The organism is Massilibacterium senegalense, from assembly GCF_001375675.1.
Lineage (GTDB): Bacteria > Bacillota > Bacilli > Bacillales > Massilibacteriaceae > Massilibacterium > Massilibacterium senegalense.
In genome coordinates, this window is record NZ_LN831786.1 from 468,188 (window position 1) to 929,560 (window position 461,373).

435 protein-coding genes, 1 other RNA gene, 22 pseudogenes and 6 riboswitches (2 of these 464 only partly in view) are annotated in these 461,373 nt (G+C 34.4%); of the genes and pseudogenes, 226 read left to right on the forward strand and 232 right to left on the reverse strand.

Annotated features, from left to right (window positions below):
• The 43 genes and pseudogenes from BN1372_RS05790 to hfq all read left to right on the forward strand — a co-directional run.
• Positions 1-74, forward strand: the 3' portion of a protein-coding gene (locus BN1372_RS05790) for a tRNA pseudouridine synthase B (protein ID WP_230198840.1). The gene continues 556 nt to the left of window position 1, outside the view; the window shows 74 of its 630 coding nt (coding positions 557-630); the start codon falls outside the window, past its left edge; the stop codon is at positions 72-74.
• Positions 75-90: 16 nt separating this feature from the next.
• Positions 91-1,041 (forward strand): bifunctional riboflavin kinase/FAD synthetase, encoded by a 951-nt coding sequence (gene ribF, locus BN1372_RS05795; protein ID WP_062197902.1) that lies wholly within the window; start codon positions 91-93, stop codon positions 1,039-1,041.
• A 110-nt stretch (positions 1,042-1,151) separates the two neighbouring features.
• Positions 1,152-1,421 (forward strand): 30S ribosomal protein S15, encoded by a 270-nt coding sequence (rpsO, locus tag BN1372_RS05800; protein WP_062197903.1) that lies wholly within the window; start codon positions 1,152-1,154, stop codon positions 1,419-1,421.
• 119 nt (positions 1,422-1,540) lie between these two features.
• Positions 1,541-3,754 carry a polyribonucleotide nucleotidyltransferase gene (gene pnp, locus BN1372_RS05805; RefSeq protein ID WP_082418965.1) on the forward strand — a complete coding sequence of 738 codons (2,214 nt, stop codon included), beginning with the start codon at positions 1,541-1,543 and terminating at the stop codon, positions 3,752-3,754.
• Positions 3,755-3,843: 89 nt separating this feature from the next.
• Positions 3,844-4,803 (forward strand): polysaccharide deacetylase family protein, encoded by a 960-nt coding sequence (locus tag BN1372_RS05810; RefSeq protein WP_062197904.1) that lies wholly within the window; start codon positions 3,844-3,846, stop codon positions 4,801-4,803.
• A gap of 70 nt (positions 4,804-4,873) precedes the next feature.
• The gene (locus tag BN1372_RS05815) at positions 4,874-6,112 is read left to right on the forward strand and encodes a M16 family metallopeptidase (RefSeq protein WP_062197905.1); all 1,239 of its coding nucleotides are present in this window, start codon (positions 4,874-4,876) and stop codon (positions 6,110-6,112) included.
• Between the two features lie 96 nt (positions 6,113-6,208).
• The gene (locus tag BN1372_RS05820) at positions 6,209-6,451 is read left to right on the forward strand and encodes a YlmC/YmxH family sporulation protein (RefSeq protein WP_062197906.1); all 243 of its coding nucleotides are present in this window, start codon (positions 6,209-6,211) and stop codon (positions 6,449-6,451) included.
• A 78-nt stretch (positions 6,452-6,529) separates the two neighbouring features.
• Positions 6,530-7,438, forward strand: a complete 909-nt coding sequence (dpaA, locus tag BN1372_RS05825) for a dipicolinic acid synthetase subunit A (RefSeq protein WP_062197907.1) — start codon at positions 6,530-6,532, stop codon at positions 7,436-7,438.
• Entirely contained in the window at positions 7,432-8,019 is a 588-nt protein-coding gene (locus tag BN1372_RS05830; RefSeq protein WP_062197908.1) for a dipicolinate synthase subunit B, read from the forward strand. Before dpaA ends, BN1372_RS05830 begins: the two co-directional genes overlap by 7 nt.
• A gap of 168 nt (positions 8,020-8,187) precedes the next feature.
• Complete coding sequence (gene asd, locus BN1372_RS05835; protein ID WP_062197909.1) at positions 8,188-9,237, forward strand: aspartate-semialdehyde dehydrogenase; 1,050 nt, start codon at positions 8,188-8,190, stop codon at positions 9,235-9,237.
• Positions 9,238-9,250: 13 nt separating this feature from the next.
• The gene (dapG, locus tag BN1372_RS05840; protein ID WP_062197910.1) at positions 9,251-10,492 is read left to right on the forward strand and encodes an aspartate kinase; all 1,242 of its coding nucleotides are present in this window, start codon (positions 9,251-9,253) and stop codon (positions 10,490-10,492) included.
• A 28-nt stretch (positions 10,493-10,520) separates the two neighbouring features.
• Positions 10,521-11,393 (forward strand): 4-hydroxy-tetrahydrodipicolinate synthase, encoded by an 873-nt coding sequence (gene dapA, locus BN1372_RS05845; protein WP_062197911.1) that lies wholly within the window; start codon positions 10,521-10,523, stop codon positions 11,391-11,393.
• Between the two features lie 498 nt (positions 11,394-11,891).
• Positions 11,892-13,559 (forward strand): ribonuclease J, encoded by a 1,668-nt coding sequence (locus BN1372_RS05850; RefSeq protein WP_062197912.1) that lies wholly within the window; start codon positions 11,892-11,894, stop codon positions 13,557-13,559.
• Between the two features lie 94 nt (positions 13,560-13,653).
• Positions 13,654-14,367 (forward strand): ClpP family protease, encoded by a 714-nt coding sequence (locus BN1372_RS05855; protein WP_147515344.1) that lies wholly within the window; start codon positions 13,654-13,656, stop codon positions 14,365-14,367.
• Positions 14,367-14,576 carry a YlzJ-like family protein gene (locus BN1372_RS05860; protein ID WP_062197914.1) on the forward strand — a complete coding sequence of 70 codons (210 nt, stop codon included), beginning with the start codon at positions 14,367-14,369 and terminating at the stop codon, positions 14,574-14,576. The genes BN1372_RS05855 and BN1372_RS05860 overlap by 1 nt, the downstream gene beginning before the upstream one ends.
• Positions 14,577-14,688: 112 nt before the next feature.
• Positions 14,689-16,965, forward strand: coding sequence for a DNA translocase FtsK (locus BN1372_RS05865; RefSeq protein WP_062197915.1), 2,277 nt, complete (start codon positions 14,689-14,691; stop codon positions 16,963-16,965).
• A gap of 190 nt (positions 16,966-17,155) precedes the next feature.
• Positions 17,156-18,520 (forward strand): cbb3-type cytochrome c oxidase subunit I, encoded by a 1,365-nt coding sequence (locus BN1372_RS05870; RefSeq protein ID WP_062197916.1) that lies wholly within the window; start codon positions 17,156-17,158, stop codon positions 18,518-18,520.
• 99 nt (positions 18,521-18,619) lie between these two features.
• Positions 18,620-19,930, forward strand: coding sequence for a globin-coupled sensor protein (locus BN1372_RS15480; RefSeq protein ID WP_062197917.1), 1,311 nt, complete (start codon positions 18,620-18,622; stop codon positions 19,928-19,930).
• A 68-nt stretch (positions 19,931-19,998) separates the two neighbouring features.
• Positions 19,999-21,279, forward strand: a complete 1,281-nt coding sequence (gene yfmF, locus BN1372_RS05880) for an EF-P 5-aminopentanol modification-associated protein YfmF (RefSeq protein WP_062197918.1) — start codon at positions 19,999-20,001, stop codon at positions 21,277-21,279.
• Positions 21,276-22,583 (forward strand): EF-P 5-aminopentanol modification-associated protein YfmH, encoded by a 1,308-nt coding sequence (gene yfmH, locus BN1372_RS05885; RefSeq protein ID WP_062197919.1) that lies wholly within the window; start codon positions 21,276-21,278, stop codon positions 22,581-22,583. The genes yfmF and yfmH overlap by 4 nt, the downstream gene beginning before the upstream one ends.
• Positions 22,576-23,295, forward strand: a complete 720-nt coding sequence (gene ymfI / locus BN1372_RS05890) for an elongation factor P 5-aminopentanone reductase (protein WP_062197920.1) — start codon at positions 22,576-22,578, stop codon at positions 23,293-23,295. The genes yfmH and ymfI overlap by 8 nt, the downstream gene beginning before the upstream one ends.
• Before the next feature lie 70 nt (positions 23,296-23,365).
• Positions 23,366-23,617 carry a DUF3243 domain-containing protein gene (locus tag BN1372_RS05895; protein WP_062197921.1) on the forward strand — a complete coding sequence of 84 codons (252 nt, stop codon included), beginning with the start codon at positions 23,366-23,368 and terminating at the stop codon, positions 23,615-23,617.
• A 530-nt stretch (positions 23,618-24,147) separates the two neighbouring features.
• Positions 24,148-25,041, forward strand: a complete 894-nt coding sequence (locus BN1372_RS05900; RefSeq protein ID WP_062197922.1) for a helix-turn-helix domain-containing protein — start codon at positions 24,148-24,150, stop codon at positions 25,039-25,041.
• A 170-nt stretch (positions 25,042-25,211) separates the two neighbouring features.
• Positions 25,212-25,793 (forward strand): CDP-diacylglycerol--glycerol-3-phosphate 3-phosphatidyltransferase, encoded by a 582-nt coding sequence (gene pgsA, locus BN1372_RS05905; protein ID WP_062197923.1) that lies wholly within the window; start codon positions 25,212-25,214, stop codon positions 25,791-25,793.
• Between the two features lie 61 nt (positions 25,794-25,854).
• Positions 25,855-27,102 (forward strand): competence/damage-inducible protein A, encoded by a 1,248-nt coding sequence (locus tag BN1372_RS05910; protein ID WP_062197924.1) that lies wholly within the window; start codon positions 25,855-25,857, stop codon positions 27,100-27,102.
• 7 nt (positions 27,103-27,109) lie between these two features.
• Positions 27,110-28,699, forward strand: coding sequence for a DEAD/DEAH box helicase (locus tag BN1372_RS05915; protein ID WP_062197925.1), 1,590 nt, complete (start codon positions 27,110-27,112; stop codon positions 28,697-28,699).
• A gap of 144 nt (positions 28,700-28,843) precedes the next feature.
• Positions 28,844-29,134, forward strand: a pseudogene (locus BN1372_RS05920) (recombinase RecA); the annotation flags it as partial.
• Between the two features lie 1,024 nt (positions 29,135-30,158).
• A pseudogene (locus BN1372_RS05925) lies at positions 30,159-30,485 on the forward strand (recombinase RecA); the annotation flags it as partial.
• A 1,503-nt stretch (positions 30,486-31,988) separates the two neighbouring features.
• The gene (locus BN1372_RS05930) at positions 31,989-33,497 is read left to right on the forward strand and encodes a reverse transcriptase/maturase family protein (protein WP_062197927.1); all 1,509 of its coding nucleotides are present in this window, start codon (positions 31,989-31,991) and stop codon (positions 33,495-33,497) included.
• Positions 33,498-33,653: 156 nt separating this feature from the next.
• Positions 33,654-34,088, forward strand: a pseudogene (locus BN1372_RS05935) (recombinase RecA); the annotation flags it as partial.
• 431 nt (positions 34,089-34,519) lie between these two features.
• Complete coding sequence (gene rny / locus BN1372_RS05940) at positions 34,520-36,082, forward strand: ribonuclease Y (RefSeq protein ID WP_062197928.1); 1,563 nt, start codon at positions 34,520-34,522, stop codon at positions 36,080-36,082.
• 56 nt (positions 36,083-36,138) lie between these two features.
• Positions 36,139-36,933, forward strand: a complete 795-nt coding sequence (locus BN1372_RS05945) for a TIGR00282 family metallophosphoesterase (protein WP_062197929.1) — start codon at positions 36,139-36,141, stop codon at positions 36,931-36,933.
• A gap of 106 nt (positions 36,934-37,039) precedes the next feature.
• Positions 37,040-37,300, forward strand: a complete 261-nt coding sequence (spoVS, locus tag BN1372_RS05950; protein ID WP_062197930.1) for a stage V sporulation protein SpoVS — start codon at positions 37,040-37,042, stop codon at positions 37,298-37,300.
• An 86-nt stretch (positions 37,301-37,386) separates the two neighbouring features.
• Complete coding sequence (locus BN1372_RS05955) at positions 37,387-38,313, forward strand: dipeptidase (protein WP_062197931.1); 927 nt, start codon at positions 37,387-37,389, stop codon at positions 38,311-38,313.
• A gap of 367 nt (positions 38,314-38,680) precedes the next feature.
• A complete protein-coding gene (locus tag BN1372_RS05960) occupies positions 38,681-40,426 on the forward strand; it encodes a 2-oxoacid:acceptor oxidoreductase subunit alpha (RefSeq protein ID WP_062197932.1) in 1,746 nt (581 codons plus the stop codon).
• A 2-nt stretch (positions 40,427-40,428) separates the two neighbouring features.
• On the forward strand, positions 40,429-41,301 hold the full coding sequence (locus BN1372_RS05965) for a 2-oxoacid:ferredoxin oxidoreductase subunit beta (protein WP_062197933.1): 873 nt from the start codon (positions 40,429-40,431) through the stop codon (positions 41,299-41,301).
• 98 nt (positions 41,302-41,399) lie between these two features.
• Complete coding sequence (gene miaB, locus BN1372_RS05970; protein WP_062197934.1) at positions 41,400-42,923, forward strand: tRNA (N6-isopentenyl adenosine(37)-C2)-methylthiotransferase MiaB; 1,524 nt, start codon at positions 41,400-41,402, stop codon at positions 42,921-42,923.
• Positions 42,923-43,348: a YlbF/YmcA family competence regulator gene (locus tag BN1372_RS05975; RefSeq protein WP_062197935.1), complete on the forward strand. Its 426-nt coding sequence runs from the start codon at positions 42,923-42,925 to the stop codon at positions 43,346-43,348. Before miaB ends, BN1372_RS05975 begins: the two co-directional genes overlap by 1 nt.
• A gap of 101 nt (positions 43,349-43,449) precedes the next feature.
• Entirely contained in the window at positions 43,450-43,998 is a 549-nt protein-coding gene (gene cotE / locus BN1372_RS05980; RefSeq protein ID WP_062197936.1) for an outer spore coat protein CotE, read from the forward strand.
• 176 nt (positions 43,999-44,174) lie between these two features.
• On the forward strand, positions 44,175-46,772 hold the full coding sequence (mutS, locus tag BN1372_RS05985) for a DNA mismatch repair protein MutS (protein ID WP_062197937.1): 2,598 nt from the start codon (positions 44,175-44,177) through the stop codon (positions 46,770-46,772).
• A gap of 12 nt (positions 46,773-46,784) precedes the next feature.
• Entirely contained in the window at positions 46,785-48,632 is a 1,848-nt protein-coding gene (mutL, locus tag BN1372_RS05990) for a DNA mismatch repair endonuclease MutL (RefSeq protein WP_062197938.1), read from the forward strand.
• 148 nt (positions 48,633-48,780) lie between these two features.
• Positions 48,781-49,728: a tRNA (adenosine(37)-N6)-dimethylallyltransferase MiaA gene (miaA, locus tag BN1372_RS05995; protein ID WP_062197939.1), complete on the forward strand. Its 948-nt coding sequence runs from the start codon at positions 48,781-48,783 to the stop codon at positions 49,726-49,728.
• 32 nt (positions 49,729-49,760) lie between these two features.
• Positions 49,761-49,986: pseudogene (hfq, locus tag BN1372_RS06000) on the forward strand (RNA chaperone Hfq).
• Positions 49,987-50,023: 37 nt separating this feature from the next.
• On the opposite strand, the gene BN1372_RS06005 reads toward hfq, so the two are convergent.
• Entirely contained in the window at positions 50,024-51,019 is a 996-nt protein-coding gene (locus BN1372_RS06005) for a tyrosine-type recombinase/integrase (protein WP_062197940.1), read from the reverse strand.
• Positions 51,020-51,081: 62 nt separating this feature from the next.
• On the opposite strand from BN1372_RS06005, the gene BN1372_RS06010 reads away from it, so the two are divergent.
• The 6 genes from BN1372_RS06010 to glnA all read left to right on the forward strand — a co-directional run bounded on the left by BN1372_RS06010 (position 51,082) and on the right by glnA (position 57,631).
• On the forward strand, positions 51,082-51,978 hold the full coding sequence (locus BN1372_RS06010; RefSeq protein ID WP_062197941.1) for a C39 family peptidase: 897 nt from the start codon (positions 51,082-51,084) through the stop codon (positions 51,976-51,978).
• Positions 51,979-52,190: 212 nt separating this feature from the next.
• Positions 52,191-53,141: a stage V sporulation protein K gene (gene spoVK / locus BN1372_RS06015; RefSeq protein ID WP_062197942.1), complete on the forward strand. Its 951-nt coding sequence runs from the start codon at positions 52,191-52,193 to the stop codon at positions 53,139-53,141.
• Positions 53,142-53,227: 86 nt separating this feature from the next.
• Entirely contained in the window at positions 53,228-54,472 is a 1,245-nt protein-coding gene (gene hflX / locus BN1372_RS06020) for a GTPase HflX (protein WP_062197943.1), read from the forward strand.
• 7 nt (positions 54,473-54,479) lie between these two features.
• Positions 54,480-55,748 (forward strand): methionine gamma-lyase family protein, encoded by a 1,269-nt coding sequence (locus BN1372_RS06025; RefSeq protein WP_062197944.1) that lies wholly within the window; start codon positions 54,480-54,482, stop codon positions 55,746-55,748.
• 106 nt (positions 55,749-55,854) lie between these two features.
• The gene (locus BN1372_RS06030; RefSeq protein ID WP_062197945.1) at positions 55,855-56,250 is read left to right on the forward strand and encodes a MerR family transcriptional regulator; all 396 of its coding nucleotides are present in this window, start codon (positions 55,855-55,857) and stop codon (positions 56,248-56,250) included.
• Positions 56,251-56,293: 43 nt separating this feature from the next.
• The gene (gene glnA / locus BN1372_RS06035) at positions 56,294-57,631 is read left to right on the forward strand and encodes a type I glutamate--ammonia ligase (RefSeq protein WP_062197946.1); all 1,338 of its coding nucleotides are present in this window, start codon (positions 56,294-56,296) and stop codon (positions 57,629-57,631) included.
• A gap of 103 nt (positions 57,632-57,734) precedes the next feature.
• Here glnA and BN1372_RS15720 read toward each other — a convergent pair whose 3' ends face one another.
• The 3 genes and pseudogenes from BN1372_RS15720 to BN1372_RS06055 all read right to left on the reverse strand — a co-directional run bounded on the left by BN1372_RS15720 (position 57,735) and on the right by BN1372_RS06055 (position 61,202).
• On the reverse strand, positions 57,735-58,280 hold the full coding sequence (locus BN1372_RS15720) for a site-specific integrase (protein WP_325062694.1): 546 nt from the start codon (positions 58,278-58,280) through the stop codon (positions 57,735-57,737).
• A gap of 6 nt (positions 58,281-58,286) precedes the next feature.
• Positions 58,287-58,892 (reverse strand): tyrosine-type recombinase/integrase, encoded by a 606-nt coding sequence (locus BN1372_RS15725; protein ID WP_062197948.1) that lies wholly within the window; start codon positions 58,890-58,892, stop codon positions 58,287-58,289.
• 1,175 nt (positions 58,893-60,067) lie between these two features.
• Positions 60,068-61,202: pseudogene (locus tag BN1372_RS06055) on the reverse strand (IS3 family transposase).
• A 373-nt stretch (positions 61,203-61,575) separates the two neighbouring features.
• Between BN1372_RS06055 and BN1372_RS06060 the strand changes: the two are divergent.
• The 10 genes from BN1372_RS06060 (at position 61,576) to BN1372_RS06105 (ending at position 70,557) form a co-directional block, all read left to right on the forward strand.
• Entirely contained in the window at positions 61,576-62,487 is a 912-nt protein-coding gene (locus BN1372_RS06060) for a polyprenyl synthetase family protein (RefSeq protein ID WP_062197951.1), read from the forward strand.
• Between the two features lie 20 nt (positions 62,488-62,507).
• Positions 62,508-62,669 carry a competence pheromone ComX gene (gene comX, locus BN1372_RS14550; RefSeq protein WP_074018138.1) on the forward strand — a complete coding sequence of 54 codons (162 nt, stop codon included), beginning with the start codon at positions 62,508-62,510 and terminating at the stop codon, positions 62,667-62,669.
• Positions 62,629-65,058, forward strand: a complete 2,430-nt coding sequence (locus BN1372_RS06065; protein WP_147515346.1) for a sensor histidine kinase — start codon at positions 62,629-62,631, stop codon at positions 65,056-65,058. The genes comX and BN1372_RS06065 overlap by 41 nt, the downstream gene beginning before the upstream one ends.
• Positions 65,051-65,716, forward strand: a complete 666-nt coding sequence (locus BN1372_RS06070) for a response regulator transcription factor (RefSeq protein WP_062197953.1) — start codon at positions 65,051-65,053, stop codon at positions 65,714-65,716. Before BN1372_RS06065 ends, BN1372_RS06070 begins: the two co-directional genes overlap by 8 nt.
• Positions 65,717-66,155: 439 nt before the next feature.
• Positions 66,156-66,551, forward strand: coding sequence for a hypothetical protein (locus tag BN1372_RS06075; protein ID WP_062197954.1), 396 nt, complete (start codon positions 66,156-66,158; stop codon positions 66,549-66,551).
• A gap of 28 nt (positions 66,552-66,579) precedes the next feature.
• Positions 66,580-67,398, forward strand: a complete 819-nt coding sequence (locus BN1372_RS06080; protein WP_062197955.1) for a hypothetical protein — start codon at positions 66,580-66,582, stop codon at positions 67,396-67,398.
• Between the two features lie 631 nt (positions 67,399-68,029).
• Positions 68,030-68,797, forward strand: coding sequence for a hypothetical protein (locus BN1372_RS06090; protein WP_062197957.1), 768 nt, complete (start codon positions 68,030-68,032; stop codon positions 68,795-68,797).
• 11 nt (positions 68,798-68,808) lie between these two features.
• Positions 68,809-69,465: an ATP-binding cassette domain-containing protein gene (locus BN1372_RS06095; protein WP_062197958.1), complete on the forward strand. Its 657-nt coding sequence runs from the start codon at positions 68,809-68,811 to the stop codon at positions 69,463-69,465.
• Between the two features lie 19 nt (positions 69,466-69,484).
• Complete coding sequence (locus tag BN1372_RS06100) at positions 69,485-70,123, forward strand: hypothetical protein (protein ID WP_062197959.1); 639 nt, start codon at positions 69,485-69,487, stop codon at positions 70,121-70,123.
• A gap of 248 nt (positions 70,124-70,371) precedes the next feature.
• Entirely contained in the window at positions 70,372-70,557 is a 186-nt protein-coding gene (locus tag BN1372_RS06105; protein WP_062197960.1) for an SHOCT domain-containing protein, read from the forward strand.
• Between the two features lie 606 nt (positions 70,558-71,163).
• Here BN1372_RS06105 and istB read toward each other — a convergent pair.
• Positions 71,164-71,923: pseudogene (gene istB / locus BN1372_RS06110) on the reverse strand (IS21-like element helper ATPase IstB).
• Between the two features lie 9 nt (positions 71,924-71,932).
• Positions 71,933-73,210: pseudogene (gene istA / locus BN1372_RS06115) on the reverse strand (IS21 family transposase); the annotation flags it as partial.
• A gap of 515 nt (positions 73,211-73,725) precedes the next feature.
• Here istA and BN1372_RS06120 point away from each other — a divergent pair.
• Entirely contained in the window at positions 73,726-73,980 is a 255-nt protein-coding gene (locus BN1372_RS06120; RefSeq protein WP_062197961.1) for an AbrB/MazE/SpoVT family DNA-binding domain-containing protein, read from the forward strand.
• An 8-nt stretch (positions 73,981-73,988) separates the two neighbouring features.
• Positions 73,989-74,375 carry a type II toxin-antitoxin system death-on-curing family toxin gene (locus tag BN1372_RS06125; protein WP_325062695.1) on the forward strand — a complete coding sequence of 129 codons (387 nt, stop codon included), beginning with the start codon at positions 73,989-73,991 and terminating at the stop codon, positions 74,373-74,375.
• A gap of 798 nt (positions 74,376-75,173) precedes the next feature.
• On the opposite strand, the pseudogene BN1372_RS14555 reads toward BN1372_RS06125, so the two are convergent.
• Positions 75,174-76,174 (reverse strand): annotated as a pseudogene (locus BN1372_RS14555) (IS256 family transposase); the annotation flags it as partial.
• A 281-nt stretch (positions 76,175-76,455) separates the two neighbouring features.
• Between BN1372_RS14555 and BN1372_RS06135 the strand changes: the two are divergent.
• The 4 genes and pseudogenes from BN1372_RS06135 (at position 76,456) to BN1372_RS06150 (ending at position 81,130) form a co-directional block, all read left to right on the forward strand.
• Entirely contained in the window at positions 76,456-77,202 is a 747-nt protein-coding gene (locus tag BN1372_RS06135; protein WP_062197964.1) for a 2OG-Fe dioxygenase family protein, read from the forward strand.
• Positions 77,189-77,931 (forward strand): annotated as a pseudogene (locus BN1372_RS06140) (SDR family NAD(P)-dependent oxidoreductase). The gene BN1372_RS06135 and the pseudogene BN1372_RS06140 overlap by 14 nt, the downstream one beginning before the upstream one ends.
• Positions 77,932-78,083: 152 nt before the next feature.
• A complete protein-coding gene (locus BN1372_RS06145) occupies positions 78,084-79,001 on the forward strand; it encodes a DMT family transporter (protein ID WP_062197965.1) in 918 nt (305 codons plus the stop codon).
• Between the two features lie 1,172 nt (positions 79,002-80,173).
• Complete coding sequence (locus BN1372_RS06150) at positions 80,174-81,130, forward strand: NAD(P)H-dependent flavin oxidoreductase (protein ID WP_062197966.1); 957 nt, start codon at positions 80,174-80,176, stop codon at positions 81,128-81,130.
• Between the two features lie 198 nt (positions 81,131-81,328).
• Here BN1372_RS06150 and BN1372_RS15485 read toward each other — a convergent pair.
• Positions 81,329-82,159 (reverse strand): annotated as a pseudogene (locus BN1372_RS15485) (IS110 family transposase); the annotation flags it as partial.
• A 313-nt stretch (positions 82,160-82,472) separates the two neighbouring features.
• Here BN1372_RS15485 and BN1372_RS06160 point away from each other — a divergent pair.
• The gene (locus BN1372_RS06160; RefSeq protein ID WP_062197968.1) at positions 82,473-84,011 is read left to right on the forward strand and encodes a class I adenylate-forming enzyme family protein; all 1,539 of its coding nucleotides are present in this window, start codon (positions 82,473-82,475) and stop codon (positions 84,009-84,011) included.
• 400 nt (positions 84,012-84,411) lie between these two features.
• On the opposite strand, the gene BN1372_RS06165 is transcribed toward BN1372_RS06160, so the two are convergent.
• Positions 84,412-85,359: a thermonuclease family protein gene (locus BN1372_RS06165; protein WP_082418973.1), complete on the reverse strand. Its 948-nt coding sequence runs from the start codon at positions 85,357-85,359 to the stop codon at positions 84,412-84,414.
• A gap of 287 nt (positions 85,360-85,646) precedes the next feature.
• Complete coding sequence (lexA, locus tag BN1372_RS06170; RefSeq protein WP_062197969.1) at positions 85,647-86,264, reverse strand: transcriptional repressor LexA; 618 nt, start codon at positions 86,262-86,264, stop codon at positions 85,647-85,649.
• A gap of 156 nt (positions 86,265-86,420) precedes the next feature.
• Between lexA and yneA the strand changes: the two genes are divergently transcribed.
• The 8 genes from yneA (at position 86,421) to BN1372_RS06210 (ending at position 93,102) form a co-directional block, all read left to right on the forward strand.
• Positions 86,421-86,702, forward strand: coding sequence for a cell division suppressor protein YneA (yneA, locus tag BN1372_RS06175; protein WP_062197970.1), 282 nt, complete (start codon positions 86,421-86,423; stop codon positions 86,700-86,702).
• A gap of 282 nt (positions 86,703-86,984) precedes the next feature.
• A complete protein-coding gene (locus BN1372_RS06180) occupies positions 86,985-87,626 on the forward strand; it encodes a YneB family resolvase-like protein (protein WP_062197971.1) in 642 nt (213 codons plus the stop codon).
• 64 nt (positions 87,627-87,690) lie between these two features.
• The gene (locus tag BN1372_RS06185) at positions 87,691-87,921 is read left to right on the forward strand and encodes a DUF896 domain-containing protein (protein WP_062197972.1); all 231 of its coding nucleotides are present in this window, start codon (positions 87,691-87,693) and stop codon (positions 87,919-87,921) included.
• A 97-nt stretch (positions 87,922-88,018) separates the two neighbouring features.
• Positions 88,019-88,306 (forward strand): HesB/YadR/YfhF family protein, encoded by a 288-nt coding sequence (locus BN1372_RS06190; RefSeq protein WP_062197973.1) that lies wholly within the window; start codon positions 88,019-88,021, stop codon positions 88,304-88,306.
• Between the two features lie 247 nt (positions 88,307-88,553).
• On the forward strand, positions 88,554-89,993 hold the full coding sequence (locus BN1372_RS06195) for an NAD(P)/FAD-dependent oxidoreductase (RefSeq protein WP_062197974.1): 1,440 nt from the start codon (positions 88,554-88,556) through the stop codon (positions 89,991-89,993).
• A 232-nt stretch (positions 89,994-90,225) separates the two neighbouring features.
• Positions 90,226-92,223: a transketolase gene (gene tkt, locus BN1372_RS06200; protein ID WP_325062679.1), complete on the forward strand. Its 1,998-nt coding sequence runs from the start codon at positions 90,226-90,228 to the stop codon at positions 92,221-92,223.
• A 134-nt stretch (positions 92,224-92,357) separates the two neighbouring features.
• Positions 92,358-92,801, forward strand: a complete 444-nt coding sequence (gene sirA, locus BN1372_RS06205) for a sporulation inhibitor of replication protein SirA (protein ID WP_062197975.1) — start codon at positions 92,358-92,360, stop codon at positions 92,799-92,801.
• Between the two features lie 88 nt (positions 92,802-92,889).
• Complete coding sequence (locus BN1372_RS06210; RefSeq protein ID WP_062197976.1) at positions 92,890-93,102, forward strand: YneF family protein; 213 nt, start codon at positions 92,890-92,892, stop codon at positions 93,100-93,102.
• 32 nt (positions 93,103-93,134) lie between these two features.
• Here the strand turns inward: BN1372_RS06210 and BN1372_RS06215 are convergent, their stop codons facing one another.
• Complete coding sequence (locus BN1372_RS06215; protein WP_062197977.1) at positions 93,135-93,335, reverse strand: aspartyl-phosphate phosphatase Spo0E family protein; 201 nt, start codon at positions 93,333-93,335, stop codon at positions 93,135-93,137.
• A gap of 241 nt (positions 93,336-93,576) precedes the next feature.
• Here BN1372_RS06215 and BN1372_RS06220 point away from each other — a divergent pair, with 241 nt between their 5' ends.
• The 13 genes from BN1372_RS06220 to wecB all read left to right on the forward strand — a co-directional run bounded on the left by BN1372_RS06220 (position 93,577) and on the right by wecB (position 102,777).
• Positions 93,577-93,900, forward strand: coding sequence for a metal-sensing transcriptional repressor (locus tag BN1372_RS06220; protein WP_062197978.1), 324 nt, complete (start codon positions 93,577-93,579; stop codon positions 93,898-93,900).
• A 12-nt stretch (positions 93,901-93,912) separates the two neighbouring features.
• On the forward strand, positions 93,913-96,321 hold the full coding sequence (locus BN1372_RS06225) for a heavy metal translocating P-type ATPase (protein WP_062197979.1): 2,409 nt from the start codon (positions 93,913-93,915) through the stop codon (positions 96,319-96,321).
• A gap of 27 nt (positions 96,322-96,348) precedes the next feature.
• The gene (gene copZ / locus BN1372_RS06230) at positions 96,349-96,555 is read left to right on the forward strand and encodes a copper chaperone CopZ (protein ID WP_062197980.1); all 207 of its coding nucleotides are present in this window, start codon (positions 96,349-96,351) and stop codon (positions 96,553-96,555) included.
• Between the two features lie 74 nt (positions 96,556-96,629).
• Positions 96,630-97,352: a cytochrome c biogenesis CcdA family protein gene (locus BN1372_RS06235; RefSeq protein WP_062197981.1), complete on the forward strand. Its 723-nt coding sequence runs from the start codon at positions 96,630-96,632 to the stop codon at positions 97,350-97,352.
• 18 nt (positions 97,353-97,370) lie between these two features.
• Positions 97,371-97,826 carry a Na(+)/H(+) antiporter subunit B gene (locus BN1372_RS06240; RefSeq protein ID WP_062197982.1) on the forward strand — a complete coding sequence of 152 codons (456 nt, stop codon included), beginning with the start codon at positions 97,371-97,373 and terminating at the stop codon, positions 97,824-97,826.
• Positions 97,827-97,920: 94 nt separating this feature from the next.
• The gene (locus BN1372_RS06245) at positions 97,921-98,130 is read left to right on the forward strand and encodes a DUF1657 domain-containing protein (protein ID WP_062197983.1); all 210 of its coding nucleotides are present in this window, start codon (positions 97,921-97,923) and stop codon (positions 98,128-98,130) included.
• An 86-nt stretch (positions 98,131-98,216) separates the two neighbouring features.
• Positions 98,217-98,567 carry a YhcN/YlaJ family sporulation lipoprotein gene (locus BN1372_RS06250; RefSeq protein WP_187118398.1) on the forward strand — a complete coding sequence of 117 codons (351 nt, stop codon included), beginning with the start codon at positions 98,217-98,219 and terminating at the stop codon, positions 98,565-98,567.
• An 11-nt stretch (positions 98,568-98,578) separates the two neighbouring features.
• A complete protein-coding gene (gene spoVAC, locus BN1372_RS06255) occupies positions 98,579-99,055 on the forward strand; it encodes a stage V sporulation protein AC (protein WP_062197985.1) in 477 nt (158 codons plus the stop codon).
• Entirely contained in the window at positions 99,055-100,062 is a 1,008-nt protein-coding gene (gene spoVAD, locus BN1372_RS06260; RefSeq protein WP_230198804.1) for a stage V sporulation protein AD, read from the forward strand. The genes spoVAC and spoVAD overlap by 1 nt, the downstream gene beginning before the upstream one ends.
• 11 nt (positions 100,063-100,073) lie before the next feature.
• A complete protein-coding gene (gene spoVAE / locus BN1372_RS06265; protein WP_062201143.1) occupies positions 100,074-100,421 on the forward strand; it encodes a stage V sporulation protein AE in 348 nt (115 codons plus the stop codon).
• A gap of 10 nt (positions 100,422-100,431) precedes the next feature.
• Complete coding sequence (locus BN1372_RS06270) at positions 100,432-100,638, forward strand: hypothetical protein (RefSeq protein WP_062197987.1); 207 nt, start codon at positions 100,432-100,434, stop codon at positions 100,636-100,638.
• Between the two features lie 4 nt (positions 100,639-100,642).
• On the forward strand, positions 100,643-101,455 hold the full coding sequence (locus tag BN1372_RS06275; RefSeq protein ID WP_062197988.1) for a DUF421 domain-containing protein: 813 nt from the start codon (positions 100,643-100,645) through the stop codon (positions 101,453-101,455).
• A gap of 182 nt (positions 101,456-101,637) precedes the next feature.
• On the forward strand, positions 101,638-102,777 hold the full coding sequence (gene wecB, locus BN1372_RS06280; RefSeq protein WP_062197989.1) for a non-hydrolyzing UDP-N-acetylglucosamine 2-epimerase: 1,140 nt from the start codon (positions 101,638-101,640) through the stop codon (positions 102,775-102,777).
• Between the two features lie 80 nt (positions 102,778-102,857).
• On the opposite strand, the gene BN1372_RS06285 is transcribed toward wecB, so the two are convergent.
• Positions 102,858-103,538: a queuosine precursor transporter gene (locus tag BN1372_RS06285; RefSeq protein WP_062197990.1), complete on the reverse strand. Its 681-nt coding sequence runs from the start codon at positions 103,536-103,538 to the stop codon at positions 102,858-102,860.
• A 7-nt stretch (positions 103,539-103,545) separates the two neighbouring features.
• Positions 103,546-103,590: riboswitch (PreQ1 riboswitch) on the reverse strand.
• A gap of 83 nt (positions 103,591-103,673) precedes the next feature.
• The gene (locus tag BN1372_RS06290; protein WP_062197991.1) at positions 103,674-104,588 is read right to left on the reverse strand and encodes a DMT family transporter; all 915 of its coding nucleotides are present in this window, start codon (positions 104,586-104,588) and stop codon (positions 103,674-103,676) included.
• A gap of 68 nt (positions 104,589-104,656) precedes the next feature.
• Here BN1372_RS06290 and BN1372_RS06295 point away from each other — a divergent pair, with 68 nt between their 5' ends.
• The gene (locus BN1372_RS06295) at positions 104,657-105,058 is read left to right on the forward strand and encodes a reverse transcriptase-like protein (protein ID WP_062197992.1); all 402 of its coding nucleotides are present in this window, start codon (positions 104,657-104,659) and stop codon (positions 105,056-105,058) included.
• Between the two features lie 14 nt (positions 105,059-105,072).
• Here the strand turns inward: BN1372_RS06295 and metA are convergent, their stop codons facing one another.
• Positions 105,073-105,987, reverse strand: a complete 915-nt coding sequence (gene metA / locus BN1372_RS06300; protein WP_062197993.1) for a homoserine O-acetyltransferase MetA — start codon at positions 105,985-105,987, stop codon at positions 105,073-105,075.
• Between the two features lie 104 nt (positions 105,988-106,091).
• On the opposite strand from metA, the gene BN1372_RS06305 reads away from it, so the two are divergent.
• The 3 genes from BN1372_RS06305 (at position 106,092) to BN1372_RS06315 (ending at position 108,091) form a co-directional block, all read left to right on the forward strand.
• Positions 106,092-106,745 (forward strand): reverse transcriptase-like protein, encoded by a 654-nt coding sequence (locus tag BN1372_RS06305; RefSeq protein ID WP_062197994.1) that lies wholly within the window; start codon positions 106,092-106,094, stop codon positions 106,743-106,745.
• A gap of 142 nt (positions 106,746-106,887) precedes the next feature.
• The gene (locus BN1372_RS06310; protein ID WP_062197995.1) at positions 106,888-107,319 is read left to right on the forward strand and encodes a rubrerythrin family protein; all 432 of its coding nucleotides are present in this window, start codon (positions 106,888-106,890) and stop codon (positions 107,317-107,319) included.
• Between the two features lie 184 nt (positions 107,320-107,503).
• Positions 107,504-108,091, forward strand: coding sequence for a DUF3501 family protein (locus BN1372_RS06315; protein ID WP_062197996.1), 588 nt, complete (start codon positions 107,504-107,506; stop codon positions 108,089-108,091).
• A 62-nt stretch (positions 108,092-108,153) separates the two neighbouring features.
• Here BN1372_RS06315 and BN1372_RS06320 read toward each other — a convergent pair whose 3' ends face one another.
• Complete coding sequence (locus BN1372_RS06320) at positions 108,154-108,384, reverse strand: hypothetical protein (RefSeq protein WP_062197997.1); 231 nt, start codon at positions 108,382-108,384, stop codon at positions 108,154-108,156.
• Between the two features lie 218 nt (positions 108,385-108,602).
• Between BN1372_RS06320 and BN1372_RS06325 the strand changes: the two genes are divergently transcribed.
• The 4 genes from BN1372_RS06325 (at position 108,603) to BN1372_RS06340 (ending at position 113,046) form a co-directional block, all read left to right on the forward strand.
• Complete coding sequence (locus tag BN1372_RS06325) at positions 108,603-110,123, forward strand: coiled-coil domain-containing protein (protein WP_062197998.1); 1,521 nt, start codon at positions 108,603-108,605, stop codon at positions 110,121-110,123.
• A gap of 470 nt (positions 110,124-110,593) precedes the next feature.
• Entirely contained in the window at positions 110,594-110,866 is a 273-nt protein-coding gene (locus BN1372_RS06330; RefSeq protein WP_062197999.1) for a hypothetical protein, read from the forward strand.
• A gap of 122 nt (positions 110,867-110,988) precedes the next feature.
• Positions 110,989-112,581, forward strand: a complete 1,593-nt coding sequence (locus tag BN1372_RS14940) for a polysaccharide deacetylase family protein (protein ID WP_062198000.1) — start codon at positions 110,989-110,991, stop codon at positions 112,579-112,581.
• Positions 112,582-112,638: 57 nt separating this feature from the next.
• Positions 112,639-113,046: a PaaI family thioesterase gene (locus BN1372_RS06340; protein WP_062198001.1), complete on the forward strand. Its 408-nt coding sequence runs from the start codon at positions 112,639-112,641 to the stop codon at positions 113,044-113,046.
• 23 nt (positions 113,047-113,069) lie between these two features.
• On the opposite strand, the gene BN1372_RS15150 is transcribed toward BN1372_RS06340, so the two are convergent.
• The 4 genes from BN1372_RS15150 to BN1372_RS06355 form a co-directional block, all read right to left on the reverse strand.
• Positions 113,070-113,231, reverse strand: a complete 162-nt coding sequence (locus tag BN1372_RS15150) for a hypothetical protein (protein WP_154662973.1) — start codon at positions 113,229-113,231, stop codon at positions 113,070-113,072.
• A gap of 313 nt (positions 113,232-113,544) precedes the next feature.
• Positions 113,545-114,444 (reverse strand): LCP family glycopolymer transferase, encoded by a 900-nt coding sequence (locus tag BN1372_RS06345; protein WP_062198002.1) that lies wholly within the window; start codon positions 114,442-114,444, stop codon positions 113,545-113,547.
• 189 nt (positions 114,445-114,633) lie between these two features.
• The gene (locus tag BN1372_RS06350; RefSeq protein ID WP_062198003.1) at positions 114,634-115,659 is read right to left on the reverse strand and encodes a ribonucleotide-diphosphate reductase subunit beta; all 1,026 of its coding nucleotides are present in this window, start codon (positions 115,657-115,659) and stop codon (positions 114,634-114,636) included.
• Between the two features lie 146 nt (positions 115,660-115,805).
• Positions 115,806-118,004 (reverse strand): ribonucleoside-diphosphate reductase subunit alpha, encoded by a 2,199-nt coding sequence (locus BN1372_RS06355; RefSeq protein WP_062198004.1) that lies wholly within the window; start codon positions 118,002-118,004, stop codon positions 115,806-115,808.
• Positions 118,005-118,120: 116 nt separating this feature from the next.
• A riboswitch (cobalamin riboswitch) is annotated at positions 118,121-118,298 on the reverse strand.
• 259 nt (positions 118,299-118,557) lie between these two features.
• On the opposite strand from BN1372_RS06355, the gene BN1372_RS06360 reads away from it, so the two are divergent.
• Genes BN1372_RS06360 through BN1372_RS06370 form a run of 3 tightly spaced genes read left to right on the forward strand, consistent with a single transcriptional unit; the run spans position 118,558 to position 120,745 of the window.
• The gene (locus BN1372_RS06360) at positions 118,558-119,238 is read left to right on the forward strand and encodes a YveK family protein (RefSeq protein WP_062198005.1); all 681 of its coding nucleotides are present in this window, start codon (positions 118,558-118,560) and stop codon (positions 119,236-119,238) included.
• 15 nt (positions 119,239-119,253) lie between these two features.
• Entirely contained in the window at positions 119,254-119,955 is a 702-nt protein-coding gene (locus tag BN1372_RS06365; protein WP_062198006.1) for a CpsD/CapB family tyrosine-protein kinase, read from the forward strand.
• 19 nt (positions 119,956-119,974) lie between these two features.
• Positions 119,975-120,745, forward strand: a complete 771-nt coding sequence (locus BN1372_RS06370; RefSeq protein ID WP_062198007.1) for a tyrosine-protein phosphatase — start codon at positions 119,975-119,977, stop codon at positions 120,743-120,745.
• 101 nt (positions 120,746-120,846) lie between these two features.
• On the opposite strand, the pseudogene BN1372_RS15830 reads toward BN1372_RS06370, so the two are convergent.
• From BN1372_RS15830 to BN1372_RS15845, 4 genes and pseudogenes are all read right to left on the reverse strand, one after another.
• Positions 120,847-121,320 (reverse strand): annotated as a pseudogene (locus BN1372_RS15830) (transposase).
• A gap of 15 nt (positions 121,321-121,335) precedes the next feature.
• Complete coding sequence (locus tag BN1372_RS15835; RefSeq protein ID WP_407656444.1) at positions 121,336-121,806, reverse strand: hypothetical protein; 471 nt, start codon at positions 121,804-121,806, stop codon at positions 121,336-121,338.
• Complete coding sequence (locus BN1372_RS15840) at positions 121,781-122,005, reverse strand: transposase (protein ID WP_407656446.1); 225 nt, start codon at positions 122,003-122,005, stop codon at positions 121,781-121,783. Before BN1372_RS15840 ends, BN1372_RS15835 begins: the two co-directional genes overlap by 26 nt.
• A complete protein-coding gene (locus tag BN1372_RS15845; protein ID WP_407656477.1) occupies positions 121,966-122,193 on the reverse strand; it encodes a hypothetical protein in 228 nt (75 codons plus the stop codon). Before BN1372_RS15845 ends, BN1372_RS15840 begins: the two co-directional genes overlap by 40 nt.
• A gap of 298 nt (positions 122,194-122,491) precedes the next feature.
• On the opposite strand from BN1372_RS15845, the gene BN1372_RS06380 reads away from it, so the two are divergent.
• Positions 122,492-122,890, forward strand: a complete 399-nt coding sequence (locus BN1372_RS06380) for a hypothetical protein (protein WP_062198008.1) — start codon at positions 122,492-122,494, stop codon at positions 122,888-122,890.
• Positions 122,891-122,932: 42 nt separating this feature from the next.
• Here BN1372_RS06380 and BN1372_RS06385 read toward each other — a convergent pair whose 3' ends face one another.
• Both BN1372_RS06385 and BN1372_RS06390 read right to left on the reverse strand, forming a co-directional pair.
• Positions 122,933-123,844 (reverse strand): response regulator, encoded by a 912-nt coding sequence (locus BN1372_RS06385; protein ID WP_062198009.1) that lies wholly within the window; start codon positions 123,842-123,844, stop codon positions 122,933-122,935.
• On the reverse strand, positions 123,841-125,112 hold the full coding sequence (locus BN1372_RS06390; protein WP_062198010.1) for a sensor histidine kinase: 1,272 nt from the start codon (positions 125,110-125,112) through the stop codon (positions 123,841-123,843). The genes BN1372_RS06385 and BN1372_RS06390 overlap by 4 nt, the downstream gene beginning before the upstream one ends.
• A gap of 182 nt (positions 125,113-125,294) precedes the next feature.
• Here BN1372_RS06390 and BN1372_RS06395 point away from each other — a divergent pair, with 182 nt between their 5' ends.
• Positions 125,295-126,575 (forward strand): cation:dicarboxylate symporter family transporter, encoded by a 1,281-nt coding sequence (locus BN1372_RS06395; RefSeq protein ID WP_062198011.1) that lies wholly within the window; start codon positions 125,295-125,297, stop codon positions 126,573-126,575.
• 147 nt (positions 126,576-126,722) lie between these two features.
• Here the strand turns inward: BN1372_RS06395 and BN1372_RS06400 are convergent, their stop codons facing one another.
• Positions 126,723-127,037 carry a DUF4387 domain-containing protein gene (locus BN1372_RS06400; RefSeq protein ID WP_062198012.1) on the reverse strand — a complete coding sequence of 105 codons (315 nt, stop codon included), beginning with the start codon at positions 127,035-127,037 and terminating at the stop codon, positions 126,723-126,725.
• Positions 127,015-128,406: an acyclic terpene utilization AtuA family protein gene (locus tag BN1372_RS06405; protein WP_230198805.1), complete on the reverse strand. Its 1,392-nt coding sequence runs from the start codon at positions 128,404-128,406 to the stop codon at positions 127,015-127,017. Before BN1372_RS06405 ends, BN1372_RS06400 begins: the two co-directional genes overlap by 23 nt.
• A gap of 437 nt (positions 128,407-128,843) precedes the next feature.
• Between BN1372_RS06405 and BN1372_RS06410 the strand changes: the two genes are divergently transcribed.
• The 6 genes from BN1372_RS06410 to BN1372_RS06435 all read left to right on the forward strand — a co-directional run bounded on the left by BN1372_RS06410 (position 128,844) and on the right by BN1372_RS06435 (position 137,466).
• Positions 128,844-129,464 carry a DUF47 domain-containing protein gene (locus BN1372_RS06410; RefSeq protein ID WP_062198013.1) on the forward strand — a complete coding sequence of 207 codons (621 nt, stop codon included), beginning with the start codon at positions 128,844-128,846 and terminating at the stop codon, positions 129,462-129,464.
• A 19-nt stretch (positions 129,465-129,483) separates the two neighbouring features.
• A complete protein-coding gene (locus BN1372_RS06415; RefSeq protein ID WP_062198014.1) occupies positions 129,484-130,482 on the forward strand; it encodes an inorganic phosphate transporter in 999 nt (332 codons plus the stop codon).
• Between the two features lie 127 nt (positions 130,483-130,609).
• Complete coding sequence (locus BN1372_RS06420) at positions 130,610-132,661, forward strand: thioredoxin domain-containing protein (RefSeq protein ID WP_062198015.1); 2,052 nt, start codon at positions 130,610-130,612, stop codon at positions 132,659-132,661.
• Between the two features lie 246 nt (positions 132,662-132,907).
• Positions 132,908-133,555, forward strand: a complete 648-nt coding sequence (locus tag BN1372_RS06425) for a 3'-5' exonuclease (RefSeq protein WP_074018213.1) — start codon at positions 132,908-132,910, stop codon at positions 133,553-133,555.
• Between the two features lie 18 nt (positions 133,556-133,573).
• Positions 133,574-135,820, forward strand: a complete 2,247-nt coding sequence (locus BN1372_RS06430) for a DEAD/DEAH box helicase (protein ID WP_062198017.1) — start codon at positions 133,574-133,576, stop codon at positions 135,818-135,820.
• Between the two features lie 77 nt (positions 135,821-135,897).
• Positions 135,898-137,466, forward strand: a complete 1,569-nt coding sequence (locus BN1372_RS06435) for an FAD-dependent oxidoreductase (protein WP_062198018.1) — start codon at positions 135,898-135,900, stop codon at positions 137,464-137,466.
• 51 nt (positions 137,467-137,517) lie between these two features.
• On the opposite strand, the gene BN1372_RS06440 is transcribed toward BN1372_RS06435, so the two are convergent.
• Entirely contained in the window at positions 137,518-139,719 is a 2,202-nt protein-coding gene (locus BN1372_RS06440) for an MMPL family transporter (protein ID WP_062198019.1), read from the reverse strand.
• A 96-nt stretch (positions 139,720-139,815) separates the two neighbouring features.
• Between BN1372_RS06440 and BN1372_RS06445 the strand changes: the two genes are divergently transcribed.
• The 8 genes from BN1372_RS06445 (at position 139,816) to BN1372_RS06480 (ending at position 148,223) form a co-directional block, all read left to right on the forward strand.
• On the forward strand, positions 139,816-141,060 hold the full coding sequence (locus tag BN1372_RS06445) for a ribonuclease H-like domain-containing protein (protein WP_062198020.1): 1,245 nt from the start codon (positions 139,816-139,818) through the stop codon (positions 141,058-141,060).
• 137 nt (positions 141,061-141,197) lie between these two features.
• Positions 141,198-141,755: an SLOG family protein gene (locus tag BN1372_RS06450; RefSeq protein WP_062198021.1), complete on the forward strand. Its 558-nt coding sequence runs from the start codon at positions 141,198-141,200 to the stop codon at positions 141,753-141,755.
• A gap of 73 nt (positions 141,756-141,828) precedes the next feature.
• Positions 141,829-142,128, forward strand: coding sequence for a cell division regulator GpsB (gpsB, locus tag BN1372_RS06455; protein WP_062198022.1), 300 nt, complete (start codon positions 141,829-141,831; stop codon positions 142,126-142,128).
• A gap of 52 nt (positions 142,129-142,180) precedes the next feature.
• An RNA gene (gene rnpB / locus BN1372_RS06460) (RNase P RNA component class B) lies at positions 142,181-142,565 on the forward strand.
• A gap of 125 nt (positions 142,566-142,690) precedes the next feature.
• Positions 142,691-143,848, forward strand: a complete 1,158-nt coding sequence (locus BN1372_RS06465; RefSeq protein ID WP_062198023.1) for a THUMP domain-containing class I SAM-dependent RNA methyltransferase — start codon at positions 142,691-142,693, stop codon at positions 143,846-143,848.
• Positions 143,849-143,883: 35 nt separating this feature from the next.
• A complete protein-coding gene (locus BN1372_RS06470) occupies positions 143,884-145,809 on the forward strand; it encodes an ATP-dependent DNA helicase (protein WP_062198024.1) in 1,926 nt (641 codons plus the stop codon).
• A 240-nt stretch (positions 145,810-146,049) separates the two neighbouring features.
• Positions 146,050-147,567, forward strand: coding sequence for a carboxypeptidase M32 (locus BN1372_RS06475; RefSeq protein ID WP_062198025.1), 1,518 nt, complete (start codon positions 146,050-146,052; stop codon positions 147,565-147,567).
• 11 nt (positions 147,568-147,578) lie between these two features.
• Positions 147,579-148,223, forward strand: coding sequence for a hypothetical protein (locus BN1372_RS06480; RefSeq protein WP_062198026.1), 645 nt, complete (start codon positions 147,579-147,581; stop codon positions 148,221-148,223).
• 55 nt (positions 148,224-148,278) lie between these two features.
• Here the strand turns inward: BN1372_RS06480 and BN1372_RS06485 are convergent, their stop codons facing one another.
• Entirely contained in the window at positions 148,279-148,521 is a 243-nt protein-coding gene (locus tag BN1372_RS06485) for a YkuS family protein (RefSeq protein ID WP_062198027.1), read from the reverse strand.
• Between the two features lie 273 nt (positions 148,522-148,794).
• On the opposite strand from BN1372_RS06485, the gene BN1372_RS06490 reads away from it, so the two are divergent.
• Both BN1372_RS06490 and BN1372_RS06495 read left to right on the forward strand, forming a co-directional pair.
• On the forward strand, positions 148,795-149,349 hold the full coding sequence (locus tag BN1372_RS06490; protein WP_062198028.1) for a DUF2777 family protein: 555 nt from the start codon (positions 148,795-148,797) through the stop codon (positions 149,347-149,349).
• Between the two features lie 224 nt (positions 149,350-149,573).
• On the forward strand, positions 149,574-153,332 hold the full coding sequence (locus tag BN1372_RS06495; RefSeq protein WP_062198029.1) for a dynamin family protein: 3,759 nt from the start codon (positions 149,574-149,576) through the stop codon (positions 153,330-153,332).
• Positions 153,333-153,401: 69 nt separating this feature from the next.
• On the opposite strand, the gene BN1372_RS06500 is transcribed toward BN1372_RS06495, so the two are convergent.
• The 3 genes from BN1372_RS06500 to BN1372_RS06510 all read right to left on the reverse strand — a co-directional run bounded on the left by BN1372_RS06500 (position 153,402) and on the right by BN1372_RS06510 (position 156,161).
• The gene (locus BN1372_RS06500; RefSeq protein WP_062198030.1) at positions 153,402-153,584 is read right to left on the reverse strand and encodes an aspartyl-phosphate phosphatase Spo0E family protein; all 183 of its coding nucleotides are present in this window, start codon (positions 153,582-153,584) and stop codon (positions 153,402-153,404) included.
• A 232-nt stretch (positions 153,585-153,816) separates the two neighbouring features.
• Positions 153,817-154,845: a cytochrome d ubiquinol oxidase subunit II gene (locus BN1372_RS06505; RefSeq protein ID WP_062198031.1), complete on the reverse strand. Its 1,029-nt coding sequence runs from the start codon at positions 154,843-154,845 to the stop codon at positions 153,817-153,819.
• Positions 154,842-156,161 carry a cytochrome ubiquinol oxidase subunit I gene (locus BN1372_RS06510; protein WP_062198032.1) on the reverse strand — a complete coding sequence of 440 codons (1,320 nt, stop codon included), beginning with the start codon at positions 156,159-156,161 and terminating at the stop codon, positions 154,842-154,844. The genes BN1372_RS06505 and BN1372_RS06510 overlap by 4 nt, the downstream gene beginning before the upstream one ends.
• Positions 156,162-156,359: 198 nt before the next feature.
• Between BN1372_RS06510 and BN1372_RS06515 the strand changes: the two genes are divergently transcribed.
• The 3 genes from BN1372_RS06515 (at position 156,360) to BN1372_RS06525 (ending at position 158,597) form a co-directional block, all read left to right on the forward strand.
• The gene (locus BN1372_RS06515) at positions 156,360-156,611 is read left to right on the forward strand and encodes a DUF2533 family protein (RefSeq protein WP_062198033.1); all 252 of its coding nucleotides are present in this window, start codon (positions 156,360-156,362) and stop codon (positions 156,609-156,611) included.
• A 174-nt stretch (positions 156,612-156,785) separates the two neighbouring features.
• Positions 156,786-157,760: a CoA transferase subunit A gene (locus tag BN1372_RS06520; RefSeq protein WP_062198034.1), complete on the forward strand. Its 975-nt coding sequence runs from the start codon at positions 156,786-156,788 to the stop codon at positions 157,758-157,760.
• A 3-nt stretch (positions 157,761-157,763) separates the two neighbouring features.
• On the forward strand, positions 157,764-158,597 hold the full coding sequence (locus tag BN1372_RS06525) for a CoA-transferase subunit beta (protein WP_222704672.1): 834 nt from the start codon (positions 157,764-157,766) through the stop codon (positions 158,595-158,597).
• 58 nt (positions 158,598-158,655) lie between these two features.
• Here BN1372_RS06525 and BN1372_RS06530 read toward each other — a convergent pair whose 3' ends face one another.
• Positions 158,656-159,909 carry a Glu/Leu/Phe/Val family dehydrogenase gene (locus BN1372_RS06530; RefSeq protein ID WP_062198035.1) on the reverse strand — a complete coding sequence of 418 codons (1,254 nt, stop codon included), beginning with the start codon at positions 159,907-159,909 and terminating at the stop codon, positions 158,656-158,658.
• 662 nt (positions 159,910-160,571) lie between these two features.
• On the opposite strand from BN1372_RS06530, the gene BN1372_RS06535 reads away from it, so the two are divergent.
• A complete protein-coding gene (locus BN1372_RS06535; RefSeq protein WP_062198036.1) occupies positions 160,572-161,294 on the forward strand; it encodes a M15 family metallopeptidase in 723 nt (240 codons plus the stop codon).
• Positions 161,295-161,727: 433 nt separating this feature from the next.
• Here the strand turns inward: BN1372_RS06535 and BN1372_RS06540 are convergent, their stop codons facing one another.
• Together BN1372_RS06540 and BN1372_RS06545 are read right to left on the reverse strand one after the other, a co-directional pair.
• Positions 161,728-161,973 (reverse strand): hypothetical protein, encoded by a 246-nt coding sequence (locus BN1372_RS06540; RefSeq protein WP_062198037.1) that lies wholly within the window; start codon positions 161,971-161,973, stop codon positions 161,728-161,730.
• A gap of 185 nt (positions 161,974-162,158) precedes the next feature.
• A complete protein-coding gene (locus tag BN1372_RS06545) occupies positions 162,159-162,626 on the reverse strand; it encodes a GNAT family N-acetyltransferase (RefSeq protein ID WP_062198038.1) in 468 nt (155 codons plus the stop codon).
• A 416-nt stretch (positions 162,627-163,042) separates the two neighbouring features.
• Between BN1372_RS06545 and BN1372_RS06550 the strand changes: the two genes are divergently transcribed.
• The 3 genes from BN1372_RS06550 (at position 163,043) to BN1372_RS06555 (ending at position 165,496) form a co-directional block, all read left to right on the forward strand.
• Positions 163,043-163,588: an RNA polymerase sigma factor gene (locus tag BN1372_RS06550; protein ID WP_062198039.1), complete on the forward strand. Its 546-nt coding sequence runs from the start codon at positions 163,043-163,045 to the stop codon at positions 163,586-163,588.
• Positions 163,589-163,602: 14 nt separating this feature from the next.
• Positions 163,603-163,737 (forward strand): hypothetical protein, encoded by a 135-nt coding sequence (locus BN1372_RS15665; protein ID WP_267902245.1) that lies wholly within the window; start codon positions 163,603-163,605, stop codon positions 163,735-163,737.
• 73 nt (positions 163,738-163,810) lie between these two features.
• Positions 163,811-165,496 carry a formate--tetrahydrofolate ligase gene (locus tag BN1372_RS06555; protein WP_062198040.1) on the forward strand — a complete coding sequence of 562 codons (1,686 nt, stop codon included), beginning with the start codon at positions 163,811-163,813 and terminating at the stop codon, positions 165,494-165,496.
• Positions 165,497-165,514: 18 nt separating this feature from the next.
• On the opposite strand, the gene yidD is transcribed toward BN1372_RS06555, so the two are convergent.
• The 3 genes from yidD to BN1372_RS15155 all read right to left on the reverse strand — a co-directional run bounded on the left by yidD (position 165,515) and on the right by BN1372_RS15155 (position 167,544).
• Positions 165,515-165,760 (reverse strand): membrane protein insertion efficiency factor YidD, encoded by a 246-nt coding sequence (gene yidD / locus BN1372_RS06560; protein ID WP_062198041.1) that lies wholly within the window; start codon positions 165,758-165,760, stop codon positions 165,515-165,517.
• A 1-nt stretch (position 165,761) separates the two neighbouring features.
• A complete protein-coding gene (locus BN1372_RS06565; protein ID WP_062198042.1) occupies positions 165,762-167,222 on the reverse strand; it encodes a nitroreductase family protein in 1,461 nt (486 codons plus the stop codon).
• A gap of 157 nt (positions 167,223-167,379) precedes the next feature.
• Positions 167,380-167,544: a hypothetical protein gene (locus BN1372_RS15155; protein ID WP_154662974.1), complete on the reverse strand. Its 165-nt coding sequence runs from the start codon at positions 167,542-167,544 to the stop codon at positions 167,380-167,382.
• Between the two features lie 164 nt (positions 167,545-167,708).
• Here BN1372_RS15155 and BN1372_RS06575 point away from each other — a divergent pair, with 164 nt between their 5' ends.
• From BN1372_RS06575 to BN1372_RS06615, 10 genes are all read left to right on the forward strand, one after another.
• Positions 167,709-167,936, forward strand: a complete 228-nt coding sequence (locus tag BN1372_RS06575; RefSeq protein ID WP_062198044.1) for a FeoA family protein — start codon at positions 167,709-167,711, stop codon at positions 167,934-167,936.
• Entirely contained in the window at positions 167,933-169,951 is a 2,019-nt protein-coding gene (feoB, locus tag BN1372_RS06580; RefSeq protein WP_062198045.1) for a ferrous iron transport protein B, read from the forward strand. The genes BN1372_RS06575 and feoB overlap by 4 nt, the downstream gene beginning before the upstream one ends.
• Before the next feature lie 14 nt (positions 169,952-169,965).
• Positions 169,966-170,157, forward strand: coding sequence for a FeoB-associated Cys-rich membrane protein (locus BN1372_RS14580; protein ID WP_074018142.1), 192 nt, complete (start codon positions 169,966-169,968; stop codon positions 170,155-170,157).
• 100 nt (positions 170,158-170,257) lie between these two features.
• Positions 170,258-170,392, forward strand: coding sequence for a hypothetical protein (locus BN1372_RS15670; protein ID WP_267902246.1), 135 nt, complete (start codon positions 170,258-170,260; stop codon positions 170,390-170,392).
• Positions 170,393-170,650: 258 nt separating this feature from the next.
• The gene (locus BN1372_RS06590) at positions 170,651-170,893 is read left to right on the forward strand and encodes a hypothetical protein (RefSeq protein WP_062198047.1); all 243 of its coding nucleotides are present in this window, start codon (positions 170,651-170,653) and stop codon (positions 170,891-170,893) included.
• 1,089 nt (positions 170,894-171,982) lie between these two features.
• On the forward strand, positions 171,983-174,697 hold the full coding sequence (gene acnA / locus BN1372_RS06595; protein ID WP_147515348.1) for an aconitate hydratase AcnA: 2,715 nt from the start codon (positions 171,983-171,985) through the stop codon (positions 174,695-174,697).
• 651 nt (positions 174,698-175,348) lie between these two features.
• Positions 175,349-176,044, forward strand: a complete 696-nt coding sequence (locus BN1372_RS06600) for a hypothetical protein (RefSeq protein ID WP_062198049.1) — start codon at positions 175,349-175,351, stop codon at positions 176,042-176,044.
• Positions 176,041-176,604 carry a TlpA family protein disulfide reductase gene (locus tag BN1372_RS06605; protein WP_062198050.1) on the forward strand — a complete coding sequence of 188 codons (564 nt, stop codon included), beginning with the start codon at positions 176,041-176,043 and terminating at the stop codon, positions 176,602-176,604. Before BN1372_RS06600 ends, BN1372_RS06605 begins: the two co-directional genes overlap by 4 nt.
• 267 nt (positions 176,605-176,871) lie before the next feature.
• Positions 176,872-177,300 carry an acyl-CoA thioesterase gene (locus BN1372_RS06610; protein ID WP_062198051.1) on the forward strand — a complete coding sequence of 143 codons (429 nt, stop codon included), beginning with the start codon at positions 176,872-176,874 and terminating at the stop codon, positions 177,298-177,300.
• 50 nt (positions 177,301-177,350) lie between these two features.
• Positions 177,351-178,631 (forward strand): purine/pyrimidine permease, encoded by a 1,281-nt coding sequence (locus BN1372_RS06615; protein WP_062198052.1) that lies wholly within the window; start codon positions 177,351-177,353, stop codon positions 178,629-178,631.
• Positions 178,632-178,653: 22 nt separating this feature from the next.
• Here BN1372_RS06615 and BN1372_RS06620 read toward each other — a convergent pair whose 3' ends face one another.
• Positions 178,654-179,664: a metal ABC transporter solute-binding protein, Zn/Mn family gene (locus BN1372_RS06620; protein WP_062198053.1), complete on the reverse strand. Its 1,011-nt coding sequence runs from the start codon at positions 179,662-179,664 to the stop codon at positions 178,654-178,656.
• Between the two features lie 143 nt (positions 179,665-179,807).
• Here BN1372_RS06620 and BN1372_RS14950 point away from each other — a divergent pair.
• The 26 genes and pseudogenes from BN1372_RS14950 to BN1372_RS06750 all read left to right on the forward strand — a co-directional run.
• A pseudogene (locus BN1372_RS14950) lies at positions 179,808-180,199 on the forward strand (GTP-binding protein); the annotation flags it as partial.
• A 592-nt stretch (positions 180,200-180,791) separates the two neighbouring features.
• Positions 180,792-180,893: riboswitch (purine riboswitch) on the forward strand.
• A gap of 110 nt (positions 180,894-181,003) precedes the next feature.
• On the forward strand, positions 181,004-181,597 hold the full coding sequence (locus tag BN1372_RS06630) for a xanthine phosphoribosyltransferase (protein WP_062198055.1): 594 nt from the start codon (positions 181,004-181,006) through the stop codon (positions 181,595-181,597).
• On the forward strand, positions 181,584-182,861 hold the full coding sequence (locus BN1372_RS06635; protein WP_062198056.1) for a nucleobase:cation symporter-2 family protein: 1,278 nt from the start codon (positions 181,584-181,586) through the stop codon (positions 182,859-182,861). The genes BN1372_RS06630 and BN1372_RS06635 overlap by 14 nt, the downstream gene beginning before the upstream one ends.
• A gap of 181 nt (positions 182,862-183,042) precedes the next feature.
• Complete coding sequence (locus BN1372_RS06640) at positions 183,043-183,627, forward strand: DeoR family transcriptional regulator (RefSeq protein ID WP_062198057.1); 585 nt, start codon at positions 183,043-183,045, stop codon at positions 183,625-183,627.
• A gap of 16 nt (positions 183,628-183,643) precedes the next feature.
• Positions 183,644-184,213: a hypothetical protein gene (locus BN1372_RS06645; RefSeq protein WP_062198058.1), complete on the forward strand. Its 570-nt coding sequence runs from the start codon at positions 183,644-183,646 to the stop codon at positions 184,211-184,213.
• A gap of 96 nt (positions 184,214-184,309) precedes the next feature.
• A complete protein-coding gene (locus BN1372_RS06650; protein ID WP_062198059.1) occupies positions 184,310-185,356 on the forward strand; it encodes an ATP-binding cassette domain-containing protein in 1,047 nt (348 codons plus the stop codon).
• A 361-nt stretch (positions 185,357-185,717) separates the two neighbouring features.
• Entirely contained in the window at positions 185,718-186,077 is a 360-nt protein-coding gene (locus BN1372_RS06655; RefSeq protein WP_062198060.1) for a hypothetical protein, read from the forward strand.
• A gap of 149 nt (positions 186,078-186,226) precedes the next feature.
• Positions 186,227-186,412: riboswitch (cobalamin riboswitch) on the forward strand.
• A 173-nt stretch (positions 186,413-186,585) separates the two neighbouring features.
• The gene (locus BN1372_RS06660) at positions 186,586-187,344 is read left to right on the forward strand and encodes an energy-coupling factor ABC transporter permease (protein ID WP_062198061.1); all 759 of its coding nucleotides are present in this window, start codon (positions 186,586-186,588) and stop codon (positions 187,342-187,344) included.
• Positions 187,341-187,628 (forward strand): energy-coupling factor ABC transporter substrate-binding protein, encoded by a 288-nt coding sequence (locus tag BN1372_RS06665; protein ID WP_062198062.1) that lies wholly within the window; start codon positions 187,341-187,343, stop codon positions 187,626-187,628. Before BN1372_RS06660 ends, BN1372_RS06665 begins: the two co-directional genes overlap by 4 nt.
• A gap of 5 nt (positions 187,629-187,633) precedes the next feature.
• Entirely contained in the window at positions 187,634-188,401 is a 768-nt protein-coding gene (gene cbiQ, locus BN1372_RS06670) for a cobalt ECF transporter T component CbiQ (RefSeq protein ID WP_062198063.1), read from the forward strand.
• Positions 188,402-188,414: 13 nt separating this feature from the next.
• Complete coding sequence (locus BN1372_RS06675; protein ID WP_062198064.1) at positions 188,415-189,257, forward strand: energy-coupling factor ABC transporter ATP-binding protein; 843 nt, start codon at positions 188,415-188,417, stop codon at positions 189,255-189,257.
• Positions 189,257-190,672, forward strand: a complete 1,416-nt coding sequence (gene cobA / locus BN1372_RS06680; protein ID WP_062198065.1) for a uroporphyrinogen-III C-methyltransferase — start codon at positions 189,257-189,259, stop codon at positions 190,670-190,672. The genes BN1372_RS06675 and cobA overlap by 1 nt, the downstream gene beginning before the upstream one ends.
• A 24-nt stretch (positions 190,673-190,696) precedes the next feature.
• Positions 190,697-191,341 (forward strand): precorrin-2 dehydrogenase/sirohydrochlorin ferrochelatase family protein, encoded by a 645-nt coding sequence (locus tag BN1372_RS06685; RefSeq protein WP_074018143.1) that lies wholly within the window; start codon positions 190,697-190,699, stop codon positions 191,339-191,341.
• Positions 191,328-192,176: a GHMP family kinase ATP-binding protein gene (locus BN1372_RS06690; protein ID WP_062198067.1), complete on the forward strand. Its 849-nt coding sequence runs from the start codon at positions 191,328-191,330 to the stop codon at positions 192,174-192,176. Before BN1372_RS06685 ends, BN1372_RS06690 begins: the two co-directional genes overlap by 14 nt.
• A gap of 25 nt (positions 192,177-192,201) precedes the next feature.
• Positions 192,202-193,254, forward strand: coding sequence for a nicotinate-nucleotide--dimethylbenzimidazole phosphoribosyltransferase (gene cobT / locus BN1372_RS06695; RefSeq protein ID WP_062198068.1), 1,053 nt, complete (start codon positions 192,202-192,204; stop codon positions 193,252-193,254).
• 14 nt (positions 193,255-193,268) lie between these two features.
• Complete coding sequence (cobJ, locus tag BN1372_RS06700) at positions 193,269-194,861, forward strand: precorrin-3B C(17)-methyltransferase (RefSeq protein ID WP_062198069.1); 1,593 nt, start codon at positions 193,269-193,271, stop codon at positions 194,859-194,861.
• Positions 194,862-194,874: 13 nt separating this feature from the next.
• On the forward strand, positions 194,875-195,753 hold the full coding sequence (locus BN1372_RS06705) for a sirohydrochlorin chelatase (protein WP_062198070.1): 879 nt from the start codon (positions 194,875-194,877) through the stop codon (positions 195,751-195,753).
• A 14-nt stretch (positions 195,754-195,767) separates the two neighbouring features.
• Entirely contained in the window at positions 195,768-196,544 is a 777-nt protein-coding gene (gene cobK, locus BN1372_RS06710; protein WP_062198071.1) for a precorrin-6A reductase, read from the forward strand.
• A 3-nt stretch (positions 196,545-196,547) separates the two neighbouring features.
• Positions 196,548-197,198: a precorrin-8X methylmutase gene (locus BN1372_RS06715; protein WP_062198072.1), complete on the forward strand. Its 651-nt coding sequence runs from the start codon at positions 196,548-196,550 to the stop codon at positions 197,196-197,198.
• Between the two features lie 13 nt (positions 197,199-197,211).
• Complete coding sequence (locus BN1372_RS06720; protein ID WP_074018144.1) at positions 197,212-198,315, forward strand: cobalt-precorrin-5B (C(1))-methyltransferase; 1,104 nt, start codon at positions 197,212-197,214, stop codon at positions 198,313-198,315.
• Complete coding sequence (locus BN1372_RS06725) at positions 198,308-199,519, forward strand: bifunctional cobalt-precorrin-7 (C(5))-methyltransferase/cobalt-precorrin-6B (C(15))-methyltransferase (protein ID WP_062198073.1); 1,212 nt, start codon at positions 198,308-198,310, stop codon at positions 199,517-199,519. Before BN1372_RS06720 ends, BN1372_RS06725 begins: the two co-directional genes overlap by 8 nt.
• The gene (cobI, locus tag BN1372_RS06730) at positions 199,512-200,222 is read left to right on the forward strand and encodes a precorrin-2 C(20)-methyltransferase (RefSeq protein ID WP_062198074.1); all 711 of its coding nucleotides are present in this window, start codon (positions 199,512-199,514) and stop codon (positions 200,220-200,222) included. The genes BN1372_RS06725 and cobI overlap by 8 nt, the downstream gene beginning before the upstream one ends.
• A complete protein-coding gene (cobM, locus tag BN1372_RS06735) occupies positions 200,222-200,998 on the forward strand; it encodes a precorrin-4 C(11)-methyltransferase (protein ID WP_062198075.1) in 777 nt (258 codons plus the stop codon). The genes cobI and cobM overlap by 1 nt, the downstream gene beginning before the upstream one ends.
• Positions 200,998-202,137 carry a cobalt-precorrin 5A hydrolase gene (locus BN1372_RS06740; RefSeq protein ID WP_062198076.1) on the forward strand — a complete coding sequence of 380 codons (1,140 nt, stop codon included), beginning with the start codon at positions 200,998-201,000 and terminating at the stop codon, positions 202,135-202,137. Before cobM ends, BN1372_RS06740 begins: the two co-directional genes overlap by 1 nt.
• Positions 202,138-202,149: 12 nt before the next feature.
• On the forward strand, positions 202,150-203,523 hold the full coding sequence (locus tag BN1372_RS06745; RefSeq protein WP_062198077.1) for a cobyrinic acid a,c-diamide synthase CobB: 1,374 nt from the start codon (positions 202,150-202,152) through the stop codon (positions 203,521-203,523).
• A 2-nt stretch (positions 203,524-203,525) separates the two neighbouring features.
• Entirely contained in the window at positions 203,526-203,900 is a 375-nt protein-coding gene (locus tag BN1372_RS06750; protein ID WP_062198078.1) for a (2Fe-2S) ferredoxin domain-containing protein, read from the forward strand.
• 43 nt (positions 203,901-203,943) lie between these two features.
• Here the strand turns inward: BN1372_RS06750 and BN1372_RS06755 are convergent, their stop codons facing one another.
• A complete protein-coding gene (locus tag BN1372_RS06755; protein WP_062198079.1) occupies positions 203,944-204,816 on the reverse strand; it encodes a LysR family transcriptional regulator in 873 nt (290 codons plus the stop codon).
• Between the two features lie 109 nt (positions 204,817-204,925).
• Here BN1372_RS06755 and BN1372_RS06760 point away from each other — a divergent pair, with 109 nt between their 5' ends.
• On the forward strand, positions 204,926-205,681 hold the full coding sequence (locus BN1372_RS06760) for a class I SAM-dependent methyltransferase (protein WP_062198080.1): 756 nt from the start codon (positions 204,926-204,928) through the stop codon (positions 205,679-205,681).
• 46 nt (positions 205,682-205,727) lie between these two features.
• Here BN1372_RS06760 and BN1372_RS06765 read toward each other — a convergent pair whose 3' ends face one another.
• Together BN1372_RS06765 and BN1372_RS06770 are read right to left on the reverse strand one after the other, a co-directional pair.
• A complete protein-coding gene (locus BN1372_RS06765) occupies positions 205,728-207,230 on the reverse strand; it encodes a succinate CoA transferase (RefSeq protein ID WP_062198081.1) in 1,503 nt (500 codons plus the stop codon).
• A 149-nt stretch (positions 207,231-207,379) separates the two neighbouring features.
• Positions 207,380-208,051: a LytTR family DNA-binding domain-containing protein gene (locus BN1372_RS06770; protein WP_062198082.1), complete on the reverse strand. Its 672-nt coding sequence runs from the start codon at positions 208,049-208,051 to the stop codon at positions 207,380-207,382.
• 761 nt (positions 208,052-208,812) lie between these two features.
• Between BN1372_RS06770 and BN1372_RS06775 the strand changes: the two genes are divergently transcribed.
• From BN1372_RS06775 to BN1372_RS06785, 3 genes are read left to right on the forward strand one after another with little or no spacing between them, the layout of a single operon-like run.
• Positions 208,813-209,106, forward strand: coding sequence for a CC/Se motif family (seleno)protein (locus BN1372_RS06775; protein WP_062198083.1), 294 nt, complete (start codon positions 208,813-208,815; stop codon positions 209,104-209,106).
• Between the two features lie 15 nt (positions 209,107-209,121).
• Entirely contained in the window at positions 209,122-209,643 is a 522-nt protein-coding gene (locus BN1372_RS06780) for a DUF8052 family protein (protein ID WP_062198084.1), read from the forward strand.
• A gap of 34 nt (positions 209,644-209,677) precedes the next feature.
• On the forward strand, positions 209,678-211,294 hold the full coding sequence (locus tag BN1372_RS06785) for a carbon starvation CstA family protein (RefSeq protein ID WP_062198085.1): 1,617 nt from the start codon (positions 209,678-209,680) through the stop codon (positions 211,292-211,294).
• 104 nt (positions 211,295-211,398) lie between these two features.
• Here BN1372_RS06785 and BN1372_RS06790 read toward each other — a convergent pair whose 3' ends face one another.
• The 3 genes from BN1372_RS06790 to BN1372_RS06800 all read right to left on the reverse strand — a co-directional run bounded on the left by BN1372_RS06790 (position 211,399) and on the right by BN1372_RS06800 (position 214,015).
• Positions 211,399-211,641, reverse strand: a complete 243-nt coding sequence (locus BN1372_RS06790; RefSeq protein ID WP_062198086.1) for an FAD-binding domain-containing protein — start codon at positions 211,639-211,641, stop codon at positions 211,399-211,401.
• Between the two features lie 951 nt (positions 211,642-212,592).
• Positions 212,593-213,663 carry a tyrosine-type recombinase/integrase gene (locus tag BN1372_RS06795; protein WP_062198087.1) on the reverse strand — a complete coding sequence of 357 codons (1,071 nt, stop codon included), beginning with the start codon at positions 213,661-213,663 and terminating at the stop codon, positions 212,593-212,595.
• A gap of 97 nt (positions 213,664-213,760) precedes the next feature.
• Positions 213,761-214,015, reverse strand: a complete 255-nt coding sequence (locus BN1372_RS06800) for a hypothetical protein (protein ID WP_062198088.1) — start codon at positions 214,013-214,015, stop codon at positions 213,761-213,763.
• A gap of 157 nt (positions 214,016-214,172) precedes the next feature.
• Here BN1372_RS06800 and BN1372_RS06805 point away from each other — a divergent pair, with 157 nt between their 5' ends.
• From BN1372_RS06805 to BN1372_RS06825, 5 genes are all read left to right on the forward strand, one after another.
• Complete coding sequence (locus BN1372_RS06805; protein ID WP_062198089.1) at positions 214,173-214,586, forward strand: CoA-binding protein; 414 nt, start codon at positions 214,173-214,175, stop codon at positions 214,584-214,586.
• A gap of 249 nt (positions 214,587-214,835) precedes the next feature.
• Positions 214,836-216,803, forward strand: a complete 1,968-nt coding sequence (parE, locus tag BN1372_RS06810; RefSeq protein ID WP_062198090.1) for a DNA topoisomerase IV subunit B — start codon at positions 214,836-214,838, stop codon at positions 216,801-216,803.
• A gap of 1 nt (position 216,804) precedes the next feature.
• Positions 216,805-219,243, forward strand: coding sequence for a DNA topoisomerase IV subunit A (gene parC, locus BN1372_RS06815; protein ID WP_062198091.1), 2,439 nt, complete (start codon positions 216,805-216,807; stop codon positions 219,241-219,243).
• A 198-nt stretch (positions 219,244-219,441) separates the two neighbouring features.
• Positions 219,442-220,497, forward strand: coding sequence for a YeeE/YedE family protein (locus tag BN1372_RS06820; RefSeq protein WP_062198092.1), 1,056 nt, complete (start codon positions 219,442-219,444; stop codon positions 220,495-220,497).
• A gap of 20 nt (positions 220,498-220,517) precedes the next feature.
• A complete protein-coding gene (locus tag BN1372_RS06825) occupies positions 220,518-220,742 on the forward strand; it encodes a sulfurtransferase TusA family protein (RefSeq protein WP_062198093.1) in 225 nt (74 codons plus the stop codon).
• A gap of 711 nt (positions 220,743-221,453) precedes the next feature.
• Here the strand turns inward: BN1372_RS06825 and BN1372_RS06830 are convergent.
• The 3 genes from BN1372_RS06830 to BN1372_RS06840 all read right to left on the reverse strand — a co-directional run bounded on the left by BN1372_RS06830 (position 221,454) and on the right by BN1372_RS06840 (position 224,327).
• Positions 221,454-222,053, reverse strand: a complete 600-nt coding sequence (locus BN1372_RS06830) for a response regulator transcription factor (protein ID WP_062198094.1) — start codon at positions 222,051-222,053, stop codon at positions 221,454-221,456.
• Positions 222,054-223,187: a sensor histidine kinase gene (locus BN1372_RS06835; RefSeq protein ID WP_062198095.1), complete on the reverse strand. Its 1,134-nt coding sequence runs from the start codon at positions 223,185-223,187 to the stop codon at positions 222,054-222,056. It abuts the gene before it with no gap.
• 99 nt (positions 223,188-223,286) lie between these two features.
• Positions 223,287-224,327 (reverse strand): Delta(5) desaturase DesA, encoded by a 1,041-nt coding sequence (locus tag BN1372_RS06840; protein ID WP_062198096.1) that lies wholly within the window; start codon positions 224,325-224,327, stop codon positions 223,287-223,289.
• Between the two features lie 1,067 nt (positions 224,328-225,394).
• Here BN1372_RS06840 and BN1372_RS06845 point away from each other — a divergent pair.
• Positions 225,395-226,843 (forward strand): potassium/proton antiporter, encoded by a 1,449-nt coding sequence (locus tag BN1372_RS06845; RefSeq protein ID WP_062198097.1) that lies wholly within the window; start codon positions 225,395-225,397, stop codon positions 226,841-226,843.
• Between the two features lie 111 nt (positions 226,844-226,954).
• On the opposite strand, the gene BN1372_RS06850 is transcribed toward BN1372_RS06845, so the two are convergent.
• Positions 226,955-228,403: a tryptophanase gene (locus tag BN1372_RS06850; protein ID WP_062198098.1), complete on the reverse strand. Its 1,449-nt coding sequence runs from the start codon at positions 228,401-228,403 to the stop codon at positions 226,955-226,957.
• Between the two features lie 653 nt (positions 228,404-229,056).
• On the opposite strand from BN1372_RS06850, the gene BN1372_RS06855 reads away from it, so the two are divergent.
• From BN1372_RS06855 to BN1372_RS06865, 3 genes are all read left to right on the forward strand, one after another.
• Positions 229,057-230,685: an ABC-F family ATP-binding cassette domain-containing protein gene (locus BN1372_RS06855; protein ID WP_062198099.1), complete on the forward strand. Its 1,629-nt coding sequence runs from the start codon at positions 229,057-229,059 to the stop codon at positions 230,683-230,685.
• 138 nt (positions 230,686-230,823) lie between these two features.
• Entirely contained in the window at positions 230,824-231,162 is a 339-nt protein-coding gene (locus BN1372_RS06860; protein ID WP_062198100.1) for a replication initiation and membrane attachment family protein, read from the forward strand.
• A 149-nt stretch (positions 231,163-231,311) separates the two neighbouring features.
• Positions 231,312-231,548: a DUF3953 domain-containing protein gene (locus tag BN1372_RS06865; RefSeq protein WP_062198101.1), complete on the forward strand. Its 237-nt coding sequence runs from the start codon at positions 231,312-231,314 to the stop codon at positions 231,546-231,548.
• 49 nt (positions 231,549-231,597) lie between these two features.
• Here the strand turns inward: BN1372_RS06865 and BN1372_RS06870 are convergent, their stop codons facing one another.
• The 7 genes from BN1372_RS06870 to BN1372_RS15490 form a co-directional block, all read right to left on the reverse strand.
• Entirely contained in the window at positions 231,598-233,070 is a 1,473-nt protein-coding gene (locus BN1372_RS06870; protein ID WP_062198102.1) for an aldehyde dehydrogenase family protein, read from the reverse strand.
• Between the two features lie 129 nt (positions 233,071-233,199).
• Positions 233,200-233,922 (reverse strand): DNA polymerase beta superfamily protein, encoded by a 723-nt coding sequence (locus BN1372_RS06875; protein ID WP_062198103.1) that lies wholly within the window; start codon positions 233,920-233,922, stop codon positions 233,200-233,202.
• 20 nt (positions 233,923-233,942) lie between these two features.
• On the reverse strand, positions 233,943-234,956 hold the full coding sequence (splB, locus tag BN1372_RS06880) for a spore photoproduct lyase (protein WP_062201156.1): 1,014 nt from the start codon (positions 234,954-234,956) through the stop codon (positions 233,943-233,945).
• A 209-nt stretch (positions 234,957-235,165) separates the two neighbouring features.
• Complete coding sequence (locus BN1372_RS06885) at positions 235,166-235,534, reverse strand: hypothetical protein (protein ID WP_062198104.1); 369 nt, start codon at positions 235,532-235,534, stop codon at positions 235,166-235,168.
• A gap of 62 nt (positions 235,535-235,596) precedes the next feature.
• The gene (locus BN1372_RS06890) at positions 235,597-235,845 is read right to left on the reverse strand and encodes a hypothetical protein (protein WP_062198105.1); all 249 of its coding nucleotides are present in this window, start codon (positions 235,843-235,845) and stop codon (positions 235,597-235,599) included.
• A gap of 331 nt (positions 235,846-236,176) precedes the next feature.
• Positions 236,177-236,311 carry a hypothetical protein gene (locus BN1372_RS15730; protein ID WP_325062680.1) on the reverse strand — a complete coding sequence of 45 codons (135 nt, stop codon included), beginning with the start codon at positions 236,309-236,311 and terminating at the stop codon, positions 236,177-236,179.
• A gap of 243 nt (positions 236,312-236,554) precedes the next feature.
• Positions 236,555-236,788 (reverse strand): transcriptional regulator, SarA/Rot family, encoded by a 234-nt coding sequence (locus BN1372_RS15490; RefSeq protein ID WP_230198807.1) that lies wholly within the window; start codon positions 236,786-236,788, stop codon positions 236,555-236,557.
• Between the two features lie 459 nt (positions 236,789-237,247).
• On the opposite strand from BN1372_RS15490, the pseudogene BN1372_RS06905 reads away from it, so the two are divergent.
• From BN1372_RS06905 to BN1372_RS06915, 4 genes and pseudogenes are all read left to right on the forward strand, one after another.
• Positions 237,248-237,816, forward strand: a pseudogene (locus BN1372_RS06905) (recombinase family protein).
• A 62-nt stretch (positions 237,817-237,878) separates the two neighbouring features.
• Positions 237,879-238,263, forward strand: a pseudogene (locus BN1372_RS15495) (DUF4158 domain-containing protein).
• 312 nt (positions 238,264-238,575) lie between these two features.
• A pseudogene (locus BN1372_RS15850) lies at positions 238,576-240,278 on the forward strand (transposase); the annotation flags it as partial.
• A 264-nt stretch (positions 240,279-240,542) separates the two neighbouring features.
• The gene (locus BN1372_RS06915; RefSeq protein ID WP_062198106.1) at positions 240,543-241,316 is read left to right on the forward strand and encodes a CPBP family intramembrane glutamic endopeptidase; all 774 of its coding nucleotides are present in this window, start codon (positions 240,543-240,545) and stop codon (positions 241,314-241,316) included.
• 314 nt (positions 241,317-241,630) lie between these two features.
• Here the strand turns inward: BN1372_RS06915 and BN1372_RS06920 are convergent, their stop codons facing one another.
• The 5 genes from BN1372_RS06920 to corA form a co-directional block, all read right to left on the reverse strand.
• Positions 241,631-242,443: a DUF4352 domain-containing protein gene (locus tag BN1372_RS06920; protein WP_062198107.1), complete on the reverse strand. Its 813-nt coding sequence runs from the start codon at positions 242,441-242,443 to the stop codon at positions 241,631-241,633.
• Positions 242,444-242,586: 143 nt separating this feature from the next.
• Positions 242,587-243,705 (reverse strand): KamA family radical SAM protein, encoded by a 1,119-nt coding sequence (locus tag BN1372_RS06925; RefSeq protein WP_062198108.1) that lies wholly within the window; start codon positions 243,703-243,705, stop codon positions 242,587-242,589.
• Between the two features lie 141 nt (positions 243,706-243,846).
• Complete coding sequence (gene recQ / locus BN1372_RS06930; protein ID WP_147515349.1) at positions 243,847-245,979, reverse strand: DNA helicase RecQ; 2,133 nt, start codon at positions 245,977-245,979, stop codon at positions 243,847-243,849.
• A gap of 56 nt (positions 245,980-246,035) precedes the next feature.
• Complete coding sequence (locus tag BN1372_RS06935) at positions 246,036-246,527, reverse strand: nucleotide triphosphate diphosphatase NUDT15 (protein WP_062198110.1); 492 nt, start codon at positions 246,525-246,527, stop codon at positions 246,036-246,038.
• Between the two features lie 106 nt (positions 246,528-246,633).
• Complete coding sequence (gene corA / locus BN1372_RS06940) at positions 246,634-247,587, reverse strand: magnesium/cobalt transporter CorA (RefSeq protein WP_062198111.1); 954 nt, start codon at positions 247,585-247,587, stop codon at positions 246,634-246,636.
• A gap of 187 nt (positions 247,588-247,774) precedes the next feature.
• Here corA and BN1372_RS06945 point away from each other — a divergent pair, with 187 nt between their 5' ends.
• Together BN1372_RS06945 and BN1372_RS06950 are read left to right on the forward strand one after the other, a co-directional pair.
• A complete protein-coding gene (locus BN1372_RS06945; RefSeq protein ID WP_062198112.1) occupies positions 247,775-248,236 on the forward strand; it encodes a hypothetical protein in 462 nt (153 codons plus the stop codon).
• 531 nt (positions 248,237-248,767) lie between these two features.
• A complete protein-coding gene (locus BN1372_RS06950; protein ID WP_325062681.1) occupies positions 248,768-250,492 on the forward strand; it encodes a SulP family inorganic anion transporter in 1,725 nt (574 codons plus the stop codon).
• 40 nt (positions 250,493-250,532) lie between these two features.
• Here the strand turns inward: BN1372_RS06950 and BN1372_RS15945 are convergent, their stop codons facing one another.
• From BN1372_RS15945 to BN1372_RS06970, 4 genes are all read right to left on the reverse strand, one after another.
• Positions 250,533-253,622 (reverse strand): AAA family ATPase, encoded by a 3,090-nt coding sequence (locus BN1372_RS15945; protein ID WP_062198114.1) that lies wholly within the window; start codon positions 253,620-253,622, stop codon positions 250,533-250,535.
• 20 nt (positions 253,623-253,642) lie between these two features.
• Positions 253,643-254,791 carry an exonuclease SbcCD subunit D gene (locus BN1372_RS06960; RefSeq protein WP_062198115.1) on the reverse strand — a complete coding sequence of 383 codons (1,149 nt, stop codon included), beginning with the start codon at positions 254,789-254,791 and terminating at the stop codon, positions 253,643-253,645.
• Between the two features lie 252 nt (positions 254,792-255,043).
• Positions 255,044-256,612 carry a sodium/solute symporter gene (locus BN1372_RS06965; protein ID WP_062198116.1) on the reverse strand — a complete coding sequence of 523 codons (1,569 nt, stop codon included), beginning with the start codon at positions 256,610-256,612 and terminating at the stop codon, positions 255,044-255,046.
• Positions 256,609-256,974 carry a hypothetical protein gene (locus BN1372_RS06970; protein ID WP_062198117.1) on the reverse strand — a complete coding sequence of 122 codons (366 nt, stop codon included), beginning with the start codon at positions 256,972-256,974 and terminating at the stop codon, positions 256,609-256,611. Before BN1372_RS06970 ends, BN1372_RS06965 begins: the two co-directional genes overlap by 4 nt.
• A 205-nt stretch (positions 256,975-257,179) precedes the next feature.
• Here BN1372_RS06970 and BN1372_RS06975 point away from each other — a divergent pair, with 205 nt between their 5' ends.
• Positions 257,180-258,394, forward strand: coding sequence for an AraC family transcriptional regulator (locus tag BN1372_RS06975; RefSeq protein WP_062198118.1), 1,215 nt, complete (start codon positions 257,180-257,182; stop codon positions 258,392-258,394).
• A gap of 312 nt (positions 258,395-258,706) precedes the next feature.
• On the opposite strand, the gene BN1372_RS15685 is transcribed toward BN1372_RS06975, so the two are convergent.
• The 5 genes from BN1372_RS15685 to queC all read right to left on the reverse strand — a co-directional run bounded on the left by BN1372_RS15685 (position 258,707) and on the right by queC (position 262,104).
• Positions 258,707-258,946 (reverse strand): group II intron maturase-specific domain-containing protein, encoded by a 240-nt coding sequence (locus BN1372_RS15685; RefSeq protein ID WP_325062696.1) that lies wholly within the window; start codon positions 258,944-258,946, stop codon positions 258,707-258,709.
• A gap of 24 nt (positions 258,947-258,970) precedes the next feature.
• Positions 258,971-259,762 carry a reverse transcriptase domain-containing protein gene (locus tag BN1372_RS15515; protein ID WP_230198809.1) on the reverse strand — a complete coding sequence of 264 codons (792 nt, stop codon included), beginning with the start codon at positions 259,760-259,762 and terminating at the stop codon, positions 258,971-258,973.
• Between the two features lie 533 nt (positions 259,763-260,295).
• Complete coding sequence (queE, locus tag BN1372_RS06990; RefSeq protein ID WP_062198119.1) at positions 260,296-261,015, reverse strand: 7-carboxy-7-deazaguanine synthase QueE; 720 nt, start codon at positions 261,013-261,015, stop codon at positions 260,296-260,298.
• Entirely contained in the window at positions 261,008-261,448 is a 441-nt protein-coding gene (gene queD / locus BN1372_RS06995; protein WP_062198120.1) for a 6-carboxytetrahydropterin synthase QueD, read from the reverse strand. Before queD ends, queE begins: the two co-directional genes overlap by 8 nt.
• A complete protein-coding gene (gene queC, locus BN1372_RS07000) occupies positions 261,445-262,104 on the reverse strand; it encodes a 7-cyano-7-deazaguanine synthase QueC (RefSeq protein WP_062198121.1) in 660 nt (219 codons plus the stop codon). Before queC ends, queD begins: the two co-directional genes overlap by 4 nt.
• Positions 262,105-262,159: 55 nt before the next feature.
• Positions 262,160-262,203: riboswitch (PreQ1 riboswitch) on the reverse strand.
• 171 nt (positions 262,204-262,374) lie between these two features.
• Here queC and BN1372_RS07005 point away from each other — a divergent pair.
• Positions 262,375-263,190, forward strand: coding sequence for an alpha/beta fold hydrolase (locus BN1372_RS07005; RefSeq protein WP_062198122.1), 816 nt, complete (start codon positions 262,375-262,377; stop codon positions 263,188-263,190).
• Between the two features lie 13 nt (positions 263,191-263,203).
• Here BN1372_RS07005 and BN1372_RS07010 read toward each other — a convergent pair whose 3' ends face one another.
• Entirely contained in the window at positions 263,204-263,626 is a 423-nt protein-coding gene (locus BN1372_RS07010) for a hypothetical protein (protein WP_062198123.1), read from the reverse strand.
• Positions 263,627-263,734: 108 nt separating this feature from the next.
• A complete protein-coding gene (locus BN1372_RS07015; protein WP_062198124.1) occupies positions 263,735-264,016 on the reverse strand; it encodes a GNAT family N-acetyltransferase in 282 nt (93 codons plus the stop codon).
• Positions 264,017-264,605: 589 nt separating this feature from the next.
• Between BN1372_RS07015 and BN1372_RS07020 the strand changes: the two genes are divergently transcribed.
• The 3 genes from BN1372_RS07020 (at position 264,606) to BN1372_RS07030 (ending at position 269,081) form a co-directional block, all read left to right on the forward strand.
• Positions 264,606-266,081, forward strand: coding sequence for a DEAD/DEAH box helicase (locus tag BN1372_RS07020; protein ID WP_074018146.1), 1,476 nt, complete (start codon positions 264,606-264,608; stop codon positions 266,079-266,081).
• Positions 266,082-266,725: 644 nt separating this feature from the next.
• On the forward strand, positions 266,726-268,453 hold the full coding sequence (locus BN1372_RS07025) for a protoglobin domain-containing protein (protein WP_062198125.1): 1,728 nt from the start codon (positions 266,726-266,728) through the stop codon (positions 268,451-268,453).
• Between the two features lie 184 nt (positions 268,454-268,637).
• The gene (locus BN1372_RS07030) at positions 268,638-269,081 is read left to right on the forward strand and encodes a hypothetical protein (RefSeq protein WP_062198126.1); all 444 of its coding nucleotides are present in this window, start codon (positions 268,638-268,640) and stop codon (positions 269,079-269,081) included.
• Positions 269,082-269,156: 75 nt separating this feature from the next.
• Here BN1372_RS07030 and BN1372_RS07035 read toward each other — a convergent pair whose 3' ends face one another.
• From BN1372_RS07035 to BN1372_RS07045, 3 genes are all read right to left on the reverse strand, one after another.
• Positions 269,157-270,722, reverse strand: a complete 1,566-nt coding sequence (locus BN1372_RS07035) for a sensor domain-containing diguanylate cyclase (protein WP_062198127.1) — start codon at positions 270,720-270,722, stop codon at positions 269,157-269,159.
• 342 nt (positions 270,723-271,064) lie between these two features.
• Positions 271,065-271,994: a c-type cytochrome gene (locus tag BN1372_RS07040; RefSeq protein ID WP_062198128.1), complete on the reverse strand. Its 930-nt coding sequence runs from the start codon at positions 271,992-271,994 to the stop codon at positions 271,065-271,067.
• Between the two features lie 113 nt (positions 271,995-272,107).
• A complete protein-coding gene (locus BN1372_RS07045; RefSeq protein ID WP_062198129.1) occupies positions 272,108-273,679 on the reverse strand; it encodes a sensor domain-containing diguanylate cyclase in 1,572 nt (523 codons plus the stop codon).
• A gap of 824 nt (positions 273,680-274,503) precedes the next feature.
• Between BN1372_RS07045 and BN1372_RS15865 the strand changes: the two genes are divergently transcribed.
• The 3 genes from BN1372_RS15865 (at position 274,504) to BN1372_RS07060 (ending at position 275,699) form a co-directional block, all read left to right on the forward strand.
• On the forward strand, positions 274,504-274,608 hold the full coding sequence (locus BN1372_RS15865; protein WP_407656472.1) for a methyl-accepting chemotaxis protein: 105 nt from the start codon (positions 274,504-274,506) through the stop codon (positions 274,606-274,608).
• Positions 274,609-274,751: 143 nt separating this feature from the next.
• Positions 274,752-274,982 (forward strand): hypothetical protein, encoded by a 231-nt coding sequence (locus tag BN1372_RS07055; protein ID WP_062198131.1) that lies wholly within the window; start codon positions 274,752-274,754, stop codon positions 274,980-274,982.
• A 141-nt stretch (positions 274,983-275,123) separates the two neighbouring features.
• A complete protein-coding gene (locus BN1372_RS07060; RefSeq protein ID WP_062198132.1) occupies positions 275,124-275,699 on the forward strand; it encodes a hypothetical protein in 576 nt (191 codons plus the stop codon).
• 24 nt (positions 275,700-275,723) lie between these two features.
• Here the strand turns inward: BN1372_RS07060 and BN1372_RS07065 are convergent, their stop codons facing one another.
• The 4 genes from BN1372_RS07065 to BN1372_RS07080 all read right to left on the reverse strand — a co-directional run bounded on the left by BN1372_RS07065 (position 275,724) and on the right by BN1372_RS07080 (position 279,165).
• Complete coding sequence (locus BN1372_RS07065; RefSeq protein WP_062198133.1) at positions 275,724-275,927, reverse strand: DUF6501 family protein; 204 nt, start codon at positions 275,925-275,927, stop codon at positions 275,724-275,726.
• An 85-nt stretch (positions 275,928-276,012) separates the two neighbouring features.
• On the reverse strand, positions 276,013-276,744 hold the full coding sequence (locus tag BN1372_RS07070) for a gamma-glutamylcyclotransferase family protein (RefSeq protein WP_062198134.1): 732 nt from the start codon (positions 276,742-276,744) through the stop codon (positions 276,013-276,015).
• A 558-nt stretch (positions 276,745-277,302) separates the two neighbouring features.
• Positions 277,303-277,812, reverse strand: a complete 510-nt coding sequence (locus BN1372_RS07075; RefSeq protein WP_062198135.1) for a nucleoside 2-deoxyribosyltransferase — start codon at positions 277,810-277,812, stop codon at positions 277,303-277,305.
• Positions 277,813-278,097: 285 nt separating this feature from the next.
• Positions 278,098-279,165, reverse strand: a complete 1,068-nt coding sequence (locus tag BN1372_RS07080) for a CaiB/BaiF CoA transferase family protein (protein ID WP_062198136.1) — start codon at positions 279,163-279,165, stop codon at positions 278,098-278,100.
• 234 nt (positions 279,166-279,399) lie between these two features.
• On the opposite strand from BN1372_RS07080, the pseudogene BN1372_RS15690 reads away from it, so the two are divergent.
• A pseudogene (locus BN1372_RS15690) lies at positions 279,400-280,958 on the forward strand (IS1182 family transposase); the annotation flags it as partial.
• Between the two features lie 97 nt (positions 280,959-281,055).
• Here the strand turns inward: BN1372_RS15690 and BN1372_RS07090 are convergent.
• The gene (locus BN1372_RS07090; RefSeq protein ID WP_074018147.1) at positions 281,056-282,054 is read right to left on the reverse strand and encodes a helix-turn-helix transcriptional regulator; all 999 of its coding nucleotides are present in this window, start codon (positions 282,052-282,054) and stop codon (positions 281,056-281,058) included.
• Positions 282,055-282,272: 218 nt separating this feature from the next.
• On the opposite strand from BN1372_RS07090, the gene BN1372_RS07095 reads away from it, so the two are divergent.
• From BN1372_RS07095 to BN1372_RS07105, 3 genes are all read left to right on the forward strand, one after another.
• Positions 282,273-282,839 (forward strand): NAD(P)/FAD-dependent oxidoreductase, encoded by a 567-nt coding sequence (locus BN1372_RS07095; protein ID WP_062198137.1) that lies wholly within the window; start codon positions 282,273-282,275, stop codon positions 282,837-282,839.
• A 108-nt stretch (positions 282,840-282,947) separates the two neighbouring features.
• On the forward strand, positions 282,948-283,814 hold the full coding sequence (locus BN1372_RS07100; RefSeq protein ID WP_062198138.1) for a hypothetical protein: 867 nt from the start codon (positions 282,948-282,950) through the stop codon (positions 283,812-283,814).
• A 6-nt stretch (positions 283,815-283,820) separates the two neighbouring features.
• Positions 283,821-284,897, forward strand: coding sequence for an AbrB family transcriptional regulator (locus BN1372_RS07105; protein ID WP_062198139.1), 1,077 nt, complete (start codon positions 283,821-283,823; stop codon positions 284,895-284,897).
• 43 nt (positions 284,898-284,940) lie between these two features.
• Here the strand turns inward: BN1372_RS07105 and BN1372_RS07110 are convergent, their stop codons facing one another.
• Both BN1372_RS07110 and BN1372_RS07115 read right to left on the reverse strand, forming a co-directional pair.
• On the reverse strand, positions 284,941-285,360 hold the full coding sequence (locus BN1372_RS07110) for a GGDEF domain-containing protein (RefSeq protein ID WP_062198140.1): 420 nt from the start codon (positions 285,358-285,360) through the stop codon (positions 284,941-284,943).
• On the reverse strand, positions 285,324-286,568 hold the full coding sequence (locus BN1372_RS07115; protein ID WP_062198141.1) for a PDC sensor domain-containing protein: 1,245 nt from the start codon (positions 286,566-286,568) through the stop codon (positions 285,324-285,326). The genes BN1372_RS07110 and BN1372_RS07115 overlap by 37 nt, the downstream gene beginning before the upstream one ends.
• A 331-nt stretch (positions 286,569-286,899) precedes the next feature.
• On the opposite strand from BN1372_RS07115, the gene BN1372_RS07120 reads away from it, so the two are divergent.
• A complete protein-coding gene (locus BN1372_RS07120; protein WP_062198142.1) occupies positions 286,900-288,261 on the forward strand; it encodes an aldehyde dehydrogenase in 1,362 nt (453 codons plus the stop codon).
• A 6-nt stretch (positions 288,262-288,267) separates the two neighbouring features.
• On the opposite strand, the gene BN1372_RS07125 is transcribed toward BN1372_RS07120, so the two are convergent.
• The 6 genes from BN1372_RS07125 to BN1372_RS07150 form a co-directional block, all read right to left on the reverse strand.
• Positions 288,268-290,328, reverse strand: a complete 2,061-nt coding sequence (locus BN1372_RS07125; protein WP_062198143.1) for a dynamin family protein — start codon at positions 290,326-290,328, stop codon at positions 288,268-288,270.
• A gap of 35 nt (positions 290,329-290,363) precedes the next feature.
• A complete protein-coding gene (locus BN1372_RS07130) occupies positions 290,364-291,863 on the reverse strand; it encodes a dynamin family protein (RefSeq protein ID WP_062198144.1) in 1,500 nt (499 codons plus the stop codon).
• A 188-nt stretch (positions 291,864-292,051) separates the two neighbouring features.
• Complete coding sequence (locus BN1372_RS07135) at positions 292,052-292,420, reverse strand: GIY-YIG nuclease family protein (RefSeq protein WP_062198145.1); 369 nt, start codon at positions 292,418-292,420, stop codon at positions 292,052-292,054.
• Positions 292,420-293,139: an NAD-dependent deacylase gene (locus tag BN1372_RS07140; protein WP_062198146.1), complete on the reverse strand. Its 720-nt coding sequence runs from the start codon at positions 293,137-293,139 to the stop codon at positions 292,420-292,422. Before BN1372_RS07140 ends, BN1372_RS07135 begins: the two co-directional genes overlap by 1 nt.
• 92 nt (positions 293,140-293,231) lie before the next feature.
• Complete coding sequence (locus tag BN1372_RS07145) at positions 293,232-293,735, reverse strand: ferritin (protein WP_062198147.1); 504 nt, start codon at positions 293,733-293,735, stop codon at positions 293,232-293,234.
• A gap of 153 nt (positions 293,736-293,888) precedes the next feature.
• A complete protein-coding gene (locus BN1372_RS07150; RefSeq protein ID WP_062198148.1) occupies positions 293,889-295,271 on the reverse strand; it encodes a glycine--tRNA ligase in 1,383 nt (460 codons plus the stop codon).
• 376 nt (positions 295,272-295,647) lie between these two features.
• Here BN1372_RS07150 and BN1372_RS15735 point away from each other — a divergent pair, with 376 nt between their 5' ends.
• Positions 295,648-296,148: an antibiotic biosynthesis monooxygenase family protein gene (locus tag BN1372_RS15735; RefSeq protein ID WP_082418984.1), complete on the forward strand. Its 501-nt coding sequence runs from the start codon at positions 295,648-295,650 to the stop codon at positions 296,146-296,148.
• Positions 296,149-296,206: 58 nt separating this feature from the next.
• On the opposite strand, the gene BN1372_RS07160 is transcribed toward BN1372_RS15735, so the two are convergent.
• From BN1372_RS07160 to BN1372_RS07215, 13 genes are all read right to left on the reverse strand, one after another.
• Positions 296,207-296,794, reverse strand: a complete 588-nt coding sequence (locus tag BN1372_RS07160) for a histidine phosphatase family protein (protein WP_062198149.1) — start codon at positions 296,792-296,794, stop codon at positions 296,207-296,209.
• Between the two features lie 49 nt (positions 296,795-296,843).
• Entirely contained in the window at positions 296,844-297,293 is a 450-nt protein-coding gene (locus BN1372_RS07165; protein WP_062198150.1) for an Lrp/AsnC family transcriptional regulator, read from the reverse strand.
• A gap of 346 nt (positions 297,294-297,639) precedes the next feature.
• Positions 297,640-301,329: a dynamin family protein gene (locus BN1372_RS07170; protein WP_062198151.1), complete on the reverse strand. Its 3,690-nt coding sequence runs from the start codon at positions 301,327-301,329 to the stop codon at positions 297,640-297,642.
• Between the two features lie 254 nt (positions 301,330-301,583).
• Positions 301,584-301,826 (reverse strand): hypothetical protein, encoded by a 243-nt coding sequence (locus BN1372_RS07175; RefSeq protein WP_062198152.1) that lies wholly within the window; start codon positions 301,824-301,826, stop codon positions 301,584-301,586.
• Positions 301,827-301,886: 60 nt separating this feature from the next.
• Positions 301,887-303,050, reverse strand: a complete 1,164-nt coding sequence (locus tag BN1372_RS07180) for an LL-diaminopimelate aminotransferase (RefSeq protein WP_062201164.1) — start codon at positions 303,048-303,050, stop codon at positions 301,887-301,889.
• A 21-nt stretch (positions 303,051-303,071) separates the two neighbouring features.
• The gene (locus tag BN1372_RS07185; protein WP_147515350.1) at positions 303,072-303,914 is read right to left on the reverse strand and encodes a metal ABC transporter permease; all 843 of its coding nucleotides are present in this window, start codon (positions 303,912-303,914) and stop codon (positions 303,072-303,074) included.
• A 17-nt stretch (positions 303,915-303,931) separates the two neighbouring features.
• Complete coding sequence (locus BN1372_RS07190) at positions 303,932-304,675, reverse strand: metal ABC transporter ATP-binding protein (protein ID WP_062201167.1); 744 nt, start codon at positions 304,673-304,675, stop codon at positions 303,932-303,934.
• A gap of 170 nt (positions 304,676-304,845) precedes the next feature.
• Positions 304,846-305,019 (reverse strand): hypothetical protein, encoded by a 174-nt coding sequence (locus BN1372_RS15165; RefSeq protein ID WP_154662975.1) that lies wholly within the window; start codon positions 305,017-305,019, stop codon positions 304,846-304,848.
• Positions 305,019-305,234, reverse strand: coding sequence for a hypothetical protein (locus tag BN1372_RS07195; protein ID WP_062198154.1), 216 nt, complete (start codon positions 305,232-305,234; stop codon positions 305,019-305,021). The genes BN1372_RS15165 and BN1372_RS07195 overlap by 1 nt, the downstream gene beginning before the upstream one ends.
• A 175-nt stretch (positions 305,235-305,409) precedes the next feature.
• Entirely contained in the window at positions 305,410-305,844 is a 435-nt protein-coding gene (locus tag BN1372_RS07200) for a BrxA/BrxB family bacilliredoxin (protein WP_062198155.1), read from the reverse strand.
• 102 nt (positions 305,845-305,946) lie between these two features.
• Positions 305,947-306,822 carry a hypothetical protein gene (locus BN1372_RS07205; RefSeq protein WP_062198156.1) on the reverse strand — a complete coding sequence of 292 codons (876 nt, stop codon included), beginning with the start codon at positions 306,820-306,822 and terminating at the stop codon, positions 305,947-305,949.
• A gap of 86 nt (positions 306,823-306,908) precedes the next feature.
• Positions 306,909-307,811, reverse strand: a complete 903-nt coding sequence (locus BN1372_RS07210; RefSeq protein WP_062198157.1) for an EamA family transporter — start codon at positions 307,809-307,811, stop codon at positions 306,909-306,911.
• 22 nt (positions 307,812-307,833) lie between these two features.
• Positions 307,834-309,252 (reverse strand): PAS domain-containing sensor histidine kinase, encoded by a 1,419-nt coding sequence (locus BN1372_RS07215; protein ID WP_062198158.1) that lies wholly within the window; start codon positions 309,250-309,252, stop codon positions 307,834-307,836.
• 183 nt (positions 309,253-309,435) lie between these two features.
• Here BN1372_RS07215 and BN1372_RS07220 point away from each other — a divergent pair, with 183 nt between their 5' ends.
• Together BN1372_RS07220 and BN1372_RS07225 are read left to right on the forward strand one after the other, a co-directional pair.
• Positions 309,436-309,678 (forward strand): hypothetical protein, encoded by a 243-nt coding sequence (locus BN1372_RS07220; RefSeq protein ID WP_062198159.1) that lies wholly within the window; start codon positions 309,436-309,438, stop codon positions 309,676-309,678.
• 39 nt (positions 309,679-309,717) lie between these two features.
• The gene (locus BN1372_RS07225) at positions 309,718-310,065 is read left to right on the forward strand and encodes a DUF3905 domain-containing protein (protein ID WP_062198160.1); all 348 of its coding nucleotides are present in this window, start codon (positions 309,718-309,720) and stop codon (positions 310,063-310,065) included.
• 28 nt (positions 310,066-310,093) lie between these two features.
• Here the strand turns inward: BN1372_RS07225 and BN1372_RS07230 are convergent, their stop codons facing one another.
• On the reverse strand, positions 310,094-310,534 hold the full coding sequence (locus BN1372_RS07230) for a DUF1284 domain-containing protein (protein WP_062198161.1): 441 nt from the start codon (positions 310,532-310,534) through the stop codon (positions 310,094-310,096).
• The gene (locus BN1372_RS07235; protein ID WP_062198162.1) at positions 310,524-310,829 is read right to left on the reverse strand and encodes a hypothetical protein; all 306 of its coding nucleotides are present in this window, start codon (positions 310,827-310,829) and stop codon (positions 310,524-310,526) included. Before BN1372_RS07235 ends, BN1372_RS07230 begins: the two co-directional genes overlap by 11 nt.
• A 198-nt stretch (positions 310,830-311,027) precedes the next feature.
• On the opposite strand from BN1372_RS07235, the gene BN1372_RS14965 reads away from it, so the two are divergent.
• Positions 311,028-311,636 (forward strand): CAP domain-containing protein, encoded by a 609-nt coding sequence (locus BN1372_RS14965; protein WP_082418988.1) that lies wholly within the window; start codon positions 311,028-311,030, stop codon positions 311,634-311,636.
• Positions 311,637-311,666: 30 nt separating this feature from the next.
• Here BN1372_RS14965 and BN1372_RS07245 read toward each other — a convergent pair whose 3' ends face one another.
• The 6 genes from BN1372_RS07245 to BN1372_RS07265 form a co-directional block, all read right to left on the reverse strand.
• Complete coding sequence (locus BN1372_RS07245; RefSeq protein WP_062198163.1) at positions 311,667-312,206, reverse strand: hydrolase; 540 nt, start codon at positions 312,204-312,206, stop codon at positions 311,667-311,669.
• A 6-nt stretch (positions 312,207-312,212) separates the two neighbouring features.
• On the reverse strand, positions 312,213-313,025 hold the full coding sequence (locus tag BN1372_RS07250) for an enoyl-CoA hydratase/isomerase family protein (RefSeq protein WP_062198164.1): 813 nt from the start codon (positions 313,023-313,025) through the stop codon (positions 312,213-312,215).
• Between the two features lie 76 nt (positions 313,026-313,101).
• Complete coding sequence (locus BN1372_RS14605; protein ID WP_074018149.1) at positions 313,102-313,257, reverse strand: YycC family protein; 156 nt, start codon at positions 313,255-313,257, stop codon at positions 313,102-313,104.
• Between the two features lie 53 nt (positions 313,258-313,310).
• On the reverse strand, positions 313,311-313,829 hold the full coding sequence (locus tag BN1372_RS07255; protein WP_062198165.1) for a hypothetical protein: 519 nt from the start codon (positions 313,827-313,829) through the stop codon (positions 313,311-313,313).
• Between the two features lie 203 nt (positions 313,830-314,032).
• Entirely contained in the window at positions 314,033-314,890 is an 858-nt protein-coding gene (locus BN1372_RS07260) for a CvfB family protein (RefSeq protein ID WP_062198166.1), read from the reverse strand.
• A gap of 204 nt (positions 314,891-315,094) precedes the next feature.
• Positions 315,095-316,762: a C40 family peptidase gene (locus tag BN1372_RS07265; protein WP_062198167.1), complete on the reverse strand. Its 1,668-nt coding sequence runs from the start codon at positions 316,760-316,762 to the stop codon at positions 315,095-315,097.
• Positions 316,763-317,005: 243 nt separating this feature from the next.
• Between BN1372_RS07265 and rraA the strand changes: the two genes are divergently transcribed.
• Complete coding sequence (gene rraA, locus BN1372_RS07270) at positions 317,006-317,500, forward strand: ribonuclease E activity regulator RraA (protein WP_407656451.1); 495 nt, start codon at positions 317,006-317,008, stop codon at positions 317,498-317,500.
• Positions 317,501-317,847: 347 nt separating this feature from the next.
• Positions 317,848-319,416, forward strand: a complete 1,569-nt coding sequence (locus BN1372_RS07280; RefSeq protein WP_062198169.1) for an IS1182 family transposase — start codon at positions 317,848-317,850, stop codon at positions 319,414-319,416.
• 110 nt (positions 319,417-319,526) lie between these two features.
• On the opposite strand, the gene BN1372_RS07285 is transcribed toward BN1372_RS07280, so the two are convergent.
• The 3 genes and pseudogenes from BN1372_RS07285 to BN1372_RS14975 form a co-directional block, all read right to left on the reverse strand.
• A complete protein-coding gene (locus BN1372_RS07285) occupies positions 319,527-320,579 on the reverse strand; it encodes an SEC-C domain-containing protein (RefSeq protein WP_062198170.1) in 1,053 nt (350 codons plus the stop codon).
• Positions 320,580-321,050: 471 nt separating this feature from the next.
• Positions 321,051-321,395: pseudogene (locus BN1372_RS15540) on the reverse strand (squalene/phytoene synthase family protein).
• A gap of 154 nt (positions 321,396-321,549) precedes the next feature.
• Complete coding sequence (locus BN1372_RS14975) at positions 321,550-322,068, reverse strand: phytoene desaturase family protein (protein WP_062198172.1); 519 nt, start codon at positions 322,066-322,068, stop codon at positions 321,550-321,552.
• 266 nt (positions 322,069-322,334) lie between these two features.
• On the opposite strand from BN1372_RS14975, the gene BN1372_RS07300 reads away from it, so the two are divergent.
• Complete coding sequence (locus BN1372_RS07300; RefSeq protein ID WP_062198173.1) at positions 322,335-322,856, forward strand: TraR/DksA C4-type zinc finger protein; 522 nt, start codon at positions 322,335-322,337, stop codon at positions 322,854-322,856.
• A gap of 156 nt (positions 322,857-323,012) precedes the next feature.
• On the opposite strand, the gene BN1372_RS07305 is transcribed toward BN1372_RS07300, so the two are convergent.
• From BN1372_RS07305 to BN1372_RS07315, 4 genes are all read right to left on the reverse strand, one after another.
• Positions 323,013-323,468, reverse strand: a complete 456-nt coding sequence (locus tag BN1372_RS07305; protein ID WP_062198174.1) for a chemotaxis protein CheX — start codon at positions 323,466-323,468, stop codon at positions 323,013-323,015.
• 71 nt (positions 323,469-323,539) lie between these two features.
• Positions 323,540-323,743, reverse strand: a complete 204-nt coding sequence (locus BN1372_RS07310; RefSeq protein ID WP_062198175.1) for an aspartyl-phosphate phosphatase Spo0E family protein — start codon at positions 323,741-323,743, stop codon at positions 323,540-323,542.
• 352 nt (positions 323,744-324,095) lie between these two features.
• Positions 324,096-324,254, reverse strand: coding sequence for a hypothetical protein (locus BN1372_RS15175; RefSeq protein WP_154662976.1), 159 nt, complete (start codon positions 324,252-324,254; stop codon positions 324,096-324,098).
• Between the two features lie 61 nt (positions 324,255-324,315).
• Complete coding sequence (locus tag BN1372_RS07315; RefSeq protein ID WP_062198176.1) at positions 324,316-326,400, reverse strand: putative bifunctional diguanylate cyclase/phosphodiesterase; 2,085 nt, start codon at positions 326,398-326,400, stop codon at positions 324,316-324,318.
• Positions 326,401-326,775: 375 nt separating this feature from the next.
• Here BN1372_RS07315 and BN1372_RS15545 point away from each other — a divergent pair.
• Positions 326,776-327,874 (forward strand): annotated as a pseudogene (locus tag BN1372_RS15545) (IS1380 family transposase); the annotation flags it as partial.
• A gap of 194 nt (positions 327,875-328,068) precedes the next feature.
• Here the strand turns inward: BN1372_RS15545 and BN1372_RS15950 are convergent.
• Positions 328,069-328,726: pseudogene (locus BN1372_RS15950) on the reverse strand (RNA-guided endonuclease TnpB family protein); the annotation flags it as partial.
• Between the two features lie 378 nt (positions 328,727-329,104).
• Here BN1372_RS15950 and BN1372_RS07330 point away from each other — a divergent pair.
• A complete protein-coding gene (locus BN1372_RS07330; protein WP_062198178.1) occupies positions 329,105-329,464 on the forward strand; it encodes a Lin0512 family protein in 360 nt (119 codons plus the stop codon).
• Between the two features lie 393 nt (positions 329,465-329,857).
• Complete coding sequence (locus tag BN1372_RS15190) at positions 329,858-330,007, forward strand: hypothetical protein (protein ID WP_154662977.1); 150 nt, start codon at positions 329,858-329,860, stop codon at positions 330,005-330,007.
• A 150-nt stretch (positions 330,008-330,157) separates the two neighbouring features.
• Here the strand turns inward: BN1372_RS15190 and BN1372_RS07335 are convergent, their stop codons facing one another.
• The 3 genes from BN1372_RS07335 to rarD form a co-directional block, all read right to left on the reverse strand.
• Positions 330,158-330,346: a hypothetical protein gene (locus tag BN1372_RS07335; RefSeq protein ID WP_062198179.1), complete on the reverse strand. Its 189-nt coding sequence runs from the start codon at positions 330,344-330,346 to the stop codon at positions 330,158-330,160.
• Positions 330,347-330,710: 364 nt separating this feature from the next.
• Complete coding sequence (locus BN1372_RS07340; RefSeq protein ID WP_147515351.1) at positions 330,711-331,043, reverse strand: thermonuclease family protein; 333 nt, start codon at positions 331,041-331,043, stop codon at positions 330,711-330,713.
• A gap of 162 nt (positions 331,044-331,205) precedes the next feature.
• Positions 331,206-332,114, reverse strand: coding sequence for an EamA family transporter RarD (gene rarD / locus BN1372_RS07345; RefSeq protein WP_062201173.1), 909 nt, complete (start codon positions 332,112-332,114; stop codon positions 331,206-331,208).
• Between the two features lie 815 nt (positions 332,115-332,929).
• On the opposite strand from rarD, the gene BN1372_RS07350 reads away from it, so the two are divergent.
• Positions 332,930-333,436 (forward strand): arsinothricin resistance N-acetyltransferase ArsN1 family A, encoded by a 507-nt coding sequence (locus tag BN1372_RS07350; RefSeq protein WP_062198181.1) that lies wholly within the window; start codon positions 332,930-332,932, stop codon positions 333,434-333,436.
• A gap of 119 nt (positions 333,437-333,555) precedes the next feature.
• On the opposite strand, the gene BN1372_RS07355 is transcribed toward BN1372_RS07350, so the two are convergent.
• The 3 genes from BN1372_RS07355 to BN1372_RS07365 are packed head-to-tail and all read right to left on the reverse strand — an operon-like array spanning position 333,556 to position 338,354.
• Complete coding sequence (locus BN1372_RS07355; RefSeq protein WP_062198182.1) at positions 333,556-335,172, reverse strand: nuclease domain-containing protein; 1,617 nt, start codon at positions 335,170-335,172, stop codon at positions 333,556-333,558.
• Positions 335,156-337,108, reverse strand: coding sequence for an McrB family protein (locus BN1372_RS07360; RefSeq protein WP_062198183.1), 1,953 nt, complete (start codon positions 337,106-337,108; stop codon positions 335,156-335,158). Before BN1372_RS07360 ends, BN1372_RS07355 begins: the two co-directional genes overlap by 17 nt.
• Positions 337,068-338,354: a hypothetical protein gene (locus BN1372_RS07365; protein WP_062198184.1), complete on the reverse strand. Its 1,287-nt coding sequence runs from the start codon at positions 338,352-338,354 to the stop codon at positions 337,068-337,070. The genes BN1372_RS07360 and BN1372_RS07365 overlap by 41 nt, the downstream gene beginning before the upstream one ends.
• A 320-nt stretch (positions 338,355-338,674) precedes the next feature.
• On the opposite strand from BN1372_RS07365, the gene BN1372_RS07370 reads away from it, so the two are divergent.
• On the forward strand, positions 338,675-338,923 hold the full coding sequence (locus tag BN1372_RS07370; protein ID WP_062198185.1) for a DUF2621 family protein: 249 nt from the start codon (positions 338,675-338,677) through the stop codon (positions 338,921-338,923).
• 118 nt (positions 338,924-339,041) lie between these two features.
• Here BN1372_RS07370 and BN1372_RS07375 read toward each other — a convergent pair whose 3' ends face one another.
• The 3 genes and pseudogenes from BN1372_RS07375 to BN1372_RS07385 form a co-directional block, all read right to left on the reverse strand.
• Positions 339,042-339,551: a MepB family protein gene (locus tag BN1372_RS07375; protein ID WP_062198186.1), complete on the reverse strand. Its 510-nt coding sequence runs from the start codon at positions 339,549-339,551 to the stop codon at positions 339,042-339,044.
• 144 nt (positions 339,552-339,695) lie between these two features.
• Positions 339,696-340,699 (reverse strand): annotated as a pseudogene (locus BN1372_RS14985) (IS1595 family transposase).
• Positions 340,700-340,816: 117 nt separating this feature from the next.
• Positions 340,817-341,344 carry a metal-dependent hydrolase gene (locus tag BN1372_RS07385; RefSeq protein WP_062198187.1) on the reverse strand — a complete coding sequence of 176 codons (528 nt, stop codon included), beginning with the start codon at positions 341,342-341,344 and terminating at the stop codon, positions 340,817-340,819.
• 32 nt (positions 341,345-341,376) lie between these two features.
• Between BN1372_RS07385 and BN1372_RS07390 the strand changes: the two genes are divergently transcribed.
• Positions 341,377-342,189, forward strand: a complete 813-nt coding sequence (locus BN1372_RS07390; RefSeq protein WP_062198188.1) for an ATP-binding cassette domain-containing protein — start codon at positions 341,377-341,379, stop codon at positions 342,187-342,189.
• Between the two features lie 89 nt (positions 342,190-342,278).
• On the opposite strand, the gene BN1372_RS07395 is transcribed toward BN1372_RS07390, so the two are convergent.
• From BN1372_RS07395 to phaR, 5 genes are all read right to left on the reverse strand, one after another.
• A complete protein-coding gene (locus BN1372_RS07395) occupies positions 342,279-342,995 on the reverse strand; it encodes a hypothetical protein (RefSeq protein WP_062198189.1) in 717 nt (238 codons plus the stop codon).
• A 24-nt stretch (positions 342,996-343,019) separates the two neighbouring features.
• A complete protein-coding gene (locus BN1372_RS07400) occupies positions 343,020-343,931 on the reverse strand; it encodes a chemotaxis protein (RefSeq protein ID WP_062198190.1) in 912 nt (303 codons plus the stop codon).
• A 148-nt stretch (positions 343,932-344,079) separates the two neighbouring features.
• Positions 344,080-345,159, reverse strand: coding sequence for a class III poly(R)-hydroxyalkanoic acid synthase subunit PhaC (gene phaC / locus BN1372_RS07405; RefSeq protein WP_074018155.1), 1,080 nt, complete (start codon positions 345,157-345,159; stop codon positions 344,080-344,082).
• 26 nt (positions 345,160-345,185) lie between these two features.
• Positions 345,186-345,929 (reverse strand): acetoacetyl-CoA reductase, encoded by a 744-nt coding sequence (gene phbB, locus BN1372_RS07410; RefSeq protein WP_062198192.1) that lies wholly within the window; start codon positions 345,927-345,929, stop codon positions 345,186-345,188.
• A 38-nt stretch (positions 345,930-345,967) separates the two neighbouring features.
• A complete protein-coding gene (phaR, locus tag BN1372_RS07415) occupies positions 345,968-346,456 on the reverse strand; it encodes a polyhydroxyalkanoic acid synthase subunit PhaR (RefSeq protein WP_062198193.1) in 489 nt (162 codons plus the stop codon).
• A 276-nt stretch (positions 346,457-346,732) separates the two neighbouring features.
• On the opposite strand from phaR, the gene phaQ reads away from it, so the two are divergent.
• The 4 genes from phaQ to BN1372_RS07435 all read left to right on the forward strand — a co-directional run bounded on the left by phaQ (position 346,733) and on the right by BN1372_RS07435 (position 349,288).
• Entirely contained in the window at positions 346,733-347,161 is a 429-nt protein-coding gene (gene phaQ, locus BN1372_RS07420) for a poly-beta-hydroxybutyrate-responsive repressor (protein WP_062198194.1), read from the forward strand.
• Positions 347,162-347,227: 66 nt separating this feature from the next.
• A complete protein-coding gene (locus tag BN1372_RS07425) occupies positions 347,228-347,788 on the forward strand; it encodes a hypothetical protein (RefSeq protein WP_062198195.1) in 561 nt (186 codons plus the stop codon).
• Positions 347,789-347,840: 52 nt separating this feature from the next.
• On the forward strand, positions 347,841-348,284 hold the full coding sequence (locus BN1372_RS07430; RefSeq protein ID WP_062198196.1) for a MaoC family dehydratase: 444 nt from the start codon (positions 347,841-347,843) through the stop codon (positions 348,282-348,284).
• Positions 348,285-348,385: 101 nt separating this feature from the next.
• Positions 348,386-349,288 carry a diaminopimelate dehydrogenase gene (locus BN1372_RS07435; protein ID WP_062198197.1) on the forward strand — a complete coding sequence of 301 codons (903 nt, stop codon included), beginning with the start codon at positions 348,386-348,388 and terminating at the stop codon, positions 349,286-349,288.
• Positions 349,289-349,426: 138 nt separating this feature from the next.
• Here the strand turns inward: BN1372_RS07435 and BN1372_RS07440 are convergent, their stop codons facing one another.
• Positions 349,427-351,190 (reverse strand): DUF2339 domain-containing protein, encoded by a 1,764-nt coding sequence (locus tag BN1372_RS07440; protein ID WP_062198198.1) that lies wholly within the window; start codon positions 351,188-351,190, stop codon positions 349,427-349,429.
• 256 nt (positions 351,191-351,446) lie between these two features.
• Here BN1372_RS07440 and BN1372_RS07445 point away from each other — a divergent pair, with 256 nt between their 5' ends.
• Positions 351,447-351,869 (forward strand): DUF2621 domain-containing protein, encoded by a 423-nt coding sequence (locus tag BN1372_RS07445; protein ID WP_062198199.1) that lies wholly within the window; start codon positions 351,447-351,449, stop codon positions 351,867-351,869.
• Between the two features lie 431 nt (positions 351,870-352,300).
• Here BN1372_RS07445 and BN1372_RS07450 read toward each other — a convergent pair whose 3' ends face one another.
• The 6 genes from BN1372_RS07450 to BN1372_RS07475 all read right to left on the reverse strand — a co-directional run bounded on the left by BN1372_RS07450 (position 352,301) and on the right by BN1372_RS07475 (position 356,008).
• Positions 352,301-353,227, reverse strand: coding sequence for a ketopantoate reductase family protein (locus BN1372_RS07450; RefSeq protein WP_062198200.1), 927 nt, complete (start codon positions 353,225-353,227; stop codon positions 352,301-352,303).
• A complete protein-coding gene (locus tag BN1372_RS07455) occupies positions 353,224-353,685 on the reverse strand; it encodes a 2-thiouracil desulfurase family protein (protein ID WP_062198201.1) in 462 nt (153 codons plus the stop codon). Before BN1372_RS07455 ends, BN1372_RS07450 begins: the two co-directional genes overlap by 4 nt.
• A 63-nt stretch (positions 353,686-353,748) precedes the next feature.
• Positions 353,749-353,967 carry an RNA chaperone Hfq gene (locus BN1372_RS07460; RefSeq protein WP_062198202.1) on the reverse strand — a complete coding sequence of 73 codons (219 nt, stop codon included), beginning with the start codon at positions 353,965-353,967 and terminating at the stop codon, positions 353,749-353,751.
• 126 nt (positions 353,968-354,093) lie between these two features.
• Positions 354,094-354,594, reverse strand: a complete 501-nt coding sequence (queF, locus tag BN1372_RS07465) for a preQ(1) synthase (RefSeq protein WP_062198203.1) — start codon at positions 354,592-354,594, stop codon at positions 354,094-354,096.
• 141 nt (positions 354,595-354,735) lie between these two features.
• Positions 354,736-354,942 (reverse strand): hypothetical protein, encoded by a 207-nt coding sequence (locus BN1372_RS07470; RefSeq protein WP_062198204.1) that lies wholly within the window; start codon positions 354,940-354,942, stop codon positions 354,736-354,738.
• An 82-nt stretch (positions 354,943-355,024) separates the two neighbouring features.
• A complete protein-coding gene (locus tag BN1372_RS07475) occupies positions 355,025-356,008 on the reverse strand; it encodes a CobW family GTP-binding protein (protein WP_062198205.1) in 984 nt (327 codons plus the stop codon).
• A gap of 624 nt (positions 356,009-356,632) precedes the next feature.
• Between BN1372_RS07475 and BN1372_RS07480 the strand changes: the two genes are divergently transcribed.
• From BN1372_RS07480 to meaB, 3 genes are read left to right on the forward strand one after another with little or no spacing between them, the layout of a single operon-like run.
• Complete coding sequence (locus tag BN1372_RS07480) at positions 356,633-358,702, forward strand: methylmalonyl-CoA mutase family protein (RefSeq protein WP_074018218.1); 2,070 nt, start codon at positions 356,633-356,635, stop codon at positions 358,700-358,702.
• Complete coding sequence (gene scpA, locus BN1372_RS07485) at positions 358,699-360,882, forward strand: methylmalonyl-CoA mutase (protein ID WP_062198207.1); 2,184 nt, start codon at positions 358,699-358,701, stop codon at positions 360,880-360,882. Before BN1372_RS07480 ends, scpA begins: the two co-directional genes overlap by 4 nt.
• Position 360,883: 1 nt before the next feature.
• Positions 360,884-362,011: a methylmalonyl Co-A mutase-associated GTPase MeaB gene (gene meaB, locus BN1372_RS07490; protein ID WP_407656453.1), complete on the forward strand. Its 1,128-nt coding sequence runs from the start codon at positions 360,884-360,886 to the stop codon at positions 362,009-362,011.
• A 120-nt stretch (positions 362,012-362,131) separates the two neighbouring features.
• On the opposite strand, the gene BN1372_RS07495 is transcribed toward meaB, so the two are convergent.
• Positions 362,132-362,617, reverse strand: coding sequence for a MerR family transcriptional regulator (locus BN1372_RS07495; RefSeq protein ID WP_062198209.1), 486 nt, complete (start codon positions 362,615-362,617; stop codon positions 362,132-362,134).
• A gap of 322 nt (positions 362,618-362,939) precedes the next feature.
• On the opposite strand from BN1372_RS07495, the gene recU reads away from it, so the two are divergent.
• A complete protein-coding gene (gene recU / locus BN1372_RS07500) occupies positions 362,940-363,527 on the forward strand; it encodes a Holliday junction resolvase RecU (protein WP_062198210.1) in 588 nt (195 codons plus the stop codon).
• 14 nt (positions 363,528-363,541) lie between these two features.
• The gene (locus BN1372_RS07505) at positions 363,542-366,097 is read left to right on the forward strand and encodes a penicillin-binding protein 1A (protein ID WP_062198211.1); all 2,556 of its coding nucleotides are present in this window, start codon (positions 363,542-363,544) and stop codon (positions 366,095-366,097) included.
• Positions 366,098-366,129: 32 nt separating this feature from the next.
• Here BN1372_RS07505 and BN1372_RS07510 read toward each other — a convergent pair whose 3' ends face one another.
• The 19 genes from BN1372_RS07510 to BN1372_RS07595 form a co-directional block, all read right to left on the reverse strand.
• Positions 366,130-366,630: a YpoC family protein gene (locus BN1372_RS07510; RefSeq protein ID WP_062198212.1), complete on the reverse strand. Its 501-nt coding sequence runs from the start codon at positions 366,628-366,630 to the stop codon at positions 366,130-366,132.
• A gap of 1 nt (position 366,631) precedes the next feature.
• Positions 366,632-367,288 carry an endonuclease III gene (gene nth / locus BN1372_RS07515; RefSeq protein ID WP_062198213.1) on the reverse strand — a complete coding sequence of 219 codons (657 nt, stop codon included), beginning with the start codon at positions 367,286-367,288 and terminating at the stop codon, positions 366,632-366,634.
• A 10-nt stretch (positions 367,289-367,298) separates the two neighbouring features.
• A complete protein-coding gene (locus BN1372_RS07520; RefSeq protein WP_062198214.1) occupies positions 367,299-367,997 on the reverse strand; it encodes a DnaD domain-containing protein in 699 nt (232 codons plus the stop codon).
• A 75-nt stretch (positions 367,998-368,072) separates the two neighbouring features.
• Entirely contained in the window at positions 368,073-369,260 is a 1,188-nt protein-coding gene (locus BN1372_RS07525) for a pyridoxal phosphate-dependent aminotransferase (protein WP_062198215.1), read from the reverse strand.
• A gap of 76 nt (positions 369,261-369,336) precedes the next feature.
• Positions 369,337-369,816, reverse strand: coding sequence for a cell wall elongation regulator TseB-like domain-containing protein (locus BN1372_RS07530; protein WP_147515354.1), 480 nt, complete (start codon positions 369,814-369,816; stop codon positions 369,337-369,339).
• A gap of 14 nt (positions 369,817-369,830) precedes the next feature.
• On the reverse strand, positions 369,831-370,001 hold the full coding sequence (locus BN1372_RS14635; protein ID WP_074018156.1) for a YpmA family protein: 171 nt from the start codon (positions 369,999-370,001) through the stop codon (positions 369,831-369,833).
• A 135-nt stretch (positions 370,002-370,136) separates the two neighbouring features.
• A complete protein-coding gene (locus tag BN1372_RS07535; protein ID WP_062198217.1) occupies positions 370,137-371,423 on the reverse strand; it encodes an amidohydrolase in 1,287 nt (428 codons plus the stop codon).
• Between the two features lie 18 nt (positions 371,424-371,441).
• Positions 371,442-372,191: a hypothetical protein gene (locus tag BN1372_RS07540; RefSeq protein WP_062198218.1), complete on the reverse strand. Its 750-nt coding sequence runs from the start codon at positions 372,189-372,191 to the stop codon at positions 371,442-371,444.
• Between the two features lie 139 nt (positions 372,192-372,330).
• Entirely contained in the window at positions 372,331-375,126 is a 2,796-nt protein-coding gene (dinG, locus tag BN1372_RS07545) for an ATP-dependent DNA helicase DinG (RefSeq protein ID WP_062198219.1), read from the reverse strand.
• Positions 375,127-375,234: 108 nt separating this feature from the next.
• On the reverse strand, positions 375,235-375,618 hold the full coding sequence (panD, locus tag BN1372_RS07550; protein WP_062198220.1) for an aspartate 1-decarboxylase: 384 nt from the start codon (positions 375,616-375,618) through the stop codon (positions 375,235-375,237).
• 2 nt (positions 375,619-375,620) lie between these two features.
• On the reverse strand, positions 375,621-376,472 hold the full coding sequence (panC, locus tag BN1372_RS07555) for a pantoate--beta-alanine ligase (protein ID WP_062198221.1): 852 nt from the start codon (positions 376,470-376,472) through the stop codon (positions 375,621-375,623).
• A complete protein-coding gene (gene panB, locus BN1372_RS07560) occupies positions 376,450-377,310 on the reverse strand; it encodes a 3-methyl-2-oxobutanoate hydroxymethyltransferase (protein WP_062198222.1) in 861 nt (286 codons plus the stop codon). Before panB ends, panC begins: the two co-directional genes overlap by 23 nt.
• Before the next feature lie 307 nt (positions 377,311-377,617).
• Entirely contained in the window at positions 377,618-378,601 is a 984-nt protein-coding gene (locus BN1372_RS07565; RefSeq protein WP_062198223.1) for a biotin--[acetyl-CoA-carboxylase] ligase, read from the reverse strand.
• Positions 378,586-379,785 carry a CCA tRNA nucleotidyltransferase gene (locus BN1372_RS07570; protein ID WP_062198224.1) on the reverse strand — a complete coding sequence of 400 codons (1,200 nt, stop codon included), beginning with the start codon at positions 379,783-379,785 and terminating at the stop codon, positions 378,586-378,588. The genes BN1372_RS07565 and BN1372_RS07570 overlap by 16 nt, the downstream gene beginning before the upstream one ends.
• A 2-nt stretch (positions 379,786-379,787) precedes the next feature.
• On the reverse strand, positions 379,788-380,921 hold the full coding sequence (gene bshA, locus BN1372_RS07575) for an N-acetyl-alpha-D-glucosaminyl L-malate synthase BshA (RefSeq protein ID WP_062198225.1): 1,134 nt from the start codon (positions 380,919-380,921) through the stop codon (positions 379,788-379,790).
• Positions 380,921-381,670, reverse strand: coding sequence for a bacillithiol biosynthesis deacetylase BshB1 (gene bshB1 / locus BN1372_RS07580; protein ID WP_062198226.1), 750 nt, complete (start codon positions 381,668-381,670; stop codon positions 380,921-380,923). Before bshB1 ends, bshA begins: the two co-directional genes overlap by 1 nt.
• 1 nt (position 381,671) lies before the next feature.
• Positions 381,672-382,082 carry a methylglyoxal synthase gene (locus BN1372_RS07585; RefSeq protein WP_062198227.1) on the reverse strand — a complete coding sequence of 137 codons (411 nt, stop codon included), beginning with the start codon at positions 382,080-382,082 and terminating at the stop codon, positions 381,672-381,674.
• Positions 382,083-382,093: 11 nt separating this feature from the next.
• A complete protein-coding gene (dapB, locus tag BN1372_RS07590) occupies positions 382,094-382,897 on the reverse strand; it encodes a 4-hydroxy-tetrahydrodipicolinate reductase (RefSeq protein ID WP_062198229.1) in 804 nt (267 codons plus the stop codon).
• 14 nt (positions 382,898-382,911) lie between these two features.
• Entirely contained in the window at positions 382,912-383,235 is a 324-nt protein-coding gene (locus tag BN1372_RS07595) for a nucleotide pyrophosphohydrolase (protein ID WP_062198231.1), read from the reverse strand.
• A 209-nt stretch (positions 383,236-383,444) separates the two neighbouring features.
• Between BN1372_RS07595 and BN1372_RS07600 the strand changes: the two genes are divergently transcribed.
• Positions 383,445-384,317 carry a YitT family protein gene (locus BN1372_RS07600; protein WP_062198232.1) on the forward strand — a complete coding sequence of 291 codons (873 nt, stop codon included), beginning with the start codon at positions 383,445-383,447 and terminating at the stop codon, positions 384,315-384,317.
• Positions 384,318-384,558: 241 nt separating this feature from the next.
• Positions 384,559-385,548 (forward strand): IS21 family transposase, encoded by a 990-nt coding sequence (locus BN1372_RS07605; RefSeq protein ID WP_062198234.1) that lies wholly within the window; start codon positions 384,559-384,561, stop codon positions 385,546-385,548.
• Between the two features lie 198 nt (positions 385,549-385,746).
• Here BN1372_RS07605 and BN1372_RS07610 read toward each other — a convergent pair whose 3' ends face one another.
• The 3 genes and pseudogenes from BN1372_RS07610 to tnpA form a co-directional block, all read right to left on the reverse strand.
• Positions 385,747-386,481 (reverse strand): ABC transporter permease, encoded by a 735-nt coding sequence (locus BN1372_RS07610; RefSeq protein ID WP_062198235.1) that lies wholly within the window; start codon positions 386,479-386,481, stop codon positions 385,747-385,749.
• 155 nt (positions 386,482-386,636) lie between these two features.
• A complete protein-coding gene (locus BN1372_RS07615) occupies positions 386,637-387,743 on the reverse strand; it encodes an RNA-guided endonuclease TnpB family protein (RefSeq protein ID WP_062198237.1) in 1,107 nt (368 codons plus the stop codon).
• Positions 387,744-387,778: 35 nt separating this feature from the next.
• Positions 387,779-388,147, reverse strand: a pseudogene (gene tnpA / locus BN1372_RS07620) (IS200/IS605 family transposase); the annotation flags it as partial.
• A 419-nt stretch (positions 388,148-388,566) separates the two neighbouring features.
• Here tnpA and BN1372_RS15550 point away from each other — a divergent pair.
• Together BN1372_RS15550 and BN1372_RS15195 are read left to right on the forward strand one after the other, a co-directional pair.
• The gene (locus BN1372_RS15550) at positions 388,567-388,893 is read left to right on the forward strand and encodes a hypothetical protein (protein WP_062198238.1); all 327 of its coding nucleotides are present in this window, start codon (positions 388,567-388,569) and stop codon (positions 388,891-388,893) included.
• A 780-nt stretch (positions 388,894-389,673) separates the two neighbouring features.
• Positions 389,674-389,814: a hypothetical protein gene (locus tag BN1372_RS15195; RefSeq protein ID WP_154662978.1), complete on the forward strand. Its 141-nt coding sequence runs from the start codon at positions 389,674-389,676 to the stop codon at positions 389,812-389,814.
• A gap of 12 nt (positions 389,815-389,826) precedes the next feature.
• Here the strand turns inward: BN1372_RS15195 and BN1372_RS07635 are convergent, their stop codons facing one another.
• The 44 genes from BN1372_RS07635 to BN1372_RS07850 form a co-directional block, all read right to left on the reverse strand.
• On the reverse strand, positions 389,827-390,501 hold the full coding sequence (locus tag BN1372_RS07635) for a zinc metallopeptidase (RefSeq protein WP_187118399.1): 675 nt from the start codon (positions 390,499-390,501) through the stop codon (positions 389,827-389,829).
• Positions 390,502-390,567: 66 nt separating this feature from the next.
• Positions 390,568-391,308, reverse strand: a complete 741-nt coding sequence (locus BN1372_RS07640; RefSeq protein ID WP_062198242.1) for a sporulation protein YpjB — start codon at positions 391,306-391,308, stop codon at positions 390,568-390,570.
• A 47-nt stretch (positions 391,309-391,355) separates the two neighbouring features.
• On the reverse strand, positions 391,356-391,949 hold the full coding sequence (gene lhaT / locus BN1372_RS07645) for a lipoprotein heptaprenylglyceryl N-acetyltransferase LhaT (protein WP_062198244.1): 594 nt from the start codon (positions 391,947-391,949) through the stop codon (positions 391,356-391,358).
• Between the two features lie 154 nt (positions 391,950-392,103).
• A complete protein-coding gene (locus BN1372_RS07650) occupies positions 392,104-392,874 on the reverse strand; it encodes a menaquinol-cytochrome c reductase cytochrome b/c subunit (protein WP_062198245.1) in 771 nt (256 codons plus the stop codon).
• Positions 392,875-392,922: 48 nt separating this feature from the next.
• A complete protein-coding gene (qcrB, locus tag BN1372_RS07655; protein ID WP_062198246.1) occupies positions 392,923-393,594 on the reverse strand; it encodes a menaquinol-cytochrome c reductase cytochrome b subunit in 672 nt (223 codons plus the stop codon).
• Between the two features lie 18 nt (positions 393,595-393,612).
• Positions 393,613-394,110 (reverse strand): QcrA and Rieske domain-containing protein, encoded by a 498-nt coding sequence (locus BN1372_RS07660; RefSeq protein WP_062198247.1) that lies wholly within the window; start codon positions 394,108-394,110, stop codon positions 393,613-393,615.
• A gap of 148 nt (positions 394,111-394,258) precedes the next feature.
• The gene (locus BN1372_RS07665; RefSeq protein ID WP_062198248.1) at positions 394,259-394,717 is read right to left on the reverse strand and encodes a YpiF family protein; all 459 of its coding nucleotides are present in this window, start codon (positions 394,715-394,717) and stop codon (positions 394,259-394,261) included.
• 262 nt (positions 394,718-394,979) lie between these two features.
• Positions 394,980-395,534: a ReoY family proteolytic degradation factor gene (locus BN1372_RS07670; RefSeq protein ID WP_062198249.1), complete on the reverse strand. Its 555-nt coding sequence runs from the start codon at positions 395,532-395,534 to the stop codon at positions 394,980-394,982.
• Between the two features lie 57 nt (positions 395,535-395,591).
• Positions 395,592-396,851: a tetratricopeptide repeat protein gene (locus BN1372_RS07675; protein ID WP_062198250.1), complete on the reverse strand. Its 1,260-nt coding sequence runs from the start codon at positions 396,849-396,851 to the stop codon at positions 395,592-395,594.
• Between the two features lie 189 nt (positions 396,852-397,040).
• The gene (gene aroA, locus BN1372_RS07680) at positions 397,041-398,339 is read right to left on the reverse strand and encodes a 3-phosphoshikimate 1-carboxyvinyltransferase (RefSeq protein ID WP_147515355.1); all 1,299 of its coding nucleotides are present in this window, start codon (positions 398,337-398,339) and stop codon (positions 397,041-397,043) included.
• Positions 398,340-398,349: 10 nt separating this feature from the next.
• The gene (locus BN1372_RS07685; protein WP_062201185.1) at positions 398,350-399,450 is read right to left on the reverse strand and encodes a prephenate dehydrogenase; all 1,101 of its coding nucleotides are present in this window, start codon (positions 399,448-399,450) and stop codon (positions 398,350-398,352) included.
• 14 nt (positions 399,451-399,464) lie between these two features.
• Positions 399,465-400,550: a histidinol-phosphate transaminase gene (hisC, locus tag BN1372_RS07690; RefSeq protein ID WP_062198251.1), complete on the reverse strand. Its 1,086-nt coding sequence runs from the start codon at positions 400,548-400,550 to the stop codon at positions 399,465-399,467.
• A gap of 21 nt (positions 400,551-400,571) precedes the next feature.
• Complete coding sequence (gene trpA / locus BN1372_RS07695; protein WP_062198252.1) at positions 400,572-401,345, reverse strand: tryptophan synthase subunit alpha; 774 nt, start codon at positions 401,343-401,345, stop codon at positions 400,572-400,574.
• Positions 401,338-402,528 (reverse strand): tryptophan synthase subunit beta, encoded by a 1,191-nt coding sequence (gene trpB / locus BN1372_RS07700; protein WP_062198253.1) that lies wholly within the window; start codon positions 402,526-402,528, stop codon positions 401,338-401,340. Before trpB ends, trpA begins: the two co-directional genes overlap by 8 nt.
• Entirely contained in the window at positions 402,521-403,141 is a 621-nt protein-coding gene (locus tag BN1372_RS07705; RefSeq protein ID WP_062198254.1) for a phosphoribosylanthranilate isomerase, read from the reverse strand. Before BN1372_RS07705 ends, trpB begins: the two co-directional genes overlap by 8 nt.
• Positions 403,138-403,896 carry an indole-3-glycerol phosphate synthase TrpC gene (gene trpC / locus BN1372_RS07710; RefSeq protein ID WP_062198255.1) on the reverse strand — a complete coding sequence of 253 codons (759 nt, stop codon included), beginning with the start codon at positions 403,894-403,896 and terminating at the stop codon, positions 403,138-403,140. Before trpC ends, BN1372_RS07705 begins: the two co-directional genes overlap by 4 nt.
• Positions 403,889-404,908 (reverse strand): anthranilate phosphoribosyltransferase, encoded by a 1,020-nt coding sequence (gene trpD / locus BN1372_RS07715; protein ID WP_062198256.1) that lies wholly within the window; start codon positions 404,906-404,908, stop codon positions 403,889-403,891. The genes trpC and trpD overlap by 8 nt, the downstream gene beginning before the upstream one ends.
• Positions 404,886-406,412 (reverse strand): chorismate-binding protein, encoded by a 1,527-nt coding sequence (locus tag BN1372_RS07720; protein WP_062198257.1) that lies wholly within the window; start codon positions 406,410-406,412, stop codon positions 404,886-404,888. Before BN1372_RS07720 ends, trpD begins: the two co-directional genes overlap by 23 nt.
• Positions 406,413-406,703: 291 nt before the next feature.
• Entirely contained in the window at positions 406,704-407,069 is a 366-nt protein-coding gene (gene aroH / locus BN1372_RS07725) for a chorismate mutase (protein ID WP_062198258.1), read from the reverse strand.
• Positions 407,053-408,144 (reverse strand): 3-dehydroquinate synthase, encoded by a 1,092-nt coding sequence (gene aroB, locus BN1372_RS07730; RefSeq protein ID WP_062198259.1) that lies wholly within the window; start codon positions 408,142-408,144, stop codon positions 407,053-407,055. Before aroB ends, aroH begins: the two co-directional genes overlap by 17 nt.
• 2 nt (positions 408,145-408,146) lie before the next feature.
• The gene (gene aroC / locus BN1372_RS07735; protein ID WP_062198260.1) at positions 408,147-409,319 is read right to left on the reverse strand and encodes a chorismate synthase; all 1,173 of its coding nucleotides are present in this window, start codon (positions 409,317-409,319) and stop codon (positions 408,147-408,149) included.
• A 140-nt stretch (positions 409,320-409,459) separates the two neighbouring features.
• Positions 409,460-410,245, reverse strand: a complete 786-nt coding sequence (locus tag BN1372_RS07740; RefSeq protein ID WP_062198261.1) for a CheR family methyltransferase — start codon at positions 410,243-410,245, stop codon at positions 409,460-409,462.
• A 129-nt stretch (positions 410,246-410,374) separates the two neighbouring features.
• On the reverse strand, positions 410,375-410,821 hold the full coding sequence (ndk, locus tag BN1372_RS07745; RefSeq protein ID WP_062198262.1) for a nucleoside-diphosphate kinase: 447 nt from the start codon (positions 410,819-410,821) through the stop codon (positions 410,375-410,377).
• A 199-nt stretch (positions 410,822-411,020) separates the two neighbouring features.
• Positions 411,021-411,989: a heptaprenyl diphosphate synthase component II gene (gene hepT, locus BN1372_RS07750; protein ID WP_062198263.1), complete on the reverse strand. Its 969-nt coding sequence runs from the start codon at positions 411,987-411,989 to the stop codon at positions 411,021-411,023.
• Positions 411,990-411,999: 10 nt separating this feature from the next.
• The gene (locus tag BN1372_RS07755) at positions 412,000-412,863 is read right to left on the reverse strand and encodes a menaquinone biosynthesis protein (protein ID WP_062198264.1); all 864 of its coding nucleotides are present in this window, start codon (positions 412,861-412,863) and stop codon (positions 412,000-412,002) included.
• Complete coding sequence (locus BN1372_RS07760) at positions 412,860-413,453, reverse strand: UbiX family flavin prenyltransferase (protein WP_062198266.1); 594 nt, start codon at positions 413,451-413,453, stop codon at positions 412,860-412,862. The genes BN1372_RS07755 and BN1372_RS07760 overlap by 4 nt, the downstream gene beginning before the upstream one ends.
• Positions 413,450-414,286, reverse strand: a complete 837-nt coding sequence (locus tag BN1372_RS07765; protein WP_062201187.1) for a UbiA-like polyprenyltransferase — start codon at positions 414,284-414,286, stop codon at positions 413,450-413,452. Before BN1372_RS07765 ends, BN1372_RS07760 begins: the two co-directional genes overlap by 4 nt.
• Positions 414,287-414,336: 50 nt before the next feature.
• The gene (locus BN1372_RS07770; RefSeq protein WP_062201191.1) at positions 414,337-415,047 is read right to left on the reverse strand and encodes a demethylmenaquinone methyltransferase; all 711 of its coding nucleotides are present in this window, start codon (positions 415,045-415,047) and stop codon (positions 414,337-414,339) included.
• Between the two features lie 31 nt (positions 415,048-415,078).
• Positions 415,079-415,876 (reverse strand): heptaprenyl diphosphate synthase component 1, encoded by a 798-nt coding sequence (locus BN1372_RS07775; RefSeq protein ID WP_062198268.1) that lies wholly within the window; start codon positions 415,874-415,876, stop codon positions 415,079-415,081.
• Positions 415,877-415,990: 114 nt separating this feature from the next.
• A complete protein-coding gene (mtrB, locus tag BN1372_RS07780; RefSeq protein WP_062198270.1) occupies positions 415,991-416,218 on the reverse strand; it encodes a trp RNA-binding attenuation protein MtrB in 228 nt (75 codons plus the stop codon).
• Between the two features lie 24 nt (positions 416,219-416,242).
• Positions 416,243-416,806 (reverse strand): GTP cyclohydrolase I FolE, encoded by a 564-nt coding sequence (gene folE, locus BN1372_RS07785; RefSeq protein ID WP_062198271.1) that lies wholly within the window; start codon positions 416,804-416,806, stop codon positions 416,243-416,245.
• Between the two features lie 168 nt (positions 416,807-416,974).
• Positions 416,975-417,247 carry an HU family DNA-binding protein gene (locus tag BN1372_RS07790; protein ID WP_062198273.1) on the reverse strand — a complete coding sequence of 91 codons (273 nt, stop codon included), beginning with the start codon at positions 417,245-417,247 and terminating at the stop codon, positions 416,975-416,977.
• A 178-nt stretch (positions 417,248-417,425) separates the two neighbouring features.
• Entirely contained in the window at positions 417,426-418,904 is a 1,479-nt protein-coding gene (gene spoIVA / locus BN1372_RS07795) for a stage IV sporulation protein A (RefSeq protein WP_062198275.1), read from the reverse strand.
• 595 nt (positions 418,905-419,499) lie between these two features.
• A complete protein-coding gene (locus BN1372_RS07800) occupies positions 419,500-420,210 on the reverse strand; it encodes a hypothetical protein (RefSeq protein ID WP_062198277.1) in 711 nt (236 codons plus the stop codon).
• 13 nt (positions 420,211-420,223) lie between these two features.
• Positions 420,224-420,424, reverse strand: a complete 201-nt coding sequence (locus tag BN1372_RS07805) for a DUF2768 family protein (RefSeq protein WP_062198280.1) — start codon at positions 420,422-420,424, stop codon at positions 420,224-420,226.
• A gap of 238 nt (positions 420,425-420,662) precedes the next feature.
• Positions 420,663-420,926, reverse strand: a complete 264-nt coding sequence (locus BN1372_RS07810; protein ID WP_230198812.1) for a stage VI sporulation protein F — start codon at positions 420,924-420,926, stop codon at positions 420,663-420,665.
• 63 nt (positions 420,927-420,989) lie between these two features.
• Positions 420,990-422,024 carry an NAD(P)H-dependent glycerol-3-phosphate dehydrogenase gene (locus BN1372_RS07815; protein ID WP_062198284.1) on the reverse strand — a complete coding sequence of 345 codons (1,035 nt, stop codon included), beginning with the start codon at positions 422,022-422,024 and terminating at the stop codon, positions 420,990-420,992.
• Positions 422,025-422,038: 14 nt separating this feature from the next.
• Positions 422,039-422,614, reverse strand: a complete 576-nt coding sequence (gene plsY / locus BN1372_RS07820; RefSeq protein WP_062198286.1) for a glycerol-3-phosphate 1-O-acyltransferase PlsY — start codon at positions 422,612-422,614, stop codon at positions 422,039-422,041.
• A gap of 30 nt (positions 422,615-422,644) precedes the next feature.
• Positions 422,645-423,958, reverse strand: a complete 1,314-nt coding sequence (gene der, locus BN1372_RS07825; protein ID WP_062198288.1) for a ribosome biogenesis GTPase Der — start codon at positions 423,956-423,958, stop codon at positions 422,645-422,647.
• A 150-nt stretch (positions 423,959-424,108) separates the two neighbouring features.
• A complete protein-coding gene (gene fni / locus BN1372_RS07830; RefSeq protein ID WP_062198290.1) occupies positions 424,109-425,173 on the reverse strand; it encodes a type 2 isopentenyl-diphosphate Delta-isomerase in 1,065 nt (354 codons plus the stop codon).
• 13 nt (positions 425,174-425,186) lie between these two features.
• Positions 425,187-426,329 (reverse strand): 30S ribosomal protein S1, encoded by a 1,143-nt coding sequence (rpsA, locus tag BN1372_RS07835; RefSeq protein WP_062198292.1) that lies wholly within the window; start codon positions 426,327-426,329, stop codon positions 425,187-425,189.
• A 147-nt stretch (positions 426,330-426,476) separates the two neighbouring features.
• Positions 426,477-427,061, reverse strand: coding sequence for a lysophospholipid acyltransferase family protein (locus BN1372_RS07840; protein ID WP_062198294.1), 585 nt, complete (start codon positions 427,059-427,061; stop codon positions 426,477-426,479).
• Positions 427,062-427,063: 2 nt separating this feature from the next.
• Entirely contained in the window at positions 427,064-427,738 is a 675-nt protein-coding gene (cmk, locus tag BN1372_RS07845) for a (d)CMP kinase (protein ID WP_062198295.1), read from the reverse strand.
• Positions 427,739-428,248: 510 nt separating this feature from the next.
• The gene (locus BN1372_RS07850) at positions 428,249-428,917 is read right to left on the reverse strand and encodes a flagellar brake protein (RefSeq protein WP_062198297.1); all 669 of its coding nucleotides are present in this window, start codon (positions 428,915-428,917) and stop codon (positions 428,249-428,251) included.
• A 186-nt stretch (positions 428,918-429,103) separates the two neighbouring features.
• Between BN1372_RS07850 and BN1372_RS15555 the strand changes: the two genes are divergently transcribed.
• Positions 429,104-429,700, forward strand: coding sequence for a c-type cytochrome (locus BN1372_RS15555; RefSeq protein WP_062198299.1), 597 nt, complete (start codon positions 429,104-429,106; stop codon positions 429,698-429,700).
• 58 nt (positions 429,701-429,758) lie between these two features.
• On the opposite strand, the gene ypeB is transcribed toward BN1372_RS15555, so the two are convergent.
• The 7 genes from ypeB to BN1372_RS07890 form a co-directional block, all read right to left on the reverse strand.
• Positions 429,759-431,105: a germination protein YpeB gene (ypeB, locus tag BN1372_RS07860; protein ID WP_062198302.1), complete on the reverse strand. Its 1,347-nt coding sequence runs from the start codon at positions 431,103-431,105 to the stop codon at positions 429,759-429,761.
• Between the two features lie 14 nt (positions 431,106-431,119).
• Positions 431,120-431,827 (reverse strand): spore cortex-lytic enzyme, encoded by a 708-nt coding sequence (gene sleB, locus BN1372_RS07865; protein WP_062198303.1) that lies wholly within the window; start codon positions 431,825-431,827, stop codon positions 431,120-431,122.
• A gap of 92 nt (positions 431,828-431,919) precedes the next feature.
• The gene (gene metH / locus BN1372_RS07870) at positions 431,920-435,372 is read right to left on the reverse strand and encodes a methionine synthase (RefSeq protein ID WP_062198305.1); all 3,453 of its coding nucleotides are present in this window, start codon (positions 435,370-435,372) and stop codon (positions 431,920-431,922) included.
• 27 nt (positions 435,373-435,399) lie between these two features.
• Complete coding sequence (locus BN1372_RS07875) at positions 435,400-437,238, reverse strand: bifunctional homocysteine S-methyltransferase/methylenetetrahydrofolate reductase (RefSeq protein WP_062198307.1); 1,839 nt, start codon at positions 437,236-437,238, stop codon at positions 435,400-435,402.
• An 80-nt stretch (positions 437,239-437,318) separates the two neighbouring features.
• Positions 437,319-437,410: riboswitch (SAM riboswitch) on the reverse strand.
• Between the two features lie 70 nt (positions 437,411-437,480).
• A complete protein-coding gene (gene prsW / locus BN1372_RS07880; protein ID WP_062198309.1) occupies positions 437,481-438,155 on the reverse strand; it encodes a glutamic-type intramembrane protease PrsW in 675 nt (224 codons plus the stop codon).
• 368 nt (positions 438,156-438,523) lie between these two features.
• Positions 438,524-439,507 (reverse strand): YpdA family putative bacillithiol disulfide reductase, encoded by a 984-nt coding sequence (locus BN1372_RS07885; protein WP_062198311.1) that lies wholly within the window; start codon positions 439,505-439,507, stop codon positions 438,524-438,526.
• A gap of 333 nt (positions 439,508-439,840) precedes the next feature.
• Positions 439,841-440,764, reverse strand: a complete 924-nt coding sequence (locus BN1372_RS07890; protein ID WP_062198313.1) for a D-alanine--D-alanine ligase — start codon at positions 440,762-440,764, stop codon at positions 439,841-439,843.
• 293 nt (positions 440,765-441,057) lie between these two features.
• Here BN1372_RS07890 and BN1372_RS07895 point away from each other — a divergent pair, with 293 nt between their 5' ends.
• Positions 441,058-441,792, forward strand: coding sequence for a PIG-L deacetylase family protein (locus BN1372_RS07895; RefSeq protein ID WP_230198813.1), 735 nt, complete (start codon positions 441,058-441,060; stop codon positions 441,790-441,792).
• A 49-nt stretch (positions 441,793-441,841) separates the two neighbouring features.
• On the opposite strand, the gene BN1372_RS07900 is transcribed toward BN1372_RS07895, so the two are convergent.
• On the reverse strand, positions 441,842-442,447 hold the full coding sequence (locus BN1372_RS07900; RefSeq protein WP_062198317.1) for a genetic competence negative regulator: 606 nt from the start codon (positions 442,445-442,447) through the stop codon (positions 441,842-441,844).
• Between the two features lie 110 nt (positions 442,448-442,557).
• A complete protein-coding gene (locus BN1372_RS07905) occupies positions 442,558-443,478 on the reverse strand; it encodes a MerR family transcriptional regulator (protein ID WP_062198319.1) in 921 nt (306 codons plus the stop codon).
• Positions 443,479-443,646: 168 nt separating this feature from the next.
• On the opposite strand from BN1372_RS07905, the gene BN1372_RS15875 reads away from it, so the two are divergent.
• From BN1372_RS15875 to BN1372_RS07915, 3 genes and pseudogenes are all read left to right on the forward strand, one after another.
• Positions 443,647-443,784, forward strand: coding sequence for a spore coat associated protein CotJA (locus BN1372_RS15875; RefSeq protein WP_187118400.1), 138 nt, complete (start codon positions 443,647-443,649; stop codon positions 443,782-443,784).
• A 2-nt stretch (positions 443,785-443,786) separates the two neighbouring features.
• Positions 443,787-444,050, forward strand: a complete 264-nt coding sequence (locus tag BN1372_RS07910) for a spore coat protein CotJB (protein WP_062201194.1) — start codon at positions 443,787-443,789, stop codon at positions 444,048-444,050.
• Positions 444,051-444,071: 21 nt separating this feature from the next.
• Positions 444,072-444,617, forward strand: a pseudogene (locus tag BN1372_RS07915) (manganese catalase family protein); the annotation flags it as partial.
• A 139-nt stretch (positions 444,618-444,756) separates the two neighbouring features.
• Here the strand turns inward: BN1372_RS07915 and BN1372_RS07920 are convergent.
• The 5 genes from BN1372_RS07920 to BN1372_RS07940 all read right to left on the reverse strand — a co-directional run bounded on the left by BN1372_RS07920 (position 444,757) and on the right by BN1372_RS07940 (position 448,551).
• A complete protein-coding gene (locus BN1372_RS07920) occupies positions 444,757-445,125 on the reverse strand; it encodes a DUF2663 family protein (protein ID WP_062198321.1) in 369 nt (122 codons plus the stop codon).
• A gap of 70 nt (positions 445,126-445,195) precedes the next feature.
• Positions 445,196-445,405 (reverse strand): hypothetical protein, encoded by a 210-nt coding sequence (locus BN1372_RS07925; RefSeq protein WP_062198322.1) that lies wholly within the window; start codon positions 445,403-445,405, stop codon positions 445,196-445,198.
• Positions 445,406-445,425: 20 nt separating this feature from the next.
• Entirely contained in the window at positions 445,426-446,007 is a 582-nt protein-coding gene (locus BN1372_RS07930) for a CPBP family intramembrane glutamic endopeptidase (protein ID WP_062198324.1), read from the reverse strand.
• A gap of 1 nt (position 446,008) precedes the next feature.
• Positions 446,009-447,508, reverse strand: coding sequence for a RecQ family ATP-dependent DNA helicase (locus BN1372_RS07935; RefSeq protein ID WP_062198326.1), 1,500 nt, complete (start codon positions 447,506-447,508; stop codon positions 446,009-446,011).
• Entirely contained in the window at positions 447,508-448,551 is a 1,044-nt protein-coding gene (locus BN1372_RS07940; protein ID WP_062198328.1) for a YpbB family protein, read from the reverse strand. Before BN1372_RS07940 ends, BN1372_RS07935 begins: the two co-directional genes overlap by 1 nt.
• A gap of 252 nt (positions 448,552-448,803) precedes the next feature.
• Between BN1372_RS07940 and BN1372_RS07945 the strand changes: the two genes are divergently transcribed.
• Positions 448,804-449,052 carry a ferredoxin gene (locus BN1372_RS07945; protein ID WP_062198330.1) on the forward strand — a complete coding sequence of 83 codons (249 nt, stop codon included), beginning with the start codon at positions 448,804-448,806 and terminating at the stop codon, positions 449,050-449,052.
• Positions 449,053-449,094: 42 nt separating this feature from the next.
• Here the strand turns inward: BN1372_RS07945 and BN1372_RS07950 are convergent, their stop codons facing one another.
• Complete coding sequence (locus BN1372_RS07950) at positions 449,095-449,433, reverse strand: rhodanese-like domain-containing protein (protein WP_062198332.1); 339 nt, start codon at positions 449,431-449,433, stop codon at positions 449,095-449,097.
• A gap of 300 nt (positions 449,434-449,733) precedes the next feature.
• Here BN1372_RS07950 and BN1372_RS07955 point away from each other — a divergent pair, with 300 nt between their 5' ends.
• Positions 449,734-450,228: an inorganic diphosphatase gene (locus BN1372_RS07955; protein ID WP_062198334.1), complete on the forward strand. Its 495-nt coding sequence runs from the start codon at positions 449,734-449,736 to the stop codon at positions 450,226-450,228.
• 286 nt (positions 450,229-450,514) lie between these two features.
• On the forward strand, positions 450,515-452,086 hold the full coding sequence (serA, locus tag BN1372_RS07960) for a phosphoglycerate dehydrogenase (RefSeq protein WP_062198336.1): 1,572 nt from the start codon (positions 450,515-450,517) through the stop codon (positions 452,084-452,086).
• 36 nt (positions 452,087-452,122) lie between these two features.
• Here serA and BN1372_RS15210 read toward each other — a convergent pair whose 3' ends face one another.
• The 12 genes in view from BN1372_RS15210 to BN1372_RS08015 are tightly spaced (at most 53 nt apart) and all read right to left on the reverse strand, a layout consistent with a single transcriptional unit that may run on beyond the window.
• Positions 452,123-452,290 carry a hypothetical protein gene (locus BN1372_RS15210; protein WP_154662979.1) on the reverse strand — a complete coding sequence of 56 codons (168 nt, stop codon included), beginning with the start codon at positions 452,288-452,290 and terminating at the stop codon, positions 452,123-452,125.
• 53 nt (positions 452,291-452,343) lie between these two features.
• Positions 452,344-452,937 (reverse strand): cob(I)yrinic acid a,c-diamide adenosyltransferase, encoded by a 594-nt coding sequence (locus BN1372_RS07965; RefSeq protein WP_062198338.1) that lies wholly within the window; start codon positions 452,935-452,937, stop codon positions 452,344-452,346.
• A gap of 1 nt (position 452,938) precedes the next feature.
• Positions 452,939-453,376 carry a bifunctional adenosylcobinamide kinase/adenosylcobinamide-phosphate guanylyltransferase gene (locus BN1372_RS07970; RefSeq protein WP_062198340.1) on the reverse strand — a complete coding sequence of 146 codons (438 nt, stop codon included), beginning with the start codon at positions 453,374-453,376 and terminating at the stop codon, positions 452,939-452,941.
• The gene (locus BN1372_RS07975) at positions 453,328-453,948 is read right to left on the reverse strand and encodes a histidine phosphatase family protein (RefSeq protein ID WP_062198342.1); all 621 of its coding nucleotides are present in this window, start codon (positions 453,946-453,948) and stop codon (positions 453,328-453,330) included. The genes BN1372_RS07970 and BN1372_RS07975 overlap by 49 nt, the downstream gene beginning before the upstream one ends.
• Complete coding sequence (cobS, locus tag BN1372_RS07980) at positions 453,906-454,700, reverse strand: adenosylcobinamide-GDP ribazoletransferase (protein WP_062198344.1); 795 nt, start codon at positions 454,698-454,700, stop codon at positions 453,906-453,908. The genes BN1372_RS07975 and cobS overlap by 43 nt, the downstream gene beginning before the upstream one ends.
• The gene (locus tag BN1372_RS07985; protein ID WP_062198346.1) at positions 454,697-456,205 is read right to left on the reverse strand and encodes a cobyric acid synthase; all 1,509 of its coding nucleotides are present in this window, start codon (positions 456,203-456,205) and stop codon (positions 454,697-454,699) included. Before BN1372_RS07985 ends, cobS begins: the two co-directional genes overlap by 4 nt.
• Positions 456,202-456,753: a bifunctional adenosylcobinamide kinase/adenosylcobinamide-phosphate guanylyltransferase gene (locus BN1372_RS07990; RefSeq protein ID WP_062198348.1), complete on the reverse strand. Its 552-nt coding sequence runs from the start codon at positions 456,751-456,753 to the stop codon at positions 456,202-456,204. The genes BN1372_RS07985 and BN1372_RS07990 overlap by 4 nt, the downstream gene beginning before the upstream one ends.
• On the reverse strand, positions 456,750-457,826 hold the full coding sequence (cobD, locus tag BN1372_RS07995; RefSeq protein ID WP_062198350.1) for a threonine-phosphate decarboxylase CobD: 1,077 nt from the start codon (positions 457,824-457,826) through the stop codon (positions 456,750-456,752). The genes BN1372_RS07990 and cobD overlap by 4 nt, the downstream gene beginning before the upstream one ends.
• On the reverse strand, positions 457,801-458,778 hold the full coding sequence (cbiB, locus tag BN1372_RS08000; protein WP_062198352.1) for an adenosylcobinamide-phosphate synthase CbiB: 978 nt from the start codon (positions 458,776-458,778) through the stop codon (positions 457,801-457,803). Before cbiB ends, cobD begins: the two co-directional genes overlap by 26 nt.
• The gene (locus BN1372_RS08005; protein WP_062198355.1) at positions 458,751-460,235 is read right to left on the reverse strand and encodes an adenosylcobinamide amidohydrolase; all 1,485 of its coding nucleotides are present in this window, start codon (positions 460,233-460,235) and stop codon (positions 458,751-458,753) included. Before BN1372_RS08005 ends, cbiB begins: the two co-directional genes overlap by 28 nt.
• An 8-nt stretch (positions 460,236-460,243) precedes the next feature.
• A complete protein-coding gene (locus BN1372_RS08010) occupies positions 460,244-461,293 on the reverse strand; it encodes a FecCD family ABC transporter permease (protein WP_062198357.1) in 1,050 nt (349 codons plus the stop codon).
• Positions 461,262-461,373, reverse strand: partial view of an ABC transporter substrate-binding protein gene (locus tag BN1372_RS08015; RefSeq protein ID WP_062198359.1) — the end only. 845 nt of this gene lie beyond the right edge of the window; 112 of the gene's 957 nt are visible here — the last part of the coding sequence; its start codon lies beyond the right edge, outside the window — the gene reads right to left on this strand; its stop codon occupies positions 461,262-461,264. The genes BN1372_RS08010 and BN1372_RS08015 overlap by 32 nt, the downstream gene beginning before the upstream one ends.

Genomic DNA, 461,373 nt, shown 5'->3' on the forward strand with positions numbered 1-461,373 from the left:
TCGCAATCTATGAAAAACATCCAACAAAACCAGCATATATGAAACCGAAAAAAGTTTTAAATCATTCTTGCTAAGAGAAGGTGGATTTATTTGAAAACAATCTACATACATCATCCTTATCAATTCGAGCCTTTTTTAGAAAAATGTAAAGTATTGGCTCTTGGATTTTTTGATGGTGTTCATCTCGGTCACCAAAAGGTTATTCAAACGGCAAAAAAATTAGCAGAAGAAAAAAAGATGATTTGTGCAGTCATGACATTTGATCCGCATCCCTCTGCTGTCGTCAAGCAAAAGAAAACAGTGCAATATATTACGCCTTTACAGGAAAAAATGAAGGCGATTGCAGCGTTAGGCGTTGAGGAATTGTATGTCGTTCACTTTACGAAAGAGTTTGCTTCTCTTTCCCCACAAGAATTTATTGATCAATATGTCATTGCACTTTCTGTGAAGCATGTTGTAGCTGGATTTGATTATACATACGGAAAAATGGGACGCGGGACAATGGAAACATTGCCGTTCCACTCTAGAAATGAATTTACGCAAACGGTCGTAGATAAATTGACAAAGGATGATCAAAAAGTGAGTTCAACAGAAATAAAAAAACGCATTAGTGACGGTGAAATGGAAAAAGTAGCGCAAATGTTAGGAAGACAGTATGAAATTACCGGAGTAGTGGTGGATGGAGATAAACGCGGCCGAAAAATTGGATTTCCTACAGCAAACATTTCTTGTTCCATTAATTATTTAGTGCCACGTGTTGGCGTATACGCAGTGCAAATAGAAGTGGATGGTATATGGTATGATGCAATGTGTAATATTGGATATAAGCCGACATTTAATGATGAAACATTAATCACCACGATAGAAGTACACATTATAAATTTTTCCTCGACGATTTACGGAAAAAACGTAACCGTTCGCTTTTATACACGAATAAGGGATGAACAAAAATTTCCGCATTTTGAGGAATTAGTGTCACAATTGCACCGAGATAAACAGTTTGCTTTTGAATATTTTGAAAAAAATAAGGATAAGGGTTGAAATTTTGTCCAAAGAACGGTATTCTAAACAGTGTACAAAAACCTTAACTTGGCAATCGATTCACCGACGTTTGCGAGGTTTAGGGGATTATTAATAGGAGGTGTATTGAGATGGCTTTATCTCAAGAACGGAAGCAAGAATTAATCAACGAATATAAAACACACGAAGGGGACACTGGTTCTCCAGAAGTTCAAATTGCTATTCTTACTGAGAATATCAATAATTTAAATGAACATTTACGTGAACACAAAAAAGATCACCATTCTCGTCGTGGATTATTAAAAATGGTTGGTAAACGTCGTAACTTATTAAACTACTTGCGTGATAAAGACATTACACGTTACCGTGAGTTAATTAAAAAACTCGGTTTACGTCGATAATGGTAAAAAGAAAAGCGGGATACGTCCCGCTTTTTTGTTAGCAAAAAAGATTAATCCCACATAGCTTCGGATATAATAAGTCCAATGTTACTAAGAGCATGAGAGGAGTATTACGAAATATGGAACAAACGAAACACGTTTTCTCCATCGATTGGGCAGGACGACCATTAACGTTCGAAATTGGTCAATTGGCAAAACAAGCAAATGGTGCTGTTTTTGTTCGTTATGGAGATACAGCTGTCTTATCGAATGTAACAGCGTCAAAGGAACCAAAGGATCTGGATTTCTTTCCTCTAACTGTTAACTACGAAGAACGTTTATATGCAGTAGGTAAAATTCCAGGTGGATTCATTAAACGAGAAGGACGCCCAAGTGAAAAGGCAATTTTAGCAAGTCGTTTAATCGATCGTCCTATCCGTCCATTGTTTCCGGATGGATTCCGCAATGAAGTACAAGTCATTAGCATGGTGATGAGCGTGGATCAAAACTGTTCATCAGAAATGGCAGCTATGGTCGGTTCATCACTTGCCTTAATGGTATCGGATATCCCATTTGATGGTCCGATTGCAGGTGTTATTGTTGGTCGTGTGGATGGAAAATTTGTTATCAACCCTACGGTAGAACAAGCAGAAAAAAGCGATTTACATTTAATCGTTGCTGGAACAAAAGATGCGATTAACATGGTGGAAGCGGGAGCGAATGCTGTACCGGAAGAAATTATGTTAGAAGCGATTATGTTTGGCCACGAAGAAATTAAACGATTAGTCGCATTCCAAGAAGAAATTGCGAAACAATTAGCAAAACCGAAAATGGCAGTTGTGTTACATGAATTAGATAAAGAATTAACTGAAAAAATAAAAGCAGCATATGAAACGGAAGTTCGTCAAGCTGTTCTTGTTTTTGATAAACAAGAACGAGATGAAGGATTAAAACAAATTCAAGAAAAAATTGTAGCAGAATTTGCACCAGATGAAGAAGATGCAGCGCTAACGAAAGAAGTAAAAAATATTACGCAATCGTTAATTAAAGAACAAGTTCGTACGTTAATTACAAAAGAAAAAATTCGTCCAGATGGTCGGAAAATTGACGAAATTCGTCCTTTATCATCGGAAGTTGGCAAGTTACCACGTACACACGGATCAGGCCTCTTTACACGTGGACAAACACAAGTACTTAGCAGTTGTACGTTAGGTCCGCTTGGAGATGTACAAATTTTAGATGGACTTGATCTTGAAGAATCGAAACGTTGGATGCATCACTACAATTTCCCTTCTTTTAGTGTTGGAGAAACAGGTCCGCTTCGTGGTCCAGGTCGTCGTGAAATTGGACATGGAGCATTAGGAGAAAGAGCTCTTGAACCAGTGATTCCAGATGAAAAAGATTTTCCATATACGGTTCGTTGTGTATCGGAAGTGTTAGAATCAAATGGTTCTACTTCTCAAGCAAGTATTTGTGCTTCTACACTTGCGATGATGGATGCAGGTGTACCGTTAAAAGCACCGGTTGCAGGGATTGCAATGGGGCTTGTAAAAGACGGAGAAGATTATACGGTTTTAACAGATATCCAAGGAATGGAAGATCATTTAGGTGACATGGACTTTAAAGTAGCAGGAACATCAGAAGGCGTAACTGCTCTACAAATGGATATTAAAATTGCTGGAATTACACGTGAAATTTTACAAGAAGCATTAGAACAAGCGAAAAAAGGTCGTATGTTTATTCTTGAACATATGTTAGAGACAATTGGTTCTCCTCGCAAAACATTGTCACCATATGCACCAAAAATTTTAACAATGAACATTAATCCTGATAAAATTCGTGATGTCATTGGTCCAAGTGGAAAAGTAATTAATAAAATTATCGAAGAAACAGGCGTTAAAATTGACATTGAACAAGATGGAACAGTGTTTATTTCTTCTACAGAAGAACAACAAAATCTTCAGGCGAAAAAAATTATTGAAGATTTAGTACGAGAAGTGGAAGTTGGCCAAATTTACTTAGGTAAAGTAAAACGAATTGAAAAATTTGGTGCTTTCGTTGAAATTTTTAAAGGTAAAGACGGACTTGTTCATATTTCGGAATTAGCGTTAGAACGAGTACATCGTGTGGAAGACGTTGTGTCTGTTGGAGATGAAATTCTTGTAAAGGTAACGGAAATTGACAATCAAGGACGCGTAAATTTATCAAGAAAAGCGATTTTACGTGAAGATGAAAATGCATCAAAACGTGAAAAACGCAGTCCAAAACCAGAACGAAAAGAAGAAGGAAAAGAAACAGAAGAACAACGTGAAAAAAATCATCACCCAAGATCGAAAAAACATGATTCAAAATAGGCCAATGAGAGGAGCTGGAACACCGGCTTCTTTTTATTTGGTCTTTTTTTTCACTTTCTCTTATAAAGATAAAAAAGAGGGGGAGGGACATGCGAAAAATTCGAACGTTTAGTTTATTTTTAATGTTTGCAATTAGTATCCTAATCATTCAAAAGACAGCCATTTTAGATTACGTTACGTCCATCAAATATGATTCTTTAGATGTATCGAAAATGGATGATCCTTTATATGTGGAGATTCAAAAAAGGGCGAAAGACCATGAAGTAAAACCAGAAGATGCACGAATTGATTCGATTTGGAAAGGGGTACCAGGATTAAATGGGAAAAAGGTAGATGTTCGTTTATCTTATGACAAAATGAAAAAAAAAGGTACGTTTGATGAAACGTTATTGGTATATAAAGAAACGAAACCAAAAGTAACGTTACGTGATCTGTCTCCTGCCCCGATTTATAAAGGACGAGAGGAGAAACAAGCGGTATCGTTTGTTATTAATGTGGCGTGGGGGGAAGAGTATTTGCCATCGATGCTGCAAACATTACAAAAACAAAATGTGAAAGTAACCTTTTTTATTGAAGGTCAATTTGCAAAAAATAATCCTGATATCGTAAAAATGATTGCTGAAGAAGGTCATGAAATTGGGAACCATTCTTTTTCCCATCCGGATATGGGGCGGATGTCTAAAGAAGCAGCGTATAAAGAAATAAAACAGACCAATGACGTTCTGTCTTCTATTACAGGAGAGGTACCGCGCTTATTCGGTCCTCCAAGCGGTGCGTTTAATGAAGAAACGCTACGAGCTGCCCGCAGTCTTTCGATGGATACTATTTTATGGACCGTTGATACGGTTGATTGGAAAAATCCTAACTCTGTTTCTATGAAGTTAAAAATAGTCTCGAAAAGCCATGCGGGCGCAATCGTATTAATGCATCCGACAAAAGTAACAGATCAAACATTAGAAGAAATGATTGTGGGTGTACAAAATAAAGGATTTGTGATCATCCCCGTTTCTGAATTAATCAGTGAAAAAAGGCAATTCATTGAGAACTAGAATCAAAAGTGATATAGTGTAAATAGTTTTCATCGTAAAGAATTGCTAGCAGTATGGGAGGAACACGCACTTGATTATCAAACATACATGTACAAACGGAGTAAGAGTTATTATTGAACCGATTACAACGGTTCGTTCAGTCGCGATTGGCGTTTGGGTAGGAACGGGTTCGCGATATGAAGAGTTGCAGAACAACGGTATTTCACACTTTTTAGAACACATGTTTTTTAAAGGTACAAAAAAAAGAAGTGCAAAAGAAATTGCAGAGTCATTTGATAGTGTAGGTGGTCAAGTAAATGCATTTACAAGTAAAGAGTATACTTGCTACTATGCAAAAGTACTAGATACACATAAAAGCATGGCATTAGATGTGTTAGCGGACATGTTTTTTGAATCTACATTTATCGAAGTAGAATTAGAAAAAGAAAAAAATGTTGTATTAGAAGAAATTAAGATGTATGAAGACACACCAGATGATATCGTTCATGACTGTATCTCCCAAGCAAGTTTTGGAACTCATCCATTAGGATATCCTATTTTAGGAACAAAAGAAACGGTTAAAAGTTTTACTAGAGATGACTTATTTGCTTATAAGGAACAAATGTATTCTCCTGATGCTGTGGTCATTTCGGTAGCAGGGAATGTGGATGAATCATTTATTCGCGAAATTGAATCGTATTTTGGTCATTTTACATCGCAAAATCATGAAAAGGCGTCTGAAAAGCCAATCTTTTTATTTGATACAAAGGCAAAGAAAAAAACAACCGAACAAGCGCATCTATGTATTGGATTTGAAGGTTTGCCTGTTGGACATGAACGTTTATATGATTTAGCTATTTTAAATAATATTTTAGGTGGGTCAATGAGCAGTCGTTTGTTCCAAGGAGTAAGGGAAGAACGAGGACTAGCTTATTCTATTTTTTCCTATCATTCTTCTTATCAAGACCAAGGATTACTTACCATTTACGGTGGAACGGGAAGTGACCAACTTGAAAAATTGTATGCTGTTATTTTAAAAGAAATTGAAGATTTAAAACATCATGGAGTAACAGAAAAAGAGGTTATGAACAGTAAAGAACAATTAAAAGGGAATTTAATGTTAGGGTTGGAAAGTACAAATAGTAGAATGAGTCGCAATGGGAAAAATGAGTTGCTATTAAAACGTCATCGTTCTCTCGATGAAATTATTACTCAAATTGATGCCGTGACATTATCTTCTGTGAATATGCTTGCAAAAGATTTATTTGATCAATCTTTTTCAAGGGCCTTAATTAGTCCGAAAGCAACTTTTCCAGTTGATAAAAATTAAAAAAAGCACTATGTTTCTTTTTATCTAAGGAGCATAGTGCTTTTTCTATTTTTATAACCATACATAAATAGTAATCAAGGAGAAGGGGTGGAGAGTATGAGGTTAAGTGAATTAAGCGGGAAAGAAATGATTGATATTTCAAGGGGAGAACGCCTTGGTTTTATCGGGCAAACAGATGTTTTAATTGATGAAGAAACAGGGTATGTTCGGGCTTTTATTATTCCAACGTTAAAATGGTTAGGAATGAAAAAAACAGGAGAAGAAGTGTATATTTATTGGGAAAATATCAAAAAAATTGGGGACGATTTCATGGTTATTGATTCCGAGGAAAGCGAGTAAAAAAGAACAAGTAACATGCACATCTGTCTCATTTTGTTCATACTATGAAGCAAAATTGAAAAAGAGGGTGAGCAAAAGTTGAAGCAACATAAAACATTAGAAATAGTCATTCTTGGCGGGGATCATCGACAAGTAGAACTGATTCGTAAATTACAACAATTATCCGTGCACGTGACGATAATCGGGTTTGATAAATTGGAAAATAGTTTTGTTAGTGTAAAAAAAGAAGCAATAGACGCTTATCCTTTTGAAAAAGCAGACGCTTTGTTTTTACCCGTTTCAGGTGTTTTAGACAATGGAGAATTAACGGCTGTCTTTTCGCATGATACGCTTTCTTTTACAACAGAGATGCTAAAGCGGACAAAAAAAGAGTGTAAAATATATACAGGAATTATAACGAACACGTTAGATACTATGTTAGAGGAAGTTCCGCGAGAAGTTACTGTCTTATTTGATCGAGATGATTTAGCGATTTATAATTCAATCCCAACATCAGAAGGTGCATTATTTTTAGCCATGAAATATACAGATTTTACGATTCATGGCAGCAAGGTGGCCATTTTAGGTTTTGGTCGTATTGCACTTTCTTTGTTGCGTACTTTTCAAGCATTACAAGCAGAAGCGATTGTATTTGCGAGAAAAAGCAGTCAATTAGCACGGGCATATGAAATGGGAGCCAAAGTGTACCCGCTTGATGAGATGAAGGAACGCATGAGAGATGTGGACATTTGTTTAAATACGATTCCTGCGCCTGTTTTAACAAAAGAAGTGTTAACGTCTATGCCACTCCATACGTTTATTTTAGATTTAGCTTCTGCTCCAGGAGGGACCGATTTTACCTTTGCTAAACAACGGGGGATGAATGCTATTCTTGCACCAGGAATACCTGGAATGATTGCGCCAAGAACGGCAGGAAAAATTTTAGCAGACGTTTGTGTAGAAAGAATAACTTCTGACTTTTTTAAAGGGAGTGGTGCAGAATGTTAAAAGGAAAACGAATTGGATTTGGCCTAACTGGTTCCCATTGTACGTATGAAGAAGTATTACCACAAATAGCAAAACTAGTGGAAAGTGGTGCGGAAGTAGTACCTATTGTATCATATACACTCCAATCAACTGATACACGATTTGGGAAAGCAACGGAATGGGTGGAAAAAATTGAACAGCTTACGAATCAAAAACTAATTGGTTCTATTGTGGAAGCGGAGCCATTGGGACCGAAATATCCGTTAGATTGCATGGTGATTGCCCCTTTAACGGGAAACTCTTTAAGCAAACTTGCCAATGCCTTAACGGATTCCCCTGTACTTATGGCGGCAAAAGCAACGATGCGCAATTTAAAACCAGTTGTAATTGCGCTTTCAACAAATGATGGCCTTGGCTTAAACGGCAGCAATATTATGAAATTAATGGCAACAAAAAATATTTACTTTGTACCGTTTGGTCAAGATGCTCCATTTAAAAAACCCAACTCATTAGTTGCTGATATGACCAAAATAAAAGATACGGTTATCGAAGCATTAAATGGAAGACAAATTCAGCCAATTCTTATCGAAAACTATGGATAGAAAGAAAGTAGTCATTGATAATCATTGTTTTTTGACGTATTGTAATAGTACAAGAGAAACTTATTCTTTTATTAAAGCGATAATGTGGTAAAATAATTTTTAAATATTCTTTACAATAATCGACTTTTGACAAATGAGATGTCAATCATGGGAAGGGGAATAATGTAGATGAAAGCAAAAAAAGAATTTCATGTTGCAGTGGTAGGTGCAACAGGTGCTGTTGGGACAATGATTTTACAAACACTAGAAGATAGAAACTTCCCGATTGCCAAATTATCTTTATTATCTTCTAAACGTTCAGCCGGAACAAAGTTAATGTTTAAAGGAGAAGAAGTAGAGGTAAAAGAAGCGACACCAGAAAGTTTTGAAGGGGTAGACGTTGCGTTATTTAGTGCTGGTGGTTCTGTGTCAAAAAAATTCGTACCAGAAGCAGTGAAACGCGGTGCAATCGTAGTAGATAATACAAGTGCATACCGAATGGATCCCAATGTACCTTTAGTAGTGCCAGAAGTGAACGAAGCTGATTTATTTACGCACAAAGGGATTATTGCGAACCCTAACTGTTCTACTATCCAAATGGTCGTTGCACTAGAACCAATTCGTAAAGCATTTGGCTTGAAAAAAGTAATTGTTTCTACCTATCAAGCAGTTTCTGGAGCAGGTGCAAGTGCAATCCAAGAACTTAAAAATCAAACGAAACAAGTGCTTGAAGGAACGAAAGTGGAAAAAAATATTTTACCAGTAGGTAGTGGAGATAAACATTATCAAATTGCGTTTAATGCGATTCCACAAATCGACGTATTTACTGATAATGGATTCACGTATGAAGAAATGAAAATGATTAATGAAACGAAAAAAATTATGCATGAACCATCTTTAAAAGTAGCAGCTACTTGCGTGCGTCTTCCAATCGTTCGTGGTCATGCAGAAAGTGTATTTATTAAAGTAGACAAAAAAGGAATTTCTGTAGAAGATATTCAAAAAGTATTAGAATTAGCAGATGGTGTGACAGTTGTCGACAGCCCAGAAAACCAAGAATATCCAATGCCAGTCGGTGCAGAAGGAAAACGCGATACATTTGTTGGTCGAATCCGTAAAGATTTAGACGATAAAAAAGGTTTCCATATGTGGATTGTATCGGATAATTTATTAAAAGGTGCGGCATGGAACTCTGTACAAATTGCAGAAAGTCTAATTAAACTTGGTTTATTGAAATAAAAGAGGTGTCATCATGAAAGTCATCGTACAAAAGTTCGGTGGGACTTCGCTTCGAGATGAAATAGGCCGTGATCGCGCGTATAAACATATTATGCGCGCGATTCAAGATGGCTATAAGGTCGTATGTGTCGTATCTGCTATGGGACGTAATGGAGATGCTTACGCAACAGATACGTTGCTCAGTTTAGTGAATCCAAATTACTTAGCATTGCGTGAAAAAGATTTACTTTTATCATGCGGAGAAGTGATTTCGTCCATTGTCTTTACTTCTCAGTTAAATGAAAATGGTCTTCATGCTGTTGCTTTAACTGGGGCACAAGCAGGATTTCATACGAACGAAGAGCATACGAACGCTAAAATCATAGACATGAAGTGCGAACGTATTGTAAAAGAACTCAATAATGCTGATGTCGTTGTTGTAGCAGGGTTTCAAGGGATGAGTAAAAACGGAGAAATAACAACGTTAGGTCGCGGTGGTAGTGATACGAGTGCTGCTGCATTAGGTGCAGCTCTTTCAGCAGATTACATTGATATTTTTACCGATGTAGAAGGGGTCATGACTGCTGATCCACGTATTGTAAAAGATGCGCAACCCATTTCAAGATTAACGTATAATGAGATTTGTAATTTGGCCTATCAAGGGGCAAAAGTAATTCATCCACGAGCGGTAGAAATTGCCATGCAGGCGAAAATACCAATCCGTATTCGTTCGACGTATTCTGATTCTCTTGGAACACTTGTTACGTCAATGACCCGTCCGAACAAAGGGCAAGATATTGCAGAACGGCTTGTTACTGGAATTGCTCATGTAAAAGACGTGACACAAATTCAACTAGAAACAACAGAAACAAGCTACGAGATGCAATCAGGAGTATTTAAAGCGATGGCTAGTGCGAATATTAGCGTTGACTTTATTAATATTAATCCGCAAGGGCTTGTGTACACTGTAAGTGGAGAAAAAACGGATGAAGCAGTTCGAATTTTACAAACTCTAGGATATGAGCCAAAGGTCATTCCGCAATGTGCCAAAATTTCAGCGGTTGGTGCTGGAATGACAGGTGTTCCTGGTGTAACGGCCATTATTGTCGATGCTCTAAGTAAAGCAGGTATTCAAATTTTACAATCTGCTGATAGCCATACAACGATTTGGGTACTTGTAAAAGAAAAAGATATGGTCAAAGCAGTAAATGCATTGCATCATGCTTTTGAATTAGAAAAATTAAATCAATCATCAAAATGTTCAGTTATTCGTTAAGTAGATAAATATGTAAGGAGTGAATAGAATGAATTTCGGTTCAGTATTAACGGCTATGGTAACTCCGTTTGATCGAAAAGGAAATGTAGACTTTGAGGCGACTACACGTCTTGTGGAGTATTTAATTAATAATGGAACAGAAGGATTAGTAGTTTGTGGTACAACAGGGGAATCACCTACATTAACAACAGAAGAAAAATTAGCAATGTTTAAACATGTTGTATCTGTCGTAAACAAACGAGTACCTGTTATCGCAGGAACAGGCACAAACAATACGAAAGCATCGATTGATATGACAAAACAAGCAGAATCAATTGGAGTAGACGGAATTATGGCGGTTGCCCCCTATTATAACAAACCGAGTCAAGAAGGGTTATACGAGCATTATAAAGCGATTGCAGAAAGTACTTCGCTACCAGTAATGATTTATAACATTCCAGGACGCTCTAGTGTGAACATTCAACCGAAGACAATTATTCGTTTGGCGGAAATTGAAAATATTACATCGGTAAAAGAAGCAAGTGGTAATTTAGATGCTTTCACCGAAATTATTGCCAATACACCAGATGATTTTATTCTATATTCGGGAGATGACGGTTTAACATTACCTGCATTATCGATTGGTGCAGTTGGTGTTATTTCGGTAGCAAGCCATGTCATCGGAAATGAAATGAGCAAAATGGTGAAATTATTTAAAGAAGGACACTTAAAAGAAGCTGCGAGTATGCATCAAAAATTATTACCAGTGATGCGTACGTTATTTATCGCACCATCACCTGCACCAGTAAAAGCAGCTTTACAAATGAAAGGATTAGATGTTGGAAGCGTTCGGTTACCGATTATTCCACTTTCAAAAGAAGAGCGAGAACTAGTTCAAAACACGATTCAACCATATTTATAAAGAGTGATATTATATCGCTCTTTTTTTTTGCCTTCAAACAGACAATAAGCTCCTTCATCATAGAACTTTCTTTTATCACTTATTACAGGGTAGTAAGATAAATGTGAAGGTGGCATGGAAAACAATTAAGCTTCACCATTTCTGCTATAAGTCAAAGTGCTCTAGGGGCAAATAGTGCCTTTTACGCCCCCACCGTTTTTTTTGATAAAAGTTGGATAAGTACCTCTAGCCAACAGTGAAGGAGTACGAAAACCACTTATTGATGGAAGATTTCTTTATAAAAACAAAGGTTTTGTGGAATAAACAAGGAATAATATTTTGTGGCTTTTATTACAGAAAATAAAGGTTTTTATCTTGCCATTTAGACTTTGAATGGAAATGAAACCGAATAATTCTTGTTTTTTAAATCCTCACTAGGCTATAATAAGAATAAGTGAGTTGCACGGGTTTTTCATACTAGGTAAAACATTGGTTTATGCTTATTAGGAGGATAAACCATTGCAAAAAACAAATGAACAATCGTCAATTAAAGTATTTGCTCTAGGAGGCGTCGGTGAAGTCGGCAAAAATTTATATGTCGTGGAAGTGGATGAAGACATTTTCGTATTAGATGCTGGCTTGATGTATCCTGGTAATGAAATGTATGGGATTGATATTATTATCCCAGATGTCACTTATTTATTAGACAATAAAGAACGCGTGAAAGGAATCTTTTTAACACACGGTCATGAAGACCATATTGGTGCACTACCTTATCTTTTAAAGAAATTGAAAGTTCCTGTATATGGTACAAAATTAACACTCGCTTTGTTGGAAGATAAATTAAAAGAAACCGGTTTATCACAGTATCCTTTACTACAAGTGATTCATTCGAACACTACGTTAAAATTTAATAAAATAACGGTTACTTTCTTTGGAACAAGTCACAGTATACCGGACTCTGTTGGGATTTGTATTCATACAAATCAAGGTGCTATTGTTTATACAGGTGATTTTAAATTTGATCAAACGCCTATGAACGGACGGAAAGCAGAATTAGGAAAGATGTCTGCGATTGGAGATAAAGGTGTACTTTGTCTCTTGTCTGATAGTACAAATGCAGAGTATCCAGGATATGCGGGTTCAGAGTGGGATGTTGGACAAGAGATTTCTAAGATTTTTTATCATACAAAAGGGCGAATCATCGTTGCTGCATTTGCTACGAACTTAGGTCGTATTCAACAAATATTCGATGCTGCGTATGAAAATAATCGAAAAGTGGCAATTAATGGAAAACGTATGGAAAAAGTAGTAGCAATTGCAAAACAATTGGGATATATGAAAATAAAGGAAGACGTGTTAATTCCACTTGATCAAATTTCTAACTATGACGATTCGATGATTACGATTTTAACGACAGGAACACAGGGGGAACCCCTTAGTATGTTGGCGCGCATGGCAAGAAATCAACATCGTCAAGTATCGATTAAAGAAAGTGATACCGTATTAATTGCTGCAACACCTATTCCAGGTAGTGAATTAACTACTTTTCGTACTATTGATTTATTAGTACGAATCGGAGCTAACGTCATTCATGGCTCAAGTGTTCATGTGACAGGTCACGGGTGTCAAGAAGAATTAAAATTAATGATGAATTTATTAAAACCAAAATTTGTCATACCGATACACGGAGAATATCGCATGCAAATTGCGCACCAAAAAATAGCGAATATGGTTGGTATTCCAAAACATCGTGTGTTTTTAATTGAAAATGGTGATGTCGTTGAATTTAAACAACGAAAAGCAAAAAAATCAGGAAAAGTATTATCAGGAAATGTTCTCATCGATGGTCTAGGAGTAGGAGATGTAGGAAATATCGTCTTACGTGACCGTAGGCTTCTTTCAAAAGATGGCATCCTTGTAGTAGTGGTAACATTAAGTAAAAAGGCAAATGTCATTGTTTCTGGTCCAGAAATTATTTCTCGTGGATTTGTTTACGTACGTGAATCTGAAGAATTGATGGAAGAAGCACAAAAATTAGTGAAGAACATTTTAGATCAGTGCATGAGTGAAAAAATTAATGAATGGTCTAGTTTAAAAAATAATATTCGAGAAACATTAAGTCAATTTTTACATGAAAAAACAAAGCGAAGACCGATGATTTTACCTATCATTATGGAAGTCTAGTGTGCAAAAAAACCAGGATTTTTTTCCTGGTTTTTTTTTGTGGTGGAATGGATAACATAAGAAAACAAGAAGGGAAAGATTTTTTAGGAGGCGTATGATGGAAAAAAAAGAAGTGGAAAAAAGTGAAAATGAACAGCAAACGATATTACAATCGATTGAACAATTAGGACAAACAAAAGTACCTGAATCAGAAACATCCAATATTCATTGTCTGACAATCATTGGACAAATAGAAGGCCATATGCAATTACCTCCTCAAAATAAAACAACGAAATATGAACATGTTATTCCACAATTAGTAGCTATTGAACAAAACCCATCCATTAAAGGGTTGTTGCTTATTTTAAATACAGTCGGTGGGGATGTAGAGGCAGGATTAGCTATTGCAGAAATGGTCGCATCTCTTTCTAAACCTACCGTTTCGTTAGTACTAGGTGGTGGCCATTCGATAGGTGTTCCAATTGCAGTAGCCAGTTCTTATTCCTTTATTGCGGAAACAGCAACAATGACGATTCATCCAATTCGGTTAACGGGTCTTGTTATTGGTGTACCGCAATCTTTTGAATATTTGGATAAAATGCAAGAGCGTGTTGTTCGTTTTGTTACGCAACATTCCGATATATCAGAAGAAACCTTCAAGGAATTAATGTTAAAAACAGGTAACTTATCGCGCGATATCGGTACAAATGTCGCGGGCGTTGATGCAGTGAAAATCGGATTAATTGATGAAGTTGGTGGAGTTAGTGAAGCATTGAAAAAATTAAATCAAATGATCGAAGCTTCGAGTGAGAAAGGATTGGTGCAGTAATGTTATATACGATTGTTCCAGAAGAAGCGATGTTTCAAGAAACAAACACGGAAGTAAAACAAACGATGTATTTGATTCAACAACGACCGGTGCTTTGTATCGAAAAACCACATGGGAAGTTAGAAATAGTGCAACTGTTAAGTACGGACCCACAAGATTTTTTGAGAAATGATTTTTATCCTGGCCAAGAAATATCGTTACTTTTTTAAGCAACTGTTCTTCGTTAGCAGGAAAGTATGCTATAATAAAGGAAAAGGTAAAAGCAGTCGTATTTTTCGACTGCTTTTCTTTCGTATTGGCAGTAATTTAGAGGTGATGACAATGGTGCAACAATCAAAACGAAAAAAAACAACGAAGAAATCTACGAAACAATCGTCCTCTTGGCAACATCAAATTAAGTATGAAATAATCGGTTTAATCATGGTTCTTTTATCTATTGTTACGTTATTAAAACTCGGGAAGGCAGGAGAAATTTTTCGTTCTTTTTTTCGTGGAATTGTTGGGGAACTGTATCTTGTTGCTATTGGAAGTATGATCGTAATTGGCGGATTTTTAATTGTAAAACGGACATTGCCCAATTTTAACACAAAAAAATGGGTGAGTTTTTTCATTTTAGTTAGTGCGTTGTTATTATTTGTACATACTCTTTTATTTGAAACAATGACGAATCAACATAAATGGGAAGATCACTCGGTTATTCGAAATACTTGGCGTTTATTTTTAGAAGAAATGAAAACAGCCGACAAAGAAATTTATCTCGGTGGTGGGATGTTTGGAGCTGTATTGTTTGCTTGCTTTAATTACTTATTCGCGCCACTCGGAACGAAAATAATTGCTGTTTCTTTTATCATTTTTGCTATTTTTTTGTGGGGTGGAAAGTCTTTTCATGAATGGTTGTTTATATCATTCAAGCAATTTGTGGAGCAGAAAAAACAGCAAGTAAAAGAATGGAAAGTTGCAAATAAACAACAAAAAGACGACGAGACTCGACCGAATAAAAAGAAACAAAAACGAAACGTAAAAGAATCTACAAACAAGGAAAAAGAAGTAGAAATTGCGGATTTTACAGAACATGTGTTGCAGGAGAAACAAATAAAAACAGACCATCCTAATCAAAAAGAAAAACAATCAGAAGAAACTGAACAGGTAGCAACGGTTCCTTTTAACGGAGAAACGGAAAATAAAGATTATCAATTACCACCAATTGATTTATTAACCTTAAATAAACCAATCAATCAATCGAGAGAGAAAAAAAGAATCAATAAAAATGTTGCTATTTTAGAATCTACCTTTCAAAGTTTTGGAGTCGAAGCAACGGTTACGAAAGTTCATTTAGGTCCTGCTGTAACAAAGTATGAAATCCATCCAGAAGCGGGCGTAAAAGTTAGTAAAATTGTCAATTTATCAGATGATTTAGCGCTAGCTTTAGCTGCAAAAGATTTGCGTATTGAGGCTCCGATTCCTGGGAAATCAGCAGTTGGAATTGAAGTGCCAAATCAAGAAGTTGCCGTCGTTTCATTACGAGAAGTGTACGATTCACCGGTAAAGAAAAATATGCCCTCCAAATTGACTGTAGCTCTTGGTCGAAATATTTCTGGTGAACCGGTCGTTTGGGACTTAAAAAAAATGCCTCACCTTCTCGTTGCGGGTGCAACTGGGAGCGGGAAAAGTGTATGTATTAGTGGCATTATTTTAAGTATTTTATTAAACGCGAAGCCACATGAAGTAAAGATGATGATGATTGACCCCAAAATGGTGGAATTAAGTGTTTATAATGGTATCCCTCATTTATTGACACCGGTTGTGACCGATCCGAAAAAAGCATCGCAAGCACTGCATAAAATTGTACAAGAAATGGAACGGCGATATGAATTATTTTCTCATTCTGGAACGAGAAATATAGAAGGATATAATGATTTTATTAGGAAACATAATGCAACAGATGAGAAAAAGCAACCGTTTCTCCCATATATTGTTGTCATTGTGGATGAATTAGCAGACTTGATGATGGTTGCATCTAGTGATGTAGAAGAATCGATTACTCGTCTAGCTCAAATGGCACGTGCAGCTGGTATTCATTTAATTATTGCAACACAAAGGCCTTCTGTGGACGTTATCACAGGAGTCATTAAAGCAAATATTCCTTCAAGAATAGCGTTCAGTGTATCATCGATGACCGATTCACGAACGATATTAGACATGGGCGGCGCTGAAAAGTTGTTAGGCCGTGGGGATATGTTATTTTTACCGGTAGGAGAATCGAAACCAGTTCGTATACAGGGTGCTTTTGTATCAGATGAAGAAGTACATAAAATGGTGGATTATGTTATTTCTCAACAAAAAGCACAATATGAAGCTTCTATGATGATTACAGAAACGATACAGGAAGAAACAACAGTAGAAGATGAGTTGTATGAAGAAGCAGTAAGTTTAGTGATAGAAATGCAAACAGCTTCTGTTTCAATGTTACAGCGTCGTTTTCGTATTGGATATGCAAGAGCTGCACGATTAATTGATGCAATGGAGGCAAATGGAATTGTTGGTCCGTATGAGGGAAGCAAACCACGAAAAGTATTAAAAGAAAGAGAACAAAAATAAAAAAATTATTCGTAAGTAAACTTATTTTTCTTAGGATTGTTTTACGGAAATTATGAAAAATTATTGAAAGTTGTGTTAAACTATTGAACAATTAGAAAGGTTCTCATATACTAACATATAGAAGACAATACCATTACCCATAGTATGCCTTATATGAGATTGATATTTTTTGAGAAAGCGGGGGAAAAATATGTTATCAACTGCAGAAAACAGTGCGTCGAAGCATTGGCTTTTATCGTCACTGTTCTGGCTCGTCACTGGTATGGCCTTTGGTTTAATCGTTGCGACGAAACAAATTTGGCCAGACTTTTTAAACTTCCAGTATATGACATATGGTCGAGTTCGTCCGCTCCACGTTATGATTGTTGTGTTTGCTTGGATGACCATGGGATTCATCGGTGCGATGTTCTACATGGTTCCAAAATTAACACGCACAAAACTTTGGAGTGAACGTCAAGGTAACTTTGCTGCTATTTACTGGAACCTTCTTATGGTAACAGTAGTTGTAGCGTTCTTAGGATTTGGAGATGTAAAACCACTTGAATACGCACAATTCCCAACTTGGATTGTGGTGTTATCTGTTATTGGAATGGTTGTTGTAGCAACAAACATTTTCAAAACAATTGCGAATCGTAAAGAAAAGCAATTATACGTATCACTTTGGTACTTTATGGGATCATTATTATGGTTACCAGCAATTACGATTATTGGTAACTGGCCATGGGCATCAGGTGCAAACCAAGCAAACATGGCATGGTTCCTAGGTCACTCAGCTATTGGTTTATGGTTAACAACAGTAGGGGTAGGTCAAATTTATTTCTTACTTCCTAAATTAACCAATCGCCCATTATATAGCCATGAGTTATCATTAATTGGATTCTGGACAATTGCAACATTCTACGTTTGGAACGGTCCTCACCATTTAATGAACGGTCCGCTTCCTGGATGGTTAAACAAAGCTGGTATTATTCCTTCTTTACTTTTAATTATTCCGGTATGGGCAGTATTAGCGAACGTATTTGGAACGATGAAAGGCGCTTGGAATAAAGTTGGTGACAACATTCCTTTACGTTTTGTCATGACGGGTGCAATTTTATACTTAATGGCATGTTTACAAGGTCCTTTCCAATCATTACCATCCGTAAACTCTGTTATTAAGTTTACACATTGGACAGTAGGACATGCTCATGTTGGACCAATCGGATTCTCGATTGTAACAATGGCAACTATCTACTACGTAATTCCTCGTATTACTGGAAAACAAATTTTCAGCCGTGGAATGATGGAAGCTCACTATTTCTTAACTGTTGTAGGTTTCTTAGTGTTTGCTTTTGCGTTATGGGTTGCTGGTATTATCCAAGGTTTCGAATGGATTAAAGGTACTGCATTCATCGAAACTGTTGATATGGTTCGTCCATATGTAGCAGCTCGTGGTATTGGTGGTTTAATGATGATTTTAGGTCAAATCATCTTTGCTATTAATATCTTTATGACACTTTCAAAAGGTGAAAAAGTAGAAAAAGGCGGCATCATCAAATCTGAAGAAGTTGCTTAATATATTTTTTTCCAAAACAGACTCTCTATTTTATAGAGAGTCTGTTTGTTTTTTTGGCATTTGTGGTAATATTTAAGGATAGACAAGGAGTGATACATGATGAAGGGATGGTTATTTTCAAAAAACGATTCTAATGAACAGCAAGCAACGTATGAGAAAGAAATAAACAAAATGAATCCCAACATAAATGTAAGTTCATATACTGAGCTTCAAATGCAAATGAACATGATTCAATTGACGAAAAAAGATTTACAAAATGTTCAATTTCTTCAACCATACATACAACCTGCTATTTCAAAAGTAGTAGATTCATTTTATGATCAGATTGAAAAAGTTCCATCATTATCAGCGATTATTCACAACCATTCTACAGTAGAACGTTTGAAGAAGACATTAAATGTTCATCTTTCTGAGATGTTTGCGGGTAACGTGGATGATGTTTATTATGAAAAACGAAAACGGATTGCTAAACGACACGTTCAGATTGGTTTAAAACAAAAATGGTATATGGGATCTTTACAAAACTTATTAAAGTCATTGATTGATATTACCGGGACTCTACCATTTGAATCAGAACTAAAGATAGAATTTATTACATCTGTAACAAAAATGATTAATTTAGAGCAACAAATTGTATTAGAGGAATATGACGAAGAATTAGAAAAAATGGTTCAGGAACAAGGAAATAAAAAAGCGATTATTTTACAATCTATTTCTGATACGGGTGAAAATTTAGTTCAATTAAGTGACCAGACAAAATCATCGGTAGACCAAATGAATCAAGATGCCGTTTTAATTCAACAACAAACGATTGCAGGGACAGAAAAATCAGAAGAATTAGTAGAAACAACTGCAAAAAGTAAACAAGATATTTCGGTGATGACGAAACTTTTTGAATCGATTAACCGAGAAATGAATCAAATGACAAAAAATATGACGGTTTTAGCAGAAAGATCAAATCAAATTGCTGAAATTATTAATATTGTGCAAGGTATTGCCGATCAAACGAACTTGCTTGCGTTAAATGCTGCTATCGAGGCTGCTCGAGCTGGAGAATATGGAAAGGGTTTTGCTGTCGTAGCAGATGAGGTACGAAAACTAGCGGAACAAACAAAGGATTCTGTTAAAAATGTTCGCGAATTAATTGAAGATACCATTGATCAAATTAATGAACATTCGAAAAAAATGAAAAACATTACGGAAGAAGTTGAAAAAGGACACGATGTAATCGGTGAAACGACGGAAACGTTTGATCAAATGACACATGATATGCATGAAACACAAAAACAATTTATTCAAGTGAATGATTATGTGGAAGAGCTTCACAGAGAAATTATGCGTGTCGAAAAAACGGCAAATGAATTAAATGATACAATCATGAACTTACAAGCATTAACGCAGAAAATTTAAGTAAAATATAAAAGAATGGATACCCTAAATCTATAACATATGAAAGATAGAGGATGTGATGAAACGGCATGAATAGTACAATAGTGCAACAAGGAAATGTACAGCTTCATACGTTAAAGACAAAAAAATTTAAAACAACAACGATTGCAATTTATATGCAAGCTCCATTGAAGAAAGAAACGCTTGCTATGCGTTCTATTCTTGCATATATTCTACAAAGTGGTACTGAAAAATATCCGTCCACGGCTGCCATCAATCAACATTTAGAAAATCTATATGGGGCCACTTTAACAGCAGATGTATCAAAAAAAGGAGATTATCAAATTCTTGCGTTCCGGCTTGAAATCGTAAATGAAAAATATTTGCGTCATGCATCAGATATTTTGAACGAGGGATTAGCTTTTTTAAGCGAGTTAATATTACATCCATTAACGGTAAATAGTGCTTTCGATTCGAAAATTGTCCAGCAAGAAAAAAAATCGATGTTGCAAAAAATTGAAGGTATCTATGATGATAAAATGAAATATGCAAAGCAACGTCTAATGGAAGAAATGTTTCCAAACAATCCGTATGGCGATTATCTTTTTGGTACGAAAGAATCAGTGGAAGCTATTTCTGCAAAAGAATTATATGACTATTATTTGACTTGTTTACAAAATGACCGAATTGATTTGTTTGTCGTTGGGGATGTGGAAGAAGAAAAATTACCGGCTGCCATTGATCGTTATTTTTCGTTTCCTCATTCTGAAAAAAGACTAACTGTACAACAAAATGCGGTCATGCAACAAGGGCAGGAAGAAAAAGTAGTCCATGAACAAGAGCAAGTGAGTCAAGGAAAATTAAATATTGGTTTATGGACGAATACGTCGATTCACGATGCTGATTATTTTGCTTTACAAGTTTACAATGGTATTTTAGGTGGTTTTGCTCATTCTAAATTATTTATGAATGTACGTGAAAAGGCAAGTTTGGCTTATTATGCAGCATCTTATTTTGAGTCGTATAAAGGTGCCTTGTTTATATTAAGTGGAATTGAAACAAAAAATTATACACAAGCAGTGAAAATTATTAAAGAACAGTTAAAAGCAATCCAAGATGGGCACATCACTGGCGATGAATTGTATCAAACGAAACAACTGTTAGCAAATCAATTATTAGAGTCCACCGATTATCCAAACGGGTTAATTGAACTGTATTATCAAATTTTGATGGGTGGCCATGTTTCAACTGTGGACGATTGGATTAAAAAAATAGAGCAAGTGACCAAAGAAGATATTCAACAATTCGCTCAAAAAGTAAAAATTTCAACCATTTATTTCTTAAAAGGGAAAGAAGGTGCGGGAAAATGAAAAAAATCGTATTTGAAACGTTGAATGAAACGTTATGGCATGAAAAACTAGATAACGGTTTAGATGCTTATGTTCTAAATAAAGAAGGATTTCATAAAACATACGCAACGTTTACAACTAAATATGGTTCCATTGACCGACACTTTACTCCAATTGGTTCTATGGAAGCGATAGAAGTCCCAGATGGCATTGCTCATTTTTTAGAACATAAAATGTTTGAAAAAGAAGACGGGGATGTATTTTATACGTTTAGTAAACAAGGTGCTCAAGCGAATGCTTTTACGTCTTTTACACGTACAGCATATTTATTTTCTTCTACATCAAACGTAGAAGAAAATTTAATGACGTTGCTTGATTTTGTGCAAGAACCTTACTTTACCCAAAGTTCTGTAGAAAAAGAAAAGGGTATTATTGGGCAAGAAATTCGAATGTATGACGATAATCCGGATTGGCGAGCATACTTTGGATTTATTGAAAACTTATACCATACACATCCAGTACGAATTGATATCGCAGGAACTGAAGAATCGATTTCACATATTACGAAGGACTTACTGTATACTTGTTATGAAACATTTTATCATCCATCCAATATGTTATTGTTTGTCGTTGGAGCGGTTAATCCAGAACAAATTATGGAATCTATTCGTAAAAACCAAGCAAAAAAAACATTTAAACAACCGAGTCCGTTACATCGATATTTTGAGGAAGAACCAAAAGAAGTATGGAAAAAGGAACGGACATTGCATATGCCCGTTCAAGTGTCAAAATGCTATTGTGGATTTAAGCAAACAGCTCCTTATCATCAAGGAGAAGAATTGTTAAAATATGAATCAGTTGTTGAATTATTACTCGATTATCTTTTCGCTTCGAGTAGCCCATATTATGAAAATCTATATGAAGAAGGCTTAATCGATCGTTCTTTTGGATATAGCTATACAGAAGAAAATGGATATGGTTTTGTAATGATTGGTGGAGACACAAAAAATAGTGATCTGCTAAGCAAACGAATTCAAGAAATAATCGAGTCATTTTTACATGAATCGCTAGATGAAGTTACTTTAACGAGAATTAAGAAAAATAAAATCGGGAAATTTATGCGGGCATTAAATTCACCAGAATACATTGCCAACCAGTTTACTCGTTATCAATTTAACGAAATGAACTTATTTGATGTTCCGAAAGTATTAGAAAACATCACGTTAGACGATTTAGAAAAAGTTCGAAAAGAATTGTTTCAATTTGATTACTATTCTGTTTTCCATGTTAAACCTAACCAAACGAGTGGTGAAATAAATGAGTAAAGTAGCGTTAATAACCGGAGCTAGTGGGGATATCGGGCAAGCGATTGCAAAGTCGCTTGCCTCTCATTTTTCTATTTTATATGTCCATTTTTATCAAAATAAACGAGCGGTAGAAGAACTAATGAAGGAAATGCCAGATTCTGTTCAATGTATTCCTGTCCAGAGTGATTTATCTAAGCCAGATGGAGTAGAGGTACTTTTACATCAAATTATTCATCCGATTGATTGCGTTATTTACAATAGCGGGAGTAGTTATTATGGTTTAATAACGGACATGCTTCAAACAGAAGTAGAAGAAATGGTTCAATTACATACAACCAGTCCTTTTTTATTAATCCAAAAATTACTTTCATCGATGATTCGAAAAAAAAGTGGAAGAATCGTTATTATTTCCTCGGTATGGGGAATTGTTGGTGCATCGTGTGAAGTTCTTTATTCGATGGTGAAAGGGAGCCAAATTTCTTTTGTGAAAGCATTGGCAAAAGAAGTGGCTCCTAGTGGTATTACGGTTAATGCGGTTGCACCTGGAGCCATTGACACAAAAATGTTATATACATTTTCTGAAGAAGAAAAAGAGGAGCTAAAAGCAGAAATTCCTGCGGGAGAATTAGGTACACCAAGCGATGTTGCGCATGCTGTTGCTTTTTTAATTTCTGAGCATGCTCATTATATTAATGGCCAAGTTCTTTCAGTAAATGGAGCATGGTATTAAGAAAAAAACATGCATATTTTTTAACGCCTTACGCAAAATAATGATGACTAACTTGTAAGGAGGAAAATATATGTCTGTGCTCAATAACTTTGATGATTGGAAAAGTTTTTTAGGAAACCGTTTAGAAGCAGCTCAAAATCGAGGTATCTCTGATGATACAATTAGTGATGTTGCTACGCAACTTGGAGGTTTTTTAGCACAATCTGTTGATCCAAAAAACGAAGAACAACGATTGCTCTCAAACATGTGGCAAGTAGCTTCAAAAGAAGAACAGCGTTCCATTGCAAATATGATGATTAAGTTAGTGCAAAACGAACAATAAAAGAAGGATTGTCATATCCTTCTTTTTTTTATGCAACGAAATGTAAACTGTAGTGACTGTTCCTTTACTATGATTTGTAAAAGGAAATATTAATCAATCATTAAATTTAAGAACAAAGTAACATTTTTTATTATAATAAAATTTGTCATAATAAGTAGGGGAATACATAGGGTGGGTCTTTCCTTTTTTACTTAAATCGAGTAAGATTAGGACTGAAGAGATTTTTATTCCATTTAAATGATAAGGGAAAGCAAGACCTTTTTAACGGTACAATGGATGAATAAAAAGAAAAATAAGAAATATAATGAAAATCATTGGTCGATGCATGGTGTATTTAATTAAGGAAGGTCCTCCTATTGCATACTTTTGTAACATAGGAAATTTGACGGAAAAGGTAAAAAATTCACAAAAAATTTCTTTGACCAAAAAATTTATATTTCATTTCACGTAGAATCCGAAAATGGCTCATACTTTTAAAGATGGTGACGAATAAATAGATAGAAAAATGATTGTAATGGCAGGTGTTATCATTGACAGAACTTGGTTTAAAACTTCAACAAGCTCGTCAGGAAAAAAATATTTCATTAGATGAACTTCAAGAAGTAACGAAAATACAAAAAAGATATTTAGAAGCGATTGAAAATGGAGAATATGAAAAGTTGCCAGGGCAATTTTATGCACGTGCGTTTATTAAAACATATGCAGAAGCAGTTGGATTGAACCCTGACGAATTGTTTGAGAGTTTCCCTTCAGATACACCAAAGTCAGCGGAACCAGTCACAGAAACGTTACAGCGACCTCAAAAAACAAGTAGTAAATTAACAGATTCAACGAAATTTTCTTCTTATTTTTCAAAAGCGGTTCTTGTGATAGCAGCTATTTTTGTTATTGCTATTGTTTGGTTTTTACTCCAATCAGGTGGGAATACAGAAAAGCCAGAAGCAACGGAATCTGGTGAGTCTTCGGTAAAAGTGGAAAAAGGGAATACAAACCCTGAAAAAGATTCACTTGTTGTAGAAGAAGAAAAAAACGAAAAAACGAAAAAAGATATAACTAAAAAGGTAAAAGAAGACAAGAAAAAAGAAACGTCCGCCCTTACTATTACAGAACAATCATCTACTGAGCTAACAATTGAAACGCCAGAAAAAATAAATGTTGACATTTCCTTTTCGGCAGAAACGTGGATGGATGTCAAAAATGGTTTAGGGAAAACATTTGTTGCCAAAATGTTTAATGAACAAGATGTATTTCAAGAGGATTTATCGTCAGAAGATGAAATCCGTATTAAATTTGGATACGTACCAGCAGCAAAATTAAAAATTAACGGCGAAGAAGTTGTGTTACCTAAAGAAGGGGGACTTTATAAGGTAATTATTCAAAAAAAGTCCATTGAAAATACAACGACCAATAATGATGAAACATAAAAGAGTCATCACATTCGGTGACTCTTTTATGTTTCTAAAGAAGAAAGAATGACATAAATAGGGTAGAATAAGAAAGATAACAGATTTGTGGTCGTTTCCCTACTCGAAAAATGTTGAATTATTTGATACAATGGAAATTGATTTATTTGGTAATTAGAGGAGGCTTTTTTGTGAATGTTCCAAATAAGATAACAATCGCTCGTGTTTTTTTCATTCCTATTTTTATGATTTTTTATTTAGTGCCTATGCCCTCATTAGGACAAGTGACCATTACATCCGTGCAAATACCTGTGTCTCAGATTATTGGAGCTCTTTTGTTTATCATTGCTTCGACAACTGACTGGATTGATGGATATATCGCGCGAAAATACAATTTAGTCACGAATTTAGGGAAATTTTTGGATCCTTTAGCAGATAAATTATTAGTAACAGCTGCTTTTGTTACATTAGTAGAATTTGGAAGTGTTCCTGCTTGGGTAGCAATTGTTATTTTAAGCCGTGAGTTTGCTGTTACAGGTTTACGTACAGTAGCAGCAGCTGAAGGTGCTGTCATTGCAGCTAGTCCATTAGGGAAACTAAAAACATGGACACAGATGATTGCATTAGCAGCATTGTTGTTACATAACGTTCCATTTGCAATGTGGGATTTTCCCTTTGATCAAATCATGTTATATTTAGCAACAATCATTACGATTATTTCTGGAGTGGATTATTTCGTGAAAAATAAGGAAGTTGTGTTAAAATCAAAATAATCCATATTTAGCAAGCTGTTTTTAGTGATTGCTTGAATCCTTAAAGCAAGGAAGTGTCAAGATGAATGCGGAAATTATAGCTGTTGGTTCAGAATTACTTTTAGGACAAATTGCTAATACTAATGCGCAATTTATGTCAGAACAGTTAGCTGAACTTGGTATAAATGTGTATTATCATACCGTTGTTGGCGATAATGAAAAAAGATTAGAACAAGTAATTGATATTGCAAGAAATCGTTCAGATGTGATTATTTTTACTGGAGGATTAGGACCTACAAAAGATGATTTAACAAAAGAAACGATTGCGCGTATGTTACATAAGTCTTTAGTCATGGATCAACAAGCGTTGCAACATTTAGAAGATTATTTTCAAAAAACAAATCGTATCATGACAGAAAATAATAAAAAACAAGCGCTTGTCATAGACGGATGTAAAATTTTAAAAAATGACGTTGGGATGGCTCCTGGGATGATTTACGAAGATAAAGATGATGACAAAATATATTTATTATTTCCTGGAGTACCAAAAGAAATGAAAGAAATATTTATTCATTATGCGATTCCGTATTTATACAACGTCATCGATGAAAATGCGTTTATTGAATCACATGTGTTACGATTTTTTAGTATTGGGGAATCACAATTAGAACATGACTTACAAGATTTAATTGATGAGCAAACGAACCCAACGATTGCCCCGTTAGCAAAAGACGGGGAAGTAACGATTCGAATAACAGCTAAACATGAAATTCGTGATGAAGCATTACAAATGATTGCAGAAGTAGAAGGGAAAATTTTAGCACGCGTTGGCGAATATTTTTATGGATATAATGATACATCGCTTCAAAAAGAAGCGGTAGCATTATTGAAAAAGAAAATGTGTACCATTGCTAGCGCGGAAAGTTTAACCGGTGGGCTTTTTGGAAAAATGATCACAGAAATAAGTGGGGCATCGAGTATTTATCGTGGCGGTATTGTTTGTTACGCTAATGAAGTAAAAGAACAATTATTACATGTTCCAAAAGAAGTACTAGCAACAGAAGGAGCTGTTAGTGAAACGACAGCTCGCATTTTAGCAGAAGAAGTGCGACGGTTACTACGAACAGACATTGGTATTAGTTTTACTGGTGTAGCTGGACCAGAAAAGAGTGAAGGAAAAGACGTAGGAACTGTTTATTTAGGTGTTGCATCACAAAATAAAACAGAGGTTTACTTATTAACATTAGCTGGTTCACGAGAGTCTATCCGCAAACGCACGGCAAACTATGGATTTTATTATATTATGAAACATTTAAAGAAAGGAATTTAGCATTTATATGAAAGATTTTGAAACGTTTAACATTTCTAAAGAAACTAAAGAAGCATTGAAACATATGGGGTTTGAAGAAGCATCTCCAATACAACAACAAGCTATTCCTATTATTTTAAACGGGGATGATGTGTTAGGGCAGGCGCAAACAGGAACAGGGAAAACAGCTGCATTTGGTGTACCAATGGTTGAAAAAATTCAGAAAAGACCATTTGTTCAAGCATTAGTATTAACACCAACACGTGAATTAGCTATCCAAGTAGCGGCAGAATGCCAAAAAATTGCAAAGTTTAAATCGATGCGTATTTTACCTATTTACGGGGGGCAATCGATTGAACATCAAATTAGAGCGTTAAAACAAGGTGTACAAATTGTCATCGGAACACCTGGAAGAATTTTAGATCATTTAAAACGAAAAACATTGCACGTCGATCGTATTCATACGCTTGTATTAGATGAAGCAGATGAGATGTTAAACATGGGCTTTATCGATGATTTGAAAAAAATTATGAAATGGGTTAATAAAGATCGACAAACATTACTTTTCTCGGCAACGATGCCAAAAGAAATTAAGCAACTTGCTCTCCACTACATGGATGAACCAAAAATTATTTCATTAAGCCCGAAAAAAGTAACGGCTCCATCTGTTCACCAAATGTATTTTAAAACAATGGAAGCAAACAAATTAGATACGTTATGCCGAATTTTAGATAGTACAGATGTTGAGCTAGGTATTATTTTTTGTCGGACCAAAAAAGGAGTGGCAGAGTTAACCGAAGCGCTTCAAGCAAGAGGCTACTTAACGGACGGTTTGCATGGTGATTTAACACAAACACAACGTGACCATGTGATGCAAAAATTCCGTGATGCTTCTATTGAATTTTTAATTGCAACGGATGTAGCAGCGCGAGGAATTGATGTGGAACATGTTACTCACGTGATTAACTATGATATTCCACATGACCCAGAAAGTTATGTACATCGCATTGGCCGTACAGGAAGAGCGGGAAGAACTGGTGAAGCATTGACATTAGTAACGCCAGCTGAAATGCGTCATTTACGTTCCATTGAAGATGAAATTAAAATGACGTTAAAATCTTGCAAAATTCCAACGATGGAAGAAGTAGCAAAAAAACGCTATGATGTTTGGAAACAACAAATTACCGACCTTATGGATGGTAGCCAACAAGATAATTTTCTTACTCCTCTTGTTAACGATTTGTTAACAAATTATGAAGCAAAAGATGTGGTAAGTTCATTGCTTCGATTAGCGTTTATTAGTGAAACAGTAGGTACAGAAGAAATTCAACATTTCGGAGATACAGGTGCCGAAAAAGGAATGGTTCGTTTCTTCTTAAATGTTGGTCGAAATGTAGAATTTACACCAAAAAATTTATCTGAAACAATTGCTAATTTTGCAGGTGTTTCTCCAAAACAAATTGGTAAAATTAATATTTTTGAGAAATTCTCTTTTGTTGAAATTCAAAAAGAAGTAGCGCCGTTTGTTTACGAAGCAATTAAACATTCAAAGTTAAATGGCTACCGAATCTTTATTGAACCTGCAAAACCGAGAGAACGAGCAAAAGTAATGAAATAACTTATGAACAAAAAAGTCATGTTATCCACATGACTTTTTATTTTTTTTGTAAAGACGAATAAACGTTCGTTGTTTTTGTTGGCAAATGAACAAAAAAAGGCTATGATTAAAGCGTAGGAAAAATATTAAAAAGGAGGTCTTCTCTTGAGTGATCGTAAACAGGCTTTAGAGATGGCGTTACGCCAAATTGAAAAACAATTCGGGAAAGGTTCGATTATGAAATTAGGCGAACAAACCGATGCTAAAATTTCAACCGTACCTAGTGGCTCGATTGCATTGGATGTTGCATTAGGAATCGGTGGATATCCTCGTGGACGAATTATTGAGATTTATGGTCCGGAGTCGTCAGGTAAAACAACTGTTGCTTTACATGCTATTGCAGAAGTGCAAAGACAAGGAGGACAAGCTGCTTTTATCGATGCTGAACACGGTATGACTTGTTGCTAGACCAAATTTAGTGGAAACGCTATGTGAAAATCTAGCGAGATAATCAACGGTTTACATGTTTTGATTATCTTAACTGTATTTCTGAAATGGTTGGGGAAGGACCAACCCTGTGATAACGTTGGATCACACGCTCTAATCCCCCGACATGCAGGAATGGAGCACTACATTGTCTGTGTGAAGTTCGGAGAGGTCGGCGAAAAACAGACCTGAGAAGTGGTTAGTGAAGTAGTCGGGAGTCCCAAACGTTTCTATGACTAAAGGGTGCAAAGCACAAGAATGAACCCTCGGTAGTACGGCTCGTGAAGCATGGTAAATCGAAAAAGAGGAAGATTTATCATTTTGTAAACAAATCAGTTTTGGTTTATGTATTCGTGTTTGCGTAAACTAATTTAAACCGGTAATGGTTTTTAGCTTCTAGTCCCCCAACGATGGACAATGAAGTAACTGACGGGTTAGAGAGGGAGTCTAAGGAAACGGTAAAAGGATAAGAAATATGGTACAAGTGAACCTTTCTAGAACATGTAAAAGGAGTGTTTCCTGATGGTTCTAAACAGGAGGAAATGCCTGTTGAAAGAAAGGGGCAGCAGCCTGTAGTAATGTTGATGAGTAGCCGTTAGTCACTACGTACAGTAATGGACGAAGGAGGAGAAAACTACTCGGAGTGAAGGGGCATAGTCGAAAAGAAGAGGAAATCTTCTTTTACAAAGACGAACAACTTTTTTTGTGACCTCGCAACAATCCTCGTGTACAAAAGAAACGAGCAATCTATCAGTGGAAGAAAATTATCTTCTTTTGAATAGAGTGATATTTTTAATAAAAATGTCGTTTCTATTTTATCATTGGAACGATTTTTAATGATGATGAAGTTAAACGGAACATGTAGAGGTACGGTTGGTTCGTAAATGTAAGAATTCGATGGAACGCCGTATGCGGTGAAAGTCGCACGTACGGTGTGAAGTGGGGGAAAATGGCTCCTAACAGTTAGGCTGAGGATGACAATTACCTATCACTATCGCTTGATCCTGAATATGCACGCAAACTAGGTGTAAATATTGATGAATTATTATTATCACAGCCAGATACTGGTGAGCAAGCGCTTGAAATTGCAGAAGCATTAGTCCGAAGTGGAGCGGTAGATATCGTCGTTATTGACTCCGTTGCAGCGCTTGTTCCGAAAGCGGAAATTGAAGGAGAAATGGGAGATACTCATGTCGGACTTCAAGCGCGTTTGATGTCACAAGCATTGCGTAAATTATCTGGTGCAATTAATAAATCAAAAACGATAGCAGTATTCATTAACCAAATTAGGGAAAAAGTTGGAGTTATGTTTGGAAATCCAGGTGTGCTTTGTTCTTAGACAAACTGTTGCTGAAAGGCACAGCGAAAACTAAGGAGCATCGTGTTAGATGCTTAACTCTTTATCATGATTTTGAAAGGGGTAGTTCCTTTCCTAATAGAATACTGGCTATTAGAAACCCTAAAACTACGACATGCAGTTTTCTACTTATCAAGAAACTGTATGAAGCTCGTTAAAGTCGCAGAAAAATCAATCTAAGGACGAATAAGTATCTATGATTGGAGAAGTATGCGGGGGCTATAACGTCGCTATGTCTACCGAAAGGGAATCTCTGTATGTACGGCTCGTAACCAATTGTCTATTGAAAGATGGATAATCGTAAAAGGTCTGAGAGTGGTTAGACATTTCTGGATGTGGAAGACTACATTTACCCAGCAAAGGGGATTTGCCTTTTAGCCACCAGTAATGGTTGAAAAGGTTCTCAGCGGGTCATAGGAGAAGGCTAAGGTGACGATGAAAAAAGCTAATGATAAAGGGAACAAAGGAAGCTTAGAAGAGAATGTTAAAGTGGATAAGAACAGACGTCTCTAAACAGTAGGAAATGACTGTTGAATCTAAGTGGCAGCAGCCCGTAGTAGTGAGGATGAATAGCCGTTTGTTACTACATACAGTGATGTATGAAGGAGGATAAAACTATTCGGAGCGAAGGGGCATAGTCAATGAATGAAGAGAAGAACAGAGGGAAGTCCAGTAATAAAATAAGTTCTTCTAGTAAAAATCATTGATGGAACGCCGTGTGAGTTCGAAAGTCTCACGCACGGTGTGACTCGGGGGAAAACAGCGCTGAACTGGTAATGCTGAAGATGACTGTTACCTATCGAGATAAACAACTCCAGGTGGTAGAGCTCTAAAATTCGTGCGACCGTAAGAGCAGTCATTGGATTGCTCGTGGCATATGATTGGAATGCTTCTAGAAGAAGCCAAGAAATCCATCTCTTTGTGGACATTGAACTTACCTAGGAGGGAAACTGAATAGGAACGATAGCATGTTCAAAAAAGGCATAAGTCGTTTGGAGCATCACCAACGCAACTGAATGTCGAGTCCAGAAATTACTTTATATGGTCAAGGCTAAACTGCTTTAAACCTAGACAAGAGGCCAGAAAGAGCGGCTCATACCTTACTTGATGCTAGCATTGGTATGAAAGAATCACGCACATGTCTTAGAATTTGACATGAAGCTAGATGGAATGGATTCTTCTCTATCTCTTTATAAGAGTAAAAATGTCGAACGGGAACCTAAGTAAAGTAAACATACGTCTTTCATATGCTAAACGGTGATTACCTAAGTCCGAACGCTACTTATAATAGCTATAGTTAAGAGAACTTGAATATCGGATATGGTAACGGAGTTTCCGTAGTAGTCTGAGATGGTAAGGTGTTTTCTAACACTTGAACGAGTTTCAAAAGCTCTAGGGAAAACCCATTACATGGCGAAGGGAGACAGATTGTTGTATTCCTAATACTGAAAGGAAATGGTAAAGACCATGCAAAATCCAGAAATAGTGCTAGGGATTATTGAGTCCAATACAAAAAAACCAAGCTATGTTTTTTCGAAACTGTACCGTAACTTTTATAATCTTGCATTTTACAAAATGGCATACAACAAGCTTTATGCTCAACAGAGGAAAAGGAAATATGGTGCAGATGATAAAAAAAGAAATAAACTTGACTTCACAGTCATTCAAACTAATATTTTATCGATGAAAAATGAAACATACAAACCGGTACCTTTCGCAAAAAAGGAAAAAAGAGACGGAAAAAATATGGCCGATTATTTAAACCAATATGATACGCTTGTGGTAGAAATAGTGAAAAGTATGTTAGAAGCAATATATAAACCGACTTTTTCTAAATTAGCTCATCCTTTTCAACCGAAAAAACATTCACATGACGCACTAATACAAGTGAAAACCTCTTTTGTGGACACGAAATGGTGGATCAAAGGAAAGCTTCATTCCCCACAGGAATCCAAACATTATCATGTGTTAGTGTCGATTCTTCGGAAAAAAATAAAGGATGAAAAATTTATAAGGCTTATTTGGAAGTTATTAAAAGCAGGGTACTGGAATGAAAAATATCTTCTGTTCAAACCTGGAGAAAGAAAATATCGTAATGCATTGTATGCAATTTTTAACGAAATTTATTATCATGAATTGGATCGGAAAATGCAGGATATAATCTATTCTCTTTCGCTCGTTTCCCTATCGAATAAAAAGATAGAAAGAAATGCTTCGGTAGCAAAAATAAGCAATGTTCCATCGAAAGAAGGGAAAACGAAGTACGTTCGATATGGGAATGATTTTTTAGTAGGGGTTGTTGGTTCAAAAAAAGATGCGCAAATGTGGCGAGAAGCGATGACGCAATATATAAAAGAAGCCTTGAAACTGGAATTAACGGAAGAAGCGATTAGTATAATCAATCAAAAAGAAAAAGTTCGATTTCTTGAATATGATCTTTTTCTTTCAACGCGGACAAAAAAAAGGCAGTTTGCATTCCATGATGGTATGCATCAAGACGAGCTACAAAAAGAACAAACAAGTGTTGTAAAACTATCGTTACCACATGATCAATTACGAAAGTTTATTATTGGAAATGGTTATGCTAAAGATACTGGTAAAGGGCACTGGAAAGCGATTCATCGTTCTGCGATATTGAACAAGGAACCACTTGAAATAGTAAGATGTTTTAATGCGGAACTTACAAAATTTTATCGATATTATGGTCTAGCAGATGATGTGAAGCAAAAACTACAGAACGTGTATGTGCTTTGGTTACAAAGTTTTACGAAAACATTAGCGGGTAAGTATCGAACGAAAACATCCAAATTAAAAGAGATGGAAATGGAAGCATACGGAAATAAATATAAGCGATTTTTTCAACACGGAGATTGGGGAGTAAGCTACGAACGGCATGGTCAAATATGTTTTGAACGTTTATGTCATTACAGTGATATCTCTCCAGTGAATAAGAATCGTGAATCATCCATCAGATAATGGTTTTTATCAAAGAAATATTGCTTTAAGTAGAAATAAACCGAAGATTTTTTCGTATTGGACTTGGTAAAACAATTGGAGAGCCGTATACATTGAAAAATGTACGTACGGTTCGGAGGAGGACTGTTTCATACTCCTGCTAAGGGAACTTAGTAAGGCGGGGGCAGTCTATCCTACTACAGTACAATTCGTTTAGAAGTACGACGTGCAGAAACAATTAAACAAGGTAATGAAATGTCTGGTCATAAAACAAAAATTAAAGTCGTGAAAAACAAAGTGGCTCCACCATTTAAAACAGCAGAAGTTGATATTATGTTTGGAGAAGGAATTTCTCATGAAGGAGAAATTTTAGATATCGGTTCAGATATTGATATCGTTCAAAAAAGTGGAGCTTGGTATTCGTATAACGAAGAACGACTAGGCCAAGGACGCGAAAATGCCAAACAATTTTTAAAAGAAAATCCTGCGATTACTGATGAAATTGAAGCAGCTATTCGTGAACACTACGGATTAAATGAAACATTAGCATCTTCACGTGATGACCAAAAAGAAGATGTGTTAGTTCAACAAGATTTTAAGGATTTAAAATAATCTTTTTTAATCACTCATTAACAGGCAATAAGATCCCCACTGCAAAATGTTAAGGTAGAAACTAAAAATAGATAAATGGGGGGATCAAACTGCCCGTAAAAGTGGGATACGTACATTTAACCATCAGTGAAGAAATGAAAAAAATCCATTAATAGAAGATTTATTTGTTAAAACGGGTCTAAGAACAATTTGATAGACCCGTTTTTTTGCTGTGTGTTTGCAATTGTACACTTAGAATATGAAAGGTTTAGTAGGAATTATGCCCGATTACTTGACAATAAATAGTTATTAACATTAAAATTAATCTATGTACTTTGTACATGACGTAACTTAGGATAAAAAGCGAACATGATGTGCTACTGTAGACGCGATAAAACGACGACTCACCGCTAGATGTCCGGTAAAAGTTGATAGCAAGAGGAGGTGAAAGTATGTCAGGTATTATGACCATCTCCATTTTGCTTGTCTCTGCCGTCGTCTTTACATTTGTTGGATATTTCATCCGTAAAAAGATTGCTGAAGCTAAAATTTCAAGTGCGGAATTTGCTGCACAACAAATTGTAGAAGAAGCAAAACGAAATTCAGAAGCTTTGAAAAAAGAAAAGCTCCTCGAAGCTCGAGATGAAATTCATAAGCTCCGAAGTGATGCGGAGCAAGAAATTCGTGAAGAACGATCAAAACTTCAAAGTCAAGAAAGCCGTTTAGTTCAAAAAGAGGAAATCCTAGATCGAAAAAGTGAGTCATTGGATAAAAAAGAACAATTACTCGAACAAACAGAGGATGCTCTAATTGAAAAGCAACAGCAAATTGAAGAGATGAAGAGCAAAGTGGAGGAACTTGTCCAAGCTCGACAAAACGAACTTGAACGTATCTCTGGCTTAACCCAAGATGAAGCTAGAAAATTAATTTTAGAAGAGGCTGAAAAAGAAGCGTTTCATGATGCTGCTTTATTAATGAAAGATATTGAAGCACGCGCAAAAGAAGAAGCAGATAAAAAAGCAAAAGAAATTTTAGCAACTGCAATTCAACGTTGTGCGGCTGATCATGTTGCAGAAACAACAATTTCAGTTGTAAATCTTCCAAATGACGAAATGAAAGGACGAATTATTGGACGTGAAGGTCGCAATATTCGTACGTTAGAAACATTAACTGGTATTGACTTAATTATTGATGATACACCAGAAGCAGTTATTTTATCAGGATTTGATCCAATTCGACGCGAGATTGCTCGTGTTGCGTTAGACAAATTAGTACAAGATGGTCGTATTCATCCTGCTAGAATCGAAGAGATGGTGGAAAAATCACGTCGCGAAGTCGATGATTTCATTCGAGAAGTAGGAGAACAAACGACATTTGATGTCGGTGTACATGGATTACATCCAGACTTAATTAAAATTTTAGGTCGGTTAAAATTCCGTACAAGCTATGGACAAAATGTGTTAAAGCATTCCATGGAAGTTGCGTATTTAACAGGACTTATGGCAGCGGAACTCGGAGAAGACGAGACGCTTGCTCGTCGTGCAGGTTTGCTTCATGATATTGGAAAAGCTATTGACCATGAAGTGGAAGGTAGTCACGTAGAAATTGGTGTAGAGTTAGCAACCAAATATAAAGAACATCCAGTCGTAATTAATGCGATTGCATCTCATCACGGAGATACAGAAGCAACATCTGTGATTTCTGTTTTAGTTGCTGCTGCTGATGCTATTTCTGCAGCACGTCCAGGTGCACGAAGCGAAACATTAGAAAATTACATTCATCGTTTAGAAAAACTTGAAGAAATTTCTGAATCCTTTGAAGGCGTAGAAAAAACATATGCCATCCAAGCAGGACGAGAAATTCGAATCATGGTAAAACCAGATATGATCGATGATGCAAAAGCATATCGTTTAGCACATGACATTCGTAAAAAAATTGAAGAAGAACTCAACTATCCCGGACACATTAAAGTTACCGTTATACGGGAAACGAGAGCTGTTGAGTATGCAAAATAAAGTGGTCACGCTACCACTTTATTTTCATTTTTACACGAAAGAAAAGGAGCATCAAAATGAAAATTTTATTTATTGGAGATGTCGTAGGTAGCCCAGGACGAGAGATGGTGGCCAAGTATGTACCGAAATTAAAAAAGAAATATCGTCCAAACTTTACGATTATTAATGGTGAAAATGCAGCCCACGGACGCGGCATTACCGAAAAAATTTATCATCAGTTTTTAGAGGCTGGTGCCCAGATGATTACATTAGGGAATCATTCTTGGGATAATCGTGAAATTTTTGAATTTATCGATCAAGCTACTTGTTTAGTTCGTCCAGCGAATTTTCCAGAAGGGGCGCCTGGTGTTGGCATGAGAATGACAAAAGTAAATGCCCAAATGATTGCAGTTATTAATTTGCAGGGACGTACTTTTTTACCCCCATTAGATTGTCCATTTAAAAAAATAGACGAATTAATCGCAGAAGCAAAAAAACATACGTCGATTATTTTTGTTGATTTTCATGGGGAAGCGACGAGTGAAAAACAAGCATTAGCTTGGTATGTAGACGGTAAAGTTAGTGCCGTTGTGGGGACACACACACATGTCCAAACAGCAGATGAACGTATTTTACCAGAAGGTACTGCATACATATCAGATGTAGGGATGACAGGGCCTTACGATGGAATTTTAGGTGTAGAACGTGATGCGGTTATTAAAAAGTTTCTGACAAGTTTACCAGTGAGGTTTGAAGTGGCGAAAGGTAGGGAACAATTAAGTGGAGTCATTATTGATGTAGATAATGAAACAGGTAAAGCAACATCCATCGAACGAATTTTAATCAACGATGACCATCTATTTTTTGATTAAAAGAAAAAATTCATTGGGCTTAGCAGGAATACCTAATTGGTAGCTTGAATATAGTAATTATTAAAAATAAGTATGTTGCTAAGTATTAATAAGGAGGTAACTAGGAATGGAAATATTAAAAGTTTCAGCACAATCTAGTCCCAACTCTGTAGCTGGTGCGCTTGCAGGAGTGTTACGCGAGAAAGGCGCTGCCGAAATGCAAGCCATTGGAGCAGGTGCTCTTAATCAAGCTGTAAAGGCAGTAGCAATTGCAAGAGGATTTGTAGCACCTAGTGGTATTGACCTTATTTGTATTCCTGCATTCACAGACATTACAATTGATGGCGAAGAACGAACAGCTATCAAATTAATTGTTGAACCTCGTTAATCAAGAAAACCTGTCCAGTAATATGGACAGGTTTTTCTTTTTTACGCATAAAAAAATTTTTTTCCATCATGATAAGGAGTGAAGGGATGCGTATTGTAGATTTGCATTGCGACGTTTTATTAAAAATGTGGAGAGATGAGTCAATCGATTTTTATGATGATTCAAAGTTGCAAGTCAATTATAAGCAATTACAAAAAATTGGTTCCCTCGTTCAAGTGATGGCAATCTATGTTCCACAAAATATTCCGATGAGTGAGCGTTTTTTGGCTTCTTTACAAATGATTGAGATTTTTAAGGAGAGAATTTTAGCTGTAAATGATATGCTCCAATGGATACAAACAGCAAATGATGTAAAAAAGATAACGGATGGCAAAATTGGCGTCCTTTTATCTTTAGAAGGAGTAGAACCAATCGGTGACCAATTAACGTATTTAAAGACGTTATACCAACTAGGAGTAAAGGGCGTTGGAATAACGTGGAATTATGCTAATTTAGCGGGGGATGGTGTATTAGAACCAAGAGGAGGGGGGCTTACTTCCTTTGGAAAAGATATTGTCGCGCTAAATGATATTCACCGAGTGATTACAGATGTTAGTCATTTATCTCAGAATGGGATATATGATTGCTTGTCGCTCACGACCCGTTGTATAGCAAGTCATTCAAACGTCTACGATGTGTGTCCGCATCCACGAAATATAAAAAAAGAAGCAATTGAATGGATGATTCAAGCAAAAGGATTATTGGGGATAACTTTCGTGCCACCTTTTGTTGATGAACATAAACCAAATTTAGAAAAACTGTTACAACATATCGAATTTGTTTTAGCGTTAGGCGGAGAAGATATTATTAGTTTCGGTTCAGATTTTGACGGAATGGACGATAGTATGTCACAATTAAATCAAATAGGGGATTACGATAGACTATTGCAGTTTTTATCTCGTTATTATCCAGATGAAACTTTGCGTAAAATGAGTTACAAAAATGCTTATCAATTTTTTTCGCGCAAACTTTAAAAAACTGCCATCATAGTGCTTGCAATTTTCTAACAATAGGTCTATTATTGTAATCGTTTAAAAGTATATGCATAACCGCTCTAAAGTAAAAAAGAGATTGTGAAAATTTGATGACGATTTTTGCGCCAAACTCCTTGAAAAAATCAAGAAATGGTGTAGAATGATTTTAAACTGTCATATGAGTACAGACAAAAGATGTCGCTAAAATTTTAAGAAAGCCTTTTCATTTCCTAATACATACGACATGGAATCATTTTTTTATGCATCCAGTTTCTTTTGTTTACTTTGACGGTCTTGCAAGATTAAATTATGAATATTTGTTTTATAACGTAAAACAATTTTTATCCAGTCGAAGGGGTGTAAGAACATGATTAAGCAACTTTCATGGAAAGTTGGCGGACAACAAGGGGAAGGAATTGAAAGTACTGGCGAAATTTTTGCTACTGCCTTAAACCGTATGGGTTATTATTTATATGGTTACCGTCACTTTTCTTCACGTATCAAAGGTGGACATACGAACAATAAGATTCGTGTGAGCACAACAAAAATTAGTGCAATTTCTGATGATCTTGACATTTTAGTAGCATTTGACCAAGAAACAATTGACTTAAACTTTCATGAATTACGTGAAGGCGGTATTGTTATTGCAGATGCTAAATTTAACCCAACTATTCCTGAAAATGAAAACAACATTAAATTATATGCAGTTCCATTCACTGAAATTGCAACAGAATTAGGAACTTCTCTAATGAAAAACATGGTTGCAATCGGAGCAACATGTGCAGTTTTAAGATTTGAAGCAGAAGACTTCCGTAATGTTGTAAGTGAAATCTTTGGTAAAAAAGGTCAACAAGTAGTTGAGAAAAATATCGAAGCTGTTCAAAAAGGGATGGAAGCATTCAACGAACTAGCTGGTGGACCAGTTGAAGGATTCAGCCTTGAAAAAGCAGACGGTAAAAACCGTTTATTCATGATTGGTAACGATGCAATTTCTTTAGGTTGTATGGCTGCTGGTGTACGTTTTATGAGTGCATACCCTATTACTCCAGCTTCTGAAATTATGGAATATTTAATTCAAAAACTTCCGAAAGTTGGCGGTACTGTTATCCAAACAGAAGATGAAATTGCTGCTTGTACGATGGCAATCGGTGCAAACTACGGTGGAGTTCGTACATTAACAGCATCTTCAGGCCCAGGACTTTCATTAATGATGGAAGCAATCGGCCTTTCTGGTATGACAGAAACACCATTAGTAATCGTTGATACACAACGTGGTGGCCCGTCTACTGGATTACCAACAAAACAAGAACAATCTGACTTTATGTCATTAATTTATGGTACACACGGTGAAATTCCTAAAGTAGTAATGGCACCAGCAACTGCAGAAGAAGCTTTCTATGATACAGTAGAAGCATTTAACATTGCAGAAGAATACCAAGTACCAGTTATCATCGCAACAGACTTACAATTATCTCTTGGTAAACAAACAGTGGAACCATTAGAATTAGACAAAACAGAAATTCGTCGTGGTAAATTCGACTTCAACCAAAAAATTGAAAACGAAAATAAGGAATACTTCAAACGTTATGAAGTAACAGAAGATGGTGTATCCACTCGTGTAGTTCCTGGTATGCTTGGTGGTATTCACCACGTTACTGGGGTAGAACATGCGGAAACAGGTAAACCATCTGAAAGTCCAGTAAATCGTCAAGCACAAATGGACAAACGTTTACGTAAATTAAACGTGTTACCTGAACGTTTCCCTACGCCAGTTTATAAAAATGCTCCGCATGCTGAAGCTGATGTATTAATCATTGGTGTAAACTCTACTCGCGGTGGAATTGAAGAAGCAATGGAAAAATTAGAAGCTGACGGAATTAAAGCCAACCATGCTCATATCCGTTTAATTCATCCATTCCCAACAAAGGAATTAAAACCATTAGTAGATGCAGCGAAAAAAGTAGTAGTTGTGGAACACAACGCAACTGGACAAATTGCCAACCTTGTGAAAATGAACGTAGGTGGCGCAGAAAAAATGTCTAATCTTTTAAAATATGATGGTAATCCGTTATTACCTTCTCAAATCTACAAAGAAGTTAAGGAGATGTTATAAGCATGGCAACGTTTAAAGACTTCCGAAACGATGTAAAGCCTAACTGGTGTCCAGGTTGTGGGGATTTCTCAGTTCAAGCAGCGATTCAACGTGCGGTAGCAGCAGTAGGTGTTGAGCCACATGAATTAGCATTAATTTCAGGTATTGGATGTTCTGGTCGTATTTCAGGTTATATTAACTCTTATGGTGTACACGCTATTCATGGTCGTGCTTTACCATATGCTCAAGGGGTTAAAATGGCAAACCGTGATCTAACTGTTGTAGCAGCAGGTGGAGATGGTGATGGTTTTGCAATCGGTATGGGACATACGATTCATGCCATTCGTCGTAACATTGATATGACATATATCGTAATGGACAACCATATTTACGGTTTAACAAAAGGTCAAACATCTCCTCGTAGTGATGTTGGTTTCAAAACAAAATCAACACCAGCTGGTTCAGTTGAATCACCATTAGGTGCGATGGAACTTGCGATTTCTTCTGGTGCAACATTTGTTGCTCAAAGTTTCTCAAGTAACTTAAAAGAATTAACTAGCATCATTCAACAAGCTATTGAACACAAAGGTTTCTCTATCGTAAACGTATTCAGTCCTTGTGTAACATTCAACAAAGTAAACACATATGACTGGTTTAAAGAACATTTAATCAGCCTTGATGACATCGAAGGATACGATCGTCACAATCGCGTAAAAGCTATTTCTACATTAATGGAAAACAACGGTTTAGTTACAGGTGTTATTTACCAAGATAACGAAAAAGCTGACTATCAAACACTTGCTGAAGCAAACGGCTTTAGTAAAACTCCATTAGTAACTTCAGACTTAAGCTTAGAAAACGATGATTTCCAAAAATTAATGGCTGAATTTATGTAAGAAATAAAAAGCCCTTTCGATGCCGAAAGGGCTTTTTCATTTTCGTTATACTTTGCTATAATATATAAGTTCCAACAAGAAATAAGGGAGGATATTTTATGAAAAAAGAAATTCCAATTCAACCAGTACATCCATCGGACAAAAAATCCGATAAGGACTACGCAAAATATTTTGAATCTACCTATCAGCCGCCATCGTTAAAAGAGGCGAAAAGTCGTGGGAAAGAAGAAATTCAAGTTCATTATGATTTTGAAATTCCGGATGAAATGAAAAATATCGGGGAAGGGAAAAAGTTTTCCATTCGCACATACGGATGTCAAATGAATGAACATGATACGGAAATTATGGCGGGGATTTTAACGCAATTAGGATATGATGCAACGGAAGTGCAAGAAGAAGCAGATGTGATTTTATTAAATACATGTGCGATTCGAGAAAATGCAGAAAATAAAGTTTTTGGCGAAATTGGCCATTTAAAACAACTAAAAGTAAAGAATCCGGATGTGATAATCGGTGTATGTGGTTGTATGTCACAAGAAGAATCGGTTGTAAATAAAATTTTAGCAAAACATCCACAAGTCGATTTAATTTTCGGTACACATAATATTCATCGTTTACCTCAACTACTTCAAGAAGCGATGTTCGGTAAAGAAATGGTTGTAGAAGTATGGTCAAAAGAAGGCGATATTATTGAAAATCTGCCTCGCGTACGTAAAGGAAATATTCAAGCATGGGTGAACATCATGTTTGGTTGTGATAAGTTTTGTACGTATTGTATCGTTCCGTTTACACGTGGAAAAGAAAGAAGTCGACTTCCAGAAGATATTATTCAAGAAGTACGTCAACTCGCAAGCCAAGGCTATCAAGAAATTACCTTACTTGGTCAAAATGTAAACTCATACGGAAAAGATTTCGAAGATCGCCACTATCGATTAGCAGATTTAATGGATGAAATTCGTCAAATTGGCATTCCACGTGTTCGCTTTACAACTAGTCACCCTTGGGACTTTGATGATGAATTAATCGAAGTTTTGGCAAAAGGCGGAAATTTAGTACAACATATTCATTTACCAGTACAATCGGGAAATAATGACGTATTAAAAATTATGAATCGTAAATATACACGAGAAAATTATTTAGAGTTAGTTCGGAAAATTAAAAAAGCAATTCCAGATGTCGTGTTAACGACGGATATTATTGTTGGATATCCAAATGAAACAGAAGAACAATTTCAAGATACGCTTTCCCTTGTTCAAGAAGTAGAGTATGATAGTGCATATACATTCATTTATTCTCCTCGTGAAGGTACACCTGCTGCAAAAATGGAGGATAATGTTCCACTAGAAGTAAAACGAGATCGTTTACAACGATTAAACGCGCTAGTGAATGAATTGTCAGCACAAAAAAATGCGCAATATGAAGGGAAAATTGTCGAAGTTCTTGTAGAAGGTGTAAGCAAAAAAGATGAAAATGTGTTAAGTGGACATACTCGAGGAAATAAATTAGTGAACTTCTCAGGACCTAAATCATTGATTGGTAAATTAGTAAATGTTCGAATTACACAACCGAAAACATGGACATTAGACGGAGAATATGTAGAATTAGCTGAGGTGAAAGCATAATGGCGAAATATACAATGGAACAAATCGTAGATCAAGCAAGAGAATTGGCAAAAATGATTGCACAAACAGAAGAAGTAGAAATGTTTAAACAAGCTGAAGCAAAATTAAATGAAAATAAAAAAGTATATATGCTAATTGAAGAAATTAAACATTACCAAAAAGAAGCAGTAAATTTAGCGCATTATGGAAAAGAAGAAGCATTAAAACAAACGGAGGAAAAAATTAATCAGTTATTAGAAAAAGTTAATGCATTTCCAATCGTGCAACAATTTCAAGAATCGCAAGAAGATGTGAATAACTTATTACAATTAGTAGCAACAACCATTTCCAATAAAGTAACAGATGAAATTATCTTGTCTACAGGTGGAGATGTGTTAAAAGGAACGACTGGTTCACAACAAAAAAATAATACTTGTGGATGCTAATAAAAAAGGTACGGGTGTTCTCGTGCCTTTTTTATAGTCATAATCTACCTTCTTTTCAGAATACAATATAACGAGTGTATTTTGTAAAGGAGGGGAACAGGGTGACACAAGAAGAAAAAGGTTTTTACCGAGAGATTATTACAAAAGCAGTTTGTGGGAAAGGGAAAAAGTTTCAACAAACAACTCATACAGTAACGCCGCCGAACAAACCTACTAGCATACTTGGTTGCTGGATTATTAATCATAAATTTAAAGCGAATCCGAAAAAAGATGAAGTGTTGGTGAATGGAACGTACGATATTAATATTTGGTATTCTTACAAAGATAATACAAAAACAGAAGTTGTAACTGAAACAGTTCAATATAATGAAAAGGTACCGCTTCAATATATTGACCAAAATAGCATTGACGAAAAATTTGATGTGGTTGTTCGGATGCTGCAAGAACCAAATTGTCTAGAAGCAACCATTTCTCCAGACGAAACAAAAGTAGTAGTTCAAATAGAAAAAGAAACAGCAGCAGAAATTATTGGGGAAACAAAAGTTGCGGTATTTATTCAACCAAATCAATCCGCCGAAGATTCGGTGGAAGAAATATTAAATGAACAATCGATTAATGAAGATTTTTTAACAACCAAAAAGGAAGATTAAACTAGGAAGGGATGGACTTCCTAGTTTTTATTTTTAATAAAGAGAGGCTGTTCTTTTTGTGTAAACCATCATCAAGAGAAGAATTCTTTCTAAACAACCAATCTTCTCTATCTGATGGACTGTTTACTTTGTGGTATAATGACGACAAAAGAAGTAGTTTTATTGGAGGAACTTAGATGGCGAAATATACCCCTATGATTCAACAATATTTACAAATTAAAGGGCAATATGAAGATGCCTTTTTATTTTTTCGCTTAGGCGATTTTTATGAATTATTTTTTGAAGATGCCATTAAAGCATCACAAGAATTAGAAATTACATTAACGGGACGTGATGGTGGAACGAACGAAAAAATACCGATGTGTGGTGTTCCATATCATGCAGCGAAAGACTATATTTCCACGTTAATTGAAAAAGGATATAAAGTGGCTATTTGCGAACAAGTAGAAGACCCGAAACAAGCAAAAGGTGTCGTTAAGCGTGAAGTGATTCAACTGATTACACCAGGGACAGTAATGGAAGGGAAACTTCTGAACGAAAAAGAAAATAACTATATTGCAAGTGTGACCGAAGCAAATGATCAGTACGGCTTTGTTTACGCTGATTTATCAACAGGAGAGATAAAATTAACGGTTCTTTCTTCTTTCGATGAAGTGTTGATTGAATGCAGTGCAAATGAAGTAAAGGAATTAATTGTAGATTCATCTGTTTCAGACGAATGGAAAAAACAATTTCAAAAAAAACAGTTTGTTCTATTTAGTACGGAAGAAGAAACGGCAGTTCCAACAGTTTGTTCTTCTTTAGTTCCTTTTACTTCTGCATTAGAACAACGTACAGCAGGTCGACTATTGCAATATTTTATGAAAACGCAAAAGCGATCGTTAGAACATTTACAAACAATCGAACGATATGATGTGGAACATTTTATGAAGCTAGATTTACATGCACGACGTAATTTGGAATTAGCAGAAACGATTCGACATAAAGGGAAAAAAGGTTCTCTATTATGGTTAATGGATGACACGATGACCGCAATGGGGAGCCGGATGATGAAACGCTGGATTGAACGTCCCCTTATTCAAGTAGAGAAAATAGAAAAACGTTTAAACATGGTAGACGTATTAATACAGTCATTTTTAGAACGGACAGAATTACGCAATCGTTTAAAAGAAGTATATGACTTAGAACGACTTGTTGCAAGAGTAGCGTTTGGGAATGTAAATGCCCGTGACCTGGTGCAATTACGAAAAACGCTAGAAGCTGTTCCTGCTATCCGGGCGATTGTGCATCATTTACCGAATAACCAAGCAAAACAACTAGCAGAAAAAATGGATCCTTGTGAATCTTTATGTCAATTATTAAAAAATGGAATTATCGAAAATCCTCCGATGTCTGTCAAAGAAGGTGGAATGATTCGAGACGGGTTTCATGAACAACTAGATCGATATCGAGATGCGAGTCGAAATGGAAAAGCGTGGATTGCGGAATTAGAACAAAAAGAACGTCAGAAAACGGGTGTGAAGTCGTTAAAAGTAGGATACAATCGAGTCTTTGGCTACTACATTGAAGTGACAAAAGCCAACCTTCACTTATTACAAGAAGACGACTATGAAAGAAAACAAACATTAGCAAATGCAGAACGGTTCATTACGCCAGAATTGAAAGAAAAAGAAGCGTTAATTTTAGAAGCGGAAGAAAAAATTATCAGTTTAGAATATGAATTGTTTCAATCGATTCGCGAACAAGTGAAACCATATATTCAAAATTTACAACAGTTAGCAAAAACGATAAGTGAATTAGATTGTTATTTAAGTTTTGCAACAATTAGTGAAAACTATCATTATACAAGACCATTTTTTTCGAATAATGGTAGTTTAATGATTTCTTCTGGGCGTCATCCAGTAGTAGAAAGAGTAATGGATCAACAAGTGTATGTAGAAAATGATGTACACATGAATGAGGAAGACAGGAAATTACTTCTTATAACAGGACCAAATATGTCTGGGAAAAGTACGTATATGCGTCAAGTTGCGTTAACGAGTATTATGGCTCAAATGGGGTGTTTTGTTCCGTGTGAAAAAGCGACGCTCCCTATTTTTGATCAAGTCTTTACTCGTATTGGGGCAGCGGATGATTTAGTTTCTGGACAAAGTACATTTATGGTTGAAATGATGGAAACAAATGATGCGTTGGCAAAAGCAACAAAAAATAGCTTGTTATTGTTAGATGAAATTGGCCGTGGAACGTCCACGTATGATGGAATGGCATTAGCACAAGCCATTATTGAATATATTCATGAGCACGTACAAGCAAAAACGTTATTTTCCACCCATTATCATGAATTAACGAGTTTATCCGATTCGTTACCATCTTTAACAAATGTACATGTTAGCGCGGTTGAAGAAAATGAAACGGTCGTTTTTTTACATAAAGTAAAAGAAGGACCGGCAGATAAAAGCTACGGTATCCATGTAGCAAAACTAGCGAAGTTACCGGAGCCTTTAATAATCCGGGCATCAGAAATACTGAAACAGTTAGAAACAGGCGAACAAAAAGAACAAGTAGAAATGGTGGAAGAAAGAAAGCAAGTGGAGGCAAATGCACAATTGTCTTTTTTTGCTGAAACAGTTCAAGAAGATAAATCAGTACAAAAGCCTTCTATTAACAAAGAAGAAAAGCAAGTTCTTCGTGACTTACAGGAATTAGACTTATTATCGATGACACCGCTTGATGCAATGAATACGTTATATCGCCTGCAAAAAAAAATGAAGTAAAGGGGGCGTATTATGAGTCAAATTGTATTATTAGATGATGCTTTAGCCAATAAAATCGCTGCTGGAGAAGTAGTGGAGCGTCCCGCATCAGTTGTGAAAGAACTAGTAGAAAATGCATTAGATGCTTCTAGTACGAGAATTCATGTAGATATTGAAGAAGGTGGCCTTGCGAAAATCCGGATTGTGGATGACGGGGCGGGGATTCGGGAAGAAGATTGTGAACGAGCATTTATGCGGCATGCTACAAGTAAAATTAAAAATGAACAAGATTTGTTTCATATTCGCACGTTAGGATTTCGAGGAGAAGCATTGCCAAGTATCGCATCTGTTAGTAAATTAACCATCACCACTTCAGATGGAGTAACGTCTGGGGTAAAGTTATATTTAGAAGGTGGAAAAATTGTTCGTACATCATCCGCTCCGTTACGGAAAGGAACGGAAATCGTTGTAACAGATCTTTTTTATAACACACCGGCACGATTAAAATATTTAAAAACGATTCATACAGAAATGGGACATATTACAGATGTGATGAATCGAATGGCTCTTGCTCATCCAGAGGTTGCGTTTTTATTAACACATAACGGGAAAAAATTATTTCAAACGAGCGGGAATGGCCAAATGTTACAAGTCATTCAGCAAATTTACGGTTCATCTGTTGTAAAACAAATGATTCCCATTCATTTGGAATCACTTGATTTTACGTTAGATGGATTTCTTGCTAAACCAGAAATAAATCGTGCTTCTCGTCATTACATTTCGACGCTGGTGAATGGTCGTTTTATTAAAAATTATCCGTTAGCGAAAGCAATTATCGAAGGATATCGAAACCTACTTCCAATCGGACGGTATCCTATTGCCGTTTTATCTATTAAAATGGATCCAATTTTAGTAGATGTCAATGTCCATCCTGCTAAATTAGAAGTTCGTTTTAGTAAGGAAAAAGAATTAAACGAATGGGTGACAGAAGGGATTCGCGAAAAGTTTCGACAAGAAACATTGATTCCAAGTGTAGAACGACCAACATCTGTAAAACAAAAATCAGAACAACAAACATTCACATTTTCTTCCCATCAGCAGCCGCTTATTCCAACTGAATCAGAAATGATTGAAATAAAAGAAACAATTGCACATGTTGAAGAAAAGGGAGTAGTGGAAAAACAAGACGATGTTACGATTACGAATAAATCTGTTCCGATAGACGAAAAATGGGAAGATATTTTAGAAGAGATGGAAGAACAAGAAAGAAGAGAGACAGAAGAAGGAGAAAACGATTCTCGCGTACCGACTTTATATCCAATCGGTCAAATGCATGGTACGTATATTCTAGCAGAAAATGAACAAGGATTATATATTATCGATCAACATGCAGCGCAAGAGCGTATTAATTTTGAATATTATCGTCAAAAGTTAGCTAATCCATCCAATGATTCGCAAGAGTTGTTGCTACCAATTCGGTTTGAATTTACGCACGCAGAAGTGTTAAAAATTGAAGAAGCAAAAGATGAGTTACAAAAAGTAGGTATCTTTTTAGAACCATTTGGTGGTCGTACGTATGTTGTAAAAAGTCATCCAACTTGGTTTCCAAGAGGAGAAGAAGAAACGCTCATCCGGGAAATTATTGATCAAGTAATCGAACAAAATAAAGTGGATTTACAATTATTAAGGGAAGATGTGGCAGCCATGGCTAGTTGTAAAGCATCTATCAAAGCAAATCAACATTTACGCAAAGAAGAAATGTTTGAGTTATTAGAAACGTTACGAAATATGATTGATCCGTTTACTTGTCCCCATGGTCGACCTGTGATGATTCATATCTCGACTTATGACATGCAAAAATTATTTAAACGAGTGATGTAAAAGAATAAGCAAGAATTCTATCAGGTAGGATTCTTGCTTATTCTTTTTTTATTTCTACAACTATTTCCAATGTTGCATTACCTGTAAAATTATGCTTTACTTGATGTAATGAAAAAAGAAACAAAACATTCGATTAGAGGAGTAGAAAATGAAGCAACCACTAGTCGTAATTGTCGGTCCGACAGCGGTCGGTAAAACAAAAACGAGTATCGAACTTGCCAAAAAGTTTAATGGTGAAATTATTAGTGGAGATTCGATGCAAATATACCGTGGAATGGATATCGGAACGGCGAAGATTACAAAAGACGAAATGCAAGGAATTAAACACCATTTAGTGGATATTAAAAATCCAAATGAATCGTTTTCAGTAGCGGAGTTTCAATCATTAGTAAAATATGCAATCAAAGAAATTTCTGAAAAAAATAAACTTCCTATTCTCGTTGGGGGAACAGGGCTATATGTTCAATCTGTTATCTATGATTATCAATTTAATGATGCAAATAAAGACGAACATTATCGCCATGAATTAGAGCAAGTCGCGATGGAAAAAGGAGAGCAATATTTGTACGATCAACTTCAACGGATAGATCTAGAAGCAGCACAATCTATCCATCCAAATAATGTCCGCCGCGTTATTCGGGCATTAGAAGTATATCATGTTACTTCTGTCCCTTTTTCAAAATGGCAAAAGCAAAAAGAGGAATCCCCTTACCAGCTTATCTTGATAGGACTTGAGATGGAACGAGCATTATTATACGACCGAATTAATCAACGTGTCGATGAAATGGTACAAAAAGGATTAATAGAAGAAGTAAAAAAATTTCATGATGCGGGATTAAAGGATTGTCAGTCGCTGCAAGCCATTGGGTATAAAGAAATATACGCCGCGTTAGACGGTGAAACATCTATGGAAGAGGCAATTGCGTTATTAAAACGAAATTCTAGACGATATGCAAAGCGTCAATTTACTTGGTTTAAAAATAAAATGGAAGTGCAATGGTTTGATATGACAAAACAACCATTTGATAAAGTTTTACAAGAAATTTCAACATATGTAGCAGGAAATTGGAAACAAATAAACGAAATATCTAAATGAAACGATTCGTAAGGACTAAGAGGAGGATAAACATGAAGCAATCAATCAACATTCAAGATCAAATTTTAAATCAATTACGTAAAGACAAAGTATATGTAACTGTTTTTTTTACTAAATGGTTTTCAAATACGTGGATTAGTGAAAGCGTTTGATAATTTTACGGTGTTGTTAGAAACAGAAGGGAAGCAACAATTAATTTATAAACATGCTATTTCTACGTTCTCTCCGCAACGACCTGTTCAAATTGACTTTGAATAAAAGAAAAAATAAGTGCTTTCTTCTTAGAGAAGGGCACTTATTTTTTTTGCTTTTTTTCTTGTTCCTGTTCAAAAAAGTGAACGATTCTTTTTAAAGCAATTTCTGTTTGAAAACCGAACTGTGTTTTAATCGTTTCGATTGACTTTTGTTGTTGTAATGCTTTTAAAACAGCGGTATGCCGAAAATGTTGCTGACTTTTTCCTAGTAATCCAGCTCGTTTACATTCTTCACGGATCATTTTTTGAATAGCAATTTTTGTAAGTTTTTTAGGGGAATCTGTTGCATATACCCAACGATACGTATTGCGTTGAAAGTCAAAAGCAACAAAAAATGGATCGGAGCTTCGGTATCTCGGTCGTACAGGTTTTGGAATCGTTTGATAATAATCATATAATACTTTTTTATGAGATGGATGTATCGAAATCGTCCGTCTTGTTTGTTCCTCTATTCCAACATTTATCGTATTCCATTCAAAATGAATATTATTCATCGTTATATTCGTTAGTTCTTGCAATGTTAAGCCATATTCGATTAGCAAGATAAAAATCGATTCATTTCGTGCAATAAGTTTGGATCTAGCTTTTTTTTGGTTGTCTGTTAATCCATCTAAGGAGCGAACGGTATCATATATTTTTTTTGCTTCGTCATCCCTTAAAAAATCATCTTTCACTATTTCTTTTAATTGCCCCGTTTTATATGGTAAGTTAGAAACAGGATTTACATGAAGTACCTTTTTTTTGATAAAATATTTATACAGTTGATTAAGCACAATAAGAATGCGTTGCATCGTTTGAGAAGAGTAATGCTTTTTATCGGTTAAAAAAGTCATATATTTTTTCAAGTCTTCCGTCGTGACAGATTGGAACGTTTGAAACAAATGATTTTGTTTTTCTTTGCTTAACCAAGAAAAGAAATCTTCTAAATCATATGCATATCGAGAAATCGTAGATGCTTTTCGGCCTTTTTTTATGAGTGATTCTAAAAATTCTATTGCGTAAGTTGGCAAGTTACGGTTAGTGATTAATTCATACATGAGTTTTCCCCCTATCTATATTATAATGAAACAAGGTATGTAATGGGAAGGAGTATTATTTTTTGAAAAAGTTATTATGGGTTTTGATGGTCATTGTAATCGTATTATCAGGAATTACGTATTTTCAAAGTGCCACTCCTGTTACAAGTGGTAATTTTTTTGAAACGAATATTGAAAAAAGTCGTTCATTTTACGTATCTTCTGCTTTTAGAACGATGGGAACGTTCCATACGTATAGTGATGCATTAGCGTTTGCGAAAGAAAATGATGCCTCTAAAATTGAATATGGGAAACATAAAATTATTGTCTGGGAAAAAGATAAACGACTTAATGATCATATTTTAATGGATGCTACACATGTTGAACAGATGCCGGAATTACCAAGAGGCTGTGAAGTAACAAGTTTAACGATGCTTCTTCGAACAAATGGGATAGATGTGGATAAAATGACGCTCGCTAATCAAATTAAAAGAGACCCAACACCATATGAACAAAAAAATGGGACCATTTATTTCGGTAATCCAAATTTCGGGTTTGTCGGGGACATGTATTCATTTGAGAATCCTGGATTAGGTGTGTACCATGGTCCAATTCGTATGTTAGCCGAACAATATTTACCCAATGAAATTGTAGATGTAACGGGTGTAGAATTTGATGGTTTATATTATTTTCTTTCCCAAGGATATCCGGTTTGGGTGATTATTAACTCTAGATTCCAAGAACTACCAGAAAACCAATTTCAAACATGGTCAACACCAATTGGAAAAGTAAAAATCACCTATCGGGAACATTCGGTACTTATTACTGGTTATGATTCGCAATATATTTACTTTAATGATCCTTTAGCCCAAACAAAAAATAGAAAAGTAAATAAAGCAAACTTTGCTGCTGCTTGGAAACAAATGGGTTCTCAAGCGATTGTTGCTATTACTGATACGAAACCTGCTATTATTGAATAATAAACTTATTTTTTATAATAGAAATCGCCTCATCGAAATTCATGATAGATGAGGTTTTTTGTTTATATAAAGTTATTTTCTAACTGTTTCTAACGTACTGTCCGTTAAAGAAAGAGATACCTTATCCTTTTTAATCGAACATTTCTTTCTAGGCGTTTGTCACAAATATAACTTCTTTGCATATACATATTTTAAGAGTACAAAAAGAGGTGATGATTGTGATTCCACCTATAACACTGAGGGAAAATGGGCAAATTAATGTTATTTTAAACGGAGAACGAAAATTAACAGTAGAAAGTAATGAACGAGTGAAAACAGAATCAGAGCAAGAAAATCATCATCCGCTTCAATGGATGAAAAAAGAGTTAGATGCACTAGTAGGGTTAGAATCATTAAAAACGACGGTTGAAGAAATTTATGCATGGGTGTATATAAACGAAAAAAGAAAAGAAAAAGGATTAAAAACGGATAAGCAAGTACTTCATATGTTATTTAAAGGAAATCCAGGGACGGGTAAAACGACAGTTGCACGCTTAATCGGCCAGATGTTTCAAAAAATGAAAGTATTATCAAAAGGTCATTTAATTGAAGTAGAACGTGCGGATTTAGTTGGAGAGTATATTGGACATACGGCACAAAAAACGAGAGAGTTAATCAAAAAATCATTGGGAGGAATTTTATTTATTGATGAAGCATATTCTCTTGCTCGTGGTGGAGAAAAAGATTTCGGAAAAGAAGCGATTGATACGTTAGTAAAAGGGTTAGAAGATAAAAAAGATGAATTTGTGTTAATTTTAGCAGGATATAAAGAAGAGATGGACTTTTTTTTATCTTTAAATCCTGGATTACCATCGCGTTTTCCGATTAAAGTAGAATTCCCTGATTATACGGTAGATGAACTGTTAGAAATTTCGCGACGATTAATTGCTAGTAAAGACTATCGTTTCCATCCTGATGCTGAATGGAAATTAAAGGGTCATTTAATAAAAATAAGAAATCAACCCGAAGGACGATTTAGTAACGGACGCTACATTCGAAATATTTTAGAAAAAGCGATTCGGAAACAAGCATTGCGGCTTCTACAAGAAGCAAAAGAAACAAAGTCGGATTTATTACTTATTCGTCCAGAAGATTTATCGTTTGAAGAAGAAACCTATTCGTAAACGGAGAGGTTTCTTTTTTCATAATGGAGAAAAAGTTTGTTTTTTGTTAAGATAGGAGCAGTAAAGATGAAGGATGGTTGACAAATTTGGAAAAAGAAAAAGTCATAATAATCGGATGTTTTACAGGAGAAGATGAATGTGATTTTCGACAGTCGATGCATGAATTAAAACGTTTAGCAGAAACAGCGGGAGGAGAAGTCGTTTTATTGATTACCCAACGATTGTACCAACCGAATCGTGCGACTTATATTGGAAAAGGAAAAGTAGTAGAAGTGCAACGTGCGATAGAAGAAGTAGAAGCAGACGTTATTATTTTTAATGATGAATTAACGCCAACACAAATTCGCAATTTATCTAATTCATTAGATGGGAGAGTAATCGACCGAACACAATTAATTTTAGATATATTTGCTATGCGGGCAAATACACGAGAAGGAAAATTACAAGTAGAGTTGGCTCAATTAGAGTATTTACTTCCACGAATTGTTGGACAAGGGGCAGCGTTATCAAGGCTTGGAGCCGGAATCGGTACAAGAGGACCAGGGGAAACAAAACTAGAAACAGATCGACGTCACATTCGAAAGCGCATTACGGAAATTAAACGACAATTAGACCAAATCGTAAAACATAGAGAGCAATATCGAAAGAAGCGGAAAGAATATGGCACGTTTCAAGTAGCACTAGTTGGCTATACAAACGCCGGGAAATCTACTATTTTCAATCAATTAACAAATGAAGGAACGCTTGAGGAAGACTTATTGTTTGCAACACTAGATCCATTAACAAGAAAAATAACGCTTCCATCTGGTTTTCAAATATTAGTAACCGATACGGTTGGATTTATCGAAAAATTACCGACAACATTAGTTGCTGCTTTTCGATCTACACTAGAAGAAGTAAAAGAAGCGGATTTTATTTTACATGTGATTGACCGGTCCAATCCACAATATGGAGTGCATGAAAAAACGGTATATGAGCTACTAAAACAATTAGATGCTATCTCGATTCCACGCTTAGCTGTTTACAATAAAAAAGATATACCAAATGAGTCATTTATACCATCAGTGAGTGAAGATTATGTCGTTATATCTGCATACGAAGAAAAAGATATCGAATCGTTAAAAATGATGATGGAACAAGAATTAAAACGTCAATGGTCTTTTTATGACGTTATGATTCCGCTCTCAAATATGAAATTATTGCATCGTTTAAAAGAAGAGACGATTATCGTAAAAGAAGTATTTGTAGAAGACAAAAACGAATATGAAGTTCATGGTTATGTTAGAGAAGAACACCCACTACACACTATTTTAGTTCATAAAGGAGAATAATTGATTTATGTTTGAACAACTAGAAACAAATCCAACATTAAAACAAATCGTAGAAGAAGTAGAAAAACAAATTCGACCTGTGCATAAAAAAATTGAAAAGATTGCCGAAAAAAATCAATATCGGGTATTACGAAGTTTTAAGAAAAATCGTGTTAGTGATTTTCATTTTCAAATGTCTACGGGATATGGGTATGATGACCAAGGAAGGGATACGTTAGAAGCGGTCTATGCAGATGTTTTTGGCTGTGAAAGTGCACTCGTTCGACCTCAAATGATTTCTGGAACGCATGCGATTGCAACGGCTTTGTTCGGTGTATTACGCCCAGGTGATGAGCTAATGTATATTAGCGGTAATCCGTATGACACGCTTGAAGAAATTGTTGGAATTCGCGGAGAACAAAATGGTTCGTTAAAGGAGTTTAACATCTCCTATCAAGCAATTCCATTATTAGAAGATGGAAAAGTGGATTTTGAATCAGTGAAACAAGCGATTAGTAAAAAAACAAAAATGATTGGTATTCAGCGCTCGAAGGGATATGCAAATCGTCCGTCTTTTACCATTGCAGAAATAAAAGAAATGGTGGAGTTTGTGAAAGGAATAAAAGAAGACGTGATTGTCTTTGTAGATAATTGTTATGGGGAATTTGTAGAAGAATTAGAACCGACGCATGTAGGGGCTGATTTAATGGCTGGCTCTCTGATTAAGAATCCGGGGGGAGGGCTTGCTAAAGTTGGTGGATACATTGTTGGACGCGAAAAATTAGTGGACTTATGCGGCTATCGATTACTTTCTCCAGGGATTGGGAAAGAAGCGGGAGCGACACTCTACAGTTTGTTAGAAATGTACCAAGGTTTTTTCTTAGCTCCACATGTTGTGAGTCAAGCGTTAAAAGGAGCGGTTTTTACTGCAGCATTTTTAGAACGATTAGGAATGAAAACAAACCCAACATGGGATGCTGTTCGTACCGATTTAATTCAGTCAGTAGAGTTTAATCAGCCAGAACGTATGATTGCTTTTTGTCAATCGATTCAACAAGCATCGCCAGTAGATGCGTATGTGACACCGGAACCTAGTTATATGCCAGGTTATGAAGATGACGTCATTATGGCAGCGGGAACCTTTATACAAGGATCAAGTATTGAACTATCAGCAGATGGACCAATTCGACCGCCTTACGTAGCGTATGTCCAAGGTGGATTAACGTATGAACATGTGAAAATTGCAAATATAGTAGCTGTGCAATCATTGATGGAAAAAGGATTTTTACACATTTAAACAGAAAAAATTTTAAAAAAATGATGTCAGATTATCTAACATACGTTGACAACGATAAAAAAACATTTGTATACTATAATAGTTAGTTCGCAAAGGAGTGTATGTTGTGAACGATGAAATTCGTCGTAATATGCCTTTGTTCCCTATTGGAATTGTAATGGAATTAACACAATTATCTGCACGTCAGATTCGTTATTACGAACAACATGGATTAATTCATCCTTCTAGGACAGAAGGAAAACATCGGATTTTTTCATTTAATGATATCGATATATTATTAGAGATTAAATCATTAATCGAAAAAGGTGTAAATATAGCAGGCATTAAAAAACAATTCGCAATGAAAGCACAACAATTAAATCAACACATATGTAATTCCAATAAGCAAGTGATTTCGCAGGAACAATTAAGGAATCGTTTACGTAGTGAGTTGTTGCAACAAATAGGTAGGAGTGGAAAAACATCACTTATTCAAGGAGAATTATCTCGTTTTTTCCATTAACACATAAGATTAGCTTTTTAAAAAACCAAGGAGGACTATTTTAATGGCATCAAAATATAGTAGAGAAGACATCACCAGAATGGCGAAAGAAGAGAATGTGAAATTTATCCGTTTGCAATTTACTGATTTACTTGGCGTAATCAAAAATGTGGAAATACCAGTTACACAATTAGAAAAAGCTTTAGATAATAAAATGATGTTTGATGGCTCTTCTATTGAAGGATTTGTTCGTATCGAAGAATCAGATATGTATTTATATCCAGATTTAGATACATGGGTTATTTTTCCTTGGACAAGCGAAAAAGGAAAAGTGGCACGCTTAATTTGTGACATTTATAATCCAGACCATACTCCATTTGCAGGAGATCCTCGTGGTATTTTAAAACGCATGTTAAAAGAGATGGAAGAACTAGGATTTACGAATTTTAACATTGGACCAGAACCAGAATTTTTCTTATTTAAAAATGATGAAAATGGGGAACCAACGTTAGAATTAAACGATAAAGGTGGCTATTTCGACTTAGCACCAACTGACCTAGGAGAAAATTGCCGTCGCGATATCGTATTAGAACTAGAAGAAATGGGCTTTGATATTGAAGCTAGTCATCATGAAGTGGCTCCAGGTCAACATGAAATTGACTTCAAATATGCAGATGCGGTAAAAGCTTGTGATGATATTCAAACATTTAAATTAGTAGTAAAAACGATTGCCCGCAAACATGGTTTACACGCTACGTTTATGCCTAAACCACTGTTTGGAATGAGTGGAAGTGGCATGCATGCAAATGTTTCCCTTTTTAAAGGAAATGAAAACGTATTTTATGATCCAAATTCAGAAACGCGCCTTAGTGAGGTTGCCTTTCAATTTGCTGCTGGAACATTAAAACATGCACAAAGTTTTACTGCCATTTTAAATCCAACAATAAACTCATATAAACGTTTAGTACCTGGATACGAAGCACCTTGTTATGTAGCTTGGTCTATGAGAAACCGATCACCATTAGTGCGCGTACCGTCTTCACGTGGTTTAAGTACACGTATTGAAGTTCGTAGTGCAGATCCATCTGCTAACCCATATTTAGCAATGGCTGTTATTTTAGCAGCAGGTTTAGACGGAATTAAAAATAAATTAACTCCACCAGAACCGGTGAATCGTAATATTTACGTAATGGATAAACAAGAACGAATGGAAGCAGGCATTTTAGACCTTCCTGAAACATTAAAAGAAGCAATCGAATATATGCTAAAAGATGAAGTCATTACAAGTGCATTAGGAAGCCATGCAGTGGCTCATTTCGTAGAAGCAAAAACGATTGAATGGGATATGTTCCGTACACAAGTACATCCTTGGGAACGTGAACAATATTTAACGATGTATTAAAAGAGGGACCCCTTGATACTATTGGTGTTAAGGGGTTTTCATTTAATTGATTTTTCGATATTTAAATTTTTGCCCTGTTCATTTTGCCCCATTTTTGTCCCCCCTAAAAAATATTTTTTGTGTGCTCTTCAAATTTTTGAATCGCATCATTTTCGATTTTTTTACTAACGTGTGAATATACATCAGATGTGATTTGTATAGAATTATGTCCCAAGGCCTCTTGAATGTATTTCATTTCAACTTTTGATTCCAACATTAAGACAGCATGTGTATGGCGTAAACTATGGATGCTAAGTGTAGGTAGTTCAGCTTTTTTAAGTATTCTGCGAAAAACATTAAAAAGTGTTGATTTGGGCAATGGTGTACCATCTTCTCTGCAAAATAATAAATTAAGTTCGTTATGGTAAAGCGATTTTAATCGTTTTTTATGATGCTCTTGTTGCGTTTTATGAGCTTTTAATTCTTTTGCAAGGCGACGAGTAATCGGTATTTCACGGGTTGATTTGTACGTTTTTGTGTCGCCGAATAATTCGTCATTTGCTTTTGCTTCATAATCAATTGTTTGATCAATGCGGATGCGATAATTATCAAGATCGACTTTATCCCATTGTAATGCTAATGCTTCTCCTTTTCGCACCCCTGTTTCAATTAAAAATCAAAAAAATAAGTAATAGGTATAGTTGTCCACGATAGCCGCTTTTAAAAAATCATCAATTTTATCATAAGGAATAAAACGAACATTGTCAGACTTATTTTGCCTTTTTTTCTTTTCTTTTTCAGTATAAATGGAAACACCTTTACATGGATTATGTTCAATTTTCATTTGTAATTTAGCTTTTTCCATCGCGGAATACAATGTTCCGTGAATAATTTCTACTGTTCTTTTTGAACATCCCTTATCAATTAAGTGATTGATAAATTTTTGGTGCAGATTATATGTAACATCTGTGAGTAAAATATTCTGATCATAAGGAACAATGTGATTTTCTATATTTCTTTTATGTAAACGATACGTTTTTTTTGCCACTTTTCCTTCTTTATAATTTTTTAACCAATAATACAAAAACTCTTTTAGTTTTTCATCTTTGACTACATCATATCCAAAATCAATAGTCCTTTTTATTTTTTCATAGGCTTTCACTGCTTCAGGTTTGGATTGAAACCCTTGTCGTTTAATTTCTCGTCGTTTTCCGGTTATTTTATCTCTGTATTTAAAACGAAAAGACCAATTCTTTGGAGATACTTTCTTAAAACTTGCCATAATAACTACTCCTTTTCTTTGATTTATTAAAATAAAGACAAGAACGTATATTCTTATTATAACATGGAGTAGAAAAAGAGTTATAGAAGAATTAAAGTCAAATAGTTTAATGCTTTTTTATGCAAAGTTTTAGGTAAACTCATTAGACATGTTATATTTTTGTGTAAAATTATACGTCTAATTATTGGACATAAAAATTGACGGAAGCTTTGTATTTCTATTTTTATTGTCCAATGTTTTGACAATACTTTTGACTAAGAAGTTGATGTGTCTATTGACTTGACATAAAAATAGAATAAAAAGGAAGGGAAAGAGAAGTAAAAGGTCTTGTTTTTACCGGAAAAACAGGGATTTCGTTGTTTCTGTCTAGTGATTGGACAAAAAAACGCAAGTTTTGACAGGGGAGCAGTCTAAGCTCTTGAAAAAGATGAATTATGAAATTGATTCAGTTAACTAATATTTTTTTATTTCTGCAAAGTATTTTATTCCTTCTAAAGAAAACTTATAATTAAACCTATTAAAACGCTTGAAACAAGCCATGTCATGATTATTTTTCCCTTTGAATTTAACTTATTAAAAAATAAAACATGTATTATTGATAATATAAAGAGGTTTAGAAAAAAAGCAAAATAGTAAATAATTATATAAATCATCCATAACTGATTCTGAATTACGTCCGAAAAGGACGTTGTTACAAATAGAATGATGAAAAATATGAAAGATACAATCAGTAAAATAAATAAAACGAAAAACATTTTTCTCCAAATAGGATGTTTCATAAAATTGGAATTTGTTTGAGAAAAATTATAAAGGAGGAGGTTACATGTAAGAAAGATGATTGTGCTTATAAATAGAAAAAACATTTTTTTAATAAAAGTGCTATCGATGGTAATTACAGAATTTGTATTCTTCATTAACAAGTTCACAAAAATCGCTAAAATAAACACAAAAATAATGATAAGTAATTGCTTTAACCAATATGTTTTTTTTATTTCACTTTTACTTTTTATTTTAATAATAGTATTCCTCTCCTTTACACTTGAAAGTAAGTGTGGATCTAAGTCAAGATTTTGGACACAAAAAGATTAAGTTTTTTTCTACACAATGTGGAGAAATTGACCCATGGATGTTGCGCCACAAAAATGTGGGTGGGAGATTGGCTCTTACCTCATGTCTTATGCTGCTGCACGACACATTTGTTCCAACGCATCGGGTGTCATATAGCCGATGCGCCCATGAATACGCTGGCGATTATACCAACCCTCGATGTATTGAAACAGGGCAATTTTCGCCGCCTCATAGCGGTCATATTTTGTTCGGTATACTTCTCCTTTTTTCAACGTGGCATGAAATGACTCGATACAAGCATTGTCATATGGGCATCCCTTGCGGCTGAATGAAGGCACCATTTCATATTTTTTCAGTTGCTGTTGATAAGCTTCGCTTGTGTATTGCGTACCTAAATCTGTATGCATAATCAGCCCTGGTCCTGGCTTTTGAGCGTGGACGGCGTTCTTTAATGCATCTAGCACAATGTCCGTTGTCATCGTCCAGGCAAATTTGTAGCCAACAATTTTTTTTGTATGCAAATTCCTGATGGATGCTAGGTAGCACCACCCATCTCGCAGTGTATGAATATACGTAATAGCAGCTACCCTTTTTTCATTGATTGTTGTCGTAGTAAAATCTTGCTCTAGTACGTTTTCACGCTCCTCCACTGGTCCAGATGTTGGTGTAGGACGGTATTTCTTCGTAATCGTTGATTGAATGCCGGCTTCTTTCATGAGACGTTGTACGCGTTTGATCCTGCATGAATAACCTTCTTGTTGTAATCGAGCGTGGATTTTAGGCGCACCATAACGGCCCTTGCTTTTTTGATGAATGGCTTTGATGAGCTCCAACAGTTCCTCGTTGGCAACGTAATAGCTATTCGGCTTCTTGTGAAACGCTTGATAATACGTACTTTTAGGCATCTTTAATACACGACACATCACTTGAATTGGGTAATGCTCGCTCTCTTGGGTAATCAGGTCGATCAGTTCTTGCTCGTCTATTTTCTCGCGAATATGGTCATAGCTTTTTTAGGATTTCTAGCTCCTGCTTTAATCGAAGATTTTCTTTTTGGATTGCTTCAACATCCGACACAGTTAACTCCTGTGTGCCTTCGATTGGAGAATGTTGCTTAATCCATTTATAAATCGTTACTTCTGAAACACCTTATTCGCTAGCGAGTTGACTGACTGATGTACCTGTGCGGTATAGCTCTACGACTGTTTGTTTAAATTCTTGGTTATAACGTTTTTGATTCACTTTTCGGACACGACCTTTCGTTCATTCCATTGTATTGACTTAACCAAGTTGTGTCCATACATCTATACTACATCTAGTAGTTGTTCATCAATATAAAGTTAAAAGTGACTGGGAAAACCCGCATTCTACTGTTTTTAACAACTTTATTTCAGAAATGAGTACATGTGGTCCCAAGGGAAATAAAAGGTAAAACAACTTTACAGTGGTCTTGCATATAAAATGTTGGAAGTAACCTTGAATGCTCAATGAATACCGTAAAGTGCTTTGCGGATATACGCATACAATCTTACGGTGAAACATTTAATAAAATACGATAAAATGAGGAATATATTAGACCATAAAACTGCTTTGTAAAATTCAAGGAGGCATGCAATTGAGTGCCATTCAGTCTGAGAAGATAAGAAAGTCATTATACACTATTATCAATGAGAAAGTTAAACAAAATGAATTGAAAGAACAGCTTTTAGAGTTTGTTGATTATCAATCAAAACAAGCATTTCCTTTTGGGGAATTGCTTGTTTTGCACTACAATATATTTAACGGAATAGAAAATGAAGAAATTTATTTGGTTGCAGCTGCAGTTGAAATGTTAATATTATCTTTCGATATGTTGGATGATTTTGAGGATGGTGATTTTAAAGATAAACCTTGGGCAAATGATTCTAATTTAGCTTTAAATTCAACAACAGCTCTACTTTTTTTGAGTGCAAGTGTTATAAGAAATTCAGGCTTTAAAAATAAGGATAAAGGCATCTCTATTCTGTTAAATTATGCTCTTCAATCTATAAACGGCCAGCATAAGGATCTTCTAAATATTTGTAGGAATGAAGCTGATTACATAGATATGACTATTCAGAAGTCTGGTTCGTTGGTTGCTCTATCTTGTTTAGTAGGCTCAGTCCTAGCAACAGAAGACTATCCAATTGAAGTGGAAACCTATTCAAGATACATTGGCTTTATAGGGCAAATTAATAATGATTTAGCAGATATAAAAACATGGAATGAAAAGAATGACTTAATAAATAAAAAATTCAGTCTTCCTATCATCTATTTATTGAATTACAAGGATGAAGAACTTAATTTTATTCATGATTATTACAACAATAAAGTAGAAAAAAGTGAGATAATAAAGAATCAAGAGCTCATTTCTAAAAAGTTTTTTAAGACAGGGGCTATAACTTATACAGAAGTAATTAAGAAGGTATACCAAAATAAGACAATAGATGCGTTAAAGAGGCTTAATATTGATCAAGATTATATTGATTTCCTATTAAAATACATTTAATTAGTTGGGGGAAGTAAAAAATGCAAGATACTATTCAGTTTCTAATCAATAATGCTGATGTTTTAAGCAAAGTAAAAGAGGGAACAGCGAGTCTAGTTGGAGTTAGCGCAGAGGAGTTAAAGGCAATTTTGGAAGTGTTCTTTGAAGGGCACGTTACTCAAAAAGCTTATTATTGGCAATAAAAAGTTTAAAGCCGGGATAAATATCCCGGCTTTTTTAAAGGGAGTTATAATGAAAAGGTATAATAAATTTAATGTCGTTGGATTACTTCCGATTTTATTCGTATTGGGATTAACTGCTTACTTTACAATAATTGTCTTGAAATTTCCATTAGTCGGGATGGAAGTAACAGAAAAGAATAATCAATGGATAGTAGAAAAAATATATGAAAATGGCTGGGCCTCACTTCAACCGTTAGACGAAGGAGTTATATTAGAGCTTGTCGACGGGAAAAAACCAGAAAATCATTCTACTGTAGTTTTGTTTAATAGGGTGGAAATGGCAAATACGATAACAATCTTGGATAAAAACTTAAAAAACAAAACATTCTCCATCTCGTATAGCCACTTGGACACACAGCGTGTAATATATTTACTTTTACCATTTTTATTTGCTGTTACGACTATAACATTAAGTGTTTTTCTTTATAAGAGGAAGAAAGACGATCAGTCAGCAGTATTACTTATTTATTTTTTATCGGCAATAGGAGTTAGTTATCTAAGCGCCTCTGTGTCTGCTCGGGGAGATATTATTGGAAGAGTTTCAAATACGATAACGTTACCGGGCTCTTTGATTCTATTTGTTCATTTTTTAAAAAGATATTTATTAAGATTCAATCTAGTGTTTATAAAAACCAAATCATTACTAATATTGTATGTACTCAATTCTATAGTTATTTTGATGATGGTGATTAGCCTTACGTTTAAATTAAATTTCCATATTAGAATCATTCAATTGCTCTTTTTCTTATTATTGATATGTTACCTGCTTTTTCATCTAATCCGATTTTATCTAAAAAATAAGAATTCTGAGGGGAATAACGTTTTAAAAATCCTTTGGATTACTTTATTTTCAGCTTTTAGTCCTTTTGTCTGTTTATATGTGATTCCGATTATCCTTTTTAAAAAGGAACTTGTTTCGGCAGAAACTACAGCCATTTTCTTAATTATTATCCCAATTGTTTTTGTTTATTTACAACTGGCAGAAAAGTTATTCGATATTGAATTTTTATTGAGCAGACTACGATATTACTCTTTACTATCTTTCCCGTTTACTGTTTTTATCATTTTATTGTTAAGTCTCATTCTTAATATTGAACTTTTCTCCGGTTTGACCTTTATTATCTTTTTTCTTTTATTAATATGTACTACATTATTTTTATATGTGAAAGAATATCTGGATTATAAAATAAGGCATCATTTATTCTCACAAAAAAGTAATTTTGAAACAAGCTTATATACTTTTTTTCAAAGGGCAAAGTATGAAACAAAGGTAAATAGTTTAATTACCAATCTTATGAATGAAATTAGAGATGTGTTAATGGTGAAAAAGGTTTTTTATATTGAAGTAGTTACAGAAAATGATGGGATAACCTGGTTACTGAAGAATAGAAATAATTACCCACTTTCCTTTGTTGAAGGTTTAGAAAAAATAAAGTGGGATAATTATCATATCGGATCTTTGAATGAAATAATGGATGGATTTGGGATAGTAATTGGTGGTGACCGCAAAAATAAAAATATTATATTTTGTGGTATGAAGAGATCCAAAACAAATTTAAATATCCAGGAAAGAATTTGGCTCGAAACACTGGCATATTTTTCGAGTATCCTTCTTGAAAATTTCCAATTAATCGAAGGTCTTTTTGAAAAAATCGAGGATTACAAGGAGGGTAGGGAAATGGAAAATAGCAATTATCCCTATTGGTTTTCAAGATTAATGTTCTCTTTATCAGAAAAGGAAAGGGCAAATCTATCAATTGATTTACATGATTCGGTTCTTCAGGAACAATTACAGCTTCTGAGAGAAGTTGAAAAGATAAAAGGTAAAGTTTCAGATACATCCATTAAAAATGATTTACTCGATCTTAAGGAAAGAATGCTTGATAACATCCATTTAATTAGGGAAACATGTAATGAGCTTCGACCGCCTTTTTTGAGTGAATTAGGGATCATTCAATCTATTCAAAATTTAATCGAACAGACAAGGCTTCGCTGTAACTTTATTTTAAAATCTGAATTAGACCATTCGATTCAAATTCTGGATAAGGAATATGAATTAACCCTGTATCGTGTGGTACAAGAGCTTTTAAACAATGCAATGAAACATTCCTTAGCCTCTGAAGTTATGGTATCCTTACGGAAGAATAATCAAAGCATATCTTTGGAATACCGTGATAACGGAAAAGGGATCGATATGACACAACTAAATGACTCTTTTAAAACAATGGGAATTTTCGGAATTAGAGAACGAGTCAAAAGTATAGGCGGAACGATTGACGTAGACTCTGCTCCGGGAAAAGGAACTCAGGTGCTCATCGAAATAAAAACAGGAGGTAGCGTGAATGATTAATGTATTAATCGTGGATGATCATCCTGCCGTTGGCGAAGGAACTAGGGCCATCATAGAGCAAGAAGAAGATATGAAGGCGAAGGTTATTCCGGATATTGACAAATTTTTAGACATAATTAAAGAAGATAAATATGAAATTTATTTAGTAGACTTATATATGCCGAAAATAAATGGTATTGAACTCACAAAAATGATTTTACAAGTTGATCCAGACGCAATTATTCTCATTTACACTGGATTTGACTTAGTGTCACATTATAATTTATTAATTGAGGTTGGAGTAGCAGGGTTTATTAGTAAAACTACATCACCGGAACAATTGATCACTGCAATTAGATGCGCATTAAGGGAAGAAGCAGTAATTCCTCTTCAATTATTAAAACAATTAAGAAGATTGGATGCTGGACCTTCATCTAGTGAAGGACAACAGAATTTAGGGGATATTACACTATCAAGTAAAGAACAGCAAATACTAGATGGAATTTCAAGAGGTTTAACAAATAAGGCGATTGCAATTGATTTATCAATGAGTCAACGAACTATTGAATACAATTTAACTAAAATTTTTTCGAAACTTGGGGTTGGTTCAAGAACTGAAGCATTATTAAAGGCGAAAGAATTTGGCTTATTATCTCTACAGATAGAAAAGAATGATTAAATTTAAGGAGCTTGCAATGGCAGGCTCCCTTTATTTTGCGGTCTTTTCGGGAAATATCAATTTATTTTTTAGTGGTAATTTTTTTGCATTCCATCTGTATATTTCGTAAGCTTCTCATAAAGTCTAATCAATATACAATACAAGGTGCTAAGCTAAATAATAAATCTACCTTTCAGAGAAAAGTAGTACATACAACAATATAGTGGGGTAAACATGCTTATTAGTAAATTTATTTCCACATAAAAGGGTTCGGTAAACCGCAATTCAATTTACGGTGAAATAGGATGGAAATTATGCGAGGATAAAAATGTAAGAAACATCTTTGTTATCACATCAAAGAATTGCAAATATAAAATAGGATAGATGTGGTTTATGAAAGGAGAAACTTGTAGTAATTATTTAATCTTTGCAACAAAATAAATTTTTTGGAGGAGAAATAATGAAGAAGAATAAGTTAGTAAAAACTGTTGGTGCATTACTCGTCGCTGGTATTATTGGAGGAACTTCTATCGCTAGTGCTAACGTTGGACAAGTCAATGCTTATGATGTAACGTATCAAGGAAAAGAAGTTTATACAGGTTATGTTAAAAAAGTGAAAACAGTTAAAAAGGGTGCTGTAAACCTTCAAAATGATAGTGGTACAGCTTATATAACTGCTACAATGAGAAACTCGGATGGAGCATCTAGGGGAGTTGCTTATGCCCAAAGAGGAAAGCGAGTAGAATTCGATAATACAGGATCAGTAAACTATGTATATAGATTAGGATTAGTAAAAACTAATGCAGGTTCTCCAGTGCGCGTTGTAGGTACATGGTCACCAGATAATTCTCAATAAAATGATAATCATAGCTTAGGAGAAGAAGATGAAAAGGATAGATCGATTAAGATTCATTAATAAGTATACTCTACTTTCAATGTTACTTTTGTTCAGCAGCTTGGTATTGTCTTGGTTCTTTTCAAGCGAAATTTACTACTGGTTATTTATAGCTGATTTCCAAAATGAACCTGATCTTATTGGGCTTGACCCTAGAGAGACAGTACTAAAAATGTTGAATCAGTTAAGAAGTTGGGAGGCATATATTGACTTTGCTACAAGATACACAATATATTTTTTCCCTATTTTTCCCTTGCTGCCAATTATTCAGTACTATAATGAAAAGAATGGATATTTTAATTATGCAAGCATACGATTGAAAAATTTCAAAAAGTATATGTTTACAACTATCTTAAAATATTCATGCATATCTGGACTATGTGTGACGATCACATATATCGTTTATTTCTCTATAGGCAATCTATTAATAACTGAACATCTAGATTACGTGGGGAATTTTGCGCATATTTTTGGTGAATCATTCTATAACGATCATCCTTTTCTCTTCTATTTATTTATGGCTACCACTATATATTTTGCCATAGGGTTTACCTTTGGCATGATGGGTATTGCAGTAGCAGAATGGACGGAAAAAAGCTATTTAATTATCGTCATTCCATTGGTTTACTATATAGTAATAGGTAATTTAGCAGAGACTTTTCACCTTCCATTGCTTAATATTATGCAAGGTGTTGTGGCTTATAATACATTGTTTCAGACATATGAAATCTTTGTTCCTTTAATCATTCCACTAATACTTTCAGTAGGTTCAATAGTATATAGATATTCAAAAGGTGATTCACATTGATAATTAATAAATCTCTTTACGCATTGTTTTTATCACTTATGTATTATATGACAGTCCGGTTATTTGTTATTTACGGGTTAATGAGTGAGTTTACCTTACTTGGAGAAAGTTATCAAGCAGTATTTGCCTTTTATCTGACTTATTTTGCATTCATATCTGTTTATTATTCAGATATGATAAATTCGATGACGTTAGTAAGATATAAAACATATACAAAAGCAATATATGAAATTACTAAGATTTTAGTTAAAGATAATTTAATTTTTACAACAATATATACGTGTATTATTTTATTTATTTTGACCCTAAATCAAAGAGAAATAAGCATATTCTACTCTATAAAATTCTATATTCTGATCAATATTTGCCTTCTATTGATAGGAATATTGTTAGTAACTTTACACCTTTTATTTAATAGTAGGATTGCTTTTATCGGGGCAGTTTTATATTTTTTGATTATGTCTCGATTCGTGTCTGTTGATGGTACCTCAAATGCATATTCACCCATTTATCTTTATCTAGCTCCTGTTGACTCTATAACAGAATTAGGAAAATTGATTGGTATTATTGTAATGTACATATTCTTAATACTAATTTTTTTCCAAGTTATTAGGAGAGGGAGAAAATTAAAATGAAAAAAAACTTACTGAATGGTGTTTTACTGTTAAAACAGCTCTTTGCTATAACTGTTTTTACCTTAATTGGAATCAATGTAATGCAGGATTTAGGTAATCATGTTGAAAACCAAAACGTACAAATGAATATTTTAGATTTTTATAGCATGTTATTCATAAATACACAAAATCCCAATATAGATTATATTGATTTCAGACAACCTTCAACATTGTTAGGCATTATAACCATCCTATTTACAGGGGCTATTTATACTAGTACTCATTTTCTTAAGTTTAATAAACAATATTTTTATATGGTGTTAATAAGATATGGAAATATGAAAAGTTACATTAGGGAAATGCAACGTAAATCTTTAAGGAATTCGCTGATTTTTACCCTTTTGTTATACGTTCTTTTATTTATAACCGTTTTTTCATTGGATAAAAGTATATTCTGGTTAAACTCATCATACTCATCCTATTCAATGGTCACTAATTTGTGTTATATTTTTGTTTATTTTTTAATTCTCTTTCTTTTTATATTTACAATTAATAGGTTGATGATTTATCTAAATCTGATTAAAGGTAGTGTTCTGGCAATTTTGTTAGGGCTAACAATGCCGGTAATCATTTTAATGATAGATATTAATCAAACAAAATTGAATATCCTTTCGTTTGACTATAATCGTTTTTTTTTAGACAGCTTATCCGTTGCTATCATTTTAAACGTTTTAATTTCTATCCTAGGTAAAAAGTTATTAAATAAATATAAGCTGTATATTTAAGGAGAATTCATATGGAAGTACAGATTGAGGTAATAGAAGTTTCAAAAAAGGTAAAAGAAAGTAACCTAATAGACCATATAACTTTGAAATTGGAGAAAGGGAAAACATATGGTTTTATTGGATACAACGGTTCTGGAAAAAGTATGTTATTTAAAGCAATATGTGGACTAACCCCTATTACTTCAGGAAGTATTAGGGTTAATGGTAAGTATATTGGTAAAGATATTGATTTTATTGAAAATACAGGTGTTATTATTGAATCACCAGAATTTATGAATCGTTTAACAGGACTAGAAAATTTGAAGCTTTTGGCAGAAATTCAAAATAAAATTAATGAAAGTGAAATTCTTAATTATCTTCAAAAGGTGGGTTTAGGAGGACATGAAAGGAAAAAGGTGTCCAAATATTCTCTTGGAATGAAACAACGTCTTAGAATCGCTCAAGCTATTATGGAGGACCCTGAGATTTTAATTTTGGACGAACCTTTTAACGGCTTGGATAAAAGAGGGGTAGAAGAAATTCACAATTTGCTTCTTGAGTATAAAGCATTAGGAAAGACGATTTTGCTAACTAGTCATCATGAAAGTGATATTAACCTCTTGTGTGATACGGTATTTGAACTTGAAAAAGGAAGAATCATAAATCAGAAAGTGCTAGTAAACAAATAAGCGATAGGAGTATTAGGAAATGAAAAGAATTCTATCTTTTCTTGGAATAATGATGTTAGTTACCACTACGGGCTGCACGAATTTATCTGCTGAAAAAAGTGAACAAAATAAACAGCCTACCAAGATAGAAGAAATGAATGAAGAAGTCGAAAAAACCGTTGAAAAGGAAAATGCAGTTTTTAATTCAGTTCCGGTGTTTGATTTATCCGCAGAGGACGTTTATGGAGAATTAAGTAAGGTAAAAAATATAACTGCTAGTATTAGTAAAGATAAATCTTCAGCAAAATTTTCCGGAGAAAATCTTTATATGATAACTACCGTTTACAATCATCATGATGAGAAAATCGACCGATTTTTTATTCAAATATCAAGTACGCAATTTTATAACGATAAAATTCAACTCCATACGGTAACAGAAAACTTTAAAGAGCTATTTAAGGTTTTAGATGAAGAATACGATGAGAAAAAACTGCTTGATATATTAAAAACGGATGTTAAGAAAGAAAGAAAAAATAAGATAGATTCTTATCCGGAGGATATTAAAGTCTTCTCCTATAATGGAATCTGGATAGGGGTAGAAGGTATTTACAACACAAATAACGAGCCAAAACCAAATCAATTGCAAGTTAGTATTTTTCCTGCTAAACCAGAACAATAATTGGTGAGTTAGAAGTCTTATTTTTCCATGGGGAATTTAAACAACTTTATTATTACAACTTGAAGTGTGATTCATCAATCGTACCAATAATTAAACAACTTTATTTTTACACCATCTACATTTGTGGACGGTGTAATGCGTATTTAAGGCTTCAAATTTAAACAACTTTATTGTCATGTAACATGAAAAGGGTTCAAAAACCTTCCTTTTTTTAGCATATAGGTAGAAGTCTTTTAGGAGGAATCTATATGCGAGTTAAACAATTTTCTCAAAACAATCCAGATGAAATGGAAAATAAATACGAAATGAGTCATGAGCAGTTACAGAATGAATTTGATTACTATAGAGCAGAAGGAACGTTCGTAAAATTTCTCGAAAACAACCTCATAACCAAAGAAGAATTCAATAAAATTGTCGAAAATTTAAGCCTTTAGTTGTTGTTTATGTTAGAGTTTCAAAAGCAAACGAAGATTAATTAACTGGTTGGATGCACAGAAGAAACATTATAAAACATTAATTTACAACAATTCGAATTGGAGGCTTGTCGATCATTATTATAATGAAGGTATAACGGGAACGAAAAAAGACAGACTACAAATCTTCTAAGAATGATTTTAAATTGTGAAAAAGGGAAAAAATATTTCATTATGTTTAAATTATAATCTTGGGTTGGGTGAGTAAATAAACATAAAATAGTATCCATCAATTATTTATGTTGTAAACTGATATATAGGGAAGACCTATTTTTGGGATAGGTTGTGAGGAATTAATTCTATCGAGAAAAGGTCTTCCTTTTTATATGAATTTTTTTATTTACACAAAATAATTTACACTCTCCTCAAAAAAAGAAAGACGAGCCCTAATAAAAGATATTTTAAATATAATAAGCACAGTGTTACATCTAAGGAGAGGGTTAATTTGGATTATAAAACAATTTGTATTGAGATTCTAAAGAAAAACGGTCCCTTACTTGGTAGCGAATTAAATTACAAATGTCAACTAATTTATGTACAAAAACGCTCACTTAACTGTGTATAAAATTACTCACCTTCTGGTGCTAGGTGGTTCTTTAAACGATAGGAGTTGCCGACGATTGTGACAACTGTTGCGTGATGTAAAATACGGTCTAAAATCGCATTTGCTAGCTTAGGCTCTTGGAACACTTCGTCCCAGGATTTAAAGTTAACGTTGGTTGTAAAAATCGTGCTACGTTTTTCATAGCGCATATCGATAAGCTGGAAGAAGAGCTTCGCATCCTCCGGATCGATAGGTAAATAACCAATCTTATCAATAATTAATAGCTTATACTTGGTATAATGCTTTAGGCGGCTTTCTAAACGATTCTCTAGACGCGCCTTTTTTAAATTCTGAATCAAATCATGACACTTCACAAAATATGTGCTGGTACGTTTTTTTGGCAGCTGCTATACCGATTGCTGAAGCCAGGTGTGTTTTTCCGACACCACTAGGACCTAAAAATACGATATTTTCACTGTTTTCAATAAAACGTAATGTAGTAAAGTCTTGAATCTGCTGTGGATTTATCGACGGTTGAAAATCGAATTCAAAATCCTTTATTTCTTTTAAGTTCGGAAATGCACCTACTTTTACCATCGCATGAATCATATTTTGCTCACGGAGATCAATTTCATAGTTTGTGAGTTTTACTAAAGTATCAATAAAGGATAGTTGATTATGAATACTGAAGTCCACGACTTCATCTAAATGCGTGACCATTTGCTTCAATTTTAAATACTCTAAGTTCTTCAAAAGTTGCTGATAGTTTGTCTGCTGTATCATGTGTCTGTCATACACCTCTCCAATGGCTTTTAGATTGTTTTTCGCTAAAGCATCAATATCTGGATAATGAGGTGCAGAAATTTGCAACGTCTCCTTGTAATCTGAAGGACGCATATTTAATTTTCTATTCGTTATAGGATGTTGCGCAATGCACTCCATGTTATAATAAATCCATAATTGATTATCATGTATTTGTATCCCAACCTTTTGGCCAATGTACTTAGTGGGGACTGAATACTGGTTGGCCTTGTAGGAGATCATACTTGATGCGTTCACTTGTACAAGCTGATGCTTGATCCGATAAGAGTTCCTTATTTTTTCTGTTGGTAGCGGAAGAAGGGAGCTCTTTTCTTGTTCTAATGCAAATACGGGTATTTTTCCTGAACCTTGATGAAAAGACTGATTCACTCGATTCATTAGCTTCTCAATGAATTGATATAACTCTTCTAAGGTCAATTGACCTTGATAAGCATGGATTTCATCGAGGAATTTCATTTGTGTTTCTACTTTTCCTTTTGTACGAGGTCGCCCTGCAATACATGGTCGTACTTTGAAAGTATAATCCTTCGCAAAGGTAGCGAATCGGCTGTTTACCTTTCCAGGACTATGTTCTGTCCGCGGTAAATCCATAATCGTTTTGGGATTATCTGTGACAATTTCTTTTGGCACACCGCCAATTTTCTCAAATGCCTCTGTTAAGAAAGAGAATAAAACATCCTGTGTTTTTCGCAGTGTTAACGTGAATACTCGGAATCGTGAATAACCAAGTACTAACACCCCTACATTTACTTCTACTTTTTCACCATCGCTTGTCTCAAAGGGGATGCTTTCCTTCCAGTCAAATTGTGCTTGTTGGCCAGGTGGCGTTTCAAATCGAGTTGTTCCTTTTGGTGCAGGAATACGCACTTGATCTGTAAAATAAGCCGCAAATTCAGGTGTTTTTGCGATATAGCGGCGAAATGTAGATGTACCACATTCTAAACCATAATTGTCCTTTAAATACTGCCAAAGTACTCGGCGATAATAAAATACTTGCTTTGAATCCTCCGATAGTAAGGCAGCGATTACCTCATCATAATCATCCAGAATAGATGCCTTTTCTTTCGTTTGCTTGGGTGTAAATCCATTTAAGTACTTATCCACCGTGCGTCGATCTACACCCATTTCCCTTGCCAACTGACTTTTATTAATTTTCATTTTTAAATTCTCCATTAGTTGCTTGAATTTCGGTAAGTCTGAAAGACTGTTAATCTCAAAATCCGTTTGAACATCTAGCGTTATGTACATACCAATCACCTCTTGATTAGTATGCTAGAAAATGGCGCAAAAGTGTACATCTTTAAGTGAGTGCGTTTGTACATGGATATCGTAGCATTTATAAATGAAAGGTTCTTATGGAAGAAAAAAATATGTTAAAACCGTCATTTTCAGGTCTGATGAACCAAATGAAATTATTAATCGGATAAGTTTGATAATAGATCACATTCCAAGTGAAAAAGCTTAGGCTTTTATTTTCGATGTCTGTAAATGGGGGTAATTGATGAACAACATCGGGTAGAAAATGATCAAACTTTTTTATAAAATTAAAACCAAAATATTCCAGATAAGAATCCGTTTTGAACAATCTTTTTTCAAAATGGACACTTCCTATTGACGGTAAAATACAAGTCTGCAAAGTATTTTTGATCAAACTTTATTTCAAAGCTACACTTTTATATTCAAGTGATTTTATTTTGAATTTTTCGTATTCGAGAATACAGTTGTGTTATAATTGTTATAATGTTATAAAAGAGGTGATTTAGATGGAAAGAATGGAAAGGAAAATCACACAGGTTGGTAATTCTTTAGGATTAACTCTTCCAACTCAAATGTTAAAACAGTTAGGTATCGTAAAGGGTGATGAAGTAGTAGTAGAAATACAAGACGGTCAATTGCATATTAAAAAGGCTCCAACGATGGTAAAGTTACCAAAAGGTGTACCAGCTGATTTTTTTGATGTGTTAGAAGAAGAAATGCAGGCCCATAATAAAGCATTAAAAGGACTTGTGAATAGATAATGTGGTATATGACACCTGAGGTAGCAATTTTGGTGAATCGTCAATTAATTATGGAGTATTCACCAGATGAATTCATTGGTGTGAAAGATCATCATTTATTAGCGTCGGCATTAACTAGACCTAAGCAAACTATAATGGGGAAAGATGCATATCCTTCTATTTTTTTAAAAGGAGCTGCGCTTATGCAGTCACTTGCTCAAAATCATTGTTTTTATAATGCAAATAAACGGACAGCACTACTTTGTACAGCTCTCTTTTTTCGTTATAATGGATATCGACTGCAATTTGAAAATAGTGAGGAAGAAGAGGATTTTGTAGTGGGAATTGTTACTCACAATTATTCGTTAGAAGAAATTTCAAGTGTTTTAGAGGAGCATGTAATCTTGATCCAGTAGATAGTCGTTCACGTATTCGTTATTGTGCTTACCTATTCTTTTTAATTTAGTGAACTACCCACAACTTCAAGCACTCGGTGGAAAGTGGTGAGTAGTTCACTATTTTGTTATGTTGTAAAGTTTATTTTTTACGTAATATTTGACCAAAAAGTTGTCCAAAATATGACCAAAATTATTTGAAAAATTATCATTAACTTTAAAAAGTAAATTAGTTTATTGGGCGTTAAAGTCTTATCATTACAAGGTTTTAAAAATGTTAAAACTAGGGCGACTTGTTCCGTACACAAGTACATCCTTGGGAACGTGAACAATATGTAACGATGTATTAAAAGAGGGAACCCCTTGACACTATTAGTGTTGAAGGGCTTTTGTTTATATGGCATTTATTGAAAAAACATAATGCCCGATGTATTGCCCGGTAATTGCCCGATTTATTTTGATTTTGTTTGATTTATTTTAAAATGTTGTCCATATATGTAAGAGTCAAATAGCCTAGACCTAATGAATAGGTGTGGGCTATTGTATAGTTCAAAATAAAAGTACAGAGTTATGACATGAAAAATACATAACAATGCACTAAGAATTTCGAAAAAAAGAATTGCCAGCCCCCCTAAATTTTCTCTACTGTATTGGTGACCAATCAAATCTGTGGAGGTAGAAAGGAATGCTAGCAATGTCTTGTTTGATTTTTTTTGAAATGGGAGTGTCGATATTTTTGTGTAAATGACCGTTTAACCTTTCTCTGTAGAACGTCACCTTTTAGAATTTAAGGAATCATTTTGATGCTATTCCTCATATTTATGCTTGTGCTTTAAACATCTCATCTAATGATGCTCTTGCCTTATCGAAGCCTCTGTGACAACGTGTAGCGTGTATTATATTATTCGAATTGAGTGACAAAGAAGCGTTCGAGTGCTTCCTCGTTTGGAAACTGCTCTTTGCGCTTTGTATACTTTTTCATTTGCTTATTAAATGATTCAATCAAGTTCGTTGAATAGATACTGCGGCGAAGCGATTCTGGAAAATTGTAAAACGTGACAAGATAAGGGTTTTCTATCAATGACTTCGTGATTTTCGAATAAGAAGACTGCCACTTTTTACAGAAATCCTGAAGGTCCTGCTCTCCAGCCTCTCGATCGTCGACGCGATAAACAGCTTTAAAGTCATCACAAATTACAGACACGTACTTTATGTGCAAGATTGCGTGATATATGGACTTAGCACGTTTTTTGATACTGTGCTTTTCGGAAGACGCTTGAAATCACATCAACCATGCCTTTTAAACCGTCTGAAACAAACAAAAGGACTTGGTGGATACCACACTCTTTTATGTTCTGAAGGGGCTCTTGCCAGTTGAATGCTGATTCTGTTGGTGCAAGCATGTAGGCAAGTACTTCTTTGGAGACATCCTCTCGAATCCCGATGGCAATGTACCGTGCTTTTTTGGACACTGTATTACGGCCAACAGCTACATATGTCGCATCTAAATACACGCACACATATCGGTCACTTAGTGAACGTTGCTGGAAAGCCTCCGTCTGTTCAGAAATCACCTTTGTCATGTTTGAAATTGTTTGAGGGGTATAGTAGTGTCCATACATTTTCTCGATTAAATCGGCAATTTCAGCCATGATCACACCCTTTTGAAACAGGTGAATAATAAACGATTCAAGGGTATCCTTTGAACGTTTATACGGTGCAATCGTCTGTTGTTTAAACTCCCCGTTGCGACCACGTGGAATTTTCATCTGTAAATCGCCATATTCTGTGTGCAAGGTCCGTGTATAAGAACCATTTTTACATTTATTCATTTACACAAAATATTTTATATTCTCTTAAAAAATCTCGTATTAAAGGTAAATAATTCTATTATGATAGTAGTATTTTATTTTTATTAAATATCTTGCATTTTTTTCTAATTTGTTGTAATTTTAATATGTAATATTTTACAAAAATAGATTTTTTAAGTTATAGGAGGTGCATATTTATTAGCGTTTCTTTTCTTTTGCCTTATAACTTTTATTTATAGCTAAAATCAAAGGTTTTTAAATTTTTAAAAAAATTTTGAGGTATCCAAATAATGAAGATAAGTCCTAATTTTATAAAATCCTCTGATTTAAAAATTAAGGTACATGAATTTGAATCAAACGGTTATCTTCAAATCCCTAACGAAGTCTTTTTAGAAACTGAGGAAGATAATCAGTTACTTCAAAAGGCCCAGTTAGATTATAATAGTTTACATAACGATGCTTATGGAGAATCTCGTGCTAGAGCATATTCAAGATATATAAAATATGCTAATTCAACAGACTGCATGTTAGATCTGCATAATGATTATTTTCAATCCAAAGAGTATAATTATGATGATGGTGGAAAAATTAGAAGCTTCAATAAAATTTCAAATGTTTTTTTGAACAACTCCTTAATTAAAAAAATTATTAAATTTGACAGTGATTTTGCCTTTCAAACAAATATACTTGATCAAAACAAAGATTTAATTATTGGTTTACACCAAGTACGTTATCATGTTAAAAGAAATAGGCCATCTTTTAGTTCGCCAATTTGGTTACATAAAGATGATGAGCCAATTGTATTTTTACATCTTATGAACTTAACTAATTCAGCAATTGGTGGAGATAATTTAATTGCTAATAATCCTAAAGAAATAAATAGGGTTATAAGCTTGAAAAATCCTCTTGAAACCTTAGTATTTAGTCAAAAAGTATTCCATGCTGTTACACCAGTTGGAACACAAAGTATAACAGGTGCTTTTCGTGATATACTGTTAGTCACTTTTTCTTATAAGGAAAAAAATGATGCACAATAAAACAATTTTGATCTCAGGGGCAAATAGCGGAATTGGGTATGCTTGTGTGAAATATTTTTTAGCAAACAACTTTTTTGTAACTGGACTAGATATTCATTCTTCTAACCTACAAGAATATGCAATAAATCATCCTAACTTTAAGTTTGTAGAAATTGATTTAAATGAAAGTGACTCCATTCAGCATCTATTTAGTCACTTAGATGAACATAATTTTTATCCTGATATACTTAAATGCTGCTGGTATTAGAGAAATAACACCTGTATTAGAATGATCAAATCATCTATTTAAAAAAGTTATGACTGTTAATTTGATAGCTCCATTTATTCTATCAAAAGAAATAGCACTACGTTGGTCCAAATTCAAAAAATCAGGATGTATAATAAATATAGCTTCCGTATCAGGACTTTTAGCAGAACCAGAAAGAGCCGCATATGTAGCCTCTAAACACGCCTTGATTGGTTTAACAAAACAGATGGCAATGGAGCTGGGACATTTTAATATTCGAGTTAATTGTATTTCGCCAGGTGTTATTAGGACGCTGCTTACAGAAAAATATTTTCAAAACGAAAAAATTTTATCTCTTATTAAAAAAACAAGTGGTAGACAAGTGCGGAAATCCACAAGATATCGTTTCTTGTGTTGAATATTTAATTGCTGATAAAGCTAGTTTTATTACAGGATCAAACTTTGTTATAGATGGTGGATGGACTGCTGGGAAACAAATGTAGAAGTGTGTTTTTTGGTTTATAAAATGAAAAGCACCTCTCTCTTTATTAAAAAGGGTGGTGCTTTTTTATTTTTTTAGAAAAAATACTCGATAAACAATTTTGATACATTCATTGTGGAGGGGATTAAAATACTACAAAATAATACTACATCTTTGTTCAAACCAAAATCTTTATCTATTCTAAAAATGGTTTTATCAATGTCTATTTTTGGTTCAATTGGTTTCTTCTCAGTCAAAACTAATTTACCATCTTTAGAATTAGTTTTTGTACGTTGTATTTGTGCAACTATATTTTTAAGTTTTGTTTGGTATATAACGGGACAGCACAAAATTGAAAAGTGGAATCGAAAAGAAATATTTCAAATCTTATTATGTGGTTTTTTTCTTGTCTTTAACTGGGTTTTTTTATTTAAAGCCTTTGAAGTGACATCTATTACCATTGCGATTTCTGTTTATCATCTTGCTCCTATTATCGTACTTATTATTGGAAGCATTGTTTTTAAAGAAAAATTAAATCTTATTTCCGTCCTTTCTATTATTGGTTGTTTTTTCGGTATTCTGTTAATATCAGGTGTAAGCGGGATAAGTTCTTTTGAAAATTTAATGTCTCCTGGGATGATATGGGGACTTCTTGCAGCACTTTTTTACGCTTTTACCACTTTATTAGGAAAAGGCATTCAAAATATGAGTGCTTATGCCATGACCTTTTTACAAACATCTTTCGGTATATTCCTTTTGTTTCCTTTTGTAGATTTTGAAGCATTTCATGGTCTTACCACTGTTAATTGGACATATATTTTAGCAACAGGGCTTATTCATACGGGATTAGTATATTATCTGTTTTTTGATAGTTTACGTAATTTACCAACAAATTTAATTTCTATTTTGGTATTTTTGGATCCAGCAGTGGCCATTTTATTAGATATATTATTTATAGGATTTCGTCCAAATATTTTGCAAACATTCGGTATTATCCTTATTTTTAGCGGAATGGCTTTAACCTTTTGGAAACCGAAGTCTAAAAAAATAAAATTGGCAGATTATGACATGTCCAAAGATAGTCAAACTTAATACTTACACTTTTCCATTTGTATTATTCATTTCTTATCTATTATTAGATTATGACCCTGTACGGAGACTACTTTTGTACGGGGTCAGCTTATGTAAGATAAGAAGTTTAGGAAACTGAAAGATAATAAGCTTCTATTAATGAAAATACTGCCTCAAATTAAAAATAGAAAAATATTACCTTCTTAATCAAGCTCCCATTTTATTTCGTTGATTCAAAAATATACTTCAAAGGACTTCCGCTTTTTTACGTTTAAATCCCTTAATCAAATTCCCTAATAAATTATGATTGAAAATGGTGCTTATAAATTGTTTTTTTGTTTTGTGTGCCAAAATTTTTTTGAAAATCAGGCTTTAATTTTTAAATGAATAACGATAAAACATAAAATTATCATTCTGGGTTTCCATTTGTAAGCATACATTTAAAGAGGAATAATTCAGTTTATAAATATGCGCTGTTACATCGCGACGATATGGAAGTAATGGTACATAATTGAAGAAACAATTTGTTTTCACTCATGTTTAATGGGAATAATCTGAATGGATGGACTATTTTTATTGAATATTATTTTTGCATGTACCATAAAAATAATGAAATTAGTAAATTCGGTCTAAATTGATGTGATATTAGTGAAATATTTTTATAAATATTGATATTTTATCTATTATTAGATTGGAATCATACTAAAGAAATCTTCTGCCATTGGGTGCTTTTACACTTTTCTCATGTAGCAGTTCAGTCCTATCTTTATTGAGGGAAGGATAAAAGTCAAAGAATAAAAAAATATAAGTATCATAAAATGCTTTAGATATGAAATAGGTGTGCATGGAGTCATTTGGTATCAGGCTACCGTATTTAAATCTTTGCCTAATGTGTTTGTCAACGTACAAAATTCAGATTGTTATATAAATGCAATTTATTGTTTCGAAGCTAACTGTTGCTAATTGCGTATTAACATAGTAGGGATTGAAATGAATGTAAACCATATTCGATGGGAATGTCATCTTCAGAATTGTTGCAAAACGTTACACAAAGGATAAAAATATCAAACAAAAGATGGGAATTTAGTTTCTATTTTAGGCTGTATGACAGCAGTAATGGAAAAGGTTAATTAGTTGTGCATCATAAATAATTTTCCGATTAGTTGAAAGTGATTTCAATAAGGGGGATAGAGATGACACTTTTAATGGAAATTAAAAAAAAACTCCGCTTACCAGTCATCGGTTCGCCGATGTTTATTATTAGTAATCCAAAGCTTTTGATTGAGCAATGTAAAGCGGGAATTATCGGTTCTATGCCGGCTTTAAATGCGAGACCATCCTCACAATTAGATGAGTGGCTTGCGGAGATTACGGAAGAATTAGCAAATTACAATTTGAAAAATCCAAATAAACCAGCAGCACCATTTGCAATTAATCAAATTGTTCATCGCTCCAATAGGAGATTAGAAGAGGACATGGAAATTTGTAAAAAATATAAAGTACCTATTATTATCACTTCACTCGGTGCAAGAGAAGAGGTCTATCAGGAAACAAAAAGTTATGGTGGGCTCGTCTTACATGATGTTATTAATACTAACTTTGCAAAAAAAGCGATTGAAAAAGGCGCAGATGGTCTAATTGCAGTGGCAGTAGGTGCAGGTGGGCATGCAGGTCCGAAAAGTCCCTTTGCACTTATTCAAGAAATTCGCGAATGGTTTGATGGACCGCTTGCTCTTGCAGGCTCCATTGCTACAGGGGATAGTATTTTAGCAGCAGAAGTGATAGGAGCCGACTTTGCTTATATTGGGTCACCATTTATCGCAACACACGAAGCAAGAGCTGTCGATAAATATAAACAAGCTATCATTGAAGGAACATCGGATGATATTGTCTGCAGCAATTATTTTACTGGTGTTCACGGAAACTATTTAGCACCATCTATCCGTGCGGCAGGAATGAATCCAGATAAATTACCACCAAGTGACCCGTCAAAGATGAATTTCGGGGGAGACGCTGAAAAAAAAGCTTGGAAAGATATTTGGGGGTGTGGACAAGGAATTGGTGCAATTAAAAAAGTACAATCTACGAGAGAATACGTTGCTCAATTAGAAGAACAATACAAAAAAGCCAGAGAAAGATTGTTAAATTAAGAGTGAAAATAATAAGACTTGCGGTAATATGTTAAGGAGAAAATAGTTGAATTGTGATTATCAAGGTACAATTTATTTTTTAAAAAAGTAAAACTAAATTAAATTTAGTAAATATTTATAACATACTAGATAAAGAAAAGGGTTTGGAAGCTATTTATGCTTCACATATTTTGCTCCTTTTAGTCGTGTAAATTTGGTTTTTTTCGTGTGATAATCACTCAATTCAGGAATCTGCCTTCTTACCGAGTTGGCATCTTCAACTAAGTAATAACGCAGATACTGATATCCATTACGCAATAATAAGGTATCATAGGATGTAAAGCGACCAGATTGGTGTTTAAGCCAATAAAGATTTGAATACTTGGCAATCTTTGTTTCATCATCAAAACGTTCCATTTGACCGATTTCAGCGATAATACCGGCTGTAAATATGTAAATACTGGACCAATACCAGGTACCATTTGTAGTGTCTGTGGCACGTCTTTCATGATTCACTCAATCGACTTTATCCAATTCTTTGATTTGCTTTTCAAATGTGCGAATTAACGTGATAGAAGTGCCTAGTATTGCAACCATAGAATCTTCCGCAACCTTGTCTAATCCCTAAGAAGAACGAGCTGCTTTTTGACTGGATTTAGTAACTTGCTTGGTATCCAGGAATCTATTTTTACCCTTTTCCCGTAAATAATCCGCCAAGTCCTCCAAAGATATTTGAGACAGTTATTCTAGGTTATAATTTTCTAAAAAAAGGTCCATCATTCTTTTGCCAAATACAGATGATGTAATAGCCTCTACAAAGGTATTACATTTATAGCTTAAATATTGAAGAAACCGTTGTTTTTCCTAAGTGATTTGCCGAATGATTTGGTAACGAGCGTGTGTTAAATGTTGCAGAGCAACGTACTGCTCTTCTTTCACAACAGATATTGGTAAACGTCCAAATCGCATATAATCAGCAATGACAAAAGCATCTATTTCACCCGTTTTATTCATATCGCTGTATCTTTTTTTAAAGTTAGCTATTTGCCTCACACCCTGGTATATTCAAGGCCAATACGTCATTTACTAACAGATTTTTCTTGCATCGAAAGCCGTCCTAGAGCTACTAACATCAGGTTTCGAACATTAAGGTGTACAGCCTGCGTGTATGAAGGGCGAAACGTACATTGAGAAACAGTCTTTTTATGAGGTTAAGACCTGTAAGAGGGGAAAGAATTTTCTCAAATGATTCCTAAGACCATTCTCTAGGAACATCCAAGAGATTTGACATAAATGAAGGTCAATCAGTAAGCAAACAATGGGCTGAAAACGAATCTTAAATTAGTATACGAGGGGGGAGAAAATGGAACATCTTTTATTTAGTAATCCAATAAAATTAAATGCAACACGTTATGGGGATAGAGAAGCAATTTCCTTTAACGGTCTTCGATTTACTTACCGTGATTTTAACGAAAGAATTAATCAATTAGCTCATGCATTACAAAGTATCGGTGTGCAAAAAGGAGATAAAGTGGCTTTCATGTTAATGAATTGCCATCAATTATTGGAAGTAATTTTTGCTTGTGGGAAAATTGGGTCTGTTTATGTACCTATAAATTCAAGGTTTGTTGGTCCGGAAATTCAGCATGTTTTAGATGATTCTGAAGCTACTTTGTTAATAGTAGATTATCGATTTATCCATGAAGTAACTTCTTTTATTGGAAAATATAAAACGACAAAACATTTCATTGCGATAGGAACGACGGAACATGCTCACTTTTTAGAATACGAAACGTGGATTTCTACATTTAAAAAGGAAGAACCTATATCAGCATCACCTCTCAGTGAATCAGATACTCTTTCTATTATGTATACTAGTGGAACTACAGGTTATCCAAAAGGTGCAGTTCGTTCTCACCGTAGTTTATATTTAGTTGCTTTATTATTTAGCATCGAATTTCATATAGGAAGGCTTGGAAAAGGCTTAGTAGCAGGTCCATTGTACGGTGCAGCAGCTTTAAGTATATCCATTCCTAATTTATATGTAGGAAACCCTATTCATATATTGGAAACATTTCATCCGGTTAAGGTGTTAGAAGCTATTGAGCATGAAAAAACTACAACTACATTTTTAGCACCACCCATGTTAGAGGCGATATTTTCGTTACCCGAAAATATCTTACACCAATTTGATGTATCTGCCTTAAAATCTTTAATTTCAGTTGGAGCACCTTTACACACGAGCACAAAGAAAAAGGTGTTTCAGTATTTTAAAGAAATTGAATTAAATGAGTTTTATGGGGCTACTGAGTTAGGGGGGGTAGCAAATTTATTTCCTGAAATGCAAAGAGAGAAAGATCGATCTGTTGGAGTCCCCATGCTAGGTATGGAAATTGAATTACTTAACCGGGATGGAAAACAGGTGAAAGTTGGAGAAACAGGGGCGTTTTTTGTGAAAGGAGTTACTTTATGCGATGAATACTATCGAAGACCAGAAGCAAATAAAGAATCCTTTAGAGGTGAATGGCTAAGTTTAGGGGATATGGGGGTTCAAGATGAAGATGGATTTTACTATATCGTCGATCGAAAACAAGATATGATTTTATCCGGAGCTATTAATGTTTATCCGGCCGAGATTGAAGGTGTCTTACATGAACATCCTAAAGTGGAAGACGTGGCGATTATCGGTATTCCAGATGAAAAGTGGGGAGAAGTTCCATTAGCTGTTATTGTAATACGCAAAGATGAGAATGTTACGAGAGAAGAAATTATTAAATTTTGTCAGGGAAGATTAGCGAAATATAAAATTCCTAAATATATTGATTTTGTTAATGAACTCCCACGAAATTTACAAGGGAAATTGTTAAAATATCAAATTCGAAAAAAATATGTAAAAGAATGAAATGAACCTAGCTGGATTCCACCTAGCTAGGTTCAACCATTTTATTAAACAACTGACGCTACGCATTCCCCTTCCAAATCTCTAATTTGTTGGCCAGGTTCACTAAATATGTTTATCATTACTTGCTTGCTGTCTGAACGATTTTTTCGAGATACTTCTAACATCTTCTGCCTCCAAAAAATAAAATCCAACAGGAAAAATGGTTTATTTTTGAGTTGTTAGGTGTGGTTTTTTCGATGTGCCTTGTACCATTCGAAATTTGGACATACATAAAAGAAGTACCATCACGTATGTCCATTTTAATTTTCCATAAACTTGCTATCAGATAAAGTGCCACAGAGAGAAGCGGGTTACCCATAAATGAGGGAGAGAGAAAACACTGCGCTTATACAAGATTTTTTTATCTTAATGATTTACGATAACCAGCAGCTTGCGCTTCGTCTTCTGAACAAAATATTTCTTCAGCATTGGTTTTATCGTAAAACTGTTGTCCTGGCATATGATAAATTTTTTCTCCCCTGCTATTGATGTTACCTTTAATATCACAAGAACCAGATGGAGTTGGAGTAGTACTCGTACTAGTGTTGTTTTGATTAGAATTGTTCGTTATAGAACTAGATTGATAGTCTTCTATGCTCCATATTCCTAGCTTTTCAGTTTTAGCTTGTTGTTCTAACGCTTTAAATTCATCTAAGTATTTCGTATTTGGTGGATAGACCGCCACTCTAGCTAGTCCTTTTTCTATTAATGTTTTATTGTACATGCTACCATCTTGTAAATAAACGTAAGCAAGTAAACGTCCATAACGATCACGTTCTTCAATTCCTAATTCAAGTCCGATAGATGCGCCAGAAAGTGTGTCTTTTGTTAGTTGGCTTGCTTCTGGTCCAAACGGTTGTACTGGTTTGTTTGGATGCACGGTTTCGGGTGTATCTACTAAAATCATCCGAACTTTTTCTTCTTTCTCATTATCTAAACGAATCTTAATTGTGTCACCATCGGTAACACGAATAACAGTAGCCGGGATAAGAGAAACGCCTTCAACAGCTGGAATATTTGCTTGTGGTTCTTCATTGACCACTGTTTCTTCCGGATTTTCTTGTTGTTTTTGCTTATTTTCTTTTGTATCAGTTGACTCTTCGTTTTTAATAATATTTTCATTTGGTTTAGTCGATTCAGCAGTAGAAGTGGAAGAACATCCAGCAACGACAAATAATAATATGAAACTAGCAATAATCCCTATGTACTTACGATTAAAAATAAATGATTGTTTGTATAAAAATAAAATGAAAATAAATGAAAGAACCAATAATGGTAGTATTTTTACCGTATAAAGCAAAAAATCCATCTTGCTACATTCCTTTCTATTTTATAGTGGGTTTTACTGCCTGAATCCAGCTCCGAGTGCTAGGGGGGCTCAAGCAATAAGTTGTATAGTTCTATGAGGGAAAATCGTCTCATTCCACCATCCATCTTATACTTGTCAGTCTTAAACGAGTGCTCTCCGCTTTTTTGATAAAAGATAGGTAAGTGCATCTACCTATAAGAAGAGGAAAGGAAAAACACCAACAAATGGAATGATTATTTATATTGAATTATAGATGGAAAAACAGTCGAACGAAACGTTCGACTGTTTTATTGTAAGGAACGAAATACGCCAATTACTTTTCCTAAAATCGTTACTTTTGTTAAAATAATTGGTTCCATTGTAGAGTTTTCTGGTTGAAGACGGAAAACGTGATTTTCTTTAAAGAACCGTTTTACCGTTGCTTCATTTTCATCTGTCATCGCAACGACAATATCTCCGTTTTCTGCAGTAGGTTGTTTACGGACAATAACGTAATCTCCATCTAAAATTCCTGCTTCTATCATACTTTCGCCTTGAACAATTAACATAAATACATCGTCGCTGTGAATAAACCGTTGTGGGAGTGGCATAAATTCTTCTACATTTTCAATCGCAGTAATTGGTTGTCCTGCTGTTACCTTTCCAATCACGGGTACATTCACTGTTTCTTCTTTTGGTATATCAACATCCGTTTCATCTAGAACTTCAATTGCTCTTGGTTTCGTAGGGTCACGTCTGATTAATCCTTTTTGTTCTAGTCGAGATAAGTGACCATGAACGGTTGAGCTAGAGGCTAAACCGACCGCTTCAGCAATTTCACGTACAGAAGGTGGATACCCTTTTTCTTTTACTTCTCTTTTTATGAAAGTTAAAATATCGGATTGACGCTGGGATAATTTTTTCAAGAAAGACACCTCTCTTTTCTAGTACTTTTTACTAATTATTATTATAGCATTATGAAAAATAAAAGACAAACGTAGGTTCGATTTTTAATGTTGACAAGAATATATGTTCGTATATAATTATGTGTGAATAAGAACAAATATTCGGGAGTGAACATAATGGCAAATCAACTTTCTTTTAAAACAATCATTCATATTTTATTATTTAGTTTTATTTTTATCGGTATTATCTCATTTTCTATTGTGGTAGAAGCGAAAGTAAATAATCAAGCAAACCATAAAATTATAATAGTAGAGTCAGGGGATAGTTTATGGTCGATTTATCAAAGAGAAAAAATAAGCATGAGCCAAGAGGAGTTTATTGATTGGGTAATGGAAAAAAATAATTTACAACAATCAACGATTTATCCAGGACAGGAGATTATCGTTCCTGGTTCCTAAATGATACGAAACGATTTCATTTTTGAAAGAATAGCAATCGAAAAAACTACAAAAAAAAGCACCTAAAATATTGTATCGTAAAGCTTGATTAAATGAGAATGCTATTTTTCCACTATACGTTTCTTCTATTTGTTGTTTTATTCAAGGCTATGTGATTCTTTCTTCCCAATATGGAAGGAAAGTAAGATAATATAATTATGTTATAACAATAAATTTAAATGGAAGAGTAAGGAAAAAAATCATTTATATAAGGATTGATTAATAGAAATGGAGATGTAAGATGTGCGGGTTGTAATATATTGCCGTGTAAGTACAGAAAAGGAAGAACAGGTGACTTCATTAGAACGTCAAGAAAAAGAATTGACTACATTAGCGAAAGGCCAAGGCTGGTCCATCGTAGCTGTCGTGAAAGAACAAGTTAGTGGATATGAGGTAGATCGTGATGGAATGATGGATCTTTTGGAAATGGCAAAAAGGAAAGAATTTGACGTCTTACTCGTTCAAGATGATACGCGACTTGGGCGAGGAAATGCGAAAATTGCTCTTTATCATACATTAAAAAAAGACGGAATTTCCTTATATACTGTTCAAGATAACGGAGAAATGAAATTATCTGAATCAGAAGAAATGGTTTTAGAAATTGTTAGTGTAGTGGAAAAATATCAACGAAAAATACATAATTTGAAAATAAAACGGGGAATGAAGCGAGCGGTTGCAGAAGGATATGAACCAGAAAAAAATTTAAAAAATCGTCATCTTAATAGTGGAAGAGATAAAAAAGATGTACCAATCGAAGAAATTATTCGATTGCGACATTTAGGGTTAACATTTTATGATATCTCTCTAACGTTAAAAGGTATGGGTTTTGATGTATCGAAAGCTACTATTCATCGACGTTATCAAGATTATGAGAAAGAAAAATAGTAGTTTTTTTATACAAAATTCGATACAATGAAAGACAATCTTGATAAAGTGAGGAGGCGATAGTATGGTTTCAGATGACCAAATTAAACGCATTAATGAGTTGGCACGAAAACAAAAAGCGGAAGGTTTATCGAAAGAAGAAAAAGAAGAACAAACGGAACTCAGAAATTTATATATTCAAGGCGTTAGAAATTCATTGAAAAATTCGTTAAGTACCGTTAAAATAATTGATCCAAACGGAAATGATGTTACTCCACAGCCAATAAAAGCACTACGAAATAGTGGTTTGCATTAAAAACATCTAATTTTAAAAAATTAGATGTTTTTTTGTTGCAATATAAAAAGATTATGGTATACTGTGTTATATAACAAATCTTAAGGAGTGTTCAATTATGAAGTTTCATATAACAAACGCGGCGGTGAAAATGTACAAAGATGAAATGGAGTTAGGGCAAGGAGATGCATTACGATTATTTGTACGTTATGCTGGTGCAACTTCATCTGGTTTTTCGCTAGGTGTAACGCGTGATGAACCTCGTGAAGATGATTACAAAGCAGAAATTGAGGGAATTACATTTCTGGTAAATCCTGATGATGAATGGTTTGTAAACAATATGACATTAGATTATAATCAACGTGAAGACCGTGTATTATTCAATACCCCAGGGTTAATGGATTAATACGCGTTTCAAATATTAGTAATTCGTCGGGTTGTCGACAATATTAATTCCTTAATCATGTGTTTTCCCCTAGACTGTGATTAAAGCTATATAACTTTTTGGAAGAAAGTGAAAAAAGACTTGCTGTAATGGCAAGTCTTTTTTTGTTTAATAACAGAGAAAAAAAGGAATAAGATGAAGGGATTCATTTATAAAACATATCATAATGTAGCGTTTAGATCGTTTTTTAGACATAATGGAGGAACAAATGATGAAACACTATGATGTAATAGTTGTTGGTGCAGGTCCAGCTGGTATTTTTACATGTTATGAATTATTGGAAAAAGCCCCATATTTACACATCCTTTTAATTGATAAAGGACATGATATTTACCAACGACATTGCCCAATATTAGAAAAAAAGACGATAAAATGTCCACCTGCAACACGTAAAAAAGAATTTGCAGGCTGTGTACCTGCTTGCTCGATTACAAATGGATTTGGTGGTGCAGGGGCTTATTCTGACGGAAAGTTTAATATTACAAGTGAATTTGGGGGGTGGATGACTGATTATTTGCCATCTTCTCAAGTAAAAGAATTAATCAACTATGTCGACAGTATCAATTTAGCATATGGTGCAACAGAAAATATAACAGACCCATCTACAAAAGAAATTGCTGATATTGAAAAACGAGCATATGCTGTAGGATTAAAATTATTACGGTCGAAAGTAAGACATTTAGGAACGGAAGAAAATATAAAAATATTAAAACGAATTTATGAAGTATTGAAAGAAAAAATAGATATGCGTTATCAAACCGAAGTCGTGGACATCGTAACAGAAAAGACGAAAGAACAAGAACGAATAATTGGTATTGAACTTGTTCATCGTGAAACGGTACATGCGGAAAAAGTGGTAATTGTACCTGGTCGAGATGGTTCTATTTGGCTCAGTGATTTATTAAGAAAGAGACGGTATCAATTAGTTTCGAATCAAGTGGATATTGGAGTTCGAGTAGAAACTTCAAATATTGTGATGCAAGAAATTAACGAGCATTTATATGAAGGGAAATTTATGTATAATTCTTCGGTTGGAACGCGTGTACGAACTTTTTGTAGTAACCCTAGCGGACATGTAGTTGTGGAAAACCATTCTGGAACGATGTTAGCAAATGGACATGCGTATAATGATCCAGCATTAGGTAGTAACAATACGAATTTTGCATTACTCGTATCCCATATTTTTACCGAACCTTTTCATGAACCGAATGAATATGCCCATAAAGTATCACAATTGGCCAATCATTTATCAAATGGAAGTATTATTATTCAACGCTATGGGGATTTTATAAAAGGTCGTCGTTCGACACCAAAACGAATAAAAGAAGGGTTTATCGAACCCACATTAAAAGAAGCTGTTCCAGGTGATTTAGGATTAGTCCTTCCTTATAATACGATAAAAAGTTTAGACGAGATGATTCAAGCATTGGATACTGTTACACCAGGGATTGCAAATGAGCATACTCTTTTTTATGGAGTAGAGGCAAAATTTTATTCTGCCCGTCCAAAGTTAAATTCCTATTTCGAATCTGAGATTCAAGGCCTTTATATTGGTGGGGACGGAGCTGGTGTTACACGTGGGCTCGCGCAAGCAAGTGCATGTGGGGTATGGATTGCCCGAAATATTTCTGAAAAGTTATCAAAATAAAAAAAGACATAAAATTGCTTGATGAAAAAGGAAGGTAAAACAATCTCCTGTTAGTGTCACTAGTTGGATTTTCCTTAAGGAATGAACATATCTCCTATATAATGGCGGCTAACAATGGTTTTTATAAATTTTTTTTGTATGAGAGTGTTTTCATTGTCCTTGTATTCTTGTCCATAAATGTTTATCATGATAAAAGTATATGATTTTTTTGAGCGATGAAAGGATGAATAATATGTCAATTGAAAACTTGTCTATTAATACGATTCGTACATTAAGTATTGATAGTATCGAAAAAGCAAATTCTGGACATCCAGGAATGCCGATGGGTGCAGCACCTATGGCTTATTCGTTATGGACAAATTTCTTAACGGTAAATCCTAAAAATGCTTCATGGTTTAATCGTGACCGTTTTGTATTAAGTGCAGGTCATGGTTCAATGCTGTTGTATAGTTTACTTCACTTATCTGGTTTTAATGTATCAATGGATGATTTGAAAAATTTCCGTCAATGGGGTAGTAAGACACCAGGACATCCTGAATTTGGTCATACAGAAGGTGTCGATGCAACTACTGGTCCTCTTGGTCAAGGGATTTCAATGGCAGTTGGTATGGCGATGGCAGAACGTCATTTAGCAGCGACATATAACAAAGAGAACTTTCCACTAGTAGATCATTTTACATATGCAATCTGTGGGGATGGCGATTTAATGGAAGGTGTTTCGCATGAGGCAGCTTCACTAGCAGGACATTTACAACTAGGACGATTAATTGTACTTTATGATTCGAATGATATTTCCCTTGATGGCGATTTACATATGGCATTTTCTGAAAGTGTGAAAGATCGCTTTCAAGCATATGGATGGCAAGTAATCTATGTAGAAGATGGCAATGATGTAGCAGCAATTACACGTGCTATTGAAGAAGCACAAAAAGAAACATCCAAACCTACATTAATAGAAGTAAAAACAACAATTGGGTTTGGTTCGCCGAATAAATCAGGAAAATCAGCTTCTCACGGTTCTCCACTAGGAATAGAAGAAGTAGTTCTAACAAAAGCATCCTACGGTTGGACACATGAACCATTTCAAGTACCAAAAGAAGTGTATGCAGATTTTAAAGTAAATGTATGTGAACGAGGCAGAAAAGCAGAAGAACAATGGAACGAATTGTTTAAAGCATATGAACAAGCGTATCCAGCACTTGCTTCTCAGCTAAAACAAGCTGTGGATGGTACATTACCAATAGGCTACGAGGAAAAATTACCAACTTTTGAACTCGGCGATAAATTAGCTACTCGAGACGCTTCAAGCAAAGTGATTAATGCGTTAAGTGAAGCAGTTCCACAAATTTTTGGTGGTTCCGCTGATTTAGCTTCTTCGAACAAAACGTTAATGAAAAAGGAACAAGACTTTTTACCAAATCAATATGCAGGTCGTAATGTGTGGTTTGGTGTTCGTGAATTTGCTATGGGTACAGCTATTAATGGAATGGCTCTTCACGGTGGGGTAAAACCATTTGGAGCTACTTTCTTCGTTTTTTCAGATTATGTTCGCCCAGCGATTCGGTTAAGTGCCCTAATGAACGTTCCCGTTACGTATGTGTTTACACATGATAGTATTGCAGTAGGAGAAGATGGCCCGACGCACGAGCCAATCGAACATTTAGCTGCATTACGTTCAATGCCGAATCTTTCTGTCATTCGTCCAGCGGATGCCAATGAAACAGTAGCTGCATGGCGTTTAGCTTTAGAATCAGAAAAAACACCACATGCGTTAGTGCTTACTCGTCAAGGGTTACCTACGATTGAAGGAACGAAAGAAAAAGCATATGAAGGTGTAAAAAAAGGTGCTTATGTTATTAGTGGAGCGAAAGAAACGCCTACAGCTCTTCTTTTAGCATCTGGTTCAGAAGTAACACTGGCAATAGAAGCACAAAAAGAATTAGAAAAAGAAAATATTTTTGTTCAAGTAGTCAGTATGCCAAGTTGGGATCGTTTTGATCAACAAAGTGCTGAATATAAAGAAAGTGTACTACCACGTGCTATTACAAAACGTTTAGGAATTGAAATGGGTGCATCATTTGGATTCCACAAATATGTAGGTATAGATGGTGACTTATTAACGATTGATAAATTTGGCGCAAGTGCTCCAGGTAATACGGTGATGGAAAAGTACGGTTTTACCGTTGCGAATGTAGTGAAAAAGGTCAAAGAGTTGCTTGCGCATAACTAAAATTGTAAAAAAATATCGATAAGAATTTTCAAATCGACAAAACTAGTGTCCCCTTGCTCCACCATCAGACAACTATTTTTATACGAGTAGGCTATACTTGCCTTAAATAGTTAACGGACAAGGGGGACTTTTGTGTGCGACAATATCAAATCTATTTAATGGATCCCATTGTAGCGTATGATTACTTTGGGAAAGAACATATTATTTTTGATTTATTTAAAGGGGCAATGAAAGCGAAATCAAAAGAACATCTTTCTATGCTTCAAAAACAAATCGCGTATATTACAGAAAAAATACCTGTATTATCACTGCATCAATATTTACGAGAAAAGTGTATAGGGACAACCGATTATCATGTTCAATCATATATTCATGAAGTATCCTCCGCACAAAGTAAGGCGCGATTAACGATTGAGCCCAATGCTATGATATTAGCTGCAGATGGAAATTATGAAATGGAATTATTCTTTTTTGAAAAAATACGTACGTTTAGTCCTTACTTTTTAGCAATGGATTTTATAAACGAACGTTGTGGCTGGTTACAACCAGTGAAAAAAGAACGATATGTATATGAATAATAGGTGAAAAAATTTTACGGTGCCGTCTTGTATAATCCATGTCTATTTAGTACACTATTTTTAGATGAAATGAAGGAGGAAAAGCAATATGTGGAACTACATTCTTGTGGGCACCCTCGCTTTAATTGCTGGTATTGCAATTGGATTTTTTGCAGCTCGCAAATATATGATGGATTACTTAAAGAAAAATCCACCAATTAATGAACAAATGATTCGTATTTTACTAACACAAATGGGGCAAAAGCCATCACAAAAGAAAGTAAATCAAATGATGAAGTCGATGAACGGTCAAATCAAATAAAAAGACACTCTTTTGAGTGTCTTTTTTTGATGCTAAGAATGATAGATAGGTATATATCTAGCATTTGTATGTCTAGGTGTTCTTTTCATTTGTTGATATTGATTTAACAAGTCATCTAACTCTTGGCTAAATTGAACCGTGAGCTGATTATCTAACCCCAAAGATAATCCCATGTTGATTAATTCTGCTCGCTTCCTCTCAATTTCATTGTGTAATTGTTGGATAAGATACACGGTGAATGTTCCTTTCTAACTCTTTCTCTTTTTATTTCATATAGACTCAAGAAGCAATAAGCAAAGTTACATTTATCATACATCCTTTTAAAAAAATGTCAATCTGTATTTAGGGAAAATGAAAAATATTTCAAATTTTTAGGAAGAAATGTCTAAGCTAGTTTTGAATATCTCTTTTTGAAATAGTTTATTCTTGACTTTAAATACAATAGGGGGGTATAGTATTTAATGAGGTGGGGTAATGAAAAAACCAAAAAAAGAGCTACCAATTGAATTACAACCGGTTAAACATGTTAAAAGACAAGAAGTGGAAAAAAAACAATTAGTAAACCGTTTAAAACGGATAGAAGGGCAAGTTCGCGGGATTCAAAATATGGTCGAAGATGATCGTTATTGTGTCGATATTATGATTCAAATAAGCGCCATACGTGCAGCCTTGAAAAAAGTGGAACTTCATTTGTTAAAGCAACATACGAATTCTTGTGTGACGGATGCCATTAAAAATGGAGAGCAAGAAGACATCTTAGAGGAATTAATGAGGGTCATTGAACAAGTTTCAAAGTAAGGAGGCACAATAATGAACAAACAGAAAAAACAGATGCAGATTGGAATTGCAGGAATGACTTGTGCAGCCTGTTCGACAAGAATAGAAAAAGTGTTAAATAAAATGGACGGAGTAGAAGAAGCGACTGTTAACTTAGCTTTAGAAAATGCATCGATTACAATTGATGCAGCGGAGATTCAACCAGAAGAGATTGAAAAAAAAATAATGGACCTAGGTTATCAAGTGGTGAAAGAAAAAGTAGACCTTGATATTTTTGGCATGACTTGTGTAGCCTGTTCAACAAGAATTGAAAAGGTGTTAAATAAAATGGACGGTGTGGATGATGTAGTTGTCAACTTAGCAGCAGAAACGGCGACGGTTGAATATTATCCAGGGTCTGTCACATCACAACAGATAATAGAAAAAATAAAAAAACTAGGGTATGATGCACAAGAAACATTAGAAGAAAAGGAAAAAAGAACGTTTAAGGAAAAAGAATTAACGAGAAAAAAAAGACAATTAATTGCATCGATACTATTAACAATTCCGTTATTTTATACGATGCTTGGGCATTTGCCTTTTATGAAACATCATGCGTTACTAGCATTTCTAATGCAACCTTGGGTACAATTTTTATTTGCTACTCCTGTCCAGTTTATCATCGGTGCAAAATTTTATAGTGGTGCATACAAAGCGCTTCGTAATAAAAGTGCGAATATGGATGTACTAGTTGCACTTGGTACATCTAGCGCTTATTTTTATAGTGTGTACGAAGCAGTAAAACGGTCGCTAGACAGCACTTATGCCCCGCATTTGTATTTTGAAACAAGTGCTATGTTAATTACGTTAATTTTAGTTGGAAAATATTTAGAAGCAAAAGCAAAAGGCAAAACGACAGAAGCAGTGTCTGCGTTAATGAATTTGTCTGCTAAAGAAGCAACCCTTTTGAAAGATGGACAAGAAAAGAAAATAAAAATCGAAATGGTACGCGGAGGCGACATGTTAGTTGTAAAACCAGGAGAAAAGATTCCGGTAGACGGAATTGTCATCGAAGGAATTTCTTCGGTTGATGAATCAATGATTTCTGGGGAAGCCATTCCTGTTACGAAAAATGCAGGAGATAAAGTAATCGGTGCAACCATAAACGGACAAGGTCGCTTTATTATGAAAGCAACAAATGTAGGGAGCCAAACAGTATTATCCGGCATTATTCGGATTGTTCGGGAAGCAGGATTAAAGAAAGCGCCTATACAACGTTATGCAGACACGATTTCTAGTTATTTTGTGCCTATCGTCGTTTCCATTAGTTGCATTGTCTTTGTTACTTGGTATTTCTTTTTAACGCCACATGATTTACCAAAAGCATTAGAAACGGCGATTGCTGTTTTAGTTATCGCGTGTCCTTGTGCGTTAGGTTTAGCAACTCCAACATCAATTATGGTTGGAACAGGATTAGGTGCGAAACACGGTGTATTAATGAAAGGTGGCGAATATTTAGAACGATTTGAAAAAGTAAATGCCATTTTATTCGACAAAACGGGAACAATTACAGAAGGAAAACCAGTTGTCACTGATTGGCTAGAATATAAGGAAGGAACAAAATCTATCATTATTGGTGCGGAAAATGCTTCTGAACATCCATTAGCAAAAGCGATTAGTCAATATGGAGAAAAAAAAGGAGTTTCATCTATCGTTATTGATTCTTTTACTGCATTACCGGGATACGGTTTAGAAGCCTGCTACGGAGATCAGACGATAGTAATCGGTACAAAAGCGTTGATGGAAAAACATGCAATAGATATTACAAGTGAGTGGAAACGAGTAGAACATCTCGAAAAACAAGGAAAAACAGTAATGTTTGCTGGTTCTGCGGGAGAACTTTTTGCCATTATTGCAGTTAGCGATATAATTAAACAAGAAGCAAAAGAAGTTATTCAAACATTAAAAAAACAGGGTATGACACCGTATATGATTACGGGAGATAATTACCAAACCGCAGAAACGATTGCCATACAGGCAGGTATTGAGAAAGCAAATGTATATAGCAATGTGTTGCCGAAAGAAAAAGCAACGATAGTAAAAAAACTTCAAAATGAAGGAAAGGCAGTCGCAATGGTTGGAGACGGATTAAATGATGCTCCAGCGTTAAGTACGGCAGATATTGGTGTAGCGATTGGAACAGGAACGGACATCGCGATAGAAGCAAGTGACATTACGCTCGTGAGTGGGGAGTTGCATCAATTAGTAAAAGCATATTCGTTAAGCAAGTACACAATGCGCAATATTCGTCAAAATTTATTTTGGGCGTTTATTTATAATGTGATTGGTATTCCGGTCGCAGCCTTTGGTCTTCTTGCACCATGGATAGCAGGAACGGCGATGGCATTTAGTTCCGTGTCTGTTGTATTAAATAGTTTACGTTTAAAACGTGTGAAGTTATAACATGAGTTAGAATGGAGGGAATAAACGATGAAACAAGTAACATTACAAGTAGAAGGTATGTCATGTGGCCATTGTGAGGCATCTGTTAAAAAAGCATTACAATCTTTACCTGGAGTAGTAGATGTAGCGGTTTCTCTAGCTTCTAAAACAGTAGATGTCCAATTCGAAGAAAAAGATGTGACAATGGAACAAATGAAGGAATCGATTGAAGATCAAGGATATGACGTAAAATAAAAGAGCGGATTTTTCCGCTCTTTTATTTTCTTTTATCTATATTTTTTGTACAATAAACCAAGGGGGGTAATAAGATGCAAGATATTAATTTATTTTTAGTTTTTGGCGCTGGATTATTATCTTTTTTATCACCATGTACATTACCGTTATATCCTATTTTTCTTTCGTATATTACAGGGATTAGCGTAAACAAACTACAAGAAGAAAATATGATGCTACAAAAAAGAGCATTTTTACATACTGTTTTCTTTTTGATCGGTTTTTCTATTATTTATGTTGGTGTTGTAGGACTTGCAACGCAATTTTTAGGTAATGCGTTAAACGCAATGATTATGAATAATCAAGATTTGATTCGTCAAATTGGTGCCATTTTAATTTTGTTCTTTGGTTTTGTTATTGTTGGATGGATTCAACCATCTTTTTTAATGAAAAATAAACAAATGGAATTCAAAAATCGTCCCTCAGGATATATTGGTTCTGTTTTAATTGGGATGGGATTTGCAGCTGGTTGGACTCCTTGTATGGGACCTATTTTAGCATCTGTTGTAGCACTAGGTGCAACAGCTCCTAACAAAGCGGTTTTATATATGCTATTTTATGTGTTAGGCTTTGCAATTCCATTTTTTATTTTATCCTTTTTCGTTGGAAAATTAAATTGGATTAAAAAGTATAGTGAAAAAATTATGAAAATCGGTGGTTTCTTAATGATATTCACCGGTATTATGTTATATTTTAATTGGATGGCAAAGTTTACTTCCTTTTTAAGTTCGTTATTTGGAGGATTTACAGGATTTTGATCGAAGGGAGTGGTTGAGATGAAATATAAAACAAATGATTTAATTTTACGGATGATGACAAACATTGTAGTATTTATCATTTTCGGTTTTTCGCTCGCCTTATTTTTTGCTGGGCACAATGCACCAGGTGGCGGATTTGTGGGTGGATTGGTAGCTGCTAGTGGTTTTTCGCTCATCTTTCTTGCTTATGGAATTGATGTATTAAAACGAGTATTTAAAATCGAAGCTAATACAGTCATTGTGATTGGAATTTTAATTGCCCTAGTAACAGCATCAGGATCATTTTTCTTTGGGGTTCCTTTTTTAAGTCATACGTTTGCACATGTGTATGTCCCCTTTTTTGGTGATATCGAGTTAACGACAGCGTTATTATTTGATTTAGGTGTATATGTGACCGTTGTAGGGGTCGCTATGTTGATTATTATGGCCATTGCTGAAGATAAAACAGATAGAAAAGAAGTCGTTCAAAAATAAAAGAACGACTTCTTTTTTGTTTTTTTTTGAACATACTTTTTGAACTATTGCGCATATTAAAAGCGAACGTCATGATTATAGGAGGTAAGAAAAAATGACAGTCGTAACAAATGTACAGCAAACATTAGCTAGTTTAAAAAGTGCGCAAGCGAGTTTAGAAACATTTGCGTTAGCAACAGATAATAAGCAAGCGAAACAAATGTTTCAACAAGCAGCACAAGATACACAACAAATTGTTGATACGGTCAATCAACGTTTAAAAGACATCCAACAAGAAGAGCCGCAGTATAATCAGCAAGGTTGACCTGTAACCTTGCCTTTTTTCATATGCGTTACGTATACGTAATCCTTACTATTTTGTTCGTTATCGGATGTCAGCATAATCAATTATTGACCGAGAAACAAGAGGGAAAAATAGATCAAACGATGGCTAACGAAGCAAAGAAAAAAACGGAAACGTTAGGGGATTTTAAGGAGATAGAAGCAGTCGATTTGCACGGCCGCTTAATCGTAGCTATTCAGTTAAAACAATGGGATAAATGGAAACGGGATTCTATTGAAAAACGAGTAAAAAAAAGATTAAAAGAAGAAATGAAGGTAGATCATCTGTATGTATCTAGCGATTATAAAATTTTTATAGAAACCAAAAAGTTAGCAAATCATCTGGAAAGGCAATCTGTTTCGCGAAACGAAGCAGAAGAAGCGTTTCAAGCAATTGTCGTTTTAATGTCGAGAAAATAGGGGGGGTATAGATGGGAAAACAAGCGAAAAAATGGACGTTAACAGAGCAGATGTACCAACGATTTCAAAAAAACAGGGAAACGAAACGTCCGATTTTGAAAAACTGTATCAAAGCATTTTTGGTCGGTGGATTCATTTGTACGATTGGGCAAGCGATTCAAATTTTTCTGATGACCTATTTTACGTTTACAGAAAAAAATGTCGGAAATCCGACCGTAGCGATTCTAATATTTATAGCTATGCTGTTAACGGGATTTGGTGTATATGATCGAATTGGTCAATTTGCTGGTGCAGGAAGTGCTGTTCCTGTTACGGGCTTTGGGAATGCTGTTATTTCTGCCGCGATTGAACATCGTACCGAAGGATTCGTATTAGGTGTCGGTGGAAATATGTTTAAGTTAGCTGGGTCGGTTATTTTGTTCGGGGTATTTTCTGCGTTTGTCATAGCCGTCATAAAAACCATATTAACGATGTGGGGAGGATTGTAGTGGATAAAAAGAAAGCAACTTGGATTTTTCAAAAACAGCCTAAAATTATTTCTACGGGTACAGTTGGCGGTCCATTTGAACGAAATGGTCCCTTAGCAGAAGATTTTGATCGTCTCTATGAAGATTTATGGTTAAATGAAGACTCTTATGAAAAAGCACATAAAAAATTATGGGAAGATGCATGTGAAATTGCGTTAGAAAAAGCGGGATTACAAAAAACAGATATTCAAATTCTTTTTGCTGGAGATTTAATGAATCAACTTACCCCTTCTAATTTTGCTGCTCGATCGATGCAAATTCCATTTTTCGGTCTATTCTCAGCTTGTGCGACGTCGATGGCAGGATTAGCGTTATCGAGCTTTATCATAGATCATTTAGGAGCAAACTATATTTTAACTGGTGCTTCAAGCCATAATGCGGCTGTTGAAAAGCAGTTTCGTTATCCGACCGAATATGGTGGACAAAAACCACCTACTGCACAATGGACCGTCACGGGGGCAGGTGCTTGTGTTGTTTCTTTAAATGGAAAAGGTCCAATTGTATCATCGGCCACGATTGGGAAAGTGGTCGATATGAAAATATCTGACCCTTTTAATATGGGTGGTGCAATGGCGCCTGCAGCTGTAGACACCATCCAACGACACTTACGAAATTTAAAGCAATCGTTTGAGGATTATGATTACATTGTGACCGGTGATTTAGGTCAGATTGGTAGAGAAGTCGCCTTGGATTTACTTCATAAACATGGAATTCATATACCACCTGAGCGCTTTCTTGATTGCGGGTTACTTATTTACGACGAAGGACAACCAGTTCTTTCAGGAGGAAGCGGTGCTGCTTGTAGTTCAACGGTTGTATATGGACATTTGTTGCAAAAACTAAAAAAGAAAGAATGGAATAACATGTTAGTCGTTGCGACAGGGGCTTTACATAGTCCATTAACTTATCAGCAAAATGAAACAATTCCGTGTATAGCACATGCAGTAGCGATTGAAAGTGGAAGGTGATAAAAGTGGAAATTTATTTTTGGGCGTTTGTCGTTGGTGGACTGATTTGCGTTATTGGGCAGTTGATAATGGATTTGTTTCAATTAACACCTGCTCATATGTTAAGTATTTTTGTTGTTAGTGGAGCTATTTTATCTGCTTTTAATCTTTATGAGCCGCTTATTTACTTTGCCGGAGCTGGAGCTACGGTTCCTATCACTAGTTTTGGGCACTCGTTAACTCATGGTGCAATGGTGGATGCCGAAAAATACGGTTTGATCGGTGTATTAACAGGGATGTTCCAGGTAACAAGTTCCGGTATATCCGCTGCGATTGTTTTTGCTTTTATTGGCGCTTTATTATTTAAACCGAAAGGATAGGAGGAGTAACATGACTGTTGGAACCAAAGTGAAGCAAACGTTAGCTCAATTGAAAACATTAGAAGCGATGTTAAGTGATATGATGCATTACGCACAAAAACAAGAAGATTATACCTTTTTTAAACAGTCAAGTTCTGAAATAGAAAAGATGATTATAGAAGTAGATGAACGTGTGAAACAAATGGAGAGGGAAGAACCACAATATAAAGGAGTGTGATAAGATGATATGGAGTTTATTATGGAGAGCACTCATCATGGCTATTTTATTCGTTTTGATTCGAAAGTTTTTACTCCCACAATCAATTGCCCGTATGAATTTCATTCATGCTATTTCAATTCTCATGATTGCTTTATTTTCCTTTGATTATATTTTTCACACTGCTAGACCGTTTTTATTTACCTTTATTTTCCTTTTATTTTGGAGTATTTTTCCCTTTGTATTGAATTGGATAAATATACGTTCTACGGCATTTTTTCATTGGTATAGTGGAAAAGAAACAGTGGTTATTAAGGAGGGGAAAATTTTAGAAGATGAGTTGAAACGAATCAACTTGCCAATCGATACATTATTAGCTTCTTTGCGACAAAAAGGTCATTTTAACATTGCTACTTTAAAGCGGGTGTATATGGACCAAGCGGGGGAAATCAGTGTATTACCGAGCGATGCAAAAGATGAATTTATTACAGTCATTCAACAAGGAGAAATACAAGACGGAGAATTAGCGAAAAGAGGCTTGAATAGACGAGATGTGATACTTCAACTAAATAAACAAGGTATTGCTTTAGATAATGTGTTTTTAGGACAAATAGACGATTATGGCTCCCTTCATGTCGATTTGTATGATGACGCCCTTGATGTTCCTTCTGATACACGAAAGGAACAATTAATTACGTTATTAAAAAAGACGATTGCCGATTTAGAATCCTATTCACTTGAAACAGAGCATAAAGAGACGAAAGAAATGTATGCAAAGTTCTCGAAACATCTAGATAGTCAAATATTAAAAAAACTACCGCCTGTCTTTGGGGAATAAAGGAATATAAATACTAGAAAAAAGAATTGTTCTTCGTTCAAGGGACAATTCTTTTTATGCATATGTTATGCGCTTACGAATAGCTCTCTTACATGAGCAATTGTTTTCTTTTATAAAAGTATGTCATAATAAAAGGTAACCGAACAAAATGAAAATAAAAATAGAAAGATGAGGAGAAATACATGAAGCAAAAAATAAAAGTTATGACGATTTTTGGAACAAGACCAGAAGCAATTAAAATGGCGCCCCTTGTTCTAGAATTAAATAAATATCCAGAAGAAATCGAGTCAATTGTAACTGTTACTGCTCAACATCGTGAAATGTTAGACCAAGTGCTGGACATTTTTCAAATTACACCAGATTACGATTTAAACATTATGAAAAGTAGACAAACGTTAATTGATGTAACAACGAGAGCATTAGAAGGATTAGATCAAGTAATGAAGGAAGCGCAACCTGATATTGTGCTTGTTCATGGGGATACGTCTACAACATTCGTTGCATCGCTTGCCGCATTTTATAATCAAATTGCGATTGGGCATGTAGAAGCAGGGCTTCGTACGTGGAATAAGTATTCGCCATTTCCAGAAGAAATGAATCGTCAATTAACTGGTGTTATGGCAGATCTGCACTTTTCACCAACAAATCAATCTAAACAAAACTTATTAGTAGAAAATAAGAAGGAAGTAACTATTTTTATTACGGGAAATACTGCGATTGATGCGTTAAAAACAACAGTCAAAGATACATATTCTCATGATATTTTAAATAAAATCGGAAACGATCGCTTGTTATTAGTAACGGCACATCGCCGTGAAAACTTAGGAAAACCGATGGAAAATATGTTTCGTGCAATCCGTCGTTTAGTAGAAGAACATGATGACTTACAAGTAGTGTATCCTGTTCATTTAAACCCTGTTGTACGAGAAACAGCCGACAAATTTTTAGGAAATCATGATCGTATTCATTTAATTGAACCATTAGATGTTGTTGATTTTCATAACTTTGCTGCACGAAGCTACATGATTATGACAGATTCAGGGGGAGTTCAAGAAGAAGCGCCTTCTCTAGGTGTTCCTGTTCTCGTATTGCGTGATACAACAGAACGTCCAGAAGGCATTAAGGCGGGTACGTTAAAATTAGTTGGTACCGATGAAGAAACAGTTTACCAAAACGGAAAAGACTTATTAACGAATAAAGAAGCATACGAAAAAATGTCGAAAGCATCAAATCCATATGGGGATGGGGAAGCATCACGTCGGATCGTAGAAGTATTGTTATATCATTTTAACAAACGTACGACACGTCCAATGGATTTTTAATTTGTATAAGAAAAAAGCGTATCCGAGATGTTTGGATACGCTTTTCTTTGGAAAAAACGGTTTAAAAATAAAATTTTTATCTAGTCATCTAAAGGTTTCATTTTTTTTGCTACGTAAATAAATGGGTTATCTAATACAACAACTAACCATTTCATCACGTAGGTAGTAATGACAATTTCCAACCAAACTTCGATTGGATAAAGCCCCCAAAATGCAATCAAACAAAAGAGTAACGTATCGATTAATTGACTAATCGATGTACTACCTGTATTACGGATCCATAAATGATGTTCACCAGGGTATCGTGTTTGGAAAAAACGATATAACGAAACATTCACCATATGGCTCGCATAATATCCAACAATACTACCTACGGCTAGTCTTGGTAATAAACCAAACAAAGCTTTTAAATGTGCATGGGCAATATCATTTGGATGTGGTGGAAAAAGCAAAATAATTTGCATGATTACCGTTGTAGCAAGTAGGATAAAAAATCCTAAATAAACAGCTTTTTTTGCTGCTTTTACTCCGTATTTTTCGTTTAATAAAACAATGATAAAAAAGGTCGTTCCATACATAATGTTTCCAAGTGTTAACGTAATCCCGAATAATTCAATTGTTTTTAATACTTGTAAATTGGCTAACACAGTAGCAAGGGAAATCCAAGCATATAAACCTGTCTTTCCAAAAAAACGATAGCAAGCTAACGTTAAGGAAAAAGTGAGAATAAACATAAGTATCCATAAAAAAATAATGATCATTACGAGTTCCTCCTTAGTTTTGTTAACGCGGGATGTTGCGAACCGCGAATATGAAGTTAGGATAACTTAATAGAACAAATGACAAAAGATATTCACTTCTGTATTGTACTACGATTGATAGCAAATAAAAATGATTTACGTCGTTTTACGTCGTTTTTGTTGAAAAAATTGCTTAATTGCGGATATAGGAAGTTCTGCTAAAATTATTCCAATAAAAATAAGGACACATCCAGTGACTGCTTTTCCAGTAAGTACTTCATGATTAACTAACATTCCAAATATAGCCGCAAATACAGGTTCTGTTGCGAAAATAAGCGCTACATGAGTTGGCTTTGTTTGTTTTTGAAAGTGTGTTTGTAAGAAAAAGGCTAAAGCAGTGGCAAATATTGCTGTAATCACTAACGCAATCCAAACAGAAGATTTGGTTAAGATGATGTAATCGATTGATTCTGTCCATAATGCACTGACGAAACTTAATATAGAAACAGTTAATAGCTGAACTATTGTTAATACAAAAATAGAATGAAAAGGAGCATATTTCCCAGTAAATACAATATGAGCGGCAAAACAAATAGCACAAATAAACGCTAAAAAATCTCCTTGTCCAACGGTAAAGGAATCTGCTAATGTAAGAAAATAAAGCCCAATGACCGCAATCATAATTCCAAGAACGGTATACCGTTCTGGTCGTTGTTTCATAAATAAAAAAGAAATAATTGGAACAAACACAACATTTAATCCTGTAATAAATCCTACTTTTGAAGAAGTAGAATAAAGGAGGGCGATTGTTTGTGTCGTATATCCTAGATGCAACATACCCCCCAATAAAACGCCATACATTACCGTTTTTTTAGACCACGTAATAGAAATGGGACGTCGTACGAATTTCATCACAAAAAGCATCGTTAAACTTGCTAGGAAAAAACGAATCGTATTAAAAGAGAAGGGTGGCAAATCTTGAATGGCATTTTGCACCAATACAAAAGTAGAGCCCCATATAAAGGCAACAATCAATAAAAAAAAATCTGCTTTCATTACGGAATTTTTCATAATTTGAACATCTCTTTCTGTTTGAACATAGTATAATAATGGTATCAATAAATAAAGGAGCGTCCCGTGTGATTGAAGTATATATTGATGGTGCTACTGCTAATCGTTCGAAATTAAGTGGAATTGGTATCTTTATTAAAGATGGGCGTGTACTTGCAACAGAGTCCGTTCCCATTCCGTTTATGTCTAACCATGAAGCTGAATTTGAAGCATTACTTCACGCATTAGAAATTTGTTCAAAAAATCAATATAAAGTTGTCTCATTTCGAACAGATTCCCGCATTGTAGCCGATGCAATTGATGGACAATATGCAAAAAATCAAAACTTTCAACAATATGTAGATCGAGCAATGGAAATGATTGTATCCTTTGATTTATTTTTTATTAAATGGATTCCAGAATCTCAAAATAAAAAGGCAGATGAATTAGCAAAACATGCAATTCGTAGACAAATGAAAAAGCACAGATAACGGTCTGTGCTTTTTCATTGCCAATCATAGGGTGTTTCTTGGTATACATAATAATTGAGCCAATTGCTGAATAATAGATAAGCATGAGAATGCCAATTATGTTTAGGTATTTGTGTTGTATCATTTCCAGGGAAATAATGACAAGGCATTTCTGGATTCAATCCTTTATCACGGTCACGAATGTATTCTTCTTTTAGGGTGAAACAATCGTATTCCGGATGTCCACTCAAGAAAATTTGTTTCCCATTTTTAGATGCAACTAGATTTACTCCTGCTTCTTCTGATTCAGATAATATCATTAACTCAGGTACTTTTTCAATATCCTCTCTTTTTACTTCGGTATAACGAGAATGTGGGACACGAAACTCATCATCAAAGCCACGTAAAAGTTTAAGTGTTTTATCTTCTTTTGAAATCGTATGTGTAAAAACACCGGATAATTTTTTTGTTAGCTTGTATTTTGGGATATTAAAATGGTGGTAAAGACCTGCTTGAGAACCCCAACAAATGTGTAATGTACTTGTCACATTTGTTTTTGTCCAATCCATAACTTTTACCAATTCTTCCCAATATGTTACTTCTTCAAATGGGAACTTTTCTACTGGAGCGCCGGTGATGATCATGCCATCAAATTTTCGGTGTTTAATTTCCTCAAATGTTGTGTAAAATGATTTCAAATGTTGTTGAGGTGTATTTTTGGGCACATGGCTAGCCGGATGAATGAGTGTAATATTTACTTGAAGTGGAGTATTAGACAATAGACGCATGAGCTGTGTCTCCGTTTTTTCTTTCAAAGGCATTAAATTCATAATAACAATATTAATTGGACGAATATCTTGCATATAGGCCCTATCTGTTGTCATAACGAAGATATTTTCATGTTCTAGTTGTTCACGCGCCGGTAAATTTGCTGGAATATTAATAGGCACTCATCAACCCCCCTTATTTAATTTCATATCTGTTTTGTATCTTTTTATTATATGGCTATTTTGCTAAATCATCAAATACTATTTCTGTAAAGAAGGGATATTCTATGAAGTATATTATTAAATGGACGGAACAAAACAAATCAATTGGAAAGATAGAATGGCAATCGAATGAAGTAGATGCGAATCAAATACTAGCTGTCCTAAAGTATGTCGAAAAAAAATATCGTCTGACTGATGTGTATATTGAAGATGAAATGCAACAAACATGGCGTAAAAAAGATTTTTTAAAAATGTTTGAAAAAGAAAGAGAGAATCCGCATGACATTGTCATTTATTTTGATGGTAATTTTAATCATGCCAAAAAGCAAGCCGGGATAGGCTTTGTCATGTACTATCGTATCCATAATAAAAGGTTTCGAGTGCGAGAAAATGCTATATTTACAAATATGACATCTAATAATGAAGCGGAGTATGCTGCTTTATATTTTAGTTTGGTAAAATTAGAAGAATATCAAATCCAGCATATTCCGATTATCATTCGTGGCGACTCATTAGTCGTAATTAATCAAATGAATGGAGAATGGCCTGTATATGAACAAAATTTTTTATATTGGATTAAAAAAATAGAAGAAAAAATTAAAAAATTAGGATTAAACGCACACTATGAAAATATACAACGCACTGAGAATAAAGAAGCGGACCAATTAGCTCGATTAGCGATAGAAGGAAAGGAGATTCGCGCAGAAGTAGAGGTTTAAAATAGAAGGAGCAGGGTAAAATATAGCAGTAGAGAAACGTAAAATCATTTTTCTTGCATTTACTCTTTTTTTTATTTATACTAATAACTAAGTTAAAATAATTATTAACTAGATACAATTATTTAAGGGGAGGATTTTAAAAATGGCAAACAAATTAGAAAGCACAAAAACATTAGCAAATTTAAAAGCAGCATTCGCAGGTGAATCACAAGCAAACCGTCGTTACATTTATTTCGCTAAACAAGCGGATACAGAAGGATTAGCAGACGTTTCTGCTGCATTCGAACGCATTAGCCATGGTGAAACAGCACATGCTTTTGGTCATTTTGACAAATTAGTTCAATATGGTGCTGGTGACCCAGTTACAGACCTTCCAGTAGGAACAACTGAAAACAACTTAAAATCAGCTATCGCTGGTGAAGAGTATGAATTCTCTGAAATGTACCCAGGCTTTGCCAAAGTAGCTCGTGAAGAAGGTTTTGAAGATATCGCTGAATGGTTTGAAGTAATGGCTAAATCTGAAAAAGCACATGCTAACACATTCAAAAAAATCTTAGCTAACTTAGCTGAGTAATAAAAAAGAATAAAGAGGCTGCTTTTAGGGCAGCCTTTTTTTATCTAAGTAAATGATAAGGAATCTCAAATAATAAAGATACGAATATGGTTCCTATGCATTTATGTTTTATGTATGTTTAGGGTAAAACATTACTGTTCAATGTTGCAAATAAATAACTATTATTTACGGAGGAGGCCGCGATATGAAACCAATCGCTCGTGAAGATTTACAATCTCATAAAGAATATGCTAAAGTAGCTGATCGCTTTTTAAAAGAAGTGATTAAAGAAAAGAAAATTCGACGAATTCGAATTAATGATAAAATGAGTGGGTTATTTGAGACTCGTTTATCTATTTGGTATCAGATTATGGAAATGATTCGTGCAGAACAAATAGAAGATGAAGATTATATGAACGAAATGTTGGAAGTGTATAATGAATTAGTGCCTGCAGATAACGAATTAAGTATGACATTTTTTGTTGAAATTCCAAATCAATTAGAACTGCGCCAATTTAACAAAACAATTGTTGGAATTGAAAATCACATTGAGTTAGCATTTGGTGATGAAAAGGTAATTTCTTATGAACCAGAAGATGGGGAAGAAGAGGATGATCATTATACACAATCCGTTCATTATTTACGTATTCCATTTACAGAAGAACAAAAAGAAAAATTTATCGCCTATTCAGGAGACGTACTAGTGAAAGTTTCACATCCTAATTTTCAATCAGAAGAAATTCTTCCAAAAGCAACAGTAGAAAGTTTACAAAAAGAATTAAGTGGAAACTAAAGAAATCGACAAGTGGCAGCTTGTCGATTTCTTTTGTTGCAACAGTGAAATGCTTCTACCTATCAAAAAACATTAATCGCTAAATAAGCTTCCCCATCAATATCTATCGTAATGATAATTGCTTGCTCCGTTTCTTCTACTGTAATTAAATGTTTCTTTTTCATAAAATCGATGGCGTCTTTTAATACGTCATGTTGATGTAACTCATCATAGCTTATTTTCTTTTGTTTTGTTGGATCACTATGTAAAGATTGCAATAATTCAATCATTAACTTTTTTTTCTGTTCGTGCAACTGTTTCGCCTCCATTCTTTTAGTATTAACATACAATGATTTGTACAAAAAGAAAAGGAAAAATACATAATGTTCATTATCTGGCCTTTTTTCGTTTCTTCTATCTATTATTTCTATTTTTTGTTACAATGAAGCTATCTTATCGAGTTGTAGCACAATGAAAATGAAAAAATATAGTTTCATTTCCGGATAATAAATTGTTCAAGTAGGGTGATTTTATGCAAAATATTTTAATGCAATCTTTTTTACATACGCGAGGACGCACACTTCGAATATTATATGCTTGGTTCCATCATTTATCATTCCAAAACTTATGGCAATCACGATTACGATATGCTTTAGGTCAAGCGGATAGTATTGAGATGATAATGGAAAAGGTAGAACAATCGACGGATGCATATAAAGAAATTCCTGATTCTACTCTTCAACTTCAGTTTTTATTAGAATTAGCTGATTTTTTAGGCATTGAAGTGTATCAATTACAAACAGAAGAAGATGTTCAAGAATTATTTTTTGTATTAATTGAGCAAGTAAACGAATTAATGATGGAATCAGATGAGAGTTATAAAGGAAAGAATGTTACAGACATCATGCAATACCAATTAAAAAAACGTTGTGAATGGGTAGATGACTGGTATGAAACATTAGAAAAAAATGCAAAAGAATATTTTCTTGCTGTATTAAAACGCTTTTTAGTGGAGTTATCTAATCAATCAGACAAAGAGGAGTATAAAAAATGGCGTCATTTAATGTTATCAGATATTAATCATATAATGAAAGAAAACGGCAGTTATCCATTGTTTCATGACGCTATTCAAACAGATGATGATTTTACATTAATGAAAAAAATCATGAATTTTTTAAATGAATTTTCGTATAAAGAAATAACAGAGTCGGAAACAATGGAGCCCACAAATCGTCCATTTCTTATTGAAATTGAATTTGCTGCTTTTCCACATTGGTTAAAAATGAATAAAGAAGTAATCGTACACGGAGAAAAGCAAGCATTACGTGAATTGTTATTGCCTGTTTTTATTTCAGAAATTGTCCTTCTTGGAGCACCAATGATAGAAAAGCTAGGGACACAACAATTATTAGATGCTTATTCTGAAGTACAACATAATCTAGAAAAACTATCGGAACAAATAAACGAATTAGAAAAGGAAAGCGCCAATTTATTAGAAGAAAAAGAACATGTTTATCAACAAATTTCTCATTTAATAGATGAATTTAAAGAAATTGATCAACAACAAGATGTCCGAATCAAGCAATTGTATCGAGCTATTCAAGAAAATAATATTCCGTTACAAGCAAATGATTTATTACTTACCAGTCTATTAACGAAAAGAAAGTTATTACTAGAAGACTTAGAAAATCCCATGAATCCGGGTGTCGAGAGAAAAGGATTGGGAAAATTATTTTTACCAATTGAAAAATTAAATTATAAACGAAAAATGCAACAAGATATTGATCAAGTAGAAGAAAAAATTATTTTGCATTTAATTGAGCATGAACCATCAGGTATTTGTGGAAAAAAAATTGGACAATACCATCAATCTGTATTAAAACAGAAAGAAATCAACGAACAAATTGAACAAAAAAAAGAACAAATGGCTGATTTAGAAGAACAAATGCAAGCAATAAAGGTAAAAATAGAGCAAATCCAAGAACATAAAAAAACGATAGAACAACAATTTTATATTCAATCGGAAGCCCTGAAAAAGAAAGAATATGAATAGACAGACTGGGGAAAACTATTTAATGAGCTAGGGAAGAGAGATTTTTCTCGAAAAAGGATAAACCAAGAGAAGGTTTTTTTATCAAAATCGGAGAAAATTCTTTTTCTTTTATCCTTTGTTAACGGGCGTAAGACACCCACTTCAAAATATTAAGGTAAGACCAAAATATGGGAAAATAGGGAATCAAACAACTCGTAAAAGATGGATAAGTGCATCTAATCATAAGCAGGAGAAAAAATTTCCTATATATGGAAGACTTTTTATTGAATACTTCTTTTTTCATCATTAGCGAAAACTCTTTTAGAATTAGTATGAGCAGGAGAATCTCTAATGCTTCTATGTGTTTTTGGAAATAGTGAAAAAATAAAATATTTTTAGAAAATTTTTAAAAAACAGTGACATCTTTTTTAAAAAGTGATATATTGTTATATAACAGAAGCGACCAAGGAGGTTAGAAGGGGGTTATATCGATGGCGCAAGAGTTTACAAACCAATTAGAGAAAGTAGTCGATATGTTGCGTGAACGATGTAGCTATGTTGATGGCGGGCTATTTCCAACATTACTTGAAAAATATGAAAAAGCTTTAAATAGAGTAGAAAATCAACCAAATTCGAACCTTACAATCGAAGCACTTAATATAGAAGATGGATCTAAAATTTTTTTACGAGAAGCAGATAGTTACAATGACAAATTACTAATCGAAATGAAAAAAACAGAGAGAATGGCTGAAAAATATTTTTAGAGAAGATAAAAAGGAAAATTCGTGTCCACACGAATTTTCCTTTTTTATTTCTTGGAACTATCGAATTAGTGCATTCGTCATTTATTATAGAGTAAAGTTGGAAGCAGAGAGGGAAAAAAGATATGGCAACGAAAAGAAAGTCGATTGTAGTGAAAAAAAGAAAAAAGCGAAATCAAAAAGATAAAACGACATTATTTTTTCTTAGTGGTAGTGTTTTCTTTTTTATCTGTATTTTAATCGTCATGAGCTTTTTTCAAGACGATAAACAACCGCCATTAGAAGCGGCAACCGTAAAAGCTGAAACTGCTGTTTTTATGAATCCATCAACACGCGCAGAACGGATTAGTTTCCTTGAAAAAGATGTTCAACTGTTTATTATAAAAGAAGGAAGAAAGCAAGACGGGAATGATTGGTCATATGTCACAGATGGTGATTTAGAAGGATGGGTTTTAAATGACTGTTTAGAATTTCGTCAAGTAAAAGGTATTGTGCTGATTCCAAAAACATTACTTTCATTGAAAGAAAAACCTTCTTTTGATGCTAAGGTAAAAAAAGAGATGCCAGGAGAAACGAACATTACTACTAAGTCTATTACTAAAAATAAACAAGGGGAAGTATGGGTTAACGTTGTTTCGAAAAAGGAAGAAGGTTGGCTCCCGCTTTCTATGATTCACATTGCCAATGATGAGACATTAATACATCAATCTATCGTATTTGTAAAACACTCATTAAATGTAAAAAAAGAAAAAAATAAGTCATCTGAAACTATTACTTCATTAAAAGAAGGAAATCGACTATATGTGAAGAAAGTAGAGAAGGATCAGAATGGGGCTACTTGGTATAAAGTAAATATTGATGGGGAAGATGGTTTTGTTCCTAAAAAAGAAACCGCAAAAAAAATGAATGTAACGTATTCGGTATTTATCCATGAAGATAGAGTACCAATTGTTAGAAAGCCATCAAAAAATGCAGAAGTAATCAATCATCTATCTTTTAATACAGAAGTAATGCCAGAAGAAGAAGTAATCAATGCAAAAAATGAAATATGGTTTAAAATGAACTTAGAAAATGGAGAGGTCGGTTATCTTCCATTTGAATCTGTTAGTCAAGAAAAAACGAAGGTTGCCTATTTAACATTTGATGATGGACCGACAGAGACAACGGAAAAACTATTAAATATATTAAATCAACATGATGCAAAGGCAACATTTTTTATGTTAGAACCACACATTCGTGAGTATCCAAAAATCATAAAAAAAATGATAGAAGATGGGAATGCGGTAGGCTCTCATAGTGTTAGTCATAATAAAGCATTGGTGTATGCATCGAAAGATTCTGTTGTGTACGAGATGCAGCAAGGATTAGACACAATTGAACAAGTGAGTGGAGTGAAAAGTCATTTGATTCGAGTTCCTTATGGTAGTATCCCACATATGAAGCCAGAATATATTCAAGCTGTCGAGGAGCACGAGATGCTACTTTGGGATTGGAATGTGGATAGTAATGATTGGCGTTATAAAAACAATCAATTTATTGAAGCTACCATGGCACAAGTGCAACGAATAGAAGAAAAAGGGCAATCACCTATTATTCTGCTTCATGATCGACAAGTAACAACAGAAGCATTACCAGAGTTAATCGAAAGGTTACAAAAATCAGGATATCAATTAGAACCATTAAATGAAACGATGACCCCATTTATTTTTCCACGGTAAGAAAAAAGAATCTAAGCTAATATGGTATTGAATGAAAGAAATGGAGGAGGAAATGGAATGATAATACATAGTCGTGCAAAGCAATTAGAAAATGGTCCTATTTGGGACTTTCTTGGTGCCAGCATTCAATATGCACAAGATGGAGAAAGTATGGTAGAGATGAATGTAATGGATAAAGTAAAACAAATGTATGGCACAGTACATGGTGGCATTTTAGGAACATTAATTGATATGGCAATGGCAAGTGCTGTTGCATCTACCATGTCAGAAGAAGAAAATGCTGTCACTGTTGATTTATCGTTACATTATTTAAGTGCTGCAAAAGAAGGAAAATTAATTGGAAAAGGAAAAGTCATTAAACGTGGGAAACGAATGGCCTTTTTAGAAGCAACCATTTATAGTGATGATCGCTTACTCGTCACTGGATCAGCAAGTTTTATGATTATACAAAAAGAGAAAAAATAAAAGCATGGATTTTCTCCATGCTTTTATTTATGGACTATTGGCACTTTAACTTGTTTTTTAGTCAAAGGTTTTTGTAGTTGAAGGTCTCGAACGATGATTTTCCACTTGTCAGCGAGATTTAAAATATCTTTTTCTGTGATGACTAATCCTTTGGCTTGAAACATTGCTTGAACAGTTTTACGCATGTGTATCAGCTCCTTTAGGATTTTTCAATAAGGATAAATGTATTTATCCTTCCTTACTTTTACTATACAAGCCTTTGTACAATAAGTAAATAAATTTTGATAAAATTCACAAATTAAAAAAAAATAACCAGATAGATGTGCCTTACATCTATCTTTTTTTATCCTCTCTTTCTTGTTATCTACATCATCGTATGACTACAATAAAATAATTAGAATTGCTTATCAAAAATTTCATTGAAGCTATACATGTATCTGAATTCAACAAGTAAATACAAAAATCCACCTTGCAGTCACAAGGTGGATTTTAAACGTATTATTCTAGGCTAGTTTTTAAGGTTTGTTGTACATCATTAAGGCTAGTTTCATCTGGAATAAAGTAATATACTCTATCTATTTTTGTTCCTTGTCCTTTTAATTGTAATGTTTCAATATTATTTCTGGCAGTCGCATAATCTTTCTGGAATTTTTGCATTTCTTCTAACGTTAAATTTGTTTGAACGTTATTTCCAATGGATTTTAAAATATCATCCACTTTTGTAATCGTGTTTAAAGAAATGGCTTTATCGACAATTCCTTGGATTACTTGACGTTGCCGTTCTTGACGACCAAAATCCCCTTGAGGATCTTCATAGCGCATTCGTACATATTTAAGCGCTTTTTCTCCATCTAAATGAATATTTCCTTCTTGAAATTGTGCGCCATCATAGTTGAAAGAAAAACTGCTATTGACATCTACGCCGCCCACCGCATCGACAATGTCTTTAAAACTTTCCATATTCACTTGTACATAATAGTCAACAGGAACATCTAATAAATGTTCGACAGAATCCATAGACATTTTTACACCGCCAAACGCATAGGCATGGTTAATTTTGTCTTGTGTATTTCGTCCAACAAGTAACGTACGGGTATCACGAGGTATACTAATCATTTTCGCACTATTTGTTTTTGGATTAACAGTCACATAAATCATCGTATCAGAACGTCCACGATCGCCAGGGCGTTGGTCTACACCTAATAATAAAATCCCAACAGAATCTTTATTGTTTAAATTTACTTCCCCTGAACGTTTCGTTGATTGGCGATCAATTGGTTTATGTATTTGGTCAGCTGTATTTGTTAAATTGTTATATACATAGATACCATAACCAACAATGCTAACTACAAGAACGCCGATAATAGAAAAAATAGTAATAAGAATTTTCTTTTTCATGGCAAAAATAGTCCTTTCTTTCCTGGTTTATAGTTTGAAAGAATTGTGAACGTATATCTAAACATCCAACATTTTCTTTCATGCGTAGGAAGAGTATCCTTTTTTGTAAAGTTAGTCATAAGGATAGATGCACGACATATACATTATATAGGAAAGAGAAGGAAAAATTAATCTTTTTTATGATTTTTTTTATAAATCACTAAAATCGAGGCCACTTGATTTCGTATAACTCGTTACTTTTTGTTCAAAAAAGTCTGTTTTGGTTTCATTGATTCGTTTGAAACTTTCGACCCATTTCATTGGATGCTCTTTCACTTCTGGATATAGCTCTCGGAAACCTAAGCTGCGCATTCGTTGATTCGATAAGTAACGAATATATCGCTCAATGACTTCATCTGTTAATCCTAAAAGTTCATTTTGTGCAAAATGTTTTCCCCAATTAATCTCATGTTCGACCGCTTTTTTCATCATATTTTCTAGGTATGTAATCATCTTTTCATCAAATAAATCAGGGCGCTCCTTTTTTAATTCATGAATCATGTTACTAAATAAGGCAACATGTGTTTCTTCATCACGTTGAATGTATTTAATTAACGTTGCGGTCATTGTCATTTTTCCATTTCGTGCAAGCGAATAGAAAAAAGCAAATCCATTATAAAAATAAATCGCTTCTAATAAATAATCGGCCATTAACGTATGAACAAAATTTTCTTCCGTAGGTTTATCTACAAATTTTTGATATTCATCCGCAATAAATTTATTGCGCTCAAACAAAACAGGATCATTTCGCCATTCATCATAAATTGCATTTCTAGCTTCGGGGGAACAAACCGTATCTAAAATATAACTATAACTTTGTGCATGAATTTCTTCTTGAAATGTTTGGATATTTAATAAACTTGTTACTTCTGGTGCTGTAATATAATCGGCTAATTGCGGTAAGTTTTCACATTGAATAGAGTCTAAAAAGTTAAGGAAAGAAATTACTTTATCAAAAGCACGTCGTTCCGCTGCTGTTAAAGTTGGAAATTGACTTACATCTTGGTTTAAGGAAATTTCTTCAGGAATCCAAAAGTTGTTTAACATTAATCGATATAAAGAATGAGCCCAACTGTATTTGATTCGGTTCCATTCTCGTAAATTAGTGGAGTTCCCACCAATGAGAGAGGATGTCCCTCGTTCGCCTGTTTCGTTAAATAATCGTTTTTGTTCCATTTTAGTAAACGCTTCCTTTCGTAAGATAAGTGATATAAGATTACCTGGATAAATAACCCGTATCTTCATGAAAAAGGAGAAGATACAATGGTAAAAGGTATCTCCACTTCATCCGAAATGGAGATAACGAGAAATGCTGACATTTATCAAGAAGAACAACTAATACATTCATCAATTTCCACCGTGCGATTTCGGACATAATAAATTGTTTTAAGCCCATTTTTCCATGCTTCGATATAATATTGAAGAAAATCCCGTGCAGAAATCGTAGGTGTAATGTATAAGTTAAAACTTTGTGCTTGATCCAGATGTTTTTGGCGACGACCAGCGGCTTTGATTGACCAAAATTGGTCAATGGTATGTGCTTCTTTGTAATACCATGTTGTTTCAGGTGTTAAATCTGGTGCAGCTTGAGGAATTAATCCATCTTTTTTCTCTTCTACGAAAAATTTTGCAAATAATGGGTCAATACTTGCAGTTGTTCCTGCGATTAAGGAAGTAGAAGAGGTAGGAGCTACAGCCATGATATAGGCATTACGCAATCCGTTCTTTTTAACTTGTTCTTTTAAGGTTGTCCACTTTTCATCCTCGTAATTTCTTTGGGTAAAATAGTTCCCATTTTCCCAATCACTTCCGTTGAATAAAGGATATGCTCCTTTTTCACGAGCTAGTTTATTTGATGCCTGAATGGCATAATATGAAATTTTTTCATAAAGTTGATCTGCATATGCTAGATGTTCTTCGGATTCCCAAGCAATTTTCTTTTTCACTAAATGATGATGGTATCCACTTGTTCCAACCCCAATGGCACGATACTTTTGATTGGTCACTTTTGCTTGTGGGACAGGATAATCGTTCAAATCAATCACATTATCAAGCATTCGTATTTCTACTTCTAAAATTCGTTTTAAATCTTCTTCTGTTTCTACTTTCCCAAGGTTAATAGAGGATAAGTTACAAACAACAAAATCACCTGGTTTTGTTTTTGTCACAATGACACCATCTTCTAATGTTTCCGAAATAAATTCTGTTGCACGCATATTTTGCATAATTTCTGTACATAGGTTAGAACAATAAATCATGCCTTCATGTTTATTTGGATTTAATCGGTTAACGGTGTCACGATAAAAGATGAAAGGTGTACCTGTTTCAAAGGCACTTTTCATAATCATTTTCATAATGTCGATAGCAGGGATTTCTTTTTTTCGTAATCGTTCATTTTCCACACAGGCTAAATAACGATTTGTAAATGTTTTTTCTTCGTCATCATCGTAACAATCTTCTAAACGAAAGCCCATTTCTTGTTCTACTTCATATGGGTCAAATAAATACCAATTTTCTCGTTGGATCACTTTTTCCATAAAGATGTCTGGAATACATACACCAGGAAAAATATCGTGAGCTTTTAAACGATCATCGCCATTATTTGTCTTTAATTGTAAAAATTCTAAAATATCATAATGCCAAATATCGCAATAGATTGCAACAGCACCTTTGCGCATTCCTAATTGATCGACGGCAACGGCTGTATTGTTATAGTTACGAATCCAAGGAATAATCCCAGCGCTTACTCCCTTAAATCCACGAATACTAGAGCCACGAGCACGTAATTTTCCTACATAAATTCCCATGCCTCCACCATACTTGGAAACTTGAGCAAAAGACTGGTCGGTATGATAAATGTTCCACAAACTATCTTCAGCTGTGTCAATAAAACAGCTAGAAAGTTGATGAAAAGGACGACCAGCATGAGCAAGTGTTGGAGTTGCGACGGTAATTTCCAGTTTTGATAACACATCATAAAATTGTTTTGCCCAGTACACGTTGTCCTTTTCTTTAGAAGCTAAATGCATGGCAATCGTCATGAAACGATGTTGAGGCAATTCCCTTAGTTTTCCTTCAAAATCACGAACGAGATAACGTTTTGTGAATAAAGAAAGTCCACTGTAGCGGAACAGCAGATCCCGTTCTGGATTTATGTAAGAACCAAGTTCGTCGATTGCAACCTCTGTATATGCTTCTAATAAGTAATCTCCATACAATCCCTTTTGAACTAACGAGGATACATGATTAAAAAAGTTGTCATAAGGGGAGGAAGTAGAATATTGGGCATAAAGTGCTTGTAGCAAGATTCGGGAACTAACCCATTCCCATTCGGTTTCTTCCATCGTTGTTTTTTCAACAGCTGTGCGAATCATTAGTTGTAATATTTCTTTTTCTGTTAAGGAAGGAGTTATTTGTATATTTACTTCTTCTATAAATTTTTCTTTGTTTAAAGACGGAAAGTCATGGAATGCAAAATGTAAAAATTCATTCAAATTATGATCTGTGAAAAAATGTGTCATTTTTTTCAACCTTTCTATGGTATAATGAAAAAAGCTCAATTCCATTTGGAATTGAGCATAAAACGACAAAAAAACAGTATAGAATCTTTGCCGTTTTATCGCTTAACTCCCGAAGGATAAAACTGTTTAGATTGGTAGGTCTCCTGGCTTAGCTTCATCCAAATTTGAACCCTTCCCGTTTTAAAACAGTGGATTGTTCAAACTGTCAGCTATACAGTTGCGGGGACAGCTCCAGCTTTTCACTGAATTCCCTTTTAAACTCACTAAATGAGTGCCAATACTAAATATAGGTATAATATTTATGGGTAATGACTATATATAGTGATACTTCATTTGATTTCATTTTATAGAACTTTTTTTCATATTGCAAGTCTGAAAAAAATAAAATGCGGATTTCTAATGGATGATTTAGAAATATCTTTTCTTAATGTAAAAAATATGTTATGAATATACTAGTGCAAAATGTTTATTACCTTTTATTATTTTTTGAAAATGAAAGGTTTATTTACTTTATATATTGAAAAATAGAAAGAAACGTATAGGAGAGAAGGTAATGGAAGAAACTATTAGTTTGAAAGAAATTTTTGAAACGTTAAAAGAACGATTTCAATTAATTGTTTTTATTACGTTATTTGCAGTATTAGTAACGGGTGTAGTTACATACTTTTTTATCACACCTGTATATCAAGCTTCCACACAAATTTTAATTAATCAATCGCAAGATTCAAATCAACCGACATTAGATGTGAACCAAGTAAGAACAAATGTAGAATTAATTAATACATATAGTGTTATTATAAAAAGTCCTACGATTTTAGATAAGGTGAATAAGGAACTAGGATTAAATATGACATCGGATGAATTAGGAGCACAATTAGAAGTAACAAGCGAACAAAATTCACAAGTAGTAAATGTAGTAGTTAATGATACTGATCCCGAAAGAGCAGCATTAATTGCAAACACGGTAGCGGAAACATTTAAAAATGAAATTTCAAACATTATGAATGTGAATAATGTAAATATTTTATCAAAAGCCAAAGCCGGAGAAGATCCTTCACCAGTGAAGCCTAAACCGTTATTAAATATGGCAATTGGCTTAGTAGTTGGATTAATGTTAGCAATAGGATTAGCATTTTTATTAGAGTATTTAGATAATACAATTAAAACTGAAGATGATATTATGAAAAATTTAGAAGCGCCCGTTTTAGGGGTTATTGCAAAAATGGATAATTAAAAGGATGAATAGTGAATGAAACGAAAAGAAAAATCAACATACATAAAAAAATCTAGACAATTAATTACACAAGTCGAACCGAAATCACCGATTTCGGAACAATATCGAGCTATTCGAACAAGTATTGATTACTCATCAGTGGACGAAGCGATTCAAACAATAATGATTACATCTGTGAATCCATCAGAAGGAAAATCAACAACGATTGCAAATCTAGCGATTGTATTTGCACAACAAGGAAAAAAAGTTTTGTTAATTGATACAGACTTACGTAAACCAACAGTGCACTATACGTTCAAAGTTAGTAACTCTAGTGGAATTGTGCAAGTGTTAACCAAACAACTAACAAAAGAGGATGCAATTCGGGAAACAGAGATTCCTAATTTATACGTTTTACCTAGTGGACCAATTCCACCAAATCCAGCAGAATTATTAAGTTCTGTGACGATGGAAAAATTCGTAGAACATTTAAAAGAAGAGTTTGATATGATTTTTTTCGATACCCCTCCGTTGTTAGCTGTTGCAGATGCGCAAATTTTAGCTAACATTTGTGATGCTACAGCACTTGTAGTAGCAAGTGGGTCTACTGAAATAGAGGGTGCGATGAAAGCAAAAGAAGTATTAAAAAATTCATCTGGTAAATTTTTAGGTGTCATTTTAAACCGTAAAGAAATGAAATCAGGCGAATATTATTACTATTACGGAAGTAAAAAATAATAGAAAGTAGGAATTATCAATGATAGATATCCATTGTCATATTTTATATGGGATTGACGATGGGGCACAGACGAAAGAAGAAACACTAGCGATGTTAAAACAAGCAATCGAGGAAGGAGTTCATACAATTGTTGCAACTCCGCATTACGATCGCCATTTCTCAAATCGTCGTCAAGAAATCATACCATTTGTGAAAGAAGTAAATGAATGGATAGAGGAACAAGGCTTATCGATTCAAGTTGTACCTGGACAAGAAATTCGTATTTTTGCTGATTTAATGGCTGAATTAGAAAAAGAAACAGGCGATTTGTTGACATATGTGAATGGACTAAAGTATGCATTAATAGAATTTCCACATCATGATGTACCAGATTATGCAGAAAGTATTTTATACGAATTAATGATTAAAGGTATTACGCCGATTATTGCTCATCCAGAACGAAATAAAAAAATTATTGAGAATCCTGACATTTTGTTTGAGTTTATTCAAATTGGTGCACTTTCTCAAGTCACTACAACAAGTGTGACGGGAGGTTTTGGTCGCAAAATCCAAAAGTTCTCCATTGACTTGTTGCAGCATAATTTAGCTCATTTTTTAGCTTCTGACGCGCATAATTTGACAACTAGACCATTTAATATTCAACAAGCAATCGCACATGTAGATAAACATTGTGGGAAACAAAAAACGATGGAATTGTATGAAAATGCTGAAAAAATGGTGAACGGGCAAGAAGTTTCAGTATTACGTAGTTCTAAAATTAAACGAAAAAAAATATTAGGCATTTTCTAAAAATGAGGCTGGGACATAACGAGCTTCAAAAAATGCAAAAAGTGAAATTGAGCTCACTCCATTTCACTTTTAGCTATTTTTTATATGAATCTTTATATCTTTTAGTTAATGGACGTGAATTTCCGCATATTCACGGCCATTAATGCAAGGCCCATTTCATTTTCAACCTTCGATTTTCCTCGGACAGAAAATCGAGTAAAACGCAAATTAGCCTTCAAGAATCCAAAAACTGGTTCTATGTCAATCTTACGTTGACGATAAATAGCCCCTGTTTTTTTTCTGAAAGCTGCGCTCTCACATATTCTTTTTGTTGTTCCCATTTTTCATTCACCATTAATTTTCTTCTTTTATTTTACATACATGTTATAAGTGATTAAAGGTTCCCGTTTACGATTTGAAAGGATATCATCATCATTTTGTTCACTACCGTATCCTTCATCTGCGACGATATGCTTTGATAATTCGAAATAATGTTGTTCGATTTCATCTAAAAATGGAATGAGTGTGCGTGTATCCGTTGGATCCGAAAAAATACTATAGGCAAGTGCGTACTGACCTTCAGTTGCGACTTTGATATTATAACCAGGCTTTCATTGACCATTTTTCATATAATCATCTTTCATTCGCATAAACGTTGCATCATGATCGGTCTTGGAATAGCTATTACGCACGCCGAAAATTTCAAAGTCTCGTTCATATTTCTGTTTACGTACGGTATAGCCCACTAATTGTTTGTAAGCTTGTTTTGGAAACTTTCGTTCCCTTCTTAGCGCTTTTCGTTCTGTCACATCTGACGATGTTTCAATTTTTTGATTATACTCAGAAACAACTTTATCCACTTTTTGAACCATTTGAGAGAGTTCTTCTATTGATAATTGTTTTTTATTTTCTCGTTCGATTTCTGGTATGATTTCTTTCTCAAGAAGTTCATCGTATAGCTGGTTCGACTTTTCGATTAAACTGTTGTGATATTTTTCAATTGCTTTCTTCCAAACAAATGTAAATTTATTCGTATTCGCTTCAATCTTTGTGCCATCAATAAAAATCGCTTCTTGTTCCATCAATTTTTCTTGTACCAAGCTGGCAGCGAAATTGAACGAAACACTGGCGAATTAATTCTTTTACTTCAGGATGAACACGAAAACGGTTAATGGTGCGATAGCTTGGTTCATAACCTTGAGCTAGCCACATCATACGAAGAATGTCTTTTAAAAGTGCTTCTATTTTACGCCCTGAAAAAACAGATTGCGTATAGCACATAAGATAATTTTTAACATCATGCGTCGATGATAAGCAGGACAACCCGTATTTCGAAGAAATGGTTCGATTGCTTCTTCCGGAATACTTTCAACTAAATGATGGATGGGGAAGGCAATATCATTATTTTGAAGTTTTACTTCTATATTTAAAGGAAAAATTAATTGATTCATGTTATAATTTTTAAACAAAAGAACACTTCTTTCTGTTTGAATTTTTGTCTGGTAACTTAATTTTATCAGAAAGTGTCCTTTTTTTGATAAAAAAATAAAGTCAGTGAAATTTTTACTCAACGTAAAATTTCACTGGCTTTTTCAGTTCAGAGGAGTGTTTTGTCCCAGCCTCATTTTTTTCAACTAAAAATGCACGAAAAAATTTGACGAAATGTTGAACTATGAATTTTATGTTACATCTTTCACAAAATGCATGCATTTTTGCTAAAACCATGTATGATAATAATTAATAAAAACTAGTGAAGTGGTGAAGCAAATGCAAAAGTTTCAACAATTTCATCCTGTATTAAAAAAACGTATTGAAAAAATAGAAAAGAAAATAGAAAAACAATTAACGCAATATTTTTTTAAATATATATCCCCAGTCCAAAGTCATGGATATGAAATGATTCTTACATTAGTGCGTGATTATGGTGATTTTACACCGGGAAGTAAAGAAAGTGATCCATTTACCAAAAACTACCGTTCGAGAGTGTGGATTGCAATTGGATCCGCAGAAGATACCGATGTTCAAAAACAAATGTATATTCCGATTTATGAATGTAAAAAACATTTATTTTCTTTGATAGGCATTTTGTATGAAGAAAATATGGAGAAGCTAGAAACAGAATGTACAGCATTTATCCAACAGTTTTTAGTAGAACATGCATCTTAAAAAAAGACGAGTTGTCTCATTTATGGGACAACTCGTCTTTTTTTATTCAATTAAATGTTTTGCTTCGATATAAAGGACTTGAATAAATTTTTTGATATTTACTCGATATTGGAGGTGTTCTGTTTTTCCTTGGAGTTCTAACATTTTTTTACGAACTTCAGGAAAATCAAAAAATTTTGATGCATATGCTTCAAACTTAGGATTTAAAAAATCTGTAAGTCCGAGTGATGCAACATGAGATAATCCTTGATAAACAGCCCGCCTTATGCGCTGTTCACTTGCCTTTCTTTCTTTTTGTAGTTCACTTTCGGTTGCTTGAATTGGGAGGTGTAATGTTGCTAGATCATCGTATAATTGTTTTAATGTTGGGAAGGTGAAATGATATTGGGACGATTGTTCTTGTTCATATAAAATTTCTAATATATCTAATAAGTCTTTACTTCCGCTTTCGGCAATCATACCTAAATCTGATAATAAATAGTTACCTGCTTTTAAAAGCTGCTTACTGGATTCTTTTGGATAAGACGGCTCTTTTGTTTTTGTAATTAAGTTTAACGATTCTTGAATGCCTAGTAATGATTTTTCAAGGAGCATTCGTTCCTTGACCTTTTTTAAAACCCCGGTAATTTCTAGACGATTTAACGGTTTAGTAATATAATACTCAATTCCGAGTACATAGGCTTTTCCAATCAATTCTTTTGTTTCTACTTGAGAAATCATCACGAATTTTCCATTAAAATGAGGAATTAATCGTTTTATTGTTTCTAGGCCATCTTGAATAGGCATTAAAAGATCCATTAATACAATATCAACTTTTTTTAGTGTTAAAAAATCACTATCCACCATGGAACCGTCTTCTGCTTCCCCAACTACTTCACCTAAGTCTTCTTCTTCGATTATTTCAATCAACATAGCGCGAATAGCGGGATCATCATCTATGATAAAGTACCTCAAATTGTGTCCTCCTTTTTAAATGATGTAATCGGCATAGAAATGGTAAAAATGGTATTTCTTAATTCAGGATTCGATTGAAAGGAGATAGACCCATTTAGTTCTTCGACCAACAATTGTACAAAAGACAATCCGATGCCTGTTGAGGCGTTCCCTTCTTTATCATATTTTGTAGTAAAGCCATGTTCAAAGATAAGGTTTTGTCGCTTTTTAGAAATCCCTGGTCCATTATCATACACATTAAAAACGATTGTATCTTCTGTTTGTTTGATGATGATTGAAACCGCTCCTTCTTTTTCAATCGATTCTACGGAATTTGCTACGAGATTATTTAGTAAAGAAAGGATAGTAAAGGGATAATACCGTTCTTTTATCGGTTCTACATATTTTTCAAATTGAATGTTTTTATGTAGCATTTGTGCGTAATGATGATTGGCACGAATAATCATTTGGATAATATCTTCTAACGTATAATATTCCTCTGTTTTTTCTTTCATCATTAATTTTGATAGACTGGCATACAATCGTTGGTTATCTTTTTTGATTTCATGTACTAATCCAGCAAGCTTCAAAGCTTGTTGATATAAAAGGGTAGGAAGTTGCTCCTCTTTTAATTTCTGGTAAAATTCGTACGCTAACTTTGTCGTAACTTCTGTATTTTTCATTGTTTTTTTTAATTGTATGGTGTCTTCATATAAAGAAGAAATAAGAAGCATCATTTGATTATTCCGTTTTTCTTCATTTTCTTTTTCTAGACGAATTTCTCGGATAATGACCATATTATAAAAACCGAGCATAAAAAAGCTACGAATAAATGCAATGATAAATAACTGTTCCATCGATAATATATCAATCGTTTTGTCTACTCCAGCATATCGAACAATCATTTCGCTAACGCTAGCAAGTACCTCTGTCAATGTACCAAATAAACCGATAAACAGCGGACGATTATAAAATGATGAAATGTTTAATAACGAATAAAACAATGAAAAAACGACGTAATAAAAAAAAGCAGGATAGTGGAGCATAAAGGCGTTTTCTATAGAAGAAGAAAACAAGGTTACTTCTAGTACCATCCGGAAAAGGACGATAAATCCCCCTGTTAAAAAGCCTGAAAGAATGGGAGAAATCGTTTTAATTCGTAGTAAAAAGCAAAAGAATACGACTGTGCCAAGGCTAACACGAAACGAATCAGAAAAAGGATAAAATTTTAATTCGCTCACAATGGCAACCGTTATAATCATAATCATTAACAACTTTTTATCATTCATCGATATCGCCCCTGTACCCATACATTCTATTTAGTAATTTACCAAAAGGGTAAAATTTCTCTCTTTTTTTTAAAAAATTAATAATCATCTGTTAGTTTTTGTAGTTTTGTGTAGGGATGCGCTTACACTATAACTACGAAACAACATTCTATACCATTATAGACTAGAAAGGGTGTGTGGGGATGCGAAAATTTCGTATTAGTCTTGCATGGCAAATTGTCATCGGACTTATTCTCGGTATTATAGTAGGGGCTATTTTTTACGGGAATCCAAAAGTAGAAGTTTTTCTTCAACCGCTTGGTGATATTTTTATTCGACTCATTAAAATGATTGTTGTGCCGATTGTTATTTCTACATTAATTGTCGGAATTGCAAATGTAGGAGATATGAAGCAACTCGGTAAATTAGGTGGAAAAACTATTTTATACTTCGAAATTATTACGACATTTGCGATTATTCTAGGTTTAGTCATTGCAAATATTGTTCAACCAGGTGCAGATGTTGATAAAGATCAATTGCAAAAAACAGACATTCAAAGCTATGTGAAAACTGCTGAGGACCAAGAACAAAAAGGAATTATGGATACTTTTATTCATATTGTACCAACGAACTTCTTTCAATCTGTTGCAGAAGGCGACATGCTTGCAATTATTTTCTTTTCCGTTTTCTTCGGATTAGGAGTTGCGTCTATTGGTGAAAAAGGTCGCCCTATTATTACATTTCTTGAAGGGGTTTCCTCTGCAATGTTTTGGGTGACTAATCAAATTATGAAATTTGCCCCGATTGGTGTGTTTGGGCTGATCGGAGTAACGATATCAAAATTTGGTATAAGTTCATTAATTCCTTTAGGGAAATTAGTGATAACAGTTTACGGGGCGATGATTTTTTTCATTATTGTTGTATTAGGTGTAGTTGCTAAGATATGTAAGACAAGCATTTTTACAATGATGACAATTTTAAAAGATGAAATAATTTTGGCATATTCTACAGCTAGTTCGGAAACTGTTTTACCAAAAATCATGGAAAAAATGGAGCGCTTCGGTGTTCCGAAATCCATTACTTCTTTTGTCGTTCCAACGGGATACTCATTTAATCTTGATGGTTCTACACTGTATCAAGCAATAGCAGCATTATTTATTGCTCAAATGTATGGGATTGAAATGTCCATTACATCACAAATAACATTAATTCTCGTATTAATGGTCACAGCAAAAGGGATTGCTGGTGTACCCGGTGTGTCGTTTGTTGTATTATTAGCAACGCTTGGAGCTGTCGGTATTCCACTTGAAGGCCTAGCATTTATTGCAGGAGTAGACCGTATTTTGGATATGGCTAGAACCGTTGTGAACGTGATGGGGAACTCACTTGCAACAGTCGTCATGGCAAAATGGGAAGGCCAGTTCGATACAGAGAAAGCAGAAAAGTATGTGGCAGAATTAAAGGAGAATAGAGTAGTGGCATAACAGAAAAAATTCTCTTTACCAAATGGTAAAGAGAATTTTTTCTGTTATATCTTTCTTATCCTGTATGAACAGTAGGAAGTCTTACACTTCAACTCGCTAGGTATTATCCTAATGATCACAGGGTATCCCCACTGGTGGAAGGTTTCTTTATATTTCAATAGTAAGTAATGGAGGGTAGGCTTGTGCCCCGTAAACATCTCGTTCTCCGGGACTTCCGGATGGGAGTTGTCGTTTTGTTGTAATTTTAATCGCCATTGCTTGATCGAAGAAAACGATATGTAAAATATCTTCTTCTGTCATACCTAAAAGAGGAGCGATATTTTTGTTCGTAAAAAAATTGGTTCTTTTTACATACTCGTACTGTTCGATTTCCTCAAACATAATATCATAAGTGACTTCAAAGGGACCTGCATTTTTACTACGAATGACTTTCGCTAAATCACTCAATTTCTGTTTTTTCATCTATACCAATCCTTTCGAAAAATATTGGAAACATTGTTTCTTTTTCATCTAGTGTAATTAAGTGATAGATGGAAAACTCAAATGTTTTTCCACCCGAAAATTCTGGTGGAGAGAATGGTAATGCTAAATTTCCAGAAGTCGAAATTCGATTAGGATAATCGAAATGCATTAAGACGGAACGGAAATATGCCATAATACTATCTGCTAACTCCTGGGTTTCAGCCGTTACCTCAGCAACAATGCCAATTTCTTTAGAAACGGTTCTATCAAATTCACGACTTCCTAATACTCCGTCTAATCCATATGTTTTAATAAATAAAGTAGCTTTTTGTTCCTTTACAGCAGGGAAATACTGTTTGATTTCTCGTTTTGTTTCTTCTATGATGGCATCATATTGTGCGATAAATAGTGGATCACGTGCACCAGCGATAAAAACAGTTCGGTACCCAGTTGCTTTTACTCCTTCTGCTTTTACTGTGTATTGTTCGCTAGGAACAAAGCGACTACCTCGTATGCACACTGTATGTTCATCTTCTTTTATAAAACTAGTTTTACTTAAATCAAGCATTCCACCTGGTCCTGGTAAATAGTAAGGGTGTGATTTTTCATAAAGCGTGTGTGCAGCAACAGACTGCGGAGTACATGCTCGTTTTTTATTAGTTGGTGTAACAAGGAAATGGTCTTCATATAAAATACCAATCATTCCATCTTTCGCTGTTCCAGGGGATGCTGCAATTGCACCGCACTCTAACACTTTTCCTAAATGCAATGCTAAACCTGGATCGAACCCTTTCATAATAGGTAGAGCAGCAAATAATACGGGATCGTATGCACGTCCTGCAATAATGATGTCTGGCTTTGTTTTTAAGGCTTCAATAATTGGCTCTACCCCCATTTGTGCCACAATAACGATGGAATCATCGATAATATCGGTCGTTAAAGATTGGACAGGACCACATGGGACCACTTTATTTTCTTTCAGTTTCTCTTTTAACCAGTTTTTTTCTATATCACTATAAATACAAGCTACATCTAGAGAGAATTGTTCTTCGGCGGCAATTTCATCGATGATTTCTTTTAGCCAGTCGACGCGACTATTTCGTCCAGAACCACCACTAGATCCGATGATTAAAGGAATCTGCCGTTTTTTTGCGGCAATGACTAGGGGGATTAAATCTTTTTTTGTAGCGTACCTACTAACCCCACCAATGCCTAAACCTAATCGATGCGGGCCACCATCTGTTGAACCGGCATCTACTGCAATAACATCTGGATTATAGGATAAACCATTTTTTAATGAATCTAATGGATAACTATATCCCAACATTCCTTGTGGAGATAAAATAGTCATTCGTTTTACTTCGCTCAATGTTTTCTCCTCCTTATGTATTGAAGATATTCTTCAAAATACTTTTCTTTACATATGGCTACCTTGTCAGAAGAAGTATTCTTTTTTTATCATATCACAACTCTTTTTAGTGAAATAAAAAGTGTAAAGTGGTTGCTTTTCGTAAAATTTCATTATGAAGAAAACGTTTCACCTATGGTGGGGTTCGCCTGTCCTACTATTAACTGTACTGAGATGATTGAATGTGTCTAAAGGTGGGTATTCTTTTTCGTTGATAAGAGAGGATTAAAAATAGAGGAGAAGCGTATCTTTTTATCGTTGGAAGAAGGAAGAAGGTGATAGTGAAATATTAAGATTTTGTAAAGATTCAATAAACATATTGTAAATTCGACAAGGATTGATAAAATAAAACATTGGGAATAATACAAAAAGAAAATATCCAATATGGGGGTCTTCACGTGATTTTTTCAAGTAAAAAAGATGTGTTTTTTGAACAATTATTAACTATTTCAGAAAACGTCAAAAAATCTTCTGATTTCTTTTTCCATTACGAAATCAAAAATGTGGCGGATTTAAAAGAACTATCTTCTGTAATGAAGGAGTATGAAAGTAGAGGAGATACATATATCCACAAACTAATTGTTGCATTAAATAAAACATTCATTACTCCAATAGAACGAGAAGATATTTTACAATTGGGTGTAAAGATGGATGATGTGTTAGATGGATTAGAGCAATGTGCTGCGTACTTTGAAATGTTTTCTCTAACGGAAATTGATGATTTTATGAGAAAGTTCTTAGAACACATTCACCAAAGTACCATTGAGATTACAACAGCTTTACAGTTACTATCAAATAAAAAATTACATGATATGCGGAAGCATGCGATTGAAATTAAAGATCATGAATCAAAATGTGACGATATTTTACGGAAGTCCATTAAGCACTTATTTGTAGTAGAAAAAGATCCGATTAAAGTCATTCAATATAAAGAGATTTATGAGATGCTTGAAGGGGTTGCAGATACATGTCAAGATATCGCAAATACGATTGAATCAATTATTATGCGAAATGCATAAAAAAAGGAGTATTTGAGATATGGACACAATATTACTATTAACTATTTTAATTGTTCTTTTTGCTTTAGTATTTGATTTTATTAATGGTTTCCATGATACAGCAAACGCAATAGCAACCTCTGTATCTACACGTGCTTTATCGCCAAGAAAAGCAATTGCGTTAGCAGCAACGATGAACTTTATTGGAGCATTGACATTTACCGGTGTTGCGCAAACTATAACAAAAGACATTGTGAATCCTTTTGCATTAGAAAATGGTTCCGTTGTTATTTTAGCAGCACTCATTTCGGCGATTACATGGAATTTAATTACATGGTATTACGGAATTCCAAGTAGTTCATCTCATGCATTAATTGGTTCTATCGCTGGTGCAGCGATTTCTGCAGCAGGATTTGGAATCCTTAATTACGGTGGATTTATTAAAATTTTAGAGGCGTTAATTATTTCTCCATTTATTGCACTTTTTGTTGGTTTTATGATGATGACGCTTTTTAAATTTATATTTAAGAATTCGAACTTATATAAAACGAATCGTCGTTTTCGCTATTTTCAAGTTGGTACAGCGGCCTTACAAGCGTATACTCACGGAACAAATGATGCACAAAAAGCCATGGGGATTATTACGATGGCATTAATTGCAGCAAACTTCCAAACAACAACTGATATTCCAATGTGGGTCCGTGTTGCTTCTGCATTATCCATGGGGATTGGTACTTCCATTGGTGGTTGGAAAATTATTAAAACAGTTGGCGGAAAAATTATGAAAATTCGTCCAGTGAATGGGGCGGCAGCAGATTTGTCTTCTGCACTGATTATTTTCTCCGCAACTTTTCTTCATTTACCAGTTAGTACAACACATGTTATTTCTTCCTCCATTATGGGGGTTGGTTCTGCACAACGGTTAAAAGATGTAAACTGGGGTGTTGCTCAACGAATTGTGATGACGTGGGTTATTACCTTGCCTATTTCAGCAACAATTGCAGCGATTGTATATAAAATTTTGCAAGTATTTTTATAATAAAAAAAGATGGTATGTATCCCCTAATGACATATACCATCTTTTTTTATGTCAAAACACTATAAATGAAAGTAAGAAGGAAAATTTTTAAATCATTAGTGAAAATAGTCTTTTTTGTATATAATACATGTTGAAAGGAAGTGCAAAAGTGGAAAATAATCCAAAACGAAAGCCGAATCGATTACTTCATGAAAAATCTCCTTATTTGTTACAGCACGCTTATAACCCAGTACAATGGTATGTTTGGGGTGAAGAAGCGTTTGAAAAAGCGAAAAAAGAAAATAAACCTGTTTTTTTATCGATAGGATACAGTACTTTCCATTGGTGTCATGTAATGGAAGATGAATCTTTTGAAGATGAACACGTAGCGCAAATTTTAAATAAATATTTTATTGCAATCAAAGTAGATCGGGAAGAGCGTCCGGATATTGATAGTTTATATATGGATGTTTGTCAACGAATGACGGGTAGCGGTGGTTGGCCATTAAATGTATTTTTAACTTCGGACAAAGAGCCATTTTATGCAGGAACATATTTTCCTAAAGAACGGATGTATAATCGTCCTGGATTTAAAGAAATTTTACGATCATTAGCGGACGTATATGAACATGACGGAGAAAAAGTAAAAAGAGTAACGACCGAAATCATTCAATCTTTGCAAGTAGAGATGAAAAAGAGCAATGAATTGATTGCAGAACAGGTAATAAAAGAGGCATTTTTGCAATTAAAAGACCAATTTGATCCTGATTATGGTGGGTTTTTTAAAGCGCCGAAGTTCCCAATTCCTCATTATCTAACCTTCTTATTAAGATATTATACATATACCCATGATGAAAATGCACTTTACATGGTTACTCATACGCTAAATAAAATGGCGGACGGTGGGATATACGACCATCTTGGATACGGATTCTCAAGGTATTCAACGGATGAAAAATGGCTTGTTCCTCACTTTGAGAAAATGCTTTACGATCAAGCTTTATTATTAGAAGTTTATATAGAAGCATATCAAGTTACCAAAAATGAACGATATAAAGACATTGCAGAACAAATCATTACGTTTCTCGAGCGCGAGATGACAGGTGACACTGGTACGTTTTATTCTGCCATTGATGCAGATTCAGAAGGTATAGAAGGAAAATATTATGTGTGGGATAAAGAAGAGATTGAGAAAGTACTAGAAGAACAAGAGAGTAGATGGTTTACGTATTTTTACAATGTGACAGGTGCAGGAAATTTTGAAGGAAAAAACATTTTAAATACGACGGGGCATTCTATTACAGAAGCAGCTAGTTTTTTTGATGTTCCTGAAACAATATTTGCAGATGGTTTAGAAAAGGCGCGTCAAAAACTATTAACGATTCGCGAAAAACGGATCCGTCCTCACACAGATGATAAAGTGTTAACGTCACAAAATGCGATGATAATCGCAAGCCTTGCCCTATATGCGAAGGTGTTTCAAAACGAAAAAGCGAGAAACATGGCAGAAGAAGCATACCGTTTTTTAGAAAAACATGCAACAGTAAGTGGACGAATTATGGCACGTTTTCGTGATGGGGAAGTGAGGTATGAAGGATATATCGATGATTATGCTCACTTCCTAAAAGCTACGTTACATCTTTATGATGCAACATTTGATCCGTTATATTTAGAAAAAGCAAAACAAGTAGCAGACAACGCCATTCGTTTGTTTTGGGATGAAACACAAGGCGGCTTTTATTTTACCGGTGTGGATGCGGAAACATTACTCGTTCGTTCGAAAGAAATTTACGATGGTGCAACCCCATCAGGGAATAGTGTGATGAGTGAAGCTCTTTTCCGATTGTCTAAATATGTAATCGATGATACGTATCTCACGTACGTTGAAGAGATGGAAAAACTTTTTAAACAAAAAGTAGAACGTTATCCTATTGCGTACAGTTACTTTTTAAAAACAGTGTTACTTCGTTTTGCGTCCTATAAAGAATGTATTATCTCTAAACCGACGGACGAGATGATTCAGACGCTACAACAAATGACTAGTCAATATTTTTTACCATTTGTTACAATTCGTTGTATAGAAGATGGAGAAAGATATCCAACGATAAACCATCAACCAACTTTCTATATTTGTAAAAACTTCGCATGTCTCGCACCAACGACGAACATAGAAGAAGCATTTCAACAATTAAAGGCGTAAGGGCTTATTCCCTTATGTCTTTTTCTTTTCTTTCCATAGACAACGTAGGAAGAGTACATGTATCATTAAAATAAGTATAGTATAGGTAAGCACATTCCTAATTTTAATAGGAAATGTTTTTGAGATAACAAAACACAGAGAAACTGTTTTAAAAAGGTGGATAAGAGCATCTAACTATTAGTGGCGAGAAGAAAAAACTCGCTGATGGAAGGTTTTTTTATAGAAAAGAAAGTGTGGTCGAAAGCGATGAACATTGTAGTTTATGATTTAGAGATGACAAATCACTTATCAGAAATTATTGAAATTGGCGCAGTTCGGTTAGTAGAAAAAGAGGGAACACTACATTTTCAAGATACATATCAATCTTTTGTGAAACCAAGTATGGACCAATTAGATAAACGAATTGAACAGTTAACAGGCATCACTAAAGCTCATTTAACTGACGCACCTCATTTTTTCGAGGCTGCGGATGATTTTAAAACATGGATTGGCGCGGGTGATTATTTTTTATGTTCGTGGGGACCAGAAGATAAATGGGCGTTGATTCATGATGCATTGTATCATCAGTACAACATTAATTGGTTAGTCAATCATAATGATATTCAGCTTACCTTTAGTAAACTATATGAACATGAAGTAGGATTTCGGTACGGACTAACTCGCGCACTCAAACGGCTAAAATTAGAGTTTGACGGTAGTCCGCACCGAGCGTTAGATGATGCTATCAATACAGCAAAAATTTTACAAGCAATTTATCAACAAACGACGTTAAAAAAAGATCCGCATTCTTTTTTACAATCCCAACTATTATCCAAAAATGAAGTGGTTTATCAAACAGAAGAAGACCAAGTCGAATCTCCATTTTCCCAGTTAAAGAAATTATTAGGTTCATAGTATGATGGAGTGATAGAAATGAGAAAAAAACAAACAATGGAAGAAGTCATTCAACAATTAAAGAAAAATGAATCTGTTGTATATTGGCATGAAATAGAAGAGAAACAAGCTACTTACGCACCTTTTCCAGAAAACATGCATAAACAATTACAAAAGACTTTACAAAATCGTGGGATTGCCCAACTATATTCACATCAAGCGACAGCTTTTCAGTATGCAACGAATAAGCAATCGACGGTCGTGGTTACGCCAACGGCTTCTGGAAAAACGATGTGTTATAATCTGCCAGTATTACAAGCGATTTTAGCAGATACATCTAGTCGTGCGTTGTATTTATTTCCAACGAAAGCTCTTTCTCAAGATCAAATGAGTGAATTACACGAATGGATTGATGACATGGAGGCATCCATTCATACGTATACGTATGATGGGGATACTCCTGCGAGCATCCGAACAAAAGTACGGAAAGCAGGACACATTGTGATTACAAATCCAGATATGTTACATGCGGCTATTCTTCCACATCATCAAAAATGGGTATCGTTATTTGAACATTTAAAGTATATCGTTATCGATGAATTACATACGTATCGTGGTGTTTTTGGTAGTCATGTAGCCAATGTTATTCGCCGTTTGATTCGGATTTGCGAGTATTATGGAAGTTCTCCAACTTTTATTTGTACATCGGCAACAATTGCGAACCCGAAAGAATTAGCAGAGCAGTTAACGGGTCAAAACATCACATTAGTAGATAACAACGGAGCGCCGATAGGGAAAAAGCATTTTGTGTTTTATAATCCGAAAGTAGTGAATGAAGCATTTAACATTCGAAAAAGTGCAACAAAAGAAGCCGTCCATCTCGCACAATCATTTTTACAAGAAGGGATTCAAACAATTGTGTTTGGGAAAAGTCGTGTTCGGGTTGAGTTGATGTTAAGTCATTTATTACCACTTGTTCAAAAAGAATTCGGACCAAAATCGATTCGCGCCTATCGTGGTGGATATTTGCCGAATGAAAGGCGTGAAATTGAGAAAGGTCTTCGTTACGGTGAAATAAAAGGGGTCATTAGCACAAATGCACTAGAGTTAGGTGTAGATATTGGAAGTTTACAAGTATGTATTATGTGCGGCTATCCGAATTCGATTTCTTCTACTTGGCAACAAGCTGGGCGTGCTGGAAGAAGACAAGGAGAGTCTGTTGTTATTCTGGTTGCGTCTAACGATCCGATGGACCAATATATCATTCAGCATCCGAATTATTTTTTTACACAATCGCCGGAAACTGCAAGAATTGAACCGAATAACCTTATCATTTTAGTGGACCATTTAAAATGTGCAGCATTTGAACTTCCGTTTCAACAAGGGGAATCATTTGGAGAGTTAGCGATTGACGAAATTTTGCAGTTTTTAGCCGAAGAACAAGTTCTTCATTTTCAACAAAATAAATATTATTGGATGAGTGCCTCTTTCCCAGCTCATACTATTAGTTTACGTAGTGCTTCACAAGAAAATGTCGTCATTATCAATCAAAAAAATGTGGGAAAACCGACCATTATTGGAGAAATGGATCGATTTAGCGCTTTAACATTACTGCATGAAGAAGCTATTTATCTTCATCAAGGTGTCCAATATCAAGTAGAAACGTTAGACTGGCAAGAAAAGAAGGCCTTTGTTCGAGAAGTATCAGTAGAGTATTTTACGGACGCTAACCTGGCTGTTCAATTAAAGGTGCTTGAAGAAGATGAAAAGAAAGAACAACACCAAATGTCGATAGCTTACGGAGATGTGATGGTGAATGCAATGGCGACTATCTTTAAAAAAATCCGATTAAGCTCTTTTGAAAATATTGGTTCTGGGCCAATTCATTTACCAGAAGTAGAATTGCATACGAATGCCATGTGGATTCAATGGGAAGAAAACAGGACAAACCAATGGTCAGAAGCAGAATTAGAACAAATTTTATTAGGAACTAGTCATTTGTTAAAATCAATTGCTCCTGTTTTTGTGATGTGTGCTCCGCAAGATATTCATGTCGTCCCGCAAGTAAAGGCAATCCATACAGGAAAGCCAACGATTTTTATTTATGACCGTTATCCTGGTGGCATTGGGTTAAGTAAAACGATTTACCAACAGTTGGACAAAATCATAGCAGAAGCAATTACCTGGATGGACCATTGCGCCTGTCAAAACGGTTGTCCTTCTTGTGTCGGTGCACGCGTAAAAAAAGATATTGTTCGCCAATTTTTTGTAGAAAATAGAAAGTAGTCATTGTTCACTAGAAAAGTATAATCCATTTCAGAAATGGTTACGCTATCCGTAACACATGGAATGGAGGCATACGGATGACTAGTAACGCATCAGAGAATCGGAAATTCCCATTGTCTTATTGGATAGAATCTGTTGAAACACCATCATTTTCTCCCTTAACGGAAGATATTGATGTGGATGTCGTGATAGTTGGTGGTGGTATTACCGGAATAACTGCATCTTATCTTTTAACGAATGAAGGGATGAGTGTAGCTCTCTTAGAAGCAGATTCTGTCTTCGGTGGAACGACTGGACATACGACGGCGAAACTTACAGCACAACACGACCTGATTTATGATTCTTTTATTCAAACAATCGGGAGAAGTAACGCTCGGTTATATTATGAAGCAAACATAGAAGCCTTACAATTTGTAGAAAAAATGATTGAAACACATCACATCTCGTGTGATTTTCAAAAACAAGATGCCTATTTATATGCGACAACTGATAAATCGGTTCAAAAACTTCAAAAAGAAGCACAAGCATATGAAAACCTCGGCATAAACGGTTCGTTAATCAAAGATATTCCACTGGATTTGGACATAAAACGTGCATTAGTGATGGAAAACCAAGCTCAATTTCATCCGGTCAAATATTTACGTTTCCTTTTGGAGAAGGTTCTTACAAAAAACGGGCAAATTTTTGAACATACCGTAGCTGTAAATGTGGAAAAAGGAGAACGCCCGACTGTGCTAACGCGAGATGGAAAAAGAGTGCGTGCAACCGCCGTTCTTATTTGTTCCCATTTTCCTTTTTATGAAGGATTAGGTCTTTATTCTGGAAGGATGTATGCCGATCGCTCCTATGTAATCGCAGCGAAAACGACGAAAGCATTTCCAGGAGGGATGTATCTTAGTATAGATGAACCGACTCGTTCGCTTCGCTCGGTTCAAATGAACGGGGAAGAACTTGTTCTTATTATTGGAGAAGATCATCGAACAGGTGAATCAATCGATACTGAGAACTATTACAAAGCGTTAAAAGCTTTTGGAGAAGAGGTATTTGGGATAGAAGAAATTCCATATCATTGGTCGACGCAAGATTTAGTTACACTAGATAACATTCCATATGTCGGTAACATCACATCTGATGTACCGAATGTGTATGTTGCAACGGGGTATAGAAAATGGGGAATGACAAATGGAACGGCAGCGGCTTTGCTGTTAACTGACTTAGTTTTAAAAAGGAAAAATAGGTACGAAAAATTATTTACTCCATCCCGCTTTTATGCGAATCCAAGTATTAAAAATTTCTTCTTACAAAATGCGAATACTACTTTTCACTTATTAAAGGGAAAAATCGATTTTCCTTTTCGAACGATTCACGACTTGAAAAAGGATGAAGGAGCCGTCGTTTTTATAGACGGACATCGAAAAGGTGCGTATAAAGATACAGCAGGAAATGTTCACATTGTTGATACGACTTGTACGCATGTTGGATGTGAAGTGGAGTGGAATAACAGTGAACGAAGTTGGGATTGTCCGTGTCACGGCTCTAGATTTTCTGTTACAGGAGAAGTACTCGAAGGCCCAGCTGAAAAAAAATTATTGCAACATAATCACCGGATGATAGATAACATAACATCTGAAGATTCCGGTTATTAAAAAAGAATATCGAACTAGATTCTTAACTAAGAAAAACCGATAGAGATAGCCCTATCGATTTTTTCTTAGTTGTTTTGTATATAAGTCTCCTTGAAGAAAGGAAGGAGCCCACCAGTTATAATCCCCCAATAATTTCATCAGCGATGGTACTAAAATCATCCGAACTAACGTAGCATCAATGAAAATAGCTAACGCCACTCCCACTCCCATTTGTTTCACAGGCATAATTCCTGTAAAAGCAAACGCGCCAGTAATGACAATCATAATTAATGCTGCACTTGTAATGATTTTACTCGTTTTTGTTAAACCAAAAAGGGTTGCTTGATCGTTATCACGAGTTTGCACATATACTTCTTGCATTCTTGAAATAAGAAAGACCTCATAATCCATGCTTAGTCCAAAAACAAGTCCAAAAATAAAGACAGGAATCATTAAGGCAATGTCTGTCGGATCCCCGAGATGACCTTCTTGGAATAAATAGACGAGAATACCGAACGTTGCGGTTAAACTCACCACATTCATTAAAATCGCTTTTAATGGTATAAGCACAGAACGGAAGGCTAGTAATAAAATGAAAAAGGTCGAAACAAAAATTAATAGTGCACCATAAGGAACTTTTTCAATGATTTCATCAAAAATTTCTTGGTGAAATTTTGTGTTTCCTCCGATGGTGACGAGTACCTCACCGTGACTTCCTTCCCATTTGCGAACAAAATCTTTTGCTGCTGTCGATGTCGTATCAACGTTTATATATGTACGAACGATTGTTTCATTTTTATGAACAGAAGCTTCTAAAGCTGCTGCAATCAGTTGCTTTGTTGTCTCATTTTCGTATAACGATAAAAGTGTTCGTGGGTCTGTTTGATCCGTATAAGAAAAGACCGAATCGACTCGTTTTACGACATGTTCTTTTTCAATAGCTTGAATATATTGTTGTAAATCTTTTAGTCCTTTCTCTGTCATAATGTTTTGCTTACTTTCTAGTACCATGATAACAGGATATAGCTCGTCTTCATGGAATGTTTTTTCAAATGTTTCAAATGCTTCTCTTGATTCATACGACGTTGGAAGTGCATCTGCTTCCGGAATGTTAAATCGAATATCTGAAATAGGTAGCATAAACACAATTAACAATACCATTGTCACTAGGAAAGACATGATAGGACGTTTCATCACAAAGGAAGCAAAGGAGTGCCAAAACGATTGTTTGGCGTCTTTTACTTTGATGATTTGCCATTTATTAATTTTTTCTCCCAATAAAGCAAGGGCAGTTGGAAGAAAAATGATAGCGGTCAAAACAGAAATAATTACTACAATCATGCCACCAATTGCTACAGTTTGAAATAAATCAATTTGAATAAACAGCATTCCACTCAAGCCTAGAAATACACAAATACCAGAAAAGGCAATCGATCTTCCAGCTGTGCCAACAACAATGCTTGTTGCTTGCTCAACTGAGACATGTTGTAATTCTTCTCGGAATCGACTTACCATTAATAAAGCAAAGTCAATTCCCAGTGCAAGTCCAATCATCGGGACAACATTAAGTAAAAATACACTTAAATTTAAATCGAACAAAACACCTAACAAATATAATAACCCCATCGCAACGACGACGCTAATAAATCCAATTAATAACGGGATCATGGCAGCAACAAAACTACCGAAGGCAAATAGCAAAATAATTAATGCGACTGGAATACCAATCATCTCAGCTTTTGCTAAAGATTGTTGACTTGCTTCATTCATATCTTCAATGATGACGGGACCACCCGTTAATTGAACGGATATGTCTTTCGGCGATTGATGGTCTAATTGTTGTCGTACTTCTTTTAATGCCGGTTTTAAATCATCTTGACTTTTTTGAAAATTCAGTGTGGCATATGCGATATTATCTTTAATCATGCCTTTCGATTCATATGGAGAAGTAATCGAATGGATTTCTTCTATTTTATCCATTTTTTTAAGCGTATCTTGTACAAAAAGTTGATATTTTTCATCTTCTGGTGCATATTCGGTAGAATCAAATAATAAAATCATCGTAGATTTTGGTGCATCAAAACTTTGTTGTAATGTATTTTGTACTTTTTTAAAGGAGCCGTCCATTTCAAATCCACTGCCACCTAAGATGGTTGGCAATTTAATAGCGATAAATGATAATGCAATCGTCATAGCTAAAAATAAAAATAACACCATTTTTCGGAAGCGATATAAAAAGGATCCTAATTGAAAAAAGAACAATTTATTATTCATATGTATGCCCCCATTCGGTCTTTTGCAACTATTTATGCTAAAATTAACATACCGTGTAAAAGGTAATTATGCAACTAATAGATTAGGTGAAAAACAATGTCTATCCAAAATAAGTTAAATCGAATGAGGAGTCATCTTCACATTCAAAAAGAAGAATTCGAGTTGCCAACGATGGCAGAAGTAACTATTCCTTCGGTAGAACAATGGAAATCGCTAAATGCAGAACCGTTTATCTTTCACAACGAACATATTTTTGTTCGGACAGAAACGTTTCCTCTTCATGTGTCTCATGGCAAGTATCCATTTTCAGAGCTTTTTACTGTTATTCAACAATGGAATGAAACCAATTTAGCGCATCCTCTTTCAGCGAAAGGAACGGAAGCAGAAGATCTGATTTTTTTTGATACGGAAACAACAGGGCTTCATCACGGGGCAAGTAATTATGTTTTTCTTTTAGGTGTAGCAAAAGTAACAAAAAAAGAGGTCGTTGTGACACAATATTTCCTCCCAGGTCCTGGAAATGAAGTTGCACTATATGAACGGTTTTTAACTGATGTGTCCAAATTCAATCATCTCGTTACGTATAATGGTCGTTCATTTGATTGGCCACAAGTGAAAAATCGTCATGTGTTTGTTCGGCATCAAGTTCAAGCGCTTCCGGAGTTTGGCCACTTTGATTTACTGCATGCGTCTAGAAGAGTATTCAAACATGAGCTCGAACAAGTTCGTTTGGCACAAGTAGAAAAGCATATTTTAGGATTTAACCGAAAAGAAGATACACCTGGGTTTTTAGCACCTGCGTTGTATCAATTATATTTAACGAAACAAGATCCATTTATTTTGCAAGGAATCTTTCAACATAATACGTGGGATGTTTTATCGCTCATTACGTTATATATTCATCTTTCTCATCTTTTGTTGAATCCGAATCATAAAAGAACGATGTATGAAACGTATGAAATCGCTAGATGGTTTGAAACGTTACAAATGTACAAAGCGTCCATTACTTTTTATGAGCAAATTGATGATTCCAATGCAGCGTTATTTTTTAAAAAACATTATTCGATGGCAACGATTTATAAAAAACATAAACAGTTTGATTTAGCAATCCATCATTTTTTACAAGGGATACAATCCACTTACACACATATTAATTCTTGTGTAGAATTAGCGAAAATTTATGAACATCAAATGAAAGATGCAGAAAAAGCTATGTATTACACACAACTAGCTTTGCGCCAGACAAAAGAAAATCAACGAATTTTAAGAGAAAAAAGAAACATACAGGATGCATTACAAAAAAGATACGAACGATTACAACAAAAATTAAATCATTCTTAATTTTTGTTGTCATATTGAAATATATGTAAAAATACAATATGAGTGGACGTGTAGCAACAAGAAAGAACGAAATAGTTTTCGTTTTGCAAGAAACTATTACGATGTTTTTTCTCTGTTATGATAGGGAAGGAGAATTTATGAAGGTATTAGCTGTTTCAGGATATCGTCATTATGAATTAGGAATTTTTAGTGAAAAACATCTTGGTATTGCTTACATAAAAAAAGCAATCGAACAAAGATTACGGGAATTTCTTGATGAGGGGTTAGAGTGGGTCGTGATTAGTGGACAAACCGGAGTAGAAATGTGGTGTGCAGACGTCGTATTTTCTTTACAAGAAGAGTTTCCACATTTAAAACTGTCGATGTTACAACCTTTTTTACAACAAGAAGAACGGTATAACGAGATGCATAAAATGAAATATGAAGAAATAATGCTTTTAGCAGATCATGTCGATGCTATTACGAAACGACCGTACGAAACCCCCTATCAATTACGGATGAAAAATGACTTTATTGTGCAGCATACCGATGCATTGCTTATTTTGTATGATGAAGAGAAAGAGGGGACTCCTAAATTTATCGTAAAAAGTGGGCAACAAAAAGATGGTTATTCCATCTTTTATATTACTTCGTATGATTTACAAGCTATTGTGGAAGAAGAAATGATGAATAATTCCCATTTCTTTGAATCATAAATAAATTGACTTTTGTATAATAGTTTGAAAAAATAAAAAGAGAACTTTTTTGGATACGATAGAGGTGAATTTGATGATTATGGACAATGTAAAATTAACGGTAAAAGATATTTTAGAACAAGACTTTAAAACAAGTTTAAGAGGGTATAATCCTGAAGAAGTGGATGCTTTTTTAGATATCGTTATTAAAGATTATGAAGAATTTCAAAATGAAATCGACCGTTTACGAAAAGAAAATACACAATTAAAGCGTGAATTAGACCAAAAACGGGCAATACCGTCTCAACCTACACAAGGAACGACGAACTATGATATTTTAAAACGATTATCAAATCTTGAAAAACATGTATTTGGAAACAAACTTTCTGATTAAATGTACTTGCTTTTTAAATAAAACCTTGTATAATAAAGTATTGCAACCCTCAACGTTTGGACAATCGCGGTATGTTACAATGCTGAGGAAAGTCCATGCTCGCACGGTCTGCGATGACCGTAGTGTTTCGTGCCTAGTGAAACAATAAGCTAGGGTCATGCGTATTGTATGAACGGCAAGGAAAACGATCTACGTCCGTAATGGATATGACGGAGTACCTTTGAAAGTGCCACAGTGACGAAGCTTTGTTGGAAACAACAAAGGTGGAACGCGGTAAACCCCACGAGCGAGAAACCCAAATTATGGTAGGGGAACCTTCTTGACGGAAATGAACGAAAAGAGAGGGCCAAGATTTTTCTTGGAGATAGATGATTGTCGCCGGAGTACGAGGGTGATGCCCGTTTGCAGTACGATGGTACAGAACATGGCTTACAAAACGTTGAGGAAATCACTTGTATAAGAAATCCTTGTTTCATCTTTTAAAGATTGGTGAAAAATGAAACAAGGATTTCTTTATGTACAAAAAACATGGATGAATGAAATAATCAATAAGGTGGTTTATATGAGAAAAGATTTAACGTTAATTGCAACAGCAGCAATGGGAATTGAATCCGTTGTAGCTAGAGAAGTTCGGAATCTTGGATTTTCTGATGTGAACGTAGAAAATGGAAAAGTTTTCTTTAAAGGGGACGAACAATCTATTTGTCGTGCCAACCTTTGGTTACGCTCTGCGAACCGAATTAAAATTTTAGTCGGGGAATTTAAAGCAACAACATTTGATGAATTATTTGAACAAACAAAAGCATTACCTTGGGCGGATTTTATTCCAGAAAACGGGGAATTTCCCGTCATTGGAAAATCAGTCAAATCAACGTTGTATAGCGTGCCAGATTGTCAAGCGATTGTAAAAAAAGCAGTGGTAGAAAGTATGAAAAAGACATACAAAAGAACATCTTGGTTTGAAGAAGATGGACCACTGTACCGAATTGAAGTATCCATTTTAAAAGATATTGCTACGTTAACGATTGATACAACAGGTGATGGATTACATAAACGAGGATACCGAGAATTACATAACGAAGCACCATTAAAAGAAACAATGGCAGCTACACTCATTCAATTAACGACTTGGAATCCAGACCGTATTTTTGTAGATCCGTTTTGTGGATCCGGAACGCTTCCAATTGAAGCAGCGCTTATAGGACGAAATATTGCTCCAGGGTTACATCGAACATTTGCTTCTAGTGAATGGGATATGATTGGTGAACAACGATGGAAGCAAGAAAAAGAGGCTGCAATGGACGTGGCAGAATGGAATCGTCCATTAGAGATTTATGGAAGTGATATTAATCACTCACTCGTCGAATTGTCAAAAGAAAATGCACGTAAAGCCGGAATAGGAGATACGATTCAATTTAAACAAATGCAAGTTCGTGATTTTCGTTCTAAAGAAGAGTACGGAATTATTGTATGTAATCCTCCGTATGGTGAAAGATTAAGCGATCGAGAACAAGTTGAGGAACTGTATAAAGAGATGGGCGAAACATTTAAAATGCTCGATACATGGAGTATTTACGTATTAACGGCTCATTTAGGATTTGAACGTTTTTATGGAAAAAAAGCGAGTAAAAAAAGAAAATTATTTAATGGATACATTCGGACTGATTATTTTCAATATTTTGGACCACGTCCGCCACGTAAAGAAAATCTAGAGAAATAGACGGAATGTCGATCTGATGATGGAGGAATTGAAAAATGGAAAAAGGATTGCCCTTTCAGTTAGATAAATCGAAAACATTCGTCGATCAATTAAGCGATTGGGTCGGCGATGTTTTTTATGATATTTTACCGGAAAAAGGATTCGAACTACGTGATGAACAAATTTTTATGGCCTTCCAATTAGCAAAAAGCTATAAACATAAATCTGTCATCTTTAGTGAAGCAGGAGTTGGGACAGGTAAAACAATCGTGTATTTACTATATGCGATTATGTATGCGCGATATACTGGGAAACCGGCGATTATTGCTTGTGCAAATGAATCGTTAATTGAACAGTTAGTGAAAGAAGACGGAGATATTCAAAAATTAGAAAAGGCATTGGATTTATCTATCGATGCACGATTAGCCAAATCACCAGAACAGTATTTATGTTTGCAAAAATTTAAACAAGTACAAGATAACGAAGAAATAGAAGAAGAAGTCGATCACGTATTTGAACATGTTCCTGACTTTATATTTGATCATTCTACTTTACAACGATTTGAACCATATGGTGATCGAAAAGATTTTCCACTCATTAGCGACCGCACATGGGAGAAAATGAATGCAGATGTCTTTCATGATTGTAAAACGTGTGAAGATCGGCATCGTTGTGGACAAACGTTAACACGCGATTATTACCGGAAGGCGGCTGATTTAATTATTTGTTCGCAAGATTTCTATATGATGCACGTTTGGACAAGAGAAGCAAGGGGAAGGGAAGGGCAATTGCCATTTTTACCAGAAGCATCATCGGTTGTATTTGATGAAGGTCATCTATTAGAAGTTGCTTCTCAAAAAGCTTTAACCTATTCATTAAGCGAAGAAATGGTTAGAAAACCATTATTATCTGTGTTAACGAATGATATTCGCGAATCATTAGCAACCTCGATTGAAGTGGCGTTAGAGGCGGGAGAAACATTTTTTAAACATTTGTTTGATGCCAGCCAAGAAATTCCCGGCTCACAACGATGTGACATTCATCAATCCGTTCAGTTAAGGGCAGAAGCAAAACAATTTATTACTATTTTAGAAAAAGTAGACGAAGAACTAGTGTTTGAAAGTGAAATGCATACCATTGATTCGTACGAATTAAATATTGTGATGGAGTATTTAGATGCAATTGAATACGCTCTTCGCCTGTTTGCATTAGAAGAAAGTACGATTAGCTGGACGTATAAAAATAACACAACGGTGACACTAACTATTATGCCAAAAATGGTGCATGAAGTGTTAAAAGAACGTGTATTTAGTAATAAAATTCCATATGTTTTTTCTTCAGCTACGATGAGTGATAACGGCTCCTTTGAATATATGGCAAATAGTTTAGGAATCGAAAAATATGATTCATTTTCAGTAGAATCTCCTTTTGATTACCCAGCACAAATGAAGGTAGCAATCCCTAATGTCCGAACGAAAGAAGAATATTTTGCAGCAATAAAATATGCGTTAGAAAAAACGAACAATCATGCCTTAATCCTTGTAAACACTAAAGAAGAAGTAGAACAAATTCAATCTTTCTTCCAGCAAGAAAACATTGATTGTTTGTATGAAGGAAATCAAGAAATTAGCAAATTAATTCATCAGTTTCAAACGAACTCATCTATAAACTTATGTACGCATTCGTTATGGGAAGGACTAGATGTTCCTGGTAAAGCATTACAACATGTCATTATTGGTTCCCTACCATTTCCACCAAATGATCCGGTTTTTCAAGCAAAACGAAATGCTGTAGAGAATTCTTTTGAAACAATTGATGTTCCGTATATGCATTTAAGAATGAGGCAAGGAATTGGTCGATTAATCCGTTCAGAAGAAGATGAAGGATGGATTACGATTCTTGATGAACAATTACAACAAGAACGAATGCATACACAAATTACAAACTTACTCCCAAAAGGTGTAACAGTAACAAACGAATAGATATATATATAAACAGAACAGAAAAGCGTAAAAACCATGTTAGGTCCTATTACGCTTTTTTTACATCGTATCTCGTTTGGAATAAAAAAAGGATAAACCTCCGTTAAAAAATGATAATGGAACGAATCAAGGCTTACATTCCTTACTAAAACTTTATTTAGTGAATGAGGTTCACAACTGAATAATATGGGTAAAGAAAAATAGTTTATCTTCCTTACAATTTATGAAAGAGGTGGTTAGATGAAAAAGAAAGCAGAAATTAAAAAAATTGAAAAAGAGTTTTTAACGTATGTCAAAAAAATGAAGCATATAGAAGAAGCCAGTGCGCTATTATACTGGGACTTACGTACAAAAGCTCCTAAAAAAGGTGCACCATATCGGGCAGAAACAATTGGAACGTTATCTACTTTGGCACGAAAAAAATTATTGTCTAAAAAGATGAAAAAATACTTAACGATTCTAGGAGATAAAGAAAATGCTTCTATTGTTCGACCACTTACAAAGATTATGGTAAGTGATTTGAAAAAAGACTATAAATTGTATAAAAAAATTCCAATCGAAGAATATGAAGCATATACTGTCTTAGCATCGAACGCAGAAACTATTTGGGAAGAAGCAAAAGCAAAGCAAGATTTTACTATTTTACAACCATATTTAGAACAATTAGTGACGTATAAAAAGCGATTTTTACAATATTGGGGAAAAAAAGGCCATCCATATGATGCATTATTGGATTTATATGAACCGGGTATGACGGTAAAAGTGTTAGACCGTATTTTTGATCAAGTCAAAAAAGAAATCGTACCGCTAGTGAAAGAAATCAAGGAAAATGGAAATAGATTAGATACATCCTGGTTACAAACAGTTGTTTCGAAAGAGCGTCAAATTTCATTAAGTGAGCAAGTGTTACACGTGATGGGATATGATTTTGAAGCAGGTCGTTTAGATGAAACGGAACATCCATTTGAAACAAGTATTCATCCATATGACGTTCGTATTACGAATCGATATGATGAAAAGGATTTTACAGTAAGTCTTTTTGGCGTAATGCATGAAGGTGGACATGCTTTATATGAACAAAATTTGAGTGATCATTTAATTGGAACAACGCTTTATGACGGAGCTTCGATGGGAATCCATGAATCGCAGTCCCTATTCTTTGAAAATTTCATTGGTCGAACCGAAGCATTTTGGGAGTATTTCTTGCCTGTTGTAAAACAAGAAGTAAAAGAATTAGAAAATGTAACGTTAAAGCAAATGTACCAAGCGGTAAATGCTGCTAAACCTTCGTTAATCCGGATTGAAGCAGATGAATTAACATATGTGCTTCATATTATTATTCGGTATGAACTAGAAAAAAGATTGTTTAACGATGATTTAGAAGTAAAAGATTTACCGAAAGCATGGAATGAGTTGTACAATCAGTATTTAGGTATTTCTCCTTCTCATGATGGAGAAGGTGTATTACAAGATGTGCATTGGGCTGGTGGTGACTTTGGTTATTTCCCTTCCTATGCACTTGGATACATGTATGCTGCGCAATTACGCCATGCGATGGAAAAACAATTATCGATAGATGCTATGGTTTCAGAAGGAAATATGAAATCAGTGGTTCAATGGTTGTCTGAACGAGTGCACCAATTTGGTAAAACGAAAAAACCACTTGATTTATTGATGGATGCAACTGGTGAACCGTTGAATGTTTCTTATTACACCAATTATTTAAAAACAAAATATACTCGAATTTACTTGTCATAAAGGAGAATTATATGCTAGACACGTTTTCACACATTTTTTCTACGTTGCGAGCAGATTATGAAGTGAAAGATGTCATTACGGATCAAACTACGTTTTTGTTTATTTTAGAATCACCGCATGTACAAGAATTAAAATACAAGGTTCCTGTAGCTGGTAGTAGTGGGGCATCGATTAGTAAACATTTGTTCGGTGAAGAGTATGTTAAACCATTAGGTCGTTTAGTAAAATATAATCTAGATTATGAACGGAATCATCCCTCGTTAAATAAAATTGGATTAATGAATGTTTGTAACATTCCGATGCAAAAAATAGCATATCAAAATGCTACGCTAAAAGCAGAGTACGAAACTTTTTTTGATGCATTAGAAGGAATTCGAAGTAATAATCAAACGATACATTACCGACAAGCATCGTGGAATGTGATGCAACAATTAGTGCTAAATCATTTCAGAGAAAGGCTTGAACCGTTAAAGTCCAAAACAATTGTCATTGTTCCGTGTGGACGATTTGCACAAAAATTTTTCCATTTAACAGAATGTAAAAGTGCGACATGGACGGTGATTGAAAATGTACCTCATCCTTCATATAATTCATGGAGTCGACCTAAGTACGAAGAAGTGATAAAAAAAGTAAAAAATACGTTTCGTCATTGTTAATTATTTTTCTAATATGGAATGAAAAGAGACTAAAGCATCACTTTAGTCTTTTTTCTTATTTTGTTTTTGTTTTCACAAGATTCAAAACGTCTTGTGGAGAGAGTCCACTAGCGTTAATGACAGGAGCTTTTGTCACTGTATTTTGAATGCCCATAATGTTTTCATCAAAACCAGAAATAACACAACAATCACATCCTTGTGCATCTGTTTCTGTTTGCATTTCCACCACATCGTAGCCTTCTTGTTTGAGGGCATCTTGTATATGGCTTAATGATTGTTCTACACATACTTTCTTCATCACGTTACACCTCCCTAAAAGATAGGATGCTTTTTAAAATAGAAAATATACCAAAAACATTTTAAACCTCCCTCTATAAATGTTGATATATCACCGGTTGACCCGCTTTTTAGTGTGTTTTTAAAAAATTTACGCTCTTTTTTGAAAAAAATTTTTCAAATTAAAAATTAATAGCGTTTTTTATCGAATAGTGCCGGGTAAAATAATAATAAGGAAATCATTACGAATGAAACCATTTGTACGAAAAATAGCAAATGGGTTGGGGTGAAAAAAATGAAACATAAAGACCGTTTAAAGGCACTAGGAATAGATAATTTTTATTGTCAAGGTATTTTAGAAAAAAATGATTATGGAGAATGGATGTTTTATGATGAGGAAAACAAAGAAAGTTATTACTTAACGGATATCGAAGCTCCATTTGAATGTAAATTAAATGGTGTTTGGGAAAAAGTGAAAATAAAAAACGATTATTTTCGCACAACGACGAATGTTATTTCCATGAAAACAGGTATGAAAGTACGTTTTCAAAGAACGTATATGTATGCTTATGAATTATTGTTAGAAGAATTAAACGATGGCGCATTTTTTTCGCTTGTGAAAGGATTAAGTAAATTTCATTACACATTGTACCATTGCATTTATTGTCATAACTTTTTACTCTTTCAAAATGAACGAAATGCAACTGGTGTCAATTTTATGATTTTCGATAATAAAGAAATTGTCTGTCAAGTCCAACATTTTTTTGAACGCCAACAAGAAACAACCGTTGATCGATTTATTTTTACCTTAAGTACAGGGGAATACTATAGCATAGAATTTCGTGATTAATAAAACGTTGCATCATACAAGGTGCAACGTTTTTTGTATGGATATGTTTCAAATCTATATAAAAAAACAATTTTTCTGTACAATGTTGAAGTTCTACAGAAGCAAAAGACGCTTCTTCCGCCTTTCGCCCTCCGCTTTTTATTTTTCAAAACAGAAAAAATAGTCATAAATTTGTCATGAATTGTGGTAAAGTAGGGATATAGATAGATGAAGGAGGATTTTTTATGGGGGATCAAGCAATCGTTGCAAAAAATCAATTTACAAAAGATGAACTTTTTCAACGTATTACATATGTATACGAGAAAGTGAATCAATCTGGTGATGAAGCCGTTGCACATAAATTGTACCAATTGTTAGAAAAGCTTCGGGATAATGAGTTTGTCATCGGGTTTTGCGGGCACTTTTCTGCTGGGAAATCAAGTATGATTAATGAATTAACAGGGGTCCATTTATTGCCGTCTAGTCCTATTCCAACTAGCGCCAATGTTGTAAAAGTGAAAACAGGTCGTGCTTATGCACGTGTTTATTTTAAGCATCAAGATCCAATTGAATTTCCTTATCCTTACAATATTAAAGAAATTAAAGCTTTTTGTGTAGATGGTGATGAAGTAGATGCAGTGGAGATTAGTCACCCTTCAGAAGAATTACCAAAAGGAATCAGTGTGATGGATACCCCAGGAATTGATTCTACGGATGATGCACATCGTGTTGCAACTGAATCTACGCTTCATTTAGCGGATGTTATTTTATACGTGATGGATTATAACCACGTCCAATCAGAATTAAATTTTAACTTCACAAAAATGGTAAAAGAACATGGTAAAAAAGTATATTTGGTCATTAACCAAATTGATAAACATAATGAATATGAACTATCATTTGCTTCGTTTCAAAAAGGTGTTGTCGATTCGTTCCGTAATTGGAATGTGGAACCAGATGGCATTTTTTATACAACATTACGTGAAAAAGAGCATGTTCATAATGATTTAGATCGTTTAAAAGCGCAAATCCACACCTGGATGGAAAAAAAAGATTCATTCATGCTTGAAAGTGTACAACATGCGGCACTTGCGTTGTTAGAAGAACATGAACAATGGTTAAAGAAAAATCAAGAAGCGGAAAGAATCCAGTTAGAAAGTAAAATAGGTTCTCTAACAGAAGAAGAAAAGCAAGCACGGATAGAAGAATGGAAACAATTAAATGATGCAAAGAATACATTGCGTACAGAAGAAGAAAGCTTTACGGATTCTTTTAAAGAACAAATGCAAAAAATATTAAATAACGCCATTTTAATGCCATTTGAAACACGAGATTATGCTAGGTTATTTTTAGAATCACAACAAAAAAATTTCAAAGTAGGATTATTTTTTGCCAAACAAAAAACAGAACAAGAAAAACAAAATCGTCAAGCAGCATTTTTACACGACTTAAATGAAAAGGCAAAAGCACAATTAGATTGGCATTTGAAAGATTTAATTGTAAAATATGGAAAACAACACGATTTATATGATGAAGCATTTTTTAAAGAAGTGTATGATGTAAATTTAGAAGTCCCAGAATCATTAATTCATGAAAAAGTCCGGGCGCAAGAAGAAGTGAGCGGGGATTATGTGTTACATTATACGAAAGAAACCGCAGAATTAGTAAAACGTTTATATCGTAAAAAAACAGAAGAACAATTTGAATATTTAGTGGAACTATTTCAACAAAATCACGCAGAACAAGTAGAAAAAATGCAAGAAAAACTAGCACCATTAGAAGAAAGTAGAGCAGTTATTGAAGCTTTATTACATTTAGATGAAGAAAGAAATCAAGTTTATGCTCAATACCAAGAAGTATTGTCGAAACAAGATTTTCCACAAGACATACTAAAAGCAGCCTTAAATAGATTTCGTTTTAAAGAAGAGTCTATTACGATTGAACATAGTGAGTATAAAGAAGAAGAAGCTACGATTGATGTGCAGTTAATTCACAAGCCACAAGAAAAAGTACAAGTAGAAGAAGCGACAGACATAGAAGTACCACTTCATGCAAAAGAACAACTAATCGAAACGAGCCATCAGTTAGAACTTGCAGCAGACACAATCCAATCTATTATTGGATTTGAAACACAGGCAAGAGAAATGCGTGAGCGAAGCAAACGGTTAAAAAACAATCGTTTTACAGTTGCTTTATTTGGGGCGTTTAGTGCAGGGAAATCCTCCTTTGCGAATGCTTTAATGGGAGAACATATTTTACCGGTATCACCAAATCCGACAACGGCCACTATTAATAAAATTTTACCTGTGGATGAACAAAATCCTCATGGTACCGTTCGTGTGAAGTTAAAAAGTGTTACACAGATGGAAGAAGATTTACGCCATTCCTTAAAAATATTTGATTTAACTGCAAACACGATAAAAGAAGCTATTCAAACGACTCAAACAATGAAATTTGATGTGGTGGAACCAAAAGCAAAACCACATTTGTCCTTTTTACAAGCAGTTGTGCGTGGGTATGAGGCGGTAGAACAACAATTAGGAGAAGAAGTCATCGTTGACCTTCTTGCCTTTCAAGATTACGTAGCAAAAGAAGAAAAGGCATGTTTTGTGGAATGGATTGAATTGTATTATGATTGCCCGTTAACAGCTCAAGGAATTATGTTAGTAGATACACCAGGAGCCGATTCCATTAATGCTCGTCATACAGGTGTTGCATTTGAATATATTAAAAATGCAGATGCTGTATTATTTGTAACATACTACAATCATGCATTTAGTAATGCTGACCGAGAGTTTTTAATCCAACTTGGTCGTGTGAAAGATACGTTTGCTCTAGATAAAATGTTCTTTCTCGTTAATGCGAAAGACTTAGCAAGTAGCGATGAAGAACTCGAAGGGGTACTGACACATGTCTCGGATAATTTAGTTTCGTGTGGAATTAGAAACCCGCGCATGTATCCAGTATCGAGTCAATTAGCACTTTTAAGCAAAGTACATCATCACAATCAATTAAACGAGGCACAAGAGCACCTATATCGTAAACATACAGCATCGAAAGAAATGTTAATGCCAGCTGAACAAGCATTCCAACAATCTGGGATGAATATTTTTGAAAAAGATTTCATTACGTTTACGATTACAGAATTGACGGAAATGGCCATTAATGCAGCGAAGGCTGATATAGAACGAGCGAAAGGAACGTTAGATGATTTCATTCAACATGCAACTGCTGATCAATCTGTCCGTTTGAAGAAAAAGGAAGAAACAGAGCAGTTACAAAAAAGTGTGCTGCATATTTTAAAAGAACTGGATGAGGAAACGAATATTCGAAGTATGGAACAAGAAATTACCGAATTAATATATTATGTTAAACAACGTTTGTTCTTACGTTATCCAGATTTTTTCAATGCGGCGTTTAATCCAGCTTCTCTTGTAGAAGATGGACGTGATATGAAAAAAGCGTTACAAAAATCTTTAGATGAATTTATGCAAATGACATCTTTTGATTTAGCACAAGAATTACGTGCAACGGCATTACGTTCGGAAAACTATATGAAAACATCATTAGCTACTGTACATGAAAAACTTCAAAAGCAAGTCAGAGAAAAGACGGGTGAATGGACATTTTTACCTTATGAACCAATGAGCTATGCAACACCACAGATTGAAGATACGTTTGCTTTAGAAAATGAAGGGAAATTTCAAAAAGTACTTTCTTTCTTTAAAAACGGAAAACACTTTTTTGAAGGAGAAGGAAAAACAAAGATGCGCGATCATCTTCAAGACCAACTAGATGAGCCAGTATCTCTTTATTTAGAAAAGGAAAACCAGAAATTAAAACAATATTATTCCGATTTATTCAAAGAGGCAATAGCACTCATGGAACAGAACTTAATACAAGAAGCAAATGAATATTTTGCGGGAAAACTAGCGGTTCTTTCGATGAATGTCAATGTAAGTCAACTAAAAGAAGCACGCCAGCAATTAGGACAAATCATGTAAAAAAGCTAAACCACTTCAAGTGGTTTAGCTTTTTTTAGAAGAATAGGTTATTGTAGCAAAAAAAAGTGATTAACGTATTCTTCTTGTTTGATGAAAAGGTTGTTTGGTGAATTTATCATGTTGGTATAAATTTAATAAGTGATCAAGTTCTTGACTGCATTGTACTGTTTCGATTGCACTTAGTCCAATATCTTGTGCAAGATGAATCATTTCTTCTCTTTTTCTTTCAATGGCATTCACTATACTATTCATGGTACCCCTATACTCACTCCTAAAACAGTTCTCTTTATTCCTGTTTGTTGTGTAGCAATCCCATGATGAAAAAACAGGTATTTCACTTCTATTTGTGGAGAATACTCTCTACTAAAAGTGTTTATATATAACGCACGTCCATTATTATGACCAATTTTTATAAAAAAAGAAAGTCTTTCTACAAAAGAAGTGAAAACAATACAAAAAAATCCTCATAATCGACTTTTTTCGGTTAAGAATTTTCTTGTTGATGTGTTTTAAAAAACAGTTTAAAAAATAAATAAAAGGCTGGAACCATGATGATCAATCCAATAATGGTAGTGTATAGGAGTGCCGTATACATAGGGGAATTAGTCATTCCTATATCGATTGGTAAAATAGGATAAATAATGTATGGGAAATGTGCTCTACCATAAACAAAAGCAGCAAGAATTAATTGAATCCCAAATAAAATAGGGATGAGTGGTGTTTTTAATAAACTTTGATGCATTTCTTGTCTTTTGTAAAATAAAAGCGCATAGCCTATGATAAAAAACAAGCTAGATGCAAGTAACCAAGGCATTTGTACCCGCATTTTTTCATACAACCAAGGGGATTCATACGCAATAGTAACGAGCAATAATACACCTAAAAAATAACTAATGGGTGCAGTAACCAATGTATTTTTTAAATAGCTATCAAAGGCACTTTTATCTCCAAGTTTTAAACTTCGTTGGCAAAGGAACAAAGCAGAAATAAACAAACTGCTCATCACCCCGAACAGAAGGAAATTATATTCTAATGGACTTGTAAAAAGTTTTGTTAAGGACAATACATACCTTCCATCCACTTGATCGATATAGCCGCCTTGAGCAACGGGCAAGACGCTAATTAATAATCCAGGAATTAAAATTCCGGAAATACCTGAAATGGTAATTAATACTTCACTTCGTTTTTTTACTGCATGCGCATAGCCCATCATGGCGCTTCGAATGAGCAACAATAATAAAATGATACTAGCGGGAACGAGTAATAATGTCCCAAATAAAAAAGCAGCTTTCGGAAAAAATGTAATAAGAGATACAACGAAAAACACAAGAAAAACGTTTGATATTTCCCAAAAAGGAGATAAAAACTGTTGGGATAAATCTTTTGCTGTTGTGTTTTTTTGTCCTTGATAATACATACTCCAAAAGCCAGAACCGAAATCAATCGAACCAAATACAGCATACACAATAAGCAAAGTGTAAATAATCAAAATCGCAATCGTTGCTTGGGTCATCCCTTCATCACCTCTTGTTCAATTGGTCTTCGCTTAAAATACCGATAAAGTACAAAGGCTGTTGTTACAAGTAACAGAACATAACACGCTGTAAACAAAAAGAAAAATACTCCAATATTTCCGGTTAATGTAGCTGCTTCACTTGTTTTTTGAACTTTATAAATCGTCCATGGTTGTCTACCAACACAAGAAAAAATCCAACCAAATTCAGTTGATAGCATGGCCAAAGGACCACTAACGATAAATGTTCCTAAAAGGAAACGAGGAATTTCTTTTTTTCTTTTTTCATAAATGAGGTAGACAATAAATAGAAGAATGAGAAAAGAACCAATCATAACCATTCCGTTGAACAACGTATGGATATATAATGGTGGCCATTCATCTTCCGGAAATTCCTTCAATCCGCGAACGACAGTGTTAATGTCATTTCCAGCAAGAAAGCTTAACAAGTAAGGGATTTCAATGGCACCTTTTATCGTTTCTGTTTCTTTATCTGCAACACCAAAAATAGCTAAAGGGGCTTGAGATTGTGTTTCAAATAGTCCTTCTGCTGCGGCTAATTTTTCAGGTTGTTGCGTATGTAACATTTGTGCTGCTGTGTGTCCATTTAGTGCAGTTAAAATAGCAAAAATACCACCAACAAACATCCCTATTCGTAGCCCCTTTCGATAAAATGCTTTCGTTTTTTCATGGTGCCTTTTTAATAAAAAGTAACTACTAATACCCGCGATAATAAAACCAACTGTTGTTAACGCCGATGTGACCACGTGATAAGCTGTAATAAAAAAGCTTGGGTTAAAAAAAGCTGCGATAGGATCTACATTTGTTATCGTTCCGTCTGGCAATACATCAAACCCTTGTGGTGTTGCTTCAAAAGAGTGGACGTTTGTAATTAATACCGCACTCAAGATGGCACCAAGTGCTACGAAAAAAACACTGATAATACGTAACTTTGTATTTAATTTATCCGCGGCATAAATATAAATAGATAGAAAAATCGCTTCTAAAAAAAAGGCGAATATCTCCATTTGGAACGGAAGTGCAATCACTTCCCCGACGATTTCCATAAATTGAGGCCATAGTAAAGATAGCTGAACACTTGCAATTGTTCCAGATGGAATCGCAACACCTAGTAAAATCGCTTGTGCTCGAATTAGTCTTTTTGCCATTAATGAATAGTGGAGATCATTGGTGCGTGCATAAAATATTTCGGAAATTAAAATAATGACCGGTAATCCCACCCCCATTGTTGCAAAAATAATATGAAATGCCATCGTTGTACCAAATAATGAACGTGTCATTAATAATTCATCCATCTTAATCGTCCTTTCTTTTCTATGTATGATTCATGAAAATCTTGTTGATTATCGTGATTTTTTCTTATTTTTTTGGGAGTCAGAACAAATTTGTTTCTTTGTCCCTTTCATCTAGCATGGTCAATTAAACAGAAATTATTCAAACAATGACTAGTGAGAATTTTGGTGCTATAATGAAGAAAAAATGGAGGGAAAAAAATGAGTGTACATAAACAATTAACGGAACATTCTAAACGACAACATGAGCGTATCGTGCGTTTTAAACAACTAGATATGATGCGTGAATTAGCAATTGATGAAGCAATAGAACAAATGAAGAAAACAGGTATATGTTCAGTGGGAAAAATCAATGACATTACGAAACAAATCAACGAATTAGCTAGACAAGGAATTGTCCCTACCCGTAAACTTGTTTCAATAGAAATGGTAAAAGAATATGTAGAAAGATAAAAAAGTACAGATTTCTGTACTTTTTTTATTTTTATAAAAAGGAGAAATAATAGATAAAGTAGAATAATAGTAAAGAAATCTATTGAAAATGGGTTTAAAATATAAAGAAATGGGAATAGGAAAGTTAGTAAATGTTTTACGAATATCCACAGCAAGGGTTAAAGGAGGAACAAAATGGGGAAAAATAAACGCTACTCATTGCAAGAAGCCATCGCATTAATTAATGATGGAGATATGGTGACATTTAGTGGTTTTACCGTTTGGAGACGCCCAATGGCGGCTGTATACGAAATGATTCGTCAAAAAAAGAAAGATTTACACATTGTCGAGGTAAACTCTGGTACACATACAGAGCTTTTAATTGGAGCTGGATGTGTTAAAATATGGGAGTCTTGTTGGATAGGTCATGAGTTGTTTGGTAAAGTACCACATTGTATGAACCGTGAATTAAAAAAAGGAACGATTATCGCAGAAGACTATAGTCATCAACATATGGTGTATCGTTTAGCAGCAGGTGCTTATGGTGTTCCGTATTTACCTACATATGCTGCAAAAGGTTCTGATATTTTAAATCCAGATTATGATATGTTAGGAAATAACAATCTTCGTACTGGGGAAGATCCACATATTCCTAAAAAGAAATTCGACTTCCAAGAAGACCCATTTTATGACGAAGGAACATTAATCCATGTTCCAGCTGCAAGACCCGATGTGTGCATTGTTTCTGCTCAATTAGTAGGAGAAGAAGGGACATTGCGTATTTTAGGGCAAACATATACGGATGAGGAAGCAATAAAAGCGGCGAAAAAAGTAATTGTAATCGCAGAAGAAGTGGTTCCAGAAACATATTTACGCGAAGATCCAGCAGCTAACTTAATTCCTAGTTATTTAGTAGATGCGATTGTGGAATTACCTTGGAATGCCCACCCAACAGGTTCATATGGGGCATATGATATTGATGGTGCATTTATTTCCAAACTTGCGGAAGCAACACGTACGGAAGAAGGAACACGAGAGTGGTTAAATGAATGGGTATATGGTATCTCGTCTCATGATGAATACTTAGATAAATTAGGTGCTTCATATTTAGATAAATTTAAAGCCAATTCTTACATGAAATATAGTACACGGTTGAAAAGAGGGGTGTAAACGATGACAAATGTAATGGAAAAGAAAAAAGAGTATTTGTCACCAGGAGAATATTCGATTACCGATTTACTTGCAGTAGCTGCGGCTAGGGAAGTAAGAGACGGAGAAATTGTGTTTGCTGGTACAGGGCTACCGATGCTAGCGATTGCACTTGCCAAACTAACGACAGCGCCGACGAGTAAACTCATTTATGAAGCTGGAACAATTGACTCTTGGAGTACGGTTCTTCCTTCATCTGTGGGAGATGCGCGTTGTGTAACGCAATGTTCGGTTGCCTCTGGTTTATTTGATGTTTTCAACCAACTACAACGCGGAACGATTGATTTAGCGTATTTAGGTGGGGCAGAGATTGATAAATACGGCAATGTGAACACAACAGTCCATGGTGAATATTTAAATGCTGATTTCCGTTTCCCTGGAAGTGGTGGAAATAGTGATATTAACAGTATGGCAAAACGAACAGTATTTTTAATGGTGCAAGAAGAACGACGTTTTAAAGAAAAAGTAGATTATATTACTTCTCCTGGATGGCGATTCGTTAATCATCCAAGCGGGGAATGGGTGTCTCGTCAAAAAGCGTATGGTAAACGATTCATTGGTGGACCTTCTGCTGTTATTTCTAACATGGCAGTTTTTCGGTTTGATGAGACTACTGGGGAAATGTATGTTGATACGATTCACCCAGGTATTACAAAAGAACAGTTACAAGCAAATTGTGGATTTGAACTAGACTTTTCACGATTAAAAGGAGAAACATTAGCGCCAACTCGTGAAGAAATTGATTTGCTTTATAATCAAGTGGATACAGACGGAATTTTCTTAAAAAAACGAAAATGATATTTTTAAAAATAAAAAAACAGACAGGAGTGGAGATTACCCATACCTGTCTGTTTTTTTACACCCAACCGCGAGCTCGCATTGCTTCGGTTACACGTAAAATAGATCGCATAAAAGCTGCTGTCCGTAAATCAGTTTGATATTCTTCTGCTAGACGATCTACCTGTTTATATGAATCTACCATAATAGGTTTTAATTTAGCGTTTACTTCTTCTTCCGTCCAATAATAATTCATCATATTTTGTACCCATTCAAAGTAAGAGACAGTAACTCCACCAGCATTTGCTAAAATATCTGGAATAATAACAATTCCTTTTTCTTTTAAAATAGCATCTGCTTCTGGTGTTGTTGGACCATTCGCTGCTTCGGCGATTAATGTTGCTTGAATTCGATCTGCATTTTGTGATGTAATTTGGTTTTCTAATGCAGCGGGAACTAAAATATCAACATCTAATTCCAATAAATCAAGTGGATTAATTTGATAGGATTCTCCGTAATCTAAAATAGATGCTGTATCTTTTAATAGTTCCACTTTTTCTAAATCCAAACCATCGGGGTTATAAATGGCTCCTTTAGAATCACTAATCGCAACAATTTTACAACCCAAGTCATGCAGTAAATTTGCCGCTACACGTCCTGCATTTCCAAATCCTTGAATAGCTACAGAAGCGTGTTTTAATGGTCTCTCTAGTTTTTTCATTGCTTCTTCAATAACGAACACGCAACCTCTTGCCGTCGCTTCATTTCTTCCTTTTGATCCTCCTAGAATTAATGGCTTACCAGTAATGACACCAGGAGTATACGCATCTCCGTGTAATCGACTGTACGTGTCGACCATCCAACCCATTACTTGAGCATTTGTATACACATCAGGTGCAGGGATATCTCGATTTGGACCAATAAAATCACCAAGTGCTTCGATAAATCCGCGACTTATTCGTTCCACTTCGCTTTTAGATAACTTTCTAGGATCACAGACGACCCCGCCTTTTCCACCACCATAAGGAAGGCCAACGACCCCACATTTAAACGTCATCCACATAGAAAGAGCGCGTACTTCATCGATGGTAACATCAGGATGAAAACGAATGCCTCCTTTGGTTGGACCTACTACGTCGGTGTGTTGAGAACGGTACCCTTCAAAGACCTTCGTCGTTCCATCATCCATTTTTACTGGGAAGGTAACCGTTAATACACGTTGTGGATGTTTCAATATTTCAACAATTTCGTCTTCTAATCCAAGTTTTTCAGAAGCAATTTCAATTTGCCTTTGAACAATTTTAAAGGGATTTAACATCTCTTGTTGCACCATTTATATCCACTCCTTATTCTTTTTCACAATCGATCCTTCAAGCAATGAGATAGTATATAATTATAATAGAAAAATAATAAATAATTGTCAATTACTTTTAAATAAGAGAAAAGCGTATAATTATAGTAAATAGAAGATTAAATGAATGGATGATTTTATAATATAAAAAAATAAGACTATATTAAAATAATAAAATGGGTGTATAGAATACATATATGAAATGATAAGTAATCGTTTTCAATAAAATACTTTATTTTACATTTATATAAAAAACGTCGATAATTCAATGCTTATTACGAATTTTTATAAAAAAGAATTAATGTATAAATATAAAATAAAAATGAATAAAGAATTATATTATAAATGATTTTTTAGTGATGTCTTAAAAAGAAAATATAATTATTTAAGTTAAAAAACATTTTATCATTATGTATATTTTGTGAAATGTATTTTCGTTTAGTAAGTAAAAGTCTTTATTTTTTTATATTTGAAAAAATAAACTAAAGAAAAAGGTTGCTTTTTTTATTCATAATTAAAAAGTTTTTTTACACCATCTTCGAAAATGGAACTATATTTTCGGTCTTTATCCTTTAGATAAATTCTTTTCAGATTCACTATTATCTAGTATTCTAAAGAAAAAAGAAAAGTAGGAGTGACGAGAGATGAATTGTAAAGCACTAGTTGTTACGACTTTTGCCATTTTGCTAGTAAGCGGATGTGAAGATAAGAAAGAGGTAGGAGTAGAAAAGGTATCAAACACACAACAAGTACAAACGAATATAAACAAAGAGAGTGAATCGGAAAAACAAGAACTGAAAAAGAACCCCTTACTAATTTTAGTTAATAAAAATCATGCTATTGATCAAAATAATCGTCCAACGGATTTGGTTATTCCAAAGGTTCGTTTTCCATATGAAGAAGATGTTGAAAAAAAATATATAAAAAAGGATGCCGCAGAAGCTTTAGCAGAAATGTTTCAAGCTGCTGAAAAAGAAAGTCTATTTTTATACGGACAATCTGGTTACCGTAGTTATGAACGCCAAGTAACGATTTATAATGGAAATGTGCAGACAATGGGAGAAGAAAAGGCAAATGCGATTAGTGCAAAACCAGGCGAAAGTGAGCATCAAACCGGTTTAGTGATGGATATAACGTGTGAAGCGGTTGGTTTTGATGTGGTAGAAGAATTTGGCGAAACGAAAGAAGGAAAATGGGTTGCAGATAATGCTCATAAATATGGGTTTATTATCCGATATCCAAAAGGAAAAGAAGAAATAACTGGTTATAGTTATGAACCGTGGCACCTACGTTATGTCGGAGTAAAACCAGCAACAGAAATAACGAAAAAAGGGATTACATTAGAGGAGTATTTAGGAGAAAAATAATCGAACTATTTAACGGATAATAAAAGAAAAACACCTTCCAAATTTTTGGAAGGTGTTTTCTCAATGAAGAGAAAAAATGTGGAATTTGGAGAAAAAATAAGAGGTTGGCGTATTTGAAAGATAAAGGGGGGAACAGCAAAACACTTAATTTTGTTCTGACAAGAGAGGGTTAAGTATTTAGTCACCTCCTTTCTTGTTTTTATTGTAACAAGAAGAACAATATTACAACGTAATGTTGTTGTGAAAAAAAGCCTTGTTTCATTAAGGGAACGTAAAGATTGTTAACACTGTGGAAAAAAACAAGAGTAAGTACCTATATCCTGCTCTATCTAGAGAAAGGGGTTAGTTCATCTATTCTATTGTGTTTATACGAAGTTTGAAAAATAAAAGAGAAACCTTGACTAACGCTAGGTTTCCCTTCTTTTTTCGATGATTATGCTTTTTTTTGGGATGATGATAAAATGAATCCAGTAATGAACGCTACTCCAAAGAAAGTGATAAGAAAGAGAAAAGGAGAATTCACTGTTCCAAATGCAACTTCATGTTGTACGGTTTTTGCTTTTTGGAAAATAATCGGTTCATAATGCCATGTTTTTATAACACTAACCATTGTTTCTCCTACTAGATAAGTTAGATGAAGGGCAAACGAAATAACCAATGCTTGAATAACGGTTTTCAATGTAACATACCCCTTTCTTAGCCTTTAATCCTATAATAAAGAACATTTGGATTGTTGTAAACAAACGATACTTGCTAAAATATTGGTCTTCTTTGTTCATGGATAAGAGAACTGATAAAGGATGGCTATATAAAATCGGAAAAAGCACCTCAATCTATGATGAAAGGTTCTTTTCGAAAAAAATTTTATGAATAAGTTTGTCTGGAAATTTGCATAAAGGTATTTGGATTTGTTACAGGAACAAATCCAAATTTTTTATATAAATCATGAGCATCGAGCGTTGATAAAATAAAACGACGAAGTGTTTTAAATTCTGGGTAACTTAAAATAACCTCGATTAAAATTCTAGCCAATCCTTGGCCACGATATTGTTCTAAGATGAAAACATCTGCTAAATATGCAATAATGGAAAAGTCACTAATAATGCGTGCAAATCCAACTTGATTCGGTTTATCAACCTTATTTTTTTCATATACACCAAAACAAATACTAGCATTATCAATGGATTTATTAACTAATGCGCGATCAATTCCTTTGGCCCAGTATGCTTTGGTTGATAAGAATTCAAATACTACCTCTCGATTGATTAATTGTGTGTCTGTTGAAATAAAAAAGCCCTCATTTTGCCATAAAATATGTTTCCTTTCTTCCATTTTTCTAATTCCCCACCTTGTAGTATTTTATCCTTCGTTAATAGGCAGTAAGACTTTCACTTAAATATGAGATAACCTAAAAAGTGAAATGTGGTATCTCCCTGCGCCAATCAAAGTTCGGATGTCCCCTTCTTGATGTGCCTTAAAGGAAAGAACCTCCTCATTTTTGGTGATACGAAGATATTTTTTACGTAAAAGATTTCGTATGATTGATTTATTAAACGAAGGATTATTCTTTTGTTATCAAAAGTTTTGCTATATGTTTTCCATTCTACTATGAAAAAGGAGAAAATCAACTATAATTATTCAGAAAATTCTTTCAAATTCTTAAAAATTAAATATTCCTTAAATTTCTTTTTTCTAGGCATTTCTTTCATATGATAAAGGTAGAATGATACATTGAGGAGCGGAAAAGTATGCCTGCTATTTTAGAAATGATGGAGAAGGAAAAAACGGTTCAAGAATTATTTGAAAAATATTCTCATAGAGTATATAAAACAGCTTTTTATATTGTAAAGGATCCTTATTTAGCTCAAGATGTTGTGCAAGAAACGTTTATTAAAGTGTATAAAAATTTAGATAAAGTAAAAGATAAAGATAAAATTAGTTCTTGGTTAACGACTGTGACGACTACGACCGCCATTGATGAGGGACGAAAACGAAAAAGATGGAACGAACGAACAACTGATGACGTGTTAATAGATAATAATGAACCTAAAAAACAGTCGATGTCAGTGGTGGAAAAGAAAGTAGAAGAGTCGGATACACAAGAAATGATTTATCATTGTTTATTTAAACTTGATCCAAAATTTAAAGAAGTATTAATGCTTAAATATATTTCAGAATTAAAAGATAAAGAAATCGCAGAAGCGTTAGAAATAAATTTAGGTACGGTTAAATCACGACTCTACCGTGCTAAATTAAAATTTAAAGATGTTTTACGCCATCACTGTACGGAGTAAAAGGAGCAAGGATGATGAAAAAAATTGATCATCAATATGATCAATGCATGAAAAAATGGTTAAAAAAAGCGATTGATTCATGCCCAAGTCCTCAAAAATCAAAAGAAGAGATGTGGCAAGAAATAAAAAGCAAAGTCCTTGAAAAATAAGACTTTGCTTTTTTTTCTTTAAAAATATGTGTACAATAAACGATAATGAATGATGAAGATAGGGGACAATTGTATGACAACAAAAGTTATAAAAACAGATTTAGAAATTGCGCAAGAGACAAAAATGAAACCTATAAAAGACATTATTGAACCATTAAATGTGCAAGAACATGAGTGGGAGCCATATGGACATTATAAGGCGAAGCTATCTTTAGATCTTTTTGAGCGGTTAGATCAAGAAAAAGATGGGAAAGTTATCTTAGTTACTTCTATTAATCCGACTCCAGCCGGGGAAGGAAAGTCAACGGTAACGATTGGATTAGGACAAGCATTAAATAAAATTGGTCAAAAAGCAATTGTTGCTTTAAGGGAACCTTCTTTAGGACCAAATATGGGGATAAAAGGTGGAGCAGCTGGTGGTGGTTATGCACAAGTAATGCCGATGGAAGAAATTAATCTCCACTTTAATGGAGATTTTCATGCCATTACGACAGCGCATAACACCGTTGCTGCAATTCTAGATAATCATTTACATCAAGGAAATGAATTAAATATCGATACGAGAAATATTGTGTGGAAACGTGTATTAGACTTAAATGACCGTGCGTTGCGTAACATCGTGATTGGTCTAGGCGGGAAAAATCAAGGGGTGCCACGCGAAGACGGTTTTGACATTACCGTTGCATCGGAAATTATGGCTATTTTATGTTTAGCTACTAGTGTAGAAGATCTTCGCAAACGATTAGGAGAGATGGTCGTAGCGTACAATATGGACGGGGAACCGGTAACCGTAAAAGACTTACAAATAGAAGGGGTTTTAACGTTACTGTTGAAAGATGCAATTAAGCCAAATGTGGTGCAAACGCTTGAGCATACACCAGCCTTCATTCATGGTGGACCATTTGCCAATATCGCCCACGGTTGTAATAGTATTATTGCAACAAAAATGGCAGCAAAACTTGCAGATTATGTCGTGACAGAAGCTGGCTTTGGTGCAGATTTAGGAGCAGAAAAGTTTTTAGATATTAAAATGAGAGAAGCAAATATGCAACCAGCGGCGGTTGTCGTGGTTGCAACCATTCGAGCATTAAAAATGCATGGAGGGCTTGCAAAAGACCAATTAAAAGAAGAAAATGTAGCTGCGTTGGAAGCTGGTTTAAGCAATTTGAAGAAACATTTAGAAACGATTGAATCTTTCGCTGTTCCTTATGTTGTTGCCATCAATAAGTTTATAACAGATACTCCAGCAGAAATTCATTTTTTAGAAAATTGGTGTGAAAAACACCGTGCCCCAGTAGCATTAACAGACGTATGGGGTGCAGGTGGCGAAGGTGGAAAGGAATTAGCAGAAAAAGTGATGTCTGTCATTGAATCAGAAGAAAATCTTTATGCACCTTTGTATGAACTGGACGCATCATTAGAAGAAAAAATGAACACGATTGCTAAAAAGGTATACGGAGCGGAAGGTGTTGTTTTTTCAAAAAAAGCAGAACAACAGTTAGCGGAATTTAAAAAGTTTGGTTGGGATCACCTTGCTGTTTGTATGGCAAAAACACAGTATAGTTTAACAGATGATCCTAGTTTAATCGGCCGACCAGAAAGATTTTCTATTACTGTTCGGGAACTGCGTCCTTCTGTTGGAGCAGGCTTTATCGTCGCGTTAACTGGTAATGTATTAACAATGCCTGGATTACCTAAAAAACCAAATGCATTAAAGATGAACATAACTGAAGATGGAAAAGCTATCGGCATTTTCTAAACAAACAAAAAAATCGTATCATGTATCGATACGATTTTTTTTATTTGTATTTTTTTCAGGAACTAAGTCAACACCACCAGGATGGAATGGATGACATTTTAATAGTCGCTTAATGGTAAGATATAACCCTTTCCATGGTCCGAACCGTGAAATCGCTTCATACCCATAGTGTGAACATGTGGGATAAAACCGGCATGTCGGTGGTTTGATGGGAGAAATAAATTTTTGGTAAAAACGAATAATAGCAAGTAAAAAACGTTTCAAATTAAGAATCTCCTTTACTCCATTTACCGATAGATAGATGATACGTATTCATATATTCTTTGTAATGAGAAATCCCCATAATTTTTTCAAAAAGTTGTTCGTAAAAAAATGGATGACCGACTGTATCTAATGTTTCCAACCGACATTCTAAACGAATTAATTCAGCAAGTAAACCTGCTTCCCAAAATAGTCGTTGATACATGCTTACACCATATGTACTAATAAATGGTTTAAAGGAAGTAACAAAACTCATCGTTAAACAACTATTTTTTATAAAAGGGTCTTCTATGCAAATATCACTAATCATTTCATCAAGAGAAGCTTCATACAGAAGAAAGAAGCGGTATTTAGAAATTATTTCTTTCCATTTAAACTTTATCTTACATTGGCTCCGAAAGGAAGTCATTTGCTTATCATTTAAAAATAAAAAATATAAACCAGGTTTAACGCCAGTAACTCGATTAATAAAAATGGCGAACTGAAGTGACTCTTTCCAAGGCAGCCATTCATGCCGCAAATGAAGAAGTGTCGTCACTAATGATTGTAAAATTTGTTCAAACGTTTCATATGGCATGATGTACGTTTTGTCAAAGTGAGTACCTTGTTCCAACGATTGCACACGTCTTCGTTCTAAAATTTTTTTCTTTTCTACTTTTCTTCGTTGTACCAACGGTTGTAATAATTGTTTATGCGTCAGTTCTTGTAAAGTTTGTGCAATTTCATTACATGGAGAAATGCGATGACGCTGTGTCGGTGGGCTGTGTGGTAGTACAGTAGGAATAGGTATTCCTAAATTAGGTTGAAAATTTAACACACATTCACAACGCTCTCCAGAAGTTACATTTAACAACTCATCCAACATAGAAGGATGAAAATGAGAAATTAATTGACCATGGAAATTTAATTGTTGGCCAATAATTAGAAAGTTCGTAAGCAAGTGTCCAACATCTATTTGAAATTTTTTGAAATGATAATGTTTGAAAGCTTTATTAAATTGACTTGTGATACAAAGAAACCAATTTGGTTTTATCATCCCTTTTGTAAGTATTCCCCATTCTTCTGTTGATAACGTACGAATTATTTCGATTGTATGTTCCTCTGCATCATATTTTCCGATAAAGGGATAAGCTGATAAAGGTGGAAGGGCTGCTGAAATAATATAACAAAATAAAGGGGCTGCTTCGAACTGAGGATGAGATTTTGTAAACGAATGATGGGAGTAAAACAACAGTTGACTTAATGTTTGAACCGTAAAACTCGGTTGAATGGAATTATTCATATGGCTGTAATGATACAGACGAAATAAACGATCGACAGGCATTTTAGGAAGAAGAAAGTGAGCGTTATTCCGCCTTTTCTTTTTTTCTTTCTGAATATGTGGTACAAAATTTTTATTTTCTTTATAAGAAAGTTTAGAAGCTTCATGAAACATAAACAATTGCTCAATTTGTTGCTGGAACATTTCATATCATCCTCTCTACAAACTTTACTAAAATTATACAATATTTTTAGTATTTTGTAAACTTATAGTTTATTTCCTTAAACGAAATCTTTTGTAAGGGGGGGTTCCTGACTATTGACGAGGAATAAAAAAGTAAAAACTAGACGAAACATGTCGCCTAGTTAGGTGGGGAACTTCCTGTTTGAAGTGTAATATAATCGATGACTCTAGTAAAAATGACAATGTCATTTGTAATTAAAAATGCTGGTAACAACAAAAAAGCTAACAATAATGCTAGTAAACAAGCCAAAGGAACACCGATGAGTGTTTTTGCTTTAGACATAGACTACACGCTCCTTTCTAACATTTACCGTATAATAAAGCCTATTGTGAATAAAAAGAAAGAGAACAAAAAAATATTTTCATAAAGAAAAACGAAGTAAAAACAGTTGACGTTGATAATCTTTATCACTAAAATGGTAATAGATAAAAAGGAGGCCGTTTCGTATGGTACTAGCGGATTTTAAAGCAGAAACAAACGTACGTATTTTAAATTTAGGAAATGTAACACCAATCGTAAAAAAAAGAATGAATGATTTAGGATTAATAGAAGGGATAGAAATATCTTTATATAGAGTATTGCCATTTAAAGGTCCAGTAATCGTTGATTGCCAAGGACAAACAATAAGTTTTCGGTACAATGACGCGAAGTGTATTGAGGTAGAAGCAGTATGAAACAATATGCATTAGCAGGTAATCCAAATACCGGGAAAACGACACTTTTTAATGCGCTTACAGGTTCTTATGAATATGTCGGAAACTGGTCAGGGGTTACTGTTGAAAAGAAAATAGGTGAATTAACGAATAAATCAGGAAAATTAGTCGATCTTCCAGGTATTTATTCATTATCTCCTATTTCAAAAGATGAAGGAGTTGCGACGCAATTTTTAATGAACGAATCCTTTGATGGAATCATTAATATTGTAGATGCTTCTCAATTGTTACGAAATCTACATTTGACAATTCAATTAATTGAAATGAATCGCCCGATATTACTTAGTTTAAATATGTTAGATGTGGCATCTGCGAGGGGCATTACTGTTAATACAGAGAAAATGGCAGAAAAATTAGGTGTGCCTGTAATACCTGTAGTAGCACGAATTGGGAAAGGATCAGATGATGTACTACAAGCACTTAGTCACTTTGAAAATAAAAAAAGAGCAAACTTTCAGCTAGATTATGGCGAAATTGTAGAACAATCCATCAAACGATTATCCGTTTATTTCCAGAATCATAATCTTTCAAAACGATGGTATGTTCTTCAGCTTCTAGATGAAAATATGGTTGTTTGGCAACAAGTAGAGAAACAACTTTCAAAAAAAGAGATATCATTTATTAAAAAAGAGATAGAGGCATTAAAACAAGCATTACATGTTCCTTCGATGAGTCAATATTTATACCAAGTACGTAATCATTATATTAAAGAATTATTATCCGAAGTAGTAATTAAAAATGAAAAATTTCATAAAAAAACATTATCCAAAAAACTAGATGCTGTTGCGACGCATCCTATTTTTGGAATTCCATTGTTTTTAGTTATTTTATTTTTTATGTTTAAAATTACGTTTGAATGGATTGGGACACCGTTATCCGATCGTTTAGATGCCTTTTTTAGTGGACCATTAACCGATTGGACTATTCAGTGGTTAACAGCTATTGGTGCAAACGATTTTATTCAAGATGTTGTGACGGATGGGATTATCTCTGGGGTTGGCGGTGTGTTAGTCTTTGTTCCGCAAATATTTGCACTTTTTTTCTTTATTTCATTTATTGAAGATAGCGGTTACATGGCAAGGGTTGCAGTTGTAATGGATCGTTTTATGGAGAAAATCGGCTTAAACGGAAAAGCGCTGATTCCACTGATTATTGGATTTGGATGTAACGTTCCTGGAGTAATGGCAACTAGAGCAATTGAACAACCGAAAGAGCGGCTATTAACAATTCTTATTTCACCATTAATGTCCTGTTCGGCTCGACTAGCGGTGTATGCTTTATTCGTTTCTATGTTTTTTACAGAAAAATACCAAGCAATTGTTATTTTAAGTTTATATGTTTTAGGAATTGTCGTTGCTATTATTGTTGCTAAATTATTTTCGGCATTTGTTTTAAAAAATGAATCGAGTGTTTTTGTGGTAGAACTCCCACCTTACCGTATGCCTCATTCGAAAACATTGTTTCGTAGTACATGGGATAAAGGAAAAGGATTTGTAAAAAAAGCAGGAACATTTATTTTAGCAGGTTCGATTATCATCTGGTTATTAGGTTACACGGGGCCAGGAGGAATCGATGTAGCGGTAGAGAATAGTTTTATGGCATTAATCGGTGGGTTATTTGCGCCACTATTTATTCCATTAGGATTTGGAACATGGCAAGCAGTTGCATCGCTCATTCCAGGTTTTCTAGCAAAAGAAGTAGTAGTTGCTTCTATGAAAATTATTTATGGATTAGAAGAGGGGGCGAAAGATGTCGCGTTTCAAACCGTATTAATGTCGCATTATACACCGTTAAGTGCATATAGTTTTATGGCATTTATATTATTATATGTTCCTTGTCTTGCCACTGTGGCCGTGATACGAAGAGAACTCGGATCAAAAAAATGGACATTTATTGCTGTAACGTATGCATTTGTCGTAGCGTATGTAGTGTCACTTATTATTTATCAAGGTGGTCGTTTGATTGGTCTTGAATAGGGAGATGATAACAAATGATTAATATTTTATTAGGTGTTCTTATTTTTGGATACGGTTTTTATATGATGTATCGATTTATAAAAAAAAGCAAAGAAGGTATCTGTGCATCATGTGGTTCTAAAAATAGTTGTATAACTAACCATTGTGAACCAACTTCTAGATCATTTTACGATGATTATCGAAAAAACAATCCAATTACAAAATAAAAGGGAAAACGTGATTCATGAATCACGTTTTTTGTTTAGAAAGAAATCATTTTATTTTTGGACGATATTTGATATATTAAATACGGTAGGGGGTGTAAAAATGGAGAAAGGTAAAAGTTGCACGATTGGATGTAAAATTCCAAAAACCAATAAGAGAATTGCTATTTGTCCAGGGAAAGTTGCTTGGGTTTTTGTCATCCTCTTTTTTTTATATCAAATTATTGCGTATGCATAAAAATGTAACTCAAAACCCCTTCCACGGTTGGAAGGGGTTTATTTTAAACTAGTTATCAGTTTTTCTGCTAATCATATTACAAGTAACGCATTTTTAAAGAATTCCGTAATGAAAAGGAAATTTATAAAAAATATCCACACTTATCCACAATTGATAGAGTTACCTTTTTACATTCTTTTAACAAAAAATCTAATTAAATACAGAATTCCTTTAATATTTATACGTAATGATAGTAACGAAGATAAAAGGAGGGATATGATGTCTGTTTTAAAGAAAATTAAAACATTGGAGCAATTAGAAGTCTTAGTATTTAAAGAAGGATATGAATTTGAAAGTAAGGAGTCAAAATCGCTAGTTTTTTTAATGCAACCTTTGGAGTCCAATCAAATTCTTTTTCGCACAATAGATGGACAACAAGTCATTACATCTGTATCTAATCTTCATAAATATTTTATTGGAGTAAAAATGCCTTTTCCAATGACCGGAAAAATATATTATTGAGATGAAAAAGAGTCCCTTAATACATACTTTAGATGACGTGAACTTCGCTTATCAAATCAAAGATTTAGAAAATACTTCTATTGATTTAAATACGCAAAACAAACAGTAAGCTAAAAGTTTTTTCTTACGAGAAGCTGTAAACCGTACGTAAAGGAATGAATGAAGCCAATGTCTGCTGTGTTCTTCACGTAAGCGATGGAACTTTTCCCGTCACTTCTGACCATATCTTTTTTAGGTATGGTTTTTTATTTCACGCATGAAATGGCGTGCATCAATGTTATAGATTGCTAAAAAATCCGTATGATACGTTTTACTGTTTTTGAATATAGCCCCGTCTCTGCGTGTAGTTCTTGTCCCTTCTTCTTACCCATCTGTATGATGAGTATTGACTTTTGCTATGCGCATTCCAAAATAGTGAGCCATTTCTTTACCTATACAATTTTTCGCACCGTAACAAGCTTTTAGTACACCCAGATTTGCTAAAAACTTAAATACTATCACATCCTTGCGTACGGATGATTTCAGCAGTCAAATTCACTAAAATATAATGTTGTAGCCCATCTATACGATACCAGTAGCGAGGAATAGAAGCATATTTTGTGAAACATTTAAATTTTTTACATAATTCAGTCATGATACGAACTTGGTCTTTTTCTCTTGATTGATAAATTTTAGTGCAAGGACAGTTCCATCTGCGTTTATGACATAGCAAACCGTAGAGTTCGTTAAATCTAAATCAACCGCACAAATGACTGTGCTTGGATAACTAAAAAGCAAAAATGGTCACATTTTGGTCACGAAACATATATAAATGTATAAAATATGGTGAAAAAATTATCTTTAAAGAAGTACATAAAACAAAGAAATACGACTAATGATAAAGGAATGTAAAATGTGATGACAAAAAGATGTATAACAAAAACTTATTGATTTCGATAATTTTATTGGAATTTACTTATGACACGAATGTATGATAAGCTATAAATTGCGATATTAACCGTTGTTTTTAAAAAAATAGGTAAAATCGCTTTCATTTTTTCGACAAGTTTTATATGCTAGAGTAGAGATAATTATTAAAGGAGGTAATACATAATGACACAAGACGTATTTAATGCTCGTAAGTCATTTGAAGTAAACGGTAAAACGTTTAACTACTATAATCTTCAAGCTCTTGAAGATGCAAAAGTAGCGGAAGTTTCTAAATTACCTTATTCAGTTAAAGTACTTTTAGAAGCTGTATTACGTCAATACGATGGACGAGTAATCACAAAAGAACACATTGAAAACTTAGCGAAATGGGGAACTGATGGAGTAAATCCTGAAATCGACGTTCCGTACAAACCTTCTCGCGTTATCTTACAAGACTTCACAGGTGTGCCAGCAGTTGTAGATTTAGCATCTCTTCGTAAAGCAATGGCAGACATGGGTGGAGATCCACAAGAAATTAACCCAGAAATTCCAGTTGATCTTGTAATTGACCACTCAGTACAAGTTGATAAAGCAGGTTCTGCAGATTCATTACAATTCAACATGGACTTAGAATTCGAACGTAACCAAGAACGTTACAAATTCTTAAGCTGGGCACAAAAATCATTCAAAGATTACCGTGCGGTTCCTCCAGCAACTGGTATCGTTCACCAAGTTAACCTTGAGTACTTAGCTCCAGTTGTACATGCGAAAGCAAACGAAGATGGAACATTTGAAACATTCCCAGATACATTATTCGGTACTGACTCTCATACAACTATGATCAACGGTATCGGTGTATTAGGATGGGGTGTTGGTGGTATTGAAGCAGAAGCAGGTATGCTTGGACAACCTTCATATTTCCCAGTACCTGAAGTGATTGGTGTTCGTTTAACTGGTCAATTACCAAGCGGTTCAGTAGCAACTGACCTTGCGTTAAAAGTAACACAAGTATTACGTGAGAAAAACGTAGTAGGTAAATTTGTTGAGTTCTTCGGACCAGCAATGAAAGATCTTCCACTTGCTGACCGTGCAACAGTTTCTAACATGGCTCCTGAATATGGTGCAACATGTGGATTCTTCCCAATTGATGATGAATCATTAAACTACTTACGTTTAACTGGCCGTTCAGAAGAACAAGTTCAAATCGTTGAACAATATTGTAAAAACAACGGTTTATACTACAACGAAAACGTTGAGCCAATTTTCACAGACGTAGTAGAAATCAACTTAAGCGAAATCGGAACAAATCTTTCTGGTCCAAAACGTCCACAAGATTTAATTCCTTTAGAAAAAATGCAAGAAGAGTTCAATCGCGCTTTAACTGCTCCTAACGGAAACCATGGTTTAGGTTTAACAGAAGCAGAAAAAGAAAAAGAAGTTCCTGTAAAACTTGCTGATGGACGCGAAGGCGTAATGAAAACAGGTGCAATTGCAATCGCTGCAATTACAAGCTGTACAAACACTTCTAACCCATCTGTAATGTTAGGCGCTGGACTTGTTGCGAAAAAAGCAGTTGAAAAAGGATTAGTTCCTCCTGCATACGTTAAAACATCATTAGCACCAGGTTCAAAAGTTGTTACAGCTTACCTTAAAAACTCAGGATTACTTCCTTACTTAGAGCAAATTGGCTTTAACATTGTAGGATATGGTTGTACAACATGTATTGGTAACTCTGGTCCATTACTTCCAGAAATCGATAAAGCAATTGCTGATAACGATTTAGCTGTTACATCTGTTCTTTCAGGTAACCGTAACTTCGAAGGACGTATCCATCCATTAGTAAAAGCTAACTACTTAGCATCTCCACCATTAGTTGTGGCATATGCATTAGCTGGTACTGTTGATGTTGATCTTAAAAACGATCCTATCGGTAAAGATAAAGATGGTAACGATGTATTCTTTGATGATATTTGGCCAACAGCTGATGAAATTAAAGAAGCAATCAATAACTCTGTAACACCAGAAATCTTCGAAGCTGAATATGCAAATGTATTCGAAAGTAACGCAGAATGGAACAAAATTAAAACATCTTCTGATGCTTTATATACTTGGGATGATAAATCAACATACATTCAAAACCCACCATTCTTCGAAAACTTATCAAAAGAAACAAAAACAATTGCTCCATTAACTGGTTTACGCGCTCTTGCAAAACTTGGTGATTCAGTAACAACTGACCATATCTCACCAGCAGGTTCAATTGCAAAAGACTCACCAGCAGGTAAATACTTACTTGAAAATGGTGTAGAAGTTAAAGACTTCAACTCTTACGGTTCTCGTCGTGGTAACCATGAAGTAATGATGCGTGGTACATTTGCGAACATTCGCATCAAAAACCAACTTGCACCTGGTACAGAAGGTGGATGGACAACATATTTACCAAACGGTGAAGTAATGTCTATTTACGATGCTGCTATGCAATACAAAGAAGACGGTACAGGTCTAGTAGTAATCGCAGGTAAAGATTACGGTATGGGTTCTTCTCGTGACTGGGCAGCAAAAGGTACAAACCTTCTTGGTGTTAAAACAGTTATCGCTGAAAGTTTCGAACGTATTCATCGTTCAAACCTTGCATTAATGGGTGTTTTACCACTTCAATTTAAACAAGGTGAAAGTGCTGAAACACTTGGTTTAAATGGTAAAGAAACATTCGAAGTACAAGTTGATGAAAATGTTAAACCTCGTCAATTAGTAGCTGTTAAAGCAACAGACGCTGAAGGAAAAGTAACAGAATTTGAAGCAATCGTCCGTTTCGACTCTGAAGTTGAAATTGACTACTACCGTCATGGTGGTATTCTTCAAATGGTACTTCGCGAAAAATTAGCTAACGCTTAATAATAAAATGTGATGATCATTCGTGATCATCACATTTTTCTTTTTACACGCCTTATGAATGTGCAAGAAGGCTACCATGTCAAAATGCTAAGGGTTCTTATCATAAGCTGCATTGCTGCGTATGATAAGAATATTCCATCCTGCAATCCATTATATGCTTTTCATCTAAGGATGAGCGGTCTAGGCGGTATATAAGTGGATTAAATCATTTTAGCAGGAACTTTTTACGGATGGAAGATTTTTTGATAAAAAAGTAGACGCTTCTTCACACTAAACTTCTTTTCAAGTCTGCGATGATGATCGAATGTTTTCACTTTATAATACATCGCTTTAAACAATTTATAAAAAAAGTAATCAATATGTTAGGAGTCGTATTAAAATTTCAATTACCATATTTATAATATAAAATATTTCATTATCAGATAAATCATTTACCTCTTAATCTAAAAAAGTGAATAAAACAAAATTTTATATCAGCAGTGGGTTCGCTTTTCGTACATTGTTGGTGCTCCAATTTTTTAAAAAGAGAAGGAACCTAATTCAAAGTGAGACAAAGAAAAAAATGTTCCATAACTTTATTAGTTAAAAACAATACAGAGAATCAATTTTTTGATAGAATAGTGGGGGGAGTATTTTATTGGAGGGGAAAGTATGCCAGAAACAATTCAAATTGGTCCTTTATTTATCCAAATGGATTGGTTGTACGCGTTAATAACAATCGGATTGGCACTTTTTTATATAAAAAAACAAGTGAATGCAAAAGAAATAATTATGAATACATTGGAAAATAGTTTGTTTATTGTTTTTTTATTTTGGAAATTTTCTATATATTTATTTCAACCGAGTTTAATAAAACAACCATTGGGGCTCCTCTATTTTAATGGAGGAAGTAAAGGGTTAACATTAGGATTAATAGCAGCTATTTTATATGTGGGATATAAGTGTAAAAAATCAAATTGGATTATCCGTGATGTACAAATTGTGATTGAAAGTATCTTTTTAGGTTTTTTTATCTTTTCTATCTGTAATGTAATGCAGCAAAATAGTTCCATTGTATATTGGGGACTAATATTGACTATAGCAGTATTGATGTGGGGACTGTTGAAGTTTAAAAAACAGCATGTTTATCAGGCTTATTTATGGTTTACTGCCATGATTTTTGCGGTAGAATTATTGTTAAACAACGGACCGACAAGTTTTTTTGGGTTTACAACTATTCAAGTTAGTTTAATTGCCGGGATGTTTTCCCTTACAATTCATTACTTTGGAGAGAAAGAAAAACAAGAACAGGATTTATCTATACCAGCTAATCAGAATTCACGATTAGAAAGGAGACGATTAAAATGAAAAAAATGATTCCTATTTTGATTATTGTTCTATTAATTGGAATTACCGTATATAATCAATGGGACAAAAAGCAAAAGTTAGAAGATGCTACGACGGAAACAGCCAAAACTTCTGAAGCTAAAAACACTACTGTTGGTTTAGAGCCGAATCAAACAGCGCCCAATTTTGTATTGAAAAACATGCAAGAAGATGTTGTACAATTGTCTGATTACAAAGGAAAAAAAGTAATGGTGAATTTCTGGGCAACGTGGTGTCCTCCTTGTCGAGTAGAAATTCCAGAATTAAATGTTTTTTATAAAAATAAAAATGAAAATGAAGAAATTTTAGCAGTAAATTTAACAACAGAAGAAAAAAGCCCTAGTGCGATTGAAGAATTCGTACAAGAATATGAAATGGAATTTCCAATTCTTTTAGATGAAAACGGGAATGTAGGCAAAATGTATACAGCATTTACGATTCCAACAAGTTATTTTATTGATTCTAATGGAAAAGTTTATTACAAACATGTTGGTCCTTTAACAGAAAGCCAAGTTCGTGATATTTTTGATGAAATGAAATAACGTGATACGATTATAGTGGAATTTTTCAATATTTTCGTAATTGTTAATTATGAAAAAAACTCCACTTGGTATATCCGATGGTTGTGTAGGCAAATGGGATAGTTAACATTTGGTTTGTCACATCTTGCATGTTTTGTACATAACATTCTTTTTCCTACATAAGGAAAGAAAAAGACAAGTGGGTATTTTATTTTTCTATTGATGGATGGGAAATTCCCATTTAATGTGATATACTGATAACAGTACATGACAAGAGAGAGGAATTATATGCTAACAGTTGAAACAAAAGTTCCGGTTCGTTATGCGGAAACAGATCAAATGGGTGTTGTGTATCATGCTAATTATTTAATTTGGTTTGAAGTGGCACGGACGGAACTCATTCATGAACTTGGATTTGATTATGCAAAAATGGAGCAGGATGGAATCGTCTCTCCTGTAACAGAAGTTGAAGTATCTTATAAACGACCAGTGTTATATGGGGAAACAGCGTTGGTTCGAACATGGATTGAATCATATAACGGGTTAAAAGTAGTGTATGCGTACGAAGTATATAATGAAAAAGAAGAACTTTGTGTTACAGGACAAACGGTACATATTTGTGTAAAAAAAGATTCTTTTCGTCCAATTGTTATAAGAAAGTATTATCCAGATTGGCACGAAGCGTATGAAAGGGCTAAAAAAAGAAAACTACTGTGAGCACAGTAGTTTTTTATTTTTCATCTAGAAGATAGAAAGAAGGTTATTGGATGAAAATTGTTTTTTCTTCTTTACAGTGGTTCGCGTTTATAATGGCAAGTGTGATTATTGCACCTTTATCGGTTGGTGTTGCTTTTCAACTAGATGTGGAACAAATAGCAAGTTTGTTACAACGGTCATTTTTTGTTATTGGGCTTACATCTATTTTGCAAGTACTGTTTGGTCATAAATTGCCTATTATTGAAGGACCAGCTGGTGTTTGGTGGGGAGTGTTTTTAATATATGCGTCCGTTGCTGTGGAAATAGGAGATAGTACGGTCATTTGGCAACAATTGATGATGGGCTTGATTATTAGTGGATGTATCTTTATTTTTCTTGGAGCCTTCAATCAATTAAATCGATTAATAACTATTTTTACCCCATTAGTAACAGCTACTTATTTATTGTTATTAATGGGACAATTAAGTGGTCCGTTTTTAAAAGGAATGCTTGGTATTGGCTATTTTGATACATCTATGAATGCTAAAGTAGCATTAGCCTCGATAGCGATATTAATCATGTCGATTCTTTTTTCAAAAAGTAGGTGGTCGTGGATTGGACGGTACTCTATTTTATGGAGTCTTTTGCTTGGATGGGCGCTTTTTTACGTATTAGGATTGACGAAACCTTTAGCAATAAAAGCAGCAGGTGTTTCAGTATTCCCAGAAGTATTTCCATTTGGTTTACCACAATTTAATTTAGGCATGCTTATTACTGTTATTATCTCCACATTATTACTTTTAACAAATATGTTAGCAAGTATAGAAGCGATGAATGCAGTGATGGATGAAAAGAAAAAAAACGTTCGATATCGTCAATCAAGCATTGTTATGGGAATCAATCAGATAATTGCAGCTGTTTTTTCCAGTATGGGAAATGTCCCGATTTCAGGTTCAGCGGGATTTATTTTAACGACTAAAATGAAACGCAAATTGCCATTTATCATTGGATCACTTATTATGTTATCGATTAGTTTTATCCCATCATTGATGATTATGTTAGCATCCATACCTGCACCAGTAGGGTATGCCACAATTTTTATCGCGATGGCAAACATGGGGGCTTTAGGTATTAGCGAACTTGTCAAATCCCAACCATCTTTTCAACAATTAGTTATTGTAGGAATTTCGTTAATGGTAGGATTAGGGGTGAATTATATTCCGAATGAGGCGGTTAGCCATTTACCAATGTCTATTCGAACAATTGCGAATAATGGTTTAATTATTGGTGTGATTACATGTATCCTTTTACAAAAGAAAACGACAAATAAGGAAAAAAGCGTTGAATCCTAAGTGATTCAACGCTTTTATTTTTCTATTTTGTTAATGCCGTTTTCATTGTTTCGATATTTTCGTTCATTAACGCTACATAATCTTTCTTCTCTTTATAATCTTCTTCTGTTAAAGAAGCAAGGTTATGTAGGCGAAGTGTTTTAGCGCCAATTTCTGTTTCAATTACTTTTGCAACTTTTGGCGTAACATTTTGTTCGTAGATCACATACTTAATATCTTTTTCTTTTGCAATCTCAATTATCTCCGTTAATTGCTTTTGAGAAGGTTCATTTGTAGACGATAGTCCAGCAATTCCAATTTGCTCTAGTCCATAGCGATTTGCCCAGTATCCATATGCTTTATGAGACACAATAAATGCTTTTTGATCTGCTTCTTCTGTTACCTTTTTAAAGTTTTCATCGATATTTTGTAAATCTGTTTTTAATGAAGCGAAGTTCTTTTCAAATACTTCTTTTTGCTCTGGTTGTTTTTTTACTAATTCGTTTTTAATGTTCTCAGCCATATCAATGGAAAAGATAGGATCAAGCCAAACGTGCGGATCTACGTTGCCATGATTATGTCCTTCGTGTTCATCTTCTTCGGTTGCTTCGTTTTCATGCCCGTGTTCATCAGTTGTAGCTTTGCCTTCATGGGCATGGCTATCTGCTGTTACTTCTAATAACTGAATACCTTTTGAAGCAGTGACGAATGTAACATTTTCATTTTTCATGGAATCTTCTAATTTTTCTACGAACATTTCAATGCCACCACCAGATTCAATGAATAAATCAGCTTCTGCCACTTTTGTTAGTTCTTTAGACGTTGGTTCAAACGTATGGGCATCCCCACCGAATGGCATCATGTTATTCACTTCAACATATTCTCCACCAATGCGTTCTGTAAAATACTGAAGTGGATACAAAGCTGTATATACAACAATTTTGTCTTTGCTGTCTTTACTAGCTATTTTATTTTCTTTTGAAGAACATCCAGCTAGTATTAAAATAAGTGCAGAAAATAATGCAAAAGCACTTAAGCCATATTTGCGAAACATAAAAAGCCCCCTTTCTTAAATCATCATTCAGAATGTATTATATCGGAACGATTACGATTTGTAAACAAAACGTCATTGACAAAAAGAAGAAACTCTACTACATCGTAAAACGTAATTATTACGATTTAAGAAGTGGTATTATAATGAAAAGGATTCCTGTCACAGTATTAAGTGGCTATCTAGGTTCAGGAAAAACAACATTACTTGAATATATCCTTCATCATACACATGATATGAAGATTGCATTAATTTTAAATGATATGAGCGAAATCAATATTGATGCAACACATATAAAAAATCAAGTAGATATTAATCGTACGGAAGAGGCTTTTGTCGAGATGACAAATGGGTGTATTTGTTGCACGTTGCGTGACGATTTAATTAAGTAAAAAGAATTGCTGAGAATGGAGATATTGATTATATCTTGATAGAATCAACAGGTATTAGTGAGCCAATTCCAGTTCCACAAACGTTTCTTTACGAGGATGAGGAATCAGGAATTTCGTTAAGTGATTTTACAACATTGGATACAATTGGCAATCTTTTAAGGATAAATTTCCTGCGTTCGTTGAAAAAAAATCGCATCTTCTTATTAAATGTACATAGCAAGATTATGAATAGATAGTATCTAACAAAGAACTGCTATTATTTGAATCCTCATCTTTTTCTCGCCCTTCTATGATAAACAGAAAAAATAGTTCTAGTTTTGAAAAAAACTTCATATATTAACAAGTATGGAGGGATGAAGATGGGAGAGGTGTTATTATTTTTAAGCGTGTTTTTACTATCTATTGTATTATTACTTCGAATCGAATAAATTTGGTTCTTTATCCTTTTTTTGGTTTCATAATAAAAAAAGGGAGAAACTGTTCGGGTGGAACCTTTTTAAAATTAAAAACAAACTTCTATTAAGTGTAGATTGAAATGTGATATTGTAGGGAAGGAATTATTGTTATAGTAGAAAAATAATGGTAAAAATCGAAAGTTTCATTTAATATGAATCGGAATATTCAGAAAAAACCGAACTATATTTTTATATCTATATAAATGGTTCGGTTTTTTATTTATTATTCTCTTTTCTTCTATTTTTATTTGTATTATAATACTATTATCATAAAATAAAAACTATTTTAAAATATTTTGTAGCTCGTATAATTGCAAGAATATGGCTTGCGAGTCTCTACCGAGTCACCGTAAATGACTCGACTACGGGTGAGGTACTGCTATGCCTGATTAATCTTTCAGGACAGCTTTGCATAAAAGCACAAAAACAGTCTTCACATTCGTAGAGTCTGTTTTTGTGTTTTTTTTCGTAGTTTAGTAGAGGGGGATATTCATAATGGAAGCTTTAAAGAAAAAAATGAATGAGGAAGGAATTATTTTATCGGACACAGTTTTAAAAGTAGATTCCTTTTTAAATCATCAAATTGATCCACAATTAATGCATGAAATTGGATTGGAATTTGTAAGTCGATTTTCTAAAGAAAAAATCACTAAAATTTTGACAATTGAATCTAGTGGAATTGCTCCAGCTATTATGGCGGCAAATGAGTTAAAAGCACCGCTAGTTTTTGCTCGAAAAAGAAAATCGTTAACATTAACAGATGACTTGTATACAGCTGAAGTATATTCTTTTACAAAACAAGAAACAAACACAATCAGTGTTGCTAAGAAATTTATAAAAAAATCAGATTCTATTTTAATTATTGATGATTTTTTAGCAAACGGACAAGCTGCGTTAGGATTGGCAAATATTGTGAAACAGGCAGGTGCAAATGTTGTAGGAATTGGAATTGTAATTGAAAAAGCATTTCAAGGTGGGGCAAAAAAATTACAAGAAGCTGGGTATCGAGTAGAATCACTAGCAAGAATAGCTTCTTTACAAAATGGGAAAATAACGTTTGTTGAGGGAGAACACTATGAAACAATCTAAAGGGAAAATTTTTTCGTTAGGTTTTCAACATGTTTTAGCGATGTATGCAGGGGCTATTATCGTTCCATTAATAGTTGGTGGGGCATTAAATTTAACCCATGAACAATTAACGTATATTATTTCTATTGATTTATTTATGTGCGGGGTTGCGACATTACTTCAAATATGGAGCAATCGGTTTTTCGGTATTGGTTTGCCAGTCGTGCTCGGATGTACCTTTACAGCTGTTGCACCAATGATTTCGATTGGACAAGATTTTGGAATGACATCGATTTATGGAGCAATTATTACTTCAGGTATTATTGTGTTACTTATCTCTCGTTTTTTTGGGAAATTAATTAACTTTTTTCCACCAATTGTTACAGGATCTGTCGTTACAATTATTGGACTTACATTAATTCCTGTAGCCATTAATGACATGGCTGGTGGAGTGGGGAATCCTGAGTTTGGTTCTTATTCTAATTTATTGTTATCTTTTGGTGTTTTAATTTTTATTATTTTTCTAAATCGCTATGCAACAGGATTTCTAAGAGCTGTTTCCATTTTGTTAGGAATTGTTGTAGGAACAATCGTCGCTGCTTTTTTTGGAAAGATTGATCTATCACCAGTAGCTGAAGCTGGTTGGTTTCATGTGGCACAACCATTTTATTTCGGTGTACCAGAGTTCCATATTTCTAGTATCTTAACAATGACATTAGTTGCAATCGTTAGTATGGTAGAATCTACAGGTGTCTTTTTAGCACTGGGTAAAATTTGTGACAAGGAAATAAATGAAAAAGATTTAACAAAAGGATACCGTGCAGAAGGTATTGCCACTATTCTAGGTGGTATTTTCCAGGCATTTCCGTATACAACTTATTCTCAAAATGTTGGATTAGTTGAATTATCTGGTGTGAAATCTAGAAAAGTGATTGCTACAGCAGGTGGAATATTAATTATTTTAGGATTATTACCGAAAGTAGCAGCATTAACGACTATTATTCCAACTGCAGTTTTAGGTGGAGCAATGTTAGCGATGTTTGGAATGGTAGTTGCGAGTGGAATTCGGATTTTAAGTCAAGTGGACTTTACGAATCAATATAATTTGTTGATAGTTGCCATTTCTGTTGGGATTGGATTAGGTGTAACAGTCCAACCTGATTTATTTGCTAAACTACCAGCTTCTATTCGAATTTTAACGAATAATGGGATTGTAGCAGGAAGCTTGACAGCCATATTTTTAAATATTATCTTAAATAGTAAACACAAAAAAGCAACAACATAATCACGAATCATAACGAAGTAATGGGAGAACGCTATTAATGTGGCGTTCTCTTTGTTCATATTTTTGTCACAATTAAAAGTGAAAAATTCTTGAAAAACAAAAAAAAATCGTCTAAAGTTATGTTCAGTGACATATTGTTAGACTTTGTGTTATTCTAACATTATGTAAAGGTGTGATGAAAATGTTAGCTAGTGAGCGGAGAGAAAAAATAAAAACGCTAATTAAAGAAAAAAAACATTTAAAAATTTCAGAATTAAGTGAGTTGCTAGAGGTTTCAGAAATGACGATTCACCGTGATGTAAAGTCACTTGTAGAAGCAGGAATTGTTACTAAAACATTTGGCGGAATTCGTTTAAATGAACAAGAAGCATCGGCAATCACTAATAATCAATGTGCAGTATGCCACCGTCCAATCCATGACTTTTTATCGTATCGGCTAATTTTAGAAGATGGGACTATTGAACATATGTGTTGCAGTCATTGTGGCCTAATCCGCCATTTTCAAAAAGAAGGTCAAGTTATCCAAGCTATTTGTACTGATTTTTTATTACATACGACCATTTCTGCGGTAAATGCTCATTTTGTATTAGGAACATCTATTGACTGTCAATGTTGCCAGCCTCAAGTTTTACCTTTTGATAAAAAAGAAGATGCGGAAAAATTTGTGAAGGGGTTTGGCGGTGAGGTATATACTTTTGACAAAGCGATGGACAAAATGGTGTCGCAAGCATCATGCTCGTGTTGTCATGCAAAAGAAGATAAATAATGAGGGGGAAACAAAAATGAAAAAGAAAATGTTGATTGGTGTAAGCGCGCTTATGTTAATGGTTGCTGCAGGTTGTGGGAATGCTGAAGAGACAAACAAAGAAAAAACAAATGCAGAGACGAAACAAGAACAAAAACAAGCGTACACATTTGATTTGAAAGTAAATCCAGAAAATCCTGTTTCAGGTGAGTTCAGCACGTTTACAGTTGATGTAAAAGGTGGAGAAAAACCTGAAAATGTTTATCTTTATATCAACATGGAAGGCATGAACCATCCTATTGAAGGAACGATGAAAGAAAAAGGTGACAGGAAATACGAACTTGATTTACCTGTAGCAATGGGTGGAAAATGGTATGCTGTTATCCGTGTATTAGATAAAGACGGAGAGGTAGTACAATCTGAAAAAATTGCGGATGCATTTGAAGCAACTGGTGATCACGCAATGAAGTATATGAAAGGTTATAACGCAGACAAACCAAATGGTGGCTTAGATGAAAATGCAGAAATGAACAATGACAACATGGATCATGGAGAAATGAATAACGAAAACAATGAAAACCAAGAACAAAATATGAACCATAACTAATAGCTTACATAAAACGACATTGTCTTTTACAATGTCGTTTTTGTATTTTTTTTATCTTTCATGCATATCGTAACGGTAAGGAAGGAGTGAAGCGAAATGGCGAAACATTCGTTTATCGATGCGCTTACAAGCGAAGGATATCAATCGAGAATCCATGATGTAATGAAAGAAGTTCAGACGATGCATTACGTAACTGGTTCTTACGGCCTATTTCCGTATCAACTAATAAAGGAAATTCAATGGGATGAAAATGAAGAGGTGGAGTATTTTCATTCTTTTTATTATCCAGAAAAAGTGATTGGTTTTTTACACCCTAGAAAAAAGAAAGCACTCCTTTTTCATCGCCCATTATGGAAATACCCTGTCGCAAAGGAAGTTATTTTTTCATTAGAAAAATGTATCGAACGAAATAAACTGCCAAAAAATGTAACTGAAATGATTAATTTGAAATACCAGCATGAAAAGGTATGCTGTACGTACTTAAAGAAAGCAAAAGAAATTCATTTTCAAAAAGAACATATTTACCGTACTTCTCTCGATTTTCAAAAGGCTGATTCTTTAGCTGATTCATTAATTAAAGAGGTATTTTTAGAAAAAGTAGAAGCGACAAATCAAGAAGTGAAGCAGCGTTTTTTTGGTACTTTTACTGCAAAGGGGCCGATTAATTTTCTTGATTCTATTACGAAAACAGTGAAGCAACGCTATATCATTCATGGACGATCTGGTAGTGGAAAATCAACGTTAATGAAAAAAATCGTGCAAGCAGCTCGTGATAGAAAAGAAAGTGTAACGATATATCCGTGTTCTTTCGATCCGAAAAGCTTAGATATGGTTGTTTTAGAAGACCGGTTGATCGCTTTTATCGACGGAACTTCCCCTCATCCGTTATCAAAAAGCAGAGAAGGTGATGTTATTGTCGATACGTTTGAATGTTGTATGGATGCTTCGGTGGAAAAAGAATATCAAGCAGATATAGACAATGTCACAAATGAATATAAAAAAATGATAGCTCTAGCTAGACATCAATTAGAGTTAGCTGTAGAATTGCAAAGAAAAATAGATGAGTCATATGAACAAGCACTTATTGAATATCGTTATGAAAATGTTAAAAACATGTTAAATTTATCTTTTATTAACGGGTAGGATAACCCCATTTCAAAATGTTAAGGTAAGACCGAAAAATAGTTAAATGGGGAATCAAACTTCCTGTATCCAACTACGATGGGCTAACGACTTCAGTAGCTGGATGGTTCTATGAAAAAATCACTCATCCCACCATCTATCCTATGCTTGTCGTCCATGAACGAGCGCCCTCTGCTTTTTTGAGTGCATCTAATCATCAATGAGGGAAGTGCGAAAACTCTTATTGATGGAAGATGTTTTTATTGCAAATTGAGTATATACCCTTCATTCATTAAAATAATGTTAATTTTATGTAAATCCACTCAATTTTTTGACGAAATACGGTAATATAATGGTAGAAAATCTTGAATGGAGGGTAAAAATGGCCCATAAAAGTCATAAATATGTCGAATTACGTGCTTATATGCAAATGACTTATGTTGCAAAATATCGTTTGATGAAATTAGCAGATCAAACAATTTTTTATAACCCTATACCATTTTCTACATTTAAAGAAATTTTAAAAGAAAATAAAGTAGTTCGGGAAGAAAATATTCGCTATGTTTCTAAAATGTATCATGAACACCATGGAATAGAAATGAAGTATGGACATAGGGAACTAGAAAAGAAATCATTTTCGATTATCGAACGCGCTTTTGAAATAGGGCTACTGAATAAAAAGGACCTTCTTATCTCAGAGGAAGAATGGTTAGCCTATCAAGACTCTTTCGTTTGTAAATAAACAGCCATTTGTACCAATGGTTGTTTTTTTATGAAAAAAGGTGAAAGAATGATGTTATTTCTCGAAAAAAAAATACTATGCTAGGTGTCGTATATCAAAAATGGAACTAGACAATTAAAATTATAGTTTGATATAATGAACGTTAAGTTCATATCGTTTGTTAATAAGGTGTAACAATTTAATTGTTACATAATAGGGAAGACCGGTGAAAAACCGGCGCGGTCCCGCCACTGTAATTGGTAGCAACCTACACATAGTCACTGTTTCAACAAATGGGAAGACGTAGGGATGTGATGATCAAAAGCCAGGAGACCTGCCTTATTAGTAGACACACCATCGAAACCTACGAGGATAGGGAGGTGTTTTGTTCCGACATTTATCTTGGATTAGTGTGGTTACATGTCCTGAAATTAGTAAAAATAGGAATGGAAACATCTTTCTGTATGGAAAGATGTTTTTTTTATTGGGCGTACAAATGAACGAATTATTATAGAAAAGGAAGAGGAAAATGAAACGATACGGGTTACTATTATTAAAAACCTTACCATTACTTGCGTTGTTTTTTACTGTACCAAAAGCAACATATGCGATGCATATCATGGAAGGATTTTTACCAGTTAAATGGGCCATTTTTTGGTGGGCACTATTTATTCCATTTTTAGTAATTGGCTTACGATCTATTCAAAGAACAATCAAAGAAGATCCCCAATACAAAATGATGCTTGGATTATCAGGGGCATTTGCTTTTATTTTATCTGCATTAAAATTACCATCTGTAACAGGAAGTTGTTCTCATCCAACGGGTGTAGGACTTGGAACAATTCTTTTCGGACCATTTGTCATGAGTGTGATTGGTTTTATTGTGTTAACATTTCAATCGTTATTATTAGCTCACGGTGGCTTAACGACATTAGGTGCAAATGCTTTTTCTATGGCAGTAGTTGGACCATTAGTTACATACGGATTATTTAAATTAGGACAAAAAATGGATTGGTCGTTAGGAATCAACGTGTTTTTAGCTGCAGCACTAGGAAACTTGGCAACATACGTTATGACAAGCTTTCAATTAGCTCTAGCATTCCCAGCAGATGTGGGAGGATTTACAGCTTCTTTAGTGAAATTTATGGGGATTTTTGCTGTTACACAAATTCCGTTAGCGCTAAGTGAAGGTTTATTAACGGTATTCGTTGTGAATCTTCTGAAAAATTATCATGCCAATGAGTTAAAGCAACTGAACGTCGTGGTTGGAGGTGGACAGAAGCAATGAAAAAAAATACATGGTTACTTTTAGGAGTCGTTGCACTCATTTTAATCCCTTTAATTATCAATAGTGGCGCAGAATTTGGTGGTGCAGACGGAGAAGCAAAAGAAGCAATTACCGAAGTACAACCTAACTATGAACCATGGTTCTCTAGTATTTGGGAACCGCCAAGCGGCGAAATTGAAAGTTTACTATTCGCGTTACAAGCAGCGATTGGCGCAGGATTTATTGCTTACTTTTTTGGATATGCAAAAGGAAAGAAAACAGCAAATAAAAATAATGAGGCATAAAGAAAATGATGATGTTTGACAAATATGCTTATATTAATGGATTAAGAAAACAGCATCCTGGAGAAAAAGTGCTGTTTTCTCTATCCTCTCTTTTTTTTCTTATTTCTGCAAGAGATGCGTATGCTTCTATTTTTATTTTTTGTATGATGTCTATTGCAATTATCGTCGTCGCCCGGATTCCGTTTTTCTTTTACGTAAAAAGTTTGTTTTTACCTATTTTCTTTTTACTAATGAGTATCGTTGCAATTATCATTGAATTTTCTAAAGGAATACCAGTTGATGCATTACTATCTCTCCGTATACAGAATTATTCGTTATTTATTACAGAGCAGTCTTTACAACGGGGAACAAATCTTTTTTTAGTATCTTTTGCTTCTGTAAGCTGTTTGTACTTTTTAATTTTATCGACGACTATTTTTGATTTACTTCAGTTATTAAAAAAAATCCATGTTCCAACTATTTTATTAGAGCTATTTATGTATGTGTACCGTTTTATTTTTATTGTTCTTGACCAAAGTGTTGCAATTTTTACCGCACAACAATCAAGGTTAGGATATGCGACGTATCGCAAAAGTTTTCGGTCGCTAGCATTATTAATTGCATCATTGTTTTCAAAGTCTATGATTCAATCACAACAATTTGCATATGCACTTCAAGCAAAAAATGATGATGGGATGCTTAGGCAGATAGAAAAAAAATATCGTTATTCCAAACGATTTTGGTTGTTTTTTATATTTTATGTTCTGGCCCTTTTATGGGTCACGTATAGTTAGGGGTCGTTTGATTGTGAATGAGAGCATTTTACGCTTAGAAGATGTGTCTTTTCAATATCCAGATGGGACAGTTGCGTTAAAAAACATTTCATTGTCATTTCCAAAACATAAAAAAATAGCTATTCTTGGCAATAACGGTTGTGGGAAATCGACATTAATGCTTCATTTGAATGGGATATTTAAACCAACGAAAGGGACTGTTTATTTTGATAAAACACCATTTTCCTATCGAAAAAAAGACATAGAGTACATCCGAAAGCAGGTGGGGATTGTGTTTCAAAATCCTGATATGCAACTTTTTTCTACAGATGTATATCAAGATATCGCTTTTGGAGCATTGAATATTTGGAAAAATGCAAAGCAAGCAAAACCTTTTATCGAAAAAGCCATTCAACAGATGAAAGTAGAACCATTTCTTGAAAAACCGGTTCATTTTTTAAGCTATGGACAAAAAAAGCGAGTAGCGTTAGCTGGCGTATTAGCGATGGATCCAGAAGTGGTCGTGTTAGATGAACCGACAGCTGGACTAGATCCGTTTTACATTCGATTGATGATTGAATCATTAGAATCTATTTATAATGCGGGAAAAACGATTATTTTATCTACACATGACATTGACTTTGCCTATGAATGGGCAGATATTTTTATTGTGATGTCGGAAGGAACATTGCTAGATATGGGGAAACATTCCTATATTTTTTCAAATCATCGCTTAATTGAAAAGGCACATCTTCAACAACCTTGGATTACACTTGTGTATGAAGAACTAGTAAAAAATAAAGCTGCACCAGCGCAAGTGTATCCAACAAAAAAAGAGGAAATTTTACAAATGTTACGAAGAGTAGGTGAGGTATAATGCCTGGAAAAGTATATTTAGTAGGAGCAGGACCAGGACATCCTGAATTAATTACGGTAAGGGGCGTAGAATGTTTAAAAGAGGCAGATGTTGTTTTATATGATCGACTTGTTCATCCGCAAATCTTACATTATACACAACCAAACTGTGAACTAATTTTTGCAGGGAAGTTCCCTAAAATGCATGTACTACGCCAAGAAAAGATTAATGAATTATTAATCGAAAAAGCAATGGAAAATAAGACAGTTGTTCGTTTAAAAGGTGGGGATCCGGCTGTTTTTGGACGAGTTGGAGAAGAAGCAAGAGATTTAAAAGAGCGCAACATCGAATTTGAAATTGTGCCTGGTATTACCTCTGGTATTGCAGCTTCCACGTTTGCAGGAATTCCTGTTACCCATCGGGAATACGGTGAAACGTTTGCCATTGTTACGGGGCATGATAAATCAAAAGAAGGAAAGCCACTTATTCCTTGGCAAGCATTAGCCGAAGGAATGGACACCATTGCTTTTTACATGGGGATTAAAAATTTACAACATAACTGTCAGCAATTAATTCAAAATGGAAAGCCAAAAGAAACAAAAGTGGCGGTTATTCAGTGGGGAACAATGGGATCACAACAAACGGTAACCGGTACATTAGAAACGATTGTGCAATGTGTAGAAGAGTCGAACATTTCGAATCCCGCTATTGTGTTAGTAGGTAATGTTGTAGATGTACGAGACGAGGTGAAATGGTTTGAGAAAAAACCGTTGTTCCATCAATCTATCCTTGTTGCGAAAGCTAGTGCTGAATCCGGGACATTAGCAAAAGAGTTACTACGTTTAGGTGCAGATGTTGTAGAATTTCCAAAGTTTTATTTTCATGAAAAAGGTTTTTCTCCTTTCGAATGGGAGAAAATGATTCGTTCTTTTGAGTCTTTTGTTTTTACATCAAAGCAAAGCGTTGATGTGTTTTTTAACTACTTTTATCAACTACATATAGATATTCGAGAATTAACACAACAATTGTATGTCCAGTCAATGATGACGAAAAAACATTTAGCGACTTTCGGTTTACATGCAGAAATGGTAACAGAATCATTAGAAGACGCTTTATATTTTGGAGATGAAGGTGTGTTAAAACATCCACACGGCTGGGTGCTATTTGAACAAAAAGTGAATAAAGAATACACGACTGCTATCACTCATTGGCTGAAACATAAAAAATATTCGACTGTTGTCTTCCCGAATGAAAGAAGTGTTCAGATGTTGATGAAAGAGAAACAGCGAGCAAATTTATCCATTGAAATTGACCATGCATTTTGTATGGGAGAAAAGGCAAAAGAAGCTATTCATCAATTGGGACTCTCTTCAAAGGAAACGAATCATAAAGAAACCAATCGTTTTTTAGAAGAGATTGTGCGACAATTAACGTAAATCAGAAATGAAAATGAGGAATGAATGATGCAATACTACCCGATTCATGTAAATTTACAACATAAACAAGTCGCTATTATTGGGGGCGGAAAAGTCGCACAACGAAAAATTAACTCATTACTGCAAACAAATGCTGATATTTTGGTTGTAAGTCCTGAAGTGACAGAAACCATTAAACAGTGGAGTGAAGAAAGAAAATTAGAATGGCGAAAGAAAAACTTTTCTCCTTCCGATTTGGACCGGGCTACACTGGTGTTTGCTGTTACGAATGATTCAAAACTGAATGATTTTATCAAAAAAATAGCAAAGGAACACCAATGGGTGAATGTTTCATCAAATGGAAGTGAAAGTCAATTTCATGTCCCTGCTGTGATTGTTGAAGGGCCTTTATGTATCACTGTATCTACGTCTGGTATTTCTCCATCTATTAGTAAAAAAATTGGGCAAAACATAAAGAATCATTTAGATGAAGAAATTGTCGAAGATTTATATTTTTTAAAACGATGGAGAGAAACGATTCAAGAAACGATTGCCAATGATGACAAGCGCCATGCTTTATTGCGATATTTCGCTTCGGAGTCGTTATTAAAACATCCGAATCGAGAAGGTGAAGCGCATAAAGCATTTTGTCAAGTATTAAAGGATGGCACTTGTGATGGAACGATATAAACACAACGCATTTTATACATTCGGAGAATTAGTACAAGGCTTTTATCGAGAGGAACCGTTCCTTGTTAGTTTACCGATTAATCAAACTGTCACGGTAACGTTTATTAAAAAAGAAATAGGCCCCCTCATCATTCCAAAAGAAAAAGAAAAAGTAGCAACACTGGTAGCACAATGGGAAAGACAGGCTGGTCAAAAAGTGGTTGGAGAATTACGCTTTCAATCTTCGCTTCCTGCGGCAAAAGGATTTGCAAGTAGCTCTGCTGATTTAGTCGCAACATTACGTTGTTTAAGCGAAGCGTATGCTTGTAACATACCAGAAGAAGACATAGCACAGTTGCTATGTCGGGTAGAGCCGACTGATCCTATTTTTATCGATGAATTCGTCCTGTTTCAACAAACAACTGGAAAAATTATTCGCCGTTTAGGAAAAACACTTCCTTTTACCATTATCGGGATTGACGATGGCGGGACAGTAGATACGAATGCATATCATCGTCTTATGTGTGAGAAACGTCACCATCATGCTAAGGAAATGGAAGAACTTTTTCATCTGATTCAAAAAGGCATAACCGAACAAAACATACCAATCATTTTTGAAGCCACGAGAAAAAGCGCTAGCCTGAACCAAATGTTTTTACCAAAAAAACACTTTTTGTTTTTTTATGAGTTAGCCATTATGTATGATGTTGGGCTTGTAATTGCGCATAGCGGATCACTAATTGGTTTATTAATACGTTCAAATGATCCGCGCATTAAAGAAGTGGTGACTATGATAGAAAAAAGCATCCGACAAAAAGTGCTATATTTTACATTGCCTCAAATATATGAAAAATAAACTTAAATAATTGGAGGAAAAAGCAATGAACATCCAAGAAATGATTCAAAACATTGAAGCATTACATAAAGAATCACAAGAAAGAGCAATTTATCATTTAAATCATTTAACAAAACCAATTAGTAGTTTGGGACGTTTAGAAGAATTAGCAGTTCAACTTGCGGGTATTAGTCAAGATCCATTCGCACAGTACAAAGATAAAAGAGTCGTCATTATGGCAGCGGACCATGGAGTAGTGGCCGAAGGTGTGTCTGCATTTCCACAAGAAGTAACACCGCAAATGGTCCAAAACTTTTTAAACCATGGGGCAGCTATTAATGTAATGACTAAAACAGTTGGTGCAAGTGTCGTTTGCGTCGATGTTGGGGTTGCATCTGATATCTCTTCTTTCGAAGGAATGATTCATAAAAAAGTTGCTTTTGGTACAAAAAACTTTGCAAAAGAACCTGCAATGACAGAACAAGAAGTTTGGCAAGCGATTGAAGTCGGAATTCAAGTAGCAAAAGAACAAATCGAAGACGGTGCAAAAGTATTAGCAACAGGGGAAATGGGAATTGGAAATACAACACCAAGTTCTGCTGTACTTAGCGTTTTAGCAAATATTGAACCGATTAATGTCGTTGGTGCAGGAACAGGACTTAACCAAGAACAAGTAAAACATAAAGCAAATGTGATTAAACAAGCAATTGAATTACATAAACCGAATCGAGAAGATGCTGTCGATGTGTTACAAAAAGTAGGAGGATTAGAGTTAGCCGCTCTTTGTGGCCTTTGTTTAGGTGCAGCTATCATGAAAACTCCCATTGTCATTGATGGATTTATCTCTACTGTAAGCGCACTTTGTGCAGCAACGATTTCTCCAAATGCAAAAGCGTATATGATTCCATCCCATCATTCTGTAGAACCAGGACATACAAATGCATTGCAAGCTTTAGGATTACAAGCATATTTTCCATTGAATATGCGGTTAGGGGAAGGAACAGGAGCAACCATAACATTCCCAATGATTGATATGGCATCTAACATCATGCGTGAAATGGCTTCGTTTGAAAGTGCTGGTGTAACAAATAAAGAATAAAGGAGTCGGTATTTGTGGAAAAAGGGAAATTACTCGTTGTCGGATTTGGACCGGGAAGCTTCGAACATATCACAAAACGTGCGAAGGAAGCGTTACAAGAGAGTGATTGTATTATTGGGTACACAACGTATATGGAGTTAATTAAAGATTTACTAACTGAAGACCAAGAAATTGTCCAAACTGGGATGACAGAAGAAGTAAGTCGTGCACAAGAAGCTGTGCGTCTTGCGGAAACAGGAAAAAAGGTAGCAGTTATTTCTTCTGGTGATGCTGGTGTGTATGGAATGGCAGGATTAATTTACGAAGTGTTAATCGAAAAAGGATGGAAAGAAAAAGACGGCGTAGAAGTAGAAGTGATTCCGGGGATTTCAGCTATTAACTCTTGTGCATCCCTTGTCGGTGCGCCAGTCATGCATGATGCATGTACGATTAGTTTAAGTGACCATTTAACACCGTGGGAAATTATTGAAAGAAGATTAGAAGCTGCAGCAAGTGCAGACTTTGTCGTTGCATTGTACAATCCAAAAAGTGGACGTCGAACAAAACAAATTCAAGAAGCACAAGCAATCTTTTTGAAATATCGAAAAAAAGAAACACCTGTAGCACTGGTAAAAAGTGCATATCGGGACCGTCAGCAAGTTGTGATTACAAACTTAGAAGAAATGCTAGAGCATGATATAGGTATGTTGACAACGGTTATTATCGGAAATTCAGCGACATTTTTATATGATGGAAAATTAATTACTCCTCGTGGGTATCAACGTAAATATACGCTAGATTCCGAGAAACAATCACTTCGTCCTCATCAACGATTAAAAGCAGAAAATGAACCCTGGGCATTGCATCAGGGAGAAGAAATAGAAGAAACATCTACACAAGCTACTTCACTAGATTTGGCAAATGAAGCTTTAACACTTGTAACAGGAGAAAAAAGTGAAAGTTCTCCGTTTAAACAAGAAAGTATTTTTGAATTTGCTGTTAGCCCTGGTGTAGCAAACAAAAAAATGACGAGTGAACAATTAATGACGTTATCTAAAATCGTTGGCGATAATGGTTCGTTGGAATATTCGACAGATCATCAACTGGTTGTTCGCATTCCATGTGAAGACCCATCTGTTATTACAACACAAATTCAAGAAGCAGGGCTTTTATTAGCGCCAATCGGAGATGTCATTACAGTAAAAGCATGTGATTTTTGCGATGGTGACAAAGAAGGCGGGATTCCATATGCAAATGAAATTTACGAGAATTTTAACGGCATGAAAGTACCGAAAGAATTAAAAATTGGTTTTAATGGTTGCGGTATGGCTTGTTATGGAGCAGTAAAAGAAGATATCGGAATTGTTTATCGTCGTCAAAAGTTTGATTTATTCCTAGGAGCTAAAACGGTCGGACGAACAGCACACAGCGGTGTTCCTGTTGCAGAAGAAATGCCACCCGAGATGCTTGTACCAACGTTAACAAAAATTATTGAAGCATATATTGAAGAAGGTCATCCGAATGAACGATTTTTTAAATACTTTAAACGTGTAGGGAATGTGGCAGGATTTAAGCATGTAGAAATGCCAACACCGAAATTAGAACCTTTATTATGCGGTGACGAATAAGGAGGATACAAAAATGGAAGCCATTTTATTTGTTGGACATGGTTCTCGTGACCCAGAAGGAAATGAAGAAATTCGTCAATATGTCGATAGAATTCGTCACGAAATGAAACAATCGATTGTGGAAACGTGCTTTTTGGAATTTGAAGAGCCAACAATCGCACAAGGCATTGATACGTGCGTAGAAAAAGGTGCGACACGAGTAATCGTGATTCCAATTATTTTATTTCCAGCAGGTCATTCGAAAATTCACATTCCAATGGCTATCGATGAAGCAAAAGAAAAATATCCAAATGTATCGTTTACATATGGACGTCCGCTAGGAATTCATGAAACGATTATCGAAATATTAGAAAGTCGCCTTGAAGAGTCAGGGATTGACTTTTCACAAAATCATAAAGACACAGCTGTATTAATTTTAGGACGTGGAAGTAGTGACCAAGATGCGAATAGTGATTTATATAAAATGAGTCGTCTATTTTTTGAAAAACGTCGGGTTGGGATGGTGGAAACTGCTTTTATTGGCGTGACAGATCCCCTTTTAGATGCTGGTGTGGAAAGATGTTTGAAGCTTGGTGCAAAACATGTTGTCATTTTACCGTACTTTTTATTTACGGGCATTTTAATTAAACGATTAGAAAATCGTGTGAAAGAATACCATGACATGTATCCAAATCATACGTTTACGTTAGCAAACTATTTTGGATTCCATCCACTATTAAAGAAAGTATTATTAGATCGCGTAGAAGAAGCAACACGAGATGAAGTAAAAATGAACTGTGATACATGTCAATATCGTTTGGAGGCAAGTGAACATATGGATCACCATGATCATCACGATCACCATCATGAACATAGTCATGATCATGTGCATCATGAAGTTCATAAGTCATAGAAAGGAAGATAAAGATGGTTTTTTTCTTAGCAGGAACGAGCGATGCTAGAAATCTTGCTATTCAATTAAAAGAGCATGGCTTTGATTTAATGACGACAGTAGTGACAGAAAATGCTAGTTTATCATTAGCAGAAGCAGGTTTACCAGTGCATATCGGTCGTTTAACAGCAGAAGAAATGGCAGAAAAAATAAAGGAACAAAATCGAAAGATCATTGTTGACGCTAGTCATCCATATGCAGAAGAAGCATCCAAAAATGCGATGGAAGCTGCGAAACTGGCAAATGTACCATATGTTCGTTATGAACGAAAAAAAGTAGAAGCTTTTAGCAATCATCCACTTGTTGAATTAGTAGATACGTACGAGGAAGCTGCAAAACGAGCCGCAGAACAAAAAGGCGTTATTATGTTAACGACTGGTAGTAAAACCTTAGATATTTTTGCTAAGCATTGTATTGGGATAGATGGATGTCGTTTAGTAGCCCGTATGCTACCGCGCAAAGATAACATGGAAAAATGCGAACGTTTAGGTGTAGAGCAAAAAAATATTGTCGCCATTCAAGGGCCATTTTCAAAAGAGTTAAATCGAGCATTATATCAACAATACGGGGTAACCTTGATGGTAACAAAAGAAAGTGGAAAAGTTGGTTCTATCGATGAAAAATTAGAAGCGGCACTAGAATTAGAAATACCAACGATTATGATTCGTCGCCCTAAAATTAAGTATGATGTTGCATTTGAATCGTTTGAACCATTAATTCAATATGTAAAAGAAACGTTGAGAGGGGAATAAATCATGGATTTTAAAACAGAATTTAAACCAATTACAGTTCAACCGCAAGAAATTGAAAGCAATAGTTTTGACATGATTACAGAGGAATTAGGAGAACATCCTTTCACAGAAGAACAATATCCAGTAGTACAACGTGTCATTCATGCTTCTGCTGATTTTGAATTAGGTCGCAGCATGGTCTTTCATCCAGATGCGATTCAAGCAGGGATTAAAGCAATTCAAGAAGGACAACCAGTTGTAGCAGACGTACAGATGGTTCAAGTAGGAATTAGTAAACCGCGTATTGAAAAATTCGGAGGAAATGTACGCGTATATATTTCGGATGCAGATGTCATGGAAGAAGCAAAACGTTTAAATACGACACGTGCCATTATTTCTATGCGAAAAGCAATCAAAGAAGTTGATGGTGGAATTTATGCGATTGGTAACGCCCCAACTGCTCTTTTAGAATTAATTCGTTTAGTAAAAGAAGGTATTGCAAACCCAAGTTTAATCGTTGGGGTACCAGTGGGATTTGTATCTGCTGCAGAATCCAAAGAAGAGCTAGCAAAATTGGATATTCCCTTCATTACAAATATTGGACGTAAAGGGGGAAGTCCAGTAGCTGTAGCAACTGTTAATGCCTTATCACTACTTGCAACAAAACAAAAGTAAGGGATGATGACTCGTGAAGTCAAAAGAACAAAAAGACCCAAAAGAAATGCGCTCCGGTTATACGACCGGTGCATGTGCAACGGCGGCCACGAAAGCTGCGTTAACCGCGCTTATTACGAAAAAAGTTCAAACGGAATCTACGATTACACTTCCAGTAGGGAAGACGGTTACTTTTACCTTAGAGGAATGTGTAGTGACCGATTCGTTCGCGTATGCCAAAGTGATTAAGGATGCTGGAGATGATCCCGATGCAACTCACGGAGCCACCATTATTTCAACGGTACGTTTTGTAGATAGTGACGACATTTTGTTAGACGGTGGATTTGGTGTCGGTCGTGTGACAAAACCAGGATTACCAGTTCCGGTCGGACAAGCAGCTATTAACCCTGTTCCGAGAAAAATGCTTCGAAACATTGTAAAAGAAGTGTTAGAACAGAATCAGATAAATCAAGGGGTTAGCGTAAAAATTTCTGTTCCAGAAGGAGTGGAAATGGCTGAGAAAACATTAAATGGGCGACTGGGCATTTTAAATGGTATTTCTATTTTAGGTACTCGTGGAATAGTTGTGCCATTTTCAACAGCAGCTTATCGTGCAAGTATCGTTCAAGCGATTAAAGTGGCGAAAGAGAATGGATGTGACCACATTGTATTGTCTACTGGTGGTAGGAGTGAAAAATTTGCAATGGAGTTATATCCTGAGCTCCATGAAGAAGCATTCGTGGAAATGGGGGATTTTGTTGGTTTCGCAGTAAAGTCTTGTCGTGTACAAGGAATAAAAAAAATCTCTATATCTGGGATGATGGGCAAATTTAGCAAAGTGGCGCAAGGTGTCATGATGGTCCATTCGAAAAGTGCACCCGTCGATTTTCATTTTCTAGCTTCTCTTGCTGAAAAAGCAGGAGCAGATCAAGAACTTTTAACTAAGATTGTAGAAGCTAATACAGCCAGTCAAGTTGCTACTTTAATGGAAGAAGCAAATTTACCTACATTTTTTAATATTGTAAGTGAAGCGTGTTCAAATGCTTGTATTGCCCATGCTGGTGATGGAATAGCAGTAGAAACGATTATTACAACGCTAAAAGGGAAGTTATTAGGAAGGAAGGTCGTTCATGGCTAAATCGGTAAAAGTCATTGGAATTCAAGATTCAGGAATAGAAAGTTTACTTCCTTTATACCAATCATTTATTAAGAATAGTACGATGCTAGTAGGCGGGGAAAGGCAACTTGCCTTTTTCCCTGATTATCATAGTGAAAAAGTGATCATTAAAGGTGGGTTAAAACAAGTCATCGAAAAAATGAAGGATCATGATGGCGACGTTGTCGTTTTAGCAAGTGGGGATCCGTTGTTTTATGGCATTGGTGGCTATTTAGCAGATAAATTGCAAGCAGAAATATATCCAAGTCTTTCTTCAATTCAACTTGCGTTTAGTAAAATGAAAGAAAAATGGCAAGATGCCACATTTCTTAGTGTGCATGGTCGTCCGTTAAAAGGATTAGCGCAAAAAATAGACGAAAAAAAATTAGTTGCTATTTTAACAGATGAAGAAAATACACCGAGTGCTATTGCAACTTATTTACAAACGTTTCATATGACAGAATATGAAGCGTTTGTTGGAGAAGATTTAGGTGGAAAAGATGAAAAAGTGGGTTTTTATACGTTAGATGAAATGAAAAATACTGCTTTTCATCCATTAAATGTAATGATTTTAAAACAAATAACACCTGGACCAACTTGGCACTTAGGTATTCCTGATGAAGAATTTTCTCAACGTAAACCAGATAAAGGGTTAATTACGAAAAGAGAAATTCGTGTTTTAAGCTTAGCAAATCTTCGTTTAAAAGAAGATAGTATCGTTTGGGATATTGGTACGTGCACTGGTTCGATGGCCATCGAAGCACAACGTATTGCTCGAAACGGAGAAGTATTTGCTATTGAAAAAAATGAAGCGGATATAGAAAATTGTAAGCTAAACATGAGAAAATTTCGAACAGATTTTACGGTCGTTCACGGGAAAGCGCCTGACCGTTTAGACGAATTTAAAGACCCGGATGCTATTTTTATGGGAGGTACGGGCGGTAATTTACGCGATTTAATTTCCTATTGTACTGGTCGCTTGAAAAAAGATGGAACGATTGTGATTAATGCAGTTACCATCGATAATTTTACGGATGCATTTTCCATTTTAAAAGAAGCAGGCTTTAAAGTAGATGTCGGCTTATATCAAGTTTCACGCAGTAAACCAATTTTACATATGACGCGTTTTGAAGCGTTAAATCCAATTTATAGTATTACTGCAGTAAAGGAGGCGGAACATGAGTAAATTAGGTACGTTATACGGGGTAGGAGTAGGACCTGGTGATCCAGAATTAATTACAGTAAAAGCTTTTCGAATATTAAAAGAAGCGGATGTGATTGCGTATCCGAAAAAACGAAAAGGAAGTAAGAGTTACGCGCATCAAATTGTAGAATGTTATATTAATCCGAATGAAAAAGAAATGCTTGGTTTAGTGTTTCCGATGACAAAAGATCAAACAATTCTAGACGAAAAATGGGCGAAAATTGCAGATGAGGTATATGGAAAATTAAAAGAAGGAAAAGATATTGCCTTTGTAACAGAAGGAGATCCATTTTTATATAGTACATATATTCATTTAATGCGAATATTGCAAGAAAAATATGAAGGGATTGCAATGAAAGTGATTCCTGGCATTTCGTCTGTGAACGGTTCTGCAGCTCAGTTTGGTTTCCCACTAGCAGATGGGGATGAACGAATCGGTATTATTCCTGCCAATGATAATAGAGAAGAAATGAAAGACGTGTTGTTAAATCATGATTGTGTCGTATTTATTAAAGTAGCAAAAGTATTGCCACAAATGATTGATTTACTAGAAGAATTACAATTAGTAGACTGTGCAACCGTAGCAACAAAAGTAACAAGTAAAGAAGAAGTAATCTTCCGTGATATTCGTGAATTGAAAAATGCAGAGTTACCATATTTGTCATTAATGGTGGTGAAAAAATAATGGATAAAATTTATATTGTTGGTGCGGGACCAGGAGATGAGGAATTAATTACGGTAAAAGGACAACGCTTAATCCAAGAAGCAGATGTCGTTTTATTTGCTGATTCCCTTGTGAACGAAAAACTTTTTACACAAGTAAAAGAAGGTGCGGAAGTATTAAAAACTTCTGGTATGGTATTGGAAGAAATGGTACAAATCATGGTTGATTATGTACGGGCAGGTAAAAAAGTGGTACGGGTACATACGGGAGATCCTGCTATGTACGGAGCTATTATGGAGCAAATGGTGTTATTGAAAGAAGCTGGAGTAGAAATTGAAATTATTCCTGGTGTTAGTTCAGTGTTTGCAGCAGCTGCGGCTGTTGGAAGTGAATTAACGATTCCAGATTTAACACAAACGGTTATTTTAACCCGTGCGGAAGGACGAACTCCAGTACCGGAAAAAGAAAAGCTACGCTCGTTAGCAGAACATCAATGTACGATGGCATTCTTTTTAAGTGCTACGTTAACGAAAAAAGTAGTGAAAGAATTAATAGACGCTGGATGGAGTGAAGATACACCAGTGGCAGTCGTATATAAAGCAAGTTGGCCAGACCAAAAAATTGTCCGAACAACGGTGAAAAACTTAGATGAAGATATGAAAAAAGCTGGTGTCCGGAAGCAAGCGATGATTTTAGCAGGCTGGGCACTAGATCCTGAAATTTATAAAAAAGAATACCGTTCCAAACTATATGATAAAACCTTTACCCACGGTTTTCGTAAAGGTGTGAAGGAATAATGAAAGTTATTGCCTTACAAGAAGGGGTCATGCCAGAAATTCAGGTAACCGGAAACTATGCTGTCGTTGCCATTACGAAACATGGGATTGATATTGGGCGTAATCTAATGAAGGCTTTTGGACCTCGAGTTGATTTTTATTATATGGAAAAGTTTGCGCGTGGGGATGAAGAAAAAAAAGGTATTCAATTGTTTACTGGAAGTGTACGTATGTTGCTTCCAGCTCTTTTTAAACAATATGACGGTCTTATTTTAATCATCTCCCTCGGTGCTGTTGTTCGGATGATTGCCCCTATTTTAGTAGATAAAAAAACAGATCCAGGTATAGTCGTTGTGGATGACCGAGCAGAAAATGTTATTAGTGTATTATCTGGACACTTAGGTGGTGCGAATGAATTAACTCGCGAAGTAGCGTATGCTTTAGGAGCTTGTCCTATTATTACAACAGCAAGTGATGTCCAAAAAACGATTCCAGTTGACTTGTTTGGTGCTAGATTTGGCTGGAAGTGGGAAAACGAAGATAAATTAACCCCGGTAAGTGCATCTGTTGTCAACGAAGAACCAGTAGCAGTTGTGCAAGAAGCAGGGGAGAAAAACTGGTGGATGCATGATACAAAAATGCCAGAAAACATTCATATTTTTGAAACGATTGAGGAAGCAACCAAAATGGAACCAAACGCCTATTTAGTCGTAACGCATCGTTTATTAACAGCAGATGAAGAGGCTATCGTTTTACAAAATGGTGTAGTGTATCGTCCTAAATCTGTTGTAATCGGTATGGGGTGTAACCGAGGGACAAGCGCAGAAGAACTCGAACAAGTGATTCAAGAAACAATGAAAGAACACGAATTATCTATGCAAAGTATCAAAGCATTATGTACATTTGAACTAAAAAAAGATGAAATTGGGCTTTTAGAAGTATGTAAAAAATATGGATGGGAATTTGTTTATTATACGAAAGAAGAACTAAATGAAATGAAAGTAGCTCTTCCTTCTGACACTGTTTATAAATATACGGGTGTTTATGGCGTAAGTGAACCTGCTGTAAAACGATATATCGGTCGAGATGACTTAGTATTAACGAAAAAGAAATCAGGAAATTGTACGATTTCTATCGGTACATTATCGTTTGAAGAATAGAGGGAAAAACAAATGGCTAAACGTTTAGTGATTGCAGGAACAGGGAGTGGCGCAGGAAAAACAACTGTTACCATTGGATTGCTTGCTGCGTTAAAACAAAAAGGATTACAAGTGCAAGGATTTAAATGTGGACCAGATTATATCGATCCAACCTACCATACAGCTGTAACAGGAAGGGTATCAAGAAATCTTGATAGTGTTATGTTTGACCATGAAGTAGTAAAGGAAATTTACCTTCGAGCTAGTGAAGGTGCAGATATTTCTATTATTGAAGGTGTGATGGGTTTTTATGACGGGAAAAAACCTACTAGCAACATTGGAAGTACAGCTGAAATTAGTGTCATTACGGAATCACCCGTTTTACTTGTCGTACAATGCGCTAGTATTGCTAGAAGTGCAGCTGCGATTGTAAAAGGATTTCAAATGCTTGATCCTAACGTTCGGATTGTTGGCGTCATTGCGAATAACGTTGGTAGTGAAGGACATTATAAAATTGTAAAAGCAGCAATTGAAAAAGAATGTCAAATTCCAGTAGTCGGTTATTTAGTAAGAAACCCTGATATAGCGATTCCAGAACGTCACTTAGGACTTATTCCATCGATAGAACGCGGGGAATTAGATAGCTTTTTTCATCAATTAGGACAATTAGTAAGAGAAACAATAAATGTAGATCAAGTATTAGCATTTGCTGAAGCTAGTAGTCTTACGACTGTTTCGAATCTATTTACCAAAAAAACAGAGCCAAAAGTAAAGATTGCTGTCGCAAAAGACGAAGCGTTTAATTTTTACTATGAAGAGAATTTAGCGTTATTAGAAGCACGTGGGGCAGAAATTGTATTTTTCTCTCCTTTAAAAGGAGAGTGTGTTCCTAAAAATGTGGATGGCTTATATTTAGGCGGCGGTTTCCCGGAAGAATATGCACAAGAATTATCGCAACAAAAGGAAGTGCTACAATCCGTGAAAGAAGCAATCGAACAAGGAACACCTACGCTTGCAGAATGTGGTGGCTTTATGTATTTAACAGAAAGCATTACAACAACCGAAGGAACATCTTTTCCGATGGTTGGACTAATACCTGGAAAATGTACGATGCATACAAAACGAAAAGCACTAGGTTATCGGGAAATGTTAGGTACAGAAGGTAACTTTCTTTTAACCGAACAAACGATGGCAAAAGGGCATGAATTTCATTATTCCAGTTATGAAAGTGCGGAAAACCTATCTTTTGCTTATGAAACGAAAGGAATTAGAGGTACAAAAAAAGATGGTGTTCGAATGTATCAATTAGTAGCAGGATATGTTCATTTTCATTTCGCATCTAATCCTAGTGTAGTTGATCGTTGGATTCAAGCAAGTGAAGCGTTTAGACAGAAAAGAGAGGTGTAGAAATGGCTACATGGAATTTATCGAAAACGAAGCAACATATATTATTTTGTAACGGAAGTAGTTGCAATCGTAAAGGAGCAGAAGAAACAACACTTGCGATTAGACAGGAGTTAACAGAAAGAGGGCTAGATGATTATGTTCATACAACGAGAACGCGTTGTAATGGACGTTGTAAAGATGCACCAGTGGTGATTAGTTATCCAGATGGAACGTGGTTTAAAGAAGTAACAGAAGATATGGCTGCTGAATTTGTAGAAAAATTTGTTCAAAAAAATCAACTTCTTGAAAACAATATGAGTCACGTGATGGAAAATGGTACTTTTAAAACATTTGATGATTCGATCGAAGTAGGTATGTTAAAGTCAGAAAAGAAATAATCAAATCCTCTATATCCATTTAATTATGGATATAGAGGATTTTTTAATTATGTTGTTGACGAAAAAAATGGTGAAATTGTTCTAAAAAGAATGAAGTTGTTTCATCTTCTTGTTTTATAATGGCATAAACATTATTTTTCAAAAAATCTAGTTCTTCCATTTCTATCTTTCTTAGTTTTGTTGCATTTTCTTGAAATACAGATGCTGGTAAAAATGACACGCCTAATCCATTCTCTACAAATTTTCTAGATATCTCCACTTGATTTACATGCATTGGTCGAATGTGTCTATATTTTTGATGTAAGATAGGTAAAAGTTCCTCCCAATAATCTGAGTGATGATGATGATGGGTTAATAAACGATAAGATGAAAAGATGTCGTCTATTGAAGCGTACGTACAACTGGATGGAACGACAAAGACAATAGGTTCAGTGTATAGCAAAGAAGAAGTTAAATTTCGCTGTAGAGAAGCACTCCTACTTAATCCGAAGTGTGCTTCATGTTTTGCTACTTTTTCTTCAATATAGGGAGATGGTACAACATTGATGGTTACATCGATTTCTGGATAATTGGCCATAAAGATAACCAAAAAAGTAGAGAGGTAAGAATATGCAATTTGCGGTGCAACAGCAATGCATAACTTTTGCTTGTACCCATTTTTTTTCAGCTTCATTTCTTCTAGCGCTTTCTCGTATGTATCCATGATTTTTTCTGCATATGGTAAAAAAGAAACTCCTTCCGTCGTAAGTGTGATATTTCGACCAGACTTTTGAAATAAAGAGACTCCCAAAACTTCCTCTAATGCGTGAATATGAACCGTTACGCTGGGTTGGGAAATGTATAACATATCAGCCGTTTGTCTAAAATTTTCGGTTTTTGCTGCAAGTAAAAATGTTCGAATCCATTTAAACTCCATCACTTCTCCTCTATTCATTAATAAAATTAATTAAAATAATTAAAAATAATTAATTTTAATTATATAACAATCCAGATAGAATGAATATAAATAAAAGGAGGAGAGACAGATGGAACAAAAATGGGATCCGGTATTATATGAAGAACATGGATATTTTGTCTATGAATACGGAGAGGATTTACTTGCTCTTTTACAACCTAAAAAAGATGAATATATTGTAGATGTAGGTTGCGGGACAGGACAAATTACAGAAAAAATTGCTAGAAGTGGTGTAAAGGTAAAAGGTATTGACGCATCCGCTGAAATGATTAAAAAAGCAACCGAGAATTATCCGAATATTACATTTGAACAAAGAAATGCGATGGATATCGACGAAGAAGAAGTAGCGGATGCGGTGTTTTCAAATGCTGCTCTCCATTGGATGAAAGAACAAGATACTGTTATTGAAAATATTTATCGTTATTTAAAACCAGGTGGAAGATTTATTGGAGAAATGGGAGCGAAGGGAAACATCGAAACGATTATTCAAGCATTACAACAATCATTTCAGGAGATTGGCAGAGAAAGCGACTTTATGATGCCATGGTACTTTCCAAGTATCGGGGAATACAGTGAAAAATTAGAAAAAGGTAATTTTAAGATTTTGATGATGATTCATTTTAAACGAAAAACAAAAATAGGGGATAATGAACTATCTGTTCGCTATTGGTTATTAAATTTCGCGTATGAATTATTGCTTCCATTAACAAAAGAGGAGAGAGAAGAGGTCATACAGAAAGTAATCCATAAGGTCCAACCACTGTTTGAAACGGAAAAGGGTTGGTTTGCTGACTATGAGCGTTTACGATTTATAGCCATTAAATAACAAACAAGCGAGAATCAAATTGATTCTCGCTTGTTCAAAAATATGATTATTTCATTGAACCTGTTTCTTCAAAACGACGGTGCATTTCAAATGCTTTATCTAATAAGTGTGGAGTTTGTCCACCTTTTTTAAGTGCTTCTTCGTAGTATTCTTTTAAGATTGGACGGTAGTCAGGATGCGCGCAGTTTTCGATAATTACTTTTGCGCGTTCACGAGGAGCTAAACCACGTAAATCTGCAATACCTTGTTCTGTAACGATTACGTCTACATCATGTTCTGTGTGATCGACATGTGTTACGAATGGAACAACACTTGAGATGTCTCCACCTTTTGCGTATGACTTCGTTACGAAAATAACAAGACGACCAGCACGAGCAAAGTCTCCAGAACCACCAATACCATTCATCATGTTACGTCCCATTACGTGAGTAGAGTTAACATTACCATAAATATCTACTTCTAACGCAGTGTTAATACAAATTAATCCCATACGACGGATAAGCTCTGGGTTATTTGAAATTTCTTGTGGACGTAATACGATTTTTTTCGCATATTCTTCGAATTTTTCGTTTACTACTTTCATTTTTTCTCCTGATAATGTAAGAGCACACCCAGAAGCGAAGGATACTTTTCCAGCATCAATTAAATCAAAAACTGAATCTTGAAGAACTTCAGAAAATACTTCTAAATCTTCAAAGTCAGATTTAATAAAGCCGTGTAATACAGCGTTTGCAACGCTACCTACACCAGATTGTAATGGCATTAATTTATTTGTTAAACGACCTGCTTCTACTTCTTTTTTGAAGAAATCGATTAAGTAATCAGCCATTTGTTGTGTTTCTTCGTCTGGTGGAACAATAACTGACGGAGTATCTGAAATTTCGCTAATCACAATTCCGCGAATTTTAGATGGATCTACTTTAATGTATGGTGTACCAATTCTATCAGATGGTTTTTCTATTAGAATGGGTTTACGTTTTCCTTGTTCTTCAAGTGTATAGAAGTCATGAATACCTTCTAATGCTTCAGTTTGAGTCATGTTAAGTTCTACGATAATTTCTTTCGCACTATCGCAATAAACGTTACTTAAACTACCAGAAGTTGTAGGAATGATGTTTCCTTCCTCTGTAATAGCAACTGCTTCAATAATTGCAACATCCACTGGAGGAAGTGCGCCTGAACGGATTTGTTCACCAACAACAGATAAATGAAGATCCATGTAATAAAGAGATCCTTTGTTGATTTGTTTACGTAATCTAGAATCGCTTTGGAATGGTAAACGTTTATTTAAGATTCCTGCTTCAGACATCAAAGCATCAATGTTACAACCAATAGAGGCACCAGTGTATAAGTTTACTTTGAATTTTTCGCCATTATTTGCACGATCTACTAGTGCTAAAGGAACTGCTTTCGCATCACCAGAACTTGTAAATCCACTAATACCTAGTGTCATCCCATCTTGAATCCAAGATGCTGCTTCCTTTACATCAACAATTTTGTTTCTTAATACTTCATTACGAATACGTTTGTTTACTAATTCTCCTGACATTTATGTAACCCCCTGTCAATTCTATAAAAGCTGATAAATACACTATACTAAAAGTATCATGTAAAAATTCAGAATTCATTAAAAAGCCATCAAAAGAGAAAAAAGCGTTTTAAAGTAGCTAAAATTTAGGTAAAGAATTAAAAAAGCGGTTAGAAACCTAAAAGTTTTCTGAAAACACTCGCATATTTCTGACTTACTGGTACACGAGAACGATTATCATCTTTCATTACTAAGATAAAAGTAGAATGAAAATCTGGGTGAATTTCAGTAACTGCATACGTGTTAATAATATACGCCCTATGACAACGAATGAACTGGTCATGCGGTAAAAATCGTTCTAGTTCCGTTAATGTATACTTATTTTGATATACTCCAATGTCCGTATATAATAACGTTTTTCCGTTTTCTGATTTAATAAAGTAAACATTTTGCAGTGGGATTGGAATCCATTTATCATCTCCTTTACCGATTAAGAAATGATGTTGTGGTAACTTTTGTGTTTCAATACCAGGTAAAGGAGGAAAGATGGCTGTAATAACCCCAACTTCTTGTCCGTTTTCAACTAATGGTATCGCCATTGCATAGTATGGCATACCGAACACATCACTATCCACATATTTAGCGATTCGCTGTTTGTATCGTAAAGCCTCATAAGAAATAGAACCTTCTGGAATTAAATCTCCAGAATTGATACGTAAATCTATATTTTTACTTGGTTGGTAGTAAATGTATTTTTTTCTATCACCAACAACTATTGAAGCTTCATGAGGAAACATTTGACTAAGTACTTTAACTAGTGTTTCGATTGAATTGATTTCCATCTAAATCCTCCTTAAGAGACAAGTATTTATGAGAAAAGCATCATTTTTGTAATAGAATAGCTTTGCTTTCATGTACAATAGGCGATAGTTTTTAACTATGTACAGAAACATCATAATAAAAATATGATACATCGGTATCTTCCGACGATCTAAAAATGATTAGAATAATGATGTTGTACCAAGGTAAAATAATACTATTAGACAAATTAGCATAAAAGACATTCAAGAAAGTAAATTCTTACTTGTTTATTTATTTTACAATAAAAATGAAAGATAAGCATGTTTTACCTAGCATTATTTTAAGATAAAATCATTTTCCCCTATTTAATGAAAGAAAGAAAACATTTTTGAACAATTTTATTATTTATTCCTTCTCATCAATTATTTCATTATATAGTTTTGGTTATTAATGTTTCCTTCAAAAGTATAATGTAATCACAATTATTTTAAAAGTAAACTTTTCGTTTTCATTCGGTGATGATTCTCTTTGTATGATGCAAACTATTCCTATTTTTTTAGATTAGAAGACGAAATTGATTCTTATTTATCAAAAGGATCCCAAGGTTATTTTAGTGACCAACAATTATTTTAACAAATTTTTGCGTTTTTAAATCGATTTTTACTAAAAAAACATACTTTTTCCCGACTTTATCAAAAAAGATGTTTCTACTATAAGAATAAGGCTTGTACTCTTTAATAAAGCTGTTATAATATTCTGTAAATATTTTTATCTATTACATAACAAAAAAGGGGGCGTAGATTTGATACAACTACATTGTGATGAGTCCACAATCAACTGGATAAAAAAAAGGGAGCATGCAGTTACGATTTCATTATTAGATCCTGTTGGATGTTGTGCGGGAGTCGTTGAACTTGTAGCGAAATGGGGGGCTCCAAAAGATACGAACCGATTTGAAACATTTCAACTAGATAATCAATTAATTGTGTATGTGCAGAAAAATTTGCCCTTACGAAACAATGAATTAACCTTAAAACTGTCTGGTTTTGGACCTTTTAAATTTTTATCACCTGTTGGAATTGCGCCGTTGATGTAGAAGGGGACTATTATGATGAAGGAAGTAAAAGATTATTTAAATGAAGTCGCGAACCGATATGTTGCTTATTTTAACATCCTACGAAATATAGAAGTACAACAACAACCTATCTATTTTCATGCTCATTATGCACAACGGGATGAACGGTATTTAATGAGTAAGGCAGTTAAAATGTGGGGAATTGAACATGAACAACATATTTTCGTCCAAGAACCGACAACTATGATCACAAAAAAAGAAGCGGAACAGTTTATTTTATCTTTAAAAAAAGAGATAGAAGAAAATGAAACCAAAAATGAAGATCATATGTCCACGATTGTAATCGGTCTAATACCAATTGTCTCAGATAAGGAAGTAGACAATGATTTAAAAAAATTTATGAAAAAATTCAGAAAATTTAGATTTGTGAAATATGGCCTTCATGGTTGGTTTGAATACTATATCGGACTTATCGATTACCATCATCAAACTATCTACATTCACAAAAAAGCAAAGCCATTTTTGCAAGGGTTTGATGCAAGAAAAAAAGAAAAATAATAGAAGATATATTTATTTGTAGGGGGAATATTTTGTGAATTTACTAACATTATTAATTGTAAGTGGAATTTTGCTATTGATCGCCTATTTCACATATGGAAAATATCTTGAAAAGCGTTTAGGTGTAGATCCTAATAGAAAAACACCGGCCATTACGATTGCTGATGGAGTAGACTATGTGCCAGCTTCAAAACCAGTATTGTTAGGGCACCATTTTGCGACAATTGCAGGGGGAGGTCCTATCGTTGGTCCAATTACTGCAGCAGTGTTTGGTTGGATTCCAGCAGTTATTTGGATTTTAGTTGGAAGTATTTTTTTAGGTGGCGTACATGACTATGCTTCCTTACAAGCATCTATTCGTCATAAAGCCCAATCAATTGGTTCAATTATTAAAGAATACATCGGAAAAAAAGGGCAAACTTTATTTTTAATTTTCTCTATCGCAACGATTATGCTAATCGTTGGTGTCTTTATGATTTTAGTAGCTGATACATTCGAAGCGGTACCAGAGGCAGCGACAGCTTCCATGTTGTTTATTGCAATTGCCATTATTTTTGGATTTATTATTAACCAATTAAGAATTAATTTAGGAATTGCTACTATTTTCGGAGTTATTGCGATGTTTGCTTCAATTTATATCGGAGTTAAATTTCCATGGCAAATGTCATCTGAATTTTGGTTAATTGTATTACTTGTTTATGCTTTCATTGCAAGTGTATTGCCAGTATGGATGTTGTTACAACCACGTGATTATTTAAATAGTTATTTATTATATGGAATGATGATTGGCGCTGTATTAGGAATTATCTTTACTGCACCAGAAATTCAATTCCCAGGATACACAAGCTTTTATAACGAAAGTCAAGGCTATTTATTCCCAATGTTATTTATTATCATTGCTTGTGGTGCTTTATCTGGTTTTCATTCATTAGTAGCTTCTGGGACGACAGCAAAACAATTAGACAATGAGAAAAATGGTCGTTTTATTGCATATGGAAGTATGTTAGTTGAAGCATTTTTAGCCATTATAGCAGTAGGTACAGTTGCGTACTTATCACAAGGAAAATTTAATGCATTAATGGAAGATGGTGCTACACCAGTAAGTATTTTCTCTAATGGCATTGGGTATTTTATGAGCAATTTCGGTCTTCCACAACAAACTGGTATTACATTTACCGCATTAACGGTTTCTGCATTTTTATTAACATCATTAGACTCAGCTAGCCGTCTTGGTCGATACGCAGTGCAGGAGTTTTGTGAAGAACGAGTACCTAAAATTGCGAAAAGTGGAACTATTTCTACTACTATTATTTTAATAGGTGCTGCTCTTCTTGCGTTTAGTGGAACATGGTCTTCTGTATGGCCTGTTTTCGGTGCTGCAAACCAAATGCTAGGAGCAATTGCATTACTGGCTGTTACGGCATGGTTAACGAAAAAAGGTGCAAAACCATTATTTACTCTCATTCCAATGATTTTTATGTTTATCGTTACATTAAGTGCACTTTTTATGTTGATTCAACAAAATATCGCAAAAGAAAATTATGTTCTTTCAGGAGTTGCGATTGCGTTATTAGCTCTTTGCCTAGTGTTAATTTTCCAAGCATGGCAAACGTTTTTTGGTAAAAATAAAGATATGAGCATTCGTTCTTAATAAAAACACTAGTCTGTAAAAAAACAGACTAGTGTTTTTTATGAATGGATACATTTTTTTGATGTTTTGGATGATTAATCTAACGATACGATTGGTTTGTACGTCTATATTTTTTCTGCGGACAACCATTTTCGAATGTATGATTTATTTGGATCATATTGTTTTTGTTGTTTATGGATGTGAAAGATGCGAAATCTACGGAGGTCCGCTCCGATACCAGCATTGTATTGCAAATTTTTGATGAAATAGCTTGGCACATTTTGTTGCCCTCGATTCGATATATAGCCAGTTAGTTTCAATCCTTTCATGTTGGCATCAATGAAAGGTTCGCCTGTCTCCCCATTCATTCAAGATTCATCCAAGCTAAAAACCATTCTTCTTTTTTTGAAATGGAATGTTTTATTGTAAAATTCCTGAGGAAGTAAAAAATTTTGTTATATATGTTTGATAAAAAAATGAAAAGTAATTTCTCAAAAGCAACGCGAAAAAATCCAATAGGTAGATTCGTTTTTTTCGTACTTTTGTACATACTGTTGCAAGGTGTGATAAATGACACGTGGAGATGCATTTCCATGGCTTAAATAAAAAGAAAATTTAGTAGAATCATTAAAATGAAGCAATCCATTTCTTGTTTGTTTATACATAGATGCTCTTTTTAAAACAAAAAAGTAGTCGTGTAATCGAGCTAATGCCGCTTTATTCTCCGCCTTTTATATGTATGTCTACCTGTTGATAGCTAAGCGATGCTAAAGTTGGAACGGTAGTAACTGGTATAGGTGTTTTTTATGGTTGTAATGTTTGTGGTTTCAGAAACAGTGGTCGGATGGATAATTGTTTTTCTATTTTTTTACGAAAATTAGTAAAGGAAAGCTGGATATTTGCTAATAAAAAAGGCAAATCATCAGGATGAAGTAATGTTTTTCCTTTGTAACGATGAAAGGTTGTCATAGGAAGAACGTGTTTAATTGCATTTCTCCGTTGTTTTTCCTCTGATCCATCGTCAGTATCACCGCTTTCTCATATTTTTTACTTTGTAAACGGAAAAGGCAGGGAAGCAAAATGCTCTTTTTTATTATCTTAAGTTTCGTTTAGATGGTAAAGAAGTTCACTTAGCAACATATAGGTAATATTCAGACGGAGGGTAACAAAAAATTTAGCGAATCATCATGACATAATAAAAGTTATGTAAACTAAAAACCGAAAGAACTGTTGTAATATAATGTGATGGTGTCTTGTCCTACTACGCAACAAAAAACCTCTCATCATTGGATAGTTATAATGAGAGGTAGGTGAGGAAATCAATGATCAAGTTGTTGAATCGCCTTTTTCTTCGCATCTTTTTGAATGTGCGCATAGATTTGGGTAGTTGCGACGGATTCGTGTCCTAATAACGATTGAATTGTTAATACATCTACTCCGTAATGAATGAGCTCGGTTGCGAAACTATGACGAAGTTTATGCGGAGTAATCGTTTTATAATGCAAAAATGGTAACGTCGGTTTTAATCGTTCAATATGACGTTCAATCATTAATTGGATAGAACGAATGGTCATATTTTTTGTGAATTTTTTCGTAGCGGGATTGTATCCGATAAAAACAAAATCATCTCCTTTTGTTGGACGAACGTCTGAAGGTAGTGATTGTATGTATTCGTGTAAAACTGTAAATGTCGACTCGGCAATTGGTATGGTACGTTGTTTATTTCCTTTTCCGATGACGGAAATCTCTTCCGATGTAAACGATAATTGTTTCATCGTTAACGATTGTAATTCGCTAATTCGTAATCCTGTTTTCATTAGCCAATAAATGATGGCGTAATCCCGCTTTTGTAACCTTTTATAAAAAGGTGCTGCTTTTTTAGTAATGCCAATCATTTGGGATATTCCGTCTAAAAATTGCTGTGATTCTTCATGGGTTAAATATACAGGATCTTTCTTTTTTTCTTTTGGTCGTTCAATTCCATCGATAGGATTATGATTGGTGTATCCTTGTTGCATTAAAAATTGAAATAAAGATTGTAACGCAGAAATTTTTCGGTTGATGGTACTTGGTGCATTCCCTACTTCTAACGTTAAAAATTGGACATATGCTTCTATGCCAGAACGATCTAATTCTAAAAAATCGTGCCGTTTAATATCTCGCATTGAAACATCTTCTTTTGCAAATGAAAAGACATAATCAAAAAAGTATTTAAAATCATATAAATACCGTTGGATTGTACGTTTCGAATAATGCAAGCTTAAGCGACTTAACACGTAAGATTGAATAAAATCCGGCATTTCATCGTAATACCGAAAAGAATTTTCTAACGTTTGTTTTATTTTTGGTTGTTTTGTAACGGTTTGATTGAGCTTTGCAAATAACGACATGATATCACCCTTAGTTCATCTTATGTTATGTTTAGTATAACATAAATCGTTTCGTGAAATTGATATTTCACGAAACGATTTTAAAAGCATTAAATCTTTACCAGATGAATGGATATCCTCCAAACCCGCCATAAAATCCTCCAGGATAATAAGGGTACCCCCCGTAAAATGGAGGATAGTATCCGTAATATGGCGGACGGAAAAATCCTCCAGTTAATAAACCGCCAAGTAATCCTCCTGCTAATCCAGTAGCAAAACCGCCCCAAGGTCGTGGACGATGGTGGAAAGGAAATGGATTAGGATTGCGATATAACTCATCTTGTTCGATTAAATCGAAATCGTATGGATACACAAGCATCTCTCCTTGCTTTTTTTATTCTCTATAATGATATATGCACAAGAAACAAAAATGGGAATAGGCATTTATGATAAAAATGAATTTGAAAAGGTCTCTACCTCTTGTTATACTAAACATAATTTAACTATCGGTTGGAAAAGGAGAAGATAACATGGCATTTGAAAATCCATCGCGCGAAGAAATCAAACAAATTTTAGCAACGAAAAAGCGAATTGCAGTTGTAGGGTTATCGGATAATCCAGAACGAACAAGTTACATGGTGTCAGAAGCGATGCAACGAGAAGGGTATGAAATTATCCCAGTAAATCCAAAAGCAACAGAAATTTTAGGTGTAAAAGCAGTAAAATCATTAAAAGATATTGAAGGACACGTAGATATCGTCAATGTTTTTCGCCGCAGCGAATTTTTGCCAGAAGTAGCCAAAGAAGCAGCTGAAATAAAAGCGGATATTTTTTGGGCGCAATTAGGGCTTTTTAACGAAGAAGCATATCAAATTGCCAAAGAAGCAGGAATGACCGTCATTATGGATCGCTGCATTAAAGTAGAACACGCAATGACTAAATAAAAGAAATGTTTGAAAAGCCTCTATTTCGAAAAAATGAAAATAGAGGTTTTTCAAACGCTCTTTTTCAAGTAACATCTTTTAGGAGATGCAAAATGAGAAAGGTAAAATAATGATGTGTTTTTAATGATACTCATAGTGAAAAAGAAGCAGATTATAACTTTTTCTTGCTTCTTCCACTATTCAATGGAATAATAAATAATGAAATAAAAATAAGGAACAAACGTTCTCTTTTTTGAGAGGGGTTTTATCATGGGGAAACAATCGATGCAATATGATGCAGATGCAATTCAAGTTCTTGAAGGATTAGAAGCAGTTAGAAAACGACCAGGAATGTACATAGGGAGTACAGATACTCGCGGATTGCATCACCTCGTATATGAAATTGTTGATAACGCAGTGGATGAAGCGTTAGCGGGATACGGAAATAAAATAACAGTAACGATACATAAAGATCAAAGTCTATCAGTTGCTGATGAAGGGCGTGGCATGCCTACAGGAATTCATAAAACAGGAAAACCAACGCCGGAAGTGATTTTAACGGTTCTTCATGCAGGTGGAAAGTTTGGACAAGGTGGGTATAAAACATCTGGTGGATTACACGGTGTAGGTGCATCCGTAGTAAATGCGTTAAGTGAATGGTTAACGGTGACCATTTATCGAGAAGGGAATATCTATGAACAACGCTTTGAACAAGGGGGCCATCCGGTTACAACGCTAGAAATGAAAGAAAAGACAAAAAAAACTGGAACGACGATACGTTTTAAACCGGATGCGTCGATTTTTTCTACGACAACGTTCCAATTTGATACCATTAGTGAACGATTACGAGAAGCAGCATTTTTAATGAAAGGCATGACAATCGAGCTAATTGATGAACGGGATGGAAAAAAAGAAACATTTTATTTTGAAAAAGGATTAGAAGCATTCGTCGACTATTTAAATGAAGATAAAGATACGCTGCATCCAGTCGCGTCCTTTAGTGGAGAAGCAAATGATATCGAAATGGATATCGCGTTTCAATTTAACGATGGGTTTTCTGAAACAATCCTTTCCTTTGTGAATAACGTTCGAACAAAAGACGGCGGTACACATGAAGTTGGATTGCGTTCAGCTTTCACTCGAAGTTTTAATGATTATGCTCGGAAAGTTGCATTGTTAAAAGAAAAAGATAAAAACCTAGAAGGTTCTGACATTCGCGAAGGATTTACAGCTATTATTTCTGTTCGTGTACCGGAAGAAAAATTACAATTCGAAGGACAAACGAAAGGAAAGTTAGGAACGAGCGAAGCAAGAAGTGCAGTTGATTCGTTTGTCTCAACACAATTAACATTCTTTTTAGAAGAAAATCCGGATATTAGTGGATTGTTAATAAAAAAAGCAATCAAAGCAGCGCAAGCACGGGAAGCTGCCAGAAAGGCTCGTGAGGAAGCGCGTAGCGGCAAAAAAGGAAAACGGAAAGAAAGTATTTTAAGTGGGAAATTAACACCTGCTACTGGAAAAAACCCCGCAAAAAATGAATTATATTTGGTCGAAGGAGATTCTGCGGGTGGTTCTGCTAAACAAGGTCGTGACCGACGATTCCAAGCTGTATTGCCACTCCGAGGAAAAGTCATTAATACCGAAAAAGCAAAACTGCAAGATATTTTTAAAAATGAAGAAATTAATACTATCATTCATGCCATCGGTGCGGGGGTTGGCCCTGATTTTATAGTGGATGATTCCAATTATAATAAAATTATTATTATGACAGATGCTGATACAGATGGTGCACACATTCAAGTTTTGTTACTAACCTTCTTTTATCGCTATATGCGTCCTTTAATTGAGTCTGGTCAAGTATACATAGCCTTACCTCCTTTGTATAAAGTGAGTAAACGCAGTGGAAAAAAAGAAATCATTGAATATGCATGGGATGAAAGCGGCTTACAAGAAGCGATTAAAAAGGTCGGTCGCGGTTATACGGTGCAACGTTATAAAGGGCTTGGGGAAATGAATGCGGATCAGTTATGGGAAACAACGATGAATCCTGAAACGAGAACGCTTATCCGTGTCCGAATTGAAGATGCAGCACGTGCAGGACGACGGATTACTACGCTAATGGGTGATAAAGTAGAACCACGCCGTAAATGGATTGAAGAAAATGTTGCGTTTGGTTTAAATGAGGAATCTAATATTCTTGATTATGACTTTGTTTCGGTTGTAAAGGAGGAAGAATAACATGGCGTCCCAAGACGGTATTTTAGAAATTAATTTAGAAGATGTCATTGGTGACCGATTTGGTCGCTATAGTAAATATATTATCCAAGACCGTGCTTTACCGGATGCACGAGACGGTTTAAAACCGGTACAACGTAGAATTTTATATGCAATGTATCAAGATGGAAATACAAGTGATAAACCATTCCGAAAATCAGCTAAAACAGTCGGAAATGTTATCGGTAATTATCATCCGCATGGGGATTCTTCTGTATATGATGCAATGGTACGAATGAGTCAAAGTTGGAAATTACGAAATGTGTTAGTGGAAATGCACGGAAATAACGGTAGCATTGATGGGGATCCTCCTGCTGCTATGCGTTATACGGAAGCTAGATTAGCTAATATTGCACAAGAATTACTTCAGGATATCGAAAAAGATACGGTGGAATTTGCGCCAAACTTTGATGATTCAATCGAAGAACCAGTAGTGTTACCAGCACGTTTCCCGAATTTATTAGTCAATGGTTCAACAGGGATTTCAGCGGGATATGCAACAGAAATTCCACCGCATCAACTAGGAGAAGTAATCGATGCAACCATTATGCAAATAGAAAATGAACATTGTACCGTCGATGAGTTGCTAACAGTAATTAAAGGGCCTGATTTTCCTACGGGAGGTATTATTCAAGGTTTAGACGGTATTAAAAAAGCATATGCAACAGGGAAAGGTCGCATTGTGATTCGCGGGAAAGCGACGATTGAAGCGTTAAAGTCAGGAAAAGAACAAATTATTATTACCGAGTTGCCATATGAGGTAAATAAGGCAAATCTTGTAAAGAAAATTGATGAAATACGTTTAGATAAAAAAGTAGAAGGTATCGTGGAAGTTCGTGATGAAACGGACCGTGATGGGTTACAAATTGCGATTGAATTAAAAAAAGATGCAGATTCTACTGGGATATTAAATTATTTATATAAAAATACAGATTTACAAGTAAGTTATAACTTTAATATGATTGCGATTCATAACAAGCGTCCTGTTTTAATGAATTTAAAAATGATGTTACAAGCATATATTGATCATCAAAAAGAAGTCGTAACTAGACGAACGATGTTTGATTTAAAAAAGGCAAGAGATCGTGCTCATATTGTTGAAGGATTAATTCGAGCATTAAGTGTTTTAGATGAAGTAATCGCGACGATTCGTGCTTCTAAAGATAAAAAGGATGCCAAAGATAATTTAATCGCACGTTTTGCATTTTCAGAACCGCAAGCAGAAGCGATTGTTTCGTTACAACTATATCGTTTAACGAATACGGATGTACAAACATTAGAAGCCGAAGCAGAAGAGCTTGCTAAAAAAATTAAAACATTAGAAGCTATTTTAAATAGCGAAAAACGCTTATTAACAGTAATTAAAAAGCAATTATTAGATATCAAGAAAACATATAATGATGAACGTTTGACCGATATTGAAAAGGAAATTGAAGAAATTAAAATTAACGTGGAAGTCATGATTCCACAAGAAGATTGTATTGTAACGGTTACAAAAGAAGGATATGTAAAACGGACAAGCCCTCGTTCTTATGCAGCTAGTAACGGCGAACCGTGTGGGATGAAAGAAACAGATGTGTTATTGGATGAATTTCATTTACAAACGACGGATACCCTCTGTTTGTTCACGAATGCAGGAAATTACTTATTCATTCCGATATACGAGTTGCCAGACATTCGTTGGAAAGATGTTGGACAGCATATCGCAAATATAATCCCTATTGAACGAAATGAGTATATTGTTGCTGCTTTATCATTTGAAGAGTTTAAAGAAAACGAATATGTGACGATTGTAACGAAAAAAGGAATGATTAAAAAATCACAAGCATCTCTTTATAAAGCAACTCGTTACTCGAAACCACTTGTAGCAATTCGGTTAAAAGAAGAAGATGATGAAGTGGTTTCCGTCTTAAAAACATCCGGTAATGATGAAATATTTATTGGAACATACATTGGATATGGCCTACGTTTTCATGAAGAAGATGTACAACCAATTGGCGTTCGTGCAGCGGGAGTAAAAGCAATAAATTTAAAAGAAGTCGATATCATTATTCAAGCATTTGTCGTGACAGATACATCAGAAATAGTTATTGTAACTCAACGCGGTGCGGTTAAACGGATGAAAATATCCGAATTTGAACGGCAAAATCGGGCAAAACGAGGGTTAATCATGCTTCGTGAGTTAAAGAAAAACCCACATCGTATTATGTTTATACAAATTTTATTAAACGATAAAACACATGATGAAACGCTTCATATTGCGACAGAAAAAGGGGAAGAAGAAATTATTTCGTTAGCTCACTATCATTATAGCGATCGGTATAGCAATGGATCATTTGTAATAGACGAAGAGGTAGTAGGTGAAGTTGCATCTGCTTATATAGAAATAACACCAAAATCATAATAGAAAAAAATAGCGTTGCCAGCTAGCTTGGTAATGCTATTTTTTTTATTTTCGGTATAAACAGCATAGTGGGAAGATACATCAATAGAACTACTTTTTTATTTTACTTAAAACCTACTTGATTAATATGTTTTATCGGTATATAATCATTTTACAAATATAAAACATATAAAAATAGTGGGAATTAGGAGGGGTTTGATGGTGCAATTAATTTTAACCGGGCTGCTTTGCGGGGCCTTACTAGGATTTGTTATGCAACGCGGACGGTTTTGCTTAACCGGAGCTTATCGCGATTTGTATTTAACGAAGGATAATCGGATGTTTATTGCCGTGATATTAGCTATCGCCGTTCAAAGTATTGGTGTATTTTTATTATATTCTTTTGGTCTAATCCAGTTTAAAGAAGGAAATTTCATGTGGTTAGCCACGATTATAGGAGCTTTTATTTTTGGTATTGGCATTGTATTGGCAGGCGGTTGCGCAACTGGTACATGGTATCGTGCTGGTGAAGGCTTGATTGGAAGTTGGATTGCACTTATCGCATACATGGTTTCTAGTGCGATGATGAAGGGAGGAGTGTTGCAATCACTCAACGATTCCTTGCAATCTTATACTGTCAATCATGTGACAATTTATGATTCTTTCGGTGTATCTCCTTGGGTTTTTGTTATCCTTTTATCTGTGATTACTGGATATTTCGTTTGGAAGCAATTACGAAAACCAAGTGTAAAAATACCATCATTAAAACAAAAGAAGACAGGTATTGCACACGTTTTATTTGAAAAACGTTGGCATCCATTTGTTACAGCGATTCTTGTTGGATGTATTGCGATTCTAGCTTGGCCATTAAGTGAAGCAACAGGTCGTATGTACGGTTTAGGCGTGACAACACCAACTGCGAATATTTTGCATTTTTTAGTTTCAGGAGATGTTTCGTATATCAATTGGGGTGTATTCTTAGTGTTAGGCATCTTTTTAGGTTCGCTTATTGCGGCAAAAGGTAGTGGAGAATTTCGTTGGAGAACGCCAGATGCAAAAACGACGATTTTTAGTTTTATCGGTGGGATTTTAATGGGAATCGGCGCTAGTTTAGCTGGTGGTTGTTCTATTGGTAATGGGCTTGTCGGAACAGCAATTTTCACATGGCAAGGTTGGATCGCACTACCATTTATGATTTTCGGCACATGGACGGCTGCTTACTTTACAATGATTCGTCCACGACAAAAAGCAAATGCATCTGTGCAAACAGCATAAAATAGTAGGAGGTAATGATGATGCAAAAAAAATTAGAAGTATTAGGCATGGTTTGTCCATTTCCTTTAGTAGAAGCAAAACAAGCAATAGATGAAATCGCAAGCGGGGATGAATTAGTGATTGATTTTGATTGTACGCAAGCAACAGAAAGTTTGCCACGCTGGGCAGTAGAAGACGGCCATGAAGTGACGAATTTCGAACAAATCGGCGATGCTCAATGGTCAATTACAATCAAAAAACAATAAAAATAATATAGTTAATAAGATTAGTAACAATGATCATTCTATGAATAGAAAAGGAATCTATCTACTAGACTATAAATTTAGTTAGATGATAGATTCCTTTTTCATGTGTGGATACCGTTAATTTACATTACGATAGAATAAATGAATCATTGGATTGTACAAAAAATCTTTTTAGTTAGATGCAATCCGAATCCAATATGAAAAAGATGAAAAAAGTTTAATGGATTCCAAACAAACAGAACCTTGATAATAACTAAGTAATATGTTTATAAACAACAACTTAATCAACATTGAATTACATGATTTTAATTTATCATAAGGATTATTTTAAATTTTTTCTTCCATCTCAATATAATAAGAATACTTTAATATTGAGATGGAATTATAATTACTTCGTATAATATATATTATGTAAACTAGATTTTTCTTTTTTATCTACCGGTCATTGTGCACTGCCTTCTCTCTCCCTTAAACCTTGCATTTTGTTTCATGGAACAGATTGGCACAAATAGTAAAATTCGTAATATCTGCGTAGCGTTTAACTATATTTTTAAAAAAAGAAGCTAATCATCACTATGATGAAGCTTCTCAGATTTCGTAAAATACTCATTTGCTTTGTCATTATGCTCTTCAAGCTAAGTACGATTGCTAATACTTTTGGAGTTTCTACATTTACTTTATGACCAGTGTGATTGATAAAAAATGATTTTCTTATTTAAACCAGCCTTTTTCCCTCGATTGGGTAATTGCTTCGATACGATTTTTCACTCCTAATTTATCCATAATCGAAGAAATGTAATTTCGAACGGTTCCCGTTTTAATACTTAATTCACCAGCAATTTCTTTTGTATTTTTACCGTCTGCTATTAAACCTAATACTTCTTTTTCACGTTCTGTTAGTGGATTTTCTTCACTATATAAGTCATCGATTAATTCTGGTGCATATATTCGTACACCAGCCATTACGCTTCGAATAGAGCTTGCTAATTCTTCACTTGGACTATCTTTTAATAAATAACCATTTACACCTGCTTTGATAGCCCGTTGAAAATAACCGGATCTTGCGAATGTTGTTAAAATGATGACTTTACATGGATTATTTTTTAATTCTTCTGCAGCTTCTAGCCCTGTTTTAATCGGCATCTCAATATCCATGATACATATATCTGGTTGATGTTTTCGGACTAATGCAACTGCTTCTTCCCCATTTGAGGCTTGTCCTACCACTTCCATGTCTTCTTCTAAATTCAAAAGCGAACCTAATGCTCCTAACATCATTCGTTGATCTTCTGCTATGACAATACGAATCATCTAAAATCCCCCTTCGTTCTCTTTTTTAATTACGTGCGGGACTTTCATAACTATCGCTGTTTCATGATCAATAACGACATCTAAATTGCCGTTGACAAATTCCAATCTTTCTTTTATTCCTAGTAATCCATTCCCATTATCGATATCATCATTATAAATAAAGCCAATTCCGTTATCTTTTATAGTAATGCAGACTTCTTGTAAAGATTGTTCCATTATAATTTGACATTGCGTGGCCTGGCTATGTTTCACGACATTCGTTACAGCTTCTTTCATACACATACTTAAAATATTTTCAACAAATAAGGAGATACTTTTCCCTCGCATATTTTGGTGTAAAAGGAAGTCAATTTCTGCAGCTTCAAGTATTTGTTGTACATTGGCGAGTTCATCTTTTAGACGAATTCCACGCATTTGTGAAACCATTTTCCGGACTTCATTTAATGCAGTTCGCGCAGTTTCTTGCACATCTTTCATTTCATTTTTGGATTTTTCAGGGTCCTTATAAATAATTTTCCTCGCCAAGTCACTTTTCAAACCAATTAACGATAACTTTTGACCTAATGTGTCGTGTAAATCTCTTGCAATTCGTTGTCTTTCTTCCTGCTTTACTAATTCTGCAATTCGTTTATTTGCATCTTCTAATTTATTTTCTAATTCATCTTGTTTCTTTTTGTTGTGAATATTAAAAGGCATAAGAATAACGCTTATCCAAATAATTAATATAAAAGGAATTTGTTTTAGAAAAAATGGTTCTTGTAGAACAATTAAATAATTAATTGCAAACGTTGTAGCAATCAAATGAAGAATATACAACGTTAAAAAGGCAACTCGATTTTTTATATGACCATTGTAATAAGCGATAAAAAATGCAAAATAAATAAAGCTAAATAAAATAGTCATCGTTACCGAAATACCAATTAAAATACTTGTCCATAAATAGACTGGCCAACCTTGAGAAAGAAAGGCAAATCGATAAACGATGTAAAAAAGGATAGTAAGGACAATGCCCACGATTAACTTCGTCATATCCGTTGATTGAAAGACAAAATAAAAAGGTAAGATACTAAAAAACGTCCAAATATACGGTGAAATTCCCCCACTTTTTTGAAAAATACTTTTTCTTTTTTTCATTGATTTACCCTCTTTTTGTTAAAAGAATATTGATTTTTAGTTTATCACAAAAAGAATAGTTAGGGATGTTTCTCTCCTAACTATTCTTTCTTGCGATTATTACTTTGCTTCTGACGATATATATGTTGTTGGGTTTTCTTTTATTCCAGTCCTATTTTTACGTTCTTTAAAGGTAATGAGTTCTTTCTGTTTTTCATCCCATAACTTGTATTTTAAAGTGTGAATGCTAGATGATAACGTAACGGTTGGGATATTTTCTTTTAAAAAATGAGTATTGTGAAGTTCTTCTAAATGATAATTTGGTACTTTCGGGCTTAAATGGTGAATATGATGAAAACCAATATTCCCTGTAAGCCATTGCAATACTTTTGGGAGCTTATAATAGGAACTACCTTCTAGTGCGGCTTTTACGTAATTCCATTTATCTTCTCTTTCAAAATAAACGTGTTCAAATTGATGCTGCACATAAAAGAGCCAAACACCTGCGGAACCAGAAATCAAAAAGATGGGACCTTGCACTAGTAAGAAAGCTTTCCAACCGATTGTAAGGAAAAATAAAGCGAATATTGCTATTATCGAAAAGTTTGTCACATAGGTGTTTATACGTTCTTTTGATCGTGCATCTTTCCGATTAAAACGATATGCAATAAGAAAAATATAAATTGGACCTATTACAAACATAATAAATGGATTACGGTACATTCGATAGGCGAACTTTTGCCAAGTTGATGCAGTTTCATATTCCTCTACAGTCATTATCCAGATATCGCCGATGCCGCGTTTGTTTAAATTACCACTCGTTGCATGATGAATAGAATGACTACGTTGCCACTGATCATATGGACACATCGTTAATACACCTGTACACGTTCCCACAATTTTATTAGCAAGGCGATTTTTGAAAAACGAATGGTGACAGCAATCATGGAAAATAATAAAGATTCGGACTAAAAATCCAGCTGCAATTGTCGCAATTCCTAGCGTTAAAAGATATGAAATTTCTAAACTTTGATAAGCTAAAAACCATAAAAGTACAAAAGGTCCCATTGTATTGATTAGTTGCCATACACTATTTTTATTTGATGATTTTTCATAAGGAGATAACTTTTCTTTTAAATTATTTTTCATTGTTTTTGCCATTTGTAATTCCCCTTCCTCATGCTCTATATGTATCATAAAGAACGGCGAAAATATTTTGTAGACACAGGTGTCATATGTGATATATGATAAGTGTCATGTATGCAATGAATTCTAGTTCGTTATTTTCTTATAGAAGTTAATGAGGCCTGTTATAATGAAATATTTTATAAGCAGGAAATTTAGGATTTTCTGATAGGGGTACCGCCAACATTTCGGGAATTTTGTACGCTAAGCAAATTTTGATATAAATATAGCCAAATTCCTGTACGCTAAGGGATTTGGCTTATGTTATTGGTTAGTTTTTATTTAATGGGCTTTATGAGTTTCCTGGTAATCTATTTGAATCAAATTTATATTCTCCAAGAAAATTAATATGTTCCCATCCTAAAGATGAAATGTGTGGAAGTAATTCTTCTTTTAGGACATTATTTTTCTTAAATTCCTTATACTTTACGGTCTAGAGCAGTAACCCTGTCTTATTGGAACCATCCTTTTATATCAATGTTTGAAACCTTAACGTACAATTTTTCCGTTTTTCTGTCTGTCCCCCGATATTAGGTTCTAATCATGGTACACGATTTAGAATTTGTTAGAATACTTATTTTTAATAATGATAAAAGTGATATTATTTGTTTTTATTAAAAATAAATACGGTAAACGAAATTTTACATTTTCTATCCACCGCTCCCTTTTCATCATTTCATCTCGAATACTCGAATAAAAGTACCAATTTTCTCTGGATACATAACACAAAACCATTGAGTCTGTTCCGTTTAGTCCAAAAAATGAGATATTTCTATTATCATGCTATAATATAATATGTACTCTCTCCTCAACTAATGTGGAGCTTTCTTTTTCACTATAGAATAATTGCTATTTTAATAAATTAACATCCCGCGCTACATCATCATTCTAACACCCATTGATAAAACTCTTTCACTTTTAAGTAACTTTCTTTTCAAGAATAAGTTAGAACATTTCGCAATGATTCCTTATGAAAATAATGGAATTATATACTGTTTTATATCTAAATAACATCAAAATTTTGAAGGGATGTGTTAGTTTTAATGGCTATCAATACAATTATTATTATTTCTGCTTTGTTACTTCTTATTTCCGTATTATCTACTAAAATATCATCAACGTTACGTGTCCCTTCGTTAGTTCCTTTTATTTTAGTTGGAATGTTTTTAAACCGATTCATTTATTATGATAACGCTAAGATGACACAATTATTTGCCATTTTTGCATTAGTAATCATTCTGTTTGAAGGGGGATTAAAAACAAAACAAAACGACATAAAGGATGTGTTAATTCCCTCCATTTCACTTGCTACTTTTGGTGTCTTAATTACTTCATTCATTACAGGATTATTCGCAAAATGGATTTTGGATTTATCCTGGCTTCATAGCCTGTTAGTAGGTGCGATTGTAGGTTCTACTGATGCTGCAGCAGTCTTTGCTGCTTTTGGTAATACAAATATTAAAAAGAAATTAACAAAAACGTTGGAATTCGAATCAGGATCAAATGACCCGATGGCAGTTTTTTTAACTTTAACATTGATTACACTTATTACAACACCCGAAGCATCTATCTTTTCCATGATTGGAAGCTTTTTTTGGCAGATGGGGGTTGGGATACTTTTAGGATTTGCTTTTGGAAAAATAACTGTTTGGTTTATTAATCATTTGGAATTAGAAAACTCAGGACTGTATCCACTTTTTTTATTATCGTTTGCTATCTTGACGTACGGTATCGTTACCGCTATTCATGGTAGTGGCTTTCTAGCTGTTTATTTAATGGCTATTTACATTGGAAACGCAGATATTCGTTATAAACAAGAAATTGAACAGTTTCATGATGGTTTTGCGAATATGATGCAAATCAGTATGTTTATATTATTAGGATTGCTTGTTTTTCCTTCTGATTTGATGGAAATTACAATAGAAGGTTTATTACTATCTATCGTACTCATCTTCATCGCAAGACCGATTGCTGTATTTATAAGTACGTTGAAAATGCCTTATACATTGAAAGAAAAGGTTTTCTTATCATGGGCTGGTTTAAAAGGTGCAGTACCAATCATGCTAGCAACCTACCCTATGTTGTCTGGTATAGAAAATAGTAATCTTATTTTTAATGTCGTATTTTTTATCGTTCTAACATCTGCGTTAATTCAAGGTACCACACTGAGCGTTTTAGCTGAAAAGTTACAGCTTACAACTGGTGAAACGAAACCAATACCGTTTCGAATGGAGTTACTAACTAAAGAAAAATCACCGATGGATATTGTAACGATTATCTTACAATCCAATTCACACGTTATTTTACAGCCTATTGTATCGTTAAGACTACCAGAGAAAACGATGATTACAGCTATTGTAAGAGATAGTGAGCTTATTTCCGCCAATGGGAATACCGTTTTACTAGAAGGAGATATTTTATATCTTCTAGCTCCTAAAAAGCGGCATCATGAAATAAAAAAATATTTCCGCAATAAGAAAGTTTCTTCTTAACTTAGATATTCGTAGCGTATCGACAGTCATACCATTTTTCACATGAAAAATCCAGCATCCGATAATTAGGATGCTGGATTTTTATTCGTTTTTTTTAGTAAAAGCAAAATTTTATAAACTATCTCCAAAATCTTCTTTAAACTTCTTCATCAATTCTGTTGGCCAGTCGGATAATGTATCTAATTTTCCAAAGAAGAATCGTAATACTTTTGGTTCATCAACAAACTTTAATCCACCGATTAACTTGCGATTTTCGTATAACCAAGCAATGCGGTCAGCGGCATACTTCACTTGAGAAAGTGTAAATACTCGACGAGGCATTGCTAAACGAACAAGTTCCATATTTGCTAAAGGCTCATTGCCGTTTTCATCACGTTGCTCTGACATCGTTCCACGTTCCATCCCGCGAACCCCACTAATAATATATATAGCTGCAGCAAGTACACCTGCAGGATATTCATTTTGCGGGATATGATCTACAAATCCCATTGCATTGATATGACAACCTAACCCTCCTGCTGGTGTAATAACTGGTACGCCTTTTTTTTGAAGCTCTTCTGTCATATATGCGATAAATTGTGGCCCTTGATTAATCATATCCATATCCATTGTCTCATCTAATCCAACGGTGATCGCTTCCATTTCACGAACTGACATCCCACCATATGTTAGGAAACCTTCATAAAGCGTAATATATTCACGCATCTTCATGTACATTTCTTCGTTACTTGTACAAATACCACCACCACGAGCACACCCTAATTTACGGGCAGAGAAATAAATAATATCCGCTAAATCTGCCATTTCTCTCGTAATTTCACGAATACTCATGTCTTTACATTGTTCTTCTCTAATTTTAATGAAATATAAATTATCAGCTAATAAACTCGCATCTAGAATAAGTGTAAGACCATATTGATCACAAACTTTTCGAACCTCTTTCATATTTTCAAGAGAAAATGGTTGGCCGCCGATTAAGTTAGTCCCTGCTTCCATACGAACAAATGGAATGTTTTCTACTCCATTTGATTCAATAACGTCTATTAATTTATCGATGTCTAAATTCCCTTTAAAAGGACAATCACTCGTTAATTTTAACGCTTCATCTGTAAAAATTTCTTTTACGCTACCACCATTTAACGTAATATGTGCTTGTGTCGTTGTAAAATGATAGTTCATCGGAACAACAGAATCTTTTTTAACCAATGATTGAGCAATAATATTTTCGCAAGCACGTCCTTGGTGTGTTGGCAGAAAATATTTTTTACCGAAAATTTCCTCGATTTTATTTTCTAGTTTTGTGAAAGTTTCAGAACCAGCATAGCTATCATCAGCTAACATCATAGCAGCTTGTTGGCGATCACTCATCGCATTGACACCGCTATCTGTTAACATATCCATAAAAATATCTTTATTTTTCAATAAAAATGTATTATACCCCGCTTCTTTCATTGCCTCTAAACGACGTTCAACTGGAGGTAAGTTCAATTTTTGAACGATACGAACTTTATGCATTTCTAATGGAATATTTTCCCCGTAGTAAAATTTCACTTCTGACATTCCTAAAACACCCCTATTTTCTATCTAATTTTCTAAATTGAATGAGTATTTAAAGATGAACGGCTACTTTGCTCATTTCTTACTGCACCGCTTATCCCGATTAATCCTTTCCCGCACTAAAATATTAATGCATAAAAAAAGAACAAATAACTCAACTCTATTTTTCTTGTTATACAACAATATATCATTTATTTTAGATATTTACTATTATTTTCTGAATTTTATTTTTTTATAAAAAAAGGGGGTGCACGTTTTGTCCTAAATGAAAAGAACAATTTAACTAAACTATCGCTCTTTTCTGTTAAAAGATATATTAATATACTTATTTTTGATGAAAATGAGAAAAAAAACGGATTTATATAAAATAAATAATACTTTACTATAATTTTCTTTTCATATTATCATCTTATGATTAAACGATATGGGATAGAAATCAATCAACTATTTGTAAAACTAATTACCGCTAACGAAAGACACTAGCTTTTCCTAACAACTATTGTATGGACGGAAAAATAAAAGTTTTGTCTCAAAAACGTGTAAGTTGAATAGTAAGCACAACTCATATTTTTTGCAGTTAATTTTCTCCCACCTCTCGCGCTTCTTTCCTGAACATGGTACAATTTTGAGGATTACGTTTTTATGGAGGAAATTAAATGATAACTGTGAGTAATGTAGGTTTACGCTATGGTGATCGTAAACTATTTGAAGATGTGAATATTAAGTTTACACCAGGAAATTGCTATGGATTAATCGGAGCAAATGGTGCGGGAAAATCCACTTTTTTAAAAATTTTATCTGGTGAAATCGAACCGCAATCAGGTTCTGTTACGCTTTCACCAAACGAAAGACTTGCCGTTTTAAAACAAAACCATTTTGAATATGAAGATATTGAAGTTTTAACCGTAGTCATTATGGGACATAGCCGTTTATATGAAGTAATGCAAGAAAAAGATGCAATTTACATGAAACCTGATTTTTCTGATGAGGATGGTATTAAAGCAGCTGAATTAGAAGGAGAATTTGCGGAATTAAATGGATGGGAAGCTGAATCAGAAGCTGCCATCCTGTTAAAAGGGCTTGGTATTGATGAATCACTTCATACAAAAAAAATGGCGGAGTTAACGGGTGGAGAAAAAGTAAAGGTATTACTAGCCCAAGCATTATTTGGAAAGCCTGACGTCTTACTGCTTGACGAGCCTACTAACCACCTTGATTTAAAAGCAATTCAATGGTTAGAAGAATTTTTAATTAACTTTGAAAATACCGTTATTGTTGTTTCCCATGACCGCCACTTTTTAAATAAAGTATGTACACATATTGCTGATTTAGATTTTGGTAAAATTCAAATTTATGTTGGGAACTATGACTTCTGGTATGAATCCAGCCAATTAGCATTAAAAATGGCACAAGATGCAAACAAAAAGAAAGAAGAAAAAATAAAAGAATTACAAAACTTTATTGCTCGCTTCAGTGCTAATGCATCAAAATCAAAACAAGCAACATCACGCAAAAAATTGTTAGATAAAATCTCTCTTGAAGACATTAAACCATCTTCCCGTCGTTATCCATACGTTCATTTTTCTCCGGAGCGTGAAATTGGAAACGACCTGCTTCGTGTCGAAGGTTTAACAAAAACGATTGAAGGTGTAAAAGTATTAGATAACATCAGTTTTACATTAAATAAAAATGACAAGGTAGCACTTGTTGGGAAAGATGAAATAGCTAAAACAACCTTATTTAAAATCCTAATGGGTGAAATGGAACCAGATAGTGGTACATACAAATGGGGTGTTACAACATCTCAAGCGTATTTTCCAAAAGACAACACAGAATACTTTGAAGGTGTAGAAGACACATTAGTGGATTGGTTACGTCAATATTCTCCAAACGATCAAAGTGAAAGTTTTTTACGCGGTTTCTTAGGGAGAATGCTCTTTTCTGGTGAAGAAGCACTTAAAAAAGCTAGTGTCCTTTCTGGAGGAGAAAAAGTTCGTTGTATGTTATCAAAAATGATGCTAAGTGGTGCAAATGTTTTATTGTTAGATGAACCAACTAACCATCTAGATTTAGAGTCTATTACTGCATTAAATAACGGATTAATTAATTTCAAGGGGCCAATTATCTTTACGTCTCATGACCACCAGTTTGTCCAAACGATTGCAAATCGCATTTTTGAAATTACTCCAGCGGGATTAGTCAATAAAGAAACAACGTATGATGAATATTTAGAAGATGAAGCATTACAAAAACGAATTCAAGAGATGTACGAACAAAATAAATAAGTAATTACCCATATAAAACCAGAATCAATTTCAAAATGATTCTGGTTTTTTTAAATATAAAAGAGGATTTTTATCCATTATGTTTAACATATTAAAATAACATTCCTTATATAAAGATCATCAGAGGAGGTTTGCACAGTGAATCATAGACCGTTATCGAAAGAAAAAAGTCCATTCGAACAAGCTCTATTCATTTTTAACTCTACTTCTGCTGAAGAAATCATTAAAATCTATCATAACGGAAACATTTGCCCGCTCGATGAAAAGTTTATTGAAATGTTACGAAAACAAACATCGTTAACAGAACCAGTAATCAATGTTTTATTAGATTACATGATGAAAACTAATAACTCCATTTTAGATGATTCATTCTGTAGAAAAATAGCTTATTTATTGGAATACGCTCATATTCAAACAGCTGAAGAAGCGATGATTTTTTTGCGGGCATATTACCATAAAAGTAAAAATCTTAGATGATCCCACCATCCCTTCCCCAACTAAAAACCTTTATCCTTACCTCTTCTCATGTTAACGATTTATTCATCATCATAAAATAACATACACACGTTCCTATCATTGAAACATAATATCAATTCTAGTTACTTTTAAAGAAAGGATGTTGTTTTTTGTCAAAAGTTATTCAAATTTCGTTATCAATTATTCTGATTGTTATTTCCGTTTATTCATTGATGACAAAAGATGACCAGTTATTACCTTTTATTTTTTTACTCCTTAGTGTTCTTTTTCTCTTAGTAGGAATCAATGAAATAAAAGAAAATCGAAAGTTTTTGGGTTGGATGTTGATTAGTGCGACTATCTGTCATTGTATCGTGGTTGTTACAAAATATTTTATTCATAATTAAATTATATGTGAAAAAAGCTGCCGAATGTAATCGACAGCTTTACTATGTCTTAAGATCGGTACCAATTAAATCCTTCCTCATTTAAATCCATCCAAACGTTCTTTACTTGTGTATACATATTCATCGCTTCTAATCCAAGTTCACGACCGAAACCACTTTTCTTCACGCCACCAAAAGGAGCCGTACTATCAAGCATTGTGTACGTATTCACATATACTGTTCCTGCTTGTAACTGCCGTGCCATTCGATGTGCTCGTTTAACATTATTTGTCCATACACCTGCCCCTAATCCATAAATCGTATCATTTGCTTTTTTCAATGCATCTTTTTCGTCTTTAAAACGGATAACAGATACGACTGGACCAAAAATTTCTTCTTTCGCAATCGTCATGTCATTCGTTACATCAGCGAAAACGGTTGGCGTATAAAAATATCCATCAGTTAGTTGCTCATTCCGTTTTCCTCCTGTTACAAGCGTTGCTCCTTCTTTTTTTCCGATATCAACATAACGTTCAATGACTTGTAATTGTTGTTCTGATACTTGAGGGCCCATTTGCGTCGTTGGATCTAACGGATTTCCTACACGAATCTCTTTTGATCGTTTTACAAATTGATCGATAAATTCATCGTAGATACTGTCCTGAACAAATAAACGTGAACCTGCAATACATACTTGTCCTTGTCCAAAGTAAATACCAAATAACGAACCGTTTACTGCATTTTCCATATTCGCATCTTCAAATACAATGTTGGGGGATTTTCCACCTAACTCTAATGTTACTGGACATAAATGGTGACTTGCTGCTTGCATGATCATTTTTCCAGTCCTAGTAGAGCCGGTAAAAGTTAATTTATTAATACCGGGATGCTCCGTTAAAGCTTTCCCCGCTGTTGCTCCATAGCCATTTACTACATTAATCACCCCATCCGGTAAACCTGCTTCTTGAAAAATTTTCATTAATTTTAAGATACTGATTGGTGTTTGTTCCGCTGGCTTTATCACAACTGTATTTCCGGCAGCTAAGGCAGGAGCTAATTTCCACATAGCTAACATGATTGGAAAATTCCACGGAATAATAGCTCCAATGACGCCAATTGGTTCACGTAATGTATAATTAAATCGATTACTAGGTGAACTTAATGTCTCTCCTTGAATTTTATTAGCAAGTCCTGCATAAAACTCCAATACATCAATCGCCATTGGTAACGCAATATGTTTTGTTTCGTTAATTGTTAATCCATTATCTTTTGACTCAATCTCCGCTAGTTCTTCCAAATGATCACGCATTTTTTGTGCGATTTTGTATAATAAACGCATTCGATCGCTTGGTGTCATTGTTTTCCAAGGTCCGGATTCAAATGCCTTACGAGCTGCCTGTACTGCTAAATCAATATCTTCCTTATCTCCCTCTGCTACAATCCCATTTATTTGTCCTGTAGCGGGGTTATAAGAATTAAATGTTTTCCCTGAAACGGCATCCACCCATTTCCCATCAATAAATAAGGAATAATTTTTTGTCATCTTTCTCCTCCTTTTTATTTACAAAATTTTCTGATAATAAATCATATTCTTGTCCACTGATTATTATTCAAAATTAGGAATGTATGATTAAAAAATGAAAAAGAACCTTAAAGTTTATACTCACAGTCTTTAAAGTTCCTTTTTACTTAATTCTATTTTAATTTTTCTTATCACATACTCTTTAATGGTTGAATTTATCCATGTTCTTAATTTCTCGTTCGTTTGGTATCTTTTATACATCGAAGATAAAGATTGAATTTCATGAAATTTTTTAGTTATCATGTTTTCTACTTCTTCTATTGTATACTGTTTATTCCGAATGTCGAAAAGAAGTTGTCGATGGAAATCATGGTTTTCATACCACATGCTTTGTTGGAAGCTGGTAAAATTAGTTTGCTCATATCGCTGTAGAAAATCTAAAATCCGCCACATCGTCATCGCATGTTTGTACACTTTTTCTAATTGCTGATCACGAATAAATTCTTTTCTTTTTTGAAAAAACATCCCTACACAAGTGTCATATAAATAAGGTAAATTCATTCGAGCAATTTCTTCTCTCTTTAGCATTAACTCATCGAGTAAGACATCTTTTAACACAATTTTTTGAGAAAACAGCACTTCTAAAAAATTCACATTCGCTTTCCATAACATTATGGTTAATTTTCGAATATCATGAAATTCAACATCTTTTTCTCTAGACACCATTGTTGTAGAAGCTTTATTTCCATCATACAAATCATCGAATGCGGGATAATAAAATACTTTATAATCTTCATCTGATTCTGGCACTTGTAGGTTATAATTATGACTACCCACCAATACTTTAAAGGCTATCATGTTTTTTTGACGCATCACTCATATCTCCTAAAACTTTATGTGAAATATTCTATCGACCCGTTTGGGAAATATTCTTCGATAAAAGACGTAATTGTTTTTTGCAGCTTTGTTTCTTCTTCCTTTTGATAAATATATTTTCCAATTCCATACTTTCCCCATTTATATCGTCTTTTTTCTTCGTTTAACTCTAATTGGGTATTCGGATAATTTTTTTCTATCACACGTTTTGCCGGTTTGGTGAAACGGTGTTGGATTAACTCAAACGTCACCCCATTTTTCGTTTCGACTGGGAGTTCCTTCGCTAAATGTTCAAATAGTTGTTGGTATCCATTTTCCCATCCTTGATGAAGATAAAGAGGTGCGATAATAAAACCAAGCGGATAACCTGCTTGTGCTACTTTTTTTGCAGCTTCTATTCGATATTTTAAAGAAGAAGTACCGGGTTCAAAATGTTTAATCACATAAGCGTTATTCATACTAAAGCGAAATCTTGTCTTTCCATTATGCTTCGCATCCAACAAGTGATCAATATGATGAAATTTAGTAACAAAGCGAAGTCTTCCATAGTCCGATTGTCCAAAAAATTCAATGGCTTGTTTTAATGAATGTGTTAAATGATCAATCCCAACCACATCAGACGTACAAGATGCTTCAAAACGGGTTATTTCTGGTGCTCGCTCGTCGATGTATTGTTGGGCAGTCGCTAAAATTTCGTCCACATTTACATACGTCCGTACATAAGGTTTACTACCCATTGTTGTTTGTAAATAACAATAATGACAATGTCCCATGCATCCTGTTGCAAATGGAATCGCATATTCAGCAGACGGCTTAGATGTATCGAATTTTAATGATTTTCGAACTCCTACTACTAAAGTTGACTTCGCAATCCGGTATTTCTGCAAATCATTCTCTCCTGGCAAATTCCTTACTTGATTATGCGATGTCGTATAACGAATTTCAATATTTTCTTTTTTGAATTTTTTAAATAATTTTTCCCCTAAAGGATATTCTAATGCTTTCGGTTCAAAATAAACAAGATTAGGCATAAATGGTTTTATTTCCACTTTCACTGCACCTTCCTATTGAATGTAAATATCACACTATACTGAAAGGATGCAACAGGATGTATTTTGTTATTCAAAAAACAATATTTTCATTTTCCTTAAAACTTTTTCTAAAGGATATTTAAATGAAGATATCCTCGACTTTATCGTAACTAGGTATACTTGTTTACGATGTTTTTCTTTTTTAAAAGTTAGCAAGAAATGAGTAAAAAGCTCTGAATAGTATTTCTCCAATAATTGAATTCCTGTTCCCGAAAGTTTTGGATTTTTAATAGTGGAAGAACAAAGGTGGTGAAAAAAGTTTTTATATGGGAAGGATATGGTTTTTTGTGTAATTCACTATATAAACTTGATAATAAATGTAATGTTTGTTCAGCTAGTTGTTTCTCTTGTTCCTCTAAATGTTTATTTTTTTTCGCTTGTTTTGCAGCATTCATTAACATCTTTTTTGCAGAAAATTCACCTTGTTTATACAAAATGTTCACATCAAGAGAAAAAACGATTTCTTTTAGTCTTTCTTGAGAATCAATAAATTGTTCGTTATCAAAAATTTCGTCCAATATTTTTTCTCGTTACACATCTTTATAAAATTCAAGTGCTAATGGTAGTAACCATTCACTAATCATCGCATCCAAATTTTCTTCATACGTTTCGTGAAAAAGCCGCAATTGCTCATAAATGATGCGATAGACTGCCCAGTATACTCATTTTCTAAAAAATCTTGTAATGTCTCATAATCAGTTAATCTAAAATTTTCATAAGTGCAAAGTAACTGCCCAGAAAAATCCCAAGGTGGATCACACGAATGGTCTACGATATATTTTTTCTCTATCAAAATAATCATGACAAACCAACGAACAACTTTGTCCACAAAAAAATCATCATGTCACCGCACATATGAAGTAAAACTTTTGACTTGATTTATATTAATCGCCTCCCAAAAAAGAACATACACTCTCATCACCGTTTTTTCTCATAATGTCAAGACTTTTTTGTGTGTACATAATTTTTTAAAAATAATATGGTAAATGAAATTTTTATTGGTGCTAATTGGGGTCCTGCCGACAAGACGCAAATATTGTACTCTAAGTAAATTTTAACTTAAAAAAGTCGAATTCCTGTATGCTAAAGAACCGACTTTTAAATTTTGGTCTATTAAGCTAATGCGCCCGATTGTTGAATATTAAGTACTATAGAATTTTTTACGAAACAAATACTGCCATTATATATTTTTGAGCTATTAAAAATATTGCCCAACCGACTATTCCTAATGAAATCACTAGCGTTAAATGAACAGATTGTTTTAATGCAAAATACATTACAAATAGCATGAACATTGTTGCTAGAAATCCTGCTAAAACGCCGAGTGTAAACTTGTTGATATTTTGAGTAGTTTCTCCCTGAATTATTAACCAATAGTACTTAATATACTAATTAACGATAAGGCAGCTATAATACCTCCATATACAGGGTATCTTCTTGTTAATTCCGTAAGGATACCAATAATGGCTACTGAACTTATAATTTTTATTAGCAAATACATTATTTTGACGCCTCACTTAAAAGCCGAAATGCTTCAACTATTTTCTTTCATTTGTCGATAATCTGCTAAGTGCTACTTGAAGCTTATTTTCATCTAATTCTGTATTCTTCCTTAATATTACTGAACCTACGTCTGTTAAATATAAATATACTTTACGTTGATCTTTATCCGACCTCTCTTTATACAACCAACCGTTACTCACTAATTTTTTTACATGTTCCGATGCTGTATTGTGTGAAATTGATAATTGCTCAGCAATGTCACGAATCACGACATATTGCTGTTTTTAACCCTTTGTAAGATGCGGACACTTTGATGTGAAATTACTTCTTCTTGTGTAGGATGTAAATTAAAATAAATGTCAGTAAAGTATTTGTTTATATCTTGAATCACTATAAGCACCCCAATTTAAATCGTTTAAACCGATTATATCGTAACAAACGATATAATATGAACTGAAATAATATAACTTGTACCTTATTCAATTAAATGGCCCGATTCTGGAAAATTCCTCACTTAAAAATTAATGTCGCCTTATTGATGAATGGATATTTTGTAAGGACATATTTAGAGATGGTATACCATAAACGACCGTTTTTGGTTATGGAAAAAAAATTTCTGAAAGTAATTAAAAACTAGTAAAATATATAACCAAAATCTAACTACCAATATACTTCCATCAAAGCCCTTTTTGGTATAGTAAATGTATAACGAAAGAGGGGAATTTGTCTTGAAATTTGGATATGCAAGGGTGAGTACATAGGACCAATCATTATCATTACAACTCGATGCGTTGAACCATTATGAAGTGGATCAGATTGTTGAAGAAAAAGAATCAGGAAAGAGAAAAAGTCGCCCTCAATTGGATGAGCTTCTTAAAGTTCTGTGTAAAGGTGATACAGTGGTTATCTATAAATTAGATCGTATCAGTCGTAGTACCAAACATTTAATAGAGCTCATGGAACAATTTGAAACAAAGGAAATTCATTTCGTGTCCCTTCAAGATAAAATCGACACCACAACAGCTATAGGGCGATTCTTTTTCAGAATGTTGGCCAGTATAGATGAATTAGAAAGAGATATTATGAGTGAACGAACAAAAGACGGGCTAATTGCAGCTAGAGCTAGGGGAAGAAATGGAGCTAGACCAAAGGTTGAATCCAAAAAAATCACATTAGCCCTAAAGATGTATGAAAGTAACGACTACTCCTTATCTCAAATTAAAGAAGCTACAGGAATAGGCGCAACAACATATATCATTACTTAGGAAATAAAGAATTGGCTGACAAGGAGGTGTAACATAAGGGAAAGAACTCTTGACCCATGACCATCGGAATCTATTTATGTCTATTCCCGATGATATGAATGAACATGACATAGAAAGACACTATACTTTTACCTCAGAAGAGCTTGGATTTATCAAAAGCACCGAAGAAATCATAATCGCTTAGGAATTGCTTTACAGCTGGCCGTTCTACGCTATCCAGGACGGACTTTATTTCAAATTAAAGACATTCCTAATCAAATTTCGATTAAATTGCAAAATAAATTAATGTCTCCCCAGAAGAATATGCACAGTATACGAAACGAATCGCAACTCGAAATGAACACTTAGAGGAAATTCGGCAGCAATCTGGATACAAAAATTTGTCCTTTGGTACCTATCGAATAATTACACAATCCACTCTTCAATGCGCTCCTGAAAATGGGAATATAGATTACTTGATTCGTTCAACTATTGAATAATTGAGAAAACTAAAGGTTATATTTCCAGCTATGACAACAATTGAGGGAATCGTATGGAAGGCACGTCAACGAGCAGAAGAGAAAATTTTAAAATCTATTGTCTCTACTTTAAACGAATCTCAAAAATCACAGTTAAATCAATTACTTGACGTCAGTTTCACCTATTCAATGACGCCTCTTGCTTGGCAGTGAGAGGTTCCTGGTCAATCTTCTTCAGATGCGTTCTTAAAGGTTATACAACGTCTTCAAGTCATACAATCTTTGCAACTTCATGTGGATATTAAAGAAATTCATCTAAATCGAACCTTGCAGTTAGCACGCTTGGGTTCCAAATATGAGCCCCGTTCATTCTGGAGGTTTAAAGAAAATAAAAAGTTTGCACTTCTAATTTTACATCTCCTACAACTTAGCCAAAACCTTACCGACCATGCGTTTGAAATACACGATTGACAAATTACCTTATTGTAATCAAAAGTGCGTAAAACTCAAGAAGAGATGCAGAAATTAAATGGAAAATATGCAAATGAAAAGGTTAATCATTTTGCAGATTTGGGCACAACATTAATTCAAGCAAGAGAACAAGGCAAGGATCCGTTTGAGACCTTAGAGGCTATTCTGCCTTGGGAAGACTTCGTGAACTCTATCGAAGAGGCAAAGCAAGCACCTTAATAGACTTACTGCACCTCCTTCATTTGATGAATATTTAACAGAGAAAATGGAAGCATTACATAAGCGGCTTGAGCGGATTCAAGCAAATATCACAGAACTAGATGGGGTTAATTTTGAAGATGGACGGCTGCATGCCCATCATTTAGAGAAAAATGTTCCAGAAACAGCACGACAATATAGTTTGTCTCTCTATCAACTGATACCTCGTGAAAAGTTAACCGATTTGCTCATGAAAGTTGCAAAATGGGCAGGATTTGACAAGCAGTTTCTTCATGCTTCCACGCTACATCCCCCAAAGGAAGAAGAAAAGCCGGCAATCATGGCAGCTATTATGGCGATGGCAACAAACATAGGCCTTACTAAGATTGGCAGAAGCAGCACAAGAAGTTTCTTACAGACAAATGTCCACAGCCTCACAGTGGCGCTTATATGAAGATTCTCTGAATAAAGCACAGGCTGGTTTAGTGAATTTTCAGCATCAGCTAAATTTATCATCCCACTGGGGAGATGGGACAACTTCTTCCTCAGATGGGATGCGTGTTCGAGTAGGCGTCTCATCTTTATTCGCCGAGGCGAACCCTCATTATGGAACCGGAAAAGGCTCAACGATTTATCGGTTTGTTAGTGATCAATTCTCTAGCTTTTATACAAAAATAATCAATGCAAACGCTAGAGATGCTGTTCATGTTATAGACGGTTTATTACATCATGAGACAGATTTGCAAATTGAAGAACATTATACAGACACGGCTGGTTATAAGGATCAAGTATTTGGACTAACCAACTTGTTAGGATTTCGGTTTACTCCAAGACTAAGGGACCTTGCAGATTCAAAACTTTATTCATATGAAAAACTAGATCAATATCTAGAACTGTGGAAGTTGCTGCGTGGAAGAATCAATACAAAAACCATTCGTGAAGGAACCGTTTCTGCTTTTCTTATTATGAGGAAGCTAGGTTCTTACTCTCGACAAAATAGCCATGCTACTACATTACGAGAAATGGGACGCATTGATAAAACACTCTTTATATTAGACTATATTTCTAGTGAAACATTACGTCGGCGAATTCAACGTGGATTAAATAAGGGCGAAGCTATGAATGCCTTAGCACGAGCTATTTTCTTTGGTAAACATGGGGAACTTAGAGAAAGAGCGCTACAAGATCATTTGCAGCGTGCCAGTGCCTTAAATCTGATTATTAATGCTATTAGTATTTGGAATACTGTATATTTGACTCAAGCTGCTGAACATTCAAAAACGCCAGGAAAATATAGAGAAGAATTGCTATCTCATACCTTTCCATTGGGATGGGAACACATAAATTTTTTAGGTGAATATTCATAGCTGAAACATCGAATTCAATACATGCTCTACCTCCCCTAAGGATATAAAAAGGCCCTGAGTTTTCGGCTTAGCGTAGAAAACTCAAAGCTTTATTTCTTGAAAAATCACTTAGCGTATAATATCTGCGTTTTGTCGGCAGGACCCCTAATTATACTATGCCATAATAATGATCGCGGTTTTTTGTAATTTACAACAATTCGTCAATTACGATACAATATGATATAACCAATATTAACCTAAAATATAAAAATATTAGTGTAGGATGTGATTTTAAAAATTAAAAGTTCTGTAGTAATAATAACAACAATCTGGATTTATTTTTTTACACTCACTGTTCACTTACTTTTAATCCAATTTGAAAATGCGCGTAATTTTTTAGGACTCACAATGTTTATTCCTTTATTTACAGTCATCATTTATCAATACATGTTTAAGAAAATACCTATAAGACACACTTTTGCAATAAAAAAAACTAAAGTTTCAACAATCATTATCTGTATATTATTACCACTATTTTTAGGATTTGCAATGCATCTATATTTTTATTTAACGAGTAAAGGGTACTTTCTTTTTATTGATTTACATCAACTCATTCCTTTATTACTAATTGGAATCTCTATTAGTAGTATATCAGCTTTTTTAGAAGAAGTGGTTTGGCGAGGAAATTATCATTACTATTTGCGACAACGTTATAATGTTTGGAAAACTGCTTGTATTACAGGGGTAATTTGGTCACTTTGGCACCTCCCTATTGCGATTTTTTATAAACCATATCTTCATCCTTCCGCTACAATCACTAGTTACCTTTTAATTCTATTTTTTATATCTTACATCCTTACTTTTTTGAGAGAAAAAGAAAAATCTGTTTTTCCAGTAGCTATTTTGCACGGTATGTTAAATGTGTTTTATTTAAGTGATGGAACAAAAATGAAGGTTTCTGTTGACCAACTCGAAATGGAAAAGTGCATCTTAATGGCTATTATTTTTCTTGTGATGGTACTTTTTCTCCTAAAAAAATCTTCATATAGCGATAAATAGATCTACTCGTCCATCTTTGTTCTCTCTAACAACCGCCTTTTACTCTTAAGGGAAAACCACTAACACTGACACTAAATTATCAAAAATAGAAGCCTATTTGTTCAGAATTCTTTTAGAAGCAAAGGTACTTTCCTATGTCTTAAGGTTAATCTCCACAGAGTTTCTCCGACTAGTCATAAGATGAGTCAATTTAGGTTTTCCTTTATGCTATCTAACATTTTGAAATAGTGGTTAATACCTTTTTAAAATATTTTTGACGACCAAAAAAGTAAAATCCCCAATTTAGCCAAATACTCTGACTTTGGGGATTTTACTTAATTTAACGGTACATTAAATGTATATGGATCAAATTCCAAATCATAATTTTCATTTTCCGCTTCTAAATAAATTGTAACATCACCTGTTTTCTCTTGTAATGGTTGAAATACTAATACTCCTGACGTTTCAACACCTTGTAGTATTTCACTACTAACTGATTCGTACTCATCATAACTTAAGGAACTATCTGTTTCATATTGTTGATTGCCCTGAATAATTTTTGCGCTATAATCGTTAAAGGAAGCTGTTTCGTTAGAATTATTTTTAACTGTTACATAAAGTCTTGTTTCATTTTTAGCAAATTCCAATTTCTCTACATAAATAGTAACCCCATGTTGATCACTTTCTTGATCAATTTTTACTGTTTTTTCTGCCGGGCTAAATGCTGTCATATAATCGGATTGTTTTACTTTTGTCGCTTCTATTTTAGCAGCAGTTATTTCTCCACCGAGAGCATTTTCACCTGTAAAACCTCCTATAACCTTTCCAGATACTTCCACAATATCATCTGTCTTTACTTGAACTTTCGTTGCATCTGCATACACAATTATATTCCCTTCAGCCTTTTCAGGATTCGTAAAAACTTGAAATGCAAGTTCATCGCCATTTTTTTCTGGCTCGGTAAACACTTTGCCATAAAACTTCACTTGATGATTTTTGTATTCATCTGGATTCGTAAGCATCGTATTAAATTGTTCTTCTGTTAATAATGCTTTTTCTTTTGATTGACCGTTCTCTTTCGAGTCATTTCCACATGCTACTAAAAAAATAAGTAATAGTAGCGATAGAAACATAAAATACTTCTTCATAAAAAAATCCTCCCCTATTATGTTTGTCTTGTCAAGACATAACAATTAGGAAGGACAGTATTTGTATATTTTACTATTTTATATATATAATAATTTTTTTATTTAAAAATTGGATTTTTTATTTACAAAATCATCTATTAGCATCATACCTTCAATTTCTTTTTTGGTTTTGTCCAATATTGCTCGTTTCCTGGTAAATCATCAAACCAGGTAGCATCATCTGGACAATCTAACACCATAAACTTACCGTAATTTCCGTCTCTTGATTGATGATATTTTAAATATACTTTGTTATGTTCAATTGCTAAAATTTCAATTTTTCCCGATGTATGGCTCATCGATAAACGGACTCGTTTTCCTAAACCAGATGTTCTAGCTTTCGCACCTTCCACAATCTCGTATGCTTCTTTTAACGTTAAGACGAAATCGCTATTACCAGCTACTGGACGGTTAATAAAAAAATAATATGGGGTTACTCCCGCCCACGATAATTTATCTAATAATTCCCCTAAAACGGCTGGATCGTCATTGATTCCTTTTAATACAGGGGTTTGGTTGACGACAATTGCACCTGCTTCATGTAATGCTTGAAAAGCTTTTTTTGCCTGTTTTGTGATTTCTCTAGGGTGATTGATATGAGCCATGATGTAAATTCTTTTTTCTGGGGAAGAATGGTCACGGATAACTTGGAGTAATTCTTGATCTTCATAAATTCTCATTGGATTAAAAGCGGGTAATTTGGAACCAATCCTAATAATTTTCACATGTTCAATGGCGCGGAGTTCTTCGATGATCATTCTAAGTTTTTTAGCAGATAAAATTAGTGGATCACCACCTGTTAATAACACATTGTTTATTTCTGGTGTATTTCGAATATATTCGATACCTGATGTGACATCTGACATTACTTCTTTTACGTCATTTCGAAACAAGCGTTTTCGGAAACAATATCGACAATAGGAACCACAAACTTCTGATACTAATAATAATGCCGTAGTTTTATATTTATGTTGACAGCCCGGAACAACATAATTAGTATGTTCATCTGATGCGTCCCATCTTCCGTATTCTAATAATTCATTTTCATTTGGAATGACTAATTTTCGAATAGGATCATCTGGATTCTTCCAATCAATTAATCCTAAATAATAGTCATTGGCACGAAAGACATACTTTTCTGTAATTGGTTTCAACGTAAGTCGTGTTAACTCAGATAACTGATCGATTTGTTCGATACTCGTTATATATTTTGGTTGCGCCATTTGCATCATCCTTTCGACAATTATTGAGATCATCTTAAGTATAACAAAGATTATTGAATTTTTAAAATTTTTCAATAATTATTCATTTTTTATCAATTAATTGACAAAAAAGCATATCATTCGATACGCTTTTTTATCTTTTTAGACGTTTATTTTTCTTATTCTATCTTTCATTAGATATGCTTTAATCATAAAATAAGTGATTTCCATCGGGAGCAATTCCTTGATAGGTTTTAATCGCTCTACTCCTACTTGAGCAATTGCTTCCTCAATTAACGAAATATAGGGATCTGGTATAAACTTTTTTAAATCTATCGATAATCCATGTTCGGCACATGTAATAAGATGATTTTCCACTGTTGTTTCAGATAAATTTCTTTTAGTTGCAATTTCTTTTATACCTAGTCCTTCCTGAAATAGCGTATACGTTTCTAAATGGGAACCTTTTTCTTTTTTTATGGATGGTGCAATTGGTTTAATCTCTTGTTTTCTTTCAATAACAGTTGGATTTTTTTCGTAATAACAAACAATCACGTCCACAAATAATGCACCGTACTTGTCTTTTTTAAATTCTCCCACTCCCGAAACAGATAGAAATTCTTCTTCATTCATCGGTAATTTTTCACACATATCTTTTAATGTACGATCTGAAAAAATAACAAATGGTGGGACACCTTCTTTTTCAGCTAATTGTTTCCGAAGTGCTTTTAATTCATTAAATAATGGATCTTCTTCTAACATAGTTCGAATTTTCATTTGTTCTTTTCTTGTTATTGTTTGTTGTCCAAGCAAGACTTGCTTTCCTAATTCTGTGACAAATATAGTAGGAAAAGCACCATGTTTTACCGCCAATACCTGTTCAGATAATAAAAAATCGATAAACTCTCCAACCTCTTTAGCTGATTTTTGTTTCATGATTCCGTATGTTTTAACATTGTTTAATTTCAAATCGATAATCTTTTTATTCTTTGAACCAGTCAAAACTTGGGCGACCAATGTTTTCCCATATCGCTCTCGTAATCGAATGACACAGGAAAGAACCATTTGTGCATCTTGCGTTACATCTACTTGTTCCCTTTGATCTATACAATTTTGGCATCGCCCACATTTTTGCGAACTTGTATCTCCAAAATAGTCTAAAATATAAGATTGTAAACATAATTCAGTATGACAGTAGTCAATCATTTGCTGTAGTTTTTCTAACTCAAATGCATATCGATGTTGCGAAGAAGATTGTTCGATAAGGAAACGCTGAATTTGCACATCTTGCGGAGAAAAAAACAAAATACATTCACTCGGCAATCCATCACGACCAGCTCGCCCCGCTTCTTGATAATAACTTTCGATATCTTTTGGTAATTGATAATGAATGACAAATCGAATATTTGATTTGTCAATCCCCATTCCAAAAGCGTTTGTCGCTACCATTAACGATACATCATCCTTTAAAAAAGATTCTTGAGCCTCCATTCTTTTTTGATCGCTTAGTCCACCGTGATAACGAGCAACTTTTACTCCTTTTGCTTTTAACCGTTCATACACTTGATCTGCAACTTTTCTTGTTGCGGTATATATAATTCCAGATTCTTCTCTATGTGCTTTTATATATTGCATCAAATACGATTTTCGGTCTTGGCCTTTCAATACAGAAAAGGTTAAATTTTCTCTCGCAAAACCGGTTAAAACGGTATGCTGCAACGGAATATGCAACGTATGACAAATATCTTGATGCACTTGTTTCGTCGCTGTTGCTGTTAATGCTAAAACAATTGGCTTATGCGGTAAAAAATCATATAACTCCTTAATATGCATGTAACTTGGACGAAAATCATGTCCCCATTGGGAGATACAATGAGCTTCATCAACGGCAACAAGCGGGATATTCATTTCCTTTAATTGATCCAAAAAGGTTGGTTGAGACAGTCTTTCAGGTGCAATGTACATTAATTTATAGCGTCCTTGGGCTGCAAGCGTTAGACGCTCATTCATCTCTCTATTTGATAAGGAACTATTAATATAGGTAGCAGCAATACCTAATTGATTTAACGTATCAACTTGATCTTTCATCAAGGAAATGAGCGGAGAAATAACAAGTGTTGTACCTTTAAAAATTAAAGCTGGGATTTGATAACATAGTGATTTCCCACCACCTGTTGGCATGATACAGACAGTATTTTGTTTATTTAGAATACGTTGAATAGTTTGTTCTTGCCCAGTCCTAAATTCGTCATAACCAAAATATGTAGTGAGCATTTTTTTTGCTGTTTCTATCAATCGAATTCGCTTCCTTTCACTTTCCATCTTACTGTCTTTACAAATGTGTAACCCATTTATTTTATTTTTTGTTCTTGCTTTAATTGTTCAATAACCAAACGATCTGTTGGAAAAGCTAATGGTGGTAGTTCATCATAAGAGAAAAAACGAGCGTCTTTTATATCATCACCAGCTTGAAGGTTTCCTTCATATGATGTAGTCAAAAACCATAGACCAACTGTATGCTGATTTGAATTATGGAAATTAGAATGAACTGTATAAATGTTACACGTATGAATGAAAAGATTCGTTTCTTCATAGAACTCTCTTTTTACAGCTTCATTTACATCTTCATCCCACTCTACATAGCCACATGGAATACACCATTTCCCCTCGTAACTACCGGCACGTTTCCCTAATAATATTTTTTCTTGTTCAATAACAATTGCTGCTACACCAACAATTGGATTTTGATAAAAAATAAAATGACAATCGCTACATATAGGGTGGATAGAAGTAGGGGAATATTTTAATTTCCCTCCGCATTTTGGGCAAAATAAGTATCGCATTTCCTCACCTTTCTTTTGCATTTTTTATATATAAAACTTTAGATTAGGTATTTTCTTCTTATTCCTTGCATAAATTATTTTAAAACCATTTAAAATAATGGATTTTTTATTTAAACCAGCCTTTCTTTTTAAATAAAACAAACATCGTAATTCCAATAAAAAGCATCATCCCTAATATAATGAAATAGCCATACTGAAACGTTAATTCGGGCATATACTCAAAATTCATGCCATAAATACCTGCAATCAATGTAAGTGGCATAAAAATTGTAGTGATTAACGTTAAAATTTGCATAATTCGATTCGTTTGATGACTATTATAAGAAAGATAACTTTCACGTAAATCTACTGTTATCTCTCGATTATTATCGATAATTTCTACTAATGTTAATAAATGATCATAGATATCCGAAAAATATTTACTCCGTTCCTGAATGCCGAGTAATCGATGAGAGTTTAATATCCGGTATAACAATTCCTTCATTGGATTTATACTATTACGCACAACTAAAAGTTCATGCCGAATTTCAAATAATTCGTCTAATAATGTATCCATGGACTGTTTTCTAGATTGTTCTTCAATAGTACCAATTATATCCTCTAACGCATAAACAACCGGGAAATATTCATCGACAATCTGATCCAAAACTCGATAAAACACAAAATATGGATTCCAATTTTCTACCGAATTTTGTTGTGCACACTCTGCAAAAATCGTATTAATTTCTTTCGATTCATTATTGTGATAAGTCACAATAAATTCATTGCTTAGAAAAAAATTCACCTCTTGTTTTTGATGATTTTCTCCCGTTAAACTATGGGTGATTAAAAACAAATAATCATCATAATAATCCAACTTTGGACGTTGTAAAGAATCATAAATACAATCTTCAATCGCAAGTGGATGAAAAGCTAAAGGATTCGAGAGTAGTTTTATCTCTTGTTCGTTTGGTTGATGAAAATCAATCCACATCCATTTGTATTTACTTCTAAAAACATCGTCTATTGACGCATCATCGATTATTTCATTTTGATTGGTAATAGCTAAAATTCGAATCAAACATTCTCCCCCCTTTCTCCTATCGTACATGAAACATTGCTTAGAAGCATCTATTGTTTACACATACATTCTTCTCGTCCTTTTATATCATATTTATATTTTTCCCAAAATTTTATTGATAAAAATATTCAATTACTAGTATAATATGTTTGGTTTGTAATTTTATTAATTTAAAGGAGGAAAAAACATGTATACAAATGAGGATGCAGCTGTCTTTGCTGGGATGATGGGGCTTTTCTTCATTGGCCTTATTATCATAGCGGTTTTGTATATCTTTTTAGCTTTAGGTTTGTACAAAATGGCGGTTAGAGAAAACATTAACAACCCTTGGCTTGCTTGGATTCCAGTCGCTCAATATTACACATTAGGGGAACTAGTAAAGCATAAATTAGGAACTAATGCACCAATGATTTTGTTAATTCTCGGTCTTTTAAACTTGGTTTTATCTTGGATTCCAATACTTGGTAGTGTTTATTCAATTGCTTTCGTTATCTTTTATATTATCGTTATGCATTGGTTATTTGAAAAATATTCAACTAACGCTACGATCATGACCGTTTTTAATGCCATCACACTTAGCTCTTTAAGTCCATTTTTCGTTTTTGCCATTCGAAATAATCCAAACCGTTTAGAAAACACAACATGGTAAAAAGTAGATTTATTTAATAGCAAGTTGTTATACTATTATATTTTATAAAAAGTACTGAAACTCCTCTAAAAATTGAGGAGTTTTTTATTTTTAATATGGTATATGAAATTTTTTTACAGTACGTTACCTTAAAACGTTCGACTCCTTTCATCTATCTACTATATACTAAGGATGGGACTATTTTTGATTTCTTTCTATTTTATGCAGGAGAAATAACCCATTTTGTAAAAGTATTAATTTATGGTATCAATTTGTTTGAGTGATTGGACTCCATACTCTATTAGTAGGCCCTAAAAGTAGTCTTTTTATTTTTAACCAATAATCAATAAATCGTTTATTACTTTTAACTATGATAAAACGTATAAATTATAATAATATATGTATAGAAAAATAATGAATAAATGATGAACAAATCTAAATCCATTTGCACCTCTTTTTTTATTGTTCTACAATATTCATTATCCATTGTTTTTACGGATACCACTATTATAGATATTTTTCTATAATAGCAATTAATATAGGGAGATGAAAATGTTGTTTAAAGATGATCGCTTCAACCACTACCAATTAAGCGATTTAAAAAAAGATTTTATAGCAGGTATTACGGTTGGAATTGTTGCTATCCCACTAGCAATGGCTTTTGCTATTGCATCCGGAGTAAAGCCAGAATACGGACTATATACAACGATTATTGCTGGTTTTTTAGTCGCATTAATTGGCGGTTCCCGCTTTCAAATTGCTGGGCCTACAGGAGCCTTTATTCCAATTCTACTTGCTATTGTTATTCAATATGGCTATGAAAAGTTATTAATTGCCGGCTTTCTTGCTGGAATCATGCTTTTGTTAATGGGAATCTTAAAATTAGGGAATCTTATCACGTATATTCCTCGTTCCGTCACCATTGGATTTACTGCAGGTATTGCGGTTATTATTTTTACCGGTCAACTTGAAAACTTTTTTGGTCTTCAAAATATAACAAAAAAAGAATACTTTCATGAAAATATGCAGGAAATATGGAGCCATTTACACACGATAAATATATATAGTTTATTAACAGCTACAATTGGATTAATACTCATTATTACAATTCCACGATTTTCAAAAAAAGCACCAGTCCTTTTAATTGCCTTATTAATCCCTACGATTGTAGCAACTATTTTTTATCCAAATGAAATCGAGACAATCGGTTCTAAATTCGGTGGTATCAGCCAATCAATGCCATCTTTACATCTTCCAACTCTAGATATGCAGTTAATAATAGACTTATTAGGGCCTGCTTTCGTTATTGCTATCTTAGGTGGTATTGAATCATTATTATCAGCAGTGGTTGCAGATGGAATGACGGGATCACGTCATCATTCTAACAAAGAACTAGTCGGTCAAGGTGTCGCAAATATGGTAACCCCTTTATTTGGAGGAATTCCTGCTACCGGAGCAATTGCCCGAACCGCTACGAACATAAACAGTGGTGCAGTAAGTCCTTTATCTGGTATCATTCACAGTATTTTTATTTTGGTAACCATTTTAGTATTAGCACCATTTGCATCTTACATTCCACTTGCTAGCATGGCTAGTATATTAATGATTGTTGCTTGGAATATGAGTGAGCGAAAAGAAGTGATGCAAATTTTAAAGTTAAAAAACAGTGATTCTCTTGTTCTATCGATTACGTTTTTATTAACAGTATTTATAAACTTAACCGTAGCCGTTGAAGTAGGTCTTTTATTAGCGATGGTTTTATTTATCAAACGCATGAGCCATCTATTGGAAGTAGAAAAGGTGCTTCCAAGTAGTGAACATCACGGAAAGGTATCACCAGATCCAATTAAAGCTGGACATCGTTGTCCACAAATTATGATTTATACTATTCATGGACCTTTATTTTTTGGCGCTGCAACGAAATTTGAACAAGTCTTAACGCGAAATATTAATCGCAAACCAAAAGTAATGATTTTACGAATGAGGCATGTTTCCATGATAGATGCGACTGGTGAAAATCAGTTACGTACGTTTATTCAAGATTTTCAAAATCAAGGTGGTATCATTCTTCTGTCGGGATTACAAAAAGACTCATTAGAACTATTAATGAAGAGTGGTCTGTATCAAAAAATAACTGCTAATCATATTTTTAAAAGTACCGGTGAAGCGTTAACCTATGCATTATCGATAATAGATCGGTCCGTTTGTCAAAAATGCAACTATAATAGTTTTGAAGAATGTGCAAGTTTTAAAAAAGAAAAAATCCAAGCAAAGTAAAAAAGACATCTACCAACTAACTGTGGTAGATGTCTTTTTGTTACTTAAAGACAAATTGAGTATAACTGTGCCCTTCTTTTGTTTTTTTCACTTCTAAAATAGCAGGAATAGCTTGTTTTAATTCTTGAACATGAGAAATAATCCCTATCATTCTCCCGCTCTTTTGTAAATCTACTAATGTTTCAATGGCTTTTTGCAATGATTCTTCATCAAGTGAACCAAAACCTTCATCAATAAACATTGTTTCAATAGAGATGCCACCTTGATATGCTTGAATCACATCCGCCATCCCAAGCGCTAAACATAAGGAGGCATTAAACTTCTCCCCACCTGATAATGTTTTTACATCGCGTGTTTGTCCGGTATATTCATCATAAACGTCTAACCCTAGACCACTTTGTTTTCCATTTTTCTCTACTCGATCGCTACGTTTTAATGAAAATTGCCCATTCGATAACTGATATAATCGCTGGTTTGCGACAAAAATAATTTTTTCTAAAAATTCAATTTGTAAATATCGCTCAAAAGAGACTTTTTTCTGGTTATTTCCTCTAATCATTTCGTACAAATCTAAAACCATACGATATTTTTGTTCTTTTTCTTCTCCGTTTTTTAGTAATGTTTCATATTGTTTTTTTAATTGTTCCATTTGTTCGACAAGGGCATGTAATTGATGAACATCCTCAAAAGCTTTTATTTTTTCTTTTTCATATCCGTCTAATTGATTGCGTAATTGCACTAAATCAGGACGTTCTCTTTTATTTATTTGTTGTTCTAAATGTTGAATGTGTTGATCGATTTGTTTCGTATCGCGTTCGTAGTTTTCTATATTACGTTTCATTTGTTGTATTTTTTCTAGCGATGTTTTAGCTTGTTGAAAATCTTCCATTGTACGAAAAGCTGCTTGGTATAATTCTTTTTGCAACCGCTCTAATGCTTCTTGTTCGTTTCGCTTCAATTCTGCTAAGGATGCTTCCTTTTCCACTAATTGACTCGTATATTGAATCATTTGCTCGTCCACTTCTCGTTTTTTCCGTTGGACTTCTTCCCACTTTTCGTCTAATGCTTTTTTCTCTCTTTCCACTACTTTTATTTGATTTGTGAGTAAAAATTCACTTTGATAACGACGTGGTATCTTTTCTCTGTTTGCATCTAAACTACCTTTGCCATTTTCATATTTTGCCCGAACAACGATTAATTGTTGTTGAATTTGTTCCTTTTCTTGTGCTAATTCTTCTAATCGTTTCTCTAATGCTTCTTTTTGATGTTTTTTCGTTTCTAATTGCAATTGAATTAGCTCTAGTGAACGAATCTTATTCCGATGCTCTTTAAACCGTTCACGGTGCTGTTCTAACTCTAGCTCTGCGTTTTCGCATAAATAACCACGTTCTTTTAATTCTTCTCGCAGCGTTTGTTTATTATTTTCTAATACGATACATTCGTTTTGACGAGCTTGATACTCTTTTTCATATGCTTGTTTTTCTTTTCTAGCATGTTCGATTTCTTCTTTTGTTGGAATATTTTCTACTTTTAATGCTTTATTAGGATGAGAAAGACTACCACATACTGGACATGCTTCCCCGTCGTGCAAATGGAGAGCAAGTAAACTTGCCTGTCCTTCAATCCAAGCTTGTTCAATGGAACCATATTGCTTTTCTTTTATTTGAAATAATTCCTTTGCTTGTTGAACTTCCTGTTTTTTTGATTCTATTTCTTGATTCGTCGTTACAAGTTTAAGAAATCTTTTTCCATCTTGAATCAATCGTTCCGATTCAATTTTTAAGTTAGTAAGCGGGGTCACTTTTGCTTCTTTTTCTTTGATTTCTTCCATTATTTCCGCTTTATCTTTTTCAAAAGTTATTTGAGTGTCACGTATTTTTTCTGATTTTTGTTCCATTTGTTGCACATTTAATTTATAAGACTCTACTTCTTTTTCTTGTTTTGCAAGCGTTTGAACAACCGGTTTTAATTCTGTTAATTGATGAAGTAATTGTTCTTTTTCTTTTCGTTCTGGTTCTTTTTCCTTTTCTATTTCGAACGTAGATTGAATGAGCGCTTGTTCGTTTTTTAGATTGGAGAGACTTTCTTTTGTTTGCTCAATTTCTTGTTCTTTTTCTCCTCTTCGTTTTTGCGCTATACGTACGTTCTCTTCAAAAGGTAAAATACCCAATGCTTTTTCTGCTCGTTCTAACAAGAAACGTTGATCATTCATTTCCTTTGATTTGATAAGTAAAGTTTGTTTCTTTTGACATGACAATTCATATTGACTATACCATTCTTCTAATTGTTTTGCTTGATGAAAATGTTCATCTTTTTCCTTAAAAAGTTTTTGTAAATGCTCTAAAATTGCCTTTTTCTCTACAATTTGTTGATGATAATGGGATGATTCCTCTTCTAATGCTGCAGTTAATTGATGATGATTTACTTGTTCTTCTTTTAAACAATCGTGAATCGTCGATGCTTCTCTTTCTGGAATTAATGTTTGCATATTTCCATATAACAATTGTAATTTTGCTACAATTTCTTCGGTTTCTTTTTGTGCATCTTTTCGTTTTTCATCAAAACGTTCTTTTAACCGTTGATAGGTTTCTGTTTTAAAAATTCGACGTAAAATTTCTTCCTTGTTATCTGTGTCTGACGTAAGTAATTTTCGGAATTCACCTTGTGGAAGCATCACAATCTGACTGAATTGTGATTTTGTTAGGCCGATTAATGCTTCTACTTTTTTGTTGACATCTTGGATTTTAGCTGGACAACAAGGGATTTCTTTCTCATCCTGTATTTCGTAAAATTCTGCCGTAGAAAGACTTGGGTTTTTATTTCCTTTCTTTAAATGGCCAAGTTTTCTATATATTCGATAGGTTTTATTTTTTAATTGGAATACAAGGTTAACCGTGGTATTCGTCTCATCATCTGCAAAATGGCTGCGAAGCATTTTGGAGTCTTTTCTTTCTTCCCCACTCGCTTCTCCGTATAACGCAAAACTTATGGCGTCAAAAATCGTAGTTTTTCCCGCACCTGTATTACCCGAGATAACAAACAATTGGTGATTTTCGAGTTTCCTAAAATCTATTTGTTCTTTTTCTTTGTATGGTCCAAAAGCAGTCATAGTTAATTGAAGAGGTTTCATTCTTTTGCTCCCTTCGTTTCTTATTGTTCTTCGCGGAGGATTTCGTCTACTACTTCTTTAAAAAGTTGTTCTTTTTCTTTTTCTAATTCAATTCCTTTCATTTCTTTGTAAAAGGAACGAAATAAGGACAACGTATCCATATCACTTCGTTTCATTTCAGACGCTGTTATCTCATCATTTTTAGCAAAAGAAATAATCCGTTCCACATGCATCGCATTCGGATAGACGGTACGAATTTTTTCCATTGGATAAAGAACTGGATTTTCATCTAATAATTTTACAAACACATAATCTTCATTTTTTTCATGTGTTAAAATGTCGTCTAATGTACCTGTTACGGTCCGGATATCTCTTTTTGCAATAAGTGGATGTTTTTCTACTTTCACTGATCCTTCTGCATCCATTTCCACTATATAATATCCTTTTTCATGTTTTTCTTCTGAAATCGAATATTTCAAAGGAGAACCTGAATAGCGGATTGATTCTTGTTTCACAAAATGAGCACGATGCAAATGACCCAGCGCTGTATAATGAAATGATTCAAAATGTTTTGCTTGAACATACTCACTGCCGCCGATAGCCAAAGGACGTTCAGAAGTACTTGTATTTTTCTCTTCTTCTCCATAAGGTGTGACAAATGCATGAGACACAATAACTGAACGTACTCCAGGCTTCCGTTGCTCGTTAATATGATGAACAATAGCCTTCATTGCATCATCATGTGTTTTAATGGAATCATCTTCAAAAATATGTCTTATTTTTTGTGGTTCGCTAAATGGAATTAAATAAAAATGGACAGAGCCAAATTCGTCCTCTAACATGACAGGCTCAATAGGAAGGGAAAGTTCCCCTGTTATAAATAGTTGGTTCTCTTTCATAATATCTGATCCGAAATGGACTCGGTTACTAGAATCATGATTTCCGCTAATGGCTAAAACAGGAATTTTTTTATCCATCACTATTTGGACTAATACTTTATTGAAAAGTTCAACCGCTTCAATTGGTGGAACAGAGCGATCATATAAATCTCCAGCAATTAGGACTGCATCCGGTTGTTCTTTATCAATTGCTTCCACCATTTGTTCTAAAATATAGCGTTGATCATCAGTCATATAAACACCTTGTACTAATTTTCCCAAATGCCAATCTGCTGTATGGAAAAACTTCATTCGATTCACTCCTTCTTTCCTAAAAACAAAGAAACATTATAGTATGTATATTATAACGTATCTAATTGTCAATGTGTGTAATTTTCACCTATTCGCATATGACATCTTTTTTACTCGGTAAATCTTTTCTTTTCGTACTTCTTATATATGTCTTTACCCTAATCATAAGAAAAAAGGCGATACACAAAAAAAGATGATTTCTGCATTGTGAACAGTCATCATCTTTTTAAATTTTTTAGTTAAACAGAGAGCTTAAGCAACTTCTCGTTCTTTGGAATGTACTTTTTTCATAAATTCATTTACATCAGCTGGTACTTTTCGATCTAATTTAGATACAATATATACTGTTAAAAAACCAATTGGTACCGTAATTAATCCTGGTACTCTAAATTGCAAAAATTCTGGGAGTGTAGACGAAAAGAAAATCATGTACATCGAAACAAATAACCCAACAAACAAACCAGTGATGGCTCCTTTTTCCGTCATACCTCGCCACCAAATACCAAAAATAAAAATGGGAGCAAATGTACTTGCACCTACCGTAAAAGCAAGGGCCACTAAATGACCGATAGATGCCCCTTTTACAAGAATACCTAACAACCCATAAACGATCCCTAAAAGTAAGATGGAAATTTTCCCAGCAATGACACGTTGTTTTTGTGTAATATCTTTCTTAAATAACGAAGCATATAAGTCGTGTGCAAGCGCTCCAGAGCTAGCGATAAATAAACCAGAAAGATTCGAAAAAATCGCGGCAAATGCCCCTGCTATAACAAGACCTAAAAGCCATTTTCCACCAAGAACTTCTGCAGTAGAGGGAATTACCATATTATCCCCACCTGTAATTAATTGCTGCATCACCTCTCCACTTGCTGAACCGTTTAAAAAGATTGCACGTCCAACAACTCCTAAATAAATCGCACAAGCAAAAAACATACTAGCAATGCCAATGGCCATTAATGCCGACTTTCGTGCAGCTTTCGCACTTGGATTCGTATAAAAACGTAATAAAATATGTGGCAGACCTAATGTCCCTAATGCTAGTCCAATTAACATCGAAGCACTATGCCAAAAAGAAGGATTAAAAGCTCCTGACGTAATCCATTCTTTTCCGTTCACTGCTACATCTTTTCCGTCCAGCGTATACTGTGCTGTATTAGCAATCGTTCCTGTAAAACCTTGAATAGTAGCTAATATCTTTTCGTAATGAAGTCCCCCATAAATAGCAGCTGCAACCATTAATAAAAAAGCTCCAAAGCGAATCCATAATTCTAATGCTTGGTTTAATGTAGTTCCTTTCATCCCACCAATACCAACATAAAAAATCATCACAATACATGTAAAAATAATGCCAAATTCATAAGATGTACCGAAAAACATACTTAATATTTGGGCTGCGCCAAGTAATTGTGGCGCAGCATAAAATCCTGAAATAGCTAACACTACAATAACAGCAGCAAGTCGAGCTCGTTTACTATGAAAACGATATGCTACAAAATCCGCTACTGTATAAGCACCAAATCGGCGCAAAGGACCCGCAACAAAAATAGCTAATAACGTAAGACCAATGGAAAAGCTAAATGCATAAAAGGCTCCATCATAACCGATAGCAAACGTTAATCCTGCTAGCCCTAAAAATGTCGCAGCACTTAAATAGTCGCCTGCAATGGCCGAACCATTTGTAAACCATCCAAAAGAACGTCCCCCAACAAAAAAATCACTAGCAGTTGTATTTTTTTTCGATAAATACGTAATATAGACGATTGTCCCCATTAATAAAATTGTAAAAATATATTTTGGATCTAATAACACATTTGTCATGCAATATTTCCTCCTCGTTTATTTGATTGGTTATCTTGATTCGAAAATGTATGATATGTTTTCAAACGTTTCTCGTACAATTTTGTATGAATATAAGCAATAAAAAAAGCCATGACCATCGCAACTAGAGAAGTTAAGAACCAACTAAGTGACATACCTCCAAATAATGAATGAAAAGCAACTTTCGGAAAGTACCAATTGATGACAGGTATAAAAAAAACAAATGCTAAATAAAGAATAGATAACACTACCCCAGTCCGAAATTCAGATTTCATAATGTAATTTGTTTCTTTGTCTAAGGATCCTAACTCTTTAACATCCACTGTACCTATGTTTTCATCGGTCATTTTGTATTCGCTCATTTTCTTCTCGCCTCCATTTCACTTTTTTTCATTATATTGAATATTTTGTGAAATAACCGTACGATTACTTGTCCACTTTTTATATTTTTTTGCACTATTGCGAAAATTCTGCTTTTTTATTACAATAAAAAATAATAGGATTCCTTTTGAACAAGTAAAGACGACCGCATCATGAGAAGGATATCTAACACAAAGGAGGAATGGTGTGGCGATTCACGTAAACCTTTCGTGCATAAATAAAGACGAGCAAGAAAAGATTATAGCATGGACAAAACCGTTAAATTATCATACCTTTTACTTTTATCGAAATGAAACACCGGATCATTCTAACCAAATTATTGTCTATCCAATTCATACACTTTTTGATTGGATTAAACTTTCTAGATATAAGAAGAAATATCCAGGAATTTATGTCATTTTGATTCATCATACTCTTACATACTCTGCATCAATAGCTACTTCTTTACCTATTCAATCCTTTCTTTCTTACCCACTTCGTTCAACACATGTCTACCGGGCTTTTAAACAAATCTTAGATACTCATTCTTTTTCACAAACTATTCATTGTACACATGGACATCAGTCTTGTCATGAATCTTTGAAGTTAATTGGTTTGCGACAAATTATTCAAGAAGAACTTACCACACATCCAGAAATATACAAGATTCTTTCGTTGTTTCATAAAGAGCAATTTCCAACAGTCGTTTGTTTTTTACAAGGATTTATCCATCTTTCTGAACAACCTGATGTGAAACATCGCGCTTTTTCTATTATTCGTTCCGTTTTTAACAAACAATTATCCGAACATTGCTCTTCCATTTATTTTTTGCCATATCAGCGGTATTTGTTACTTTTACTTCGTCCACCAAATGGCACTCATTCTATCCGTGAATGGGAAGAGAAATTTCATTGCTTAGAAAAAGCTATTCATACGTTACTCCAAGAATATAAAATTCAAATTTATTTAGGAGTTGGCTCTATCCATGAGCATCCAGCCAATCTTTCTTTATCTTTCCAAGAAGCCAAACAGGCGAGACGACATCCACCATTTGAAAACATCCACTTACGATTTTTTGAAGAAGTTCCGAAAAATGAAGTAATCAAAACATACACTCATTTTATAGAAGAAAACATTCGAGAACCGATAAGCGCTAAAGAAGTTGCAAATCATATGAATATTAGCTACACGTATTTTAGCCGGGGCTTTAAAAAGGAAACTGGAAAAAGTTTTTCGGAATATCTAACATTTTTACGATTACGACAAGCAGTTTGGTTACTTCGTCATACCAATGAAACAATCGAAGAAATTGCAGATTATATCGGATTCAATACTGCTAACTATTTTAGTTCCATTTTCAAAAAATTTATCGGTATTCCCCCAAGCGAATACCGCTTATCGACAGAGATTCGCTTTCAATAGAGTAGGAGGGGATTTTTAATCCCCTACCACTCACACCACCGTACGTATGGTTCCGTATACGGCGGTTCAACCTTTTAAGTATCGTAACTCATAAAATTGGGAAATGTCTTTTAATCCCCACTTTGTGAGTTTTTCTTTTGTTATCGCTTGATGAATGATTTGACTTTTCGATATCCTCCAATATCCCTTTCGGAAACTAGCTAATTTCATTGCATCATCATGGTTGATTCCATAACTACGGAGCATCCGGCATTTAGTCCTTACCTTTTTCCATCTCTTCCAAATTAGTTGTCTAAGTCGGTGTTTTAACCATTATTGAGTGTCTAAGATGAATCTTTTCATTCGTGCTATTCCATAATAATTAATCCATCCAGTGATTAGCTGATTTATCTTCTTCGTGATTTCTTCAAAAGTTCCCGGTTGTTTCCGACTCGTCGACTTCCTCCATTTATCTTTAAATCGTAGTTTTACCGACGTGCATGGTCGGCATCCGACTTTCCCAAGAGGTTTTGTAAATTGAATCCAAGGAATGTAGCCGATGTTGCACCACAGACTTTGCTTTTTTTTGGTTGATAATTAGCGCAAAGTCTTTTTCGATGTAGCTTGTGACGCTATCCATTCCCTTTCGCCTGCACGTTTACTTTTTACATAGATGACGAAATCATCCGCATACCTAATAAAACGGTGTCCTCTCTTTTCTAGTTCTATATCCAGTTTGTTCAAATAGATAGTTGCTAAAATAAGGGATAATGGACCACCTTGTGGTGCTCCTTCTGCAGTTTCAATATAGATATCTTTGTCAAGAATACCTGAACGAAGAAACGTCCAAATCAGTTTAAGGACAATTTTATCCGAAATGAATTCTTCCAAATATGTTCTTACTCTTTGGTGGTGGATTGTATCAAAATAGCTTTTCAAATCGCAGTCCACTACTACTTGGTATCCTTTTTGATAATATTGTTCGGCAAGTTTAATTGCTTGATGGGCATTCCTTCCTTTGCGAAAACCAAAGCTATTCTCAGAAAAATATGGGTCTATGATTGGTTCAATTACTTGGAGGATGGCTTGTTGTACCACTCTATCCAACACACATGGTATCCCTAGATATCCTTTTGGAACCATCTGACTTTGGAATAGCAACCCTTTTAACCGGTTGAGTTGAGGCTCGTAGGTTCCCTCCATAAGTTTCTGTTTGAGAGGTTGAAAGTATTTTTTCATATGTGATTTCAATTGATATACGATAATTCCATCTACCCCGGGAGCACCTTTGTTACTATAAACTTTTTCGTATGCTCTCCAAAGATTCTCGTTTGCGATAACTTTATTGATTAGATTGATATTGATACCATCTTGTTCTTTCATATCCATGCTTGCATCTCTACGCACTCCTATGTACCTTTTGGTTTCCAACCCACTTCTTCTTTTGGTTCATACCACGATGTATTCTGCGCTTAGGCGAGATGCTTACACCTTCCTTGTTTTCCAAGATTTAAGATTGTTCAGTCCTTCATTTCCATTGGAAACTACTATGACCTCTGCTGACTTCTCACGATAAATCTTGTTTCAACCACGCAAGTTTTGCACGTCCGTGAGATCTCCCCGGGTAAGAGCGATAACCTTCTTCTCATGTAACTGCTATATTTACTGTATGGGATTCGGGCAGTATTGGACTTTATCTTGGTGTGCAGACTCGTCCGTCCCACTTCCGCCTTATATATAGTTTCTGTTCGTCAGTTCGAGAATTTGCCTCCAGCTTCCTTCAGATTCCACCTCATGGTGGACACCCTTGATATCGGCTAACAGTTCCTACTGCCAAGCCTGTAGTGGAGTGGACTTTCACCACCAAGTTATCGCCCATGCTGGGCGCACATAAAAAAAGACAGTGAGGTTTTCTCACTGTCTTACACACCACGTTTATTCCCCCAAACAAATGTATGGAGTTGTGGCAGTATTATTGCGTCATTAAATTCTGTTCGTCCCATTGTTTTGTCAATTAGCCATAAATAACGTTTTCTCGCATACTGTATATAGTCATTTTCGTTTTCTAATGATTGCTTTTCATTTCCCGGTTGTAAATAGAATGGAACATTCGGATAATGTTGATGCATGAACACTGCAAATTCAAGATCTTCCTCACTAAATACAACGATTTTCATACTTATATTCGGATGACCTTTTAACAGATTCATCATACTCCGAAACTTAATTTCATCAAACTCCACCTGTGCACTCGGAGGTTTCGGAGACAACGTTAAATCATCAATGTCGACCATCCATGATTGCCACTTGCTCCCTTGTGTTTCAAGTGCTACTTTGATTCCTTTTTCATGCAAAAGATAAATGAGCATATCTAATTGAGGTAATAAAGCTGGATTTCCCCCTGATAATGTAACATGCGTAAAATGTTCATTCCCCATTTCATACAATGCATTCCATATTTCAGAAGCTGACATCATTTGAATTGCTTCTTTCTCCGTTCCGTCCCACGTAAAAGATGAATCGCACCAAACACAACGGTAATCGCAACCAGCAGTCCGGACAAACATGGTCTTCTGCCCAATAACCATTCCTTCTCCCTGAATGGTAGATCCGAATATTTCCATAATTGGAATTTTAGTCATTTTTATTTCTCCTTTTTGGTCGATAAACCACATAACTCGTAGGTGTTTCCCTTACGAATACTTGTAGACAAACTGGATTGTTAGGTTGTTTTTGTAATGCTTCAGCAATAATTTCGTAAATCGTACGTGCTACTACTTCTGTCGTCGGAAATGACTCAGCATTTTTATTAGAAAAACCAGAATCTTCGTTTAATAATGTATGATCAAACCGTTTATGTATCAGGGATTTCAACAATTGAAAATTGACTAAAAAACCAGAATCATCCAGTGCATCACCGCCGATTGTAATATTCACAAAATACGTATGACCATGTACATTTTGACATACTCCTGCATCTTTATGAGGAACATAATGCGCTGCAGCAAAATGAAAATCTTTATTCAACTCATAATGATAATTATGAATTGGCGAAGGGTAAATTTGTTGCATCATGATTGTTCACCTTCTTTTTCTTTTACATATGCTTGAAGACCATTATTTCGTAATTTGCAAGCAGGGCATTCTCCGCAACCACTTCCAATAATCCCGTTATAACACGTTAACGTCTTCGTACGTATATAATCAAATACACCAAGCTGGTCTGCTAGTCGCCATGTTTCTTTTTTATCTATCCACATTAACGGAGTATGAATCACAAATTGATCATCCATCGCAAGATTAATTGTTACATTTAGTGATTGAATGAAAGCATTTCTGCAATCTGGATAGCCACTAAAATCTGTTTCTGATACACCAGTAATAATGTGCTTAGCACCGATTTGTTTTGCTAAAATGCTAGCAAACGAAAAAAAGAGTAAATTTCTACCCGGCACAAATGTTGATGGTAACGATCCTTCTTTGGTTACAATTGGTTCATCACGTGTTAATGCGCTGGGTGCTAATTGGTTTAACAACGTCATATCTAACACATGATGACGTACGTTTAATTCTTTTGCGATTGCTTTAGCACAATCAAGTTCCACTGCATGACGTTGCCCATAATCAAACGTCACAGCTTCTACTTCTTTAAATTGTTCCTTTGCCCAAAACAAACACGTCGTACTATCTTGTCCTCCACTAAAGACAACAATTGCTTTTTCATTTTTCATATACAATTTCTCCTCCCTTTTCGAATGAAAAGAAGAAAGAGTGTTCTTTTCCCTTAAGTTGTTAGTTTTTTATAGAGGGATTTTTCGAACCTCTCCTGCTTGAGCAGTATTCTTCTTTTTTTACCTTTCTTACTATACCATAAAAATATAGTTTCATGCTTTTTCCGATTAGAAAAATCATGGACGTATCTTGATTTTCTATCATTCTTATGTTTTAGTGAAAAGAGAAATTTTATTAAAGATTAAACTAGATTGTGAGGGAAAACAGTAGTGTTGCATTATCGAACGTACGAGATAAACGAAAAAGCCCCTTGGGTTACATTTATTCATGGTGCAGGGGGAAGCTCTTCTATCTGGTATAAACAAATTAAAGCATATAAATCAACTTATAACATCTTACTGATTGACTTAAGAGGTCATGGTAAATCAAAATCAATAAAATGGAAAAAAGGAGATACATTTGCTGATATTGCAGAAGATGTGGTAGATGTTTTACATCATTTACACATCAACTCTTCTCACTTTATCTCTATTTCGCTTGGTACGATTGTCGTTCAGACCATTGCAAAAAAATATCCACAAAAAGTTCGTTCGATGGTTTTAGGTGGAGCAGTCATTCATTTAAATATCCGGACAAAGTTTTTTTTACAAGTTGGGCACGTGTTTAAATATTTTATTCCTTATATGTGGCTTTATCGTTTATTTGCATGGATTATCATGCCTAAATCTACTCACGAAGAATCACGTTTAGCATTTGTAAATCAAGCAAAAAAAATGTACCAAAAAGAATTTATTCGGTGGTTTTCACTAACGAAATCAATTAATCCCTACTTAAAATATTTGCAACTTGTTAATAATGGCATCCCAACTTTATTTGTCATGGGGGAAGAAGATTATTTATTTTTAACGCCTGTTCAAGAATTGATTAAACATCAACCAGATTTAAAATTATCCGTTATTAAAGGTTCCGGCCATGTATGTAATATTGATGCTCCAGCAGAATTTAATGAATTGACATTAGATTTTATTGACCACATTAGCCATTTGAAGCAAAAAGAGAATCAGCTATTCCCTACATTAGGGTAATAGCTGATTCTCTTTATTCAATCGTTTTTGGTTTTTTTAATTGATTTTTCAACTTTTTAATAACAACTAAAATAAGCATAATGACTAATGCAAAAACTAACATATTAACGAGGAAAGATAAGATAGAACCTAATGCACCTAAATTACCAAATAAACTACCAATTAACAAACCACCAAGACCACCTAATAAAAGACCTTTCATTAAGCCACCTTTATTACTGTTTGAAGCAGATGACTGATTTGTTTGTGTTTTTTTCGGGTCTTCTTTCGTATTTTTGGCATTTACATTACTATCATTGTTTGTATTTTGCTTTTGTGCAGGCGTAAATTTTTTTCCGCCTTTCATTCCTTTCGCATCCACTTGATCAATTCCAACAAATCCCATCGTTCCAAAAGCAAAAATAACTAGCATAATGATTTTTACGATATTTTTCATTTTCTAACTATCTCCCTTTCTTTTTCATACTTTTATTATACACGTTCAAGACAGTTTTTACACTACTTAGAGAACGAACCCCTCCTTATAAAATAAGAAGGGATTCGATTATTTGGCCTCTAATTTTTGATATTCTGGGTTGCGTTTAAACGCTGTAACTACATAGGAACAAATAGGCTTAATTTTTTTACTTTCTTTTTGTGCTTTATCCACAACAGCTTCTAACAATTGTTTTGCAACACCTTGTCCACGTAATTTTTCAGAAACGAATGTATGATCAACTGCAAAGACATCATTATCTACAACGTCATAGGTGATTATTGCTAACACTTCTCCATCTTGCTCATAAAAAAATTGTGGTTTAGGTGTTTCTGTAAATTGAAATTCCATTTTAAACAGCTCCTTTTATCATCTCTTCATACTTACTCCAAAAAATATACATTCTAACTATATGACCATTATATAATAAATCTTCATCTTTTGCGAAATTTCAGATGGAATGGTTCACCATTTATATTGAAAAATTAAAATGTATTCCATTCATATGTTTTGACTCATCCTTCTATAAAAATTATACTCTATCACATAAAAACTATCAGGATTACTTCAACTAGTTTTCTTACTTGCTATCATTATTTTTTCTTGCTATAGGAATATAATGTTTGAATATGTTCATTGGACGATGAACAAGTTTAAAAAATTGATGTATCCCATTTTTACGACAAACATCACGTTCCATCCCCCGTCCTTTTAAACGTCTACATTTATTTAAGCGTCTATCCATTTGGGATTTTCAAAAACGCTCCTAATCCATACAATTTTCTTCATTATTTTACCCCAAATTAAATAGAAAAAAACAAACAAATTTTACTTGTATAATTTATAAAAAAATTACTTATCCTAAACTTATCTATATAATCCTTGCTCTTTATCGTTAATTTCTATATAATGAACGCATTCTATCAAAAAGGAGATTACTATGCAATTTAAAGAACTAAATATTGAAATGGATATTTTGTCCATGATTGATAAATTAGGTTTTCATGAACCGACCCCTATTCAAGAACAAACGATACCGGTCGCGTTAAAGGGACTGGATGTTATAGGACAAGCTCAAACTGGAACAGGTAAAACTGCTGCTTTTGGAATTCCTCTAATACAAAAAATCAATCCATCATTACAAGAAACACAAGGTATCGTCCTCGCACCTACGAGAGAATTAGCGAAACAAGTTGCCGCAACGTTACAATCACTCGGTACAAGAAAAAAAATTGATGTTGCCATTGTGTACGGTGGTCAAAGTTATGATCCACAAATTCGTGCGTTAAAAAGAAAACCACATATTGTGGTAGGTACACCTGGTCGTATGATTGACCATCTTAAACGTAAAACATTATGTTTAGAAAGCGTGCATACTGTCGTATTAGACGAAGCAGATGAAATGTTAAGCATGGATTTTATTGAAGATATTGAAAATATTTTAACAACTGTCCCTGAAAATCATCAAACTCTGCTGTTCTCTGCTACTATTCCAGAGAACTTTACACAAAAAATGATGAAAGATCCTGTCATTGTTTCCATTAAAAGAACAAGTTTAACGGCTGATACAATTGATCAATATTGTATATTGACGAAAGAAAGTAAAAAATTTGCTTTACTTCACCGTTTGTTTCTGCTTCATCAACCTAAAAAATCGATTGTTTTCGGTCGAACGAAACAACGCGTTATGGAATTAACGGAAGCTCTTTTAAGCAAAGGTTTTAGGGTAGATGAATTACACGGTGATCTAACGCAAGCACGTCGCGAAAAATCACTAGCTCGTTTTAAAAATAATAATATTCAAGTTTTAGTTGCTACAGACGTCGCAGCTCGCGGTCTCGATATTACAGGTGTATCTCACATTTATAATTTTGATGTACCAGAGCATGTTGATAGTTATGTCCATCGAATTGGAAGAACTGGTCGTGCAGGAGAAAGCGGTATCGCTATTACGTTTGTCACGCCTAGTGAAGAAGACGTTATTCATGAATATGAAAAGTTTATTGATAAAAAAATGATTTGGATGGAAGCTCCTTCTGAGGAAGAATTACGTAAAAAACAATTAGAAGAAGTCATCGAACAATTTGAAAAGTCATTGGAAAAAGAATCAAGAGAAATATATCAACAAGCAGCTAAATCCTTTATCTATCAATATTCACCTGAACAATTAGTATCTACTGCATTAAAATTATTAATGCCCGAAATGAATTCTAATCCTGTTCAATTATCACCTGTAGCTCCTTTAAGAAGAAAACAGAAAAGAAAATCTCGTTCTCATTCAAATAAAGATTTTTCTTCTAAAAGAGATAACAATCGACGTAACGACCGTCGTCGCAGAGATGGAAAAAAAGCAGATTATTCATCAAAAAGAACTCGTCCACAAAAAAATCGAAAACGTTCTAACCGTCATGCATAAAGACACTAGGGGATTATAGATCCTCTAGTGTTTTTTTGTGCAAAATCATTCACAGTTTCTTTCAATTTTTTCCAATTAATTGTCCAACCACTCATAGATATATAAAATGACAAAATCTTTTTTTATGCGCTAATCATAAATCTTACCTATACCCTAAAGTGTAGTTTAGATTCTTGAATGTGCACTAATTATTAACGTTTTATTAATCCTAAGTAAATTATTCATAAAGATTGGAAAAATGTATTGTTTTTACTTTCTACATATATTAAAAATAAACTATAGGTAAAATAGTAATAGGTCTTTTTTAACAAAAATGAATACATCAAGCTACTACTTTTGAGTTGTATGCTTTCAGCGATTATTGTCTATTTTTCAATATAATACATAAAGAAATCCTCCTCAATGAGCATTTTTGCACTTATCTCATTTTTATCAAAGGCTCGTTCAACGACGGAACTATAAAACAAAGACCAGAAAAAGTGCTTTTTGCTTCTAGAAGACTTTTACTTATAGCGGAAGTCAATAGTCCATCGTAGCTGGATTCGGCCAGTTTGAACCTCCACTTACCTATTTTTAGGTTCTGACAGGGGACTTCCTCACCGTTAATAATGGATGAAAAATGATGAAAAAGGAGCTATAAATCTATGTTTTTTTTACATAACAAAAGCGCAATCCCATTTCCTACACAAATAACACTTACGGATATTAATTGTAATCATGAGTTAAAAAAGAAATTAAGTTTTATACAATTAATGAACAACGATCTAGACAATCTAAAGAAATTAGAGAGCGTAATGGACGAACATGCAGATATAATTTCCGATTTCCATTATAAAATGTTAAGTAGGTTTTCTACTCTTCAACACATTATCGATAAACATTCAACGACTGATCGACTCTCCAAAACATTTAGTCATTATTTAAGAAGTATTCCAAAAGCAAAAATAAATGATTCCTATGTTGCTAGTCGTAAAAAAATCGGACAAGTACATAGTAAAATTAAACTAACACCAGAATGGTACACTGGCTCTTATGTTCGTGTGTATGAACATATAATTCCGACTCTAGTTAATCAATATCATACTAAACCAAAAGAACTATCATCTATTCTTTTATCTCTTATTCGTATTATTACATTCGATTCACAAATTGTTTTAGAAGCATATCAAGAGACAAATGATCTACGAACGATAAAAAAAGAAAATGATTTAATGCAAACAATTACAGACATTACAACAATTCAAAAATTATTAAAGACGATAGAAAAAACAAGTAACAAAGCTAATACCGTAACGAACGAATCAATAGAATTGTCACAATCTATTGAAAAAGTAGCTCATCAAGCAACAGATGTTGCCAAAGAAACAGAATTCACTATAAAAGAAGCAAAACAAGGGAAATTTGTCATCGAACAATCACTTGAAAGCTTTTTAGAAATGAGTCATGATTTTAAAGAAATGCAAAAGGAAATGCATCATTTAATGGACGAAGTAAAACGTGCCTCCCAAGTGATTACCTTTATTGAGGAAGTTGCCGAAAAAACAAACCTCCTTGCCTTAAATGCCTCTATTGAAGCGTCACGAGCTGGCGATGCAGGACGTAGCTTTAATGTTGTGGCAAATGAAGTAAAAAAACTTGCAGAACAAACAAAAACATCAGCTAAAGCCATCACTACAAATATGCAAAAGTTAAAAAGTGGTGCTGATTATGTCGGAACCATTAGTGGCCAATTAGAAGAAAAACTAACTTCACGTACCGATCAAGTTAAAGATGCTATCCAAGCAATTGAAAATATTACTACTAAAATTCAAATAATTGGTGACCATACAAAGAATATTGCACATGTATCAAAAGAACAATCCGTTGCAACACAACAAATGACAAAAGAAATAAATGACATGTTACATTATACAAATCTAACGAAAGCGGATGTAGATTACACCGGTAAGGCATTATATGATATAAGTGTAAAAATGAATCATCTTCGTCAAATGTCCTTTCAATCGATTCCACAATTTCATGATAAGTATTTACTTTTAATATTAAAGGCAGAATATGGAATTTGGCGATGGAAAATTTCAAATTTTACATTACATTATTTCACTGATGATGTTCATTCATTGACTGACTCTGAACATTGCTTGCTTTCAACATGGTTTGAACGTTTAGCTCAAGATCCTGTTATATCTACAAAGCCAAGCTTTCAATCGTTAAAAATACCCCATGCCCAACTGTTCAATATCGGAAAACAGATTATTTATGCAGTGGAACAACAAAACAAAAAAGAAATAGAAGAAGCATTTAAATCGCTAGATAAAAAACTAGAGGAAATTTATATTATCTTAGAAAAACTTACAACAGAAATCTATTAAATCATACGAAACCATCCATCAGCATCTTTCCTTTCAATGGGAGGTTTCGTATGTTCATATTATTTTTTGAATCCTTTTTCATGCTATAATGATGTAGAAACTACTCTTTTATCGTAGACATTTATTATATTTTTAATATAATATTACTTTTTGCTAACCAAGAAAAGAAAGGAATAATGATACAATGAATAGTTATCAAGCATTTTTTGAATATCTACAAGATGAAAAAACCGAAAATATTTTTAAACGTGCCTTTGTTTATCATTTATGGGCAGAAAAAACCGCTAAAAAAATACATAATCGTACTTTTATCACTTTATTAAGTGCTTTAGCTGGTCCATTCAGTAAAAATCGATGGAGCGAAGAAAAAATTCAAGAATTATTAGAAGTCACGGATTATGGAAACGCCTCAGACTGGGGAAAACAGGTGGACAGTTGGGCTAAAAAATATTGTCAAAGCGATTTAGAATGGTTATATTTTCTTCAATCCGCCTCTTTAATCTCAAATATGCAGGACGAAATAGAAACAAATTTCGAACAAGAATTAAGTAAGCAAAAAGAAATTTCCTATTATTTACCAGAGTTATACAGTAAAATTCGGACAGATGACGATTGGCCTATTGTATAAATAAAAACCCCTGTATCGACATTTTACATTGTTGATATAGGGATTTTACGTTCATCATTTTATTTAATATTTTTCTTATTCCTTATTTGATAAACAAACTCGATTTCTTCCATTTCGTTTTGCTTGATATAACGATTCGTCAGCTAATTTAATCACTTCTAATGAATCTTCATCATTGTCTGGATATCTAGCAATGCCAATAGAAACGGTTATGGTTTCCCCACTAGGATTATCTGCATGCATAATAGATAATCGAATACGTTCTGCCACATGGAAAGCAGCCTCTGCTGGAGTCTCTGGTAAAATAATCAGGAATTCTTCTCCGCCCCATCGCGCACAAATATCCCCATGACGGGTTTCTTTTTTTAATATTTGTGCAATAAGAACAAGTACTTGATCCCCGATATCATGTCCATATGTATCATTAATCCTTTTAAAATAGTCAATATCAATTAATAACGCAGCAAATGGTTTATTTGTCTCTTTTGATTGATCTAAATAATTTTCAACAGCCCGTCTATTTACCAATTTAGTCAACGGATCAATAGTAGAAGCTTGTTTAAAATGCTTCACATTTTTACGTAAAATATGAATGCTATCTAACACTGTTTCTTTTAATTGAGCCGCCTCGACATAAAAAGTAGAGATTACAGGTGGCGGTATGTCCTCGTTTGCATTTTTTGCTACACTAGCATAATGAGATAGAGTCTTTAATGGTTGAATCATTTTGATGGAAATAATCCATACAATAAGCATAATAAAAAAAATAAAAATAGCTGATGTTAATATAGTCTGATACATTATTTTTGTATTTAATGTTAATGCATCTTTTGTTGATTTTTCTACTATTATTCCCCAATTGGCTTTTTGAATGGGACTAAAACCAGATAACATTTCCCCTTCTTCTTGCTTAAAACGAATAGCACCAGTTTTACCTTCTGAAACTTCTGATACTGGTGACATTCCTAATACATTTTGATTAATCCAGTCCTTTTGTTTATGATAAATAACCTTTCCTTCTTGGTCTACGACATAAACATATGTACCATCTTTCTCATAATGCTCCCCTAACAATTGATGTAACATATTATCTGTTTGTAAATAAATGCGCCCAGTCAAAACACCTTTAAATTGCCCAAAAAAATCATAAATTGGAACAGCAATCATCGCTTGTAGTTTTTTGTTATATGGCCCAATATAAGGTTTTGAAATATAAGCGGTCTTATCTTTTAAAACCTGTTGTACTTCCTCAGCCGTTGCTTTTTTTCCAACGATATTCATCGATTGTGGTGAACTCCCTACAATAATACTCTTTTCATCAACAATCACAATACTATCTAAAAGTTTAATTTCATTTCGTAAATCATCAGCTTTTATAGATAAACATTGTTTATTTTCTTGGCATGTTACAAGATCAATCGTGTGGCGGTCCATAATATTCAAAATATCATTTAAATACCCATCCGTAGTCTTTGCTAATTTTTGGGCATATGCTTCGTTTGACTGTAGCGTGTTTTGAATAGTTTGTTCGCGATTAACAAGATAACTCGTTGCAATACTAACGCTCATTGTAACTAGCATAGATAATGTAATTAAAAGCATAATAATCGTTTGCAATGAACATTTTTTTCGTTTTAACACTTCAGTACCTCCAACTAAACTGTTCATTCATAAAACGGTCTAATTTCTTGTTACTTTTTACTGAACAATATTGATTCCTTTTATATTTCTAAAAAATACGTCATTTATTTTTATCATTTGAATATGTAAAAAACTTTATTGTATTATATCATGAAAACTACGATTAACCATTGTATATTCGGAAAATTTTCTTGCTTTTATTAAGGACAGTATAATCGTTTTTTACATTAAATTTCTATCTCTCCTTCCTTCATATAAATAGTTTCTCATTCATTTATTTTCTTAACATGTACATATAAAAAAAGAACTAACTTTTTACAGTTAGTTCTTTTTATACTACTTTCATTTTTCTGGAAGTACAATTGCTTCTTCCCATTTTAAAGTACCAGCATTTATTGCATCTCTTGCTTCTTTGTTAATTAAATCAGCTGGTTTCCCACCTTTTGGCCAATCATTTGCTTTACCAGCAAATTCAGGTCGTTCTTGCATTAAAATATAAGCGGCAATATCGATTGCTTCTTGTTCTGATAATGAACCTTCCGCGCCTTTTGGCATATTTCGTTGAACAAATCCTCCTAATTTTGATAATCTCGCTAATCCTGCTCCATCATTGTACGATTCTGGTCCCCAAACAGGAGGTCCCGCTTGTGTTCCTTCTCCATTTCCACCGTGACAAGCAATACATGACTTTTGAAATAAGGCTTCTCCGTTTTTCACATCAGGAACAGTTAATTCTTTTAAATCATTTTGATTACGCCATGGAATTTCCTTTTCCCCCATTGGTACACCTTGCGCAATATAATTAAAATAGCTAATCATTGCTCTCATGTCTTCTCCATTTGGATCTAGGTACTCTCCATTCATACTACGGACAAAACACTCGTTAATACGGTCTTCTGCATTTAAAACTTTTGCTTCACGTGCTCGATACATTGGTGTTTGACTAACAAATCCGGCTAATGGAATTTCTCTTTCATTTACACCTGCATCTGCATGACAACTAATACATGACAACTTATTCCCTACGTTATTTGGTAATAACTCTGCAGTATTAACTGTTAAATCATGTCCACGTTTAATAGATTCACCAACTGGTCCTTCTGGAACATCTTCTATACTAGGCGGATTAAAAGTTAATGTCTGGCTTTCTGCATCAGTACTGCTACTTTTTTCTATTACTTCATTACTACTGTCTTTTGAAATATCTGTTAGAAAAACAGCAATGATAACAATTAAAATAGCAAATACGGCAATCATTTTTTCTGGTTTCATACAAATCCCCTCCAAACTTTGCATCTAATGACTTGGTGAATAAGTCGTAATTCATATACCCTATTTAGTATAATCTAAACATTTGTTAAATCATAGTTATTTCCCAAAAATGTTTACTCTTTTTCTGTTGCAATGATTGTTTGATTCCGACCATTTCTTTTTGCCATATATAAGGCATCATCTGCTTTTTTAATAACTTTCTCTATTTGCTTATGGTGGTATGGATATTGCGCAATTCCTATAGAGACCGTCACATTTTTATCATTTAACAATGGCTCTATATACATATTTTCCCTTATTCGTTCAGCAATCGTGAACGCTTCTTTCATAGATGTTTCGGGTAAAAGTACAATAAATTCTTCCCCGCCCCACCGAGCACAAACATCTGTTTTCCTCATAAATTTTTGTAGCATAGTGGAAAATAATCGTAATACGTCATCCCCTACATCATGTCCATATGTGTCGTTAATCTGTTTAAAAAAATCAAGATCCAAAAATAGGATACAAAAAGGTGTTTTCGTTTTTTCCCAATGCGTAAAATATTCTTCTAACGTTTTTCTATTTAAAAGACCAGTTAGTACATCTGTTTTAGATTCCGTCTTTAAAGTATAAATATCGTCATAAAATCCATATATACTATTCACAATATTTTTATGTAACATTTTGGCTTCATAGTACCAATCATTGATTTTAGGAATCATCACTTCTTGCTTTTGTACTTTTACTTGTTGTAAATACTTTGCAAGTTTTGAAAGGGGATTTGTAATATAAAAAGATAAAAGGTACATTATTACGATTAAAATAATCGAAAACCAAACAACTTGTTTTACAATTTGATGCATAGAACGTTGAATTGACGCTATTGTAAAAGAGATTGGTTGCTCAATAATAACATACCAGTTTGCACCATCTATTTTTGAATATCCAACTAATACCTTTTCTCCAGCCATGTTTTCTGTATTTAAATACCCGTTGTTATTCGCTAATATATATTTCACATAAGAATATTTTTTTATATTTTTAAAAATTTTAGATTGATATTTATGATAAATAATCTTTCCTTCTTCATCAATGACATATACATTTGAATATTGATTATAGTAATGATCTTCCATTAATTTTGTAATAATATTTTCTTTTTTAATGAAAAATAATCCACTAATAAATCCTTGAAACTCGTTATTTTCATCTATAATTGGGACTGCCACCATCACTTGTAAATCATTTTTTAACATAGAAGGAAATGGTTTTGATATAAATGTTTTTTGTGTTTTAAAAGCTGATTGAATTTCTTTTTCATTTATTTTTTCCCCAATTATTTTTGCCCTGTCACTCGATGTTGCCATAACTTCATTTTCTTTATTCGTAATTAAAATTGCGTCAAAATATGGAAATTGAATACTTAGTCGGTGGAGTTCTTCCTCTATACAAGGGGTTAATCCATCACAAGTTGCGATATATCGGCTATTTGCCTCCATTACCTGTGTCATTGTTTGAAAATAATCTTCCGTCGTCTTCGCAACTTTTTTAGCATATGCTTCATTTGTTTTTAAAACTTCTTCCGTTAGCGTTTGTTTATTTATAGAGTAAGAAACGGATAAATGATAGATTATCAAAATAATTAGAGGAATAAGCGTAAATAAAAGAATAAGAGTGCGTAACGAGAGCATTTTTCCTTTCAACATAAAAAAAGCCATCCTTTACTATAGTTTCTTTTATTTTATCAATCTTTTTTAAATAGTGACTTTTTATTTATATTTTTTACAAAATCTTTACATTAATAAGAATATAGACCTATGTATCTAGAGCAGATAAAAATTTTTCTTTCATTTAGTAGATTAAAAAACGAAAAAGTGAAAAAAATTATTTTTTCGTATAATCCCAATTTAAATGTAAAAATAGGAAAGCCCTTATGAACAAACGAGTGGGAATTCGTACAAAACTATTTATTTTTTTTATCATGATTGCTTTTATAGTAGTGATAAATCAGACTAATATTTATAATGTAATCAAAGGAAATTTAAACGAATCAAAAAATTATGAAATATTATAATGATATGGCTTTTCATATGGTACGTTCAAATTCTGCACTCAGGGGCTATATGTCTTTACAAAAAAATTTTATGCGTGAAAATCATTATGAAATTCGTAAACAAGTACATGAATCAAGGAAAAATGAACGAAGCACTTCTAATATCTTCTTCTATTTTAGGTGATGATTCTAAAGAATTAATGGAATATAGTAAAAAAATTACGAATGAAAAAGATAAACAAATGGAAACAATCGAAGAAAATGTTGAATTTGTTTATCAATATTCACAAGATGCTGTTGATTTATCTGCTCAAGGTAAGAAGGCTATTGATAACATCACACTTCAAATTGATACGATTGTCACACATTCTAATCAAGTTGCTGATGCCGTAGATAAACTTTCTAATCAGTCGTCACAAATTCTTACTTATTACAACTATTGCGAATCAGACAAATTTATTAGCTTTAAACGCATCAATCGAAGCTGCTCGTGCTGGAGAACACGGAAAAGGATTTTCTGTTGTTGCAGATGAAGTCCGAAAATTAGCCAAAGAATCTAGAAAAGCTGCCGAAAAAATTTAAACAATGATTAAAAAAACTGTGTCTGATACAAAACAAGTAGCGAATACTATAAAAGAAGGAAATCAAGCTGTTGTGGAAGGTAAAAAAATAGTAAATGATACTTTTCTAATATTAATACATCGATTGAGTATGTATCACAAAAAATGGGGACAACTCAAGATTCTATTGCACAACTTTATAAACAAATGATGAAGTTAATTGACGATGTGCACCAAATCACACAAATGTCAGAACAAATTTCTGGAGATACTCATGATATTGTCGCTTCTGCTGAAGAACAAACAGCTTCCTTAGAAGAAGTAGCTGCAGCTGCTGCAGAATTAGCACAAATGTCTAGCCAATTAAAAACATCCTTACATGTATTTCAATTTTAACGAAAACGAGGTCTCTTACAAGGGACTTCATTTTCAGTATCATAAAGAAGTCAATTATTCATGAGATCGTCACGAAAAATAAAAGATTCTTATGATATACTAATCCATATTACTATACATTTTTAGGTAAGGTGAAAAAATATGAAAAAGACATTCATTATTCTTGTTTCCCTCTTCCTCCTTTTCATTGCTGGCTGTCAATCAAAGGATGAACAAATTAAAAAGGAAACGACAGAAATAATCACGAAACAAACAGAAGCTTTAACGAACGGTGATTTTAAAACAAGTAGTGACTATATTTATTTTAAAAATGATAAAAACAAAGAACAGTATCTGCAGGAAGCAAAAACATCGTTTAACCAACTCCAAAGTGCAAATGGTTCTATTACGATTGGAAATTCTTTATACTTCCGTCAAAGTAAAAACCTTGCTATTTCTTTAATTGAGGTCACCTATGAATATAATGATTTATCATTTAGGGATGTTACCGATGCATTATTTATTAAAAAAGATAATCAATGGAAAATGGCATTAAAAGAAGATTTAACAAAAGAAGAAAAAGAGACAGCAGAAAAATTAATCACTACTTTAACAAATGATATTCAAGAAGATAAAAAAATAATGGATAAACTATCAACCTTCCAAAAAGAACAAGAAAAAGTAAATAAAAAGTTGCTTGAAAATTCATCTACAGAAGGATTAACCGAAGAAAAATAAAAAGAAGAGGAATTCCTCTTCTTTTTATTTTTCTTCGAAATACTCTTTATAAAAACCACCAACATGTCCAGAGTTATCAATGACAAAATAAAATTCCGCTGTTTCATTTTTTACATCATATTTTTTTCCTACTGTTAAAACGTTGTTTACAATATATTTTTTTGCGTCTGTATGAACACATGTTACTTTTTTTATTATTGGACGATTTATCCATTGTAAATGAATCAATTGTCTGCCTCCTCTTCTTCCCTTATCTATTTTACAAGTTTAATAGGAACATCATAAAAATGCAAGAGCACCTTGTTTCCAAATGTTACGAAGATACTTTTGGAAAAGACGAAGATAATGCTAATGCCGATTCGGTTAACACAAATGTTAATACATCTTTATATAACTCATCATCAATCATGACATCTAAAAATGTAGGACGATATACATTTTGAAAAAACTGATAGTACTCTAATAATTTACTTAGCATTTCACAAGGTAATTGAATAAGAGTACCTTCCACTAAACTATTTTCTATTTCTTTTAAATGTACATATCCAGACGTAACATCAACCAGATAATCTTTCGAATATCCAATCATTTTATTTGGATGGTCAGGGAGAAGAGAACAAGTTTCGTAATCAAAAAAGTAAAAATGCTCGTCGGTTTTATTAAGAAAAAACTGAAATTTCCAGTCACCATGTGGTATAGGATAATTATAACAGCAAGAAAGATTATATAGATAAATATGAGCTATTACGGAACCATTTTCCATATAAATACGTTGTTTTTTTCGAATGTACATCGCTTCACTACCGTTATCTTCTACCTTTAATTGAACATCTAATGTAAATAATTGTTGTTTTGTCACTTCATAAAGTTCCCCGTACACAATATTGCTTCCATCATTTATTTGTATAAAGGCAGGATAACGACGTCCCGTGTTATATAATTTTCCCGTTGTCCATGCTTGTTTATATTTACATTTTGCATATTCTAAAACAGTATGATTCACACCATGCCTTCTTAACGTCCCATATACAAAAAGTAGTTCCATCGTTTGATTCCCCCTTCAAAACGATAACCTCTTTAGATAAACTCCATTTATTTTACTTATACACATCTATTTTACCATAATGAAATATATTGTTTTTTATTTTTTTATGTATTTTGCTATAGAAATAAATCTTTTTTATTTATAAAAATAATATTTATACTTACTTGGTTACATTTAATTCTTTTAAGTAGTATTATTTTTAAAAATATATCAACCAACTTCACGACAATTTTTACCCATCTTTAATAAGTCCCGATAATTAAATGGTATAGTGGAATTAAAATGGTGAATTTGCAATCAAAACGACCTAATCTAACTATCTTGCTCGATGGGGAAAATGTTATATGCTTATCGTACCTGATGAGCACCCTCCAATTTTTAAGAAAAAGCGGGATAAGAAAGATGTATAAAGAATACTTCCCACACTGATGGAAGATTTATTTATTGTAATGAATCTGTCTCAATAGGTCATTGAATTTCAGAATTATTGAATATTTCATCGAAAAAAACCATTCTGCCTTCTTTAATAAAAAGTAAGAAGACAAGAAATTTTAGATTCTATTGATTTTTTTGTAAATAATCAACTAACGATTCAATAGATGAAAAGATTTTCCCATATTTTTTAATGGCACCTACCACATAAAGATTACGATATAGAAATTGATTTTCTGTAGGATCTTGTTTTAGAGCATTTATTTTTTTCTCATTTTCCGTTCCTTGTTGACGAACATCAGTATATAAAGCTAATATACGCCGATTTGTTTTTCCATTTTGTAAAATATCCTTTTCGCAAAGCATAGAAAAACGACCAATCTCCGCAGCAACACCACTGTCAATTTCTACACCATCAATAACGGCGATTAAAGTTAGCGAATCATCTAAAAATCGATTATCACCATTAAATATCATTAAACTATCAGCGAAATTCATTTTATCATTTAACGCTTCATTTTCTTGAGGAACATACAAGTCAATCATAGAACATTTGGAACGAATTTCATTTGCGATATAACGATTAAATAATTGATCAGCAGCTGAAAATAATCCGTTTGCTAAATAAACTTTCATTTCTTTCACCTCAAAATAGTAGTTAAAATAAAAAGTACATTTTTTGTGCATTTTAAACTTCTAGGTTTTGCGAAAAAGCATTTGATGATTTTTACAATAAAAAATTACCATTAGTAGAGTTTTTTCACTCCCCTATTTCCTTCTTTTTTAGTACCATCATTCAACTAGAAGTAGAATCTTCCTTCCCATTAAGGAGGAATAAAAAAACGAACAGAATTTATCGATAAAAAATTCTGTTCGACAATTATCATAATAAAAAAAGAACATTCCTGCAAATTAAGATTTTTATTCAAAAGAATACTCACCTAAAATAGGAGGGGCTGTTACTGGTCGTTGCTTCTTTAAAAATGGATAACAGTAAAAGTGAAGAGAATTATTATCCTTACGATATGCATTGCGTTCTTGATGAAGCGAATGATGTTCTAATTCTTTAATTTCTAAAATAGGAGTTAAGCAGCAGTCATGTTTTTTACTAAAACCTTCCCATTCTTGTAATGTTTTCGATTGAAATAAAGATACTATTTCTGGAAACAAAGGATTTTCTGTACTTGTTTTAGAATAATGGCCTTTTTTCCATTCGTCTTTGTTAACAGCACAACAAAAATTATCCCAAAATTTCTTTTCTAATGCAGCCAATGCGACATACCGATTATCTTTTGTTTCATAGATGGCATAATTAACAATCGTGCCATTTAAATCTTCTAATCCATATAACGTTTTTTCTTCCTCATACAGACGTTGATGGATTTGCATAAACGAAAGAAGAGGGTCTATTAAAGATAAATCAAGATACTTACCCTGATTGTTATTTTCTCGCTGTAATAAAGCCGCTAAAATTGCTTCACTAGCATACATTCCTCCAATTAGATCTGCAAACGTAATCGTTGGATGAACCGGTTTTGCCTGGTCGTCTTTTAATTGACTTAGTACACCGGTTAAAGCCATATAATTTAAATCATGGCTACCGAAAGAAGACATCGTTCCAGTTTGACCGTACCCAGAAAGAGAACAATAGATAATGTTAGGTTGAAATTGTATTAAGGTTTCATAATCAATCGCTAATCGTTTTGCTACGCCTGGACGAAAACTTTCCATTACAACATCTGCTGATTTTACCATTTCGTAAAAAGTGTTTAAATCGGCCTCCACTTTTAAATTAAACACTTGGCTTCTTTTTTGGATATTCATTGCTTCAAAAATAGGGCTTGTCTCTTTCCCTGTCATGGAACGTGCTAAATCACCAGATGGACTTTCAATTTTAATGATTTCAGCCCCCAATTGTGCTAATCGACTCGTAGTAAAAGGTCCTGGCAAGTATTGTGTTAAATCTAATATACGGATATTTTGTAACAATTATATCCTCTCCTTCAATTTTCTGAATTTTCTTTCTTTTTATATCTACCCGATTTTTTCAAAAAATAGACATCCAAAAAGAGGCTGGGACAAAACCCTCCTCTGAACTGAAAAAGCCAGTGAAATTTTTACTCAACGTAAAATTTCACTGACTTTATTTTTTTTATCAAAAAAAGGACACCTTCTGATAAAATTAAGTTACCAGACAAAATTCAAACAGGAAGAAGTGTCCTTATGTTTAAAGATTATAACATGAATTCATTAATTTTTCCTTTAAATGTAGAAGTAAAACTTCAAAATAATAATATTGCCTTCCACATCCATCATTTAGTTGAAAGTATTCCGGAAGAAGCAATCGAACCATTTCTTCGAAATACGGGTTATCCTGCTTATCATCCACGCATGATGTTAAAAATTATCTTATGTGCCTAAACGCAATCTGCTTTCTCAGGGCATAAAATAGAAGCACTTTTAAAAGACAGTCTTCGTATGATGTGGCTAGCTCAAGGCTATGAACCAAGCTATCGCACCATTAACCGTTTTCGTGTTCATCCTGAAGTAAAAGAAATAATTCGCCAGTGTTTCGTTCAATTTCGCTGCCAGCTGGTACAAGAAAAATTGATGGAACAAGAAGCGATTTTTATTGATGACACAAAGATTGAAGCGAATGCGAATAAATTTACATTCGTTTGGAAGAAATCTATTGAAAAATATTACAACAGTTTAATCGAAAAGTCGAACCAGTTATACGATGAACTTTTTGAAAAAGAAATGATGCCAGAAATCGAGCGCGAAAGTGAAAAAGAATTATCAACAGAAGAACTCGCTCAAGTGGTTCAAAAAGTGGACGAGATTATTTCTGAATATGATCAAAAAATAGACGCATCGTTAGATGTAACAGAACGAAAGACGCTAAGAAGAAAGGAATGAAAGTTTCCAAAACAAGCTCGCAAACAATTGGCTGATTACATCGTACGAAAACAGAAATAGGAGAAGGACTTTGAAATTTTTGGTGTGCGTAATAGTTATTCTAAGACGGATCATGATGCAACGTTTATGCGAATGAAAGATGATTATATGAAAAATGGTCAATCAAAGCCTGGTTATAATATCTAAGTCGCAACAGAAGGTCAGTACGCACTTGCCTATAGTATTTTTAAAAAATCCAACAGATACACGCACATCCATTCCATTTTTAGATGAAATCGAACAACATTATTTCGAATTACCAAAGCATATCGTCGCAGATGCAGGATACGGTAGTGAACAAAATGATGATGATATCCTTTCAAATCGTAAACGGGAACCTCTAATCACTTATAACATGTATGTAAAAGAAAAGAAGAAAAAGTACAAACAAAACAAGTTCCATACATCTAACTGGGATTATGATGAAGAAATGGATGTGTATACTTGTCCACACAAACAACAACTTGTATTTAAATACCGTTCTGTGCGAACAAATCAACTAGGTTTCAAGTGTGAGATTAAAGTTTATGAGTGTGAAAATTGTTCCAGTTGCCCATTTCGTTCATCTTGTACAAAAGCAAAAGAAGGAAATAACCAAAAAATTAATGGTGAATGAAAAATGGGAACAGCAAAAAGAATATGTGAGAGCGAAGCTTTCAGAAGAAAAAACAGGGGCTATTTATCGTCAACGTAAGATTGACGTAGAACCAGTTTTTGGATTATTGAAGGCTAATTTGCGTTTTACTCGATTTTCTGTCTGAGGAAAATCGAAGGCTGAAATTGAAATGGTCCTTGCATTAATGGCCGTAAATATGCGGAAATTCATGGACATTAACTAAAAGATATAAAGATTCATATAAAAAATAGCAAAAAGTGAAATGGAGTGAGCTCAATTTCACTTTTTGCATTGTTTGAAGCTAGTTATGTCCCAGCCTCTTTTTGATTGCTGTCATCTTCGTATAATTGCTGCATCTTATATATTTTTTCTTTCATTTTTAACCGAAGAGAGGTTGGTTTTAATACTTTTACTCGATGTCCTTGGCTTAACAACCACATGATAATACCTTCTCCATACACTTCTACTCTAATAAAAGCAAAGTCTTTTTCTTCCGCTATTACTTCAGCTGTTGGCAACCGATCCAACACCGCCTCGAGTGCCAGTGTGTGGCACTTTAATTCAATCGTCGTTAATTCTCCCGAATACATAAACTGTACTTGTTTTCGAAATCTTCCTTCTTCAAATCGTTCATTATAATTTACTTGAAACTTATCTTTTAATATTTTGTACCTATCAATTCGATCAATACGATAAGGTATTAAATCAGAATCCACTTTCTTGTCATTATAAGCTACAAGATAAAAATAATACTCTGAAAATATTACACCCATTGGTCGAATCGTTCTGTTAACGTTAAATCTTGCGTTCGGTTTATATGTAATCTTTACTTTATTTTTCGACCGTACCGCCGCAGAAAGCTCCCACAAAGTTTTCATTACATCTTTTTTATGCATAAGTTCCGAATAATGATGTAACTCATTATTGATTGTTTCTTTGATTTGTTTTTTGCTTTCCGGCTCACATTGTTGCAATAATTTTCCTATCAATTGATTCATTTCATACCGATTAAATGCGCGACTTTCTAATAACACTTTAGAAATCGCCAAAATCTCCTCATTGGTAAACCAAGAATTATCGTCTTTTTTTAACATGTATCCTTGCTTTTGACGATTATATGCTATTCGGATTGTATCGTGGTAAGCCTCACTTAAATATGTTCGTAAATCACTAATATCTCGTTGAATTGTTTTTTCCACAACACCATATCGGTTTGCTTCTTCAACCTTTGAAATCGTTTCACCTTTGCAAAGTCGATCAAACATCGAAATCATTCGCAAAGATTTTGATAAGTCCTCACTCATTGTAATCACCTTAGCCTTTTTATAGTACTTCCTTATCATACAGTATGGCATGGACACTAAATGTCCTTTTTAAAAATATTTAGGTAAAAATCTACTTTTTTCTTCAAAATGAGAAATCGTTCACGAAATATGGATATTTCCTTCTTAAAAATTTGATATACTATTTATGGAGTATCTTGAGAATACCTACATTTTAACGAGAAAAGGAGACGAATCTTATGGAACAAGTAATCATTATCGGTGGAGGAATTAGCGGATTAACATGTGCCATGTATACAGCGAAAGCTGGTTTAAAAACCCTCGTATTCGATGGAAACCAATCACAAATAACGAAAGTTAAAGAATTACAAAATTACCCTGGATTCGAAAAAATATCAGGTACTGAATTAATTACCCAAATAAAGGAACAAATTAAACCTTTTGGAGCTATTTTATCTGAAGAACAAGTAATAAATGTAGAAAAAAACAGGGACATTTTTACCATTAAAACAAATGAAGGAGAATATCAAGCGAAGTATGTCGTGCTAGCTTCTAACATGGATAAATCTATTCTAGAGTCATTTGATATTTCATCCGATACAAATCCATTTATTCCTTCTGGAAAAATTAAATCCGCTATCGGAATTGGATATGAAGGGGAAACAAAAATCGAGAATTTATACTTAGCCGGGCTTCAAACGATGATTGAAAGCCAAGCGGTAGTGGTTGCTGGCCAAGGAGCTCATGTTGGAATTAAAATTGCTTCTAAAGAATTAGGTAAATCCTACATGTGGCATGATCTTTAAGAAAAAACATCCTCTTTCTCTTTTGAGGATGTTTTTTCTCTGTTTTATCTATAAAAATTTGATATGATAAAGTTTATGATGAACAAATAAAAAGTAGGTGCTACTCACATGATTATATTAAAAGAAATAAATAGCGCATCAATCGAACATTTTAGTCAAACATGGGCAAATCAAGCTCATCGCTTTGAAGATATTTACGCAAAATACACACTCATCCAAGAATTAATAGAAAAAAAAGCACTTGAACAAGCCGATTTATATCGATTATTTGATCCAAATGGTGAACGTCATCCTAGTAGGATTCGACAAATTCAACGGCTAGCAGCCAGTTTAGATTTAATCAATACATATAAAGGGAAAGGGATAGAGGATATTGGCTTTCTTGATTTAATTCCGTGTAAGCAAGTGGAATGGAAAACAATACTTTGTCATTTAGTCAATCCTTCATTCTTCCCAATTTTCAACAAAGACATGTATCGAGCATTTTTATACAATCAGTTTCATTTACGAGATGAACGTTTACTGAAAAAATCCGTTTTAGGTCTCTATGAACATTTCTTTTTACCATATTTTCAAAATCAAAATGCTTCTGGTGTTCTTTCCTTAACGTATCAGATGTCATTGGAAATACTTGGTCGTTTCTTAAAAAGTCCTTATGGAAAAACACTGACAAAAACAGTTTCTTTGTCCTATATTCATTACTTGTTAGAACATCATTTAGATTCACTAGAATCAATGAAACAAGAATACCATAATGATTTTTATTGGAAACGAATAGATAGTTTTCATATTTTCAAACAAAAAGAAGAATTACTTCAACAATCAAGTGTTTTACCAATCATAGAATCTAACGAGAAAGAAATAAATGCCATGTTACAATCTATTGGACAGTATTATGGATGGGATCATCATCAATTGACACAAATTTATGAAATGAATCAATTTATTACAAAACTAGAAACAGATGCATGGTAGCAATCAATGAAAAAAATTCTTTTTTCCTTTAAATTTACTTTTATCGATCATATAAAAACATTCATTATTGCAATTATGGGTGGGTTGTTATTTACTATTTTACAGTTTCCCCTTCCTTTTTTACTTGGTCCACTAACCATCATTGTTTTATTGCGATTTTTGTTTGGCATCTCTTTTATATGGTCTAAGCATTTGCGAGATGCTGGGCTTATTGTCATTGGTTATATTCTTGGTATATCCTTTACGAAACAAACACTCCTTCTGTTAATTGATCAGATTGGTTTTGTGTTATTTGCAACGATTATGACGATTCTTTTTAGTTTGATCGGTGCATATTTTATCGTAAAGCGAACAGATATATCAATTGAATCAGCTTTATTAGGATGTATGCCTGGTGGGTTATCTCAAATGGTTATTCTAGCAGAGGAATATAAAAATGCTAATCTTACCTCTGTCACTATTTTACAAGTTATTCGAGTAATGGCTGTGATTTTTTTAGTACCCTTTATCGTTAGTAGTGATTCTTTTATGCCATCCGTTCCCGCTAAAACAGAAAATATCCATCATTTATATATATATCAATCTCCATGGAACATTTTATTATACGGGATTGTGATTGCTCTTTTTTTATTTATTGCGCTTCGTTTTAAATTAGCTACACCTTATTTATTAGGTCCGATGCTTGCTGGAATATTACTTTCTGTCAGTGGATTTCTTCCACCATCTATTCCAAACACCATTCTATCTGCATCTCAATTAATGATAGGCGCGCATTTAGGACTGATGCTGAATCCAGAAACATTGAAACAAAGTAAGCGCTTAACCGTTTACGCTACTTTGTTTGGTAGTTTACTTGTTTTTTTCACCTTATTTCTTGGAAAACTACTTACTCTCTTTTCTCACTTTACGCTAGCTACCGCTTTCTTAAGCACCGCTCCAGGCGGGATGGCAGAAATGGGGATTACAGCAATTGCTATAGGGGCTGATTCAGCAATCGTTGCAGCGTATCAACTATTTCGACTGCTTTTTATTTTGATTGTTGTTCCTCCTTTTCTTCGATATATTATTAAAAAAACAACATAAAAAGGGATATCGTGATCAAATCGATATCCCTTACTTTGATGCTTCAATTATTCCCCACATTTGCAACTACTACTTGGTTACGTCCATTATTTTTTGCTATATACAATGCTTTGTCTGCACTTTCAATTAAATCATTTAAGCAAAGAATCTCTTCCTCATTTTTTGGAACATAATGAACAATCCCAATACTTACTGTTACAGAAATAGTTTGTTTCGTATCCTCATCTATATACGGCGTTTCAAAAATTGCCTGTCTAATTCTTTCAGCAAGTTGTTTTCCTTGTTCTTCATTCATCTGATACGTCAGAATAATAAACTCCTCTCCTCCAAATCTTGCAACAATATCAGAAGAACGAACTGTCTGCTTTAAAATTTTTGCAATATGTTTTAAGATTTTATCACCGATAATATGTCCATACGTATCATTTACATCTTTAAAATGATCGACATCAAAATCAAGCAACAACATGAGACTTGTTGTATGCGAGCTGTATCTAACATTATTTGCCCTTGTTCCATTAGTGCATAACGATTGTTTAATTGTGTGAGCGAACATGTATGAGATTTTTTCTCTAGTTTATTCACATTGTCCATGATGTTCGAACTCATCTCACTAAATGATTCATACAATTTTTCAAATTCATAAATATTAGATTGTAGTTTTTCTTGATGAATGGGTGCATTAAATTCCCCATTCTCTACTTTTTTCACCATTCCAAACATAGCTTGAATAGGTTGTTCAATCTTTTTAGACATATATACCATAATCCATGAAGATAAAAGAAAACTGATGAATATAGCAATAAAAATAAAGAATAGCTTTCCAAATAGCGGACGTAACACATCAACTATTTGCACTTCTGATACAACTAGCCAATCCATTCCATCAATAAACGAGCTTGTTAAAAAAATAGGTGAATACCACTTTTCAAATGCTAACTGCGGTTTTTGTCCGCTAATGTTAAGAATCAGTTCCAACGTTTCCTCATCTATTTTCTTTTGGTGATTTCCTTCTTGTAATGGTCCACTGATATATTGATAATCACTATTAATAATATATGTATGTTCAAAGGTATTTCCTCTTTGATAGGACATAACTTTAGATAGTTTCTCTGAGGAAATAGTTCCAAATAGAACACCTTTAAATACATTTTCTTTTGACAGAATGGGACTAGCAATGATGATTATTTGTTCTCCTGTTACTCGGCTAGTCGTTATATCAGTAATCGATTGTTCCTTCTTCATGGCCTTTTTAAAATAAGAACGAGTACTAACGAAAATTTGATCTTCTATTCGATTTCCTTGTGTATCTAAGACGACAAATCCATCTGCATTGATCAATACAAGATCATCATAAATATAGTTCGTATTCAGAAATTCATCAAAATAGGAAGCGATTTCTTCTATCTTAAAATTTTGAATAGCATTTAGTTTAGATAGCGATTCTATGTCATGTGTACGTTCTTCTAACCAAAGATCCGCAAAATTTTCCTGCCTATTTAAGGAGTTTACTAATTCAATTCGTTTTTCATGAGTAATTTGATATATTTCAATTGTTGTCATAACGATTATTAATAAAAAAGCTGTAGTAATAGTTAAAAAACTTCCCCAAAACTGCAATTGCTGACGTAACGTTCGATTTTTATTTAGCCAAGTTGTTACTAGTTTCATTTAAACACCTGTTTCCATTTTATCCACTATTAAGGTGATTTTATCATATTTACACAATTTATAGCATAAAAACAATAAAATCTTCCTGTTTAAATAGGCATTCCTAACTGTAAAATAAAAACTTATAATCCATCTAATGTACTCTTTTTCCCTTCTATAAAAGAATAAAACCTTTTTATCATGCTTATTTGACTATAAACTTTCGTCGGATAAGGAAAAGCGATTCTTTCGAAAAGATACACCATTTCAAGGGTAATTACTTGAAAATAAAAAGTGGACAATGAATAATAAGAAGAAGATTATGATTCGTTTCTTGAGAGGAGAATTTGGAATGATTCAACATATTTTTAATAAACAACAGCAATTTTTTTATAGTCAAGAAACAAAAAGTGAAGCTTTTCGGCGCAAACAATTAAAAACATTAAAAAAAGCCATTAAAAAGTACGAAACTTCTATCGAACAAGCTTTATATGAAGATTTACATAAGTCACGATTTGAAGCGTATACAACAGAAATAGGACTACTATATACAGAAATTAATTTTATGATAGATAACCTTTCCAAATGGATGGAAAAACAACCTGTTCCATCCCCGTTCACACATGTAGGAGCGAAAAGTTATCTTATACGAGAACCTTATGGAGTAACATTGATTATTGCCCCTTGGAACTACCCGTTCCAGTTATCCATAGCTCCGCTAATCGGCGCCATTGCTGCTGGTAATTGTGCAGTTCTGAAGCCATCCGAATATGCTCCAAATACTTCCACTGTCATACGAAACATGATGAAGGAATTTTTTGATGAGCAATTTATTGCTGTTATAGAAGGAGGGGTACCTGAAACAACCGCATTATTAAATCTTCCGTTTGATTACATTTTCTTTACAGGAAGTACACAAGTAGGAAAAATTATTATGGAAAAAGCAAGTCAACATTTAACCCCGATTACACTTGAGTTGGGAGGAAAAAGCCCAACAATTGTTGATTCGTCTGCCAATCTTAAATTAGCAGCAAAACGAATTGTATGGGGAAAATTCACGAATGCAGGTCAAACATGTGTAGCTCCAGACTTTATCTATGTTCATAACAAAGTATATAAAAAATTTATCTTCTATTTAAAACAAGAAATAGAGCTTTTTTTTGGAAAACATCCATTACAACATTCATCATACGGAAAAATTATTAATAGAAAACATTTCGATCGTCTACTTCCGTTTTTACAAGATGGCACAACATACGTTGGTGGTAAATATGATCAGTCGACCTTAAAAATAGAACCTACCATTCTATCCGATATTACATGGGAACATTCGATTATGAAAGATGAAATTTTCGGCCCTATTTTACCTGTTTTAACATATGATTGTTTAGAAACAATCATTTCTATCCTGCAGAAAAAGCCAAAACCTCTGGCGCTATATCTATTTACAGAAAAACAAAAAATCGAAGATCTAGTGCTCTCCACCTTATCATTTGGCGGTGGTTGTATAAATGATACACTATATCATCTCGCTAATTCACATCTGCCGTTTGGTGGTGTTGGACCTAGTGGAATTGGTCGATATCATGGAAAATATAGTTTTGACACATTTACACATGAAAAAAGCATACTAAAACAAACCACAAGCTTTGATTTACCTGTTCGCTATCCTTCTAATCTGACATTGTCAATCATAAAAAAACTGATGAAGTAATCTTCATCAGTTTTTTAAATGTTCGATTATTCTTTTTAATTGCTCGGAGTAATATTCTAAAGATAACGCACTCATTTCCCCCGCAAAATACTCATGAATTTGTTCAACATAAAATTGTTTAATCGTTGGAATAAGCTGCTCGAATTTTGTTGCATACGCATCATCAAATAAAGCTTGGTAGTTACTAATAAATAATCGTAACGGCTCCCGCATTTCTTTTTCCATTTCTTCTCGTAATAAAAGATCGCCATTTTTAACAAAAAAATCAGTCGTATCTGAATAACGAGTATAATAATTACGAAACTTTTCCTCGTCTAATCCAGTTAACAACTCTTCTAATACGGGAGGTTCCATTAATGATTTTTCAAATGTATATAAGGATAAATCTTCTGAAAAGAACCGTAATTGATCATTAATTGTTTTGGTGATTTCTTTCATTGTTCGGTTAATATACATGTGAATACGGAAGGATGTTGCTCGCATTTCTTGCATTAAATCGTATTGCAAAAATTGAATCATTTCAATGACACACTTTCTTAAATTGGTTTGAAAAGATATTTCCCTTTTAAATTGTTGTGCACTAAAAATCAGTTTAAATTCGTCATAATAACGATAAAAAATACGTTGTTTCACATAATACATTAATTCATGAATTTCTTCTTTTATCCACTTGCTTTCCATTTTAAACGTTAACGATTCAATAAACAAAGCTGCTTTTTCCTCTTTTTTCATTAATTCTCTTTTCAATATCCCTCTTTTTTCACTATGCTCTAACGACAATGCATACCAATGGGATAGCGTCTGAGAAATTAAATCAATATCTTGTTGAATATTATACAATGCCTCATTTTGCAACTGGCCAATAATAAAAGAAAATAAATCTTTTGAAAGCGTCTGAAATCCAGAATGTTCTTTTTCTCCTTGTTTTTCATAATGACTAGAAACAGGATAAATATTCGATTCTTTTACACCCATCTTTTGTAAATTTTCTTTCAAATGATCAACGACCAGGAGAATTTCATTTTCTTTTTCTGCTAAATCACATGCATTTAAAATAAAAAAGATTTTTTCTTTATCAAATTGTTCTTTTACACGTCCAATTTGCATTAAAAAATCACGGTCAAACCGAGAAAAAGAATGATTATAATACATTACATAAAAAACAGCATCAGACTCTGTTAAAAATTGAAATGCCGTTTCTGTATGGCGTAGATGAATCGAATCTGCCCCAGGCGTATCAACTAAAATAATCCCTTCTCTCGTTAAAGCACAATCATAATAAAGTTTAATTTCCTTAATAAACGCTGCATATTCTTCCTTTTTTACATACATTTCAAATGTATCAATATCGACTACTTTTACTTTTCCAAATTCTTTTTCCGTCTTTTTATAGTGTAAATTAATAACATGTAACCATTCCATTTCTGTTTGATTCAGACAAAGTACCGTCTCTTCCTTTAAAAGCAAAGCATCTAATTCATGCAGATGTTCCAGTTGAACATTTTTTGTTTTTAAGAGTTGATTTAGTTCCAACAATAATTCTTCCTTTGTTTTAAACACTAATTCTACTGTACGATGTAGATGCTGTTCATTCGGCGGGCACACTTTATTAATCGTTGCTGTTGTTGGATTTGGAGAAACTGGTAAAATTTCTTCTCCTAATAAAGCATTCGCAAAAGAAGATTTACCAGAACTAAAGGCTCCAAATAATACAAGCGTGAATAGCTTATTTTCTACGCGCTCTATTTTTTTCTCTAATCGTTTCGCTCTCGTTTCTAATGGAGAAATGTTCTTAATGACACGAGCAGTTTCTTTCGCTTTTTTTAATAACTGATCTTCTTTCACAATCTCTATTGTTTGAAACGGAACGCGAGTAATTCTTTTTGATACTTTGTCAATTGGAATGATTTTTTTCGATACACCTTTGTGTTTTGTTTGATAAAAAAGAGCATCGATGACATCGTCCTGCATACGAATTGGTTCAATGCTCTTCATAATCGTTTTTTCTTTATAAAGCGTAATTTTAGATGCAATTTGTTGTTCTATTTTTTCTAATGCATCATTCACACGCAGTCGTTCATAATAGTCGGTTAACTGCTGTACTAATCTTTTTCGTTCAAAGTTGCTACTAATTGGACTTGATGTTGCCCCTGTTCAATAAATCGATACAAATCATTCCGATATAGTCGTTGGACGTTTCTTGAAATATCCCGACAAAATTGTTGTACATATTGTTCGTTATACAAAGCTGAAGTTTTAAAGGTATCTAGTACAATGGATTCATTTAATTCAACCATAAAATCTTGGATTTTCTCTTTGAAATCTTCAGTTAAAATACGGTATTCTTTAAATTGATTCGTTAAAATTTTCTTTGTAGGAAGCATTAAATAAATAAACGCATTTTCTTTTAACGATTCTAGGAGCAATTCTAATCGACGCTGTCGTTCTTTTGCTGTTTTACGCTTAGAAAAAAATCCTTTCACACGAAAGTCCACTTGATTCGATTCAATAAATTCCCGAACTCTTTCTCTCGTATGATAAGGCATAATATTGGCATACCATAATAACCGATTGATTTGTTCTGTCGTTGTTTTTTCAAATTTTCCTGGTCTTTCTTCATATTCTCGCAAGTGCTTTTCCATTTTTTGAATTCGCTTTCGTAACATTTCTAGAGATTCTCGATATGAAATTTTTGCAGATAATGTTTCGAATTCTTCTTTATATCTGTAAAACAAAAATGATTGATGTTCTTCAATTAATATATACATCGTTTTTGTAATTGTTTCGATTACTGTCTGTTTCCGTTTGTTTAAATAGTGAGAAATATCATTCGTAAATATCTCCCATTCATTTTCTTCTATTTCAAAGTTTTTTAAAGAGAGAAAATAAATTGGCAAATGGTCTAATGTATATCGTTTTAAAAAAGAAGACACGTTTTCTTTATAAAGATGAAACGGCAACTCTGATTTCTGATGTTTATCAATTTGGTTCACTACCAATATCACTTTTTTTCCGAGTGATTCTATTTTTTTTATTTTTTCAACATTTTCTTTCGATTCTACATGTCGATAATCCATCATATAAATGACCACGTCTGCAAAAAATAAAGCATCTAATGCTTTTTGTTGATGACTTTCAATCGTTGAATCTAACCCTGGTGTATCCATTAACACGAACGACTCCGGCAATGGAAAATCCTTCATATGTAAATTAATTTCTTTTATATCATTTTCTTTTGCATACTTGGAAACATCTTCAAAAGATGTTAAATGTTCCACTTGATCATCTTCCCGAATAACCATTACAAAAGAAGCGTTTCCTTTTTGAACGGTAACAATATTGGCACTTGTCGGTATCGGGCTATTCGGGAGAAGTGGTACATCTAAAATTGTATTGATTAACGTAGATTTCCCCGCAGAAAAATGACCACTAAATGCAATACACCATTCAAATTTTTCTAACTTTTGTTGCAACTTTTTTAATTTATCTATCCGTTTACTGTCCATTTGAAATTGACGCTGCAAATATGTTAACCGTTGTTTTAATAACGCTGGATTGGGTATTTGCTGTTCATACCATGTTTTAAAATCAATATTTTCCATGATGTTTCCCCCTATCATACATGAAACTTCGGCTATTTTTCATACTTGTTTCTGTCTTATTATTTACATATTATGTGATTTTCTTCACTAAAAAGAAAAACCATTTCGTTTATTGTTTGTATAATAGAATAGTAACTTATTTTCAATAAATAATAAAAGAAAAAGCTACTAGAATCCATCCTAGTAGCTTAACCAATATAAAAAAAATGAGTAACACACGAGCAATCCGAACTTCCAAATTTTTTGACCACTACTTTTCCATCCAACTTTTTTTGAATACTCTTTGCTAATTCACACTCTGTTTGCTCATTCCCACTATACGTAACATGACGAATAGTGGTCGCATATTGTGTGACGTAATCAATATGCCACCTTTTTACTTTATCTTTTGTCATATGGCGAGTAATTCTTGCTTGAATATTTTTTTTGGCACTTCCAACGTACACATACGTACCTTTTTGAAAAAAGAACGTACCTAATTTACCGACTTGAATCGTTCGTCCTTCTAAAAGTTCCACTTCTAAATGATATAATGTATGATGCTTTGGAATATTCATTATAACTTGCTCCATAGTTGTACGTCCGTCTGATGTAACACGCGACCAATTTTTTCGCCTTGAATGACAAAATGAGCTTGCTCATCTAATACCGTTGGATTCATATTTATAATTCCAACTCTTGCACCATGTTTTTTCGCAATAAGCGGAAGTTGATTAGCAGGCGATACTTCTAAACTAGAACCTAACACTAGAAATAAATCTGCTTGTTCGCTTTCTTTAAATGCTCGATCCCATTGTTGTTCATCTACCATTTCCCCAAATAAAACAATGGAAGGACGTAAAAAACCACCACAATCACATCGGTAATCTTCTCGTGCATATTTTTCGCTATCATACTGTTTCCCACAAGAAGAACAATGAACGTACGATAATGTACCATGTAATTCTACTACACCTTTGGCCATCGCCCTTTGATGATACCCATCAACGTTTTGAGTAATAATCGATTGGATTATTCCTTTCTTTTGCCAATTTGCTAAAATATAATGTCCTTCATGCGGTTCATGGTCCAACACTTGTTGAATTCGTTCATGATAAAAATCTGTAAATAAAGATCGATTACTGTTCATCGCATCAACGGATGATAGCTCCTGTGGATTATACTTTTTCCACAATCCTTCGTTTGAACGAAAGTCACGTAGTCCACTTTCTGTTGACATTCCAGCACCAGTAAATACCACCGTATAGTTTGACTTTAGCAATTCTTCTAAAAGCATTGTACACCCTCCTTTTTATTATTGTATCCTTATACACATTGTACCCGAAAACAAAAAGACCGTACCCTTAAAAAGGATACGGTTTAGAATCGTTATACTTGTTGTGGAAGTGTTCGTTTTGCTAATTCATCATCCATCATAAAGAAAGCGCTGCTATCTTCATTAATTCGACGTAAACGTTGTAAATGCTTATCGAATAAATCCATTTCTTCTACTTGTTCATCGATAAACCATTTTAGAAAACTCATCGTAGCATGTTCACGATCATTCAATGCGATGTCAGATAATTCATAAATTCTCGCTGTTACTTCTTTTTCATGTTGAATAGACACTTCAAACACTTCTACCATGGAAACAAAATCATTTTTAGGTGTCCCAAATCCGGTAATGTTTACTCGCTGTCCAAGTGAAGTAATGAAATCAAAAAACTTCATAGCATGCATGCGCTCTTCTTCTGCTTGAACACGAAAGAAATTGGCAAACCCCGGTAAACTTTTTTCTTCACAATATCCAGCCATCGCAAGGTATACTTGTGCAGAATAAAATTCATAATTTAACTGGTCATTTAACTTTTGTAATAATTTATCACTAATCATCTTTTTCCCTCCATTTATCATTCAAGATAATTCATTATAACCAATGATAATATTTATCATCAAGCAAAAAATAGGAGAAAAGAATGATTTTTTTAAAGAACTCATCCTCTTCTCATTCGACCAATTTTCTTTTGCTTAGGAAGGATAAAAAGATTAGAACTTTAATTTTTCTGCTAAAAATGTATTTAATTGTGCAATTGGCATGCGTACTTGTTTCATCGTATCACGGTTACGAACAGTTACTTGTTCGTCCTCTTTGGAATCGAAGTCATACGTAATACAATAAGGTGTTCCAATTTCATCTTGACGGCGATAGCGTTTACCGATAGAACCTGATTCATCATAATCCACCATAAAATCTTGCGCTAATTGTGTAAATACAGCTCTTGCTTCTTCTGATAATTTTTTAGATAGAGGAAGAACAGCTGCTTTAAATGGTGCAATAGCTGGGTGGAATTGCAGAACGGTACGTGTATCTCCATTTTCTAATTCTTCTTCTCGGTATGCATCCACTAAAAATGCTAATGTTACACGGTCCGCACCCAATGATGGTTCGATACAGTATGGAATATATCGTTCATTTGTTTCTTGATCATGGTAGTTAAAGTCTTCTCCAGAATGATTCATATGTTGTTTTAAATCATAATCTGTTCTTGAAGCAATACCCCATAATTCTCCCCAACCAAATGGGAATTTATACTCAATGTCTGTTGTTCCGTTACTATAGTGTGATAATTCTTCTGCTGAGTGATCACGTAATCGCAAATTTTCCTCTCGAACACGTAATGATTTTAACCAATTATATGAATGGTCTTTCCAATATTCAAACCATTTTAATTCTTCTCCAGGTTTACAGAAAAATTCAAGCTCCATTTGTTCAAATTCACGAGTACGAAAAGTAAAGTTTCCTGGAGTGATTTCATTTCGGAATGATTTTCCTATTTGTGCAATACCAAAAGGAAGTTTTTTACGCATTGTCCGTTGCACATTTTTAAAGTTTACAAAAATACCTTGTGCTGTTTCTGGACGTAAGAAAATTTCATTGGCACTTGATTCTGTCACACCTTGGAATGTTTTAAACATGAGATTGAATTGACGAATATCTGTAAAATCATTCGCACCACAATCTGGACATACTACTTCATATTTTTGCATTAATTTTTTCATTTCATCAAAAGATAATCCATCTACTACGATTTCATCGCCTTTTTTTTCTGCTTGTTCCTCAATTAATTTATCTGCTCGATGACGTGCTTTACATTTTTTACAGTCAATCATCGGATCATTAAAATTACCAATATGCCCTGATGCTTCCCACGTTTTAGGATTCATTAAAATTGCTGCATCTAAGCCAACGTTGTATGGGGATTCTTGAATGAATTTTTTCCACCATGCTTTTTTAATGTTATTTTTTAATTCTACTCCTAATGGTCCATAGTCCCATGTATTTGAAAGTCCTCCGTAAATTTCAGAACCGGGGAAAATAAATCCTCGATGTTTCGCTAAATTCACAATTTGATCCATTGATAAACTCATGCTCATCCACTCCTATTTTTTCTTTTACTAAAGGACAGAAAACACAAAAAACTCTCGTCCCTAGGCTGATACAGCCTAGGGACGAGAGTTATACCCGCGGTTCCACCCTAGTTGTTGCAAATATGCAACCACTTTTTTTACAATGCTCAAGATTGCCGTTTCTTTGAGGTTTCTCCTAGGCTTTCACCGTCCCTAAGTCGCTTTATAGAAAAGAACTCAAATACTATTGATCCTTCATCGCATAATGTTTTCACTTTTTACATAATCATAGTAAGATTTATATCGTTTGTCAAGCAATCATCTTATTATTTATGTAAAATAAAAATATTGCATTCCCCTATACTTGTTTTCGATTACTTTTTAGGAATTAGGGAAAATGTATAAGAAAAGAAAGGATGAAATTGTAATGTATTATTTATCTTTAATCCGGAATAAAGATTTAACATTAACGAAACATCGATGGATGCGTTTTTCCAATGAAGAACAAGTACTTTTAATGCGTGAGACTGTAAAACATCCTGGAGAAGAATGTGAAGTGTTTGGAATCCTTGATGCGACAGGAAGCTTCATTCCAAATGGATTCGTCGTATTAAATAACATTCCAGTGAGTGAAACGGGGCGTGACTTATTTGAACAACGTTTTATGAATCGTGCACGCTTAGTTGAAAAAGAAAGGGGATTTGTAGCAATTAGGGTATTACGTCCTTTAAGTCATGATACATATGTGATATTAACGATGTGGGAATCGAAAGAAGCATTTACTCGTTGGCAAGAATCCAATGCCTATCAGCATGCTCATAAAAAAAGAGGAACAAAAGAAGGCGTGGATCAACAATCTATTTTCCCACGTCCATCATTCGTCGAAACGTACGAATAATGTTAGTGCTGCTATTTCTTCAGTGAAATGGCAGCACTCTTTCTTTTTCTATCTAGTTTTATAAATGGTTCGTTCGATTTAAATAGCGAACTTGAATTCGATCACCTTTTATTTGAATGAGCGAATAAGAAGAAGTTTTAAAATGAAAGGCTGGATATAGTGTTGGGTTAAGATGAAGGATTGTATGCATAAAGATGTTTAACCATTCTCCATGGCTAACAAGTGCAATACATGCGTCTTTCTTTTCTTGTTGCACAATCCTATGATAAATTGTTTCCACCCGCCTCTTTACATCCTCATAAGATTCACCACCAGGCATTGCAAGAAGCGGATTTTCTTTTAACTGACGATAAAGAATGGGATATGTTTGTTTTCTTTCTTCTTCTGTTAGACCATCTAAAATGCCATGAGTTCTTTCCATTAGTAGGCTAGTTGAAATGAGTGGCGCTTGACAGTTATCTGCTATATATTTAGCAGTTATGCTTGCTCTTTGAAGTGGGCTAGTATACACTCTTTTAATTGGTTTTCCAGCTAAAAATCGGCCAATCTTTTTAGCTTGTTTTTGCCCCAGTTCAGATAAGCCAGTATTTTTTTGGCCACCTCCACTTTTTTCGGATTTTGCATGGCGAATAAGATAAATTTCCATCGATAGTCCTCCAGACATCGTACAGTAACTTTGTTACTATATCACTCTATTATTTCTCTAATTTTTTTTGGATATCTTTTTTAACATCAACCGTTGTTAAAATAACATGTGTTTCCGTCTGACCATAGTCAGAAATTTTATTAATAAAATATTCGACATTTTCCAAAGACGGTACTGTTAACTTTACGATAAATGAGGCATGCCCAAGTGTCCGATAACAAAATTCAACAAAAGGATATGTTTTTACATAATCGATAAACTTTTCATGAAGCCCTTGATGAATAATTACTTCTACTAAGCACTGGACCGGTAGGCCAATTTTCGCCAAATCCAACGTAACGGTATAATTTTTTATCACACCAGTGGATTCTAATTTCTTCACGCGTTCTGTTACGGATGGCGCTGAAAGATTTACTTTTTTTGCAAGTTCTCGCATCGATAAACGAGATTCCCTCGAAAGTTCCTGTATGATATGGATATCCACTTCATCGATTTTCATTCGTTATTTTTACCCCTTTACCATGATGTAGCGATCGATAACTCAATTATTTTCACGAAGCGACTATTTTTACCTTTCATTATACCGTGATTTTATCTTGCCGACAATGTATCGTAAATTTCACATAAGAAAAAGGCTTCATCTTTTTACAGCAAGAATACTCCATCTGAATAGTTGGGCTTTACACGGAACACCAATCAGATGGAGAGGTATAAGTGTAGACAATACCAAAGAAGGTTGGTATCGGATCTTGTAGAAGCTTACAAAATCTCCATCTAACAAGTGTTTAACTACAAGGTTTACCGTTCAGATATAGTTGTTGAAAAGCTGGTTTTCATTTTGTGTATCATGGAAATAATGAAATGACTTTTTCTAATTGTTCTTTTGTTTTTTGTAATGTATTTTTATCTACCATGTTCATGAATCGTTGTCTTTCATAATGCATCGCTTGTTCTAATTGCGTTAAACTAGCCTGGCATAATTCACCCCATCTTTTTACAAACTGTTCTTTATATTGAACAATGATTTGATCTTCACATTGTTTCATAAAAGCTGTTACATACGGTTGGATTAATTGATCTAATCCATCTCTTACTCGTTTTACCCCTTCTTCAGCAAAAAAGTCTTGATGGGTTTTATAAGGTTTATATAACTCTTGAAAAATTGTCATGGATATATCAGGGAAATCTTTTTCGTGAACGATAAATTCTACCCAGGGCTCTAAAGAAACGTCTATGAGCATGTTAGAGATAGACAACATTTCTTCAAAAAAATGATGAATGCGTTTCTCCATATAATATTCAACCCGTGCAGTAGTAGCACGAAGATCCTGAATAGTATCCAAAATAGTGAAGTCTACTATCTTTTTCGTTGCTTTTTGTAACGCCACTATAATAGAATCATCTTTCTTTAATATTTCAGGCGTGAAGATTTCTTTAAACTCATCATAATAACGATAATAAACACGTTGTTTTACATAGTAAAGTAACTCTTTTATTTCTTGGACAAGTAAATCTTCTTCTATTACTACAGGGGCAGCATGGATTTGGTTCGCTAACTCGTTAATGTGGTTCTCAACAGCCTTTAATTGTGTTTCTTTTTTCTGTTGTGCTTCTTCATAGAGAAAAAGAGATTCTTCCACCTGTTCCTTCATTTTTAATGCCATTTGTCGTAATTGTTCTACGTTAGAACGATGAAGCGTTTCCTGTAAATACGTTTCAAAGTAAGACTGGAAAACAGCAAAGCCACTTGTTTGTTTTTCTCCTAATAATGCCTGCAAACTAGAAACCGGAAAAATCATCGAATGTTCTAAATGAAAAGCTTGTAATTGTTTTTGTAAATGTTCATACACGTCTTGCAGTTCTTGATAAGAATGTGCCAAATCACTCGCGTTAATAATGAATGTTAATTTATCATGATCAAAAAATTCATTCATTTGTCCAATTCTTCTTAAAAATTCATCATCATATTTAGAAAATGCATGATTGTAATAAGTTAGGAATAAGATAGCATCTGCATGTTTAATCATATTAAAGGCTACTTGCGTATGTCGTTCATTCATCGATCCACTGCCAGGAGTGTCGACAAGCATAATCCCTTTTTTTGTAACCTCACAGTCTTTATATAGTTCTACTTTCTCGATAAAAACAGCAACTGATTCTTTTGTTACGAAATCTTGAAAGATTCGTTCGGTTATGACTTCTTGTGTCCCTAACTTCTCCATTAAAAAAGAAGCCCCTTGCTGCACTGCTTGGACAAATGCCATTTCTTCATCAGATAAAACTGCCATGATTGGAATATCTACATTTTCTTGTTCTTCCTTTTCATTCTGATTTTTTTCTAGTTCGATTTGTTTTTTCTCTTCGTTCTTTTTCCATTCTTCAAATTGTTGTTGTTCTACTTCTAATTGTTCTAATGAAATAATAGCTGTTTGAGATAACCGAAATAACCGGTTGATATCCTCGACAATTTGTTCTTCTGTTTTATAAAAAACAACGACATCTCCATCTTTATTCATATCCGTTGGTTTCATCAATTGTTGAATAACAGCTGTTGTCGGATTAGGCGATGCCGGAAATAATTTTCCCCCTAACCATGCATTCGCAAACGTTGATTTTCCTGCACTGAATGCTCCAAATAACGCAACTGTATACGTATGATTGGTCATTCTTTTTAGTTTATTTTGAAATAACTTTTTCCCATCTTCTAACCATTCAATAGAAGGAAGATCATTCATCATCCGTTCTACTTCCTTCATCGCAAATGTCCGATGTTCTTTCGAATCAATCCAATCACTGTTATTCAATTTTTCTTTCATAAACGATGCTAAATCGATTGTGTCCTTTTCTATATTTTCAAAAGACGTTATTAATTTCTCTGATTCACGTTCAGGCGCCTGCGTTTTATCTGTCGCTTCTTCCTCTATTATTGTAAAGAATTGCAACCATTTTTCGATTTCTAGATCAATTCCATGTTCAATTTGTTGGATGGCTTGAAGAGTTTCGATTTGTTGATGTAGAAAAGAAAGTTGTTCATTCATTTTTTTCTCTCTTTGTGCTGATGTTTTTTGAAGTTTCATCATTGCTTTATCGATTATTTCTACGACTAATTCACGATATATTTTTTCCACAAAGATAGTTATATCTCTCCAAAATTGTCGGACATACGCATCGGTAAATACGGCACCTTTTTTAATTTGCTTTTTGATCTCTTCTTCGATAAACGTATGGTGTAAATGATGTACCTCATTCCGCCAACGTTCTTCCGTTAAGTCATAATCTTGCAAATGTTTTAATAATTCTTTTTTTAATGGAATTTCGATGGACGTCAAACAATTATCATTTAAACTTTGCAAAAATTGTGTATAGCGATTTTTTTGTTCTTTTTTTGTTTTCCTTTTTCCAAATAATCCACGGATACGAAAGTCTACTTGGCTCACTTCTACCACTGCACGCCCAAGCTCACGTGTATGATACGGCATCACATTCGCATTTTCAAAAAGTTGTTTAAGACGTAATAAAAATTGTTCTATAAATTGTTCTTTTTCTTCTGTTAGTTGCTTTTCTTTTTGCATCCAATACATCTGTTTTTTCTGCACAATAGAAAGAGAATCCCGATTTGGTAATTGATTTTGATATGTTTCTAACATGGATTTCTCTTGTTCATATAATTCCTGTTGATATTGAAGAAGTAATTGAAACCATTCTCGATGAACGTTGTCGTAAATCACGTTTTCACGATGCGCAAGCATTTCATTTAACACCTCAATAAATAACGGATATTCATTCAATGCATGATGTTGCTCTAGCATTGTCGTGAAAAATAAATGCTCGAAGGCAATATTAGCTTCTTGCCAAGCATTCGTAATTTTTTCTTTATACTCTATTATTGAAATTTCTTCTTCGCGATGCTTATCGATTTGATTGATGAGTAATATTAAACGCTTTCCACGTTTGGTCATCGATTGTAAAAAAGCAAGATTCATTTCTGATAAAACGTGATTATAGTCCATTACATATACGATGACATCTGCTAAATATAGTTGAGACATTGTAGCTATTTCATGCGCTTCATCTGTTGAATCGATGCCCGGTGTGTCCATAATAAGCAATTGAGTTGGTAGTAAAAGCGTTGGTGCAGCCACTTCTATTTTTTTAATTTGACTGTTTTGACAAATTTTCTTCATTTTATTCCAATTCAATTGGCGTTCCTCATAAAGGAGCTGCTGTTCATCATAAAAACGCATATACGCTTCCCCTTTAGAAAGCGTGACCACATTAGCGCTAGTAGGGATTGGATTCGATGGTAGCAATTTTTGACCAATCACTTGATTAATAATCGTAGATTTACCAGCAGAAAAATGGCCGCAAAATGCCACTCGCAACCTTTTGTCTTGTAAATGTTTAATTAATTGTTGTAACGGTGTTTGAATCGGTTTCCCTGATAGTTCACGTTGAAAACTCATTAATTTTTCAAGAAATAAAGAGGGATTTCGTTTTTGTTTTTGCTGAAAAACTTCATACGTGTAATAGTTCATTTTTTTCCTCCTTCCTACTAGTGTAAAAAAACAAGAATAAAAAGTCACACGAAACGTTCTTTTTACTTATATTTCCTCTTTCCCTCCAGTTTATGCTTTAGGAGTGCGTTCTCCTTTCAAATCTTTTTACCAATGAATAATCTAAAGGAAAACCAATCATTTGTTCTATCCATAAAAAAATCCATCACCGACTGGTAATGGACTTTCATAAATTATTTCAGATAGCAATCTTCCACAAGTAGATTTTTTACTACTTATTTTTGAGAAAGAAAAGAGAAAATTTTTTCTGCTAGTTCATATTGTTCTGCATCCATCATGACATGATACACTGCCTCGTCTGAAACTTCTGCATTAGAGACCATTTCTTCTTTTACCATTTCTTTTAATAATTCAGGAATCGGCTGATTTGGATACGTTTCTTCGTACATATGAATGGGGTCTAACGAATGTTTTTTACACCACTCGATAAATATAAAAACTAGTGCTTCTTCTGTCACATTCATTCACTTCCTATTATTCTATTAATATGCTTTTTCAGAACGAACGTTTGACTATTTTTACTTTATCATCCCGCTATTTTTAATTCTTAACACAGCCTCTTGCAAGTGTTCAATTGATTGAACTAAGGCCATGCGGACGTAGCCTTCTCCGTGTGCACCAAAAGCATTTCCTGGTGTTACAACGACGTTTGCTTTATCCATTAATTCATAGGTGAACGACACAGATGTATACGATTCCGGTACCTTCGCCCAAACAAACATCGTACCCTCTGGTAATGCTACATCCCAGCCTATCTCGCGTAGACCTCTTACAAACACGTCCCGACGCTGTTGATATCTTTCCCGATTTTCTTTTGCAAATGCTCGGTACGTTGATAATGCTTCTGTTGCTGCATGTTGAACTGGATAAAATACACCATAATCTAAATTGGATTTTAACTTTTGTAACAATTGTAACGCATGCTCGTTTCCTACAACGTATGCAACACGCGCACCTGCTAAATTAAAACTTTTCGAGAGTGAATTAAATTCAATCCCCACATCTTTTGCACCTGGAATAGATAAAAAACTTAAAGGTTGTTGATCAAATACAAGTTCTGAATAAGCAAAATCATGGACAATAAAAATATTATATCTTTTTGCTATTTGGACTACTTCTTCAAAAAATGATTTTGTTGCAAGAGTTGGTACAGGGTTTCCTGGGTAATTTAAAATCATCATTTTCGCTTTCTGTAACATTTCTTCTGGAATTTGACGAAAGTCAGGTAAAAATTGATTTTCTTCTAATAACGGCATCGGGTATAATTTTGCTTGTGCAAGTGTAATACCCGCTTCATAGGCAGTGTAGCCTGGATCTGGCGCTAAGACGATATCTCCTGGATTACAAATGGTCATCGGAAAATGGACAAGTCCATCTTGCGAACCCATCGTTTGAAGTACTTCTTTTTTAGCATCAAGCTCCACCTCATACTGGTCTCTATAAAAACTTGCTACTGCTTCATGAAATTTTTCTGTGCCATGTAAAGAGTACCCATAACAATTATCCCGTAGCACTTGTTCTGCTATTACCTTCCGGATTTCTTCACTAGGTGCTTGATCCGGGCTCCCTATGCTTAAATCAATCATTTGATAGCCTGACTGTTCTTTTTTTCGCTTATACGCATTTAATTCATTAAAAATTCCTTCTGCAAATGACGTTAATAACTTAGATGGTTGAACGATTTCCACTTTATTCCCTCCTGCTTATTTCACGACTTTTAAGCGCCATTTTTGAATGACAATCGATAACATGAGTATGACGATGCTCGTTAAGACAATTGTACCACCTGGAGCAATTTCTAAATAGTACCCTAAGAAAAGTCCGATTAAAACAGAAGTTTCTCCAAAAAGAATGGACAAGAAAAAAGTGGATTTAAAACTTTTTGCGACTTTAATGGCGGTCGCAACAGGTAGCGTCATTAAGGAAGATACAAGTAAAATACCTACTACCCTCATCGATGCAGCTACAACCACTGCCACTAAAATAATAAATAATTTATTTAGCCATTTCCCATTAATCCCAGAAATTTTCGCTTGTTCTTCATCAAATGACAAAAAGAAAAGTTCTTTATAAAAAAGAAACAAAAAGATTGTGACAAAAATAGTCGTAGTTAATACAATATAAAAATCGCTTTTACTAACCGCGGTAACCGAACCAAACAAATAACTAAATAAATCAGTTGTAAATCCTTGCGCTAACGAAATAAAAACAACACTAATCCCGATTCCACCAGATAAAATAATGGGAATCGCTAATTCTTTGTATTGTTTATATACATTTCGGAGTTGTTCTAAAAATAACGAAGCGAGAACCGAAAAGGCAATTCCTCCATAAATCGGATTTAACGTTTGGAAAAACGTTTGCGTCCTACCTAAAAATAAACTAAACGCTACACCCGCGAGCGTAACGTGACTAAGTGCATCTGCGACTAAGGCTTGTCTTCTTACAACGATAAACACTCCTAACATTGGTGCTAAAATTCCAACAAGAATGCCTGTAAAAAATGCATTTCGCAAAAATTCATACGTCCATAAATCGGAAAACAAAACCATTCCTCCTCTCTTTAGTGATTATGCTCTAACACTTGTACTGAATGCCCGTACACTTTGGTTAATTCATCATTTTCTTGTATATGTTGAAAAGATTCTACGTCACCATGGAAATATACACATTGGTTTAGACATACGACATTAGTCACCCGATTGGTTGCCACTCCGATATCATGCGTAACTAAAAGTAACGTCATTTTTTTTTCACGATGAAGATGTTCTAGTAATTCATAAAATGCTGAAACACTTTTTGCATCTACCCCAACAGTCGGCTCATCTAATACGAGTAATTCCGGATTACTTACTAATGCACGCGCAATAAAAACCCGCTGTTGTTGTCCTCCTGAAAGCTCTCCGATACTCTTATTAGCAAAATTTTCCATTCCGACTAAACGAAGTGTTTCCACTACTTTTTCTTTATCTCGTTTATTTAACCTGCGAAAAAGACCTTTTTTACGAAATAGACCCATCGAAACTACTTCAAACACACTTGCTGGAAATTCAGTATTAAAACTATTCGCTTTCTGACTAACATATCCAATTCGATTCCATTCCTTGAAAGCTTCTATCTCGGTTCCATATAAACGAATTGTTCCTTTTTGTGGATGCAATACACCTAAAATACACTTTAATAACGTCGATTTTCCGGAACCATTCGGACCAACAATCGCTGTAAACGATCCTTTTTCTATCGAAAGATTTATATTATTCAATACATATTTTTCGCCGTAATGAAAGGAAACGCTCTCTATCTCCATTATTTTTTCTTTCAATTTTTATTCTTCTTCCTTTCTCGCTACTTTTTTAAATCGTAATGATTCTGTTTGCACATTATAGATTAACGATTCTAAGCGTTATTGTCAATTCAAAAAGATAAAGAAAACTTCTATCCGCGTTCACATGGTGTTACGAATAGAAGTTTTCTTTATTATTTCGCATAAAAATGCTCTATTTTATTTAAAATCGTTCTAATTTTCGGAATATGAGCTTTCGCTTTCTCTAAATAATCTTCGTCTGATAAATAAGCATCATTGATTATTTTTTGAATTTGTTCATAATATTCTGCAACCATTAATGCTTCTTCTGTTACTCGATGATTCATTATTCTTCATCCTCTTCTTCCACATATTCAATTGTGATTCCTAGCGAGTCTAATAATTGAATAACTTCTTGATTAAATGCTGGATCACGTATTAATCCTAAAGATGGCGCTAACTCTAATACTTCAAATTCCCCATTTTCTGCATCTTCAATTAATTCTAATATTTCTTCGTATTTTTCTTCTGTTAATTTTCGGATGATTTCGTCTTTTGTCACAATCTATTCCTCCTTTTTATGCTAGTATGTGCTAGTTTATACCCCAAATTACTAATTTAAAATCTCCATTTCTTTCTTGTTTAAATTACAGAAAAACCTACCTGTTTATAAATATTATAAACCTAGGTAGGTTTTTCTTCATCTATTTCCTTTTAATATGGTATTAAATCCATTTTTATTTACAATACTCATCATAAGCTTTTTTTACATTAGCTACTATATCCTCTACATCTTGACCTTCTATCTGCTCTCTAGGAATAAAGTGAACAAGTTGTTCATTTTTTAAAATAGCCATAGAAGGAGATGAAGGTGGTACATCACCAAAGTACATCCGCATTTTTGCAGTTGCTTCCCGATCTTGTCCAGCAAACACTGTTACTTTATGATCAGGATGATTGGAATGATGAAATGATTGAATAGCCGCTGGTCGTGCAAGTCCCGCAGCACAGCCACATACACTATTTACTACAACTAATGTCGTCCCTTTTACATGTTGAATAAATGCATCTACTTCTTCTTCCGTTGTTAATTCTTCAAATCCTGCTTCTACAAGTTCATCACGCATCGGTTGAACCGATTGACGCATATATTCTTCAAATGATAATGACATTCTTTTATCCTCCTTCTATTTCAACCAAGCTTTCAATTGAAACGTTTTAACATAATAGTTGTTTCAATCTTACAGTCATTGTAACAAGGAAAGAAGAAAAAATCATGCTTTTTTCTTAAAGAATGTTAAGATCTCTTCTTTCATCGGTTTCGGTATGCCGATTTCTCCAGCATTCAGTACAGATAGTAACCATTTTTTTCGTTTTGGTCCGTACTCTTTATTCGCTCGATTGTACAACTTTTTGAAACGTTTTTCAAAAACAACTGGACGTTTAAAGTAAAAAAACATCAATAGTTCTTTTATATCTTGATATTTTTCTAAATGAATCACTTCTGTTATATTGGCTAAAATATCATCTAATAAAACATGTTGATTATATTGTTCATAGTAATCAATGATTCCTTGGATTAAGTCAGCTGTGTCTTGTTGATTGGTTTTCCATAAAAGCGGGACATACGATTCTAAACGATGAAACCGTAAAAACTCAAATGCCTTTTTAGGATTTGCTTTTGCTAAGGCAACTTCTAACCCTTGTAAAATAATCGAGGAGTCTTCTTTTCCTAGCATCCGTTCGATAGTAATTAATCTCGAAGGCCATACATGTTTAATGTCTTGAAGATATTCATCTACAATGACCTTTAATAACTTACCATTTTCTTTTAAACCTTCTGTTGTTTTTAATGCATGTTTTAAGTCACTTTGTGCTAAATGATGCGTTTTTCTTTTATCTTTAATCATTAAGTAACGATTCATGACTTCTCGAGAATGAGGTGTTTCATGTTCTTCAATAAAAAATGAATCACTAAACTCACCTAAATGGTTTATCTCCGCATAAATGAACGGCTCATCTTTTTGAAAGAGTAAACAAGCACTTCGTTTGTTCGAAACCGGTTCTTGATGTTTCACAATAAACTCTTTATCGTGATCGAGCAGTACTTTTTTTCCTAATAGACAAATTGGTAATTCCGTATACCTCAATGTCGGTCGCCTCTTTTCTTTGTTCTTTATTTTATTGTACCGCATTGATCGAAATAAACCAAATTTTCCAATATAATAACTCGCTTTTATTTTGGATTTTTCTTACATATCGCTTTAGAATGACGCAAAAATTTCATTTGTGGTAAAGCGATAGCGAGTAAAATCATCCCTACACCTAACCACTGTATAGGTGTAATCGTTTCTTTTAAAATGAGCATAGAAGATATAAGGACCGTTGGTAACTCCGCAGCCCCAAGGATTGTCGCTAACCCTGGACCAATTTTAGGCACACCATATGTAAATGCTAAGGTAGGTAAAATAGGACCAAAAAGCGCAAGTAGTAATCCATAAAAAAACAAATGATAAGACGTAGGCTGATGGAATATAAACATTGGCGGATAAACGATAAAAACGGTTATCATTGCGCCCGTAATAATAAATGTACTTCTCAAAATAGAATGAACATTTTGGCTTACTTTCCCACTAAAAAACACAAACAAACTATATGTTATAGCCGAAAATAAGCCAAATAAAATTCCTAAAAAGGGAATATTACCGCTTTGTTTTCCCATTAATTCACTTGCGAATATTGTTCCAATTGCAAGCATAATTAATGAAAAAATCGTTTCTCTTGTTGGTTTTTTTTGATTGACAACTGAATCAATAACAACTCCAATCCAAGTAAATTGAAATAATAAAATAATGGCTAAAGAAGCTGGTACATATTGTAATGAGCTGTAATAAAATACGCCGGTTAACCCACTTGTAATGCCAACAAGTAATAAGGAAACAACTTGTGACGGTTTTACTACGGAAAGTTGTTTTTTCATTTTAAAAAAGGCAATAATCCAAATGATGATGGTAGCTATTCCAAATTGTGCACCAGATACTTCTTGAACAGTAAATCCTTCTGCGTATGCTATTTTTACAATAGTCGATAAAATTCCATAACTAATGGCTCCTACTAACACAATAATAATTGCTTTCATTTTATCCCACTTTCTATGTTGTCTATTTTGGCAATGTAATGGTCACTTTTGTTCCTTTTTCTAGGCACTGAAAATCCATCATCCCACCGTGTTCACGCACAATCTGATCACAAATCATTAAGCCTAATCCTGTCCCTTTTTCCTTTGTTGTAAAAAAAGGCTGTTTTATTTTCGGTATTAATTCTTTCGGAATACCAACCCCTTCATCTTGAACAACTACTTGAAAAGAACCGTCTGTTTCAAGTATATCAATATAAATATTCCCCCTCTTTTCCATCGCTTCTATCGCATTTTTAATAATATTTAAAAATACTTGTTTCATTTGATTTTGATCACAACACAATAATAATGTAGAAGATAAATCTTTGACATGTATATACACATTATTCATCATGGCGTGTGGTTTCATTAAATCAATTACTTGTTGAATGACGGAAAAAATATTTATGCTTTTCATTTTTTTATTGTGCGGCTTTGATAATAATAATAACTCTGAAATAATCGTTTCAATCCGACTTATTTCATCCAAAATAATCTTTAAATATGGATGTGAATTCGATTCTAATAACTGAATAAAACCTTTTATCGCTGTTAATGGATTACGAATTTCATGTGCAATACCTGCTGCTAATTGTCCTACGGCAGATAACTTTTCGGAATGAAGCATTACCTCTCTTACTTTTTTTTGTTCTGATAAATCTTCCATTTCTATTTTTATTAATGGACATTTTCCATCATCAATTGAAGAAAATCGAATCGAAGCATCAATCATTTTTCCGCAATACGAAGTAATTAGACGTTCGCATTGATCATTTTCTTCTATCGATTGGATTTTTTTCGTCATCCAATCAGATGATTCTTTTGATAAAAAATTTGAAATATAACAACCACTTAGGGAATATTCTTTTTTATCAAAAAATAGCTCTACATAGGCACGATTTGCATATATGTATAAATCCTCAAATACAATTGCGATTGGTTGTCTTAAATCTTCTAATATGGATTGAAACCACTTTGTTTGTGTCCTTATTAATTCATAATGCTTTGCAAAACGAAGCGCTCTCGTTGCATATCCAATAAAACCAAGTATTTTATCTCCGTTTGATTTTTTTACCCAAAAAATACTCTCTAACCACTCATACCCATTATTTTTTGTTAGAATACGATACACTACTTTAAAATAATCTTTTTCTTTTTTATGTTTCAAGTATGCATTATAATACCAAGTTAATCGTTGTGCATCTTCCGGGTGGATAAAATGACAAAATGATCTCCCAACTAATTCTTGATTTGAATATCCAAGTAATTGTTCACACTGTGTTGAAGCTCTTATAATGTTAAAATGCTGATCAAATCGGATAAATAATCCTTGAATAATTGATGCAGATGCCACTAGCTGTGAGGTTGCTTCAGATGATTCGTGATTTGTAATCGAATTCATCACCATGCCTCCCAAAATCCAAAATTCGACAATTATTTTTAGATAACTATGTCTAGTACATATTATTACAGTTCATTTCATAAAATTCCTTTAATTTTTCACATTTTTTTAATATTTCTTTTTACATTTTTATTTGACAACATTACATAGTAGAATAAAACAAAAAGTGAGAGGAAGAAACATATGCTAGTCGATGAATTTACGACAAAACGTTTTTCTAAATTTCCATTATTAACGACTTATTATGAACTATATGAAATTTCATTTTATCCAGTTGGAGATTGGGCAAATTATGCCTTTGTTCGTTATATGTATCAAAAACCATTATTATTTACCATTGATGGTTGTAAAGTAGGAAGTGATTCGTTTATTTTAAGTGCTGTTATTCAATACAAAAATGAAATAAAAAAACGTCGGTATAAATAACCCTCCTTGAATCAAACTAAAAAAGAAAGGAGGATTATGATGCCAAAAGACGAAGAACTCAAATCCGTCATGATTGATGAAACAATGCCTCATCAAATTAGCGCCCCATCCTTTAAAGGGACAAATATAAAGGTAGAAAAGCCATTTATAAATAAACATGGGGTTATCATTGGTGATAGCCATTACGACTCTGAACACTCTCCGCTGAATCAATGGTCAAAAGAAACAGATCCTGCTACCATGGCTGGTGATCAATGGGTACATCCAACGAACGATATTGGTTGGAATGCAAAGGAAAACCATCAATTATTAGAAGAAAAAAGACGTAGTAATCCTGAAACTCGTTTTATGCATCCGACAAAGGATGTCAGTTACTCAAAAGACTAAAGGAGCATTTGTTGCTCCTTTTTCAATTTTATTTTTTTACAAAAAATGTATGTACCCCATTTTTTAATTGTTTTATTCCTTCTTTACATACCCCCATCTCTAGCCACTGACAACCTTTACATATATATTCCAAATCTTCTGGTTGAATATTCTCAGCTGTTTGATGCAACAATTCTTCCTTTTGATATGTCTGGTTAGGTGTAAGACGTAATTTCTCCACTGTTTTTTGATCAATCTGTCGAACTAGACGATCTGCCGATAAACAAACTTCCCCTCCATCATGTGGACAATTTTTACAAAGTTCATCTTGACCGATGATAACGGTTAATTGTACTGGTTGATTAGGATTCCACATTTCTTGTACATATTCTGTCATTCCTTCTACAAATTCAGGACTATATCCCATCCCCTTAAATCCATGTAAACATAATAAATGATGCGCACGAATCTTTCTTTTTTTAATCATCATATCGCGTCAACACTCTCTTTTCGATGATTTCTTCTACTTCAATGTCTAAATTTAATTGTAATGGAGCAGGTGTGTTGTCTTGTATCCATTTAATTTCCTTTAGTTCATACGCTTCTTCTAACGTCTTAGGAAGCGTTTTTTGTTGATACATCCATTCTCGCAAAGCATCAGAGAAATCATAATAGTGCTGTTCAAAACGAATTGCCCAATCCTCCCCCTCGTCCCCCTCTGTTTTTTGCATCATATCCCAATCATTCATCGCAACTAAAAATAATTTTTTTACTTTTTCAAACATATACGTCTTCCTTTCTTTTTTAATTTTTTTCTTTTAGTATATCTTGAAATATCGAATTTAAGCCCTCTGAATAGAAGATTCCTTTATAAACTCGCTTTCTAACAGTCAATAAACTTCCAATATTTACACTACTATTTTACGACATAGTTTTATTAGTTTGTGTCGAAGAAATAAGTGAAAAACATCAGGAGGTGCATCATGCGCAAAAAAAGAACATGTATTTTACTTTTATCTCTTTCATTACTATCTACAAGTTTTATCGGAAACCAAGGGGAAGCAGAAGCAAAAAAATATTCGTCTAAAAAGAACTACTACCATTATTATACGTTAAAAAAACCAAATGTAACGACTAATGCATCAGCACAAACGCCAACAAACCCAACAACTACGAACATACCATATGCCCCAACGCAAACAACAACAAATGTAACAGCTGAAGAAAAAGAAATGGTAGAATTAATCAATGCAGAACGAAAAAAACAAGGCTTACAACCATTAACTATTAATAACGAAATGACGAAAGTAGCCCGTTTAAAAGCTCAAGATATGATTGACAACAACTATTTCAGTCATCAATCCCCTACTTATGGATCCCCTTTTGATATGCTCAAAAAATACGGGATTTCATACCGCACTGCTGGAGAAAATATTGCAGGAAATCAAACAGTTCAAAAAGCTCATACGTCCTTAATGAATTCTACAGGACATCGTGCGAATATCTTAAATTCTCAATATACTGAAGTAGGAATCGGCATTGTAAATGGCGGTCCTTACGGGAAAATGTTTGTCCAATTATTTAAAGGATAAAAATAAACAGGCTGCGAGAGTGCAGCCTGTTTATTTTACTAGCTTACTAACTTGTTTAAATTCGTCCCCAACTGCTTCTTTTAAAAGTTCAAAAAGTGCCATTTCCACGCTAGTAGCCTTCGCACCTAACTGGAACATTTTTTGTAATCCAATTTCTTTGTTCGATTTCGTTCTAGAAGATACAGCATCCACGACCACTTCTACTTCATATTGTAACTGCAACAAATCACGAACGGTTTGATATACACAAATATGCGATTCAATCCCCGAGACTAATATTTGTTTGCAATTTGTTTCTTTTAGTCTATCCATAAATTCATCTTTTAAACAGCTACTAAAACAACGCTTTGCAATGGGTGTTTGTTCCATTAATAATGATTTGATTTCAGGAATAGTCTCCCCTAGTCCTTCTGGATATTGTTCCAACCAAAGAATCGGAATATTTAAAAAAATTGCTCCTTTTATTAAAATTTCTAAGTTTTGAATGAGCTCATCTTGTTCATCCATTAAAGAAGCTAACTTGCCTTGCACATCAATAAGCACTAACGCTGTATCTTCTTTTTTTAACACCTAAAATCACTCCATTGAATTTTTCTTTTTTACGTAGAACCTAGGTTTTCTTTTCTCTACAAAAGAAGAAATCCCTTCAGGAAAATCAATTGGATCTACCATTCCTACTTGTTCTGGGTGTTCAAAAGGATACTCTACTCTTGGTGAATTGTAGCTAACTGCTTCTTTTACTGCCCGTAAAGAAGAAGGTGCTTGTAAAGATATTTTCTCACCCAACTTCATAACAAAATGATCAACATCTTCATTTTCTACATAGTAATTAATGAGACCTAATTCTTCACATTCTTTCCCTTTAAACAAGCGACCTGTGTATACTAAATCTTTCGTACGGCTAGGACCAATCAAATCGCTAATACGTTTTGCAAATGAACGGTTTAATTTAATTCCTAAACGCCCAACTGGAATACCCATTTTTGTATTTTTAGTTCCGACTCTTAAATCACAAGCTAAAGCAAGTTCAAATCCCGCTCCTAAAGCTACTCCATCTACTGTTGCAATCGTAGGTTGTGGAAGGTTTTCAAATGCTCGAATTGCTTCTTCCATGTAATAAAATGCTTTATTCGCTTCTTCAATGGACATAACATGGAATTCTTTAATATCAGATCCTGCAGTTAAATGGCCACCTACTCCTCGTAAAATAATGACACGTGCTTTTTTTGAATATTTTAAATCTTTTGCGATGGATGTTAACTCTTGCCACATAATAGAGGATAACGCATTTAAACTACTGGGACGATTAATAGAAATAACAGCCAGACCGTATCCTTCTTGGACGGTAATTTTACCTTCATGTTCAAAACGTCGAATTTTTACTCGCATTTTTTATCCCCCTGATTCTCATATTTTCTATTATTATAACATGAGGATAACTTTTTTTCACTGTTATATAACATTCTTATTCATTTTCTGTTTTTTTATCGTTTTCTTGTGTAATCTCCATCATTTTTTGTATTAAGATATGCTGCGGCATATGCATCAGTTGTTCTATTGGTACGTTCAATTTTTCAGCTAATTTCATAGCAGTTTCAGGAGAAATTTGTAAAGGTCTCATGTGTCGCACCTCCTTTTCTATCAAAAAGCACACTATTGTATGATGAATAATTTTTATCGTCTATACACAAGCCACTCTAATGATTTCGTTACGTTTGAAACAATAACAGCCATCGTATCCATTTTATCTTCTTTGATGACCATTGGTTTAAATTGCATCATTGTTGGAAAAATTTCTTGGTCTATCTTTTGGAAAGAATACGTATATTCTACTTCAAACGCATCCCCCCAAATTTTCTTCATTTGTTTATCAATAAAAGATTGTTCTAAATTTGGTTGTTTAACATTTATTTTAAATTCTACTACTAAATAAGCAGAATAAGGGGCAAATTCCTCCCACCCTAAAATTTCACCTAATAATTGTTCTGTATCACTATAAAGGGAAAGTGTAGCTTGTGCACTAATTGGTTTATTTTTTAAATAAAAAGAAATATGATAACGCCGATTCATGGCAGCAAGGTTCACAATATCATCTCTTTTAGAAACAGTAATATTTCCGTTTAAATCTTGATCATATACGGCTCCTTCAAGAACTACTTTAATATTTTCGTATGCTGTTGGGTCAAACAACATTTTCGCCTCCCTTTAAAACGTAACTTTTGTTCAAAACATCATCACCCTATCCACCTTATGTATTGTCATACATGTCCAAAAAAGTCGTCACTATTTAGTAACGACCGGTCTTCATTAGTATAAACCAAACATATCAAAAGGATAGTTCGAACTATTCTATTTGCAGAATAAAACATAAAAAACGCACTTTTCTTTTACTATAATTATCTTCTCAAGCGTGTCCAACCGTCTTTTTGCTCAATCTTATTTTCCTTCATTAATTTCCCTAATGCCCGTTTAAATGCCGCTTTACTCATTTGAAATTTTTCTTTAATAATTTCCGGGCTAGTTTTATCAGTATATGGCATTTGTTGACGTTCTTTCAAATATTGAAAAATGTGTTCTGAATCTTGCACATAACTAACTTCTTTTCGTGGACGCATCGATCCATTCACTTTCCCGTTTTCTTTTACAAAGCTAACTCGAAAGGTAACTTCTTCCCCAAGGCGTAATGGGTGTGTTTGATCGTCCTTATAAATAAAAGCAACATAACGGTCTTCTGTAAGTAATAAGGCTCCATCATCAAGCATACGGTAAACATTCCCTTTTAACGTTTCATTAAACAATTCTTCCGTCGCATCTTTTCGTTCATATTCAATCACATTTTCTGTCGCAATCATTGCAAATAAACGACCTTTTTTATTGCATTTTAATCCACAAAATAATTGATCACCGACTTGCGGCCATTTTTTTGTATCTTTCGGTAAATCTTCAAAAGAAATCAATATATCTTTTTGAATTCCGATATTAACAAAAACCCCTAATCGTTCTTGGATAGCAGCTACTTCCACAAAATCATAATGCAACGTCGTAATCTTTGGTTTTTTCATTGTTGCTGCATTTCGCCCTTTGTGATCCTGATAAATAAATACTTCTACTTCACTACCAATTTCTAAATCCTCTGTTATTTCATTATTATGTAATAACACATCCTCTTCTCCATTAGATAAAAAATAGCCGAAGTCAGCTTTTCTTACAACTTCTAATGTCATCATATCACCAGCATCAATTGAAAAATTCATCATTCATTCTCCTTTTATTTATCGCCATTCAAACACAGATTTTTAAATGTTTTTGTACGAATGAAAATTTCTACAAATTTCATGATTCTTCATCATAAGATAAATAATCTCTTTCTACAACTATCTTTATTAATCATACCCTTTATTGTTTCAAAAAAAAACGAAAAGCTAAGGAATTGTTAGCTTTTCGTTTCTTTTTATGAATTAAAAACGTTTTGCTCCTGCATAGTGTGCTTTCCAATAAGAATTGGATAAGCTACTGATCGTCACACCTTTCGTTGAATCAGCGTGAATAAATTGTCCATTTCCTAAGTAGATACCATTATGCGAAACACCACTTTTGTATGTTCCTTCGAAGAAGACCATATCTCCAACTTGTGGTTGGGAAACAGATTGACCTGCATTATACTGTGCAGCAGCAGTACGTGGAATGGACTTACCATTTTGTTTAAAGACATATTGCGTAAAACCACTACAATCAAAGCCACCTGGCGTTGTTCCTCCAAAAACATACGGAACACCCATAAACTGTTTAGCAGTGGAAATAATATTTCCTGTTCCTTGAGGAGCAGCAACTTGTTTTGGTGTACCTGCTACTTTAATTGTTTGGCCTATATATACAATTCCATTTGATACTTCAGGATTTAATGCTTTTAACGTATCGACTGACATATTAAATTTTTGACCTATACCAGACAACGTATCACCAGCTTGCACTTTATACGTCGATTGATTCGTAACTTGAACAGGTTGCGGTGCAGGTGATGATGATGTTTGATTTTGTACAACTTGACCAGTTTTTTGTAAGCTTAACTTCGTTCCTACATTCAACCGATCTGAATTTAATTGGTTGTATTGTTTTAATTGATTAACAGTCAGACCAGTTTTTTGAGCAATCTTCCACAAACTATCTCCTGGTTGTACCACATATGTGTCTCCTGTAATTGTTTGACTAGTTTTTTGTTGTTTTGGCGCTTCTGTTGCTACTGGTGTTGTTTTAGGTGTTGTCGTTTGGACGTTTGATTCAGATGCTTTTCCTTGTAAAGAAAGTGTCATTCCGACATAAATAGCATCTGATGTAAGCCCATTTAATTGTTTTAACTGCCCTACACTAACTCCACTATTACGAGCGATCTTCCATAAACTATCTCCTGGCTGCACTGTATAAGAAGTTCCATTTATTTTTTGATTATTTTGCACATTAATTTTAACAGAAGGTGTTTCTGTAGCTTGGGCAACTTCTTTAGGAGCTTCCGTTGAACCAGTTAAATTTAACGTTTTTCCAGCATGAATAAGATCTGAACTTAATTGATTATATGCTTTTAAATTTGAAATGGAAGTACCTGTTTCTCTCGAGATTTTTGATAATGTATCACCCGGTTGAATGACATATGTACCTTGTTTCACTAGTGTATTACTAACTATCGTTGTTTTAGAAACAGGACTAGAAACTACTTGATTCGAACTTGGAATCGTCAATAATTGACCAACATAAATGAGGTCTGAGTCTAACTGATTTGTCGCTTTTAATGCATCAACAGATATTTGGGCATTTTTTGCAATTTTCCACAAACTATCTCCCGCTTCGACTTTATAAGAAGCTCTAGTATCATTTACTACTTTCTTTTGTCCTGCATCGTTTGTCTCTTGACCTGGAACTTTTAAGATTTCGCCTGCATAAATCATATCCGAAGTAAGGCTATTTAGTTTTTTTAAGTCCGAAACTGTTGTATTATACTTTTTCGCCAAATTAGATAACGTATCTCCTGGCTGAATAGTGATTTCTGTTGCATACGCACTCACAGCTGGAGTAACGATGGAAGCTGCAGCAGTTGTTAGAAAAACCTTTTTTGCCGTATTGCTTTTTTTCATCTTTACCTCCTACCTTTCTATAAAATCAGCTATTAAACACTAATTTTTTCATGCTATTACCACTTAAGTCTTTTTACCCTCTCTATGTCCTTTTATAACACTATCTATCATACTTCTCAACCATTTCCCTAAAAAAACAAAAAAAATTACTTTTTTATTCAAAATTTAAAGGAATTTTAGAGTATTTGTCGAATAGGTGAAATGGAATCATGTCAATTTTTAGATAAAGGGGAGATTGATAAAATGGAACAACCATTGGTAAAAACCACTGACTTATGTGATGATTTTTCTGATATTCTTCAAATTTGTTCGCTTCAATGGCGTTCTTTTGGGGGAAAGGATTTTTTTCATGGGACTATCTACACAGTAGATGTTTTAAATGATAATACACATGTCCGTTCTTCACTTGAAGAAATTCCAGAAGGGGCAGTATTAGTCGTTGATGGAAGAAATTCAGATTATTGCGCCTTACTTGGAGATAATTTAGCTGCTATCGCTGAAAAAAGAAATATTGCAGGCATTATTGTTCACGGACGCGTGCGAGATGCTGGGGATTTAAAAACGATCCCTGTTGGAGTATTTGCCCTAGGAACACATCCTAAAAAAAGTGTGAAACAAGGAAAAGGGCAAAAAAATGTAACCCTACAATTTGGACACGTAAATTGGATTCCTGGAGATTACGTCTATGCAGATGAGGACGGGATTGTTGTAGCAAAAAACCCTCTTCACATAAAATAATTTTTTACAGTAAAAGAAATTTTTTAATATAATGCTTTTCTTTTCAAAAGAAGATGGAATGGATCATTTATCTTTTTCAAGTTATTCTGATAACCATTTATCCTAAAAGGAAAGTGTCGTAACCTAGTTTTCAAACGTGGAGCTACTTTCATGTAAAATGAGAATCTTACTATGCCTATTGAGGAACAAAAAGAGGCTGGGACAAAACCCTCCTCTGAACTGAAAAAGCCAGTGAAATTTTTACTCAACGTAAAATTTCACTGGCTTTATTTTTTTTTATCAAAAAAAGGACACTTTCTGATAAAATTAAGTTACCAGACAAAATTCAAACAGAAAGAAGTGTCCTTATGTTTAAAGATTATAACATGAATCAATTAATTTTGCCTTTAAATGTAGAAGTAAAACTTCAAAATAATGATATTGCCTTCCACATCCATCATTTAATTGAAAGTATTCCGGAAGAAGCGATCGAACCATTTCTTCGAAATACGGGTTGTCCTGCTTATCATCCACGCATGATGTTGAAAATTATCTTATGTGCCTATACGCAATCTGTTTTTTCAGGGCGTAAAATAGAAGCACTTTTAAAAGACAGTCTTCGTATGATGTGGCTAGCTCAAGGTTATGAACCAAGCTATCGCACCATCAACCGTTTTCGTGTTTATCCTGAAGTAAAAGAATTAATTCGCCAGTGTTTCGTCCAATTTCGCTGCCAGCTGGTAGAAGAAAAGTTGATTGAACAAGAAGCGATTTTTATTGATGGCACAAAGATTGAAGCGAATGCGAATAAATTTACATTTGTTTGGAAGAAAGCAATTGAAAAATATCACAACAGTTTAATCGAAAAGTCGAACCAGCTATACGATGAACTGCTTGAGAAAGAAATCATACCAGAAATTGAACGTGAAAGTGAAGAACATTTATCAATAGAAGAACTCTCTCAAATGGTTCAAAAAGTGGATGAAGTTGTTTCTGAGTATGATCAAAAAATTGAAGCATCGTCAGATGTGACAGAACGAAAAGTGCTAAGAAGGGAACGAAAGTTTCCAAAACAAGCCCACAAACAATTAGTGGACTATACCGTACGTAAACAAAAATATGAACGGGACTTTGAAATTTTCGGCGTGCGTAATAGCTATTCCAAAACCGATCATGATGCAACATTTATGCGAATGAAAGATGATTATATGAAAAATGGTCAATTAAAGCCTGGTTATAATATCCAAGTCGCAACAGAAGGTCAGTATGCACTTGCCTATAGTATTTTTTCGAATCCAACAGATACACGCACACTCATTCCATTTTTAAATGAAATCGAACAATATTATTTCGAATTACCAAAGCATATCGTCGCAGATGCAGGATACGGTAGTGAACAAAATTATGACGATATCCTTTCAAATCGTAAACGGGAACCTTTAATCACTTATAACATGTATGTAAAAGAAAAGAAGAAAAAGTACAAACAAAACAAGTTCCATACAGCTAACTGGGATTATGATGAAGAAATGGACGTGTATACTTGTCCAAACCAACAAAAACTTGTATTTAAATACCGTTCTGTGCGAACAAATCCATTAGGTTTCAAGCGTGAGTTTAAAGTTTATGAGTGTGAAGATTGTTCCAGTTGCCCACTTCGTTCATCTTGTACAAAAGCAAAAGAAGGAAATAACCGAAAATTAATGGTGAATGAAAAATGGGAACAGCAAAAAGAATATGTGAGAGCGAAGCTTTCAGAAGAAAAAACAGGGGCTATTTATCGTCAACGTAAGATTGACGTAGAACCAGTTTTTGGATTCTTGAAGGCTAATTTGCGTTTCACTCGATTTTCTGTCCGAGGAAAATCGAAGGTTGAAAATGAAATGGGTCTTGCATTAATGGCCGTGAATATGCGGAAATTCACGGCCATTAACTAAAAGATATAAAGATTCATATAAAAAAATAGCAAAAGGTGAAATGGAGTGAGCTCAATTTCACTTTTTGCATTGTTTGAAGCTAGTTATGTCCCAGCCTCTTCCATTCATTCTTAATTTATGGTTGCTAACACTTTTTTTAATTCATCTTTTATATTTTCTCCATCGAAAATATAAGATTGTCCTGTTTTCATGAATTTCTCTAATTCTTGTAACATGTAATCGTCAATTTCCTTAATTCTTTTAGATAAAGATGATACAGAAACCTCAAAACGTTCCGCTATTTCTTTTTTTGTAATTGTTTGATCTTTCGTTTGCATAAATATAAAAGATAATGCAGCTGTAAAGACTTCTGGTTTTCTAATGATTGGTTCATTCGTTAGCACAAAACCTTTCCATACTTTTAAAGCATAATCATGAGAAATAGATAATGATTCTTCCTCTAAAAATTTGGTGATTCCTTCCGCTACATTTTCTTCCTTGTTAGAATCAAAGACAATTAAATTTTGTTGCTTTTCACCTTGTAATCCTTCCATTAAGAACGTTACAAATGCATCAAAACGCTCTGCAGACGAAACATTTATGATTTCTGGTGAATGTAGTACTTTTTCTTTAAAATTGATTATTTGCCCTTTTGGAATCACAACAAATCGTTCTGTAAAAACATCATAGTCATCAAAACGATACGTTGTGCCAATAATAAAGTCTCCTTCGCTTACTCGTATTTGTGGGATGAAAATATTTTTTTCTTGTTGATTTTTTATCTCTACAACATGTATGTATCGTTCTTCTATTCGCTTCACTTCATATACATTAAACAATGCTTCTGCCCATTCATCACATAAAGGTCGAATAAAAATATCAATATCTTTTCTTTTTGCTTCTACAAATGATTCAACAGCATTCTTCTCTGATTGCAGTGGTTGCGTAACAATCCAACTCATATATAACGCATCAAATACTTCACCAAGTGATTCATATTTTCGTTTCCATTCCTTATAGAAAGGCTTCTCTAGACTAGCTGTATATTTCAGTAATTGTTGATGTACATGATTACATTTTTCAATCCAAACCTTCTTGTCCATTTGTTGTTCTTTATTCATACAGCAAGTTTTATATTTTTTCCCACTTCCGCATGGACATAAATCATTTCGCTTTACTTTCATTTCCCCACTCTTCCTTTCTTTTCACTACACGAAATATTATACTGTTAGTCGTATAAAAAAAGCAAAAGAATGAAAAGCTTCTCTTATTCTATCGCTCCCCATTCTTTTTCAGTCCGTTGTTTCATTTGGTATTAACTTTCTTTTTGCCATCACAATTTTTGTTATTTAATATTATTTGACATAAACTAGAAAAATCCTTTTTTAAAAAGAAAAACAATCGTTCAAATACGATTGCCTAAGAAGTTAATGTTTTTAAAATGGGTTCTTTTTGGGTTACATACGCCCGTTTAGAAAATACGTTATCATTATTTTTTCTTACTTTATCTAAAATCGAACGATATAAAATCAGCGCTCCTTCGACTGCTTTTCGAGCCACGAACGAATATAAATGTAAATATTCCCCTAATTCAAATTAGCTCTTTTATTCCTTTTTATCTAAATATTATCATTATTCAACAAACGCTTCTTTCACTATTTTTTTAAATCAGCTTCTCTATACGAATATTTCTCCATTAATTCTTTTGGTAAGTAAATTTGATTTCGTGCCAAAGCTTCTCCTACATCGCGTAAAATGTCCGTGATTTACATCGCAATTCCTAAAGAGATTACGTGGCTTGTCATTTCTTTTGTTGCTTTCGGAGCTAAAATAGACAATAACATAAAGCTGACAGAACTAGCTACATGGTACGAATACGCTTTTAATTCTTCATGCGTTATATACCATTTTTTTGTAATATTCATATGTTGACTAGTCATAATATCATAAAATGGTCGCATTTCCATTAGAAATAATTCAAAAACATCTGATAGGGCTATTCACACAGAATCACTCACTGGTTTTCCAAATGCAAAACTATATAATTCTTGCTCTAGTTCCTCTAATGCTTTTTCGGGTTGTGGTGATTCATCAATCGCAACATCTGCCTTGCGACAAACCCCCTAAATAGCGTATATAGCTTGTCTTTCTTGTTTAGGTAGCATAGAAAAAGCACGATAAAACGTCTGTCTTAGAATGTTCTTTAATCATCTCCTCACACGTATCATAAGCTTCAGATAGTGTATTCATATTAAACCTCCTCTTTGTTAAATATTCATCATCGAAATACTGAGATAGTACTTCATCTATATTTTTTGTCACATTAAGTTGTGGCAATGCTTGTGCAAACTGTGGATTGATGTAATGAAAAAAAGAATCAAATTTATTTTGTAATACTGGCATTAATGCATCTATACGATTTTTTTGTTCCTTCATAAACCGAAGATATCCATCCCCATTCCCTAGGAAAATCTTTTCAATCTGGTGAACCATTTTTGTTTGATTTCTCGACATATCGATAGAAACGTGTGGAAATACAAGTTGATACATAGGATCTAATTCTACCAAATCTACATAATCAGATAACTTTTTCCCGCTCTCCTCGAACATTTCTTCTGCTATCTGCACCATACTAAGAAATGTTGCACCAATGTCCAATCGAAATCCATCCATTTCAAATTTCCCATTCCGTTTGTCTACTAAAGCCTGTTTCTCGAAACAGTAACATCATACCCTTTACTAGAGAAAAATAATGCTCCTAAACCACCAGGATCAGCTCCGACAACAATTATTTTTTCCTCTGCAAATGTGTCATCTCCTTGTGGAGTCATATAGTACATTTATTAAGCGTAGTGTATACAAAACATATAAATAATACAACTATTATCTTATACATAATATTATTTTTTTGTGACAAACTAAAAAAAAGGAGGGACCTTATGAATGAACATTTATTAAACAAATGTAAAAAAGTTTTATTAACGGAAAAAGAAAAAATTGAGAAAAGCATGAAAATGAACCCTTCTTTTCAACTTAATGATAGCCTGCAAGGAAGTACCGGCGAACTTTCGCTTTATGATAATCATCCTGCAGATTTAGGTACAGAAATGTTTGAACGTGGAAAGGATTTAGCATTAAAATCTTTACAAAATGAACGATTAGAGGAAATTGTTCATGCGCTTCATAGAATGAAAAAAGGAACGTATGGATTCTGTAGCATCTGTCAAAAACCAATTGAAGAAGAACGATTATTAGCTATTCCGGAAACTAAATTTTGTAGTGAGCATGCTAATAAGGTGGACCGACAACATAACCGTCCTGTTGAGGAAGAGATTTTAGATCCTACCTTTTCTCAAAAAGAACCTACATGGGATAAAGATGAAACGTTACAATCGGTATTAGCTTATGGGTCTTCTGATACCCCACAGGATTTTGTAACAAAAGAAGATAAGGATCAATAAAGAAACCTTCCATCCGTGAGATTTTCGTACTCCCCCAAACGATGATTAGACGGCCTTATCTATTCCTAACTGATTGCAGTGCTACAAGTGGAGGTCTTACAACCCGTTAATAAGAAACTTCCCTACCTTTAATAAAAATAGAGGACGTAACGTCCTCTATTCTGCAATAGAAACATGAATAAAAAATTTACCTATTTTACTTTTAAAAGGAATTGCTACTACGGAATGAGTCATATGATAAACAGAGTTTCCTTGATTGACAACTGGAGGTGTAACATCAATAAAAACATCAAATTTGGATAATTCTGTTGAGCTTTTACCTCCAATCCAGTTTCCTAATTCTTGAATGGCGCTTACAGCTAAATCATTAAACTCACTAACTACTATTCCGCCCATCATTTGACCTACTAATTTTTTTGCAACTTCTTCTGACATTGTACAAATTAATTGGCCATCATAATCACCATTAAAACCAAGGATAACAGATACTCCTTCAGAATCGACTATTTTTTGGTTTTCTAATGCTTTATCTGCTTGTACAATAACCCCTAAATGGTTTTCTAGTATATAACTTGTGGCTTGATTAACTGCTTCGATAAATTTAACTTTCAACACAAGGCTCCTCTCTTTTCATCTGCAATTACTTTCATTAAAACTATACCCTAATTCCATAAAAACAGTCCTTATTGCTCATGTCTTTTATCCCTTTTATCTATTATTTTATAATATTCAATAATTAGATAATCAATCCGTTTACTGTTATACATCACTATTGGATGATTCATTCCAAACCGACGTGCATTTTCTATCATTTGTTGACGTAACAATTCCAAATCACGAAGAATTTCTTCCTTTTTCGTACATCTCACGTGCACATCAGTATTCAAAGGCAAAACCCCTTTTTCGAATATTCTATCTTACTTTTCACCGTTTTCTTCTACAACAATGACAAAAATCCTCTTTATTCATGTTAAAAAATATATTTTGTAAATTTTTCTATTTTATTCTACATCAAGTTTTACAGATTAATAGAAATTACTATACTAGAAGACATTTATTATTATGTAGTGCTTTACCCGTCATAATAATAAGATATCCTTATTTATTTTTTATGGAAATTTTTACATTTCCCACTTAACTTTTACATGCTCACCTTCCATGACGCAAATTTCATTTTACTGCCAATTAATCCTAGATAAACAGTAAAAAACCTTTGCGTTTGCAAAGGTTTTTTTACTGTTATTCAAATTTACAATCTCTAATTCCAATATTGCGAATTTGGCCATAAGCATATACACGCACATATTCAGTTGTTTGATCAATAATATCATATACTTCACCAATATGATTGCGATACCAGAAAATTTCACTGCTTGATTTAGCAATTTTTACTTTCATTCTTATCACTCCAATCTGTATTCAAATCAGTTAGAAGATTTACTCCTCTGATTCTTTCTATTTAACCACAAATTGTTGCAATTTTTAAGTGCAATGTTGAATCTTTATAAAAAATTTCACGTTCAATAATTTCTGCTCGTTCCGGTTTACTAAATAAATACCCTTGTATATTATAACATCCATGCTCACGTAAAAAATCTAATTGTTCTTTTTCCTCTACTCCCTCAGCAATTGAATCAATCCCAAGATTTTGAGCTAATTGGATAATCGCTTGGAGAATAATTTCATCTTCGGAAATATCGAATCGTTGGACGAACGATTGATCAATCTTTAAATGATCAATTTGGTATTTCCTTAAATAACCAAAAGAGGAATAACCTGTTCCAAAATCATCAATGGATACTTTCACTCCTAACTTTTTTAAATCGCTAAGAATATGATGAACATATTTTATTTCATTTAATGATAAATTTTCCGTTATTTCAATTTCTAAATAACCTGGATCTACTTGATATTTATTTAGCACCCGCTTTACAACTTGTACTAGTTCATTTTTTTCAAAATGTGCAACAGAAATATTCACTGCGACTGTAATGGGTTGGAAACCTTTTTCTTGCCATTCTTTCGCTTGTCGACAAGCTGTTTCGAGAACCCAAGAATCTAATTGATAGACTAGTCCTGTTTCTTCAGCAATCGGAATAAACTCACCAGGACTAACAAAACCTAATTCTTTCGATTCCCATCTCGTCAGTGCTTCTACTCCGTAAACATCTTTTGTTCTCGTATTAATTTTAGGTTGATATACTAAGTATAATTCATTTGTATCAAATGCTTGCCGCAAATTTTTTTCTACATCTATCTTTCTGTTCATACTTTGCTTAATATATTCATCGTAAAATTGAGCATTATTTTGCGAGGTTTCTTTCGTAAAGTACATGGACATTTCAGCGCGTTTTATTAATTCTTCTTCTTCTATTCCATCATTAGGAAACTGACTAATTCCTAAACTAGCAGTAATATAGTATGGTTGACCATTTACTACTACTGGTTTTCGAATTTCCTTTAAACATTTTTGCGCAAACTCCATCGCTTCTTCTCTATTTTCTAGTTCGGCTATAATCACAAATTCATCTCCACCATACCGTGCGAGAATATCTATTTTTTCGTTAAAACGATGTAATCGTTCACTAATTTTAACAAGCAAACGATCTCCTGCGCGATGTCCGAATGAATCATTTAAAATTTTAAACCGATCTAAGTCCATTAAAAAAATAAAAAACGGTTTTTTCGAAATCAGACGGCTCTCGATTTTTTCATCGAGATGTTGTAGTAAAAAACGCCTATTAGGAAGTTGTGTCAAATCATCATGATAAGCAATAAAACGTATCCGTTCTTCAGCTACTTTACGGTCTGTAATATCATTCCGAATAGAAACGAATTGTGTTACTTTTCCATTCGTTCCAATAAACGGAACAATCGTCGTATCTACCCAATAAAATGTATTATTCTTTGTTTTATTTTTAATTTCACCACGCCATACTTCCCCTTTTCGAATGGTTCTCCACATAGTGCGAAAAAAAGCTTTTGAGTGATGACCTGAGTTTAATAAATTATGATTTTTACCTATCAATTCCTTACGACTATAATGAGAAACTTCACAAAATTTATCATTTACATAGGTAATAGTACCAAAGGAATCAGTAATTGCAACAATAGAAGATTCTTCCAATGCATACCGAATATCATCTAATTCTTTAATAACTGCTTCTAATTCATCAAAAAAATGATCGCTATGGATACTTATTAAAAAAAGCTCTTCAATTATATCAGGACCTTCTTGTCTAAGATGGATGATCGAAACTTTATAACCTTTCGTAGTCCTAGGAACATTAAGAGCGATATTCAATTTTGGTTTATTATGCTCAATCATCCAACAAAATTTTTCTTTTATCGCATTCGCTAATAATGGATTTATTATATCTTCAATATTTAATTCTTGTTCTAATGGAAGAACATCTTTATGTTCATGATAATATAATTCTTCAGCTTTTTTATTAAAGCTGTTTAATTTTCCTTCTTGATTGATTATCAATATCGCAAGTGGTAATTGCTTAATAATCATATTTATTACATTAATTTCTTTCATTTATAATCCCCCTGTAGCACGTGCATACATCATAGTTATCTTTTTATAGGTATTTTTACTTATTTCACTTTAACCACTTACAAACATTGTTATTATACGATAAAATGACCATTTCCTCAATGAACATTGGTTTTAAGTTTATCGATTTTCCCAAATCAAAATGCCAGTCAAACAACAATATTTCCTTTAAAGAGAGATTTCATGTATTTTTTTAACTTTCGCCTGAATTATTCATAAAAATTTATTGATAACCTTACAAGTACTTATGTATACGGTAATTCAACTAATTTTCTTATGCACCAAGTAAATGAAAAAAGAATCCATTTCTATTATTGTTAAATAACGACAAAATAACCAATAGAAAGGATTCTTATAATGTCTACTTTACCGCAATTAACATTGCATTTCAATCATAAAATGAGACTATCAAAGGATGAAGATCCTCTTTCATCCGATACGGCAGAATTTCTTTTAGAGAATTCGATGAAAAAATCAAATTCCCAGAGACATTAACTAAACACCTACGATGAAATGATGAATGACGTTACCATTTTCATTCGAATGAAAATTTGCTTCGTCAAAAGATTTATCAAATCATTGCTAGATATTTTGAAGATGATGTAACTAATCAATTGACGGAGGATCCCGTGTTCACAAATTATCGGAACGGAAGCGTTCGCTTCCCAACCTAGTTTATTTCGTTTTTTTGCACGGTTTAATCGTGAATCTATGGTGCAATTAAATCATGCCAATCAAGAACTTATAGACAAAGCGCATCAAATTAGAAATTCAAAGGCACTTATGATGAACCTAGATTCCACACATGCGGATACGCATGGAAAACAAGAATCGGCCTCTTATAATTCTCACTACAGAACGATTGGTTTTCATCCATTAATTGCTTTCGATGGAATAACGGGTGATTTTCTAAAAGCTCAACGAAGGCCAGGACATATCTATATTTCTAACGGTGTTGTGGAGTTTATCAAGCCTCTTATTGAGTATTATAACAGAAGGTTTCCAGAGAGCTATCCCATTTTTACGAGGAGATAGTAGATTTGTTGTCCCTGCTTTGTATGATTTATGTGAAAACGAGTCCGTAAATTACGTGATTCGCTTAAAATCACATGCCCATTTACAACGTCTTGCCAACGAGTTACATCCTGCCTCTGCACCATCTGATACAACAAGAACAGCGTGTTATTAGGAGAAAACTGCATATCAAGCAAAGTCATCGTCTAAGCTTAGGAAAGTAATGATCTAGTCTGTTCACCCTGAGGACGAATGGTTCTTCACACATTCATTTTTTGTAACAAACTTGATAGATGCATTTTCTCCAAAGGATATCGCTCGTATATACAAGAAAAGAGAAACGATGGAAAACTATAGGAAGGAAGCTAAACTTGGCTTTGGTTTGGATAAAATGAACAACCACTCTTTTCAAGTAAAGGAAGCTAGAACAAGCTTCTCTATTACCAAATTATTCAAAAAAATTAGCCAAGGGGTTAGTCTGCTACATGACTTGTATTTAATACTATTAAGTTGAATTTTCCATAAAAATAGAGTTTACTTTCTAAATGAATGACGATAAAGTATAAAATTATTATTCTTGGCCTTATTTTGTGAACTTATGCTCAAGTAAGAATGACATAGGTGGTTCTTACTACTTGATATAATACGTTGTTCTTTTACTAATTTTTTTTCGTCTTGCGATAGAAGCAAGGGGAATTAGCTGTCTTAGCTTCTTCGCTATCGATAATTAATCCATTCATGGAAAATCTAAGCCAACAACAGCTAGTTCTTCGTTTTGTGAAAATTAATGTTCGTATTCAGTGAGAATAGAAGCATCATATTTTGCTGTTTTTGTTCGAGAAACCATACAATACTTGATGATAGGATGTGATGGAATTGCTCCCTATTTACCAGTTTCAGTTTCGGTAATTTGATATAGACATCCAAAAGCATTCTGTTTCCGTGTACCATATTAGTTATATAATACTGTCTCGTCTTTCGGCTTTTGAACTTTGGAAATGCAGCACGACCCAGAGAAAAAGTTTTGGTATACCTCCTGCAAATTCAGTTGAGTGTTTATTAACACAAGACTATCAACTTCTTTGAGCCATACAAACTCCTTTTTACTTCCGGAATAAGTAGGTAATTTTATCTTTTTCCAGATTTCTTTGTCGTCCTTGAATGGCCCATATGTTTCCCTTCGTTCAGCCAACATTTTGTGGTAGACGAAACGAACACACTCAAAGTTTTTATCAAGAAGTTGCTCTTGTTCTTTCGTTGGATACAGATGGAACTTATATGCCTTCTTTGCCATATCGCATCACCTCACTCCCTCTCTTGATTTTAGATCATAACAACTATCCCTTTTATCCTAACAAAGAGATATAATTTTAGGCTACGCCTAATCAAAATTCATCTTTCACATTCACTAGTGCTGCCGTACCTTCGCACATAGAAGTGAAAAAATCCCTTCGGAAATGGTTAAAAATTTCATTTTACAACTAATTATGAGTATTTTTTCATTACATGATGGGGCTTCTTCGATATTGCAAACGAATGACCCTACCTCTTGTGTTATTGTTTTAAACAAGAGTATAGTATAATTAAGATAAATGTTTACTTTAGTATAAGATGGAAGCCATTTCCCGAATGGGAAATGCCCCCTTTATGTATAAAGAAAGGATGTATGCAAATGGAAACAGTCTTTTTTATAGAGTCTGGGATGGGCGTAGATTTACATGGACAAGATATTACAAAAGCATGTGTACGTGCATGTCGCGGAGCAATTGGTCACAATTCGATGCCTGGACTTCAATCTATTTTACCGAACGAAGATTTTAACGAAATGAAAGTACATATTAAACTCGCTGTTCCATGTGATAAAGAACTAATTGATGTTGAACAAGTAAAAAATGTTTTTCCATATGGACAAAAAACAATGGAAGTTGTTGATGGAGGATTAGCTACCTCAAGTGGTGTAGTCCTTGCAGATAAAGGAGATAAAAATGATTTAATGTACATGGTTATTGCTGTTGTACAAGTTGGATATTAAAACGTTTCCTTCATTGTGGCTCAAAGGAGTCCTCTCTTTAATTTTACAAAGTAGAAGGATTCCTTTTTTTCTAAACCTATGTATTTATATGTACAAAATAACCTTTCCATCAAATTACATATATCCTTTTTCAATCGTGTACCCTCACTGTTATAATACAGTTTTTTATTTTACATCCCATTTCTCTCATAAAATTGCACTCACGCCCTCTAATTTCTACTATATATCAGCTATCTATAAGTATGTAACATACACTTGGATAAAATTATTCTTATTATTTGAATTTTCTTTCACTTTTTTATTCAAACAATGTTGACGTTAATCAAAAACTGTTATATAATAACCTTACAACAATAAAGATACTGTTTTATAACAATTAAAGGGGTCGATATTATGACAAAAATGGAGAAATATGAAATGGCTTGGCAAAAATATTTACATTCGTGTGAAAAATATGGTTTTCAAACATCAATTGACTTTATTGATTTTATCCAAACGTTGACTAACGATCAATTAGAAGTATTAGTGGCAGACGCCATTTAAAATTGCGAGGTGTTTATATGAAGAAAGTTGATTTACCCGTCCAAATGAAACAAAAATTATTATAAAAGGTCTGTTTATGGAAATACATCATAAACAGACCTTTTTATTTTACACATAAAAAAATCCGCAATTTTGCGGATTTATAGGAATTTAAGAAATTTGTGATTTAGATTGTGCATTTTTCGAAAAAACAACTTTTGATTCTGGCTCTGCTTCCATAAAACTTGCGATTACTGCAACTGTTAATACTACAAATCCAGCTAATGTTAAAAGTGGCATACCTGTTAATGCAAAGACAATCATTGCTGCTAAACTTAAATACGCGATAACATTTTTCATCTTATCCACTCTCCTCTTTTTTTCGTTCCATCTCTATGTCTTCATTATACAAGATGTTCAGATGAAAGAAAAGAGTTTTGTTCATAATTTTGTCACAAATTTTTAATATTTTTTTCACAATTCACTTAAAAATCTATCATAATTCACTTTTTTTTGTCATTTTTACACTTGACAAAACAATTTAATTTATATTTCAACTCAATTAAAGCTGTGTGATCGTCTTGTTTATGGGTATTTACTGTTGTCTAGAATGCCTGACATTTTTTATTTTATCCGGTAAGCCATCCTTCATCCAAGTTTCTATGTATCTTATTATTCTTTTTTATCTTACACTCGGTTATATAGTATTTGGTACTCCAAATACCTATTTTTTCTCTTTGTCTATTCGCTCCATTTTACAGCATTCCTCCACAAATTCCGTATTTGGATTATAGACATAAGCTACCCTTGCCAAACCTTTAGATAGTAAAAGTTCTTGGATATTCCTATTTTCGATAAAAATATATGCTAACAATCTTCCATATTTGTCTCGTTCTTTTAAATCTATTTGTAATTCCACCTCCTTATGCAACAATAATTTTGTTATATACAATTTTTCTTTTTGTCCAAATGATTGTTGTTTCCCAACAGTTTCAGGGCTATTAATTAATAAAAAACGAACTTTTTCCTTTTTCTCATTTAAAAACTTCACTTCCATCGTATCTCCATCTATCACTTTTGTAACTTACCCTCTTATTGTTTGTTTTGTTGGTTGGATCAATCCTTTTTGATCATTCAAGTGTACTTGAAAACGTATCATACTAATAAGAACCATGCCAATAAGCAGGAGAAAATTGTCTTTTTGAACGGATTCATGTTTTCATCCTTTTGATTGATATTTTTCTAACGAAAATGATAAAGAGTATACTATTAACGCTATCCAAATAAAAGTAAAGCTAACAAAATGGTATGCAGTAAACGTTTCATTATACAAAAATAAACCCATCATCAATGTAATAGTAGGAGAGACATATTGTAAAAAACCGACAGTTGACAATGGAATTCTTCTTGTACCCATTGCAAAAAACAAAAGTGGAAGTGCTGTCACAACACCAGCTAACACTAAAAAACTAGCTAATTTTATATCTAACTCTACAACTGAAGCTACTTCTTCTTTTCTTAAATATAAAAAAAACAAAGCTAATGGTACGATAAAAAGAGTTTCTATTCCAAGACCTACCATAGAATCAACGATCATTTTCTTTTTGGCAAGTCCGTACAAACCGAAACTGATTGCCAAAATGAGAGCTATCCAAGGAATTTCCCCAAATGAAACAACCTGAATCATGACGCCAATAAATGCTAGTAAAAGAGAACTTTTTTGCCAAACAGTTAACTTCTCTTTTAATAGTAACATTCCAAGTAAAATACTAATAAGCGGATTGATATAATAGCCTAAACTCGTTTCAATAATATGATTATGATTAACAGCCCAAATATAGACGAACCAATTGATGCTAATAATAATAGAACTGACCAATAGAAAAAAACTACTTTTTCGTTGGAATAACGTTTTTTTAAATAATGTCCACCGTTTTGTAATGGTCAACAAAATAGACACAAAAACAAATGACCATATAATACGATGAGCGAGTATTATGCCAGCAGAAAATGATTCTAGCTGCTTCCAAAAAAGAGGTAAAATTCCCCACATTAAATATGCTATTAAAATATATATAATACCTTGTGTCCGTTCATTCGTTTTTATTTCGTTTTTATGATGCGACATTCGATAAAAATCCTTTCTTTTTTTTATGATTGTAATCTCATTTTCAAAAAAATCTTCCTCCAGTTGGAGCTTTCGCTTTTTCGCCACTAATCGTTCGAAACACGCTTCTAGCTTTTTGAGCACAGAGAGTGCATTCAGTAGCGCTCTTTTTTCCTTTGTTTTAGAACTTCATAGCCACTCGGACTGGATTCATCCCTACTTCGCTGTTTCAATACTACCTGCATTTTTGGTTATTATTCTTTAAATGGGAGAAACAATGTCGATTATATCATTAATCAAAATGGTAAAGATCTTCATTCCGTTAAGAAAAACATCAAACATACGATTCGGTCCAACTAACATCGTAGATAACATCAAACTAAAATCACAAAAAAAATCATATTTTCTTACTCGTTCACACTTTCTTCATTATTCGTTCACCTTTTTGACATTGCTCTTTTACTATTAAAAGCGCATTATATTAATGTAAGCTTTTCAATTTACTCAAACGCACAAAAATATTTCATCATTTCCCCCCTCTTAAGCACATGCAACTAGCATGTGCTTATTATTTTTTCTCCCTCTTTTAACTAAGAGAAATCTCTTCATTGACCCTTTGATGTCGTCCTATTTTATTCTTCATCAATCCTACTTTCCTTATTCAAGTTTCGTATTACCATTTCTTTTTTACTCATATATTTTCTGTACTATCAATAAATTAGCTATGCCTAAAGTTTTTTAGCTATTTAACAAAAAATAAAAGGATTTTAATTTACATTTGTGGAATTTTAAGATATTATGCATAAGTATTCTACCTTTTCAAAGGAGGCGATAGCATGTCAAATACTATTATTCGACCCGCTACTTTAATGGACTTAGAACAGATTCGTCAAATTTATAACCAAGGAATTGAGGAAGATTCCTCCAATGTTGAAATGAAACTAAAAACAACAGAAGAAATGAAACAATGGTTTGATGCACACAATGAACGGTTTCAAATATTCGTAATGCTTGTTCATAACAAAATTATTGGCTGGGCTGCTATTAATCAGTACTCCATTCGAGACGCTTATCAAGGAATTGGTGAAATCTCTATTTATTTTGATAGATCTGCTCGTGGAAAAGGCTATGGTGTACAACTACTAAACATTCTTGAAGAACATGCTCAAAAGCACGATTTTCATAAACTTGTCTTATTCATGCTAACAGAAAATACACATGGCCAAAAACTATATGAAAAACTAGGTTATACGCCTGTTGGTGTTTTTAAAAAACAAGGGCTCGTTCACGGAAAATACGTAGATATTATGGCAATGGAAAAATTATTTATAGACAATGAATAATGATACATAAAGAAATTCTCTATCAGTAAGGCTTCTATTCTTCTCACACTGATGATTTAATACACGGATGCATCTTTTTAAAAAATAAACGAAGGAAGAGGAAATCTCTTACCTTCGTTTTATTCGTTTATCCAATTTTCTAATTCTGTCGTTAAGCCTTTTTCACCGATTATTTCCTTCATTATTCCATTTTCAACTTTTGGAAACATGGGGATAAAAATACCTACTGGTGAATGTGTTTTTTCCTTTTCTATTTCACTTCCTGGAAATAAACAAATCACTTGTTTGATGGGATGATAATCAAAACGGTTATTTTCTCCTTTTCTTTTAATTAACCAATAACAATCCATTTGTTTCATCGCATCCGTATAACTATCTTGATATCGATAAATATTTTGAAAAGGACGATACTTTACTTCTACAATAATAGAGCCCGTATATACTTCTTTTTCATACATATCAATTCGGATATCTGGTTTTCTTCGTTCATCTTGTGAAAAAAGTCCTGTTTCATCATGTAATTGATAATATGTTTTCAATCGATCATTAAAGATGACAGAAAGTCGTTTCGTCCCACGTTTTAATATGACAGTTGCCCCGTCATCTAATTCATTATTTTTAAAATACCTTTCTAATTGTTCTAAAAGAATATCATGATTAATGGTAAAACCAAGCGATTTTAATACATGCAACACGACGAAATAACAATAATATTCATATAAAACGGGTGTTGGTTTTAACAGAGAAAAATTTTCTTTTTTATTTTTAGCCTTAAAATCGCGATATAATTGATACAACGTAGCATATCCATTTTTTTTCATTAAATTTACACGTAACTGTTTATCGGCTTGTACTTGATAAAAAACGGGTGATGCTAAACAATGTAAACATTTCTTTTCATATTTGGACGCTTTTTGATACACTTCTTGCCTTTCAGGAAGATAATTCTTCAGCATTTTAATCTGAAACAACAACTCTTGCAAAAAATATTTTACAAACCCAAGTCCTTCTTTAGAGTTAGTGGATTGTATTTTTCGATTATAGGAAAGATGCATCCATGTTTTCTCAGGGTGCCGCACTTGTTTTTTATAGGATTGCATGGTTTGTCGTTCTGGACGTTTTCCCCATTCATAATGAATTATTAATTCGGTTGCATGGTGTTGTTCAATATAAGAAACACTAGAAAAAATAAGATGTTCATATTTATCCAACCATTCCATGAAAAAACGACTTTCGTGGAAAAATAGAGTTCCGTTCTTTATATTGTTTTCTTCATTCATCATATTAAGCGCCAAGTTTTGTAACTGTGCATTTAATGCCTCATGAATATAAAACAATTGATCTTCATCAAAATTTTTAGGAACAATTTTTAGCCATCCATAAAAAACTTGTAATCCTGTGGTTACAGTAAACATATAATAACCACATGGCCAAGGATAATAGGAATCATATTTACTATCAAAAATAACTTTATTCCTTGCCTCATTTTTAGAGAAATCATATTTTTCCGTATCGTCATCAGCACGTTTAATTTCAACGGATAACGATTGGTTTGTTTGTTTACATTGAATCATTAAATTTTTATATTCTGTTACATGATATACATATTTCTTATGAAAGGTAGGAATAACTGCCAGTTGATCAATAGCCATGTACTTTTTATTACTACCTATCCCTTCTTCTAATAATAACTCAAACGGAAGAACGATTGTTTTTTCGTTAATGTGTAAAACCATAATGCATCAGCTCTTTTGCTTTGTTTAGAATAATTTTTTTACAATAATCAAAGTTAGATAATACTTGATAGTCTTGACGTGTAAATAATTTTCCAAGGGCTGCCGCTTCATATTTTCCCTCTGAAAAACTCCCTACTAATGGTGCTACTAACGCTTCGTGTCCTCTTATTTTCGTTAGTATACGTTGTGCAATTTGTCTATCAAAAACGTGCTGTTTATCAATGAGCACACGGCCATTTTGATCAAATGGAATATTTCCAATGTATCGACCAATCGCTTGAATAACACGATAAGAAATTCCTTGTTGCGGATCATAATTAGATAATAATTCGTTCAAATCATCAAAAAAATCTAATTCACGATGATTGAACTGTTGAAAGCCGTCTTGTTCATATTGCCATTGATTTCGAAATAATGATTTCGTAATAGTTAAAGACGATTGTTCTATTTGTTTCGGAACATGTTTCAACAATTCACTCATTTCCTTAAAAGAATATGTTTCCGGTGTAATAACATTCACTCTATCTAATAATCGATTGGAAAATGTTTGCGTTGTTTCATCAAAGTTGACCGTTCCTACAAATAGGACATTGTCCCCAATTGGAATTTTTGGTGGAATCGTCTCAAGCATCTGCTCGTGTTCACCGTATAACGTTAAAAAACGATATGATTCCTCTAATTCTAAAAGGGACAGAAAAGGACTAAACCAATGTTCTACTTGTGATAAATTCATCTCATCAAAAATTACCATATGAAGTTTATCCGGATTTTTTGCAGCTCGAAGTAATAAAGAAACTAAACCCGCTTCACTTTCATAAAATTGTTTTCGATTAGGATGATAAAAGCCTAGTAAATCGCTGGGTTCATGGTAACTTGGAGAAATGGGAATAATACGTAGGTTTTCATTAAAGGTTAAACCTAATGCTTTTCCGTATAAATGCGCTAATTTTGTTTTTCCAATACCACTTCTTCCTCCAATGATTGTTAATGGGGTTGTTTTGATGCTCGTATGAAAGTATATCAAATCTTCCCTTTTAAAAAATAGTTGATGCTCCATTGTTAATTGTTCTAAATAATCAATAAATCTTGCTTCATTAGTATGATCAGTGAAAATGGTTTTTCCTTTTAACTGCTGCATCGTCTTTTCTACATGTTTCGGAACTAATCGACTTTCTTTTTCCATGACCATCTTCAATAAACTTTGATATTGTTTTTCTTCTATAAAATAAAGATCTTGCCCAACTCGAGCCGAGACAACAGTTGAAAAATCTTCTAAAGAAATTCGTACATACGTTGCTTGGCATGGTGTTTTTGGATAATAAACAGTTGATTCCATCCCGCTTTGTCGTAACTCTAAAGCATGATATAGTTTTTGATTTTTAAAAATTAATTGTGGTCTTGAAAAAATTTTAGGGTAATGTGCAAATTTGATTGGTCGTTCTCCCTCAATTAAACGTTGTTCAAATTCTTCTTCTTGCTCTTTCATACTCGTCATTTCAGGTCCAGGAATGACATAGTAATTTTCCGCAGGTTGTACATCTTCTATTTGATGTAAACGAACATATACCGTTTGAGCATCCTGGAAATAAACAGAAAAAATAAATAGGCAATTTTCTAGCTTTTGTTTTATTTTTTTTATTTTTACATCTTGTGTATCATAGGAGTGATAAAATTCTAATAGGCGATCATCGTTTACTTTTTCGTATGTATTGCCAGTAAAAATATTTTGCTCGTTTGGCATCACTTCTCGTAAACAAACTGGTAATGGAGATAAGGTTTTAAGATGAAAATAGATTAAGTCTGTCGTTGTAATATGCACATTCGATTCTTGGGTCGTATAAATATGTGCTTCATTTTCTGTAATGAGTCTACCAACAAAATAACATTTTTCAATATCAGTTCGTAGCTGTGGCGCTATAGGTTTTATTAATTTCATAAATTTCTTCTCCTTCTAAATAAAATGCTATTTTTTTTATTATTTCTAGCAATGAACCATGTACGAAACGATAAGGAATATGAGCACTCTCAAACTCCTTTTCTAATAAAAATTGCTGTCGGTTGGATAATTGATTACTGTTTACAAAAATAAGCTGTTCTCGATACTTTTCTTTGTTTAACTCAATTTGTAAATCTTGTACATGCTGAAACGTTAGCATATGGGAATCTGTAAAATAATACCGAAATAATTCATTCCATTCTTTCGTAAAAAAATAGAAATTTTCAGACAAAAATAACGGTTCAATCATTGGAGGTTTTGTTTGAAGCACCTTTTCAAGTTCTTTTTCTTTCCATTCTTTCAATTCAAATTGAAGATTTCGTATTTCTTCGATATGTTTTATTTGTTGCATTTCCATTTTATGTTGCATCACGTCTACTTGGTTCGTCGCTATTTCCACTTGTTTCTCTAATGATTTTCTTTCCTCCAATAAACGTTCCCATTTTTCTTGTTGTTTCTTTTTTTGTTCTTTTAATTGTTCTATTTGTTTCGTGCTTTCTGCTATGTCTTTTAATAACATACCATTCATTTGCAAACTTTCTTTTAAGACTAATTGCAAAAAAGCCGAACATAATGCTGGTTCAAAATGTTCCCATTCTTGCTTCTGTTTCACAAAATAATAGAGAAAGTCCCCTTCTTCATACGAGTCGTATTGATCAATAATAAATGTTTCAATCGTTTCTGCTTTTCCTTCTTTTATAGTAATAGATTCCAAAATCAATTCAGCATTTTCTTGTACACATTCGAGTGATAATTCGCTTAACGTTTGAATTTTATTATCAAAATGAAGATCATTTGCTAACATCCCTTGAAACATCGAATAATTACATTCCAGGTTTTCTATCATTTTAATCCTTGACTCTTCATATTTTTCGGGATACAAATGAAAAAATAATGCTAATTTCATCGCATTCGATATTTCTTTATTTAATTCTAATTTATATAAAAATTCTGAATATGTATTATTTTCATATGGTTTACTATATTTATCTAAGGATGTCGATAAAAAGCTAGGAATATTAACATCTCGCCGCAATTTATTCGAAACGGATCGTTGGAGTAGTGGAATAGGTACACGTTCATTATTTTTAAAACCAGGTATTTGAATACGTAAAGAATCTGCTAACATCCTGTACTCTTCTTCTGTTAAAAATCGGGTAAAATCCTCAATAAACTGTGTATACAATTGTAACACTCCTTCTTCTTTATTTATGTTTGTCATAAAGAGGTTTAAAAAAGCTGTTTTGCTAGTTTCTTTCTATTATAACAAATGTCATGCTACCACAATGTCTTCCTTATTTGAATTTTTGTCAAATTCACAGAAAAAGTGAAGATTCAAGTAAAATAATATGGAGGAACCTATTCAATAGTCATTTCCTCGCTTTCCTCTGTAGCCTTTATTCCTATAAAAAAGAAGAAGAAAAGATTCCTTTATCATTATCTTAACGAATGTGATAATATTCGTTATAATAAGGAAGACAAAATAAAAAGGAAAGGATGATCGTAATGGAATGGAGTCAAGAAGCGAAAGACTTATTTGAAGAATTATTAAGCCCAATTCCTGTTTTTGCACGTCCAATGGCTAAACGAGGAATTGAAAAAAGGATTGTAGAAGTTGCAGAAGGTGATGAAGTGACTGTTGATAATGTTGTTCATGGATACATACTAGCGTCACCAGAAAAGGATAGAGAGCGCGTTAAGAAAGTATTAACGGCAAAAAAAGTTGACTTTTCAAAATACGATGACTTATTTTAAACACAAAGATCTGTTACATTTCAATGTTGATATAAGATGAAAAATTAGAACCTCCAGATATTGGAGGTTCTAATTTTCGATAATGTCTTATTCAACTAAAACACCTGATTGGAGAGGGTTAAAAAGAATACAGTTCTTGTATTTTTTCTAAAGGTAATTTAGTTGGATTACACATATCAACAAAATAAGGTAACTGCCATTCTTGAGTTTTCATCGCTTGTTTACTACTTGGACTATCCCAGTTAGGATAAACTCTTATTGCCATTTTTCCCTTTGTTGAAGTAGACCTAAGAATGTTCTGTTTTAAAAGAACTTCTTTTGGGAAAATAAATTGACCAAACTCATTTTCATTTTTAAAGGTTGTTATAACTAATAAATCAGGGGCTTCCTCATATAAATAAGGTTGATTTTTATTATTTTCGTCCTTTTCCCAAAATGCAACAAACTGACCTACTTTGGTGGGAGTTATATTCGCAACTCTGAATCGAACTGTTTTAGAAGATAATTTAAATGTACCAGCACCATACTTAGAATTTTGTTTTTCTTCTTGAACAGACTCCACAGTTAATTCAATAGTCTCGTAAATCATTTTATTTACATAATTTAGTGCTGTATAAAAATCATCCATTATTCCACCCTCCTTAAAATTCAACAATCTGGCTCTGATTGTTGAACGTCGGTTAATCATTGCTTCTGCATTAACCTGCCTCGTTCGTATGATAAGCATCAGTGTTTATAAGGCGAATTTAGTTAATCTAAGCATATTATAAATTTACATATTTTGTATTAAATTTCCTCTAATATTCAAGTCGTTCATCGTAATTTCATTTCTTTGATGTTGTATACTTTCTAATACTTGGAACCAAGCAAGATAATTGTTTACATATTAGTCGCAACACCGTTAAATCGTTATATCCACCATTTTAGTCTTCTGTGGTAATTATTAACGTTCTGAATGTGGTAAATTCCTTTAGTACGAACCTTACCATCTTATTTGAATTGATAAATATCCATTCCCTTTTCAATAGTATACGTTTTAAATGCACGCCAAGAATCTGTACATAATACATTTTTATTTGAGAGCTTATGTCCAATGGCTTTATCTAATTGAGTTTTCGTTAATCTGCCATACCTAATATTTCCGAGAAAGTAGTTTTGTCTCGGTCTCTCGCAACCAATACACATACTTGTTCATTGCTAATTCCTCGTTTCTTTGAGGAACCACCACATTTACGAGGCTTTCTATCTTTAATTTTCTTCTGTCCCTTTTCTGAGTACAGGAAATAGGTCTCGTCCATTTCAACGATACCTTCAAAATTAGAAATTTCAATTTGTTTCAAAGAAGACAAAAGTTTATGTCTCCAATAAAATAGCGTGATGTGAGTAATGTTTCCAATTAAATCAGCAGACTTACAGAGAAAGTAACCTCATACATTCAACAAATTTAATCCACTGGTTATGGTGACGTGTTCGATAAAGAACTGTATTTGTGAAGTCAGTAAATGGCTTTTTACAAGCCTTACAGCGAAAACGTTGCTTTTTAACTTCATCGCCATCAACGATTGTTGTTTATTTAGCAAAGCGAACAATATGTTCAGATTCGCAGTCTGGACATTGATACCCATTTTTATTTTTACGTTCCGAAATTTCGTGAAGAACGGTTCCAGTTGAGATTGATGCAGTTAGAGCATCAATTAAATATTCTCGCAATCGGTGTTTCTCTGCTGGATTTAGTTTTTGAATGGCTTTAAGAATTTCCGTCTCTCTCACAATCATCACCAACCCTATTGTAGTTAGTTTAACTATAGAACATTCGTTCCTGATAATGAATTTTCAACAACTAACTTTAACAGAGCCAAACACAAAAAGCCAAGTGAATATGTTTCTTGGCTTTTATATGTGTATCCATCCTTTTTTTATGTATGAAATAAAAAGATAAATGTTGATAATAACAAGAAAAGCAGCTACTAATTTCTCAACTGTCCCTCCTGTTTTAAATGTCATAAAAAATCGAATATTTTTTTTTATAGGATAAAAAAGAGGAACCCCTTTTTTAGTTACCATATCGCCTATGATGTGAGAAAGAACTCCACTTGCTATCGCCCATGCATAAAGTTCATTAGCCCCGCATAAAACTACCATGATTTTTGTTACCATCCATGTTATGATAACGAATAGAAGAGAATGAGTAAACGTACGATGACCAAACAACCAATACATCGGATACGATAAAAAAGGAATTTTTCTTCCTAATTTTGATTTAGGATTATCAAAGTCTGGTAAAAGACTCCCAAACAAAACAAACAAAAAAAATAAAATTGTTTCCCAAAAATATGTAGGTATCAATCCAATAAAATTAAAAATGGAAATCGTAATCAATCCAAATAAAAAACCAAAAATTTGATGTGTTGTTGCTACCATAAATTCACCACACTTTATAATGGAGGTTATACATGTATATATTTGCACTCATTGGGCCAAGCGGAACTGGAAAAAGTACAGTCGCTAAAAATATTGCAAAAAAGTACCATATTCCCGCTATTATTGATGATGGTTTATTAATTATTAATGGAAAAAAAATTGCGGGTACTTCTGCAAAATACGAAAAAACAAAACTTGCTGCTGTCAAACGAGCAATCTTTTTTTATGAAGATCATCAAAAAGAGGTAATCAACGCTTTACGTCAATATCCTATTACTCGATTATTAATTTTAGGAACTTCCGAAAAAATGATCAAACGAATTGTAGAAGCATTGAAATTGCCTGGTATCCAAAAAATATTTACTATTGATTCTGTATTATCAGAGGAAGAAATTGCAGCTGCAAAATTTTCTCGTTCTGTAGAAGGTTTTCATACGATTCCAATATCATCTACACAAATTGATGAACATTTTTATACACAATTACTAACAAAAGTGATGACTATTTTCTCCCCTAAAAAAGGAAATATTGGAAAACAAACAATCGTCCATCCTAGTTTTCATCGAGATCGGATTACAATTGAGAATCAAGTCATTCGCGATTATATTTTGCATTTTAGTCGTCCAACACCTTTTGTTCAAGAAGTTTTATCTGTAACGATAAAACGAAATGGATTTTATGTGATTAACATTCAATTACACTGCACTATCCGTTTACTCCAGAACTTAATGGATGATATAACTTCTTGGCACAGGGAATTAGTCGAATTATTAAAAAAAATGGTAGGTATTCCGATTTTACATTGCAATCTTGAAATACATAAAGTAACGATACTTGGCCAATAAGATTGGAACGCACGTTCTTATTTACTTTACAACATTATTTTTCATACGTCAATGTCATAACATAAATAAACCGACCCCATATGGTCGGTTTATTTGCTTAGTACTTTTTGTATTTCACGATATCCTACTCTTGTTAATTGATAATTTTGATCGATATATTCTGCATCACGTAAAATTTCTTGCTCCAGTTTAGATAATCGTGGATACATGGCTGATAACCGATCATTCATCATTTGAAAGGATGCATCATTTGGAATATTTAGTTTCCATACAATATCTTTTAACTGTTTATTCCGTTCAATCGATGGAAACCATAGCGCAAGTGAATTTGTCCATTTTTCTTTCCAAGTTGCAATTTGAAATTTACTTTGTACCACTTCTTCATTAATTTCTTGAATTCGTTTTACATACTGTTCTTTTTCATCATCCGATAACGTGTCTATTTGTTGCGTAATCTTTGACAATAACATCGTTTGTTCTTCTTCTTTCAAACGAATAGTTTGTTCTTCAAGTAATATTTTATTTTCTAATTCTTTCTCTCTAATAGGTTCTATACTTGTACTAGAAGTGGATGTCATCTGGTTATTTACTAACTGTCTCAGTTCCTCCATCATTGCTTGAATTCGAATGTACATAAAAAACATAAATGCCATCGAAAATAAGGCCAGTAAGAAAGTGATCAAAATGGTAAAGTCAATTTCAAATGGTGTAACAAAAATTTTATAAAAAAGAATCAACAGAAATAATGTGATAAACCCCCACATCACATAAAGAGGCAGCCACTCTTGTTTTATTTTTTTTCTCATCTTGCCAGCCCCCTAATGATTAGCTTATAAAATCAGTGAATCAATGATTTGAACTAATTTTACAATTTCAGGTTTTGTTACTTGTCCATTTGCCCCAACTTCTTCTCCTTTATGTCGTAAATCAGGAGAAATTAAAGAAGAAAAAATAATAACTGGAATTTTAGTTAATGTTTCATTTTCTTTAATTAAACGTGTTAAATGATGGCCATCCATTTGAGGCATTTCAATGTCTGTTATCACTAGTTGAACTTCTTTTGTTATGTCTTCTCCATGTTCTTCTTCTAATTCTTCTAATCGATTCCACAACATTTGACCGTTATCAAAGAAATCAATATTTTCATAACCAGCTTCATTTAACGTCGTTCGAATTAATTCTCTTAACATGGCAGAATCATCTGCTACAAAAATCTTTTTCATTGAACGTTCGCGTGATCCTAATACTTTCAACTGATTTACATTAATTCCGGAATCAGGATTAATGTCTACTAAAATTTTCTCATAATCTAATAATAATACCATTTGATCTTCCATTTTTACAACACCGATTGTTAATGTGTCATCACCTTCATACAATTTAGATGGTTTTTCAATTTGTTCCCAACTAATACGATAAATGCGTGAAACATTATGTACATGAAAAGCTACTTTCATCTTATTTAATTCTGCCACAATATATTTATCATTTTCAGGACGTTCCGATGGAGCTTCTCCCAGAACTTTTGCCATATCAATGAGCGTCAGTACCTCGCCTCTTAAACGAATAATCCCACTTACGTGTGGATGAACATTTGGAACACTCGTTACTGGTAAAGGGTTAATAATTTCCCGTACTTTCATTACGTTAATTCCATATGTTGCATTACCGACCGTAAAAACGACAATTTCTAACTCGTTTGTTCCTGTTTCTAGTAAAATACCTTGTTCATTTGCACTCATTATTATATATCCTCCTTTATACCTATATTAAAATCAATCTTATTTCTATTCTTTTTATATCATACTTTCGTGAAATGTCTATTAAAAATATATCATAATCTGTAATAAAAAAGAACAGCTGCGAACAGCCGTTCTTTTTTACTGTTGACTATTTAGATCTTTCTGCCAACCATTCCCCAACTGTTGGATACGTAATTTGACGTGCTTTACTACCAAAAGTCACAGATACATGACCTGTAGGTAACAATTTATATGTTTTATCTTTGCTTGAAATAACGTCCATTAACGCCTCAACTTGATGAGGTTGTGCAATTTGATCATGTTGAGCAGCCATGTTCAACACATTTGCTGTAATAGAGGAAAGATCAACTTTTTTACCGCGAATCATAAATTCACCTTTAATCAACTTATCTTTTTGGTAAAACTCTCCGATCCACTGACGATAAGCTTCTCCTGGAAATGGAATTCCATCTGTTAACCACTTTTGCATTAGTTTCCATTTTTCAACTATTTTTTCGTTATTTGATTTATCAACCAAATTAACATAGGGACCGTAGAAACTTCCAAGTGGGCTTAACATTTTGTTTCCAAAATCAATCATATCACCAGGAATATTTCCTAATACATCTACTGCTCCATCAAGGTTAAAATAACGCTCATCAGTCATCTGATCGTATAAACCTGCATTTTCAAAAGAAAATGGGCTAGTCATAAAAATTAAATTTTTAATCGGTACTTCAGGATGTAAGGAAGCGTAGATAGAAGTCATCGTTCCTCCCATGCAATACCCTAAAATAGATAAATCTTTTGCCCCTGAAGTTTTAAGCACTTTTTTCACAGTTTTAGGAATGTAATCTAACACATAATCATCAATTTTTAGTTGCTGGTCTTCTAATCCTGGTGTTCCCCAATCAATCATATAAACGTCAAATCCTTGATTTACCAAGTATTCAACAAAACTATTGCCAGGAGATAAATCTAAAATATACGGTTTATTAATTAATGCATAAATCATTAATAAAGGTGTTTTAAATTTTTTCGGTTCATTAGATATGTAACGATACAGCTTCATTTTATTTTTTTTCCAAATTATTTCTTTAGGTGTTAACCCTACTTGCGGTTGCGCATCAATTGTCAAAACCTGTGTAGCTTTAATCCAGCGTTCGTATGATTCACGAATTTCCGTTGGAACCATTTCTTCCCATATTTTTTGTGTTGATGTCATCATTTTCCCGTCCTTTCTTTTAATGATGGTTACATATAAAGTCCACCATTAATGTTTAACTCTTGCCCTGTAATGTACTCGCCATCGCGACATAAAAATAATACGCCTCTTGCTATTTCTTCCGGTTTACCAAGACGTTTTGCTGGGATTTTGTTTACAATTTGCTCTAACACTTTCTCAGGTACTTCCGCAACCATGTCTGTATTAATAAAACCTGGGCAAATAGCATTAACTGTGAGGCTTGTTTTCGCCGTTTCAAGTGCAAGTGATTTAGTAAATCCGAGAAGACCTGCTTTAGCTGCAGAATAGTTTGTCTGACCATATCCACCTGCTTGTCCAATAATAGATGAAATATTAATAACTCGTCCTGCATCTGATTCTAATAAGTGTGGAAGTGCATAACTAGTAGTGTTGTAAGCACTATTAAGATTGACATCAATCACTTTTCTCCAGTCTTCACCAGTTAGTTTTTTGAAAGTGCGATCTCGTGTAATACCAGCATTGTTGACTAAAATGTCAAGGTGCCCAAATGTTTCCATAGCTGCATCTACTAGTAATTTAGCATCCTCTTCTTTTGAAACATCAGCTTTTACACAAATAGCTTCGCTGCCAAGTTCTTTAATTTCTTCAACGAGTAGTTCTGCTTTTTCTTTACTCGAATAATAATTAATAACAACTTTTACTCCGTACTTCGCCAGCTCTTTTGAAATGGATTCTCCAATTCCACGAGAACCACCAGTTACAATAGCTACACGATTTTCTAAAACTACCATCTCAACACTCTCCCCACTTTATCCTAATTCAATACTTCTTATTTTGTAGTTCCTTTTGTTGGTTCTGAAGCTGAAGGTGTTTGAACTTTTTGATTTGCCGAAGCTTCTTGTAATGTTGCATTCATTTCTTCAAGTTTTTCCAAGATAGCTTCAAATTTTTTATCTAAATTTTTCACATCTGTTTTTAAACGAGTTACTTCTCGCTTCACATCTACGACTTCATTTTTCGATCCCTCGTTATCTAGTCTTTCTTCAAGCTCATCAACTTTTTCTTCGACATTAATCACTAATGTTGCTACATTAGCAAGATCTTGTTTCGATGGCATATTCGTATTTTTCAAAAATTCCTCTGCAGATTCATTCATCATTTTCTTTACATATAAGTTTGCATTTAATACATTTCCCATAAACTCTGCAAATTCTTCTTTTTGCATTGTTTCATTTAAAACCTTCCCCCAATAAGATTCCGATTGATTATAAAATTCTTTCCACATTGTAAATGGGTCAAATGTTTTTTGATCGCTCACTCGTTATCCTCCTTATCATTTGCAAATGTTTTTTCACATCATGCTGTGACACATAATTATTTATATGCTGTAGATTTTCATTTATGACTAATTTTTTCTAAAAACAAAAAACTTTTTTTCCTCCCTCCTCTACCACTATTTATATACCTTTGATTTAGTCGTTTTAAACCATATTTTTGTTAAAATTTAGATTAATTATCAAAATGATGTTGCTTTTATTTTTCCATAGGTGTAAAATACACATATAGAGCTTTTGCAAGGTGGGTGTGTGAAAAAATGTCAACAAATCAAAATAACAAAGATCAAGAAAAAAGTGAGAAAGCTGTAACGAATAGCACGCCGAAAAATTTTATCGTCCCATTTTTATTGCTTAGTCTACGTAACTGGAACTTACATGGATACAAACTTATTCAACAATTGATTGATTTTGGTTTTTCTTCTATCGATCAAGGAAATGTATACCGTACACTAAGACAATTAGAAAAAGATAATCTAATTAAATCTGAATGGGATACTTCTTCTGGTGGTCCAGCTAAACGTGTCTATTCCATTACAAAAGCCGGGGAGCAATATTTAGATTCATGGGCAACTTCACTTGAGCAGTATCAGTCTATGTTAGATCAATTCTTTTCTATTTACACTAGTATGTTCTTACCCTCAAATTCAAAATTAAATCATGAAGAGAACAAAAATGAAAAGAAATAATGTTATGTGAAAATGCATTTTATGCATTTAACTATATTTTCACAAATACTAAGGAGGTTTTTATTAATGGCAACTGTTAAAAAAGAAAATCCAGTATTAAACCAAACATCCACACACCTTATTGATGCAATGTGGGATGGATATGTAAATGGAATGAAGATGATTTTTTCTTCTCAAAAAGAAATGGAAAAATTAATGCTTGATGCTGTGTCTCAACAACAATCAAACATTGAAGTAGCACAAGAAAACTTCAATAAGGTTGAACAAGAACTTCGCAAAATGATGGATGAAATGCGTCAAGCACTTGAAACGAACATTTCAAAAGTTGGTGGCGAACAAGTAGGAAAATCAGTAGCTAATTGGAACAAACGTTTAGATGAAATCGCAAAACAAGTTCAAACATTATCTTTAACTCCAAATAAAGCAACTGTAGAATATGTGGAACAATTCCAATCACAATGGCAAGATATGATTAATCGTTATACTTCACAACAAGAAAAAACTCGTAATGAAATGGAAACATTAGCTTCTAATTTCTTTAATCATGTAAAAGAAACACAAAAAGGTATAGCTAATGCGGTTCAAGCTAACACTGAATATGCAATGAGCTTTCTTAGTAACAAATAATTTTTGTCATTTAGGTTGGGTGAGAAATATACAGAATGGGGAGTCTCATGACATGAATATTTACGATAAAGCAAAAGAAGTTGTTTCAAAGTCGTATAGTGAAATTAACATCGGTGACGAAGCAACTCTTACACACACTGTTACGAACGAAGATGTTGTAACATTTGCTGAATTAACAGGTGATGTTAACCCTATTCATTTAGATGATGAATTTGCAAAAGAGTCTCTTTTTAAAGGCCGCATTGCACATGGAATGTTAACAGCAGGGTTTATTTCTACAATTTTAGGCACAACTCTACCAGGGACAAATACGATTTATCTTGCGCAAAATTTAAAATTTACTGCACCCGTTCGGATTGGTGATACCATCACTGCCGTTGTAAAGGTAATCGATAAACGTGATGATAAAAAAATCATGACCCTTGAAACAAATGTTCTTAATGAAGAGAATAAAAAGGTAATCGAAGGCAGTGCTGTTGTAATGAAAATGGAGTAGTTTACTATAACTACTCCGTTTTTTTGTTATACTGCTATTGACGAGTGTTTTTTAAATTCATTATAATGAAGTACACTTAACTAATTAGGAGGTTGTTTTTTATGACAAAAAAAATTCGAGTAGCCATTTTAGGATACGGAAACATTGGTAAATATGCTTTAGACGCAATTCAAGCTGCAGAAGATTTAGAAATTGCCGGTGTCGTTCGTCGCTCTATCTCTAATGAACAACCTAGTGAATTACGGGAAATCCCTGTAGTAACGTCTATTCAAGAATTAAAAGATGTGGACGTAGCTATTTTATCTACCCCTACACGTTTAGTAGAACAGTACGCAAAAGAATGCTTATCTCTTGGAATACATACAGTAGATAGTTTTGACATTCATAATGAAATCGTACACTTACGTCGTGAATTAGATAAAGTAGCAAAAGAAAATAATGTTGCTTCTATTATTTCTGCTGGATGGGATCCAGGTACAGATTCTATGATCCGTAGTATTATGGAATTTATGGCACCTATTGGATTAACGTACACAAACTTTGGTCCTGGTATGAGTATGGGACATACCGTTGCGGTAAAAGCGATTGAAGGTGTTAAAAATGCCCTATCTATGACGATTCCACTTGGGACAAGTGTTCATCGCCGTATGGTTTACGTGGAATTAAATGATGGAGCTAATTTTGAAACAGTGAAACAAGCTATTTTAAATGATGACTATTTTAAACATGATGAAACACATGTCACTGCTGTGGATAATGTAGAACAATTAATTGATCGTGGCCACGGTGTATCGATGGAACGTAAAGGTGTCTCCGGAACTACTCAAAATCAACTGTTAAAATTTGAAATGAGAATTAATAATCCAGCGCTTACTTCCCAAGTTTTAGCTGCTTCTTGTCGGGCTGTCGTAAAACAACGTCCGGGTGCGTATACAATGATTGAAGTTCCTATTATTGATTATATTTATGGGAATCAGGAAGAGATTATTCAAAAATTAGTATAAAAAATCATCTAAAAATCGCGTATACTTGTAACAAGCAAAAAAACAAGAATGTTAAAAACACAACATTCTTGTTTTTTATATACCAATTTATCAAAAATCACATCTATCGCATAAAGAAATCTTTACGATTTGGAGTTTTTACTCTACCTGCTTATTATTTCTTTTTTGATTTAAAAACGAAACAATTAATAAAACAAGACCGAGCATAAGGAAGATGATAATTTTATATACTAACGCTAATGATGAAGCATCAACAAAAACCGCCTTTAATACTGTTCCGATAATCAAAACGATACTGGTGATTCTAAGTTCTTTTTTGTTTTTACGTTTTCCAACCGTCCATAAAAGAATACTAATGATAACATAAGCAATACTTAATGCCATCATTCTAGTATTAAAATCATCAAAAAGATCATTAATTTGGAATGTGACAAATAATAATCCTTCGATAATAAAGAAAATACCGCCAATTAAAAGCACAAGTTTATGCAACACTTCTCGTTTTAAAAATAAAATAGCAAACAATACTAATAAACTGCATAATGTGACTAATGTTGGTAGATTAAAGAAAAAAATAAATTCTTCTAATCCGAGATTATTAAAAGCAAAAAGACGAAATGGTAAGTTTATTAACGCAAAAAATGATGACAAACATCCTAATATGAAACTTATGACCAAATAATGCGAACTCACCAAAGATGCAATCAAGAACAATGTAATGATGAGAACGATATTCCATACGATTGCTGCATAAAAATCATAATAAAAAAAAGGAATAATCATTAGATAAACAGAGATAATCCACGCCAACGTAATAAATACCGGTTTTGTCTGCTCCCTTTTTACATTTAATCCAAATAAAATAGCAGCCATAACCATTACAACTATTCCTTGTATTATTTTTTCCAATGGAAATTGACTGATGATAAATGGAACGATTAATAAAAATAAACAAACGTTCATAATGTTAATGACAAAAGAAAAAACATATTCCTGTGGTTTCCAATAAGTGAAAGCATAGATTCCCCACATACTAATCGCATAAATCAATAATGCATAGGGATGATGCTCCATTGCAACCATATATAAACTTAATGAAAGAAAACCATGAGTAAGAAACCCTGCTAACAAATAAGCATACCAGTGCATTTTTATACTAATAAGACTAACGGATATCCCTAATAGTAGATAATAAAAGATAATCGTAATCGTACCATCTTTTGTTGTATCTTGAATAAGCAACGGTACAATGAAAGCAAATATAATAGAAATAACACTTATGACTTGGGCATTATAAGACACAGATAATGCAATCATCACACCAGAAATAATCACAAATAAAATAAAAGCAGTTGTACTAGAAAATAATGAATAAAAATGATAGCCAGAAAAAATGGAAAAATATAATGTTAATCCGCCCCCACCTATTAACGCTTGACTATATGTGGCATATTTTTTTCTAATGACATAACTTAAAAGAAATAATAAAAGTCCAATTGCACTTCCCATTAAGACACGAATTGTTGGGGAAAAAAATTCAAATGAATATTTAATAAAAAAAGCAATTCCAAAAACAAATAATAAAATACCTATTCTCGCAAACCAAACAGAAACTAGTTTTTCCTCTGTTGGATTTAAATTTCCAATACGAGGATGACTTTTGCTATCTATCACATTTTGGTCATGTCCCCCTAATAGTTCGGTTTTGTCCATATGATGATGTGAAACACTTTTCATCTTTTGTTGTTCTACTTCTTCCTGAACTGATATCGATGGATTCTGCTGCGCTACTATTGCTTCTAATTCGTGTTTTACTTTTAATAACTCTAACGAAATTTTCTGTTGCGCGAAATCAAGCTTTTCTACTTTTTTGTTTAATTTGTCTATTCTATTATCTTTCAATTTATCCTACCCACCTTTCTTCTTCATTGCATTTATTTATTATTCGTATTATTCGTAATTCATCCCATCAATTCCTTTAAAAATAAATGTTTTCATAGTATGATTAAAAAATGAGGGAAACTGTCATGTAAAAATATGTAGACTTCTCCAACTGATTGTTTACTTTATGAAGCAAACAGAAATGTCTAATCATCGTTTTTGATACATGCTAGCTACTTACAGATAAGAGATAAGTATACTAACCGGAGGGAAAAACGTGTCAACTGGATTTTCTATTTTTATTATTTTTTGGACCATCGTATTGTTTGTACTCATGTCTATTGGTGGTTTCTTTATGTTTCGAAAATTTTTAAAAAGGCTTCCTAAAGCCGATGGAATGAGTGAACTAGATTGGCAAGATTATTATATTAAAAAAGCTTTACCAATGTGGATACCTGAAGCAAAACAATTGTTAAATGAACTGGTTCAACCTGTTCCCGAGTTATTTCGCGATGTAGCCAAACAAAAAATTGCTGGTAAAATTAGTGAAATTGCTCTTAAAGAAAAAGCTTCTACCATTACAAATGACCTTATTATCCGTGGGTATATCCTTGCAACACCAAAAAGAGATCATAAATTTTTAATTAAAACGTTACAAAAAAAGGCTATCGATCTTACCCCGTATAAACACTTATTTTAATCAGTATTGGCGACTCCTTCTTTCATTTTGTAAAGGAGACGCCTTTTTAATGTTCAGTTCGTTAGCTACATGCTGATTCGATAAAGAAATCTTCCATCAGCAGGACTTTTGCACTTCCGTTCACTGATGGTTAAATCAACTTATCCCACTTTTATCAAAAAAACAGTGCCCCTAGCGCTCGTAGCTAAATACGGGCAGTTTGATCCGCTACTTAATTGTTTTTTTAGGTTCTACCTTGCCATTTTGAAGTGGTTGACATACTGCTTGTTAGTAAGGGATAAAGGATTTTCTATCATACTCCTACCCATTACAGAATGAAATCGTTGCTAGTTATTTTTTATTCTACAGCATGCTCTCCGCTTCCATATGTTTAGGTAACAACTATAACACTGTAGTGATGGAAGAACGTCCTCCACCGATGAAAAGGTTTTTTATTGACGCTCCTCTGGACTTTCTATTAATTTTAAAATACTATATAACGTTTCTATTTTTGGCATTGTGACATTTTGTTGGTTTGCTAAGCGCAAAGCACCACCTTGTAAATGTTCTACTTCTAGAAAGAGGTTTTTTCGTAAATCTTGATGCATACTGGATGTACTTTCATATGGTAAACGTGTAATTTGTTCCGTCACCACTTGCCTAAAATCATCTTCTAACTGAACACCAAATGATTTTGCTAATTGATACATTTCCATTGCAACATCTTGAAAGGTACTCAATACCATTTCTTTTTCACGAACTGCTCCAATCGGACGTCTAGATGTAGTAGTCATAGCTGAATAAGGAACAATAAACGCGTATTTTCTCCAAATATAAAATAAAATATTTTGTGCTAATTTATCTGTCATATTCGCTTTAGTTGTTATTTGTTTTAATTTTTCACACCATTCATGTTGAGATTCATGTAACGCACCAAAAATGATTTGATCATTTTTCGTCGTATGTAAAATATGACCTTTTTCATTTAAAGTAGAAATAATAAAGCATAAACCACCTAGTACATTCTCCTTGCCATACTTCTCTTGTAAAATCGGATAATGCTCATATCCATTTAATAAAGGTAAAATTTTTGCTCCTCTTTTTACCAACTCATCTAACGTAGGGAATGTTCCTTCAAGATGATACCCTTTTACTGCTAGAATCACGAGATCACATTCTTTTACCTCATCTGCTTCTGTCACCATTTTCAAATCAGAAATAGATGTATTCCCATTTACACTTTCAATGTACAATCCTTCCTCTTTTAACTGTTTAAATCTATTGGCACGGACAAGGAACGTAACATCTGCTCCCGCTTCTGCTAACCGAGCACCATAATATCCACCAACTGCCCCTGCACCAATTACAACAATTTTCATATTCCAATCCCCTTTTCTACTTGTTTTTCAGAAATGACTTCTATTCCATGTTTTCGTAATAAAGCAGCAGTTATGCCTTGACCACTAATTTTATAATTGGAAAATGTTCCATCATACACAAAGTTGCTACCACACGATGGGCTTGATTCTTTCAAAATTACCTTTGTTGCACCAACTTTTTTTACTACCTGTAACGCTTCATGCGCTCCTTTTAAAAAAGCGTTTGTTACATCTTTTCCTTGTTTCGTGATCACTTTTGCTTTTCCTTCTAAAACATCGTCCGCTGTCCCATTTATGATTTCCGCAGGTTCTCGGGGTACTGGTAATCCCCCTAAAACTTCTGGACAAACGATGACAGCTTGTTTTTTTTCTACTAATTCATTAATGGGGTTGGTTTTGTTATCCTTTCCGTCATATCTACATTTTTCACCCGCTAAACAAGCACTTACGACAATCATTTTATCCTCCTTATTGATAAGAAAAAATGTACCCGTGAGAAACAGGTACATTTTTAATTTTCCTTATAAAATTGAATAAGCTGGTTTTTTCGGAACCACTTTTACAATCGATGTAGCTAATATTTCAACAACACGATTCTCTCTGACAGAAATAGATATAAACATTTTGTTAATCTTCACTAGCTTTCCACTAATTCTACTACCATTTGACAAATAAATAATCACATCTTGCATTTTTTTTTGGTATTGATTAAGTTTCGCTAAAAACTGCACATCTTGCATACACAAGACCTCCAACAACATCATAAGAAAATTATGTAACTTTTTTAATATTATACACTTACATGATTCATTATCCAATATTTTTATAAATTTTTAACAAATTTGTTTTCTATATCGAAACGCTTTTTAGCGATTGTCGACATTTTCTGGATACATATCGTGATTCATTAATCGAAAAGTTGCCATTTCCTCATATTTTGTATTTGGTTTACCATAATTGCCATATGGATCAATGGAAATCCCCCCACGAGGCGTAAATTTCCCCCATACTTCAATATACCGCGGATCCATTAGTTCGATTAAATCATTCATGATTGTATTGATACAATCTTCATGGAAATCACCGTGATTTCGGAAACTAAATAAGTATAGTTTTAATGATTTACTTTCTACCATTTTTATATCTGGAATATAACTTATGTAAATAGTCGCAAAATCAGGTTGCGATGTAATAGGACATAAGCTAGTGAACTCTGGACAATTAAATTTCACAAAATAGTCACGTTGAGGATGTTTATTTTCAAATGTCTCTAAAACGCTAGGGTCGTAATCCATTGCATATTTTGTACCCGAACTTCCTAAAAGTGAAACTCCTTTTAAATCTTCTTTTTTTCTACCACATGACATTCTTCGTCACTCCTTTTGTTTTTTCTACCCTACATCGTAATGGAATAAAAGACAATTTGCAAAGTTTAACGACAAAAAAGTTGATGACAAACGACAATTTTTGCCACCAACTTTTTTCGGGTTGTTTCACTTATCATTCGGTTATTTGTGTTCTAAGACAACTTTATAAGAAGGACGATCATTTGCAATAAATTTTACTTCACTTATTTTATATTCTAACGAATAGTTAGGTAAACAAACTGTTTCTGCTAATAGCATTGCTTTAATCTCTTGTTCATTAAAATCAAAAGAGTCTCTCGGTTCTAACTCATTAGTCTTTTGATTCATCGAGAAAAATTTGACTAACATCGATATCTCACTTCTTTCTTGTTCTTATCCATCGTCAACATATAGATAATGGTCTTTCTTGTTTTACCCGTCTCTCACTTTTTTAAACTTCATTCTTTATTGATGCACATAAAGAAAATTGTTGTTGTAACCTTTCTTTCGGTAATGATTTTCCGATTAAAACTAGTTGACTTTTGCGTTCTTCTTTCTTTTTCCATTCCATTCCTACCTCACTAGAAAATAAATGATACAATCCTTGCAAAACAAGACGTTTATTTTTTCCAAAAATGGACAGAATACCTTTATAACGTAAAAGATTATCACCTAGCATATGAAGTTCATCGTTAATAAAGTGATGAACCTTCATAACATCAAGTGGTCTTGTTTCTTCTAACACCATCGATTCCACTTTTGCATGATGGAGGTGTGGCACTGACTCATAGACAAAATCCATTGTCGGATGAACATCAAAAGTAAAACGATTAAATATTGTTGAAAATGGAACATCACAAAATGAAACAGCTTTCATTTCGCAAAAGGCGTTTCTTTCCCGCAATTGCTGAAAAACAGATTCAAGAATATTTGGTTCCACTTCGTTCGCTTTGTTCACTAATACAACATCAGCACAACCAATTTGCACTTCATTTTCCTCATACATAATATGTTTGGGAAAATGGATAGCATCTATAACTGTTACAATACAATCTATATGGTAGGTTTCTCGAATGAGTTGGTCATTAAAAAATGTATGAATGACTTGTAAAGGATGAGCCATTCCACTTAATTCCACTACTAATCGATTGAAAACAAGTTCTTCATTTAAAAATTTCATCATTAATTGCGCTAATACGTCTTCTAATTCATTTTGTGTTACACAGCAAATACAACCATTTTTCAATGTATGAATGGTTTCATATTTTGTCTTGTTTAATAATTGATCGTCAATGGAGACGCTTCCAAACTCATTCATTATAACAGCTATTTTTTCACCGTGGTCCCCATTTAAAATATGGTTCATAAGCGTTGTTTTCCCAGCACCTAAAAATCCAGCAACGATTGTAACTGGAATTTCAATTTTTCGAATCATTTGCTTCACTCCTTTTACTCCAACACAATTGTAACATTTATGTACTGATATCGCTCTTTTTGCTTACAACGTTGCCTAGACTTTTTCACCTGTACTATCGTATTAGTATTCCTTTTTTTATTGAAAAAAGGCAAAAAAATATATGGGATAGAAAGATTTTTCCTGTATTTTTCTTTTATATTTTGATAAAATGTAACATAAGTGTTTGTTACACTTATGTGATGACCTTATTATCATTTGCTATATCACCATGCAAAGGAGGGCTTACTTTGACAACACATCGTGACGATCTTGATTTTGATTTTAATCCCATTTTAGATATTACAGAGTTATTATATGATGCAAAAAGACCTTTGGCGAACGATGAATAGGAGGAATGAAAAAGACGGCACTAGTCGTCTTTTTCTATCACCATTTACTGAATATTCTACAAAAATACTAGATAAATAGATTTTTGTTGTCTATAATAAATATAGATAGACCATTGCTTTGTCTTTATATTGGTTTTGTACTATAACAAACCGTGCGACTATACATTGATACATAACTGCAATGGATTTTCAAATAGGTGAAAGGAGTGAAGAAGCAACTATCTATCCTCTTGTGATAGAGCTTGCATGTACTATGGAAAAGAAAACTTTAATTGAAGAATTAAATGAATTTAATGAATTTCCAGTACCTACTTACGAAGAATGGAAAGAAGCGGCAATCAAATCTTTAAAAGGCGCTGATTTTAATAAGCGATTACTAACGGAGACTTACGAAGGTATTACATTACAACCTATGTACCAAAGAAAAGATATTGAAAATTTATATACCGCTTCTTTTCCTGGAGAATACCCTTATCTTAGAAGTACAACTGTATTAGATTACGTCCAAAAACCATGGGATGTAGCGCAAGAAATTCAATTATTTGATCCAAAGTCGTTCAATGAAGTGAGCAAAAAACAATTAACGGTTGGACAAACTGCTTTAAATGTTCGCATTGAGAATCAACAAAAGAAAAACACTGGGAACGAAGAAATTTTTACAGGGACAAATATGCTTGACTATGAAGATGTCAAAATCGCATTTGATGGCATTGATTTAGAAAATGTTCCTTTATATGTAAACGCCCCATTCTTCCCAATGGCATATCATATAACGATTGTTGATGTGATGAAAGAAAAAGGACAAGATCCAGCTAAATTATCTGGATCCATCGCATATGATCCTATCGCTACACTAGCGACAAATGGTTCTTTAAAAGTAAACGTAAAAGAAACTCTCGATTGGATGGCAGAACAAACAAAATGGGCAATCGAACATACACCAAATGTTCAAACTATTCTTGTTAGCGGCCATCATTATAAAAACGGTGGCGGAAATGCTATTGATGAATTAACTTATACTTTTGCGACTGCTGTTTATTACATTCGTGAACTTCAAAGTCGCGGGTTATCAATTGATGATATTGCACCACGCATTCGTTTTGAATTTTCAATCGGTTCGAAAGTATTTATCGAAATTTCAAAATTACGTGCTGCTCGTGCTATTTGGGCAAACATCATTAGCGCATTTGGCGGAAATGAAACATCTCAAAAAATTCATATTCACGCACGTACCGCTCGTTTTACAAAAACAGTTTATGATCCGTATGTAAATATGCTTCGCGGAACAGTAGAAGCATTTAGCGCTATTATCGGTGGCGTGGAAAGCTTACACGTAAGCCCATTTGATGAAGAAATTAGAGAATATGATGAATTTTCAGAACGAATTGCTCGTAATACACAACTTATTTTAAATGAAGAATCTCATTTATCTAAAGTTGCAGACCCAGCAGGTGGTTCTTGGTTCATTGAATCCTTAACATTCGCATTTGCTGAAAATGTATGGAATGCGTTCCAAGATATTGAGAAAAACGGGACTATCATAGATGCACTTGAATCAAATGTAATACAAGCAAAACTTAATAAAACGAAAGAAAAACAAATTGCCAATATTAAAAAGCGAAAAGATATTTTTGTTGGTACTAATATGTACCCTAACTTACATGAAGAATCCATTTCTTCTAATTATGAGGAACATCAAAAAGTACGCGATGCATATTGGGCAGGAAAAGAAGTAAAAGCTTGTTCTACAGCAATTTCTTCTGTTGCATCATTAGAAGCTGCGTTAAAAGATGGTGTATCTGTTTCTTCTATCATTGATACATTTACTCCAGAACAACGAACAGTTACTCCTATTGAGGAATTCCGCGGTGCTGAGTTATTTGAGGAATTACGTCGCAACGCTGACCAATTTATGGAGAAAAACGGTAGCCGACCTGTTGTCTACTTAGCAACACTTGGTGCATTAAAAATGCATAAACCTCGTGCTGATTTTGCAAAAGCATTTTTTGAAACTGGTGGTTTTGCTATCGATTATGGACAAGGTTCAGAAACAGCAGAAGAAGCAGCGAAAAAAGCGGTTGATTCAAAAGCGAAAATTGTTGTTATTTCCTCTACAGATGAATACTACGAAAAATTAGCAGCTGATACTGCTCGTTTAATCAAAGAACAAGCTATAGACGTAACAATCGTATTAGCAGGTAAACCAACTGAAGAATTACAACAATCATTAAAAAATGCTGGTGTAGAACATATGATTTATGCTGGCTGTAACACATATGATTTATTAGCATTACTTCAAAAAGAGAAAGGAGTCTTAGCATGAAAAACCCGGATTTCTCCAAAATCTCATTAACGATGGACCACGGAAACGACTCCTATGAAGCGTGGAAGCAAAAAGCAGAAGCTACGCTAGGTACATCGATGGATCAGTTATTGTTTAAAACATTGGAACAAATTGATGTAAAACCTATCTATACAAAAGATGATATTGATGGTATGAAGCATCTAGATTATGTTGCAGGTATTGCACCTTACCTTCGTGGGCCATACCCAACTATGTACGTGCAACGTCCATGGACAATTCGTCAATATGCAGGGTTCTCGACTGCGGAAGAAAGTAACGCTTTTTACCGACGAAACTTAGCTGCTGGACAAAAGGGATTATCCGTTGCATTTGACCTTGCTACACACCGTGGATATGACTCTGATCATCCTCGTGTTGTTGGAGACGTTGGTAAAGCTGGTGTTGCGATTGACTCCATTATGGACATGAAGATTTTATTTGATGGCATTCCGTTAGATAAAATGTCTGTTTCTATGACAATGAATGGCGCTGTTCTTCCAGTCCTTGCTTTTTATATTGTAGCAGCAGAAGAACAAGGCGTTAAACCAGAACAATTATCTGGAACAATTCAAAATGATATTTTAAAAGAATATATGGTGCGTAACACATATATTTATCCGCCAGAACCATCTATGAAAGCTATAGCGGATATTTTTGAATATACATCGAAATATATGCCAAAATTCAATAGTATTAGTATCTCTGGCTACCATATGCAAGAAGCTGGTGCAACAGCTGATATTGAACTAGGATACACGCTTGCTGACGGTTTGGAATATGCTCGTACAGGTCTTGCAGCAGGGATTGATATTGACTCTTTTGCACCACGTCTAAGTTTCTTCTGGGGAATTGGAATGAACTATTTCATGGAAGTAGCGAAAATGCGTGCAGGTCGATTAATTTGGGCAAAGTTAATGAAACAATTTAACCCAAAAAATCCAAAAACATTAGCATTGCGGACACACTCTCAAACATCTGGATGGTCATTAACAGAGCAAGATCCGTTTAATAACGTTGCTCGTACATGTATTGAAGCACTTGCTTCTTCCCTTGGTCATACTCAATCGCTTCATACAAACTCTCTTGATGAAGCAATCGCATTACCGACAGACTTCTCTGCTCGAATTGCACGTAATACACAACTTTATTTACAAGATGAAACTGGTATTACTCGTGTTCTAGATCCATGGGGTGGTTCATACTATGTAGAATCATTAACGGCAGAACTTGTGAAAAAAGCATGGGCTCACATCCAAGAAATCGAAGAACTCGGTGGTATGGCAAAAGCGATTGAAACTGGTCTTCCAAAAATGCGTATCGAAGAAGCTGCGGCTCGTCGTCAAGCGCATATCGATTCAGGAAAAGAAACGATTATTGGTGTGAATAAATATCGTCTTGAAAAAGAAGACCCGATCGATATTTTAGAAATTGACAATACTGCAGTTCGTGAAGCACAAATCGCACGTTTAAACGAATTACGCGCAAACCGCGATGAAACTCGTGTACAAGAAGCACTTAATGCTATTACAAAAGCAGCAAAAACAGGAGAAGGTAACTTACTCGCTCTTGCTGTTGATGCAGCCCGTGCACGCGCAAGTCTCGGCGAAATTTCCGACGCTTATGAAAAAGTAGTCGGTCGACATAAGGCGGTGATTAGATCGATTTCTGGAGTATACAGCCAAGAATATGGTGAAGAAGAAGAAGTAGCAGTTGTTCGTGAGATGTGTGACAAATTCGAAGAAGAAGAAGGTCGCCGTCCACGTATTATGGTAGCAAAAATGGGGCAAGACGGACATGACCGCGGTGCAAAAGTTATCGCAACAGCATTTGCTGACTTAGGTTTTGACGTTGATATCGGTCCTTTATTCCAAACACCGGAAGAAACAGCTCTTCAAGCAGTAGAAAACGACGTACATGTTGTTGGATTTAGTTCTCTTGCTGCTGGTCATAAAACATTATTACCACAACTAGTGGAAGAACTTAAAAAATTAGGTCGTGAAGATATTATTGTCATTATCGGTGGCGTAATTCCTGCACAAGATTATGAATTCTTATATGAAAAAGGAGCATCACTTATTTTCGGCCCAGGTACCGTTATCCCAATTGCTGCACAAAAAGTTCTTGAGGAAATTAAACGTCGCTTAGAGGATGAGGAATAAGATGACGAATTTTAAAAAGCCGGAGTGGGCACAAAACGAAGCGCACGACACAAGTCGTGTTGCAGAAGGTGTGAAGCATGGGCATGATGGGTTTAACGACTCATCTCCCTCCCCTACTTCGCAAAAAAAATCCGTAAAACGAAAAAAACTAAGTATTGAGGATTATGTAAAAGGTGTTTTAAACAACGATAGAAGTGTTCTTGCACAAACCATTACTTTAATTGAAAGTAATGCTCCAAAGCATATGGATATGGCACAACAAGTATTACAACAACTATTACCTCATACCGGAAAATCTATCCGTGTCGGAATTACTGGAGTTCCTGGTGCAGGCAAAAGTACATTTATCGAAGCTCTTGGGCAATATTTATGTAAAAAAGGACATAAAGTTGCCGTATTGGCAGTCGATCCAAGTAGCACGGTTACGCGTGGAAGTATCCTTGGGGACAAAACAAGAATGGAACAACTTAGTCGGGAAAAAAATGCCTTTATTCGTCCCTCTCCATCCGGTGGAACATTAGGTGGGGTAACAAGAAAAAGTCGGGAAACAATGCTTGTTTGTGAAGCGGCTGGTTTTGATGTCATTTTAGTGGAAACTGTTGGCGTAGGACAAAACGAAGTATCTGTTCGGAATATGGTAGATTTCTTTTTATTACTTGCAATTACTGGTGCAGGAGATGAATTACAAGGAATCAAAAAAGGAATCATGGAGTTAGCAGATGCTATTTTAGTTCACAAAGCGGATGGCGATAATTTACGAAAAGCCAAAGTTGCTCGAGCGGATTACAACCAAGTACTTCACTACTTACAACCAGCAACAGAAGGTTGGATGACGCAAGCTCATGTTGCTTCTAGCTATACAGGAGAAGGAATTTCTGATATATGGAATGTTGTGGAAACATTCCAAGAAAAAATGGTGAAAAGTGGCGTATTGCATAAGCGACGCGAGTCCCAAACATTAGATTGGATTAATGAAATGGTAGAAGAACAATTACTATTCCGTTTCAAACAACATCCAGTCATCAAAGAGCAAAAACCTTTTATTGAACAAGATGTTTTAGCTGGTCGATTATCACCAACAAAAGCAGCAAAAGATTTATTACAACTTTTTGATCGTGAACATAAATAAAAGCTACGGAAAAATCCGTAGCTTTTTTTATATGCCCTACCATTTCCCTTTCCCCTTTTCATCCACTTCATTCTGATTCCTTTGCATACTTTCCCTACATCTAATTCGTACTCCTTAGCACTATTGATGACTTTCTTTTAAGCGGTGAAAACGAAACCAAGTTTTTTTCGTCGGTTTCACAATTTTTGCTTCTACTACGTTTTTATTTTTTAGCGATTCGATAATCTCCTCCATTTTTTGTAATCGCTCCGTTATTAACTCCAATTCTTTCCGATGATTTAACAACTGTACAGTTACTACTTCGTCTGCTTTTTGTTGCACCATTCGTTCTAAATGATTCATCCGATGCATCAACTCATCAAAAGAAGCAGACACCGTTGTCTCTTTAGGAGACTCTCCCCATTTCGCACAAGATACTTCTGATAATGTCGTTCCGTTATCAACTTGTTTTTTTATTTCTGATAATACTGCAATATCTTCTTCCCCATACACATAATGACCAACATCATTTTTAGAAATTCGGATGTTAAAATATTTTATCCAGGACAACATCGTTCTTGGATTAATCCCTAATTTTTCTGCCACTTCTTTCGTCTTCCATTCCATCTTTGTCCCTCCTTTATTCCTTCTTACGTTGAATCTTTCCAGCTAAAGAAAGCATCTCCTTCATGAATGACAAAACTAGTGTCTTCTCGCTAAAGTTAGTGCTATTTCCCTTTCTATTTCGACGAATTCTACTATTCTTGAAAGACAAAGAAAGATATGAGATAATTTATTATCGCCATACCTTTTTCTATATGTATGTTTCAACAAAACAGTAAAAGGTGTAGAATAAAGGTGTCCCCTTGCATCATAGCAATTAAAGAAAGCATATGTTATGATAATAAAAATTTAAGTTTAAACGAATGAATAAGAGGAAGAGATTTCAATGAAATTTCATTATCCAAATGGGAAAAAAAATCGTTCTTTTTCCGGGACGCTACCGAAACAAGAAGTGAACTATGCTAATCGAGGGATGTCATTAGAAGATGATTTAAATGCAACGAACAACTATTATTTACAAATTGGACGAGCCGTTATTCATAAAAAGCCAACGCCTATTCAAATTGTAAAAGTAGATTATCCGAAGCGAAGTGCGGCTGTTATTCGTGAAGCCTACTTCCGCCAAGCGTCTACAACGGACTACAACGGAATTTATAAAGGGAAATATATTGATTTTGAAGCGAAAGAAACGAAACAAAAGCAGTCTTTCCCCCTTGCAAACTTCCAGGAGCATCAAATTGACCATATGCGTTTAATTATGCAACAAGAAGGAATCTGTTTTGTTATCCTTCGCTTCACCCATACAGATGAAGTATATTTATTAGACGCTAAACATTTGATTAGTTTTTGGGATAACAAAGAACGAAAATCAATGCCAAAAAAATGGATTGAAGAAATGGCACATCTCATCCCTTTTAGCTATCAACCAAGGATTGATTATTTATCAATTATCGATCGACATTATTTCGATTGAAAGGTAGGATTCTTATGACAGACAATACTAAATCTCGCTCTGCACGACGAGCACAACAAAAAAAAGCAAATAAAAAAGGTAAACCGAAACGCAATGTATGGAAAAAAATCATGATGTCTATTTTATTAGTAGGTGTCGTGATGATGGTTGCTGGAATTGTTACCTTTTTTGTCATGATAAAGGATGCTCCTGAACTAGATGACAAAATGTTAAAAGATCCACTCTCTTCTACTATTATTACGAGTGATAATGAAGAGATTACATTACAAGGAGCAGAACGAAGAACAGCAGTAGATATTCAAGAAGTACCGGAACACGTTGAACATGCTTTTATTGCAATTGAAGATGTTCGTTTTCGAGAACATCACGGAGTTGACCCGAAACGGATTTTTGGTGCTGTTATTGCTAATATAAAAGAAGGATATGGCTCTGAAGGTGCAAGTACGATTACACAACAAGTTATTAAGTTATCATTTTTAACGCCAGAAAAAACGATTAAACGGAAAGTACAAGAGCAATATTTAGCAGTTAAACTAGAACAAAATTATTCAAAAGATCAAATTTTAGAAATGTACATGAATAAAATCTATTTTTCACAAGGCGCATATGGTGTGGAAACAGCTGCGAAAACGTACTTTAATAAAAGTGCAAAAGAACTGACCATTGATGAAGCAGCCCTATTAGCTGGTATTCCACAGCGACCTAGTTATTACGATCCTGTTCAAAACCCGGAAGCAGCAAAAGAACGTCGGGATATCGTTATTAGCCAAATGGAAAAATACGGTTTTATTACTAGTGACGAAGCTCGCGAAGCGACAGCAAAACCAATCCAAGTCGAACGACCGAAAGAACAAGTATTAAAATACGATGCATTTATTAGTCAAGTTATTCAGGAGCTCGAGGAAACGAAAGAAATTGATAAAAACGATATTTATAATGGCGGATTAAAAATTTATACGACGTTAAATACAAAAGCACAAGATACATTAGATCAAATCTTAAATACCGAAGAGTATGTCAGCTATCCAGATGAACAATTACAAGCTGGTGTCACACTATTAGATACAAAAACAGGTGCTGTCTTAGCATTAGGTGGTGGACGTCATCAAGAAAAAATTTCTCGAGGATTAAATCATGCAACACAAATTAAACGTCAACCAGGTTCTACTGCAAAACCAGTTTTAGCTTATGGACCAGCTATTGAGTATTTAAAATGGCCTACAGCAAAAATAGTAAAAGATGAGCCGTATCAATACTCCTCAGGAAAAAAACTTAATAACTGGAACAATAGCTATGCGGGTAACATTACCATTCGGGAATCACTACGAAAATCATTAAATATTCCAGCAGTCAAAACATTTGAAAAAGTTGGAGTGTCAAACGTTCGAACTTTTGCGGAAGGATTAGGTGTTCCCTTAGATGATGGATTAAGCGAAAGATATGCCATTGGTGGATTTGATAATGGTATTGCCCCTATTCATTTAGCAGGAGCCTATGCGGCGTTTGGAAATAATGGCGTATACAATAAACCACATACTGTAGAAAAAATTGTCTACCCTGATGGACAAGAATTAGATTTAACGCCAGAATCAGAACAAGCGATGCATGATTACACTGCGTATATGATTACCGATATGTTAAAAGATGTCGTTCGTTCAGGAACTGGAACGAGAGCAAGCATTTCTGGTTTACCGATGGCTGGAAAAACTGGTACAACCAATTTTGAGGACAAATTTGGATTTCCAAAAGATGCGGTTCGCGATGCATGGTTTGCTGGCTATACGACCAATTATACGGTTGCAGTTTGGACAGGCTATGATAAAGCAACAAAAACGAAATATTTAACCGATAAAACTGGTTCTAGAATTTCTCAACAAATCTTTAAGTCATTAATGACCGAAATATCCAAAGGGGAAAAAACAACAGATTTCACTCAACCCAAATCGGTTGTTCGTGTAAAAGTTAATAAAACAACAGGTTTAAAAGCAGGCGAAGGAACACCGGAAGACTTAGTAACGAGCGAATTATTTATTCGTGGAACAGTTCCTAAAGAAATTACCCCTGCACCAAATAAAGAATTAACAGCACCGGCAGTTAAAGCAGAATACGACGCTACTACAAAACAAGTCAACGTTTCATGGGCGTATAAAGGAGAAATAAAAGGCTTTAAAGTAAAACAATCGGTAAATGGACAAGAAACAGAAACCGTCACAACAGATGTTTCTTTCACAATTCCAAATGCTATTCCAGATGCAACGTATACATTTACAGTCATTGCTATTGATAAAGAAACAGAAAAAGATAGTCCGCCTGGAACAGCTTCCATCAAAATACCAAATGAAGAGAAAGAAAAAGAAGAACAAAAAAAATTAGAAGAGGAACAGAAGCGGCTAGAGGAAGAGAAGTTGAAAGAGGAACAGAAACGATTGGAAGAAGAGCAGAAAAAACTAGAAGAAGAACAAAATCAGCAAGAACAACCTGCACCAACAACTCCAACTCCAGCTCCGACTCCACAGGCTCCTACCCCATCTACAAATAAGCAACCTGTTCCACAACCTTCTACGAATTAAGTACGTTATAAAAGCGAGGGAATGCCATTCGGCTATTCCCCCGCTTTTATTTTTCTCTTAACATTTACTTTTATTAATTCATCAAGTAATTGTTCTAATTGAATGCTAGAATGAAATAAGGTTGGTTTTTGTAAGATAAAGTTTACTCTTTCCACCACATTAATCGGTTTCCATTGGAAAGATGAAATAATCACGGATAAGTCGTCAAGAGAAACAAATCGGCGATGATTCATCCAAAATAAAGCATCTAAAAATAAAGCCAATGAAAATAGAAGTGGTTTACTTGCTTCTGTTTTTTTTCTTTGTTGAAAACATTCTTTGGCCTGCTGTAGTTTTTGTTGCGCTGATAAAAAGACAGTTGGAAGATAAGCATTTGGGTTTTCCCAGGGAGCGATTCCGTCAAGCTGATCAAGCATAAAAGGAGCAAGTAATAAGATCGTATCCCACTGTGCAGTATCGTCCATCTTTATTTTCGTCCCCCATTGATCAAATGGACTGTTACGAAGAGAAGCTAAGCTGTGCATTTCTTTCATGCTATCCTCTCTTTTCTTTTTTCATTCGTTTTTTTCCTTCACGACAAAGCTCTAATAATGGACAACTATCGCATTTCGGAGATTGGGATTTACAATGATATCTTCCAAAAAAAATGAAACGATGATGCGTGATTGACCATTCCTCTTTTGGGATTTTTCTCATTAATGTTTTTTCCACTTCTAATACGGTATCTTTGTAACGACAAATCCCTAATCGCTTCGAAACCCGTTCTACATGAGTATCTACTGCAATAGCGGGTACATCAAATGCCACTGAAGACACAACATTAGCTGTTTTTCTACCAACACCAGCAAGTTTCATTAATTCTTCTTTTGTTTGTGGCACTACCCCATTATAGTCTTCTAACAACGTTTGACAGCAATTTCGAATGTGTTTTGCCTTGTTTCGATATAATCCAATAGAGCGAATATCTTGTTCTACCTCTTCTAATGGTACTCCTAAAAAATCTTCTGGTGTTTTATATTTTTGAAATAAGTCCTTTGTTACTTTATTGACTAACGCGTCCGTACATTGAGCAGATAATATGACAGCAATTAAAAGTTCAAAAGGATTTTGATGGTGTAATTCGCAATGAGCATCCGGAAACATTTCTCCTATTGTATCTAATACGGTACGAATTTGCGCTTTTGTTAACATAAAATCCCCCTTATAAATCAAGCCAGTTGGCAATAGTAGGAATATTTGTTTTTTTCGAAGCATTTACTTGTTGTTTCTGAACTAATTGTTTTTTGCGAAACTGTTTCGTATGCTCTTTTACTTGTTCCACTGTTCGAATACCGTTTTTCCCCCATTCAAATAAAATCCGATCAATATAACGGAGGTTTAATTTATTCGAAAAAACCGCTTCTTTTAATGCTTCTAAAATAATTCGTTCAGGATATAAATCTTCATCTAACCATTTTCCAATCATTTCACATTCCATCGGAGTAAGCGGACGAGCAAACTCTTTTTCAAATGTAAGAAATACGTTCACATCGTCTTCTTTTATCATACTTTCCATTTCTTCTTCCCGTTCTGTCACTAACAGTAACTTTTTCCATAATGGAACTAACGTATAATATTCTTGACGAAAATCATCTTCAATTTTTTCTTCAATATTCAGAAACCCTTTTTGTATTAAACGTTGCATCATTTCCATACTTTCCGCACTAGATAATGTCATGACCGAAGCAAAATCGTCTGGCGTAGGAAATTTCTTTCCACTAGAAAGAAAGGCATGTACATGCAACAGAAAAAAAGCTTCTGTTTCATTGATTCCTAAATCTTTATAATGTTTTAAAAATAAGTTAGGAATGGAAGTATATCCACTTTCTATCCATTTTAATGCGTAATCTTGTTCATTCATGTTTGCCACCTCAATCGTATTATACCATGAAAAGAAGAAAGCAACCTGCGAACCAGATTGCTTTCTTCTTTGTTCTTATTTTGTATGGTTTTCCATAAAACGAGTGATACGATCAATCGCCGCTTCTAATAATTCTAAACTTGTTGCATAAGAAAGTCGAGCGTTATCAGGTGCTCCGAACCCTGACCCAGGAACAATGGCGACTTTTTCTTCTTCTAACAATGCTTTGACCCAATCATCAACGGAAGAAAATCCGCTGATTTTAGCAGCTTCTTTCACATTTGGAAATAAATAAAATGCACCTTTTGGTTTGACGCACGTTACACCTGGAATTTTAACTAAACGTTCGTAAATTTTAGTTAAACGTCCTTCAAATGCACGACGCATTTCTTCCACTGGTTCTTGTGGTCCCTCATAAGCTGCAATTGCACCATATTGCGACATCGTTGTTGGGTTACTTGTAGAGTGAGAAGCTAAATTCGTCATTGCTTTAATGATTTGTTCATTTCCTGCAGCATATCCAATCCGCCAACCTGTCATCGAATAAGATTTACTTACACCATTAATAATAATTGTTTGTTCTTTTAATGATTCTGATAATTCAGCTATAGAAATATGTTTCGCATCTCCATACACCAATTTTTCATAAATTTCATCTGATACAATTAAAATATTATGTTTTAAACATACTTCTCCAATTGCTTGAAGCTCTTCTTTTGTATAAAGTGTACCAGTTGGGTTACTTGGAGAGTTGATAATAACCGCAACTGTTTTATCAGTAATAGCTGCCTCTAATTCTAGTGCAGTGATTTTAAACTCATTTTCTTCTTTCCCGTCTACATAAATAGGAGTACCATCTGCAAGCTTAATTTGTTCTGGATAACTTACCCAATAAGGAGTTGGAACAATTACTTCGTCACCTTCATCTAAAATGGCTTGAAAAAGAGTATATAAAGCATGTTTTGCACCAGTACAAACGATAATTTCATTCGGTTTATATGTTAAATGCTGATCTCTTTCAAATTTTTTAATAATGGCTTCTTTTAAAGAAGCAAGTCCTGATGAAGGTGTATATTTCGTTTGTCCTTCATTTGTTGCTTTAAAGGCAGCGTCAATAATGTGTTTCGGAGTATTAAAATCTGGTTCACCCGCTCCAAGACCAATAACATCATAACCTTCTGCTTTTAGTGCTTTTGCTTTTGCTGTTATTGCTAACGTAGAAGATGGTGTTAATGTTGCTACACGACTTGATAATTTAACCACAAAAATTCCTCCTTAAAATGTAAAAATGACACCTGCATCAATATAGGCCTTTTCACTTGATGCAGCTAATTAAATATTAATTATCTGAGAGGGTATACCGTTTATAAAGCTCTCCCGTAGTAAAACGGACATAATGATAATTATAATTTTCTTCTTCGTCAGTATAAACGATTTCCCATAATGGTGTGTTTTTTTCCATTCCTAATCGAATATCGACCAATTCTGTTACTTGTTGTTCCCTTTTTACTTGTTCGATAGCTTCTTTTTTCGTCATTCCTTTAGAAGCAGCTACAACGAATAAGTCGCCTTTTTTTTCAGGAACAAAAACAAGTACATTTTTCTTATCCTGCGTACGACCTTGAACAATGTGATACGATTCATTACCGTGATAGTATGTGACAGTATCAATGCGCTCGATATTCGCTTCTTGCTGCGCTTTTTGAACTGCTTTTTTTTGACTACTGTTTACATCATGACGAATAGATTGATAATATGCCGTTAAGAGACCAAATATGACGATGACGATTCCAACGATTATCCAAGTCCATTTTTTCACTTGCATCACCAGTTTTACGTGCGATAAATGGTAAAGACCATCTTATCGTCATCCTCTTCATCTAATGAAAGACCAAATATTAAATCTTGGTCTTTTAACGTCCGATTTAAGCAATCAACAACTTTATATAAATCTTTTGCTTGCTCAATTCGAACAGTTGACAACACCTCTTGCTTGTTTTCCATAAAAATCCTCCTACTTTTTTCTACACTATAACCATAGTGTAAAAGACTACCTATTATCATTATAGCAATTGTTTTCTTAATTAACAGTTAAAATTCTTCCGTTTTAGAAAAAATATTCGAGTCTGCTTCAATTATTTATCCTTGTAATCGATCCATTGATTGTTTTGCTTCAAACATAATTTTTTCTTCGTCAAAGATTATCAATTCTCTATCTCGCATCAAACATTGTCCATTTACGTATACGTCTGAGATATCTTGTCCACTTGCTGCATACACAAAATGACTAACCATTTCTTTTTCTGGTTGTAGATGCACGTTATTCTGAGGATTAATTGTAATAAAATCAGCCTTTTTTCCAATTTGTAAAGTCCCAATATCGTTCATTTGTAGAGATTTTGCACCGTTTTCCGTCGCCATTAATAACGCATCATGTACCGATAATGCATCTGCTTTTTGCTCTACCCCTTTTTGCAACATGACCGCAACCCTCATTTCTTGAATAAGATCTAAATTGTTATTCGATGCCACACTATCTGTTCCTAACGATACATTTATTCCTTTTTCCATCATTTTAGTAATAGGAGCAACTCCAGAACCTAATTTAAGATTACTGTTTGGGTTGTGCGAAACAGACACATCATATGCTTGTAACAAGTCTAGTTCATGCTCTGTGACATGAACAACATGTGCAAGTAAAGTAGGACACTCGAAATAACCTAAATCATGTAAGTATTCAATCGGTCTTTTCCCAGTTTGTTGTTTTACATTTTCCACTTCTGTTTTTGTTTCCGCGGCATGTAGATGCATTCCTACTCCGAGTTGTTTCGCCAAATCTAAACTTTTTTCTAAAAATCTTGTTGGACATGTGTACGTGGAATGCGGTGCTACCATCGTGGTAATACGACCATTTCCTTTTTGGTTCCAGTTCTCAATAAACGATTTTGTATGTTGTAATTTTGCTTCCCAAGCTGTTTCTTCACCAAATCCTAACATGCCACCCATAATAGATGCCCGCATGCCACTTTCTTCTACTTCTGCCGCGATTTCATTTGTATATAGAGGATGATACATATCTAAAAAGGTTGTGGTACCATTTTTAAGCATCTCTACCATCGCTAAACGGGTAGCTCGAACAATGTCTTCCTTTGTTAATTTTTCTTCTTTTGGCCAAATATAGGATTGTAACCATGTTTCTAGCGGAACGTCATCCCCAACTCCACGAAAAAAAGTCATGCCTGCATGACCATGTGTATTAATAAGCCCTGGAAACACCCACTTTCCTCGTAAAGAAATGACGTCCGCATCCACTTCCCGCTTAAAAGAAGCAATGGTACCATTTTCAATCGTCATTGGTTCGTTTTGCCCACTTACTACACCATCTCTTTTCCGAACGATGATTCCATCAGTAAAAGTTATTTTCATGTTATTCCCATCTTTCTATTATTTTCCTTCCCATTTTGTTTGAACAAAAATAAGGTCATATGTATCTTTTGTACATTTTACCACGACATGTCCGGTTTGGTGGATATTATAGATTTCAATCCATTTTTCTCGCATCATTTCTACAATCTCTTTCTGTTGTTTCTTTGAATGAAAAAGAATTAATTCTGTATCATTATTGTCTACAAAAGATTCTAAAAAAGAAGATTGGAGGAGCGATTCATGTAAAAAAACTAGTTCTATTGGTTTTTCAGTAACTAATTTTTCTAAAATCGAAATATTTCCTTTATTTAAAAATAAAAAATGATGGTCGCCATACGTTAACCGAATATGCTTTTTTTCAATACCACTATCGATAAATTGCAAGTGAAGATGGTCAAAAAATATGTCCGTGCATATTTCTATCTCGTTTTGTTCAGCCGGAAACACAAGTTCCTTCATCGGAACATCTTTCTGAACTTGGTCGATTATCATTTTTTTTTCGTCTGTTTGTTCTAATATAATAGCGGTATCAATCATCTTTATTTTATACATGGATAAATAATATACTAGTTCTTCTTTACGATAAGTACCACCTAAATCAACTAATATCGACTGATTTTTTTTATCTTTTATTAAAACAGCGCTTCCTTCTTGCATCGGTAAAAAAATAACTAACAACTCTTCTTCTTTTAATGTAACATCGATCTTTTCTTCTGGAACAATCCCTATCATAAAACTAATAAAGATAGAACATAAAACGCCATACAACACTATCACTTCCTCTACCATGGTTTTTCGGTGGAAAAAGAATGACGAAACATCAGCTCATCATATATAGTGTGCACGGCGCTTGTTTGTTTATCCATCATGAACCAGGTGGCACAACTCCCACTGATGGAAAAATTCTTTATATTAAAAAGCGTTTTGTTTCTTCTGCTAGCTTTTCTAATGGAGCTTCGATAATTTCTACCTTTGGAAGCGATTGAATGAAGTACTTCCCGTAACGTGTCGTCACAATTCTGCGGTCTAACACGTATACAATTCCTTTATCTTGACTTGTTCGGATCAATCGACCAAATCCTTGTTTAAAACGAATCACAGCTTGCGGAATCGATAATTCCATAAAAGGATTTTGTCTATTTGCTTTTAACACTTCACTTTGTGCTTCAAACACTGGATTATCTGGTGGTGAAAATGGTAATCGAACAATAACGACACAAGATAAATCTTGTCCAGGAATGTCTATTCCTTCCCAGAAACTGTTAGTACCTAATAAAATCGCTTTGTCGAATTCTTTAAAATAACGAGTTAATTTCGAACGACTACCTTGGTTCATGTTTTGGGCCAAAAATGTAAAGGACTCATAATCCGGATGTTCCTTACATGCTTGATACGTTTCTTTTAACATGTGATTCGACGTAAATAAAACGAGCATCCGCCCCTTTGTAATACGTGCAATTCGAAAAATATGTTCCACAATGGATAGAATGAGTACCTCTTGTTTTGTTCCTTTTATATTTGGAATATCACTTGATATCATTACTTTTGCTTGTTGTTCATAGCGAAAAGGAGATTCAATAATTGATTTTAATGGTTCGAATTCTGTTAATCCTAAACGATTCTCTAAAAAAGAGAACGAACCATTGACAGAAAGAGTAGCAGAAGTTAGAATAACACTTTTTAATTTACCAAAAAAATCATCTGCTAATCGTTCACTAACTTCAATCGGTTGGCTATATAAAAAAGCGGCATTTCTAGCACTATGCGAATCCACTTCCATCCAGTACACGACATTTTCACGATGATTGTGCAATAAATGTACAAGCAATTGTTTCGCTTCTTCAAATTTCACGAAACGTCCTTCTATATCAACTATTTTTCCTTTCTGTACATCCGTAAAATGATCTTGATATTTTTTTAATGATTTTTGAATGCAATCTGCATTTTTTAAAAAATCATAAAAAAGCATATCTACCCGCTTGCTGCAATCATAAAGTGGTTCTGGTAAGTCGGATATTTTATAGCGGTGATTCAATCTCCCGCTCTGTTCTGTTTTAAACCGTTCTACGGTATAGTAATGAATCATCGTAAATAAATCATCTATCTCTTGCATGAGCATTTGTCCATTTTGTTTCAATTGTTCGATTTCATATGCCGTATACGAAACATCTGTTTCTTCTAGTAATGTAAATAGAAAATCTAACGGACCACTGTGCTCAAAAAATTGGGTAAACATTCGCGACAGTGTAAAATAATCAATTTCTTCTCCAAAATGCTCACTCGCTACATGTTCGAGATGATGTGCTTCATCTATAATAACATGTTCATATTTAGGCAATAAGCGATGGTCATTCGTTAAATCAGTAAACAATAACGCATGATTGGTAATAACTAAATGAGCTTCTTGGGCTTTTTGACGAGCTCGGTGATAAAAACAACGCGAAAACCACGGGCATTTTCTGTTCAAACAGCTATTAGCATCACTTTGAATCGTATACCATAATCGTTTTCCACCCGTCGATAAATGTAATTCTTCGATGTCCCCTGTTGTTGTTTCTGTAAGCCATATTAGTAATTGTAATTTTGTAAACCATTCGTCATAATTTTGTCCATATGTATCATTCATTTGTTGTTCAAATTTGCGTAAACATACATAATGATTTCTTCCTTTTAACACTTGTACGTCAAAAGAAAAAGGAAGTACTTGTTTTAAAATGGGCAAATCACGTTCCATTAATTGTTCTTGTAATTGAACAGTATGTGTACTGATAATAATTGATTTCTCATCTGTTTTTGCTTTAAATAATGCTGGAAGTAAATATGCCAATGATTTACCCGTACCTGTACCTGCTTCAATTACAGCATGCATCGATGTTTGTAACGCTTGATTTACATCGTTCATCATTTTTAGTTGGCTTTCCCTTATTTCATACGTATCCATTGCTCTTTGTAAATGAGAATCGATAGTTTCTTTCCATTCCGAAAACGATAGTGTACAAGGTACTTCTTCTTCTCCATTTGGTTGTTTTTTATGTAATGCAATATGACGGAAAATATCATATTCTTCCGCTTTTTCTTCCCATACATTTGTCTCTTTATCGTAAATGATATCTTCTAACATAACATCTAAATTACTTTTCAACCCTTTTTTATAACGATTAAATGTTTGTAAGGTTGGTAATGGGAGTGAGTCCAACTTTTCAAGTAAGCGAATAAAGATTTCGGCTGTAACAAGCGCATCACTATCCGCTTGATGCGGATGATGGTGTGTAACTTGGAAAAAGTCAGCTAAATCTTGTAATTTGTAACTATCTATAGTTGGAAATAAGAGCCTAGATAATTCAACTGTATCAACGGAAGGCCCATAAAAACCATCATACCCACAACGTTTTAATTCCATTTGTAAAAAAGATAAATCAAAAGGAACATTATGTGCGACAAAATAAGCCTCATCTAGCATCGTTAAAAGTTTTGGCGCAATGTCCTCGAACAACGGGGCATCTTTCACCATTTCATCTGTAATCTTTGTTAATTGCTTTATAAATGGTGGAATCGGAATTCCAGGATTAATATATGTAGAAAAGGTGTCAACAATTTCATGATTAGAAACGACAACCGCTCCAATTTGGATGATTCGATCTCCATTTTGCAATTGATTTCCGGTTGTTTCAAAATCAATGACGACCATTTTTTGTACTTTCATATTTTCACCTCAACTGTTTGCCAAACGTCCATATAAACGTATCACATGCAAAAAAAATTGCAAGAAAAAAAGCGATATAGTGGCCACTATATTGCTTTTTTCTCCCCATTATACCATTGTTCTTTCTTTTTCTTCACTTAACATTTCAATAATTTGATTTTTTTCATTTAATAACGCAACTGTTGGACGATGATTTTTCGTTTCTTTTGCATCCAGTTGTACATACGAAATAATAATTACTTGATCCCCTGGTTGCACAAGGCGAGCGGCTGCACCATTTAAACAAATAATTCCACTTCCACGTGTCCCACGAATCACATATGTTTCTAAGCGGGCACCGTTGTTATTATTCACAATTTGTACTTTTTCGTTTTCTTCAATTCCTACAGCATCCATTAGATCTTGGTCAATCGTAATACTCCCAACGTATTGTAAGTTTGCTTCTGTCACCGTTGCACGGTGTAATTTCGCATTCATCATTGTTTTAAACAAATTCATTTACCCCCTACTTGTAAAATCACATTATCAATTAATCTAGCTTTACTAAATTTAACTGCAATGGCAATAATAATTTCCCCTTTTAAGATTGGAAGTGGCTGTAAATCTGAAAATGAATAAATTTCAATATAATCAATTATTTTTTTTGTTTCTTCTAATGCCGATTGAATCGTGGCTTTAATTGTTTCTGGATTCGTTTCTCCCTCGGCGATTTTTTGCTTTGCCAATTGTAAGCTTTTGTAAAGGATTGGCGCAACTTCTCGTTCTTCTTTCGTTAAATACACATTCCGCGAACTTTTAGCAAGCCCGTCTGCTTCCCTCACAATTGGACAGCGCACAATTTTTAATGGAAAATGAAAATCTCGAACAAACGACTCCACTACTGCTACTTGTTGTGCATCTTTAATACCAAAATATGCACGATTTGGTCCAACAAGATGAAATAATTTCATTAATACTGTTACAACACCATCAAAATGTCCCGTTCTCGTTTTCCCGCATAATACATCCGTTCGTTGTTCAACAGTTAAAGAAACCGATAATGGATGCGGGTACATTTCTTCTACAGATGGATAAAACACCACATCTACTCCGACACTTCCCGCTAGCTTTTCATCGTGTTCCAAATCGCGTGGATAAGATTCAAAATCTTCATCTGGACCAAATTGTAGTGGGTTTACAAAAATGCTCGCTACAACGAAATCATTTTCTTCTGTTGCTCGTTTCATTAACGATAGATGACCTTCATGTAAATATCCCATCGTTGGAACAAATCCAATTGATTTTCCTTGTTTTTTTACACGCATAGACCATTCTTGCATCTCTTTAATCGTTTGAATCACAATCATTTTTTTCACCTCCATATAATGCTTCGACTGCCTCTTCTTTTAACGTAAATTGATGTTCTTCTGTTGGAAAAATTTGATTTTTTACTTCTTCTACATATTGCTTTATCGCTTTTTCCATTGTCTCTCCCATATTTGCATATGATTTGACGAATTTCGGTAATTTATGTGAACCAAATTGAACGATATCATGAAAGACGAGTACTTGTCCGTCACAATTTCCACCAGCGCCGATACCAATAATAGGTACAGAACATTGTGTCCGCACTAACTTTGTTACTTGATGTGGCACACATTCTAACACGATGGCAACTGCGCCACGTTGTTCTAATAGTTTTGCTTCTTCTATTAGTTTTTTAGCACTTTCCATTTCTTTCGCTTGTACAAAATAACCGCCTAATATTTCAACTGATTGTGGTGTGAGTCCTAAGTGACCAACAACAGGTACTCCTGCAGCAGATAATTTTTCGATAAGTGCCAATATTTCTTTGGATGCACCTTCTAGTTTCACCGCATTGGCATGTGCTTCTTGCATGATTCTTCTAATATTTTTCATTGTTTCCTCAAATGAACAATGATAAGACATAAACGGTAAATCCGTTACGATAAATGTATTTTTGGCGCCATTTCGAACAGCTTTTGTATGATGAATCATATCCTCTACTGTTACAGGTAACGTAGAATCATAACCTAAAACGACCATTCCAAGTGAATCCCCGACTAATATCATATCCACTCCACATTTTTCTGCGTACATTGCTGTCGGATAATCGTACGCCGTCATCATTACAATTTTTTCATTTTGTTGTTTCATCTTTAAAAAATCTCGAACTGTTTTCATAATTCATCTCTCCTTTACTGTTTCAAAGGGAGAGTGAACAATAAAATAGCCATTCCACCCGTAGCATACATTTACCACTGATGGTAGTCTCTTTATCCCTTTTCTAATAGCGTAAGATGTATGTTCGTAGTGGAGATAAAAAAACCTTCTTTTCCTAGGAAAAGAAGGCAGACTTCACATCTCATTGTTCATCCCTCCGTCCTAGTCCTTTTGTGGATCAAGGCAGATCTTGATTACATTATATTGTCTAACCATCGGTGCAGCTCGAACGATACTGCCCATTCCATCAGTAGTATAACAAAATACTTTATTTTGTGGAAGCAATTTCGATATCAGCAGAATAAATTTCATGCACGACACCATTGGCATCTTCTAATAATAGTACTCCTTGTTTCGTAATTCCTTTTGCTGTTCCCGTTATGGTCCCCCGAAGTGTATGAGCATGAATTTCTTTCCCAATTGAAATAGCATAGCTTTCCCATAACATTTTTACAACATCAAAACCGTATTGAATATAGTCTTCATACAATTCTTCTAATTCTTCTAATACAGCTTGTAAAACTTGTACACGTTCTATCTTTTTATTCATTTGTAAATATAAAGATGTTGCTATCTTTTCTAATTCTTTCGGGAACCTTTTTTGATTAACATTTATCCCGATTCCGATCATAACAGAATGAATTTGATCTGCTTCCGCTTGTAATTCCGTTAAAATACCCACTAGTTTTCGACCATTTAACAACACGTCATTCGGCCATTTAATATGACAATCTAAATCAGTTACTTTTTTTATTGCCCGAACTATCCCGACTGCTGCAAGTAACGTAAGCTGCGGCGCTTCTTGAATTGAAATTTTTGGTTTTAAAATAAGGCTAAAATAAATACCGTCACTTTTTTTCGAATTCCAAGGTCGATTCATCCGACCCCGCCCTTTTGTTTGCTCTTCCGCTACAACAATGGTTCCTTCTTTTGCCCCTTCAACAGAAAGTTGTTTCGCAACTTCTTGGGTTGACGTAATCGATTCATACGCGTACACGATTTGTCCAAACGTTTTTGTTTTCAGATTAAATTGAATATCGTGCTCTGCAAGTCGATCCGGCTTACTAATAATCCGATACCCTTTTTTTTGAACTGCTTCTAATTCAAACCCTTCTTTTCGTAATTCCTCAATGTTTTTCCAAACTGCAGTTCTTGAACAATCTAACATTTCACTTATTTTTTGTCCAGAAATGAATTCTCCTTCGTTTTCATACAATATTTGTAATAATTTTTCTCTTAATGTTGATGCCAACGATTGATCCACTCCTTTAGTGTATGGTAATCATTCTCGATTTTTTTATCGAGGATACCTTGAATAATTTCTTTCTGACATTCGCGAATCCATGGGCCTGGCTTTTTCTGAACAATTTCAATCATTTCTTTTGCGGTAATCACCAGTTCTTTTTCGTGTTTTATCGGCAGGGCATCAAATAAAGTCGCTTCCCTTCGAATACACGTTTCCACCTTTTTGTTGGAAAGAATAGCATATAAACGGACAACGTCTAAAAGAAATGTTTTCCCTAATCGAAACCGGTCGTAATCAGAAAAAGAAGCGTCCTGATACGCTTTTATCCCTTCATACAATATCGTAACTTTTTTCATTCGTTCTCTTGAAAACTTCCATGTACGTAAAAATGTCGACAAATTTGAGACTTGCGCTATATAAGCAAATAACGTCCATGCTTGTTCTACCGTCTCACATTGCTCAAATCCGTCGAAACGAAGTATGATGGTATCCGTCATCCATTTTGCTCCTGGTAACACCGAAAATAATTGCAATTCCTTCATCGCCGTTAACGCTTGAGACACACAAGGACCCAACCATAACCGATCCATTTCTTGACTAATTCGTTCCACCGAAATATATGCCAATTTTTCTTTTTGACGCCTCATTGCTTGTTTCGTTTTCTTTTCTAGTTGAAAACATAATTGACTAATAAATCGAACCGCTCGCATAATACGAAGTGGGTCTTCTTGAAAACGGTCATCTGGATTTCCTACTGTACGAATGAGTTTTGTTTTAATATCTGTTTTTCCTAAAAATAAATCAATTACTTCAAATTGACTCGTCATCGCTAACGCATTCATCGTAAAGTCACGTCGTTTTAAATCTTCCTCTAATCGACGAATAAATTGAACCTTTTCAGGATGCCGAAAGTCAATATATGCTTCCTCTTTTCGAAATGTTGTTACTTCATATTGTTCCTTTTTATACCGAACAATGACTGTACCATGCTCGGTTGCTAAAGGAATCGTATCGCTAAAAATCGCCATTACTTCATTTGGTAACGCACTAGTAGCAATATCGACATCATGGACTGGACGATGTAAAAAGTAATCACGAACTGCCCCGCCAACAAAATATGCTTCATATCCATGTTGTTGAATAGTCTCAATAATCGGAATTGCTTTTAAAAAGATTGATGAATCTTTCACCTCTACGACTCCTTTTGTATCAATGACGCATAAATGGATTCATATTGTTCTACGATTTGATTTGCACTGAATACAGTAGTCGCACGAATATATGCTTCTTTTGCCATCTTTTCATACAAAACATCGTCCGTTAATAAACGGATTGTTTTTTCAGCCAATTCTTCGACATTTCCAACCGGGCCAGTAAATCCGGTTTGTCCATCAAGTACAACCTCTGGAATTCCACCTGCATTAGATCCGATAACCGGTACACCACAAGCCATTGCTTCTAATGCTACTAGTCCAAAACTTTCTTTTTCACTTACTAAAAGAAGAACATCACTTATCGCTAATAAATCAGAAATATTTTCTTGACGGCCTAAAAAAATGACATGATCTTCTAGTTTTTTTTCATGAACCATACTACATGCGTTGCTATATTCTGGTCCATCCCCTATTAATAATAGCTTTGCTGGTATGTCTTTTTGAACACGTTCAAAAATTCGAATAACATCTGGAATCCGTTTTACTTTTCTAAAATTAGAAATATGAATCAATACTTTTTCATTTTCGTGGATATTATAATTTGCTTTTAAATTTTTATTATGTTTTTTTTGATACACTCGTGTATCAACAAAATTATAAACAGTATGAATATCCTTTTTTACGTCAAAAAGTCGCTTTGTTTCTTCTACTAAATCATGGCTAACAGACGTCACAGCATCCGATTGATTAATGCCAAAACAAATAATATCACTTAACGTTTGATCATATCCAAGTACGGTAATATCTGTCCCGTGAAGTGTCGTTACTACTTTTAGATGATCCCCAACCATCTGTTTTGCTAATACAGCGCAAACAGCATGAGGCACCGCATAATGGACATGAATTAAATCCAATTTTTCTCGCCGTGCTACTTGTGCCATTTTACTAGCTAACGTAAGATCATAGGGCGGATATTGAAAAACAGAATAAGCATTCACTTCTACTTCATGATAAAAAATATTCGGATAAAACTGTTGTAAACGGAACGGAAGCCCAGATGTAATAAAATGAATTTCATGCCCTCTTTCAGCTAGTAATTTCCCTAACTCTGTGGCTACGACACCGCTCCCTCCTACCGTTGGATAACACGTAATCCCAATTTTATAGGCCATTAAAATCCCCCCAACAATGGATTAAATAAAAGCGGTCTATCACACATAAAACCTTCCGCATAAGAAACACCCACTTCTTTTCCAAACAACGTTTCACGAGCACGTACCGTTTCAATATATCCATTTGTTAATGGGGTATCAATCGTTCCTGTTTTTTTAGAAAATTGGCTTTCGTATGCTTGCAAAGCTTTTATTTTTACATCCATTGTTTCTGTTACATCCATCACAAAATGAGGGCGATGGAATCCGTTAATCATGTAATAAAAGGATTCTTGAATAGCCCAATTTTCTCCTAATGACGGTGCGAAATTTTTTATTTTCGCAGAAAATATCGCCTCTTTAACAATCCTCGAACAATTCCCATGATCAGGATGTCGGTCCACTTCATAAGGCATAAAAATATACGTAGGTTGATATTGCCTGATAGTTTGTACGACTAACTGAATCGCTTCTTCCGTCATAAACAAGCCCCTATCTTTCAGTCCTAAAATAAGTCGTGTTTGTACGTTCAATCGATTTGCTGCTTCTTCCGCTTCTTTCATCCGTAACGCTACTGTACCATTTGAAGATAAGTCCGCATACGTCAAATCACAAATCGCCACTTTATATCCAGCATTCGTCCATTTTTTAATGGATCCTGCCATCCCTATTTCCACATCATCTGGATGAGCACCGAAAGCTAAAATATCTACTTTTTTAGCTTCTTCTTTTAAAAGAATACGTGCGTTTTCTCCCTCTTTTTTTTCCATTTTATTCGCCTCTTCGTTCATGAATAATTTTACGCCAATGTAGATCGCCGCGTTTTAATCCGTTAATAAAAATTTCTGCTGATGCTAAATTCGTCGCAAGTGGAATATCATACACATCACATAATCTCATTAAAGCAGAAATATCCACGTCATGTGGCTGTGCTGTTAAAGGGTCGCGAAAAAAAATAACCATATCCATTTGATTTTTTGCCACCATTGATCCGATTTCCTGATCGCCACCTAGAGGGCCAGATTGATAACGAATAACTTGCAAATTCGTCGCTTCCATTATTTTTTTCCCGGTTGTACCTGTCGCATAAAGCTCATGTTCAATCAAAATTGGTTCATAAGCTATTGTAAAATCAACCATCATTTTCTTTTTTGCATCATGAGCAATCAACGCTATTTTCATGAAACCACCTGCTATTCTAAAATATTATCTAAGCCATACACAAGAACATTCAGTTCCATTACACGTTCTACCGCTAGTTTAACACCAGACATAAAGGAATGACGATTATAAGAATCGTGACGGATTAATAATGTTTCTCCAGCACTTCCGAAAAGTACTTCTTGATGCGCTATTAAACCTGGTAGACGAACACTATGGATTCGAATTCCATCATAATCTGCACCGCGTGCTCCTTTTAATAGCTCTTTTTCATTTGGATGCCCTTGTTGATGTGGCTTTCTTACTTCCGCAATCATTTCTGCTGTTTTAATTCCTGTTCCACTTGGGGCATCTAATTTTTGATCGTGATGCATTTCAATAATTTCTACATCATCAAAATATTTCCCCGCTAATTTTGAAAATTTCATCATTAATACAGCACCTAAAGCAAAGTTTGGCGCAATAATGACACCGGTATTATTTTCTTCTGCTAACGTTTGTAATCGCGCCACATCTTCTTTTGTAAATCCACTAGTCCCAATAACAGAACGAACGCCTGCTTCAATTGCAATTTCGGTATGTTTCATTCCTGTTTCGTAATTCGTAAAATCAATAAAAACATCTGCTTCTACATTTTGTAAACAATCTTTTAAATCATGATAGATTGGCGCTGTTACACCATCCATTCCTAACACTTCTCCAACAGTTTGGCCAATATATTTATGGTCAACCGCAGCGATTAATTCAAAATGCTCCGTTTCTTGAATTAATTGAACCGTTTCACTCCCCATTTTTCCCCGTGCTCCAGCAATGACAATTTTAATTGTTTGATTCATTATGTATCTCTCCTTTATTTTTTTGTCCAACGATGTTCATCTCTCGTTTGAAACTTCTCCATGACCATTGTAAATGCTTCATCTAAATCAATGTTTAAAGAATTTGCAAAACAAATGAGCACAAATAGAATGTCTCCCATTTCTTGCTCCATCGTTTTTTCTTCTTCTGTATCCTTTTTCTTTTTCTCTCCATAAAAATGGTTTACTTCCCGGGCTAATTCACCGACTTCTTCTGTCATTCTAGCAAGCATTGCTAATGGTGTAAAATACCCTTCTTTAAATTGGCCAATGTACTCATCTACTTCTTGCTGCATTTGTTGCATTGTTTTTTTCTCCATTATATCTTATCGATTATTCATTATGAAAAAAGGGTTCTTATTTTTTGTTCATCCTTTATTTCTTAGATGTTTGAGAACAGGCAATCAACACGTTCCTTTTTTGCATTCTGATAATCGAGCTTCCTCCTTCCTTTTAAACATTTGAAAATTCACGTTACTATCCATTATAATAAAAACGCAACAATTATCATGTATTTGAGGCGATTTTTATGAAAATTAATATTAAAATAACCAATATTCTTTCCATCTTAATAGGGGCAGCGATTTTTTCCTTTGGAATTGTTCATTTTAACATGCAAAACCAACTAGCGGAAGGTGGATTTACAGGTATTACCTTACTGTTATATTTCATGTTTCAATTCAATCCAGCTATTACAAACCTAGTGTTAAATATCCCACTTTTTTTCGTCGGCTACAAATTATTTAGTCGTACAACGTTTATTTATACCGTTATAGGTACTGTAAGCGTATCACTTTTTCTAGCTATTTTTCAAAAATATCAACTTCAAATCCCTCTTCATGATGATTTATTGTTAGCTGCTTTATTTGCAGGAGTCTTTATCGGTATCGGACTAGGAATCATTTTCAAAAACGGTGGAACAACTGGTGGCGTTGATATTATTGCGCGCATTGTGAAAAAATACATTGGTTGGAATATGGGAAAAACAATGTTCATTTTTGATTTTTTTGTCATAACTACTTCCCTCGTCTATTTAAATTATCGGCAAGCTATGTACACGCTAGTCGCCGTTTTTGTCGGTGCCAAGGTCATTGATTTTATTCAGGAAGGTGCATATGCTGCCAAAGCAGTCATCATCATTTCAGAACGTGCTGATGACATAGCAACAACTATTATGGAAAAAATGGAACGTGGCATCACAATTGTAGATGGAAAAGGAGCATACACGAAAGAAACAAAAGAAATTTTATATTGTGTAGTTAGCCGTCATGAATTATTTCGATTAAAATCTTATGTCAGGGCCATCGATCCGCACGCATTTATTACGATTGCTAATGTTCATGAAGTACTAGGCGAAGGATTTACATTAGATGAAAATAAAAAACCATTATATGACGAATAAAAAACTCGCTAACAATAGATAGTGCCCCCAAAAAGTTAGAGCTTTTATTATGCAACGGGTCGGCTCGTTTTAGTACGGTAAAAGTCGCAGAAAAACTAGGTATTTCAAAAGCTACAGTTTATCGCTATATAAAGGGAAATCCAGAAACAATGTCTAAATGGGTTGAACATATAAGAACGAGAAAAAAGAAACTACATGATTATAAAAAAATATTCTTTCCTAGCTTCAAGAGCATCTGGATATGTCAACAGCCAAGATATTGGATTGGTTACAAGAAAAATTTGAAGATTTAGAAGTGGCCGAAAGCACAGTTCGATTGTATATAAGAGAGCTTCGCAAAGAACATGATATTCCTAAGGAATCAACAGCTAGATCTTATGAAGCTATACCTGAAATTCCTTTAGATAAACAAATGCAGATTGATTTTGGACAGACAGAACAACTCACACCAGATCGTAAGCAAATTACACTCCGTTTTATAGCATTTGTCCTTGCAAACTCTCGTTATAAGTATAAAGAATGGCTTGATAGGCCTTTTACAACAAGAGATGTCATTCAATCTCATGAAAATGTGTTTCGTTACTATGGAGGGATTGCGGATGAACTTGTTTACGACCAAGATGCGTTAATTCTCGTTAGTGAAAATGGAGGAAATCTTATCTTAACCCGGGAGTCCCAATCATATAAAGAAGATAGAAATTTAGTTGTACATATGTGCAGAAAAGCCAATCCAAAAAGTAAAGGGAAAATTGAAAATGTTGTTAAATATATGAAACAAAATTTTGCTAAACACCATATTTATCATGGATTAAATACCTGGAATGAGGATGGTTGGAAGTGGCTTGAACGAACAGGAAATTATAAGTATCATAATACAACAAAAAAGAGACCAGTCGCAGTGTTTGCCCTTGAAAAAAAACACTTACGCCCAATCTCTTCCTCTATCGAAAATTATCTCGATAACAATTATGCATCTAGTATGACAAGAACCATCCAGAAGGACAACACGATATGGTATAAATCTAATCGATATCGTGTTCCTCTCGGAACATTTTCACAAGATGAAACAAGTAACATTGAAGCAACAGAAGAAGGTCACAGTTATCTGCCTTTATTTAATACCTCATGTAATTTATCATATTGCGCTAATGTTCGATACGTCCTACTTAGACCAATTATTGCTTCAACCAAATCCGCTTTGGCCAACCTTAATTCGATTGCCCTTTCATAAAAAAGGACACTTTTGCTGCTTCCTCCAATAAATCATAACTCCATGCGCATTAGTAATTTAGTGAGGAATCATCCGAAAATTTCTTTACCAATTTATTAAATATCCATTTGTCCGTAACTCTAGTGCCCGATTCTATTCATTTTTCATGATATTCTCCCCCAGTTTCAATCCAGCATCACTTCTTTGCACCGGAACACTTTAATACTCCTTTGAACGCGCTTTAAGGAAAATAAGACCTAAACATAAGATAATAATAAACCCTAAATAAAGGACATTCACAAGTTCAATGCCCGTCCAATTCCATACACCTAAAAGTACTTCTTTCATGTGGTAAAAAGGATTTATATCAACTAAAAATTTCAAATAACTTGGAATCCCATCTGTTGGAAACATTAAGCCAGAACCAAATAGTACATATTGGAACATGATTATAGTATACGGTAAAACCTGTCTAGAATTTTTAAATAAATTATGTGTCGATAAGCTAAATAATAATGTAATACCAATGATGATTATAAAGGTTAAAATAAATAAAAACATATGATCCGTCAGCCTTGTGTCAAATACAAAAATGCCAATTGCTAAAATTTCAAAAAAACCTAACAAGTATAGAAGGACCCCTCTTATGACATAGGTGAAGATAATTTGATAGATACTTACAGATGAAAGAACAAGTCGTTTATGTATTCCTCTCTCTTTTTCAGTAACATATTGCAACCCAATATTAAAAAATAAAACTAAAAACGAAATTAATAATGCATATATTGGTATATATGGACCGAAATTTTCCGAACCGCCAATTTGCGCACTAAAAATCTTCATGAATACAAAGAAGAAAATGCCTGGTAACACTAATATCGGAAGAGCAAAAAAGGGTTCTCTAAAGAAAACAATAAAATCATATTTACTCAGTTTAACGAGCGACTTGTTCATCCTTAGTATCCTCCTTATTAATTATCTTGAAATATACTTCTGTGAACTACCCGCCACCTACGCTTCGCTTAGAGGTGGGAGCTTCTAAGGTAGTCGTACCTAACGGTACGAAATTTACTTAGCTATCGAGCCTATTCCGTGCTCTATCTATATGATTATGCTAACAATCGCAATCCTTCCTGTTTGATATTGATAGAAGCGTTCCAATCCCTGTCTGCCACAAAACCACATTCACAGTGGAATGTGCGCTCAGAAAGAGATAGAGATTCCTTTACTCGACCGCAACAGGAACAAGTTTTGGATGATGGAAACCACTTATCTATTTTGATCAGCTTTTTCCCTTGCTCCTCTAACTTGTATTGGAGAAATGTCGTGAACATGCCCCATGCATGATCAGCAACGCTTTTTCCGAAATGGAGGGCTTGTGACATTCCCTTCAGATTGAGGTCTTCGATAGCAACGCAATCATACATTTTCGCTAATTTGTGCGATTCCTTGTGGAGAAAGTCTTTTCGTTGGTTCGCAATTCTTTCATGTAGCTTCGCTACTTTTAGACGCTGTTTGTGCCAACGATTAGAGTCTTTCTTTCTGCGTGATAGGATACGCTGTTCCTTTGCTAATTTCTCCAGTGATTGGCGATAGAAACGAGGGTAATTGGCTGTCTTACCTTCTTCACTATCGACAAATAAGCCATTCATGGAAAAATCTAAGCCAACAACAGCTTGTACTTCTTTTTGTATAGGTTGATGTTCGTATTCGGTGAGAATAGAAACGTAGTATTTTCCTGTTTTTGTTCGAGAAACGGTACAAGACTTGATAATATGATGGGACGAAATTTCCCGATGTTGCTTCATTTTCACAAGTTTCAGTTTCGGTAATTTGATATAGCCATCCAAAAGCATAATGTTTTCGTTGACCACATTGGTTGTGTAGGATTGTCTTGCCTTACGGTTTTTGAACTTCGGAAATTCAGCACGACCAGAAAAGAAATTTTTGTATGATTTCTGCAAGTTAAGTTGAGCATTTGCCAATGCAAGACTATCTACTTCTTTGAGCCATACAAACTCCTCCTTATACTTAGCGGGAGTCGGGAATTTTTGCTTCTTCCATGTTTCTTTGTCGTCCTTGAATTGCTCATACATTTCCTTGCGTTCCGAAAGCATTTTGTTATAGACGAAACGGACACAACCGAAGGTTTTCGCAAGAAGTTGCGCTTGTTCTTGCGTTGGGTACAGACGGAACTTATAGGCTTTGTTTGCCATATCGAATCACCTCATTTCATCCCTTGATTTTCTATCTACTTCTTTATCACTTCAATGGGCGAACCACCTGTTGTAAGTAAGTAGAAGTTTCTTGACCAAAAGTATTCTTTCCAAAGTTTCTTTTTCACTTGCGGAAAATGCTTTTTGATAAGTCAAGAACTTGCACTTTTATAAGTGTTGATGAACGTTGATATTTCAGTATTTGGATGTGCTTTGAACAAAATATGCACATGGTCCATATCGTGATTCCATTCGACTAAGGAAATAGTATCATTTTCACCTAACCGAACAAACATGTCTTTTGCATAGTCAGAAATGGTGTCATCCATCACTTTTCTTCGATATTTCACGACCAGATCAAGGTGATAATACAACGTGAATACCGAATTATTATTATTGTCTAATTACATTGGTATAACATATTTTATTTTATCTAATACTGATTATATCAAAGCACAAAAAAAGAGACAACTTTAGGCTACGCCTAACCGAAATTCATCCCCCACTTTCATTGGTGCTATCGCACCTTCACATTTAGAAGTGGAAGACTTCTTTCGGAATAAGTAAAAAAATTAACAAAAAGAGAGATTCCATGTAAAATGTAAGTTACGACACAAACTTTTACGAGGAAGAATCCTCCATGATTAAAAATGTCACAATTTTCATATTACTTTAAAACTTGATTTCACAGAAAGAAATTAAGGAAAATCTTACTAAACTTGATTTTGAAAATACTGCTCGTAAATGAGATGTATCAACACTTCTGAATTACTTAGTTGGCGATGCTGCATTTGAATGAAAAAGCTTACGTTTCGCTTCCGATGTGGCAACAGAAAAAGGCTTAAAATTCGTGAATTATTCCACACTTTCGAAACGTTTAGGTGAACTGAATTACCTGATTGTCAAACGAATCCTTGAATCGATTGCCAACCGATTAAACCGGGCAGTGAAACGCAAAATGAAAGTGGAAAAAGAACTGTTAGCCATTGAAAATACTGCCTTAAAGCACAATGGTCGAATCGGTGTGGACCTTGAGGATAAACGTTTTATCATCGTTGCAGATTGTGCTTATTTTCGATTGATAAAGCCGCTCGTTATGCAAAAACAAATTAAGATTTTGTCATCCATTAAAAAGATAATATTCAACTAAATCGCAAGAAATCCTTAAAAAGAACACCAGTTGAAGGATCTAACATAGTTGCTGGCTTCACTTGTACCCTTGGTATAACACAAAAACAAACCAAAGAACGTCATCGTGTTGTGGAGTTTATCGATTACGAAGGCACAATTGTGCGTGATGTAACAGCGGAAGAAATCGCCGGCATGTACAAGGAACGTTGAACAATGGAATCTTTTTTTCGCTGGATTAAGTAAACCATTGTTAATTGGCACGACCAAAAATACAGTATTAAACCAGCTTTTTTCTGCTTTCATTGCCTATGTGTTACTCAAATTTTTGCATGTCGAATGATTAAAAAAACTGTAAACGCTTACCTTTCACTGGTTTTACACGTCAGTTTCTGTGTACTACCCTGCCAATCGAATGGCGAATCGTTCTCAAAAAGATACTCAAGTTTCATCGGAAGCTATATCAAAAAAATACTGAATAATTTTAGCTAATCAACACGCGTGCTATTATAATAATGATTGATATTCTATATTTTCCTTCCAACAGGCAATTCATTCTTTCGATATCAAATTCCTCAAGTCCTTGACCTGTACTCCACTTTTCCATACGAACGAAATCTGATTCCTTAAGATTTTCAATAATTCATAAGAGGCTGGGACAAAACCCTCCTCTGAATAGAATCAGCCGATGAAAATTTACGACAAGGAAAAATTTCACCGGCTTTATTTTTTAATCAAAAAAAGGACACTTTCTGATAAAATTAAGTTACCATACAAAATTCAAACAGAAAGAAGTGTCCTTATGTTTAAAGATTATAACATGAATCAATTAATTTCCCCTTTAGATTTAGAAGTAAAATTACAACATAATGATATCGCCTTCCACATACATCATTTGATTGAAAGTATTCCGCAAGAAGCGATGGAACCATTCGTATCATAAATGCGAATTTTTTTATTCGTCTCCTTGCCCTAAAAATGCAAGAATAAATTGTACTAGCTGTAATATTGCTACTAATGTAGCTGCTACATACGTGAGCGCTGCTGCTGTTAATACTTTTTTAGATCCTGATACTTCATTTGGTCCTAATAACTGTAACGATTGTAATTGACCTAATGCTCGATGACTTGCATTAAACTCTACAGGAAGCGTAACGATTTGAAATAATACTGCAGCAGCAAAAAAAATCACACCAACTAATGTTAGTTGAAAAGAATTTAAAATCAAACCAATTAAAATAAAAATCCATGACAAACTAGAACCTAAATTTGCCACTGGCACAAGCGCATGACGAACTCGAAGTGGAGAATAGTTCGTTGCATCTTGAATGGCATGTCCTACTTCATGCGCTGCCACCGATGCACCTGCAATAGAAGTTCCATAATAATTATCCGTTGATAAACGGACCGTTTTATTTCGTGGGTCATAATGATCGGTTAACGTACCTGGTACTTCTTCTACCTGTACACTGTATAAACCATTTTGATTTAAAATATATCGTGCTACTTCCGCTCCTGTCACACCTCTCGTATTACGGACATCGGCATACTTACGATACGTGCTTTTTACTCCCCATTGCGCAAGAAGAGGAATAAGAATAAGAAGTGCAAAATACAGTAACATCGACAATTACCTAACCTCCTCATTTTTTCACTATATTTAGTGTAAAAAGAACATCTTAAAAAGTCAAAAAAATTATTCTTTTTCCTTTCTTTTTTTCGCTTCTTGTTCCCCTTTATATTTTTTCCAACCCACATAGATTAAAGATAAAATAATAAAACTCCCGACCATCGATATAAACCAGATGAACCCTGGATCTACTGAATTTTCCTCTTGTTGCTCAAATAAAAGTACCAACTCTTGCTTTATTTCTTCCATTTGTCCAGCATATTCTTTTGTCCCATTTTCTTTAGTCAAACGTTCGATAAAGGCTACATAAGACTGTAACCGAACATATCGTTCTTCTGTTATATCTAACGAAATAGCAGGTAGTAATAAAGAAAATTGCTCCAGAAAAATACTACATTCTGTACTGTTTTGTTGACATTGTTCAAATTGCTTGATTACGTTTATTTTTGACTCTTTCCATAATGGTTGATAATTTGTTAGTAACGTATCCGTTACTAATCGAAATTGTAAAGCACGATTTTCACATTCTTTTTTTGATAGTGCTGCCTGGTTTAAAGATTCTTTCACTTGAAAAAAAGTGAAAGATAACATTTTCGTTTCTTTTAATGTTAATGAATAATGTTTAGAGGACCAATCTTTTTCAATTTGTTGCGATAGTTGTTTAGCTTGCTCAAATTGATTATTTCTAATCATTTGGTACAATTCATCGGAGTGTTGAACAAGCTTTTGTATATACTCGCTTTCACTAGATAGTTGTCCATTTCCAATAAAAAATAGAATAAAAATTAAAAAAAGGGCTTTTTTCATCTTCACTCCTCCTTGCTTCAATGTATGAAACAAGAAAGAAACTTAGACTAAGGAAGTTCTACTACCATTCTCTTTTTACGAAGCATCATTTGATATGCGATAACAATCGTCGCAATACTTAACCAAAAAGTTACATATCCAATTTGTGAAATGTATTCATTTAAAATCGAATATCGAGGCATCATTTGAAAAACATAATCAATGATTTCATTGTGAAGGATAACAATTCCACTTACCGCTAAATGCCAACCTTTTATTCGATAGTACGGTGCATATAAAACGGCTTCTATCGCCATTGCTAAATGAGAAAAAATTAGCATGACACTCATAATATCCAGCTCACCAAGTTTTATTCCTAAAAAGATATTCATTCCTACTGCCCACAATCCATACTTCACTAGACTAACAAATGCTAATGCTTCAAATAATCCGTAATGTTTTTTTTGCAAAAACCCAATTAATACAATCACGAAAAACAAACTTGCTGTTGGACTATCGGGAACAAATAACAAAAATTGTATCGGTGTTTCTTCTAGTTGATAGCGATACCAATAGTATCCGTATAGTGTCCCTAATACATTCACTATTAATAACATCCACAATATAGGACGTCTACCTAAAAAATAAACAAAAGCTTGCACCTACACTCCTCCTTGTTACAAATGTTTTTTTACCATTCCTTCACAATTTCTTCTCCTTCTTTCCATTCTAAAGGAAACAAATGTTCATTTTTTGAGAAGATATCTTCCATAAAGAAAAAAGCTGACTATATAGTCAGCTTTCCCAATTTTTCGCTTATTCTTCCGCTTTTAAGCTCGCAATGAATTCAGCTAAAGTTGCAAGTTCTTCATCAGAACCTTGGAATTGTCCACCTGGCATTGCGCCACGACCATTTTTAATTACATCTGTTACTTCTTCCACATTTAGTTGGTTACCAACTAAAGCTGGAGCAGCTGCTCCACCTTTTAAATCTTCTCCGTGACAAGTTACACATGATTGATTTGCAAAGATGTTATAGCCTTCTGACTCCATATCAACTTCTACTTCTGCAACAGCTTTCCCTTGTTCTTCCGCAGCTTTCCAGTCATGCGTTACAACAGATTGCCATGTTAAGAAAATGATTGAAGCTAAAGAAAGTAACATTAATCCTGTAGCAATTGGACGATCCACTGGACGTCTTTTTGGTCCACGATCAAGCCAAGGGGCCAAAATTAATGCTGTAAAAGCAATACCTGGCATTACAACTGCACCCATAACAGTGTAAGGACCTGCAGCAAATTCATATTTTAATAATTCATATAAGAATAAGAAATACCAGTCTGGTAATGGAATATACGCAGCATCAGTTGGATCTGCCATTCTCTCTAAAGGAGATGGTTCAGCAATAGTTAAACATAAAAATCCGATTAAAAAGACAGAACCTACCATCCATTCTTTTAATAAAAAGTTCGGCCAGAATGCTTCTGTTTTACCTGGATATTCGGAATAGTCTTTTGGTACATTTGGTTTTTTATCAGCAGGAATACGTGAATCCCCGACGAATTTCATCCCTTTTCCGCGATGCATCGTCTTCCCTCCTTTTCAATTTACTCACACACGTTTAAACGTATCGGTTTACAGTGGTCCAGAAATACCTTGTTTTCGAATCATCACAAAGTGAGCCGCTAATAAAGCAAACAAGGCTGCTGGTAAGAAGAATACGTGAATCGCGAAGAAACGTGTTAAAGTTTGAGCTCCAACGATTGTCGAATCTCCTGCAAGTAATGTTTTCGCTAAGCCTCCGATAAGTGGAACAGCTTCTGCGATTTGTAGACCTACTTTTGTAGCAAATAAGGCTTTCATATCCCATGGTAATAAATAACCTGTAAAACCTAACCCTAACATAACGAAGAAAATAAGTACTCCGACTACCCAGTTAAGTTCACGTGGTTTTTTATACGCACCTTGGAAAAATACACGTAGCGTATGTAAGAACATCATGACAATAACAACACTCGCTCCCCAGTGATGCATACCACGAACAATTACACCAAACGCTACTTCATTTTGTAAATAGTATACAGATTGATAAGCGTTAATAATATCTGGTGTGTAATACATAGTTAAAAACATACCAGATAAAATTTGGATGACGGTAACAAAGAATGTTAGACCACCGAAACAGTAAACAAACGCAGAAAAGTGATATGCAGGGTTTACGTGCTCAGGAACTTCGTGGTCTGCAATGTCACGCCACATTGGGGTGATGTCTAATCGTTCATCGACCCAATCGTACAATTTTTGCATTCAGTTCGACCCCCTTTTCTATTTATCTCGTGGTACAGGTTTACCTAATAGTAGTTTCCCACCTTTTTCTTGATATTCATAAATATCAAGTCCAGCTAATGGTGGTGTACCCGGAACGTTTGTTCCATCTTTTTCATAACGTCCATAGTGACAAGGACAGAAGAATTGATTTGGATGCACTGGGTCTGTATTCCAGTCAACCGTACAACCTAAGTGTTTACATACCGGCGAAAGTGCCACAATTTCGCCTTTGTCGTTTTTAAATACCCAAGCAGATTGCGGTACATCTGATTCATACCAACCATCGACTTGTCGAACTTGGAAGTCCACCCGTTGTGGTTCAGTCGTAATATCGCTGATATTCATAACAGAAATCATCTCACCTTTTGCTTCGCCTTTTAACACAGGATCAATTGCAAAGCGAGCTAAAGGCATCAGCATTCCTGCAGCCATGAATCCACCAACACCTGTAAGCGTATAGCTTAAAAATTGGCGACGTGTTACTTCTTTGCTCATTCGTTTCCCCCCTCTATCTCACAGTGTAAAGTCCGATTGGACAGTCAAATCACACATATTACTAGGACAATATCATGATAGCTTAAATGTTACGAAACTGTCAACAAAATGTGATAATTTATAAGAAGATAAGCGCTTGCTTTTCCCCTTATTTTTCTTTTTGCCATTCTGTTGTAATTAATTGAATAATTTGTTTCATTTGAGAAGCTAACATTTCTTGTTTATATTGTGCTTCTACATGTTCTAGTGGCAGAACAGGCAACCATAGAAGCATACCATTCAACTCATGCTCATACCGTTTCCAATCTACATCACTTGTTAATAAAATAACATGCTGAAATCCCGCTTCTTTTAACTGTCTTACCCACTCTACTAATCTCGTTTGTTTCGCTACTTCATCTTTTACATACGTAAAAGGTGGAAATTGAACGAGTCTGCCTTTAAATTGTCGTTCTAATTCATCCGCAAATAAGACAATAAATTCACCTAATGACACAGTTGTTTTTACTTCTTCTCCCCATCCAATTGGAAAGATTGGGATTAATGCAGTATCTACATATTCTTTAGCTTGAAAGTAAATATCAATATCTGTTGTTTTCCACTTCATTTTTATTCCCCCTTTTTCACTTTCTTTACTGTAAATCGAATAGTACAAAAAGTAAAGACAAAGAAATCTCCCATCAACGGGCTCCACGCTGATGGATCATACACTCATATTTGCAAAGACATCCGCTCTACAAAGATAGTTTAGGGAGGGTGCATTTCCTACTTCAAATCATCGTATTTTCTAACACGCTAAAATAACCCATCACTATCTGTTTAGGTTAAATATGAATGAAACAAATATAACCACAAAAAAAGGCCGCTCATTATTTTTGAGCGGTTATCTTTTTTAGTCGTTCTGTTAGTTGGATAAACTGCTCATAGTCGTATTGATCAAGAGCATCATCAATTTTTTGTTTTAATGTTGTCACTTCAAATTGACGAATAGAAAATTTCAATAATCTTTCCGCCTGCAAACGATCGCTTTCTTTCACTTGCAAGTGCTTTGGAACAAATGGATTTTCCTCTAATACTGCTCTATATTTCGGAACGAAGTAAGAAGATTGAAACAATAATTCAATATAAATCTCCTCATCTTGATTGAGACGAATATCATGAAAAGATTTCTCGGCATCTGTTGTTCGAATATGTCGTTTATAAAAACAAAACGGTTGTTCATCTACACATTCTGTTGCCATGAATAACCCTCTTGGAGTGTATTGGACTTGTTCTACAAAATGAACATTTTGCATCACTTCATCTTTTGTTAACAAATAATTCAAAATCCATCCACATTCCCGACGCTTTAATTGATAATGTTTTAAAAACCATTGTAAAAACTCTCTTTTTGCATTCACCGAAACCGCACTTTCCAAATTCATCCCTCCTTTTGGGAGCTTCTTTTATTTCAGTTTATTCCATTTTATCAAAAACATTCGTTAAAAGTCATCAAACTCTAATCGATCCATTTGATCAAAAATATCTGTTCGAGCCGGATTAATGGTTATTATTTTTTTCAAGCATTCTAATGCTTCTTCTCTTCTCCCTTCTTCCATTAAAAACGAAGCATATTCTTCTAAAAACGTTTCATCTTCATCAAACGTTGCCTTTACTTTTTCAAACGCTTCCGCTGCCTCTTCATACCTCTCTAAGTCTCGATATGCCCTTGCAAGATACCACTGGTACATAGGGAACTCTTTCGTATCATCTACACTCGAAGCCCACTCAATAATTCGTTCATATTCTCCCGTTTCAAAAAACACTTCTAGCAAACGTAGAAAAGCATCATAATGATGTTCTTCTATTTGTAAGACTTGTAGTAAGTATTCTTTTTCTTCCTCCATATTTCCTTTTTTATATGCTATTTCTGCTGCTAAATAATAAAGATGTGCATTATGCTTATCGAAATAAAGTCCTTTTTCTACATTTTCTTCCGCTTCTTCCAAAGCACCAATTTCTTGATAACTTTTCGCTAAAAAATAATAAAGTGTCGTATATTCATAATCTAACTGTTTTAGCTCCTCTAAGTGTCGGATAGCCACTTCGTATTTTTGTGCATAAAAAGCAGTCATACCAGCAGAAAAAAGACTATCTAGGTCCACCTTATCTTTTAACCCGTGCTCAAAGTGTTCTAATGCTTCTTCATATTTTCCGCATTCGCTTAATGCTTTTCCTAGTTGAACATGTAGACTTGTTTCTAAAATAACCGCTTCTTTTTCTACTGCCTGTTCATAATAATAAATCGCTTTTTTTGCATCTTTTTCAGCGTAATAAAATTCCCCTAATGCAAATGCTAGTAAATGATTGGAAGGTTGTTTTTCAAAAGCTTCTAAAAGTTTTTGTTCACTTACCTCTGTTAATCCTTGCATTTCATATAAATCTGCTAATAATAAAAGAGCTGCAACGTAATTTTCATCGTCTTCCCCAATTTCATAAAGAACTTGAATGGCTTCTTCTTCCCGATCTATATCCATCAATATTTCACTATATGCTAATACTAACGAAGTATCTTCCGGATAATTGTTCTTTAATTTCCCAATAATAACTAACGCTTCATTCATAAATCCTAATTGTTGATATATCTCTGCTAATTCATAGAGTTCTTTATCGCTCGCTTCCTTTTTATAATCCGTCATAAGAACAAGCGCTTCTTCAAATTGCCCTGCGTCTAGTCTTTCTTTAATTTGTTCGATTTTCACTTTTTCTTCCCTCCTACATGATTTCCCTTTGTTAGAATATCAGATTTTCACGTATCTCACACTTTTTTATATTAAAGATAATAAAGAAATCTGCCATCCGCGCGACCATTTCTGCCTAATAATAAGAGATAAAAAAGACACGTCTGTATACAGACGTGCATGTTATTCTTGTTGCCATTTGAACGACACTTATTCAACATGTAGGATTCTTTCAAAATCTTCAAAGAAAGTAGGATAGCTCACTTTAATGGATTCTTCTTGTTCTAGGATGATTGCTTCATCTGTTAATAAGGAAGCAACTGCTAACATCATTCCAATGCGATGATCACCATAGCTCGTCACGTGTCCACCATGAAGCATTGTTTTCCCATGAATCACCATACCATCGTCTGTCGGTTCAATATTCGCTCCTAGCTTTTTCAGTTCATTTACTACCGTATCAATTCGATTTGTTTCTTTTACTTTTAATTCTTCCGCATTTTTAATGATTGTTGTTCCTTCTGCCTGTGTGGCTAGTAAAGCAATCACTGGAATTTCATCAATTAATCGCGGAATTAATTCTCCAGCAATTTCCGTTGCTTGTAAGGTAGAAAATTGAATGCGCAAATCTGCGATTGGCTCTTCATTTTCGATATGTTCATTCAAAATTGTTACGTTTGCATTCATCTTTTGTAACACATCTATAATGCCTATTCTAGTTGGATTCATACCCACATTTTTTAGTAAGAGATTGCTACCAGGTGTAATTGCAGCTGCTACTAAAAAGAAGGCAGCGGAGGAAATATCGCCAGGAATCGTAATGGATGTTCCTTTTAATGATTGCTTTCCTTCTATTGTGACCGTTGTACCTTTTCTCGTTACTTTTGCACCAAACGCTGTTAACATTCTTTCGGAATGATCACGTGATAAAAATGGTTCCGAAACAATGGTTGTTCCTTCACTATTTAAACCTGCCAGTAACAAACATGATTTCACCTGAGCGCTAGCGACTCTCGATTCAAAAGAAATCCCTTTCGTTTCCCCACCACGAATAGAAATTGGTGTATAATTTCCGTTTTCACGTCCATCAATTTTCGCACCCATTTGCTTTAGCGGTTTTGTCACACGATTCATCGGTCGCTTTGCAATCGACTCATCGCCATTTACTACTACATGGAAGGGTAAAGTAGCTAAAATTCCTAATAATAATCGCGTCGTTGTACCGGAATTTCCAACATCTAATACATCTTCAGGCTCTGTTAACCCAGTTAATCCTTTTCCATAAACAGTGACAACAGAATCTTCTTGCTCAATTTTCACACCCATTTTTCGAAAACAATCAATCGTACTTAGACAATCTGCTCCAAGTAGAAAGTTTGAAATATCTGTTTTTCCTTCTGCAATGGAAGCAAACATCACTGCACGGTGCGAAATAGATTTATCACCTGGAATGATTAATTCTCCTTTTAACGATACCGGTTGCTTCATTTGGATCGACTTTGTCATCATTTTCACTCCTTTACAGGGTTAAAAACGTTTCAAATGAGGATAAGTGGAGAAGAATTGTTGCATTTTCTCTGTCCGCTTCACTTCTAAACGTCAAACGTAATACCCCCATAATATCCTCTCGCGTTTCAATAATGCGAATGTTTGTAATACTAATTTCTGCTTTCGCTAAAATACTTGTTACTTCAGAAATAGCACCAGGATAGTCTTTTACATCTACATATAAGTCATAGAAATTTGGGATTGCTCCTTTAGCTTTTTGAGGTAATGCATCACGAAATTTTTTCGCATCAGAAAAGAATTCGTAAATAGCCATTTCATCTGCATCCATGATTTTTTGTTTCATTTGCGTCATTTCTTCTAGCCATTCATCCATAATATCTAATAAAACGTCACGATTATGTAATAAAATATCTCGCCACATTACCGGACTACTAGAAGCAATACGGGTAATATCACGAAATCCCCCTGCTGCCAAACTAGAAACAAGCGGTTGTTTCTGTTGCATTTGCTCCGCTAAATGTACTAATGCCGAGGCAATGATATGTGGAAAATGACTAATTACCCCAACCAGTTGATCATGGTCTTTTGGTGATAAAGTAATAAAACGCGCACGTGTCGGACGAAGCACGTCTTTTAATCGTTCAATTGCCGATTCCGTCACTAGTTCACTTGGGGTCAACACATAAAAAGCATTTTCAAACAAATGCGACCGCGCGGCTGTAACCCCTGATTTATGAGAACCTGCCATTGGATGGCCCCCAATAAAAGAAACATTTTTTTCCTCAAAACAAGATGCCGCTTGTACAATTGTTTGTTTTGTACTCCCAACATCCGTCACAATGACTTCTTCTTTTAATGGAAGTTTACAAAGTTCTGTAATCAATTTTTTTGTTTGCTCAACAGGAGTTGCTAGAATGATAACGTCTGCTTCACTAGCTGCTTTAGAAAGATTAGGAGCCATTTCATCAATGACTCCTAACGATAATGCTGCTTTCATTTGATTATCAAACACATCATATCCTACAACATGCCCTTTATTTTCACTTTTAATAGCTAAAGCAATCGATCCACCAATGAGACCTAGCCCAATCACTAGTATATTTTCTTTCATCATTTGCTCCATCCTTACTTTTTGATTAGTTGCTCAATGGCTGAAAGAACACCGTCCACTTCTTCTTCTGTTCCAACCGTAATCCGGACACATGTTGGGAAACCTAATGCTTCTCCAGAACGAACGATGTATCCTTTTTTCAGTAAATAATCAAATACTTCATTCCCAGGGCGATTAAAATCAACTAAAATAAAGTTCGTTTGAGATGGATAATAAGTTAACCCGTGTTTTTCACAAAACGAATAAAATTTTTCTAATCCTTCCCGGTTTTTTTGACGACAAGTTTCAATAAAATCATCATCGGCTAACGCGGCAGCTGCTGCAAATTGGGACATCCGAACATTATTAAACGGTTCTCTCGCAGCATTTAGCATCGTAACAAACTCTTTGTTCCCTACTCCGTATCCGACGCGTAATGCAGCAAGACCATATGCTTTACTAAATGTACGAAGAACCGTTACATTTGGAAAACGTTCTAATAAAGCAATAGAATCAGGATAATCTTCGGCAACGACATATTCTTTATACGCTTCATCTAACACAACTAGTATATTAGATGGTACTTGCTCTAAAAAGGAAACGAGTACATCATTGGATACATATGTACCACTTGGGTTGTTTGGATTACATACCCAGACGATTTTTGTTTGTTCATTGATTGCTTGTTTCATTGCTTCTAAATCATGTCCTCCATCTTTCAAAGGAACTTCGATAATATCTGCTCCTTCAATGATAGCATTATGACGATATTGGGAAAAAGTAGGCCAAGCTGTGACAATGTTATCTCCAGGATGCAAAATAGAACGTGATAAAATCTCTATCACTTCATCTGATCCATTCCCAAAAATCAACGATTCTTCGTCCACATTTAATTTTTTTGCTACTGCTTCTCTAAGCTCTGTAGCGTAACCGTCCGGATAAATTGCCAACTCATGAAGAGATTGTTGAATGGCTTGTACTGCTTTTTTCGAACATCCAAAAGGATTTTCGTTTGATGCTAATTTAATAACCTTTTCTAGGCCATACTCTTTTTTTACTGATTCAATTGTTTTTCCTGGTTGATATGGTTTTAGCGTTTTAATTTGATTTTTCACGTCCATATCGATCCCTCCTCATAATCCTCATTCTATTAATTTTTGAATAAAGAGTCTAAGTTGTTCTATTGCTCTTTCTTCATCGGTTTGAAATAATGGAGATAACTGTTCGATTTCACGAACGATGGCACTACCGATAATGACACCATCTGACAATTGCTGCATCTGCTTTACTTGTTCTCGATTCGATATTCCGAAACCAATCACTACAGGTACCGTTGCATATTGCTTAGCAGTAGAAACAAATGTTTGTAAATTTTCGTGAAAGTTTTCTCGTTCTCCTGTTACGCCTAAGGAAGAAATACAATATAAAAACCCATCAGCTTCTTTTGAAATCCGCTCCATCCGTTCCTTACTCGTCGGTGCTAATAATGAAATAAGCGATAAACCATTTCGTTGAAACATTTGTTTTAACGCTTTGCTTTCCTCATACGGTAAATCTGGAATAAGCGCTCCGTCTGCACCGGAGTGAAGCAATAACGAGATAAAGTATTCTTTCCCTAATTGTAGCACAGGATTGTAATAAGTAAAGATAATAATAGGAATTTCTACCCCACTTTGACGCATCTCTTCCACTAATTCTATTGCCTTTTTTAACGTCATTCCCGCTTCTAATGCTCGCATTCCTGCTCGCTGAATAACAGGACCATCTGCTAATGGATCAGAAAAAGGAACACCAAGTTCTAATGCTACTGCTCCACTTTGTTGTAATGTGAGTGCAATTTGCACGGTTGCTTCAGAACTTGGATCTCCTGCCATGATATATGGAATAAATAAATCGCGTGTTTTTTCCTTAAACATGTAATACTCCTCCTTTCACTGCATCCATGATTGTATAAACATCCTTATCTCCCCGCCCAGATAAGCAAACAACAATGTTTTTACCTGAACCCATTTGTTTTGCTAATCGGAATGCATATGCTAGGGCATGACTACTTTCAAGTGCAGGAATAATCCCTTCTGTTCGGGATAAATATTGACAAGCTTTTAAAGCTTCTTTATCGGTTACCGTTTCATAATGAACACGGTTTATTTCATGTAAATAAGCGTGTTCTGGTCCAACACCAGGATAATCTAAACCAGCAGAAATACTATACGGTTCAATTATTTGTCCATTTTCATCTTGGATTAATTTCGTCATCGCACCGTGAATAACTCCTTTTGTCCCTTTTGTTAACGTGGCAGCATGGTTAGCTGTATTCACTCCTAAACCCGCTGCTTCGACCCCATACATCGGAATATTATCTTCTAAAAACGGATAAAATAATCCAATCGAATTACTACCGCCACCAACACAAGCAACTAAGGCATCTGGTAATGTTGCTTTTTCCTGTACAAATTGTGCACGTGCTTCATCGCCAATAATCCGCTGAAAATTTCGCACCATGGTTGGATACGGATGCGGACCAACAACAGAACCGATAATATAATACGTATCTTCCACATTACTAACCCAATGACGAATCGCTTCATTCGTTGCATCTTTTAACGTTTGACTCCCGGTTTCCGCTGGCACAACCGTTGCCCCTAAAAGCTCCATTCTAAACACATTTAATTTTTGCCGTTTCATATCTTCTTTTCCCATAAACACAATACATCCCATCCCATATTTTGCCGCAATCGTCGCTGTTGCTACCCCGTGCTGCCCTGCTCCCGTTTCTGCAATTACACGCTTTTTCCCTAATCTACGTGCTAACAAAGCTTGACCAATTGCATTATTAATTTTATGAGATCCAGTATGGTTTAAATCTTCTCTTTTTAAATAAATGTTCGATCCTTGCAACGCTTCACTACAATGTTCAGCAAAGTATAACGGCGTTGGTCTTCCCAAATATTCATGAACTTCTTTTTCGTATAATGCAATAAACGTTGGATCATTCATCGCTTCTTCTAATCCTTTTTCTAGCTCACTTAAAGCATGCATTAATGTTTCTGGAACAAATTGTCCTCCATACGGACCAAAACGTCCTGTCTCTTTACCCATGTTGAATCACCTCTATGAATTCTTTCATTTTTTGTTCGTCTTTTTTTTCGTTCGTTTCAATCCCACTTGCAACATCAATTCCATCTAACGGATGGTGTAATAACGTTCGAACATTTGTTGCGTTAATCCCACCTGCAATAATTAACAAACAATGTGCTTCCCTCATTTGTTCATACACAGTTTCAACAATCGACCAATCAAATGTTTTTCCACTTCCCGCCTTCGTATGGTCTAATAAAATGGCATCGACATACGGTGCATAATCTTTCCATCGATGAATTTCTGTATAAGGAAGTGCTTTCCAAACCAAAATATTTTTTTTCTCTTTTAATTGCTTACAAAATATAGGACTTTCTTTTCCATGTAATTGAACAACGGAAAAAGGGATATCTGAGAGAATAATTCCTATTTCATGAACTGTTTTATTTTGAATGACTAATACCGCTGATTGATCGTGACTAAGTAAGGGAACACAACGTTTCGCTGTTCCATACTCAATATACCGTCTACTACTAGGCACAAAAATAAAGCCAACGTGAGTGACTGGAAGCTTTCTTACCTCTAAGACTTCTTGATCCGATTGAAATCCACAAAATTTAATAAAAAGTTTCATTTTTCTTCTCCGAATAATTGTTTAATTATCTTTTCTGGATTTTTTTGTTTCATTAATGTTTCCCCAACGAGCATTCCAGATACTTGCAACGCTTGTAATCTTTTTATATCATCATATGTTTGAATACCACTTTCACTAATGGTCACAACTTCTTTTGGTAAATAGGAATGTAACGTTTCTGTTTGACGGAGATTGGTTTGAAACGTATATAAGTTTCGATTATTAATCCCCATAATTTTAGGTGTAAATTTATTTAAAATCGTTGTTATTTCTTTTTCTGTATGACACTCCACTAAACAATCTAAACCAAGCTCTTCTGCTTCTAGATAAAACTCATACAGCTTTTCTACGTCTAAAATAGCTGCAATTAATAAAATGGCATCCGCTCCCATATGTTTACTATCTATAATTTGTCTTCGATCAATCATAAAATCTTTTCGTAAGACAGGTAGTGCAACATATTGTTTAATTTCTGATAAATATGATGCATCCCCTTTAAAATACACTTCATCCGTTAATACAGAAATCGCATCGACATTCGCTACCTCATACTTTTTGGAAATTTCCACTGGTTTAAAGTCTTCACAAATAATTCCTTTAGACGGAGAAGCTTTTTTTACTTCTGCAATAAGCGCTAACGATCGTTTTGGATTTCGCAGCGCATTATAAAATGAATATTCAGGTAATTCCTTATTTTCTGATAAATAAAAACGAGTAAGTTCCTCTTTTTTCGTCTCCACAATTCGTTTAAGCATAAAGTTGCTCCTTTCCGATTATTTTTTGAAAGTGACGATAAACTTTTCTAGATGCTAACGCATCTTTCACAATTTGAACCCCTTCTTCAATAGAAGTAACATATTCTTTTACATACAACGCCATTCCACTGTTTAACGCAACAATATCGCGTTGACTATCTAATGCCTGATTCAAGAAAATATTTTCCATAATTTCTGCACTTTCTTTCGGTGACGAAGCTTCTATTTCCTCTAAAGAGCCACGCGACAACCCAACATCTTCTGGATAAAGCATATATCTTTGTACTTGACCGTCTTTCAATTCCACCACATTTGTTCCGGCTGCAATCGAACACTCATCTAATCCATCTTCTCCTGTTACGATACAAGCTCGTTTTGTCCCTAACCCATCTAATACACTCGCCATTTTTTCCGCATATTTCGTATCATAAATCCCCATTAACTGATATTGACACATCGTTGGATTTAATAATGGACCTAATAAATTAAAAATGGTTCGAAATCCTAATTTTTTACGTATAGGGGCAACCTTTTTCATCGCATCATGGTAGTTGGGGGCAAATAAAAAACATAACCGGTATTTATTTAAAGAATCAATTGCTTCTTTTTCATTCATTTGAATATCCATTCCTAGATACTCTAATACATCCGCACTTCCGCTTTTAGAAGAGACAGAACGATTACCGTGTTTGGCAACTTTCACTCCTAGAGCAGATAATACTATCGCAGTAGTAGTAGAAATATTAAATGTTTTCGCTCCGTCTCCACCGGTCCCGCACGTATCAATAACCATTTCTTTTGGATAATTAATTTTCACCATGTACGATCGCATGACGTGTGTAAAACCAATCATCTCTTCGATTGTTTCTCCTCGAAAATGCAAAATGGATAAAAAACCGGCAATTTGCTCATCGAATACTTCTCCAGAAATCATCGCTTCCATTGCTTTTTCTGCTTCTATTATGGTTAATGTTTGGCCATTCACACATTTATTTAATAGCTGTTGAAACATCTTTACACTCTCCCTTTTTTCCAAAATAGGCATTTGCTAGAGCGACAGTCGTGAGCAATGCTTTTGCTTTATTGACCGTTTCTTCAAATTCATTTTCTTCCTTTGATTCTGCCACAATACCTGCTCCTGCTTGAATAGAAACCGTATCGTCCACTTTTTTCATCGTCCGAATGGCAATACATGAATCAATATTTCCGTCAAATCCAATATAAGCAATCGTGCCACCATAAATATGACGGTTAGTCGGTTCTAACTCCTCGATAATTTCCATCGCTCTTTTTTTAGGTGCACCAGATAATGTTCCTGCAGGTGCTGCTTTTAATAAAGCTTCAATCGGATGAATATCGTCTTTCAACGTGCCTTTTACTTTCGAAATAATATGCATCACATGGGAAAATCGAGTTACTTTCATAAATTCAGACACATGCACAGAACCATGCTTAGAAACTGCACCAATATCATTACGAGCTAAATCAACTAACATCAAATGTTCGGCTCGTTCTTTTTCATCTTGCAATAATTCTTTTTCTAAACGGTCATCATCTTCTTGCGTATTCCCGCGTGGTCTCGTTCCTGCAATTGGATGAATTTCTACTTGATTGTGATTTACTTCGATAATTCGTTCTGGAGAACTTCCAATCAATTCAAAAGACGGATATTTTAAATAAAATAAATAAGGCGATGGATTTACTTTTCTTAACATGCGATATAGCTCAAACCCTGAACAATGGGTATGACACGTAAATGCTTGACTTAACACCGTTTGAAACACATCACCAGACGCAATGTATTCTTTTATTGTTCGTATATGTTGTAAAAATGCTTCTTTGGAATAATTAGAATAGAAGGTTGGTACTTGGTCTATTTGTTTTATGTTTAAAAGTAATGGACGTTCGTTTATTTGTTCACCTAATTGGTTAATAAACTCATTTAACGTTTGTTTTCCTTTTTCATAACAATTCCTTTGATCTGTTTCGGAAAGATTAGTCGGAGTATACACGTACACAATAATTTTACATTGCTGCAAATGGTGATCATAAATAAGGTAATGTCGACCGTACAAAAAATGAACATTCGACTCCTCGTTATCTTGCTTTAGCGTAATTCCCATTTGCTTAGCAGAATAATGATACGAAATATACCCAATAGCTCCACCAACAAAAGGAAGTGTTTCCGATTGTATTGGTTGAATCAAAAAGGAATCTTCTACATATGAAAATGCTTCTTGTAACGTAGAAACGACGATATTGGATTGATGTAAATCATCTTTCACCTGAATCTGATTCTTTGATTCTTTCATCGTCAAAAAAGGATGTAATCCAATGAAAGAATAACGTGACCAAAGCGAATCATCGTCATAACTTTCTAATAAACAAAACGCGTCTTTTTTAAACATTGAAAATAATTGCACAGGAGTAAAACTATCGATTTTAAATGTTTCGACAATCGGAACCAATGTATATTGTTTGGCTGATTGTCGAAACTCATCATAGTTTGTATTCATTTCATCACCTCATTCATTTGATAGAATGAGGGAGTTGAAGAGGGAATTGGGGTATAAAAAAGCCTAGAAACAAGACGTTTCCAGGCATGAATGTTCCCAATCTCGTCTCATCTCAACTCCGCTCATCTCGACTTCACTTTTCTCTACTAAACTAATCTTTTTTCTTTTCTTCGCTAAACGAACTAAACTGTTTTCTCAACTTATGCATTATCATACCGAATCACATAAAAGTTGTCAATCCTATTTTTTCTTTTTTTCCTATCTATCTTTATACAACATGATAAGTATGTATTATTTCACCTGTAAATCTGGCCGTAATACTTGTGCCCCGTGTAAATAAACATGTTCTATCTCTTGTTGTTCTGTCGCTGTATTAACCGTCATCATGACGCGAATACACATTGGCAATGAATTAGGAACTGGGATTTCTAGCGCACACATAACCGGTACATACATCCAACCATCGATCATCCGCAGTGCCCGAGCAGGAAAAGCTGCATCAATATCGTGGGTAACGGTAATAATGACTTGTGCCACTTGTTCAGGTTGAAGGTGATTTTTTTCAATCATTTCCTCAAACATTTCTTTCGTTTTTACTATGATTTCATCGATGTTATTTTGCGAAACTGTTGTTGCCCCTCTAATTCCTCGAACCACTAATCTCTCCTCCCCCTTCCATTTGTTTCAGTAACATTTCGTCCGAAACAGCTTGAACTTCTACTTCCCCTATTTTTTTCATTAATACCATTTTCACAGTGCCTTTTTGAGACTTCTTGTCTTTTTTCATTTTTTCAAGTAAGAACTCTTTTTTACAAGATACTGGAATGGATAACGAATACCCAAATTTACGGACGTAACTCTCTATTTCTTTGATTGGTAAGGAAATGTTGTAATATGCTTCGCTTACGCGCATCGCATACATCATCCCAATAGCGACGGCTTCTCCATGTGTAATTCCACCATATCCAAGCTCAGCTTCAATCGCGTGTCCTAACGTGTGACCAAAATTTAAAAAAGAACGAATGCCTTGTTCTGTTTCATCTTTTTGGACAATTTCTGCTTTTACCTGAATGGCTGTACGTAACACATAAGCAAAATGTTCTCCTAATAAATCATCAAATGAATGAATATTTTCGATTAAAAAATGGTAAAAGTCCTTATTCCAAATTAAGGCATGCTTCACTACTTCAGCAAACCCTGAACGCAATTCACTTTCTGTCAAAGAAGCTATCGTTTCTAAGTCATACAACACCGCGTCTGGTTGATGGAACGCCCCAATCATGTTTTTTCCAAGCGGATGATTGATTGCCACCTTTCCTCCAACACTACTATCATGTGCGAGTAATGTCGTTGGAATTTGAACAAAAGAAATACCGCGCATATACGTCGCAGCAACAAAACCAGCTAAATCCCCAATCACTCCACCGCCTAAAGCAATAATTAAGGAACGTCGATCTAATGAACATTCTAGTGCGAATGTTTGTAATTGATAATATTGTTCAAATGATTTAGATGCTTCACCACTAGGAACAACGTATGAATGTACTGGGACATCTTGCTTATCAAATGATGTAACAACATCTTCTAAATACAATTTTGCCACATGGGAATCCGTAATGATTAATACACTCGAATACGAATGAGGAATCAAATCATATACTTGATGACGAATACCGTTTCCTAAAACGAGCGGATACGTTTTAGAAGCTGTCTCAATTAACATTCGTTCCATGCTTAATACCCCTTTGCTCGTTCGATGTGGTGCTTCATATTTTCTTTTATTTCATCCATACGGTCTCCACCAAATTTCTCGACAATAGCTTTGGCAATTTCCCATGCGACAACCGCTTCCGCTACAACCGCCGCTGCTGGAACTGCACAACTGTCGGAACGCTCGATACTAGCTTCAAATGGTTCTTTCGTATCAATGTCAACACTTCGTAATGGCTTATAAAGGGTCGGAATTGGTTTCATGACACCATGAACCACAATTGGCATACCAGTTGTCATTCCACCTTCAAAACCACCAAGATTGTTAGAAAGACGTGTATACCCTTTTTCTTTATCCCACACAATTTCATCGTGTACTTGGCTACCTGGTTTGTACGCAGCTTCAAAACCAATCCCAAACTCTACTCCTTTGAAGGCATTAATACTTAACATCGCTTGTGCAATTTTCCCATCCAATTTTTGATCATATAGCGTATAACTACCTAGTCCTTGTGGAACTCCTTCTACTACAACTTCCACAATTCCACCGATGGAATCACCGTCTAATTTCGCTTGATCAATCGCATCCATCATTTTTTGTTCTACCAATTTATCAAAACAACGAACCGGTGATTGTTCTGTTGTCTCTTTTAATTCTTTCATCGAATTATAAGGAAGATTTCTTGCATCAATTCCGCCAATGGTTTTCACATAGCCTACTACTTCAATTCCAAGTTCTTTTAATACTTTTTTCGCAACAGCCCCTGCAGCTACTCGAACAGTCGTTTCACGTGCAGATGAACGTTCTAAAACATTTCGCATATCGCGATGACCATACTTAATTGCTCCTACTAAATCAGCATGACCAGGACGAGGACGTGTAATCGTTCGTTTCATATCATCTTGTTCTTCTTCTGATACCGGAAGAGCCCCCATAATTTTTGTCCAATGTTTAAAATCATCATTTTGAACAACTAACGTAATGGGAGAGCCGAGTGTTTTCCCATGACGAACACCACTTAAAATTTGCACGGTATCTTTTTCAATTTGCATTCGTCTTCCCCGTCCATGTCCTTTTTGACGACGTGCTAAATCTTCATTTATATCTTCAGGCAACAATGTAAGTTGCGCTGGAATTCCATCTAAAATTGTTGTTAACTGCGGTCCATGTGATTCCCCTGCTGTTAAGTAACGCATAGCTGTTTCCTCCTTCATCTCTTTAAAGCATTTATGTACTAAATATCATACCATAACCTTTGCTTTTTTGTAATATTGATTTTTCGAAAAATTTGCTCATATGTTAATAGAAAGAAATGGCTTATCAAATCGATAAACCATTATAACGAGCGAACTTTTCGATAAAAAAATGTATCAATAATTTCAAATCCATATTTTTGCGGATTAAAAATTTGTTCCGTACTCCCTACAAAAAATACGCCTCCAACTTTTAAAGCCTGATTAAATTTGCGATATAAAATGTCTTTCGCGTCATCCGTAAAATAAATCATCACATTCCGACAAACAATTAAATCAAAACCTTGATCATATCGATCAGCTAGTAAATTCTGTTCTCGAAATGTAACGGTACGCTTTATGTCATCACTAATTTGATAAGAAATACCGTCTTTATGAAAATATTTCTGCACCATTTCTTTTGGAACTTCTTGTAAAGAACGTGCTGTATATACGCCCGCTTTTGCTCGTTCAATCACTGTTTTATCTAAATCTGTTGCCAGTACCTTAATTTTAGACATCGGTAAAAACTTTGATAATATCATCGCAATAGTATACGGTTCTTCTCCTGTCGAGCAAGCTGCACTCCATATTTTTAATGTACGATTAGACTGTAACATTTCAGGTAAAATTTTATTCTCCAACACATCCCATCGGTTTTTATTCCGATAAAATTCAGAAACATTAATCGTCATTCGCTCTAAAAACTCATCGAATAATACTTGATCTTTGCTCATCGCTACATAAAATTCCTGAAAATTTTTATATCCTTTTTTTTCATATAGTGAAATAAGGCGCCGTTTCATTTGGGCTTCTTTATATTGAGAAAGGTCAATACCTGTCTTCCTGTTTATATTCTCGATAAATTGTTCATAATCATGAGTTTCCATTGTACTACTCCCTTTCTACATACTTCTTTCCTTTTTACCATATTTTCGTATTTTAATCAACGAAAAATAGGAAAGACACAAGTAGAAATGCAAAAAAAAAATCAGTATCAAAGATACTGATTTTTACAATTAATAAATCCAGTTGTTGATTAATTTATCGTAGTCTAACATTTCTTCTTCTTTGAAGAATAATGCAATTTCACGTGTAGCACTTTCAGGTGAATCTGAACCGTGGATAATATTTTTACCAACTGTTACACCGAAATCACCACGAATTGTTGCTGGATCTGCATAACGAGGATCAGTCGCACCCATCATTTGACGAGCTGTTGCAATAACGTTTTCACCTTCCCAAACCATTGCAAAAACTGGACCTGATGTAATGAAGTCCACTAATTCACCAAAAAATGGACGTTCTTTATGTTCTGCATAGTGATTTTCAGCTAAACTATGAGAAATAACCATTAATTTTCCGCCCACCATTTTAAATCCTTTTTGTTCAAAACGACGAACGATTTCTCCGATTAATCCACGTTGTACTCCGTCTGGTTTTACCATTAAAAATGTTTTTTCCATTTTGTTCCCTCAATTCTTTATGTATTTTTTACGATTGAACCGATTGCATTCACTTGCGAGAAGTCAAATGTATATATCGGATATGTTACACGTATTTCCCCCCTATTTTCCTTGCTATTTTCTCATGTCGTCATCAGGGGTCCATAACCGAGTAATCTGCGATAAATTTTATCAAATTTCTGCTTATGAAGCAACAGTGTTAATACTTTCTTGTCCCAATATATTTAGCGATTTCGAATAACGATTGTTTTGCATCAATATCAGGTAGTATTTCTAATGCATCAAATGCACGTTTTAAATAACGTTTACTACATTGATCGGCATATTCAATTCCACCTGATCGACGAATGAGCGTCAAAATTTCTTCTATTGCTTCTTCCTTTAATTGTGATTCTTTCGTAATTTGATCTACTTTTTCACGAACAAGTGGATCTTGAATTGCATATAATGCTGGTAACGTTAAATTCCCTTGTAACAAATCACTACCAGCTGGTTTCCCTAATTGTTTTTCCGTTCCAGTAAAATCGAGAATATCATCGGTTATTTGAAACGACATTCCTACGTTATAACCAAAACGATACAGGGCCCATGCGTATTTTTCTTTCACATTTGTCGAAAGCGCACCTAAATGACAACTTACTGCAATAAGAAGAGCTGTTTTTCGTTTAATTCTTTTTAAATAATGATATAAATGCTGGTCCCAATTGTATTGATCGCGAATTTGTTCAATTTCTCCAATGGTCATTTCTCGAATCGCCCGTGATAAAATTTGATGGCCTTTTTCTTGTTGTAAATCAGTAATAACCGACAAAGCGCGGGCAAGAATATAGTCACCTGTATACATTGCAATTCGGTTGTCCCATTTTGCTTTAATCGTTTTACGTCCCCTCCGCATTTCGGCATCGTCAATGACGTCATCGTGCACTAAGGAAGCCATATGAATTAACTCTAATGGAACGGCTACTTTTTTTATTTCTTCGATGTTGTAGTCACCAAATTTTCCAGCTAACAATACAAAGACAGGACGAATCCTCTTCCCACCCGCTTTTAATAAATGAAGGGATGCTTGTTTTAACACAGGTTGCTTCGCTTGTAATGATTGTTCTAGTTCTTTCTCAACTTTTTGAATGTCATTGCTTAAATTTGAATAAATGTCTCTTAGTTTCATCATTTCCACCTTAACTCACGAAAAATGGCATTTCTCCTTTTGACCCCAAAATATGTAATGAGGTCACTTTCTTCGGCAACAATCCTAAATCATAGGCTAAAGAATAATAATAGTGTAACCCTTTTTGTTGTGCTTGGTCAAAGTCATAATGAAGACCTGCAAAATAACGCTCCCAAAACGAGCGATCGCCACCCAAAGATGTTTCGATTTGTTGAATCATTGGATTAAACTGTTCTTTTATGCAACGATTTTTGCTGGCGATGATTTGTTCGTATAAATTTTTTACTAATTGGCTTTCATCCTTCACAACTTCATTGCGTATCGCAAATACAGCATATGTCATTGGATAACCAGTATGTTGATACCATAAATCTCCTAAATCATACCGATAAATCGATGATGGTTGGTTCCATTTCATCTGAATTGCATCATCCCCAATTAATAAGCAGGCATCATGATGCTTCATCATTTCATGATAATTTGGTGTCATCACATCATACGAAGGCTCTAACGATAAAAATGTTTGTAAAATGATTTTTAATAATGCTACACTCGTTGCGGAACTAGATGTTAACGCAATTTTTTTGCCATTCAATTGAGAAATAGGCACTTTTGAAAACAAAAAAATCGAGCCAACACTACCGTAAGATGCTACGGATACATTCGGCAACAACTGAAATTTCTCAAAGTTTTTGCCGTATGCAAAAGACGAAATACCGCCAAAATCGATCGAACCTTCCTCTATTTTTTTATTTAACACTGCAGGAATTTGTGGAATAAATGTCACACCATTTTTTTCTAATAGTTTTCGATCTAAATAATAAAACATAGGCAATATATTCGTATATGAAATTTCACCAATTCGAATACTCACCTTTCTCCCCCCCAACGGGTATATAAGTCATTTTTTATACCTAATGAGTCCATTACTTTTCCAACTAAGAATTGAACAATATCATCAATTGTTTGTGGGCGATGATAAAATCCTGGCATTGCAGGAATAATTGTCCCTCCAGCTAACATAAGCCGTTTCATATTTTCAAGATGATTTAAATTAAATGGTGTTTCTCGAGGAACAACAATTAATTTTCTTCCTTCTTTTAATGTTACATCCGCCGCACGTTCTAATACATTACTTGAAATTCCATTTGCAATTTTTGCGAGCGTTCCCATTGAACAAGGAATAATAATCATCCCATCACAAATATATGATCCACTTGCAATAGGGGCCTTAAAGTCGCGCAATGAATGGATGGCTAATAAGTCCTCTTGTACTTTCAGCTTTTCGTTAATTAGTTGCTGACGGTCGCTAGTATCCCAACCTAATTCTTCTCTAAAAACTTGAAAACTTGCCTCTGTTAACAACAAATGCACAAAGTGCCCTTGTTTTTGTAGTTCTTGCACAAGGCGTACTCCATAAACAGCACCAGAAGCTCCTGTAATCCCAACTACAAATTTTTTCATAATAACAAGTCTCCTATCGAAAAAATGAACATAACCATACTGAGTGTTCCATTCATCGTAAAAAAGGCCACATCTACTTTCGATAAATCATCTGGTTTTACAATAGCATGTTCATAAATCATAATGATGCCGGAGATAATTACCCCGGTTAAGTAAAGATAACTTAATTCGGAAACGGTAAAAAATAAAGCAATAAAAGCAGCAAAACTTACCACATGCATCATTTTTGCCATGATTAATGCCTTTTTTAAGCCAAAATAACTCGGAATAGAATACAAGCCTTCTCCTTTGTCATAATCCGCGTCTTGCGTAGCATAAATAACATCAAAACCAGCAATCCAAAACATAACCGCAATAAATAATAAAAATGCATTAAGATTTAAAGAACCGGTAGTTGCTACCCATCCTCCTAGAGGAGCTAGTCCAATTGCAATACCTAAAACTAAATGACAAGCCCATGTAAACCTTTTCGTATACGAATAAATTACTAAAAAGAAAACCGCAATCGGAAGTAATTTAACTGCTAACATATTCAATTGATACGCAGCGTAAAATAAAAGTACAAAAGATACAAGGATAAAAAAGTATACTTCCGTCTTTTTCAGTAAACCAGCTGGAATCGCTCGATTTACTGTTCGCGGATTTTTTTTATCAATTTGTGCATCAATGACACGATTCAAAGACATCGCTGCACTTCTGGCACCTACCATTGCCACTGTAACCCAAACCCATTCGTGTAAAGTAGGCCATGTCCCCTCTACTGAAATACTTCCTAGGATGGCACCTAAAAAAGCAAATGGTAATGCAAAAATGGTATGCTCAAATTTAATCATTTCTAAAATGATTTTGACTTTCCTTAACACATTAACGTCTCCACTTCTTTTTATTTATTAGGTTTTGTCCCCATATGCATCGCAGCAACGCCACCTGTATATGGTTTCACAACTACATCGACCAGCCCAGTTTGTTCAAACATTTTTTCTAGCTCTTTTTGTCCAGGGAAATCTTTTGCTGACTCTTGTAGCCATGAATACTCGTCGTAACTTTTTGCAAAAATCTTTCCTAAAACAGGCATAATATAACTAAAATAGGCATAGTAAAATTGTCGAAATACCGGCATCGTTGGTTGACTTGTTTCTAAACAAATGACTTTTCCACCAGGTTTTACAACTCGCGTCATTTCTCTTAACACTTGCATGTAATCAGGGACATTTCGTAATCCAAAACCTATAGTAACAAAGTCAAACGTATTATCATCAAAAGGAAGCTCCATTGCATTTCCATGAAGTAATGTTACTTGGCTTAAACCAAGCTCTTCAATTTTTTCATCGCCTACTTTTAACATATTTTCACTAAAGTCAAGCCCGTACACTTTCCCAGATTTCCCGACTGCATCAGCTAAGGCAATGGTCCAATCTGCTGTTCCACAACACACATCTAGTGCTTGTTGACCAGGCTGTACGTTCATTCGTTTCATCGTATCTTTTCGCCATGATTTATGGCGTTGAAAACTAATAACAGAATTCATAAAATCATAACGATTGTAAATCGTTTCAAAAACATGATGTACACGTTCTTCTTTTGATTGTTTCATTGATTCCCCTTTTTTCATATCCATCCATCTTTCATGAGATTTTTTTCGTGAAAACTTCGATACGTTGTTTTATTTCTTCTGTCACTGGAAGCGTAGAAATTTTTTCTTTCGAGCGTTTTAATACAGTTGCCATTGCTTCTATCATTTGATTATTTTGTTTTTCTTTCATTTGTGAATCCACCGAGCGTTTTTTTAACTCTCGCTTAGTAAAAAGAACCGGTAACAAACTGTGAAATAATAAAGAAAATTGGCCATTTAATAGCGATTGTTCTTCGACAACATATCGTTTTAAAAAGAAAAATTCTTTAATCAGTGTTTCTTCCACTCCGCATGCATAATGCTTTGCAAATGCAGTGACTAAATTCGTTTCTACTGTTTTGAACGATTCTATTAGCTCTTCTATTGATTGATAATCTTGATTATATAGTTTCATTTTTTCTTCATTAATTTCTTCAATAGCAATTGCTAGTAATTTTATCGTAGAAATTTCCCCTATTTTCGCCAATATATAATAATATAAACTACTACAATAATCCCCAGACAAAACTGTCAACTGACGATTTTTTCGCATTTGATCATTGTACATATCGCCTTCTGAAACAAAATCGTGTGTATCGAGTGCAGATTGAACAAACATAGTTGCTTCAATGTATGCTCTCTCTTGTTTTTCTTCGACAGAATGTTGACGAAAGATATGTTGTAAAAACATAATTTTATCCTCATCCACTTTTGCTAAAGTAGCATATTTTCCCACAAATGGATGCCTCATCGTTTGCAGTAAAGAATTCATGATTATTTCGTTATTATCCATTGCTAAATCTCTGTCCATCTCACTCGTTCCTTCCGTACATTTACTAATCTTCACACATTATATCACAAATAAAGAAAACGTAACAAAGACCAAATGTAACATCTCAAAATAAAAAGCAGGAAATCCTGCTTTTTACTCACTGTCTATTTGACCATGTTTCGTCAAAATCGTTGCTTTCCCACGAATTTTAACTGCGGATGTATGTTCTGTAAACTGCGCAATCATTACTTCGCCTTTATCTAATTTCTCAGAATGATGAAGTTTCGTTTCTGTTCCGCGAGTTAAACCAAATACGTTTACCCCATTTTCATTTGCCTTAATGACAACAAACTCATTAACTCCTTGTTCTTTTTGAGACATGACTTTCACTCCATTTTTATTATATTATTTGATGAGCGCTAACACTTCTCTACGTTTTTCTTCCTCTTCTTTAAAAACCCCTCGAACTGCTGTAGTAACAGTTACTGCTCCGGGTTTTTTAATACCACGCATTGTCATACACATATGCTCTGCTTCTACTACAACCATCGCACCATGTGGTGATAAATTTTCCATAATTGCATCTGCTACATCTGCTGTAATACGTTCTTGTAATTGTGGTCTTTTTGCAATGGTATCAACTGTACGAGCTAGCTTACTTAGCCCTGTCACCTTACCACCTTTTGGAATATATGCCACATGAGCCTTTCCAAAGAACGGAACTAAGTGATGCTCACACATTGAGAAAAATGGAATATCTTTTACTAATACTAATTCTTCATGTTCTTCACTAAAAACTGTTTTTAAATGCTCACTTGCATCTTCATTTAATCCAGAAAATACTTCCGCGTACATTTTTGCAACGCGTTTTGGTGTATCTTGCAATCCTTCCCGATCTGTATCTTCACCAATAGCATCTAAAATAAGTTTAACTGCTTCTTCAATCTGTTTGTAATTAACTGCAGCCAATCATTTCTCCCCCATTCGAGTATCTATCTGTTCATCTATTTCAAAGTATCAAGAAAATAGTAGCATAAACAGACATCGAAACGCAAAAAAGAAGAGCTACAAATGCGCTCTTCTTTTTTTGCCCTATGTATTAAACTATTTTACATTTTTTCCCTAGGGCTTATCGTATTATTTTACAGCATCTTTAAGGGCTTTTCCTGGTTTGAATGCAGGAACTTTGCTTTCTGGAATTTCAATTTCTTCCCCAGTTTGAGGGTTACGTCCTTTACGCGCAGAACGAGTACGTACCTCAAAGTTACCAAAACCGATTAATTGAACTTTATCGCCATCTTTTAATGCTCCTGTGATTGTATCAAAAACAGCTTCTACTGCTTTTGTAGCATCTTTTTTAGATAGTTCAGTTGCTTCTGCAACAGCGTTAATTAATTCTGTCTTATTCATTTAATTCACCTCCTCCAAAAAGAAACGAATAAGTTGACGTCTAAGTTGGTGACAAGCCTTATATTAAACGAAAACTATCGATAATTCAATATTTTTCATCATGAAACATAATGTTTTTTCACGTTTCCTCTCATTTTTTTAAAAAAAGAAAAATCCCTCTGTAAAAAAGAGGGATTTTTTATAAGATAATTGCAATTAATCCACCGCTACCTTCATTAATAATTCGCTGTAGTGTTTCTTGTAACTTGTAACGAGCATTTTCTGGCATTAAAGATAATTTTGCTTGAATACCTTCCCGAACAATGGAACTTAACGAACGTCCAAAAATATCCGACTTCCATATCGATAATGGATCATCCTCAAAATCTTGCATTAAGTATCGAACTAACTCTTCACTTTGCTTTTCCGTTCCAATGATTGGAGCAAATTCACTTTCAACATCTACTTTAATCATATGGATAGAAGGAGCTACTGCCTTTAATCGCACCCCAAAACGAGGACCTTGGCGAATAATTTCTGGTTCATCTAAACTCATATCTACTAATGCTGGTGCCGCTACGCCATATCCAGTTTGCTTCACCATTTTTAGTGCATCTGCCACTTGATCATATTCTCTTTTAGCATGGGAAAAATCTTTCATTAATTTTAACAATTGATCTCGTCCACGAATTTCTTCTCCAACAATTTCTTTTAAAATTTCGTCATATAAGTGTTCAGGTGCATATAAATTAATTTCAGCTGTTCCTTGCCCCATATTCATACCCGCTAACGTAGCATGACTAATATGATCAAAATCACTAAACTGCTCGACGATATGATGCACATCTCGCAATCGTTTAATATCTTTTACTGTTTCTTTAATTGCCTCTTGATAACTTTTCCGTAACCAATGGTGCTCATCTAGTACCATCACCCAACTTGGTAAATTAACATTTACCTCTAATACAGGGAATTCAAACAATACTTCTTTCAATACATTATGAATATCATGTTCATTCATGCTTTCTACACTCATAGCAAGAACTGGAATATCATATTTTTCTTCTAATTCTTCGCGTAAAAGAACCGTTTCATTACGATTCGGTTGAGCACTATTAATAACTAAAATAAATGGCTTTCCAACTTCTTTTAACTCATCTATGACTCGTTCTTCCGCTTCAATGTAATTATAACGATTAATTTCCCCAATCGTTCCATCGCTAGTAATCACCACACCGAGCGTAGAATGTTCTTGGATTACTTTTCTTGTTCCGATTTCAGCAGCTTCATGAAATGGAATTGGTTCTTCATACCAAGGTGTGTGAATCATTCTTGGTCCATTTTCATCTTCATATCCTTTTGCTCCTTCCACTGCATATCCAACACAATCCACTAAGCGAATATTTACTTCTAATCCTTCCTCCACTTGAACACTCGTTGCTTTATTTGGAACAAATTTTGGCTCTGTTGTCATAATTGTTTTTCCAGCTGCACTTTGAGGTAATTCATCTTGCATACGAATTCGTTCCTGCTCGTCTTTAATTGTCGGCAGCACTAATTGTTCCATAAAACGTTTAATAAAAGTTGATTTTCCTGTCCTCACTGCTCCAACGACCCCTAAATATATATCCCCACCCGTTCGTTCTGCAATGTCCTTAAACAGATCGACTTTTTCCAAAATGTTCCCTCCTTAACATATCTACTTTATCCCACATGAGGCAGTATGTTTTTTTACCTACCTTTTTTATGCGTACAAAACATACAAAAATGGCGCTGTCTTCACCACTATTACTAATTGCACGTTACAAGTAAGAATATGTCATTCTCCTCGTCCTTTATTGTGGGATAAAGAAATCTTCCATCCTTGAACCGTGATGGATGGTTACTTGCACGTATCCACCCTTTACCTTCAAAACGACAGCACTTTTTGCCATTACCCTTTTATAAACGTAAGTGTAACCATTCAGATGGTGAAGAGCGTATCATCGCATTCTAAAGGTTTCACTTTATTACAATGTATATGTATGATGTTGTCCGATATGTTTATGACAATAATTCAAAGTTCTTTTCTATTTTTTTTCTTATTCATCACAACTAAACCGTTCCAAAAAAAAGTTGGCATCGAGCTCCTTATTTAAGGATAGGGAATTATATCTAAGCATCCGTTGTAAAAAAAGAAATTCCTGTTTTGTGTAAAGAAAAGACCACCTGTCAAACAGGTGATCTTTTCTTTACAATTGTTATGATACAGCAATCATTATTTAAAACACTTTTTATTTTTCTTCTATCAATATCAGCTCCCCATTTTTCACCACACATTGCTTTGAATACACTGGCACAAACGGAGAATTTTCAACTAAGTAAGGACGAATATCTTCCCCTTCTTGTATTTGATTTTCTTTTATAATCTCATATAAATCCATCCTATAATCAATAAAAACTTTTCCTTCTTTATCAATCATAAGCGGTAAATTTTTTTTAGAATAGGGACTAATCACATGTGGTTCTTCTTTTAAACCTAATTTTTTATAATCTAACGTAAATACACCATCTGGGAGTACGTCTTTATATGGAGGATATCCATGTTCTCTTTTATAGACATCTAGCCGCACTTGTAACTTTTGCACTTCGCCCACATTTTCCAATTGGATTAATTTCACTTCTGGGTTGGTTTCAGGATTAATTAATACATATTGATAAATACCCCCACCTTCAAATGAATTCGCTGGTGGTTCTTCCATATACTTTGGAACCAACTTTTGAAAATCAACCGGATACTTTTCATAAATAGGTGTATTTGCTTCTTTATTTTTAATCGGCAAAACACCAGTATTTTCCTGGTACTGATTCACAGCTGTTTGAACAAGTTGTAATTGTGTTTCATAGGGAATTTGCTTTTGTGCTTTTTGATCATCGGGAAATAAGCAGCCCGTCAATAACGTACTAATCATCATCATAAATACTAAAAGTCCAATTTTTTTCACCGTCTATCTCTCCTTACTTCACTGATGAATAATCAAAAACAATTAAAATCATAATAACAAAAGAAACAGCCATAAATAAGTAAGCAATAATCGTTCCAATCCATCTTGGAACGCCTTGTAATTTTTCTCTTGTAAAATAAATAATAACCGACGCTAAAACCATTAATAGAATTCCAATTAAAGAAATGGTCATTTTTAAAAGTCCTGGTGTCATGATATAATCCTCCAATATTAATCCTTTTATAGTTGTTTACCTCTCGTTATCGAGTCAAAAATCCTACATAAATGAAAGATTTCTTTATAATCATATAATTACTTTGCTTATTTCGCAATCACAAAGAAAAAAGCTGGGGTATCCCCCAGCAAAACTAACTTATTCCTTGTCAATCCCCTTTACTCATCACCTTATTTTATGAGAGAACGTTTTTTCGTGTATAGATTAATACCTATTGTTATCCATTTGATTTGAACATATCCATTAAACTAGATAAATCATTCGGAACGTGATTATTGACAATGGCATTAACGATCTCATCCTCTTTTTCTTTTTCAATTGGAATTTGTACTAATTGAGATAATTGTTGAACAAGACTTCGAACCGTTTGCTCATCTTGAAAATTTGCTCCTTTTAAAGAATCAGCAATTTGAAAGATGTCAAATGGATTAAGCTTTGTTTTATTATTTATTTCGTTAAACAAATGATTTGGCTCTTTCACATACATGCCTCCTTTACACTCCATTATCCATACTATTGTATGTAAAGGAGAGAACATGGTGCCTTATTGATGTAAAAACGTTGGATCGTATAAATTTTCCATCTCACTTTTTTTCATTCTGGTCATTAAATCATCCACTGCTTGTTTGGGATTTTTATTCAAAAATAACACTTCATATATTTCTTGTGTAATCGGCATATCGACATGATGATTTTCGGACAATTGATACGCTGCTTTCGTTGTTCGTACACCTTCAACGACCATGCCAACTGATTCTAATACTGATTCTAACTTTTCGCCTTTGCCTAACGCAAAACCAGCTCGGTAATTTCGGCTATGGACACTCGTACACGTTACAATTAAATCACCTAAGCCTGTTAACCCTGCAAATGTAATCGGATTAGCACCAAGTTTTGTTCCCAAGCGTGTAATTTCAGCTAACCCCCGCGTAATTAAAGCTGCTTTTGCATTGTCACCGTACCCTAATCCATCGCTAATTCCTGCACCTAATGCAATAATATTTTTTAATGCTCCACCTAATTCAACACCAATTACATCTGGATTCGTGTAGACACGAAAGCGGTTATTCATAAATAAATCTTGTACACATTCTGCATTTTTACTATTTCTTGAAGAAGCCGTAATCGTAGTTGGAAGTCTTCTGCTGACTTCCTCTGCATGGCTAGGACCTGATAAAACAACAATATCTTCTCGCTTTTCCTCTGGAATTTCTTCTGCTATCATTTCAGATACCCGTTTTAACGTATCAGGTTCAATTCCTTTTGTAACGTGTGTAATGAAGACTTTATGATTGATAAAAGGAACCATTGCTTTCGCACACGCTCGAATTGCTTTTGTTGGAACTGCTAAAAGAATGACATCTGCTCCCTTTACTGCATTTTCTAATGAAGTGGTGGCCTTTAAAGAAGCTGGAAACACGATTCCTGGATTATATTTTTCGTTCGTATGATGGTTATTTAATTCCTCTACTTGCTCTTTTCTTCTTGACCAAATATGTACTTCGTGTCCATTGTCGCATAATACAAGCGCTAACGCACTCCCCCAACTACCAGCACCGATACATGCTATCTTTTTCAAATTTCATACACCCCTTAATCTTTTTTCTTCGATAATTTATTTTCCGTTCCATTCCATAAACGTTGAATATTAGTACGATGTCTCCAAAAGGAGATAAGAGTAACGATCATTGCTAAATAAAAATAAGGGTCTGGTACATTTTTTGAAAAACCTGCAAAAATAGTTGTAAAAGCCATAAATAAAAGTGCTCCAAGTGACACATAACGGGTAAGAACAATCGTTAAAATCGCAATTATACCGGCATAAAGTGCAGGAAAAAACATCAGCATTGCTAAAACACCAATCGTCGTAGCTACGCCTTTTCCCCCACGAAATCCATAATAAATCGGCCAATTATGACCAATAATGGCAGCCAATCCACACAGTGCAATCACCCATTCATCCCCAGAAAACGTTACTCCTAATAAAACAGCAATGATTCCTTTGGAAACATCTAATAAGAGAACGGTGATGGCAGGACCCACACCTAAAACGCGTAACGTATTTGTTGCCCCGGCATTCCCGCTTCCCATTTTTCGAATATCTACTTTTTTAAATTTTTTAGTTAATATATAGCTAAAACTAATTGCTCCGATTAAATAACTAATGATAACTAATAAAACGTCCGTAGTACTCGCCTCCTATTCACTTTTCTTTCTTGCAAAGATTTTAATAGGTGTTCCTTTAAAACCAAATGCTTTACGAATCGTATTTTCAATAAAGCGTTCGTATGAAAAATGAAATAATTCTGTATCGTTGACAAAAATAATAAATGTTGGGGGGGCAACCGCAACTTGAGTAGCATAATTTACTTTCAAACGGCGTCCATATTTAGAAGGTGCAGGATTCATCGCTACTGCATCTAAAATAACATCATTTAGGATGTTCGTTTGAACGCGTAAATGATGATTTTCACTTACAAGGTTAATCATCGGATATAATTCTTTCAGCCGTTGTTTTGTTTTTGCTGAAACAAAAATAATCGGCGCATAATCTAAAAATAAAAATTCATCCCGAATTTTTCCTTCAAATTCCTTCATTGTTTTATCATTTTTTTTAATTGCATCCCATTTATTTACGACTATAATAATGGCGCGCCCTGCCTCATGTGCATATCCTGCAATACGTTTGTCTTGTTCACGAATACCTTCTTCTGCATTTAAGACTACTAAGACGACATCGCTACGTTCGATTGCCTTAAGTGCTCGAAGGACACTGTATTTTTCAACCGTTTCGTACACTTTTCCACGTTTTCTCATTCCTGCGGTATCAATGATGACATATTCTTGTCCGTCCTTTGTAAAACTACTATCAATTGCATCGCGAGTAGTTCCTTCAATATTAGACACAATCACCCGCTCTTCTCCTAAAATAGCATTCACTAATGAACTTTTCCCAACATTTGGTCTTCCGATAACAGAAAAACAAATCGTCTCATCGTCGTACTCTTCTTCCTCTTCTTCTGTAAAATGCGCAACGACTGCATCCAACAAATCACCAATCCCCATCCCATGAGAGCCAGATAATGGATATGGATCACCAAAGCCTAAAGCATAAAAATCATAAATATATTCTCGCATTTCAAAGTTATCAATTTTATTTACACCGAGTACAACTGGCTTTTTAGAGCGATAAAGCATAGATGCTACTTCCTCATCTGCCGCTGTTATTCCTTCTCTTCCATTTACCATAAAAATTATAACATCTGCCTCTTCTATCGCAATTTCTGCTTGTTGTCTCATTTGTTGTAAAAGCGGTGCATCTCCAATTTCGATTCCACCTGTATCAATAAGGTGGAACTCATGATTTAACCATTCTGCTTTACTATAAATTCGATCTCGGGTTACACCTGGTACATCTTCAACGATAGAGATTCGTTCTCCAACAATTCGATTGAAAATGGTGGATTTCCCAACATTCGGTCTTCCGACGATTGCTATGGTTGGTTTAGACATTTTCATCCTTCCTTTCTGTTTGCACGTTCTTCGAATATAAAAACCCTTCTCTGTCGAAGAAGGGATACATTCACCTTTGGCTAGTTTATCTTACCAAATATTAATTAAAAGAACAACTTCACACCAAAATAAAAACACGAAAAGCATCCCTTATAAAAAGGATGCTTTTCGTGTTGCAAATTTCTTCGTATCAATACCTCTTTCCGTTACCCAATGGTATGTTTCTCCTTTAATAATAACCGGAACCTTTTGAAGTTCTTTAATAGAAGTAACACCTAACGCACACATTATATAACGTAATTCTTCCTGCCAAGCTTTTACTAGTGTAATAGCTCCTTCTACCCCATCGTCCAATAAAGTTTGCAAAATAGGGCTAGCAATCGCGCATGTTGATGCACCTAACGCAATGGATTTAGCAACATCAAGACTTGTTTTTACCCCACCTGATGAAATAACGGATAAAAGAGGATACGTACTAATTGCTTCAATTAAACTTACTGGTGTCGTAATTCCCCATTCATTAAATACGGAAACAGGATTTACCCGTCGTTCATTTTCCACCTTTGCAAAATTAGTCCCACCAAAACCACCAATGTCTACAATCGAAACACCCACATTTACAAGTTTCCCAATAGCAGATGCGTCCATTCCAAAGCCTACTTCTTTTACAATAACCGGAACAGAAACACCTTTTACAATTGCTTCAATATTTTTTAATGTGTTCGAAAAATCACGGTCACCTTCTGGCATGACTAATTCTTGAATAACGTTTAAATGAATTTGAATCGCATTCGCCTCTAACATATTAATAGCTAACTTCGCTTGATCAACCGTCGCTTCGCTACCCAAATTAGCAAAAACAATACCAGTTGGATTGGTTTGTCGAACAATTCGATAACTTTCTTGTTCCATTTGGTCTTTTAATGCCGCCATTTGAGAACCGACGGCCATTGGAATATGGCATTCTTTTGCTACTTCTGACAATTGGCGATTAATCGCTAGTGTATGCTCGCCGCCACCGCCAGTCATCGCATTAATCATAATCGGTGAAGAAACAGAGATTTCTCCAATTATCGTTTGTAACGAAATATCATCTAATGATGTTTCAGGGATGCTTTGATGCAACAGAACAATATCTGAAAACGTACTGTTTTTCGTTTCCCTTGTACTAAGTGCGTATTTTATATGATCAATTTTTCGTTCTTTACGAGTCATTTTTTCACCGCAATTATTTTAATTTTTTTAATTGTTCTCCAATCATATCACCAATCGAAAATCCAGTTTGAATTTCTTCTTCTACAGGTACTTGTTTTGGTTGTGCTGGACTTTCTTTTTCTTCTTCAAGCGCACGAATACTTAATGAAATTCTTTTTTCTTCCGGATGTACTTCTAACACTTTTGCTTTCACTGTTTGACCTTCTTTTAATACTTCAGAAGGTGATTGTACATGTCGATTTGCTAACTGGGAAATATGCACTAATCCTTCTACTCCTGGCTTAATTTCTACGAAGGCACCGAAAGAAACGAGACGAGCGACTGTTCCTTCTACAATATCTCCTTGTTTTACTTCCGCACCAACTGTTTCCCAAGGACCAGGTTGTGTTTCTTTGATAGATAAAGATACTCGTTCGTTTTCAACATCTACTTTTAACACCTTCACTTGAACCGTGTCGCCTTCTTGCACGACTTCTTCTGGTTTTTCCACGTGGTAGTGTGCCATTTCAGAAATATGTACAAGTCCATCAATGCCACCAATATCAACAAATGCACCAAAGTCTGTTAATCGTTGTACTTTTCCTTCCGTTACTTGACCGACTTCAATGGCTTGTAATGTTTCTTTTTTGTTTTGTTCTGCTTTCTCATCTAGCACTGCACGATGAGATAAAATTACTCGATTTTTCTCTTGGTCTAATTCCACAACTTTTACTTGTAATGTTTTTCCTTTATAGTCATCAAAGCTTTCCACAAAATGTCGCTCTACTAATGATGCTGGAATAAAGCCTCGTACCCCTACATCTACCACTAAGCCACCATTAACGATATCTTTTACTTCGACTTCAATAATTTCTTTACTTGCAAACTTTTCTTGTAAATCTACCCATGCTTTTTTTGCTTCTACTCGTTTTTTTGAAAGAACGATTTGATTTTCTTCCACTTTTATTACTTCTAATTCTACTTCTTCATCAACAGAAACGACATCGCTTGCTTTTTCAACATGCAAACTAGAAAGTTCACTGATTGGAATAATACCTTCTACGTTATCTCCAATTTTAACGCAAACGCGTTTTTCTTCTACTTTTTCAATTTTACCTTTTACAATGTCCCCTACTTGAGGAGCATTTGCTTGTTCGAAATTCGTTTCTCCAACCATTTATACTACCTCCTTAAATCACCATAAAAATACGGTACGTCACAACTTACGAAAAACGGCACAACATATGCCCTTTTTTCTAACTTCTAACAAATGGAGTGATTTGTCAAGCAATAACACCTTTCTTATACATATCTTTACAATTCCTTAAAATTTATGTGTATCGTGAAGCCGAATGATCTCATCCATAATTTTTTTCGCCGCGTCTTTAGACGCTCCTCTTTTTTCTTTTAATTCAGATAAGTCGACAGGTTCCCCATATACTATTCTTACCCGTTTTTTGAATTTATATGTACTGATAATTGCACAAGGAATAACTGTTGCATCTGATTTTAAAGCAAAAAAACCGACACCCGATTGTGGCTCCCCAAATGAGCCATCCTTACTTCGATGACCCTCGGGGAATAACCCTAACACTTTTCCATCTTTTAATATTTGTAACCCTGCTCGCAATGCTTTTTTATCCCCTGCACCCCGACTAACAGGAAAAGCTCCAAAATCGGTTAATAAAGTGGATAAAACAGGGACTTTAAATAATTCTGCCTTTGCCATAAAATGAATTTTCTGAGGAAACGTAATCCCTAATAACGGAGGATCATAGTTCGAAATGTGATTCGCACACACAATGACTGGGCCATCTATATTTGTATGTTCTAAGCCAATGACTTCTACTTTAAAAAGGAAAGAATAAAGAGCTTTTACAGTTTTTTTAGATATATTGTAAAGAGCCAACCTTAACCAATCCTTTCATCCACAAGTTTTAAAATCTTTTTTACCACTTCATCAATTGTTAAATGAGTTGAATCTATTTCTACTGCATCCTCCGCTTTTTTTAGAGGGTCTATTTTTCGTTCAGAGTCCATTTTATCTCTTCTCGCAATTTCTTTTTCTAATTCTAAAAGATTTGGATGTTCTCCTTTTTCCTTTAAGTCTTCTAACCTTCTTCTTGCACGTTCAGAAACAGAAGCAACCATAAACACTTTAATATCTGCATTTGGCAAAACGTTTGTTGCGATATCACGTCCGTCCATTACAACGCCACCTTCTGTTGCCATTTGTCGTTGTAACTCAACCATTTCTTTTCGTACTTCTTTAATTTGCGCAACGATGGATACGTGATTAGAAACATTTTGTGTACGAATTACATCTGAAACATTTTTTCCGTCCACAAATACTTCTTGTGTATCATCTGCTTGTTTTAATTCAATCTTCGTTTGATGTAACATGCTTATAACTTCTTCTTCCCTATGCAGGTCTACATTTTTTTGTAAACATTTATATGTTAATGCGCGATACATAGCGCCTGTATCCACATATGTATAATTTAATTTTTTTGCTAAACGTTTTGCGATAGTGCTTTTTCCTGCTGCAGCAGGGCCGTCAATAGCAATCGTTAAACGATGGTTCATCGTAAATAACCTCCTTAAAATAATGACTTGATGCACTTAATGTTATCATACCCTCCTTTTTGTTTCTATTTGAAATATATAATCTTTTTTTCTTCGTTCTGTCTTATCGAGCGACTATCATAAAGAAATCTAACCATCAGTCGGAGTTTTCGTACTTCTCCCGCTGATGGTTATGTGCACTTATTACACTTTTATCAAAAAAGGGGGAGATGGCTCGTTCAACGACCAAGCTATAAGATGAAGACCGGAAGAAGCACTTTTTGCTCCTATATGTTTTTTTATTTATAGTGGAAGTCACTGGCCCCCACGTAGCTAGATTATTAAGATGAGCTCAGAGTTGGATTACTCCTACTGAAATAGATTCGAGCTATCTTAACAATTTGAAGTGTCAGTATTACTTCCCATTAATGAAAGATTAAATGTCGTCCTTTGGTTCTCCGTTTAGCTATACAAAGAAAAATATTCCATTTAACAATACAAGATGTGCTATAAGTAGCACATCTTGTATTGTTAAATGATCCCTTTTTTCTTCATTTTTAATTGATGTTGGAAACAGAAACGTATGAGTTCCTGTCGTACTTTCTCGTCAATATCGACAAATTCTAAAGATACTCGTTTTCGATTTTCTAATTCCTTTACTTCTGTGAGTCGGATTACTTTTGCTAATTGTTGATAATAGACTGGTTGATCACCCTTTTGGTAAATTGAAAAATAAAGATTTACTTCCCAATCAGGCTCCCATTTACACGTATCTGGAACTAATATCGACATCCCTCCACCACTTATGTCTTCTGAAACAGTCACAAATGGTTCAAACGGTTGATGAATAGGATGACAAGCGGTATTAACAGCCGTTTCCACTCGCACAAACTGTCTCCGTTGAATCCGCTCAATATCTTTTACTTCTGGGCGTGTTAATTCAATCATCGGAATTTCTTTATACACTCGTTTTGACACAGTTGTAAAAAAACGATACACTGCTTGATCAATAACCCCTACATACCAAGCGGTAAAAGGAGTATTTTCTAGTAAAAAAGTAACTTTACCTGTTTGTTGATTGATAGGATAATCAATATAAATACTTGTATCATTTAATTCCACAATACGGCTACGATACGTAATAATTTCATCATTATCATCAACTCTTTCCAAAAATAGTGGCATGCCGACTTGCATCATAAATAGTCCATCCCCTTATCTCGAATGATTCTCTATTATCATTATGACATGAGACAGAAAAAAGGGAAAGAAACATTATTTATTTTTAGTCAAAAAGTCATGTTTTTCTTTATTTTTTTCAAAAAATGACGATAAAATTAAAAAATACGGTAAAATAGCAGGAGATAGTAATAAGGGGGATACATTTTGAAAAAGCATGTATACATCATCTTTTTTATTACCCTATGTTTAATCGGGTGTACGCAAAAAGAAAAAACAGAATTACCAAAAAAAGAAAAGGTACAAAAAGAATCGATTGAACAAATTGTTTCGAACAATTGTTTAACATGTCACGGAACGAATAAAGTTGGTCCAGCTTTTACTGATATCGGCTCTCGTCTAACAGAAGAAGAAATACAGATTATCATTAAAAACGGGAACGGTGCAATGCCTGCCTTTTCAGACTCATTTGAACCAGAAACAGTAAAACAAATAGCTGCATATGTTGTTTCGCAATCCAGTAACTATTCACTTAACACAAATACTCCTCCTGAAAAACGTACTCCTTTAACAGGAAGAGATATCGTCCAACAAACTTGTACTGCTTGTCACGGTGGACAATTAGAAGGTGGAGTAGGACCTAATATTCAACATGCAACAGAAACATATAGTAACGAAGAATTGATGCATATTTTGATAAATGGAAAAGGTACAATGCCAGGTGGAATTGTCAATGAAGAAGAAGCACAAGAAATTATCACATATTTAAAGTTAGTACATGAGGAAACAAAAAATCAAGAATAAAGAAATCATCACAAAAGGTTTGATTAATCACAGCCAAACCTTTTGTGGCATTCTGTTACTACACTTTTTCATATTGTTTATCCATTTGCTTTAGCGGTTCTACTTTTTCTTCATGTCCCGTCTTGGCATTAATAAAAATTCGATACGTTTTATCTTCATATACACCGGTAAACTCATAACATAACACATCGTCTCCAAGTAAATTCGTCATCACGACTAAGTCCTCACTTTGAATATCCACTTGTTTATTTACTTTTTCTAATGCTTGTTCTTTCGTTAACACTGGTGTTAATGAAGGTTGTGGAGCATTTATACTCATTAAGTAACTTTTTGCATCAAAACCGATAATTTCCCCATTATCTAATGCTACTTTGATATTAATCATTTGTGGAATAATCCGAACGTTTTGTTGTTTTTTTACAAATGTAAATAATCCTATTGAGTCATATTGAATTGTTTCTTGGATGACAAAATCAGAAAATCCCTTTTGCTTTAAAAATTGTTGGGCTCGTACTTGTGCATCATAAAGCGAAAGTTGCACTTTCTCCATCGGACGTTCATGAAGCATCCAAACGATATGCCCACCTTTTTTTGTAATATCAAATAAGTATTCTCCTTTTCCTCCATTCGGTATCGTCACAGAGTAAAAAGGAAACTGTGCGCCTTTTTTATTTTTGATCACTTTTGCATCTTCCGTACTTTTACCAATAAACGTTCCTGCTCGCTTCACCGCTTCTTGTTGATTAATATCAGGTCCGGAAATGGTTTTTAACCGCTTTTCTTCTTGTTTGGCACGAACCATTTGATCTGATTGAACATTTGTATTTTTATAATGCGTCACTTGATCATTTATTGTTTTAAAACCATCAATAATCGTATTGTCCTCTGGGCTTTCATTCGAAAGAAGCGCATTATCTACATCTACCCATCTCAATTGCTCTTGTAAAACTGTTGCTTGCATTTGCTTTATTTGCTCTTTCATGTTTTTTGATTGCTCATGTAACGACTTTAAATGGTTCATTTCGTCGTCAGTTAATGGCTTTTCTGACAAATCGCGTACAGCAACTTGATACGAAAAATCTCCAATTTCCGCTAAAAATTCCTCCGTTTGATTAATAGGTACCGCTGAAAGTGGCAATTCACTAATGTCATTTTGTGCTTGAAGCGATGTTTTCCACACTTTTACAAGTGACGGTGATAACTGTTCCCGTGAATTCATTACTAAAGTAGACGCAATTTGTTCTTCTAACTGATCCATTTGTCCCGCCAGCTGATGAAAAGCACGTTGATAATTATTTTCTGTTTGAATAGACAATGCAGTATTTTGTTGACGCTCTTGATACCCAAAATAAGAAACCCCGATTAAAGCAATAGCTAACACAACGATTAACGTATTTCGAATCATTTCTTTCACCTCATTTAATGACAGAAAATGTGATTACCAATGGTTTTAATTTGAGGACGTGTCCAAATCCAAGGGCTAGTGGCTGTATCTGGATTGAAATAATAAATCGCCCCTCCCGTTGGATCCCATCCATTCATCGCATCAATTACCGCTTTTCTTGATGTTTCATTTGGCTCTAACCAAATTTGTCCATCAGCTACTGCCGTAAATGCGCGTGGTTCAAAAATGACACCCGATACAGTGTCCGGAAATGCAGCATTTTCTAAACGATTTAAAATAACAGCAGCAACTGCAACTTGCCCAACATATGGTTCTCCTCTCGCTTCCCCATGAACAGCATTCGCAATTAAACGTATTTCATTGTTAGAGAAGCCACTTGGAGTATTAGATGCCTTTTTTATTCCTTTTGGAAGCGTTACTTCTCCACTAGCCCGAAGTAATTTTTGCTTCGTGCTGCTTCCGACTAAACCGTCAACAGGTAATCCAAAACGGTCTTGGAAATTACGGACCGCCCAATAAGTGGACCAACCATACACCCCATCAATTTCTCCCTTGTAATATCCTATTTTTTTAAGTCGTGTTTGTAATTCTGTCACATCAGTTCCCGTTGCTCCCCGCTGAATAACTTGATCAGAAAAAGCAAAGGTTGTGTGGTGACTTCCAATGAAAACAACAAGTAAAAAAAGAATAATCCAATGACAGATTGAACATTTTTTCCACATTTTTTGCCTCCTAAATTCGATCTTTACTTGTTATTGTCTGCTTGTTTTCTGTTTTTATACAAAAAAAGCTAGCTACGTAGGCTAGCTTTTTATTAAACATTAAAGTAACGACCTTCTGGATGGCTAAATACCATTGCGCTGACACTTGCTTCTGGTTCCATCATAAATTCTTCTGTTAAATTTACACCGATATCTGCTGGTTTTAATAACTTAAATAATTTTGCTTGGTCTTCGATATTTGGACATGCAGGATACCCAAATGATACACGAATTCCTTGATATTTAGCTGAAAAACGTTCACTCATGGTCATGTCAACGGAATCCGGGAATCCCCATCTATCACGCATTAACGTATGAACACGTTCTGCAAATCCTTCTGCCATTTCTAGAGCTAGTGCTTGGAACATATGAGATTTCAAATAATCACCATCGTCTTTTAGTTTCATTGCCACTTCTCGAACACCAATTCCTGTTGTGACATTGAAAAATCCGACATAATCCATCACACCACTATCTTCATCTTTTAAATAGTCACTTAAACATAAAAAGCGATTTCCTTTTTGACGAGGGAACGTAAAGCGTTCGATGATTGTTTTTTCATCGTTTGGATCATAAATAATAATATCATTTCCATCCGCTTGTGCAGGAAAAAATTGATAGACAGCATTTGCTGTTATCCATTTTTTATCTTCTGCTTCTTTTACTAATTCTTTCAGTAATTTGTATAACTCGGTTACTTTTGGATCTTTCTCTTCTATTAATTTATTTACTTTTCCTTTAACCCCTAAGTGATGACCAAGTAACATTTGTAAATTCACATATGGGAATATCGTATGAAGCGGATAGTCTTTTAATAAATGACGTTTCGTGTCATGAGGTACCCACACTTTTCCGTCCTTCGAAACAGTTGATTTTCTCTCCATTTCTTGTACTTCTTCGACAGATGCTTTCTCTTTCGCTTTTGCTTGCGCTTTTTCAGTAACTTCTTTTAAACGCTCATAATACGTTTCTGACATTTTTTCACGCGCTTCATGATTACTTAATTTATTCGCTAAATCTAATCCTTCCATTGCATCTTTTGCATAAAGGACGAGACCATCATACTCAGGTGAAATTTTCAAGTCTGTAAATTTACGTGTTAATGCCGCACCACCGATTAACATTGGAATACTAATATTTGCTTGTTTTAAATCTTGTGCAGTTAAAACCATCTGTTGCGCTGATTTTACTAACAATCCGGATAATCCAAGCGCATCTGGTTTTTCACGTTTTACCGCTTCAATTAATTCATTGGGTGGTACTTTAATTCCAAGGTTAATTACTTCAAATCCGTTATTCGATAAAATGATTTCCACTAAATTTTTTCCAATATCATGCACGTCGCCTTTAACGGTGGCTAATAATATTTTACCTTTTCCAGCATCCTCAGAAGCTTCCATGAATTGTTCTAGATGTGCAACGGATGCTTTCATCACTTCTGCACTTTGTAGTACTTCTGCAACAATTAATTCATTATTATTAAATAAACGACCTACTTCCGCCATTCCAGTCATTAATGGTCCATTAATAATATCTAATGGTTGATTATATTTTTTTAATGCCTCATTTAAATCATCAATTAATCCTTCTTTTGTTCCTTCTACTACATAACTAGAAATCCGCTCCTCTAATGGTAAATTTTTCTTTTCATCAATGGAACTTGTCGTTTTTTTGCCACGATACATCGCCGCAAATGCTGCTACCGTTTCTTGAGAGGTACGATACAGAATATCTTCTGAAAGTTTTTTCTCTTCTTCTGGAATCGATGCATATCGTTGAAGCTTCTCTGTATTGACAATGGCATAATCGAGACCAGCTTTTGTACACTCATATAGATAAACAGCATTTAATACTTCTCGACCGACATTTGGTAAACCGAACGAAACGTTACTTACCCCTAAAATAGTTAAACACTCTGGCATTTCTTGTTTGATTAAACGAATTCCTTCGATTGTTTCTTCCGCAGAACCGATATATTGTTTATCCCCAGTCCCTACTGGAAAAACAAGTGGATCAAAAATAATATCACTCGGCTTAATTCCATATTTATTTACTAAAAGATTATACGAGCGTTTCGCAATTTCTAATTTACGTTCGCGGGTAATGGCCATCCCTTGTTCGTCAATGGTTCCAACTACGACAGCTGCACCAAACTTTTTAACGAGCGGTAACACTTTTTCGAATCGTTCTTCCCCGTCTTCTAAGTTAATCGAGTTAATAATTGATTTTCCTTGTGTATATGTCAGGGCTTTTGCAATGACCTTTTCGTCTGTACTATCAATCATAAAAGGTACTTTTACTTTGTTTACTACTTGTTGTAAAAATTTCTCCATGTCTTCTAATTCATTACGATCGGGGTTTGCTAAACAAACATCAATGACATGTGCACCTTTTTTCACTTGCGCCCGAGCAATTTCCGCTGCTTCTTCATATTGTTCCTTGCTTATTAATTCTTTAAATTTTCTAGACCCAATCACATTTGTTCTTTCCCCAACAAATAACGGTCTCATAGAAGAATCATACACTAATGGCTCAATCCCAGAAACTGCATGTGGATGAAGTGTTTTCACTTGATGTGGTTGATAACGACTCATTGCTTCTCGAACAACGCGAATATGAGCAGGTGTCGTTCCGCAACATCCTCCCACGACATTGATCCATCCTTTTTCTGCAAATCCTTCTAATTTTTTCGCAAATGATTCTGGTGATTCGTGATAATGCCCTTCTTCATCTGGTAGCCCTGCATTCGGATAGACACTAATTCTTGTATCTGCTAATTCCGATAAAGAACGAATATGGTCACGCATAAATTCTGGACCTGTTGCACAGTTTAATCCAACTACGATTGGTTTCATGTGTTCTAATGATAAATAAAATGCTTCGATATTTTGACCAGCTAACGTTGTTCCCATCGGTTCAATCGTTCCTGATACCATAATTGGTAAAATGACATTCATATTCTGGAATGCTCGATCGATACCTAAATAAGCGGCTTTCACATTTCGCATATCTTGGCTAGTTTCAAGTAGCAATAAATCAACGCCACCCTCAATTAAACCTTCTACTTGCTCTTGATAAGTATCTATTAATTTCTCGAATGTTACTCCGCCTGTCACCGAAAGTGATTTGGTTGTAGGCCCCATCGCTCCAGCAACAAACCTTGGCCACTCCTCTGTTGAAAAATCCGTTGCTGCTTTTTTCGCAAGTTGCGCAGCTTTTACATTTATTTCTTTCGCTAAATGACTTAAATTATAATCACTTAAAACTAATGAAGTAGCTCCAAATGTATTCGTTTCAATAATATCTGCACCAGCTTCTAAATATTCTCGATGAATATGATCAATAACTTCTGGCTTCGTTAAGATTAAATATTCATTACATCCTTCATATTCCTCTCCCCCAAAATCTTCAGCCGTTAAATTAGCAGCTTGAATCATCGTTCCCATAGCCCCGTCCAGTACGAGAATTCGTTCATTTAGTTGTTTTTCTAATAAAGATACTCCCAATTGTTCTACGTCCTTTCTTGTTTGAAATTAAATCGATGCTAGTTTCTTACGGTCTTTTGCCTGAATAAACTGAGCAAGTTCAACTGTTAAATCATATCGATTAAATGGTGTAATTAAATAAATACCGTTAAAATACTCCAATGCTACATCTAAAAGTGATTTACTAATAGCTAAACTTTCTTTCGTTGCTTCTTCTTTTGTTTGACAACGTTTCATTGTCGTTAAAATATCTTCTGTTAACCGAATCCCTGGTACTTCATTGTGTAAAAATTCTGCATTTCGCGCACCAGTAAATGGCATAATCCCTAAATAAATAGGCGTTTGCAAATGTTTCGTTGCTTCATACACTTCGATAATTCTTTCTTCCGAATAAACTGGTTGTGTCATAAAAAAGTCTGCACCAGCTTCTATTTTTTTCTCCATCCGTTGCACTGCTTTTTCTACGTACTTCACATTCGGATTAAAAGCAGCTCCGACCGAAAAATCCGTTTTCCCTTCTAATGACTGACCAGAAAACGATAATCCTTCGTTTAGTTGTTTAATAAAACGGATCAATTCAAATGATGACAGATCATATACACCAGTTGCGCCTGGAAAATCACCTACTTTTGCAGGATCACCTGTAATGGCTAATATATCTCGAATCCCTAATGCATGTAGCCCTAATAAATGCGATTGTAATCCGATTAAATTACGATCGCGACAAGTGAGATGAACTAATGAGCGTATTTGATATTGCTGTTTTAAAATGGACGCCATCGCCATATTCGAAATTCTTGGGGTTGCTAATGAGTTGTCAGCCATTGTGATTGCTTCTACTCCCGCTTGATGCAATGCTTTTGCCCCTTCGATAAAAGGTTCCATGTTCACGTTCTTTGGTGTATCTAATTCCACAATGATGGATCGTTTCGTTTTTACAACCTCTTGAAGCGGAGCATCGCTACGTTTCCTCGTAACAGAAAGCGTTGCTGGCGTTGCTTTCGTTTCCTGGAATGATTTTTCTGAAATCGGCTTTAATTCCCGAACTGCTTCTGCCATATAGCGAATATGTTCTGGTGTCGTTCCGCAACATCCACCGATTAAACGAACGCCTTCTTTCACAAATTCTGTTGCCATTTCGCCAAAATATTTTGGATTTTCTGAATATGAGAATTTTCCGTCAATATATTGCGGTAAACTAGCATTTGGATATGCACTTAAAAAAGCATGATCAAAAATCGGTACTTCTTTAAACGACCGTAACATATGAAGTGGACCTAAACGACAATTTAATCCAACTACATCTGCCCCTAAGTCAATTAACTCTGCAAACGCGTCTTTTACTTTCTTTCCGCCTTGCAACACTCCTACTTCATGAAGAGATAATTGTGCAACAACCGGAAGGTTGGTTAATTTTTTTGCGACTTTCACTGCTATCTTTAATTCTTCTAAATCATAATATGTTTCAAATAAAAAACCATCTATTTGTTCCTGTGCTAACCAATACACTTGTTCTGAAATCATTTTTTCGAGCTCTTCTAATTCGTTATCACGTTTATGAAGAGCACGAATACCACCTACAGTTCCAAGAACAAACACTTCGTCTTTTGCCGCTTGACGAGCGATTCTAGCACCTGCTTGATTGATTTGTTTTGTTAACGCTTCGAGCCCATATCGTTGTAATTTTTCTGCATTGGCTGCGTATGTGTTTGTTTGGATAACTTGAGCACCTGCTTCAATATAGGCACGATGAATATTGTATATTTCTTCACTATGCGTTAAATTCATTTCTTCATAAGAACGATCTACCCCATGGGAATATAGCATCGTTCCCATTGCCCCGTCCGCAATTAAAATATCATTTTGTAATTTTTTTAACAACTCCATCTACTCACACCCTACTCTTTATTCTCCACACAAAAAAACCCTTCCTCTAGAAAGAAGAAGGGAAAATTCACATGACCTTCTTCTTATCTAGCTGGAATTAGCACCTTTACCTACTAGTAGGTCGGTTGCTGAGACGTCTTTGGGCCAGTCCCTCAGTCTCTCTTGATAAGAAGTTTAAACGAGCTATCCTATTAAACTTGTAATTAACAATACTATAACTGTGTGAAAAATTCAATCCTTTTTCATACAGAAAGTTTTTCTGTATGTTTTAACGCCATTTGTTCTTCGTTTATAAGTCGTACTTTATATAATACTAGCCACCATAATCCAAGCATAAATGGAACGATAAAATAAAGATAATGGTCAAACTTTAAGAATACATAATCAAACATACCATGCAACATAATTGGAAGTAAAAAGGATAAAGATAAAAGAATCTTTTTCTTTTTTCCTGTTTGAAATTTACCTTTTCCGACATAATACCCCATCACCGCACCAAATAACGCATGACCAGATACTGGTAAAAGCGCCCGCATAAAGGCAAAATCAATTCCATATACAAATAAATATAAAATATTTTCAATCGTAGCAAAACCTAATGATACACTTACTGCATACACAATTCCATCGAAAGGTTCGTTAAACTCTCCATTCTTATACACACCATACATTAAAACAAACCACTTCACACATTCCTCTAGGAAACCAGCTTGAAGAAATGCTTGTTGCCAATCACGAATAAATAGACCTTCTTGTATAAAAATATATTGCATAAACATAACAGGGAAAGTTAATAAACACCCAAACAAAAACATCCGAATAACAAGTGAAATCGGTTCGACGTATTTATCGCGCAAATAAAAATAACTAAGTAACGCAAACCCAGGAGCGATTCCTGCTGTAATAATCGTAATCATTTGTTCCCTCACTTTTATTATTTTATAACGATTTCTTCTGTTTCAAGTATATTAGCTTCATCAATTATAGCTAAAAAGAACAAAACTGAATGTTGATTCATCTTTCGTTGTTTGCTACTCTATCCTTCCAAAATAATCTTTCACCATTTTACTAGCTAGGCAGCACCTTAAAGAGCGAACAAAAGGAAATTAGCAAAATGAATATCCTTCCTTTTTCTTTCATTATAGCTTCTTTATGATGACATTTATTCTTTTATTTTAACAGATTATAGCTTCCTTTTTATGTTTTACACAAAATTTATTGGAAAACAAAAAAATCCTTGCCCATCTTTTAAAAAGGGCAAGGAACTTTTACACGTATTTTTTATTTAACACTCTTTTTCCATTATTTTGTTTGCAATCAGACCTCCGTGAAATCGGCCATTTTCAATAAAAATTTCATTTGCTTCATTACCTGCAGCAATAACACCCGCAATAAATAGATTTTCCACATTTGTTTCCATTGTTTCAGGATTAAAATGAGGTCTTCCAGTCTCTTGATTTTCGATTACTCCCATACTTTGAATAAAAGAATGATCAGGATGATAACCTGTCATCGCAAACACATAATCATTTTCAATAACAACTTCTTCGCCATTCTTTACATAGACAACTTCATGATCACGAATTTCTTTTATTGTTGCGTTAAACTCCATTTTTACTAATTCATTTCGAACGAGCGACTCAAATTCTGGTAATACCCATGGTTTAATACTCGAAGAATATTCACATCCTCTATAGACAACGGTTACACGGGCACCTGCTTTTTCAAGTTCTAACGCCGCATCAATCGCTGAGTTTTTCCCACCAATGACAACTACATCTTTATCGAAGTATGGATGCGCTTCTTTAAAATAATGAAATACTTTCTTTTTCTCTTCCCCTGGAACATTCATATAATTTGGGCTATCATAATATCCAGTTGCAATTACAACATACTCCGTATTATATCGTTCTTTTGTTCCATCTTGTTTTATCGTATACACATGGAATGAACCATCCACTTGCTTTTCTACTTTTTCAACCCGTTCATATGCATTCACACGAACTTCTTTTAATTTCACGACTTCTCGATAATACGCCAATGCTTGATTGCGCTTCGGTTTCCGTCCTTCAATGATAAATGGAACATCCCCAATCGCCAATTTTTCACTCGTGCTAAAGAATGTTTGATGCGTTGGATAACGGTAAATAGAATGTACCACATTTCCTTTTTCTATCACAAGCGGATTTTTACCTATTTTTTGAAGTTCGATTGCCGCTGATAATCCACACGGACCTCCACCAACAATAAGCGCATCTTCTTTTTTCATTGCAAAACATCTCCTAATAAATGATCTTTTCTACTTCAATGATAAGCTACATTCCTGCAACAAATAGGAATGAACACTCATACCGTTCAAACATATATGCATAGTTAATGATAGCAAAAAAACAAGAAATCTTCCATCAGTGAAGGGTTTGCTATTCTTCATTAAAGCATAGATGAACTGGTTTCACTATTATACAAGAGGCGAAGAGTGCTCGATTAACGACGGAGCTAAACTAGGAAGTGTAATCCCCACTCCGCTGTTTTCTAGTGCTACCTTACCTTTTTGAAGAGGGGATTCTTCCTATCCATTTATGAGAGATACATATACATTCCCTTATTTTTTTAATGACAACAGAAGGAATTGTTCAATCATGGCTTCATAACTTAAACCAATTACTTTGGCTGCATCTGGAAACAGACTAGTTGCAGTCATTCCTGGGAGCGTATTCACTTCTAAAATAACAAATTCCCCATTATCTTGTAACAAAAAGTCTACTCGTGAATACACTTCGCATCCTAATGCTTGGTGCGCTAAAATTGCTTGTTGTTTAATTTTTTTACTTAATTCTTCGTCTATAGGTGCTGGTACAATATGTTCACTCATACCCGGAGCATACTTTGCTTCATAATCGTATAATTGATTTTTCGAAATAATTTCAATGATTGGCAAAGTCATTTCTTTTTTATATTCTCCCATTACTGCAACGGTAAGTTCTCTTCCTTTAATAAATTCTTCTAGCAGAACTTCTTCATCGTGTTCAAACGCTTTCTCTATCCCGTTTAACAATGTCTCCTCATCACCCGCAATCGTTAACCCAATGGTTGATCCTTCATGATTAGGTTTTACTACGATTGGAAATGAAAATGGCACGTCAAATGCCTCTGCATCAAATGTTTTTTTTGTTACTAAACAATCCTTTGCTACTCTAATGCCTGCTTTTTTGAAAAAAACTTTTGCCCGTTGTTTATCCATGGCTAATGCACTTGCCAAAACATTCGAACCAACATATTTTAATCCAAGCATATCTAGTAAACTTTGCACTCGTCCATCTTCGCCAAAACGTCCATGTAACCCGATAAATACGATATCCACATCTTGGTTTTTTAACTGAATTACTTCTTCTAAGCGGGCTGGATGAAAATCTATTCCAATCACTTCATGTCCCTTTTTCTTTAACGCATTCATAATTCCTTTTCCTGAGTTAATGGATACTTCCCGTTCATTGGAAATCCCACCATATAAAACTGCAACTTTCATCAAAAAAACTCCTTTCACATTATATAAAAAATCTTCCATTAAAGGAGGCTTTTATTTTTCTCCACTCTCACGTGTTAAAGATGGAAAATGGGAGTGTTATTTTCTTTTCATGAAAAGAAAAACCTCCAGCTTTCTTCTATTTATCTAGTTCATCGCTTCTTTATTCGTAAAAAACTACTATCATCATACCATGTTTTTTTAAGATGCAAAGAACTTGTTCTGAAATTTGTGCAAAACAACTTTTCTACGGTATACTAATTATATTCAAATTATGATGTGAGGATGAAGGCATGATGAAAACTGTATTTTTTTCTTTTGCTCACCCCGATGATGAAACTTTTACAACAGGTGGTGTAATTACTCGGTATGCAAAGAAAAACAATGTAAAGACAATTGTCTATTCTGCTACCCATGGGGATGCGGGGAAATGTGGAAATCCACCAATTTGTACGAAAGAAGAACTGGCAAATGTACGAAAAAAAGAATTAGAACAAGCTACTTCTATTTTAGGGGTGGATGAATTAATTGTAGATACATTTAAAGACGGAACATTGCTAGACTTAGAAGAAAACATTCTATACGAACGAGTACGAGAATTGCTACTAGAGTATAAACCAGAAATTATCGTCACATTTCCACCGCATGGCATTTCTGGTCATCGTGATCATACCGCTATTCAGGAAGCTACGTTAAAAGCGATGATATCTCTAAAAAATAGCATAAACATCGAAGCGCTTTACTATGCAGCAATCCCACAATCGTTTGTGGAACAATCAGGTATGTCAATTATTGGTGATCCAGACGAAACAATTGACGTCTCCATTTCGTTAACAATGGATGAACGTGAAAATATCCGACAAGCATTGCTTGCACATAAAACACAACATCTATCAGTTGAACGTGTTTTCCCTACTATTTATAATACAAATCAGCCATTCCATCGATATAATAACTTCGAATATTATATCCGAATTTGGAAAAAAGAAGATTTTCAAGAGTCATCGGAAGACTTACTTCCTGCTAACTAATATAACAATCGATAAAAAGAAGGACTGCTAAATTAAGCAGTCCTTCTTTTTATCGATTGACAAAATGATGATAAATATGATGAATGGCTTCCTTTTCCATCAATACTTTTCCGTACTCCATTACTTTAAAGACCGTTGTAGTAGATGGATAGCCAAACTCCGATAAAATAGCAATGAAATTATCAGACGAATTCATTTCAATATGCTCCCAATCAAAGTATAAGTAAAACAATCCATTATAAGAATATAACATTCCTTCTTTTATTCCGAGCACATGCAAGCGGCTCGATAAAGAAATCACATCTTCAAATGACATAAATTCATAAAAGATGTGATGACGTTCATCTAGTGTAAGTTGCATATCCACATATTCATCTTCTATTTCCTCATCATCATCCTCTTGTAAAGAATCAGATGGTTGTGTTGTAACAATAATAACCATGCCTTGTGCTGGCATGGAATACATTTCAACTGCCAATGGACCGTCTATTTCAAAACCAACTTCTTCGTTGGCTTCATCGATTAAATCTAAAAATAGTCCATGGAGTTTTGGTACATCGTGCCAAATATCTTCTTTTGTTAAATTACGTTCTTTTAAATCATCGTACGTAACAAAAACCTTTATTTTATTTACCGATAATCGTTCTACTCGCATGAGCGACCCTCCTTCGCACCTCTCATGGATTCAGAAAACAAAAGATAATAACACAAGTGTACCGATAATATAGATAAAACACAATAAGTTTACTGAAAATTAATATTAGATTAATATTTCATTTCGGCTAACATTTTATCTAACCATGCATCCCAAACATCTGGGGTGGATCCAAAAAGATATTTTTGATATTTTTCCTTGACTTCTTTTGATACTTGTTCAAATGCTTGACCACCAAGGCCGACAACCAACTGCTCATTCTCCGACACCTCATCCACGAGAGCTAATGTTTCTTCGACATTATGAACTAATGTACAAGAAATAAATAAAAAACGAGGTCGTACTTCTTGCAATACTAATTTGACGTCTTCTGCTGGAATTCCTGCCCCTAAATAAACAACATCAAACCCTCTTCTTCGCAAATGCAACACAAAAATTAATAAACCAAGTTCATGTTGTTCATTTAGTCCGCATACCGCAATAACCTTTGGTAAAAACCCGTGTACTGGATACATATGAAAAATGTTTCCGATTCGTGTGCGTAAAAAAGAAGTAGCAAAGTGTTCGTGAGCAACAGAAATAAAGCCTTTTTCCCACTCGTCTCCAATGTTCACAAGTAACGTTGCTAATATTTCAATTAGCACTTTATCTATCGAATATAAACTAAATGCTTCATCTAAAATAGCGTGTGCTTTTCGTTCATCAAATGACATCAGTGCATTATATAATTTCTCTCTCATTTTTTCTAAACGATTGTCTACTTGCGGATGTTCTAAAAAAGAACTTCCTGTTTCATTTCTTTTATTTTCCAAAATTGACACTGCTTGTGAAATATTAAATCCTTTATTGACTTTATCTGCTAACCACCTAATTGTACGGACATGTTCATCTGTATATAAACGATGTCCTGCTTTGTTTCGCACAGGTTCTACAATATGGTAGCGTCGTTCCCATGCTCTTAACGTACCTGGCTGGATTCCGATTAATTGTGATACTGCTTTAATGTTATATTTTCCTTCCTGACTTGCCATTTATGTTCCCCCAAACGAATTCTTCTTGCTTCTATTATACCCTTTTCACTTTGTGTAAACTTTGCATAAGTTTTTTATACTCGTTATGTGTACCATACCTATTCTCTTATTTTCACGTCAATTTTTTTCCCTCCACGCATATACATGAAAAAGAAAGGAGTTGACATCATGAACTCGTCTTCTAAAAAGCCTGTTCATTCAGATCATTTTTCTCCACAATTCCCGTTATTTGAAGCTATCCAAAAAGGAACCCTCTTTAAAAAATTATACCATCCTTATATCGAAAAAAGGGGGAACGACAATTGAATATGCAAGCTTTTAATTGGCTTTATCGTTTACAGGCCGTTCAATTTGCCTTAGTAGAACTACAACTTTATTTAGATACGCATCCGAACGATACTGTTGCAAAACAACAATATACTAAGTATAGCGATTATATAAGAGAATTTATACCTCTCTACGAAAAACAATTTGGTCCACTTTTTCAATATGGTCTTTCGGACGGCTTCAAAGGAAACAGTCCTTGGGTCAATGAACCATGGCCATGGGAATTAGAATACCCGAAAAAATAGTGAAAATACAGGAGGATGTACATGTGGATTTATGAACGAAAATTACAAATCCCAGTCCGTGTTTCTACAAAAAATCTACCACTTGCCAAATACTTAATTACACAATATGGTGGACCAGACGGAGAATTATCTGCAGCTTTACGTTATTTAAATCAACGATATACCATGCCAGATAAACGTGCTAAAGCACTATTAACAGACATCGGCACCGAGGAACTTGGTCACCTAGAAGTTATTGCTACTTTGGTCCATAAGTTAGTTAAAGATGCAACACCAGAAGAAATGAAAAAAGCTGGTTTAGGTAGTCATTTTGCTGATCATGAAAAGGCACTTTTCTACGTCGACGCGAGCGGAAATCCATGGACCGCAACTTATATTCAAGCAAAAGGAGATCCAGTAGCCGATTTAGCAGAAGATATTGCTGCAGAAGAAAAAGCACGAGCAACGTATGAAGCTTTAATCCAATTAAGTGACGACCCAGGTGTAAAAGATGCATTACGTTATTTACGTCAAAGAGAAATTGTGCATGCACAACGTTTTAAAGAAGCACTTTATTATATTCAAGAACATATGAAAACAGGTAAAAGAGAAGAAATAGAACAATCAAACGAAAATGTCATTATCGACACTTCGATTACACCAGATGATTATTTATCCTAATTTTCCAAAAAAACAGCTGAGTTCATAATGAAGCTCAGCTGTTTTACTATGAATAATATAAATTAATATCATATGTGACAAATAAATCATGATACACTTGTTCTTTCTCTTCTTTTGTAATGAAAAAGTCATTTGAAAACTCCCGAATATAATGACAAAGTTCTTCATACTTCTTTTGTGATTCTTGAAATAGCGAAGTTTGAAAGATAAAAACAACAAAAAGCGGTCCAAGTAATAAAAACCAATCAAAAAATAGCCGAAGCGTCCATACTGTTTGTAGAAGTTGAAAACTTGCTAATCCTAAAAAAAAGAGAACAATCGTTCCAACTACACGAAGAGAACGCCTCCGTTTTTCCATCACCCTTTTTCGCTTAATACATTCCTCCAATAAAATCGCAGTAATCGATGGCGACATTCGAAAAATTCCTTTCACTTTTTTATCACTATATGCTTGTACTTTTTTCTTAGAACTAGTTGTTTCCTAATCATAAAGACAAACGAGCCATCCAATGTTCAGAAAACAGAACTGTTAATACGAGCAAAATAAATAAAATAAACAATAAGCGAATTAAAGGAATTCCGATTGTAAAACGCATCCTCCCCCTTTTTTGTTTATAATAGTTTATTCGCGATGGAGGTGGTTCTTGTTGTATATGTTTCACTTTTTCACGTAAATTTTCTGCTTGATCTTCCATAAACATCCCCTTCTCGTCTCTCAACTACGTGGGTTTTTTTGTCTCTTTTTTATGTATAAACCTAAAACCAAATCAATCGTCCAATGAAGCAAAATTACAAGGGCCAAACTATCAGTTTCCTTATAAATCCAGCCAAATACAAAACTTATTATCACTACTTGCAAAAACAAAACGATTTTAGATAAGTAGCGAACATGGACTAACGCAAAAATAAGGCTTGCAATAACCCAACCAAATTGACCTTGTATCACGTAACGAAATAAATATTCTTCGCAACACGCAATGAGTAGTGTGAACACAAAAATTTGACTATTCGTGCAACTACGAAATAATCGGTCGTTTATTCCACCATCGTCTATCCATTTTTTCGGCATTTTTTTATCAAAAATGAAGTCAATCGAAATAATGACGAAGCTAGGAATAAGAACATAATAAAGAACGAGTGTAGGAGTAAGTACAAAATCTACTTTTTGAAAAAACGGCCTTTGAAATAAAATATGTAACATGACGCCTAAACTAAACAAAATAAATTGAGAAAGCAGCAACGATTTCCGCATTTGTTCATCCGATATTTCATTCATTATGTCCTGTTTTTCTGCCATACTATCGACTCTCTTCTTCATGGAATAAAAATGCTAATCGTTTCTGCCAATCCATTGACTCAACATCCTTTGTTTCTTTTTTCGAAAGGAACGGTTCGAATGGAAATTGACAATGGTTACAACAGTATATTGGTTGCTTTTCTTTTTGTTGATGAAAAATACGTAACAATTCTTCACGATAACAACGTTCGGTTTGTAACCATTGTGTCATTTGGATCACTTTTTTTATTTTTGTTTTTTTTCGTACTTGTATTGCTTCCATTATCGTTTGTTTTATTTCTTCAAAAGAAAAGTCAACCACTTCCCCATTTTCTTTATACCCTTTTGCTTGTTCTAATTGAAACAATAAATAACGCTCTTTGCCTTCCGAAAGCTCCATTGTTTCAGTTGCTTGATAGACATTTTTAGTTTGCAGACATAACATCAACCATTGCACCACTTCTTTTTCTGTCGGCAAATCTTGTTCAATAAAAGATAACGGTATTCGTTCATCTCCTTCTGCATACAGTAAAAGAGCGATACTTTGTAACCCGTCACGTCCCGCCCTTCCGATTTCTTGCATGTACGATTCCATGTCTTGAGATAATCCGTAATGAATAATAAAACGAATATTATCTTTATTAATCCCCATTCCAAAAGCACTTGTACATACTAAAACATCCAATTGATTATGTAAAAATTGTTGTTGAATCAACATCCGATCTTCTGATGTCATCCCACCATGATAATAACTAACATGGTGCACACCATTTTCTCGTAACGCATCCGCAATTAGTTCTGTCTTTTGTCTACTTGATACATACACTAACCCTGGTTTTTGAAGAGATTTGACATATTCTATAAGCTTTTGTTGCTTCTCTAATTCATGTTGAACGTATTCCACATAAAGTGCGATATTTGGTCGATCGACAGAATAAATATGACGTTTCACTTTAGATAATTTTAATTGTTCTATAATATCTTTTTGTACAGCCTCCGTTGCAGTTGCTGTTAATGCCAAAAGCGGAGGAGTTTTGAGACGATGATGGATAGTGCTTATTTTCAAATAATCCGTTCGAAAATCATGTCCCCAAGCTGAAATACAATGTGCTTCATCTACGACAAAAAGAGTAACTGCTATTTTTTCTAAAGCACGAATAATCTGCTCATTTTGCAAACTTTCTGGAGAAATATAAATAAACCGGTAAAAATGTAACGATGCTAACACGTCTCGTTTTTCATTAGGCGATAAAAAACTATTAATCGCAACGACATGTTTTTCTCCTTTTTTACGAAGTTGGTTTACTTGATCTTCCATTAATGATAAAAGTGGGGAAACAATCAGGACAGTACCATTCATCATATATCCCGGTAATAAATAACAAAGTGATTTCCCAACGCCTGTTGCCAACATTGCTAATACGTTGTTTCCTTTTAACACATCTTGAATAATTTCTTTTTGTCCTTCCCTAAACGAGTCATAGTGAAAATAATGTTTTAATGCTTGTTCTAACGCAATCATTACATTCCTCCCTCTTTTGCCAACACAAGGCGAATTTGAAAATAAGAAACATCTTCAGAAAGGGATTGTTTTAAAACTTTTAATTTTCTGCTAGCTTGTTGCTTTGTTTTCTGTTTGACTTCTTCTATTATGGTGCTAGAGACATAAGGATCAATTGAGAACGTTGGTATGTTTAATGCTATTTCAACAAGATGATCTTCAATCGTACTTATTTTTAACCTTCGAATCGACGCAATCTCCTCGACTGTGTATCCTCGTTGTACAAAATTCCATGTTTCATTTGCTGTATGCGTTAATGCATATGGCTTTATCACGTCTTTCATACACATATAAAGAACAGGATAATCTTCCGATTGTTTTATTACTTCTTTTATGATTTGATGTAATCCTGCATGAAATTGAATCGCTACATACGTTTCATCCTCTTGGTACTGTTTTGCTAACTGAGGTACTGTAACACCTGCAACTCGATCAGATGTACATTGAAACACAATAAGCTCCTTCTGTCTGTCCGTTAGTGGTATCAGAATATTGGTTAACTCTTTGTATAATTGATGACACATAAATTGTCGCTCTTGTTTCGTTTTTGGAAAATGTTGTTTAACCCAAAGCTTTGTCGGATAATGTGTAATAACAGGAATAAATCCTCCTGAATGAAAAACAACATTCGTTAAACTTTGTATATATAAAATAAGACGTCGCCAAAAATGTATTGCGACATATCCGTATGTAAATCCATCTAATTCTTTCGGTATTTTTTCCATAAAGAACGGGACTTGTTTTTTACCATCGTCTGTCACAAACAAGTTCTGTTCCGTACAATATACATACCCCTTTTCTAGTAAAAAACGCATATCTTTCTTAAAATCCTCTTTTGAATATGTCATATAAGCAGCATAAAAAGGGGTTAAGTGATACCATTTTGCATCTTGAATAGATTGTTGCGAGCGCTTACCAGTTAACAGGTGATAAACGCCTGATGGAGTCCGCTCTCCATTCATTTGTAAAAATGCATATAATAAAACAAATTGGCGAAAATTCATCTACTCACCTCTTTTTCTTTTAGTGTATCATTTTTTCAAAAATAGTGGGTTTAAACAACGTTTCTTTGGGTAAAGTTAAATAAGACTATAAAAAAAGTACTTTACTATTGAAAAGTTTAGCATTCCGCTTTACAATGATGAAGGAAGTAATCGTTTCCAACATATTTTTATAGAGGAAACAATTATTTTCTTTCTTATCAAACAATCTGTTTTCACAGGTTAATCTTTAACTCAATTAGGAGGTTTATAAACATGGCAAAATTTACAATTGTTGACAAAGAAACATGTATCGCATGTGGCGCATGTGGCGCTTCAGCACCAGACATCTATGATTACGATGATGAAGGTATCGCATTCGTTACATTAGATGACAACCAAGGTGTAAAAGAAGTTCCTGAAGAGTTAATTGACGATATGATGGATGCTTTTGAAGGTTGTCCAACTGACTCAATTAAAGTAGCAGAAGAAGCTTTTGACGGCGACGCTAACAAATTTGAGTAAGCAAAGAAAGGTTGACTATTGAATAGTCAACCTTTTTCTCCCTCATTCTCCCTTTTTTAATAACTCGCTATCTTCTCCCACTAAAGCAACAATTGCTGCCATCCCATCTTGTACATTTATTATGTTTGTAAATCCATTTGTAGCTAAAAAATGCGCAACATGTTCGCTACGGACACCATGCGCACAAACAATGTATATTTCTTGTTCTGATGAAAATTGGTTCATTTCATGCGGAATGGTTTGCATTGGTTTTAAAACGGCATCTGATAAATGACATTCGTTCCATTCAAACCATTCCCGCACATCAACAATCATCTCATTTTTTAATAAACCATCTTTTATTTCTTGAACAAACTGTTCTACTGGTATGTTTTTATACATCCAAATTCCCCTTTCTCTGTTACATTCTTTTTTATTTTATCAACAAAACCATGTTTGTACCGAAAATGATAAAACAAAAACTTGGTAATTACCTCCAAATATTGTACCATTTCTAAATGAAAGAAAAGTATAAAATCTAATTTTTTTATCCTGTTTTCTACAAAAGATGCTCGCTCAATAAAATTTTTCTATTTGTTTCTTAGTTCTTATCTTTTCCTTTAACATCTTTCCTTTCTTTATGAAGGAAAAATTGATATAATATGAACGAACTTTATACATATTAGTTAGGGAGGAAATGACATGTCTAATAATCGCGTAGTTGAAGCTTTTATTGAAATTCCAACAGGTAGTCAAAATAAGTATGAATATGATGAAGAACGTGGCATTTTTAAATTAGACCGAGTTCTTTTTTCACCAATGTTTTATCCTGCAGAATACGGGTATTTAGAAAATACACTAGCTCTTGATGGAGATCCACTTGATATTTTAGTGTACACAACAAACCCTACATTCCCTGGTTGTGTCATTGACGCACGTATTATCGGTGTATTAATTATGAGTGACGACAAAGGACCTGATGAAAAACTTTTAGCAGTTCCAGCGGAAGATCCTCGTTTTAAAGATATTCATACACTTGCAGACATGCCACAACACGTATTAGATGAGATTTCTCATTTCTTTAAAGTTTATAAAGACTTAGAAAGAAAAGAAACAAATGTAGTGGGATGGGAAGATCACGAAAAAGCAAGTGCTTTAATCGACGAATGTAAAGTACGTTTTGAACAAAATAAATAAGCAGGTCTTTTGATCTGCTTTTTTATTTTACATTTTCTTCACTATTCTTTCTTATGGATAAGGAATAGACCAATCATATTGCGTCACAATATTCAGAATTATGATATATATTGACATCATTCGGATACTGTGCTAAATTACGAATATAACATTAGTTTTTCTTTTTAATGTTCAGTTTTTCCGAACATTAAAAAGTATTTCTAAAGAATTAGTTCATTTTTTAATTTTTTTACATAAAACAACCGATAAAAAGGTTGAAACTTATTTATATAAAGGGGACGAGAGTATGTATAACATTCTTGTATCAGACAAAATGAGTCAAGAAGGATTAGCGCCATTACTTGGAAAAGATAATATTGTGTTGGATCAACGCCATATTTCAGAAGTAGAAGATCTTTCAAAATATGACGCACTTCTTGTTCGTAGTGGAACAAAAGTAACTGAAGACGTTTTTGCCAAAATGCCAAATTTAAAAATTGTTGCACGTGCTGGTGTAGGTGTCGATAACATTGATATTGAAGCAGCTACACAATATGGAGTAATTGTTATTAATGCACCAGATGGTAACACTATTTCTACTGCTGAACATACATTTTCTATGATGTGCTCTTTATTAAGAAATATTCCACAAGCAACAGCTTCTGTAAAAGCTGGAGAATGGAATCGCTCTAAATTCCAAGGTGTGGAATTATTCGGCAAAACATTAGGGATTGTTGGTATGGGACGTATCGGATCCCAAATCGCTAAACGTGCAAATGCATTTGAAATGACTGTTTTAGCATTCGATCCTTTTTTAACAAAAGAGCGTGCAGAAGCGATGAACGTTCAATTATGTTCATTAGATGAAATTTTAGAACAAGCAGATATTATTACTGTGCATACTCCACTTACAAAAGAAACAAAAGGCTTAATCGGAAAACATAACATCGGTAAAACGAAAAAAGGTGTTTACTTATTGAACTGTGCTCGCGGTGGAATCATTGACGAAAGTGCTTTAGTGGAATACTTAGACAATGGTCACATTGGTGGAGTTGCGCTTGACGTATACGAAGAAGAACCAGCAAACAACACTGCATTATTATCAAATGAAAAAGTAATTTGTACACCACATATTGCAGCTTCTACAAAAGAAGCACAATTAAATGTAGCAGTATCTGTTGCAAAAGAAGTACTAGATTACTTTAACGGAAAACCAGCAACTCACTCATTAAACTTACCTGCAATGTCAGCTGAAACATACCAAAAAATTCAACCGTACTATGATTTAACAAAAATGATGGGAAATATTATTTCACAATTAGTGAAAGTTCCTGTGTATGAAATTAAAGTAGAATATAGCGGTGAAATTGGCAAATTAGAAACAACGATTACAACACGTGCTTTATTAGCAGGGTTTTTCCAAACACGCGTAGATGGTGGTGTAAACGAAGTAAATGCTACAATGATTGCTGAACAACGTGGCATTACATTTGGTGAAAAAGTACGCAATGAAGATAGCGGTTATGCAAACTTAGTATCTGCTACAGTGATTGGTGAAGATACAAACTTTACAATCAAAGGAACATATATTAAAGATTTCGGTCCTCGTATCGTTAGTGTATATGGCTTTGATGTGGACTTCTATCCAAATCGCAATTTACTTTATATTCGTCATACAGACCGCCCTGGTATGATTGGACGCGTTGGTCAAATTTTAGGTGAAAGCAACGTGAATATTGCTACAATGCAAGTTGGCCGTAAAGAAATCGGTGGCGAAGCGATTATGATTCTTACATATGATGGTCATGTTACAGATGAAACAATCGAAAAATTAAACGAAATTGATGCCATTGCTCGTGTACGTGTAATTGAATTATAATAAAAAAGAAAGAAGGTTTTAAACCTTCTTTCTTTTTTATTTTTCAAAGGTAAACATCATAATTTGTTCTTTTGCTTTTACCACTACTTGGTTCGTCTGCCCTATCCACTCTTCTATATGTACAATATTACTAAAGAGAAATAAAGCAAAAATACAACAAAACAAAAAAGCAACTGCTAAAATCCGATGAAGCATTTCTTCCATAAGAAAATCTCTCCTTTTGACATTCTCTTTTATCTTATGAAAGAAATAGTGCTTTATTCTTCATTTGATTCGATTCTTCTACCGCGGTTAAACACTTTGGCACTTCGGACATACTCTACGTCATTCACATGCAATCGCGCATTGACAATACGTGATACGATAAAAAAATAATCGGATACTCTATTCATATAAGATAATGTTAATGGATGAATTTTTTGTTCTTTTTGTAATGATACAATTCTTCGTTCTGCTCTTCTTGCAATCGTCCGACAAATATGCAACGTACTTCCCGGCTTAGAACCACCCGGCAAAATAAACCGCTCTAGTGGCTTTGCCTGTTGTAAATGTGCATCAATTTTTTCTTCTAGTTGTTCAATATTTTCTTGTTTTAACTTAAATGGTCGTTTTTCGGAAAAATTGGCTAAATCGCCACCACAATCAAATAGCTCGTGCTGGACAGTTTCAAGTTCTTCTAAAATATCGTTAAAAAGTGCTTCGTGATCTTTTAATTCTGCCATAGCTTGTCCAACGAAAGCATTACACTCATCCACTGTTCCATATGCTTCTACTCGTAGATCATCTTTTTCCACCCTCGCTCCAATTACTGCTGTTGTTCCTTTATCTCCTGTGCGAGTATATAACTTCATCTTATTTCCCTTCTTTCATTGTTTTTAATAGGCCAAACCAAACGACTGTCACGTCCGTACACAGTTTTACTAAATCTTGATAACAATAGCCTGTTACGTCTCTCGTTTTTCTATCAAGCGCTTGTAACGGAACGATTCCTTTTGTAATATCTGTCCCGATCCAGTACACTTGTCGGTTGTTTTCTTGTGCTTCCCAATGTCTCCATTCTGTTGCAAGTTCGGAAAAACGGTAACGAATGTCATCAATGGATGTCTGTTTTTTGCTCCATTCATAAAAATATCGTTCTAACCCTTCAATGACAACACAGTTCGCTTGTACGTCGTTACTAGTTGGAAAAGAATCTTGTTTGTACGCACTATACCATTCATATTCTCCTAGTAATCTATTTTTTACTGCCTTTTTCTTGCCGTTAAAGGCACCTCCTGATATGAAATGCACTGCCATTCCCCCTTGCTATTTTCTGTCCAGTTTGTTTGTGTGGCAGAACCATGAGGAATCTTCCACTCCCAAAATGGAATCGTATCATTGGCATATTGTGATAAAATATGACGAATCACTCCACCATGGGTGACAAATACAACATTTGATATGCCTTTTTCTTTTGCAAATTGTAATGTGTCCCATAATTGATGGTTTACTCGTTGCTTTAAATCCGCCAAAGACTCCCCATTTGGCGCCTTCATTACATCCATTTGATCAATCCATTGACGATACAACGCTTTGTCTTTTAACTGTTCATATGTCTTCCCTTCAAAATCACCAAAAGATAGCTCACGAATACGCATACTCATTTCATATGGTTGATTCGGAAAAATAATTTCCATCGTTTCTATCGCTCTTTTTAAATCACTAATGATGAAATAATCTCCGTCTGGATAACCTGTGTAATGGCGCAATTGTTGTTTTCCCTCTTCTGACAACACCGCATCGTACCATCCGATGTACCGTTTATCCATATTTTCTTGCGTTAAGCCATGACGAAGTAATGTAAGACCCACAGTATTCCCCACATAAACCACTCCTGTCCTTCAATATATGCTCCGAGCATATCCCCTGTAATCCCACCAAAATTTCGATGATAAAAAAAATATGTACTAATAAAATACAATGTGAGCATGCCGACAAAAATAAGGGCAAGAAAGCCATTCCAATAACTAAAAAAACAAACAACTACCAATAAGACCGCTAAAAAATAATAGCTATCTTTTTTTGTTAAATATTTTTTCATTTCAAATGCTATCCCTGAAGAGGCTGCTGGCTTACCGTAAACAAATAAAAAGCCAATCCACGTCCGAGAAAATATCGGGATAAATACGAACAAAAGAGAGAGAGAAAAAAAGTGGGCTGATTGAATTGTTTCAAAGATAAATAACCATTTTGTTAGTAAAAAAATAAGTAACGCTAATACCCCAAAAGCTCCTACTCGAGAATCTTTCATAATTTCCAATCGCCTTTTTTGATCGCGATAGGAAAAAAAGGCATCGCTACAATCTAAAAAGCCATCGATATGAAGCCCACCCGTTAAAAAAATCGGTAGCAATAATAGAATAATACTAGTTGCAAGAGGAGAAATTAGCGTAAAGTGGTCTATCGCTAAAAAAATACCGTATGTCGCTAATCCAAAGATTAATCCAACGAATGGATAAAAACGTACACTCCATTTTGCCCGTTTATCATCCCAAGGCACGGAAACTTTAATAGGGATGGTCGAAAAAAATTGAAAGGCTAATATACATCCGTCCACGATACTACTTCTTTTCATTGTTGATCCTTCTTCCAGTTTTCCATTATAGCAATGAGTCGCTCTATATCTAAATGTTGTTCTATAGCTACTCCTAATTGGTCATATATCTTTTCTTTTTCTCCTGTACGATCTATTTTTTCTTTTAAAGGTAACCCTCTTTGGGAACGAATATGATTTAACCAAAGATGGCGAAATTCATCATTAAAAAATACATGGTGAATATATGTCCCAATCACTTGTTTATTTTCACTCATCATCCCTTCAGATTGTTTATCATTTTGAGCAAATGGTGTCATTAGACGAGTTGATGTAGATTGTCCTAAGTGAATTTCGTATCCTTCGATTCCACAAGATGTCGTTTGGTCCCAATCCACCTTCCCTTGAAAACGAACCGTTGTTTTTTTGCTATAAAATCTTGTTTCTAATGGCAACAATCCAAAACCACTTATTGTTTCGCCCTTGATACCTGTATCCGTTCCTTCTACATCCATTAATGTTTCCCCTAACATTTGGTACCCACCACATATACCACAAACAAAGCCACCGTTTTGTACAAAAGAATGTAGCGCTTCTTCATAGTTTCTTTGCTTTAAAGCTGCTAAATCTTGAATCGTACTTTTTGTCCCCGGAATAATCACAGCGTCCATCATTGCTAGTTCATCTGGATTTGTCAGAAAATGAATGGTGACATCCGATTCAAGAAAAAATGGTTCGATATCAGTTAAATTAGAAATGTACGTTGGACGAAGAATTCCGATATGGACGTTATGTTCTGAAAATTCTCGTTTTGCATTTATCCACTTTCGCATCGCCAGAGAATCTTCGCTATCAATTTGAATATCTAAATAAGGAATGACACCTAAAACTGGTATATTTGTTTTTTCTTCGATAAACGTAATACCAGATTCAAACAATTGAATGTCACCACGAAATTTATTGATAATGATTCCTTTTACCCGTTTCCTATCCTCGGGTTCTAGTAACATTAATGTCCCGATAATACTAGCAAAAATGCCCCCTCGTTCAATATCTGCAATTAAAATAACTGGTACATCGGCTAATTGCGCTACTCTCATATTTACAATTTCTCGATCATTTAAGTTTACCTCTGCTGGACTTCCCGCCCCTTCAATAACAACAACATCTGCTCGTTTCTCTAGTTCGGTTAATGCTTGTTGAATCGTGCGAATACCAGTTTCATAATATTCTTTCCGATAAGACGATCCTGACACACTTTTTTCTGCTACACCAAAACGGACAACTTCTGAAGTACGGTCACTTTTTGGTTTTAATAAAATTGGGTTCATATATACATTGGCTGGTATACCGCATGCTTCTGCTTGAACTCCTTGCGCACGGCCAATTTCCTTTCCATCTTCTGTAACATATGAATTATTGCTCATATTTTGCGATTTAAAGGGAACTACTCGATAGCCACGATTTCTTAAAATTCGGCAAACTGCTGTCGTTAATACACTTTTTCCAACATCGGAACTAGTTCCTTGAAACATAATCCCTTTCATTCGTTCACTTCCTTTTTTTGATTGACTTGTCCAAATTGGATGTCGTACGCTGCTTCGGCCTCTTGGACAGACCATTGATGCAAAAGACCTAATGTTTTCATATATGGTAACGTACCGTCGATAAATTGTTCTGCATTTGAAAAAACATCGTTACTCACAACAATTAGCATATGGACAGCCTCATTTATTTGTTGTAATGTTTGTGTCATTCGTTCGTACACTTGTTGTTGAAATAACGGTTGTTGATACGACTTCTCGTCCATAAACAATTCATTTGATAACCAAGTCGGTACACAATCTAACAATACAACATCATCTTCTCGTAGTTTTGGAATCAGTAACTGTAGATTTACCGCTTGCTCATATGTTACCCATGGTTGTCCGCTTAACAGACGTATTTCCTTATGACGCTGCATTCGCTCTTTCATTTCCACATCGTACGGCACACTAGTCGCAATATACACTAAGCGTTGAATACGTCGCTCTATGGCAAGATGTTCTGCAAAACTACTCTTTCCACTTCTCACTCCACCAATGACGATAATCATGAGATAAAACTCCTTAACGCGCTTTTTAACTGTTCGTTTTCTTCCGGACGTTTGATTGCTATCCGAAGATACTCACCTTGCAACGTTTGAAAATTATACGTATGTCGTGGAACGATGCCTTCTTTTAATAAAAAATAAAAAAGTGATTCTGTTGATTGACCAGGCGGTGATTTTATAAGTAAAAAATTCGTCTCAGATGGAATAAAAGGATAATGATATTCTGTTAAAAACGAAGTCATTTTCAGCCGTTCTTGGGCAATACAATCTTGTATATGATGAATAAAGGACGATTGATCTAAACAACGAAGTGCTAACTGTTGTGCGAGTGCATTCACACTCCATGGTTGTTGCCATTGTTTAATATGTGCAATCGTTTGTAAATTCGTACTAACCAAATAGCCAATTCGCACACCAGCTAAATGAAATATTTTTGTTAACGAACGAAGGATAATCAAATAATTAAAAAAATGGCAAAATGAGATCATCGATGTTCCATTTTGTACAAAGTCAATAAATGCTTCGTCAATCACGATATATTTTTTTTGTTCATTCATTTTCTGAATAAATTCAAGGAAAGAATGAAACTCATACAAAACACCAGTTGGATTATTAGGATTACATATAAATACGACGTCGTATTCCTCCGCACTTTTTGCCAATTTGTCAAATGCACATTGAAATCCCTCTTCTTCTCGCAACACAAACGCGTCAACTTGACAATCATATTGTTCTAATGCTTTTTTATATTCCGTAAATGTCGGTTCTACTATTAATACTTTTTTCCGTGAAAAAGAATGAGCAAGTAGATAAATACATTCGGTTGCCCCATTGCCGACTAACACATGTTCTTTTTTTACTTGATGTTGTTTTGCGAGAGCTTCCACTAATGTTTCACTATGTGGTTCTGGATAGCCGCCGATTAACGTTTGATACTTTTCCCATTCTTCCGTTAAAAAAGATGGGATTCCGTATGGATTGGTATTTTCACTAAAATCAATCCACGTTTCAGGTTGTTTCACTGCTAGTCGTTCATAAAGTTGATTTGGATTAGCACCATGTGCTGGTAAATGCAAAGAAGACACCTCCTAGTAAGGTTAATAGACAAGCAAATACAAAAGTTGTTCGATACATAATAGTAATACTATCCAAAATATGGGCTGGCTTTTTTTCTACCTTTTTTTCTCCCATGATGGATCGAAAACTAGAAACCCCTTTATATGTATTTTTCCCACCTAATTCAATCCCTAATAATAACGCAGTTGCTGCTTCTAAATAACCACTATTAGGCGATGGGTGACACGTAGCAAATGACCTCCACTTTTTCACTAACGTACGTTTCCTAAAAAAGCGAGATGGGTAAACAAATAAAGATATAAAACCAGTAATTCGCGCGGGAATTAAATTCCATACATCATCTATTTTTGCTGCAGCAAAACCAAAAAGTTCGTATTTTTCATTTCGATATCCTAACATCGAATCGCACGTATTGACGAAACGATATAAAACGGCTAGTGGAGCTCCACCAATCCATGCATAAAATAATGGAGCAGTGACCCCGTCACTCGTATTTTCTGATACGGTTTCAATCGTACCCCGAACAATTTCTGGTGTGGATAATTGGTCGGTGTCTCGTCCTACAATCCAACTTAGTTTGTGACGTGCTTCTTTTATATCATTCTGTTGTAATGGTTCATACACTCGTAAAGCAGCTTCTTTTAAATTACGCGGCGAAATAGAAGTTGCAATCAACATAGCTTCTAATAAAATACCAATTGTGACATCGACGGTGTAAGCAAGCAAAACAATACTAACAGTTGCAATGACAACGATTAGTTGCATACTCATGGCCGCAACAAATCCATTCCTTTTTCGATGTTTCCCTTTATTTAATTTTCGGTCAAAAAAGGTGATTAATTTCCCAAACCAACGAACAGGATGCGGAAAATGTTCCGGGTCGCCAATCAACCAATCTATACAAAGCGCCAACCAAATAGCAATTATATGGTAGAAGAGCCATGATTCCATCTGACTAAATTCCTTTCTATTGCTATTTTTGTTGCTTCATATACTACTTTTCCTATCGATCGTCCTAATAAAGTAATGGTTCCTGCATAAGGAAGGTCGATACTAGTTTGCGTAGCAGCAATAAGGACGCTATCGGTTGATGTACCCGTTGCAATCGTGTTCGTTTCTGGATCTAACACATGTAAATCAAACAACGCTTTTGTTTTTGCTTCTGTTGCAGTCATCATCGCTTGCACAAAAGCAGCATCTGATAATGAACCTTCGATAAAAAGCCATATATTAATAGTACCCGGGCGTGGATGAACATCTTTTCTGTCATAACTTTTAGAAACATCTACCGCATTGCTAATCCCTGCAGTCACAACACAATAAAGGTTAAAATCATCTTCTTGATGAAACAAAAAAACAGCATCTTCTAAATAAGCAGCGGTCATCATGGCCACTGCATCGCTTTGTTTAATGTGTAATGCTTGTAAATACTTTATATATTCTCCAATCGGATCTAGTTCGTGATAGTTTTTATGAACATGACGATTAACAAATGCTGTTCGCCAACTAAAGCCATCTCCAATCATCGCACTCGATAACGTTCGAAGCGGTTTTTTTGAATGAATATAAATATATTCTGTTGTTTTCGTTACTGAAAAATTTTCACGAAAAGAAGGCACAGCATATTTTTTATTTTCCGGTACAAACATAATCGTTGGCTTTGGGCATAATGGATGTTCATTCCGTTTTAACGTTACTTTGTACACTTCTTTTAATGCTTGTTCAGTCAGGACATAATTTACGTCATCTAATGATACCATTTTTCCATTATCCATCAACAATAATCGATCACAAAATAAACTAGCCATGTTTAAATCATGAAAAATGGCAATGACCGTTAATCCCTTTTCTTCTACCCATTTTCGTAATAATGTAAAAAGTTCCATTTGATAAAAAATATCTAAATGATTCGTCGGTTCATCTAACAACAACACTTCAGGTTCTTGCGCTAATGCCCTTGCTAACAGTACCCGTTGTCGTTCTCCACCACTTAAAGTTTGAAAAAAGCGATGCTTAAACGTGTCTACACCCGTCCATTCCATAGCTTGTTGCACCATTTGTTCATCCTCTTTTGTATAAGGATGAAACCATCCTTTTTTATACGGATAACGCCCGAGTTTTACCGTTTCTTCCACTGTATATTGAAAAGAAATATCCGACTGCTGAGGTAATACTGCCACTTTTTGCGCTAATTGTCTCGCTAGAAACATTGTAATCGATTTCTCTTCGAGAAAAATATCACCTTTATTTAGCGGAATAGTTCCACTGATTCCCTTTAACAACGTTGTTTTCCCACTACCATTTGGACCTAAAATTCCAAACATTTCTCCTTTTTGAACAGAAAAAGAAACATCTTGAACGGCAGGAAAACCATCATATGAAATAGTAACATGTTCGATTTCAATCATAGTGCTCCCTACTTTCTTTTTCGTTGTTGATAAAAAATAATGGCAAATACAGGTGCACCAATAAGTGCCGTAATCACACCAATTGGTAACTCTTGCGGGGCAATAATCGTTCTAGAAACTAAATCTGCTAATACTAAAAAGCTAGCACCATTTAAAAATGATAAAGGTAATAGTCGGCGGTGATTCGGTCCAACCAGCATACGCGTCATATGTGGAATTACTAAACCAACAAAACCAATCGTACCTGATACTGCAACACTAGAGCCGGTTAACAAAGAAGCACCAATTAAAAGCATATATTTTCGCTTTTTCACCTCTACTCCTAGCTGCTTTGCTGTTTCTTCTCCAAAAGATAATACATTTAATTCATCACTATTAAAAAAGATGAGCAATGTTCCGATTATAAGAAATGGGATAGCAAGCCATATATACTCATAGCCTCGCATTGCAACACTTCCTAATAACCAATTAATAATTTGTCGTAATTCTTCTCCTGTTAGAGCAATCATTAACGATAATAAAGACCCTAGAAAAGAGCTAACAATAATCCCGGTTAAAATAACCGTTTCAACAGAAAAATTTCGGTCAATTAATTGCGAAAAACCGATAACAAGGAGAAGTGTCAGAAATCCCCCGATAATGCCTGCAACAGGAAGTGTGAATTTTCCTAACATAAGGATTTCTATTTGGAAAAATAATACTACTACAGCTCCAACACTTGCCCCAGAAGAAATACCGAGTGTATAAGGATCTGCTAAGGGATTTTTTAATAATCCTTGAAACGCTGCCCCTGCTAAAGCCAGGCTAGCCCCGACAATCATCGCTAACATAACACGAGGTAAACGCACATTAAAAATAATATTAGCATACATCATATACTCATCTGGCATGGCCGCTTTAGAAAAAAGTTGATAGTAAACTATTTGTAAAAGAGAAGAAAGGGGAATCGATACAGTTCCAATCGATACCCCTAATAATAAAGCGGCTATAAAAATAAAAACGGAAAGAACACTCATCCATTTCCAATTATTTTGCGAAAATTTCTGGATAAACCGCATTAGCAAATTCTTCTACTCCTTCAACTAAACGAGGACCAGGACGAGACGTTAAGTCAGAATCCACCTCAACCACTTGCTTT

Coding starts and splice junctions, on each gene's coding strand:
- rpsO (WP_062197903.1), top strand. CDS start 1,152: ATGGCTTTATCTCAAGAACGGAAGCAAGAATTAATCAACGAATATAAA.
- pnp (WP_082418965.1), top strand. CDS start 1,541: ATGGAACAAACGAAACACGTTTTCTCCATCGATTGGGCAGGACGACCA.
- BN1372_RS05810 (WP_062197904.1), top strand. CDS start 3,844: ATGCGAAAAATTCGAACGTTTAGTTTATTTTTAATGTTTGCAATTAGT.
- BN1372_RS05820 (WP_062197906.1), top strand. CDS start 6,209: ATGAGGTTAAGTGAATTAAGCGGGAAAGAAATGATTGATATTTCAAGG.
- BN1372_RS05830 (WP_062197908.1), top strand. CDS start 7,432: ATGTTAAAAGGAAAACGAATTGGATTTGGCCTAACTGGTTCCCATTGT.
- asd (WP_062197909.1), top strand. CDS start 8,188: ATGAAAGCAAAAAAAGAATTTCATGTTGCAGTGGTAGGTGCAACAGGT.
- dapG (WP_062197910.1), top strand. CDS start 9,251: ATGAAAGTCATCGTACAAAAGTTCGGTGGGACTTCGCTTCGAGATGAA.
- dapA (WP_062197911.1), top strand. CDS start 10,521: ATGAATTTCGGTTCAGTATTAACGGCTATGGTAACTCCGTTTGATCGA.
- BN1372_RS05855 (WP_147515344.1), top strand. CDS start 13,654: ATGATGGAAAAAAAAGAAGTGGAAAAAAGTGAAAATGAACAGCAAACG.
- BN1372_RS05860 (WP_062197914.1), top strand. CDS start 14,367: ATGTTATATACGATTGTTCCAGAAGAAGCGATGTTTCAAGAAACAAAC.
- BN1372_RS05865 (WP_062197915.1), top strand. CDS start 14,689: ATGGTGCAACAATCAAAACGAAAAAAAACAACGAAGAAATCTACGAAA.
- BN1372_RS05870 (WP_062197916.1), top strand. CDS start 17,156: ATGTTATCAACTGCAGAAAACAGTGCGTCGAAGCATTGGCTTTTATCG.
- BN1372_RS15480 (WP_062197917.1), top strand. CDS start 18,620: ATGAAGGGATGGTTATTTTCAAAAAACGATTCTAATGAACAGCAAGCA.
- yfmF (WP_062197918.1), top strand. CDS start 19,999: ATGAATAGTACAATAGTGCAACAAGGAAATGTACAGCTTCATACGTTA.
- yfmH (WP_062197919.1), top strand. CDS start 21,276: ATGAAAAAAATCGTATTTGAAACGTTGAATGAAACGTTATGGCATGAA.
- ymfI (WP_062197920.1), top strand. CDS start 22,576: ATGAGTAAAGTAGCGTTAATAACCGGAGCTAGTGGGGATATCGGGCAA.
- BN1372_RS05895 (WP_062197921.1), top strand. CDS start 23,366: ATGTCTGTGCTCAATAACTTTGATGATTGGAAAAGTTTTTTAGGAAAC.
- BN1372_RS05910 (WP_062197924.1), top strand. CDS start 25,855: ATGAATGCGGAAATTATAGCTGTTGGTTCAGAATTACTTTTAGGACAA.
- BN1372_RS05915 (WP_062197925.1), top strand. CDS start 27,110: ATGAAAGATTTTGAAACGTTTAACATTTCTAAAGAAACTAAAGAAGCA.
- BN1372_RS05930 (WP_062197927.1), top strand. CDS start 31,989: ATGCAAAATCCAGAAATAGTGCTAGGGATTATTGAGTCCAATACAAAA.
- rny (WP_062197928.1), top strand. CDS start 34,520: ATGTCAGGTATTATGACCATCTCCATTTTGCTTGTCTCTGCCGTCGTC.
- BN1372_RS05945 (WP_062197929.1), top strand. CDS start 36,139: ATGAAAATTTTATTTATTGGAGATGTCGTAGGTAGCCCAGGACGAGAG.
- spoVS (WP_062197930.1), top strand. CDS start 37,040: ATGGAAATATTAAAAGTTTCAGCACAATCTAGTCCCAACTCTGTAGCT.
- BN1372_RS05955 (WP_062197931.1), top strand. CDS start 37,387: ATGCGTATTGTAGATTTGCATTGCGACGTTTTATTAAAAATGTGGAGA.
- BN1372_RS05960 (WP_062197932.1), top strand. CDS start 38,681: ATGATTAAGCAACTTTCATGGAAAGTTGGCGGACAACAAGGGGAAGGA.
- BN1372_RS05965 (WP_062197933.1), top strand. CDS start 40,429: ATGGCAACGTTTAAAGACTTCCGAAACGATGTAAAGCCTAACTGGTGT.
- miaB (WP_062197934.1), top strand. CDS start 41,400: ATGAAAAAAGAAATTCCAATTCAACCAGTACATCCATCGGACAAAAAA.
- BN1372_RS05975 (WP_062197935.1), top strand. CDS start 42,923: ATGGCGAAATATACAATGGAACAAATCGTAGATCAAGCAAGAGAATTG.
- mutS (WP_062197937.1), top strand. CDS start 44,175: ATGGCGAAATATACCCCTATGATTCAACAATATTTACAAATTAAAGGG.
- mutL (WP_062197938.1), top strand. CDS start 46,785: ATGAGTCAAATTGTATTATTAGATGATGCTTTAGCCAATAAAATCGCT.
- miaA (WP_062197939.1), top strand. CDS start 48,781: ATGAAGCAACCACTAGTCGTAATTGTCGGTCCGACAGCGGTCGGTAAA.
- BN1372_RS06005 (WP_062197940.1), bottom strand. CDS start 51,019: ATGTATGAATTAATCACTAACCGTAACTTGCCAACTTACGCAATAGAA.
- spoVK (WP_062197942.1), top strand. CDS start 52,191: ATGATTGTGATTCCACCTATAACACTGAGGGAAAATGGGCAAATTAAT.
- BN1372_RS06025 (WP_062197944.1), top strand. CDS start 54,480: ATGTTTGAACAACTAGAAACAAATCCAACATTAAAACAAATCGTAGAA.
- glnA (WP_062197946.1), top strand. CDS start 56,294: ATGGCATCAAAATATAGTAGAGAAGACATCACCAGAATGGCGAAAGAA.
- BN1372_RS15725 (WP_062197948.1), bottom strand. CDS start 58,892: ATGGCAAGTTTTAAGAAAGTATCTCCAAAGAATTGGTCTTTTCGTTTT.
- comX (WP_074018138.1), top strand. CDS start 62,508: ATGCAAGATACTATTCAGTTTCTAATCAATAATGCTGATGTTTTAAGC.
- BN1372_RS06070 (WP_062197953.1), top strand. CDS start 65,051: ATGATTAATGTATTAATCGTGGATGATCATCCTGCCGTTGGCGAAGGA.
- BN1372_RS06075 (WP_062197954.1), top strand. CDS start 66,156: ATGAAGAAGAATAAGTTAGTAAAAACTGTTGGTGCATTACTCGTCGCT.
- BN1372_RS06080 (WP_062197955.1), top strand. CDS start 66,580: ATGAAAAGGATAGATCGATTAAGATTCATTAATAAGTATACTCTACTT.
- BN1372_RS06090 (WP_062197957.1), top strand. CDS start 68,030: ATGAAAAAAAACTTACTGAATGGTGTTTTACTGTTAAAACAGCTCTTT.
- BN1372_RS06095 (WP_062197958.1), top strand. CDS start 68,809: ATGGAAGTACAGATTGAGGTAATAGAAGTTTCAAAAAAGGTAAAAGAA.
- BN1372_RS06100 (WP_062197959.1), top strand. CDS start 69,485: ATGAAAAGAATTCTATCTTTTCTTGGAATAATGATGTTAGTTACCACT.
- BN1372_RS06105 (WP_062197960.1), top strand. CDS start 70,372: ATGCGAGTTAAACAATTTTCTCAAAACAATCCAGATGAAATGGAAAAT.
- BN1372_RS06120 (WP_062197961.1), top strand. CDS start 73,726: ATGGAAAGAATGGAAAGGAAAATCACACAGGTTGGTAATTCTTTAGGA.
- BN1372_RS06125 (WP_325062695.1), top strand. CDS start 73,989: ATGACACCTGAGGTAGCAATTTTGGTGAATCGTCAATTAATTATGGAG.
- BN1372_RS06135 (WP_062197964.1), top strand. CDS start 76,456: ATGAAGATAAGTCCTAATTTTATAAAATCCTCTGATTTAAAAATTAAG.
- BN1372_RS06150 (WP_062197966.1), top strand. CDS start 80,174: ATGACACTTTTAATGGAAATTAAAAAAAAACTCCGCTTACCAGTCATC.
- BN1372_RS06160 (WP_062197968.1), top strand. CDS start 82,473: ATGGAACATCTTTTATTTAGTAATCCAATAAAATTAAATGCAACACGT.
- BN1372_RS06165 (WP_082418973.1), bottom strand. CDS start 85,359: ATGGATTTTTTGCTTTATACGGTAAAAATACTACCATTATTGGTTCTT.
- yneA (WP_062197970.1), top strand. CDS start 86,421: ATGGCAAATCAACTTTCTTTTAAAACAATCATTCATATTTTATTATTT.
- BN1372_RS06185 (WP_062197972.1), top strand. CDS start 87,691: ATGGTTTCAGATGACCAAATTAAACGCATTAATGAGTTGGCACGAAAA.
- BN1372_RS06190 (WP_062197973.1), top strand. CDS start 88,019: ATGAAGTTTCATATAACAAACGCGGCGGTGAAAATGTACAAAGATGAA.
- BN1372_RS06195 (WP_062197974.1), top strand. CDS start 88,554: ATGATGAAACACTATGATGTAATAGTTGTTGGTGCAGGTCCAGCTGGT.
- tkt (WP_325062679.1), top strand. CDS start 90,226: ATGTCAATTGAAAACTTGTCTATTAATACGATTCGTACATTAAGTATT.
- BN1372_RS06210 (WP_062197976.1), top strand. CDS start 92,890: ATGTGGAACTACATTCTTGTGGGCACCCTCGCTTTAATTGCTGGTATT.
- BN1372_RS06220 (WP_062197978.1), top strand. CDS start 93,577: ATGAAAAAACCAAAAAAAGAGCTACCAATTGAATTACAACCGGTTAAA.
- BN1372_RS06225 (WP_062197979.1), top strand. CDS start 93,913: ATGAACAAACAGAAAAAACAGATGCAGATTGGAATTGCAGGAATGACT.
- copZ (WP_062197980.1), top strand. CDS start 96,349: ATGAAACAAGTAACATTACAAGTAGAAGGTATGTCATGTGGCCATTGT.
- BN1372_RS06235 (WP_062197981.1), top strand. CDS start 96,630: ATGCAAGATATTAATTTATTTTTAGTTTTTGGCGCTGGATTATTATCT.
- BN1372_RS06240 (WP_062197982.1), top strand. CDS start 97,371: ATGAAATATAAAACAAATGATTTAATTTTACGGATGATGACAAACATT.
- BN1372_RS06245 (WP_062197983.1), top strand. CDS start 97,921: ATGACAGTCGTAACAAATGTACAGCAAACATTAGCTAGTTTAAAAAGT.
- spoVAC (WP_062197985.1), top strand. CDS start 98,579: ATGGGAAAACAAGCGAAAAAATGGACGTTAACAGAGCAGATGTACCAA.
- BN1372_RS06270 (WP_062197987.1), top strand. CDS start 100,432: ATGACTGTTGGAACCAAAGTGAAGCAAACGTTAGCTCAATTGAAAACA.
- BN1372_RS06275 (WP_062197988.1), top strand. CDS start 100,643: ATGATATGGAGTTTATTATGGAGAGCACTCATCATGGCTATTTTATTC.
- wecB (WP_062197989.1), top strand. CDS start 101,638: ATGAAGCAAAAAATAAAAGTTATGACGATTTTTGGAACAAGACCAGAA.
- BN1372_RS06285 (WP_062197990.1), bottom strand. CDS start 103,538: ATGATCATTATTTTTTTATGGATACTTATGTTTATTCTCACTTTTTCC.
- BN1372_RS06290 (WP_062197991.1), bottom strand. CDS start 104,588: ATGAAAAATTCCGTAATGAAAGCAGATTTTTTTTTATTGATTGTTGCC.
- BN1372_RS06305 (WP_062197994.1), top strand. CDS start 106,092: ATGAAGTATATTATTAAATGGACGGAACAAAACAAATCAATTGGAAAG.
- BN1372_RS06310 (WP_062197995.1), top strand. CDS start 106,888: ATGGCAAACAAATTAGAAAGCACAAAAACATTAGCAAATTTAAAAGCA.
- BN1372_RS06315 (WP_062197996.1), top strand. CDS start 107,504: ATGAAACCAATCGCTCGTGAAGATTTACAATCTCATAAAGAATATGCT.
- BN1372_RS06325 (WP_062197998.1), top strand. CDS start 108,603: ATGCAAAATATTTTAATGCAATCTTTTTTACATACGCGAGGACGCACA.
- BN1372_RS06330 (WP_062197999.1), top strand. CDS start 110,594: ATGGCGCAAGAGTTTACAAACCAATTAGAGAAAGTAGTCGATATGTTG.
- BN1372_RS14940 (WP_062198000.1), top strand. CDS start 110,989: ATGGCAACGAAAAGAAAGTCGATTGTAGTGAAAAAAAGAAAAAAGCGA.
- BN1372_RS06340 (WP_062198001.1), top strand. CDS start 112,639: ATGATAATACATAGTCGTGCAAAGCAATTAGAAAATGGTCCTATTTGG.
- BN1372_RS15150 (WP_154662973.1), bottom strand. CDS start 113,231: ATGCGTAAAACTGTTCAAGCAATGTTTCAAGCCAAAGGATTAGTCATC.
- BN1372_RS06345 (WP_062198002.1), bottom strand. CDS start 114,444: ATGAAAAAGAAAATTCTTATTACTATTTTTTCTATTATCGGCGTTCTT.
- BN1372_RS06350 (WP_062198003.1), bottom strand. CDS start 115,659: ATGGAACAAAAACGATTATTTAACGAAACAGGCGAACGAGGGACATCC.
- BN1372_RS06355 (WP_062198004.1), bottom strand. CDS start 118,004: ATGACACATTTTTTCACAGATCATAATTTGAATGAATTTTTACATTTT.
- BN1372_RS06360 (WP_062198005.1), top strand. CDS start 118,558: ATGGAAGAAACTATTAGTTTGAAAGAAATTTTTGAAACGTTAAAAGAA.
- BN1372_RS06365 (WP_062198006.1), top strand. CDS start 119,254: ATGAAACGAAAAGAAAAATCAACATACATAAAAAAATCTAGACAATTA.
- BN1372_RS06370 (WP_062198007.1), top strand. CDS start 119,975: ATGATAGATATCCATTGTCATATTTTATATGGGATTGACGATGGGGCA.
- BN1372_RS15835 (WP_407656444.1), bottom strand. CDS start 121,806: ATGGAACAAGAAGCGATTTTTATTGATGGCACAAAGATTGAAGCGAAT.
- BN1372_RS15840 (WP_407656446.1), bottom strand. CDS start 122,005: ATGTGCTATACGCAATCTGTTTTTTCAGGGCGTAAAATAGAAGCACTT.
- BN1372_RS06380 (WP_062198008.1), top strand. CDS start 122,492: ATGCAAAAGTTTCAACAATTTCATCCTGTATTAAAAAAACGTATTGAA.
- BN1372_RS06390 (WP_062198010.1), bottom strand. CDS start 125,112: ATGAATGATAAAAAGTTGTTAATGATTATGATTATAACGGTTGCCATT.
- BN1372_RS06395 (WP_062198011.1), top strand. CDS start 125,295: ATGCGAAAATTTCGTATTAGTCTTGCATGGCAAATTGTCATCGGACTT.
- BN1372_RS06400 (WP_062198012.1), bottom strand. CDS start 127,037: ATGAAAAAACAGAAATTGAGTGATTTAGCGAAAGTCATTCGTAGTAAA.
- BN1372_RS06415 (WP_062198014.1), top strand. CDS start 129,484: ATGGACACAATATTACTATTAACTATTTTAATTGTTCTTTTTGCTTTA.
- BN1372_RS06420 (WP_062198015.1), top strand. CDS start 130,610: ATGTTGAAAGGAAGTGCAAAAGTGGAAAATAATCCAAAACGAAAGCCG.
- BN1372_RS06425 (WP_074018213.1), top strand. CDS start 132,908: ATGAACATTGTAGTTTATGATTTAGAGATGACAAATCACTTATCAGAA.
- BN1372_RS06430 (WP_062198017.1), top strand. CDS start 133,574: ATGAGAAAAAAACAAACAATGGAAGAAGTCATTCAACAATTAAAGAAA.
- BN1372_RS06435 (WP_062198018.1), top strand. CDS start 135,898: ATGACTAGTAACGCATCAGAGAATCGGAAATTCCCATTGTCTTATTGG.
- BN1372_RS06440 (WP_062198019.1), bottom strand. CDS start 139,719: ATGAATAATAAATTGTTCTTTTTTCAATTAGGATCCTTTTTATATCGC.
- BN1372_RS06445 (WP_062198020.1), top strand. CDS start 139,816: ATGTCTATCCAAAATAAGTTAAATCGAATGAGGAGTCATCTTCACATT.
- BN1372_RS06450 (WP_062198021.1), top strand. CDS start 141,198: ATGAAGGTATTAGCTGTTTCAGGATATCGTCATTATGAATTAGGAATT.
- gpsB (WP_062198022.1), top strand. CDS start 141,829: ATGATTATGGACAATGTAAAATTAACGGTAAAAGATATTTTAGAACAA.
- BN1372_RS06465 (WP_062198023.1), top strand. CDS start 142,691: ATGAGAAAAGATTTAACGTTAATTGCAACAGCAGCAATGGGAATTGAA.
- BN1372_RS06470 (WP_062198024.1), top strand. CDS start 143,884: ATGGAAAAAGGATTGCCCTTTCAGTTAGATAAATCGAAAACATTCGTC.
- BN1372_RS06475 (WP_062198025.1), top strand. CDS start 146,050: ATGAAAAAGAAAGCAGAAATTAAAAAAATTGAAAAAGAGTTTTTAACG.
- BN1372_RS06480 (WP_062198026.1), top strand. CDS start 147,579: ATGCTAGACACGTTTTCACACATTTTTTCTACGTTGCGAGCAGATTAT.
- BN1372_RS06485 (WP_062198027.1), bottom strand. CDS start 148,521: ATGAAGAAAGTATGTGTAGAACAATCATTAAGCCATATACAAGATGCC.
- BN1372_RS06490 (WP_062198028.1), top strand. CDS start 148,795: ATGAAACATAAAGACCGTTTAAAGGCACTAGGAATAGATAATTTTTAT.
- BN1372_RS06495 (WP_062198029.1), top strand. CDS start 149,574: ATGGGGGATCAAGCAATCGTTGCAAAAAATCAATTTACAAAAGATGAA.
- BN1372_RS06500 (WP_062198030.1), bottom strand. CDS start 153,584: ATGAATAGTATAGTGAATGCCATTGAAAGAAAAAGAGAAGAAATGATT.
- BN1372_RS06505 (WP_062198031.1), bottom strand. CDS start 154,845: ATGACCCAAGCAACGATTGCGATTTTGATTATTTACACTTTGCTTATT.
- BN1372_RS06510 (WP_062198032.1), bottom strand. CDS start 156,161: ATGGATGAATTATTAATGACACGTTCATTATTTGGTACAACGATGGCA.
- BN1372_RS06515 (WP_062198033.1), top strand. CDS start 156,360: ATGAGTGTACATAAACAATTAACGGAACATTCTAAACGACAACATGAG.
- BN1372_RS06520 (WP_062198034.1), top strand. CDS start 156,786: ATGGGGAAAAATAAACGCTACTCATTGCAAGAAGCCATCGCATTAATT.
- BN1372_RS06525 (WP_222704672.1), top strand. CDS start 157,764: ATGACAAATGTAATGGAAAAGAAAAAAGAGTATTTGTCACCAGGAGAA.
- BN1372_RS06530 (WP_062198035.1), bottom strand. CDS start 159,909: ATGGTGCAACAAGAGATGTTAAATCCCTTTAAAATTGTTCAAAGGCAA.
- BN1372_RS06535 (WP_062198036.1), top strand. CDS start 160,572: ATGAATTGTAAAGCACTAGTTGTTACGACTTTTGCCATTTTGCTAGTA.
- BN1372_RS06545 (WP_062198038.1), bottom strand. CDS start 162,626: ATGGAAGAAAGGAAACATATTTTATGGCAAAATGAGGGCTTTTTTATT.
- BN1372_RS06550 (WP_062198039.1), top strand. CDS start 163,043: ATGCCTGCTATTTTAGAAATGATGGAGAAGGAAAAAACGGTTCAAGAA.
- BN1372_RS15665 (WP_267902245.1), top strand. CDS start 163,603: ATGAAAAAAATTGATCATCAATATGATCAATGCATGAAAAAATGGTTA.
- BN1372_RS06555 (WP_062198040.1), top strand. CDS start 163,811: ATGACAACAAAAGTTATAAAAACAGATTTAGAAATTGCGCAAGAGACA.
- BN1372_RS06565 (WP_062198042.1), bottom strand. CDS start 167,222: ATGTTCCAGCAACAAATTGAGCAATTGTTTATGTTTCATGAAGCTTCT.
- BN1372_RS15155 (WP_154662974.1), bottom strand. CDS start 167,544: ATGTCTAAAGCAAAAACACTCATCGGTGTTCCTTTGGCTTGTTTACTA.
- BN1372_RS06575 (WP_062198044.1), top strand. CDS start 167,709: ATGGTACTAGCGGATTTTAAAGCAGAAACAAACGTACGTATTTTAAAT.
- feoB (WP_062198045.1), top strand. CDS start 167,933: ATGAAACAATATGCATTAGCAGGTAATCCAAATACCGGGAAAACGACA.
- BN1372_RS14580 (WP_074018142.1), top strand. CDS start 169,966: ATGATTAATATTTTATTAGGTGTTCTTATTTTTGGATACGGTTTTTAT.
- BN1372_RS15670 (WP_267902246.1), top strand. CDS start 170,258: ATGGAGAAAGGTAAAAGTTGCACGATTGGATGTAAAATTCCAAAAACC.
- BN1372_RS06590 (WP_062198047.1), top strand. CDS start 170,651: ATGTCTGTTTTAAAGAAAATTAAAACATTGGAGCAATTAGAAGTCTTA.
- BN1372_RS06600 (WP_062198049.1), top strand. CDS start 175,349: ATGCCAGAAACAATTCAAATTGGTCCTTTATTTATCCAAATGGATTGG.
- BN1372_RS06605 (WP_062198050.1), top strand. CDS start 176,041: ATGAAAAAAATGATTCCTATTTTGATTATTGTTCTATTAATTGGAATT.
- BN1372_RS06610 (WP_062198051.1), top strand. CDS start 176,872: ATGCTAACAGTTGAAACAAAAGTTCCGGTTCGTTATGCGGAAACAGAT.
- BN1372_RS06615 (WP_062198052.1), top strand. CDS start 177,351: ATGAAAATTGTTTTTTCTTCTTTACAGTGGTTCGCGTTTATAATGGCA.
- BN1372_RS06620 (WP_062198053.1), bottom strand. CDS start 179,664: ATGTTTCGCAAATATGGCTTAAGTGCTTTTGCATTATTTTCTGCACTT.
- BN1372_RS06630 (WP_062198055.1), top strand. CDS start 181,004: ATGGAAGCTTTAAAGAAAAAAATGAATGAGGAAGGAATTATTTTATCG.
- BN1372_RS06635 (WP_062198056.1), top strand. CDS start 181,584: ATGAAACAATCTAAAGGGAAAATTTTTTCGTTAGGTTTTCAACATGTT.
- BN1372_RS06640 (WP_062198057.1), top strand. CDS start 183,043: ATGTTAGCTAGTGAGCGGAGAGAAAAAATAAAAACGCTAATTAAAGAA.
- BN1372_RS06645 (WP_062198058.1), top strand. CDS start 183,644: ATGAAAAAGAAAATGTTGATTGGTGTAAGCGCGCTTATGTTAATGGTT.
- BN1372_RS06650 (WP_062198059.1), top strand. CDS start 184,310: ATGGCGAAACATTCGTTTATCGATGCGCTTACAAGCGAAGGATATCAA.
- BN1372_RS06655 (WP_062198060.1), top strand. CDS start 185,718: ATGGCCCATAAAAGTCATAAATATGTCGAATTACGTGCTTATATGCAA.
- BN1372_RS06660 (WP_062198061.1), top strand. CDS start 186,586: ATGAAACGATACGGGTTACTATTATTAAAAACCTTACCATTACTTGCG.
- BN1372_RS06665 (WP_062198062.1), top strand. CDS start 187,341: ATGAAAAAAAATACATGGTTACTTTTAGGAGTCGTTGCACTCATTTTA.
- cbiQ (WP_062198063.1), top strand. CDS start 187,634: ATGATGATGTTTGACAAATATGCTTATATTAATGGATTAAGAAAACAG.
- cobA (WP_062198065.1), top strand. CDS start 189,257: ATGCCTGGAAAAGTATATTTAGTAGGAGCAGGACCAGGACATCCTGAA.
- BN1372_RS06685 (WP_074018143.1), top strand. CDS start 190,697: ATGATGCAATACTACCCGATTCATGTAAATTTACAACATAAACAAGTC.
- BN1372_RS06690 (WP_062198067.1), top strand. CDS start 191,328: ATGGAACGATATAAACACAACGCATTTTATACATTCGGAGAATTAGTA.
- cobT (WP_062198068.1), top strand. CDS start 192,202: ATGAACATCCAAGAAATGATTCAAAACATTGAAGCATTACATAAAGAA.
- BN1372_RS06705 (WP_062198070.1), top strand. CDS start 194,875: ATGGAAGCCATTTTATTTGTTGGACATGGTTCTCGTGACCCAGAAGGA.
- cobK (WP_062198071.1), top strand. CDS start 195,768: ATGGTTTTTTTCTTAGCAGGAACGAGCGATGCTAGAAATCTTGCTATT.
- BN1372_RS06715 (WP_062198072.1), top strand. CDS start 196,548: ATGGATTTTAAAACAGAATTTAAACCAATTACAGTTCAACCGCAAGAA.
- BN1372_RS06725 (WP_062198073.1), top strand. CDS start 198,308: ATGGCTAAATCGGTAAAAGTCATTGGAATTCAAGATTCAGGAATAGAA.
- cobI (WP_062198074.1), top strand. CDS start 199,512: ATGAGTAAATTAGGTACGTTATACGGGGTAGGAGTAGGACCTGGTGAT.
- cobM (WP_062198075.1), top strand. CDS start 200,222: ATGGATAAAATTTATATTGTTGGTGCGGGACCAGGAGATGAGGAATTA.
- BN1372_RS06740 (WP_062198076.1), top strand. CDS start 200,998: ATGAAAGTTATTGCCTTACAAGAAGGGGTCATGCCAGAAATTCAGGTA.
- BN1372_RS06745 (WP_062198077.1), top strand. CDS start 202,150: ATGGCTAAACGTTTAGTGATTGCAGGAACAGGGAGTGGCGCAGGAAAA.
- BN1372_RS06750 (WP_062198078.1), top strand. CDS start 203,526: ATGGCTACATGGAATTTATCGAAAACGAAGCAACATATATTATTTTGT.
- BN1372_RS06755 (WP_062198079.1), bottom strand. CDS start 204,816: ATGGAGTTTAAATGGATTCGAACATTTTTACTTGCAGCAAAAACCGAA.
- BN1372_RS06760 (WP_062198080.1), top strand. CDS start 204,926: ATGGAACAAAAATGGGATCCGGTATTATATGAAGAACATGGATATTTT.
- BN1372_RS06765 (WP_062198081.1), bottom strand. CDS start 207,230: ATGTCAGGAGAATTAGTAAACAAACGTATTCGTAATGAAGTATTAAGA.
- BN1372_RS06770 (WP_062198082.1), bottom strand. CDS start 208,051: ATGGAAATCAATTCAATCGAAACACTAGTTAAAGTACTTAGTCAAATG.
- BN1372_RS06780 (WP_062198084.1), top strand. CDS start 209,122: ATGAAGGAAGTAAAAGATTATTTAAATGAAGTCGCGAACCGATATGTT.
- BN1372_RS06790 (WP_062198086.1), bottom strand. CDS start 211,641: ATGAATGGGGAGACAGGCGAACCTTTCATTGATGCCAACATGAAAGGA.
- BN1372_RS06795 (WP_062198087.1), bottom strand. CDS start 213,663: ATGTCGTTATTTGCAAAGCTCAATCAAACCGTTACAAAACAACCAAAA.
- BN1372_RS06805 (WP_062198089.1), top strand. CDS start 214,173: ATGGCATTTGAAAATCCATCGCGCGAAGAAATCAAACAAATTTTAGCA.
- parE (WP_062198090.1), top strand. CDS start 214,836: ATGGGGAAACAATCGATGCAATATGATGCAGATGCAATTCAAGTTCTT.
- parC (WP_062198091.1), top strand. CDS start 216,805: ATGGCGTCCCAAGACGGTATTTTAGAAATTAATTTAGAAGATGTCATT.
- BN1372_RS06820 (WP_062198092.1), top strand. CDS start 219,442: ATGGTGCAATTAATTTTAACCGGGCTGCTTTGCGGGGCCTTACTAGGA.
- BN1372_RS06825 (WP_062198093.1), top strand. CDS start 220,518: ATGCAAAAAAAATTAGAAGTATTAGGCATGGTTTGTCCATTTCCTTTA.
- BN1372_RS06830 (WP_062198094.1), bottom strand. CDS start 222,053: ATGATTCGTATTGTCATAGCAGAAGATCAACGAATGATGTTAGGAGCA.
- BN1372_RS06835 (WP_062198095.1), bottom strand. CDS start 223,187: ATGAAAAAAAGAAAAAGTATTTTTCAAAAAAGTGGGGGAATTTCACCG.
- BN1372_RS06840 (WP_062198096.1), bottom strand. CDS start 224,327: ATGGCAAAAACAATGAAAAATAATTTAAAAGAAAAGTTATCTCCTTAT.
- BN1372_RS06845 (WP_062198097.1), top strand. CDS start 225,395: ATGGCTATCAATACAATTATTATTATTTCTGCTTTGTTACTTCTTATT.
- BN1372_RS06850 (WP_062198098.1), bottom strand. CDS start 228,403: ATGTCAGAAGTGAAATTTTACTACGGGGAAAATATTCCATTAGAAATG.
- BN1372_RS06855 (WP_062198099.1), top strand. CDS start 229,057: ATGATAACTGTGAGTAATGTAGGTTTACGCTATGGTGATCGTAAACTA.
- BN1372_RS06870 (WP_062198102.1), bottom strand. CDS start 233,070: ATGACAAAAAATTATTCCTTATTTATTGATGGGAAATGGGTGGATGCC.
- BN1372_RS06875 (WP_062198103.1), bottom strand. CDS start 233,922: ATGCGTCAAAAAAACATGATAGCCTTTAAAGTATTGGTGGGTAGTCAT.
- splB (WP_062201156.1), bottom strand. CDS start 234,956: ATGCCTAATCTTGTTTATTTTGAACCGAAAGCATTAGAATATCCTTTA.
- BN1372_RS15730 (WP_325062680.1), bottom strand. CDS start 236,311: ATGTTCATGCTATTTGTAATGTATTTTGCATTAAAACAATCTGTTCAT.
- BN1372_RS06920 (WP_062198107.1), bottom strand. CDS start 242,443: ATGAAGAAGTATTTTATGTTTCTATCGCTACTATTACTTATTTTTTTA.
- BN1372_RS06925 (WP_062198108.1), bottom strand. CDS start 243,705: ATGGCGCAACCAAAATATATAACGAGTATCGAACAAATCGATCAGTTA.
- BN1372_RS06935 (WP_062198110.1), bottom strand. CDS start 246,527: ATGCGATACTTATTTTGCCCAAAATGCGGAGGGAAATTAAAATATTCC.
- BN1372_RS06945 (WP_062198112.1), top strand. CDS start 247,775: ATGTATACAAATGAGGATGCAGCTGTCTTTGCTGGGATGATGGGGCTT.
- BN1372_RS06950 (WP_325062681.1), top strand. CDS start 248,768: ATGTTGTTTAAAGATGATCGCTTCAACCACTACCAATTAAGCGATTTA.
- BN1372_RS15945 (WP_062198114.1), bottom strand. CDS start 253,622: ATGAAACCTCTTCAATTAACTATGACTGCTTTTGGACCATACAAAGAA.
- BN1372_RS06960 (WP_062198115.1), bottom strand. CDS start 254,791: ATGAAGTTTTTCCATACAGCAGATTGGCATTTGGGAAAATTAGTACAA.
- BN1372_RS06965 (WP_062198116.1), bottom strand. CDS start 256,612: ATGACAAATGTGTTATTAGATCCAAAATATATTTTTACAATTTTATTA.
- BN1372_RS06970 (WP_062198117.1), bottom strand. CDS start 256,974: ATGAGCGAATACAAAATGACCGATGAAAACATAGGTACAGTGGATGTT.
- BN1372_RS15515 (WP_230198809.1), bottom strand. CDS start 259,762: ATGGATATGAAAGAACAAGATGGTATCAATATCAATCTAATCAATAAA.
- queE (WP_062198119.1), bottom strand. CDS start 261,015: ATGACTAAAATTCCAATTATGGAAATATTCGGATCTACCATTCAGGGA.
- queD (WP_062198120.1), bottom strand. CDS start 261,448: ATGATGCAACAAATTTACCCTTCGCCAATTCATAATTATCATTATGAG.
- queC (WP_062198121.1), bottom strand. CDS start 262,104: ATGAAAAATGAAAAAGCAATTGTTGTCTTTAGTGGAGGACAAGATAGT.
- BN1372_RS07010 (WP_062198123.1), bottom strand. CDS start 263,626: ATGAAAAATATCGTAAAAATCATTATGCTAGTTATTTTTGCTTTTGGA.
- BN1372_RS07015 (WP_062198124.1), bottom strand. CDS start 264,016: ATGGAATTTCAATTTACAGAAACACCTAAACCACAATTTTTTTATGAG.
- BN1372_RS07020 (WP_074018146.1), top strand. CDS start 264,606: ATGCAATTTAAAGAACTAAATATTGAAATGGATATTTTGTCCATGATT.
- BN1372_RS07025 (WP_062198125.1), top strand. CDS start 266,726: ATGTTTTTTTTACATAACAAAAGCGCAATCCCATTTCCTACACAAATA.
- BN1372_RS07030 (WP_062198126.1), top strand. CDS start 268,638: ATGAATAGTTATCAAGCATTTTTTGAATATCTACAAGATGAAAAAACC.
- BN1372_RS07040 (WP_062198128.1), bottom strand. CDS start 271,994: ATGAAACCAGAAAAAATGATTGCCGTATTTGCTATTTTAATTGTTATC.
- BN1372_RS07045 (WP_062198129.1), bottom strand. CDS start 273,679: ATGTTGAAAGGAAAAATGCTCTCGTTACGCACTCTTATTCTTTTATTT.
- BN1372_RS07055 (WP_062198131.1), top strand. CDS start 274,752: ATGGGGACAACTCAAGATTCTATTGCACAACTTTATAAACAAATGATG.
- BN1372_RS07060 (WP_062198132.1), top strand. CDS start 275,124: ATGAAAAAGACATTCATTATTCTTGTTTCCCTCTTCCTCCTTTTCATT.
- BN1372_RS07070 (WP_062198134.1), bottom strand. CDS start 276,744: ATGGAACTACTTTTTGTATATGGGACGTTAAGAAGGCATGGTGTGAAT.
- BN1372_RS07075 (WP_062198135.1), bottom strand. CDS start 277,812: ATGAAAGTTTATTTAGCAAACGGATTATTTTCAGCTGCTGATCAATTA.
- BN1372_RS07090 (WP_074018147.1), bottom strand. CDS start 282,054: ATGAGTGAGGACTTATCAAAATCTTTGCGAATGATTTCGATGTTTGAT.
- BN1372_RS07095 (WP_062198137.1), top strand. CDS start 282,273: ATGGAACAAGTAATCATTATCGGTGGAGGAATTAGCGGATTAACATGT.
- BN1372_RS07100 (WP_062198138.1), top strand. CDS start 282,948: ATGATTATATTAAAAGAAATAAATAGCGCATCAATCGAACATTTTAGT.
- BN1372_RS07105 (WP_062198139.1), top strand. CDS start 283,821: ATGAAAAAAATTCTTTTTTCCTTTAAATTTACTTTTATCGATCATATA.
- BN1372_RS07115 (WP_062198141.1), bottom strand. CDS start 286,568: ATGAAACTAGTAACAACTTGGCTAAATAAAAATCGAACGTTACGTCAG.
- BN1372_RS07120 (WP_062198142.1), top strand. CDS start 286,900: ATGATTCAACATATTTTTAATAAACAACAGCAATTTTTTTATAGTCAA.
- BN1372_RS07130 (WP_062198144.1), bottom strand. CDS start 291,863: ATGGAAAATATTGATTTTAAAACATGGTATGAACAGCAAATACCCAAT.
- BN1372_RS07135 (WP_062198145.1), bottom strand. CDS start 292,420: ATGAATATTCCAAAGCATCATACATTATATCATTTAGAAGTGGAACTT.
- BN1372_RS07140 (WP_062198146.1), bottom strand. CDS start 293,139: ATGCTTTTAGAAGAATTGCTAAAGTCAAACTATACGGTGGTATTTACT.
- BN1372_RS07145 (WP_062198147.1), bottom strand. CDS start 293,735: ATGATTAGTGATAAATTATTACAAAAGTTAAATGACCAGTTAAATTAT.
- BN1372_RS07150 (WP_062198148.1), bottom strand. CDS start 295,271: ATGAGTTTATCAATGGATCAAATTGTGAATTTAGCGAAACATCGAGGA.
- BN1372_RS15735 (WP_082418984.1), top strand. CDS start 295,648: ATGTATAAGAAAAGAAAGGATGAAATTGTAATGTATTATTTATCTTTA.
- BN1372_RS07160 (WP_062198149.1), bottom strand. CDS start 296,794: ATGGAAATTTATCTTATTCGCCATGCAAAATCCGAAAAAAGTGGAGGT.
- BN1372_RS07165 (WP_062198150.1), bottom strand. CDS start 297,293: ATGAAAATCGATGAAGTGGATATCCATATCATACAGGAACTTTCGAGG.
- BN1372_RS07170 (WP_062198151.1), bottom strand. CDS start 301,329: ATGAACTATTACACGTATGAAGTTTTTCAGCAAAAACAAAAACGAAAT.
- BN1372_RS07190 (WP_062201167.1), bottom strand. CDS start 304,675: ATGGAGATAGAGAGCGTTTCCTTTCATTACGGCGAAAAATATGTATTG.
- BN1372_RS15165 (WP_154662975.1), bottom strand. CDS start 305,019: ATGAATCATCGAGTAACAGAAGAAGCATTAATGGTTGCAGAATATTAT.
- BN1372_RS07200 (WP_062198155.1), bottom strand. CDS start 305,844: ATGTCATTATCATTTGAAGAATATATGCGTCAATCGGTTCAACCGATG.
- BN1372_RS07210 (WP_062198157.1), bottom strand. CDS start 307,811: ATGAAAGCAATTATTATTGTGTTAGTAGGAGCCATTAGTTATGGAATT.
- BN1372_RS07215 (WP_062198158.1), bottom strand. CDS start 309,252: ATGAATTCGATTACAAATCACGAATCATCTGAAGCAACCTCACAGCTA.
- BN1372_RS07220 (WP_062198159.1), top strand. CDS start 309,436: ATGCTAGTCGATGAATTTACGACAAAACGTTTTTCTAAATTTCCATTA.
- BN1372_RS07225 (WP_062198160.1), top strand. CDS start 309,718: ATGCCAAAAGACGAAGAACTCAAATCCGTCATGATTGATGAAACAATG.
- BN1372_RS07230 (WP_062198161.1), bottom strand. CDS start 310,534: ATGATGATTAAAAAAAGAAAGATTCGTGCGCATCATTTATTATGTTTA.
- BN1372_RS07235 (WP_062198162.1), bottom strand. CDS start 310,829: ATGTTTGAAAAAGTAAAAAAATTATTTTTAGTTGCGATGAATGATTGG.
- BN1372_RS14965 (WP_082418988.1), top strand. CDS start 311,028: ATGCGCAAAAAAAGAACATGTATTTTACTTTTATCTCTTTCATTACTA.
- BN1372_RS07250 (WP_062198164.1), bottom strand. CDS start 313,025: ATGCGAGTAAAAATTCGACGTTTTGAACATGAAGGTAAAATTACCGTC.
- BN1372_RS14605 (WP_074018149.1), bottom strand. CDS start 313,257: ATGAGACCTTTACAAATTTCTCCTGAAACTGCTATGAAATTAGCTGAA.
- BN1372_RS07255 (WP_062198165.1), bottom strand. CDS start 313,829: ATGTTGTTTGACCCAACAGCATACGAAAATATTAAAGTAGTTCTTGAA.
- BN1372_RS07260 (WP_062198166.1), bottom strand. CDS start 314,890: ATGAATTTTTCAATTGATGCTGGTGATATGATGACATTAGAAGTTGTA.
- BN1372_RS07265 (WP_062198167.1), bottom strand. CDS start 316,762: ATGAAAAAAAGCAATACGGCAAAAAAGGTTTTTCTAACAACTGCTGCA.
- rraA (WP_407656451.1), top strand. CDS start 317,006: ATGGAACAACCATTGGTAAAAACCACTGACTTATGTGATGATTTTTCT.
- BN1372_RS07280 (WP_062198169.1), top strand. CDS start 317,848: ATGTTTAAAGATTATAACATGAATCAATTAATTTTGCCTTTAAATGTA.
- BN1372_RS07285 (WP_062198170.1), bottom strand. CDS start 320,579: ATGAAAGTAAAGCGAAATGATTTATGTCCATGCGGAAGTGGGAAAAAA.
- BN1372_RS14975 (WP_062198172.1), bottom strand. CDS start 322,068: ATGGATGGATTTCGATTGGACATTGGTGCAACATTTCTTAGTATGGTG.
- BN1372_RS07300 (WP_062198173.1), top strand. CDS start 322,335: ATGAATGAACATTTATTAAACAAATGTAAAAAAGTTTTATTAACGGAA.
- BN1372_RS15175 (WP_154662976.1), bottom strand. CDS start 324,254: ATGAAAGTAAAAATTGCTAAATCAAGCAGTGAAATTTTCTGGTATCGC.
- BN1372_RS07315 (WP_062198176.1), bottom strand. CDS start 326,400: ATGAAAGAAATTAATGTAATAAATATGATTATTAAGCAATTACCACTT.
- BN1372_RS07330 (WP_062198178.1), top strand. CDS start 329,105: ATGGAAACAGTCTTTTTTATAGAGTCTGGGATGGGCGTAGATTTACAT.
- BN1372_RS15190 (WP_154662977.1), top strand. CDS start 329,858: ATGACAAAAATGGAGAAATATGAAATGGCTTGGCAAAAATATTTACAT.
- BN1372_RS07335 (WP_062198179.1), bottom strand. CDS start 330,346: ATGAAAAATGTTATCGCGTATTTAAGTTTAGCAGCAATGATTGTCTTT.
- BN1372_RS07340 (WP_147515351.1), bottom strand. CDS start 331,043: ATGGAAGTGAAGTTTTTAAATGAGAAAAAGGAAAAAGTTCGTTTTTTA.
- rarD (WP_062201173.1), bottom strand. CDS start 332,114: ATGTCGCATCATAAAAACGAAATAAAAACGAATGAACGGACACAAGGT.
- BN1372_RS07350 (WP_062198181.1), top strand. CDS start 332,930: ATGTCAAATACTATTATTCGACCCGCTACTTTAATGGACTTAGAACAG.
- BN1372_RS07355 (WP_062198182.1), bottom strand. CDS start 335,172: ATGGTTTTACACATTAACGAAAAAACAATCGTTCTTCCGTTTGAGTTA.
- BN1372_RS07360 (WP_062198183.1), bottom strand. CDS start 337,108: ATGAAATTAATAAAACCTATAGCGCCACAGCTACGAACTGATATTGAA.
- BN1372_RS07370 (WP_062198185.1), top strand. CDS start 338,675: ATGGAATGGAGTCAAGAAGCGAAAGACTTATTTGAAGAATTATTAAGC.
- BN1372_RS07375 (WP_062198186.1), bottom strand. CDS start 339,551: ATGGATGATTTTTATACAGCACTAAATTATGTAAATAAAATGATTTAC.
- BN1372_RS07385 (WP_062198187.1), bottom strand. CDS start 341,344: ATGGTAGCAACAACACATCAAATTTTTGGTTTTTTATTTGGATTGATT.
- BN1372_RS07390 (WP_062198188.1), top strand. CDS start 341,377: ATGTATATATTTGCACTCATTGGGCCAAGCGGAACTGGAAAAAGTACA.
- BN1372_RS07395 (WP_062198189.1), bottom strand. CDS start 342,995: ATGAGAAAAAAAATAAAACAAGAGTGGCTGCCTCTTTATGTGATGTGG.
- BN1372_RS07400 (WP_062198190.1), bottom strand. CDS start 343,931: ATGAGTGCAAATGAACAAGGTATTTTACTAGAAACAGGAACAAACGAG.
- phaC (WP_074018155.1), bottom strand. CDS start 345,159: ATGATGACATCAACACAAAAAATATGGGAAGAAATGGTTCCAACGGAA.
- phbB (WP_062198192.1), bottom strand. CDS start 345,929: ATGGTAGTTTTAGAAAATCGTGTAGCTATTGTAACTGGTGGTTCTCGT.
- phaQ (WP_062198194.1), top strand. CDS start 346,733: ATGTCAACAAATCAAAATAACAAAGATCAAGAAAAAAGTGAGAAAGCT.
- BN1372_RS07425 (WP_062198195.1), top strand. CDS start 347,228: ATGGCAACTGTTAAAAAAGAAAATCCAGTATTAAACCAAACATCCACA.
- BN1372_RS07430 (WP_062198196.1), top strand. CDS start 347,841: ATGAATATTTACGATAAAGCAAAAGAAGTTGTTTCAAAGTCGTATAGT.
- BN1372_RS07435 (WP_062198197.1), top strand. CDS start 348,386: ATGACAAAAAAAATTCGAGTAGCCATTTTAGGATACGGAAACATTGGT.
- BN1372_RS07450 (WP_062198200.1), bottom strand. CDS start 353,227: ATGAAAATTGTTGTAATTGGTGCAGGGGCAGTTGGTGGATATTATGGT.
- BN1372_RS07455 (WP_062198201.1), bottom strand. CDS start 353,685: ATGATTGTCGTAAGTGCTTGTTTAGCGGGTGAAAAATGTAGATATGAC.
- BN1372_RS07460 (WP_062198202.1), bottom strand. CDS start 353,967: ATGCAAGATGTGCAGTTTTTAGCGAAACTTAATCAATACCAAAAAAAA.
- queF (WP_062198203.1), bottom strand. CDS start 354,594: ATGTCATGTGGTAGAAAAAAAGAAGATTTAAAAGGAGTTTCACTTTTA.
- BN1372_RS07470 (WP_062198204.1), bottom strand. CDS start 354,942: ATGTTAGTCAAATTTTTCTCGATGAATCAAAAGACTAATGAGTTAGAA.
- BN1372_RS07475 (WP_062198205.1), bottom strand. CDS start 356,008: ATGATTCGAAAAATTGAAATTCCAGTTACAATCGTTGCTGGATTTTTA.
- BN1372_RS07480 (WP_074018218.1), top strand. CDS start 356,633: ATGGAAAAGAAAACTTTAATTGAAGAATTAAATGAATTTAATGAATTT.
- scpA (WP_062198207.1), top strand. CDS start 358,699: ATGAAAAACCCGGATTTCTCCAAAATCTCATTAACGATGGACCACGGA.
- meaB (WP_407656453.1), top strand. CDS start 360,884: ATGACGAATTTTAAAAAGCCGGAGTGGGCACAAAACGAAGCGCACGAC.
- BN1372_RS07495 (WP_062198209.1), bottom strand. CDS start 362,617: ATGGAATGGAAGACGAAAGAAGTGGCAGAAAAATTAGGGATTAATCCA.
- recU (WP_062198210.1), top strand. CDS start 362,940: ATGAAATTTCATTATCCAAATGGGAAAAAAAATCGTTCTTTTTCCGGG.
- BN1372_RS07505 (WP_062198211.1), top strand. CDS start 363,542: ATGACAGACAATACTAAATCTCGCTCTGCACGACGAGCACAACAAAAA.
- BN1372_RS07510 (WP_062198212.1), bottom strand. CDS start 366,630: ATGAAAGAAATGCACAGCTTAGCTTCTCTTCGTAACAGTCCATTTGAT.
- nth (WP_062198213.1), bottom strand. CDS start 367,288: ATGTTAACAAAAGCGCAAATTCGTACCGTATTAGATACAATAGGAGAA.
- BN1372_RS07520 (WP_062198214.1), bottom strand. CDS start 367,997: ATGAATGAACAAGATTACGCATTAAAATGGATAGAAAGTGGATATACT.
- BN1372_RS14635 (WP_074018156.1), bottom strand. CDS start 370,001: ATGGAAAACAAGCAAGAGGTGTTGTCAACTGTTCGAATTGAGCAAGCA.
- BN1372_RS07535 (WP_062198217.1), bottom strand. CDS start 371,423: ATGAAAATAACTTTTACTGATGGAATCATCGTTCGGAAAAGAGATGGT.
- dinG (WP_062198219.1), bottom strand. CDS start 375,126: ATGAAAGTACAAAAAATGGTCGTCATTGATTTTGAAACAACCGGAAAT.
- panC (WP_062198221.1), bottom strand. CDS start 376,472: ATGATTGTGATTCAAACGATTAAAGAGATGCAAGAATGGTCTATGCGT.
- panB (WP_062198222.1), bottom strand. CDS start 377,310: ATGAAAACAGTTCGAGATTTTTTAAAGATGAAACAACAAAATGAAAAA.
- bshA (WP_062198225.1), bottom strand. CDS start 380,921: ATGGCCTATAAAATTGGGATTACGTGTTATCCAACGGTAGGAGGGAGC.
- bshB1 (WP_062198226.1), bottom strand. CDS start 381,670: ATGGAAAAAAAAGAGGGAGAAAACGCACGTATTCTTTTAAAAGAAGAA.
- BN1372_RS07585 (WP_062198227.1), bottom strand. CDS start 382,082: ATGAAAATAGCGTTGATTGCTCATGATGCAAAAAAGAAAATGATGGTT.
- dapB (WP_062198229.1), bottom strand. CDS start 382,897: ATGAATCAAACAATTAAAATTGTCATTGCTGGAGCACGGGGAAAAATG.
- BN1372_RS07595 (WP_062198231.1), bottom strand. CDS start 383,235: ATGGAGAAAAAAACAATGCAACAAATGCAGCAAGAAGTAGATGAGTAC.
- BN1372_RS07600 (WP_062198232.1), top strand. CDS start 383,445: ATGAAAATTAATATTAAAATAACCAATATTCTTTCCATCTTAATAGGG.
- BN1372_RS07605 (WP_062198234.1), top strand. CDS start 384,559: ATGTCAACAGCCAAGATATTGGATTGGTTACAAGAAAAATTTGAAGAT.
- BN1372_RS07610 (WP_062198235.1), bottom strand. CDS start 386,481: ATGAACAAGTCGCTCGTTAAACTGAGTAAATATGATTTTATTGTTTTC.
- BN1372_RS07615 (WP_062198237.1), bottom strand. CDS start 387,743: ATGGCAAACAAAGCCTATAAGTTCCGTCTGTACCCAACGCAAGAACAA.
- BN1372_RS15195 (WP_154662978.1), top strand. CDS start 389,674: ATGTTTAAAGATTATAACATGAATCAATTAATTTCCCCTTTAGATTTA.
- BN1372_RS07640 (WP_062198242.1), bottom strand. CDS start 391,308: ATGAAAAAAGCCCTTTTTTTAATTTTTATTCTATTTTTTATTGGAAAT.
- BN1372_RS07650 (WP_062198245.1), bottom strand. CDS start 392,874: ATGCATCGCGGAAAAGGGATGAAATTCGTCGGGGATTCACGTATTCCT.
- qcrB (WP_062198246.1), bottom strand. CDS start 393,594: ATGCAAAAATTGTACGATTGGGTCGATGAACGATTAGACATCACCCCA.
- BN1372_RS07660 (WP_062198247.1), bottom strand. CDS start 394,110: ATGAGCAAAGAAGTAACACGTCGCCAATTTTTAAGCTATACGCTTACA.
- BN1372_RS07665 (WP_062198248.1), bottom strand. CDS start 394,717: ATGAAGTGGAAAACAACAGATATTGATATTTACTTTCAAGCTAAAGAA.
- BN1372_RS07670 (WP_062198249.1), bottom strand. CDS start 395,534: ATGAATTTGGAAAGTGCGGTTTCGGTGAATGCAAAAAGAGAGTTTTTA.
- aroA (WP_147515355.1), bottom strand. CDS start 398,339: ATGATGACAAAGTCGATCCAAATGAAGCAACCGGTATCGTTAAAAGGA.
- BN1372_RS07685 (WP_062201185.1), bottom strand. CDS start 399,450: ATGAAAGAAAATATACTAGTGATTGGGCTAGGTCTCATTGGTGGATCG.
- hisC (WP_062198251.1), bottom strand. CDS start 400,550: ATGGACGTGAAAAATCAAATTAAAACGCTAAAACCATATCAACCAGGA.
- trpA (WP_062198252.1), bottom strand. CDS start 401,345: ATGTTTAAGGAAAAAACACGCGATTTATTTATTCCATATATCATGGCA.
- trpB (WP_062198253.1), bottom strand. CDS start 402,528: ATGGGTAAAGAGACAGGACGTTTTGGTCCGTATGGAGGACAATTTGTT.
- BN1372_RS07705 (WP_062198254.1), bottom strand. CDS start 403,141: ATGAAACTTTTTATTAAATTTTGTGGATTTCAATCGGATCAAGAAGTC.
- trpC (WP_062198255.1), bottom strand. CDS start 403,896: ATGCTTAAACGAATTGTGGAGACGAAAAAAGAGGAACTTACTCGTTTT.
- trpD (WP_062198256.1), bottom strand. CDS start 404,908: ATGTTTCAACAGCTATTAAATAAATGTGTGAATGGCCAAACATTAACC.
- BN1372_RS07720 (WP_062198257.1), bottom strand. CDS start 406,412: ATGAATACAAACTATGATGAGTTTCGACAATCAGCCAAACAATATACA.
- aroB (WP_062198259.1), bottom strand. CDS start 408,144: ATGGAACGAATGTTAATTGAGACAGCTTCTAAAACGTATCCGCTCGTT.
- aroC (WP_062198260.1), bottom strand. CDS start 409,319: ATGCGTTACTTAACAGCAGGGGAATCACATGGACCGCAGTTAACAACA.
- BN1372_RS07740 (WP_062198261.1), bottom strand. CDS start 410,245: ATGGAAACTCATGATTATGAACAATTTATCGAGAATATAAACAGGAAG.
- ndk (WP_062198262.1), bottom strand. CDS start 410,821: ATGGAAAAAACATTTTTAATGGTAAAACCAGACGGAGTACAACGTGGA.
- hepT (WP_062198263.1), bottom strand. CDS start 411,989: ATGAAACTAAGAGACATTTATTCAAATTTAAGCAATGACATTCAAAAA.
- BN1372_RS07760 (WP_062198266.1), bottom strand. CDS start 413,453: ATGAAAAAATTTGTAGTTGGGATTACAGGAGCTTCTGGTGCTGTTTAT.
- BN1372_RS07765 (WP_062201187.1), bottom strand. CDS start 414,286: ATGATTAAATTTGAGCATACCATTTTTGCATTACCATTTGCTTTTTTA.
- BN1372_RS07770 (WP_062201191.1), bottom strand. CDS start 415,047: ATGAAACAATCAAAAGAAGAACGTGTACATCATGTTTTTGAAACGATT.
- BN1372_RS07775 (WP_062198268.1), bottom strand. CDS start 415,876: ATGGACAGAGATTTAGCAATGGATAATAACGAAATAATCATGAATTCT.
- mtrB (WP_062198270.1), bottom strand. CDS start 416,218: ATGTCTCAAAAAGAACAAGGAGTTAATGAGTTTGTTGTCATTAAGGCA.
- BN1372_RS07790 (WP_062198273.1), bottom strand. CDS start 417,247: ATGAATAAGACAGAATTAATTAACGCTGTTGCAGAAGCAACTGAACTA.
- BN1372_RS07805 (WP_062198280.1), bottom strand. CDS start 420,424: ATGACACCAGGACTTTTAAAAATGACCATTTCTTTAATTGGAATTCTA.
- der (WP_062198288.1), bottom strand. CDS start 423,958: ATGTCTAAACCAACCATAGCAATCGTCGGAAGACCGAATGTTGGGAAA.
- fni (WP_062198290.1), bottom strand. CDS start 425,173: ATGACTCGTAAAGAACGAAAAATTGATCATATAAAATACGCACTTAGT.
- rpsA (WP_062198292.1), bottom strand. CDS start 426,329: ATGGTTGGAGAAACGAATTTCGAACAAGCAAATGCTCCTCAAGTAGGG.
- cmk (WP_062198295.1), bottom strand. CDS start 427,738: ATGAACCATCGTTTAACGATTGCTATTGACGGCCCTGCTGCAGCAGGA.
- BN1372_RS07850 (WP_062198297.1), bottom strand. CDS start 428,917: ATGATGCAAGTCGGCATGCCACTATTTTTGGAAAGAGTTGATGATAAT.
- ypeB (WP_062198302.1), bottom strand. CDS start 431,105: ATGATTCGAAATACGTTAATCGTTGTGTTAGCTATTGCTTTAATCGGG.
- sleB (WP_062198303.1), bottom strand. CDS start 431,827: ATGTGGAAAAAATGTTCAATCTGTCATTGGATTATTCTTTTTTTACTT.
- BN1372_RS07875 (WP_062198307.1), bottom strand. CDS start 437,238: ATGGAGTTGTTAAAAAAATTACAAAATGATATTTTAATTGCGGACGGG.
- prsW (WP_062198309.1), bottom strand. CDS start 438,155: ATGATTACGATTATTACAGCAGGAATCGCTCCTGGGTTTGCGTTACTT.
- BN1372_RS07885 (WP_062198311.1), bottom strand. CDS start 439,507: ATGAAAAAAGAAGATGCGCTTATTGTTGGTGGAGGTCCGTGTGGATTA.
- BN1372_RS07890 (WP_062198313.1), bottom strand. CDS start 440,764: ATGAAAGTTGCAGTTTTATATGGTGGGATTTCCAATGAACGGGAAGTA.
- BN1372_RS07895 (WP_230198813.1), top strand. CDS start 441,058: ATGAAAACTGTATTTTTTTCTTTTGCTCACCCCGATGATGAAACTTTT.
- BN1372_RS07900 (WP_062198317.1), bottom strand. CDS start 442,447: ATGCGAGTAGAACGATTATCGGTAAATAAAATAAAGGTTTTTGTTACG.
- BN1372_RS07905 (WP_062198319.1), bottom strand. CDS start 443,478: ATGGCAAGTCAGGAAGGAAAATATAACATTAAAGCAGTATCACAATTA.
- BN1372_RS15875 (WP_187118400.1), top strand. CDS start 443,647: ATGAACTCGTCTTCTAAAAAGCCTGTTCATTCAGATCATTTTTCTCCA.
- BN1372_RS07910 (WP_062201194.1), top strand. CDS start 443,787: ATGCAAGCTTTTAATTGGCTTTATCGTTTACAGGCCGTTCAATTTGCC.
- BN1372_RS07920 (WP_062198321.1), bottom strand. CDS start 445,125: ATGTCGCCATCGATTACTGCGATTTTATTGGAGGAATGTATTAAGCGA.
- BN1372_RS07925 (WP_062198322.1), bottom strand. CDS start 445,405: ATGGAAGATCAAGCAGAAAATTTACGTGAAAAAGTGAAACATATACAA.
- BN1372_RS07930 (WP_062198324.1), bottom strand. CDS start 446,007: ATGGCAGAAAAACAGGACATAATGAATGAAATATCGGATGAACAAATG.
- BN1372_RS07935 (WP_062198326.1), bottom strand. CDS start 447,508: ATGATTGCGTTAGAACAAGCATTAAAACATTATTTTCACTATGACTCG.
- BN1372_RS07940 (WP_062198328.1), bottom strand. CDS start 448,551: ATGAATTTTCGCCAATTTGTTTTATTATATGCATTTTTACAAATGAAT.
- BN1372_RS07945 (WP_062198330.1), top strand. CDS start 448,804: ATGGCAAAATTTACAATTGTTGACAAAGAAACATGTATCGCATGTGGC.
- BN1372_RS07950 (WP_062198332.1), bottom strand. CDS start 449,433: ATGTATAAAAACATACCAGTAGAACAGTTTGTTCAAGAAATAAAAGAT.
- BN1372_RS07955 (WP_062198334.1), top strand. CDS start 449,734: ATGTCTAATAATCGCGTAGTTGAAGCTTTTATTGAAATTCCAACAGGT.
- serA (WP_062198336.1), top strand. CDS start 450,515: ATGTATAACATTCTTGTATCAGACAAAATGAGTCAAGAAGGATTAGCG.
- BN1372_RS15210 (WP_154662979.1), bottom strand. CDS start 452,290: ATGGAAGAAATGCTTCATCGGATTTTAGCAGTTGCTTTTTTGTTTTGT.
- BN1372_RS07965 (WP_062198338.1), bottom strand. CDS start 452,937: ATGAAGTTATATACTCGCACAGGAGATAAAGGAACAACAGCAGTAATT.
- cobS (WP_062198344.1), bottom strand. CDS start 454,700: ATGAAAAGAAGTAGTATCGTGGACGGATGTATATTAGCCTTTCAATTT.
- BN1372_RS07985 (WP_062198346.1), bottom strand. CDS start 456,205: ATGAAAGGGATTATGTTTCAAGGAACTAGTTCCGATGTTGGAAAAAGT.
- BN1372_RS07990 (WP_062198348.1), bottom strand. CDS start 456,753: ATGATTATCGTCATTGGTGGAGTGAGAAGTGGAAAGAGTAGTTTTGCA.
- cbiB (WP_062198352.1), bottom strand. CDS start 458,778: ATGGAATCATGGCTCTTCTACCATATAATTGCTATTTGGTTGGCGCTT.
- BN1372_RS08005 (WP_062198355.1), bottom strand. CDS start 460,235: ATGATTGAAATCGAACATGTTACTATTTCATATGATGGTTTTCCTGCC.
- BN1372_RS08010 (WP_062198357.1), bottom strand. CDS start 461,293: ATGCGGTTTATCCAGAAATTTTCGCAAAATAATTGGAAATGGATGAGT.